At 32.4% G+C, this 461,373-nt stretch carries 402 protein-coding genes, 10 tRNA genes, 10 rRNA genes, 1 other RNA gene, 12 pseudogenes, 1 riboswitch and 2 other annotated features (2 of these 438 cut by a window edge); of the genes and pseudogenes, 326 read left to right on the top strand and 109 right to left on the bottom strand.

The window, feature by feature from the left end; translation table 11 throughout:
• The 5 genes from fdrA to J3R86_RS01205 form a co-directional block, all read left to right on the top strand.
• A protein-coding gene (gene fdrA / locus J3R86_RS01185; protein ID WP_207517707.1) for an acyl-CoA synthetase FdrA crosses the window boundary here: on the top strand, window positions 1–1,195 show its 3' portion. The gene continues 563 nt to the left of window position 1, outside the view; only the last 1,195 of its 1,758 coding nucleotides appear in the window; its start codon lies beyond the left edge, outside the window; its stop codon occupies window positions 1,193–1,195.
• Window positions 1,195–2,460, top strand: a complete 1,266-nt coding sequence (locus tag J3R86_RS01190) for a YlbE family protein (protein WP_207517708.1) — start codon at window positions 1,195–1,197, stop codon at window positions 2,458–2,460. Before fdrA ends, J3R86_RS01190 begins: the two co-directional genes overlap by 1 nt.
• On the top strand, window positions 2,457–3,248 hold the full coding sequence (locus tag J3R86_RS01195; RefSeq protein ID WP_207517709.1) for an oxamate carbamoyltransferase subunit AllH family protein: 792 nt from the start codon (window positions 2,457–2,459) through the stop codon (window positions 3,246–3,248). Before J3R86_RS01190 ends, J3R86_RS01195 begins: the two co-directional genes overlap by 4 nt.
• Entirely contained in the window at window positions 3,241–4,182 is a 942-nt protein-coding gene (gene arcC / locus J3R86_RS01200; RefSeq protein ID WP_207517710.1) for a carbamate kinase, read from the top strand. The genes J3R86_RS01195 and arcC overlap by 8 nt, the downstream gene beginning before the upstream one ends.
• Before the next feature lie 134 nt (window positions 4,183–4,316).
• Window positions 4,317–5,537, top strand: a complete 1,221-nt coding sequence (locus J3R86_RS01205; RefSeq protein ID WP_207517711.1) for a CynX/NimT family MFS transporter — start codon at window positions 4,317–4,319, stop codon at window positions 5,535–5,537.
• A gap of 419 nt (window positions 5,538–5,956) precedes the next feature.
• Here J3R86_RS01205 and J3R86_RS01210 read toward each other — a convergent pair whose 3' ends face one another.
• Window positions 5,957–6,622 carry a hypothetical protein gene (locus tag J3R86_RS01210; protein ID WP_207517712.1) on the bottom strand — a complete coding sequence of 222 codons (666 nt, stop codon included), beginning with the start codon at window positions 6,620–6,622 and terminating at the stop codon, window positions 5,957–5,959.
• Between the two features lie 138 nt (window positions 6,623–6,760).
• On the opposite strand from J3R86_RS01210, the gene J3R86_RS01215 reads away from it, so the two are divergent.
• Window positions 6,761–8,137 (top strand): YqeG family HAD IIIA-type phosphatase, encoded by a 1,377-nt coding sequence (locus J3R86_RS01215; RefSeq protein ID WP_242685739.1) that lies wholly within the window; start codon window positions 6,761–6,763, stop codon window positions 8,135–8,137.
• A gap of 134 nt (window positions 8,138–8,271) precedes the next feature.
• Window positions 8,272–9,258, top strand: coding sequence for a hypothetical protein (locus tag J3R86_RS01220; protein ID WP_207517714.1), 987 nt, complete (start codon window positions 8,272–8,274; stop codon window positions 9,256–9,258).
• A 210-nt stretch (window positions 9,259–9,468) separates the two neighbouring features.
• On the opposite strand, the gene J3R86_RS01225 is transcribed toward J3R86_RS01220, so the two are convergent.
• Entirely contained in the window at window positions 9,469–10,659 is a 1,191-nt protein-coding gene (locus tag J3R86_RS01225; RefSeq protein WP_207517715.1) for an NADH-dependent flavin oxidoreductase, read from the bottom strand.
• A 286-nt stretch (window positions 10,660–10,945) separates the two neighbouring features.
• Here J3R86_RS01225 and J3R86_RS01230 point away from each other — a divergent pair, with 286 nt between their 5' ends.
• The 8 genes and pseudogenes from J3R86_RS01230 (at window position 10,946) to J3R86_RS01265 (ending at window position 17,983) form a co-directional block, all read left to right on the top strand.
• Window positions 10,946–11,947 (top strand): LLM class flavin-dependent oxidoreductase, encoded by a 1,002-nt coding sequence (locus J3R86_RS01230; RefSeq protein ID WP_207517716.1) that lies wholly within the window; start codon window positions 10,946–10,948, stop codon window positions 11,945–11,947.
• A gap of 35 nt (window positions 11,948–11,982) precedes the next feature.
• Window positions 11,983–12,315 (top strand): glycine cleavage system H family protein, encoded by a 333-nt coding sequence (locus J3R86_RS01235; protein WP_207517717.1) that lies wholly within the window; start codon window positions 11,983–11,985, stop codon window positions 12,313–12,315.
• A complete protein-coding gene (locus J3R86_RS01240) occupies window positions 12,316–13,110 on the top strand; it encodes a protein-ADP-ribose hydrolase (RefSeq protein ID WP_207517718.1) in 795 nt (264 codons plus the stop codon). It abuts the gene before it with no gap.
• A pseudogene (locus tag J3R86_RS01245) lies at window positions 13,103–14,061 on the top strand (SIR2 family NAD-dependent protein deacylase). Before J3R86_RS01240 ends, J3R86_RS01245 begins: the two are co-directional and overlap by 8 nt.
• The gene (locus tag J3R86_RS01250) at window positions 14,018–15,040 is read left to right on the top strand and encodes a lipoate--protein ligase (protein ID WP_207517720.1); all 1,023 of its coding nucleotides are present in this window, start codon (window positions 14,018–14,020) and stop codon (window positions 15,038–15,040) included. Before J3R86_RS01245 ends, J3R86_RS01250 begins: the two are co-directional and overlap by 44 nt.
• Window positions 15,041–15,442: 402 nt before the next feature.
• A complete protein-coding gene (locus J3R86_RS01255; RefSeq protein ID WP_207517721.1) occupies window positions 15,443–16,198 on the top strand; it encodes a metal ABC transporter ATP-binding protein in 756 nt (251 codons plus the stop codon).
• Window positions 16,191–17,036, top strand: coding sequence for a metal ABC transporter permease (locus J3R86_RS01260; protein ID WP_207517722.1), 846 nt, complete (start codon window positions 16,191–16,193; stop codon window positions 17,034–17,036). The genes J3R86_RS01255 and J3R86_RS01260 overlap by 8 nt, the downstream gene beginning before the upstream one ends.
• Window positions 17,033–17,983, top strand: a complete 951-nt coding sequence (locus J3R86_RS01265) for a metal ABC transporter substrate-binding protein (protein ID WP_207517723.1) — start codon at window positions 17,033–17,035, stop codon at window positions 17,981–17,983. The genes J3R86_RS01260 and J3R86_RS01265 overlap by 4 nt, the downstream gene beginning before the upstream one ends.
• A 112-nt stretch (window positions 17,984–18,095) precedes the next feature.
• Here the strand turns inward: J3R86_RS01265 and J3R86_RS01270 are convergent, their stop codons facing one another.
• Genes J3R86_RS01270 through J3R86_RS01285 form a run of 4 tightly spaced genes read right to left on the bottom strand, consistent with a single transcriptional unit; the run spans window position 18,096 to window position 22,148 of the window.
• Window positions 18,096–19,445, bottom strand: coding sequence for a PTS ascorbate transporter subunit IIC (locus J3R86_RS01270; protein ID WP_207517724.1), 1,350 nt, complete (start codon window positions 19,443–19,445; stop codon window positions 18,096–18,098).
• 16 nt (window positions 19,446–19,461) lie between these two features.
• A complete protein-coding gene (locus J3R86_RS01275; protein ID WP_207517725.1) occupies window positions 19,462–19,746 on the bottom strand; it encodes a PTS sugar transporter subunit IIB in 285 nt (94 codons plus the stop codon).
• Between the two features lies 1 nt (window position 19,747).
• On the bottom strand, window positions 19,748–20,191 hold the full coding sequence (locus J3R86_RS01280) for a PTS sugar transporter subunit IIA (protein WP_207517726.1): 444 nt from the start codon (window positions 20,189–20,191) through the stop codon (window positions 19,748–19,750).
• A gap of 4 nt (window positions 20,192–20,195) precedes the next feature.
• On the bottom strand, window positions 20,196–22,148 hold the full coding sequence (locus tag J3R86_RS01285) for a BglG family transcription antiterminator (RefSeq protein ID WP_207517727.1): 1,953 nt from the start codon (window positions 22,146–22,148) through the stop codon (window positions 20,196–20,198).
• 209 nt (window positions 22,149–22,357) lie between these two features.
• Between J3R86_RS01285 and J3R86_RS01290 the strand changes: the two genes are divergently transcribed.
• From J3R86_RS01290 to J3R86_RS01300, 3 genes are all read left to right on the top strand, one after another.
• Entirely contained in the window at window positions 22,358–22,777 is a 420-nt protein-coding gene (locus J3R86_RS01290) for a MarR family winged helix-turn-helix transcriptional regulator (protein WP_207517728.1), read from the top strand.
• A 108-nt stretch (window positions 22,778–22,885) separates the two neighbouring features.
• Window positions 22,886–24,241 carry a multidrug efflux MATE transporter MepA gene (gene mepA, locus J3R86_RS01295; RefSeq protein WP_207517729.1) on the top strand — a complete coding sequence of 452 codons (1,356 nt, stop codon included), beginning with the start codon at window positions 22,886–22,888 and terminating at the stop codon, window positions 24,239–24,241.
• Between the two features lie 141 nt (window positions 24,242–24,382).
• Window positions 24,383–24,820: a MepB family protein gene (locus tag J3R86_RS01300; RefSeq protein ID WP_242685740.1), complete on the top strand. Its 438-nt coding sequence runs from the start codon at window positions 24,383–24,385 to the stop codon at window positions 24,818–24,820.
• 74 nt (window positions 24,821–24,894) lie between these two features.
• On the opposite strand, the gene glpT is transcribed toward J3R86_RS01300, so the two are convergent.
• Window positions 24,895–26,253, bottom strand: a complete 1,359-nt coding sequence (glpT, locus tag J3R86_RS01305; protein ID WP_207517731.1) for a glycerol-3-phosphate transporter — start codon at window positions 26,251–26,253, stop codon at window positions 24,895–24,897.
• Between the two features lie 267 nt (window positions 26,254–26,520).
• On the opposite strand from glpT, the gene J3R86_RS01310 reads away from it, so the two are divergent.
• The 3 genes from J3R86_RS01310 to J3R86_RS01320 are packed head-to-tail and all read left to right on the top strand — an operon-like array spanning window position 26,521 to window position 29,101.
• Window positions 26,521–27,447 (top strand): VOC family protein, encoded by a 927-nt coding sequence (locus J3R86_RS01310; protein WP_207517732.1) that lies wholly within the window; start codon window positions 26,521–26,523, stop codon window positions 27,445–27,447.
• 13 nt (window positions 27,448–27,460) lie between these two features.
• Window positions 27,461–28,522 carry an LLM class flavin-dependent oxidoreductase gene (locus tag J3R86_RS01315; RefSeq protein ID WP_207517733.1) on the top strand — a complete coding sequence of 354 codons (1,062 nt, stop codon included), beginning with the start codon at window positions 27,461–27,463 and terminating at the stop codon, window positions 28,520–28,522.
• 12 nt (window positions 28,523–28,534) lie between these two features.
• Window positions 28,535–29,101 carry an NADPH-dependent FMN reductase gene (locus tag J3R86_RS01320; protein ID WP_207517734.1) on the top strand — a complete coding sequence of 189 codons (567 nt, stop codon included), beginning with the start codon at window positions 28,535–28,537 and terminating at the stop codon, window positions 29,099–29,101.
• Window positions 29,102–29,187: 86 nt separating this feature from the next.
• On the opposite strand, the gene J3R86_RS01325 is transcribed toward J3R86_RS01320, so the two are convergent.
• The 3 genes from J3R86_RS01325 to J3R86_RS01335 form a co-directional block, all read right to left on the bottom strand.
• Window positions 29,188–30,183, bottom strand: coding sequence for a YeiH family protein (locus J3R86_RS01325; protein ID WP_207517735.1), 996 nt, complete (start codon window positions 30,181–30,183; stop codon window positions 29,188–29,190).
• A gap of 173 nt (window positions 30,184–30,356) precedes the next feature.
• Window positions 30,357–31,451, bottom strand: a complete 1,095-nt coding sequence (locus J3R86_RS01330) for an ABC transporter permease (RefSeq protein ID WP_207517736.1) — start codon at window positions 31,449–31,451, stop codon at window positions 30,357–30,359.
• Window positions 31,448–32,176, bottom strand: coding sequence for an ABC transporter ATP-binding protein (locus J3R86_RS01335; protein ID WP_207517737.1), 729 nt, complete (start codon window positions 32,174–32,176; stop codon window positions 31,448–31,450). The genes J3R86_RS01330 and J3R86_RS01335 overlap by 4 nt, the downstream gene beginning before the upstream one ends.
• 137 nt (window positions 32,177–32,313) lie before the next feature.
• Between J3R86_RS01335 and J3R86_RS01340 the strand changes: the two genes are divergently transcribed.
• The 5 genes from J3R86_RS01340 to J3R86_RS01360 all read left to right on the top strand — a co-directional run bounded on the left by J3R86_RS01340 (window position 32,314) and on the right by J3R86_RS01360 (window position 37,583).
• Window positions 32,314–32,877: a TetR/AcrR family transcriptional regulator gene (locus J3R86_RS01340; protein WP_207517738.1), complete on the top strand. Its 564-nt coding sequence runs from the start codon at window positions 32,314–32,316 to the stop codon at window positions 32,875–32,877.
• 104 nt (window positions 32,878–32,981) lie between these two features.
• The gene (locus J3R86_RS01345; protein ID WP_207517739.1) at window positions 32,982–33,524 is read left to right on the top strand and encodes a GNAT family N-acetyltransferase; all 543 of its coding nucleotides are present in this window, start codon (window positions 32,982–32,984) and stop codon (window positions 33,522–33,524) included.
• A 282-nt stretch (window positions 33,525–33,806) separates the two neighbouring features.
• Window positions 33,807–34,661: an iron uptake system protein EfeO gene (efeO, locus tag J3R86_RS01350; protein WP_207517740.1), complete on the top strand. Its 855-nt coding sequence runs from the start codon at window positions 33,807–33,809 to the stop codon at window positions 34,659–34,661.
• Complete coding sequence (efeB, locus tag J3R86_RS01355; protein WP_431607776.1) at window positions 34,658–35,887, top strand: iron uptake transporter deferrochelatase/peroxidase subunit; 1,230 nt, start codon at window positions 34,658–34,660, stop codon at window positions 35,885–35,887. Before efeO ends, efeB begins: the two co-directional genes overlap by 4 nt.
• Complete coding sequence (locus J3R86_RS01360) at window positions 35,868–37,583, top strand: FTR1 family protein (protein WP_207517741.1); 1,716 nt, start codon at window positions 35,868–35,870, stop codon at window positions 37,581–37,583. Before efeB ends, J3R86_RS01360 begins: the two co-directional genes overlap by 20 nt.
• A 115-nt stretch (window positions 37,584–37,698) precedes the next feature.
• Here J3R86_RS01360 and tatC read toward each other — a convergent pair whose 3' ends face one another.
• The 3 genes from tatC to J3R86_RS01375 form a co-directional block, all read right to left on the bottom strand.
• On the bottom strand, window positions 37,699–38,445 hold the full coding sequence (tatC, locus tag J3R86_RS01365; protein ID WP_207517742.1) for a twin-arginine translocase subunit TatC: 747 nt from the start codon (window positions 38,443–38,445) through the stop codon (window positions 37,699–37,701).
• Window positions 38,402–38,617: a twin-arginine translocase TatA/TatE family subunit gene (locus tag J3R86_RS01370; RefSeq protein ID WP_002462886.1), complete on the bottom strand. Its 216-nt coding sequence runs from the start codon at window positions 38,615–38,617 to the stop codon at window positions 38,402–38,404. The genes tatC and J3R86_RS01370 overlap by 44 nt, the downstream gene beginning before the upstream one ends.
• Window positions 38,618–38,728: 111 nt before the next feature.
• On the bottom strand, window positions 38,729–39,118 hold the full coding sequence (locus J3R86_RS01375; protein WP_207517743.1) for a DUF1398 domain-containing protein: 390 nt from the start codon (window positions 39,116–39,118) through the stop codon (window positions 38,729–38,731).
• A 250-nt stretch (window positions 39,119–39,368) separates the two neighbouring features.
• Here J3R86_RS01375 and J3R86_RS01380 point away from each other — a divergent pair, with 250 nt between their 5' ends.
• The 5 genes from J3R86_RS01380 to J3R86_RS01400 all read left to right on the top strand — a co-directional run bounded on the left by J3R86_RS01380 (window position 39,369) and on the right by J3R86_RS01400 (window position 43,099).
• Window positions 39,369–40,565 carry a M20 metallopeptidase family protein gene (locus J3R86_RS01380; RefSeq protein ID WP_207517744.1) on the top strand — a complete coding sequence of 399 codons (1,197 nt, stop codon included), beginning with the start codon at window positions 39,369–39,371 and terminating at the stop codon, window positions 40,563–40,565.
• Window positions 40,566–40,700: 135 nt separating this feature from the next.
• A complete protein-coding gene (locus J3R86_RS01385) occupies window positions 40,701–40,904 on the top strand; it encodes a helix-turn-helix transcriptional regulator (RefSeq protein WP_002462893.1) in 204 nt (67 codons plus the stop codon).
• Window positions 40,901–41,617 (top strand): DUF3169 family protein, encoded by a 717-nt coding sequence (locus tag J3R86_RS01390; protein WP_207517745.1) that lies wholly within the window; start codon window positions 40,901–40,903, stop codon window positions 41,615–41,617. Before J3R86_RS01385 ends, J3R86_RS01390 begins: the two co-directional genes overlap by 4 nt.
• A 16-nt stretch (window positions 41,618–41,633) precedes the next feature.
• Window positions 41,634–42,473 (top strand): ABC transporter ATP-binding protein, encoded by an 840-nt coding sequence (locus J3R86_RS01395; RefSeq protein ID WP_207517746.1) that lies wholly within the window; start codon window positions 41,634–41,636, stop codon window positions 42,471–42,473.
• Window positions 42,473–43,099, top strand: coding sequence for an ABC-2 transporter permease (locus J3R86_RS01400; RefSeq protein ID WP_207517747.1), 627 nt, complete (start codon window positions 42,473–42,475; stop codon window positions 43,097–43,099). Before J3R86_RS01395 ends, J3R86_RS01400 begins: the two co-directional genes overlap by 1 nt.
• Window positions 43,100–43,240: 141 nt before the next feature.
• On the opposite strand, the gene J3R86_RS01405 is transcribed toward J3R86_RS01400, so the two are convergent.
• Window positions 43,241–44,365, bottom strand: a complete 1,125-nt coding sequence (locus tag J3R86_RS01405; protein WP_207517748.1) for a low temperature requirement protein A — start codon at window positions 44,363–44,365, stop codon at window positions 43,241–43,243.
• 139 nt (window positions 44,366–44,504) lie between these two features.
• Window positions 44,505–45,083: a TetR/AcrR family transcriptional regulator gene (locus J3R86_RS01410; RefSeq protein WP_242685741.1), complete on the bottom strand. Its 579-nt coding sequence runs from the start codon at window positions 45,081–45,083 to the stop codon at window positions 44,505–44,507.
• Window positions 45,084–45,244: 161 nt separating this feature from the next.
• On the opposite strand from J3R86_RS01410, the gene J3R86_RS01415 reads away from it, so the two are divergent.
• From J3R86_RS01415 to ltrA (J3R86_RS01430), 4 genes are all read left to right on the top strand, one after another.
• Window positions 45,245–46,168 (top strand): alpha/beta hydrolase, encoded by a 924-nt coding sequence (locus J3R86_RS01415; protein WP_207517749.1) that lies wholly within the window; start codon window positions 45,245–45,247, stop codon window positions 46,166–46,168.
• Between the two features lie 159 nt (window positions 46,169–46,327).
• Window positions 46,328–47,041 (top strand): dihydrofolate reductase family protein, encoded by a 714-nt coding sequence (locus J3R86_RS01420; RefSeq protein ID WP_207517750.1) that lies wholly within the window; start codon window positions 46,328–46,330, stop codon window positions 47,039–47,041.
• A gap of 23 nt (window positions 47,042–47,064) precedes the next feature.
• A complete protein-coding gene (locus J3R86_RS01425) occupies window positions 47,065–47,832 on the top strand; it encodes an SDR family NAD(P)-dependent oxidoreductase (RefSeq protein ID WP_207518495.1) in 768 nt (255 codons plus the stop codon).
• Between the two features lie 809 nt (window positions 47,833–48,641).
• Entirely contained in the window at window positions 48,642–49,928 is a 1,287-nt protein-coding gene (ltrA, locus tag J3R86_RS01430; RefSeq protein ID WP_207518488.1) for a group II intron reverse transcriptase/maturase, read from the top strand.
• 67 nt (window positions 49,929–49,995) lie between these two features.
• Here ltrA (J3R86_RS01430) and J3R86_RS01435 read toward each other — a convergent pair whose 3' ends face one another.
• Together J3R86_RS01435 and J3R86_RS01440 are read right to left on the bottom strand one after the other, a co-directional pair.
• Complete coding sequence (locus tag J3R86_RS01435) at window positions 49,996–51,285, bottom strand: ISL3 family transposase (RefSeq protein ID WP_207517751.1); 1,290 nt, start codon at window positions 51,283–51,285, stop codon at window positions 49,996–49,998.
• A 245-nt stretch (window positions 51,286–51,530) separates the two neighbouring features.
• Window positions 51,531–52,859 carry an MFS transporter gene (locus J3R86_RS01440; RefSeq protein ID WP_207517752.1) on the bottom strand — a complete coding sequence of 443 codons (1,329 nt, stop codon included), beginning with the start codon at window positions 52,857–52,859 and terminating at the stop codon, window positions 51,531–51,533.
• A gap of 543 nt (window positions 52,860–53,402) precedes the next feature.
• Between J3R86_RS01440 and J3R86_RS01445 the strand changes: the two genes are divergently transcribed.
• Window positions 53,403–54,581 (top strand): acetyl-CoA C-acetyltransferase, encoded by a 1,179-nt coding sequence (locus J3R86_RS01445; RefSeq protein ID WP_207517753.1) that lies wholly within the window; start codon window positions 53,403–53,405, stop codon window positions 54,579–54,581.
• Between the two features lie 75 nt (window positions 54,582–54,656).
• Here J3R86_RS01445 and J3R86_RS01450 read toward each other — a convergent pair whose 3' ends face one another.
• Genes J3R86_RS01450 through J3R86_RS01470 form a run of 5 tightly spaced genes read right to left on the bottom strand, consistent with a single transcriptional unit; the run spans window position 54,657 to window position 61,742 of the window.
• A complete protein-coding gene (locus J3R86_RS01450) occupies window positions 54,657–55,403 on the bottom strand; it encodes a cyclase family protein (protein ID WP_207517754.1) in 747 nt (248 codons plus the stop codon).
• A gap of 22 nt (window positions 55,404–55,425) precedes the next feature.
• A complete protein-coding gene (gene metE / locus J3R86_RS01455; RefSeq protein ID WP_207517755.1) occupies window positions 55,426–57,675 on the bottom strand; it encodes a 5-methyltetrahydropteroyltriglutamate--homocysteine S-methyltransferase in 2,250 nt (749 codons plus the stop codon).
• Complete coding sequence (locus J3R86_RS01460; protein WP_207517756.1) at window positions 57,672–59,513, bottom strand: bifunctional homocysteine S-methyltransferase/methylenetetrahydrofolate reductase; 1,842 nt, start codon at window positions 59,511–59,513, stop codon at window positions 57,672–57,674. The genes metE and J3R86_RS01460 overlap by 4 nt, the downstream gene beginning before the upstream one ends.
• Window positions 59,467–60,642, bottom strand: coding sequence for a cystathionine beta-lyase MetC (metC, locus tag J3R86_RS01465; RefSeq protein ID WP_207517757.1), 1,176 nt, complete (start codon window positions 60,640–60,642; stop codon window positions 59,467–59,469). The genes J3R86_RS01460 and metC overlap by 47 nt, the downstream gene beginning before the upstream one ends.
• A complete protein-coding gene (locus J3R86_RS01470) occupies window positions 60,639–61,742 on the bottom strand; it encodes a PLP-dependent transferase (protein ID WP_207517758.1) in 1,104 nt (367 codons plus the stop codon). The genes metC and J3R86_RS01470 overlap by 4 nt, the downstream gene beginning before the upstream one ends.
• A 67-nt stretch (window positions 61,743–61,809) precedes the next feature.
• Window positions 61,810–62,174 (bottom strand) — a binding site (T-box leader).
• A gap of 224 nt (window positions 62,175–62,398) precedes the next feature.
• Here J3R86_RS01470 and J3R86_RS01475 point away from each other — a divergent pair.
• The 4 genes from J3R86_RS01475 to ychF all read left to right on the top strand — a co-directional run bounded on the left by J3R86_RS01475 (window position 62,399) and on the right by ychF (window position 65,616).
• Window positions 62,399–63,247, top strand: coding sequence for a ParB/RepB/Spo0J family partition protein (locus tag J3R86_RS01475; RefSeq protein WP_207517759.1), 849 nt, complete (start codon window positions 62,399–62,401; stop codon window positions 63,245–63,247).
• Window positions 63,248–63,392: 145 nt separating this feature from the next.
• Window positions 63,393–64,277 (top strand): mechanosensitive ion channel family protein, encoded by an 885-nt coding sequence (locus tag J3R86_RS01480; protein ID WP_207517760.1) that lies wholly within the window; start codon window positions 63,393–63,395, stop codon window positions 64,275–64,277.
• A gap of 26 nt (window positions 64,278–64,303) precedes the next feature.
• Window positions 64,304–64,507, top strand: a complete 204-nt coding sequence (locus tag J3R86_RS01485; protein WP_207517761.1) for a DUF951 domain-containing protein — start codon at window positions 64,304–64,306, stop codon at window positions 64,505–64,507.
• An 11-nt stretch (window positions 64,508–64,518) separates the two neighbouring features.
• Window positions 64,519–65,616, top strand: a complete 1,098-nt coding sequence (gene ychF, locus J3R86_RS01490) for a redox-regulated ATPase YchF (RefSeq protein WP_207517762.1) — start codon at window positions 64,519–64,521, stop codon at window positions 65,614–65,616.
• Between the two features lie 108 nt (window positions 65,617–65,724).
• Here the strand turns inward: ychF and J3R86_RS01495 are convergent, their stop codons facing one another.
• Entirely contained in the window at window positions 65,725–65,916 is a 192-nt protein-coding gene (locus tag J3R86_RS01495; protein WP_207517763.1) for a hypothetical protein, read from the bottom strand.
• Window positions 65,917–66,152: 236 nt separating this feature from the next.
• On the opposite strand from J3R86_RS01495, the gene rpsF reads away from it, so the two are divergent.
• The 4 genes from rpsF (at window position 66,153) to J3R86_RS01515 (ending at window position 68,743) form a co-directional block, all read left to right on the top strand.
• Window positions 66,153–66,449: a 30S ribosomal protein S6 gene (gene rpsF / locus J3R86_RS01500; protein ID WP_207517764.1), complete on the top strand. Its 297-nt coding sequence runs from the start codon at window positions 66,153–66,155 to the stop codon at window positions 66,447–66,449.
• Between the two features lie 21 nt (window positions 66,450–66,470).
• Window positions 66,471–66,974 (top strand): single-stranded DNA-binding protein, encoded by a 504-nt coding sequence (gene ssb, locus J3R86_RS01505; protein WP_207517765.1) that lies wholly within the window; start codon window positions 66,471–66,473, stop codon window positions 66,972–66,974.
• Window positions 66,975–67,024: 50 nt separating this feature from the next.
• On the top strand, window positions 67,025–67,267 hold the full coding sequence (gene rpsR / locus J3R86_RS01510) for a 30S ribosomal protein S18 (RefSeq protein WP_002464877.1): 243 nt from the start codon (window positions 67,025–67,027) through the stop codon (window positions 67,265–67,267).
• A 906-nt stretch (window positions 67,268–68,173) separates the two neighbouring features.
• Window positions 68,174–68,743 (top strand): PepSY domain-containing protein, encoded by a 570-nt coding sequence (locus J3R86_RS01515; RefSeq protein WP_207517766.1) that lies wholly within the window; start codon window positions 68,174–68,176, stop codon window positions 68,741–68,743.
• 66 nt (window positions 68,744–68,809) lie between these two features.
• On the opposite strand, the pseudogene J3R86_RS01520 reads toward J3R86_RS01515, so the two are convergent.
• Window positions 68,810–69,148 (bottom strand): annotated as a pseudogene (locus J3R86_RS01520) (transposase); the annotation flags it as partial.
• 91 nt (window positions 69,149–69,239) lie between these two features.
• Here J3R86_RS01520 and istA (J3R86_RS01525) point away from each other — a divergent pair.
• Both istA (J3R86_RS01525) and istB (J3R86_RS01530) read left to right on the top strand, forming a co-directional pair.
• Window positions 69,240–70,526: an IS21 family transposase gene (gene istA / locus J3R86_RS01525; RefSeq protein ID WP_207516747.1), complete on the top strand. Its 1,287-nt coding sequence runs from the start codon at window positions 69,240–69,242 to the stop codon at window positions 70,524–70,526.
• Complete coding sequence (gene istB / locus J3R86_RS01530; RefSeq protein ID WP_207516745.1) at window positions 70,519–71,283, top strand: IS21-like element helper ATPase IstB; 765 nt, start codon at window positions 70,519–70,521, stop codon at window positions 71,281–71,283. The genes istA (J3R86_RS01525) and istB (J3R86_RS01530) overlap by 8 nt, the downstream gene beginning before the upstream one ends.
• A gap of 57 nt (window positions 71,284–71,340) precedes the next feature.
• On the opposite strand, the pseudogene J3R86_RS01535 reads toward istB (J3R86_RS01530), so the two are convergent.
• A pseudogene (locus tag J3R86_RS01535) lies at window positions 71,341–72,149 on the bottom strand (IS3 family transposase); the annotation flags it as partial.
• 426 nt (window positions 72,150–72,575) lie between these two features.
• Here J3R86_RS01535 and J3R86_RS01540 point away from each other — a divergent pair.
• The gene (locus J3R86_RS01540) at window positions 72,576–73,418 is read left to right on the top strand and encodes an aminoglycoside 6-adenylyltransferase (protein ID WP_207517767.1); all 843 of its coding nucleotides are present in this window, start codon (window positions 72,576–72,578) and stop codon (window positions 73,416–73,418) included.
• Between the two features lie 40 nt (window positions 73,419–73,458).
• Here J3R86_RS01540 and J3R86_RS01545 read toward each other — a convergent pair whose 3' ends face one another.
• Complete coding sequence (locus tag J3R86_RS01545) at window positions 73,459–73,716, bottom strand: helix-turn-helix domain-containing protein (protein ID WP_207517768.1); 258 nt, start codon at window positions 73,714–73,716, stop codon at window positions 73,459–73,461.
• Between the two features lie 286 nt (window positions 73,717–74,002).
• Here J3R86_RS01545 and J3R86_RS01550 point away from each other — a divergent pair, with 286 nt between their 5' ends.
• A complete protein-coding gene (locus J3R86_RS01550) occupies window positions 74,003–74,254 on the top strand; it encodes a GlsB/YeaQ/YmgE family stress response membrane protein (protein WP_207517769.1) in 252 nt (83 codons plus the stop codon).
• A 23-nt stretch (window positions 74,255–74,277) separates the two neighbouring features.
• Here J3R86_RS01550 and J3R86_RS01555 read toward each other — a convergent pair whose 3' ends face one another.
• Complete coding sequence (locus tag J3R86_RS01555) at window positions 74,278–74,529, bottom strand: hypothetical protein (RefSeq protein ID WP_207517770.1); 252 nt, start codon at window positions 74,527–74,529, stop codon at window positions 74,278–74,280.
• A 407-nt stretch (window positions 74,530–74,936) separates the two neighbouring features.
• Between J3R86_RS01555 and J3R86_RS01560 the strand changes: the two genes are divergently transcribed.
• Window positions 74,937–75,521: a histidine phosphatase family protein gene (locus J3R86_RS01560; protein WP_207517771.1), complete on the top strand. Its 585-nt coding sequence runs from the start codon at window positions 74,937–74,939 to the stop codon at window positions 75,519–75,521.
• Between the two features lie 147 nt (window positions 75,522–75,668).
• On the opposite strand, the gene J3R86_RS01565 is transcribed toward J3R86_RS01560, so the two are convergent.
• The 5 genes from J3R86_RS01565 to ahpC all read right to left on the bottom strand — a co-directional run bounded on the left by J3R86_RS01565 (window position 75,669) and on the right by ahpC (window position 80,574).
• A complete protein-coding gene (locus tag J3R86_RS01565; protein ID WP_207517772.1) occupies window positions 75,669–76,037 on the bottom strand; it encodes a hypothetical protein in 369 nt (122 codons plus the stop codon).
• 32 nt (window positions 76,038–76,069) lie between these two features.
• Entirely contained in the window at window positions 76,070–76,699 is a 630-nt protein-coding gene (locus J3R86_RS01570) for an NDxxF motif lipoprotein (protein ID WP_207517773.1), read from the bottom strand.
• Window positions 76,700–76,737: 38 nt separating this feature from the next.
• A complete protein-coding gene (locus J3R86_RS01575; protein ID WP_207517774.1) occupies window positions 76,738–78,354 on the bottom strand; it encodes a Rho termination factor N-terminal domain-containing protein in 1,617 nt (538 codons plus the stop codon).
• 109 nt (window positions 78,355–78,463) lie between these two features.
• Window positions 78,464–79,987, bottom strand: coding sequence for an alkyl hydroperoxide reductase subunit F (gene ahpF / locus J3R86_RS01580; RefSeq protein ID WP_207517775.1), 1,524 nt, complete (start codon window positions 79,985–79,987; stop codon window positions 78,464–78,466).
• 17 nt (window positions 79,988–80,004) lie between these two features.
• Window positions 80,005–80,574, bottom strand: a complete 570-nt coding sequence (gene ahpC / locus J3R86_RS01585; RefSeq protein ID WP_002464887.1) for an alkyl hydroperoxide reductase subunit C — start codon at window positions 80,572–80,574, stop codon at window positions 80,005–80,007.
• A 444-nt stretch (window positions 80,575–81,018) separates the two neighbouring features.
• Between ahpC and nfsA the strand changes: the two genes are divergently transcribed.
• Window positions 81,019–81,774 carry an oxygen-insensitive NADPH nitroreductase gene (gene nfsA, locus J3R86_RS01590; RefSeq protein ID WP_207517776.1) on the top strand — a complete coding sequence of 252 codons (756 nt, stop codon included), beginning with the start codon at window positions 81,019–81,021 and terminating at the stop codon, window positions 81,772–81,774.
• A 94-nt stretch (window positions 81,775–81,868) separates the two neighbouring features.
• Here the strand turns inward: nfsA and J3R86_RS01595 are convergent, their stop codons facing one another.
• The 4 genes from J3R86_RS01595 to J3R86_RS01610 form a co-directional block, all read right to left on the bottom strand.
• Window positions 81,869–83,257, bottom strand: coding sequence for an L-cystine transporter (locus J3R86_RS01595; protein WP_207517777.1), 1,389 nt, complete (start codon window positions 83,255–83,257; stop codon window positions 81,869–81,871).
• Between the two features lie 156 nt (window positions 83,258–83,413).
• Entirely contained in the window at window positions 83,414–84,364 is a 951-nt protein-coding gene (locus J3R86_RS01600; protein WP_207517778.1) for a coiled-coil domain-containing protein, read from the bottom strand.
• A gap of 118 nt (window positions 84,365–84,482) precedes the next feature.
• Window positions 84,483–85,151 carry a hypothetical protein gene (locus J3R86_RS01605; protein ID WP_207517779.1) on the bottom strand — a complete coding sequence of 223 codons (669 nt, stop codon included), beginning with the start codon at window positions 85,149–85,151 and terminating at the stop codon, window positions 84,483–84,485.
• A gap of 126 nt (window positions 85,152–85,277) precedes the next feature.
• A complete protein-coding gene (locus J3R86_RS01610; protein WP_207517780.1) occupies window positions 85,278–85,685 on the bottom strand; it encodes a general stress protein in 408 nt (135 codons plus the stop codon).
• A gap of 164 nt (window positions 85,686–85,849) precedes the next feature.
• A riboswitch (purine riboswitch) is annotated at window positions 85,850–85,952 on the top strand.
• A gap of 239 nt (window positions 85,953–86,191) precedes the next feature.
• Between J3R86_RS01610 and xpt the strand changes: the two genes are divergently transcribed.
• The 4 genes from xpt to guaA are packed head-to-tail and all read left to right on the top strand — an operon-like array spanning window position 86,192 to window position 91,110.
• Window positions 86,192–86,770: a xanthine phosphoribosyltransferase gene (xpt, locus tag J3R86_RS01615; RefSeq protein WP_207517781.1), complete on the top strand. Its 579-nt coding sequence runs from the start codon at window positions 86,192–86,194 to the stop codon at window positions 86,768–86,770.
• Complete coding sequence (gene pbuX, locus J3R86_RS01620) at window positions 86,770–88,038, top strand: xanthine permease PbuX (RefSeq protein WP_207517782.1); 1,269 nt, start codon at window positions 86,770–86,772, stop codon at window positions 88,036–88,038. The genes xpt and pbuX overlap by 1 nt, the downstream gene beginning before the upstream one ends.
• A gap of 38 nt (window positions 88,039–88,076) precedes the next feature.
• Window positions 88,077–89,543 (top strand): IMP dehydrogenase, encoded by a 1,467-nt coding sequence (guaB, locus tag J3R86_RS01625; RefSeq protein WP_207517783.1) that lies wholly within the window; start codon window positions 88,077–88,079, stop codon window positions 89,541–89,543.
• Window positions 89,544–89,568: 25 nt separating this feature from the next.
• Window positions 89,569–91,110 (top strand): glutamine-hydrolyzing GMP synthase, encoded by a 1,542-nt coding sequence (guaA, locus tag J3R86_RS01630; protein ID WP_002462003.1) that lies wholly within the window; start codon window positions 89,569–89,571, stop codon window positions 91,108–91,110.
• Window positions 91,111–91,393: 283 nt separating this feature from the next.
• On the opposite strand, the gene J3R86_RS12165 is transcribed toward guaA, so the two are convergent.
• Window positions 91,394–91,588, bottom strand: a complete 195-nt coding sequence (locus tag J3R86_RS12165) for a hypothetical protein (RefSeq protein ID WP_207572162.1) — start codon at window positions 91,586–91,588, stop codon at window positions 91,394–91,396.
• Window positions 91,589–91,755: 167 nt separating this feature from the next.
• Between J3R86_RS12165 and J3R86_RS01635 the strand changes: the two genes are divergently transcribed.
• The 4 genes from J3R86_RS01635 to J3R86_RS01650 all read left to right on the top strand — a co-directional run bounded on the left by J3R86_RS01635 (window position 91,756) and on the right by J3R86_RS01650 (window position 98,953).
• Window positions 91,756–92,958: a GTP-binding protein gene (locus tag J3R86_RS01635; protein WP_207517784.1), complete on the top strand. Its 1,203-nt coding sequence runs from the start codon at window positions 91,756–91,758 to the stop codon at window positions 92,956–92,958.
• Window positions 92,959–94,362: 1,404 nt separating this feature from the next.
• The gene (locus J3R86_RS01640) at window positions 94,363–95,847 is read left to right on the top strand and encodes an NADH dehydrogenase subunit 5 (RefSeq protein WP_207517785.1); all 1,485 of its coding nucleotides are present in this window, start codon (window positions 94,363–94,365) and stop codon (window positions 95,845–95,847) included.
• A gap of 12 nt (window positions 95,848–95,859) precedes the next feature.
• Window positions 95,860–98,430 carry a DUF2309 domain-containing protein gene (locus J3R86_RS01645; protein ID WP_207517786.1) on the top strand — a complete coding sequence of 857 codons (2,571 nt, stop codon included), beginning with the start codon at window positions 95,860–95,862 and terminating at the stop codon, window positions 98,428–98,430.
• A gap of 154 nt (window positions 98,431–98,584) precedes the next feature.
• Window positions 98,585–98,953: a Na-translocating system protein MpsC family protein gene (locus J3R86_RS01650; protein ID WP_207517787.1), complete on the top strand. Its 369-nt coding sequence runs from the start codon at window positions 98,585–98,587 to the stop codon at window positions 98,951–98,953.
• Between the two features lie 158 nt (window positions 98,954–99,111).
• Here J3R86_RS01650 and J3R86_RS12270 read toward each other — a convergent pair whose 3' ends face one another.
• Window positions 99,112–99,354: a hypothetical protein gene (locus tag J3R86_RS12270; protein WP_207518496.1), complete on the bottom strand. Its 243-nt coding sequence runs from the start codon at window positions 99,352–99,354 to the stop codon at window positions 99,112–99,114.
• A 238-nt stretch (window positions 99,355–99,592) separates the two neighbouring features.
• On the opposite strand from J3R86_RS12270, the gene J3R86_RS01660 reads away from it, so the two are divergent.
• The 3 genes from J3R86_RS01660 to J3R86_RS01670 all read left to right on the top strand — a co-directional run bounded on the left by J3R86_RS01660 (window position 99,593) and on the right by J3R86_RS01670 (window position 102,750).
• A complete protein-coding gene (locus tag J3R86_RS01660) occupies window positions 99,593–100,267 on the top strand; it encodes a phosphatase PAP2 family protein (protein ID WP_207517788.1) in 675 nt (224 codons plus the stop codon).
• Between the two features lie 28 nt (window positions 100,268–100,295).
• Entirely contained in the window at window positions 100,296–101,036 is a 741-nt protein-coding gene (locus J3R86_RS01665) for an alpha/beta hydrolase (RefSeq protein ID WP_207517789.1), read from the top strand.
• 376 nt (window positions 101,037–101,412) lie between these two features.
• On the top strand, window positions 101,413–102,750 hold the full coding sequence (locus J3R86_RS01670) for a sodium-dependent transporter (protein WP_207518497.1): 1,338 nt from the start codon (window positions 101,413–101,415) through the stop codon (window positions 102,748–102,750).
• 88 nt (window positions 102,751–102,838) lie between these two features.
• Here the strand turns inward: J3R86_RS01670 and J3R86_RS01675 are convergent, their stop codons facing one another.
• A complete protein-coding gene (locus tag J3R86_RS01675) occupies window positions 102,839–103,375 on the bottom strand; it encodes a pentapeptide repeat-containing protein (RefSeq protein WP_207517790.1) in 537 nt (178 codons plus the stop codon).
• Between the two features lie 322 nt (window positions 103,376–103,697).
• Between J3R86_RS01675 and J3R86_RS01680 the strand changes: the two genes are divergently transcribed.
• Together J3R86_RS01680 and J3R86_RS01685 are read left to right on the top strand one after the other, a co-directional pair.
• Window positions 103,698–104,597, top strand: coding sequence for a PLP-dependent cysteine synthase family protein (locus tag J3R86_RS01680; RefSeq protein ID WP_207517791.1), 900 nt, complete (start codon window positions 103,698–103,700; stop codon window positions 104,595–104,597).
• Window positions 104,598–104,599: 2 nt separating this feature from the next.
• Window positions 104,600–105,745: a bifunctional cystathionine gamma-lyase/homocysteine desulfhydrase gene (locus J3R86_RS01685; RefSeq protein ID WP_207517792.1), complete on the top strand. Its 1,146-nt coding sequence runs from the start codon at window positions 104,600–104,602 to the stop codon at window positions 105,743–105,745.
• 146 nt (window positions 105,746–105,891) lie between these two features.
• On the opposite strand, the gene J3R86_RS01690 is transcribed toward J3R86_RS01685, so the two are convergent.
• The gene (locus tag J3R86_RS01690; protein WP_207517793.1) at window positions 105,892–106,254 is read right to left on the bottom strand and encodes a DUF4064 domain-containing protein; all 363 of its coding nucleotides are present in this window, start codon (window positions 106,252–106,254) and stop codon (window positions 105,892–105,894) included.
• Window positions 106,255–106,484: 230 nt separating this feature from the next.
• On the opposite strand from J3R86_RS01690, the gene J3R86_RS01695 reads away from it, so the two are divergent.
• From J3R86_RS01695 to ltrA (J3R86_RS01715), 5 genes are all read left to right on the top strand, one after another.
• A complete protein-coding gene (locus J3R86_RS01695; protein WP_207517794.1) occupies window positions 106,485–107,510 on the top strand; it encodes a methionine ABC transporter ATP-binding protein in 1,026 nt (341 codons plus the stop codon).
• On the top strand, window positions 107,510–108,169 hold the full coding sequence (locus J3R86_RS01700) for a methionine ABC transporter permease (protein ID WP_207517795.1): 660 nt from the start codon (window positions 107,510–107,512) through the stop codon (window positions 108,167–108,169). The genes J3R86_RS01695 and J3R86_RS01700 overlap by 1 nt, the downstream gene beginning before the upstream one ends.
• A 31-nt stretch (window positions 108,170–108,200) precedes the next feature.
• Window positions 108,201–109,043: a MetQ/NlpA family ABC transporter substrate-binding protein gene (gmpC, locus tag J3R86_RS01705; RefSeq protein ID WP_207517796.1), complete on the top strand. Its 843-nt coding sequence runs from the start codon at window positions 108,201–108,203 to the stop codon at window positions 109,041–109,043.
• A gap of 363 nt (window positions 109,044–109,406) precedes the next feature.
• On the top strand, window positions 109,407–110,591 hold the full coding sequence (locus J3R86_RS01710) for a LysM peptidoglycan-binding domain-containing protein (RefSeq protein WP_207517797.1): 1,185 nt from the start codon (window positions 109,407–109,409) through the stop codon (window positions 110,589–110,591).
• Between the two features lie 694 nt (window positions 110,592–111,285).
• Window positions 111,286–112,572: a group II intron reverse transcriptase/maturase gene (gene ltrA, locus J3R86_RS01715; RefSeq protein WP_207518488.1), complete on the top strand. Its 1,287-nt coding sequence runs from the start codon at window positions 111,286–111,288 to the stop codon at window positions 112,570–112,572.
• A 67-nt stretch (window positions 112,573–112,639) separates the two neighbouring features.
• On the opposite strand, the gene J3R86_RS01720 is transcribed toward ltrA (J3R86_RS01715), so the two are convergent.
• Complete coding sequence (locus J3R86_RS01720; RefSeq protein WP_207517798.1) at window positions 112,640–112,906, bottom strand: hypothetical protein; 267 nt, start codon at window positions 112,904–112,906, stop codon at window positions 112,640–112,642.
• Between the two features lie 156 nt (window positions 112,907–113,062).
• Here J3R86_RS01720 and J3R86_RS01725 point away from each other — a divergent pair, with 156 nt between their 5' ends.
• Together J3R86_RS01725 and J3R86_RS01730 are read left to right on the top strand one after the other, a co-directional pair.
• Window positions 113,063–113,446: an NUDIX hydrolase gene (locus J3R86_RS01725; protein ID WP_207517799.1), complete on the top strand. Its 384-nt coding sequence runs from the start codon at window positions 113,063–113,065 to the stop codon at window positions 113,444–113,446.
• Between the two features lies 1 nt (window position 113,447).
• Window positions 113,448–113,956, top strand: a pseudogene (locus J3R86_RS01730) (GNAT family N-acetyltransferase).
• A gap of 395 nt (window positions 113,957–114,351) precedes the next feature.
• On the opposite strand, the gene J3R86_RS01735 reads toward J3R86_RS01730, so the two are convergent.
• From J3R86_RS01735 to gltC, 3 genes are all read right to left on the bottom strand, one after another.
• The gene (locus tag J3R86_RS01735; RefSeq protein WP_207517800.1) at window positions 114,352–115,140 is read right to left on the bottom strand and encodes a YibE/F family protein; all 789 of its coding nucleotides are present in this window, start codon (window positions 115,138–115,140) and stop codon (window positions 114,352–114,354) included.
• Complete coding sequence (locus J3R86_RS01740) at window positions 115,137–116,249, bottom strand: YibE/F family protein (protein ID WP_431607784.1); 1,113 nt, start codon at window positions 116,247–116,249, stop codon at window positions 115,137–115,139. Before J3R86_RS01740 ends, J3R86_RS01735 begins: the two co-directional genes overlap by 4 nt.
• 93 nt (window positions 116,250–116,342) lie before the next feature.
• On the bottom strand, window positions 116,343–117,227 hold the full coding sequence (gene gltC, locus J3R86_RS01745; RefSeq protein ID WP_207517802.1) for a glutamate biosynthesis transcriptional regulator GltC: 885 nt from the start codon (window positions 117,225–117,227) through the stop codon (window positions 116,343–116,345).
• A 177-nt stretch (window positions 117,228–117,404) separates the two neighbouring features.
• Between gltC and gltB the strand changes: the two genes are divergently transcribed.
• The 68 genes from gltB (at window position 117,405) to J3R86_RS12215 (ending at window position 188,870) form a co-directional block, all read left to right on the top strand.
• Window positions 117,405–121,904 carry a glutamate synthase large subunit gene (gltB, locus tag J3R86_RS01750; RefSeq protein WP_207517803.1) on the top strand — a complete coding sequence of 1,500 codons (4,500 nt, stop codon included), beginning with the start codon at window positions 117,405–117,407 and terminating at the stop codon, window positions 121,902–121,904.
• 18 nt (window positions 121,905–121,922) lie between these two features.
• Window positions 121,923–123,386, top strand: a complete 1,464-nt coding sequence (locus J3R86_RS01755; protein ID WP_207517804.1) for a glutamate synthase subunit beta — start codon at window positions 121,923–121,925, stop codon at window positions 123,384–123,386.
• 183 nt (window positions 123,387–123,569) lie between these two features.
• Window positions 123,570–123,662 (top strand) — tRNA-Ser (locus tag J3R86_RS01760).
• A gap of 508 nt (window positions 123,663–124,170) precedes the next feature.
• Window positions 124,171–125,598 (top strand): PTS system trehalose-specific EIIBC component, encoded by a 1,428-nt coding sequence (gene treP / locus J3R86_RS01765; RefSeq protein ID WP_207517805.1) that lies wholly within the window; start codon window positions 124,171–124,173, stop codon window positions 125,596–125,598.
• Window positions 125,599–125,685: 87 nt separating this feature from the next.
• On the top strand, window positions 125,686–127,335 hold the full coding sequence (treC, locus tag J3R86_RS01770) for an alpha,alpha-phosphotrehalase (RefSeq protein WP_207517806.1): 1,650 nt from the start codon (window positions 125,686–125,688) through the stop codon (window positions 127,333–127,335).
• Between the two features lie 15 nt (window positions 127,336–127,350).
• The gene (treR, locus tag J3R86_RS01775; RefSeq protein WP_207518498.1) at window positions 127,351–128,079 is read left to right on the top strand and encodes a trehalose operon repressor; all 729 of its coding nucleotides are present in this window, start codon (window positions 127,351–127,353) and stop codon (window positions 128,077–128,079) included.
• A 76-nt stretch (window positions 128,080–128,155) separates the two neighbouring features.
• Window positions 128,156–128,425: signal recognition particle sRNA large type (gene ffs / locus J3R86_RS01780), an RNA gene on the top strand.
• Between the two features lie 699 nt (window positions 128,426–129,124).
• Window positions 129,125–129,646 (top strand): GNAT family N-acetyltransferase, encoded by a 522-nt coding sequence (locus J3R86_RS01785; RefSeq protein WP_207517807.1) that lies wholly within the window; start codon window positions 129,125–129,127, stop codon window positions 129,644–129,646.
• A 56-nt stretch (window positions 129,647–129,702) separates the two neighbouring features.
• Entirely contained in the window at window positions 129,703–131,406 is a 1,704-nt protein-coding gene (gene dnaX, locus J3R86_RS01790) for a DNA polymerase III subunit gamma/tau (protein WP_207517808.1), read from the top strand.
• A gap of 88 nt (window positions 131,407–131,494) precedes the next feature.
• Window positions 131,495–131,812: a YbaB/EbfC family nucleoid-associated protein gene (locus J3R86_RS01795; protein WP_002464898.1), complete on the top strand. Its 318-nt coding sequence runs from the start codon at window positions 131,495–131,497 to the stop codon at window positions 131,810–131,812.
• Between the two features lie 6 nt (window positions 131,813–131,818).
• On the top strand, window positions 131,819–132,415 hold the full coding sequence (recR, locus tag J3R86_RS01800; protein WP_207517809.1) for a recombination mediator RecR: 597 nt from the start codon (window positions 131,819–131,821) through the stop codon (window positions 132,413–132,415).
• A 576-nt stretch (window positions 132,416–132,991) separates the two neighbouring features.
• Window positions 132,992–134,543: ribosomal RNA gene (locus J3R86_RS01805) — 16S ribosomal RNA — on the top strand.
• Window positions 134,544–134,788: 245 nt separating this feature from the next.
• Window positions 134,789–137,711 (top strand): 23S ribosomal RNA (locus J3R86_RS01810).
• Window positions 137,712–137,784: 73 nt separating this feature from the next.
• Window positions 137,785–137,899 (top strand): 5S ribosomal RNA (gene rrf / locus J3R86_RS01815).
• The 16S, 23S and 5S rRNA genes sit together here, the layout of an rRNA operon.
• A gap of 497 nt (window positions 137,900–138,396) precedes the next feature.
• Complete coding sequence (locus J3R86_RS01820; protein WP_207517810.1) at window positions 138,397–139,743, top strand: aminotransferase class I/II-fold pyridoxal phosphate-dependent enzyme; 1,347 nt, start codon at window positions 138,397–138,399, stop codon at window positions 139,741–139,743.
• Window position 139,744: 1 nt separating this feature from the next.
• Complete coding sequence (gene tmk, locus J3R86_RS01825; protein WP_207517811.1) at window positions 139,745–140,362, top strand: dTMP kinase; 618 nt, start codon at window positions 139,745–139,747, stop codon at window positions 140,360–140,362.
• Between the two features lie 29 nt (window positions 140,363–140,391).
• A complete protein-coding gene (locus tag J3R86_RS01830; protein ID WP_002464208.1) occupies window positions 140,392–140,721 on the top strand; it encodes a cyclic di-AMP receptor DarA in 330 nt (109 codons plus the stop codon).
• Window positions 140,722–140,930: 209 nt separating this feature from the next.
• Window positions 140,931–141,857, top strand: coding sequence for a DNA polymerase III subunit (locus J3R86_RS01835; protein WP_207517812.1), 927 nt, complete (start codon window positions 140,931–140,933; stop codon window positions 141,855–141,857).
• Complete coding sequence (locus J3R86_RS01840; RefSeq protein ID WP_207517813.1) at window positions 141,858–142,661, top strand: PSP1 domain-containing protein; 804 nt, start codon at window positions 141,858–141,860, stop codon at window positions 142,659–142,661.
• Between the two features lie 16 nt (window positions 142,662–142,677).
• Window positions 142,678–143,040, top strand: a complete 363-nt coding sequence (yabA, locus tag J3R86_RS01845; RefSeq protein WP_207517814.1) for a DNA replication initiation control protein YabA — start codon at window positions 142,678–142,680, stop codon at window positions 143,038–143,040.
• 106 nt (window positions 143,041–143,146) lie between these two features.
• Window positions 143,147–143,872, top strand: a complete 726-nt coding sequence (locus J3R86_RS01850; protein ID WP_207517815.1) for a tRNA1(Val) (adenine(37)-N6)-methyltransferase — start codon at window positions 143,147–143,149, stop codon at window positions 143,870–143,872.
• A complete protein-coding gene (locus J3R86_RS01855; protein ID WP_207517816.1) occupies window positions 143,865–144,113 on the top strand; it encodes a GIY-YIG nuclease family protein in 249 nt (82 codons plus the stop codon). The genes J3R86_RS01850 and J3R86_RS01855 overlap by 8 nt, the downstream gene beginning before the upstream one ends.
• 1 nt (window position 144,114) lies before the next feature.
• A complete protein-coding gene (rsmI, locus tag J3R86_RS01860) occupies window positions 144,115–144,966 on the top strand; it encodes a 16S rRNA (cytidine(1402)-2'-O)-methyltransferase (protein ID WP_207517817.1) in 852 nt (283 codons plus the stop codon).
• A gap of 536 nt (window positions 144,967–145,502) precedes the next feature.
• Window positions 145,503–147,476, top strand: a complete 1,974-nt coding sequence (gene metG / locus J3R86_RS01865; protein ID WP_207517818.1) for a methionine--tRNA ligase — start codon at window positions 145,503–145,505, stop codon at window positions 147,474–147,476.
• Between the two features lie 24 nt (window positions 147,477–147,500).
• Window positions 147,501–148,271: a TatD family hydrolase gene (locus J3R86_RS01870; RefSeq protein ID WP_207517819.1), complete on the top strand. Its 771-nt coding sequence runs from the start codon at window positions 147,501–147,503 to the stop codon at window positions 148,269–148,271.
• Between the two features lie 538 nt (window positions 148,272–148,809).
• Window positions 148,810–149,346, top strand: coding sequence for a ribonuclease M5 (gene rnmV, locus J3R86_RS01875; protein ID WP_207517820.1), 537 nt, complete (start codon window positions 148,810–148,812; stop codon window positions 149,344–149,346).
• A 21-nt stretch (window positions 149,347–149,367) separates the two neighbouring features.
• A complete protein-coding gene (rsmA, locus tag J3R86_RS01880; protein WP_207517821.1) occupies window positions 149,368–150,258 on the top strand; it encodes a 16S rRNA (adenine(1518)-N(6)/adenine(1519)-N(6))-dimethyltransferase RsmA in 891 nt (296 codons plus the stop codon).
• A gap of 98 nt (window positions 150,259–150,356) precedes the next feature.
• A complete protein-coding gene (gene veg, locus J3R86_RS01885) occupies window positions 150,357–150,620 on the top strand; it encodes a biofilm formation stimulator Veg (RefSeq protein WP_001126664.1) in 264 nt (87 codons plus the stop codon).
• 343 nt (window positions 150,621–150,963) lie between these two features.
• The gene (gene ispE, locus J3R86_RS01890) at window positions 150,964–151,812 is read left to right on the top strand and encodes a 4-(cytidine 5'-diphospho)-2-C-methyl-D-erythritol kinase (protein ID WP_207517822.1); all 849 of its coding nucleotides are present in this window, start codon (window positions 150,964–150,966) and stop codon (window positions 151,810–151,812) included.
• 13 nt (window positions 151,813–151,825) lie between these two features.
• Window positions 151,826–152,650, top strand: coding sequence for a pur operon repressor (gene purR, locus J3R86_RS01895; RefSeq protein ID WP_002464195.1), 825 nt, complete (start codon window positions 151,826–151,828; stop codon window positions 152,648–152,650).
• 16 nt (window positions 152,651–152,666) lie between these two features.
• On the top strand, window positions 152,667–153,047 hold the full coding sequence (locus J3R86_RS01900; RefSeq protein ID WP_207517823.1) for a RidA family protein: 381 nt from the start codon (window positions 152,667–152,669) through the stop codon (window positions 153,045–153,047).
• Between the two features lie 67 nt (window positions 153,048–153,114).
• Entirely contained in the window at window positions 153,115–153,417 is a 303-nt protein-coding gene (spoVG, locus tag J3R86_RS01905) for a septation regulator SpoVG (protein WP_207517824.1), read from the top strand.
• A gap of 822 nt (window positions 153,418–154,239) precedes the next feature.
• A complete protein-coding gene (glmU, locus tag J3R86_RS01910) occupies window positions 154,240–155,607 on the top strand; it encodes a bifunctional UDP-N-acetylglucosamine diphosphorylase/glucosamine-1-phosphate N-acetyltransferase GlmU (protein ID WP_207517825.1) in 1,368 nt (455 codons plus the stop codon).
• A gap of 128 nt (window positions 155,608–155,735) precedes the next feature.
• On the top strand, window positions 155,736–156,701 hold the full coding sequence (locus J3R86_RS01915; RefSeq protein ID WP_002464402.1) for a ribose-phosphate diphosphokinase: 966 nt from the start codon (window positions 155,736–155,738) through the stop codon (window positions 156,699–156,701).
• Window positions 156,702–156,852: 151 nt separating this feature from the next.
• Window positions 156,853–157,509, top strand: a complete 657-nt coding sequence (locus tag J3R86_RS01920; protein ID WP_002464403.1) for a 50S ribosomal protein L25/general stress protein Ctc — start codon at window positions 156,853–156,855, stop codon at window positions 157,507–157,509.
• A gap of 587 nt (window positions 157,510–158,096) precedes the next feature.
• Complete coding sequence (gene pth, locus J3R86_RS01925; protein ID WP_207517826.1) at window positions 158,097–158,669, top strand: aminoacyl-tRNA hydrolase; 573 nt, start codon at window positions 158,097–158,099, stop codon at window positions 158,667–158,669.
• Window positions 158,669–162,175: a transcription-repair coupling factor gene (mfd, locus tag J3R86_RS01930; RefSeq protein ID WP_207517827.1), complete on the top strand. Its 3,507-nt coding sequence runs from the start codon at window positions 158,669–158,671 to the stop codon at window positions 162,173–162,175. Before pth ends, mfd begins: the two co-directional genes overlap by 1 nt.
• The gene (locus tag J3R86_RS01935) at window positions 162,165–163,703 is read left to right on the top strand and encodes a polysaccharide biosynthesis protein (protein WP_207517828.1); all 1,539 of its coding nucleotides are present in this window, start codon (window positions 162,165–162,167) and stop codon (window positions 163,701–163,703) included. Before mfd ends, J3R86_RS01935 begins: the two co-directional genes overlap by 11 nt.
• Complete coding sequence (locus tag J3R86_RS01940) at window positions 163,700–164,881, top strand: MazG nucleotide pyrophosphohydrolase domain-containing protein (RefSeq protein WP_207517829.1); 1,182 nt, start codon at window positions 163,700–163,702, stop codon at window positions 164,879–164,881. The genes J3R86_RS01935 and J3R86_RS01940 overlap by 4 nt, the downstream gene beginning before the upstream one ends.
• Before the next feature lie 5 nt (window positions 164,882–164,886).
• Entirely contained in the window at window positions 164,887–165,150 is a 264-nt protein-coding gene (locus J3R86_RS01945) for an RNA-binding S4 domain-containing protein (protein WP_207517830.1), read from the top strand.
• Window positions 165,151–165,168: 18 nt separating this feature from the next.
• Window positions 165,169–165,561, top strand: coding sequence for a cell division protein DivIC (gene divIC, locus J3R86_RS01950; RefSeq protein WP_207517831.1), 393 nt, complete (start codon window positions 165,169–165,171; stop codon window positions 165,559–165,561).
• A 102-nt stretch (window positions 165,562–165,663) separates the two neighbouring features.
• Window positions 165,664–166,071, top strand: coding sequence for a S1 domain-containing RNA-binding protein (locus J3R86_RS01955; protein WP_207517832.1), 408 nt, complete (start codon window positions 165,664–165,666; stop codon window positions 166,069–166,071).
• Between the two features lie 634 nt (window positions 166,072–166,705).
• Window positions 166,706–168,004: a tRNA lysidine(34) synthetase TilS gene (gene tilS / locus J3R86_RS01960; RefSeq protein WP_207517833.1), complete on the top strand. Its 1,299-nt coding sequence runs from the start codon at window positions 166,706–166,708 to the stop codon at window positions 168,002–168,004.
• A 4-nt stretch (window positions 168,005–168,008) separates the two neighbouring features.
• Window positions 168,009–168,548, top strand: coding sequence for a hypoxanthine phosphoribosyltransferase (gene hpt, locus J3R86_RS01965; protein ID WP_207517834.1), 540 nt, complete (start codon window positions 168,009–168,011; stop codon window positions 168,546–168,548).
• A 255-nt stretch (window positions 168,549–168,803) separates the two neighbouring features.
• Window positions 168,804–170,909, top strand: coding sequence for an ATP-dependent zinc metalloprotease FtsH (ftsH, locus tag J3R86_RS01970; protein ID WP_207517835.1), 2,106 nt, complete (start codon window positions 168,804–168,806; stop codon window positions 170,907–170,909).
• Between the two features lie 255 nt (window positions 170,910–171,164).
• A complete protein-coding gene (hslO, locus tag J3R86_RS01975) occupies window positions 171,165–172,046 on the top strand; it encodes an Hsp33 family molecular chaperone HslO (RefSeq protein ID WP_207517836.1) in 882 nt (293 codons plus the stop codon).
• A 177-nt stretch (window positions 172,047–172,223) separates the two neighbouring features.
• Window positions 172,224–173,156, top strand: a complete 933-nt coding sequence (cysK, locus tag J3R86_RS01980; RefSeq protein ID WP_207517837.1) for a cysteine synthase A — start codon at window positions 172,224–172,226, stop codon at window positions 173,154–173,156.
• A gap of 355 nt (window positions 173,157–173,511) precedes the next feature.
• A complete protein-coding gene (folP, locus tag J3R86_RS01985) occupies window positions 173,512–174,315 on the top strand; it encodes a dihydropteroate synthase (RefSeq protein WP_207517838.1) in 804 nt (267 codons plus the stop codon).
• On the top strand, window positions 174,293–174,658 hold the full coding sequence (gene folB / locus J3R86_RS01990; protein ID WP_207517839.1) for a dihydroneopterin aldolase: 366 nt from the start codon (window positions 174,293–174,295) through the stop codon (window positions 174,656–174,658). The genes folP and folB overlap by 23 nt, the downstream gene beginning before the upstream one ends.
• On the top strand, window positions 174,655–175,134 hold the full coding sequence (gene folK, locus J3R86_RS01995) for a 2-amino-4-hydroxy-6-hydroxymethyldihydropteridine diphosphokinase (protein WP_207517840.1): 480 nt from the start codon (window positions 174,655–174,657) through the stop codon (window positions 175,132–175,134). The genes folB and folK overlap by 4 nt, the downstream gene beginning before the upstream one ends.
• 597 nt (window positions 175,135–175,731) lie before the next feature.
• Window positions 175,732–177,219, top strand: coding sequence for a lysine--tRNA ligase (gene lysS, locus J3R86_RS02000; RefSeq protein ID WP_207517841.1), 1,488 nt, complete (start codon window positions 175,732–175,734; stop codon window positions 177,217–177,219).
• Window positions 177,220–177,641: 422 nt separating this feature from the next.
• Window positions 177,642–177,756 (top strand): 5S ribosomal RNA (gene rrf, locus J3R86_RS02005).
• 11 nt (window positions 177,757–177,767) lie between these two features.
• A tRNA-Val gene (locus J3R86_RS02010) sits at window positions 177,768–177,843 on the top strand.
• Window positions 177,844–177,857: 14 nt separating this feature from the next.
• Window positions 177,858–177,933 (top strand) — tRNA-Thr (locus J3R86_RS02015).
• 7 nt (window positions 177,934–177,940) lie between these two features.
• Window positions 177,941–178,013: transfer RNA gene (locus J3R86_RS02020), tRNA-Lys, on the top strand.
• A 31-nt stretch (window positions 178,014–178,044) separates the two neighbouring features.
• Window positions 178,045–178,119: transfer RNA gene (locus J3R86_RS02025), tRNA-Gly, on the top strand.
• A 7-nt stretch (window positions 178,120–178,126) separates the two neighbouring features.
• A tRNA-Leu gene (locus J3R86_RS02030) sits at window positions 178,127–178,212 on the top strand.
• A gap of 8 nt (window positions 178,213–178,220) precedes the next feature.
• Window positions 178,221–178,297 (top strand) — tRNA-Arg (locus tag J3R86_RS02035).
• Between the two features lie 9 nt (window positions 178,298–178,306).
• Window positions 178,307–178,380, top strand: a tRNA-Pro gene (locus J3R86_RS02040).
• An 18-nt stretch (window positions 178,381–178,398) separates the two neighbouring features.
• Window positions 178,399–178,474 (top strand) — tRNA-Ala (locus J3R86_RS02045).
• Window positions 178,475–178,589: 115 nt separating this feature from the next.
• A 16S ribosomal RNA gene (locus J3R86_RS02050) occupies window positions 178,590–180,141 on the top strand.
• Window positions 180,142–180,234: 93 nt separating this feature from the next.
• Window positions 180,235–180,311, top strand: a tRNA-Ile gene (locus J3R86_RS02055).
• Between the two features lie 165 nt (window positions 180,312–180,476).
• Window positions 180,477–183,399 (top strand): 23S ribosomal RNA (locus J3R86_RS02060).
• 73 nt (window positions 183,400–183,472) lie between these two features.
• A 5S ribosomal RNA gene (gene rrf, locus J3R86_RS02065) occupies window positions 183,473–183,587 on the top strand.
• 199 nt (window positions 183,588–183,786) lie between these two features.
• Window positions 183,787–185,338: ribosomal RNA gene (locus J3R86_RS02070) — 16S ribosomal RNA — on the top strand.
• Between the two features lie 245 nt (window positions 185,339–185,583).
• Window positions 185,584–188,506 (top strand): 23S ribosomal RNA (locus J3R86_RS02075).
• Between the two features lie 73 nt (window positions 188,507–188,579).
• Window positions 188,580–188,694: ribosomal RNA gene (gene rrf, locus J3R86_RS02080) — 5S ribosomal RNA — on the top strand.
• 53 nt (window positions 188,695–188,747) lie between these two features.
• Window positions 188,748–188,870: a hypothetical protein gene (locus J3R86_RS12215; protein WP_278249686.1), complete on the top strand. Its 123-nt coding sequence runs from the start codon at window positions 188,748–188,750 to the stop codon at window positions 188,868–188,870.
• Window positions 188,871–189,152: 282 nt separating this feature from the next.
• On the opposite strand, the gene J3R86_RS02085 is transcribed toward J3R86_RS12215, so the two are convergent.
• Window positions 189,153–190,529, bottom strand: a complete 1,377-nt coding sequence (locus J3R86_RS02085) for a MocR-like pyridoxine biosynthesis transcription factor PdxR (RefSeq protein ID WP_207517842.1) — start codon at window positions 190,527–190,529, stop codon at window positions 189,153–189,155.
• A gap of 101 nt (window positions 190,530–190,630) precedes the next feature.
• Here J3R86_RS02085 and pdxS point away from each other — a divergent pair, with 101 nt between their 5' ends.
• Both pdxS and pdxT read left to right on the top strand, forming a co-directional pair.
• Complete coding sequence (pdxS, locus tag J3R86_RS02090) at window positions 190,631–191,518, top strand: pyridoxal 5'-phosphate synthase lyase subunit PdxS (RefSeq protein WP_207517843.1); 888 nt, start codon at window positions 190,631–190,633, stop codon at window positions 191,516–191,518.
• Between the two features lie 4 nt (window positions 191,519–191,522).
• On the top strand, window positions 191,523–192,086 hold the full coding sequence (gene pdxT / locus J3R86_RS02095) for a pyridoxal 5'-phosphate synthase glutaminase subunit PdxT (RefSeq protein WP_207517844.1): 564 nt from the start codon (window positions 191,523–191,525) through the stop codon (window positions 192,084–192,086).
• Between the two features lie 171 nt (window positions 192,087–192,257).
• Here pdxT and J3R86_RS02100 read toward each other — a convergent pair whose 3' ends face one another.
• Complete coding sequence (locus J3R86_RS02100; protein WP_207517845.1) at window positions 192,258–193,472, bottom strand: NupC/NupG family nucleoside CNT transporter; 1,215 nt, start codon at window positions 193,470–193,472, stop codon at window positions 192,258–192,260.
• 158 nt (window positions 193,473–193,630) lie between these two features.
• Between J3R86_RS02100 and J3R86_RS02105 the strand changes: the two genes are divergently transcribed.
• The 29 genes from J3R86_RS02105 to tuf all read left to right on the top strand — a co-directional run bounded on the left by J3R86_RS02105 (window position 193,631) and on the right by tuf (window position 226,908).
• Complete coding sequence (locus J3R86_RS02105; RefSeq protein ID WP_207517846.1) at window positions 193,631–194,092, top strand: CtsR family transcriptional regulator; 462 nt, start codon at window positions 193,631–193,633, stop codon at window positions 194,090–194,092.
• 24 nt (window positions 194,093–194,116) lie between these two features.
• Entirely contained in the window at window positions 194,117–194,668 is a 552-nt protein-coding gene (locus J3R86_RS02110; protein ID WP_207517847.1) for a UvrB/UvrC motif-containing protein, read from the top strand.
• 4 nt (window positions 194,669–194,672) lie between these two features.
• Entirely contained in the window at window positions 194,673–195,680 is a 1,008-nt protein-coding gene (locus tag J3R86_RS02115; protein ID WP_207517848.1) for a protein arginine kinase, read from the top strand.
• A gap of 13 nt (window positions 195,681–195,693) precedes the next feature.
• On the top strand, window positions 195,694–198,144 hold the full coding sequence (locus J3R86_RS02120; RefSeq protein ID WP_207517849.1) for an ATP-dependent Clp protease ATP-binding subunit: 2,451 nt from the start codon (window positions 195,694–195,696) through the stop codon (window positions 198,142–198,144).
• 571 nt (window positions 198,145–198,715) lie between these two features.
• Window positions 198,716–200,080: a DNA repair protein RadA gene (gene radA, locus J3R86_RS02125; protein ID WP_207517850.1), complete on the top strand. Its 1,365-nt coding sequence runs from the start codon at window positions 198,716–198,718 to the stop codon at window positions 200,078–200,080.
• 24 nt (window positions 200,081–200,104) lie between these two features.
• Entirely contained in the window at window positions 200,105–201,163 is a 1,059-nt protein-coding gene (locus tag J3R86_RS02130) for a PIN/TRAM domain-containing protein (RefSeq protein ID WP_207517851.1), read from the top strand.
• A 391-nt stretch (window positions 201,164–201,554) separates the two neighbouring features.
• Window positions 201,555–203,009 carry a glutamate--tRNA ligase gene (gltX, locus tag J3R86_RS02135; RefSeq protein ID WP_207517852.1) on the top strand — a complete coding sequence of 485 codons (1,455 nt, stop codon included), beginning with the start codon at window positions 201,555–201,557 and terminating at the stop codon, window positions 203,007–203,009.
• A 580-nt stretch (window positions 203,010–203,589) separates the two neighbouring features.
• On the top strand, window positions 203,590–204,252 hold the full coding sequence (cysE, locus tag J3R86_RS02140) for a serine O-acetyltransferase (protein ID WP_207517853.1): 663 nt from the start codon (window positions 203,590–203,592) through the stop codon (window positions 204,250–204,252).
• Complete coding sequence (gene cysS / locus J3R86_RS02145) at window positions 204,236–205,636, top strand: cysteine--tRNA ligase (RefSeq protein ID WP_207517854.1); 1,401 nt, start codon at window positions 204,236–204,238, stop codon at window positions 205,634–205,636. The genes cysE and cysS overlap by 17 nt, the downstream gene beginning before the upstream one ends.
• A complete protein-coding gene (locus J3R86_RS02150) occupies window positions 205,629–206,033 on the top strand; it encodes a Mini-ribonuclease 3 (protein WP_207517855.1) in 405 nt (134 codons plus the stop codon). The genes cysS and J3R86_RS02150 overlap by 8 nt, the downstream gene beginning before the upstream one ends.
• Window positions 206,034–206,040: 7 nt before the next feature.
• The gene (rlmB, locus tag J3R86_RS02155; protein ID WP_207517856.1) at window positions 206,041–206,787 is read left to right on the top strand and encodes a 23S rRNA (guanosine(2251)-2'-O)-methyltransferase RlmB; all 747 of its coding nucleotides are present in this window, start codon (window positions 206,041–206,043) and stop codon (window positions 206,785–206,787) included.
• Window positions 206,787–207,311, top strand: coding sequence for an NYN domain-containing protein (locus J3R86_RS02160; RefSeq protein ID WP_207517857.1), 525 nt, complete (start codon window positions 206,787–206,789; stop codon window positions 207,309–207,311). The genes rlmB and J3R86_RS02160 overlap by 1 nt, the downstream gene beginning before the upstream one ends.
• A 74-nt stretch (window positions 207,312–207,385) precedes the next feature.
• A complete protein-coding gene (locus J3R86_RS02165) occupies window positions 207,386–207,940 on the top strand; it encodes a sigma-70 family RNA polymerase sigma factor (protein ID WP_207517858.1) in 555 nt (184 codons plus the stop codon).
• Between the two features lie 118 nt (window positions 207,941–208,058).
• Window positions 208,059–208,202, top strand: coding sequence for a 50S ribosomal protein L33 (gene rpmG / locus J3R86_RS02170; protein ID WP_002465110.1), 144 nt, complete (start codon window positions 208,059–208,061; stop codon window positions 208,200–208,202).
• Window positions 208,203–208,254: 52 nt separating this feature from the next.
• Window positions 208,255–208,437, top strand: coding sequence for a preprotein translocase subunit SecE (secE, locus tag J3R86_RS02175; RefSeq protein ID WP_002465109.1), 183 nt, complete (start codon window positions 208,255–208,257; stop codon window positions 208,435–208,437).
• Window positions 208,438–208,449: 12 nt separating this feature from the next.
• A complete protein-coding gene (gene nusG, locus J3R86_RS02180; protein ID WP_207517859.1) occupies window positions 208,450–208,998 on the top strand; it encodes a transcription termination/antitermination protein NusG in 549 nt (182 codons plus the stop codon).
• Between the two features lie 180 nt (window positions 208,999–209,178).
• Window positions 209,179–209,601, top strand: a complete 423-nt coding sequence (rplK, locus tag J3R86_RS02185) for a 50S ribosomal protein L11 (protein ID WP_207517860.1) — start codon at window positions 209,179–209,181, stop codon at window positions 209,599–209,601.
• A 205-nt stretch (window positions 209,602–209,806) separates the two neighbouring features.
• A complete protein-coding gene (gene rplA / locus J3R86_RS02190; RefSeq protein WP_207517861.1) occupies window positions 209,807–210,502 on the top strand; it encodes a 50S ribosomal protein L1 in 696 nt (231 codons plus the stop codon).
• Between the two features lie 85 nt (window positions 210,503–210,587).
• Window positions 210,588–210,734 (top strand) — a sequence feature (ribosomal protein L10 leader region).
• Between the two features lie 36 nt (window positions 210,735–210,770).
• Complete coding sequence (rplJ, locus tag J3R86_RS02195) at window positions 210,771–211,271, top strand: 50S ribosomal protein L10 (protein ID WP_002465105.1); 501 nt, start codon at window positions 210,771–210,773, stop codon at window positions 211,269–211,271.
• 41 nt (window positions 211,272–211,312) lie between these two features.
• Entirely contained in the window at window positions 211,313–211,681 is a 369-nt protein-coding gene (gene rplL / locus J3R86_RS02200; protein WP_002465104.1) for a 50S ribosomal protein L7/L12, read from the top strand.
• Between the two features lie 181 nt (window positions 211,682–211,862).
• Window positions 211,863–212,471 (top strand): class I SAM-dependent methyltransferase, encoded by a 609-nt coding sequence (locus tag J3R86_RS02205; RefSeq protein WP_207517862.1) that lies wholly within the window; start codon window positions 211,863–211,865, stop codon window positions 212,469–212,471.
• A gap of 217 nt (window positions 212,472–212,688) precedes the next feature.
• Window positions 212,689–216,240: a DNA-directed RNA polymerase subunit beta gene (rpoB, locus tag J3R86_RS02210; RefSeq protein ID WP_207517863.1), complete on the top strand. Its 3,552-nt coding sequence runs from the start codon at window positions 212,689–212,691 to the stop codon at window positions 216,238–216,240.
• Between the two features lie 165 nt (window positions 216,241–216,405).
• Window positions 216,406–220,002, top strand: coding sequence for a DNA-directed RNA polymerase subunit beta' (gene rpoC, locus J3R86_RS02215; protein ID WP_207518499.1), 3,597 nt, complete (start codon window positions 216,406–216,408; stop codon window positions 220,000–220,002).
• A 543-nt stretch (window positions 220,003–220,545) separates the two neighbouring features.
• The gene (gene ltrA, locus J3R86_RS02220) at window positions 220,546–221,832 is read left to right on the top strand and encodes a group II intron reverse transcriptase/maturase (RefSeq protein ID WP_207518488.1); all 1,287 of its coding nucleotides are present in this window, start codon (window positions 220,546–220,548) and stop codon (window positions 221,830–221,832) included.
• A 163-nt stretch (window positions 221,833–221,995) separates the two neighbouring features.
• Window positions 221,996–222,250, top strand: coding sequence for a ribosomal L7Ae/L30e/S12e/Gadd45 family protein (locus J3R86_RS02225; protein ID WP_207517864.1), 255 nt, complete (start codon window positions 221,996–221,998; stop codon window positions 222,248–222,250).
• A 99-nt stretch (window positions 222,251–222,349) separates the two neighbouring features.
• Window positions 222,350–222,763, top strand: coding sequence for a 30S ribosomal protein S12 (rpsL, locus tag J3R86_RS02230; RefSeq protein WP_002465100.1), 414 nt, complete (start codon window positions 222,350–222,352; stop codon window positions 222,761–222,763).
• Between the two features lie 69 nt (window positions 222,764–222,832).
• A complete protein-coding gene (rpsG, locus tag J3R86_RS02235) occupies window positions 222,833–223,303 on the top strand; it encodes a 30S ribosomal protein S7 (RefSeq protein ID WP_001137495.1) in 471 nt (156 codons plus the stop codon).
• 120 nt (window positions 223,304–223,423) lie between these two features.
• Window positions 223,424–225,505 (top strand): elongation factor G, encoded by a 2,082-nt coding sequence (gene fusA, locus J3R86_RS02240; protein WP_207517865.1) that lies wholly within the window; start codon window positions 223,424–223,426, stop codon window positions 225,503–225,505.
• 218 nt (window positions 225,506–225,723) lie between these two features.
• The gene (gene tuf / locus J3R86_RS02245) at window positions 225,724–226,908 is read left to right on the top strand and encodes an elongation factor Tu (protein WP_002465098.1); all 1,185 of its coding nucleotides are present in this window, start codon (window positions 225,724–225,726) and stop codon (window positions 226,906–226,908) included.
• 162 nt (window positions 226,909–227,070) lie between these two features.
• Here tuf and J3R86_RS02250 read toward each other — a convergent pair.
• Window positions 227,071–228,356: pseudogene (locus J3R86_RS02250) on the bottom strand (ISL3 family transposase).
• Window positions 228,357–228,732: 376 nt separating this feature from the next.
• Window positions 228,733–229,899: a M20 family metallopeptidase gene (locus tag J3R86_RS02255; RefSeq protein WP_207517866.1), complete on the bottom strand. Its 1,167-nt coding sequence runs from the start codon at window positions 229,897–229,899 to the stop codon at window positions 228,733–228,735.
• A 157-nt stretch (window positions 229,900–230,056) separates the two neighbouring features.
• On the opposite strand from J3R86_RS02255, the gene J3R86_RS02260 reads away from it, so the two are divergent.
• From J3R86_RS02260 to hchA, 4 genes are all read left to right on the top strand, one after another.
• Complete coding sequence (locus J3R86_RS02260; protein ID WP_207517867.1) at window positions 230,057–231,244, top strand: glycine C-acetyltransferase; 1,188 nt, start codon at window positions 230,057–230,059, stop codon at window positions 231,242–231,244.
• 154 nt (window positions 231,245–231,398) lie between these two features.
• Window positions 231,399–231,911: a GNAT family N-acetyltransferase gene (locus J3R86_RS02265; protein ID WP_207517868.1), complete on the top strand. Its 513-nt coding sequence runs from the start codon at window positions 231,399–231,401 to the stop codon at window positions 231,909–231,911.
• Between the two features lie 11 nt (window positions 231,912–231,922).
• Window positions 231,923–232,342, top strand: coding sequence for an NUDIX hydrolase (locus J3R86_RS02270; RefSeq protein WP_207517869.1), 420 nt, complete (start codon window positions 231,923–231,925; stop codon window positions 232,340–232,342).
• A gap of 97 nt (window positions 232,343–232,439) precedes the next feature.
• Window positions 232,440–233,315, top strand: coding sequence for a glyoxalase III HchA (gene hchA / locus J3R86_RS02275; protein WP_207517870.1), 876 nt, complete (start codon window positions 232,440–232,442; stop codon window positions 233,313–233,315).
• A 293-nt stretch (window positions 233,316–233,608) separates the two neighbouring features.
• Here the strand turns inward: hchA and J3R86_RS02280 are convergent, their stop codons facing one another.
• A complete protein-coding gene (locus J3R86_RS02280; protein ID WP_207517871.1) occupies window positions 233,609–234,148 on the bottom strand; it encodes a TetR/AcrR family transcriptional regulator in 540 nt (179 codons plus the stop codon).
• A 134-nt stretch (window positions 234,149–234,282) separates the two neighbouring features.
• Here J3R86_RS02280 and J3R86_RS02285 point away from each other — a divergent pair, with 134 nt between their 5' ends.
• Together J3R86_RS02285 and J3R86_RS02290 are read left to right on the top strand one after the other, a co-directional pair.
• Window positions 234,283–234,930 (top strand): SDR family oxidoreductase, encoded by a 648-nt coding sequence (locus J3R86_RS02285; RefSeq protein ID WP_207517872.1) that lies wholly within the window; start codon window positions 234,283–234,285, stop codon window positions 234,928–234,930.
• Window positions 234,931–234,952: 22 nt separating this feature from the next.
• Entirely contained in the window at window positions 234,953–235,861 is a 909-nt protein-coding gene (locus J3R86_RS02290; RefSeq protein ID WP_207517873.1) for an alpha/beta hydrolase, read from the top strand.
• A gap of 246 nt (window positions 235,862–236,107) precedes the next feature.
• Here J3R86_RS02290 and J3R86_RS02295 read toward each other — a convergent pair whose 3' ends face one another.
• From J3R86_RS02295 to J3R86_RS02305, 3 genes are all read right to left on the bottom strand, one after another.
• Window positions 236,108–236,887 (bottom strand): DeoR/GlpR family DNA-binding transcription regulator, encoded by a 780-nt coding sequence (locus J3R86_RS02295; RefSeq protein WP_207517874.1) that lies wholly within the window; start codon window positions 236,885–236,887, stop codon window positions 236,108–236,110.
• Between the two features lie 184 nt (window positions 236,888–237,071).
• The gene (locus J3R86_RS02300) at window positions 237,072–238,304 is read right to left on the bottom strand and encodes an MFS transporter (protein ID WP_207517875.1); all 1,233 of its coding nucleotides are present in this window, start codon (window positions 238,302–238,304) and stop codon (window positions 237,072–237,074) included.
• Between the two features lie 26 nt (window positions 238,305–238,330).
• Window positions 238,331–239,398: an alcohol dehydrogenase catalytic domain-containing protein gene (locus J3R86_RS02305; protein WP_207517876.1), complete on the bottom strand. Its 1,068-nt coding sequence runs from the start codon at window positions 239,396–239,398 to the stop codon at window positions 238,331–238,333.
• 210 nt (window positions 239,399–239,608) lie between these two features.
• On the opposite strand from J3R86_RS02305, the gene J3R86_RS02310 reads away from it, so the two are divergent.
• From J3R86_RS02310 to J3R86_RS02325, 4 genes are all read left to right on the top strand, one after another.
• Window positions 239,609–241,243: a ribulokinase gene (locus J3R86_RS02310; protein ID WP_207517877.1), complete on the top strand. Its 1,635-nt coding sequence runs from the start codon at window positions 239,609–239,611 to the stop codon at window positions 241,241–241,243.
• 834 nt (window positions 241,244–242,077) lie between these two features.
• Window positions 242,078–243,037, top strand: a complete 960-nt coding sequence (locus tag J3R86_RS02315; RefSeq protein ID WP_207517878.1) for an L-threonine 3-dehydrogenase — start codon at window positions 242,078–242,080, stop codon at window positions 243,035–243,037.
• 581 nt (window positions 243,038–243,618) lie between these two features.
• On the top strand, window positions 243,619–244,695 hold the full coding sequence (locus J3R86_RS02320) for a branched-chain amino acid aminotransferase (protein ID WP_207517879.1): 1,077 nt from the start codon (window positions 243,619–243,621) through the stop codon (window positions 244,693–244,695).
• A gap of 153 nt (window positions 244,696–244,848) precedes the next feature.
• Entirely contained in the window at window positions 244,849–245,532 is a 684-nt protein-coding gene (locus J3R86_RS02325) for an HAD family hydrolase (protein ID WP_207517880.1), read from the top strand.
• Window positions 245,533–246,075: 543 nt separating this feature from the next.
• On the opposite strand, the gene J3R86_RS02330 is transcribed toward J3R86_RS02325, so the two are convergent.
• Entirely contained in the window at window positions 246,076–246,741 is a 666-nt protein-coding gene (locus J3R86_RS02330; RefSeq protein WP_207517881.1) for a deoxynucleoside kinase, read from the bottom strand.
• A complete protein-coding gene (locus J3R86_RS02335) occupies window positions 246,734–247,351 on the bottom strand; it encodes a deoxynucleoside kinase (protein ID WP_207517882.1) in 618 nt (205 codons plus the stop codon). The genes J3R86_RS02330 and J3R86_RS02335 overlap by 8 nt, the downstream gene beginning before the upstream one ends.
• 66 nt (window positions 247,352–247,417) lie before the next feature.
• Here J3R86_RS02335 and tadA point away from each other — a divergent pair, with 66 nt between their 5' ends.
• The 4 genes from tadA to sdgB all read left to right on the top strand — a co-directional run bounded on the left by tadA (window position 247,418) and on the right by sdgB (window position 251,155).
• Complete coding sequence (tadA, locus tag J3R86_RS02340; protein WP_207517883.1) at window positions 247,418–247,888, top strand: tRNA adenosine(34) deaminase TadA; 471 nt, start codon at window positions 247,418–247,420, stop codon at window positions 247,886–247,888.
• Between the two features lie 114 nt (window positions 247,889–248,002).
• Window positions 248,003–248,872, top strand: coding sequence for a Cof-type HAD-IIB family hydrolase (locus J3R86_RS02345; protein WP_207517884.1), 870 nt, complete (start codon window positions 248,003–248,005; stop codon window positions 248,870–248,872).
• A 23-nt stretch (window positions 248,873–248,895) separates the two neighbouring features.
• Window positions 248,896–249,462: an NADPH-dependent FMN reductase gene (locus J3R86_RS02350; RefSeq protein WP_207517885.1), complete on the top strand. Its 567-nt coding sequence runs from the start codon at window positions 248,896–248,898 to the stop codon at window positions 249,460–249,462.
• Between the two features lie 193 nt (window positions 249,463–249,655).
• Window positions 249,656–251,155: a serine-aspartate repeat adhesin O-glycosyltransferase SdgB gene (gene sdgB, locus J3R86_RS02355; RefSeq protein ID WP_207517886.1), complete on the top strand. Its 1,500-nt coding sequence runs from the start codon at window positions 249,656–249,658 to the stop codon at window positions 251,153–251,155.
• Window positions 251,156–251,239: 84 nt separating this feature from the next.
• Here the strand turns inward: sdgB and sdgA are convergent, their stop codons facing one another.
• The gene (sdgA, locus tag J3R86_RS02360; RefSeq protein ID WP_207517887.1) at window positions 251,240–252,703 is read right to left on the bottom strand and encodes a serine-aspartate repeat adhesin O-glycosyltransferase SdgA; all 1,464 of its coding nucleotides are present in this window, start codon (window positions 252,701–252,703) and stop codon (window positions 251,240–251,242) included.
• A 484-nt stretch (window positions 252,704–253,187) separates the two neighbouring features.
• Between sdgA and J3R86_RS12300 the strand changes: the two are divergent.
• From J3R86_RS12300 to J3R86_RS02370, 3 pseudogenes are all read left to right on the top strand, one after another.
• A pseudogene (locus tag J3R86_RS12300) lies at window positions 253,188–254,438 on the top strand (Ig-like domain-containing protein); the annotation flags it as partial.
• Between the two features lie 828 nt (window positions 254,439–255,266).
• Window positions 255,267–255,890, top strand: a pseudogene (locus J3R86_RS12305) (LPXTG cell wall anchor domain-containing protein); the annotation flags it as partial.
• 124 nt (window positions 255,891–256,014) lie between these two features.
• A pseudogene (locus tag J3R86_RS02370) lies at window positions 256,015–257,636 on the top strand (poly(glycerol-phosphate) alpha-glucosyltransferase).
• A gap of 283 nt (window positions 257,637–257,919) precedes the next feature.
• Here J3R86_RS02370 and folE2 read toward each other — a convergent pair.
• From folE2 to J3R86_RS02385, 3 genes are read right to left on the bottom strand one after another with little or no spacing between them, the layout of a single operon-like run.
• Complete coding sequence (gene folE2, locus J3R86_RS02375; RefSeq protein WP_207517889.1) at window positions 257,920–258,798, bottom strand: GTP cyclohydrolase FolE2; 879 nt, start codon at window positions 258,796–258,798, stop codon at window positions 257,920–257,922.
• A gap of 13 nt (window positions 258,799–258,811) precedes the next feature.
• Window positions 258,812–259,477 (bottom strand): bacillithiol biosynthesis deacetylase BshB2, encoded by a 666-nt coding sequence (bshB2, locus tag J3R86_RS02380; protein ID WP_207517890.1) that lies wholly within the window; start codon window positions 259,475–259,477, stop codon window positions 258,812–258,814.
• 13 nt (window positions 259,478–259,490) lie between these two features.
• Window positions 259,491–259,853, bottom strand: a complete 363-nt coding sequence (locus tag J3R86_RS02385; RefSeq protein ID WP_162096496.1) for a YojF family protein — start codon at window positions 259,851–259,853, stop codon at window positions 259,491–259,493.
• A gap of 268 nt (window positions 259,854–260,121) precedes the next feature.
• On the opposite strand from J3R86_RS02385, the gene nagB reads away from it, so the two are divergent.
• The 5 genes and pseudogenes from nagB to J3R86_RS02410 all read left to right on the top strand — a co-directional run bounded on the left by nagB (window position 260,122) and on the right by J3R86_RS02410 (window position 264,921).
• On the top strand, window positions 260,122–260,871 hold the full coding sequence (gene nagB, locus J3R86_RS02390; protein WP_207517891.1) for a glucosamine-6-phosphate deaminase: 750 nt from the start codon (window positions 260,122–260,124) through the stop codon (window positions 260,869–260,871).
• A gap of 87 nt (window positions 260,872–260,958) precedes the next feature.
• Window positions 260,959–261,591, top strand: a complete 633-nt coding sequence (gene hxlA, locus J3R86_RS02395; protein WP_207517892.1) for a 3-hexulose-6-phosphate synthase — start codon at window positions 260,959–260,961, stop codon at window positions 261,589–261,591.
• A 1-nt stretch (window position 261,592) separates the two neighbouring features.
• Entirely contained in the window at window positions 261,593–262,141 is a 549-nt protein-coding gene (gene hxlB / locus J3R86_RS02400) for a 6-phospho-3-hexuloisomerase (protein WP_207517893.1), read from the top strand.
• Between the two features lie 178 nt (window positions 262,142–262,319).
• Entirely contained in the window at window positions 262,320–262,970 is a 651-nt protein-coding gene (locus J3R86_RS02405; RefSeq protein WP_207517894.1) for an HAD family hydrolase, read from the top strand.
• 551 nt (window positions 262,971–263,521) lie between these two features.
• Window positions 263,522–264,921, top strand: a pseudogene (locus J3R86_RS02410) (MFS transporter).
• 1,064 nt (window positions 264,922–265,985) lie between these two features.
• Here the strand turns inward: J3R86_RS02410 and thiD are convergent.
• On the bottom strand, window positions 265,986–266,816 hold the full coding sequence (thiD, locus tag J3R86_RS02415; RefSeq protein ID WP_207517895.1) for a bifunctional hydroxymethylpyrimidine kinase/phosphomethylpyrimidine kinase: 831 nt from the start codon (window positions 266,814–266,816) through the stop codon (window positions 265,986–265,988).
• A gap of 545 nt (window positions 266,817–267,361) precedes the next feature.
• Here thiD and J3R86_RS02420 point away from each other — a divergent pair.
• The 5 genes from J3R86_RS02420 to J3R86_RS02440 all read left to right on the top strand — a co-directional run bounded on the left by J3R86_RS02420 (window position 267,362) and on the right by J3R86_RS02440 (window position 271,614).
• The gene (locus J3R86_RS02420) at window positions 267,362–268,042 is read left to right on the top strand and encodes a uracil-DNA glycosylase (RefSeq protein WP_207517896.1); all 681 of its coding nucleotides are present in this window, start codon (window positions 267,362–267,364) and stop codon (window positions 268,040–268,042) included.
• Window positions 268,029–268,373 carry a DUF5327 family protein gene (locus J3R86_RS02425; RefSeq protein ID WP_207517897.1) on the top strand — a complete coding sequence of 115 codons (345 nt, stop codon included), beginning with the start codon at window positions 268,029–268,031 and terminating at the stop codon, window positions 268,371–268,373. Before J3R86_RS02420 ends, J3R86_RS02425 begins: the two co-directional genes overlap by 14 nt.
• 19 nt (window positions 268,374–268,392) lie before the next feature.
• The gene (locus J3R86_RS02430; protein WP_207517898.1) at window positions 268,393–268,761 is read left to right on the top strand and encodes a DUF423 domain-containing protein; all 369 of its coding nucleotides are present in this window, start codon (window positions 268,393–268,395) and stop codon (window positions 268,759–268,761) included.
• A gap of 109 nt (window positions 268,762–268,870) precedes the next feature.
• Entirely contained in the window at window positions 268,871–270,349 is a 1,479-nt protein-coding gene (locus tag J3R86_RS02435; RefSeq protein ID WP_207517899.1) for an APC family permease, read from the top strand.
• Between the two features lie 123 nt (window positions 270,350–270,472).
• A protein-coding gene (locus J3R86_RS02440) for an IS3 family transposase (protein WP_207516677.1) occupies window positions 270,473–271,614 on the top strand; the annotation gives its coding sequence in 2 pieces (ribosomal slippage) (window positions 270,473–270,743 and window positions 270,743–271,614; 1,143 coding nt in all).
• Window positions 271,615–271,683: 69 nt separating this feature from the next.
• Here the strand turns inward: J3R86_RS02440 and J3R86_RS02445 are convergent.
• The 3 genes from J3R86_RS02445 to hemQ all read right to left on the bottom strand — a co-directional run bounded on the left by J3R86_RS02445 (window position 271,684) and on the right by hemQ (window position 274,393).
• Window positions 271,684–272,136 (bottom strand): threonine/serine exporter family protein, encoded by a 453-nt coding sequence (locus J3R86_RS02445; protein WP_207517900.1) that lies wholly within the window; start codon window positions 272,134–272,136, stop codon window positions 271,684–271,686.
• A gap of 14 nt (window positions 272,137–272,150) precedes the next feature.
• Window positions 272,151–272,915 (bottom strand): threonine/serine exporter family protein, encoded by a 765-nt coding sequence (locus J3R86_RS02450; RefSeq protein ID WP_207517901.1) that lies wholly within the window; start codon window positions 272,913–272,915, stop codon window positions 272,151–272,153.
• A gap of 722 nt (window positions 272,916–273,637) precedes the next feature.
• Window positions 273,638–274,393, bottom strand: a complete 756-nt coding sequence (gene hemQ, locus J3R86_RS02455) for a hydrogen peroxide-dependent heme synthase (RefSeq protein WP_207517902.1) — start codon at window positions 274,391–274,393, stop codon at window positions 273,638–273,640.
• Window positions 274,394–274,559: 166 nt separating this feature from the next.
• Here hemQ and pta point away from each other — a divergent pair, with 166 nt between their 5' ends.
• The 6 genes from pta to J3R86_RS02485 all read left to right on the top strand — a co-directional run bounded on the left by pta (window position 274,560) and on the right by J3R86_RS02485 (window position 280,403).
• Complete coding sequence (pta, locus tag J3R86_RS02460) at window positions 274,560–275,546, top strand: phosphate acetyltransferase (protein WP_207517903.1); 987 nt, start codon at window positions 274,560–274,562, stop codon at window positions 275,544–275,546.
• A 2-nt stretch (window positions 275,547–275,548) separates the two neighbouring features.
• Entirely contained in the window at window positions 275,549–276,385 is an 837-nt protein-coding gene (locus J3R86_RS02465) for a lipoate--protein ligase family protein (RefSeq protein WP_207517904.1), read from the top strand.
• A gap of 442 nt (window positions 276,386–276,827) precedes the next feature.
• Window positions 276,828–277,748: a mevalonate kinase gene (gene mvk / locus J3R86_RS02470; protein ID WP_207517905.1), complete on the top strand. Its 921-nt coding sequence runs from the start codon at window positions 276,828–276,830 to the stop codon at window positions 277,746–277,748.
• Window positions 277,749–277,752: 4 nt separating this feature from the next.
• Window positions 277,753–278,736, top strand: coding sequence for a diphosphomevalonate decarboxylase (mvaD, locus tag J3R86_RS02475; RefSeq protein ID WP_207517906.1), 984 nt, complete (start codon window positions 277,753–277,755; stop codon window positions 278,734–278,736).
• A 12-nt stretch (window positions 278,737–278,748) separates the two neighbouring features.
• Complete coding sequence (locus J3R86_RS02480; protein WP_207517907.1) at window positions 278,749–279,825, top strand: phosphomevalonate kinase; 1,077 nt, start codon at window positions 278,749–278,751, stop codon at window positions 279,823–279,825.
• A gap of 233 nt (window positions 279,826–280,058) precedes the next feature.
• A complete protein-coding gene (locus J3R86_RS02485; RefSeq protein ID WP_002462289.1) occupies window positions 280,059–280,403 on the top strand; it encodes a YuzB family protein in 345 nt (114 codons plus the stop codon).
• Window positions 280,404–280,490: 87 nt separating this feature from the next.
• Here the strand turns inward: J3R86_RS02485 and merA are convergent, their stop codons facing one another.
• A complete protein-coding gene (gene merA / locus J3R86_RS02490; protein ID WP_207517908.1) occupies window positions 280,491–281,816 on the bottom strand; it encodes a hypothiocyanous acid reductase MerA in 1,326 nt (441 codons plus the stop codon).
• A 3-nt stretch (window positions 281,817–281,819) separates the two neighbouring features.
• Window positions 281,820–282,242, bottom strand: coding sequence for a redox-sensitive transcriptional regulator HypR (gene hypR, locus J3R86_RS02495; protein ID WP_207517909.1), 423 nt, complete (start codon window positions 282,240–282,242; stop codon window positions 281,820–281,822).
• A 139-nt stretch (window positions 282,243–282,381) separates the two neighbouring features.
• On the opposite strand from hypR, the gene J3R86_RS02500 reads away from it, so the two are divergent.
• From J3R86_RS02500 to ltrA (J3R86_RS02585), 18 genes are all read left to right on the top strand, one after another.
• Window positions 282,382–283,317: an aldo/keto reductase gene (locus J3R86_RS02500; protein ID WP_207517910.1), complete on the top strand. Its 936-nt coding sequence runs from the start codon at window positions 282,382–282,384 to the stop codon at window positions 283,315–283,317.
• Between the two features lie 15 nt (window positions 283,318–283,332).
• Window positions 283,333–284,034, top strand: coding sequence for an NAD(P)H-dependent oxidoreductase (locus J3R86_RS02505; RefSeq protein ID WP_207517911.1), 702 nt, complete (start codon window positions 283,333–283,335; stop codon window positions 284,032–284,034).
• Window positions 284,035–284,406: 372 nt separating this feature from the next.
• Window positions 284,407–284,946: a flavodoxin family protein gene (locus J3R86_RS02510; RefSeq protein WP_207517912.1), complete on the top strand. Its 540-nt coding sequence runs from the start codon at window positions 284,407–284,409 to the stop codon at window positions 284,944–284,946.
• A gap of 145 nt (window positions 284,947–285,091) precedes the next feature.
• A complete protein-coding gene (locus J3R86_RS02515; protein WP_207517913.1) occupies window positions 285,092–285,568 on the top strand; it encodes a GNAT family N-acetyltransferase in 477 nt (158 codons plus the stop codon).
• Window positions 285,569–285,604: 36 nt separating this feature from the next.
• On the top strand, window positions 285,605–286,900 hold the full coding sequence (locus J3R86_RS02520; RefSeq protein WP_207517914.1) for an HD domain-containing protein: 1,296 nt from the start codon (window positions 285,605–285,607) through the stop codon (window positions 286,898–286,900).
• A gap of 71 nt (window positions 286,901–286,971) precedes the next feature.
• Complete coding sequence (locus tag J3R86_RS02525) at window positions 286,972–287,481, top strand: YwhD family protein (protein WP_207517915.1); 510 nt, start codon at window positions 286,972–286,974, stop codon at window positions 287,479–287,481.
• 303 nt (window positions 287,482–287,784) lie between these two features.
• Window positions 287,785–288,201: a YwiB family protein gene (locus J3R86_RS02530; protein ID WP_207517916.1), complete on the top strand. Its 417-nt coding sequence runs from the start codon at window positions 287,785–287,787 to the stop codon at window positions 288,199–288,201.
• Window positions 288,198–289,859 (top strand): arginine--tRNA ligase, encoded by a 1,662-nt coding sequence (gene argS, locus J3R86_RS02535; RefSeq protein WP_207517917.1) that lies wholly within the window; start codon window positions 288,198–288,200, stop codon window positions 289,857–289,859. The genes J3R86_RS02530 and argS overlap by 4 nt, the downstream gene beginning before the upstream one ends.
• 61 nt (window positions 289,860–289,920) lie before the next feature.
• Window positions 289,921–290,556: an endonuclease III domain-containing protein gene (locus tag J3R86_RS02540; protein WP_207517918.1), complete on the top strand. Its 636-nt coding sequence runs from the start codon at window positions 289,921–289,923 to the stop codon at window positions 290,554–290,556.
• 48 nt (window positions 290,557–290,604) lie between these two features.
• The gene (locus tag J3R86_RS02545; RefSeq protein WP_207517919.1) at window positions 290,605–291,060 is read left to right on the top strand and encodes a DUF805 domain-containing protein; all 456 of its coding nucleotides are present in this window, start codon (window positions 290,605–290,607) and stop codon (window positions 291,058–291,060) included.
• Window positions 291,061–291,175: 115 nt separating this feature from the next.
• Entirely contained in the window at window positions 291,176–292,021 is an 846-nt protein-coding gene (locus J3R86_RS02550; protein WP_431607781.1) for an ABC transporter substrate-binding protein, read from the top strand.
• A 146-nt stretch (window positions 292,022–292,167) separates the two neighbouring features.
• The gene (locus J3R86_RS02555) at window positions 292,168–293,118 is read left to right on the top strand and encodes a FecCD family ABC transporter permease (protein ID WP_207517921.1); all 951 of its coding nucleotides are present in this window, start codon (window positions 292,168–292,170) and stop codon (window positions 293,116–293,118) included.
• A 55-nt stretch (window positions 293,119–293,173) separates the two neighbouring features.
• Complete coding sequence (locus J3R86_RS02560; RefSeq protein ID WP_207517922.1) at window positions 293,174–293,893, top strand: HAD family hydrolase; 720 nt, start codon at window positions 293,174–293,176, stop codon at window positions 293,891–293,893.
• The gene (locus J3R86_RS02565) at window positions 293,877–294,677 is read left to right on the top strand and encodes an alpha/beta fold hydrolase (RefSeq protein ID WP_207517923.1); all 801 of its coding nucleotides are present in this window, start codon (window positions 293,877–293,879) and stop codon (window positions 294,675–294,677) included. Before J3R86_RS02560 ends, J3R86_RS02565 begins: the two co-directional genes overlap by 17 nt.
• A gap of 136 nt (window positions 294,678–294,813) precedes the next feature.
• A complete protein-coding gene (locus tag J3R86_RS02570; protein ID WP_207517924.1) occupies window positions 294,814–295,326 on the top strand; it encodes an SA0570 family protein in 513 nt (170 codons plus the stop codon).
• A 349-nt stretch (window positions 295,327–295,675) separates the two neighbouring features.
• Window positions 295,676–296,392: a hypothetical protein gene (locus J3R86_RS02575; protein WP_207517925.1), complete on the top strand. Its 717-nt coding sequence runs from the start codon at window positions 295,676–295,678 to the stop codon at window positions 296,390–296,392.
• Window positions 296,393–296,774: 382 nt separating this feature from the next.
• Window positions 296,775–297,563, top strand: coding sequence for an alpha/beta fold hydrolase (locus tag J3R86_RS02580; RefSeq protein WP_207517926.1), 789 nt, complete (start codon window positions 296,775–296,777; stop codon window positions 297,561–297,563).
• 794 nt (window positions 297,564–298,357) lie between these two features.
• Window positions 298,358–299,644: a group II intron reverse transcriptase/maturase gene (ltrA, locus tag J3R86_RS02585; RefSeq protein ID WP_207518488.1), complete on the top strand. Its 1,287-nt coding sequence runs from the start codon at window positions 298,358–298,360 to the stop codon at window positions 299,642–299,644.
• 81 nt (window positions 299,645–299,725) lie between these two features.
• Here the strand turns inward: ltrA (J3R86_RS02585) and sarA are convergent, their stop codons facing one another.
• The 4 genes from sarA to sroA form a co-directional block, all read right to left on the bottom strand.
• Window positions 299,726–300,100 carry a global transcriptional regulator SarA gene (gene sarA, locus J3R86_RS02590; protein ID WP_002465279.1) on the bottom strand — a complete coding sequence of 125 codons (375 nt, stop codon included), beginning with the start codon at window positions 300,098–300,100 and terminating at the stop codon, window positions 299,726–299,728.
• A 990-nt stretch (window positions 300,101–301,090) separates the two neighbouring features.
• Window positions 301,091–302,020 (bottom strand): DMT family transporter, encoded by a 930-nt coding sequence (locus tag J3R86_RS02595; protein WP_207517927.1) that lies wholly within the window; start codon window positions 302,018–302,020, stop codon window positions 301,091–301,093.
• Window positions 302,021–302,172: 152 nt separating this feature from the next.
• Window positions 302,173–302,394: a DUF2922 domain-containing protein gene (locus J3R86_RS02600; RefSeq protein WP_207517928.1), complete on the bottom strand. Its 222-nt coding sequence runs from the start codon at window positions 302,392–302,394 to the stop codon at window positions 302,173–302,175.
• Between the two features lie 12 nt (window positions 302,395–302,406).
• Window positions 302,407–302,613, bottom strand: coding sequence for a sigS mRNA-stabilizing protein SroA (sroA, locus tag J3R86_RS02605; RefSeq protein ID WP_207517929.1), 207 nt, complete (start codon window positions 302,611–302,613; stop codon window positions 302,407–302,409).
• A 157-nt stretch (window positions 302,614–302,770) separates the two neighbouring features.
• On the opposite strand from sroA, the gene J3R86_RS02610 reads away from it, so the two are divergent.
• From J3R86_RS02610 to ltrA (J3R86_RS02655), 10 genes are all read left to right on the top strand, one after another.
• Window positions 302,771–303,328, top strand: a complete 558-nt coding sequence (locus J3R86_RS02610) for a tyrosine-type recombinase/integrase (protein WP_207517930.1) — start codon at window positions 302,771–302,773, stop codon at window positions 303,326–303,328.
• A 17-nt stretch (window positions 303,329–303,345) separates the two neighbouring features.
• Window positions 303,346–305,748 (top strand): DUF4040 family protein, encoded by a 2,403-nt coding sequence (gene mnhA2 / locus J3R86_RS02615; protein ID WP_207517931.1) that lies wholly within the window; start codon window positions 303,346–303,348, stop codon window positions 305,746–305,748.
• Window positions 305,735–306,160: a monovalent cation/H+ antiporter subunit B gene (gene mnhB2 / locus J3R86_RS02620; protein WP_207517932.1), complete on the top strand. Its 426-nt coding sequence runs from the start codon at window positions 305,735–305,737 to the stop codon at window positions 306,158–306,160. Before mnhA2 ends, mnhB2 begins: the two co-directional genes overlap by 14 nt.
• The gene (gene mnhC2, locus J3R86_RS02625; RefSeq protein ID WP_207517933.1) at window positions 306,157–306,501 is read left to right on the top strand and encodes an NADH-quinone oxidoreductase subunit K; all 345 of its coding nucleotides are present in this window, start codon (window positions 306,157–306,159) and stop codon (window positions 306,499–306,501) included. Before mnhB2 ends, mnhC2 begins: the two co-directional genes overlap by 4 nt.
• Window positions 306,491–307,990: a Na+/H+ antiporter subunit D gene (mnhD2, locus tag J3R86_RS02630; RefSeq protein WP_207517934.1), complete on the top strand. Its 1,500-nt coding sequence runs from the start codon at window positions 306,491–306,493 to the stop codon at window positions 307,988–307,990. Before mnhC2 ends, mnhD2 begins: the two co-directional genes overlap by 11 nt.
• Window positions 307,987–308,469, top strand: coding sequence for a Na+/H+ antiporter subunit E (gene mnhE2 / locus J3R86_RS02635; protein WP_207517935.1), 483 nt, complete (start codon window positions 307,987–307,989; stop codon window positions 308,467–308,469). The genes mnhD2 and mnhE2 overlap by 4 nt, the downstream gene beginning before the upstream one ends.
• Entirely contained in the window at window positions 308,466–308,768 is a 303-nt protein-coding gene (gene mnhF2, locus J3R86_RS02640) for a monovalent cation/H+ antiporter complex subunit F (RefSeq protein WP_207517936.1), read from the top strand. Before mnhE2 ends, mnhF2 begins: the two co-directional genes overlap by 4 nt.
• Window positions 308,743–309,186 carry a Na+/H+ antiporter subunit G gene (gene mnhG2 / locus J3R86_RS02645; protein WP_207517937.1) on the top strand — a complete coding sequence of 148 codons (444 nt, stop codon included), beginning with the start codon at window positions 308,743–308,745 and terminating at the stop codon, window positions 309,184–309,186. The genes mnhF2 and mnhG2 overlap by 26 nt, the downstream gene beginning before the upstream one ends.
• 277 nt (window positions 309,187–309,463) lie before the next feature.
• On the top strand, window positions 309,464–311,506 hold the full coding sequence (locus J3R86_RS02650; RefSeq protein WP_207517938.1) for a cation:proton antiporter: 2,043 nt from the start codon (window positions 309,464–309,466) through the stop codon (window positions 311,504–311,506).
• A gap of 618 nt (window positions 311,507–312,124) precedes the next feature.
• The gene (gene ltrA, locus J3R86_RS02655) at window positions 312,125–313,411 is read left to right on the top strand and encodes a group II intron reverse transcriptase/maturase (RefSeq protein WP_207518488.1); all 1,287 of its coding nucleotides are present in this window, start codon (window positions 312,125–312,127) and stop codon (window positions 313,409–313,411) included.
• 457 nt (window positions 313,412–313,868) lie between these two features.
• On the opposite strand, the pseudogene istB (J3R86_RS02660) reads toward ltrA (J3R86_RS02655), so the two are convergent.
• The 5 genes and pseudogenes from istB (J3R86_RS02660) to J3R86_RS02680 all read right to left on the bottom strand — a co-directional run bounded on the left by istB (J3R86_RS02660) (window position 313,869) and on the right by J3R86_RS02680 (window position 319,145).
• Window positions 313,869–314,632, bottom strand: a pseudogene (gene istB, locus J3R86_RS02660) (IS21-like element helper ATPase IstB).
• The gene (istA, locus tag J3R86_RS02665; protein ID WP_207516747.1) at window positions 314,625–315,911 is read right to left on the bottom strand and encodes an IS21 family transposase; all 1,287 of its coding nucleotides are present in this window, start codon (window positions 315,909–315,911) and stop codon (window positions 314,625–314,627) included. The pseudogene istB (J3R86_RS02660) and the gene istA (J3R86_RS02665) overlap by 8 nt, the downstream one beginning before the upstream one ends.
• A 734-nt stretch (window positions 315,912–316,645) precedes the next feature.
• The gene (mntC, locus tag J3R86_RS02670) at window positions 316,646–317,575 is read right to left on the bottom strand and encodes a manganese ABC transporter substrate-binding lipoprotein MntC (protein ID WP_207517939.1); all 930 of its coding nucleotides are present in this window, start codon (window positions 317,573–317,575) and stop codon (window positions 316,646–316,648) included.
• Complete coding sequence (locus tag J3R86_RS02675; RefSeq protein ID WP_207517940.1) at window positions 317,572–318,408, bottom strand: metal ABC transporter permease; 837 nt, start codon at window positions 318,406–318,408, stop codon at window positions 317,572–317,574. Before J3R86_RS02675 ends, mntC begins: the two co-directional genes overlap by 4 nt.
• Window positions 318,402–319,145 carry a metal ABC transporter ATP-binding protein gene (locus tag J3R86_RS02680; protein ID WP_207517941.1) on the bottom strand — a complete coding sequence of 248 codons (744 nt, stop codon included), beginning with the start codon at window positions 319,143–319,145 and terminating at the stop codon, window positions 318,402–318,404. Before J3R86_RS02680 ends, J3R86_RS02675 begins: the two co-directional genes overlap by 7 nt.
• A 122-nt stretch (window positions 319,146–319,267) precedes the next feature.
• Between J3R86_RS02680 and J3R86_RS02685 the strand changes: the two genes are divergently transcribed.
• Window positions 319,268–319,912 (top strand): metal-dependent transcriptional regulator, encoded by a 645-nt coding sequence (locus J3R86_RS02685; protein ID WP_207517942.1) that lies wholly within the window; start codon window positions 319,268–319,270, stop codon window positions 319,910–319,912.
• Between the two features lie 69 nt (window positions 319,913–319,981).
• Here the strand turns inward: J3R86_RS02685 and J3R86_RS02690 are convergent, their stop codons facing one another.
• Window positions 319,982–320,734, bottom strand: coding sequence for a M50 family metallopeptidase (locus tag J3R86_RS02690; RefSeq protein WP_207517943.1), 753 nt, complete (start codon window positions 320,732–320,734; stop codon window positions 319,982–319,984).
• A 231-nt stretch (window positions 320,735–320,965) separates the two neighbouring features.
• On the opposite strand from J3R86_RS02690, the gene tarA reads away from it, so the two are divergent.
• Window positions 320,966–321,724, top strand: coding sequence for an N-acetylglucosaminyldiphosphoundecaprenol N-acetyl-beta-D-mannosaminyltransferase TarA (gene tarA / locus J3R86_RS02695; RefSeq protein WP_207517944.1), 759 nt, complete (start codon window positions 320,966–320,968; stop codon window positions 321,722–321,724).
• 238 nt (window positions 321,725–321,962) lie between these two features.
• Here the strand turns inward: tarA and tagH are convergent, their stop codons facing one another.
• Window positions 321,963–322,757 carry a teichoic acids export ABC transporter ATP-binding subunit TagH gene (tagH, locus tag J3R86_RS02700; RefSeq protein WP_207517945.1) on the bottom strand — a complete coding sequence of 265 codons (795 nt, stop codon included), beginning with the start codon at window positions 322,755–322,757 and terminating at the stop codon, window positions 321,963–321,965.
• Between the two features lie 287 nt (window positions 322,758–323,044).
• Here tagH and tagG point away from each other — a divergent pair, with 287 nt between their 5' ends.
• The 3 genes from tagG (at window position 323,045) to J3R86_RS02715 (ending at window position 326,180) form a co-directional block, all read left to right on the top strand.
• A complete protein-coding gene (gene tagG / locus J3R86_RS02705; RefSeq protein WP_207517946.1) occupies window positions 323,045–323,857 on the top strand; it encodes an ABC transporter permease in 813 nt (270 codons plus the stop codon).
• Window positions 323,858–324,036: 179 nt separating this feature from the next.
• Window positions 324,037–325,128, top strand: a complete 1,092-nt coding sequence (gene tarB / locus J3R86_RS02710; protein WP_207517947.1) for a teichoic acid glycerol-phosphate primase TarB — start codon at window positions 324,037–324,039, stop codon at window positions 325,126–325,128.
• Window positions 325,125–326,180 (top strand): glycosyltransferase family 2 protein, encoded by a 1,056-nt coding sequence (locus J3R86_RS02715; RefSeq protein WP_207517948.1) that lies wholly within the window; start codon window positions 325,125–325,127, stop codon window positions 326,178–326,180. Before tarB ends, J3R86_RS02715 begins: the two co-directional genes overlap by 4 nt.
• Window positions 326,181–326,340: 160 nt before the next feature.
• Here J3R86_RS02715 and pbp4 read toward each other — a convergent pair whose 3' ends face one another.
• Complete coding sequence (pbp4, locus tag J3R86_RS02720) at window positions 326,341–327,636, bottom strand: penicillin-binding protein PBP4 (RefSeq protein ID WP_207517949.1); 1,296 nt, start codon at window positions 327,634–327,636, stop codon at window positions 326,341–326,343.
• 404 nt (window positions 327,637–328,040) lie between these two features.
• Between pbp4 and J3R86_RS02725 the strand changes: the two genes are divergently transcribed.
• The 14 genes and pseudogenes from J3R86_RS02725 to J3R86_RS02790 all read left to right on the top strand — a co-directional run bounded on the left by J3R86_RS02725 (window position 328,041) and on the right by J3R86_RS02790 (window position 342,226).
• Window positions 328,041–329,768 (top strand): ABC transporter ATP-binding protein, encoded by a 1,728-nt coding sequence (locus J3R86_RS02725; protein ID WP_207517950.1) that lies wholly within the window; start codon window positions 328,041–328,043, stop codon window positions 329,766–329,768.
• 220 nt (window positions 329,769–329,988) lie between these two features.
• Window positions 329,989–331,218: a NupC/NupG family nucleoside CNT transporter gene (locus tag J3R86_RS02730; RefSeq protein ID WP_207517951.1), complete on the top strand. Its 1,230-nt coding sequence runs from the start codon at window positions 329,989–329,991 to the stop codon at window positions 331,216–331,218.
• 160 nt (window positions 331,219–331,378) lie between these two features.
• A complete protein-coding gene (locus tag J3R86_RS02735; protein ID WP_207517952.1) occupies window positions 331,379–331,471 on the top strand; it encodes a hypothetical protein in 93 nt (30 codons plus the stop codon).
• A 319-nt stretch (window positions 331,472–331,790) separates the two neighbouring features.
• A complete protein-coding gene (locus J3R86_RS02740; RefSeq protein ID WP_207517953.1) occupies window positions 331,791–332,621 on the top strand; it encodes a YitT family protein in 831 nt (276 codons plus the stop codon).
• A gap of 263 nt (window positions 332,622–332,884) precedes the next feature.
• Window positions 332,885–333,682: an ABC transporter ATP-binding protein gene (locus J3R86_RS02745; RefSeq protein ID WP_207517954.1), complete on the top strand. Its 798-nt coding sequence runs from the start codon at window positions 332,885–332,887 to the stop codon at window positions 333,680–333,682.
• Window positions 333,683–333,725: 43 nt separating this feature from the next.
• Window positions 333,726–334,730, top strand: coding sequence for a FecCD family ABC transporter permease (locus J3R86_RS02750; RefSeq protein ID WP_207517955.1), 1,005 nt, complete (start codon window positions 333,726–333,728; stop codon window positions 334,728–334,730).
• Window positions 334,727–335,743, top strand: a complete 1,017-nt coding sequence (locus J3R86_RS02755) for a FecCD family ABC transporter permease (protein WP_207517956.1) — start codon at window positions 334,727–334,729, stop codon at window positions 335,741–335,743. Before J3R86_RS02750 ends, J3R86_RS02755 begins: the two co-directional genes overlap by 4 nt.
• Window positions 335,744–335,899: 156 nt before the next feature.
• Window positions 335,900–336,865 (top strand): dihydroxyacetone kinase subunit DhaK, encoded by a 966-nt coding sequence (gene dhaK / locus J3R86_RS02760; RefSeq protein WP_207517957.1) that lies wholly within the window; start codon window positions 335,900–335,902, stop codon window positions 336,863–336,865.
• Between the two features lie 37 nt (window positions 336,866–336,902).
• Entirely contained in the window at window positions 336,903–337,478 is a 576-nt protein-coding gene (dhaL, locus tag J3R86_RS02765) for a dihydroxyacetone kinase subunit DhaL (protein ID WP_207517958.1), read from the top strand.
• Window positions 337,479–337,480: 2 nt separating this feature from the next.
• Complete coding sequence (dhaM, locus tag J3R86_RS02770; protein ID WP_207517959.1) at window positions 337,481–337,843, top strand: dihydroxyacetone kinase phosphoryl donor subunit DhaM; 363 nt, start codon at window positions 337,481–337,483, stop codon at window positions 337,841–337,843.
• 115 nt (window positions 337,844–337,958) lie between these two features.
• Window positions 337,959–338,456: a hypothetical protein gene (locus tag J3R86_RS02775; RefSeq protein ID WP_207517960.1), complete on the top strand. Its 498-nt coding sequence runs from the start codon at window positions 337,959–337,961 to the stop codon at window positions 338,454–338,456.
• A gap of 793 nt (window positions 338,457–339,249) precedes the next feature.
• On the top strand, window positions 339,250–340,317 hold the full coding sequence (locus J3R86_RS02780) for a YkvI family membrane protein (protein WP_207517961.1): 1,068 nt from the start codon (window positions 339,250–339,252) through the stop codon (window positions 340,315–340,317).
• 147 nt (window positions 340,318–340,464) lie between these two features.
• A complete protein-coding gene (locus J3R86_RS02785; RefSeq protein ID WP_207517962.1) occupies window positions 340,465–341,505 on the top strand; it encodes an alpha/beta hydrolase in 1,041 nt (346 codons plus the stop codon).
• 302 nt (window positions 341,506–341,807) lie between these two features.
• Window positions 341,808–342,226, top strand: a pseudogene (locus J3R86_RS02790) (hypothetical protein).
• A gap of 195 nt (window positions 342,227–342,421) precedes the next feature.
• Here the strand turns inward: J3R86_RS02790 and J3R86_RS02795 are convergent.
• Window positions 342,422–342,925 carry a GNAT family N-acetyltransferase gene (locus tag J3R86_RS02795; RefSeq protein WP_207517964.1) on the bottom strand — a complete coding sequence of 168 codons (504 nt, stop codon included), beginning with the start codon at window positions 342,923–342,925 and terminating at the stop codon, window positions 342,422–342,424.
• 108 nt (window positions 342,926–343,033) lie between these two features.
• On the opposite strand from J3R86_RS02795, the gene J3R86_RS02800 reads away from it, so the two are divergent.
• The 8 genes from J3R86_RS02800 to ltrA (J3R86_RS02835) all read left to right on the top strand — a co-directional run bounded on the left by J3R86_RS02800 (window position 343,034) and on the right by ltrA (J3R86_RS02835) (window position 352,504).
• On the top strand, window positions 343,034–343,957 hold the full coding sequence (locus J3R86_RS02800) for an NAD-dependent epimerase/dehydratase family protein (RefSeq protein ID WP_207517965.1): 924 nt from the start codon (window positions 343,034–343,036) through the stop codon (window positions 343,955–343,957).
• Window positions 343,958–343,972: 15 nt separating this feature from the next.
• Window positions 343,973–344,647, top strand: coding sequence for a response regulator transcription factor (gene graR / locus J3R86_RS02805; protein ID WP_207517966.1), 675 nt, complete (start codon window positions 343,973–343,975; stop codon window positions 344,645–344,647).
• Window positions 344,640–345,680: a sensor histidine kinase gene (gene graS / locus J3R86_RS02810; protein WP_207517967.1), complete on the top strand. Its 1,041-nt coding sequence runs from the start codon at window positions 344,640–344,642 to the stop codon at window positions 345,678–345,680. The genes graR and graS overlap by 8 nt, the downstream gene beginning before the upstream one ends.
• A 128-nt stretch (window positions 345,681–345,808) precedes the next feature.
• Window positions 345,809–346,570 (top strand): ABC transporter ATP-binding protein, encoded by a 762-nt coding sequence (vraF, locus tag J3R86_RS02815; protein WP_207517968.1) that lies wholly within the window; start codon window positions 345,809–345,811, stop codon window positions 346,568–346,570.
• A complete protein-coding gene (locus tag J3R86_RS02820; RefSeq protein WP_207517969.1) occupies window positions 346,560–348,449 on the top strand; it encodes an FtsX-like permease family protein in 1,890 nt (629 codons plus the stop codon). The genes vraF and J3R86_RS02820 overlap by 11 nt, the downstream gene beginning before the upstream one ends.
• Before the next feature lie 556 nt (window positions 348,450–349,005).
• The gene (locus J3R86_RS02825) at window positions 349,006–349,623 is read left to right on the top strand and encodes a DUF47 domain-containing protein (protein ID WP_002463951.1); all 618 of its coding nucleotides are present in this window, start codon (window positions 349,006–349,008) and stop codon (window positions 349,621–349,623) included.
• A 14-nt stretch (window positions 349,624–349,637) separates the two neighbouring features.
• On the top strand, window positions 349,638–350,648 hold the full coding sequence (locus J3R86_RS02830) for an inorganic phosphate transporter (RefSeq protein WP_207517970.1): 1,011 nt from the start codon (window positions 349,638–349,640) through the stop codon (window positions 350,646–350,648).
• Between the two features lie 569 nt (window positions 350,649–351,217).
• Window positions 351,218–352,504, top strand: coding sequence for a group II intron reverse transcriptase/maturase (gene ltrA / locus J3R86_RS02835; RefSeq protein ID WP_207518488.1), 1,287 nt, complete (start codon window positions 351,218–351,220; stop codon window positions 352,502–352,504).
• Window positions 352,505–353,031: 527 nt separating this feature from the next.
• Here the strand turns inward: ltrA (J3R86_RS02835) and J3R86_RS02840 are convergent.
• The gene (locus J3R86_RS02840) at window positions 353,032–353,835 is read right to left on the bottom strand and encodes a LysM peptidoglycan-binding domain-containing protein (protein ID WP_207517971.1); all 804 of its coding nucleotides are present in this window, start codon (window positions 353,833–353,835) and stop codon (window positions 353,032–353,034) included.
• 358 nt (window positions 353,836–354,193) lie between these two features.
• On the opposite strand from J3R86_RS02840, the gene J3R86_RS02845 reads away from it, so the two are divergent.
• From J3R86_RS02845 to J3R86_RS02865, 5 genes are all read left to right on the top strand, one after another.
• The gene (locus tag J3R86_RS02845; protein ID WP_207517972.1) at window positions 354,194–354,838 is read left to right on the top strand and encodes a Bax inhibitor-1/YccA family protein; all 645 of its coding nucleotides are present in this window, start codon (window positions 354,194–354,196) and stop codon (window positions 354,836–354,838) included.
• A 199-nt stretch (window positions 354,839–355,037) separates the two neighbouring features.
• Window positions 355,038–357,191 (top strand): helix-turn-helix transcriptional regulator, encoded by a 2,154-nt coding sequence (locus J3R86_RS02850; RefSeq protein WP_207517973.1) that lies wholly within the window; start codon window positions 355,038–355,040, stop codon window positions 357,189–357,191.
• Between the two features lie 134 nt (window positions 357,192–357,325).
• Window positions 357,326–357,685, top strand: coding sequence for a transcriptional regulator, SarA/Rot family (locus J3R86_RS02855; protein ID WP_207517974.1), 360 nt, complete (start codon window positions 357,326–357,328; stop codon window positions 357,683–357,685).
• A gap of 156 nt (window positions 357,686–357,841) precedes the next feature.
• Complete coding sequence (locus J3R86_RS02860; protein ID WP_207517975.1) at window positions 357,842–358,558, top strand: YebC/PmpR family DNA-binding transcriptional regulator; 717 nt, start codon at window positions 357,842–357,844, stop codon at window positions 358,556–358,558.
• Window positions 358,558–359,031 (top strand): cupin domain-containing protein, encoded by a 474-nt coding sequence (locus J3R86_RS02865; protein WP_207517976.1) that lies wholly within the window; start codon window positions 358,558–358,560, stop codon window positions 359,029–359,031. The genes J3R86_RS02860 and J3R86_RS02865 overlap by 1 nt, the downstream gene beginning before the upstream one ends.
• A gap of 225 nt (window positions 359,032–359,256) precedes the next feature.
• Here the strand turns inward: J3R86_RS02865 and J3R86_RS02870 are convergent, their stop codons facing one another.
• Window positions 359,257–360,363, bottom strand: a complete 1,107-nt coding sequence (locus J3R86_RS02870; RefSeq protein WP_207517977.1) for a 5-methyltetrahydropteroyltriglutamate--homocysteine S-methyltransferase — start codon at window positions 360,361–360,363, stop codon at window positions 359,257–359,259.
• Window positions 360,364–360,566: 203 nt separating this feature from the next.
• Here J3R86_RS02870 and J3R86_RS02875 point away from each other — a divergent pair, with 203 nt between their 5' ends.
• The 4 genes from J3R86_RS02875 (at window position 360,567) to J3R86_RS02890 (ending at window position 364,075) form a co-directional block, all read left to right on the top strand.
• Window positions 360,567–361,211, top strand: a complete 645-nt coding sequence (locus tag J3R86_RS02875; protein ID WP_207517978.1) for a ribonuclease FAU-1 family protein — start codon at window positions 360,567–360,569, stop codon at window positions 361,209–361,211.
• 102 nt (window positions 361,212–361,313) lie between these two features.
• Window positions 361,314–362,168: a LysR family transcriptional regulator gene (locus tag J3R86_RS02880; protein ID WP_207517979.1), complete on the top strand. Its 855-nt coding sequence runs from the start codon at window positions 361,314–361,316 to the stop codon at window positions 362,166–362,168.
• A gap of 207 nt (window positions 362,169–362,375) precedes the next feature.
• Window positions 362,376–363,590, top strand: coding sequence for a sugar efflux transporter (locus tag J3R86_RS02885; protein WP_207517980.1), 1,215 nt, complete (start codon window positions 362,376–362,378; stop codon window positions 363,588–363,590).
• Window positions 363,587–364,075, top strand: a complete 489-nt coding sequence (locus J3R86_RS02890) for a DUF456 domain-containing protein (RefSeq protein ID WP_207517981.1) — start codon at window positions 363,587–363,589, stop codon at window positions 364,073–364,075. Before J3R86_RS02885 ends, J3R86_RS02890 begins: the two co-directional genes overlap by 4 nt.
• A 125-nt stretch (window positions 364,076–364,200) precedes the next feature.
• Here the strand turns inward: J3R86_RS02890 and J3R86_RS02895 are convergent, their stop codons facing one another.
• The gene (locus J3R86_RS02895; protein WP_207517982.1) at window positions 364,201–364,890 is read right to left on the bottom strand and encodes a DUF1129 family protein; all 690 of its coding nucleotides are present in this window, start codon (window positions 364,888–364,890) and stop codon (window positions 364,201–364,203) included.
• 124 nt (window positions 364,891–365,014) lie between these two features.
• Here J3R86_RS02895 and J3R86_RS02900 point away from each other — a divergent pair, with 124 nt between their 5' ends.
• From J3R86_RS02900 to J3R86_RS02915, 4 genes are all read left to right on the top strand, one after another.
• Window positions 365,015–365,458: a GNAT family N-acetyltransferase gene (locus tag J3R86_RS02900; protein ID WP_207517983.1), complete on the top strand. Its 444-nt coding sequence runs from the start codon at window positions 365,015–365,017 to the stop codon at window positions 365,456–365,458.
• Window positions 365,459–365,524: 66 nt separating this feature from the next.
• Window positions 365,525–365,875, top strand: a complete 351-nt coding sequence (locus tag J3R86_RS02905; RefSeq protein WP_207517984.1) for an SA0632 family lipoprotein — start codon at window positions 365,525–365,527, stop codon at window positions 365,873–365,875.
• 152 nt (window positions 365,876–366,027) lie between these two features.
• Complete coding sequence (locus J3R86_RS02910; RefSeq protein ID WP_207517985.1) at window positions 366,028–366,327, top strand: hypothetical protein; 300 nt, start codon at window positions 366,028–366,030, stop codon at window positions 366,325–366,327.
• A 183-nt stretch (window positions 366,328–366,510) separates the two neighbouring features.
• Window positions 366,511–367,056 (top strand): GNAT family N-acetyltransferase, encoded by a 546-nt coding sequence (locus J3R86_RS02915; RefSeq protein WP_207518500.1) that lies wholly within the window; start codon window positions 366,511–366,513, stop codon window positions 367,054–367,056.
• A gap of 334 nt (window positions 367,057–367,390) precedes the next feature.
• Here the strand turns inward: J3R86_RS02915 and J3R86_RS02920 are convergent, their stop codons facing one another.
• The 4 genes and pseudogenes from J3R86_RS02920 to J3R86_RS02935 form a co-directional block, all read right to left on the bottom strand.
• Window positions 367,391–367,957: an LOG family protein gene (locus J3R86_RS02920; protein ID WP_207517986.1), complete on the bottom strand. Its 567-nt coding sequence runs from the start codon at window positions 367,955–367,957 to the stop codon at window positions 367,391–367,393.
• Between the two features lie 5 nt (window positions 367,958–367,962).
• A pseudogene (locus J3R86_RS02925) lies at window positions 367,963–368,418 on the bottom strand (YaiI/YqxD family protein).
• Between the two features lie 6 nt (window positions 368,419–368,424).
• On the bottom strand, window positions 368,425–369,108 hold the full coding sequence (locus J3R86_RS02930) for a hypothetical protein (protein ID WP_207517987.1): 684 nt from the start codon (window positions 369,106–369,108) through the stop codon (window positions 368,425–368,427).
• Between the two features lie 408 nt (window positions 369,109–369,516).
• Window positions 369,517–370,392 (bottom strand): undecaprenyl-diphosphate phosphatase, encoded by an 876-nt coding sequence (locus J3R86_RS02935; protein WP_207517988.1) that lies wholly within the window; start codon window positions 370,390–370,392, stop codon window positions 369,517–369,519.
• A gap of 349 nt (window positions 370,393–370,741) precedes the next feature.
• Here J3R86_RS02935 and J3R86_RS02940 point away from each other — a divergent pair, with 349 nt between their 5' ends.
• Both J3R86_RS02940 and cydC read left to right on the top strand, forming a co-directional pair.
• Entirely contained in the window at window positions 370,742–372,367 is a 1,626-nt protein-coding gene (locus J3R86_RS02940) for an ABC transporter ATP-binding protein/permease (RefSeq protein WP_207517989.1), read from the top strand.
• The gene (gene cydC / locus J3R86_RS02945; RefSeq protein ID WP_207517990.1) at window positions 372,364–374,037 is read left to right on the top strand and encodes a thiol reductant ABC exporter subunit CydC; all 1,674 of its coding nucleotides are present in this window, start codon (window positions 372,364–372,366) and stop codon (window positions 374,035–374,037) included. The genes J3R86_RS02940 and cydC overlap by 4 nt, the downstream gene beginning before the upstream one ends.
• A gap of 126 nt (window positions 374,038–374,163) precedes the next feature.
• On the opposite strand, the gene mgrA is transcribed toward cydC, so the two are convergent.
• Window positions 374,164–374,607 carry a global transcriptional regulator MgrA gene (gene mgrA, locus J3R86_RS02950; RefSeq protein WP_002464904.1) on the bottom strand — a complete coding sequence of 148 codons (444 nt, stop codon included), beginning with the start codon at window positions 374,605–374,607 and terminating at the stop codon, window positions 374,164–374,166.
• A 226-nt stretch (window positions 374,608–374,833) separates the two neighbouring features.
• Between mgrA and J3R86_RS02955 the strand changes: the two genes are divergently transcribed.
• The 5 genes from J3R86_RS02955 to J3R86_RS02975 all read left to right on the top strand — a co-directional run bounded on the left by J3R86_RS02955 (window position 374,834) and on the right by J3R86_RS02975 (window position 380,394).
• A complete protein-coding gene (locus tag J3R86_RS02955) occupies window positions 374,834–375,760 on the top strand; it encodes a CobW family GTP-binding protein (protein WP_207517991.1) in 927 nt (308 codons plus the stop codon).
• A gap of 43 nt (window positions 375,761–375,803) precedes the next feature.
• The gene (locus tag J3R86_RS02960) at window positions 375,804–376,712 is read left to right on the top strand and encodes an aldo/keto reductase (protein ID WP_207517992.1); all 909 of its coding nucleotides are present in this window, start codon (window positions 375,804–375,806) and stop codon (window positions 376,710–376,712) included.
• A gap of 27 nt (window positions 376,713–376,739) precedes the next feature.
• Window positions 376,740–377,027, top strand: coding sequence for a hypothetical protein (locus J3R86_RS02965; protein ID WP_207517993.1), 288 nt, complete (start codon window positions 376,740–376,742; stop codon window positions 377,025–377,027).
• A gap of 321 nt (window positions 377,028–377,348) precedes the next feature.
• Window positions 377,349–378,905, top strand: a complete 1,557-nt coding sequence (locus tag J3R86_RS02970; RefSeq protein WP_207517994.1) for an SLC13 family permease — start codon at window positions 377,349–377,351, stop codon at window positions 378,903–378,905.
• Window positions 378,906–379,020: 115 nt separating this feature from the next.
• Complete coding sequence (locus tag J3R86_RS02975; protein ID WP_207517995.1) at window positions 379,021–380,394, top strand: cryptochrome/photolyase family protein; 1,374 nt, start codon at window positions 379,021–379,023, stop codon at window positions 380,392–380,394.
• A 180-nt stretch (window positions 380,395–380,574) separates the two neighbouring features.
• On the opposite strand, the gene J3R86_RS02980 is transcribed toward J3R86_RS02975, so the two are convergent.
• The 3 genes from J3R86_RS02980 to J3R86_RS02990 form a co-directional block, all read right to left on the bottom strand.
• Window positions 380,575–380,853: a hypothetical protein gene (locus J3R86_RS02980; RefSeq protein WP_207517996.1), complete on the bottom strand. Its 279-nt coding sequence runs from the start codon at window positions 380,851–380,853 to the stop codon at window positions 380,575–380,577.
• Window positions 380,850–381,467 carry a DUF1361 domain-containing protein gene (locus J3R86_RS02985; RefSeq protein WP_207518501.1) on the bottom strand — a complete coding sequence of 206 codons (618 nt, stop codon included), beginning with the start codon at window positions 381,465–381,467 and terminating at the stop codon, window positions 380,850–380,852. Before J3R86_RS02985 ends, J3R86_RS02980 begins: the two co-directional genes overlap by 4 nt.
• Before the next feature lie 174 nt (window positions 381,468–381,641).
• Window positions 381,642–382,067, bottom strand: coding sequence for a PPC domain-containing DNA-binding protein (locus tag J3R86_RS02990; RefSeq protein WP_207517997.1), 426 nt, complete (start codon window positions 382,065–382,067; stop codon window positions 381,642–381,644).
• Between the two features lie 187 nt (window positions 382,068–382,254).
• On the opposite strand from J3R86_RS02990, the gene norA reads away from it, so the two are divergent.
• From norA to J3R86_RS03050, 12 genes are all read left to right on the top strand, one after another.
• Window positions 382,255–383,424 carry a multidrug efflux MFS transporter NorA gene (gene norA / locus J3R86_RS02995; protein ID WP_207517998.1) on the top strand — a complete coding sequence of 390 codons (1,170 nt, stop codon included), beginning with the start codon at window positions 382,255–382,257 and terminating at the stop codon, window positions 383,422–383,424.
• A gap of 356 nt (window positions 383,425–383,780) precedes the next feature.
• Window positions 383,781–384,227 carry a hypothetical protein gene (locus J3R86_RS03000; protein WP_207517999.1) on the top strand — a complete coding sequence of 149 codons (447 nt, stop codon included), beginning with the start codon at window positions 383,781–383,783 and terminating at the stop codon, window positions 384,225–384,227.
• A 126-nt stretch (window positions 384,228–384,353) separates the two neighbouring features.
• The gene (gene ybaK, locus J3R86_RS03005; protein ID WP_207518000.1) at window positions 384,354–384,836 is read left to right on the top strand and encodes a Cys-tRNA(Pro) deacylase; all 483 of its coding nucleotides are present in this window, start codon (window positions 384,354–384,356) and stop codon (window positions 384,834–384,836) included.
• Between the two features lie 348 nt (window positions 384,837–385,184).
• The gene (locus J3R86_RS03010) at window positions 385,185–385,967 is read left to right on the top strand and encodes a DeoR/GlpR family DNA-binding transcription regulator (RefSeq protein WP_207518001.1); all 783 of its coding nucleotides are present in this window, start codon (window positions 385,185–385,187) and stop codon (window positions 385,965–385,967) included.
• Window positions 385,945–386,865: a 1-phosphofructokinase gene (pfkB, locus tag J3R86_RS03015; protein WP_207518002.1), complete on the top strand. Its 921-nt coding sequence runs from the start codon at window positions 385,945–385,947 to the stop codon at window positions 386,863–386,865. Before J3R86_RS03010 ends, pfkB begins: the two co-directional genes overlap by 23 nt.
• 5 nt (window positions 386,866–386,870) lie before the next feature.
• On the top strand, window positions 386,871–388,829 hold the full coding sequence (locus tag J3R86_RS03020) for a PTS fructose transporter subunit IIABC (RefSeq protein WP_207518003.1): 1,959 nt from the start codon (window positions 386,871–386,873) through the stop codon (window positions 388,827–388,829).
• A gap of 392 nt (window positions 388,830–389,221) precedes the next feature.
• Window positions 389,222–390,409, top strand: coding sequence for an N-acetylglucosamine-6-phosphate deacetylase (nagA, locus tag J3R86_RS03025; RefSeq protein ID WP_207518502.1), 1,188 nt, complete (start codon window positions 389,222–389,224; stop codon window positions 390,407–390,409).
• Between the two features lie 214 nt (window positions 390,410–390,623).
• Window positions 390,624–391,976: a hemolysin family protein gene (locus tag J3R86_RS03030; protein ID WP_207518004.1), complete on the top strand. Its 1,353-nt coding sequence runs from the start codon at window positions 390,624–390,626 to the stop codon at window positions 391,974–391,976.
• Between the two features lie 551 nt (window positions 391,977–392,527).
• Entirely contained in the window at window positions 392,528–393,814 is a 1,287-nt protein-coding gene (ltrA, locus tag J3R86_RS03035) for a group II intron reverse transcriptase/maturase (RefSeq protein ID WP_207518488.1), read from the top strand.
• 233 nt (window positions 393,815–394,047) lie between these two features.
• Window positions 394,048–394,887, top strand: coding sequence for an aldo/keto reductase (locus tag J3R86_RS03040; protein WP_207518005.1), 840 nt, complete (start codon window positions 394,048–394,050; stop codon window positions 394,885–394,887).
• 123 nt (window positions 394,888–395,010) lie between these two features.
• Entirely contained in the window at window positions 395,011–395,979 is a 969-nt protein-coding gene (locus tag J3R86_RS03045; RefSeq protein ID WP_207518006.1) for a glycosyltransferase family 2 protein, read from the top strand.
• Between the two features lie 229 nt (window positions 395,980–396,208).
• Window positions 396,209–396,721 carry a hypothetical protein gene (locus J3R86_RS03050; protein WP_207518007.1) on the top strand — a complete coding sequence of 171 codons (513 nt, stop codon included), beginning with the start codon at window positions 396,209–396,211 and terminating at the stop codon, window positions 396,719–396,721.
• 206 nt (window positions 396,722–396,927) lie between these two features.
• Here J3R86_RS03050 and J3R86_RS03055 read toward each other — a convergent pair whose 3' ends face one another.
• The 8 genes from J3R86_RS03055 to queC all read right to left on the bottom strand — a co-directional run bounded on the left by J3R86_RS03055 (window position 396,928) and on the right by queC (window position 402,829).
• A complete protein-coding gene (locus J3R86_RS03055) occupies window positions 396,928–397,980 on the bottom strand; it encodes a two-component system sensor histidine kinase SaeS (protein WP_207518008.1) in 1,053 nt (350 codons plus the stop codon).
• 1 nt (window position 397,981) lies between these two features.
• On the bottom strand, window positions 397,982–398,668 hold the full coding sequence (gene saeR / locus J3R86_RS03060; RefSeq protein ID WP_207518009.1) for a response regulator transcription factor SaeR: 687 nt from the start codon (window positions 398,666–398,668) through the stop codon (window positions 397,982–397,984).
• Window positions 398,643–399,116 carry a DoxX family protein gene (locus tag J3R86_RS03065; protein ID WP_207518010.1) on the bottom strand — a complete coding sequence of 158 codons (474 nt, stop codon included), beginning with the start codon at window positions 399,114–399,116 and terminating at the stop codon, window positions 398,643–398,645. Before J3R86_RS03065 ends, saeR begins: the two co-directional genes overlap by 26 nt.
• A gap of 109 nt (window positions 399,117–399,225) precedes the next feature.
• Entirely contained in the window at window positions 399,226–399,657 is a 432-nt protein-coding gene (locus tag J3R86_RS03070; RefSeq protein ID WP_207518011.1) for a DM13 domain-containing protein, read from the bottom strand.
• A gap of 576 nt (window positions 399,658–400,233) precedes the next feature.
• On the bottom strand, window positions 400,234–400,815 hold the full coding sequence (locus J3R86_RS03075; protein WP_207518012.1) for a hypothetical protein: 582 nt from the start codon (window positions 400,813–400,815) through the stop codon (window positions 400,234–400,236).
• 202 nt (window positions 400,816–401,017) lie between these two features.
• Window positions 401,018–401,731, bottom strand: coding sequence for a 7-carboxy-7-deazaguanine synthase QueE (queE, locus tag J3R86_RS03080; RefSeq protein WP_207518013.1), 714 nt, complete (start codon window positions 401,729–401,731; stop codon window positions 401,018–401,020).
• Window positions 401,724–402,155, bottom strand: a complete 432-nt coding sequence (queD, locus tag J3R86_RS03085) for a 6-carboxytetrahydropterin synthase QueD (protein ID WP_207518014.1) — start codon at window positions 402,153–402,155, stop codon at window positions 401,724–401,726. The genes queE and queD overlap by 8 nt, the downstream gene beginning before the upstream one ends.
• A gap of 2 nt (window positions 402,156–402,157) precedes the next feature.
• A complete protein-coding gene (gene queC, locus J3R86_RS03090; protein ID WP_207518015.1) occupies window positions 402,158–402,829 on the bottom strand; it encodes a 7-cyano-7-deazaguanine synthase QueC in 672 nt (223 codons plus the stop codon).
• Window positions 402,830–403,164: 335 nt separating this feature from the next.
• Here queC and J3R86_RS03095 point away from each other — a divergent pair, with 335 nt between their 5' ends.
• The 11 genes from J3R86_RS03095 to J3R86_RS03145 all read left to right on the top strand — a co-directional run bounded on the left by J3R86_RS03095 (window position 403,165) and on the right by J3R86_RS03145 (window position 416,659).
• Window positions 403,165–403,758 carry an anthranilate synthase component II gene (locus J3R86_RS03095; RefSeq protein ID WP_207518016.1) on the top strand — a complete coding sequence of 198 codons (594 nt, stop codon included), beginning with the start codon at window positions 403,165–403,167 and terminating at the stop codon, window positions 403,756–403,758.
• Window positions 403,742–404,893: a chorismate-binding protein gene (locus J3R86_RS03100; RefSeq protein WP_207518017.1), complete on the top strand. Its 1,152-nt coding sequence runs from the start codon at window positions 403,742–403,744 to the stop codon at window positions 404,891–404,893. Before J3R86_RS03095 ends, J3R86_RS03100 begins: the two co-directional genes overlap by 17 nt.
• Window positions 404,893–405,501, top strand: a complete 609-nt coding sequence (locus J3R86_RS03105; protein ID WP_207518018.1) for an aminotransferase class IV — start codon at window positions 404,893–404,895, stop codon at window positions 405,499–405,501. The genes J3R86_RS03100 and J3R86_RS03105 overlap by 1 nt, the downstream gene beginning before the upstream one ends.
• Before the next feature lie 234 nt (window positions 405,502–405,735).
• Complete coding sequence (locus J3R86_RS03110) at window positions 405,736–405,909, top strand: hypothetical protein (protein ID WP_242685743.1); 174 nt, start codon at window positions 405,736–405,738, stop codon at window positions 405,907–405,909.
• 91 nt (window positions 405,910–406,000) lie between these two features.
• A complete protein-coding gene (locus J3R86_RS03115; RefSeq protein WP_207518020.1) occupies window positions 406,001–406,717 on the top strand; it encodes a 5-oxoprolinase subunit B family protein in 717 nt (238 codons plus the stop codon).
• Complete coding sequence (locus J3R86_RS03120) at window positions 406,695–407,699, top strand: 5-oxoprolinase subunit C family protein (protein ID WP_207518021.1); 1,005 nt, start codon at window positions 406,695–406,697, stop codon at window positions 407,697–407,699. The genes J3R86_RS03115 and J3R86_RS03120 overlap by 23 nt, the downstream gene beginning before the upstream one ends.
• A gap of 372 nt (window positions 407,700–408,071) precedes the next feature.
• Entirely contained in the window at window positions 408,072–410,012 is a 1,941-nt protein-coding gene (gene ltaS, locus J3R86_RS03125) for a lipoteichoic acid synthase (RefSeq protein ID WP_207518022.1), read from the top strand.
• Between the two features lie 266 nt (window positions 410,013–410,278).
• Window positions 410,279–412,165, top strand: a complete 1,887-nt coding sequence (locus tag J3R86_RS03130; RefSeq protein ID WP_207518023.1) for an ABC-F family ATP-binding cassette domain-containing protein — start codon at window positions 410,279–410,281, stop codon at window positions 412,163–412,165.
• Between the two features lie 14 nt (window positions 412,166–412,179).
• On the top strand, window positions 412,180–413,958 hold the full coding sequence (gene recQ, locus J3R86_RS03135; RefSeq protein WP_207518024.1) for a DNA helicase RecQ: 1,779 nt from the start codon (window positions 412,180–412,182) through the stop codon (window positions 413,956–413,958).
• A 216-nt stretch (window positions 413,959–414,174) separates the two neighbouring features.
• Window positions 414,175–415,149, top strand: a complete 975-nt coding sequence (locus J3R86_RS03140) for an ABC transporter ATP-binding protein (protein ID WP_207518025.1) — start codon at window positions 414,175–414,177, stop codon at window positions 415,147–415,149.
• Window positions 415,142–416,659, top strand: a complete 1,518-nt coding sequence (locus J3R86_RS03145) for an ABC transporter permease/substrate-binding protein (RefSeq protein WP_207518026.1) — start codon at window positions 415,142–415,144, stop codon at window positions 416,657–416,659. Before J3R86_RS03140 ends, J3R86_RS03145 begins: the two co-directional genes overlap by 8 nt.
• A gap of 130 nt (window positions 416,660–416,789) precedes the next feature.
• On the opposite strand, the gene J3R86_RS03150 is transcribed toward J3R86_RS03145, so the two are convergent.
• Window positions 416,790–417,086, bottom strand: a complete 297-nt coding sequence (locus tag J3R86_RS03150; RefSeq protein ID WP_207518027.1) for a transcriptional regulator — start codon at window positions 417,084–417,086, stop codon at window positions 416,790–416,792.
• Between the two features lie 167 nt (window positions 417,087–417,253).
• On the opposite strand from J3R86_RS03150, the gene hisC reads away from it, so the two are divergent.
• Together hisC and J3R86_RS03160 are read left to right on the top strand one after the other, a co-directional pair.
• Window positions 417,254–418,309, top strand: coding sequence for a histidinol-phosphate transaminase (gene hisC, locus J3R86_RS03155; protein WP_207518503.1), 1,056 nt, complete (start codon window positions 417,254–417,256; stop codon window positions 418,307–418,309).
• A 157-nt stretch (window positions 418,310–418,466) separates the two neighbouring features.
• A complete protein-coding gene (locus J3R86_RS03160; RefSeq protein WP_207518028.1) occupies window positions 418,467–419,003 on the top strand; it encodes a 5' nucleotidase, NT5C type in 537 nt (178 codons plus the stop codon).
• 188 nt (window positions 419,004–419,191) lie between these two features.
• Here J3R86_RS03160 and J3R86_RS03165 read toward each other — a convergent pair whose 3' ends face one another.
• From J3R86_RS03165 to J3R86_RS03180, 4 genes are all read right to left on the bottom strand, one after another.
• Window positions 419,192–420,106 carry a diacylglycerol/lipid kinase family protein gene (locus J3R86_RS03165; RefSeq protein WP_207518029.1) on the bottom strand — a complete coding sequence of 305 codons (915 nt, stop codon included), beginning with the start codon at window positions 420,104–420,106 and terminating at the stop codon, window positions 419,192–419,194.
• 161 nt (window positions 420,107–420,267) lie between these two features.
• Window positions 420,268–421,773, bottom strand: a complete 1,506-nt coding sequence (locus J3R86_RS03170; RefSeq protein ID WP_207518030.1) for a peptide MFS transporter — start codon at window positions 421,771–421,773, stop codon at window positions 420,268–420,270.
• Between the two features lie 601 nt (window positions 421,774–422,374).
• Window positions 422,375–422,875, bottom strand: a complete 501-nt coding sequence (gene queF / locus J3R86_RS03175) for a preQ(1) synthase (RefSeq protein ID WP_207518031.1) — start codon at window positions 422,873–422,875, stop codon at window positions 422,375–422,377.
• Window positions 422,876–422,911: 36 nt separating this feature from the next.
• Window positions 422,912–423,769 carry a DMT family transporter gene (locus J3R86_RS03180; RefSeq protein WP_207518032.1) on the bottom strand — a complete coding sequence of 286 codons (858 nt, stop codon included), beginning with the start codon at window positions 423,767–423,769 and terminating at the stop codon, window positions 422,912–422,914.
• 810 nt (window positions 423,770–424,579) lie between these two features.
• Between J3R86_RS03180 and nrdI the strand changes: the two genes are divergently transcribed.
• The 7 genes from nrdI (at window position 424,580) to J3R86_RS03215 (ending at window position 432,342) form a co-directional block, all read left to right on the top strand.
• Window positions 424,580–424,978 carry a class Ib ribonucleoside-diphosphate reductase assembly flavoprotein NrdI gene (gene nrdI / locus J3R86_RS03185; protein ID WP_207518033.1) on the top strand — a complete coding sequence of 133 codons (399 nt, stop codon included), beginning with the start codon at window positions 424,580–424,582 and terminating at the stop codon, window positions 424,976–424,978.
• Window positions 424,941–427,046: a class 1b ribonucleoside-diphosphate reductase subunit alpha gene (gene nrdE, locus J3R86_RS03190; RefSeq protein ID WP_207518034.1), complete on the top strand. Its 2,106-nt coding sequence runs from the start codon at window positions 424,941–424,943 to the stop codon at window positions 427,044–427,046. The genes nrdI and nrdE overlap by 38 nt, the downstream gene beginning before the upstream one ends.
• Window positions 427,047–427,148: 102 nt before the next feature.
• Window positions 427,149–428,117: a class 1b ribonucleoside-diphosphate reductase subunit beta gene (nrdF, locus tag J3R86_RS03195; RefSeq protein ID WP_002463914.1), complete on the top strand. Its 969-nt coding sequence runs from the start codon at window positions 427,149–427,151 to the stop codon at window positions 428,115–428,117.
• Between the two features lie 411 nt (window positions 428,118–428,528).
• Entirely contained in the window at window positions 428,529–429,500 is a 972-nt protein-coding gene (locus tag J3R86_RS03200) for an ABC transporter permease (protein WP_207518035.1), read from the top strand.
• The gene (locus tag J3R86_RS03205) at window positions 429,487–430,443 is read left to right on the top strand and encodes an iron chelate uptake ABC transporter family permease subunit (RefSeq protein ID WP_207518036.1); all 957 of its coding nucleotides are present in this window, start codon (window positions 429,487–429,489) and stop codon (window positions 430,441–430,443) included. The genes J3R86_RS03200 and J3R86_RS03205 overlap by 14 nt, the downstream gene beginning before the upstream one ends.
• Window positions 430,443–431,201, top strand: coding sequence for an iron ABC transporter ATP-binding protein (locus tag J3R86_RS03210; protein WP_207518037.1), 759 nt, complete (start codon window positions 430,443–430,445; stop codon window positions 431,199–431,201). The genes J3R86_RS03205 and J3R86_RS03210 overlap by 1 nt, the downstream gene beginning before the upstream one ends.
• A 112-nt stretch (window positions 431,202–431,313) precedes the next feature.
• Window positions 431,314–432,342: a ferrated catecholamine ABC transporter substrate-binding lipoprotein SstD gene (locus tag J3R86_RS03215; RefSeq protein WP_207518038.1), complete on the top strand. Its 1,029-nt coding sequence runs from the start codon at window positions 431,314–431,316 to the stop codon at window positions 432,340–432,342.
• 48 nt (window positions 432,343–432,390) lie between these two features.
• Here J3R86_RS03215 and J3R86_RS03220 read toward each other — a convergent pair whose 3' ends face one another.
• The 3 genes from J3R86_RS03220 to J3R86_RS03230 all read right to left on the bottom strand — a co-directional run bounded on the left by J3R86_RS03220 (window position 432,391) and on the right by J3R86_RS03230 (window position 434,287).
• Window positions 432,391–432,705: a CHY zinc finger protein gene (locus tag J3R86_RS03220; RefSeq protein WP_207518039.1), complete on the bottom strand. Its 315-nt coding sequence runs from the start codon at window positions 432,703–432,705 to the stop codon at window positions 432,391–432,393.
• A gap of 19 nt (window positions 432,706–432,724) precedes the next feature.
• Window positions 432,725–433,648 (bottom strand): UDP-N-acetylmuramate dehydrogenase, encoded by a 924-nt coding sequence (gene murB / locus J3R86_RS03225; RefSeq protein ID WP_207518504.1) that lies wholly within the window; start codon window positions 433,646–433,648, stop codon window positions 432,725–432,727.
• Window positions 433,649–433,762: 114 nt separating this feature from the next.
• Window positions 433,763–434,287, bottom strand: a complete 525-nt coding sequence (locus J3R86_RS03230) for a GrpB family protein (RefSeq protein WP_207518040.1) — start codon at window positions 434,285–434,287, stop codon at window positions 433,763–433,765.
• A gap of 119 nt (window positions 434,288–434,406) precedes the next feature.
• On the opposite strand from J3R86_RS03230, the gene J3R86_RS03235 reads away from it, so the two are divergent.
• The 3 genes from J3R86_RS03235 to J3R86_RS03245 all read left to right on the top strand — a co-directional run bounded on the left by J3R86_RS03235 (window position 434,407) and on the right by J3R86_RS03245 (window position 437,215).
• On the top strand, window positions 434,407–435,285 hold the full coding sequence (locus tag J3R86_RS03235; RefSeq protein ID WP_207518041.1) for an EMYY motif lipoprotein: 879 nt from the start codon (window positions 434,407–434,409) through the stop codon (window positions 435,283–435,285).
• Between the two features lie 150 nt (window positions 435,286–435,435).
• Entirely contained in the window at window positions 435,436–435,756 is a 321-nt protein-coding gene (ytxJ, locus tag J3R86_RS03240; RefSeq protein WP_207518042.1) for a bacillithiol system redox-active protein YtxJ, read from the top strand.
• A gap of 334 nt (window positions 435,757–436,090) precedes the next feature.
• Window positions 436,091–437,215 (top strand): glycerate kinase, encoded by a 1,125-nt coding sequence (locus J3R86_RS03245; RefSeq protein WP_207518043.1) that lies wholly within the window; start codon window positions 436,091–436,093, stop codon window positions 437,213–437,215.
• A gap of 605 nt (window positions 437,216–437,820) precedes the next feature.
• On the opposite strand, the gene pepT is transcribed toward J3R86_RS03245, so the two are convergent.
• The 4 genes from pepT to gdpS all read right to left on the bottom strand — a co-directional run bounded on the left by pepT (window position 437,821) and on the right by gdpS (window position 441,598).
• The gene (gene pepT, locus J3R86_RS03250; protein ID WP_207518505.1) at window positions 437,821–439,056 is read right to left on the bottom strand and encodes a peptidase T; all 1,236 of its coding nucleotides are present in this window, start codon (window positions 439,054–439,056) and stop codon (window positions 437,821–437,823) included.
• 14 nt (window positions 439,057–439,070) lie between these two features.
• Window positions 439,071–439,565: a threonine/serine exporter family protein gene (locus J3R86_RS03255; RefSeq protein WP_207518044.1), complete on the bottom strand. Its 495-nt coding sequence runs from the start codon at window positions 439,563–439,565 to the stop codon at window positions 439,071–439,073.
• A 17-nt stretch (window positions 439,566–439,582) separates the two neighbouring features.
• Entirely contained in the window at window positions 439,583–440,344 is a 762-nt protein-coding gene (locus tag J3R86_RS03260; protein WP_002463833.1) for a threonine/serine exporter family protein, read from the bottom strand.
• A 183-nt stretch (window positions 440,345–440,527) separates the two neighbouring features.
• Window positions 440,528–441,598 (bottom strand): GGDEF domain-containing protein GdpS, encoded by a 1,071-nt coding sequence (gene gdpS, locus J3R86_RS03265; RefSeq protein WP_207518045.1) that lies wholly within the window; start codon window positions 441,596–441,598, stop codon window positions 440,528–440,530.
• 614 nt (window positions 441,599–442,212) lie between these two features.
• Between gdpS and J3R86_RS03270 the strand changes: the two genes are divergently transcribed.
• Window positions 442,213–443,280, top strand: a complete 1,068-nt coding sequence (locus J3R86_RS03270; RefSeq protein WP_207518046.1) for a glycosyltransferase family 4 protein — start codon at window positions 442,213–442,215, stop codon at window positions 443,278–443,280.
• 157 nt (window positions 443,281–443,437) lie between these two features.
• Here J3R86_RS03270 and J3R86_RS03275 read toward each other — a convergent pair whose 3' ends face one another.
• Window positions 443,438–444,079 (bottom strand): YigZ family protein, encoded by a 642-nt coding sequence (locus J3R86_RS03275; RefSeq protein ID WP_207518047.1) that lies wholly within the window; start codon window positions 444,077–444,079, stop codon window positions 443,438–443,440.
• A 144-nt stretch (window positions 444,080–444,223) separates the two neighbouring features.
• Between J3R86_RS03275 and fakB1 the strand changes: the two genes are divergently transcribed.
• From fakB1 to lgt, 13 genes are all read left to right on the top strand, one after another.
• Entirely contained in the window at window positions 444,224–445,090 is an 867-nt protein-coding gene (fakB1, locus tag J3R86_RS03280) for a fatty acid kinase binding subunit FakB1 (RefSeq protein ID WP_207518048.1), read from the top strand.
• A 449-nt stretch (window positions 445,091–445,539) separates the two neighbouring features.
• Entirely contained in the window at window positions 445,540–446,622 is a 1,083-nt protein-coding gene (locus J3R86_RS03285) for a DEAD/DEAH box helicase family protein (protein ID WP_242685744.1), read from the top strand.
• Window positions 446,615–447,289 (top strand): ComF family protein, encoded by a 675-nt coding sequence (locus tag J3R86_RS03290; protein WP_207518050.1) that lies wholly within the window; start codon window positions 446,615–446,617, stop codon window positions 447,287–447,289. Before J3R86_RS03285 ends, J3R86_RS03290 begins: the two co-directional genes overlap by 8 nt.
• A gap of 60 nt (window positions 447,290–447,349) precedes the next feature.
• Window positions 447,350–447,913 carry a ribosome hibernation-promoting factor, HPF/YfiA family gene (hpf, locus tag J3R86_RS03295; protein ID WP_207518051.1) on the top strand — a complete coding sequence of 188 codons (564 nt, stop codon included), beginning with the start codon at window positions 447,350–447,352 and terminating at the stop codon, window positions 447,911–447,913.
• A gap of 708 nt (window positions 447,914–448,621) precedes the next feature.
• Window positions 448,622–451,153: a preprotein translocase subunit SecA gene (secA, locus tag J3R86_RS03300; RefSeq protein WP_207518052.1), complete on the top strand. Its 2,532-nt coding sequence runs from the start codon at window positions 448,622–448,624 to the stop codon at window positions 451,151–451,153.
• 158 nt (window positions 451,154–451,311) lie between these two features.
• A protein-coding gene (gene prfB, locus J3R86_RS03305; protein WP_207518053.1) for a peptide chain release factor 2 occupies window positions 451,312–452,422 on the top strand; the annotation gives its coding sequence in 2 pieces (ribosomal slippage) (window positions 451,312–451,383 and window positions 451,385–452,422; 1,110 coding nt in all).
• Window positions 452,423–452,729: 307 nt separating this feature from the next.
• The gene (locus J3R86_RS03310; RefSeq protein ID WP_207518054.1) at window positions 452,730–453,476 is read left to right on the top strand and encodes a COG3942 and LysM peptidoglycan-binding domain-containing protein; all 747 of its coding nucleotides are present in this window, start codon (window positions 452,730–452,732) and stop codon (window positions 453,474–453,476) included.
• Window positions 453,477–453,621: 145 nt separating this feature from the next.
• Window positions 453,622–454,272, top strand: coding sequence for a YfbR-like 5'-deoxynucleotidase (locus J3R86_RS03315; protein WP_002464847.1), 651 nt, complete (start codon window positions 453,622–453,624; stop codon window positions 454,270–454,272).
• Window positions 454,269–454,505, top strand: a complete 237-nt coding sequence (locus J3R86_RS03320) for a CsbA family protein (RefSeq protein WP_207518055.1) — start codon at window positions 454,269–454,271, stop codon at window positions 454,503–454,505. Before J3R86_RS03315 ends, J3R86_RS03320 begins: the two co-directional genes overlap by 4 nt.
• Window positions 454,506–454,749: 244 nt before the next feature.
• Window positions 454,750–456,735, top strand: coding sequence for an excinuclease ABC subunit UvrB (uvrB, locus tag J3R86_RS03325; RefSeq protein ID WP_207518506.1), 1,986 nt, complete (start codon window positions 454,750–454,752; stop codon window positions 456,733–456,735).
• A gap of 7 nt (window positions 456,736–456,742) precedes the next feature.
• The gene (uvrA, locus tag J3R86_RS03330; RefSeq protein ID WP_207518056.1) at window positions 456,743–459,583 is read left to right on the top strand and encodes an excinuclease ABC subunit UvrA; all 2,841 of its coding nucleotides are present in this window, start codon (window positions 456,743–456,745) and stop codon (window positions 459,581–459,583) included.
• A 486-nt stretch (window positions 459,584–460,069) separates the two neighbouring features.
• Window positions 460,070–461,002: an HPr(Ser) kinase/phosphatase gene (hprK, locus tag J3R86_RS03335; protein WP_207518057.1), complete on the top strand. Its 933-nt coding sequence runs from the start codon at window positions 460,070–460,072 to the stop codon at window positions 461,000–461,002.
• Window positions 461,003–461,007: 5 nt separating this feature from the next.
• A protein-coding gene (gene lgt, locus J3R86_RS03340; RefSeq protein ID WP_207518058.1) for a prolipoprotein diacylglyceryl transferase crosses the window boundary here: on the top strand, window positions 461,008–461,373 show its 5' portion. The gene runs 468 nt beyond the window's last position; only the first 366 of its 834 coding nucleotides appear in the window; the start codon lies at window positions 461,008–461,010; its stop codon lies beyond the right edge, outside the window.

A 461,373-nucleotide genomic window follows, 5' to 3' on the forward strand; every position in this document is an offset into this window, starting at 1 on the left:
TGTGAATGAAGGGAACATTGGTATTGTCGGTGCGTCTGGTACTGGTATTCAAGAAGTTACAACAATTATTGATCGCGAAGGCAATGGTGTTACAAACGCTATCGGTACTGGTGGCCGTGATTTATCAACAGAAGTTGGCGCTATTACAATGTTAGATAGCATTAAAGCGTTAAATCAAGATCCTAAAGTGAAAGTCATCACTGTTATTTCTAAACCACCAGCTAAAGAAGTTGAAGACCGTGTGTTAAATTTACTACGCAATATTGATAAACCAGTTGTGACTCTGTTCTTAGGTGAAAAACCAACATATACTGAAAAAGAAATTTATCACGCTTATACATTAGAAGAAGCGGCACGTGTGTCAGTACAACTTGCTGCAGATGAACAACCTAATTTTAAACCTGCAATAAATACAGAAATTAAAGCTAACTTTAACGATGGTCAAGATGGTATTAAAGGTTACTATTCAGGTGGTACATTAGCTTCTGAAGCGGCAATGTTAATTCGTGATAATGCTGGTTCAGAAGAAGGAGAAACACCAGAAGGTTATAGCTTTAAAGGTGGTAATCATGAAGTGATTGACCTTGGAGATGACATGTATACACAAGGTCGCCCACATCCAATGATAGACCCTTCAAAACGTATTGAAATGTTAGAACAAGCGGCTGATAGTGATTCAACTGCTGTGATTATGTTAGATAATGTTATTGGTTATGGTAGTCATGAAGATATGGCTAATCAACTTGCTCCAACGATTAAAGAAATATTAAATAAAGCTAAGTCACAACAACGCGACTTAGTCGTATTAGCAACTGTCGTAGGTACAGTTCATGATCATCAAGGTTATCAACAACAAATTGATACTTTAGTAGATGCCGGTGCGGTAGTATGCGAAACAAATGATGAAATGGTGCGTACTGCTTTACATTTAATTGGAAAAGAAGTTGCACAACCATCATTAGAAGTTAAAGAATTTGATGCAGAAAAAGTAGATTTAACTGTAGATGAAAAAGTACTTAATTTAATTAACATGAAACCAAGTGTCATCAACATTGGATTAGAGAGCTTCACTGAAGCAATCAAAAATAGCGATGCAGAAGTTGTCCAATTTAATTGGCGTCCAGTTGCTGGTGGCGATGAGAAATTAATGAAAGTCTTACAATTCTTAAATAATTTCAAAGGAGAGACAGTATAATGAGTTATCAAACAATTGATGAAGCAAACCAAGCAGTCATTGATAAAATGGTGGCAGCTGCTCCGTTCCTAGTAGATGTTGTACCAGCAAAAGATAAGATTCCAGAATTAAAAGAGCATGTCTTACTACATGCAGGTCCTCCAATTAAATATGAAAATATGACTGACCCTATGCAAGGTTCATGTGTCGGTGCCATTTTATTTGAAGGATGGGCTGAAGATGAAGCTGGTGCACGTCAATTATTAGAAAATGGTGAGATTACATTAATACCTTGTCATCACGTTAATGCTGTTGGACCAATGGGTGGTATTACATCAGCAAACATGCCTGTATTAGTTGTTGAAAATAGAGAAAATGGTAATGAAGCATATTGCCAAATGAATGAAGGTATTGGTGCAGTACTACGTTTCGGTGCTTATAATGACACAGTTATTAAGCGTTTGAAATGGATGCAAGATGTTCTAGGTCCCGTACTTAGCAAAGCTATTCGCCAAATGGATGAAGGTTTAAATGTTAATGTATTAATTGCTAAAGCAATTGCCATGGGTGATGAATTCCACCAACGTAATATTGCAGCTTCACTTGCGTTCTTAAAAGAAGTTGCACCAATTATTACAGCATTAGAAGATGTAGATCAACAAGATCGTATCGATGTTATCCAGTTCTTATCAGATACTGATCAATTCTTCTTAAACGTTGCTATGGCAACAGGTAAAGCGATGATGGATGCAGCACGTGAAATTAAACATGGTACGGTTGTAACTGCCATGTGCCGTAATGGTGAAAACTTTGGTATCCGTATTGCTGGTATGGGCGATGAATGGTTTACTGCCCCAGCAAATACACCAGAAGGTTTATATTTCACTGGCTATTCAAAAGATGATGCTAATAAAGATATCGGAGATTCAGCTATCACTGAAACAATTGGTGTTGGTGGCATGGCAATGATTGCTGCACCAGCAGTAACACGCTTTGTAGGTACTGGTGGCTTTGATGATGCTTTAGAAACGAGTAATGAAATGATGGAAATTTGTTTAGGTGAAAATCCTAACTTCGTTATTCCAACATGGAACTTTAAAGGTGCTTGCTTAGGTATTGATGCACGTAAAGTAGTTGAAACAGGTATTACACCAGTAATTAATACAGGTATTGCGCATAAGATAGCTGGTTATGGACAAATTGGTGCGGGTACAGTACATCCACCAATCGAATGTTTCGAAAAAGCAATTACTGCATATGCTGAAAAATTAGGATTCAACGCGTGATTTTAACAGCGCGGTCAATTGGAAAACATGCGCAGCGTATATTATCTCAGCACCCATTGTTAACGGTGCATAGTAAATTCAATAAAGGTTTCAATGTTATCACAGATAAGGATGACTTAATCTTTATTGGGACAGATGATAATGGCATGTTTCCATTTGGTATCACGGTAGATCAGCAAACAAGAGACGATATATTACAACAAATTGAAGTCGGAAGTGTGATGACAGTTAAGCATCAGACGATACAATTTGCAAATAACATACAATTACGCTGGAAAGTAGCTCAACATGAACTGTTATTGCAGCCTGAAGTTGTTCGTTTAGAGCAACTTCAGCAAGCAATAGCACAATATGACTTTTCAGATTTTGATGATAGTGATTTTAGTAAAGCACGAATGAAACAAGTATTAAATGCTCTAATAACTGATGATGTAACTGTAAATAGTGAAATACAATATCTAATTGGTAGAGGCCAAGGATTAACACCTACTGGAGATGACATATTATCTGGGATATTAGCAATACACTATGTTACACCTTTTATAGCACAGCATCATCTAGATGATATTGCGCACTTGTTAAATCATCAATATACAACAGTCGTGTCTGAAACTTTTTTATACTATGCCATAAATGGTGAGTTTAGTTCTAAAATTATTAAATTACTACACTATCCATCTATTGAAACTATTGAGCAATTATTACAAGTAGGTTCGTCGTCAGGTAAAGATACTTTGTATGGCATCTACTTGGCACTTAATATGAGGAGTGAGATAGACAATGGGTAAAAATATAGTGTTAGCACTAGGTGGTAATGCAATTTTACAACCTAAACAAGAAGCTACATATCAAAATCAATATAATAATGTATATTCAGCTGCTCGTAGAATGGCAGAATTGAAAAAAGTTGGACATAATATTGTCATTACACATGGTAATGGTCCACAAGTTGGAAATATTATTACACAAAATGAAATTGCGAAAGATTATGTTGAACCTTTACCGATTTATGCTTGTAATGCTGAATCACAAGGGTTTATTGGTTTCATGTTAGAAAAAGCTTTAAAAAATCATTTAAATGATATGCGTATTGATACTAATGTTGTTAGTTTATTAACAATGACTGAAGTAGATAAAGACGATAAAGCATTTGATAATCCAACTAAACCAATTGGTGTCTTCTTTGATAAAGAAGAAGCTGAAGCATTAGAACGTCAATATGGTTACGTGATGTCAGAAGATGCTGGTAGAGGTTATCGTCGTGTAGTTCCTTCACCAGAACCTTTAGTTATTCATGGTGTTGAACAAATCAAAACATTAATTGATCATCAAGCTATCGTTATTTCATCAGGTGGTGGCGGTATTCCTGTCTATAAAGATGATAAAGGTGATATCCAAGGTGTTGAAGCGGTGATTGATAAAGACCGTTCAGGTTTAAAATTAGCTGAACAAGTTGATGCTGACGTCTTTATGATGTTAACAGATGTTTCTAATGTTTATATTAACTATGGTAAAATGAACGAAGAAAAATTAGAAACGATTACTGTATCACAAGCAAAACAATACGTAGACGAAGGACAATTCCCAGCAGGTAGTATGTTACCTAAAATGGAAGCTGCTATTCGTTTTGCTGAAAATGGCAAAGAAGCGATAATCTGTTCTTTAGATGATGCTATTGAAGCAGCAGAAGGTAAAGCAGGTACACGTGTAGTTGCAGATTAGTTATAAAGTTGGATCGTTCAAACAGTACATACTGTTGAACGATTCTTTCAATTTTTGACCATAAAATGCTAATGTGTGAATGGACTCAATGAAGTTGAAGTAATTTTAATTTAGAACAGGGAAGGAGTTTTAATATGGATCAGCCCTATAAAGTACATAGGCTACAAGAAAATTGGGGACTCATGATAGCTATCGTGTTAATTGCATCTACACTACGTGCACCATTAACATCGGTAGGACCAGTCATCGATGAAATTAAAGAAGTGATGCATATTAATAATGGTATTGCAGGTATATTAACAACAATTCCTTTATTAATATTTGCTATCGTTTCACCATTAGTTTCTAAAGTGACTGCTAAATTAACAATGTCACGAACAATCACGTATGCCATGATATTATTAATTGTTGCGCTTATTTTAAGAGTATCAGGGGATTTTACGTTATTTATTGTTGGTACAATATTAATAGGGATAGCTATTGCTTTTGGTAACGTGATGTTACCAAGTTACATTAAATGGTATTTCCCATTACAAATTGGTGTAACGACAGGTATCTATAGTGGTACGATGAATTTTACAGCAGGTGTAGGTGGAGGACTTAGTGTACCTCTATCTGAAATGTCACCGTTAGGCTTTAGGTTATCTTTATCTTTCTGGGTCATTTTAGCAGTACTTGCATTGATCTTATGGCTGCCTAGAGCTAAAAATGGTATCAAACTTGAACAACAAACAGCCGCTGCCACTGAAAAGGAAAATGTTAAAAAAGTAAATATAACAAAATCAAAATTAGCATGGTTAGTCGCTTTAACCATGGGTTTCCAATCTATGGTATTTTATACGGTAGTTGCATGGGTACCATCTATTCTTGTTGATCGTGGACTATCATTTGCCACAGCGGGTTATTTATTAATGCTTAACCAATTTTCACAAGTGCCAATGACATTTACCTTCCCAATTATTGCATCTAAATTGAAAGACCAACGTATTCTAGTTATTATCATTACGATTTTATTCTTAGTTGGTTTCGGACTGTTCTTTACACAATCATTGACATTATTAGTCATTGGTATGATCATTGCCGGACTAGCGATGGGTGCATGTTTCAGCTTATGTATGACTTTCTTTTCAATACGTGCACGTACGCATGGTGGCAGTATTTCATTATCTGGCTTCGGTCAGTCTATCGGTTACTTAATTGCTGCAGTAGGCCCATTCTTAGTAGGTTATCTACATGACCTGACAGGTAGCTGGGTATCTGGTATTATTGCCTTAATTATTATGTCTATATTGTTCTTTATCGTAGGTTATCCATCTGCTAAAAATAAAGTAATTGAAGACGAAACACATAGTTAAACAACATAAAAGGTAGTTATGAGCAAGCGTAACAATTAATGTTATTGCATTGTCATAACTACCTTTTTATAGTTTTGCTATTTTGGCTCTATAATAAATCGGACTGATAAATAAAAAAAGAATAATTTAAAAGGCAAAGTATTTTGAAGCCGAGACTCCTGAGGGAGCAGTGCTAGTCGAAGACTACAGGCTGAGACAGCACCCTCGGAAAGCGAGGCTTAAAAAATAATTATGTATCAGTCCAATTTGGGAGAGAACCGTTATTTTTTAGTATCGATAAATAAATAGTGAATAGTTATATATCAGTTCAATTTGACAGAGAACCCTTTATTATAGTTCTTTTATTTTCAAGAATAATTTATAGCGTATCAATGAATAACTAGCAGTTTATTTTATTAAGAAACGTTACTTTAATTAAATTATGAATTAACATAATCGCAAACTGTGTTGATTTGTTCTTTAAATGAACCGTTGAATTTGTTGTCAAAAAAGGCACTACCTATGGTAAAAGCCCATGGTGACACAGTTTTAATGAAATCTAATTTATCGTAACTATCAATACTACCGGCTACACATACAGGTGCTTCAATTTGTTGTACAAATGAACGTATTAACAATGGTGCATCCCCTGTATAGCGATAACCTAATAAATCAAAACCATAGATGCCATTTTGTATATTTTGATTAGCTGTAGTAATAATATCATCAATATCTCCATGTAAAATAGAAGGTCTGTCGCTAATATCACCAGCAAATGGTAAATATTTAATGTTGTTTTGTTGACAATACGTATTAATTGAATCGAAATAAGTGGTTCCCATAAGTACATCACAGCCACAGTATTTTGCTAATTTAGCACCTTCAAGACATTCTGGTTCTGTATATTCAACAATTTCTAAAAATGTTGTCTTACCACAATGTTTCATATAACTAAATAATGCTTTCATCTCTTCTACAGCTAATCCCTTATCTTTAAATCCCCAAAATTTTGCTTGAGCATCTTTACATTCTTCGAAAATTTGTGGTGCATTTTCTACTGTATAATCATTATGCGTTAACATGACTATTAATTCTGTATTGTTCAATATATATTCCCCTTTGATTAAAATAAACTTATTATTATGTATGTAATTGACATATTTTCTTTTAAAGTTTACACTCATATATGTTTATAAGCAACATATTTATAAAAATATAAAACATAAAAATAATGTTAACAGGATGTGTTTAATTTGAAGAAGTATAAAAATAATTTTTTCCCAGATGCTTATGCTGATAGTGTTAATGATATAGACTTTCAAAAAATATATGATTTGGGTTATCGTGGCATTATTTTTGATATTGATAGTACACTTGTGCCACATGGTGCAGAAGTGACTAAAGATATAGAGTTATTATTTGAAGAGATTCATGCCATTGGTCTACAAACATTATTTTTATCTAATAATAGTGATGAACGTATTGCACTATTCAATAAGAATATTCAAACACAATATATTCCGATGGCGAATAAACCAAATACAATTAATTATTATAAAGCACTAGATATGCTAGATATGGCACCTTCAAAAGTTATTGTGATTGGTGATCAAATATTCACAGATATTTTAGGAGCGAATCGTAGTGGGATTAAAAGTATTATGGTGAAATATTTATTACATGAAGGCGAAACAACTATTGGTAAAAAGAGAAAAGTAGAACATGCATTGTTGAGTCTTTTTAAGCTGCAACAGTATGTTTCAACAATGACATTACCAGTGATGAAAAAAACGAAAGAGAAAAAACGTTTGAGTGAAAGAAGCCCATTATTATATCAAGCAGCTGTTACAAAAGAAACATTGCGTCGTCATCTAGGTAATAAATTAAGTAAGGAAGTGTTTGCGACACATCAACAAACACAATTATTACCTAATCAAATTTATTCATACACATCCAATTTAATTAAGACGGGTAAAGGTATTGATCCAGAGCTTCAATACAATAAAGCATACAATATTGATAAATCGGCAGCTAAAATAAATGGGATTGTTATACGACCTGGGGAGACATTTTCATTTTGGAAGCTTGTAGGTAAAGTTAATAAGAAAAACGGCTATAAAGATGGACGTGTCATTGTTAACAATCAAGTTCAAGCGGGAACGGGTGGTGGCTTATGTAACCTAGCTAATACGATTAATTTACTCATTTTACATAGTCCGTTAACCATTACAGAATTTCATCATCATTCAGATGCATTAGCGCCGGAACAAGGTGAAAGAAAGCCGTTAAGTAATGGTACATCTGTATCTTATAATTATGTAGATTATTGTTTTAAAAATGAGACAAACCAGGCAATGCAATTATGTTTATGGGTAGCAGATAATCAACTTCATGCCACTTTACGTTCGGAAGAACCTATTCCATATGAATATGACATAGTCGAAGAGCAACATCGTTTTGACAAAGAAAATGACAAATATTATAGAAAATCACAAATCTATAAAGTAACTAAAAATAAGACTTCAGGTAAATTGTTAGATAAAACTTTGGTATGGGATAACCGTTCAGAAGTCATGTATGATTACGACTTAATTCCACAATCACAAATTGTAAATCATTAACAATAGTTAGCTTTCTAAAATTAGACAAATTGTGTCTGATTAAAGAAAGCTTTTTTTTGTATTTATAAAAATATAAAAAATAGGTATAATAAAAACATAAAAAAGTTGCGACTATAAACAAAGGGGATACTGTGATGAAATTTAAATATGTAGCAAGTGGTTTAACAGCAGCAGCATTATTATTAACAGCATGTGGTAATAATGACAGTGATAGTAAGGATAGTAAAGTGAATGATAGTACAACGACAAAGGACGATAAATTATCAAAATCGCAACAAGAACATTCAAGTAAAGCGTCTAGTAGCAAATCAACTAGTAAGTCATCTTCAAGTGATAGTCATCAATCATCAGATTCTAATAAATCGTCTTCTAAATCATCGATGACAGCAGATAATTTAGATCAACAGCATAAATTAGCCTTAGCATTATTTGATAGTAATGCTGGCCAATATAGTATTACAGCGCAAGAGTTGCAAGCAGGTGAATATACAGGGTCATTTACTGGTAATAATCCACATCAAACAAAACCAATAAGTAAATTGCAATTAAATAAAACGAATAGTGTTAAGAATGTTCCTGCAGGAGTGAATATATATGGTGTTGATCCAAGCAAGGGTTCATTTGTCACAGTGATTGCAATTAGTCGTGATGAAGTAATTATTGCAGGTACACAAAGTGAACTTACTTATCAAGGCATGAAAAATGGTGGACAAGTATATAAAGTAGATGATTTAATCAAACGATTTGGCGATGAACCAGATTTAGATAGTGTAGCAAATAAGATTTCTATTAGTGATCAACTATCAGATGCAGAAAGTAAAGCAACATCAAATAGTTCTAGCGATGATGGCGATTCTGATACATCTTCAAACAGCTCAAGTGATGACGATGATAGTTCAAGCGATACAACAGTAACACGTGCCAATGTTATTGATAAAGTTGAAGATTATGAAGGTCATAAATTAGATACTGATGAATATACATTTAAAGAACCTGAACAAATGGGTGATGGTAAATGGGGCTTTTCATACACTGATAAGAGTGGTGATTTAGCTGGATCTTACATTATTGATCAAGATGGTAATGTGACTAAATATGATGAACACGCTGATGAAATTTAAGGTGATTGCCATAATAAATTCGGTTGACGATACAAAGCAATCGAACACGTTAAACTAATAACAAAATAGCCTTTATGCCTGTCAATGTTATCTCATTAAGAGATGTAGTGACAAAGCATAAAGGCTTTTAATTAGGTTCTCTATAAAATTGAAATGATGCATCATTTATTGTGATTGATTCACGAGTTAAAAAAAACAGCGAGTCTTTAATTAGTCGTCATAATTAGCTTGTAACTTACGAAGTTCATCTCTTGTTTGGCGTTCTAATCCTTCGCCATAGTCCATCATCTGAACGATATCTTTAAAGGCAGCTTCAGGGATAGCTAAGTCTTCTAGTTCGGCCATCGTAAATTTGAGGTCGATATCTTGAGGTCGATGGTCAGCTAATTTATGGACAAAATCTGGTTCGGTGACAAATGGAGAAGACATGCCTACCATATCAGCATTTTGTAGTGCATCTAATGCTGATTCGGGAGAGTTAATACCACCACTAGCAATAAGTGGTAGACGTCCATTTAAGTGTTCGTAGACAATTTGATTCACCCGGCGACCAAAATGCTTGCCGGGTGTACGACTTGTATTTTGATATATATTGCGTCCCCAACTTGCAATAGCTAAATACTGAATGTCGGCTACATCCATAACCCAATCAATATATTGGTTGAATTCATCGATGGTATAACCTAAATCACTGCCGCGAGTTTCTTCAGGCGTAGCTCTAAACCCTAAGATGAAATCTGAAGGTGCATGTTGATCAATGACTTCTTGGACGGCTTGCATGACTTCTAAACCAAAGCGCGCACGATTGGCTAACGTAGCTTTGCCATATTCATCTGTACGTTGATTTGAAAACGTAGATAAGAACGTTTGAATTAATAAACGCTGGGCGATAGAAATTTCAACCCCATCAAAACCAGCTTCAATGGCACGCCGTGTTGCTGCTTTATAATCTTCAATGACGCTGTTAATTTTATCTGTTGTCATAGCAATAACTTCATGTTCAATAGGAGAATGTAACGTCATAGGACTTGGACCATACACTTTACCGTAGTTCATAATGGCTTGGTTAGAAAAACGGCCAGCATGTGCGAGTTGAATAATAGCAACATTACCATCTTGCTTCATTGTATTGGCCATCTTTGTTAATCCAGGGATACAATCATCGCTAGCAATGTTAAAGCCATATTCAAATAATTGACCATAAGGTTCTATATATGCAGCTCCTGTTACTTGCATACCTGCACTATTTGACCGTCTAGCAGCATAACGTAAATCTTCATTAGTAATATGACCATTTTTAGTAGAAGAATTGGTAGTCATTGGTGATAAGACGAAACGGTTAGCTACTTGCGTACCATTAGGTAATTGTAGTGGTTGTAATAATGGGTCGAATTGATTCATGAGCGTCTCTTCCTTTACTATTCATTAATAGTTTCAACGTAACATGCTTCATATGAATAATCAATGACAGTCAGGATAGTTAGAAAAGTAATTGTGACAACAAAGTCATAAAAGCCATCATAGAATAATAATATGTATGACATATTAGAGAGAAGAATGGAATTTTTAAAATGAAAACAAGACGAAACCATATAAAATTTAATTGAAAAACGTTATCATAGAGATGGGTAATAATATGGGGTTTGTCATTCATAGTAAAGCTTAATTGAAATTTGGAGATGAGGAATTGGTTAAGTTAAGTGTATTAGATTATACAGTTATTGATGAAGGGAAAGATGCTGAATCTGCATTGCAAGACTCACTTAATGTCGCACAATTAGCAGACAAATTAGGCTATTCACGTATATGGTTTACTGAACATCATAATGTCCCAGCATTTGCTTGTGGTAGTCCCGAATTAATGATAATGCAGACATTGTCTCAAACAACGCATATTCGTGTTGGTTCAGGTGGTGTTATGTTACCTCATTATAGCCCTTATAAAGTGGCTGAGCAGTTTAGAATGTTAGAGGCGCTTTATCCTAATCGTGTAGATTTAGGTATAGGTAATAATCCAGGTACTGCAGTTGTTAGAAGGGCATTGGATGGAGATCATCCTCAATATGAAGACTATCATCAAAGTATTGAGCAACTTCGACAATACCTTACAACAAGTAGTCCTACAAATACTAACACGGCAATTGCACAACCAGAGATTAAACACACTCCAGAGATGTGGTTGCTGAGTGGCAGTACAACATCAGCAACATTTGCAGCAACACAAGGTATGGGTTTAGCAGTCGGGACATTTTTATTGCCGGATGAAGATAAAATTATGGCAGCACAACGAAATGTGGCATTATATCGTCAACAATTTCAGATGACAGCATTAACTATGCAACCATCTGTTGCGGTAACTGCCTTTGTCGTTGTAGCTGATAGCGATGAAGAGGTTGCTCAACTACAACGTACCCTAGATGTATGGTTATTAGGTAAAGAAAACTTCGCTGAGTTCGATCGTTTTCCTTCATTTGAAACTGCGCAACAGTATCAGTTAACTGAGCGTGATAAAGAAATGATAGCGACTAATCGTGCGCGTATTATAGCAGGAACCAAAGATGAAGTTGCCACAAAGCTTGATCAATTTGTCGCACATTTTGATGCTGATGAAGTGATTGTGGCACCATTGATTCCAGGTGTTAAAGCTCGTATGAGAACGCTAGAATTACTAGCTGACATATATTTATAAGATTATTAAAAAGAACTAAGAAAGGAAGATTAATAATGAAAAAATTAGCAAATTATTTATGGGTAGAAAAAGTTGGAGATTTATATGTGTTTAGTATGACACCAGAATTACAAGATGATATTGGTACGGTTGGGTATGTAGAATTTGTTAGTCCTGACGAAGTTAAAGTCGATGATGAAATTGTTAGTATTGAAGCATCAAAAACTGTTATCGATGTACAAACACCATTAGCTGGTACGATTGTGGAACGTAACACTAAAGCTGAAGAAGAACCAGCAATTTTAAATTCTGAAAAACCTGAACAAAATTGGTTGTTTAAATTAGATGATGTCGATAAAGAAGCTTTCAACGCCTTACCGGAGGCATAAATGATACAGCCAGAAACTAATCAACAACGTCTTTTTTATTTAACAAACTATATGTGGCAAGAACTTTATGGTGACAAGCCTTTAGATTTCCCAACTACATTTAATGAACAATGGGAATTATACCGTGGTTTGGCAAATGTTAGACCACCACATAGCGTAAGTAATGCGTATTTAACGATTCAAGATGAATTATTATCAAATTTAAACGAGCAACATGTTGTTACAATCAATGATTTGCAACCTATTGAAGGTGACAATATTTATTTGTGGCAAGGTGATATTACTCGTTTAGCAGTAGATGGCATTGTTAATGCAGCCAATAGTGCTTTACTTGGCTGTATGCAAGCTAACCATGATTGCATTGATAATATCATTCATACTAAAGCAGGTGTACAAGTTCGCTTAGATTGTCACGACATTATAACTAGGCAGGGACGTAAAGAAAGTGTTGGTAAGGCGAAATTGACGTCAGCCTATAATTTACCAGCACAATATATTATTCATACAGTAGGCCCTCAAGTACGTAAATTACCAGTATCTGATATGAATCAAAACTTACTAGCTAAATGTTATCTGAGCTGTTTAAAGCTTGCTGACCAACAAGGATTACATCATCTCGCTTTTTGTTGTATTTCGACGGGGGTCTTCGGTTATCCACAACAGGAAGCGGCAGAGATTGCTATTCATACGGTAAGACAATATTTAGCACAAACAAAGAGCACTTTGAAAGTTATTTTTAATGTTTTTAAAGATGAAGATTTACAGATTTATAAGGAGGCGTTAGTTAATGGCTGATCATACAACTTGGCAAGCGTTGTCAATGTTGCAACAACAAAATGATTCAGTTGACCAAGCTGAAGTATTAGCACAAGCAATCAACGAGGCAGATGCTGTCGTTATTGGTATTGGCGCAGGTATGTCAGCTGCTGACGGTTTTACTTATATTGGTGAGCGTTTTACTAATCATTTTCAAGACTTTATAGCGAAATATAATTTCTTTGATATGTTACAGGCGAGTTTACATCCATTTGGTAGTTGGCAAGAATATTGGGCTTTTGAAAGTCGTTTTATTCAACTTAACTATTTAGATCAACCTGTTGGTGAATCTTATTTAGCACTGAAACAGATGGTGCGGACTAAAGATTATCATATCATTACGACGAATGCGGATAATGCATTTTGGGCAGCTGATTATGATAAAAATCATGTCTTTCATATTCAAGGTGAATATATTTTGCAACAATGTAGTCAACACTGTCATGCTCAAACGTATAGAAATGATGCGTTGATTCGTCAAATGGTTCGTGAACAACAAGATATGTTAATTCCATGGGAACTGATACCACATTGTCCGAAATGTGATGCACCGATGGAAGTTAATAAACGTAAAGCTGAAGTCGGTATGGTTGAAGATGATGACTTCCATGCACAATTAGAAGGCTATAATGCATTCTTAGCACAACATCAACAAGATAAAGTGTTGTATTTAGAAATAGGTATAGGATATACTACACCACAATTTGTAAAACACCCATTTCAACGTATGACACGTAAAAATACTAATGCACTTTATATGACTTTGAACAAGAAAGCGTACCGTTTACCACAAAGTATCCAATCACGAACAATACATTTAACAGAAGATATTAGACATTTAATAACTGAAGCACAACGAAAATTGACAACATAGGAGTAGCAGATTATGTATTTAATAGAACCTATCCGAAATGGACAATATATTACTGATGGTGCAGTAGCATTAGCGATGCAAGTATATGTTAATAACCATATTTTTTTAGGAGAAGATATACTTTTTCCTTATTATTGTGATCCTAAAGTTGAAATTGGACGTTTTCAAAATACAGCTATTGAAATTAATCAAGATTACATAGAACAACACGATATTCAAGTTGTACGACGAGATACCGGTGGTGGTGCAGTATACGTAGATTCAGGTGCTGTTAATATGTGTTGTATTTTAGAACAAGATACATCAATATATGGAGATTTCCAACGTTTTTACCAGCCTGCGATTCAAGCATTACACAATTTAGGAGCGACAGATGTAATCCAAAGTGGTCGTAATGACTTGGCGTTAAATGGTAAAAAAGTATCAGGTGCTGCAATGACATTAATGAACAATCGTATTTATGGTGGCTATTCATTACTATTAGACGTTGATTATGATGCAATGGTAAATGTCTTAAAGCCAAATCGTAAAAAAATTGAGTCTAAAGGAATTAAGTCTGTACGTGCTCGTGTAGGTCATCTTCGTGAATCGCTAGCGCCTCAATATCAACATATTACAATTGAAGAATTTAAAAACTTGATGGTAGAGCAAATTTTGGGAATTGATGACATCAATGATGCTAAAAGATACATTTTAAGCGATGAAGATTGGGCTGCGATTGATGAATTAACTGCTAAAAAGTATAAAAATTGGGATTGGAATTATGGACGTTCTCCAAGATATGAATATAACCGTAGTGAAAAATTGTCATCAGGTACGGTGGATATTACGATTGCAGTAGAACACAACCGTATTGCAGATTGTCGTATTTTTGGAGATTTCTTTGGACAAGGTGATATTACAGAAGTAGAAGCAGCCTTAAAAGGTACAAAAATGACTAAAGAAGATTTGAGCAACGTCTTGAATACGTTAGATTTAACATATTATTTTGGTAATATTACAGCAGACGAACTCGTTCAAATGATAATGAGTTAGATAGAACTGATTAATCATACAGTGACATAAGCGCTGTTGATTAATCAGTTTTTTAGTTAATACGTTAACAATATTACCTATACCTCAAAAATAACACTTATCTAGGGCTGAGACAAAAAAGCATTTTACACTTAAAATTAAGCATTTGGCAGTAACTGTCTGGTTTGTAAAATGTTGATTTCTCAACGTTTTACAAACCTAGTCAGTCTTGCCGGGGTGGGATTACGAAATAATTTCTTTGAAATAATTATTTCTATCCCACTCCCTTTTTATATTTGGTATATATAAATATCAAAAAAATTGTTAAAAACAAAAAGTTTGATTGACTATAAAATTGTTTTAGGTTAACCTAAAAATATTGAGAAAATACATGTATTACAAAGATAAAGGCGGATGTTAAATATGTTGAAAGTTAAAAATTTAGCGGTTCGCTATAATAATGGAACGGAAGCACTTAAAGATGTAACGTTTAATTTAGATAGTGGACAAATATATGGGATTATTGGCCCTAATGGTGCTGGGAAATCTACGTTATTAAAAGCAATAGTTAATTTAATACCACATAAAGGCTCAGTAGAGTTTAATGAGCATAATATTTTAAAAGAACTTAAAAATATTTCATATGTAGAACAAAAAAGCAATATTGATACATCATTTCCTATGAATGTCTTAGATAGTGTTGTTGTTGGCGTATATCCTAAATTAAAGCCATGGCAATTTGTAACTAAGCAGATGAAACAACAAGCTGAAGAAGCCTTAAAGCAAGTTGATATGTATGATTTTAAAGATAGACAAATAGATGAATTATCTGGCGGACAATTTCAAAGGGTACTTATTGCTCGTACACTCATTCAACAGACTGATCTTATTTTACTTGATGAACCGTTTGTAGGAATTGATGTTTATAGTGAAGATATTATCATTGATTTATTACATGATTTAGTTGCTCAAGGTAAAACAATTTTAATCGTACATCATGACTTATCTAAAGTGAAAAAATATTTTGATGGTGTCATCATTATTAATAAATCCATTGTGGCAATGGGACCAGTAGATGAAGCATTTACAACAGAAACATTAAGTGATGCATATGGTACGGGCATCTTTTTACCATCAGCAAATGATAGTGAGAGTGTAGGTGATAACAGTCATGATTAACTTTATTAAAGATATATTTGAATTTAATTTCTTGCAAAATGCATTGATTACATCAGTCGTTATTGGTGTGATTTGTGGTGTTGTTGGTTGCTTTATCGTCTTAAGAGGTTTAGCCCTAATGGGAGATGCAATTTCACATGCAGTGTTACCCGGTGTGGCAATTTCATATATGATGGGAATTAATTTTTTCTATGGTGCTGTATTATTTGGTATTATGGCAGCTTTAGGTATTGGTTTTGTTAATCAAAATAGTAAAATTAAAAATGATTCTGCGATAGGTATTGTCTTTTCATCTTTCTTGGCACTAGGTGTATTACTAGTGACGAAAGCACAATCAGCGATTGATTTAACTGAAGTATTATTTGGTAATGTACTGACAGTGAATCAAGAAGATCGAACTTTGACATTTATTGTAGCTGCTGTTGTACTTATATTGATTATTGTCTTTTATAAAGCATTTTTAGTATCTAGTTTTGATCCTACTATGGCACAAGCAGCAGGGATGCCTGTTAAATTAATTCATTATACGATGATGATTTTACTAACATTAGTAACCGTTGCTTCATTACAAACTGTCGGCGTTATTTTAGTAGTATCATTACTGATTACGCCTGCTTCTACAGCGTATTTATTGGCTAAAAAGTTATCGACAATGATTGTGATTTCCGCCTCAATTGGTGCATTGTCATCAATTATTGGACTATTTTTAAGTGTGCAATACAATTTACCTTCAGGAGTCGTGATTGTCTTAGTCATAACAGTCATTTTCATTATTACGTTCCTCTTCGCACCTAAAAATGGTTTACTATGGTTGAAAATGAAGGAGGCTAATAAGTGAAGAAATTAGTGTTATTTAGTACATTGATAGCATTATCATTGATACTTGTTGCCTGCGGTAATGAGCCAAAAAGTAAGGTGCCAATCGGTGAAGTAGATAAAGATAAAATTCAAGTGGTTACTAGTTTTTCAATGTTAGAAGATATGGCCCAAAAAATTGGTGGTAAACATGTTGATGTCCATAACTTGGCGCCTATTGGTACAGATCCACATGAGTATGAACCGAAGCCAGAAGATATTAAACATATCGAAAAGGCGGATTTGATTTTATATAATGGTTTGAATCTTGAAGGTGGCGACAAAGGATGGCTTGCCAAAGCCATGAAGACAACAAATTATCCAACAGAAAATGCCATTGAAACAGGTAAGAAGATTAAACCACAATATTTAAAAGATGACGATGGACATAAGGAAGTTAATCCTCATGCTTTTATTGATCCACATGCTGGAGAAGTAATGGTTAAAGCTACAACTCAAGCTTTTATCGACAAGAATCCTAAAAATAAAGCTTATTATAAGAAAAATGAAGCAGCATATTTAAAAGAGTTACATCAGATAGAACAAGATTATCAACAACAATTAGGAAGCATACCTAAAAAAGACCGTATACTTGTGACGAGTGAACAAGCGTTTCAATATTTAACGTCACGTTATGACTTTAAAGAAGGCTATATATGGCCGATTGATACTGAGGAAAATGGTTCACCTGAACAACTAAAAGGATTGATTCGTTTTATTAAACATCATAATCCTAAAGTATTATTTATAGAGTCCAATGTAGATAAAAGACCGATGCAAACCGTTTCTGAAGAAACAGGCGTACCAATTTATCATAAACCGATTTATTCTGATGAAATCGGACGCAAAGGTCATGAAGCAGACACGTATTTAAGTTATCTGAAATATAATTTGAAAGTGCTAACTGATGGTTTGACAAGTAAGCACTAAATAATAAAGCATAGGCACTTGTAGTAACTATACTTTGAGCTGACCCCAATTAGTGGGAATAATATAAAAACGCCGTTTGTCATCAGTGACAGACGGCGTTTAACATTTTCAATTAGTTATGTTGTTCTTTGTGGCGACCTTTTAAAGCGATAGCAACACCACCAATAATAATGATAAATAAAATAGAACCAATAAGACCTAGATATTTCACAGCATTACCGAAAACAATACCAATAGCTAAAAAGTCAGTATCTGAGAATGTTGTTGCAGCGCCGCCTAAATCTCCAAGGAATGGTAAGAATAGTAAAGGTAAAAATGTGATAAGGATACCATTTAATGCTGAACCAGCAATCGCACCTTTAATTCCACCGCGAGCATTACCGAATACTGCAGCTGTTGCACCTAGGAAGAAGTGAGCTACAACACCTGGTAAGATGACGACACCACCAAATAAAAATAATATGAACATACCTAAGACACCAGTTATAAAGCTGACAAAGAATCCAATTAACACTGCATTTTGTGCGTAAGGAAAGACAATTGGACAGTCTAATGCAGGTTTAGAATTAGGTACTAATTTTTCAGAAATACCTTTAAAAGCTGGAACAATTTCAGCTAATATTAAGCGCACACCTGTTAAAATGATAAACACGCCTGCAGCAAATGTCACACCTTGAATTAATGAGAAGACAATAAAGTTTTGTCCGTCACTGATACTGTTATGAACATAACCAACACCAGCAAATAAACAAGCAATAAAATACAATAGTGCCATCGTTATTGAAATACTTATTGTACTTTCACGTAAGAAACTTAATCCTTTTGGAAAATTGATGTCTTCAGTCGATTTAGATTTACCATTGAATAATTGACCAACAGCACCAGCTGCCCAGTAACTAATAGAACCGAAGTGTCCTAAAGCAACTTGATCATTGCCGGTAATTTTACGCATTGTCGGTTGTAACAACGCTGGTAATACTGCCATAATCAAACCTAATACAAGTGCACCAATGACAATTGTTAACCAACCTTTGATGTGACCAACAGTTAACATAATAGCTAGAAATGCAGCCATATAAAATGTATGATGTCCTGTTAAAAAAATATATTTTAAATTAGTAAAACGGGCGATTAAAATATTAACAATCATGCCGCAAACCATAATTAATGCCGCTGTTGTACCAAAATCTTTGAGTGCTAATGAAACGATAGCTTCGTTATTTGGAACGATACCTTGAACGCCAAAGGCATGTTGGAAAATTTTACCGAACGGTTCAAGAGATTTGACAACAACATCAGCACCTGCACTTAATATTAGAAAGCCAAGTATCGTTTTAATTGTGCCAGCAGTAATGGTAGCTGCTGGTTTTTTCTGTACTACTAGACCGATGAAGGCAATTAAAGCTACTAAAATTGAAGGTTGACTTAAAATATCAACAATAAAATTAAGTATCGATTGCATAGCATTTAACCTCCTTTTAGATTAAGTTTTGTTCTTGCAATTTTTGAGATAACTTTTGTTCTAATTCTTCTTTATCTAAAATATTATCTAAAACAATGACTTCTCCAAGACGTTGTGCATTTTCTTCTAAGTCTCTACCACAGATAAATAAGTCTGCCATTTCTGGACTAGCTGTCATAATGTCACTGTGTTCAACTTCTATCTCACTCGGTGCATTTAAATGACGTAAAGCTTCTTGAGCATTCATTTCTACCATGAAACTACTTCCTAAACCGTGTCCACATACTACTAAAATTTTCATTTTAATCATTCTCCTTTAAAATTGATAATATTTGTTGTGATGTCTTAGCTTCCAACAAATGTTGTACGATTTGTTGATTACCTAACAAAGATGCTAAGTTTTGTAATATTGATAAATGTGATGTGTTATCTATAGCGCTCAGTACAAATACTAATGTAGCTTTATGCTGATCATCACAAAATTGCACTTGTTTATTAAGTTTGAGTAAGCTAAGACCAACTTGATGAACATCATGATTTGGTCGTGCATGTGCAATCGCTATGTCAGGCGCAATAACAATGTATGGACCTAATTCATGAACACTATTGATCATGGCATCAACGTAACTTTGTTCAATCATTTGATGCTCTAGTAAAGGTTTAGCCGCAATTGTTATGGCATCCATCCAATTAGGTACCTCGTCCTTTACTATAATATGATCCTTAGTTAATATATCTAACGCCACAATATTAAACCTCCTTATTTTTAATTTGTGATATAGCATTGATAATGGTTGGTATGTCTCCATCTATAAATGATTGCTTAATCTTATTGTCAGTTAATAATTCACTAAGTTGTCCTAAGGCTTTTAAGTGAATATTGGGATGATTCGTAGCTAAAGTAATAACTACATAAACAGGATCATTGTGTTGACTACCAAAATTTACACCCTGTTTAAAATAGGTTAATGCAAACCCAGCACCATTTTTAACTAAATGAGTACTTGCATGAATAAGTGCTACATGTGGACTAATCACTATATACGGGCCAAATTTTTCAAATTGGTCTAAGATAGCCGTGACGTAGTGATGGTCAACAATTTGATCGATAATTAATGGTTCAACAGCTTGGGCAATGGCCTGTTCTTTAGTTATTAAATCATCATTAACTGTAATACGATGACTAGGTAATAATTCAGCTAGAGATTTACCAGAATTAGACATTTTAGCAACGCGTGATTCTCTAGCATTATTGATAATCTGATTTAATTTTTGACGTGATTGTTGATTAATAAAAGGATCTACAATAATCACTGGAATGGATTGAATATTGCAGGGCACAGTTGAAATAACGTAATCAATATCATTTTGAATTAATTGATTTTCATCCAATTGATAAACTGAATAAGCATCAATAATATGAAATTCAGGATATAAATGAGATAATTTGGATTTTAATAATTGAGATGTACCAATGCCAGAGCCACACATAAGAACAACTTTAATTAATTGTTGAGTTTCGGTAGCTACTCTTTCAATACTTGAAGCAAAATGAATGGCAATAAAAGCAAGTTCATCTTTAGTAAACGTTATATTTAAAAATGCTTCCAACAGACTAATATGTCGTTGGATCGCTTCCACTAATTCAGGATAACGTTGATATATTTCATCTTTTAAAGGATTGTGCTGTGTGATATCAAATTGAATCCGATAAATCGCTGGCTTAAGATGTGTACTTAAACTATTAAGTAATTTGTTATCTTTTTGAAATTCTAATCCCAAATCTAAACCTACATAAGTAATAAATGATTCGATTGCTTCAGCAAGATATGTTTCATCACTCATAGAAGCTACTGAATTATCTGTTATTCTAGAACCTAATAAATGTAACGTGATGAATAAAGTTTCAGATTGTGGAAAGGTTATATCACAAGCACGTTCTAATTTATCGATAAGTTTACGAGCGATGTCATATTGTAGTGTTTGAGATAGTCTATCCATTTCATCACTAGGCACACTAAAAGCGCGTTGTTCAAACAATCGTTGTATGGCAATGAGAATATGATAAATTAGACCATCAATAGCACTTTGAACTAGGTGATAACTTTCTTCTTCTAAAGTGGTAATGACAATGTTACGCACGATAGTTACGGAATCTGAAGCAAAGATGTCAGATTCTATAAACGGTGCAGCTTGTTTTACGTATTGTTGAATATAATACGCGTAAGCTTTGCGATAATTATCTTCATTACCACTTATATTAAATCCTTTATTGCTGATATAATTTAATTGTAAGTGGAAGTTATCAAGCTGAAGTTGAATTAATTTCAGATCGTCAGCTATAGTACGTCTTGATACATGAACATACTCAGATAATTGTTTCGATGTAATAGGAGAGCCCGATTCAAAAAGCTTTAACATAAGCTGTGTTATTCTTTCATCTTTTGACAAATGTATAGGACCAACGCTAGTGTGCTCTAACTCATGTTGTAAGTTAGCATGCGTTGTCGAAACTTTAACACCATAAGCTTTATGACGCGTGACATCATAGTTAAGTGATTTAGAGTATTGCTCAATGAATTCTAAGTCATACTGTATTGTTCGTTTAGATACGCCGAAATGAGTTGCGAGGTAGCTTATAGTGACATAATTTTCTTCAGTGACTAATAAATGTAAAATTTCAAGTTGTCTTTGGCTTAGCAATGTAGCATCCTCCTATAGTTAATTGTAAGCGATTTCTATGAATGATAGATATGCAATGTCTTTCATATTTTAATCCGAAAAATTTCACAGCAATAGTTGTAGGTTATATTTTTTACGATATATCGAAAAAATATGTTAAAAAGTGTTGACATATATTTTAACGAGGTTTATATTTAGTTAGACTTCTAACGAAAGAGGTGATAAATGCTATGGAAATGACATATTCGTATTTATTTAGAATGTTGAGTCATGAAATGAAGCAGAAAGCTGATCAAAAGTTAGAGCAATTTGATATTACCAATGAGCAGGGCCATACGCTTGGATATTTATATGCGCACCAGCAAGATGGTTTAACTCAAAATGATATCGCTAGAGCATTGCAACGTAAAGGGCCGACAGTAAGTAATTTACTGAGGAATCTTGAGCGTAAAAAACTTATATATCGCTATGTTGATGCCAAAGACACGCGTAGCAAAAATATTGGATTAACGACTGCAGGAATCAAGTTAGTAGAAGCTTTCACATCTATCTTTGATGACATGGAAAAAACGATGGAAGCACAATTTACTGCTGAAGAAAATGAACAGATGAAGAAAAATTTAACTAAGATGTTATCAAGTTTACAATAATAGATTAAGTGACTGTTTGAACAGTCACTTTACTTAACGCTATATAGTTAGATATCTAATTATTAGTAAGCTAACAATTAAATTAACTATTTTAAGGGAGTATAGACAATGAAAGACGAACAATTATATTATTTTGAAAAATCACCTGTATTTAAAGCAATGATGCATTTCTCATTACCAATGATGATAGCGTCATTATTAAGTGTGATTTATGGGATTTTAAATATTTATTTTATTGGATTTTTAAATGATAGTCACATGATTTCAGCAATTTCTTTAACATTACCAATATTTGCATTATTAATGGGATTTGGTAACTTATTTGGCATAGGTGCTGGAACATATATTTCTCGTTTGTTAGGTGCTAAAGATTATAGTAAAAGTAAATTTGTAAGTAGCTTTTCAATTTATGGTGGTTTAATTCTGGGTATTATCATTATTATTGTGACATTACCTTTTAGTGATCAAATCGCTTCATTATTAGGTGCTAGAGGAGAAACATTAGCATTAACTAGTAATTATTTAAAAGTAATGTTTTTAAGTGCACCATTTGTTATTTTATTCTTTATTTTAGAACAATTTGCACGTTCAATTGGTGCACCAATCATTTCAATGATTGGTATGCTTGCTAGCGTTGGTTTAAATATTATTTTAGATCCAATCTTAATTTTTGCTTTTCATTTAGATGTTGTAGGTGCTGCTTTAGGGACAGCAATTTCAAATGTTGTAGCAGCATTATTCTTCATTATTTATTTTATTAAAAATAGTGATGTTGTATCTGTAAATATTAAATTTGTTAAACCGAATAAAGAAATGTTAGTTGAAATTTTTAAAATTGGTATTCCAGCATTCTTGATGAGTATTCTAATGGGCTTCACTGGTTTAGTATTAAATTTATTCTTAGCTCATTATGGTAACTTTGCAGTTGCAAGTTATGGTATTTCGTTCAGATTAGTACAATTTCCTGAATTGATAGTTATGGGTCTTTGTGAAGGTGTAGTACCTTTAATTGCTTATAACTTCATGTCAGATAAAGGTCGTATGAAAGATGTAATTAAAGCTGTCATTTCATCTATTGGTGTTATCTTTGTTATTTGTATGATTGCAGTATTTACAATTGGACATCATATCGTAGGTTTATTCACTGCTGATCAAGAAATTGTTGATATGGCAACATTCATCTTAAAAGTGACAATGACATCATTATTACTTAATGGTATTGGTTTCTTATTTACTGGTATGTTACAAGCGACTGGTCAAGGTCGTGGTGCAACAATTATGGCTATCCTACAAGGCGTTGTCATTATACCTGTACTATTCATCATGAATACATTATTTGGATTAACAGGTGTCATTTGGTCATTACTTATTGCAGAAACAATTTGTGCCTTAGCTTCAATGTTAATTGTTTACTTATTACGTGATCGTTTAACAGTTGATACTGCTGAATTAATCGAGGGATAAAAATATAAATTAAGCATTTCTAACTCAGGCACTGAGGAGGTAGAAATGCTTTTTTATATGAAACGTGGGTCATTTCTTTGGTTTGATGATCAAATCTAGTATGATTAAGCAGTTAAATACATAGCATAGGAGATGATAAATTTGTATCACTCAATACGGCTTTTACAACAATTTTTAGAAACGGGTAAAGATTTAGATATCACCAAAGAACGCTATAATCATGATTATGAAGCGGCAATATTTAATTATAATAACAACAGTTATCGTAGTAGAATGGCCAAGAAGACACCTACCAAAGAAGGGTACTTTGTGACGTGTTGGACGAAAGATGACAACAATCGTAATCGTCCATTTAGTATGAATGAGACGACGGATTATTTGGCTGTAGTTGTTGAAGATCATGATTTAACAGGGGTCTTTATATTTCCTAGGCAATCATTAATAGACCGTAGCATTAGTACAACAGAAAAGAGACAAGGGAAAATGGCCTTTCGTGTTTATCCTAAATGGTGTCACAATTTAAATAACACAGCGTTGAAGACACAACAATGGCAAAGTGCATATTTTTATCAAATTTAAAAGTCATATGACGTTCCATAGACACTTCGCTAATAATAAGTGTACAAAGGAGCCATATGACTTTTGTTGTATTATTAATGTTGTACGGTATCTTGACCTACTTTGTTCCAAGTTAGAATGAAACTTAACATAGCAAGAATACTAATAACTGTTAATAAAATGAAACCAACGTTCCAACCGAAATGGTCAACGACAACACCTAGCACTGTATTGGCCATTGAAGCACCAAATAGGTAACCAAATAAGCCAGTTAATCCAGCGGCTGTTCCAGCAGCTTTTTTCGGTACATAGTCTAAAGCTTGTAAACCGATTAACATGACTGGTCCATAGATTAAGAAACCAATGGCAATAAGAGATAAATTATCTAACCAAGCGTGACCAGGAGGGTTTAGCCAATAAATTAAGACGAAAATGGTTACACCTAACATAAAGAAGAAACCTGCTGGACCACGACGTCCTTTGAATAATTTATCAGAAATATAGCCACATAATAATGTTCCAGGTATACCTGCCCACTCAAAAAGGAAATAAGACCAACCTGATGATTTTAAATCAAATTGTTTTTCTTCACTTAAATAGACTGGCGCCCAGTCAAGTACACCATAACGTACAAAGTAAACAAAGATATTGGCAAAAGCGATTGCCCAAACCCATTTATTGTTGAGTACGTATTTGAATAGAATTTCTTTCGTCGTTAATTCTGTTTCTAATGTCTCTTTGTTGCTAGTAGAAAAGTCATTTTTATAATATTCGATTGGAGGTAATCCTTGTGACTGAGGTGTATCTCTAATTAATAAGTAAGAAATAAATGCCACAATAAGGGCTAATAAAGCAGGATAAATAAATACACCTTCGAAACCTTTTAAATAACCGAAACTATACAAGCTAGTCATAGCAATACCCCAAGTCGCAATTGGGGCCATTAAACCACCACCGACATTATGTGCCACATTCCATAAGGCAGTCTTACTACCACGTTCACTGACGCTAAACCAATGAACGAGCACACGTCCAGATGGTGGCCATCCCATTCCTTGGAACCAGCCATTTAAGAATAATAGTATGAACATAATTGTAATACTTGATGTAAAGAAAGGTACAAAACCTAATAATAAGTTAACAATTGCAGTCAGTACCAAACCGAGTACTAAAAAGATACGAGCGTTACTCCTATCACTCACAGTTCCCATAAAAAATTTACTGAAACCATAAGCAATAGAAACAGCTGATAAAGCAAGACCAAGTTCACCTTTAGAAAAACCTTGTTCTTGTAGTGCGGGCATAGCTAATGAAAAGTTCTTACGTAATAAATAGAAACCAGCATAACCAATAAAGATTCCTAAAAAGACTTGGAGTCGTAAGCGTTTATAAGTAGCATCTACTTGATCATCTGGCAAAGGTTTAATATGCTTTGCCGGTTTAAGAAAATTCATAACATCCTCCTTGTATGTATTTATATTCAAATTTTTATGCGATAAATCTATAATATATAGCTGTGTAACCGTTGTCAATGTGATTTTAGACAGATTGTGTGACGGTTTTAGTAGGAAATGATGATGATTATATTTATACAATTAATTGTATGGTTGGAAAAGTGAAGTATAGAAATGCCTCTCTATAGTAAGAAGTGTGGTAAAAGAGGTAAAAGGTTGCTATTTTTATATACCTAGTATAATATGTATATCAAAAGGAGTGGTCATATGAATGTAGTTGGACACCATCATATTTCGATGTATACGAAAGACGCGCAACAAAATAAAGATTTTTATACTAATGTGTTAGGTTTGAGACTCGTTGAAAAGTCAGTTAACCAAGATGACCCATCGATGTACCATTTATTTTATGGTGATGAGGTTGGTACTGCTGGCACTATTTTAAGCTTTTTTGAAATACCTAATGCTGGACAAAAAAGACAAGGTACGGAATCCATTTATAGATTTGCATTATTAGTACCTAGTAACGAGGCACTTGATTATTTTGAAGCACGTTTAGAGCAACATCATGTCCATAGCGAACGACTAATATATTTAGGACAACAAGGTCTTACTTTTAAAGATAGTGATGATTTAGAAATTATATTGTTAGTGAATGATGATTATGAAATTCCACATGCTTGGCAAAAGAATCGTTATAGTGATGTGCCACAACAATACCAAATTTTAGGTATGGGTCCTGTAGAATTAAGAGTAAGAGATAGTAAAAGAACTATAGATTTCTTAGAAAATGTGTTAAATTATCATCAACGTGATAACTTTGAAGAAACAGTATTAACTGTCGTAGACAATGGACTATATTCTGACTTTGTAGTGATTGAACAGGCTGGTGAACGTGTCAGACCAGGTCGTGGCTATATTCATCATATAGCTGTGAACACACCTAAAGATAGCGATTTAGATGCAATTTACAATGAAATACAACAGCAACCACAAAATAATTCTGGCATTATTGATCGCTATTTCTTTAAATCATTGTATTTCAGACAAAATTCAATTATGTATGAATTTGCTACTGAACAACCTGGATTTACAGTTGATACACCTGTAGAAGCATTAGGACAAAAGTTAAACTTACCAGATTTTCTAGAAGACCAACGCGTTGAAATTGAAAGTAACTTACATGAAATTTAAAGGAGCATATTAAATGGCAAAATTAGAAATGAATAAAAATACGCCGCTTGAATTTGGTTTATATTCTTTAGGGGATCATTTATTAAACCCTCATAAAGGTGAAAAAATTAGTTATGAACAACGTATTAATGAAATTATCGAAGCAAGTAAGTTAGCCGAAGATGCTGGTATTGATGTTTTTGCAGTTGGTGAAAGTCATCAAGAACACTTTACAACGCAAGCACATACAGTGGTATTAGGTGCAATTGCTCAAGCTACAAGTAAAATTAAAGTATCTAGTTCTTCTACAATCATTAGTGCGACTGACCCTGTTCGAGTATTTGAAGATTTCGCGACATTAGATTTAATTTCACATGGTAGAGCAGAAGTTGTTGCTGGTAGAGCTTCAAGAACAGGTATCTTTGAATTGTTTGGTTATGATTTAAAAGATTATGATGAACTATTCGAAGAAAAATTAAATTTATTATTAGAATTAAATAAAACAGATCGCATTACATGGTCTGGAAAATATCGTCCTGATTTAAGAAATATGAAGATCTTCCCAAGACCAATAGATGACACTTTACCAATATGGCGTGCAGTAGGTGGACCACCAGCGAGTGCTATTAAAGCAGGTAAACAAGGTGTTCCAATGATGATTACTACACTTGGTGGTCCGGCAATGAATTTTAAAGGTTCTGTTGATGCTTATCGTCAAGCAGCTACAGAAGCGGGTTTTGATGCATCACCTGAATCATTACCTGTAAGCACAGCAAGTTTATTCTATACTGCTGAGACAACACAAGATGCCATGCGTGAATTTTACCCTCATTTAAATACAGGTATGTCATTTATTCGTGGTGTAGGTTATCCAAAACAACAATTTGCTAATTCACCAGATTATCGTGAAGCATTAATGGTTGGTAGCCCTCAACAAATCATTGAAAAAATATTATATCAGCATGAATTGTATGGTCATCAAAGATTTATGGCACAATTAGATTTTGGTGGCGTGCCATTTGATAAAGTGACGAAAAATATTGAATTGATAGGTAATGAAATTATTCCAGCTATCAAAAAACATTTAACTAAATAGGAGCGTCAAACTATGAATATTGTTTTATTATCTGGTTCAACTGTAGGTTCTAAAACGAAAATTGCGATGGATTACTTGAAAAGTGATTTAGAAGTAATGAATGAAGGTCACAATATTGAATTGTTAGATTTACGTGATCTTGAGTTAGAATTTAGTGAAGGAAAAAATTATTTGGATACAACAGGTGATGTTTACACATTAACAACAGCATTGATGCAAGCTGATGTCATCTTTATAGGATTTCCAATCTTCCAAGCATCTATTCCTGGTGCATTAAAAAATGTCTTTGATTTACTTCCAGTCAATGCATTTAGAGATAAAATTGTAGGGATAGTAACGACAGCAGGTTCAAGTAAACACTATTTAATTCCAGAAATGCACTTGAAACCAATTTTAAGTTATATGAAAGCACATACGATGCAAACCTATGTCTTTATAGAAGAACGAGATTTTTCAAATCAACAGATCGTGAATGATGATATTATTTTCCGCTTGAATGAATTAGCACAATCAACGATGCGTACAGCCAAGATACAACAACGGTTAATTGAAGAAGAAAACGATCAATACGATTTCTAAAAGATAAAAATAAGACGTTCGGCACACTAAATAAGTGATAACCGAACGTCTTCTTATTTTAAGTAATATAATAGAAAGTTAAAAGCTTAACTATATAACCAATGTACAACGATAAAAGCTAACGTGGATAAACATATAGAAGTTATAACAATAGTGACTAATGGTTTTAAAGCACGATTTTTCAGATCTTTGAAGGCAACATTTAATCCTAAAGCAACCATTGCCATTAATAAACAAATTGTTGATATCGTGTTTAAAATATTAAGAATCGTTGGTGGTATCGTTATGTAAGTATTGACTAGAGCCATAATAACAAAACCAATTAAGAAGTATGGAATACTAACACGACTTTTTTCAGTAGACTCACTAGATTTAAAGCGCATCACTAAGACGAGTACAATCGTTAATGGGATAAGCAAGAATACTCTACCTAATTTACCAAGCAAGGCAATTTTCAAGGCATCGCTACCACCAAATCCACCAGCTAATACAACATGTGCAATTTCATGAAGACTGACTCCAGACCACGCGCCATAAACATTTGTAGTCATTGAAAAGACAGCAAAGATAGCAGTATAGATGAGCGAAAAAATTGTGCCAATTAAAGCAATAATACCAATACTAATAGCAGTATCATTTTCTTTAGATTTGAAAATAGGGGCAACAGCAGCAATGGCTGCAGCACCACAAATACCAGTACCTACACCTAATAATAGCGCGATATTTTTATCACCGTTTAATAATCTATTTACTAATAACATCATGCCAATACTAAAAATGACGACACCAACATCAATAGCGAGCAATTTACTACCTTGGCCAATGATATCGAATATATTGAGTTTTAAGCCATATAAGATAATAGCAAATCGTAATAAGTATTTAGATGAAAAGGTAATGCCAGAACGGTAAGCTTCTGGATATCCTTTGAAATGTCTGTAGAAGATAGCGATTAAGATGGCGATAGTTAAGGCGCCGACTTTATCCAATACAGGTAATTTTGCGACCAAAAAGCTAAATAGTGCCACAACAAAAGTTAATAGTAAACCGATGATGAAATTCTTATTCTTTGAAGATGTCATTGTATTAGCCTCCTTTAACAGCATTTTAGCACTGTTAAAGCGTTCATTAAATACAATTTTGCAAATTAGACATAGTGAAGAAGCCTGATATTAAATTTAATTTAAACAGAAGAGCCTGATATGAAAAAATATCATACTTATAGTTAAGTTTTTGGCAGTAACTGTTTTGCTATTTAAACTTTACGATAGCGTTTCAAGCCAATGATGTTGAGTACTGTAAAAATGGTAATAAATACAAACAATACTAATAAATCAATCCATATATTTTGCCAGCCTTGCCCTTTAATCATAATATTAGTTAAAGCATCTCCAGCATATCTTAGTGGAAATAGATAGCCTAAGTTTGCTAGCCATGGCGTCATATTCTCAAGTGGGAAAATACCTGAAAAGAATACTTGTGGTACAGCGATTAATGGAATGAACTGTATCATTTGGAATTCAGAATTAGCAAAAGTAGAAACAAAGATACCCATTGTTAATGCTGTAAATGCTAATAAAATATTAACAATTAATACCAAATATAGTGGTCCGGCTAAGTCAATTTTTAATAAATATATGGAAAATAGTACAATGATTAAAGTTTGAATAATTGCGAACAAACCATAACCCGCTAAATAACCAAAGACAAGTTCACTACGTTTGACCGATGTTGCTAATAAACGTTCTAATGTACCAGATGTACGTTCTCTTAATAAGGCAATACCAGAAATTAAAAAGACGAAAAAGAAGACAAAGAATCCCATTAATATTGGGAACATTTTAGTGAAATAAGTACTATCTGCATCACCATATAAATAATGATTAGCCATTGTTAATTGATTATTGTTACTTTGTGCCTTGGATGTCATTTGCTTAGGTAATTGATTGATGATTGACTTGATATCGTTCATTTTATCTTGTTGAAGTGCTTGAGCCGTTAATTGTTTAATCGTCTGTGTCTTACTTGGGTCTTCATTGGTATATGTGACCTCAAGTTTATGATCATTTTTAGTTATCAATGCATCGAGATTATGGTTTTCAATTGTAGCTTTGTCAGTATTGTTATATTTGATATCTATGATGTCTAAATCTTTATGCTTCATTTGTTCCGTGATATTGTGTGGCACATTGTCAGTGACACCTAATCTTAGTGATGTATCTTCATTACTATTAAAAATAAAATACATCAGTGTTAAGATGACTAGGGGTGCTAAGAACATTAAAGCGAGTGTACGTTTGTCTCTTAATAATTCAGTTAATACTCTTATGATAATGGCGTTTAATCTCATGATTCTTCACCTTCTTCTGCTTTTAAAAATACTTCTGCAATTGTGTGAGCGTTAAATTGTTGCTTTAAGTCGTCTGGTGATCCTAGTGCGAAGAGTTGACCATCGATAATTAAGCCTACTTGATCACAACGTTCAGCTTCATCCATCACATGTGTTGTAACGATGATACTCTTGCCTTGTTGGGCAAAGGATGTTAATTGTTGCCAAATGGACTGACGTAAACTTGGATCAATTCCAACAGTAGGTTCATCTAAAATGATTAAGTCAGGATCTTGTAATAAAGCAATAGCTAATGATAAACGACGTTTCATACCACCTGAAAAGGTTGAAACTGTTTTGTTTAAGGCATTAGTAAGTTGAACAAATTCTAAGTTGCTGTTTATAGCAGTAGTAAGGCTTTGACCATGTAAACCTGATAGTTTACCAAAAAATGTTAGATTCTCTTTAGCTGTTAATCCACTATATAAGGCATCTGTTTGCCCCATATAACCGATACGAGATAAGATTTGGCGATTAGGAATACGCTGGCCGAAAATATCAGCTTGACCACTATCTAATTTTTCCATACCTAATAAACATTTAATCGTCGTAGTCTTACCGGAGCCACTTGGTCCAATTAGACCTAAAATTTGCCCTTGTGCAACTTCGATGGAAATATCCTTTAAAATGGGTTGTTTATTATAAGATTTATTGGCATGTTTTAATCGTGCAGTTATGTTTACCATGATAATCCCTCCTTGTTAATAGACACTGTGTAAAATAAATGTCACCATGAGTATAAGACAAAATAAATTGGTCACTAGCATAAAGTTAATATAACTAGACATTTACATATAAAATGTACAATAAAAGTAGGGATAATATGGATGAACAACAATTTACGGATACAAGAATCGTTAAAACTAAGCACAAAATACGCCAAGGTTTATTAGAGTTATTGCTAGATAAGTCGTTTGATGATATTGCAATTAAAGATATTTGCCAACAATCCGGTGTGAGTCGTGCCACGTTTTATCTACATTATAAAGATAAAAATGATTTGATTATTAAATTGCAACATGAAGTGATGACTAAAGGTAAGCGTATGATGCTAAATCAACTAAATACGTCAAGAAAAGCATTTTTTAAGACTATTTTAAATTTTTGGCAACAAGAAGGAGAAATTATACTGTTATTAATTTCGGATAAAGGTTCAGAATTAATAAGACAACAAGTGAAGAAAATGTTACAAGCTAATATTGAAGTAAACATCATTCCTATTGTGCGTACGCAACATTTATCCACTAAAGAGAAATATTTTTTAGTTATTTTTTTAAGCAATGCGATATTTGGTGTGATACAAGATTGGGTTAACCGTGGTAGGCCAGAAACTGTTGAAGAAGTTGCGGGGATTATGGATAAGATTATTGCTTCTGCTTTTAAATAATAAATGACTGCAACGAGGTAACAAGAAATGTCGTTAACAGTAAATAAACATGTTAAAATAATAACAATTTACATGGCTTTCAAAATCGTGAAGGGGATGGTAGTATGTTTGAACTTACAGTGAATGAGCATATAAGTCTAAAAGGGTTGGAATTAGCAGATGCGAATGCATTATTTAATCTTGTAGATAATTCACGAGAGACACTTGGACAATGGTTGCCTTGGGTGCCGTTAACTAAAGAACCATCTGACAGTGAAGCATTTATCAGAGGTGCTATTCAACAATATAATCAAGAAAATGGTGTGCATTGTGGGATTTGGTACGATGGTCAACTAGCTGGTGTCATAGGACTGCACTATATCGATCGTATGAATCAACGGACATCTATTGGTTATTATTTAGCTAAACAATTCGAAGGACAAGGTATTATGACCGAATCAACACAAGCGCTAATTGACTATTGCTTTACAGAACTTCGTTTGAATCGTGTTGAAATTATGACGGCAGTAAATAATTTTAAAAGCCAAGCGATTCCGAAACGACTGGGATTCACTGAAGAAGGCATATTACGACAAGATGAATTACTTAATGGACAATTTTCATCAAGCTATGTCTTTAGTTTGTTGAAATCGGAATATCAACAATAAATATAAATATGATATAGCGAGCAGTGTTCTAATAGAGCACTGTTTTTTAATTTTTTTACTAAATTTTAAAAAATCAAAACTGTTGTTGACACTATTCTAAGTTAACCATATAATTACTTTGATAATGATTATCAGTCGCACAATTTAAATAGTACAATAGCTTTGAATACTTTATTCAAGGACTATAACAGTGTTGAGTGGATATAAAACTTTCCTAATTAACATTGTAATCATACATATATGACTGATAATTAAATTTTAAAAATTTGATGAGGTGTCAGGATGAAAAAGTTAACAACGGTATTATTAGCATCAACATTATTAATTGCAGCATGTGGTAATGACGACAGTAAAAAAGAATCTTCAGACTCATCTAAAAAAGATGACAGTACTAAAGCAGAATTGAAACAAGCAACGAAAGCTTATGATAAATATACTGATGAACAGTTAAATGAATTCTTAAAAGGAACTGAAAAATTTGTTACAGCAATCAAAGATGATGATATGGATAAAGCAAAAGAATTATATCCTAAAGTACGTATGTATTACGAACGTTCAGAGCCTGTCGCTGAAGCATTTGGTGATTTGGATCCTAAGATTGATGCACGTTTAGCTGATATGAAGGAAGAAAAGAAAGAAGATGAATGGACAGGGTATCATAAAATCGAAAAATCTTTATATGAAGACAACAAAATCGATGCTACAACTAAAAAAGATGCTGACCAATTATTAAAAGATGCTAAAGAATTACATGCGAAAGCAGACACTTTAGATATTACTCCAAAATTAATGTTACAAGGTTCAGTAGACTTATTAAATGAAGTATCAACTTCTAAAATAACAGGTGAAGAAGAAATTTATTCACATACGGATTTATATGACTTCAAAGCAAACATTGAAGGTGCACAAAAGATTTACGAATTATTTAAACCAGCTTTAGAGAAAAAAGATAAAAAATTAAGTAAAGACATTCAAAAGAACTTTGATAAAGTCAATGCTTTATTAGATAAATACAAAGATGGTAACGGTGGTTATGAATCATTCGAAAAAGTATCTAAAAAAGATCGTAAAGAATTTGCAGATGCTGTCAACTCACTTGGTGAACCATTAAGTAAAATGGCTGTGATCACAGAATGATGAAAGAAGACGACCACAAAGAAGAAACTGGTTATTCAAGACGTTCTTTCTTGAAAATGCTAGGTGTCGGTGGTGCCGGTGTTGCTATAGGTGCCAGTGGTGTAGGTAGTGTTTGGTCTTTTAAATCGATGTTTGATACACCAGAAGATACTGATAAAGACGCCTATGAATTCTATGGCAAGGTACAATCTGGAATTACGACACCCACACAAAAAACATGTAACTTTGTAGCTTTAGACTTAAAAGATAAAAATTTAAGTGCGGTTAAAGAGATGTTTAAAGAATGGACGAAGATGGCAGATAGAATGATGGACGGTGACGCAGTAGAAAAAGGTGGCAAAAATCCTTTAATGCCACCTGTAGATACTGGTGAAGCAATGAGTCTTAGTGCTAATAAGTTAACAATTACGTTTGGTGTTAGTAAATCAATGATGAAGAAAATTGGACTTTCAAGTAAGATTCCAAAAGATTTTAAAGATTTACCTCATTTCCCTAATGATCAATTAGAAGAAGACTATAGTGATGGGGACATTATGATCCAAGCATGTTCTAATGATTCACAAGTGTCATTTCATGCCGTCCATAATTTAGTACGCCCTTTTAGAGATGTAGTAAAAGTTCGATGGTCTCAATCAGGTTTCATCTCTGCCAAAGGTAAAGAAACACCAAGAAACTTAATGGCTTTTAAAGATGGCACAATCAATCCAAGAAAGAATAATGAACTCAAAGATTATGTCTTTATTAAAGATGGTTGGGCTAAACAAGGGACATATTGTATCGTACGTCGTATTCAAATCCATATTGAAACTTGGGACCGTACGTCATTAGAAGAGCAAGAGGCTACATTTGGACGTAAGCGTCAATCAGGGGCACCTTTAACTGGTGGCAAAGAATTTGATGAGATAGATTTAAAAGCAAAAGATAGTACAGGTGAGCTTGTCATTGATAAAGATGCGCATGCTAGATTAGCTAAAGAAGCGAACACATCTATTTTACGTCGTGCTTATAATTATATTGATGGTACAGATGAAAGAACAGGTAATTTTGAAACCGGTTTAATATTTATTGCATTTCAACAATCGCCACAACAATTTATAGATATTCAAAATAATTTAGGTAGAAATGATAAGTTAAATGAATATATTACACATAGGGCATCGGCATCCTTCTTAGTGCTACCTGGAGTTAAAAAAGGAGGATACCTAGGTGAAACATTATTTGACTAAAATAGCCATGACTTTAATGATCATCCTTATGGCATATAGTATGATTCCAACAGATGGTCATATTGTTAAAGCGCAATCAATTAGTGATGTCTACAGTACAATTACAGATGCTAAATCAACAATTAGTGATGACAAAGCATCAAAAGCTGATAAAGATAAAGCTATCAAACAAGTATCAACAGATATTGATAACTTAAAAGTTAAAGACAATAAACAAGGTAAAGCTGTTAAAAAAGATGTAAAGGCATTAGAGAAAGCTAAAAGCACATCACAGCAACAAGATAAGTTGTCAGATTTAACAAAATCATTAATTGCTTATGAAGAAAAGCTTGATAGTAAAGATGCATCTTCTAAAATCAAATCGTTACAACAACAAGTTGATGCTAAAGATAAAGCTATGCAAAAGGCAATTAAAGATAAAGATAAGAATGATTTAGAAAGCTTAAATACGAGTTTAAATCAAATTTGGACGAGTAATGAAACAGTTATTCGTAATTATGATGCTAATCAATATGGTCAAATTGAAGTTGCACTGATGCAATTGAGAGTGGCAGTTCAAAAAGAACCATTAGATACGAATAAGGTAAAAAATGCTTGGACAACATTCAAGTCAAATATTGATAACGTAGATAAAAAGCAAAACAGTAAAAATGATAGTAAGTATAAAGTGACGCAACTTAATGATGAATTAGAGAAAGCGATTAAAGCTATTGATGATAATAATTTATCTCAAGCAGATACAGCACTTAGTCATTTCATACAAATTTGGCCTTATGTAGAAGGTAAAATTCAAACTAAAGATGGCGCACTGTATACTAAAATTGAGGACAAAATTCCTTACTATCAAAGTGTCTTAGATAATTCCAATAAAGACCGTATTAAAGGTGGATTAGAAGAAATAAATAGTCAAATTAAAGATACGGTTGGACATAGTTATTCATTTGTCGATGTGATGATTATCTTCTTACGTGAAGGGTTAGAAGTATTACTTATAGTCATGACACTAACTACAATGACACGTAATGTTAAAGACACTAAAGGTACAGCAAGTGTCATTAGTGGTGCACTTGTAGGTTTAATTTTAAGTATTGCGTTAGCCGTCGTTTTTGTACAAACACTAGGCAATAGTGGTATTTTACGTGAAGGTATGGAAGCGGGCTTAGGTATTATTGCAGTAGTATTAATGTTTGTTGTTGGTATTTGGATGCATAATCGCTCAAATGCAAAACGCTGGAACGATATGATTAAACAAATGTATCAAAATGCCATAAGTAATGGTAACTTAATACTATTAGCTACGATCGGACTGATTTCTGTCTTACGTGAAGGTGTAGAAGTAATTATTTTCTACATGGGTATGGTAGGCGAATTGGCTACTAAAGATTTTGTTATTGGTATTGCCTTAGCCATCGTCATACTTATTATTTTCGCTTTACTATTTAGATTTATAATTAAATTAATTCCTATATTCTATATTTTCAGGGTGTTGTCTATTTTAATCTTTGTGATGGCATTCAAGATGTTAGGTGTTAGTATTCAAAAATTACAATTACTAGGTGTTATGCCAAGACATGGTATAGAAGGATTACCAACAATTAATTGGTTAGGATTCTATCCTAGTGTTGAAACTGTCTTAGCACAAGTGGTTTACGTTGTATGCATTGCATGCTTCGTCTTACTAAAACGAAAAAAATAAAAACAGGCTGTGATGGCCTGTTTTTTATATTGCTCATGAATCATAATGTCATTTTTTAAGGACTAATACATTAGCAGAGAAGATTAATGCGCTCTCTAATGTGTTAGTCCTATTGTTATTGTCTATAAGTGATTTTGACGATTAACATACTAAACTCAAATAATAAGATAAGTGGTAATGTTAATAAAATATTTAATGTTAAGTCTGGTGGTGCAATAATGCTAGCAGTCACAAAACAAGCAAAATAAATATATTTACGATAATGTTTCAGCGCATGTGCATCAATAAGTCCAAATTTAGCTAATCCCATAAAAAGAATAGGCAATTGGAATAACACACCAAAGACGAGTAGCCAACGTATTAATTCACCAAGATAGGCCTTAAAGCCAATGACTGGATCAATATGTAATGTGGCTGATAATTTTAAAGAAAAGTTAATAATAAGTGGGAAGCCGATATAAAAGGCAAACACCACTCCAACAATAAATAACAGTGCACTAAAAATGCTATATTTATAGATAAAATGACGTTCATGATGATGTAGTCCTGGTGACACAAAAGACCATAATTGATAAAAAATGACAGGTGATACCAAACAAAGTGCAATAAAGAATATAACCATGACATATATTTGAATCATCTCAGTAAAAGAAAATGCATGAAGTACGACATGTGCACGCGTAATGTATGAAATGAATGATGTCATCCACCAAAATGATGAAATATAGACAATCACTACTGAGATTACAAAGCACACTAATATTGTGACGATGCGTTGACGTAATTCACTAAAATGTTCAAGCAAAGAATGATAGTCACTAGTGTTCTCGCTGTTGTTTGGATTCCTTACTGGGTGTGTCATGAGAATCTTTATCTAAATCATCAGCTGCTGATTTAAACTCTTTTAAAGTAGAACCTATGGCACGACCAAATTGTGGTAATTTTTTAGGTCCAAAAATAATTAAAGCGATAATACTAATTACTACTAAACTTGTAGGACCTGTAATACCTAAGACAAAAGTATTTGCTAACATGTTCATCCACCTCATTTCTTTCGTAATGTATAGTATTAACTGTATACCTAACGATAATGATTATCAATGAAAATTTACGCAAATATTAAAAATATTGTTTCATAAGCTGAGTTACTGTGGTATTTGTTCAGAAACTATAGCGTTGTCTTGTAAATCTAAATAAGTACAAGTACCTTGATTAATATCAATTAACCATTTATAAATTCCAGCTTGTGCTATTTCATTACAAAATGTTGGAAAATCAGTTTGACCTTGTTGATGTCTAATTAATACATCTTGTACGACTTTGACATCAGCTATGCCTGCTATATTGCTATTAGCTTTAACTGATTCGGCAATAACATCTTCTTCCATTGGATGAATATATGTAGCAATGCCTTTTTGTATATTGACGGTATTGTACGTCATACCCATGTCTTTAAATGCTGCGAATAATTTAGGGAAATCGACACCAGTATATTGTTGATGTGCTTGTTCTATTGCTGATAATGAAAATTCCATAATGAATAACTCCTTTATTGTTATGTTTTATTTTATAAATAGAAGGCAATAATATATTGTTCATTAGTCATAACATAGAACATTTAGTACTGCAATCTCTATGACAGCAATATTGATTATGGCGTATGACAATAGAATTGTAAAAGTATATAGCTTACCACCATTTTATAAGGGGAATTGTTTAACAATTCATATTATTTAGACTTATACTTAGTATGTATTGGAAGTTAATATATAGGAGGATCTGTCTATGACAAACTTAAGAGAAACTGTATTTAAAAAGATAGAAGATAAACAGCAGCGCATTATTGAGTTACGCAGACATTTACATTCACATCCAGAATTATCATTTGAAGAAGAGAATACAAGTCAATTTATTAAAGACTTTTACAAAGATAAAGATGTCAAGATGCATACTGATTTAAATGGGCAACATGGGCTAGTCGTTGAAATTAACGGTGGACAGCCAGGTAATACCATCGCTTTACGTGCTGATTTCGATGCTTTACCCATTAAAGAAGATACCGGATTAGAATTTGCATCTCAACATGAAGGTGTGATGCATGCATGTGGACATGATGCACATACAGCATACTTGTTAGGCGTTGCTGAAGCATTAATAGAGGTTAAAGAAGACTTGCCTGGTACTGTTAAAATTATTCATCAACATGCTGAAGAAGTACCTCCAGGTGGCGCTCAAGATATTCTAGCATCTGGTGTGTTAGATGATGTAGATGAAGTGTATGGTATTCACTTCTTCCCAAATTTAGATGTCGGTACTATTTTTGTGCATCAAGGGGAAGCATTTGCTGGTCGTTCAAACTTTGACATGCATATTCAAGGTAAAGGGGGTCATGCAGCAATGCCCCAAAATACGAATGATGCTCTAGTAGCAGGTGCATATTTTGTAACAGAAGCACAAACAGTAGTATCACGTCGCATTGATCCTTTAGAGTCAGCTGTGGTATCTATCAGTGCCTTTGAAGCGCCAGGAGGTTACAATGTTATTCAAGATAATGTCACGTTACGCGGAACAGTACGTTATATGAATGAAGATTTAAAAGAAACACTTTATAACGAAATAAATAATATTGCACAAGGATTAGAAACAACATTTAATGTCAAAGTCAATTTAGATTATAAATACGACTATCCTGTGTTGTATAATAACGATAAACAAACAGATGCTGTACAACAAATTTTAGAACAGGCACAAGGTAGTTATGTGACAGACGTTGTCGATCTTGGGCCTATTACTGGATCAGAAGACTTTGCGTATTACTTAACTGATAAACCAGGTACATTTATTGTTGTTGGTGCTAAACCAGTAGACCATGAAGTTTATCCACTACACCATCCAAAGATGGTCTTAAATGAAGATGGATTCCAAGTTGCTGCTAAAGCAATAGCAGATATTGCTTTAAATCGCTTAACAGCAGAAATTTAATAATTTTAACAGTAATAACATTGACTATGAAACACTCAAAAATAAGGTGTTTCATAGTTTTTTTAGTCTTTTTGACAAATATAGTTGTCAAAAAGACTAATATATTTTACAATTTACATAAGGAGTTGATGCTATGTGCGTAACAGATTAAAAGAATTGAGAGCCAAAAATGGATTGAACCAAACACAATTAGCTAAATTAGCACAAGTATCGAGACAAACGATTTCATTAATAGAAAGAAATAGTTTTACACCCTCTGTCTTAACAGCTATACGTATTGCACGTATCTTTAATGAAACAGTGGAGAATGTGTTTATCTTAGAGGAGGATGAAACATGAAAGTAGTAAGATACATAGTACTTTTAATTATTGGAGGCATTGTAGGTGGAATTTTTGGCTTGTTGATAAGTGGTGAAGGTATTGGCTTTGAAAAATGGCAATTTGCTACACATAATAATGTCATTATCATTACTATTATAGCAACAATTACTATTATATTATTAGAATGTATCGTATTACTATTCCAGAGAAAAGCGTTAAATTATAAAAAGTTAGTAGACAATAATGAGGAGCTAGACAATGTAGATGAATATGAGTTATTAGCAAATCATTACTTTTTTAAAGCGAATTTGCTGTCTAATTTACAGTCTTCTATTCCTTTAATAGTGTTATTAATTTTTACTTTTGGACGAGGTAACTTTACATCAATTGTATACTTCTTAATACCATTCCTTTTGAGTTCGGTATTAGCAACACAAACAATGTTTTTCAGTAGGAAATTTGACTCAAGAATGCCGAAGATAGGTGAAAAGAATTCCATCGAAAAACGCTTTGCCATTATGGATGAAGGGGAACGCCATATCACCCTGTTATCGTTATTTAAAATTTTCAATGTTAATGTAACATTATTATTTTTAGCAATTGTTTTGATAGGATTTTATTCTATTTCTACAGGCATTAATCAAAGTTTTAGCCTATTAATTGTTATTGCTATTTTTGTTTATAGTTTGTTTAATTACCTATTCAAAATTCAACAATATTATAAAAATTAAGGTAGGAGAGAGTATTATGACAAAGTTACTAAAGATAGAGCATTTAACGAAGAGTTATAGTGAATCTTCCTTTAAATTAGAAAACATCTCATTATCTATTGACTCGAGTGAGACAGTAGGACTCATTGGGAAAAATGGTTCTGGTAAATCAACATTAATCAATATTTTAGTAGGAAATCGCCATAAAGACAGTGGTAATATTGAATTTTTTGAACAACCATTAACTAAAGATATGTCTTATAAAGAGGAAATTGGAGTCGTATTTGATGACTTAAGAGTACCTAATAAATTAACTGTGACAGAAGTTGATAAAATTTTTGGACATATTTATCAATCATGGGATAGTAATCGTTATTTTGAACTGATACAACATTTTGACTTGCCAAAAGATACAAAATTATCAACCTTTTCTAGAGGAATGAGGATGAAAATAGCATTGTCTGTTGCAATGTCACATCATGCAAAATTATTGATTTTAGATGAAGCAACGGCAGGTATGGATATATCTGGTAGGGAAGAAGTTTTAGAATTACTGGAGATGTTTGTTGAACAGGGTGGAGGAATTTTGATTTCCTCACATATATCTGAAGACATAGAACAATTGGCCGATAAATTAGTATTTATGAAAGATGGCAAGATTATTTTAACAGAACGAAAAGATAAATTATTAGCGAAATATGGCATTGTGACAACAGAGAGTGAAGAAATATCTATTCCTGAACATACTATTGTAGCTTCAAGATCATATAAGGGTCAAAGACAAATATTAGTTAATGATACTTTGCAAGTATTTGATGCGCAGCCGTTAACTCATATTGATGATGCGACTAAGATTATGATGAGAGGTGACGTATAATGAAAAGCATGTTATTAACAAGTTTTTATACTACTAAAAATAAGACATATATTTATCTATTAATAGCTATTTTAGCAGCTGCTTTTTTCTCTTTTACTAATCCTTTAATGAGTAGTACTATGGCTGCTATTTTCTTGATTACTCCTATTACTGATAATATCAAACAAGAAAAAGATTCTCGTTGGATGTATTACGTATCGACATTACCCATTAAACGTAGTGATTATATTAAAGCTTATTTTGTTTATTACTTAATACTGTTAATTATTGGGGCAATCATAGGTATCATTTCAACGAGTATAGTTACTCAAAGTATAATGTTGGGATTGCTGTCAGGATTAATGGGATTTGGCGTCCTAGGCTTATATGCAATTGTTTTTCCATTAACGTTTAAATTTGGTCCTGAAAATTCCAACGTTATTATGATATTGTCTTCTATTTTAATTGTGATTTCATTTTTGGCATTCTTTTTTGTTTATGGAATGGTAGGTGGCAGTTTTGATAATGGTCATGATATTGGAATGAATAGTGTTTTAGTAACATTCATTTATTCTGTATCAGGTATCATTATTATGATATTATCATACATTTTTTCTGTTAAAATATTTAACCAACAAGATTTATAATAGGTTATCGTTTCATGTGAAATAACAATACATTAAAATAAGCTCAAAACGCTGACGGGCATCTACGAAACAATTTGTTTTGAAACAATTATTTCGATTCTATTAACACTTGATACTGTCATCGTTTTGAGCTTGTTGTCGTTACGACGCTCTATTTTGATTTTTATAATAAATTAGCATGATACTAAATGTTGCCATAGCTACTGAAATAATCATAATATGATCATGACCAACAAATATCAAACTAATAATATACGAAATAATAAGAATAGCAAGAGCATAAGCTATATATTTAATATTCATTAAGTCGTCATGGAAGTATGGCGTAATTAACCATAAACCAATATAAAATAATAATATACTGATATACATCATGTTGAGTTCAAATAGTGGATGCAACTTGTCATTGTTGCTAAAAATAATGGCGCTATTAATAATACCTAAAGCGATATTAATGATTAAATGTGTATAGGTTAAACGGAATCCTATAGACTCTAATTTATCATTAATATAATTTTCAGAAACGATCCAATACACACCAAACAAGCTGACTAAAATAATAAATTGGAATATATATGTCACACTAAAATGTGTAATGCTAAATGATGATGATGCTAGTCCGACTAGAACCTCACCGAAAATAATAATCGTTAGTAATGAGTAACGTTCAACTAGATGCATCATATTCACGGGTGATAATTTTAAATATTTACGGAATGGAATTAGTCCTGTTGCCGCAATAAAGACACCTAAAAATCCAGGAATATAATGAATACTTTGTGGTAAAACAAGCGATAAGAATGATAACAAGGCAATGACGAATGCGACTAAGGCAAATGATTGGCAAGTTCTCTTATCTGCATAATTAAGACCTGTGCGTATATGCAATAAGTATTGCGTGCCGATACTGACATACATTAATCCTACACATAAAAAGAATGGAAAGAATGTTTTCTCGAAACTAGGATATAAGCTGTTAGATAAAAATACCATAATAAATAAATTGACCATCATAAAGGTGACATCTTTGAAAGTAACTTGACCAAATCTATTGGTAAAGAATGTTTGATGTGACCATACGAGCCATAAAAATAGACTCATAACAACATATTTAAAGAATAATTCAGCAGAAATGGTACCGTTGTGTGTAGTTAAAATAACATGGGCTATTTTTTGGATAGCATAAACAAAGATTAAATCAAAGAAAAGTTCGTGAAACGCTGCACGTTTTTCTTCTAGATGTCGAGGGGTAAAACTTTGTTCCATAAAATAGTTGCTCCTTTGGGATGAATTAATTTTTTAAGTATACTATGTAATGTTTTCTTTGAATAGTTAATATTGAATTAAATGCTAATTGCATAAGAAATAATAAATCAGTATTCATGATTGGGATACTGATTCATCATTATTGAGGTACATTCAGAAATGCTTTTAATAATTGATAGGTTTGTTCTTCTATATCGTGTTTATCATATTCCTCATTTTGTAAATAAAGGTCTATCAGTTCAATAATGCCACTAGATGCGAATTTTAAAAATAATTGTGGTTCGATATTATTTAGACGATAGTGCTGCTCGTCAAGTTTATCAGCAAGCTCATCAGAAATGAGTTGTTGTAATTGACGTTTATATTTTTGAGCAATAGAAGTTTGAAATAAAGTATTGAAAAATTGCCGATGATTATTAAAGTAATCAAACCAAATTGTTGTGCCTTCTCTAAGACCTAATTCCTTTTTGGCTAGACAAATGTCATGAAGTTCTGACATCTTTTGATCAACCATTTTATCTAATAAATCATATTTATCTATGTAATGTAAATAAAAAGTTTTACGTCCAATTTCAGCCTGTTCTGTAATATCTTTGACAGTAATTTTATCAAAGTCCTCATTATAGAATAATTCTAGAAAGTGGTTACGTATCGCTCTTTGTGTTTTTTGTATGCGTAAATCCATAATGTTCCCTACCTTTATATAACCCATTTTCATATGTCTGTGTATTATTGCTCAAATATCACAACGTATGAATTGTTTATTTAAGATAATATGTTTTAATTATACACACGAGGGTAATAAAACTCTATAGTAAAATTAATGATTAATTTATGAGCAATAAAGATAAATAATTAAAATATAAAGGAGTCTTAAATATGAATGAACAAGTAATGAAATTCAAAACTAGAAATATTGAAACAACTGGTATTTTACGCGTACCTGATAATGCAGGAGATAAAGCGTTACCAACGATTGTAGTGATGCATCCAATCAGTAGTGTTAAAGAACAAACAGCAAGTATTTATGCTAAACGATTAACAGAAGAAGGGTTTGTCACATTTGCCTTTGATGCAGGTAACCAAGGTGAATTACATCAAGCACCTGAATATATTGAAAATCCGTATTACAGATCAGAAGATGCGTCATTTGCTATTGATTTCTTAAATACGTTAGATGTTGTAGATAATGATCGTATTGGTATCTTAGGTATTTGTGGTGGTGGCGGTTATGCCGTTAATGCAAGTAAAACTGATAAACGTATTAAAGCTGTCGGTTCAGTTGTTGGTGTTGACTTTGGTACATTAACTAGAGAAGGCGACTTATCTCCAAATGCAGCTTTAGATATGTTGCATAATGTAGCGAAACAACGTGAAGCGGAAGCAATGGGCGCTAAACATGAATTTATACCTTATATCCCTGATTCACAACAACAACGCGAACAAGCAGGTATTGAAGATATAGATATCGAACAAGCGGTGGATTACTATAGAACGGATCGCGGTCAACATGAAAATTCAATCAATCGCTATCGTCTTGTAAGTAACATGGAAGTAGCAGGATTTGATGCTTATCATTTAATTGATAAATTATTAGATCAACCACTTTATGTGGTCGCAGGAGATGTTCCAGGCGGATTTGGTTCATATCGTTTTGCTTATAGATTATTTGATAATGCCCTAACTAAAGATAAAAAATTACACATTGTTAAAGGTGCATCTCACTATGATTTATATGATCAACCTCAACCAGTTAATGAAGCATTATCAGGATTAATTCCATTCTATAAAGAAAAATTGTAAGCTGATAAACATTAAACAAAACACTTTAATTTAATATATGGCACATATGCAGTGACAATAGAAGACACAGATAGCTGGACGCATAGTCGATATCTAAATTCATTGAATATATGCATGATGTGCCTCTTTGATTTTTAAAGTAATGGAGGGAAATGACTAATGACACGACCAACAGTAATTGTGCATATGTCAATGTCAATTAATGGCAATATTACAGGGCCATACGGTAGCGTAGTGGAAGGCGATGCTTTAAAACAAGCCTATGAAAGTAAACATGAATATTTTGATAGCAAAGCAATGATTTTAGGGTGTAAAACCATTGAAGAAGCATTTACTGCAACGGAAATGCCAGAATTGCCAAGTCATCCACAAACATATTCTAGAGAAGCAGATTATATTGCTAACAGTGATTATGATCATTATATGATATCACTTGACCCTTCAGGAAAAGCAGCCTGGACGTCAAACTATACGACATTTCGTGAACGTCCTGAAATGCATGTGATTGAAGTGGTATCTGAAACAGTGTCAGATGCTTATTTAGAGCATTTGAGGAATTTAGGTATATCATATATTTTCGGTGGTAAAAATCACCAATTAGATCTTAAGCTAGTATTAGAAAAATTGTATCGCTATTTCAATTTAGAAACAGTGGTATTAGCTGGTGGCGGAAGTATTAATTGGTCATTCTTCGAGCAAGGTTTAGTTGATGAAGTCAGTGTTGTTATTGTACCAGCCGTTGATGATCATTACGGACGTCCTCAATTGTTTAATAATACGAGTGATAAGAAGGATATTAAGCCACAAGGTTTTAAAATTAAACATTTAGAACAATTAGATGGAGATATTATTTGGATACATTATATTAAATAAAATATTAGAAAGAAGTGAATAAAATGGCAGGTTATGCATTAATTACAGGAGCAAGTTCAGGTATTGGTTATGAAACAGCACTAAAATTTGCGGCTAAAGGACAAAATGTGATTATAGTTGCTCGTAATGAAGAAAAATTACAACAACTTAAGGATGCTATCGCAGCTCAATATCCTAATGTAGATGTCGTAATTAAAGTGGTGGATTTAGCTCAAGCTAATAATGTTAAAGCATTATATGAAGATGTTAAACATTATTCATTACAAACGTTAGTAAATAATGCAGGGTTTGGAGATTTCGGTAGTGTAAAAGATGCGGATATCAATAAAATTCAAACAATGTTGCACCTTAATATTGAAGCACTTACAATACTAACAACTTTATTCGTCAAAGACTATGAAAACGTAGAAGGTACACAAGTAATTAATATATCTTCTGTTGGGGGATATGAAATCTATACAGCAGCGTTAACATATTCTGCAACTAAATATTATGTAGCTGCATATACTGAAGGCTTAGATGTTCAGTTGCGAGATAAAGGTGCTAACATGCGTGCCAAAGTTATAGCACCATCATCAACAAAAACAAGCTTTATGGATCGTTCTTTAGATACAGAAGATACAGATTATGATGCATATTTTGATCGTTACAATACATCAGAAGAATTAGCTGATTATATTATGACATTATATGATAGTGATAAACATATAGGTATTGTTGACGATGATACTTTGGAATTGAAGTTATATGATCATTTTTATCCTGTAAATACTTTTGGTGCGGATCAATAGGTAAGAAAAGTGAAGTCGAGCCTTACTCAAAAATAGATGAAATTAAAGTATAAAGGTTAAATGCTTTATTTAAACAATGAATAGCAACTATATTAAAAGGATGAATCAAGTCTTAATGACTCGTTTCACCCTTTTGGTTACGACTAAATGAAATTGATTCTCTATTTTTTAGGATGGATGAATAAAATGAGAATAATTTTTTTTATCCGTCCGACTTGAAATAGAAGGTTCTCTGTCGAATTGGACTGATGTATAAATTTTTTATAGAAGTTAAGCAGCAATTTGTTGTTTAACTTCTTTTTTATTGTGCGCCCGGCATGGGTAATTACTAGACGGTGAAAGTCCGTTACAGGCTTGGTAGTAGGAACTGTTAGCGAAAGACAAGGGTGTCCATTGTGAAATGGAATCTGAAGGAAGTCGGACGCAAACACTCGCACTGACGAACAGAAATATCATACAAGGCTATGTGGAATGGATGAATCTGCAATACAAGATAAAGTCCGATACTACCCGAGTTCTATATAGTAAATGATGCAGTGGAATGAGTGGAAAGTGGTTACTCTTACCCGGGGAGGTCTCATCAGCGATAAAAAAAATCGTAGTAATAACGAATGATGAGAAGTCAGCAGAGGTCATAGTAGGTAGAAATACTGAAGGACTGAACAATATTCATACAAAGTAAAGAATGGAGGTTAGAGATTTACAACGTACAGAATACAATTAATGATTGGCAACTCATAGAAAGATAAGTAGTGGAACGAAAAAGGATATATGAGTGCGTACAGTAAATCTTAGGTGAAATGAAAGAAATGTATCGTGAGTCTCCATCTATGATGGAGCTTGTTGTAAGAGAGAATAATATACAAAAAGCAATTAAGAAAGTGAAGAAAAACAACGGTGCACCTGGCATCGATGGCATGCGAGTAAGTGAATTAACATCACATTTCGCAAAATACTTTCCACAAATTAAACAAAAACTGCTTGATGGCACGTATAAGCCACAAGCAGTAAGAAAGGTTGAAATACCTAAATCAAATGGGAAAAAGCGCGTGCTTGGAATCCCTGTCGCAAGAGACAGAGTTATCCAACAAGCCATTAAACAAGTCATTGAACCTAGTATCGACCGTACTTTCTCAAAACACAGTCATGGCTTTAGACCGAATCGTAGTACAGGAACTGCACTTAAAGAATGTGCAACATACTATGAAGAAGGTTACTTAGTTGCAGTTGATTGTGATTTAAAACAGTGCTTTGATATGTTGAACCATGATAAATTAATGTATCTATTTGAACGACATGTTCAAGATAAAGCCATTTCTAAATTTATTCGTAGAAGCCTACAGGTTGGTGCAATCGACCTCAATGGTAATTATCGAAGTAGAGAAATAGGTGCACCGCAAGGTGGTGTTATTTCCCCGTTACTTTGTAATATTTATCTTCACGAATTAGATAATGAATTGGAGAAACGTGGTCATCGCTTTGTTCGTTATGCAGATGACTTCGTCATCTTTGTACGTACAAAACGAGCGGGTCAACGTGTCATGGAAAGTGTGACAAAGTTTATCGAAAAAGACCTTAAACTTATTGTAAATAGTGAAAAGAGCAAGGTAGGTTCTATCACACGTTTAAAGTTCTTGAGTTGTCTAATGACCAAAGTAAATGGCACTTATCGTTTCAGACCGACTATGGAAGCAAGAAGAAATTTAAAACGCACCTTAAGACGTCTAACGAAACGAAATAGACCAGGTACCTTTAAAGAGATTATATCAGAAATTAATCAAGTAACACGAGGGTGGATAAATTACTTTGGTAAAGGATTTATTACAGGTTTTGTAACGAAGTTACAATCATGGTTAAACCGACGCATTAGACAACTAATCCTCAAAAGATGGAAAAGAATAAAAACCAAATATAAGATGTTACGTAAGTATGGACTTGACCATAAGAGTGCAATGAAAATTGCCAATTCAAGAAAGAAATACTGGCGCTTATCATCAACGCATGAAGTTCATCGTGCACTTACAACAAAACGTCTCTACAAGTGGGGGTTAGAACCATTAACCCAACTCGCAGAGACGGCTTACGCAAGATATTGAACCGCCGAGTACGGAACCGTACGCTCGGTGGTGTGAGAGGACGGATAATCAAATAATGGTTATCCTCCTACTCGATTTCAGGTGCATATAGTTTTGAACATAAGAGAATTCTGTTGCGCAAATGATTGTAATTTCCATAACCAAAAGATGTACGTTTAATAAGTTTAATTTTATTATTAATACCTTCAATAGGACCTTTGGTCAAATTGATATAATTGAAAGTATGTTCGATGAAACAAGCATGTTTTTTCAACGTTTTAATGGCTGTTTTTAATGATGGATGCAAGTCTGAAAGTTTCAACTGTTCTATGGTTTGTTTAAATGAGTCGAATTGGCTATGTTTCAAGTCATGTCTTAAATTATTAATCACTTCATAGGTCTCTTTAAGGGTATCATCTTGGTCTAACAAGTATGTCACGATGCCTTTTTGCGTCTTCCATTCTTTAAACAAAGGTACCTTATTATATTCATACAATTCTAAGTCTTCGGGTGGTTTAAGTACAAGTTTCCAGTAACGCTTATATTTATTATATAGTGGTTTATTTAGGTCTTTAAATACGTTCATAACGGCTACACGAATACTATTTAAAGCTCGATTTAATAGTTGAACAATATGGAAACGATCGATAATAATTTTAGCGTTTGGAAATAGTTTTTTAATTAAAGTCATATAAGGTTCATGCATATCGATAGTCACTGTCTTTACTTGCTGTCTATCTTTTAAAGAAAAGCGGTAAAAATAAGTTTTGAGTGATTGAAGTCGACGATCTTCAACAACATCTATAATTTGATGTGTTTGTGCATCAGCGAATATAAAGCTCATATGACACGAAACGTTCTTGACACTTTTAAACTCATCCATCATTAGATGTTTGGGTAGTGAAGCATACGGTGATTGTTTTAAATAATCTGCTGCTTGATCAATAAAACGTGATACTGTTGCCGTTGAAACTGAACATGAGCGTGCAATAGATACTTCTGATCTCACATCCACAGCTTTGTCGATAACTGCTAGACGTGTATTATTTGAAATATGACAATATGGATTTATTTCTGGTGTTTTCGCTGTGAAATAGCTATGACAAGCTCTACACAAATAGCGTTGCTTACTTAACATTAAATAAGCTGGACATTCAGATACCTTAGGTATCGTAATTCTAGATACTTTTTTACCATTTTTAACGATTTGATTGTCTGTATTTTCAGTATGACAAAACGGACATTCATCAATATTATTTCTTAAAGTACCATAGTAAAATTTACATAATTTCCCTTTATAATGTTTTTTAGTTAATTTTTCGCTATAAATAATGTTTTGGTCTTCCATATTAAGTGTATCTGATATAAAATTTTGCATAGGCGCATTATCTCCTTAGATTATTTGTTTGGTCACTTTTAATTATAGAGATAATTGCGCTTTTTTCATATTCAAAATACAAAAATCGGACTAATAGAAAATAATTAAAAATTCTCTATTAGTCCGATTTATTATAGAGCCCTAATTGTGGTCAACTCACGAATTTAACGTAAGCGTTTTTTCTTATTAATTGGAAGTATCGTAATAACTAATCCCAAAGTTTATTTCTTATATGATAACTATAGTTATGCTTGTGAATTTTTAGGTTTACGATGATTCATAATCAGTAGTAGCAATATAGCAATGGCACCTATAATATCGACGACTATACCAATTCTAAATATCAAATGATAAGCTAACTCAATATTATAGTGATATTTATCAAGTAACGTACCGTTCATTTGATAAACGAAAAAGATAGGTGCATACGTTGCAAATGAACCTAAACTCATTGCAGCACCAGTATATTTTTCAGGTAGATTAATTTCAGATATGGGTGCTAAAATAATACTGTTTGCTAAAAATGTTGCGATTGAAAATGCTAATAATAAAATAATACTAAAAATGATACCAGTTTTGAAAAATGCCACCAATGATAATGATATAATGCATAGAGCTAAAGCAGTGAACATCATTCTTGTAGCAGATTTAAAAATATAATCAGATATTAATCCAGCGCTGAGACCCATAACAATGCCCATTGCACCAGTATTAATAATACCGAAAATGGCTGTTTGATTTGGAGAAAGATGATAAACACTTTGTAAATAAGGGACAGTGTAAATTAATATAATATAACTCCAATATGCCGCTAATCCGCCAATGGAAGCTAGCCAAATCCTAGGTTGTGTAAATAGAACATGCAATAAGCCTTTTAAAGCTTCTAAAGATTTATTATCACGGACAATATCTTCACTTTCTAAATTGCGATTGATTTCATAACGGTGTTTTAATTTGTGGTTTGCTGCAATGCCATTTGTTGGAATATAACGAATGATTAAGTATATTAGTGGAATGATTAATAAATTATAGAACAACATGCCGCCTTTAAAGACTGCTAGTCCACTAATTACTGCCATGACACCAACAATAAGTAAATTCATTAATACTTCTTGCGTTCGACGTATCGATTCTAACAAACCAAAACCAATACCTCTGTTTCTTTGATGAGTAAAGAATATAATACCATTTAAGACTGCTGGCCAAAAGACAGCGTCAATTAGCCCCCAAATAATTGCTATACATTTAAGCACCGTGAAATTAGGTGTAAAGAAAATAATGACTGACATAGTAATGAATCTAACTACTAAACCAAATATCAAAATAGATTTAATTGAAAAGCGATTGTTAATCCAACCGCCCGGAATATAAAAGAATACTGCAATACCAATTAAACTAAATAAAGTTCCAAGTTCAGCATTGGAAACATTCAATACTTCTAATAATAGGTTGTAGAATGTTCCTTTAAATGCTTCGAAACTAGAATAGATCAATTGACCTGCTGTTATAACTGTTAAAAAGCCAATAAAGTTATGTTTGTTATCAAAACCTAAACGACCCAATATTTTCTTCAAAGTAATATCACCTTTCCTTGTTGTATAAGATTAAAAATTTAAATTACTAAAAATTGAATATGTGAGATGTTAGGAGTAAAAAGGAGCTTGATAAATCATTGTGTTGCAAAATGTTTTCAATAGAATACTATTACTCTATTTTAAGGCGGCATTATAGATAAAACAAGATGCCGACAAGCGTTATATCAAGAAAAAAGGGATAAGTAATATTTAAAGTGTTAATTAACATAAATAAATTTAGAAATGTAACATGATTTGTGATGGGCTAGCTTTTATTAATTGGAATCAAAGGTTAAAGCGTGAAGAAGTATCATTTATGACAAATTATAATAGCTATTAGAGTAGTAATTTGAAACCGTTTGCGTTTAAAATTGCTCAAACAATTTACTACATTGTATAATAGGTTTTGTTATATCATAAATAAATGACTATTAAAGCTAGTTGAAGTTATGGCGTAATTGAAAATTTGTGTGTTGAATCTACAGATGATTAATTACATCATGCTTTGACATGCTTATATATAAATAAGGAGATGAATATGCCATGACTAAAGTCGTATTAGCGGCTGCATATCGTACACCTATAGGCGTATTTGGTGGTGCTTTTAAAGATGTGCCAGCTTATGATTTAGGTGCTACATTAATCAAACATATAATAAAACAAACAAATATTAATCCGCAAGATGTGGATGAAGTTATTATTGGGAATGTCTTACAAGCAGGACAAGGACAAAATCCAGCACGTATTGCAGCGATGAAAGGTGGTCTGCCCGAAACCGTACCATCATTTACTGTAAATAAAGTATGTGGTTCAGGTTTAAAGTCAATTCAACTAGCATATCAATCTATTATCGCTGGAGATAATGATATTGTCATAGCTGGTGGTATGGAAAATATGTCACAAGCACCAATGTTAGTAAACCAAGGACGTTTTGGTTTTAAAATGGGTCACCAAACAATGATTGATAGTATGGTTTATGATGGTTTAACAGATGTTTTTAATCAGTATCATATGGGCATTACTGCTGAAAATTTAGTAGAGCAATATGATATTAGCAGAGAAGAGCAAGATCAATTTGCTGTTGAATCACAACGAAAAGCTGTAGCAGCACAACAAGCTGGGGCTTTTGATAGTGAAATTGTACCTGTGTCTATTCCACAACGTAAAGGAGATCCTATTGTTGTCACTAAAGATGAAGGGATAAGAGCAGATGCCTCTTTAGAAAAATTAAGTCGCCTAAGACCAGCGTTTAAGAAAGACGGTTCTGTTACTGCTGGCAATTCATCAGGTATTAACGATGGTGCAGCGATGATGTTAGTTATGTCTGAAGAAAAGGCTCAAGAATTGAATATTGAACCATTAGCAGTGATTGATGGATTTAGTAGTCATGGCGTGGACCCATCAATCATGGGTATTGCACCCGTTGGCGCAATTGAAAAAGTATTGCAACGTAGTAATAAAGCTATAGCAGATATTGATGTTTTTGAATTAAATGAAGCTTTTGCATCACAATCGATTGCTGTTGATTGTGAATTACAATTGCCTAAAGAAAAGGTTAACGTTAAAGGTGGTGCGATTGCATTAGGTCATCCGATTGGAGCATCTGGTGCTAGAGTATTAGTAACTTTATTACACCAATTAAATGATGATGTTGAAACGGGTCTAACATCATTATGTATTGGTGGAGGACAAGCTGTGGCAGCAATAGTATCTAAATATTAAACTATTTGAATAAGCAAGCATAAATAAAAGGAGCAAAGTAACGATTCAAAAGTTACTTTGCTCCTTTTGCTATAGTTATGAAGGTTTAATGGCAAATGCACGCACAGGGAATCCGGGTGCATGTTTAGGTTTAGGGCTAATAGAATAAATAATGGCGCCACGTGTAGGTAAAAGATCTAAATTAGTTAATAATTCAACTTGATATTTATCTTGTCCAAGAACATAGCGTTCACCCACTAAATCTCCATTTTTGACAACGTCTATAGAGGCATCTGTATCAAAGGTTTCATGTCCGATGGCTTGGATATGACGTTTTTCAAATAAGAATTTAAGTGCATCTAAGCCCCATCCAGGTGCATGTTGTTGACCGTCAGCGTCTTTATTTTCAAATTGTGCAATATCAGGCCAGCGTTTAGACCAGTCTGTACGTAGGGCCACAAAAGTATCTGGCTCAATGATACCGTGTTGTTGTTCCCACGCTTCTATGTGTGCACGTGTCACTATAAAGTCATGATTAGTGGCTGCTTGTTGTGAAAAGTCTAAGACGATAAGCGGTAATACTAACTCTTTTAATTCTAAATCTTCAAGGTAACGTTTATTTTCTACAAAATGAATAGGCGCATCGATATGTGTGCCATATTGTGTTACGATATTCCATCTTTGAACATAGAATCCATGATCTTTAACAGTGAACAGTGTTGAAACTTCTCCCTTTTCAAAATCACTAAAACGTGGAATATCAGGATCAAAGGTATGTGTTAAATCTACCCAAGTTGACTGTTTTAAAGTTTGTAATTGTTGCCATAAAGGATATTGTGTCATGCCATCACCCGTTTCTAATTAATTATGCAATATCTTGACCGTCTTTATCTTGACGTTTAGCTTTAACGGCCTCAACTAATACAGTTAATGCTGCTTTTACTTCATCTTCTTGTCTTGTTTTTAAACCACAGTCTGGATTCACCCAGAATAAAGAGCGATCAATTTGTTGTAGTGAACGATCAATTGCTGTTGTAATTTCTTCTTTAGTAGGAATACGAGGGCTATGGATATCATAAACACCTAGTCCAATTCCTAAATCATAATTGATATCTTCAAAGTCCTTAATTAAATCACCGTGACTTCGTGACGTTTCAATAGAGATGACATCAGCATCTAAATCATGAATAGCGTTAATAATTTGACCGAATTGAGAATAGCACATATGTGTATGAATTTGAGTTTCATCACGCACAGATGATGTTGCAAGTTTAAATGATAAAACAGCGTCTTTAAGATATTGTTCGTGATACTCTGAACGTAAAGGTAAGCCTTCTCTTAATGCGGGTTCATCAACTTGAATGACTTTAATACCCGCTTTTTCAAGTGCTAATACTTCTTCATTAATAGCTAAAGCAATTTGATCTTGTACAACTTTACGTGGTATATCCACACGTTCAAATGACCAGTTAAGAATCGTTACTGGACCAGTTAACATACCTTTGACAGGTTTGTCAGTTAAACTTTGAGCATATACTGTTTCTTTAACTGTTAATGGGGCAGTCCATTTGACATCTCCATAAATGATTGGTGGTTTAACAGCACGTGAACCGTATGATTGCACCCAACCAAATTTAGTTACTAAAAAGCCTTGAAGTTTTTCTCCGAAGAATTCAACCATATCATTACGTTCAAATTCACCATGTACGAGTACATCTAACCCGATATCTTCTTGGATTTTAATCCAGCGTGCAATTTCATTATTTAAAAATGTTTCGTAAGCTTCATCAGAAATACGTTTGTTTTTCCAGTCTGCACGATATTTTCTAACTTCACGACTTTGAGGGAATGAACCAATTGTTGTTGTTGGTAAATCAGGTAGATTCAAACGTTGTTGCTGTTGCTCGATACGTTTTGCAAATGCTGATTGTCTTGAAGTACGAACACTATCAAAATCATAATCAAGATTTTTAAATGATTGGTTTTGGAAACGATCGAAACGCGATTTTAGCTTATCATATTTAGTGCTGTCTTGATTGTTAAATAAACGACGTAAGGCATCTAATTCATCTAATTTTTCAGTAGCAAAGCTCAATCCTTCGGCAATATTAGTATCTAACGTTTCATCGTCTAAAGAGACTGGTACGTGCAATAATGAAGATGAAGGTTGAATCACAAGATTGTCTGTATAAGTTAATAACGTTTCGATGAGTGACTTCTTAGTAGCAATATCTGATGCCCACACATTACGACCATCAATAATACCAGCATATAACGTTTTAGAACGGTCAAAATCACCAGCTTCAATTTGTGTTAAGTTATAGCCGTTATCATGAACGAAGTCTAAACCTAGACCACCCACAGGTAGAGAACTTAAGAATTTAACATGTGCACGTTCAAAGTAAGTTTGAATTACTAATTTATTACCTATACCAGCTTCAGCAAAGTAGTCATAAGCTTCTTTAGTGATATTTTCATAACTTTCACTATCATCGTTAACTAATATAGGTTCATCTACTTGAATATAGTCAGCGCCTGCATCAATTAACGATTGGAAGACTTCTTTATATAATGGTAATAATGTTTGTACTTTTTCTTCAAATGTTTGATTACCACCTTTAGATAATTTTACAAAAGTAATAGGTCCTACGATGACAGGATGTGCATTGATGTTTAAAGACTGTGCAAATTTAAATCTTTCTAATAGAACATTACGAACGACCTTAGGTTCAACATTATCCCATTCTGGTACGATATAATGATAATTTGTGTTAAACCATTTAATTAAAGCACTAGCTACATGTTCTTTATTACCACGGGCAATATCGAATAACAAATCGTCGTTGTTGTCTCTTCCTTGAAAACGTTCTGGGATGATATTAAATAATAAAGAAGTATCTAAGATATTATCATATAAAGAGAAATCACCAACTGGGATACTATCTAAGTTATAGTTTTTTTGAAGTAATAAATTTTCTTTATGTAAATCTGTTAATGTTTGGTCTAATTCTGCTTTAGTAATATTTTGTGCCCAGTAACTTTCGATAGCTTTTTTCCATTCTCTTTTTCTACCTAAACGTGGGAATCCTAAGTTTGATGTTGTAATTGTTGTCATAATATTGCCTCCTTATGAGTGGTAATAGATTTTGAATATGCTGCAAGTTCTAATGAGTCTTCAACATTTTGGAACGGCGTAATGATATATAAACCATTAAAATATTGATGAACAGTATCAATTAATGCTTTTGATAGCGTTAAACTAAGTTGTCGTGTCTTTGCTTTATCATCTTTAACCGCTTCGAATTGTGCTAAAATATCATCTGACATTTTAATACCAGGCACTTCATTGTGTAGAAATAGAGCATTTTTATAACTTGCTATAGGCATAATTCCTATGAAAAATGGTGTATCTAGGTGCTTAGTGGCATGATAAATTTCTATTATTTTTTCTTTGCTATACACTGGTTGTGTAATGAAGTAAGACATTCCGCTGTCTACTTTCTTTTCTAATCTTTTTACAGCGCCATCTAATTTACGTACATTAGGATTGAAGGCGCCAGCGATATTAAAGTGTGTACATTTCTTCAGCGCATCACCATCTGTATTAATACCTTGATTAAAACGTAATGCCAGTTCAGTTAATCCTTTAGAATTGACATCATAGACATTAGTAGCTCCAGGTAGGTGGCCAACTTTAGAAGGATCACCAGTTATGGCTAGAATTTCGTTAACACCTATTAACGATAAGCCTAATAAATGAGATTGTAAGCCAATTAAATTGCGGTCACGACAAGTTATATGTACTAACGGTTCAATGTTGTAATATTGTTTAATTAAACTTGCTGCAGCGATATTACTTACTCTTACTGTGGCGAGTGAGTTATCTGCTAAAGTAACAGCATCAATGTTTGCTTTGTCTAATTTAGCGATATTATCGAAAAATTTAGTCGTGTCTAAATGTTTAGGTGTATCTAATTCGACAATAACTGTTGGTCGTTCCCGTACTTTGGATGTCAAGTTTTGTTTAGTCTGTGTTGATGATTGGTTAAAACGTATAGACGTAGTAATAGGTACAACTTTTTTACTATTAATTGGTTTAAGGTTAGCAACAGATGATTTAATAAATTTAATGTGTTCTGGCGTTGTACCACAACAACCGCCAATTAAACGAACACCTTCGTTAACTAATTGTTGCGCTACAGTTCCAAAGTATTGTGCGTTATCACTATATTTAATTTCACTATTTTCTATATCGAGTAAACTAGCATTTGGATAACAAGATAAGAATGCTTGATCCGGTAATTCAATATGTGTAAACGATTCTTGCATATGGTGTGGACCGTGATGACAATTAAGTCCAACAATATTTGCACCACAAGCAACGATTGATTTAAGTGCACTATTGATATCTGTACCATTAACTAAATAATTAGTATTGGAAGCAGTTAATTGAGCAATGATGGGAATATCATATTTCTGTCTAGTATGTTTGATGATCTGAGTCAATTCTTCTAAATCGTAGTAAGTTTCGAACAATAGTGCATCGACACCTTCTTCAACTAATGTATCAATTTGAATTTCACTATGATAAAGAATAGATTGTAAACTTAAATCATCTTGTTTAATACCACGAAACCCGCCAACGGTACCTAAGATAAATGTGTGATCGGTTGCTGCTTTCTTGGCAATACGCACGGCAGCTTGATGAATGTCTTTCACTTTATGTTCGAGTCCAAAGTTCTTTAATTTTTCAAAATTAGCACCATATGTATTCGTTTGAATAACATCAGCACCTGCAGCAATGTAAGAACGATGGATATGTTCAATTTTGTCTGGGTGAGATAAGTTGTAAGCTTCCGGACAAGTATCAATACCTTCTGAATAAAGAATTGTACCCATTGCGCCGTCAGCTACTAAAATGTTGTCTTTCAATTGTGTGAGAAATTGACTCATTAAATGCCTCCTTTAGTGCATATTTTATATCTGCAATCAGCTCATCTGGATCTTCTAAACCGACACTGAGACGGAATAGACCAAATGTAATACCTCGTTGTTGCCTTACTTCTTCTGGTAGTGCCGCATGAGACATTGTTGCTGGGTGAGATAATATTGTTTCAACACCACCTAAACTTACTGATACAAGAGGTAATGTTAAAGCATCGACAAATGCTTGAGCCTTCGTTTCATCTTTTAAACGTAAACCTATGACAGCACCTCCATTGTTAGCTTGTTTTAAGTGAGTCACATTATGTCCTGGATAATACACTTCTGTTATTTCATCTTGCTTGATTAGGAAGTCTACGATTTTTCGAGTATTGGCAACAGATTGACTAAATCTGACAGGCAATGTTTTTAAATGCTTAGCTAACATCCAACTATCTTGTGCTGATAGAGCATTACCAGTTCCGTTTTGAATTAAATATAATGCGTCGCTGATGACTTTGTTATTTGTAATGACAGCACCAGCAATTAAGTCACTATGACCACTTAAAAATTTAGTAGCACTATGAATAACGATGTCTGCCCCAAGTGTTAGAGGGGACTGACCAAGTGGTGTCATAAAGGTATTATCAACAGCTACGAGTAAGTTATGTGCTTTAGCTATAGTTGATACTGCTTCAATGTCTGTTATTTTAAAACAGGGATTTGAAGGTGTTTCTAAATAAATTAATTTAGTATTAGGTTGTATAGCTTGTGTGATTGCTTCAAGATTTGTTGTATCAACGGTTGTGAATGCTATGTTGAAACGATTTAAGATTTGTTCTGTTAAACGGAATGTTCCACCATAAACATCATCAGGCAAGATAATATGATCACCAGATTTAAATGTTAACAGAACGGCAGACACTGCTGCGATGCCTGAGGCAAATGCAAAAGCATAGTCGCCATGCTCTAAACGCGCTAATTTTTCTTCAACTAATGTACGGTTTGGATTGCCACTGCGAGCATAATCGTAATGAGTTTGGCCACCTAATTGTTGTTGATGAAATGTTGATGAATCGTATAAAGGTGGATTAGCAGAATGGTAATCAATCCCTCGACGCCAATCAAATATCACTTCAGTTTCTCTAGATAAAGTCATATAATCCCTCCAACATATGAATGTTTTAAAGCTTGAATAATGTCTCTTTCAATATCTTTGTAATCTTCTATGCCGATGGATAAGCGAATAAGGTATTCATCGATACCACGTTTATCTTTTTCGATATCAGGCATATCTACATGAGTTTGTGTATATGGAAATGTAATCAGTGTTTCTGTACCACCAAGACTTTCAGCAAAGATACAAATTTCTAAATTTTCTAAAAATTTAGCGACGTTATAGTCTCTGTTTAGTCGTAAACTCAGCATACCCGTACGACCGCTATAAAGAACCTGATCAATAGCTTCCAGCTCTTGGCATTTGGCAGCTAATTGCTGTGCATTAGATTGACTACGTTCTATACGTAGATGTAACGTTTTAAGTCCACGTTGTAATAAGTAGCTATCTAACGGAGATAACGTAGCACCAATCATATTATGAAAATCAAATAGCTGTTGTGCTAATTTGTCATCTTTAACTGTGACGACACCAGCGAGTACATCGTTATGACCACCAATATATTTTGTAGCAGAATGTAATACAATGTCTGCGCCTTCTTCTAATGGTGTAGATAGATAAGGTGTTAAAAACGTATTATCTATAATAGTTAGTAAATGATGTTTCTGCGCTAATTGATAATAAGGTTCCACATTTATAGCAATCATTTGTGGATTAGATATAGGTTCAATAAATAACGCTTTAGTATTAGCTGTAATTTGATTAGTAACTTCTTCGTAGTTTAAGAAATCAACGTATTTAAATTTAATGCCATATTGTTGTTCATAGAAGTCAAATAAGCGAAACGTACCACCATATAAATCGAAAGAAACAAGAATTTCGTCATTAGGTTTAAATAAATTACAAATTAATTGAATTGCTGCCATACCACTTGATGTAGCAAATGATGCACTTCCTCTTTCTAATTTAGCGAAACTTTCCTCAAATGCACTTCGTGTCGGATTTTTAGTTCTTGTATAATCATATCCAGTTGACTGACCTAGACTTGGATGTTGATAGGCGGTAGATAGATATATAGGATTTGCAATTGCACCAGTGTGATCGTGGGTAAGTGCAATTTGTGCTAATTCAGTATCTTTCATAATTAATGCCTCCTAAAAAATAATAAAAAAAGCTTCCGTCCTTTGAACCCAATTAATTTAATCGGATGCAAAGGACGAAAGCTTAGGTTTCGTGGTACCACCTTTATTTGTTACTTTATCACTAAAATAACCTCGTTCAGTACGCCATTTATATTAATCACGACTGAAAGGTAGGCACAATAATATTAAAAAAACTCATTTAATGTATGTTTAAATGAGTATTAACGGTATTATTGTGACGTAAAATTCCAGTACGCCATTGTAACATAAATGTTAATACTGTATCGCTATAACGGGCGAACCCGTAGATACCTCATATTGGTATCAACACTCCAAGGCCATTTTCAAACTTTCTTTCAAAATCTTCTCTCAGCTATTAAAGACTCTCTGTATAAGCAGTGTAAGTTTTACTTTCCTCTTTATTGTGTTTAAGTATCGTTAAGTTGTAATAAGTTATTTATTACATTACATAGATTAAAATGATTTGTCAACAACTTTTCAGAAAATTTTGATTTAACAGTTAAATTATCGTATTACTAAAAACGATTGGTTGTTAATAAAGACATATAACATTTATTAAATAATTTATGTCTAAAGGTTGTCCCGTAAAGGTAGAATACATAAAATATAGTTATATAGAAATTTAGAAAAGTGAAGTGAGTCGATTGGTAACGAATGATGATCAGCGATTAATAGTATCGGAAGATGAACACGTAGTTCAAATTAAATTAGAACAAATTAAAGCGAATCCTTATCAACCACGTAAAACGTTTGATGATATGCATTTAAATAATTTAGCGGACTCTATTAAACAATATGGAATATTACAGCCTATTGTTGTTAGAAAAACGATACAAGGATATTATATCGTCGTTGGTGAAAGAAGATTTAGAGCATCTAAATTAGCTGGTTTAACAACAATTCCAGCCATTATCAAAGACTTATCAGACGAAGATATGATGGAACTTGCAGTCATAGAAAATTTGCAGCGTGAAGATTTAAATGCGATAGAAGAAGCGGAAAGTTATCAAAGACTAATGCAAGAGTTGAACATCACTCAACGAGAAGTAGCTAAAAGATTAAGTAAATCTAGACCGTATATAGCAAATATGTTGCGGTTATTACATTTACCACAAAGTATTATGGCAATGGTTAAAAAAGGTGACTTGTCAGGTGCCCATGGTCGAACTTTATTAGCAATTAAAAATCAAAATGATATGATCACAATTGCTCGAAGAGTTATTAAAGAACATTGGAGCGTCCGCCAATTAGAGCAATATATTAGTGGAATAAAACAAAATAATAATGAAACAAAAGGTGAGGGTAAAGCACAATATCGTAAACCTAAGTTTATTGCACAACAAGAAAGACAGCTAAAGGAACAATATGGAACTAAAGTAGATATATCTACTACTAATAACATTGGGAAAATTACGTTTGAATTTAAATCTCAAGAAGAATTCGAAATACTAATCAAACAATTGAATGTTAACTATGGTAAATAAAGCATACCTTTATTATAATAGTTCTTTATGTATACATAAGAGCTGGGAAAACAATGAATTTTATAGAGCGAAAGTCTGATTTTTTATGAAGTGATTCAATATAAAATATTAGTAATATAAAGATAACGAAAGGAGATTAGTATAAATGAATCAAGTTATGAATATTATTTCATCATTATTTGAGCCGCTTACAAAAATTGAAACATATGAAAATATAGCGACGAAAATTACTATGATTCTTATATATATCATAGTTGCGATTATAGTTATTAAAATTTTAGATAAAATGATTGAACAAGGATTTAGAATACAAAATAAAAGTAAAAAAGGTAATAAAAAACGTTCTAAAACATTAATTACATTAGTACAAAATGTAGTGAAATATATCGTATGGTTTATTGTAATTACTACTATACTAAGTAAATTTGGTATAAGTGTTGAAGGCGTTATAGCCAGTGCAGGTGTTGTCGGTTTAGCTGTTGGTTTCGGTGCGCAAACAATAGTTAAAGATATTATTACAGGCTTTTTTATTATTTTTGAAAGTCAATTTGATGTGGGTGACTATGTTAAGATTAATAATGGTGGTACAACAGTTGCTGAAGGTACTGTTAAATCAATCGGCTTGAGATCTACACGTATTAATACAATCTCTGGGGAATTAACCATATTACCTAATAGCAGTATGGGAGAGATAACCAATTTCTCTATTACCAATGGAACAGCGATTGTAGAAATTCCGGTATCAGTGGATGAGAATATAGATAAAGTAGAGAAAAAATTAAATAAATTATTTTTATCATTACGTAGTAAGTATTATCTATTTGTTTCTGATCCAGTCGTGTTAGGTATTGATGCATTCGAAGATACTAGAATTACATTAAGAGTTTCAGCTGAAACAATACCTGGAGAAGGTGCTTCGGGAGCTAGAATTATTCGTAAAGAAGCACAAAAAATGTTTATACAAGAAGGTATAAAAACACCACAGCCACTATATGCAGCATATAATAGCATTGAAAATGATAATAAGTAGTTTATAATACATGGAGGTCATATTTAATGACGTCAAAATACGGAATAAATGATATAGTAGAAATGAAAAAGCAACATGCTTGTGGAACTAATCGCTTTAAGATAATTAGAATGGGCGCTGATATACGAATTAAGTGCGAAAATTGTCAAAGAAGTATAATGATTCCACGTCAGGCATTTGATAAAAAAATGAAAAAAATTGTAGTATCTCATAATGATACAAATAGATAGGAGAATGAGTCATGGCTTTAACAGCAGGAATCGTTGGTTTGCCTAACGTTGGTAAATCAACATTATTTAATGCAATCACTAAAGCAGGTGCTTTAGCTGCAAACTATCCTTTCGCAACAATTGATCCAAACGTTGGAATCGTAGAAGTACCAGATACACGTTTGTTGAAATTAGAAGAAATGGTACAACCTAAAAAAACGATACCTACTACATTCGAATTTACAGATATTGCTGGTATTGTTAAAGGTGCATCAAAAGGTGAAGGCCTAGGAAATAAATTCTTATCTCATATAAGAGAAGTCGATGCTATATGTCAAGTTGTTCGTGCATTTGATGATGATAATGTCACACACGTTTCTGGAAGAGTTGATCCAATTGATGATATAGAAGTTATTAATATGGAACTTGTGTTAGCAGATTTAGAATCTGTTGAAAAACGATTGCCACGTATTGAAAAAATGGCACGTCAAAAAGACAAAACAGCTGAAATGGAAGTTCGTATTTTAACTAAAATTAAAGAGGCTCTAGAAAACGGTAAACCTGTTAGAAGTTTAGAGTTTAATGACGAAGACCAAAAATGGGTTAACCAAGCACAATTACTTACATCTAAAAAAATGTTATACATTGCTAATGTTGGAGAAGATGAAATTGGTGATCAAGATAATGATAAAGTAAAAGCAATTCGCGAATACGCTACTAAAGAAGACTCAGAAGTGATTGTTATTAGTGCGAAAATTGAAGAAGAAATTGCTATGTTAGATGAAGAAGATAAAGAAATGTTCTTAGAAGATTTAGGAATCGAGGAACCAGGGTTAGATAGATTGATAAGAACAACATATGAGTTGCTAGGCTTATCAACGTATTTCACTGCTGGCGTACAAGAAGTACGTGCTTGGACGTTTAAACAAGGTATGACAGCACCACAATGCGCTGGTATCATTCATACTGACTTTGAACGTGGCTTTATCAGAGCAGAAGTCACAAGTTATGATGACTATGTACAATATGGTGGCGAAAATGGGGCTAAAGAAGCGGGTAGACAACGTTTAGAAGGTAAAGACTATATTATGCAAGATGGTGACATTGTTCACTTTAGATTTAATGTATAATAATTGACTTATTTTGCGAGGTGAACTTTTAATGTTCGCCTTTTTTTATGTCATTGTGAGCTAGCAATCATATTTAGTTATAACTAGTTATGTACGGATACGTTTAACTTAAAAGAAAGGTATGATATGACTTGCTTTTATAATATCTTGAGTACTAAAGAATTGTTTACCTTCACCAGTATAGGCTGGTTGCAGAATTAAATTAGCTTTAGCAGAGTATAGCCATTCAGGATTAATACCACTATTTAAAATATCTTGAAATTCTTGAAAGTCTTTATTCCAGTCCAAATTTAATTTCATTACTAACACCTCACTTCAATTATAGAACGTATGTTCGTATCTGTAAAGTTAATATTTAATTTAACTTAGCAATATATAAGTAAATAAAGATGTAATAATTATACATAGTTAATTCAATTTTCATTGTAAAAAGTAATAGCTCATGATATAATTCTAAATTGTGAGTAATGAAAATTATTCCTTGCTTATCTATTTTCTGATAAGCCGTATAGACCACAAGGAGGTGCAAATATAAAATGAGAACATATGAAATTATGTACATCGTACGCCCAAACATTGAAGAAGATGCTAGAAAAGCGTTAGTTGAACGTTTTAACGGTATCTTAGCTTCAGAAGGATCAGAAGTTTTAGAAGAAAAAGACTGGGGTAAACGTCGCCTAGCTTATGAAATCAATGACTTCAGTGATGGATTCTACAATATCGTACGTATTAAAACTGATAATAACAAAGCTACTGACGAATTCCAACGTTTAGCTAAAATCAATGACGATATCATTCGTTATATGGTTATTCGTGAAGACCAAGATAAGTAATAATTAGATGGGGGCGTTTAAATGCTAAATAGAGTTGTATTAGTAGGTCGTTTAACGAAAGATCCGGAATACAGAACCACTCCCTCAGGTGTGAGTGTAGCGACATTCACTCTTGCAGTCAATCGTACTTTTACGAATGCACAAGGTGAACGTGAAGCTGATTTCATTAACTGTGTTGTTTTTAGAAGACAAGCAGATAATGTTAATAACTATCTATCAAAAGGCAGCTTAGCTGGTGTAGATGGTCGCTTACAATCTCGTAATTATGAAAATCAAGAAGGTCGTCGTGTGTTTGTTACTGAAGTTGTGTGTGATAGTGTTCAATTCCTTGAACCTAAAAATGCTCAACATAATGGTGGCCAACGTCAACAAAATGAATTCCAAGACTACGGTCAAGGATTTGGTGGTCAACAATCAGGACAAAACAATTCGAACAATAACGCATCTAACACTAAACAATCCGATAATCCATTTGCTAATGCTAATGGACCTATCGATATTAGTGATGATGACTTACCATTCTAATTAAAATAATCGAAAACACATAAAATAATATTCAAAGGAGGCAGTTAACTATGGCAGGTGGACCAAGAAGAGGCGGACGTCGTCGTAAAAAAGTATGCTATTTCACAGCAAATGGTATTACACATATCGACTATAAAGACACTGAATTATTGAAACGTTTTATCTCAGAACGCGGTAAAATTTTACCACGTCGTGTAACTGGCACTTCAGCTAAATATCAACGTATGTTGACTATAGCTATTAAACGTGCTCGTCATATGGCTTTATTACCATATGTAAAAGAAGAACAATAAGATATTGTTTAACTTTAAACCCCGTAAGCTCAAGGCTTATGGGGTTATTTTTGTGTTTTAAAAGCCAAGTCAATTATAAAATCTTATGCAGTTTATTATGAATTAATAAACTGTAAACTTTTAGAGCTAGTTAGATTTATAATCTTTACTAGCTCTTATGCAATTGTTGCGCTAGCAAGCAATTGTAATCATTAATGTTAGATTTATAATCTTTACTAGCTCTTATGCAATTGTTGCGCTAGCAAGCAATTGTAATCATTAATGTTAGATTTATAATCTTTAGTAGTATTTGCCCAACCTGCATTGCATGAAAAAACTGGAAACCAGTTTTTCTGTGTTGGGTCCCTATGTAGTTGTACTTATAGTGCAACTGTAATCTTTTTATAAATTTTTTTATGATGGGTCCCTGCATTGCTCGTTGAAAATGTTTTGCAGTTTCTTTATGTTAGCTTCCTATGAGTGTCGACTGTAATCCTTAAAAGATGTTGATGGCAGTTGGCATCTATGTTGGCTAGGCTGACTAAAATCACTAAATGTTGTTTTATATGCGTCAAATAGTCCAGACAATTAGTACCAAGCACATAATAATAAATTTATGACGATTTTGGTCACAATTCACTATGCGTCTTTGTAGTTTCAAGTCTTTCTGATTACATAATAGGAAATAAAAAATGGATAATAGATAATCTAAGCTAACTTGAATAGTGAATAACTGAATCATTTTACAAACCATAATATGTAATTTATTTTTATAGAACAATATTTACTTTTGCATTTAATGTTTATCGTGTATTAATTTTAACTGTTATAAATATGAATAAAAATAATTATAACGGGTAATTAATGATATATATAGGCAAGAAAGTTAAAGTAAGCATTTCAAAATATAGAAGAGAGAGTGATACTATGAAATTTAAATCATTAGCAGTATTATCTATGGGAGCATTAGTCTTAGCGGCATGTGGCAATGACGCTGCTAAAGAGGATACTAAATCATCAGATTCTAGCAATAGTAATTCAAATACTACTAAGCAAGTTATTGCATTAAATGATATCAAAACAAGCCCTAAAGAGGCTGTAAAAAAAGCGCAAGACACTTATAAAGGTCAAGAATTAAAAGAAATTGCCTTTGAAAAAACAAATGGTGATTGGACATATAAAATTGCACAACAAAAAACTGGTGAAGAATCTGAAGTGATTATTGCAGATAAAGATAAAAAAATTGTAAATAAAAGTACCGAAAAAGAAGATTCTGTAGATAAAAGTGATAATTTCAAATATAGCGATGCTATTGACTATAAAGAAGCAATCAAAAAAGGACAAAAAGAATTTGATGGTGACATCAAAGAATGGTCATTGGATAAAGACGATGGCAAACTTGTTTACAACATGGATCTGAAAAAAGATAACACTAAACATGAAATTACTATAGATGCTAAATCTGGTAAAGTTTTAAAAAATGAAGAAGATAACTAAAATAAAAAATCACCCTAAATAAGGCACTGAACCCTTAAAACGGGAACTTAATAAAAACACTATATTCTAGGCTGCTAATTTTCTAAAATCTATAGGAGAAAAGTAGCCTAGTTTTTGTTGAATTCTAAATTTATTATAATAATCAATGTATTTTTCCACAATATCGATTACAATGTTATTAGAGCTACTAAGCTCATTGTTGAGATAAAAGGTTTCACACTTTAGCGAGGAATGGAAACTTTCTATCGGGGCATTGTCAGCAGGTGTTCCCTTACGGGACATGCTTCTGACAATGCCTTTTTCTTCGCATAAGTGATAGTAAGAATACGATGTATACACACTTCCCTGATCGCTATGTAGTATACAACCCTCGGGTATATCTAGTTGATTTAATGTTTCGTTAACTGGAAATGATAATTTAATAATGTACACTTTTGACTGTTTAAGTATGTACAATCTGTAAAATTTAGAGATAATTTTATTGAGGTGAATAACAATGAAATTATCTTTAGATATAAATACAGATTATGAAGTTACAACTCTTTCAGATTTACCAAAATTAAAAATTGTTATGGAGAGCTTAAACATGAAAATTAATAAAAGTGAAATCGCAAGACAAATGAATGTAGATCGAAGAACAATAGATAAATATTTAAATGGCTTTAAACCTTCGGTTAATCGAAAAAAACAATCTAAAATTGATCCCTATTATGATTTAATAAAAGAATTGTTGTCTGAAGAATGTGAACAGAAATTCTTTTATAAACGCGTGTTATGGCAATACCTTAAAGATAATCATGGTCTAAATTGTGCGTATTCCACATTTAGAACATATATAAGAAAACATGATTTATTCAATAATTATTTTAAAAAAGGACGACAAAAGTCAACGCCTGTTGGAACAACTAGATTTGAAACAAAACCAGGTTGCCAAGCTCAATTTGATTGGAAGGAAGATATAAGATTTAAAACGAAGGATCATCAAGAGGTATCTTTAAATATTGGTGTTTTACTCCTGTCATATTCACGCTTCAAAATTATGCAAGTTACGATGAGTAAATCATTAGATGTATTACTTAATTTAATGGTTCAAGCTTTTGAATCTATTGAAGGTGTTCCAGAGGAACTTGTTACAGATAATATGAAAACAGTGATGAGTCAACCTAGGACTGAAACGTTTAGTGGACAAGTTAATCCTAAATTCAAACAATTCGCTGATGATTTTAATTTTAAAGTGAAGCCGTGTATAGCTGGTCGTCCTAGAACGAAAGGTAAAGTTGAATCCATTATGAAAATATTAGATGAAATTCATGCCTATCAAGGACAATTATACTTACATGAAATTCCACAATTTATTGACGAATTAAATGATCGTTTGAATTACTCAGTGCATAATGGGACAGGAAAAATACCAATTATTGAAGTAAAAAAAGAAAAGAGCTTCTTACAGCCATTACCCAATGTCCATGTAAGAAACTCATATAAAGTAGAACATAAATATTTGAAAGTCAATCGTTCGAATATGATTACATATCGCTCCAATCAGTACTCAGTTCCTGCTGAATACTATGGAAAAACGGTTGAAGTTCAAGTTTATGATCAACGTTTGTTTGTTTATTATAACACCAAATTAATCGTTGAGCATCCTATTACCCATCATAAATTAAATTATCAGCAACAACACTATTTAGAAACGCTAGCTGTCTCCTATGGAGACCATGATGATATTAATCAGCTGGCCTTAGATAATTTAAAAACGATAGGAGAGATGTATGATGAATAATATTACTAACTACCAACGTTTAAAAGATAATCTGTCATATCTAAAAATGAATCAAATGATTACTCATTTAGATGAAGTGATAGATTTTAGTATCACTAACGATTTATCATTTATTGATACTTTAATTAAATTGAGTGATTATGAAATCGCAGTTAAAGAAAAGAATATGATTGAATCAATGGTTAAGGTAGCAGCATTCCCTTTTAAAAAGGAACTGTGCGACTTTGACTTTTCATTCCAACCTAACGTCAATAAACAAGAAATCGTAGATTTTACTCATTTACGATTTATAGAAAACCATCAGAATATTGTCTTTTTAGGTCCAAGTGGTGTAGGTAAAACCCATTTAGCTACATCAATTGGTATGTCAGCAGCGAAAAAAAGAGTAAGTACGTATTTCATTAAATGTCATGATTTAATACAAAATTTGAAAAAATCTCAATTAGAGAATCGGTTAGAAAATAGACTCAAGCACTATAGTAAATATAAATTACTAATTATTGATGAAATAGGCTATTTACCTATTGATAGTGAAGATGCCAAACTCTTTTTCCAACTGATTGATTTAAGATATGAGAAGAAAAGTACCATTTTTACTACAAATATTAATTTCAATTTATGGAATGAAATATTTGAAGACCCTAAAATAGCTAATGCCATTTTAGATCGCATATTACATCACTCAAATGTCATAAAAATAACTGGGAAGTCTTATCGGTTAAAAGACCATTTTGTGAAAGTTGAAAAGACAGAATGACATTTTTGTACATTCTTAAACAATCATTTTTGTACATTCTTTTATTGACATTTACACGTTAACTAAATTTTGATCCTGTTTAGATCCTATTTTATATGCCACAATCTCTCCATTGTAAAGATCCATAATCGAAGATAAATACAACATTGAATTACCGAATGGTAAATAAGTAATGTCAGTAGTTAGTAACTTCATTGGTTGATTAGCTTTAAATTGTCTTTGTAATAAATTATCTGTTTTATAATAAGCAGATCCAGCTTTTTTAGCCTTTTTAGGTCTAACTCGTCAATTCAAATTGTTCTCCTGCATAATTCTCTGAATTCGTTTATGATTAACAGGTACAGAAGATGATTGATTAATTAGCGCTGTAATCTTTCGATAACCGTAGGTATAGTTGTTTTCTTCACATAATTCAATGACTTTTTCAGTAATAAGATCTATTTTATTTTGGTTCTTTTTCCATCTATAAAATGTTGATTTAGGTATGTTTAAAACTTCAAGTATCATTTTGGTTGAATACTTATCCTTCAATTCTTCTACTAATTCTATAACTACTACTGGAACCACTTCCTTTCCAATTCTTTGTACTTTTTTAAAATGTCCAATTCAACATCTTTTCTTTTAAGCTCTAATTCTAGTCTTTCTAATTCACTTAATTCTTCAATACCCTTGCCATAACTGTACTGTTTTCCTACTTGTTGAGAAAATCTATAACTTTCTCCATTTCGATACCAACGCCACCATGTATCGACCTGTGTTCTATTTCTAATATTTAAGGTCTCCATAATTTGTTTTGAAGTATAACCAGCACTTTTCATTTCAATAGCTTTATTTTTAGTTTCTAATGAATAAGATACTCTTTTCATAGAAAAACACCTCCGTTTAGATTCATTTTACACGAATTCAACGGAAGTGTTTTTATTTTATTCCCACTAATTGGGGTCAGCTCAATAAATGGGGTGATTTTTTGTATGCTATTGTTAAAAATACGGATTTTCTATTTTTTAGACGAATTAATTAAATGAAAATTAATTCGTCTAACTTGTTAGAGTGCCAAAATATTTTGTATATATAGGTTTTTTTAAGCATAATACTAAACGAAATACCGATAGATGTGATGCGAAAAATATTATAACTCATATAATATTAACTACTCTCACATATTACAGTTTGTATAGCTCTGTCTTTCGAATGATATAAAAGTTTGTTTTTACACAAATAATAGAAAAGGTTGCGTTGATTTCACCATTAGGATAAGATGAAATATATTATTTTGGGGAGGGGTGGGAATAATGCAAAATGATAGTGATATATATGATTTAATATTGACTGTAGCCAAAAATAATTTAAACATTAAAGGTGTTTATTTAAATGGTTCAAGAGCTAATCCTTTCGTTTGGGATGATGAACATCAAGATTTTGACATCGTCTTTGTAGTGGATAATGTTGAAAAGATGGTGGCCGAAAAGCAATGGATAAATGAATTTGGAACGATATTAATTAAACAAATACCTAAAGAAGAAATACTTTATCCTGTTGACAAGGATAGGCCGTACTCTGTAAATTTATTATTATCTAATTTTAAAAGGCTGGATTTAACTATAATTGATATAATAGACATTGATCACTACATAGAAGAGAACCAATTTGCTGTTTTATTATTCGATAAAGGGTATCATTTACCTACGATAGATGAACCAACAGATCAGCATTGTTGGGTAACAGTACCTAATCAACAATTATTTGACGAATGTATAGATGAATTTTATTTAATGGCACTAAATGTGAAAAAGGGGCTTTGGCGTAAACATTTAATCTACGCAATGGATTACTTTGATATTTGCCGTAAAATGGTGCTACTCATGTGGTCTTGGGATAAAAGTGACAAATATAACTTTGAAATAAATATGGGGAAGCATCTCAAATATTTACATAACTACTTAGATATAAATGAACAAGCAGTATTAAGAACCTTTTATCCTAAATTTAAAGAGCAAGAAATTCAGCAAGCGTTAATAACTATGGTTGAATATTTTGATGAGTTGTCAAAACAAGTCAGCGACAAATTAGAGTTCATATATAAAGAACACGTAATTCACACTATGAAAATGCATCTCAAAACTTTAATATATTAAGACAAACAAAGACCCCTTCACTTGATGTGAGGGGGTTAAGTTACATTCTAATATCAACATCTTCTAAATGTTGTTGGTATTCTTTAACTTTACTTTCTAAAAACATTTCATATGGTGCGTCGAAAAAGTCTGCTAAGTGCATAGCATCCTTGAATTTAGGTTCGTGATAATGATTTTCCCATTCCCAAATGTGATGTGCTTCATAATGTGTTCCATATTTAGCATTGAGTTGTTGAGCTAATTCTTCAATTTCTAAATTATGTTTTGTTCTTAAATTATATAAAATGTGTAAATTCATTTTTACCTCACTCCTAATTGTTAGTAGCTTGGGTACTATTAATATGTATACATTCTAGTCCTACATACTAAAATAATCAAGTCCATTATTAATTAATAATAGAATAATCAACAAAACAGAAAATATGTCTAGCTATTTAATATTTAACAATTAAATAAAAAAATTATTTCACATAAGAAATTGTCAAAATTAATGAAAAAAATAATTTGAATTTGTTTCAAAGTAAAAAAGTTCGGGTACTAATAAACATAACAAAAATTTACACTTAAAAAGGAGATTATAAATTATGTTCGGATTTATAGGAATGTTAATTGTCGGCGGAATTATCGGTTGGATAGCTGGCGGTATTATGGGTAAAGATATCCCAGGCGGTATCTTAGGTAACATTATCGCAGGTATTGTTGGTTCATGGATTGGTGGAAAATTCTTTGGGCAATGGGGTCCAGAATTAGGTAGTATTTACATCTTCCCAGCACTAATTGGTTCAATTGTGTTAATTGCAATCGTATCAATCTTCTTAAGATTATTACGTAAATAATTAGATATTTAAAAAGATGACAGTTAATTTCGACTGTCATCTTTTTTATATGTCATCATTGCTTGATTAACATCATCAAAGTCATAACGTTTGATTAGTGTGCAACCTAGTGGATGTTGACCTTCATCAATGCGTTTATTCAATTCTTTGAGAACTTCTAAAATTTTATATTCGGGTGTTGTCGTATCAAAAGAGTATTTAAATAATTGGCCTTTGTCAGATTGAACGATAGCAACCATTTCATCATCAAACATGTTATAATCTATTAATTCCATCGAATTCCTCCCTGTAATATTAACATTCAAATATTAATCAAGTATCAGTGTATTTGTCGAAGTCATTGGTAATATTTATGATGTCACTTATATATACCCAATTTATAGATAACTAACAGTTAATGATTGTAGAATTGCTATAAAAAAAGGATGACGCAGGGAAACGTCATCCAGGAGTATTATGTTCATGAATATAAAAGACTGTGTAGTTGCTTCTCAACTACAATATTATCTTACCATTTAATTAATACAAACACAAGAACAATTCATTTTTTATAAGTTAGATAATTAAAATACAAATTGATTTTTGGAATTAAGCTTAATTATAAGTATTGTATAAAAAGATAATGTAGTAAAGTTATTAGTATAATTAATAAATAATAAACAATATAAAGAGGTGATTTAAAATGACAATATATTTAGTAAGGCATGGAGAGTCACAATCTAACTATGACAATAAACATTTCCGTGCATATTATTGCGGGCAACTTGATGTACCTTTGACAGATAAAGGTAAAGCAAGCGCAGCTATATTAGAAGAATATTTTAAGGCGTTAAATATTAAGCATATTTATGTCTCTGATTTGTACCGTACGAGACAGACGTATGAACATATTTTTCCTAATACTGATATTGATACAACAATAACGGATCAATTAAGAGAACGATCACTTGGTCAATTTGAAGGGAAATATAAAGATGATATTAGTATGCAACAAGAATATGAAAAATATTTCAATGATCCAATGTTTAATGATTTTAGACATAGTTTTAGTCAAAAAGCGCCAGGTGGAGAAAGTTATCAAGATGTATTAAATCGAGTTCAAGCATTTATGGACAATGAAGTAAATGATAAAGCACAACAAGGGGATATAGTCATTATTGCACATCAGGTTGTGATTCGTTGTTTAATGCATTATTTCGGTCAAGTATCTAAAGACGAAGCTGTTGATTTAAATATTGAAAATTGTAAACCATACGTTATAGCATAAAACAAGCGCTCGCTGCCTAGGCACCGTGCGCTTGTTTTAATAGTTTATAGAGATTGGGACAAAACATTTTACACTTAAAATTAAGCTCTTGGTATTAACTGTCTAGTTTTATCGTGGTAGGATTACAAAATAAATTTTCTATAAAATTTATTTCTGCCCACTCCCATTCACAGATAAAGTTACAATAGCACTTATAAGTAATATTAAGGCTGTAATAAAACAAACAATAGCTAATGGAAATACTGGGAAGAATAGCATGAGTACACTTACAAATCCCCATAAAAGCATAACTAATAATTGTATAATAGCTGATATAATTCTAGGAACTATATGGTTGAAGATAGCTAGAATTAAGCAAGGTAATGCTAATATAATCATGAAACCAATAGATAATAACAATTCTTCAGGTTTATCAAAACTTACTGTGTTCGGCCCGGTAGGATATTTAGCGCTAAATAAAAGACAAACGACAGATGCGATAATAGCTAAAGTAACGAGTGATATTCTTAGTTTCATGACATAATAACCTCCACACGTAAATTGATATTTTATTTATTAATAGCGTCTGTTGGAATATCTTTTGATTTTAAGAAATCTTTAATTTTATCTTGTTGGCTTTTATTCACATCGCCTGCATAATTTGTAGGGACGTCCACAATATTAATAGAATTTTGTGGTTGATAGCTTAATTTTTCGATAGTTTCATCGACATTAGAAATGGCGCTATTTAAAGCTTTGAAATAATTGATGATGCGTTGTGTATTTTTGTCATAACTTTTAGGAATATGGTTATCTGCTACAAAGTTTTTAAAGTGCAAATCATTTTTGACTGTAAGATTAGATAACTCACTAAGTCTATCAGCTTGTTTGTCAGTCACTTTCGTTTGACTATCACTTTGTTTGTCTAACTCATGCTGCATATAATATTTATTATCTAAAATATCATTATTAACAGCTAAATATTTTGTTAACGCTTCTTTCATTTCCTTTTCGCTAATATCAGCATTCTTCTTATTCGAAGTGAAAATATCACTTTCTTTTAATTTTTTTACATGTTTTGGTACTTGAGATGCCGTTGTATGATGTTGCTTATCATCTTGATTTGAATCTTTATTAGCACAACCGGTTAAAATGAGGGCAGATGCTAAGAAAGTACTGAATAGTAATCTAGTCTTCATTGTTGATAGGAACTCCTTTATAGTTGCAATAAAAAACGTCATTTTAATTGATATTTACTATGACCTTGTAGAGCCCACACTCGTAAGTGGTTCCATGCTTGCTTAGCTTTTTTATTGAATAATTTGTCATTAGTAATTGGCTTCATTATACCATTTTCCACAAATTCATTCATAAATTCTAAAATAAGATCTGGATGAGGTAATGTGCGAATAAGCATTAAAATTTGATCTACCAAATTTCCTTTTTCAATATCATCTGTAGTGATCAATTGTGAACGTAAATAAAATATAAATTCTTTAATCGCTGTATCAGCTTTATAAAAGTGATATCTATCATAGTAGATAAGTTCATCAACTGTTTGAGGAATATAGTAATGGTTGCCAATTTCTTCAACTTCTTCATCATTATCAAATAGGTCGTACATGAGAGGGTGTAATACAAATTGACGGATTTGAACAAATAGACCCATAGGATCGAGTGTATCTAAGTTGAATTGTAAATCTTGTTCACTAAATGAAGCATCATAAAATTGACGCATGAGAGTAAGTAAATGCGCTTTAGTTACTAGGCCATACAAATTAACGGCGCCTAATATAATTCTTAATGGTAAGATATCTTCTTTATCAATTAGACCACTTTCTATTTCAATGATAAGCTCATTAATAAGTTGTCTTCGTGCTTGATCACCTTGACCGAATAAATAGTCTTCCCCGTCGAACTCACCTAACGTCTCTAAGTCACCATCAAAATTGTCTTCAATATATTCAGTGATATGTTGCAGATCTTTAAGCATATCATCATCACTTAATCTTTCGTTAAACTGATTAAGAAATTGTTTAGGACCTCCTTGTTTATCAATAAAATCAATCACGTGCTGTCTTGTATCTTGTGGTAAAACCAATGCATCAAATCTATAATCATAAAAATACATGAAATAGTCCATTAAAAAGTCATCTATATCTAGTAAGTTCATTTCTTCAGTAAGTATTAGACTATTGTCTATGAAATAGTTTTTATCATTGTCTAAAATATTAAATAACATCACAAGTTCTGCTAATGATGAACCTACAAACATTTGATTTAATATTGATGAATCTTCAAAAAATTCTTTGCTAATCAAATCGATAAGTGAATCTTTGTTTTTATTAGAAAATCCTTTGATTTGATAAGTTCTACAAATATCTTTTAATTCAGGAACTGTCTTATTTTCTAGTGCATCATGCAAACTTACATTATTCAAATTTTGATGTTGTTGAACACGGTCTACATTAAAAAAGATGTAACGTCTTTCTTCAGTAGTCAAATCTCTAAGTTCATAATTATGCTCATCAAATAGAACGGAATTTAAAAAGTATAAAAATAAATAGTTTATACCAAATTCTTCATCGGATAGCTGATAGATTAATCCTAAATGGTCAGTTATTTTCAATTCTGTCACTAAATCTTTATCAATAATTACAGCAGGATCACCTTTAGCAATAATGTCTTCTAATAATTGCAGTTCTTTATTAGTCATTTTGTTAGCTAATCTTTTTATATTTTCAGGTTTTAGGCTTTCATGGATAATCTGTACTTCATGAGCTTTCGATGATAAGTTTAAAAATTTACGGATATTATTTATTTTGTAGTTAGGTATTAAGTTGATATCAAGCATTATTAAGCTCCTTAATTTATGACATTATATGTAATACTTCAAGCATAACATGAAACTAATTAAATATAAAAACAGAGCCCAAATTCTCGGACTCTGTTTCAAAAATATATTAATTTCTAATGATGTAGTCAAATGCATTTAAGCCTGCATTAGCACCGGCACCCATTGAAATAATAATTTGTTTATTTTTCTGATCTGTAACATCACCAGCTGCAAAAATACCGGGTACATTTGTAGCATTATCACGATCGATAATGACTTCTCCGCGAGGACTTAATTCTACAGTATCATTAAGCCAAGCAGTATTAGGTACTAAACCAATCTGTACAAAAATGCCATCTAATTCAATGACTTGTGTGTCACCAGTTTTAACATCTTCATAGCTTAATGCAGTGACGTGATCTTCACCAATGACTTCTTTAGAACGTGCGTTAGTAATAATATCTACATTAGATAGTGAACGTAAACGATCTTGTAAGACATTATCAGCTTTTAATTCGTCTGAGTATTCAAGTAAAGTAACATGTTTAACAATACCTGCAAGGTCAATAGCTGCTTCGACACCTGAGTTACCGCCACCAACAACTGCAACGTTTTTATTTTCAAATAAAGGACCATCACAGTGAGGGCAGAATGCTACACCTTTGTTCATTAATTTGTCTTCACCAGGAATACCAAGTTTACGCCAACTTGCACCTGTTGAGATAATGACAGTTTTACTTTCTAGTACAGCGTCATTTTCTAAAGTTACTAAGATTGCTTTATCTGTCTTTTCGATGTTAGTTGCACGAATACCAGTCATTGTATCGATATCATATTGATCGATATGAGCTGCTAAATTAGAAGAAAATTCAGAACCAGTTGTTTCTTTTACAGTGATAAAGTTTTCTATACCTGCAGTATCATTCACTTGGCCACCGATACGATCAGCCACAATACCAGTTCTTAAACCTTTACGAGCCGTGTAAATTGCAGCACTACCACTTGCTGGTCCACCACCAATAATTAATACATCGTAAGGGTCTTTATTAGCGAACTCAGAAGGGTCTGCTATACTACCTAATTTAGATAAGATATCTTGAATTGTCATACGACCATTGCCAAATTCTTGTCCATCTAAAAAGACAGCAGGAACAGCCATGATATTTTCAGATTCTTCACGGAATACAGCACCATCAATCATTGTATGAGTGATATTAGGATTAATGACACTCATTAAGTTAAGTGCTTGTACAACGTCCGGACATTTTTGACAAGTTAAACTAATGAAAGTTTCGAAATGAAAAGGACCTTCTAAACCTTTAATTTGATCAATAATTGATTGTTTTTCTTTAGGTGCACGTCCACTCACTTGTAAAATTGCTAAGACAAGTGAATTAAATTCATGACCTAAAGGAATACCAGCAAATGTTACACCAGTGTCTTCGCCAGGTTTGTTGACTTGGAAACTTGGTGTACGTTTTAAAGATTTTTCAGACAGTGACAGTCGTGGAGACATATCAGTAATTTCTTCGAGTAACTCTTTTAACTCTTTTGATTTATCATCTGAACCTAGGCTGGCAACGAATTCTACGTCGCCTTCCATAAGTTCTAAAAGTTGTTTAAGTTGTTGTTTTAAATCAGCATTCAGCATGTTGTTATAATGCCTCCTTAAATTTTACCTACTAAATCTAAACCTGGTTGTAAAGTTTCAGAACCTTCTTCCCATTTTGCTGGGCAAACTTCACCTGGATGTTGACGTACATATTGAGCAGCTTTAATTTTGTGAACTAATGTACTAGCGTCACGGCCAATTCCGTCAGCATTGATTTCAGCAGCTTGTACTACACCGTCTGGATCAACGATGAAAGTACCACGTTGAGCTAATCCAAGTGCTTCATCTAATACGTCGAAATTACGAGTGATTGTTTGTGATGGGTCACCGATCATTGTATATTGAATTTTGCTAATAGCATCTGAATGATCATGCCAAGCTTTGTGTACGAAATGTGTATCAGTTGAAACTGAGAATACATTTACACCTAATTCTTGTAATTGTGCATATTGATTTTGTAAATCTTCTAATTCAGTTGGGCAAACGAATGAGAAATCAGCTGGATAGAAGCATACAACGCTCCATGAACCTTTTAAGTCTGCGTCTGAAACTTCTTTAAACTCATCGTTTTTTGGATCATACGCTTGTGCTGTGAATGGTAAGATTTCTTTATTAATTAATGACATAAATATATTCCTCCTAAAATTTAAATAGTCATTAGAATTATTCAACTCATCTTATTTATAATAATTCTAATCTCTTATTTAGCATTATTACATTTTGATAAGGAATAGTCAACTGGATAACATTGAGATAAAAAGTAGGTAATGCATCTAAATATATTGTTTTTTATGATGGTAAAATGACGAAATTAAGCAGTTATAACGATGTTGTTGGAATAATGGTAATAGAATATTGGAATGGCGTTAAGTTAAAATAAAATAATATTTTGTATTCTCAACTAATATCATCTTATTGATAATATGGTGTAACAATAAACGTCGCAATTAAGATAAGATATAAAATATTGAAATAGATAGGTGATATTGAATTGAGTTATTTTATTTTTATAGTTATTGTGAAGGGGTGTAGAATAAAAAATATAAATAGAGAGAAGAGGAGTGACGTTAGTGTCTGATTATGTTTATGATTTAGTGAAAAAACACCATTCTGTAAGAAAATTTAAAGATAAAGTTTTAAGTGAAGAGACGGTGAGAAAGCTTGTAGAAGCAGGGCAAAGTGCTTCAACATCAAGTTTTTTACAAGCTTATTCAATTATAGGTGTAGATGATGTCAAAATTAAAGAAAGTTTGAAAGAAGTTTCAGGACAGCCTTATGTAGTAGAAAATGGCTATTTGTTTGTCTTTGTCATTGATTATTATAGACATCGACTCATCGATGACAATGCTGAAACGAATATGGAAACAGCTTATGGATCAACTGAAGGTTTATTGGTAGGTGCGATTGATGCTGCTCTAGTGGCGGAAAATATTGCTGTTACTGCTGAAGATATGGGATATGGCATTGTCTTTTTAGGTTCATTAAGAAATGATGTGGAACGCGTGCGTGAAATATTAAACTTACCAGAGTATGTCTTCCCACTGTTTGGAATGGCTGTCGGAGAGCCAGCTGATGACGAAAATGGTTCTGCTAAACCACGTTTACCTTTCGAACACGTCTTTCATCATAATCAGTATAATGATGATAAAGAACAACAAAAAGAACAAATTAAACAATATGATCAAACAATCAGTGGCTATTATGACAACTGGACAAATGGTCAGCGTCAAGAAACTTGGTCACAACAAATAGAAACATTCTTAGGGAACAAGGCGCGCTTAGATATGTTAGATCAATTAAGAAAAGCTGGATTAATTCAACGATAAATTTGTAAACAAAAAGGAGTAACTTTCACAGTGGAAAGTTACTCCTTTTTAATAGCTTTATTTTTATAATTATTTGGTAGATAAGGATAAAATATTAGTTAGCAGATAATTCACCATAATCATCTGAATCGAAAGTCTCTTTGTCCCAGTGTTTAGTTAATCTAGCAGTACCAGTACCTGCTAACATAGAATCATTGACATTTAATGCTGTTCGACCCATATCAATAATAGGTTCGACAGAAATAAGTACTCCGGCTAAAGCAACTGGTAAGTTTAAAGTTGATAATACGAGTATGGATGCAAAGGTAGCACCGCCACCAACACCTGCAACTCCGAACGAACTAATAATGACTACTGCAATTAATGTAACGATGAATTGGAAATCTATTTCGACATTTGCTACAGGAGCAACCATGATTGCTAACATCGCAGGGTAGATACCTGCACAACCATTCTGTCCAATTGAAAGACCAAATGTTGCAGAAAAATTGGCAATACCTTCGGGAACACCTAATCTTTTCGTTTGTGTTTGAACATTTAAAGGCAATGATCCAGCACTTGAACGTGATGTAAACGCAAAGATGAGTACTTCTAAAGTTTTCTTCATATAACGTATCGGATTAATACCTAAGATACTTAAAATTAATAAATGAATTAAATACATTGTAATTAACGCTGCATATGAAGCTATCAAGAATTTACCTAAAGTCCACACAGCAGTAAAATTACTTGTTGCTAACGTATTCGCCATGATTGCTAGCACACCATATGGAGTTAGACGTAAAACAAATGTCACAATAGCCATAATTAATGAATAAACTGCATCGATACCTTTTTTCAATAAAGCACCGTGCTCAGGCTGTTTACGTGCAACTCTAACATATGCAAAGCCAACAAATGATGCAAAAATAACGACTGCAATTGTTGATGTTGTACGTTGACCAGTAAAGTCTAAGAATGGATTTTTTGGTAATAGTTCTAAAATTTGTTGAGGTAATGTACTTGCTGTTAAATTTTTAGCCTCTTTAGCAATTTCACTACCACGAGAATGTTCAGCACTACCTAAATCTATCGTAGATGCATCAAGACCAAATACTAAAGCATACAAAATACCTACAATAGCAGCGATAGCTACAGTTCCAATTAAAAACATGAAAATAAAGCTACCGATTTTGGCGAATTTATCCCCGATTTGAATTTTACTGAATGCTGCTACGATTGAGACAAAAATAAGTGGTATAACAATCATTTGTAGTAAGGCTACATAACCTTCACCAATAATACTGTACCAATCACTTGTAGTTTCAATTACTTTTGAATTGACACTATATATTAAATGAAGTACGACGCCAAGCACGATACCAACACCTAGTGCAGTAAACACACGTTTAGGGAAGGAAACATGCTTTCTTGCCATAACATTTAAGATAATGACAAAAATAAGTAAGACAATGACATTAATAACTGTAAATAGCGTTCCCATGTTTAACTCTCCTTAAAAATATTCAATTCCGACATATATAATAAGGATAGTATCTATTTAACGACTTTTCAAGAGGGGATTTAAAAAGATTTAAAAGCAAGATAAAAAAAGTAAGGCGAATGTTAACTCGCCTTACTGATTAAATATGAAATGTTATTAAAGGTTAAACAAACGTGCGAAGAAACCTTTTTTCTCTTGTTGCTGTGTTTGTTGTTGAGGTTCGTTAACCTCATTATTGTCGCTATGGTTATTTGGTGTTTTAGTTTCAGAATTATTATTCGTTGTCGAAGCCTCTGTAGTTGTAGCATGTTCTTCAGCATGTTGCTGCGCTTTATGGTCCACACTTTGTTCATCGGAGTCAGTTGCAATAGCTTCCTTAGCATGTTGAGCTGCTGAAGCTTCAGCAATTGCGTCTGATGATGACAGTTGTGCTTCTTTAGAAACTTTTTGATTTTCAGCAGTTTGCGATTGTTCAGTTAGCTGATCGTCTGTCTCAGCATGTTGCTGATTATTAGATGTCGCAGATGTATCAACATGATTAGTTTTATGTGCATCTTGAGTTTTAGATTGTTCTTCAAGTGTATGACTTGTTTTAGCTAATTCCTCAGAATGTGTTGCTTGAGCTTCCTTAATTTCATGTTGAGATGTTTGGATAGCTTTTAAGGACTCAGTGTTAGAATCAAGTTTAGTAGTAATTTGGTGTTGTAGTTCTTTCAATTCTTGTTGTTGTTGATGGACTTGATTCATCATTTGTCCTAGTAATTGACGTTCATCGCGCATTTGTTGAATTTCATTGCGTAAATCTTCAACTAATTGTGCAATATTTTGATTAGTTGGTAATTGCTTATCATCATTTTTAACGATAACTTGTAAGAAATCTTTTTCTTTTTCAAGTTCATCAAATGCTAAATCATAACTATTTGTTTGTTTTACTTTATCTGCGATATCTCTGAATAGTTCAATATCGTCTTCTTTAAAATCGGTAGCTTCACGACCACGGTATTCTGTCTTGCTTAACTGATAGCCACGTTCTTCTAAGTGTTGCACGATTTTGCGGACTTGCTTTTCACTTAGCTCGACGCGTTGAGCAAATTCTTTTGTTAACATAGTTGAAAGTCCTTTCTTGATAAACTATATGTATCATGACGTCTGTCTACGGGCAGTGAAACGTCAGTCTAACCTCAAACAATAGTTTAAACGTTATTGCAGGGGATTTCAAGTTAGACTAAAAAGGTTTGCGCAAATCCATCGCTTCTAATATTGGATATATAATATCTCTAGAGATTCCATTGGCGAAGACATATTTTAAAATGTAATTTGATTTTATACTAGCACCATAAATATCTTTAGTAAGTTCAATGTTTGTTTTAATAAATAAATCAACTTCTTTAGCTTGATCATCAAATGTATAGTTAGGATGAATATAGTCGATATCATTTTGACGTTCAAATTGATGTTCATATAAAAATTGGCGTCGATCTTCAATAACTTGATTGTGATCTTTTGTTAAATCAAAAGGCTCTTTTGGTACTTCCATCATTAAAAAGTTAATATTTCTTGAATGTACAATATTAGATAACGTATTTAATTCATTTTCAACTTGTGCTAACGTTGCAGTCATTAAATCATCATGATGTGGTAAATTTTTAGCAATTAAGTATATAAGAAATGCTGAATTGGTTGTTGCTTCATAATGTGCTGTGGCTAAACTAACGACATGGTTATCTTCAAGACCTACCACAAAGACATAATCATTTTCTGTTTTATTATTTTCTAATGAACGTTTGAAAATAGATTTATCTTCAGTTAAAGAAATATCAAGTTTAGAGTCATAGAGCGCTAAAGCTTCATTATAATGTGGGTCTTTTACCGAGTGGATTGTTTTAAATTGCATCATGTCACCTCCGAACTTTTGTTACATTATAGCATATAACGACAAGTGATTTTGTTAGTAAAGTTCATAAAAAAACTGTAGTCCATGGATGATGAACTACAGTGTGAAACGGTAAGCATTGTCAATTTATGATTTTGGTCCTTTTGATTCTTCTGCATAATGAGTGATGTCTACTTCTTTATATGCGACATTATGTTTTTCAACTTCTTTATGAGAAGTTGTATCAGGATTGACTACTAATAATAATTTTTTATCTAAAATTTGTTGCTTGTAGTTTTCAACTTCATCAGGATTGAAGTTATAGCGAGATAGTACTGCATGCTCACCATCTTCACCTGTTAATAATTTTGAAGTACGGTCACTAAATGAACCGCTAGTTGCAATTAATGAGATTTCAGAGTCATGTAAATCATTTAAATGTAATTTATTTTTAGTAATAACAGACATTTCAGATTCAGTATAACCTTGTGCTTTCTTTTCATTAATAGCATTGTACAATTCGCCTATACTATTTAATACAGTTACCTCTACCATAATTATCGCCCCTTTGAATAAAATCACTTATTAATATGAATACCCTGTATAAATTTAGTGAAACCTTTTCATTAGTAGTATTTAGAAAAAGCAAAGCTAATAGTTGAAAAAATAGTAGGTTTAAGCCAACGGTTATTGAAAAATGTCACAAAGTCTGCTATTATCGTTAAATAATTTATAAAACTCATATAATCTAAAGAATATGGCTTTAGAAGTTTCTACCATGTTGCCTTGAACGACATGACTATGAGTAACAACACAATATATAGAAGTAACTTCGGCCATGGTTGATAGCCACAGGTATTTATATTACTTGTGTTATTTTGGTATAAAATGATTAGCAAGTAAATCAATAAAAGCTACTTCTTTTACATTGATTGTATTACTATTAGTAATACATGTTCGTTCACTCATAAACCCTGAAACTATTTTTAGTTTGGGGATTTTTTTGTATTTAGGTTCGATTTTGAGCAAACTTTTGTTAACAATACTAGGAGGTAAAGCGAGTGGAATCTTTAGGACTAAAAGTAAAGGAAGATGGCGTTGTCATTGACGAGAAAATTTTGAAAGTAGATGGCTTTTTAAATCATCAAATAGACGCTAAATTAATGAATGATGTTGGTCGTACTTTTTATGAACAATTTAAAGATGCGGGAATTACAAAGATTTTAACGATTGAAGCATCAGGTATAGCACCAGCAATTATGGCAGCATTACATTTCGACGTACCGTGTTTGTTTGCTAAAAAAGCTAAGCCTAGTACATTAACGGATGGCTTTTTTGAAACAGATATACATTCATTTACTAAAAATAAAACAAGTACGGTAATTGTGTCAAAAGAGTTTTTAAATGAGAATGATACAGTTTTAATTATCGACGACTTTTTAGCAAATGGTGACGCATCACTTGGATTATACGATATTGCACAACAAGCTAATGCCAAGACTGCAGGTATTGGTATTGTAGTAGAAAAAAGTTTCCAATCAGGGCGCCAAAGATTAGAAGATGCAGGATTAACAGTATCTTCGTTATGCAAAGTAGCATCTTTAAAAGGCAATAAAGTGACGCTTGTGGGAGAAGACTAATGAAAAATCTAATCCTAAGTATCCAACATCTATTAGCAATGTATGCCGGAGCTATTTTAGTACCAATTATTGTTGGTACAAGTTTAAAATTCACACCTGATCAAATTGCTTATCTTGTGACGGTCGATATTTTCATGTGTGGTGTAGCCACATTTTTACAAGCGAATAAAGTGACTGGAACTGGATTACCGATCGTATTAGGTTGTACTTTCACAGCAGTAGCACCGATGATTTTAATTGGCCAAACGAAAGGTTTAGATGTCTTGTATGGTTCCTTATTTTTATCTGGTATTTTAGTTATTATTATTGCACCTTTCTTTTCTCATCTAGTGAAATTTTTCCCACCTGTTGTTACTGGGAGTGTAGTTACTATCATAGGTATTAATTTAATGCCAGTAGCAATGAACTATTTAGCTGGTGGACAAGGTGCGAAAAACTATGGTGACGTTAAAAATATTATTTTAGGTGTGACAACTTTAATTATCATTTTGATATTACAGCGTTTTACAGCAGGCTTTTTAAAGAGTATAGCGATACTTTTAGGATTATTAATTGGTACATTACTTGCCTCTATGTTAGGTATGGTTGACTTAAAACAAGTCGGTTCAGCTCATTGGCTAGGCTTCCCGTTACCATTTAGATTTTCAGGTTTTGGATTTGATATTACATCCACTTTAGTATTTTTTATTGTAGCGATTGTAAGTTTAATCGAATCGACAGGTGTTTATCATGCCTTGAGTGAAATAACAGGTAAAAAATTAGAACGCAAAGATTTTCGTAAAGGTTATACTGCTGAAGGACTTGCTATTGTCTTAGGTTCAATATTTAACTCATTCCCATATACAGCTTATTCTCAAAATGTAGGCTTAGTATCTTTATCAGGTGCTAAAAAGAATAATGTCATATATGGTATGGTCGTTTTACTATTGATATGTGGTTGTATTCCTAAATTAGGTGCATTAGCAAATATTATTCCGTTACCTGTATTGGGTGGTGCGATGATTGCAATGTTTGGCATGGTCATGGCATATGGTGTTAGTATATTAGGAAATATTAATTTTAAGAATCAAAACAATTTATTAATTATTGCAGTATCAGTTGGTTTAGGAACAGGGATTAGCGCTGTACCACAAGCATTTAAAGGTTTGGGAGAACAATTTGCTTGGTTAACACAAAATGGTATTGTCTTAGGTGCAATCTCTGCAATTGTTCTTAATTTCTTTTTTAATGGAATAAAGTATAAACAAACTGAGGAAAATGTGAAATAATAATAATAATTAATTTTAAAAAATGGAGGCTGTTTTTAATGTGGGAAAGTAAATTTGCAAAAGAATCATTAACGTTCGATGATGTGTTATTAATTCCAGCACAATCTGATGTATTACCAAAAGATGTGGACTTAAGCGTAGAATTATCAGATAAAGTAAAGTTAAATATTCCAGTTATTTCTGCTGGTATGGATACAGTAACTGAATCAAAAATGGCAATTGCCATGGCACGTCAAGGTGGTTTAGGTGTTATCCATAAGAATATGGGCATTGAAGAACAAGCTGATGAAGTACAAAAAGTTAAACGTTCTGAAAATGGAGTTATTTCTAATCCATTTTTCTTAACGCCAGGTGAAAGTGTTTATGAGGCAGAAGCATTGATGGGTAAATACCGTATTTCTGGTGTACCTATTGTAGATAATAAAGAAGACAGAACGTTAGTAGGTATTATTACAAATCGTGATTTACGCTTTATTGAAGACTTCTCAATTAAAATTGATGACGTTATGACTAAAGATAATTTAATAACAGCTCCAGTGAATACAACGCTTGAAAGTGCTGAAAAGATCTTACAAGAACATAAAATTGAAAAACTACCATTAACTAAAGATGGTCGTTTAGAAGGTTTAATCACAATTAAAGATATTGAAAAAGTAATTGAATTCCCAAATGCCGCTAAAGATGCACATGGTAGACTACTTGTTGCTGCTGCAATTGGTATTTCTAAAGATACAGATATTCGTGCTCAAAAATTAGTAGAAGCAGGTGTCGATGTATTAGTTATTGATACGGCTCATGGACATTCTAAAGGTGTTATTGACCAAGTCAAACATATTAAAGAAACATATCCTGAAATTACATTAGTAGCTGGTAATGTTGCAACTGCTGAAGCAACGAAAGCCCTGTATGAAGCGGGTGCTGATATTGTTAAAGTAGGTATTGGTCCAGGTTCAATCTGTACAACACGTGTTGTTGCAGGTGTCGGTGTACCTCAAATTACTGCTATTTATGATTGTGCTACTGAAGCACGTAAACATGGAAAAGCAATTATTGCTGATGGTGGTATTAAATTCTCAGGTGACATTATTAAAGCATTAGCAGCAGGTGGACATGCTGTTATGTTAGGTAGCTTATTAGCTGGTACTGAAGAAAGTCCAGGTGCTACTGAAATCTTCCAAGGAAGACAATATAAAGTATATCGTGGTATGGGTTCACTTGGTGCGATGGAAAAAGGATCTAACGATCGATACTTCCAAGAAGATAAAACACCTAAGAAATTTGTGCCAGAAGGTATTGAAGGTCGTACGGCATATAAAGGTCCATTACAAGATACCATTTACCAATTAATGGGTGGTGTTAGATCCGGTATGGGCTATACTGGTTCACACAACTTATTACAATTACGTGAAGAAGCACAATTTACACGTATGGGACCAGCTGGTTTGGCTGAAAGTCACCCACATAACATTCAAATTACAAAAGAATCACCTAATTACTCATTCTAATTTAAGATAAAGGAGCACGACAATGATGGAAATGGCAAAAGAACAAGAATTAATCCTTGTCTTAGACTTTGGTAGCCAATACAACCAATTAATTACACGTCGTATTCGTGAAATGGGCGTTTATAGTGAATTACACGATCATGAAATGTCTATAGAAGAAATTAAACGTATGAATCCTAAAGGAATCATTCTTTCTGGGGGACCTAACTCAGTATATGAAGAAGGATCATTTACAATTGATCCTGAAATTTATAATTTAGGTATCCCGGTACTTGGAATTTGTTATGGTATGCAACTGACTACTAAATTATTAGGTGGTAAAGTTGAACGTGCTAACGAAAGAGAATATGGTAAGGCAACGATTAATGCTAAATCAGATGAGCTATTTGCAGGTTTACCATCTGAACAAACAGTTTGGATGAGTCACTCAGATAAAGTCATTGAGATTCCAGAAGGTTTTGAAGTGATTGCTGATAGTCCAAGTACAGACTACGCTGCAATTGAGGATAAAAAACGTCGTATTTATGGTGTTCAGTTCCATCCAGAAGTAAGACATACTGAATATGGAAATGACTTATTAAATAACTTTGTTCGTCGAGTATGTAATTGTACAGGCGAATGGACGATGGAAAACTTTATTGACATTGAAATTGAAAAAATTCGTCAACGTGTTGGTGACCGTCGTGTACTATGTGCTATGAGTGGTGGTGTTGATTCATCAGTTGTAGCTGTACTGTTACATAAAGCTATTGGTGATCAGTTGACATGTATCTTTGTTGATCATGGGCTATTACGTAAAGGTGAAGGCGACATGGTTATGGAACAATTTGGCGAAGGATTCAATATGAATATTATTCGTGTCAATGCTCAAGAGCGCTTTATGAATAAATTACAAGGTGTTTCTGATCCAGAACAAAAACGTAAAATTATCGGTAATGAATTTGTCTATGTTTTCGATGATGAAGCTTCAAAATTAAAAGGTGTAGATTTCCTAGCACAAGGAACACTATACACAGATGTGATTGAATCAGGTACTAAAACTGCTCAAACAATTAAATCACATCATAATGTCGGTGGTTTACCAGAAGATATGGAATTTGAATTAATCGAACCAATTAATACATTGTTTAAAGATGAAGTTCGTGCCTTAGGTATTGAATTAGGTATCCCTGAGCATTTGGTGTGGAGACAACCATTCCCTGGTCCAGGTTTAGGTATTCGTGTACTAGGTGAAATCACTGAAGATAAATTAGAAATTGTGAGAGAATCAGATGCAATTCTTAGACAAGTTATTCGTGAAGAAGGTCTTGAAAGAGATATTTGGCAATATTTCACAGTATTACCTAATATCCAATCAGTAGGTGTTATGGGAGACTACCGTACGTATGATCATACTGTAGGTATCCGTGCAGTAACATCCATTGATGGTATGACAAGTGACTTTGCTAGAATTGATTGGGAAGTCTTGCAAAAAATTTCAAGTCGAATCGTTAATGAAGTCGATCACGTTAACCGTGTCGTCTATGATATTACTTCTAAGCCACCAAGCACGATTGAGTGGGAATAATAGTATAAAACAACAAAGCCTCCTGTATCAGTTGATGGTACAGGGGGCTTTGTGCATGCACTATTTTAAATATAACAACACACTGCTTTTGTAACTTTAAAAGATAAAGATGAGTTATCAATGAGACAACAGCTGAAAACCAGGTAGTGTTACTGGGGTGGGATTACGAAATAAATTATTTATAAAATTTATTTCTGTCTCACTCCCCATCACAAACATTAAAAGATTTAAAAGAAGATGCTTTATAACAATAATGTAAAATATATGCATAAAAGTATTGGTATTACATGTTGTATAACACAGAGGTCAAATATTGTATGACGTAGCCAATAGACATAAATATAGCAATAACGATGATAGCACTACCAAATGTATAAAGTGTATGTCTGGTCGTTAAACCTTCCGTTTTTGAGCCGAAAATACTTAATATAATTAAGCTGATACCAATAACATAAAGAATAATGATGACGATTAACATAGTAATATCACACCCTTCACGAGATCATGTCTTTACATTCATTATAAATCAAAAAACAATAAAGTATAATTAATTGCTAAAAATACTAATCTTACATTGCTAAATAGGAGTGGTTCTTATATACTGTAAAACGTAATTATTACTATTTACAAAGAGAGGTTATTGTTATGGCTAAAATTCCAGTTACTGTCTTAAGTGGCTATTTAGGATCAGGAAAGACGACATTATTAAATCATATTTTACAAAATAGAGAAGGAAGACGTATTGCAGTAATTGTAAATGACATGAGTGAAGTAAATATTGATAAAGATTTAATAGCGGAAGGTGGAGGGTTATCTCGTACTGATGAAAAGTTAGTAGAATTATCAAATGGCTGCATTTGCTGTACATTAAGAGATGATTTATTAAAAGAAGTAGAAAGATTAGTCAACAAGGGTGGCATTGATCAAATTGTTATTGAATCGACTGGAATATCCGAACCAGTACCTGTAGCACAAACATTTTCATACATAGATGATGAACTAGGTATAGATTTAACTGCCATTTGCCGCTTAGATACGATGGTTACAGTGGTAGATGCTAACCGCTTCGTCAATGATATTAAATCCGAAGACTTATTGATGGATAGAAACCAAAGTGTAGATCAAACAGATGAACGTACGATAGCCGACTTATTGATTGATCAAGTAGAATTTTGCGATGTCTTAATTATTAACAAAATTGATTTAATTAGTGAAGATGAACTGAAGCAATTGGAAAAAATGTTAGTTGCATTGCAACCAAGTGCCAAGATAATTAAAACAACGAATGCACAAGTAGACTTACAGGATGTCTTAAATACACAATTATTTGATTTTGAAAAAGCGAGTGAGTCTGCAGGATGGATTAAAGAGTTAGAACAAGGTGGTCACACTGAACATACACCAGAAACCGAAGAGTATAGTATTTCGTCTTTTGTCTATAAACGACATTTGCCATTTCATGCAGCTAGGTTTAATCAATGGCTAGATCATTTGCCAGAAAATATTGTAAGAGCAAAAGGTATTGTATGGCTAGCTCAATACAATGATGTAGCTTGTTTGTTGTCACAAGCTGGTTCTTCATGCAATATACATCCCGTAACATATTGGGTTGCTAGTATGCCAGAAGTTAGACAGTTACAAATTTTAGAGCAACGTGAAGATGTGGCAGCTGAGTGGGATCTTGAATACGGTGACCGACATACGCAGTTCGTTATTATCGGCACTGATTTGGATCAACAGCAAATTATGCATGAACTTGATCAATGTTTAATTAATACACAAGAAATTGATGCAGATTGGAACCAATTTGAAGATCCATACCATTGGCATATTAAGCCTTCACGTTAAAATTTACTATGAAAATAAAATGGTCAAAGGAATAGGATGAGAGTGGGGTGAAAATGAATTTATTCAAAAATTGATGTCATAGATGATGGTCTTGCATATTAATGTAACAGCTACATGTGAATTTTTAATAACGGATTTCAACCATCATGGGAAGATTGACTAGCATTGTCAGAGATTGATGGGGAAGTGGGACAGAAATAAATTTTATATAAAATTTATTTCGTAGATGCCCGTCTTGCACATTAATGTAAAATCCACACATGGATTTTTGATGACGGGTCCCTCCCACCCCGGCAAGACTGACTAGGTTTGCAAAACGTTGATACATCAACATTTTACAAACCAGACAGTTACTGCCAAATGCTTGAATTTAAGTGTGAAATATTTTTATCCCACTCCCTTGCCAAATATTCACATTAAACATATAATCCATTTTGTCTTGAGCTTAAAATAAACTACAGTAGATGACTATACTAAATAAAATTGTTACTATAATGTCATAAAAAGTCTATTTCTAACAAGCTTAAAATATGCTAAGTTAAAAGTAACAGAAATGTCATTTTATCCAGATAGAGGTCGGGTACACTTTACGAAGTGACATTCCGATCTCTATTTTTTACATGAATAAAGACTGGAACATAAATGTCCCAGTCTATTGCTTATGATTAGAAATGTATGTGTATTAATTTTAATGGCTTATGGTGCTATTATTTTACAAAAATATCAATAATTGTTTTGATGATTTTAACTATTGTAGTGAAGATTTCCATGATAATAGCCTCCTAACGTAAGTTATGTATGATGAGTTGTTGGATATACTTAAACGCTTTATCAGCGAATACTTCAATAAAGCAATAGATAATTTTATTAAGATATCAACTATTCTCAATAAAAAGTTCTGTTTGCTTTGAAGTAACTTTATTGTACGTCATTTAATTGTGTATGTGATTAATAATCCCTAACTTACATTATTTATGGCAAAGCTGTTGTTAAAGTTGTATTTATTAACGGTCATTAGTGCCCAACTGTCTCGAGAGTGCCTAAGTATTGACTATTAATTGAAAATTAACATCAAGATTTGACATTAGCAATGACATTCACTATATTTTTATTTATACGTTTAAAATTCAAAAAGAATAAGTTAGGTCTTATATGAGCAACGTTTGATAGTAATCAATGTGTTGAAAGTATAGACATAACATACATAAACTAATGCATAGTAGCATCATTAAAAAGAATTCAATCATTTAGACTAAGTTATTTAATAGCTTAACAATGACGTGAATATCTAGTTAATATGAAACCTGCAATCGTCAATTTTCTGCAAGTATGCACAAAATGGCAATTGTAGGTTTTTATTTATACCAAAAATCAGTCATAATAAATTTATTAAGGAGGTAGGCAATGATTAGTGAACAATTATTATTAACTATTTTTTTCCTAACGTTAATATGTGCAGCATTAAGTGGCGTACTATTTTTAATACCATTAGTACCAATTAAATTCATTAAGACACATCTCATCATCATATTTTTGCCTATTATCATCGCATTATGGGCATTTTTAACAGAACATCAACATGTGGTTATCGGGCCATTTGAATTAGATAGATTATCTTGGTTATTGGCTAGTTTTGTCATGGCGTTAGGTTTTATTATTCAAAAATTTTCCATGCGCTATTTATTAGGCGATCACCATTATCGTCAATATTTTCCATTATTCACTTTAATCACTACGTTTGCATCAATAGCTTGGTTATCTCATGACTTACGTTTGATGACATTATTCTGGGGCTTAACACTATTATCGTTAACGTTATTGATTAATGTTAATCGTCATTGGAAGGTCCCTCGTGAATCTGCTAAGATTTCTGCAATGACATTTATAGTAGGATGGTTAGCTTTAGTATTAGCAGTCATAGTGATTTATAGCGCGACGGGACAATGGATGGTACCTAATCAAATTACTAATCCAACAATGGATCTAGTGGTTGATTTGTTACTTGTAATTGCAGTAATTATTCCAGCGGCACAATTCCCATTTCAAAAATGGTTGATTGAATCGGTTGTAGCCCCAACGCCTGTATCGGCTATTATGCATGCAGGTATTGTTAATGCTGGCGGTGTTATTTTGACTAGGTTTTCACCTATTTTTGATAATGCGATTGCTTTATCATTATTACTGATTATTGCTAGTGTATCAGTCTTACTTGGCTCGGGTATTAGTTTGGTTCAAGTTGACTATAAAAGACAATTAGTAGGATCAACGATGAGTCAAATGGGCTTTATGTTAGTTCAATGTGCTTTAGGTGTATATTCAGCAGCTATTATTCACTTAATATTGCATGGTATTTTTAAAGCAACGCTATTTCTACAATCTGGTTCGATTGTTAAACGATTTAATATTCCTTCCCAAAAGTCAGCTAAAGATACATATGGATGGTTAATTATTGGCAGAGCTTTAGCGATAATTGTGGCAGTATTATTCTGGCTAGCAAGTGAGCAACACGCCTATGAACTTATTAGTGCATTAATATTAGCGTGGTCGTTGATGGTTTCATGGAATCAATTAGTAGCTTTTAGCAAAGGGGCATTAGGTCGTAGCATTGGAATCGTATTGATTGCTTTAATAGCAATGATGTATATCATTACACACCATTATTTAAATAGTGTGTTACAAACAATCACTGTTCATAGTGCTCATGCGCCTTTAATAGCAGTCGTTGTGAGTATTATCATACTAGTTTGTGGAAGTTTATTAAGTATTTGGGTTGCACATCGTAGATATTCAACTTCATTTGCCATTCTTTATTTATGGTTAGTTAATTTAGGTGAAGCTAGACCTCAAGCAATTGAAAGGCATCCTGAATATTTAAAAAAATATTTATAAGAGGTGAATGGAATGACAACACAAGAGCATATAAATGAAGTCGTTGATAATGCGAAACGAGTGATTACACCTTTATCACCTATATCAATATTTGCTGCACGTAATCCATGGGAAGGTTTAGAAACAGAGACATTTGAACAAGTGGCTGAATGGTTACAAAAAATAAGGGATATCGATATTTATCCTAGTGCTGGTTTGATACATCAGGCTATTAAACAACATCACATTGATACAGCATTAGTAGATAAACAAATTGATAACGATGTCATGTATAGTAACTATCAAATTCCTCAACAAGCGATGACAACATATATAGCAAATCATCAATTATTATCTGAAATCCCTCAATCTTTGATTACTCAACCTGAATTCAAAGATTACCTCAATCGAACGAGGATTGAGGTGAATTTAGGACAATGGAATGAAGTAATTCGCCCTAAAAGTGATTACTTGATAGATAGTAATGGGAAATTATTGAGTGAGCAGTTAAACAAACAGATGATTAAGTGGTCTAAATTATATGTTGACCAATTTTTATCAAGTTGGACAATGCCTAAAAGAGAACAAAGTTTTTACCATGCATGGGTACATTTAGCACAACATGACCGTAGCTTATCGAAACAACAACGTCAAGTTGTTAAAGCTTTACCAAAGCATGCAACTGAAGCGGTTAATTATGCTTTGTCACAATTAGATATTGTAGAACACAATGTTCAAGCATATTTAGAAGGGCATTTATTAGCTTTACCAGGATGGGCTGGAATGCTTTACTATCGTTCCCAACAACATCATTTTGAACGTCATTTATTAACAGACTATTTAGCGATTCGCTTAATAAATGAATTATTGTTAGTTAATTTTACTAATAACAAGCCAGCAAATATGCTTAGTAATTCATTTGAACAAGATATAAAACAAGCGATTGAGGCTTGGTGTTACTATACTGATATGACTTTTGAAGAGTGGCAAGCACTTACAATTGAAGCACAACGTGAGCGTATTCGTTTTGCGCAACACTATAATCGTAATTTCTTTAAAAATAAGTGGTTAATAGCATGGGAAGAAACAGCTGAACAACAACTGATGACTAAAGTAGTGCATAACAATACAGTGAAAGATACTATAGATACTAAGGTACAATTGGCATTTTGTATTGATGTGCGTTCAGAACCATTTAGACGTCACATTGAGGCACATGGTCCTTTTGAAACATTAGGAATTGCAGGATTTTTTGGACTTCCAATTCAAAAAGAAGTGCTAGATGAACAGTTTACACATAATTCTTTGCCAGTAATGGTGACACCGGCCTATAAGATTAAAGAATATGCAGATCGAAATGATGTTAAAGTTTATCAACAAAGACAAAGTACCGTATCGTCATTATTTTATACATTTAAATTGATGAAACATAACGTCTTACCGAGTTTATTATTACCTGAATTAAGTGGACCGATTTTAAGTATTAATACGATTGTGAATACATTGGTTCCTAAAAAAGGACAACAAACATTACAACACTTTAAGCGTAAGTGGTTAAAAAAACCACAAACAAATTTAACTATTAATAGAAGATATGAGCATAAATCAGATTTACCAATTGGTTTTACAGAACAAGAACAAGTTGACTTTACTTTACAAGCATTAAAATTAATGGATTTGACTGATAATTTTGCGCCACTCGTGGTCTTTGGTGGACATGGTAGTCAGTCCCATAACAATCCATATCAGTCATCATTAGAGTGTGGTGCATGTGGAGGTGCCTCAAGTGGCTTTAATGCGAAATTATTAGCAATGATGTGTAATTCTACGAAGGTTCGACAAGGATTGAAAGCGTATAAGATTGATATACCACAAGATACAGTGTTTGTAGCTGCTGAACATCTCACTTCAACAGATACACTAGATTTTATTTATCTTCCTGAAACGTTATCACCTGCAGCACAAGATGCATACAATACATTAATTATAGCATTACCACAAATTTCATATGAAGCGAATAAAGAACGTTTGGCATTATTACCTACAGTTGATGACCGTTATCATCCTGTAACCGAGGCGCAACGTTTTGCGACGGATTGGAGTGAAATTCGTCCGGAATGGGGGTTGGCAAATAATAATACGTTTATTATAGGTAAGCGCCAGTTAACAAAACATATCAACTTAGAAGGACGAGCATTTTTACATGATTATGATTGGCACAAAGATAATGATGGTACGCTGTTAAATACCATTATTTCTGGACCCGCTTTAGTAGCACAATGGATTAATTTACAATACTATGCTTCAACAGTAGCACCGCATTTTTATGGCAGTGGAAACAAAAGAACACAATCTGTGACTTCTGGAGTCGGCGTTATGCAAGGTAATGCTAGTGATTTAATGTACGGTTTACCATGGCAATCGGTGATGGCAAGTGACAATCAAATGTATCACTCCCCTAATCGATTACTTATTGTTATTCAGGCACCTGACTATGCTGTAAGACGATTACTACAGGAGAATGCACATTTTGCTAGAAAAGTTAAACATCATTGGGTACGCCTAGCAAGTATCGATGATGAAGGTAAGTTTAAAGATTGGTAATGTTTAAATTATGAAATTTCAACGTTTAATATGATGCTCTAAGTATTTAAATATATGAAAAAAATGATAAAATTATAGTTGATAGTCGTTATAATATATACGTTAAACAACTAGCGACAAAGTAAGTAATTTAAAGTTTATTGGAGTAATAGTAATGAAGATGACTAAAGGTGAATTAGAAGCCCAAATTAGTAAATCAATCACACAGTGGGAAAAAGATTTTCTTGGTAGAGGATCACTATCGGTTAAATCAGATATTTTAAGAGATATGGTGATTGTTAGTTTACAAGGCATACTGACACCAGCTGAATATAGAGTATGTGAAACAAATGAAGGTTTACTTAATATCAAACGAACTCGTTCAGAGTTAGTGGAATCTGGTGAACAGGATTTAAAGCAAATTATTGTAAATATTACAGGCATTAAAGTAATCAGTTTGCATAGTGATTTGAGTACTGAAACAGGAGAACGTATTATTGTTTTTAAGCTTGAACATAATCTTGAAAAGTTAAGTCATAAATAGCAATATGATCATTTGAGGCTGGGACACTTTAATTGTTTCAGCCTTATTTTAATGTATGAGGCTTCTTAAACTTATTTGAGATTATTTGTGATGTGGTGGTTTTAGTACAAACTGAAGCATATATTGTTTTTTTGGTGTTGCAAGATATCATTTTGATCTTACAATAATAAGACATTAACAATATAGGCATATAATCGATAAGTAATCCCTAGAAAATTGGGTATGATAACCATTATGGCAATTAATTTTTCTGCTTTAAATCCGATAATGCACAAAATGATAGGAATGCAATATAGAACGAATATCCAATAAATCAAATGTTCGAATGATGGATGAATTGGGGTAAAGAATCTGACGAGTGTGATAATTAAGGCTAAATAAACTAAAATAATCCTATTGATAAGCGTTACCCCTTTCTTAATTAATTTAAAGTATTGAAATTTTTCGTGATTTAATAATTGTTGTAGTCAATTATACATGGTTTTATTTGCATTATGCATTATAATTATAAAATTAAGTTTTTTATTTTGTATTTTAGACAAATAATTGAGCTTTTTAGATGATAGTTATATAGGGATAATGACTATAGAGAAGATAAGAAAAAATTAAATTATAAACTATATGATAAAGGAGAACTATATGATTGATTCAAGATTAACGTCACCAAAAGTAACCGTACCGCTATTTTTAATAGCGTTGGCTGGCTTTGTTGGTGTATTTTATAGTGTTGTGACAAAACAAACATTTTTTAAAAGTATAGATATGGGGTCACTGACTTGGATGACAGAACATTTAGGTGAGCCTCAAAGACGATTTGTAGGAAATATCTTTAATTACTATATGACGTTTTGTGCAGAACTAGGTGATGTTAAAGGCGTCATCTTAGTAGCTATCATCGTTACAATTGTACTATTCATTAAACAACGGCATTTAGCTTTTTGGTTTATGTCTGTGTTAGTGTCAGGTGTTATTATTAACAAATTGATTAAGGATACTGTTGAACGTGTGAGACCTTATAATCATTTGTCTGTAGATACTGGTTTTTCATTTCCAAGTGGTCATTCTAATGCCAGTACATTATTATATTTAAGTTTAATGGTTGTTATTATTTCACTTGCTACAAAGTTATCTACTAAGGTCTTAAGTGGCATCATTATGGGCTTGATTTGGCTAAGTATACTATTTTGTCGTGTTTATTTTCACGCACATTATGTTACAGATGTCTTAGCGGGATCATCATTGGCCATATTGTGGGTTGCTTTATTCTTAGCTGTATATCCTTATTTCATTTACCATCGTCGTAAACATTTATAGTGTAGAACTTTTATAAAGGAGATATGACATGAAAATTAAAACGCCCAATCCTGTATATCTGTCTGGTAATAATGATCATGCAATATTATTACTTCATTCATTTACTGGGACGAATAGGGATGTTAAACATTTAGCAACTGAATTGAATAAACTAGGTTATAGTTGCTATTTGCCGAATTATCCAGGACATGGTCTACAATTGCCATCTTTTATGTCCTATGGTATTGATGATTGGTGGCAAGAAGTTGAACATGCATATCACTTTTTGAGACAGCAAGGTTATCAATCTATTAGTGCGATAGGTGTATCTCTCGGTGGCTTGATGACATTAAAATTAGCTGAAACGTATGAATTAGCAAACATCGTCGTCATGTCAGCACCTAAAGAGAAAAGTAACGAAGGTTTGGTACAACATTTATTCAATTATTGTAACAGAATGGGACAAATTTTAGGTGTTGATGAGGAAGAAATCAAACAACAATTATCAGCAATCACAAACTATGAACAAGAATTGCTCAAATTCCAACAATTTATTGATATAATTATGAGTCACTTAGATGAAATATACTGTGCTGCTAACATTCTTTATGGTGGTAAAGATGCATTGTCATACAGAGATAGTGCCGAATATATTTATCATCATTTGAATTCTGAAGATAAGATTTTAACAGGCTTGCTAGATTCCAATCATTTGATGACACATGGTGAAGGTAGAGATATTTTAGAAGCTAACGTTATTCAATTTTTAACAAGACGCTTAACTAAATAAATGTAAGAGAGAGTAAGATAGCGATAAACCTTTTGATTTTATTGCTGACTTGCTCTCTATTCTTATGTCGAAATTTATTTTTTTCGTGAGTGTCAAAAGGCATGATGTCAAAAGTTTAGGTGCTGAATGAATCATTTTTAAATAAACTTTTAATCAACATCCTGTTATAACTAGAACTACTGCTAACTAAAGTAACCACTATTGAAGGTATCATTTGATAAATATATTGAGCGGATCGTACAAATTTTGACAAAAAGATTTGTGATAATGATTCATATTAAGAGGACATTTTGAATGTAGTATTGCATGTTATTTGCATAAGTGTTAGAGTATTACTTAAACGTATAGACGCTTTAACGCTTTAAAGGAGATGTGAATATTGAGTAAGCAATCACAATGGAAATCATCAACTGGCTTTATTTTAGCCAGTGCTGGCTCAGCAATTGGACTTGGAGCAATGTGGAAGTTTCCATATATGGCAGGCATATATGGTGGCGGTGCATTTTTAGCTATGTTCTTAATCTTTACTATATTTGTAGGACTACCATTATTAATTATGGAATTCACTGTCGGTAAAATGGGGAGAACATATACAACACAAATATATAGTAAGTTAACAGGTAAGAAATGGCTGAATATTATTGGTTGGAATGGTAATTTAGCTGTCTTTATTTTATTTGGATTTTATAGTGTGATAGGTGGTTGGATCGTTATATATATTGCCTATGTACTTGGCCAAATTGCACAGTTAAATAGTACGATGCACCTTCAAGATATTCGTTTTGAAGCTATTATTACAAATCCGTGGTTAACAGTTATAGGACAAAGTGTTTTTATTTTATTAACGATGATTATTGTTATGTTAGGAGTTGAAAAGGGATTAGAAAAAGCGTCAAAAGTGATGATGCCATTGTTATTTATTTTTCTAATCATTATTGTAACTAAATCTTTGACTTTAGATGGTGCCATAGATGGCTTGAAATTTTTATTACAGCCACGCGTCGAAGATATTAGTGGTGAAGGTATTTTATTTGCTTTAGGACAATCATTTTTCACTTTATCATTAGGTACAACGGGGATGATTACTTATGCTAGTTATGCCTCTAAAGACATGACAATAAAATCATCTGCTATTGCCATTGTGTTAATGAATATATTAGTTTCTGTGTTAGCAGGATTAGCAATTTTCCCAGCATTAAATACGTTTGGTTATCAACCACAAGAAGGACCTGGTTTGCTCTTCAAAGTTTTACCATTAGTGTTTAGTCAAATGCATATGGGATCATTATTTTATTTAATCTTTTTAGTGTTATTTTTATTCGCTGCCTTAACATCTTCTATTTCATTATTAGAATTGAACGTCTCTAACTTTACTAAAAATGATAATGCGAAACGTCGAAAAGTAGCATTAATAGCAAGTATTTTAGTATTAATCATTAGTGTGCCAGCTACACTATCATTCGGCATATTGAAAGATTTCAAATTTGGTGCAGGTACCATTTTTGATAATATGGATTTTGTAGTATCGAATATACTTATGCCACTAGGTGCACTAGGAACAACACTTGTTGTTGGGCAATTATTAAATAAAGATGCTTTACAACAAAGTTTTGGCAAAGACCGATTTAAATTATTCTCATTATGGTACTATTTAATAAAATTTGTGATGCCAGTGGTCATAGTATTGGTATTTATCTTACAATTATTTAATTAATAAAAAGCATTTGATACAGTTTGCTAGAGTATGGTTGTCAATGATTGACACCAGTGAACAGTTGTATCAAATGCTTTTTTGATGTGATTTATTGATTTGCAGTATTAGTGATAAGCACCCCTTGTTTAGCTAGCGTTTTAACTAATTTATCTGACAAGATTGACTGATTGATTGTGACATTGCTGAAGGTGCAATTTTTAAATGTAACATTGTCAAACAACGTGTTTGTAATATCTACGTTATTGAATAGAACATTTTTAAATGTAACATTTGTGATGTTTAAATGTCTGATTACTGTTCCATTGAAATTGACTTTAGTAAATGTGTCATCAGTCATTGTACAATCATCGAATGTTGTATTTTGAAAATTAATCTGTTTGAACATATTATTATCGAAAGTGACATTATCAAAAATAGTATCATCACAATCACAACTGTTGAATTTGTTTAGAGTGACATGTTTAATATTTTTAAAGACACCTTCGTTAAAATTACAATTTTTAAAGCTACTTTTGATAACTTCTAAGTCGTCATACATGGAATTTCTAAAATTCGTAGCATGATGTTTAAGTCTTTTATATGATTCATTTGTGAAAACAGACAAAGCCAAATCTTTTTGTGCCATAATGAACCTCCAATGATTTAAATAGTAATCGTTATAGAAAATGATGTTTTGATACATTCGGACGATGTGATATAGCACTTGAGAATATACAATATTAAGTATGTATGTCGCTAACATCAATAATTACCCATATCATAACATGCTATAACGTTATACACAGAAAATAAGATTGAGTATTATTTTAGAAATTTAGATAATTGCAAAATAATGGAATATCATTTATAATTCTTATCTGAAAAGTAAGAATTAGAAATTTAATAGAAAGTAGGTCTAACACTGTTAATGATTTGCATTTAAACATCGTCAACAGTGTACATCAACTATGATTGCATATGACTTGATTGGGCAAACGCCATTAGTATTATTAGAGTATTTTAGTGATGATAATGTCAAGATTTACGCTAAACTTGAACAATTTAATCCTGGTGGTAGTATTAAAGATCGCCTAGGTAAGTACTTAGTTGAGACAGCTTTAGAAGCTGGTGAAATACAACAAGGTGATACGATTGTAGAAGCTACTGCAGGAAATACTGGTATAGGACTGGCAATGGCTGCTAATCGTTTTGATTTGCACTGTAAAATATTTGCACCATATGGTTTTTCAGAAGAAAAAATTAGTATTATGACAGCATTAGGTGCTGATATTTATCGCACACCTCAGAATGAAGGAATGATTGGGGCACAACAACAAGCCAAAGCTTATGCACAACAGCATGATGCATATTATATGAACCAATTTGAAACAGCACGTAATCCACAAGCATATCAAGACACATTAGCACCTCAATTAATTCATGCCATTCCTCAAATAGATTATTGTGTTGCTGGAATTGGGTCAGGAGGTACTTTTGCTGGTTTGGCACAGTATTTGAAAGCTTATGATGTTAAATGTTATGCAGTAGAACCAGAAGGCTCTATTTTAAACGGAGGAGCGAAACACGCTCATGACACTGAAGGCATTGGTTCTGAAAAATGGCCGCAATTTTTAAAGCGACAATTAGTTGATGGTATTTTTACTATTGAGGATAAAGATGCATTTAACAATGTTAAATTATTAGCAATGAAAGAAGGTTTGTTAGTTGGAAGTTCTTCTGGAGCAGCATTGCAAGGTGCATTGGAGTTAAAAGAGACTATTACACATGGTACAATCGTTGTCATATTTCCAGATGGTAGTGATAGATACATGTCAAAAAAGATATTTAATTATAAGGAGACGAAATAATAATGAAAAAGAAAACTAAAATGATTCATGGCGGACATACAACAGACGACTTTACAGGAGCGGTGACGACACCTATTTATCAAACAAGTACGTATTTACAAGATGATATTGGTGATTTACGCCAAGGTTATGAATATTCACGAACAGCTAATCCGACAAGAAGTTCTGTAGAAAGTGTTATTGCAGCATTAGAAAATGGTAAATTTGGCTTCGCATTTAGTTCAGGTGTAGCAGCAATTAGTGCTGTAGTGATGTTACTAGATAAAGGTGATCATGTTATTTTAAATTCTGATGTTTATGGTGGTACATACCGCGCACTAACTAAAGTATTTACACGTTTTGGTATTGAGGTTGAATTTGTAGATACAACAAACACGGATAATATTGAACAAGCTATTAAAGAAAATACTAAAATGTTATTTATTGAAACGCCTTCAAATCCATTATTACGTGTTACAGATATTAAAAAATCTGCTCAAATTGCTAAGCAGCATCATTTAATTTCGGTTGTTGATAATACATTTATGACACCTTATTATCAAAATCCTTTAGATTTAGGTATTGATATCGTATTACATTCAGCAACAAAATATTTAGGTGGTCACAGTGATTTAGTTGCAGGATTAGTTGCTACATCTGATGATGATTTAGCAGAAAGATTAGCTTTTATTTCAAACTCAACAGGTGGTATTCTTGGACCTCAAGATAGCTACTTATTAATTAGAGGTCTGAAAACATTAGGCTTACGTATGGAACAAATTAATCGTAGTGTATCAGACATTATTGAAATGCTACAAGCACATCCAGCAGTTCAACAAGTATTCCATCCAAGTATTGCAAGTCATTTAAATCATGACGTTCATGCTGCTCAAGCTGATGGACATACTGGCGTTATTGCTTTTGAAGTTAAAGATACTGACAGTGCAAAGCAAGTCATTAGAGAAACTGAATATTATACATTAGCTGAAAGTTTAGGCGCTGTAGAAAGTTTAATTTCAGTACCAGCATTGATGACACATGCATCTATCCCAGCAGATATCAGAGCTAAAGAAGGTATTACTGATGGATTAGTGAGAATTTCAGTAGGTATAGAAGATACTGAAGATTTAGTTCAAGATTTAAAATCAGCGTTAGATACTTTAAAATAAGTTATTGCATATAGATTAAGAGAAAATGTTTGTAGCCTAGGTTCTCTATGATATTATATTATGCAGTTGAATATAAAAATAACAGCATTAGTCATTGAAGAAATGTGTTTGATTTCACCAATGACTAATGCTTTTTGTTTTGTCGGTTATTTTCGAATTAAAGCTAAAATACCGGCAACGATAATTAATAAGCCAGATAATACTCCAAATAAACTGATAAAAACAATGTTTAATATGCCACCAATAATTAATAAAGTACCCATTAAGACGCGTTTTTTATTGATAATACAACTTAAAATTAATGTGATGACACAAACTATGATAACTGCAAGACCCAAGCCTATAACACTATTTCCGCCTTCAGCTTCAAGCGAACTAGCAAGACTGCCAAAAAACATAGCGAAAATGCCTCCAAGCATTCCAAAGATACTTCCCATAATACCTAGTACCATTTCAGCAACGCGACTTGTTTGTTTAACATATGTATTGTTTTGGTTAATTTCAGACATAACATTTCTCCTTAAAAATTAATACCATTATTATAATCTAAAACAATTAATATTGGTATACTAAATATTAAAAATATTATTAATGTTGTGTAAAAACTTAAAAAATAAACTTTTTATTTTTGTCTTTGTTTTTAGAAAATTTCGATAATTGTATTGACGTTTGCAATTTAGTCACATATAATTCTGTTATTCTTATCATTTTTGTAGGGATTACTGAAGGGGGACAATTGATGATTCAGTTTCAGCATGTGAATAAAACATATCGTAAAAAAAGTAGAACGATACAGGCTTTAAATGATGTCAACTTTACTGTCAATCGTCATGATATCTTTGGTGTTATTGGATATAGTGGCGCAGGAAAAAGTACATTAGTGAGACTTGTTAATCATCTAGAGTCAGTTTCGACTGGACAAGTCATCGTAGATGGTCATGATATTAATCAATATTCAGACAAAGCATTAAGACAAGTGAAAAAAGATATTGGTATGATTTTTCAACATTTTAATTTATTACATTCAGCAACAGTATTTAAAAATGTGGCTATGCCACTTATTTTAAGTAAAGTTAATAAATCAGACATAACACAAAAAGTGGTGGAAATTTTAGACTTTGTTGGCTTGACTGATAAGAAAGATCATTATCCCGATGAGCTATCTGGTGGGCAGAAACAACGTGTGGCTATCGCAAGAGCATTAGTCACTAATCCCAAAATTTTATTATGTGACGAAGCTACTAGTGCGTTAGACCCAGCTACTACAGCGTCTATTTTAGAATTGTTGAAAAAAGTTAATCGTGAATTTGGTGTCACAATTATGATGATTACGCATGAAATGAGTGTGATTAAGCAGATTTGTAATCGTGTTGCTGTCATGGAAAAGGGAGAAGTTGTAGAGATAGGAAGTGTCAAAGATGTCTTTAGTCATCCTTCCACTTTAACAGCTAAGAATTTTGTCTCAACGGTGATTCAAACAGAACCTACACCATCGTTACTTGAGCAGTGGAACACAAAGCAAACTGAACCTTACAATGATTTCAAATTATTTATTGATTCAACACAAATGGAACAACCGATTATTAATGACTTAATTGAAAACTATCATGCCAAAGTTAATATCATGTTCTCTTCGATGTCTGAGATTCAAGGTGAGGTAGTTTGTTATATGTGGTTACGCTTAACTGCTGTTCAGCATTTTAGCAAAGATGATGTTATTACATATTTTGAAAATCAACATATTCGATATGAGGAGGTGCGATAATGTTTGGTTCAAGTTTAGATTCATCACAATTAATGCAGGCATTGTATGAAACATTGTATATGGTAACTGTCGCGCTAGTAATTGGTGCCTTGATTGGTATTCCATTAGGTATTTTATTAGTGGTAACTAGAAAGAATGGTGTTTGGGAGAATCAAGTCATTCACCAGTTGCTCAATCCTATTATTAATATATTAAGATCGGTACCTTTCATTATCTTACTCATAGCCATCGTTCCTTTTACAAAGTTACTTGTTGGTACTTCAATAGGAACGACAGCAGCAATTGTGCCATTGACTGTATATGTTGCACCATATATAGCAAGATTAGTAGAAAATTCATTATTAGAGGTTGATGAAGGAATTATTGAAGCAGCTAAAGCAATGGGAGCATCTCCACTTCAGATTATTAGGTATTTTTTATTACCAGAAGCACTAGGTTCGTTAATCTTAGCTTTAACAACAGCGATTATTGGATTGATTGGTAGTACTGCTATGGCAGGAGCTGTTGGTGGTGGCGGTATTGGTGACTTAGCACTCGTATATGGTTATCAACGCTTTGACACGATAGTGATAGTTATTACTGTAGTAGTGTTAATTATTATAGTTCAACTGATTCAAACATTAGGCAATATATTAGCAAGGTTAGTTAGAAGACATTAATTAAAATATAGGCTTTAAAGGAGAAGAGTATATGAAAAAATTAATAGGAATTATCATTTTAGCAGTATTAGTATTAGCAGCATGTGGAGGTAATAATGATAAAAAGGTAACGATTGGTGTTGCTTCAAATGATACAAAAGCTTGGGAGAAAGTTAAAGAGTTAGCTAAAAAAGATGATATAGATGTAGAAATTAAGCATTTTTCTGATTATAATCTACCGAATAAAGCATTAAATGACGGTGATATAGATATGAATGCTTTCCAACATTTTGCCTTTTTAGATCAATATAAAAAGGCACACAAAGGTACAGAAATATCAGCATTAAGTACGTCAGTATTGGCACCATTAGGTATATATTCGGATAAAATTAAAAACATTAAAGATGTTAAAGATGGGGCAAGTGTAGTTGTACCTAATGATGTTTCAAACCAAGCGAGAGCATTAAAATTATTAGAATCAGCAGGGTTAATTAAGTTGAAAAAAGACTTTGGTTTATCTGGAACAACGAAAGATATTACATCAAATCCTAAACATTTAAAAATTAAAGCAGTAGATGCACAACAAACTGCACGCGCACTGTCAGATGTAGATATTGCTGTCATTAATAATGGTGTTGCTACAAAAGCAGGTAAAGATCCTAAAAAAGATCCAATTTATTTAGAAAATGCCAATTCAGACGCAGTTAAACCTTACATTAATATTGTAGCAGTTAACTCTAAAAATATGGATAATAAAACATACAAAAAAATCGTTGACTTGTATCATTCTAAAGAAGCACAAGAAGCATTAAAACAAGATGTTAAAGACGGGGAAAAGCCTGTAAACTTATCAGCTAAAGAAATTAAAGCCATCGAAAAAGATTTAGCTAAATAATAATATAAAACAAATCACATAACTATATTACTGACATCCTACAAGGTATAATTTTCAAAATTAATGACCTTGTAGGATGTTTATTTATTGTAACAAGTTTAATAGTAATATAAAAAGGTATGTAACATATTAAGCGTAAATTTTATGAAATTGTAATAATTTAGATATTGTAAAATTTAATTATTTATATTAATTTAAAGAAGTATTTATAAAGACATTTCAAAATATATTATCAATTTGTAATCTTAATGTCATCAAAAATCAACGTGCTATACATAATAAAAGCGTATAATGATGAAGTATTATAAAAAACGTATAAAAATTTAAAAGAAAAGTAAGTTAAGTAAGAGGAGGATTTTTCACGTGCAGAAAAAAGTAATTGCAGCTATTATTGGGACAAGTGCAATCGGTGCTATAGCGTCAACACATGCAGAAGCAGCATCTACACATACGGTTAAAAGTGGTGAATCCGTATGGTCGATTTCTAATAAATATGGTATTTCTATTGCGAAGTTAAAGTCTTTAAATGGTTTAACTTCAAATCTTATCTTCCCTAATCAAGTACTGAAGGTGTCTGGATCAACAAGTGCTTCAAATACGACATCATCAAATGGATCTAATTCAAGTTCAGTATATACAGTACAAGCAGGCGATTCATTATCATTGATTGCTTCAAAATATGGTACAACATACCAGAAAATAATGAGTTTAAATGGTTTAAATAACTTCTTTATTTATCCAGGACAAAAATTAAAAGTCAGCGGTGTAGCAAGTAATACATCTACTAATACAGGAAATGCTGCATCTTCAGGTGGTTCAGTATATACAGTACAAGCCGGTGATTCATTATCATTGATTGCTTCAAAATATGGTACAACATACCAAAAAATAATGAGCTTAAATGGTTTGAATAACTTCTTTATTTATCCAGGACAAAAATTAAAAGTCAGCGGTGTAGCAAGTAATACATCTACTAATACAGGAAATGCTGCATCTTCAGGCGGTTCAGTATATACAGTACAAGCCGGTGATTCATTATCATTGATTGCTTCAAAATATGGTACAACATACCAAAAAATAATGAGTTTAAATGGTTTGAATAACTTCTTTATTTATCCAGGACAAAAATTGAAAGTCAGTGGTACGGCTAGTCCTTCAACTTCTAATACTGGAAATAACACATCAAATGGTGGAAACTATCAATCGCCATCATTTAATCACCAAAACTTATATACATGGGGTCAATGTACATATCATGTATTTAATCGTCGTGCTCAAATTGGTAAAGGAATTAGTACATATTGGTGGAATGCTAATAACTGGGATAACGCTGCAGCAGCAGATGGTTATACTATTGATGGACGTGCAACAGTTGGATCAATTGCACAAACAGATGCAGGATATTATGGTCATGTTATGTTTGTTGAACGTGTCAATTCTGATGGTAGTATTTTAGTGTCAGAAATGAACTATTCAGCAGCACCTGGAATTGTGACATATAGAACAATTCCAGCATACCAAGTTAACAATTATAGATATATTCATTAATTAGCTGATAAAATAAAAAAGTTTCGTCTAATGTAGATAACTTATGCATTAGACAAGACTTTTTTGGGTTCTCTAATTTTCAGGACTGATAAATAAAAAGTGAATAATTTAAAATATAAATAATTATGTATCAGTCCAGTTTGGGAGAGAACCACTTTTTGTCGTTAAAACTTATAAATTTTAATATTCATTGTGCGCCCGGCATGGGTAATTACTAGACGGTGAAAGTCCGTTACAGGCTTGGTAGTAGGAACTGTTAGCGAAAGACAAGGGTGTCCATTGTGAAATGGAATCTGAAGGAAGTCGGACGCAAACACTCGCACTGACGAACAGAAATATCATACAAGGCTATGTGGAATGGATGAATCTGCAATACAAGATAAAGTCCGATACTACCCGAGTTCTATATAGTAAATGATGCAGTGGAATGAGTGGAAAGTGGTTACTCTTACCCGGGGAGGTCTCATCAGCGATAAAAAAATCGTAGTAATAACGAATGATGAGAAGTCAGCAGAGGTCATAGTAGGTAGAAATACTGAAGGACTGAACAATATTCATACAAAGTAAAGAATGGAGGTTAGAGATTTACAACGTACAGAATACAATTAATGATTGGCAACTCATAGAAAGATAAGTAGTGGAACGAAAAAGGATATATGAGTGCGTACAGTAAATCTTAGGTGAAATGAAAGAAATGTATCGTGAGTCTCCATCTATGATGGAGCTTGTTGTAAGAGAGAATAATATACAAAAAGCAATTAAGAAAGTGAAGAAAAACAACGGTGCACCTGGCATCGATGGCATGCGAGTAAGTGAATTAACATCACATTTCGCAAAATACTTTCCACAAATTAAACAAAAACTGCTTGATGGCACGTATAAGCCACAAGCAGTAAGAAAGGTTGAAATACCTAAATCAAATGGGAAAAAGCGCGTGCTTGGAATCCCTGTCGCAAGAGACAGAGTTATCCAACAAGCCATTAAACAAGTCATTGAACCTAGTATCGACCGTACTTTCTCAAAACACAGTCATGGCTTTAGACCGAATCGTAGTACAGGAACTGCACTTAAAGAATGTGCAACATACTATGAAGAAGGTTACTTAGTTGCAGTTGATTGTGATTTAAAACAGTGCTTTGATATGTTGAACCATGATAAATTAATGTATCTATTTGAACGACATGTTCAAGATAAAGCCATTTCTAAATTTATTCGTAGAAGCCTACAGGTTGGTGCAATCGACCTCAATGGTAATTATCGAAGTAGAGAAATAGGTGCACCGCAAGGTGGTGTTATTTCCCCGTTACTTTGTAATATTTATCTTCACGAATTAGATAATGAATTGGAGAAACGTGGTCATCGCTTTGTTCGTTATGCAGATGACTTCGTCATCTTTGTACGTACAAAACGAGCGGGTCAACGTGTCATGGAAAGTGTGACAAAGTTTATCGAAAAAGACCTTAAACTTATTGTAAATAGTGAAAAGAGCAAGGTAGGTTCTATCACACGTTTAAAGTTCTTGAGTTGTCTAATGACCAAAGTAAATGGCACTTATCGTTTCAGACCGACTATGGAAGCAAGAAGAAATTTAAAACGCACCTTAAGACGTCTAACGAAACGAAATAGACCAGGTACCTTTAAAGAGATTATATCAGAAATTAATCAAGTAACACGAGGGTGGATAAATTACTTTGGTAAAGGATTTATTACAGGTTTTGTAACGAAGTTACAATCATGGTTAAACCGACGCATTAGACAACTAATCCTCAAAAGATGGAAAAGAATAAAAACCAAATATAAGATGTTACGTAAGTATGGACTTGACCATAAGAGTGCAATGAAAATTGCCAATTCAAGAAAGAAATACTGGCGCTTATCATCAACGCATGAAGTTCATCGTGCACTTACAACAAAACGTCTCTACAAGTGGGGGTTAGAACCATTAACCCAACTCGCAGAGACGGCTTACGCAAGATATTGAACCGCCGAGTACGGAACCGTACGCTCGGTGGTGTGAGAGGACGGATAATCAAATAATGGTTATCCTCCTACTCGATTTTAACTTTACGTAAACTTGTAAATAATCGAGCACCATTACCTAGTAATGATATCACAGCACCGAATTTTTTTACTTTGCGTGGAGATTTAAATGAGATATAGAAATCAAGTAGTGTACCTATAGCGCCTAAGCCAAGTGATAAATATACTAAATTTTTGTTTTTAGCGTTATATTTCATACCGTTATATCCATCAACGATAAAGCCAGCTAAATTGAAAAAACGAGATAAACGTTCTGGTTGAGATTTTTTAGACATACAATAATTCCCCCATTAATTTTTTTATATGTTGTTGAAGTCTATGTTGTATATAATAATTACTAAGCTTGTGTTGAACTCAGTAACTTTGTCTATATGATACCATAATACATATATTGACGAATCATACAAAAGATAAACATAGGGGTGAGTTGAATGATTAAATGTGTTTGTTTAGTCGCAGAGACTAAAAATCAGATATTATTGGTCCAAGTAAGACATAGAGCTAAATATTATTTCCCAGGTGGTAAAATTGAAGTAGGGGAATCTTTGGTTGAAGCACTAATCAGAGAATTAGATGAGGAATTAAATTTAACGCTACGAGAAAAAGACTTAGAATTTATAGGTACGGTTGTGGGACCAGCATATCCGCAGCTCAATACACTAACAGAATTAAATGGTTTTAGAGCATTAATTGACATTGACTGGGATAAAATCTCTATTAATAATGAAATTACGGATATCAAATGGATTGATAAACAGAATAGTGAGCTTATTGCACCAGCAGTTCAACAATGGATTGCACAAGGAGTTAACTAATATGATATTGCAGGATATAACATTAGCACATTATCAGCAAAATGATTTACAAGCTGTAAAACAATTTCAACTATTGGAGATAGATAATAAATTTGTTAAAACACCATATGACAATATTATTGCAGCTATAGAAGATTATCATAGATATCCTATAATGGTATGGAGAAATAATGATGTGTAGCATTTTTTACGTTACATATAGAAAAAGGTGTTGTACCTTTTAGCGAAAACACTCAAGCTATCTTTTTCAGATCGTTCAGTGTAGACGCTCGTTATCGAAAAGAAGGTATTGCTAAGCAAGTGATGTCTAAGTTGCCATCATTTATAGTACAACAATTTAAAGGTATAAATGAAATCGTTTTGACGGTTAATACGGATAATCCTAAGGCACTCAATTTATATAAACAACAAGGCTATAGTTATCAAGGTGATAGTTTTTTAGTTGGAAGACCAGTTTATATCATGTCACTAAAGATTAAAGATTCTCTATTATTCAGGACTGATAAATAAAAAGTGAATAATTTAAAATATAATTATGTATCAGTCCAATTTGGAAGAGAACCAGATTAAAACATAAATTAAAAACCAATCAAATTTACCAATGACTATGTTCTTGATAAAGAGGACGGCATGTTTATACCGTTTTAACATAGTACGACTGTAATTTTGATTGGTTATTTTTACGTGTAGTATGAATAGCTGATGTTATCAACAAAATTTGATGTATATATTATAACTTATCAAAGTTAGAAGCCACTATTATCGTTAGTGGCATATGTTGCATATATCTAGATTAGTTGATTGTACTAGCAGTGGTTGATTACCAAAGAGTAGATACTGTGTAAGCGATAAAAATGACTGTACTATTATTCTAAAAAGATAGTGATTAATCTGTTGCTCGTAAGTTATTTCATATGAACAGTATCATTTTTTAAGCGTGTATGCTGTCGTTTTTTAATTAACCACGACGTCATCCATGCAGTAATAGGGATACTCATGGCCACAGCTATTCCACCTAATAAAATAGATATAAACTCTTGTGCAAATATTTTCGAGTTAATAATGTGTCCAAATGAATAGTTTAATTTAAAAAACCAAAAAAACAGTGTTAATTGACCTCCAAAAAAGGCGAGATATATAGTGTTAGCTGAAGTAGCTAAAATTTCCCTGCCAACATGCATACCAGACTGAAATAGCTCGTATTGACTGAGTTTAGGATTAACTTGATATAACTCATATATTGGAGAGCTAATCGTAATTGCTAAATCAATCACTGCCGCAATGACAGCAAGAATAATAGTAAATACCATAAATTGAACCATATTAATACCAATGTTCATTGAATAAATATAGGTTTCATCTTGTTGCTCTGTGGCAAAGCCTTGTAAATGTCCAAAGTATACTGCAAGGTAAATAACAGTAATTAATAAAGTAGTTGTAATGATAGTAGCGATGAAAGCCGCTTGTGTTTTGATATTATAACTATTCAATACAAATAAGTTGCAAGCAGCAATAACGATACAAAATACAAATGTGACAATATATATAGGCATACCAAAAATAATAAAAATGATACTAATCACTAAGATGGCAAAGTTTAAAAATAAAGTTAAATATGATACTAACCCTTTTTTACCACCAAAAATAAGCATTAATATTAAGAGTAAGGCACCTAAAATGACGACTGCATTCATAGTCTAGCCCTCCTTATAGTTTCTCCAAGTTCCATTAATACAATAGTGATAGGAATAGTTAAGACGATGCCTATACCGCCCGTTAAGGCTCGAACGATTTCTAAAGACCAATTCATTGAAATGGTATAAGTAAGGGTATTAGCATTTTTTAGGTAAATCAAAAACATAGGTAATGATCCAGATAAATATGAAAATAATAAAATATTTGTCATTGTACCCATGATGTCTTGCCCGATGTTTCTACCTGCTAAAGCCCAACGTGTCTTTGAAATATTCGGGGTACGTTGTAAAATTTCGTGCATACCGCTCGCAATCGTGATGGCGACATCCATGATAGCGCCTAGAGAACCTATGAGCACTGAAGCTAAAAAGATATCTTTAGGAGGTAAAGATAAAAAATTCATTGTTTCATATTTAATACCTTGACCACCAGTGAGCGTAATTACTAATTCAGTGAGCCCGATAGCTAACATTGTACCTGCAATTGTGCTGATAATAGTAATGACAGTACGTGCATGCCAACCAGTGACAAGCAATAAGGTGATAACTGTTGAACAAATCATTGCCATTGTCATTAGCAAGAATAAATTCGTATTACTAAACGAGTTATGTATATAAATAGCTGTTAGTACGGCAATTGTATTAATCATTAACGATAAGATAGATTGTAATCCTACTTTACGTCCTACTATTAAAACAGTTAATAAAAATAAACCTGTTATTGTTACAGTTAATGTATCTCGTTTCTTTTCAATAATATCGGCATCGATCAATTTATCAGAAATATGCAGTAATACTTTGTCTCCTTTATTAAAGGCTTCAGAGTCTGCTTGAGATTTGACGTAATCATGTTCTATATTAGTTGTTTGTCCTTTGAAATGGCCATTTAATATTTTTAATGTCAATTGCGTTTTGTATTTAGTGTCATGATTATGTTGGTCATCTGTTATTGATGTTGTTGACAGATGCTTCACTTGTTCTACTTTTCCTATAGGTTGATTGTACAAAGAAGTGTTAAATAAAGTGAAAATAATACTGCAAATATAAATAATACAAAAAATGACAATAATAATATTATAAGGCTTCGTAAAAAAATGTCTTTGTTGCAATAACAAAACCTCAATTCTTTTAGTAATATGCTGATTATACGCCCTTAAAAGCTGTAATTCAAAAATATTAATATTAATTTTCACAAGCGATTATTAGTAAAAAGTTGATGTTTTAGTCATCAGTTGTTTGATTAAAGTTAATAAAATACCTATATCACTTTTAACATAAGGTTCTTTGGTGATAGCACAGATTGTTCTTTTTAATTCAGTATGTTCTAAAGTAATGTTTACCCAATCTTGAGAATTAGGCAATGAAATTTGTTTAGGACAAATGATATAGCCATTTTTTTGTTTTAATATATATTGGGCTAACTGTTTATTACTAATTGTATAAATATCTGTTTTAGTAAATGATTGTAATTGCTTTTTTACTGATGGTGTAACTGAATATAACGTATACATGTGACTATTTTCGAATTGTATTAATGGCGGATGAGTTGATAAGGTGATTGGATCATCTGATGGTGCATATAAGTGAAAATGTTCTTCGAATAAAGGTAACACGTATATGGATTTGTGTTTTTTAATATCATAGTTCAATTCAGTAAAGCCTATATCAATATTGCCATTTAATACTTGATCGATAATAGTATCCTGTGTCATTAAATTAGGTATGATATGTGTATCGTTTTGTAAATGAAATGATTGTATAAGTGGTAATAACATCATTGATACATCACTCTCTTCGTAGCCAATATAAATACTTTTATGTTTACTTAATCCGTGATTTTGAAATTGTTCTATTGTCGTATCTAGATGATCTAATATCGTTAATGCCTCATTAAATAATAATTTCCCCTCAGATGTAAGCGAGATATTTCTTCCTTGTCTTTGAAACAAAGCGACATTCAATTCTTGTTCGAGTAAAGTAATTTGTCTACTAATGGCAGATTGTGCGATATTCAATTCTAATGCAGTTTCAGAAATATGTTCGCGCTTAGCTACCTCAACGAAATAGCGCAATTGTTTAATTTCCATAAATACCTCCATAACAATAGTATGTTTACACGTTATTATACCAATTTCATCTTTGATTAATCTATTTTTTAGAATGATATCTTCTATTTTATATATTGAACAGATCAATTTTTTAGATTATAGTAATTATCATTAATAACTAATATCAGAATATTCTAAAAAAGGGGAGTGCGCATCATGCACAATGACAAGTTAATTAAAGGTTTATATGATTATCGTGAGGAACATGATGCCTGTGGTATTGGTTTTTATGCGAATATGGATAATAAAAGGTCTCACGACATTATTGATAAATCTCTTGAAATGTTACGACGCTTAGACCACAGGGGTGGGGTTGGAGCAGATGGAATGACTGGTGATGGTGCAGGCATCATGACTGAAATTCCGTTCGAATTTTTTGAACAACATATTACAGAATTTAAAATTCCTGGTGAAGGAAACTATGCTGTAGGATTATTTTTTGCTAAAGAACGAATTAAAGGCTCAACTCATGAATCAATGTTTCATCAATATTTTGAAAATGAAGGTCTTAAGATATTGGGCTTTAGAGATGTACCTGTCAATAAAACAGCTATTGCTGAACACGTTGCACAGACGATGCCTGTCATTCAACAAGTTTTTATAGATATTAGCAATATTACTGATGTAACTAAAAAATTATTTTTAGCTAGAAAGCAGTTAGAATATTATACGACAACAAATGATTTAGAACTGTATTTTACAAGTTTATCTCATAAGACGATTGTTTATAAAGGGTGGTTACGCTCAGACCAAATTAAAAAGTTATATCTAGATTTATCTAATGAGTTATATCAATCGAAATTGGGATTAGTACATTCGCGTTTTAGTACGAATACGTTTCCGAGTTGGAAAAGAGCACATCCAAATAGATTGTTAATGCATAATGGGGAGATTAATACCATTAAAGGTAATGTCAATTGGATGAGGGCGCGTCAGCATAAGTTAATCAATACTGTGTTTGGTAAAGATCAACATAAAATATTTAACATTGTTGATGAAGATGGTAGCGACTCTGCCATTGTTGATAATGCTTTAGAATTTTTGTCATTATCTATGGAACCGGAAAAAGCAGCTATGCTCCTTATTCCAGAGCCGTGGCTATACAATAAGTCGAATGATGCCAATGTTCGTGCATTTTATGAATTTTATAGTTATTTGATGGAACCATGGGATGGTCCAACGATGATTTCATTTTGTAATGGAGACAAAATAGGTGCCTTAACAGATAGAAATGGTCTTAGACCAGGTCGATATACGATTACTAAAGATAACTTTATTGTCTTTTCATCAGAAGTAGGCGTCGTTGATGTTCCAGAAAGTAATGTGGCATTTAAAGGTCAACTGAATCCAGGAAAGTTATTATTAGTTGATTTTAATGAGCATAAAGTAATTGAAAATAATGACTTGAAGACACGTATAGCTAACGAATTACCTTATCAAGCGTGGATTGAAAAGTATAAAAAGCGATTTGACTTTGAAAGTATACAATATCGCGCGTCAGATTGGTCAAATGAGACATTATTTAAATTACAACGTCAATTTGCATACACTAAAGAAGATATCAATAAATATATGCAAGAATTAGTAGAATCTAAAAAAGATCCAATTGGAGCGATGGGTTATGATGCTCCAATTGCGGTATTAAATGATAAGCCGGAATCACTATTTAATTATTTTAAGCAATTATTCGCACAAGTTACCAATCCACCTATTGATGCTTATCGAGAAAAAATAGTAACAAGTGAATTGTCATACTTAGGAGGAGAAGGTAACTTAATTAATCCAGATGAGCATGTGCTAGATAGAATCCAGTTGAAACGTCCAGTATTGAACGAACAACATATTGAAAGTATTGATCACCAAACGTTTAATACGACTTATTTATCAACGTTATATGATGGTTCATTGGAAGAAGCTTTAAATCAATTAGGTGAATCCGCAATTCGAGCTGTGACTAAAGGTGCACAAATATTAGTGTTAGATGATAGTGGACTAGTAGATGACAAAGCATATGCTATGCCTATGTTGTTAGCAATTAGTCATATTCATCAATTACTTATTAAGGAAAATTTACGTATGGATACTAGTTTAGTTGCTAAATCTGGTGAAACTAGAGAAGTGCATCATGTTGCTTGCTTGTTAGGATATGGAGCTAATGCTGTTGTCCCATACTTAGCACAACGAACAATTGAACATATGACGTTGACAGAACAATTGCCTGGCGATGTTAGTGCTAATGTTAAGACATATACTGATGTGTTGTCTGAAGGTGTTATTAAAGTTATGGCGAAAATGGGTATTTCTACGGTGCAAAGTTATCAAGGAGCACAAATATTTGAAGCTATTGGTTTATCAGATGAAGTTATTAATCGCTATTTTACAGGCACCCAATCTAAATTATCTGGTTTATCTATCGAACAAATCGATACAGAAAATAAAGCTCGACAACAAAGTGGTAAAGACTTTTTAGAATCAGGAAGTACATTCCAATGGCGTCAACAAGGACAACATCATGCGTTTAATCCACAAACTATATTTTTATTACAACATGCATGTAGAGACAATGATTATGCTAAGTTTAAAGACTATTCTCAAGCTGTAAACCATAGTCGTAAAGACCATATTAGACACCTATTAGAATTTAAACCATGTCATCCTATCGATATTGATCAAGTAGAACCAATTAGTGACATTGTTAAAAGGTTTAACACTGGGGCGATGAGTTATGGTTCTATCTCTGCAGAAGCACATGAAACATTAGCACAAGCTATGAATGAACTTGGTGGTAAGAGTAATAGTGGTGAGGGCGGAGAAGATCCTAAACGCTATGAAGTTCAAGTAGATGGTAGTAATAAAGTGAGTGCGATTAAACAAGTAGCATCAGGTCGTTTTGGTGTGACAAGTGATTACTTACAACACGCTAAAGAAATTCAAATTAAAGTAGCTCAAGGTGCTAAGCCAGGTGAAGGTGGTCAATTGCCTGGTACCAAAGTTTATCCGTGGATTGCCAAAACGAGAGGATCGACACCAGGTATTGGTTTGATATCACCACCACCTCATCATGATATTTATTCCATTGAAGACTTAGCACAATTAATTCACGATTTGAAAAATGCTAATAAAGACGCTGATATTGCCGTGAAACTAGTATCTAAAACTGGTGTCGGTACAATTGCGTCAGGTGTAGCGAAAGCATTTGCTGATAAAATTGTTATCAGTGGCTATGACGGTGGAACAGGAGCGTCACCAAAAACGAGCATTCAACATGCGGGTGTGCCATGGGAAATCGGATTAGCAGAAACACATCAAACATTAAAACTTAATGATTTAAGAAGTCGCGTTAAGTTAGAAACAGACGGTAAATTATTAACCGGTAAAGATGTAGCGTACGCTTGTGCGCTTGGAGCGGAAGAATTTGGTTTTGCAACGGCACCACTTGTAGTCTTAGGCTGCATTATGATGCGTGTCTGCCACAAAGATACATGTCCAGTTGGAGTTGCAACACAAAATAAAGATTTACGTGCTTTATTTAGAGGTAAAGCACAGCACGTAGTTAATTTTATGCATTTTATAGCACAAGAATTAAGAGAAATATTAGCTTCTTTAGGATTAAGAAGTGTTGAGGAACTAGTCGGACGTACGGATTTATTACAAAAATCAACGACAATTGATTCGCATAGTAAAGCAGCTTCATTACGAGTTGAAAGACTCATTGAAAATTTTGAAGGTACAAATACTAAAGTAATTAAGCAAGATCATCATTTAGATATAGGCTTTGATTTAACTCAATTATATGAAACAACCAAACCATATATAGCAGCAGGACAACGTTATACTGGTACTTTTACTGTTAATAATGAACAAAGAGATGTTGGTGTTATTACTGGTAGTGAAATTACTAAACGTTATGGTGAGCAAGGTTTACCTGAAAATACCATCAATATTTATACGAATGGGCATGCAGGACAAAGTTTAGCAGCATATGCACCGAAAGGTTTAACAGTACATCATACAGGAGATGCTAACGATTATGTCGGTAAAGGATTGTCAGGTGGAACAGTCATCGTTAAAGCACCGTTTGAAGAAAGACAAAATGAAATTATTGCAGGTAATGTATCATTTTATGGCGCTTCAGGTGGGAAAGCTTTTATTAATGGTAAAGCTGGAGAAAGATTCTGTATTAGAAATAGTGGGGCAGATGTAGTAGTTGAAGGTATAGGGGATCATGGGCTTGAATACATGACTGGCGGTCACGTCTTAATATTAGGAGATGTTGGTAAAAACTTCGGGCAAGGTATGAGTGGTGGCGTAGCTTACATTATACCTTCAGATATAGAAACTTTTATTAGAGAAAATCAATTAGATACCTTATTAATGACTACGATTAAATATAATGAAGAGAAATTATTGATTAAAGGAATGTTAGAAGAACATATTGCGCAAACAAATAGTACTAAAGCAATTGATATATTAAAAAAATTCAATCACATTGAGCGTTATGTCGTTAAAGTAATACCTAAAGATTATCAATTAATGATGCAAAAAATTGCATTACACAAGTCTTTAAATAGTAATGAAGATGAAGCAACTTTAGCAGCATTTTATGATGATAGTAAAGTAATTAATCACACACAACGACCAGCGATTGTGTATTAAAGAATAGGGGTTAATCATATGGGTGAATTTAAAGGGTTTATGAAGTATGACAAACAGTACTTATCAGAATTATCTCTTGTCGATCGTTTGACAAATCATCAAGCTTATCAACAACGATTTACTAAAGATGATGCCTCTATTCAAGGTGCACGATGCATGGATTGTGGTACACCGTTTTGCCAAACTGGACAATTATTCGGACGTGAAACGATTGGTTGTCCAATTGGTAATTATATTCCTGAATGGAATGATTTAGTATATCGACAAGATTTTAAACAAGCATATGAACGTTTAAGTGAGACTAATAATTTTCCAGATTTTACAGGACGTGTATGTCCGGCACCTTGTGAAAATGCTTGTGTAATGAAGATCAATCGTGAGTCGGTAGCGATTAAAGGAATAGAACGAACAATCATCGATGAAGCCTTTGATAACAATTGGGTCAAATCTAAATTTCCTAAGCGTCGTCGTAATGAAAAAATAGCAATAGTTGGTAGTGGACCTGCAGGTTTGACAGCAGCTGAAGAATTAAATTATTTAGGATATCAAGTTACCATTTATGAACGTGCAAGAGAAGCGGGAGGGTTACTCATGTATGGTATTCCTAATATGAAATTAGATAAAGAAGTTGTTCGTCGTCGTATTCGTTTGATGGAAGAAGCGGGTATTATCTTCGAAACCGGTGTGGAAATTGGGGTAGATATTGACAAAGATCAGATTGAGCAACAATATGATGCCATTATTTTATGCACTGGTGCACAAAAAGGAAGAGATTTACCTCTAGAAGGGCGCATGGGAGCGGGTATTCATTTTGCGATGGATTACTTAACTGAACAAACACAATTGTTAAATGGAGAAATAACAGATACTACCATTACGGCTAAAGATAAAAATGTAATTATCATTGGTGCAGGTGATACTGGAGCTGATTGTGTTGCTACAGCATTAAGAGAAAATTGTAAATCAATCGTTCAGTTTAATAAGTATACTAAGCTACCAGAGGCAATTACTTTTAAAGAAAATAATTCATGGCCATTAGCGATGCCGGTATTCAAAATGGATTATGCACATCAAGAATATCAGGCTAAATTCGGCAAAGAACCCAGAGCTTATGGTGTTCAAACGATGCGTTATGATATCGATGATACGGGTCATATAAGAGGGCTTTACACTCAAATATTACAACAAAGTGACCAAGGTATGGTTATGATGGAAGGAACAGAGAAATTTTGGCCAGCTGATTTAGTATTGTTATCGATTGGTTTTGAAGGAACAGAAACAATGGTACCGCGTGCATTTAATATCAAAACGCAACACAATAAAATTGTAGCGAATGATACAGATTATCAGACAAATGAAGACAAAATTTTTGCTGCAGGCGATGCAAGAAGAGGACAAAGTCTTGTTGTGTGGGCTATTAAAGAGGGGCGCGGTGTAGCTAAGGCTGTAAATCAATACTTATCGTCTAAAGTATTAGTTTAATCTATAAATAACTACAGTAAATTTTTAGGATTAGTGGTCGATGGTGGACAAGATGATGATATATGATGTAGTGTATGAATTATTTAACGTCATTTGTTAATTTTCAATTTCATTATGTAAAGAATAGATTAAAAATTATATTGACATTTAAATAACGCTAATATATGATATTATTTGTGTTCAGGAGGAATACCCAAGTCCGGCTGAAGGGATCGGTCTTGAAAACCGACAGGGGCTTAACGGCTCGCGGGGGTTCGAATCCCTCTTCCTCCGCCATTAATTTTAAATATATAATATTTTATATAATGAAGGTAAGTGCTCAATACGTTGAGTATTTACCTTTTTTTATTTTGCATATTTTGTCAAATTGGACTAATACATAACTATTCACTTTTTATTTATCAGTCTTAAAAACTAGAAAAGCCTTATTTTACGAGTTTTGTTGTTATTGTCTCGAAATTATGGTGCTCTATTTTTAGGTTATCATTATAGTTTGACAATGCTTAGTTATTTAAAGGTTGTTATTTTAAATAATTAACAAAAACATTATTAAATTGCTATTCCTACACTGCTAAAGTTGTGTTTTCATATTATTAAAAATGCCACAATTATAGGGGCAGCGAATTGTTAGTTCAATAAAGTTAGATGCGACTTGAAACAATTATATGGAATATGGCAATTTGTCACAATATATAAATAAGATATAAGAAAATATTGTGAAAGCCTTTACACAACTTGTCTAGACAAGTTATACTTTCACTAAGACATTAAGGGAGTGAAGGATATGGCTGTAAAAAGACAAGATGTAAAAGCCATTGTTGATGCTATTGGAGGACAAGAGAACCTTGAAACAGCAACGCATTGTGTAACACGGCTACGTTTAGTTTTGAAAGATGATAGTAAAGTAGATAAAGAGGCTTTGAGTGATAATCCGTTAGTGAAAGGACAATTCAAAGCTGATCATCAATATCAAATTGTTATTGGACCTGGTACGGTTGATGAAGTATATAAACAATTTGTGGAGGAAACTGGAACGTCTGAGGCGTCGAAAGATGATGCTAAAGCTGCAGCTGCACAAAAAGGTAACCCACTCCAAAGATTAATTAAATTGTTGGGTGATATTTTTATACCGATATTACCTGCGATTGTAACTGCAGGGTTGTTAATGGGGATTAACAATATTTTGACTATGAAGGGCTTATTTGGTCCTAAAGAACTTATTGTGATGTACCCACAAATTGCAGATATTTCAAATATTATTAATGTAATTGCTAGTACAGCATTTATCTTCTTACCAGCTTTAATCGGTTGGAGTAGTATGAGAGTATTCGGAGGAAGTCCGATACTAGGTTTAGTCTTAGGATTGATTTTAATGCATCCTCAATTAGTGTCACAATATGATATTGGTAAAGGTCATATACCAACTTGGAATTTATTTGGTTTAGAAATTAAACAGTTGAATTATCAAGGTCAAGTATTGCCAGTACTTATTGCGGCTTATGTATTAGCTAAATTAGAAAAAGCATTAAATAAAGTCGTTCATGATTCTATTAAAATGTTAGTAGTTGGTCCAGTTGCACTGCTAGTAACAGGTTTTTTATCATTTATCGTTATTGGACCAATTGCTTTAATCATTGGTACAGGTATTACAACTGGGGTTACGTTTGTATTCCAACATGCAGGTTGGTTAGGTGGTGCGCTTTATGGTTTATTATATGCGCCACTTGTTATTACAGGCTTACATCATATGTTTTTAGCTGTAGATTTCCAACTTATGGGAAGTAGTTTAGGTGGAACATATTTATGGCCAATCGTCGCAATTTCTAATATTTGCCAAGGGTCAGCGGCATTTGGAGCATGGTATGTCTATAAACGTCGTAAAATGGTTAAAGAAGAAGGATTAGCATTAACTTCTGGTATTTCTGGTATGTTAGGCGTCACTGAACCAGCTATGTTTGGTGTTAACTTACCGCTTAAATATCCATTCGTTGCAGCTATTTCGACTTCTTGTGTCTTAGGTGCGATTATTGGTATGAATAAAGTTCTTGGCAGTGTAGGTGTTGGAGGGGTACCAGCATTTATTTCAATCCAAAAAGAATATTGGTTAGTATATATTGTAGTGACAATCATTGCTATGATAGTGCCATGTATTTTAACGATTATCTTATCTAATTTTAGTAAACAAAAAGCGAAAGAAATCGTTGAAGATTAACACAATTAAATAACTTAAAGGGGCGTTCATATACTATGCGGGCGTCCCTTATTTTATAACTATATATTAAGAAAAGGTGGTATTAGCGTGTTGAAAAATCAAGATTGGAGAAAATCAGTCGTATATCAAATTTACCCGAAGTCATTTAATGATACGACTGGAAGTGGTATTGGGGATATTAAAGGTATTATTGAAAAATTAGACTATTTAGCTTTCCTTGGTGTTGACTATATATGGTTAACGCCTGTATATGAATCTCCAATGAATGATAATGGTTATGATATTAGTAATTATTTAAAAATAAATGAAGATTTTGGAACGTTGGAAGACTTTGAGTTATTAGTAACAGAAGCACACAAAAGAGAATTAAAAGTAATGTTAGATATCGTTATTAACCATACATCTACAGAACACCATTGGTTTAAAGAAGCCAAAAAAGCGAAAGATAATCCATATAGAGATTTTTATTTTTTCCGTAAATCTCAAGATGGCCCACCAACTAACTGGGAATCAAAATTTGGGGGCAATGCATGGCAATATGATCCTGTTACGGATGAATATTATTTACATCTTTTTGACGTCACTCAAGCTGATTTAAATTGGGAAAATAAAGAAGTTAGACAAGCATTGTATAATATTGTCAATCATTGGATAGACTTTGGTGTAGATGGTTTTCGTTTTGATGTTATTAATTTAATTTCTAAAGATGAATTTAAAGATTCTACTAATATAGGTAAAGAGTTTTATACTGATGGTCCTAGAGTTCATGAGTTTCTACATGAATTGAATCGTCAAACATTTGGTGATACAGATATGATGACGGTTGGAGAAATGTCATCTACAACAATTGATAATTGTATTAAATATACCAATCCAGAACGTCAAGAATTAAATAGCGTATTTAACTTCCATCATTTAAAAGTAGACTACGTCAATGGTGAAAAATGGAGCAATGCTAAACTAGATTTTCATAAACTAAAAACTATTTTGATGGAGTGGCAAACTGGAATTTATCAAGGTGGCGGATGGAACGCGATATTCTGGTGTAATCATGATCAGCCTAGAGTTGTATCAAGGTTTGGTAATGATACAACAGAAGAATTGAGACAGCAAAGTGCTAAAATGCTGGCAATAACGCTACATATGCTGCAAGGGACACCTTACATTTATCAAGGTGAAGAAATTGGTATGACTGATCCTCATTTTACATCTATCGATCAATATAGAGATGTTGAATCTTTAAATGCATATCAAAATATGAAACAAAAAGGATATGACGAAGATTACATCATGGCTATTCTCGGACAAAAATCACGTGATAATTCACGTACACCCATGCAATGGTCTGCAGATATCAATGCTGGATTTACAGAAGGGAAACCTTGGATTGAAGTTGCGCGTAATTATCCTACAATTAATGTTGAACAAGCAATAGAAGATAAGGATTCAATTTTATATACGTATAAAAAATTAATTGACTTACGACATCAATACGACATTATTACTTATGGAAATATTATTCCACGTCACATGAATCATAATGATTTGTTTATATATGATCGTTATTTTGACAATCGTTGTTGGACTGTAGTCGCTAACTTTTCAGCACAAAGTGTCATAATTCCAGAAGATGTTGACTTAAATGGGGATATAGTTATCCAAGAAGGTATAATAGAAGAAAATTCGATTAGTGGTTACGGTGCAATTGTCATTGAAACATTATCGGAAAATAAATAACATGGAAGTTTGTATATAATGAAGCAAAAGAAATTCATTAAAATTTATGAAACATTAAAAGCAGATATTATTAATGGAAAATATAGTTATGGTAGTTCAATTCCTTCTGAAAATGATCTTTTGCAAACTTACGAATCATCAAGGGAAACTGTGCGTAAAGCACTTGATTTACTCGTCTTGGATGGTATGATTCAAAAAATTCACGGCAAAGGTTCTTTAGTGATTTATCAAGGTATGACGGAATTCCCATTTTCTGAGTTAGTTAGTTTTAAAGAAATGCAAACTGAGTTAAATATAATGTATACAACAGAAATTATAGTCAATGAAGTTATTAAAGCTTATGAAGTGCCAGAAGTTCAACGCAAGCTAGCTATATCGGATAATGAAGCACTTATTCATATTATTCGAACTAGAAAAATTAATGGTCATGTTAAAATCGTCGATGAAGATTATTTTCTACAGAGTATTGTTAAAGCAATTGGAAATGATGTTGCAGAAGATTCTATATATCATTATTTAGAACATGATTTATATTTAGCGATTAGTTATTCTAATAAAGCTATTACTTTTGAACCATTTTCAGATCAAGAATATAAATTGTTTGGCCAAGTTGAACCAGCATATTGTGCTACAGTGAGAAGTATTGTTTATTTGGAAGACACCACTCAATTTCAATATAATATTTCTAAACATATAGCAACTGAGTATAAATTTAATGAATTTTCTAGAAGACGTACTAAATAAAATTGAATTTTAAAGTTAATGTTCTAAAGGTTTTATGCTTGCAATTCGCTATATAAATATAGTAAGATATATCTTGCCGTGCTAGGTGGGGAGGTAGCGGTTCCCTGTACTCGAAATCCGCTTTATGCGAGACTTAATTCCTTTATTGAGGGCGTATTTTTGTGAAGTCTGCCCGGAGCACGTAGTGTTTGAAGATTTCGGTCCTATGCAATATGAACCCATGAACCATGTCAGGTCCTGACGGAAGCAGCATTAAGTGGATCATCATATGTGCCGTAGGGTTGCCGAGATTTAGCTAACGACTTCGGTAACGTTTGTGAATTACGTTCGATTTAAAGGTGCACGGTTTTTAATTTTTAATTTAACATTTAAATAAAGTATGATAACGACATATAATGAAAGCTACTCTCTTTAATAGTTAACAAGGATTTTGTATACTTGATTGCTATTATATTGATGAGTAGCTTTTTATATTTGCAGTAGAAATATGTGAGTATATACTTGTGCGACGAGGACAAGTAATATTAAGGTTCTCTCCCAAAATGGACTGATACATAATTAATTTTTTGCCTCACACCCCAGCTTGCACATTATAGTAAAAATTCTGTTGACAGAATTTTTCTTTGCTGGGGCCCCAATGCCCAACTTGCACTGTTTGTATAAACTGATTAATCAGTTTATTTGTGTTGGGGCCCCGGTCTTCGACTAGCACTGTTGCCCAACTTTCATTGCTTGTAGAAACTGTTTCACAGTTTCTCTATGTTGGGTCCCTACCTCAGGAGTCTCGGCTTTAAAATAATTTATATTTTAAATTATTCACTTTTTATTTATCAGTCCTGAGAATAGAGAACCAATATTAATTGTGTAGTAAAAGAGAATTTGAATAGTCTTATAGCAATAAATAGTCTATGGTAATACATTAATTATAAATTAAAAGTGTTGGATAAATAATGGTAGTGTAGTTGTATTGAATATAATACAATTATCATACGATATTAAAAGTTATAAATTAATGAATATTAGAAAAGTAATTTTCGGAGGAATTATGCAAATATATTTAAGTACATTAACTGAACTTGACTATGATACTTCTCTAGATAATATTGAAGAAAGTTTTAATGAAACTCCAGAAACGAGTTGGCAGGCAAGAAAAAAAGTTAAATATTTAAGAAAATCTCCCTTATATAATTTTGAATTGGAAGTTATTGCTAAGAATGACAATAATGAAGTAGTTGGTCACGTATTATTAATTGAAGTAGAAATTGTTAGTGAGATACAAACTTATTATGCGCTTGCAGTTGCATCGTTATCAGTAAAACCTGATTTGCGTGGCCAAGGATTAGGCAGTAGTTTGATGAGTGCAGTTGAAGAACGAGCTAAATCACAAGAGTATAGTACGATTATTGTAAGAAATAATTTAGAATACTTCTCAAAATTAGGTTATGATAATGCGCAAGACTACGACATTCAATCAGAAGATCATGAGAATATATTAGTTAAATTTTTATGGGATCATTTAGATAATCCGCCTCATGGTGTTATTAAAATTCCTCAACAGTTAGTTTGAGGTAAGTAAGTTATAACGTGATATAATAAGAAGTAATTGTTTATGGAGGTGCTAACTTGAACTATCAAGCTTTATACCGCATGTATAGACCGCAAAGTTTTGATGATGTCGTTGGTCAAGAACATGTTACAAAAACATTGAAAAATGCTATATCAAAAAACAAACAATCGCATGCCTATATTTTTAGTGGACCGAGAGGAACTGGAAAAACAAGTATAGCGAAAGTTTTTGCTAAAGCGATAAATTGTTTGAATAGCACTGATGGGGAACCTTGTAATGAATGTGCGATTTGTACAGGTATCACTCAGGGAACTAACTCAGATGTTATTGAAATTGATGCTGCAAGTAACAATGGTGTAGATGAAATTAGAAATATTAGAGATAAAGTTAAATATGCTCCGAGTGAATCAAAATATAAAGTATATATTATTGATGAAGTTCATATGTTAACAACAGGTGCATTTAATGCCTTACTAAAAACTTTAGAAGAACCACCAGCTCATGCTATCTTTATCTTGGCAACTACTGAACCACATAAAATACCTCCAACTATTATTTCTAGGGCACAACGTTTTGATTTTAAAGCGATTAGTATAAGCCAAATTGTAGAAAGGTTGCGATATGTCGCTGATGCACAACATCTAGATTATGAAAATAATGCATTAGAGTTTATTGCTAAAGCTTCAGAAGGTGGCATGAGAGATGCTTTAAGTATTATGGATCAGGCAATTGCATTTGGAGATGGACATTTAACTCTACAAGACGCTTTAAATGTAACTGGTAGTGTTCATGACGAAGCATTAAATCAGTTATTTGAAGAAATAGTTAAAGGGGATGTTCAAGCAGCATTCCAAAGATATCACCATTTTATCGCTGAAGGAAAAGAAGTGAATAGACTTATTAATGATATGATCTATTTTGTTAGAGATACAATTATGAATAAGACAGCTGACAAAGAAAATGATTATGATGCATTGATGACGTTAGATTTAAATATGCTTTATCAAATGATAGATAGTATAAATGATACGTTGGTATCAATTAGATTCAGTGTAAATCAAAATGTTCACTTTGAAGTATTGTTAGTTAAGCTTGCAGAACTTATAAAAAAACAAGTGCCGGTAGTTGGTATTGAATCTAATGATGTGACACACATTGCTCAACAACCGAATAGTGATGTATTGTTGCAAAGAATGGAACAATTAGAACAAGAGCTTAAAGCTTTAAAAGCGCAAGGTACAAGTGCAACTAGTAATAATAAGACAAGTAAAAAGCCAACAAGATCATTGCAAAGGAATAAAAATGCTTTTTCAATGCAACAAATTGCTAAAGTTTTAGATAAAGCAAATAAAGAAGACATTAAATTACTGAAAGATCGATGGCAAGATGTTGTTGATCATGCTAAAAATAATGATAAGAAGTCATTAGTTAGCTTATTACAAAATTCAGAACCAGTTGCAGCAAGTGAAGATCATGTCTTAGTGAAATTTGAAGAGGAAATTCACTGTGAAATTGTGAATAAGGACGATGAAAAACGCAGTAATATAGAAAGCGTTGTTTGTAATATTGTAAATAAAAATGTCAAAGTGGTTGGTGTGCCTTCAGATCAATGGTTAAGGGTGCGTTCAGAATATATACAATCACGTAAACAAGATCACAGCGATGATAATAGTAATGATAGTAGTGAACAACAAGATGTTGCACAAAAAGCAAAAGATTTATTTGGTGAAGAAACTGTAAATATAATAGATGAAGAGTGATACATGACAAGCGATATAATCGTATGTATAATGTAATAAACATCATATTTTTATTAAAACTGTATGAATTTCAAGGAGGAAAAAATATATGCGCGGTGGCGGAAATATGCAACAAATGATGAAACAAATGCAAAAAATGCAAAAGAAAATGGCTCAAGAACAAGAAAAGCTTAAAGAAGAGCGTATTGTAGGTACAGCTGGTGGTGGCATGGTTGCAGTTACAGTAACTGGACACAAAGAAGTTGTAGATGTTGAGATTAAAGAAGAAGCAGTAGATCCTGAAGATGTTGAAATGCTACAAGATTTAGTATTGGCAGCTACTAATGAAGCAATGAATAAAGCTGATGAACTTACTCAAGAACGCTTAGGTAAGCATACTCAAGGCTTAAATATTCCTGGAATGTGATTGTAGATGCAATATCCAGAACCTATATCAAAACTTATTGATAGTTTTATGAAATTGCCAGGCATTGGTCCAAAAACAGCCCAACGTCTGGCTTTTCATACTTTAGATATGAAAGAAGACGACGTTGTACAATTCGCTAAAGCATTAGTAGATGTAAAAAGAGAACTAACATATTGTAGTGTATGTGGACACATTACTGAGAATGATCCGTGTTATATCTGTGAGGATAAGCAAAGAGATCGATCTGTGATTTGTGTTGTTGAAGATGATAAAGATGTTATAGCTATGGAAAAAATGAGAGAATATAAAGGTTTGTATCATGTTCTACATGGTTCGATTTCACCTATGGACGGCATTGGCCCAGAAGATATTAATACTCCTTCATTGATAGAACGCTTGAAAAGTGATGAAGTAAATGAACTAATCTTAGCAATGAATCCTAATTTAGAGGGAGAATCTACTGCAATGTATATTTCGAGATTAGTTAAACCTATAGGTATTAAAGTAACAAGATTAGCACAAGGGCTATCTGTTGGTGGAGATTTAGAATATGCAGATGAAGTAACTTTATCAAAAGCTATAGCTGGAAGAACTGAAATGTAGAAAGTAAAATAAGTTGTTGTTTCTATTTTAATTATAGAAATGACAGCTTTTTTCATTGGAATATAATAGTATGAAATGATAATTAAGCTTAATATAGACTGTTAATATAAAGGGTTAGTAGGAACTATAAAATTATTTATAGCAAACAACAAAATAATTAAAAATTATTAAAGTTCCTATTTATAGCGATATAGACGATTTTTACATAAGTGCAAGTGATGATTTTCATTTTAAAACATACTATAAACTTATATCTGTTATATAAGTTCGGTTTTTGCGTTCAGGTGTATTTTTAATAGTGTTAAAAGTGTAAATTTTACTGTTGTTAAGTATGCTAGAAGCCTGTATAGTATGTATTTGTTGAGGCGAACAAAAGCACAACAAAACAATTTGAATAAAATCAAAATTAATTTTAAAAAGTTATTGACTTGAAGATTAATAACGTTTATAATTAATTCTTGTGTTGAGAAATGAACATTGAAAACTGAATGACAATATGTCAACGTTAATTCCAAAAACGTAACATTAAGTTACAAACATTATTTAGTATTATGAGCTAATCAAACATCATAAATTTTTATGGAGAGTTTGATCCTGGCTCAGGATGAACGCTGGCGGCGTGCCTAATACATGCAAGTCGAGCGAACAGATGAGAAGCTTGCTTCTCTGATGTTAGCGGCGGACGGGTGAGTAACACGTGGATAACCTACCTATAAGACTGGGATAACTTCGGGAAACCGGAGCTAATACCGGATAATATATTGAACCGCATGGTTCAATAGTGAAAGATGGTCTTGCTATCACTTATAGATGGATCCGCGCTGCATTAGCTAGTTGGTAAGGTAACGGCTTACCAAGGCAACGATGCATAGCCGACCTGAGAGGGTGATCGGCCACACTGGAACTGAGACACGGTCCAGACTCCTACGGGAGGCAGCAGTAGGGAATCTTCCGCAATGGGCGAAAGCCTGACGGAGCAACGCCGCGTGAGTGATGAAGGTCTTCGGATCGTAAAACTCTGTTATTAGGGAAGAACATATGTGTAAGTAACTGTGCACATCTTGACGGTACCTAATCAGAAAGCCACGGCTAACTACGTGCCAGCAGCCGCGGTAATACGTAGGTGGCAAGCGTTATCCGGAATTATTGGGCGTAAAGCGCGCGTAGGCGGTTTTTTAAGTCTGATGTGAAAGCCCACGGCTCAACCGTGGAGGGTCATTGGAAACTGGAAAACTTGAGTGCAGAAGAGGAAAGTGGAATTCCATGTGTAGCGGTGAAATGCGCAGAGATATGGAGGAACACCAGTGGCGAAGGCGACTTTCTGGTCTGTAACTGACGCTGATGTGCGAAAGCGTGGGGATCAAACAGGATTAGATACCCTGGTAGTCCACGCCGTAAACGATGAGTGCTAAGTGTTAGGGGGTTTCCGCCCCTTAGTGCTGCAGCTAACGCATTAAGCACTCCGCCTGGGGAGTACGACCGCAAGGTTGAAACTCAAAGGAATTGACGGGGACCCGCACAAGCGGTGGAGCATGTGGTTTAATTCGAAGCAACGCGAAGAACCTTACCAAATCTTGACATCCTTTGACAACTCTAGAGATAGAGCCTTCCCCTTCGGGGGACAAAGTGACAGGTGGTGCATGGTTGTCGTCAGCTCGTGTCGTGAGATGTTGGGTTAAGTCCCGCAACGAGCGCAACCCTTAAGCTTAGTTGCCATCATTAAGTTGGGCACTCTAAGTTGACTGCCGGTGACAAACCGGAGGAAGGTGGGGATGACGTCAAATCATCATGCCCCTTATGATTTGGGCTACACACGTGCTACAATGGACAATACAAAGGGCAGCGAAACCGCGAGGTCAAGCAAATCCCATAAAGTTGTTCTCAGTTCGGATTGTAGTCTGCAACTCGACTACATGAAGCTGGAATCGCTAGTAATCGTAGATCAGCATGCTACGGTGAATACGTTCCCGGGTCTTGTACACACCGCCCGTCACACCACGAGAGTTTGTAACACCCGAAGCCGGTGGAGTAACCTTTTAGGAGCTAGCCGTCGAAGGTGGGACAAATGATTGGGGTGAAGTCGTAACAAGGTAGCCGTATCGGAAGGTGCGGCTGGATCACCTCCTTTCTAAGGATATATTCGGAACATCTTTTTAGAAGATGCGGAATAACGTAGACATATTGTATTCAGTTTTGAATGTTTATTAACATTCATTTGTACATTGAAAACTAGATAAGTAAGTAAAAATAGATTTTACCAAGCAAAACCGAGTGAATAAAGAGTTTTAAATAAGCTTGAATTCATAAGAAATAATCGCTAGTGTTCGAAAGAACACTCACAAGATTAATAACGCGTTTCCTAACGGAAACATAGATTAAGTTATTAAGGGCGCACGGTGGATGCCTTGGCACTAGAAGCCGATGAAGGACGTTACTAACGACGATATGCTTTGGGTAGCTGTAAGTAAGCGTTGATCCAGAGATTTCCGAATGGGGAAACCCAGCATGAGTTATGTCATGTTATCGATATGTGAATACATAGCATATCAGAAGGCACACCCGGAGAACTGAAACATCTTAGTACCCGGAGGAAGAGAAAGAAAAATCGATTCCCTGAGTAGCGGCGAGCGAAACGGGAAGAGCCCAAACCAACAAGCTTGCTTGTTGGGGTTGTAGGACACTCTGTACGGAGTTACAAAGGACGATATTAGACGAATCATCTGGAAAGATGAATCAAAGAAGGTAACAATCCTGTAGTTGAAAATATTGTCTCTCTTGAGTGGATCCTGAGTACGACGGAGCACGTGAAATTCCGTCGGAATCTGGGAGGACCATCTCCCAAGGCTAAATACTCTCTAGTGACCGATAGTGAACCAGTACCGTGAGGGAAAGGTGAAAAGCACCCCGGAAGGGGAGTGAAATAGAACCTGAAACCGTGTGCTTACAAGTAGTCAGAGCCCGTTAATGGGTGATGGCGTGCCTTTTGTAGAATGAACCGGCGAGTTACGATTTGATGCAAGGTTAAGCAGTAAATGTGGAGCCGTAGCGAAAGCGAGTCTGAATAGGGCGTTTAGTATTTGGTCGTAGACCCGAAACCAGGTGATCTACCCTTGGTCAGGTTGAAGTTCAGGTAACACTGAATGGAGGACCGAACCGACTTACGTTGAAAAGTGAGCGGATGAACTGAGGGTAGCGGAGAAATTCCAATCGAACCTGGAGATAGCTGGTTCTCTCCGAAATAGCTTTAGGGCTAGCCTCAAGTGATGATTATTGGAGGTAGAGCACTGTTTGGACGAGGGGCCCTTCTCGGGTTACCGAATTCAGACAAACTCCGAATGCCAATTAATTTAACTTGGGAGTCAGAACATGGGTGATAAGGTCCGTGTTCGAAAGGGAAACAGCCCAGACCACCAGCTAAGGTCCCAAAATATATGTTAAGTGGAAAAGGATGTGGCGTTGCCCAGACAACTAGGATGTTGGCTTAGAAGCAGCCATCATTTAAAGAGTGCGTAATAGCTCACTAGTCGAGTGACACTGCGCCGAAAATGTACCGGGGCTAAACATATTACCGAAGCTGTGGATTGTCCTTTGGACAATGGTAGGAGAGCGTTCTAAGGGCGGTGAAGCATGATCGCAAGGACATGTGGAGCGCTTAGAAGTGAGAATGCCGGTGTGAGTAGCGAAAGACGGGTGAGAATCCCGTCCACCGATTGACTAAGGTTTCCAGAGGAAGGCTCGTCCGCTCTGGGTTAGTCGGGTCCTAAGCTGAGGCCGACAGGCGTAGGCGATGGATAACAGGTTGATATTCCTGTACCACCTATAATCGTTTTAATCGATGGGGGGACGCAGTAGGATAGGCGAAGCGTGCGATTGGATTGCACGTCTAAGCAGTAAGGCTGAGTACTAGGCAAATCCGGTACTCGTGAAGGCTGAGCTGTGATGGGGAGAAGACATTGTGTCTTCGAGTCGTTGATTTCACACTGCCGAGAAAAGCCTCTAGATAGAAAATAGGTGCCCGTACCGCAAACCGACACAGGTAGTCAAGATGAGAATTCTAAGGTGAGCGAGCGAACTCTCGTTAAGGAACTCGGCAAAATGACCCCGTAACTTCGGGAGAAGGGGTGCTCTTTAGGGTTAACGCCCAGAAGAGCCGCAGTGAATAGGCCCAAGCGACTGTTTATCAAAAACACAGGTCTCTGCTAAACCGTAAGGTGATGTATAGGGGCTGACGCCTGCCCGGTGCTGGAAGGTTAAGAGGAGTGGTTAGCTTCTGCGAAGCTACGAATCGAAGCCCCAGTAAACGGCGGCCGTAACTATAACGGTCCTAAGGTAGCGAAATTCCTTGTCGGGTAAGTTCCGACCCGCACGAAAGGCGTAACGATTTGGGCACTGTCTCAACGAGAGACTCGGTGAAATCATAGTACCTGTGAAGATGCAGGTTACCCGCGACAGGACGGAAAGACCCCGTGGAGCTTTACTGTAGCCTGATATTGAAATTCGGCACAGCTTGTACAGGATAGGTAGGAGCCTTTGAAACGTGAGCGCTAGCTTACGTGGAGGCGCTGGTGGGATACTACCCTAGCTGTGTTGGCTTTCTAACCCGCACCACTTATCGTGGTGGGAGACAGTGTCAGGCGGGCAGTTTGACTGGGGCGGTCGCCTCCTAAAAGGTAACGGAGGCGCTCAAAGGTTCCCTCAGAATGGTTGGAAATCATTCATAGAGTGTAAAGGCATAAGGGAGCTTGACTGCGAGACCTACAAGTCGAGCAGGGTCGAAAGACGGACTTAGTGATCCGGTGGTTCCGCATGGAAGGGCCATCGCTCAACGGATAAAAGCTACCCCGGGGATAACAGGCTTATCTCCCCCAAGAGTTCACATCGACGGGGAGGTTTGGCACCTCGATGTCGGCTCATCGCATCCTGGGGCTGTAGTCGGTCCCAAGGGTTGGGCTGTTCGCCCATTAAAGCGGTACGCGAGCTGGGTTCAGAACGTCGTGAGACAGTTCGGTCCCTATCCGTCGTGGGCGTAGGAAATTTGAGAGGAGCTGTCCTTAGTACGAGAGGACCGGGATGGACATACCTCTGGTGTACCAGTTGTCGTGCCAACGGCATAGCTGGGTAGCTATGTATGGACGGGATAAGTGCTGAAAGCATCTAAGCATGAAGCCCCCCTCAAGATGAGATTTCCCAACTTCGGTTATAAGATCCCTCAAAGATGATGAGGTTAATAGGTTCGAGGTGGAAGCATGGTGACATGTGGAGCTGACGAATACTAATCGATCGAAGACTTAATCAATTAAATGTTTTGCGAAGCACAATCATTTTTACTTACTATCTAGTTTTGAGTGTATAATTTACATTCTTATTTGTCTGGTGACTATGGCAAGGAGGTCACACCTGTTCCCATGCCGAACACAGAAGTTAAGCTCCTTAGCGCCGATGGTAGTCGGACTTACGTTCCGCTAGAGTAGGACGTTGCCAGGCAATAAAAATGGATGCGATGACCCGCATTGAGACCGTAAGGTCTCTTTTTTTTATGTCTAAAAGTCATGAAGGTATATAAGGACTTGATGCAGAGCAAGCGTTTGAAGCTGACGAAATAAGGAACGAACGCCACGACTTTAGACGAGCTAAAGGAGTCAGAGAGAGACGTCAATGAGGAAAGATGCGAGCGGTTGTCTCAAGTCAAGAAAGCGCCTTAGCGCCGATGGTAGCAGACTACGTTCCGCTAGAGTAGGACGTTGCCAGGCAATAAAAATGGATGCGATGAGTCGCATTGAGACCGCGAGGTCTCTTTTTTTATGTCTAAATACATCATGTTAGTATTGAAAAAGCGAGGCACTATTAGAAAATAAGATGTATATTTTCTAAAGCAACTTAATTATTGTACAATAGACAAGCTATTGTATAAGTAACACTAACTTTTTCCAAAGAAGTGTTACTATATAATTAATGAATGTTTTAAGGGAAAGTGAGTAAATATGAAAACACCCATTATAGAAAAGTTGAATAAACTTAATGATTTAAATGCTATATCATTACATGTCCCGGGTCATAAAAATATGACCATTGGAAATTTAGAATCATTAAATATAAGTATGGATAAAACTGAAATAACAGGTCTAGATGATTTACATCATCCTGAAGATATTATTTTACAAAGTATGAACTTAGTAAAAAAACATTCGGATTATACTGCTTATTTATTAATTAATGGTACAACTTCTGGAATCTTATCTGTTATCCAAGCTTTTAATAAGGAAAAAGGTCGAGTGTTACTGATGAGAAATAGTCACAAATCTGTGTTACATGCTTTGGATATTAGTAATCAGTTTGGACGATTTACTGAAATGATTCAAAGTAGTAATAGTTTACATTACCAACAACCACTTTTTAATAATTTAGATCAACAAAAGTATAAATTAGCAGTATTAACATATCCTAATTATTACGGTGAGACATATGATATAAGTAGAAAAATTAATGAATTACACAACAAACATATCCCAGTACTTGTAGATGAAGCACATGGTGCTCATTTCGGTTTGCAAGGTTTTCCACAGTCATCTTTAAATTACCATGCTGATTATGTTGTACAGTCATATCATAAAACATTACCAGCACTGACAATGGGATCTATGTTATTTATACATAAGGATGCACCATTAAGAAATGAAATTATTAAATATTTGAATTATTTCCAAACCTCAAGTCCATCTTATTTAATTATGGCAAGTTTAGAATCTGCACAGCAATTTTATGATGAATATGATGAAAAAATATTTTTTGTTAAGAGAAATATGGTAATAAAACAATTAAAACGAATGGGATTTGAGGTGATTCAAGTAGATGATCCTTTAAAATTATTAATTAGATATAGAGGAACAACAGGTGATGATATACAAGCATGGTTAGAAGAACAACATATATATGTTGAACTAGCAGATGAATATCAAGTGTTATTAGTCTTACCTTTATGGCATAACAATGATAGCTATCCTTTTAATGATTTATTGCATAGAATTGCAAAGATACATTTACCAAAAAAACAATGGGAATTAAAAGAAAATTTTGCAAGTCCTAAATTATTAACTGATAGTGGAGAATATAAACCTTTTGAAAGTGATAAAACAAGATGGCTAGATTTTACTAAAGCTAATGGAAGAGTATTAGCACAACACATTGTTCCATATCCACCTGGCATTCCTACTATTATAAAAGGAGAAACAATAACTGAAAATATGATAGAATTACTTGAAGATTATTATGTATCTGGATTAAAAATTGAAGGAATGACAAATAATAAAATTTTAGTTGAGGATGAATAAAATGTCAGCTTTTATAACATTTGAAGGACCTGAAGGTTCAGGAAAAACTACAGTATTAAAAAAAGTATCTGAAAAATTACAAAATGAATATGATACTATTGCGACACGTGAACCTGGTGGTGTACCTACAGGAGAAGAAATACGTAAGATAGTATTAGAAGGAAATGACATGGATATTAGAACAGAGGCAATGCTTTTTGCAGCTTCTAGAAGAGAACATTTAGTCGAAAAAGTTATTCCGGCTTTAAGTGATAATAAAATCGTATTATGTGATCGTTATATCGACAGCTCTCTAGCATATCAAGGGTATGCCAGAGGTATAGGTATGGAAGCAGTTAAGTCATTAAATGACTTTGCTATCAATGGTTTATATCCTGATTTGACAGTCTATTTAGATATTAGTGTAGAGGTTGGTAGACAGCGTATTGTTCAAAATGCAAGAGAACAAAATAGACTGGATCAAGAAGATTTGAAATTTCATGAAAAAGTAATTGAAGGTTATCATAAAATCATTCATAATGAACCACAACGGTTTGAAATTATTAACGCAGATCAACCTCTAGAAAATGTTGTTGAAGATACGTATCAAACTATCATCAAATTTCTTGAAAAGATATGATATAATTGCTAGAAGAGGTGTTATAAATAATGAAAATGGTTATAGCGATCGTACAAGATCAAGATAGTCAAGAATTAGCAGACCAACTTGTTAAGTATAATTTCAGAGCAACAAAATTAGCAACAACAGGTGGTTTTTTAAAAGCAGGAAATACGACATTCTTATGTGGTGTCAATGATGACCGTGTTGATGAATTATTAGATGTGATTAATAATACATGTGGTAATAGAGAGCAACTGGTTTCTCCAATAACACCAATGGGTGGAAGTGCAGATTCATATATTCCATATCCTGTTGAAGTAGAAGTGGGTGGCGCTACAGTATTTGTAATGCCAGTAGATGCTTTTCACCAATTTTAAATGCATTTTGCAATAATAATTCGTAAAAGCTAATTATAATATCTAAATACTTATTAAATGATTTAGGGTTGCTTTAATGTAGCTAGTTATGAATAAAGATAAGGTAATCGTTGATGTATCTTCAATACAGTACCTTATTGTTATTATTTATGAATAATTAGTTTTCTGATAGCAACCTTTTTATATAAATGAAAAGGGGATTGTAATGAATGGATGAACAGCAACAATTGGCAAATGCATATCATTCAAATAAATTATCACATGCTTATTTATTTGAAGGTGACGATGCACAAACAATGAAACAAGTTGCATTGAATTTTGCAAAGCTTATCTTATGTGATAACGATAGTCAATGTGATGCAAAGGTTTCCGCATTCAATCATCCAGATTTTTTGTATGTTTCTTCTAATGAAAATACTATAAAAAAAGAACAAGTTGAACAGCTAGTTCATTATATGAATCAACTTCCTATAGAAAGTGATTATAAGGTATATATCATTGAAGATTTTGAGAAGTTAACTATTCAAGGTGAAAATAGTATTTTAAAATTTTTAGAAGAACCTCCTGATAAAACCATTGCCATTTTATTATCAACTAAACCAGAACAAATATTAAATACCATACATTCAAGATGTCAACATTTGTATTTTAAGCCTATAGACAAAGTACAGTTTATTAAACGTTTAGAAGATAGAGAAATATCTAAACCAATAGCTGAAATGATTAGTACATATACGACACAAATTGAAAATGCGCTAGCTTTAAATGAAGAGTTTGATTTAATGTCATTAAGAAAGAGCATTATACATTGGTGTGAACTGTTGTTAACTAACAAATCAATGGCATTAATAGGTATTATAGATCTATTAAAACAAGCTAAAAATCGTAAATTACAATTATTAACTATTGCTGCTGTAAATGGATTTTTCGAAGATATCTTACATAGTAAAGTTAATATTAACAGTACAATTATTTTTAGTGATTTACAAAATGACACACAAAAATATGCGCAAAATTTAACTTTTAATCAAATCGTTTTAATGTTAGAACAGCTAACAGATGCACATAAAAAATTAAACCAAAATGTTAATCCAACATTAGTGTTTGAACAAATAGTAATTAAGGGTGTGAGTTAAATGCCAAATGTTGTCGGCATTCAGTTTCAAAAAGCCGGAAAATTAGAATATTATACACCTAATAATATAGATTTAGATGAAGGACAATGGGTAGTTGTTGAATCTCAAAGAGGTATTGAAATTGGTTTGGTCAAAACAGGCGTCAAAGCTATCGCTGAAGAAGATATTTGTTTACCTATAAAATCAGTTATACGTATTGCAAATGAAGCAGACGTTGCTACATATTTTAAAAATGAACAAGATGCTGAAGAGGCATTAGAATTATGTAAAAATATTGTACAACAGCAGCAATTGGATATGCGTTTAGTTAACTGTGAATACACATTAGATAAATCAAAAGTCATTTTTAATTTTACGGCCGATGATCGTATTGATTTTAGAAAATTAGTAAAATCTTTAGCACAAAATTTAAAAACTAGAATCGAGTTAAGACAAATCGGTGTTAGAGACGAAGCTAAATTACTTGGTGGAATCGGTCCATGTGGACGCTCTCTTTGTTGTTCAACGTTTTTAGGGGATTTTGAACCGGTTTCTATTAAAATGGCTAAAGATCAAAATTTATCATTAAATCCTACGAAAATATCAGGTGCATGTGGTAGATTGATGTGCTGTTTAAAATATGAAAATGATTTATACGAAGAAGCTAGAGCACAACTGCCAGATATTGGTGATGCTATTGACACACCAGAGGGGAACGGTAAAGTTGTAGCATTAAATATACTTGATATTTCAATGCAAGTTAAAATAGAAGGCCTTGAGCAACCACTAGAATATAAATTAGAAGAGTTAGAAGCTTTGAAATGAGGAGGCTTAAGTAGAGTTGGAACGCAATGACATATTTGATAGATTACTGCGTTTAGAAACGAGTGTTAACCAATTAGCACAAGAAGCAACTGAATTAAAATCACTTGTTGTTGAAATGGTTGAAACTAATGTAGCGTTACAATTAGAAAATGATAATCTAAAAAAAGTACTAGGTAATGAAGAAGTACAAAATGATGAGCATCATAGTCAAGATATTGCCGCGCAACAGCAGACAAAGAAAGTCAAAAAACCATTGCCAAGTAAAGATAACTTAGCAATCTTGTACGGCGAAGGCTTTCATATATGTAAAGGTGAATTATTTGGAAAACACCGACATGGAGAAGATTGTTTATTTTGCCTTAATGTATTGAGTGATTAAATGATAAGGCAAATAAATTTTGAAATGAATCATAAAATGTAACTGGGTGTATAAGTGGTAATGATAGTGATTACTACCAATACATCCCTTTTTTAGGAGTAAATGAATGTTAAATGAAAATGAACGATATGACCAATTAATTAAAGAACAATTTAAAATTATTCAAAATGATGATGTGTTTTCATTTTCTACAGATGCGTTATTGTTAGGTCATTTTGCGTATCCAAAAGCAAAAGATAAAGTTATAGATTTGTGTGCAGGTAACGGTGTTATTCAATTACTATTATTTGCTAAACAACAGATTAGTATAGAGGGTATAGAAATACAGTCACAGTTAGTAGATATGGCAAGTAGATCATTTCAAGTTAATAACGTAGACCAGTTTCTAACAATGCATCATATGGATGTTAACAAGGTATATCAGCATTTTAAACCATCACAATATTCATTAGTCACGTGCAATCCACCTTATTTCAAAGAAAATCAATTGCATCAACATCAAAAAGAAGCACATAAAATAGCTAGACATGAAATTTTATGTACCTTAGAAGATTGTGTATTAGCTGCACGTCATCTTTTAAAAGAAGGTGGCAAATTAATTATGGTTCATAGAGCTGATAGACTGATGGATGTCTTAAGCGACATGCGCCATGCTAATATAGAACCTAAGAAAATCAATTTTATTTATAGTAAAATAGGGAAATCAGCGCAAACTATTGTTGTAGAAGGTAGAAAAGGTGGTAATCAAGGATTAATCATTGCACCACCATTTTATATATATAATGAAGATGGAACTTATAGTAATGAAATGAAGGAAATTTATTATGGATAGTCACTTTGTATACATAGTCAAATGTAATGATGGAAGTTTATATACTGGATATGCAAAAGATGTTAAGGCTCGAATTGCTAAGCATAATGATGGAAAGGGAGCCAAATATACAAAAACAAGACGCCCGGTACAGTTAGTTTATCATGAAGTGTATGATACAAAATCGGAAGCATTAAAAAGAGAATATGAAATCAAAACATATTCAAGGCAAAAGAAATTGCGATTAATTGAGGAGAGATAATATGGCCATACTATATTTAGTAGGAACGCCTATTGGCAATCTAGCAGATATTACTTATCGGGCAGTATCAATTTTGCAACAAGTAGATATGATTGCATGTGAAGATACACGAGTTACTACAAAATTATGTCATCACTATCAAATAGATACACCATTAAAGTCATATCATGAACATAATAAAGATAAGCAAACAAACTATATTATCGAACAACTTGAAGCGGGTTTGAGTGTGGCATTGGTATCAGATGCAGGCTTACCATTAATCAGTGATCCAGGATATGAATTAGTTGTCGCAGCTCGACAACATGGTATAAAGGTTGAAACTGTTCCAGGTCCGAACGCAGGATTAACAGCATTGATGGCAAGTGGCTTACCATCGTTCACGTATACATTTTTAGGCTTTTTACCACGAAAAGAAAAGGAGAAGACAGCTATCTTAACACAAAGAATGTATGAGGATAGCACGTTAATTATTTATGAATCGCCATATAGAGTAGTAGAAACATTAAAGACCATTGCTAAAATTGACTCTGAGCGACAAGTATCAATAGGAAGAGAATTAACTAAGAAATTCGAACAAATAACAACAGATACTATTGAACAAATTTTGGAATTACTACGACATAATGATATCCCACAAAAGGGTGAGTTTGTTATACTCATTGAAGGTGCTAAAGCACAAGTTGATGAATCATGGTTTAATTCACTAACTATTGAGCAACATGTTAATCATTACATTGATAAAGATAATTTAAAACCTAAACAAGCTATTAAAAAAGTAGCTGCAGACAGACAAAAGAAACCAAATGAAGTGTATAATATTTATCATCAGATTGAAACCAATGATGATTGATATAATAGGAATAATTGGAATGTAAATTGAAAACTGACTATTGTTGATAATGACTTTAAATCATATAAAATTGTGAGAGCGCATGGAATAAAAAAATTCTATATTTAAAAGGATATGCTTAGCAGAAAGTTTCTGTAATTGTCTGAAACAAAAAGATTATATAATCAATTTTTGCGATTGGCAGTTACTGTTTATATTAAAAAAATTGATAAATGCAACGTTTTATAATACTAGTCAGTATTGCAAGGTTGGGAAGGACGCGTTATTAAAAAGTGACATATAGTTTTTACAATAATGTACAAGATGGACAGCTACGAATAAATTTGTTTTAAATTAATTATTGCTGTCCACTGCCATCATAGTCAGTCTTGCCGGGATGTTATAACGATATTAAACTTTTAAAGAATTATTTCTATCTTACTCTCAAATACTTGCAATATTACAAAAAGTCAATCAATTAAAGTAAACCGTCAATCATTGAAAAGCTAAAGTAAGTTAGCTATTATTTATATGAAACCATACGAGGAGGAACAGTTATGACTAAAGAAACATTTTATATAACAACCCCAATTTATTATCCAAGTGGGAATTTACATATAGGGCATGCATACTCAACCGTAGCAGGTGATGTCATTGCACGATATAAAAGAATGCAGGGTTACGATGTCAGATACTTAACAGGTACAGATGAACATGGTCAAAAAATTCAAGAAAAGGCTCAAAAAGCTGGCAAATCAGAAATTGAATATTTGAATGAAATGATAGATGGTATCAAGCAATTATGGTCAAAACTTGAAATCTCTAATGATGATTTTATTCGAACAACAGAAGAAAGACATAAACATGTTGTTGAACAGGTATTTGAACGTTTGTTAAAACAAGGGGACATTTATTTAGGGGAATACGAAGGTTGGTATTCTGTACCGGATGAAACTTATTACACTGAGTCTCAATTAGTTGATCCTCAATATGAAAATGGCAAAATAGTAGGCGGTAAAAGCCCAGACTCAGGCCATGAAGTTGAATTAGTAAAAGAAGAAAGCTATTTCTTTAATATAAGTAAATATACAGATCGACTATTAGAATTTTATGACCAAAATCCTGAATTCATACAGCCCCCTTCAAGAAAAAATGAAATGATTAATAACTTTATTAAGCCTGGTTTAGCAGATTTAGCTGTTTCTCGTACATCATTTAATTGGGGAGTCCATGTGCCATCAAACCCTAAACATGTCGTTTATGTATGGATTGATGCATTGGTTAATTATATTTCGTCTTTAGGTTATCTTTCAGATGATGAAACACTGTTTAATAAATATTGGCCAGCTGATATACATTTAATGGCGAAAGAAATTGTTCGTTTCCATTCTATTATTTGGCCAATTCTATTAATGGCATTAGATTTACCATTACCTAAAAAAGTGTTTGCACATGGATGGATATTAATGAAAGATGGCAAAATGAGTAAATCTAAAGGCAATGTGGTTGATCCTAACATTTTAATTGATCGTTATGGTTTAGATGCAACTCGTTACTATTTAATGAGAGAGTTACCATTTGGCTCAGATGGTGTCTTTACACCAGAAGCGTTTGTGGAAAGAACAAACTTTGATTTAGCGAATGACCTAGGTAACCTTGTTAATCGTACAATTTCAATGATTAATAAATATTTTGATGGAGAATTACCAGCTTACCAAGGACCACTTCATGATATTGATGAAGATATGGAGCAGTTAGCACTTGATACAGTTACAAGCTATACTGAAAGTATGGAAAGTTTACAATTCTCAGTGGCACTGTCAACTGTATGGAAATTAATAAGTAGAACAAATAAATATATTGATGAAACAACGCCTTGGGTGTTAGCAAAAGATGACAGTCAAAAAGCGATGTTGGGTAATGTAATGGCGCATTTAGTTGAAAATATTAGATTTGCAGCTGTGTTATTACGTCCATTCTTAACACATGCACCTAAAGAAATTTTTGAACAATTAAATATTAATAATCCAGAGTTAATGGAATTTGCTAGTTTAAGTCAATATGGTTTATTGACAGAACCTATTATGGTTACCAATAAACCACAACCTATTTTCCCTAGATTAGATAGTGAAGCTGAAATCAAATTTATTAAAGATTCAATGCAACCGCCAGAACCTAAAAAAGAAAAAGTAACAGAAACGCATAAAGAACAAATAGATATTAAAGATTTTGACAAAGTAGAAATTAAGGCAGCTACAATTATTGATGCAGAAAAAGTTAAAAAATCTGATAAACTACTTAAAATTCAAGTCGATCTCGATTCAGAACAACGTCAAATTGTATCTGGTATTGCTAAGTTTTATCGTCCAGAAGATATTATTGGGAAAAAAGTTGCTGTAGTAACTAATCTAAAACCAGCAAAATTAATGGGTAACAAATCAGAAGGTATGATTTTATCAGCTGAAAAAGATGGTGTTTTAACGTTGGTTAGTTTGCCTAACGCAATACCAAACGGAGCAGTAATTAAGTAATGCTTTAATTATAGGAGAGATAGTATGTTAATCGATACACATGTTCACTTAAATGATGAACAATACGATGAAGACTTAACAGAAGTTATTGAACGTGCGCAAGAAGCGGGTGTTGACCGTATGTTTGTAGTTGGTTTTGATACGCCAACAATTGAACGTGCCATGCGTCTAATTGATGAATATGATTTTATCTATGGAATTATTGGTTGGCACCCTGTTGACGCAGTGGATTTTACGGAAGAACGTTTACAATGGATTGAACAGTTAGCGCAACATCCTAAAGTGATAGGAATTGGCGAAATGGGACTGGATTATCATTGGGATAAATCACCAGCAGATATCCAAAAAGAAGTATTTAGAAAGCAAATAGCGCTTGCTAAACGTGTAAACTTACCAATTATTATTCATAATCGCGAAGCAACACAAGATTGTATTGATATATTATTAGAAGAACATGCTGAAGAAGTTGGTGGCATTATGCATAGTTTTAGTGGTTCACCTGAAATTGCTGATGTTGTTATTAATAAGTTGAATTTTTATATTTCATTGGGTGGACCTGTAACTTTTAAGAATGCAAAACAACCAAAAGAAGTTGCTAAACATGTGCCTATGGATCGCTTATTGGTAGAAACAGATGCTCCATATTTGTCTCCACATCCATATAGAGGTAAAAGAAATGAACCAGCAAGAGTTGTGTTAGTAGCTGAACAAATAGCTGAATTAAAAGGCCTAACATATGAAGAAGTATGCGAAGCAACAACTGCAAATGCTGAGAAGTTATTTAAGTTAAATTAATATAGCATAGAGTGAGAAAGTTGGCATATTTGAATATGAATGGTAACAATATCAGTCATATCCAAGAGAACTTTCTCACTTTTTTAGTGATTTAAGTGTTATTTAATTTTTCACTTAGCAAACTGGATTTTTTCAATGTTACTAAAAGGCTTGTGAATACAATATAAAAGTGAAATAGCTATAAAAGCATACTTGTATAGAAATGAGCATGGGATAAAAGCATTTTACACTTAAAATTAAACATTGGACAGTAACTATCTAGTTTTTAAAATGTTGATAAATCAACGTTTGAAAACCTAGTCAGTCTTGTGGAGGTGGAATTATTCAATAGATTTTATAAAAAAATTATTTCTGTTCCACTTCCAAATTAGCAATCAAGATTCAGTTCTCAATATAAACTTTCCCTTTAATGTACCATATAGGATAAAGTGACCATTAAAAAAATTAAGCTAAGTGATTAAAGAAGTACATATTATAAGTAATACTACTGTATTTAAAGTAATCTAGCTCATTGTTATTCATAGGAAGGTTGTTTTAAATGAAAATAAATGAATTTATTGTAGTTGAAGGAAGAGATGATACCGAGCGTGTCAAAAGGGCTGTCGAATGTGATACCATTGAAACAAATGGTAGTGCAATTAATGATCAAATATTGCAAGTGATTCAAAATGCTCAACAGAGTAGAGGTGTCATTGTACTAACTGATCCAGATTTCCCAGGCAATAAAATAAGAAGTATCATTACTGAGCATGTTTCTGGTGTCAAGCATGCTTATATAGATAGAGAGAAAGCTAAAAATAACAAAGGTAAAATTGGAGTTGAACACGCTTCAATCAATGATATTAAAGAAGCATTAATGCATGTTAGCTCACCTTTTGAAGAAGCACAAGAATCTATCGACAAAGATACACTAATAGAATTAGGCTTATTAGTGGGAAAAGATGCTAGAAGAAGAAGAGAAATAGTTAGTAGTAAATTACGTATCGGACATTCGAATGGTAAACAATTATTAAAGAAACTAAATGCCTTTGGTTATACAGAAGAAGATGTAAGAGAAGCATTGAAAGATTCTTAATAGAGTAGGAAGTGTAAATAGATGGAACAAAAAGATATTGCAACACCTTCGCGTACACGTGCATTATTAGATCAATATGGTTTTAATTTTAAAAAAAGTTTAGGACAAAATTTTTTAGTTGATGTTAATGTTATCAATAATATTATTGACGCAAGTGATATTGATGACCACACAGGTATTATTGAAATCGGTCCAGGAATGGGATCATTAACTGAACAATTAGCAAAAACTGCCAAAAAAGTACTAGCATTTGAAATAGATCAACGTTTAATACCTGTATTGAAAGATACATTAGCACCATATTCAAATGTGACAGTAATAAATGAAGATATACTAAAAGCTAATATTAAAGCAGCTGTACAAACATATTTGCAAGATTGTAATAAAATTATGGTAGTTGCTAATTTACCATACTATATTACCACACCTATACTGCTTAATTTAATGCAACAAGATATACCAATTGATGGTTATGTTGTTATGATGCAAAAAGAAGTAGGCGAGAGGTTGAATGCAGAAGTCGGCTCTAAAGCGTATGGCTCCCTTTCTATTGTTGTGCAGTATTATACAGAAACTAGTAAAGTTTTAACAGTACCTAAATCTGTTTTTATGCCACCACCTAATGTAGATTCAATTGTGGTGAAATTGATGAAACGATATAAACCATTGGTAACAATAGATGATGAGGAAGCATTTTTCAAATTAGCAAAGGCTGCCTTCGCTCAAAGAAGAAAAACAATCAATAATAACTATCAATCTTTCTTCTTAAATGGTAAACAACATAAAGAAGACATATTAAAATGGTTAGAACAAGCGGGGATAGATCCTAAACGTCGTGGAGAAACGTTAACTATACAAGATTTTGCAAAATTGTATGAAGAAAAGAAAAACTTCCCACAATTAGAAAATTAAATGATTGACAAAGTAAAAGACTATTGTTAAAATTTAAATTTATTTGACAAAATCGTTACAAATATGATATTATGTAACTTGTAGCGAGGTGGAGCAATATGCCAAAATCAATTTTGGACATCAAAAATTCTATTGATTGTCATGTAGGAAATCGTATTGTACTGAAAGCCAATGGAGGCCGTAAGAAAACAATTAAGCGTTCTGGAATTTTAAAAGAAACGTACCCATCAGTATTTATTGTTGAGTTAGATCAAGATAAACACAACTTTGAGAGAGTGTCTTATACATACACTGATGTGTTAACTGAAAATGTTCAAGTTTCGTTTGAAGAAGATAATCATCATGAATCAATTGCACACTAAATAAGACTGTATAAGTAAACTATATTTCTGAGTATAAGAAAATATTAATGATAATTATTTGAGTGTTGAGCATTATGTTCAATACTCTTTTTATTTAGGAATATATTTTCTGATACATGTTTTAATAAGGATGTTTAATATAATTGTCTTGAAATTAAAAGGTGCTTCAGTTTATAGAAACAAAAATGAATGACAATACATAATCAAATACGGTCACAAAAAAGTTATTAATTAAATGCTATTGCTTTTATAAAAAAATAACGAAAAATTACTTAAAAGGTCAAATAATATTTCTCTTTATGTTAAAATCATCATATTAAGATTACGAAAAGAGGGCGCAAAAATGATATATGAAACAGCTCCGGCTAAAATAAATTTTACGCTCGACACACTTTTTAAAAGAAATGATGGCTATCATGAAATAGAGATGATTATGACAACCGTTGATTTAAATGATCGCCTTACTTTTCAAAAACGGAAAGACCAAAAAATAGTGGTAGAAATTGAACATAATTATGTGCCTTCAAATTATAAAAATCTTGCATATAGAGCAGCGCAGCTATTAATAGAAAGATATCGTCTTAAACAAGGTGTTACGATTAAAATTGATAAAGAAATACCTGTTTCAGCAGGATTAGCAGGTGGTTCAGCAGATGCTGCAGCAACTTTACGTGGTATGAATCGTTTGTTCAATATCGGTGCATCGTTAGACGAACTAGCTATATTAGGAAGTGAAATAGGTACGGATATTCCATTTTGTATTTATAACAAAACAGCTTTTTGTAGTGGTAAGGGTGAAAAAATAAAGTTTCTGAATAAACCACCTTCAGCATGGGTAGTATTAGCGAAACCTAATATAGGAATATCATCACCAGATATATTTAAAAAATTAAATGTAAATGAAGAATATCATGTTCATACTCAAATGTGTTATGATGCACTAACTGCAGGAAATTATCAACAGTTGTGTCATAGTCTATCCAATAGATTAGAACCGGTTTCAGTATCAAAATATCCACAAATTGCTAAGTTAAAGCAAAACATGTTGAACAGTGGTGCTGATGGTGCATTGATGAGTGGTAGTGGTCCAACCGTTTATGGTTTAGCACGTAAAGAGAGTCAAGCTAAACATATTTTTAATGCTGTTAACGGTTGTTGTAACGAAGTATACTTAGTTAGATTATTAGGATAGAAGGGTTGAAAAGATGAGATATAAAAGAAGCGAGAGAATTGTCTTTATGACACAATATTTGATGAATCATCCGAATAAATTAATACCATTAACATTTTTTGTGAAGAAATTTAAACAAGCCAAATCTTCTATTAGTGAAGATGTCCAAATTATTAAAAATACATTCCAAAAAGAAAAATTAGGTACAGTTATTACTACTGCTGGTGCTAGTGGTGGTGTCACATACAAACCTATGATGAGTAAAGAGGAAGCAACCGAAGTTGTTAATGAAGTCATAGATTTATTAGAAGAAAAAGAACGCTTATTACCAGGTGGATATTTATTTTTATCAGATTTGGTTGGCAATCCAACGCTACTAAATAAAGTGGGTAAATTAATTGCAACTATCTATATGGATGAAAAACTTGATGCTGTTGTCACTATTGCAACTAAAGGTATTTCTCTAGCTAATGCCGTTGCAAATGTATTAAATTTACCAGTTGTTGTAATTCGAAAAGATAATAAAGTTACTGAAGGTTCTACGGTATCTATAAACTATGTTTCAGGGTCATCTAGAAAAATTGAAACGATGGTACTGTCAAAAAGAACATTAGCGGAAAATTCTAATGTCTTAGTTATTGATGATTTTATGAGAGCTGGTGGCTCTATTAACGGTGTAATGAATTTAATGAATGAGTTTAAAGCCCAAGTAAAAGGGGTATCTGTACTTGTAGAATCAAAAGAAGTTAAACAAAGATTAATTGAAGATTATACTTCCTTGGTGAAACTTTCTGATGTCGATGAATATAATCAAGAATTTAAAGTAGAACCAGGTAACAGTTTATCTAAATTTTCTTAAAAGGAGTTTTAGTATAGTGAAAGTTATAAATACTAATAAAGTAGCAGAAGCACTAGGTCCTTATTCACATGCAGTTATTATTAATGACTTAGTATACACTTCTGGACAAATCCCATTACTTGCTGATGGCACAATTGTAGGCGAAGATGTTCAACTACAAACAAAACAAGTCTTAGAAAACTTAAAAACTGTCTTACAAGAAGCAGGTTCAGATTTAGATTCTGTAGTTAAGGCAACAATTTTCATTAAAGACATGAACGAATTTCAAAAAATAAATGAGGTATATGGACAGTACTTCGATATACATCAACCAGCACGTAGTTGTGTTGAAGTTGCCAGATTACCTAAAGATGTAAAAGTAGAAATTGAACTAATCGCTCAATTAAAAGGAATATGATTTTCAATCATAAAATATTGTTAAGCTTCTAAACAACAGATAGATATACTATAGGGGGGCTCACTACATGAAAGTGACAGATGTAAGACTTAGAAAAATAGATACAGATGGAAGAATGAAAGCACTTGTTTCCATTACATTAGATGAAGCTTTCGTAATTCATGATTTGCGTGTTATAGAAGGAAATACTGGTCTATTCGTCGCAATGCCAAGTAAACGCACACCAGATGGTGAATTCCGCGACATCGCACATCCTATTAACTCAGATATGAGACAAGAAATTCAAGATGCTGTGATGAAAGTATATGAAGAAACAGATGAAGTAGTACCTGATAAGAATGCTACATCAGATGACACAGAAGAAGTTTAATTAAGAACATATAATGAGTAAGAGACTGACGTTTTAATTAGTTAGTCTCTTTTTTTATAATGATGATACTTTGGGTAGTATTAGTCGATCGTTGATGCAATAAGTTCTGAAATGCAAAGTTTATGAAAGTTAATATTAAGCGATTAGCAGTATCTGTATGAAGTGAAAATGCTGTTAGAGCAAAGTTTCTAATCTTAATTAGTGTAGATAAAGTAGGTGGACCCAACACAGAGAATTTCATCAAGAAATTCTACGGACAATGCAGGGACCCGTCATAGAAAAAATTTATAACTAAAATTTTTACTTTAATGTGCAAGACGGGCAAGGTTGGGCAAGAACTACTAAAGATTAAAAATCTAAAATAAAGGATTACAATTGATTTGAAAAAGGTTTACAGTTTATTAATTCATAATAAACTGCATAAGAGTTTCTAGCTATTAAAATAGCAGAAACTCTAACAATTGCATAGGGACCCAACACAGAAAAACTGGGTAACTAGTTTTTTCATGCAATGCAGGTTGGGCAAGAGCTACTAAAAATTAAAAATCAAAAATAAAGGATTACAATTGATTGCTAGCGCAACAATTGCATAAGAGCTACTAAAGATTAAAAATCTAAGTAGCTCTAAATGATTGATTCGATTGTTCGAACTTAGTTCTTTTCTATTAAAGGAAAGAACCCTCCTTCAATATATTTTAAAATATAAAAAAAGATGGATTAAAATTAATTAGATTAAAGCAATCATTTTTATCTGTTGAAAGACGAACATATATTAAATTATAATAATGATGAAATGCAAAATTTATTGGAGGTATATTGTTCATGGGGAATTATGCAATTATTTTAGCGGCAGGTAAAGGTACAAGAATGAAGTCTAAAAAAATTAAAGTACTACATGAAATTGCTGGTAAATCAATGATTGAACATGTATTACAAAGTGTCGAAGCTTCTGGCGTTGATCAGGTAGTAACGGTAGTTGGACATGGTGCAGAAAGTGTTAAACAACAGCTAGGAGAACAATCTTTATATAGTTTTCAACAAGAACAATTAGGAACAGCGCATGCAGTGCAAATGGCTGAGGATCATTTACAAGGTAAAGAGGGAACAACACTAGTTGTTTGTGGCGATACACCATTAATCACACCAGAAACACTAGAAGCATTAATCAAACACCATGAACAAACAGATGCTCAAGTTACAGTTTTATCAGCAATCATTCAAAGACCTCAAGGATACGGTAGAATTATTAGAAATTCACAATATCAATTAGAAAAAATAGTTGAAGATAAAGATGCGAATGCAACAGAAAAAGAGGTTAAAGAAATTAGTTCTGGAATATTTGCGTTTGACAATAAAGTATTGTTTGACACTTTACAACATGTAGAAAATGATAATGCACAAGGAGAATATTATTTACCAGATGTCGTTTCTCTTATTTTAAAAGAGGGCGGTAATGCTGAAGTTTATTGTACCGAAGATGTCGACGAAATCATGGGCGTTAATGATAGAGTGATGTTGAGCCAAGCTGAAAAGTTATTACAACAACGCATTAATCACTTTCATATGATGAATGGTGTTACAATAATTAGCCCAGAACAAACCTTCATTGGACCTGATGTTCAAATAGGTATAGATACTATTATTGAACCAGGAGCTAGAATTACTGGACACACAAGCATAGGGGAAGATGTCGTTATTGGCCAATACTCAGAAATTAACAATAGTACAATTGAAAGCAAAGCAGTGATTCAACAATCAGTTGTCAATGATTCCCATGTAGGAGTTGCTACTAAAGTTGGACCTTTTGCACAATTAAGACCAGGTTCAAATTTAGGTGCTGAAGTTAAAGTAGGTAATTTTGTTGAAATCAAGAAAGCACAACTTAAAGATGGTGCTAAAGTCTCTCATTTAAGTTACATTGGTGACGCTGAAATTGGTGAACGCACTAATGTTGGATGTGGAACAATAACAGTTAACTATGATGGTACAAATAAATTCAAGACTATTGTCGGTAGTGATTCATTTGTTGGTTGTAATGTCAACTTGGTAGCACCAGTAACTGTGGGGAATGACACATTAATTGCTGCAGGTTCAACAATTACGGATAACGTACCTGACCATAGCTTAGCATTAGCAAGATCAAGACAAACGACTAAAGAAGGCTATATGACTGAACATAACAATAAATAATAAATTTATAGCAACTGATATTGAGTGTAATAAAAACGTAATCTTTATGATTTAATCATTCGCATAGTAATAAACTGTCATTTTATATATAATAGAAACTGCGTAAGTAAATAATTGGAGGACTATAAATGTTAAATAATGAATATAAGAATTCGTCATTAAAGATTTTCTCATTGAAAGGGAACGAAGCATTAGCTCAAGAAGTAGCTGACCAAGTTGGTATTGAATTAGGTAAATGTTCAGTTAAACGTTTTAGTGATGGAGAAATTCAAATTAATATCGAAGAGAGCATTCGTGGTTGTGACGTATTTATTATTCAACCAACGTCATATCCTGTTAACCTACACTTAATGGAATTACTAATCATGATTGATGCTTGTAAGCGTGCATCTGCAGCAACAATCAACATTGTAAACCCATATTATGGATATGCAAGACAAGATAGAAAAGCACGTAGTCGTGAACCTATTACGGCTAAACTAGTAGCTAACTTAATAGAAACTGCTGGAGCAACAAGAATGATTGCATTAGATTTACACGCTCCACAAATCCAAGGTTTCTTTGATATTCCGATTGATCATTTAATGGGAGTACCGATTTTAGCTAAACACTTTAAAAACGATCCTAATATTGACCCAGAAGAATGTGTCGTAGTGTCACCTGACCATGGTGGTGTAACACGTGCACGTAAATTGGCTGACATTTTAAAAACTCCAATTGCTATTATAGACAAACGTCGACCTAGACCAAATGTTGCTGAAGTAATGAATATTGTTGGTGAAATTGAAGGACGTACTGCAATTATTATTGATGACATTATTGATACAGCAGGTACAATTACGCTAGCAGCACAAGCATTAAAAGATAAAGGTGCAAAAGAAGTATATGCATGTTGTACTCATCCAGTTTTATCTGGTCCTGCTAAAGAAAGAATTGAAAATTCTGCAATTAAAGAATTAGTTGTGACGAATTCTATTCATCTTGATGAAGAACGTAAACCATCAAATACTAAAGAATTATCAGTTGCTGAATTATTAGCTCAAGCAATTATTCGCGTATATGAAAGAGAATCAGTAAGCGTATTATTTGATTAAGTCTTAAATGCTATTTGACGAACATAATTGAAACATGTATAATAATTTCGTTCGTGATTATACGAATAAATAAACACTTGCAAGCAACTATGAAGTTGATGGGTAAGTGAGGTGCTCAGTAATGAGCAAAATATGAAAGGTGGAAATGACAATGGCTTCATTAAAGTCAATCATCCGTCAAGGTAAACAAACACGTTCAGATCTTAAACAATTAAGAAAATCAGGTAAAGTACCTGCAGTTATGTATGGTTACGGAACTAAAAACGTGTCAGTTAAAGTTGATGAAGTAGAATTCATCAAAGTTATCCGTGAAGTAGGTCGTAACGGTGTAATCGAATTAGGCGTTGGTTCTAAGTCAATCAAAGTAATGGTTTCAGATTACCAATATGACCCACTTAAAAACCAAATCACTCACATTGATTTCTTAGCAATCAATATGAGCGAAGAACGTACTGTTGAAGTACCTGTTCAATTAGTTGGTGAAGCAGTTGGCGCTAAAGAAGGCGGCGTTGTTGACCAACCATTATTCAACTTAGAAGTAACTGCTACTCCAGATAATATTCCTGAAGCTATCGAAGTAGATATTACTGAATTAAACGTAAACGACGTTTTAACAGTAGCAGATGTTAAAACTACAGGTGACTTCACAATCGAAAACGATCCTGAAGAGCCAGTAGTATCAGTAGTTCCTCCAACTGAAGAACCAACTGAAGAAGAAATCGAAGCTATGGAAGGCGAACAACAAACTGAAGAGCCTGAAGTAATCGGTGAAGAAAAAGAAGACGAAGAAGAAAAAACTGAAGAATAAGATTAACTTATTATAAAGTTATCTACTTTGTTTATATAGCACTATGCTTATTTAGTTATAAGCATAGTGCTTTTTGTGTTATTATAAACTTTGATTATCCTTTTAATACGTAGTTTGAAATATTACTAGTAATAGCTAACTAAATGATTTAACAATCAAAGTTAACGATATAATCTGTTTTTTTATTTCAAGATAATTTAACAGTTTATAATGTTGACCTTGAAGCGTTGTTCCACTAATGATAACTACTGTTGATAATAAATATACAATTATTCATATCATTTAATAACAATGGATATATGACGAGAGAAGTCCAAAAGCATTTTATAGTCAATATGATGCGTTCGGCCGTGACTACATTGAAGTTAAAATATTGATAAATTAGCATTTTAAATTATAATGAGTCATATTTGCATAAGACTATGAAATGTATTTTCTGTAAAAATAGTTCTATTTTGTTTTTTATATAACTATACATATCGTTGTAACTATTTTAAATATATGAAACGTATAACATTAACTCGATTTAAACTTTATGAGAAAATAGGTAAATCTAAAATTAAAATTTAAAATGGAGGGAATACAATATGAAATGTATTGTAGGTCTAGGTAATATAGGTAAACGTTTTGAACTTACAAGACATAATATTGGTTTTGAAGTCATTGATCATATATTAAGTAAAAATAATTTTACGTTAGATAAACAAAAGTTTAAGGGTGCATATACCATTGAAAGATTGAATGGTGACAAAGTTTTGTTTATAGAGCCTTTAACAATGATGAACCTTTCGGGTGAAGCGGTAGCGCCACTTATGGATTATTACAACATAGATACCGAGGATTTAATCGTCTTGTATGATGATTTAGATTTAGAACAAGGACAAATAAGACTTAGACAGCAAGGTAGTGCTGGTGGTCATAATGGTATGAAATCAATTATTAAAATGCTAGGTACAGATCAATTTAAACGTATTCGTATCGGTGTGGGGAGACCTACGAATGGTATGTCAGTACCAGACTATGTATTGCAACGTTTTTCCAATGATGAAATGATCATCATGGACAAAGTCATTGAACATGCTGGTCGTGCGGTAGAGACATTTATTGAAACTTCACGTTTTGACCATGTCATGAATCAATTTAACGGTGAAGTGAAGTAATGTCTATATTAACTCATTTCATAACAGAAGATAAACGTTTTCAAGAACTTAGTCAGGTATTTGGTCAAGAACATAATTTAGTCACTGGTTTATCCCCATCTGCAAAAGCTACTATTATTGCAGAAAAGTATTTAAATTCCAATAGACAATTGTTATTAATAACTAATAATTTGTATCAAGCAGATAAAATAGAAGCTGATGTTTTACAATATGTTAACAGCGATGAAGTATATAAATATCCAGTACAAGATATTATGACAGAAGAATTTTCAACCCAAAGCCCTCAATTGATGAGCGAACGTGTTAGAACATTAACGGCGTTAGCACAAAATAAAAAAGGGTTATTTATCATTCCATTGAATGGATTTAAAAAGTGGTTGACACCTGTTGATATTTGGAAAAATCATCAAATGACTGTTCGTGTTGGTGAAGATATCAATGTTGATGAATTTTTAAATAAATTAGTTAATATGGGATATAGACGAGAAAGTGTTGTATCGCATATTGGTGAATTTTCATTACGTGGTGGAATTATTGACATTTTTCCATTAATTGGACAACCAGTTAGAATTGAACTCTTTGATACAGAAATTGATTCTATAAGAGATTTTGATGTAGAAACACAAAGATCGAACGATAATCTTGAACAAGTAGATATTACTACAGCAAGTGATTATATTATTACTGAAGATGTTATAAATGCTTTGAAGAATAATTTAAAAGATGCTTATGAAACAACAAGACCTAAAATTGATAAGTCTGTGCGCAATGATTTAAAAGAGACTTATGAAAGTTTTGAATTGTTCGAAAGCTCGTATTTTGATCATCAAGTTTTACGTCGACTTGTTGCATTTATGTATAATCAACCATCTACAATTATTGATTATTTCCAAGATAATGCGATTATTGCTGTTGATGAATTTAATCGTATTAAAGAAACCGAAGAAAGTTTAACAATTGAATCAGAAGATTTCATTAGCAATTTAATAGAAAGTGGTAATGGTTTCATTGGACAAAGTTTTATTAAGTATGAAGGATTTGAACGTTTATTAGAACATTATCCAGTAACCTATTTCACATTATTTACTGCTACAATGCCTGTTAAACTAGAGCATATTATTAAATTTTCATGTAAACCTGTTCAACAATTTTACGGTCAATACGATATTATGCGTTCAGAATTTCAAAGATATGTTCATAATAACTATAATATTGTAGTCTTAGTTGAAACAGAAACTAAAGTTGAGCGTATGCAAGCAATGTTAAATGAAATGCATATACCAACTGTGACTAATATGCATCACGCAACTGCTTCAGGACAAGCCATTATTATGGAAGGAAGTTTGTCTGAAGGATTTGAACTGCCGTATATGCAATTAGTTGTTATTACAGAACGTGAATTATTTAAAACGAAGCAACAGAAAAAGAAAAAAAGAACCAAAGCATTATCGAATGCTGAAAAAATAAAGTCATATCAAGATTTGAATGTTGGTGATTATATTGTTCACGTACATCATGGTGTAGGTCGCTATCTAGGCGTAGAAACGTTAGAAGTAGGAGATACACATAGAGATTACATCAAACTTCAATATAAAGGCACTGATCAACTATTTGTTCCAGTAGATCAAATGGATCAAGTTCAAAAGTATGTCGCATCAGAAGACAAAACACCTAAGTTAAATAAATTAGGTGGAACAGAATGGAAAAAAACAAAAGCCAAAGTACAACAAAGTGTTGAAGATATTGCTGAAGAGCTTATTGAACTATATAAAGAAAGAGAAATGGCTGAAGGATATCAATTTGGTGAGGATACAACAGAACAAACAACATTTGAGTTGGATTTCCCATACGAACTAACTCCAGACCAAGCTAAATCTATTGATGAAATAAAAATGGATATGGAAAAATCAAGACCAATGGACCGTTTATTATGCGGTGATGTTGGTTATGGTAAAACAGAAGTAGCTGTTCGAGCAGCATTTAAAGCTGTGATGGAAGGAAAACAAGTAGCATTTCTAGTACCTACAACGATTTTAGCGCAACAGCATTATGAAACATTGATCGAACGTATGCAAGATTTTCCGGTTGAAATTCAATTAATGAGCCGCTTTAGAAGTGCAAAAGAAATTAAACAAACGAAAGAGGGCATTAAGACTGGATTTGTGGATATTGTAGTTGGTACACATAAATTATTAAGTAAAGATATTGAGTATAAAGATTTAGGGTTATTGATCGTCGATGAAGAACAGCGTTTTGGAGTTAGACATAAAGAAAGAATCAAAACAATGAAAAACAATGTTGATGTCTTAACACTAACAGCAACGCCTATACCACGAACACTACATATGAGTATGTTAGGAGTTAGAGATTTATCAGTTATTGAAACACCACCAGAAAATAGATTTCCAGTACAAACTTATGTACTCGAACAAAATACGAATTTTATTAAAGAAGCTTTAGAACGTGAATTATCACGAGATGGACAAGTATTTTACTTATATAATAAAGTGCAATCAATATATGAGAAACGCGAACAATTACAAATGCTCATGCCAGATGCTAATATTGCAGTTGCACATGGTCAAATGACTGAGCGAGACTTAGAAGAGACGATGCTAAGTTTTATCAATCACGAATATGATATTTTAGTGACGACGACGATTATTGAGACAGGTGTCGATGTACCCAATGCCAATACTTTAATTATTGAAGATGCTGATCGTTTTGGGTTAAGCCAGTTGTATCAGTTAAGAGGACGTGTAGGTCGATCAAGTCGCATTGGATATGCCTATTTCTTACATCCAGCAAATAAAGTTCTTACTGAAACTGCTGAAGATCGTTTGCAAGCTATCAAAGAATTTACTGAACTCGGTTCTGGTTTTAAAATTGCTATGAGAGATTTAAATATTCGTGGCGCGGGTAATCTGTTAGGTAAACAACAACATGGCTTTATCGATACAGTTGGTTTTGACTTATATAGTCAAATGTTAGAAGAAGCAGTAAATGAAAAACGAGGCATTAAAGAAACTCAACCAGATGCACCAGAAGTTGAAGTTGATTTGAATTTAGATGCGTATTTACCTACTGAATATATTACAAATGAACAAGCTAAAATTGAAATTTATAAAAAACTACGTCAAATAGAAACAGAAGAACAATTGTTAGATATCAAAGACGAATTAATAGATCGCTTTAATGATTATCCGATAGAAGTAGAACGCTTACTAGATATTGTTGAAATTAAAATTCATGCGCTTCATGCAGGAATCACTTTAATTAAGGATAAAGGAAAAACAATCGATATTTCATTATCCGTTAAAGGCACTGAAGAATTAGATGGAGAAGCATTATTTAAAGCTACGCAACCACTTGGCAGAACGATGAAAGTTGGCGTTCAAGATCATGCAATGAAAGTGACATTGACTAAGAAACAACAATGGCTAGACAATTTGAAGTTCCTTGTTAAATCTATAGCTGAAAGTATGAGAATTAAGGATGAAGAATAAAGCTGCATTTAATGGTGTTGTCATTCTAACTTTAGCTTTAATCATCATCAAAATTTTAAGTGCGATTTATAGGATTCCATATCAAAATATTTTAGGAGATTCTGGCTTATATGCCTACCAGCAAATTTACCCTATAGTTGCTTTAGGAATGATATTGTCAATGAATGCCATCCCTAGTGCTGTAACACAGAATTTAGGTCGAAATGAGGATAAGTACCAAACCCAAAATTATTCACAAGTACTTAAAGTCATTCAATTTTTTGGTATCGCATTATGTGCAATAATTTTTATATGTGCCAAGATGTTAGCATATGCAATGGGTGACACTCATTTAACACCTATGATTCAAACGGCAAGTATAAGCTTTTTATTTATAGGTATTTTAGGAGTGTTAAGAGGTTATTATCAAGCAGCTAATAATATGAATATACCTGCTATGTCGCAAGTGATAGAGCAAGTAGTAAGAGTTGGTATCATTATTATTACTATTTTACTTTTTAGCTCGTTAGGATGGACCATCTATCAAGCAGGTACTATGGCAATCTTAGCATCATCATTAGGGTTTTTGGCTTCATCAATATTTTTAATTTGTCAAAAGCCCTTCCGTTTTAAAATTAAAGTAGATAACACTAATATCTCATGGAAACGACTAATTGTTTCTATATTTATATTTGCAGTGAGTCAATTAATAGTTATTTTATGGCAAGTCATTGATAGTTTTACAATTATTCAAACGCTCAAAAGTATAGGTACACCGTTTAAGCAAGCAATTAGTGATAAAGGTATATATGATCGAGGTGCATCGTTTATACAAATGGGATTGATTGTCACGACAACATTCAGTTTTGCATTAATTCCATTATTAAGTGATGCAATTAGAGATAATAATCGTCTACAAATGAATAGATATGCGAACGCATCTTTAAAAATTACTATACTTATTAGTACAGCGGCAGGTATAGGTTTAATCAATTTATTACCCTTGATGAATAGCGTGTTTTTTAAAACAGACCAATTAACACTAACATTAACTATCTATATGATTACCGTCATTTGTGTATCATTAATCATGATAGATATGGCGCTATTACAAGCGAAACACGCTATAAAACCAATAATGATAGGTATTTGTGCAGGTATAATTTTAAAAATAATCTTTAATGTAGTGTTAATTCGACTATTTGGTATATTAGGTGCAAGTTTAAGTACAGTGATGTCATTAATCGTATTTGGAACGATTTTACATGTTGCAGTGAATGCACTATATAATACGTATGCAATGAAACATTACTTAAGTAAAGTTATCTTGAGTATGTTAGTGATGTCTGGTGTAGTACAATTGTTATTATTCATTATTACAACGCATCAAAGATGGACAGGTTTAATTGAACTTTTAATTGTTGCTATAATTGGAATTATTGTGTTAATTATTTTTATTATGAAATTTAGCGTATTAACTTATAGAGAATTAATTTATCTGCCATATGGAGAAAAGTTGTATCGTAGGATGAAAGGAAGACGTAAATGACACACACAATTACTATTGTTGGCTTAGGAAATTACGATTTAGAGGACTTACCATTAGGAATTTATCGCTTTTTAATTAAACAAGATATCGTATATGCAAGAACGTTAGATCATCCAGTCATTCAAAGCCTGAAAGATGATATGAAGTTTGAAAGCTTTGATGATGTTTATGAAGCGCATGATCAGTTTGAAGATGTTTATAAAGATATTGTGAGACGTCTTGTTGATGCTGCTAAAGCAAATGACATTGTTTATGCTGTTCCTGGCCATCCAAGAGTAGCAGAGACCACAACTGTCATGTTGCAAAAAATGGCTAATAAAGATGATCAAATTAATGTTTCAATACTAGGTGGGAAAAGTTTTATTGATGATGTCTTTGAAGCGGTCAATATAGATCCTAATGATGGCTTTACATTACTTGATGCCACATCATTGAAAGAAACACAACTGAATATTAGAACGCATACGTTGATTACACAAGTATATAGTGGCATGATGGCAGCTGACTTGAAAATTACTTTAATGGAACGCTATCCAGATGAATATCCCGTACAAATAGTAACAGGGGCGCGTAGTAATGGTGCAGAAGTTATCAATTGTCCATTGTATGAACTTGATCATTATGACAGTGCTTTTAATAATTTAACCAGTGTCTTTATACCTATGGTGTCACAAAGGGAAGGCTTTTATAGTGATTTCGATTTTGCGGTTGAAGTCATTGATACGCTTGTTGATGATAATGATGGATGCCCTTGGGATAAAATACAGACACACGAAAGTTTAAAACGTTATTTACTTGAAGAAACATTCGAATTGTTTGAAGCTATTGACAATAATGATGATTGGCATATGATTGAAGAGTTAGGAGATATTTTATTACAAGTGTTATTGCATACTAGTATTGGTAAAAAAGAAGGATATATGGATATTAAAGAAGTTATCTATAGTTTAAATGATAAAATGATACGTAGACATCCACATATTTTTGGTGATGAATCAGCTGAAACAGTTGAAGATTTAAAAGTAATTTGGTCTAAAGCTAAAGTAGATGAAGGTAAAGTACCAAGATTAAAATTTGAAAAGATTTTTGCAGACCATTACTTAAATTTATATGATGCTACGAAGAACAAGAATTTTAATGAACAATCCTTGAAAAAATTTTTACAGCAAGGGGAATAAAATAGATGAGATTAGATAAGTATTTAAAAGTATCACGTTTAATAAAAAGAAGAACATTGGCTAAAGAAATGAGTGATCAAGGCCGTATTACTGTTAACGGGAATGTTGCTAAAGCAGGGACAGATATAAAAGTTGAAGATCAACTTGTAATACGTTTTGGTCAAAAATTAGTTACAGTTAAGGTTACAGCACTTAACGAGCACGCATCTAAAGAGAATGCTAAAGGTATGTTTGAGTTGATTGAAGAACAAAAAATCAATGAAGATTAGTGTTGGAGGTGACAAGTAATGTCAAATAATATTGAAAATATTGGTAATCAATATACATCTGAAAAAAATAAGAAAAAGCAAAGACACCAAATGAAAATGCGAGTAGTGAAGAAAAGAATCGCATTATTTGCTGGAATCATGTTGGCAATTATTATTGTGTTATCAATTATGCTTGTCGCCCAAAAACATCGCAATGACACAGATACACAGGAACGCAAACATAAAGAAGAACAATTCCAAAAGCAACAAAATGAAGAAATTGCACTTAAAGAACAATTAAACAATTTGAATGATAAAGACTATATTGAAAAAATTGCACGTGATGATTACTACTTGAGTAATAAAGGAGAAGTTATTTTCAAATTACCGGGTGATAAAAAAACAAGTAGTTCAAATTCTTCAAACAATTAAATAAAAATGTGTGAAAATAAAAGCGTATAGTCATTGTGAAAAACTTAAAACAAGGATATAATAAGAAAAAATCGAATCAAATCGGGAGGATTTATTTAGCATATGTCAATCGAAGTTGGAAATAAGCTTAAAGGTAAAGTTACTGGTATCAAAAAATTTGGTGCATTTATAGAATTACCTGAAGGGAAAAGTGGTTTAGTTCATATTAGTGAAGTTGCTGATAATTACGTTGAAAACGTTGAAGATCACTTAAAAATTGGCGATGAAGTTGAGGTTAAAGTATTATCTATAGCAGATGACGGTAAAATTAGTTTATCAATTAAAAAAGCTAAAGATCGTCCACGTAGACCACAACATCACAATAATAAACCAAGTCATCAAAAACCAGTACCAAAGGCTGAAGATTTTGAAAAGAAATTAAGTAATTTCTTAAAAGATAGTGAAGATAAATTAACTTCTATCAAACGTCAAACAGATTCAAGACGTGGCGGTAAAGGTTCTAAACGATAATATAAATAAATGAAGACTGTTTCATTAAGAAATGATTTTAAGTAAGTACTGCTATATAAGTAGTCGTCATTAAATAAACTTAGACTGTTTCTTATATAAGGAGCAGTCTATTTTATTTGTTTGATATTTCTGATGACTCTTATTTGGGGTAAGTCGCTATATAAAGAGATTCTCTATTTTTAAAGATTAATTAAATGTAAATTTAAAGCGTATAAAAATATAAAGTAGTTTGATTTCGTGACTCTAGAGGTAGGCACCCAGCAAGGAAAATTATGTCGACCAAATTTTTACATAATGTGGAAGCTTAGTAAATTGACTCAACATAGAAAAACTGGTTACCCATTTTTACAAACTCGAAAGTAGACCAACATAGAAAATGTAATAACTAGAAATTTTTATTATAACGGATAAGTTGGGGATGCAGTGCTAGTCAAAGACCGGAGCCACAACATAAATAAATTGATTAATCAATTTAGACTTAATCAGCTTCGTCAAACGGTCTGAGATAGAGGAGATTGAAATGGGCCCACTGGGGAAGCGGGGTAATCAAACTATCAGTTTATTGTGATAGAGAATCTATAAATTTTCAGTATAAGAACGATTAAATTTTGATAGAAGATTTGGAGGTGATGACGTGAAAATCGATACACAATATTGGCAACCTAACCATCATATAGTCATTGCTGTTTCTACTGGGATAGATAGTATGTGCTTATTACATGATTTATTACATCACTATCAACATAGTTATCATAAAATAACTTGTCTTCATGTTAATCATGGGTTAAGAGAACAATCTAGCGAAGAAGAACAATTCTTAAAAAAATATTGTGATAGTCATAATATTGCTTGTTTTATTAAACATTTGAATTTAACTTACTTAACTGAAGAAAATAAAAGCATACAAAATGAGGCAAGACAGCAACGATATCAATGGTTTGATCATATGATGAAACAACTGAATGCCGACATCTTATTAACAGCCCACCATCAAGATGATCAATTGGAGACAATAATGTATCGTCTTTTTAGCGGTAAAAGTACGCGTAATCGATTGGGCATACCTGAAGTAACCAGTAAGCAACATTACAAAATCATTCGTCCATTATTAAACAGTACTAAGAAAATGATACATCAATATCAAAAACAATATGGCGTGCCATTTTTTGAAGATCAATCGAATGGGAATAATAAATACATAAGAAATGATATTCGTAATCGAATTATTCCAGCGATTAATCAAAATTCTCAGTTACAAACTGAACAGTTACTAAAATTAAAGACATGGCATGATATGCAGTTTGAAAGATTGAAGCAAGATGCTATTCGTTATATCGAAAACAATGTTCGTATGGATCATCATCAAAGTATGATTGAAATACCAAGGGTGGAATTTAATAGTTTAGAATTCTATATTAAAGTAGCGGTCTTTGATCAATTATTGTCTGACATAAATTCGGGAGCTAGTATTAGTGAAAAAACTTATGAAGAGTGGTTTAATCAATTTAAAAGTAACCAAGCACAATTCAATATTAATATTACAGAAAAATGGATTATTCAAATTTCATATGGTAAATTAATAATAATGGCAAAAAATAAATACGCTCATTATGATAAGAAGCGATTCATTCAACAGCCAGGTGTATATCATTTTAATAATTATGTTGTAGATATAAATGTTGATTTACCACAATATTTGTACCCTATTGTTATCAGAACAAGACAAAATGGAGATAAATTTCAAATGAATGGACAACATAATCACAAAAAAGTGAGTAGATTGTTAATTGATATGAAGGTCAATCAAAATATGCGTGATCAACTCCCTATTTTAATAAATAGTGACGACACTATTATTGCAGTAGGTGATTTATATATTAAGAACGATTTAACACAATGGATTTCAATTAGTGAAAAAGATGGAGATGAATAGTACTATGCATAAGGATTTAAAAGAAGTTTTATTAACGGAAGAAGAAATTCAAAGTATTTGTAAATCATTAGGAGACCAACTAACAAAGGATTATCAAGATAAACCATTAGTATGTGTTGGTATTCTAAAAGGTTCAGCAATGTTTATGTCAGATTTGATTAAAAGAATTGATACACATTTATCAATCGATTTTATGGACGTATCTAGCTACCATGGTGGAACTGAATCAACTGGTGAAGTTCAAATCATTAAAGATTTAGGGTCATCAATTGAAAATAAAGATGTATTGATTATTGAAGATATATTGGAAACTGGAACGACACTCAAATCAATAACTGAGCTATTACAATCTAGAAAGGTTAATTCTTTAGAAATTGTAACATTATTAGATAAACCTAACCGTCGTAAAGCAGATATTGAAGCAAAATATGTCGGCAAAAAGATTCCCGATGAATTTGTTGTGGGATATGGTTTAGATTATAAAGAGTTATATCGAAACTTACCTTATATTGGAACTTTGAAACCTGAAGTATACACTAAATAATTCAACATCAAAGTGAAGTAATATTACTATGACTTTTGCTAAGAATAGTGTAGACTCGTAATATGAAAAATGTATTTCATATATAATAAATTTTAAACAAGTTAAATACTAAAATATCTCTTAAACACATACAGATTGTACATATAATATATAGGAATAGAAGTAACGGATTTAAAGTCAATTACTAGCTAATAAAATATGTAATGTGTTACAATTCTTGTTAGTTTTATTATGGGAAGTAGGAGGAAATGACGCATGCAGAAAGCTTTTCGCAATGTGCTAGTTATCGTAATGATAGGCGTAATTATTTTTGGTCTATTTTCATATTTGAACGGTAATGGAAATATGCCGAAACAGCTTACATATAATCAATTTACTGAGAAGTTGGATAAAGGCGACTTGAAAACTTTAGAAATCCAACCAGAGCAAAATGTATATATGGTAAGTGGTAAAACAAAAGGTGATGAAGATTATTCATCAACGATTCTTTATAATAATGAGAAAGAATTGCAAAAAATTACTGATACAGCTAAAAAACAAGATGGCTTAAAACTTACAGTTAAAGAAGAAGAAAAACAAAGTGTCTTTGTTAATATACTAACTACATTGATACCAGTTGTAATCATTGCCTTATTATTTATTTTCTTCCTTAGCCAAGCACAAGGTGGCGGCAGTGGCGGTCGTATGATGAACTTTGGTAAATCTAAAGCTAAAATGTACGATAATAACAAACGTCGAGTTCGTTTTTCTGATGTTGCTGGTGCAGATGAAGAAAAGCAAGAATTGATAGAAATTGTAGACTTCTTAAAAGATAATAAGAAATTTAAAGAAATGGGATCACGTATTCCTAAAGGTGTCTTATTAGTAGGGCCACCAGGTACAGGTAAAACATTATTAGCGAGAGCAGTAGCTGGAGAAGCAGGTGCACCATTCTTCTCAATCAGTGGTTCAGACTTTGTTGAGATGTTTGTAGGTGTTGGTGCGAGCCGTGTGCGTGACTTATTTGAAAATGCTAAGAAAAATGCACCATGTATTATATTTATAGATGAAATTGATGCTGTAGGTCGTCAACGTGGTGCAGGTGTTGGTGGTGGTCACGATGAGCGTGAACAAACTTTAAACCAATTACTAGTTGAAATGGATGGTTTCGGTGAAAACGAAGGTATCATTATGATCGCTGCAACTAACCGCCCTGATATTTTAGACCCAGCATTATTACGTCCTGGTCGTTTTGATAGACAAATTCAAGTTGGCCGTCCAGATGTTAAAGGACGTGAAGCAATTTTACATGTACATGCTAGAAATAAACCGCTTGATGAAACGGTGGATTTAAAAGCTATCTCTCAACGTACACCTGGTTTTTCAGGGGCAGATTTAGAAAACTTACTAAACGAAGCATCATTAATTGCAGTACGTGAAGGTAAGAAGAAAATTGATATGAGAGATATTGAAGAAGCAACGGATAGAGTTATTGCAGGTCCAGCTAAGAAATCTCGTGTCATTTCTAAGAAAGAACGTAACATTGTTGCACACCATGAAGCGGGTCATACGATTATTGGTATGGTATTGGATGAAGCAGAGGTTGTCCATAAAGTTACTATCGTACCGCGTGGACAAGCAGGCGGTTATGCTATGATGTTACCTAAACAAGATCGTTTCTTAATGACTGAACAAGAACTACTAGATAAAATTTGTGGTTTACTTGGTGGTCGAGTGTCTGAAGATATTAACTTTAATGAAGTGTCAACAGGTGCTTCGAATGACTTCGAACGTGCAACACAAATTGCACGCTCAATGGTTACAGAATATGGTATGAGTAAAAAACTAGGACCTCTTCAATTTGGACATAGTAATAGCCAAGTGTTCTTAGGTAAAGACATGCAAGGAGAGCCAAATTATTCTGGTCAAATTGCTTATGAAATTGACAAAGAAGTTCAACGTATTGTTAAAGAACAATATGAACGTTGTAAACAAATTTTATTAGAACATAAAGAACAACTTATTTTAATTGCTGAAACATTATTAACTGAAGAAACGTTAGTTGCAGAACAAATTCAATCTTTATTCCATGAAGGCAAATTGCCAGAAGTTGATTATGATGCAGCTAAAGTTGTTAAAGATGAAGACTCAGAGTTTAATGATGGTAAATACGGTAAATCATATGATGATATACGTAAAGAACAACTCGAAGAGGGACATCGTGAAGAACAAGAAGATCGCAAAGAAGAAAAAGATATAGAGAAGGATAAACAACAAGAACAAAAACAAGCAGACGAAGAACATCCTTCAGAAGATACAGCACATGAACAAGCACCAAATATTGAAAAACCTTACGATCCAAATAATCCAGATAATAAATAAGAAATATATTTAAGCTCTTCATAGTCGTAAATGGCTATGAAGAGCTTTTTGGTTCTTTATTTTTTAGGACTGATTGAATATAAGTAGAAATGACTTGAATAAAAAATAATACAATGGTATTGAATTGACTCATTATTACGTATATAAACAAGTTACTTCATAATTTATAAATATCGGTGTAGAATAAATACAATTGAAAAAAATAACTCATTTTTAATAAAATTAATAGAGTAGATATAAAGAGGAGATTAAATTATGACACATGATTATATTATAAAAGGATTAGCTTTTAATGGAGAAGTTAGAGCATATGGTGCATTAACAACTGAAACTGTACAAGAAGCACAAACTAGACATTACACATGGCCTACTGCCTCTGCAGCAATGGGAAGAACGATGACAGCGACTGCCATGATGGGTGCTATGTTAAAAGGTGATCAGAAATTGACAGTAACGGTAGATGGGCATGGACCAATAGGCAAAATTATTGCAGATGCTAATGCCAAAGGCGAAGTTAGAGCATATGTAGACCATCCTCAAACACATTTCCCATTAAACGAACAAGGGAAATTAGATGTTAGACGTGCTGTTGGTACAGATGGATCAATAATGGTTGTTAAAGATGTAGGTATGAAAGATTACTTTTCAGGAGCTAGTCCGATTGTTTCTGGAGAATTAGGTGAAGATTTCACTTACTATTATGCAACTAGTGAACAAACACCATCATCTGTGGGATTAGGTGTTTTAGTTAATCCAGACAACACGATTAAAGCTGCAGGTGGTTTTATTATTCAAGTGATGCCAGGTGCCAAAGAAGAAACAATCAATAAATTAGAAACAGCGATTAATAATATGACACCAGTTTCTAAATTAATAGATCAAGGTTTAACACCTGAAGGCATTTTAAATGAAATTTTAGGTGAAGATAATGTTCAAATTTTGGAAAAAATGCCTGTTCAATTTGAATGTAATTGTAGCCATGAGAAATTTTTGAATGCAATTAAAGGTTTAGGAGAAGCAGAGATTCAAAGCATGATTGATGAAGATCATGGTGCAGAAGCAGTATGCCATTTCTGTGGCAATAAATATCAATATTCAGAAGAAGAATTGAATGAATTATTACAAACATTAGCTTAGGTATTGCATAAAGTATTAGTGGTAAATGTTTAATGATAGCTGTTTTGTGAAAATGAACAAGACTAGCAAAGATATTATGATACTTTTAGTTTCATTTTTTAATAGAGTTTGATAAAATTAAATTATATCCGATAAAGAAACTAAGGTTTTAATTATGAAATAAAAGGAGTTTTTATAATGGCGCAAAAACCAGTAGACAATATTACTCAAATTATCGGTAATACACCGGTAGTCAAATTAAGAAATGTAGTAGATGACAATGCAGCTGACGTATATGTTAAATTAGAGTATCAAAATCCAGGTGGCTCAGTAAAAGATAGAATTGCTTTAGCTATGATTGAAAAAGCTGAACGTGAAGGTAAAATCAAACCTGGAGACACAATTGTAGAACCAACAAGTGGTAACACAGGTATAGGTTTAGCATTTGTCTGTGCAGCCAAAGGTTATAAGGCAGTATTTACAATGCCAGAAACAATGAGCCAAGAACGACGTAACTTACTAAAAGCATATGGAGCTGAATTAGTTTTAACTCCTGGAACAGAAGCGATGAAAGGTGCTATTAAAAAAGCGAAAGAACTTAAAGAAGAACATGGTTACTTTGAGCCACAACAATTTGAAAACCCAGCTAACCCTGAAATTCATGAATTAACTACTGGTCCAGAATTAGTAGATCAATTCGAAGGTAGAAGTATTGATGCATTCTTAGCTGGTGTTGGTACTGGTGGTACGTTATCAGGTGTTGGTAAAGTATTGAAAAAAGAATATCCGAATATTGAAGTAGTGGCTATTGAGCCAGAAGATTCGCCAGTATTAAGTGGAGGAAATCCAGGACCACATAAATTACAAGGTTTAGGAGCTGGATTTATTCCGGGTACTTTAAATACAGAAGTGTATGATAGTATTATTAAAGTTGGTAATGAAACAGCTATGGAAATGGCACGTCGTGTTGCTAAAGAAGAAGGTATTTTAGCAGGTATTTCATCAGGTGCTGCAATTTATGCTGCAATTGAAAAAGCAAAAGAATTAGGTAAAGGTAAGACTGTCGTAACGGTATTACCAAGTAATGGTGAACGTTACTTATCTACACCTTTATATTCATTTGATGACTAATATAACTTCTATATAGTATGTAATAATAAGGCCGAAGCATGTTAATATGTTTCGGCCTTTATTTTTGAATTTTTTCGTAAATAGATGTATCTCTATTAATATTGCGATTGTTTATATCGTTAATGCTGTTTAATTTTTTTAGTTAAAATTCATTTGTTCGCTTAACATATTAGTAAGATACATTTGGATAACATAATAATGAAGGTGCTACAAGAGAATTTTAGAATATAGTAGTGAAAAGTAAGTTGATAGAATGATAATATATAGTAGTGAATTTAACTTAAATTGTATTAAAAGTTTGTAATCAAAATTAAAAGTATATTCTATTATTATTTATTTTAGAAGGATGGATAACATGGTTAAGACACAAATTATGGGTATATTAAATGTCACTCCGGATTCATTTTCTGATGGTGGTCAATATGTTGCTCTAGAAACAGCTATAAAACGTGTTGAAGAGATGATTGTAGAAGGTGCGGATATTATAGATGTTGGTGGTGTATCTACAAGACCAGGATATGAAGAGATATCAGTTGAAGAAGAATTAAATAGAGTACTTCCAATTGTAGAAGCGATAGCTACATATGACGTGAAGATTTCAGTAGATACATATAGAAGTGAAGTAGCTGAAGCGTGTTTGAAGTTAGGCGTAGATATGATTAATGATCAATGGGCTGGTTTATATGATAAACAGATGTTTGATACAGTTGCAAAATATAATGCTGAAATTGTATTAATGCATAATGGTGATGGTAAACGTAAGTCGCCAGTAATGGAAGAAATGCTAACATCACTTTTAGCACAGGCGCATCAAGCGAAAATAGCAGGGATTAATGCTGACAATATATGGCTTGATCCGGGTATAGGTTTTGCGAAAACGCGATTAGAAGAGAAAGAAGTTATGTCACGTTTAGATGAATTAGTAGCGACTGGTTTTCCTATTTTATTAGCAACTAGTCGTAAGAGGTTTATAAAAGAAATGATTGGTTATGAGACAACGCCACTTGAGAGAGATGAAGCTACAGCTGCGACGACTGCTTATGGCATTATGAAAGGTGTCAAAGCTGTACGGGTTCATCATGTAGCGTTAAATGCTAAAATTGCACAAGGAATTGATTTCTTAAAGGAGAATGATTATGCAAGACAAAATATTTCTTAATGGTTTAAGGTTTTATGGCTATCACGGTGTGTTATCAGCAGAAAACGATATTGGGCAAATATTTGTAGTTGATGTTGAAATGTTAATAGATTTGTCGGTTGCAGGTATGTCAGATAAAGTAGAAGATACAGTGAATTATGGAGAAGTCTTTGAAGTAATTAAAAGTATAATGGAAGGCCAACCGGTCAACTTATTAGAACATCTAGCTGAACGTATTGCCAAACGTATAAATTCACACTATAATCGTGTATTAGAAACAAAAATTAGAATCACTAAAGAAAACCCACCGATTCCAGGACACTATCAAGGTGTTGGTATAGAAATAGTGAGGGGAAAGAAATGATAACTGCATATTTGGGATTAGGTAGTAATGTTGGGGATAGAGAAGGTCAATTACAACAAGCAATTGATATTTTGAATCATTTTTCTGGGATTGATGTTATAAAATGTTCTCCTATTTATGAAACTGCGCCAGTAGGATATACAGACCAGCCTAACTTTTTAAATTTATGTCTTGAGATATTAACGACATTATCAGTAGAAGACTTATTAGAACATTGCTTAGATACTGAGAAACAATTGCATCGAGTTAGAAATGAACGTTGGGGACCAAGAACGCTTGATGTTGATATATTATTGTATGGAGACAATATAATTGAGAAAGATAATTTGATTGTTCCTCATCCGAGAATGAACGAAAGAGCATTTGTTTTAATACCTTTAAATGATATAGCTCCTAATATAGTAGAACCACGTTCTCAACAAGTGATAAGTGAACTTGTACCAATTGATGACTCAGTGATTAAATATGAGAACTAAATGATAAAGATATCAACATCAACTGTATGAGGTAATATCATTGTTGTTGCAGTAAATTATAGAATTTATAGTTTATGTTATATAAGATACTGTTAGACTAAATAACACTGTATTGTAACGCTAAGTGATAAAATAAGTTTAGTTATTGGTTATTATATAAATGCTAATTTTTTAGTTTAGAGTCTTAAAAATATGTTTATTTTTAATCGAAGTATAGTTTTAATATAAAATCAATTACTATTAAGGAATATTATTCTATTATATTTGAAGCGAATTATGCGCTCTTAAGCTATAGTGTTATTTACAATGATTAAGCATCTATTCTTAAATTTTATATATACAGATTAATTAAGTAACGAAGACTTTCTTCTAACTTAAAGAAAAAAGTAGAAAATACTTTATTAGATGTGCGCCGTCTTGTAGAATTAATATGTGAAAATAGTGTAATTGAACTAAGAAAATACGTTATTATTTTTTGAAGTAAGTTAAATCTTAAATTTAGTATAAAGTAATTATGAATTTATTATTATTTAACATGACTTTTAAGTGTAATATGTGAATATTTTTAAGGATGCCAAGAATAAAGGAGAGAATAGTATGTCAGAAGAAATGAATGACCAAATGCAGGTCCGTCGACAAAAATTACAAGAATTATATGATTTAGGAATAGACCCATTTGGTTCTAAATTTGATCGTACAGGTTTATCAAATGAATTGAAAGAGAATTGGGATCAATTTTCAAAAGAAGAACTTGCAGAAAAAGAAGAAGAAAGTCATGTTGCTATTGCTGGACGCCTAATGACAAAACGTGGCAAAGGTAAAGCAGGATTTGCTCATATACAAGATTTAGCAGGACAAATTCAAATTTATGTACGTAAAGACCAAGTCGGAGATGACCAATTTGAGTTGTGGAAAAATGCTGATTTGGGAGATATTGTTGCTGTAAAAGGTGTTATGTTTAAAACTAATACTGGAGAATTATCTGTAAAAGCCAAGGAGTTCATTCTTTTAACAAAATCTTTGCGTCCTTTACCAGATAAATTCCATGGACTTCAAGATATAGAACAACGTTATCGTCAACGTTATTTAGATTTAATAACTAACGAGGATAGTACGCGCACATTTATAAATCGTAGTAAAATTATTCAAGAAATGAGAAATTATCTTAATAAACAAGGTTTCTTAGAAGTAGAAACACCAATGATGCATCAAATACCAGGTGGCGCAGCTGCAAGACCTTTCGTTACACACCATAATGCGCTAGATGCAACACTGTATATGCGTATTGCTATTGAGCTACATTTGAAACGCTTAATTGTAGGCGGACTTGAAAAGGTATATGAAATCGGACGTGTATTCCGTAACGAAGGTGTATCTACTAGACATAATCCAGAGTTTACAATGATTGAATTGTACGAAGCTTATGCTGATTATCATGATATTATGGATTTAACTGAATCTATGGTCAGACATATAGCTCAAAATGTATTCGGTTCAGCAAAAGTACAATATAATGGTGAAACAATCGACCTAGAATCATCATGGAGAAGATTGCATATGGTTGATGCTGTTAAAGAAGCTACTGGTGTAGATTTTTATGAAGTAAATAGTGATGAAGAAGCTAAAGCCTTAGCTAAAGAACATGGTATAGAGATTAAAGATAATATGAAATATGGTCATATATTAAATGAATTTTTCGAACAAAAAGTTGAAGAAACACTAATTCAACCAACATTTATCTATGGTCATCCAATAGAAATATCACCTCTAGCTAAAAAGAATCCAGAAGATGCTAGATTTACTGATCGTTTTGAATTGTTTATTGTAGGTAGAGAACATGCAAATGCCTTTACTGAATTAAATGATCCAATTGATCAAAGAGCTAGATTTGAAGCACAACTTGTTGAAAAAGAACAAGGTAATGATGAAGCTCACGAAATGGATGAGGACTTTATTGAAGCCTTAGAATATGGTATGCCTCCAACAGGTGGGTTAGGTATTGGTATAGACCGTCTTGTAATGTTGTTAACTGATTCTCCATCTATTAGAGATGTATTATTATTCCCATATATGAGACAAAAATAAATATTTAGATTTAGCACTCTCGTTAAGTTTTCGAGGGTGCTTAATTTATAAGTATGAAAACAAGATTAATTAAGTAGATTGAAGAAATAACTAAAACCAAATATATATAATTTCAGTATTAGTATAAAATGCCAAAATCAGTAGCAAAATGCGTTATAAATTTTTCGATATTTTATGGTTTTATCTCAAGTATTATGATAGAATACTAAAAGTGATTTGAAGTAGGAAACGTTTATTTATTAATTTAATTCATTTCTTAAAAAGTGTTGACAATTCAAACGAATTAAAGTAATATATAAAAGTCGTCAAAACAAGACGCGGATACATAAATAGAAAATAAGTTATAAAGATTTTGCAAAGTGTAAAATTGACTATTGAAACTAATTTTAACAGCATGTATCATATATTAGTAAGTTAATTTGTCTGGTGATTATGGCAAAGAGGTCACACCTGTTCCCATGCCGAACACAGAAGTTAAGCTCTTTAGCGCTGATGGTAGTCGGACTTACGTTCCGCTAGAGTAAGACGTTGCCAGGCAATTTTTAATCGGAGAATTAGCTCAGCTGGGAGAGCATCTGCCTTACAAGCAGAGGGTCGGCGGTTCGAACCCGTCATTCTCCACCATTTTAATTATATATGCCGGCCTAGCTCAATTGGTAGAGCAACTGACTTGTAATCAGTAGGTTGGGGGTTCAAGTCCTCTGGCCGGCACCATCTTTTTGAGCCATTAGCTCAGTTGGTAGAGCATCTGACTTTTAATCAGAGGGTCAGAGGTTCGAATCCTCTATGGCTCATTACGATTTATTTATATATTCGCAAAATAATGCAGAAGTAGTTCAGCGGTAGAATACAACCTTGCCAAGGTTGGGGTCGCGGGTTCGAATCCCGTCTTCTGCTCCATTATTTTGCCGGGGTGGCGGAACTGGCAGACGCACAGGACTTAAAATCCTGCGGTGAGAGATCACCGTACCGGTTCGATTCCGGTCCTCGGCATTATATTAGCGCCCGTAGCTCAATTGGATAGAGCGTTTGACTACGGATCAAGAGGTTATGGGTTCGACTCCTATCGGGCGCGCCATTTTAATAGCGGGAAGTAGCTCAGCTTGGTAGAGCACTTGGTTTGGGACCAAGGGGTCGCAGGTTCGAATCCTGTCTTCCCGACTTACTTTAATAATTTATGGGGGCTTAGCTCAGATGGGAGAGCGCCTGCTTTGCACGCAGGAGGTCAGCGGTTCGATCCCGCTAGTCTCCACCATATTTTTTAATGAACATTGAAAACTGAATGACAATATGTCAACGTTAATTCCAAAAACGTAACATTAAGTTACAAACATTATTTAGTATTATGAGCTAATCAAACATCATAAATTTTTATGGAGAGTTTGATCCTGGCTCAGGATGAACGCTGGCGGCGTGCCTAATACATGCAAGTCGAGCGAACAGATGAGAAGCTTGCTTCTCTGATGTTAGCGGCGGACGGGTGAGTAACACGTGGATAACCTACCTATAAGACTGGGATAACTTCGGGAAACCGGAGCTAATACCGGATAATATATTGAACCGCATGGTTCAATAGTGAAAGATGGTCTTGCTATCACTTATAGATGGATCCGCGCTGCATTAGCTAGTTGGTAAGGTAACGGCTTACCAAGGCAACGATGCATAGCCGACCTGAGAGGGTGATCGGCCACACTGGAACTGAGACACGGTCCAGACTCCTACGGGAGGCAGCAGTAGGGAATCTTCCGCAATGGGCGAAAGCCTGACGGAGCAACGCCGCGTGAGTGATGAAGGTCTTCGGATCGTAAAACTCTGTTATTAGGGAAGAACATATGTGTAAGTAACTGTGCACATCTTGACGGTACCTAATCAGAAAGCCACGGCTAACTACGTGCCAGCAGCCGCGGTAATACGTAGGTGGCAAGCGTTATCCGGAATTATTGGGCGTAAAGCGCGCGTAGGCGGTTTTTTAAGTCTGATGTGAAAGCCCACGGCTCAACCGTGGAGGGTCATTGGAAACTGGAAAACTTGAGTGCAGAAGAGGAAAGTGGAATTCCATGTGTAGCGGTGAAATGCGCAGAGATATGGAGGAACACCAGTGGCGAAGGCGACTTTCTGGTCTGTAACTGACGCTGATGTGCGAAAGCGTGGGGATCAAACAGGATTAGATACCCTGGTAGTCCACGCCGTAAACGATGAGTGCTAAGTGTTAGGGGGTTTCCGCCCCTTAGTGCTGCAGCTAACGCATTAAGCACTCCGCCTGGGGAGTACGACCGCAAGGTTGAAACTCAAAGGAATTGACGGGGACCCGCACAAGCGGTGGAGCATGTGGTTTAATTCGAAGCAACGCGAAGAACCTTACCAAATCTTGACATCCTTTGACAACTCTAGAGATAGAGCCTTCCCCTTCGGGGGACAAAGTGACAGGTGGTGCATGGTTGTCGTCAGCTCGTGTCGTGAGATGTTGGGTTAAGTCCCGCAACGAGCGCAACCCTTAAGCTTAGTTGCCATCATTAAGTTGGGCACTCTAAGTTGACTGCCGGTGACAAACCGGAGGAAGGTGGGGATGACGTCAAATCATCATGCCCCTTATGATTTGGGCTACACACGTGCTACAATGGACAATACAAAGGGCAGCGAAACCGCGAGGTCAAGCAAATCCCATAAAGTTGTTCTCAGTTCGGATTGTAGTCTGCAACTCGACTACATGAAGCTGGAATCGCTAGTAATCGTAGATCAGCATGCTACGGTGAATACGTTCCCGGGTCTTGTACACACCGCCCGTCACACCACGAGAGTTTGTAACACCCGAAGCCGGTGGAGTAACCTTTTAGGAGCTAGCCGTCGAAGGTGGGACAAATGATTGGGGTGAAGTCGTAACAAGGTAGCCGTATCGGAAGGTGCGGCTGGATCACCTCCTTTCTAAGGATATATTCGGAACATCTTTTTAGAAGATGCGGAATAACGTAGACATATTGTATTCAGTTTTGAATGTTTATTAACATTCAAGTTGATGGGCCTATAGCTCAGCTGGTTAGAGCGCACGCCTGATAAGCGTGAGGTCGGTGGTTCGAGTCCACTTAGGCCCACCATTAATTATTGTACATTGAAAACTAGATAAGTAAGTAAAAATAGATTTTACCAAGCAAAACCGAGTGAATAAAGAGTTTTAAATAAGCTTGAATTCATAAGAAATAATCGCTAGTGTTCGAAAGAACACTCACAAGATTAATAACGCGTTTCCTAACGGAAACATAGATTAAGTTATTAAGGGCGCACGGTGGATGCCTTGGCACTAGAAGCCGATGAAGGACGTTACTAACGACGATATGCTTTGGGTAGCTGTAAGTAAGCGTTGATCCAGAGATTTCCGAATGGGGAAACCCAGCATGAGTTATGTCATGTTATCGATATGTGAATACATAGCATATCAGAAGGCACACCCGGAGAACTGAAACATCTTAGTACCCGGAGGAAGAGAAAGAAAAATCGATTCCCTGAGTAGCGGCGAGCGAAACGGGAAGAGCCCAAACCAACAAGCTTGCTTGTTGGGGTTGTAGGACACTCTGTACGGAGTTACAAAGGACGATATTAGACGAATCATCTGGAAAGATGAATCAAAGAAGGTAACAATCCTGTAGTTGAAAATATTGTCTCTCTTGAGTGGATCCTGAGTACGACGGAGCACGTGAAATTCCGTCGGAATCTGGGAGGACCATCTCCCAAGGCTAAATACTCTCTAGTGACCGATAGTGAACCAGTACCGTGAGGGAAAGGTGAAAAGCACCCCGGAAGGGGAGTGAAATAGAACCTGAAACCGTGTGCTTACAAGTAGTCAGAGCCCGTTAATGGGTGATGGCGTGCCTTTTGTAGAATGAACCGGCGAGTTACGATTTGATGCAAGGTTAAGCAGTAAATGTGGAGCCGTAGCGAAAGCGAGTCTGAATAGGGCGTTTAGTATTTGGTCGTAGACCCGAAACCAGGTGATCTACCCTTGGTCAGGTTGAAGTTCAGGTAACACTGAATGGAGGACCGAACCGACTTACGTTGAAAAGTGAGCGGATGAACTGAGGGTAGCGGAGAAATTCCAATCGAACCTGGAGATAGCTGGTTCTCTCCGAAATAGCTTTAGGGCTAGCCTCAAGTGATGATTATTGGAGGTAGAGCACTGTTTGGACGAGGGGCCCTTCTCGGGTTACCGAATTCAGACAAACTCCGAATGCCAATTAATTTAACTTGGGAGTCAGAACATGGGTGATAAGGTCCGTGTTCGAAAGGGAAACAGCCCAGACCACCAGCTAAGGTCCCAAAATATATGTTAAGTGGAAAAGGATGTGGCGTTGCCCAGACAACTAGGATGTTGGCTTAGAAGCAGCCATCATTTAAAGAGTGCGTAATAGCTCACTAGTCGAGTGACACTGCGCCGAAAATGTACCGGGGCTAAACATATTACCGAAGCTGTGGATTGTCCTTTGGACAATGGTAGGAGAGCGTTCTAAGGGCGGTGAAGCATGATCGCAAGGACATGTGGAGCGCTTAGAAGTGAGAATGCCGGTGTGAGTAGCGAAAGACGGGTGAGAATCCCGTCCACCGATTGACTAAGGTTTCCAGAGGAAGGCTCGTCCGCTCTGGGTTAGTCGGGTCCTAAGCTGAGGCCGACAGGCGTAGGCGATGGATAACAGGTTGATATTCCTGTACCACCTATAATCGTTTTAATCGATGGGGGGACGCAGTAGGATAGGCGAAGCGTGCGATTGGATTGCACGTCTAAGCAGTAAGGCTGAGTACTAGGCAAATCCGGTACTCGTGAAGGCTGAGCTGTGATGGGGAGAAGACATTGTGTCTTCGAGTCGTTGATTTCACACTGCCGAGAAAAGCCTCTAGATAGAAAATAGGTGCCCGTACCGCAAACCGACACAGGTAGTCAAGATGAGAATTCTAAGGTGAGCGAGCGAACTCTCGTTAAGGAACTCGGCAAAATGACCCCGTAACTTCGGGAGAAGGGGTGCTCTTTAGGGTTAACGCCCAGAAGAGCCGCAGTGAATAGGCCCAAGCGACTGTTTATCAAAAACACAGGTCTCTGCTAAACCGTAAGGTGATGTATAGGGGCTGACGCCTGCCCGGTGCTGGAAGGTTAAGAGGAGTGGTTAGCTTCTGCGAAGCTACGAATCGAAGCCCCAGTAAACGGCGGCCGTAACTATAACGGTCCTAAGGTAGCGAAATTCCTTGTCGGGTAAGTTCCGACCCGCACGAAAGGCGTAACGATTTGGGCACTGTCTCAACGAGAGACTCGGTGAAATCATAGTACCTGTGAAGATGCAGGTTACCCGCGACAGGACGGAAAGACCCCGTGGAGCTTTACTGTAGCCTGATATTGAAATTCGGCACAGCTTGTACAGGATAGGTAGGAGCCTTTGAAACGTGAGCGCTAGCTTACGTGGAGGCGCTGGTGGGATACTACCCTAGCTGTGTTGGCTTTCTAACCCGCACCACTTATCGTGGTGGGAGACAGTGTCAGGCGGGCAGTTTGACTGGGGCGGTCGCCTCCTAAAAGGTAACGGAGGCGCTCAAAGGTTCCCTCAGAATGGTTGGAAATCATTCATAGAGTGTAAAGGCATAAGGGAGCTTGACTGCGAGACCTACAAGTCGAGCAGGGTCGAAAGACGGACTTAGTGATCCGGTGGTTCCGCATGGAAGGGCCATCGCTCAACGGATAAAAGCTACCCCGGGGATAACAGGCTTATCTCCCCCAAGAGTTCACATCGACGGGGAGGTTTGGCACCTCGATGTCGGCTCATCGCATCCTGGGGCTGTAGTCGGTCCCAAGGGTTGGGCTGTTCGCCCATTAAAGCGGTACGCGAGCTGGGTTCAGAACGTCGTGAGACAGTTCGGTCCCTATCCGTCGTGGGCGTAGGAAATTTGAGAGGAGCTGTCCTTAGTACGAGAGGACCGGGATGGACATACCTCTGGTGTACCAGTTGTCGTGCCAACGGCATAGCTGGGTAGCTATGTATGGACGGGATAAGTGCTGAAAGCATCTAAGCATGAAGCCCCCCTCAAGATGAGATTTCCCAACTTCGGTTATAAGATCCCTCAAAGATGATGAGGTTAATAGGTTCGAGGTGGAAGCATGGTGACATGTGGAGCTGACGAATACTAATCGATCGAAGACTTAATCAATTAAATGTTTTGCGAAGCACAATCATTTTTACTTACTATCTAGTTTTGAGTGTATAACTTACATTCTTATTTGTCTGGTGACTATGGCAAGGAGGTCACACCTGTTCCCATGCCGAACACAGAAGTTAAGCTCCTTAGCGCCGATGGTAGTCGGACTTACGTTCCGCTAGAGTAGGACGTTGCCGGGCAATTTCTAATTTTTTAGAGATTAAATACAAATTAATTAAAAAAGTATTGACTTAAATATTAATTACATGTATAATTAATTCTTGTGTTAAGAAATGAACATTGAAAACTGAATGACAATATGTCAACGTTAATTCCAAAAACGTAACATTAAGTTACAAACATTATTTAGTATTATGAGCTAATCAAACATCATAAATTTTTATGGAGAGTTTGATCCTGGCTCAGGATGAACGCTGGCGGCGTGCCTAATACATGCAAGTCGAGCGAACAGATGAGAAGCTTGCTTCTCTGATGTTAGCGGCGGACGGGTGAGTAACACGTGGATAACCTACCTATAAGACTGGGATAACTTCGGGAAACCGGAGCTAATACCGGATAATATATTGAACCGCATGGTTCAATAGTGAAAGATGGTCTTGCTATCACTTATAGATGGATCCGCGCTGCATTAGCTAGTTGGTAAGGTAACGGCTTACCAAGGCAACGATGCATAGCCGACCTGAGAGGGTGATCGGCCACACTGGAACTGAGACACGGTCCAGACTCCTACGGGAGGCAGCAGTAGGGAATCTTCCGCAATGGGCGAAAGCCTGACGGAGCAACGCCGCGTGAGTGATGAAGGTCTTCGGATCGTAAAACTCTGTTATTAGGGAAGAACATATGTGTAAGTAACTGTGCACATCTTGACGGTACCTAATCAGAAAGCCACGGCTAACTACGTGCCAGCAGCCGCGGTAATACGTAGGTGGCAAGCGTTATCCGGAATTATTGGGCGTAAAGCGCGCGTAGGCGGTTTTTTAAGTCTGATGTGAAAGCCCACGGCTCAACCGTGGAGGGTCATTGGAAACTGGAAAACTTGAGTGCAGAAGAGGAAAGTGGAATTCCATGTGTAGCGGTGAAATGCGCAGAGATATGGAGGAACACCAGTGGCGAAGGCGACTTTCTGGTCTGTAACTGACGCTGATGTGCGAAAGCGTGGGGATCAAACAGGATTAGATACCCTGGTAGTCCACGCCGTAAACGATGAGTGCTAAGTGTTAGGGGGTTTCCGCCCCTTAGTGCTGCAGCTAACGCATTAAGCACTCCGCCTGGGGAGTACGACCGCAAGGTTGAAACTCAAAGGAATTGACGGGGACCCGCACAAGCGGTGGAGCATGTGGTTTAATTCGAAGCAACGCGAAGAACCTTACCAAATCTTGACATCCTTTGACAACTCTAGAGATAGAGCCTTCCCCTTCGGGGGACAAAGTGACAGGTGGTGCATGGTTGTCGTCAGCTCGTGTCGTGAGATGTTGGGTTAAGTCCCGCAACGAGCGCAACCCTTAAGCTTAGTTGCCATCATTAAGTTGGGCACTCTAAGTTGACTGCCGGTGACAAACCGGAGGAAGGTGGGGATGACGTCAAATCATCATGCCCCTTATGATTTGGGCTACACACGTGCTACAATGGACAATACAAAGGGCAGCGAAACCGCGAGGTCAAGCAAATCCCATAAAGTTGTTCTCAGTTCGGATTGTAGTCTGCAACTCGACTACATGAAGCTGGAATCGCTAGTAATCGTAGATCAGCATGCTACGGTGAATACGTTCCCGGGTCTTGTACACACCGCCCGTCACACCACGAGAGTTTGTAACACCCGAAGCCGGTGGAGTAACCTTTTAGGAGCTAGCCGTCGAAGGTGGGACAAATGATTGGGGTGAAGTCGTAACAAGGTAGCCGTATCGGAAGGTGCGGCTGGATCACCTCCTTTCTAAGGATATATTCGGAACATCTTTTTAGAAGATGCGGAATAACGTAGACATATTGTATTCAGTTTTGAATGTTTATTAACATTCATTTGTACATTGAAAACTAGATAAGTAAGTAAAAATAGATTTTACCAAGCAAAACCGAGTGAATAAAGAGTTTTAAATAAGCTTGAATTCATAAGAAATAATCGCTAGTGTTCGAAAGAACACTCACAAGATTAATAACGCGTTTCCTAACGGAAACATAGATTAAGTTATTAAGGGCGCACGGTGGATGCCTTGGCACTAGAAGCCGATGAAGGACGTTACTAACGACGATATGCTTTGGGTAGCTGTAAGTAAGCGTTGATCCAGAGATTTCCGAATGGGGAAACCCAGCATGAGTTATGTCATGTTATCGATATGTGAATACATAGCATATCAGAAGGCACACCCGGAGAACTGAAACATCTTAGTACCCGGAGGAAGAGAAAGAAAAATCGATTCCCTGAGTAGCGGCGAGCGAAACGGGAAGAGCCCAAACCAACAAGCTTGCTTGTTGGGGTTGTAGGACACTCTGTACGGAGTTACAAAGGACGATATTAGACGAATCATCTGGAAAGATGAATCAAAGAAGGTAACAATCCTGTAGTTGAAAATATTGTCTCTCTTGAGTGGATCCTGAGTACGACGGAGCACGTGAAATTCCGTCGGAATCTGGGAGGACCATCTCCCAAGGCTAAATACTCTCTAGTGACCGATAGTGAACCAGTACCGTGAGGGAAAGGTGAAAAGCACCCCGGAAGGGGAGTGAAATAGAACCTGAAACCGTGTGCTTACAAGTAGTCAGAGCCCGTTAATGGGTGATGGCGTGCCTTTTGTAGAATGAACCGGCGAGTTACGATTTGATGCAAGGTTAAGCAGTAAATGTGGAGCCGTAGCGAAAGCGAGTCTGAATAGGGCGTTTAGTATTTGGTCGTAGACCCGAAACCAGGTGATCTACCCTTGGTCAGGTTGAAGTTCAGGTAACACTGAATGGAGGACCGAACCGACTTACGTTGAAAAGTGAGCGGATGAACTGAGGGTAGCGGAGAAATTCCAATCGAACCTGGAGATAGCTGGTTCTCTCCGAAATAGCTTTAGGGCTAGCCTCAAGTGATGATTATTGGAGGTAGAGCACTGTTTGGACGAGGGGCCCTTCTCGGGTTACCGAATTCAGACAAACTCCGAATGCCAATTAATTTAACTTGGGAGTCAGAACATGGGTGATAAGGTCCGTGTTCGAAAGGGAAACAGCCCAGACCACCAGCTAAGGTCCCAAAATATATGTTAAGTGGAAAAGGATGTGGCGTTGCCCAGACAACTAGGATGTTGGCTTAGAAGCAGCCATCATTTAAAGAGTGCGTAATAGCTCACTAGTCGAGTGACACTGCGCCGAAAATGTACCGGGGCTAAACATATTACCGAAGCTGTGGATTGTCCTTTGGACAATGGTAGGAGAGCGTTCTAAGGGCGGTGAAGCATGATCGCAAGGACATGTGGAGCGCTTAGAAGTGAGAATGCCGGTGTGAGTAGCGAAAGACGGGTGAGAATCCCGTCCACCGATTGACTAAGGTTTCCAGAGGAAGGCTCGTCCGCTCTGGGTTAGTCGGGTCCTAAGCTGAGGCCGACAGGCGTAGGCGATGGATAACAGGTTGATATTCCTGTACCACCTATAATCGTTTTAATCGATGGGGGGACGCAGTAGGATAGGCGAAGCGTGCGATTGGATTGCACGTCTAAGCAGTAAGGCTGAGTACTAGGCAAATCCGGTACTCGTGAAGGCTGAGCTGTGATGGGGAGAAGACATTGTGTCTTCGAGTCGTTGATTTCACACTGCCGAGAAAAGCCTCTAGATAGAAAATAGGTGCCCGTACCGCAAACCGACACAGGTAGTCAAGATGAGAATTCTAAGGTGAGCGAGCGAACTCTCGTTAAGGAACTCGGCAAAATGACCCCGTAACTTCGGGAGAAGGGGTGCTCTTTAGGGTTAACGCCCAGAAGAGCCGCAGTGAATAGGCCCAAGCGACTGTTTATCAAAAACACAGGTCTCTGCTAAACCGTAAGGTGATGTATAGGGGCTGACGCCTGCCCGGTGCTGGAAGGTTAAGAGGAGTGGTTAGCTTCTGCGAAGCTACGAATCGAAGCCCCAGTAAACGGCGGCCGTAACTATAACGGTCCTAAGGTAGCGAAATTCCTTGTCGGGTAAGTTCCGACCCGCACGAAAGGCGTAACGATTTGGGCACTGTCTCAACGAGAGACTCGGTGAAATCATAGTACCTGTGAAGATGCAGGTTACCCGCGACAGGACGGAAAGACCCCGTGGAGCTTTACTGTAGCCTGATATTGAAATTCGGCACAGCTTGTACAGGATAGGTAGGAGCCTTTGAAACGTGAGCGCTAGCTTACGTGGAGGCGCTGGTGGGATACTACCCTAGCTGTGTTGGCTTTCTAACCCGCACCACTTATCGTGGTGGGAGACAGTGTCAGGCGGGCAGTTTGACTGGGGCGGTCGCCTCCTAAAAGGTAACGGAGGCGCTCAAAGGTTCCCTCAGAATGGTTGGAAATCATTCATAGAGTGTAAAGGCATAAGGGAGCTTGACTGCGAGACCTACAAGTCGAGCAGGGTCGAAAGACGGACTTAGTGATCCGGTGGTTCCGCATGGAAGGGCCATCGCTCAACGGATAAAAGCTACCCCGGGGATAACAGGCTTATCTCCCCCAAGAGTTCACATCGACGGGGAGGTTTGGCACCTCGATGTCGGCTCATCGCATCCTGGGGCTGTAGTCGGTCCCAAGGGTTGGGCTGTTCGCCCATTAAAGCGGTACGCGAGCTGGGTTCAGAACGTCGTGAGACAGTTCGGTCCCTATCCGTCGTGGGCGTAGGAAATTTGAGAGGAGCTGTCCTTAGTACGAGAGGACCGGGATGGACATACCTCTGGTGTACCAGTTGTCGTGCCAACGGCATAGCTGGGTAGCTATGTATGGACGGGATAAGTGCTGAAAGCATCTAAGCATGAAGCCCCCCTCAAGATGAGATTTCCCAACTTCGGTTATAAGATCCCTCAAAGATGATGAGGTTAATAGGTTCGAGGTGGAAGCATGGTGACATGTGGAGCTGACGAATACTAATCGATCGAAGACTTAATCAATTAAATGTTTTGCGAAGCACAATCATTTTTACTTACTATCTAGTTTTGAGTGTATAACTTACATTCTTATTTGTCTGGTGACTATGGCAAGGAGGTCACACCTGTTCCCATGCCGAACACAGAAGTTAAGCTCCTTAGCGCCGATGGTAGTCGGACTTACGTTCCGCTAGAGTAGGACGTTGCCAGGCAATAAAAATGGATGCGATGAGCCGCATTGAGACCGTAAGGTCTCTTTTTTTTTATGCCTAAAAGTCATGAAGGTATATCAGGACTTGATGCAGAGCAAGCGTTTGAAGCTGACGAAATAAGGAACGAACGTCACGACTTTAGACGAGCTAAAGGAGTCAGAGAGAGACGTCAATGAGGAAAGATGCGAGCGGTTGTCTCAAGTCAAGAAAGCTTCTTAGCGCCGATGGTAGCAGACTACGTTCCGCTAGAGTAGGACGTTGCCAGGCAATAAAAATGGATGCGATGAGCCACATTGAGACCGTAAGGTCTCTTTTTTTATGTCTAAATACATCATGTTAGTATTGAAAAAACGCGACACTATTAGTAAATAAAATGTATATTTTTTAAAGCAATTTAATTATTGTACAATAGACAAGCTATTGTATAAGTAACACTAACTTTTTTCAAAGAAGTGTTACTATATAATTAATGCTCTAATTAATGCATCAGTATGCGCTTTTAATTTATCTTCATTTATTCCTCCAAAACCAAGTATAAATTTAGGTGATTTATTATAATCATCAATTTCTTCATAATTATAAACTTGTAATTCTAATTTCTCTGTCGAAGCTCTATCTAGACATTCTTTCAATGTTAATCCATTTGTAACAGTGATATTGAAATGCATACCTGTTTCTGCACCTTCTATAGTTAATTGATCTTTATAAGGTTTTAATTCATTAAGTATAAAAGATAACTTATTTCTATAAACTTTCCTCATTCTGTTTAAATGTCTATTAAAACTACCACTTTCCATGAAAAGAGAGACTATTTTTTGCATATGAACTGGAACAGTATTTGTTTCTTTGTGCTGTTGATTATAATAACGATGAAGTAGTTTTGAAGGAAGTACTAAATAAGCAATTCTACAACTTGGGAAAATTGACTTTGAAAATGTACTTATATATATTACTTTTTCTTTTGAATCTAAACTTTGTAATGCTGGAATAGGCTTACCATAATACCTAAATTCTGAATCATAGTCATCTTCTATTATGTATCTATTTTCATTTTCTTGTGCCCAGTTGATGAGTTGCGTTCTTTTTTTTAAATCCATAATAAAACCTGTTGGAAATTGATGAGAAGGTGTTATATAAACAATGTTTTTATTAGATTTAATGACTTCATCAATGTTAATTCCATTTTTTTCGACTTTGATTTGATCATAACTGACATGTTGTTTATCTAAGACAAATTTTATAGGTGGATAACTAGGTTTTTCTATTATAAATGAAGAATCATTAAGTAAAGTGACTAATAAATTGAGCAATTGTTCTGTTGATGAGCCAATGATTATTTGATTTGGATGGCAGGTTACTCCCCGACTATTAAATAGATATTGTGATATTTGTTGACGTAACTCCACTTCTCCTTGAATATCTCCACGTTGCAAAAAAATTAAGTTATTAGCATCAAATACCTCTTTCGAATATTTTCTGAACAGATCAATTGGAAAATATTTAGTATCAATTTGAGCTAGTTTAAATGAATATTCATTTTCTGTAGACGAATTATTTTCATTTATACTATCAGCAACAGATAACTTTTCATAATTATAATTATTTAACACAGGCAAAGACTCAATATCAGAGACAAAGTATCCAGACCTAGGTTTAGAATATATATATCCTTCATCTTGTAAAAGATGATATGCATGTTCTATTGTTGTTTGACTTACTGAAAGATGATTTCCAAGTTGTCTTTTTGAGTAAAATTTATCATTAGCATTAAATTGTCCTTCTATAATTTGCTTTTTTAGTTTTTCGTATAGTTCAATATACAAAGTAGATTTCATTATTAATCTGACCCCTTTATTTTGTTTCATTTTGTACCTGTTTAAATATCAGTTTATATTTTAAAATAAATTTAATCAAATGATATAGGAGTGAAATATCTATGAGTAAAATTATTGGTTCTGAACGAGTAAAACGTGGTATGGCTGAAATGCAGAAAGGCGGCGTTATTATGGACGTAGTTAACGCTGAACAAGCTAGAATTGCTGAAGAAGCAGGAGCAGTCGCTGTAATGGCATTAGAAAGGGTTCCTTCAGATATCAGAGCAGCTGGTGGAGTTGCACGTATGGCTAATCCTAAAATAGTTGAAGAAGTAATGAATGCAGTGTCAATCCCTGTAATGGCTAAAGCACGTATTGGACATATTACTGAAGCCCGTGTTTTAGAATCAATGGGAGTAGATTATATAGATGAATCAGAAGTTTTAACACCTGCTGATGAAGAATATCATTTAAGAAAAGACCAGTTTACTGTTCCATTTGTATGTGGCTGTCGTAATTTAGGTGAGGCTGCAAGAAGAATTGGAGAAGGTGCGGCAATGTTACGTACTAAAGGTGAACCTGGAACAGGAAATATAGTAGAAGCTGTCAGACATATGAGACAAGTTAATGCTGAAGTAAGTCGTTTAACTGTTATGAATGATGATGAAATTATGACATTTGCTAAAGATATTGGTGCACCGTATGAAATTTTAAAACAAATTAAAGATAATGGTCGTTTACCAGTAGTTAACTTTGCGGCAGGTGGAGTAGCAACACCTCAAGATGCAGCTTTAATGATGGAACTTGGAGCTGATGGTGTATTTGTTGGGTCTGGTATTTTCAAATCAGAAGATCCTGAGAAATTTGCAAAAGCAATCGTACAAGCAACGACGCATTATCAAGATTATGAATTAATAGGTAAATTGGCAAGTGAATTAGGTACTGCAATGAAAGGCCTAGACATAAATCAATTATCATTAGAAGAGCGTATGCAAGAGCGTGGTTGGTAAGGTTATGAAAATAGGTGTATTAGCATTACAAGGTGCCGTTCGTGAGCATATTCGACATATTGAATTAAGTGGTCATGAAGGCGTAACCGTAAAAAGAGTTGAGCAATTAAATGAAATTGAAGGTTTAATTCTTCCTGGTGGAGAATCAACAACATTGAGACGTTTAATGAATTTATATGGTTTTAAGGAAGCGTTACAACAATCATCATTACCAATGTTTGGCACTTGTGCTGGATTAATTGTATTAGCACAAGATATTGTTGGAGAAACCGGATATTTAAATAAATTGAACATAACAGTAGAGCGTAATTCATTTGGCAGACAAGTGGATAGCTTTGAAACTGAACTAGAGATAAAAGAAATAGCTAACGATATAGAAGGAGTATTCATTCGAGCTCCACATATTGCTAAAGTTGGAGAAAATGTAGAAGTGTTGTCTACAGTTAATGATAAAATTGTAGCTGTAAAGCAAGATAAATACTTAGGTGTATCATTTCATCCTGAACTAACAGATGATTATAGGGTGACTGATTATTTTATTAATAAAATAATTAAAGAAACACATTAATTAAACGTTATTAATAGTAATTTATAGATAATTTAGGTAAAGAAATCATAGTGGCGTATAGATAAGTATAAAGATGATTAAAAAGAACACCCAAAATATAATGGTATTGAATTGTTAAATCATAGTTCAACAAATCAGTAACCATCATAAATGGGTGTTTTTCTTTATAAGTTAAATGAAGAAACCAGCAATTGCTGCGGAAATGAATGATACAAGTGTAGCACCAAATAATAATTTTAAACCAAAGCGAGCTACCATATCACCTTTTTTATCATTAAGTGATTTAATTGCACCAGAGATGATACCGATAGAACTGAAGTTCGCGAAAGATACTAGAAATACAGATGTAACACCTTTAGCATGTTCAGTAATACCATCTAATTTGCCAAGCGCTTGCATAGCAACAAATTCATTAGAAAGCAATTTAGTAGCCATTACAGATCCTGCTTGTACAGCTTCATTCCATGGAACACCAACTAAAAATGCAAATGGAGCAAAGACAAAACCAATTAATGTTTGGAAATCCCAAGAAATTTGACCACCAGATGCTAGACTGAATATACCACTAACGATTCCGTTTAATAATGCAATAATTGCAATATAACCAATTAACATGGCACCAACAATCACTGCAACTTTGAATCCATCTAAAATATATTCTCCCAACATTTCGAAGAAGGATTGATTTTTAGTTTCTCCTTCATCTACTAATAACTTATCATCTTCTTCATTAACTCTATATGGATTGATAATTGAAGCGACGACGAAACCACCAAATAAGTTAAGTACGACTGCAGTAACAACGTATTTTGGTTCAATTAAAGTGAAATAAGCACCAATAATTGAAGCAGATACAGTAGACATGGCAGAAGCAGTTAATGTGTATAAACGTTGCTTAGGTATGTATGGTAATTGTTTTTTTAATGAAATAAATACTTCAGATTGACCTAAAATAGCTGCGGCTACAGCATTATATGATTCTAAACGGCCCATACCATTTATTTTAGAAATTAAAAATCCTAATACATTAATTAACAATGGTAGAATCCTTGTATATTGCAAAATACCTATAATTGCTGAAATGAATACAATCGGCATTAAAACGCTCAAGAAAAATGGAGGTTGATCTGCTTTGACAAATTTAAATCCACCAAAAACGAAATTAACGCCATCTGCAGCTTTTAATAACAAGTAATTAAACCCGCTAGAAATACCACCAATAACCGAAATACCAATAGTAGTTTTTAATAATAAAAATGCAAAAACAAGTTGTATAACTAGTAAAATACCAACATATTGCCAACGAATATTCTTTTTATCTGAGCTAAACAAAAACGCAAGTGCTAAAAAGAAGATAATCCCTATAATACCAATTAGTATGTGCATATAATCCCCATTCCTTTAATTTTTTCTACAATCTATCATACAATAAATTGTAAAGGCTAACACCATAAATTTTTGAAAATATATAAACAAATTGGTTGAAAAAGGTCAAAGTAGGTCATATAATATAGTCAAAGAAGGTCAAAAAAGGGGTGATATACATGCATAATATGTCGGACATCATAGAACAATACATCAAACACTTATTTGAAGAGTCGAATGAAGATGTCGTTGAAATTCAAAGAGCACATATTGCTCAACGGTTCGATTGTGTCCCTTCACAATTAAATTATGTCATTAAAACACGATTTACTAATGAACATGGTTATGAGATAGAAAGTAAACGTGGTGGTGGTGGATATATTCGAATCACAAAAATTGAAAATAAAGATGCAACAGGTTATATTAATCATTTATTACAATTAATAGGACCTTCTATATCACAGCAACAATCATACTATATAATAGATGGTTTATTGGATAAAGCTTTAATTAATGAACGAGAAGCTAAAATGATTCAAGCAGCTATTGATCGCGAAACATTAGCGATGGATATGGTTTCAAGAGATATTATTAGAGCAAATATTTTAAAAAGATTACTTCCAGTAATTAATTATTATTAATATTTATATAAATGAGGTGTTTATGTGCTTTGTGAAAATTGCCAACTGAATGAAGCGGAAGTTAAATTAAAAGTAACAAGTAAACACGGCACCGAAGAAAAATGGGTTTGTCAAACGTGTGCACAGGGTAATCACCCTTGGAATTCATCTCAAGATCAGCCATTAGATCAAGAATACCAAGATGATATTGAGGAAGCATTTGTTGTAAAACAAATTTTGCAACATTTAGCTACAAAACATGGCATTGATTTTCAAGAGATAGCGTTTAGAGAAGAAAAACGGTGTCCAAGTTGCCAAATGACATTAAAAGATATTGCACATGTAGGTAAATTTGGTTGTTCAGAGTGCTTTGCAACTTTTAAAGATGATATTTATGATATTGTACGTAGAGTTCAAGGTGGTCAATTTGAGCACGTTGGAAAAACACCACAATCATCATATAAAAAATTAGCATTGAAAAGAAAAATAGAAGAAAAAAATCAATATTTATCAACATTGATTGAAGAACAAAACTTTGAGGAAGCAGCGATTGTAAGAGATGAAATTAAAGCCCTTAAAGATGAGAGTGAGGTTTAATTAGATGACTAATGATATTCATGAAAATATTAGTGAATGGATGAAAAGTAACCAAGATAATCCCATCATTATGTCATCAAGAATACGGCTAGCAAGAAATTTAGATAATCATGTGCATCCACTAATGTATAAAAATGAACAAGATGGCTTTAGAGTTATAAATGAAGTTCAAGACGCTTTGCCAAAATTTGATTTATTACGTTTAGATCAACTTGATCAACAAAGTAAAATGAAAATGGTAGCTAAACATCTTGTTAGTCCTGAATTGATTAAACAGCCAGCTGCAGCAGTATTAGTAAACGATGATGAATCTTTAAGTGTCATGTTAAATGAAGAAGATCATATTCGTATTCAATCAATGGGAACAGATATTGCGTTACAAGAGCTTTATAATAAAGCATCAGAGATAGATGATGAATTGGATAAACAACTTGATATAAGTTTTGATGAACAATTAGGCTACTTAACGACATGTCCTACGAATATTGGTACAGGTATGAGAGCTAGTGTGATGTTACACTTACCGGGATTATCAATAATGAAAAGAATGTCTAGAATCGCACAAACTATTAACCGTTTTGGTTATACAATAAGAGGTATATATGGTGAAGGGTCTCAAGTATATGGCCATATGTATCAAGTTTCAAATCAACTTACGCTTGGTAAATCTGAAACAGAAATTATTGAAACACTGACTGAAATTGTTAATCAAATTATTCAAGAAGAAAAGCAAATTCGTCAAAGATTAGATATTTATAATAAACTAGAAACAGAAGATAGAGTACATCGTTCTTTAGGAATTTTACAAAATTGTAGAATGATATCGATGGAAGAAGCTTCATATAGATTAAGTGAAGTAAAGTTAGGTATAGATTTAAGTTATATCAAATTACAAAATTTCAAATTTAATGAATTAATGGTTGGCATACAATCTCCATTTTTATTAGATGATGAAGAAGAAATAGATATAAAAGTTAAAAGAGCAGAATTATTGAGAAAACATATAAAATAGGAGGTTTTCATATATGCTATTTGGTAGATTAACAGAACGTGCGCAACGTGTATTAGCACATGCACAAGAAGAAGCAATCCGTTTGAATCATTCTAATATAGGAACAGAACATTTATTATTAGGTTTAATGAAAGAACCAGAAGGTATAGCTGCTAAAGTATTAGAAAGTTTTGATATTACAGAAGATAAAGTAATTGAAGAAGTTGAAAAATTAATTGGTCATGGCCAAGACCATGTAGGTACATTACATTATACACCTAGAGCTAAAAAAGTAATTGAATTATCAATGGATGAAGCAAGAAAATTACATCACAATTTTGTGGGAACAGAGCATATCTTGCTTGGTTTAATTCGTGAAAATGAAGGTGTTGCAGCAAGAGTATTTGCTAACCTTGATTTAAATATTACTAAAGCACGTGCACAAGTAGTTAAAGCACTAGGTAATCCAGAAATGAATAATAAAAATGCCCAAACTAGCAAGGCTAATAATACGCCAACATTAGATAGTTTAGCACGAGACTTAACAGTTATCGCAAAAGATGGAACACTAGATCCAGTTATTGGAAGAGATAAAGAAATTACTAGAGTAATTGAAGTATTAAGTCGTCGTACTAAAAACAATCCAGTATTAATTGGTGAACCAGGGGTAGGTAAAACTGCAATAGCAGAAGGCCTTGCTCAGGCTATAGTTAAAAATGAAGTTCCAGAGACTTTAAAAGATAAACGTGTTATGTCATTAGATATGGGAACTGTAGTTGCAGGTACGAAATATCGTGGTGAATTTGAAGAACGTTTGAAAAAGGTTATGGAAGAAATTCAACAAGCAGGTAATGTCATTCTATTCATTGATGAATTACACACACTTGTTGGTGCAGGTGGTGCAGAAGGTGCAATAGATGCATCTAATATCTTAAAACCAGCATTGGCTCGTGGAGAACTACAATGTATAGGTGCAACAACATTAGATGAATATCGAAAAAATATTGAAAAAGATGCCGCACTAGAAAGACGTTTCCAACCAGTTCAAGTTGATGAACCAACAGTTGAAGATACAGTAGAAATACTTAAAGGATTACGTGATAGATACGAAGCACATCATCGTATTAATATTTCTGATGAAGCATTAGAAGCGGCAGTGAAATTAAGTAATCGATATGTTTCAGATAGATTTTTACCAGATAAAGCAATTGATTTAATCGATGAAGCATCTTCGAAAGTGAGATTGAAAAGTCATACGACACCAACTAACTTAAAAGAAATCGAACAAGAAATTGAAAAAGTTAAAAACGAAAAAGATGCTGCAGTACATGCGCAAGAGTTTGAAAATGCTGCAAACTTACGTGATAAACAAACTAAGCTTGAAAAGCAATATGAAGAAGCAAAAAATGAATGGAAAAATACTCAAAATGGTATGAGTACTTCATTATCAGAAGAAGATATAGCTGAGGTTATTGTTGGATGGACAGGTATTCCACTAACTAAAATTAACGAAACAGAATCCGAAAAATTATTAGGATTAGAAGATACTTTACACGAAAGAGTTATTGGACAAAAAGATGCCGTTAATTCAATTAGTAAAGCAGTAAGACGTGCTCGTGCTGGATTAAAAGATCCTAAACGTCCAATTGGTAGCTTTATTTTCTTAGGACCAACAGGGGTAGGTAAAACAGAATTAGCACGTGCATTAGCGGAATCAATGTTTGGTGATGATGATGCTATGATTCGTGTTGATATGAGTGAATTTATGGAGAAACATGCAGTGAGTAGATTAGTTGGAGCACCTCCAGGCTATGTTGGTCATGACGATGGTGGTCAGCTTACTGAAAAAGTAAGACGTAAACCATATTCAGTTATTCTATTTGATGAAATTGAAAAAGCACATCCTGATGTCTTTAATATTCTTTTACAAGTATTAGATGATGGACATTTAACTGATACAAAAGGGCGCACTGTAGATTTCAGAAATACAATCATTATTATGACTTCAAATGTCGGTGCTCAAGAATTACAAGATCAACGCTTTGCAGGATTTGGTGGTGCAAGTGAAGGTCAAGATTATGAAACAATTCGTAAAACAATGATGAAAGAATTGAAAAATGCATTCCGTCCAGAATTCTTGAACCGTGTAGATGATATTATTGTCTTCCATAAACTTTCTAAAGATGAATTAAAAGAAATAGTTACAATGATGGTTAAAAAATTAACAGATAGACTATCTGAACAAAATATTGATATTAAAGTAACAGATAAAGCGAAAGATAAAATTGCTGAAGAAGGATACGATCCAGAATATGGTGCAAGACCATTAATTAGAGCAATTCAAAAAACAATCGAAGATAATCTAAGTGAATTAATATTAGATGGTAATAAAATAGAAGGTAAAGAAGTAACTGTTGATCATGATGGTAAAAAATTCAAATATGATATTCAAGAACCATCAATTAAAGAAGAAGTTACAGAATAGAAACAAGGCGTAAATTAGTAAATATATTCGATATAAATGATGACACCTTTCCACGTAGGAAAGGTGTTTTTTTACGAACAATTTAAAAATGAGAATTGTAATAGCGTAAGTAAATATTAGTAGAAATGAATAATTTCTTAATGGGAGTGGGACAGAAATAATTGTTTCAAAACAAATTGCTTCGTAGATGCTCGTCTTACACATTAATGACAAAATAACATATATATTTGATGATGGATCTCTATACTCCGGCAAGACTGACTAGTATTATAAAACGTTATGTGATTAACATTTCATGATACTAGTCAGTTATTACTAATCGCAAATGATTTATTATAAAGTTTTTTCTCTAAACCTCATTCATTGATAAATAATACAAACATTTATTCAGATAAAGTCGAATTTTTATTATCAAAAATATAAAGTTAACTAATAAATGAACTACCTATTTATATTACAATTGAATAACATAGTTTTGACTATTTTCACTTAAGAATAAAGATATTAAATTTGTCAGAATGACATTGTACGTATAAAATAGATGTGTTCAAAAGAAAGTGGAGGTGCAATATTGGCCAAGAAAAAAGTGATTTTCGAATGTATGGCTTGCGGATATCAATCACCAAAATGGATGGGTAAATGTCCAAACTGTGGTGGTTGGAATCAAATGGAAGAAATTGTTGAAAAAGCATCTAATCCCAAACATGGTGTGAAAACAAAAGAAGTTGCAGGCAAAGTACAAAAATTAAATAGTATTCATCATGAATCAACGCCTAGAATATTAACTGAATCAGCGGAATTCAACCGCGTGCTAGGTGGAGGTATTGTTAATGGTTCTCTAGTACTAATTGGAGGAGATCCTGGTATTGGGAAATCAACATTATTACTTCAAATTTGTGCATCATTATCACAAAAGAAAAATGTGTTATATATAACAGGTGAGGAATCATTAAATCAAACTAAATTACGAGCTGATCGTTTAGATGAAGATTCAAGTGAATTACAAGTTTTAGCTGAAACAGACTTAGAAGTAATTTATCAAACAGTGAAAGAAGAACAACCAGATTTATTAGTTGTAGACTCTATTCAAACTATTTATCATCCGGAAATTTCATCAGCACCTGGCTCGGTTTCACAAGTGAGAGAGAGTACGCAAAGTTTAATGAATATTGCCAAACAAATGAACATTGCAACATTCATTGTTGGTCATGTTACGAAAGAAGGACAAATTGCTGGTCCACGTTTATTAGAGCATATGGTTGATACCGTTTTATATTTTGAAGGTGATGAACATCATGCATATAGAATTCTACGAGCAGTAAAAAATCGTTTTGGTTCAACTAATGAAATGGGTATTTTTGAAATGAAACAAAGTGGTTTGAAAGGCGTCAATAACCCATCTGAGATGTTTTTAGAAGAACGTTCAGCTAATGTACCAGGATCAACAATAGTAGCAACAATGGAAGGTACAAGACCATTACTTATTGAAGTTCAAGCTTTAGTTACACCAACGACTTTTAATAATCCAAGAAGAATGGCAACAGGAATAGATCATAATAGGCTTAGTTTATTAATGGCAGTACTTGAAAAAAAGGAAAACTATTTATTACAACAACAAGATGCTTATATTAAAGTTGCCGGCGGAGTTAAATTAACAGAACCTGCCGTTGATTTAAGCGTGATTGTAGCGACAGCATCTAGTTTTAAAGATAAAGCTGTAGATGGTTTAGACTGTTATATTGGAGAAGTTGGTTTGACTGGAGAAGTTAGAAGGGTTTCACGTATAGAACAACGTGTACAAGAAGCAGCGAAGCTTGGATTTAAGAGAGTAATTATACCTAAAAATAATATTGGGGGCTGGTCATTTCCAGAAGGGATACAAGTTATTGGCGTAACATCGGTTCATGAAGCATTATCATTTGCCCTACATTCATAGTACAACTGGAAAGGAGTTTCTGATGTGAATTTTATACGCTTGATGGTCATTGCGATTTATATTGTAATCGGTAGTACTTTAGGAATCATTATTATACCAGGCATAGCTACAGATATTGGTTTATCTGGCATGCATATTTTAAAAAATCACTACATTGATGGCATCATAGGTATCATTATCATGTTCGTACTATTCGGAATCTTTATTAAACGTATCGCTGATGCTATTAAAGAACTAGAACAATTTATCTTACGTAGAAGTGCGGTTGAAATACTATTTGCGACAATAGGTCTTATTTTCGGATTATTAATATCGGTAATGATATCATTTATTTTAGAGTTAATTGGCGATTCAATTTTTAATCATTTTGTACCAATTATTATTACTTTTATACTGTGTTATTTAGGTTTTCAATTTGGCTTGAAAAAAAGAGACGAAATGTTAATGTTCTTGCCAGAAAATATCGCACAATCGATGTCACAACATACTAGAAGCGCTAGTCCTAAAATTATAGACACCAGTGCTATTATCGATGGAAGAATTTTAGATGTATTAAAATGTGGCTTTATGGATGGAACTATTTTAATTCCACAAGGTGTTATAAATGAACTACAAATTATTGCTGATTCTACAGATAGTGTTAAAAGAGAAAAAGGACAAAGAGGCTTAGATATTTTAAATAAACTATATGATTTAGAACATCCGTCAAAGGTCGTTAATCCAACAAAGTCACACAGTGACATTGATACAATGTTAATCAAACTAGCTAAAAATTATCATGCAAGTATCATTACAACAGATTTTAACTTAAATAAAGTTTGTCATGTTAACGGAATTACAGCATTAAATGTGAATGATTTGTCGGAAGCAATTAAACCAAATGTCCATCAAGGCGATCAGCTTCATTTACTATTAACCAAAATGGGTAAAGAAGCTGGTCAAGCTGTAGGGTATTTAGATGATGGAACGATGGTAGTTGTCGATCATGCAAAAGAATTAATTGGTCAATATGTACAATTAGAAGTTGTTAGTTTATTACAAACATCTTCAGGAAGAATTGTATTTGCTAAAAGAACGAATTAGAAATGACAATATTAATCATCGAGAAATAAACCCGCTTATTATTAGTAATATCATAAACACATGACTTATCAAACATAAAATATAGTGCTAGAATATATTTTAGTTATGTTAATAAAAATCGGATAAAATAAAGTTAAAATTTGTATAAATAACAAATAATTCTAGAAAATTTTGAGCTTTATTGTTATATAGTGAATGATTAACATCACTTAACAAAAGTTAATTAAATTATTCGAGATAGAAATCAATTAATTATGTTATGATAAGTCAATGTAATTAATAAAAGTAGCATCATTTTTGATGATTTTTGTCGATGTAATTGGCATACAAAAATGGTAGAATACACAACTTAAAATTAATATTAGATAAGAAGAATTTAGGAGTGAACATGATGAGCGAACGAATTAGAGTAAGATATGCACCTAGTCCAACTGGATATTTGCATATTGGTAACGCGAGAACAGCTTTATTCAACTATTTATTTGCTAAACATTATAATGGTGATTTTGTTATTCGTATTGAAGATACAGACAAAAAAAGAAATTTAACAGATGGGGAATCTTCACAATTTGATAATTTAAAATGGTTAGGCCTTGATTGGGATGAATCAATGGATAAAGATAAAGGATATGGCCCTTATCGCCAATCTGAACGTCAACATATTTATGAACCATTAATTGAACAATTGTTAGCTGAAGATAAGGCTTATAAGTGTTATATGACTGAAGAAGAGCTAGAAGAAGAACGTGAAGCTCAAATTGCACGTGGTGAAATGCCACGTTATGGTGGACAACATGCTCATTTAACTGAAGAGCAACGTCAACAATTTGAAGATGAAGGACGTCAACCAGCAATTCGTTTCCGCGTACCACAAAATAAAACGTACAGTTTTAATGATATGGTTAAAGGAGAAATATCATTCGATTCAAATGGTATTGGTGATTGGGTTATTGTTAAAAAAGATGGTGTCCCTACTTATAATTTTGCTGTAGCTATTGATGACCATTTTATGGAAATTAGTGATGTAATTCGTGGAGATGATCATATATCTAATACACCTAAACAATTAATGATTTATGAAGCATTTGGCTGGGAAGCACCACGTTTTGGACACATGTCACTTATTGTTAATGAAGAACGTAAAAAGTTAAGTAAACGTGATGGCCAAATCTTACAATTTATTGAGCAATATCGTGATTTGGGATATTTACCAGAAGCATTATTTAACTTCATTGCATTATTAGGTTGGTCACCAGAAGGTGAAGAGGAACTGTTTAGTAAAGAAGAATTTATAAAGATTTTTGATGAAAAACGTCTATCAAAATCACCAGCATTCTTCGATAAACAAAAATTAGAATGGGTTAACAATCAATATATGAAACAAAAAGACCCAGAAACAGTGTTCCAAATGGCTTTACCACATCTTATTAAAGCAAATTTAATTCCTGAAAATCCATCTGACGAGGATTTAGCTTGGGGACGTAAATTAATTGCACTATATCAAAAAGAAATGAGTTATGCAGGTGAAATCGTTCCATTATCAGAAATTTTCTTCCAAGAAATGCCTGAACTTGGTGAAGAAGAACAGCAAGTGATGAATGGAGAACAAGTACCAGAATTAATGTCTCATTTATATGGTAAATTAGAAGCTTTAGAACCTTTTGAAGCTGCTGATATTAAGAAAACAATTAAAGAAGTTCAAAAGGAAACTGGTATTAAAGGTAAACAATTATTTATGCCAATTCGTGTAGCAGTAACTGGTCAAATGCATGGACCAGAATTACCAAATACTATTGAAGTGTTAGGCAAAGAAAAAGTATTGCAACGATTAAAAAAATACGTATAATTAAAGAACATATAAATGGTAACAATAGTTACTTGAAAAAATGAAAGTAACAATTTAAGATAAAATTGAGTAAATTAAGTCATCTTTTTGAAAGTAATACAAATCAAAGGATTAGTAATTAATCATGTATGTTTCAGAGAATGTACGGTTGCTGCGAGTACAACTTACTGATTAATGAATGCACCTTTGAAGTAACATTTTAATACTTAAAATGAGAATAAAAGAAGATACTGTGTATAATTTAGAATTGTTAATCATGATAAGTGTGTGGCTAATTCTAGTATGAATATACAATTTTTCTTTTATTGAATTCAGAGTGGAACCGTGCGGCAGCGCCTCTAACATTAATTAAATATGTTAGAGGCGTTTTTGTCATAAAAAATCTTTATGACTGTTCAATATGAATTTAACGCCATTTAAATAGTTAGCACTAGCGTGACACGAGATGAATAATATTTTAAGTATTTTAAAGTAGTTTAAGTGTTATTAATAGAAATTATGACTTATCAAAGATTGAAGGCAATAAGATAAATGTTTAAAAACTAATATCATAGCTTAACTAAACAGTTCAATTCATAGTATGTCGGGGGAGGTAAACATCTTGCTAAAAAGAATGAGAGACGATATTAAAATGGTGTTTGAACAAGATCCAGCAGCACGTTCAACATTAGAAGTTATAACTACATATGCTGGTTTACATGCAGTTTGGAGTCACTTAATTGCTCATAAGCTCTACAATAAAAAGAAATATGTAACAGCACGATTGATTTCCCAAATTTCACGATTTTTTACAGGAATTGAAATACATCCAGGTGCTAAAATTGGTAAACGTCTGTTTATTGACCATGGTATGGGAGTAGTTATAGGGGAAACATGCACAATAGGTGATAATGTTACAATCTATCAAGGTGTTACATTAGGTGGAACAGGTAAAGAAAAAGGTAAACGTCATCCAGATATTGGTGACAATGTGTTAATTGCAGCAGGATCTAAAGTGCTAGGTAACATAAAAATACATTCAAATGTTAATATTGGTGCCAATTCAGTAGTATTGCAATCTGTTCCTAGCTATTCCACAGTCGTAGGTATACCAGGGCATATAGTTAAACAAGATGGCAAACGTATCGGTAAAACGTTTGATCATCGTAATTTACCAGATCCTATTTATGAACAAATTAAACATTTAGAACGACAACTTGAAAAAACGAAGAACGGAGAGATTCAAGATGATTACATTATATAATACATTGACACGTCAAAAAGAAGTATTTAAACCGATAGAACCAGGAAAAGTTAAAATGTATGTTTGTGGACCTACAGTATATAATTATATTCATATCGGAAATGCCAGACCAGCAATTAATTACGATGTTGTAAGACGTTATTTTGAGTACCAAGGTTATGACGTAGATTATGTTTCCAATTTTACTGATGTAGACGATAAACTTATTAATCGTTCAAAAGAACTAAATCAAAGTGTTCCAGAAATTGCGGACAGATATATTGAAGCATTTTATGAAGATGTAGGTGCTTTAAATGTTAAAAAAGCTACATCTAATCCGCGTGTCATGGATCATATGGACGATATTATACAATTTATAAAAGATTTGGTTGATCAAGGTTATGCGTATGAAAGTGGCGGAGATGTATACTTCCGAACTCGTAAATTTGATGGATATGGCAAATTAAGTCATCAATCTATCGATGATTTAAAGGTAGGTGCTCGTATAGACACAGGAGAACATAAGGAAGACGCCTTAGATTTCACATTGTGGAAGAAAGCTAAGCCTGGTGAAATTAGTTGGGACAGTCCTTTTGGAGAGGGACGACCAGGTTGGCATATTGAATGTTCAGTTATGGCATTTCATGAATTAGGTGCAACGATCGATATACATGCTGGAGGATCAGATTTACAATTCCCACACCACGAAAACGAAATTGCTCAGTCAGAAGCACATAATCATGCGCCATTTGCTAATTATTGGATGCATAATGGATTTATTAATATTGATAATGAAAAGATGAGTAAATCATTAGGAAATTTCATTTTAGTTCATGACATTATTAAAGAAGTAGATCCAGATGTATTACGCTTTTTCATGATTAGTGTACATTATAGAAGCCCTATTAATTATAATTTAGAACTAGTTGAAGCAGCACGCAGTGGACTAGAAAGAATTAGAAATAGCTACCAATTAATTGAAGAGCGACAAGAAATTGCAACTGATATTGAAGAACAAAATGATTATATTAAACAAATACAAGCTATCTTAGATCGATTTGAAACAGTGATGAACGATGATTTTAATACAGCAAATGCTATTACAGCTTGGTATGATTTAGCAAAATTGGCAAACAAATATGTATTAGAAAATACGACATCATCAAAAGTAATTGCTAAATTTAAAGAGGTTTATCAAATTTTCAGCGATGTATTAGGTATTCCTTTAAAAGATTCAAAAGTAGAATTATTACTAGATGAAGATATAGAAAAGTTAATTGAAGAACGTAATCAAGCTAGGAAAAATAAAGATTTTGCACGTGCTGATAAAATTAGAGATATGTTAAAAGAACAAAATATTATATTAGAAGACACACCACAAGGGGTTAGATTTAAACGTGGATAACCAACAAGTGGATCATATTAAATTATTAAACCCATTAACTTTAGCCTATATGGGAGATGCAGTGTTGGATCAATATGTTCGTTCTTATATCGTTTTAAAACTAAAAAGTAAACCTAATAGGCTACATCAGGTAGCGAAACAATATGTATCTGCTAAAAGCCAAGCGCAAACGTTAGAATTATTAATTGAAGAACAATGGTTTACAGAAGAAGAAATGGATATTTTAAAAAGAGGACGTAACGCCAAAAGTTATACCAAAGCCAAAAATACAGATATCCAAACGTATAGAAAGAGTTCTGCTCTAGAAGCCGTGCTTGGTTATTTATATTTAAAAGAGCAAGAAGAAAGACTAGAACAATTATTAACAAAAATAATCAACATTGTTAACGAAAGGTAGTGACTTTATGGAAGATACAGTTATTGTTGGCAGACATGCAGTTAGAGAAGCGATTATCTCTGGACATCCAATCAATAAAATATTGATCCAAGATGGTATAAAAAAACAACAAATTAATGAGATATTAAAAAATGCAAAAGATCAAAAAATAATAGTTCAAACTGTTCCAAAATCCAAATTAGATTTTTTAGCAAATGCACCTCATCAGGGTGTTGCTGCTTTGATTGCACCATATGAATATGCTGATTTCAATCAATTTTTAAAAGAGCAAAAAGACAAAGAGGGATTATCTACAGTATTGATATTAGATGGTTTAGAAGACCCGCATAACTTAGGGTCTATCCTTAGAACTGCTGATGCTACAGGAGTGGATGGTGTTATCATCCCTAAACGTCGTTCAGTGACATTAACACAAACAGTTGCCAAAGCATCTACCGGAGCGATTCAGCACGTTCCAGTAATCAGAGTAACCAACTTAGCTAATACAATTGATGAACTAAAAGACAATGGTTTTTGGGTTGCAGGTACGGAAGCAAACAATGCAACAGATTATCGTAATTTAGAAGCGGATATGTCATTAGCAATTGTTATTGGAAGTGAAGGACAAGGCATGAGTCGTCTTGTAAGTGATAAGTGCGATTTTTATATTAAAATTCCAATGGTTGGACATGTTAATAGTTTAAATGCATCTGTAGCAGCTAGTATAATGATGTATGAAGTTTATAGAAAAAGAAATGACATTGAGGCAACATAATGAAAGAACGTTATTTGATAATAGACGGTTACAATATGATAGGACAATCTACTAGACTTAGTGCTATTGCGAAAGAAAATTTGGAAGAAGCACGCCAACAACTATTAGATACTATTGCCAACTATAGTGCTGTAATTACAGATGAAGTGATTTGCGTCTTTGATGCCTATGAACAATCTGGTATTGAAAGAGAATATATCTATCATGGAGTGAAAACAATTTTCACCAAAGAAAAGGAAACTGCTGATAGTTTTATAGAACGCTATGTATATGAACTTTATGATAAACATACAAAGCATATTACTGTAGTAACGAGTGATATGAGTGAACAACATGCAATTTTTGGTTCAGGAGCATACAGAATTTCTTCAAGGGAAATGTGGAGAGACTTGGAAGAAAGTGCGATAGATGTCAGTAAATCACTGGAAGATATTAGTGAAAATAAGCCAAGAACTCGAATTCAGTTATCTTCAGACATACTTGCCAAATTTGAAGAAATTCGCAGAGGAGATAATAAAAAGTAGTGTTTTTGTCATCTTGAAATTTTTATATGTCTACGTATAAACTAACCTTAATTTAACTTGAAAGGTATGAAAGCGTGACATATCAATTTTCAAATAACTCTAATGATAAACAGCATCTAGATACATCAACATACTTTAACGACTTATTAAAACAATTGCATCCGACAATTATGAGTAGAATCATGAAGATGAGAATTAACGATTGTGATAAAGAGGATTTATATCAAGAGGTAATCATTAGAATCTATAAAGCAACAAAGACGTTTGATTTTAATGGTAAGCAGCCATTTAATCATTATGTACAATGCGTTATAAGTTCAGTGAAATATGATTATTTACGTAAATATTTAGCAATCACTAGAAGGACTGAAAGCTTAATCAACGAATATAGAGTAAAATATAGTAATCATTCACTATATAAAGAAACAGAATTAAGTTGTCTCTACAAAATACAATTAACAGAACTACAAAGGCAATTTAGACATTTAAGTATATTTGAAAAAGAAGTAATGACGCTAGTATGTCAATATTATAGTCCTAAAGAAATTGCTACAATACTCAATGTTAGTGATAAAAAAGTATACAATGCAATACAAAGAAGTAAACAAAAAATTAAAACATATTGTTAAAGAGGTTATTATAAATATGGTAACGATAAAGTGAAGACATATTGTTTAGCTAGTTTGACAGTTGTTATAAATTTTATGTATAGTATACTGGTATTATAATGAACAAAGGTGAATTATAGTGAGAAAAATACCGTTAAATTGTGAAGTTTGTGGTAGTAGAAATTACCACGTTCCCAAACAGGGAGATGCATCAGTTAGATTAAGTATAAAGAAATATTGTCCTAAATGTAATGCGCATACAATTCATAAAGAGTCGAAATAAATGTATTCATTATGGCAAGGTTATATGTTTGAAAGATTTGGAGGTAGTACAAATGGCTAAAAAAGAAAGTTTCTTTAAAGGCGTTAAGTCTGAAATGGAAAAAACAAGTTGGCCGACAAAAGAAGAGTTATTTAAATATACTGTTATAGTTGTATCAACTGTGATATTCTTCTTAGTCTTTTTCTATGCCTTAGATATTGGAATAACTGCATTGAAAAATTTATTATTTGGTTAGAGGAGTGAAGACATGTCTGAAGAAGTTGGCGCAAAGCGTTGGTATGCCGTGCATACATATTCAGGATATGAAAATAAAGTTAAAAAGAATTTAGAAAAAAGAGTAGAATCTATGAATATGACTGAACAGATTTTTAGAGTAGTCATACCAGAAGAAGAGGAAACTCAAGTAAAAGATGGTAAGGCTAAAACGACAGTTAAAAAAACCTTCCCTGGTTATGTACTAGTTGAGTTAGTTATGACTGATGAATCTTGGTATGTAGTAAGAAATACACCAGGAGTAACAGGATTTGTAGGATCTGCAGGCGCAGGATCTAAACCTAATCCATTATTACCTGATGAAGTTCGTTTCATTCTAAAACAAATGGGTCTAAAAGAAAAAACAATCGATGTAGAATTAGACGTTGGAGAACAAGTTCGCATCAAGTCTGGTCCGTTCGCAAATCAAGTAGGAGAAGTTCAAGAAGTTGAAGCGGACAAATTTAAATTGACAGTTTTAGTAGATATGTTTGGCCGTGAAACACCAGTAGAAGTTGAATTTGATCAAGTAGAAAAGCTGTAAAAATTAACAGTTTAATACTAATAATCATCAAATATAACATTAGTATTGATTTTCTAAATAAAAAAGTGTTAAAATAATGTGGTCGCGCTTTTAGGAGCGTCCATTTCGTCACGAAATGTTAGAGTGGGAGGGCAAAACTGAGCCCTGTGACCACATCACGATATCAAGGAGGTGCACATCGTGGCTAAAAAAGTAGAAAAAGTAGTTAAATTACAAATTCCTGCAGGTAAAGCAAATCCAGCACCACCAGTTGGTCCAGCATTAGGTCAAGCAGGTGTGAACATTATGGGATTCTGTAAAGAATTCAACGCACGTACGCAAGATCAAGCAGGTTTAATTATTCCGGTAGAAATCAGTGTTTATGAAGATCGTTCATTTACATTCATTACAAAAACTCCACCGGCTCCAGTACTACTTAAAAAAGCAGCTGGTATTGAAAAAGGTTCTGGTGAACCAAACAAAACTAAAGTTGCTTCAGTAACTAAAGATCAAGTACGTGAAATTGCTAATAGTAAAATGCAAGATTTAAATGCTGCAGACGAAGAAGCAGCTATGCGTATTATCGAAGGTACTGCTCGTAGTATGGGAATCACTGTTGAATAATAAATCGAATTTTAAAAATTTGATCACAAAGATTTAAAAGATGAAGCAGATAACAGAATTCATAATTTTAAATTATATATAATCAATGATATACAACACATAAAGTTTAACATTGGTCATATGTTCTGTTGTCTGCTCTCGACTTGCATTATTGCAAGGAATGTGGGAGGAAATTCCGCTAAAACCACTAAAGGAGGAACAATTAATGGCTAAAAAAGGTAAAAAGTATCAAGAAGCAGCTAGTAAAGTTGATCGTACTCAGCACTATAGTGTTGAAGAAGCAATTAAATTAGCTAAAGAAACAAGTATTGCTAACTTTGACGCATCAGTTGAAGTTGCTTTCCGTTTAGGAATTGATACACGTAAGAATGACCAACAAATCCGTGGTGCAGTAGTATTACCAAACGGTACTGGTAAATCTCAAAGTGTATTAGTTTTTGCTAAAGGCGATAAAATTGCTGAAGCAGAAGCAGCAGGTGCTGATTATGTAGGTGAAGCAGAATACGTTCAAAAAATCCAACAAGGTTGGTTTGATTTTGATGTAGTTGTTGCTACACCTGACATGATGGGTGAAGTTGGTAAATTAGGTCGAGTATTAGGACCAAAAGGTTTAATGCCTAACCCTAAAACTGGAACTGTTACTATGGACGTTAAAAAAGCTGTTGAAGAAATCAAAGCTGGTAAAGTAGAATATCGTGCTGAAAAAGCTGGTATTGTACATGCGTCAATTGGTAAAGTTTCATTCACTGATGAACAACTTATTGAAAACTTTAAAGCATTACAAGATGTGTTAGCTAAAGCTAAACCATCATCTGCTAAAGCTACTTACTTCAAATCTGTTGCTGTAACTACAACAATGGGTCCTGGAGTAAAAGTAGATACTGCTTCTTTCAAACTATAATATAGATGAAGAACATAAGACTGAGAGATATTTTCTCTCAGTCTTTAAAAATATGTTGACAATATGTTGATAACGAGTTATATTACATATTGTGATTATTTTACCTAAGACAGTAGGAGTTATTTGTAACTTAAAATTTATCCTACCGAGGCTAAAATTGACTTGAACGTGATGATCTATGATCTTTCAAGCACTTTTTGCCGTGGGTAGAAAGTGCTTTTTTTAATTTTAAAAAAAGCACCCAAAAATATTAAATGGAGGTGTCTGAATGTCTGCTATCATTGAAGCTAAAAAACAACTAGTTGATGAAATTGCTGACGTATTATCAAATTCAGTTTCAACAGTAATCGTTGACTATCGTGGTTTAACAGTTGCTGAAGTTACTGAACTACGTTCACAATTACGTGAAGCTGGTGTTGAGTATAAAGTATACAAAAACACTATGGTACGTCGTGCAGCTGAAAAAGCTGGTATCGAAGGTTTGAATGATTTCTTAACAGGTCCTACAGCTATTGCAACTTCTAAAGAAGATGTAGTAGCACCAGCAAAAGTACTTGCAGGATTTGCTAAAGAACACGAAGCGTTAGAAATTAAATCAGGCGTTATGGAAGGAAATGTTATTACAGCAGAAGAAGTTAAAACTGTTGGTTCATTACCTTCACACGATGGTCTTGTATCTATGCTTTTATCAGTATTACAAGCTCCAGTACGCAACTTCGCTTATGCGGTTAAAGCTGTTGGAGAACAAAAAGAAGAAAGCGCTGAATAATTTTAGCGTAACTAAATTTAAAAATAACGGAGGAATTATAAATGGCTAATCAAGAACAAATCATTGAAGCAATTAAAGAAATGTCAGTTTTAGAATTAAACGACTTAGTAAAAGCAATCGAAGAAGAATTTGGTGTAACTGCAGCAGCTCCAGTAGCAGCAGCAGGTGCAGCAGGTGGCGGAGACGCAGCTGCTGAAAAAACTGAATTTGATGTTGAATTAACTTCAGCTGGTTCATCTAAAATTAAAGTTGTTAAAGCAGTTAAAGAAGCAACTGGCTTAGGCTTAAAAGATGCTAAAGACTTAGTAGATGGAGCTCCTAAAGTAATCAAAGAAGCTTTACCTAAAGAAGAAGCTGAAAAACTTAAAGAACAATTAGAAGAAGTTGGAGCTACTGTAGAATTAAAATAATTCTAGTATCTTAACTTAATATAAATGTCAATATTGTTATTTGACGTATCAAATAGCAAAAATATTGATAATATTCTTTGAGAAGTTAAAACCCCGTTATTTCGATAACGGGGTTTTAACTCATTTATAGGTTGTTTTAATGTTATAATATGTCAATAAGAACTATAAATGAGGTGGATTAATGAGCCATTACTATGATGAAAATCCTAATGTAGAAAGTGATGAACAACATATCAAATACACTTTTGATAATGAGCAATTAGATTTAATAACTGATAACGGTGTTTTTTCGAAAGATAAAGTGGATTATGGTAGTGATGTGTTAATTCATACTTTTATGAAAATGTATCCACCAGGACCAAGCAAAACAATTGCTGATGTTGGGTGTGGATATGGACCAATCGGCTTAATGATAGCTAAAAAGTCACCACATCACAATATTTATATGCTTGATGTAAATCGTCGAGCTCTAACTTTAGCTCAAAAAAATAAAAAGAAAAATAACATAGAAAATGTTGTAATTAAAGAAAGTGATGCGCTGAATGCTGTTGAAGATAATAGCTTTGATTTTATCTTAACCAATCCCCCAATAAGAGCGGGAAAAGATGTAGTTCATCGTATTTTTGAAGAATCTGTAGACAAGCTAAAGCAAGAAGGACAACTATTTGTTGTTATACAAAAGAAACAAGGCATGCCTTCAGCAAAGAAAAAAATGCAACAATTATTTGGTAATGTCGAAGTAGTGAATAAAGATAAAGGATATTATATTTTGAGAAGTACAAAGTCTTGAAATGAATGCGATATTCTGTTATAGTTATATAATGTAAAAATTTATGTTCAATAAGTGTGTACTTTTACGTTAAATAAATAAGTGAATCAAGAATAAACATATGAATCGAAAATGGTGTCATCATTAGTGTTGCCGTTTTCTTTTTGTCTTTATATATTGGTGATCTTATGATGTTTAGGTAAAAGCGGATCACACAATTTTTGAGGGGTGAATCTGTTTGGCAGGTCAAGTTGTCCAATATGGAAGACATCGTAAACGTAGAAACTACGCGAGAATTTCAGAAGTATTAGAATTACCAAACTTAATAGAAATTCAAACAAAATCTTACGAATGGTTCCTTAACGAAGGTTTAATTGAAATGTTTAGAGACATTTCTCCGATAGAAGATTTTACTGGTAATTTATCATTAGAATTTGTTGATTACCGTTTAGGTGAACCAAAATATGACTTAGAAGAATCTAAAAACCGTGACGCAACATATGCAGCACCTCTTCGTGTTAAAGTTCGTCTGATCATTAAAGAAACTGGTGAAGTTAAAGAACAAGAAGTATTTATGGGTGATTTCCCATTAATGACTGATACTGGTACGTTCGTTATTAATGGTGCTGAACGTGTAATCGTATCACAATTAGTACGTTCACCATCCGTTTACTTTAATGAAAAATTAGATAAAAATGGTCGAGAAAACTATGACGCTACAATCATTCCAAACCGTGGTGCATGGTTAGAATTTGAAACAGATGCTAAAGATGTTGTATACGTACGTATTGATAGAACACGTAAATTACCATTAACTGTATTATTACGTGCTTTAGGTTTCTCAAGCGACCAAGAAATTGTTGACTTATTAGGAGACAATGAATATTTACGTAATACTCTTGAAAAAGACAGTACGGAAAACACTGAACAAGCGTTATTAGAAATCTATGAACGCTTGCGTCCAGGTGAACCACCAACTGTTGAAAATGCTAAGAGTTTACTATACTCACGTTTCTTCGATCCAAAACGTTATGATTTAGCGAGTGTGGGTCGATACAAAACAAACAAAAAATTACATTTAAAACATCGTTTATTTAATCAAAAACTTGCAGAACCAATCGTTGATAGCGAAACTGGGGAAATTGTAGTTGAAGCAGGAACTGTACTTGATCGTCGTAAATTAGATGAAATCATGGACGTTTTAGAATCAAATGCAAATAGTGAAGTTTTTGAATTACACGGCAGTGTTATAGATGAACCTGTTGAAATTCAATCAATAAAAGTATATGTTCCAAATGATGAAGAAGGACGTACTACTACTGTAATTGGTAATGCTTTCCCAGATTCAGAAGTTAAATGTATTACACCAGCTGATATTATTGCTTCAATGAGTTATTTCTTTAACTTATTAAGTGGTATTGGTTATACAGATGATATTGACCATTTAGGTAATCGTCGTTTACGTTCTGTAGGCGAATTATTACAAAATCAATTTAGAATTGGTTTATCTAGAATGGAAAGAGTTGTACGTGAAAGAATGTCTATTCAAGACACTGATTCTGTCACACCACAACAATTAATCAATATTCGTCCAGTAATTGCATCTATTAAAGAATTCTTTGGTAGCTCTCAATTATCTCAATTCATGGATCAAGCCAATCCATTAGCTGAATTAACACACAAACGTCGTTTATCAGCATTAGGACCTGGTGGTTTAACTCGTGAACGTGCTCAAATGGAAGTACGTGACGTTCACTATTCTCACTATGGCCGTATGTGTCCAATTGAAACACCTGAGGGACCAAATATTGGATTAATCAACTCATTATCAAGCTATGCTAGAGTTAATGAATTTGGATTTATTGAAACACCTTATCGTAAAGTAGATTTAGATACGCATGCTATTACTGATCAAATTGACTATTTAACAGCTGATGAAGAAGATAGTTATGTTGTTGCCCAAGCCAACTCTAAATTAGACGAGAATGGTCGTTTTATCGAGGACGAAGTTGTTTGTCGTTTCCGTGGTAATAACACAGTTATGGCTAAAGAAAAAATGGACTACATGGATGTATCTCCTAAACAAGTTGTTTCTGCAGCGACAGCATGTATCCCATTCTTAGAAAACGATGACTCAAACCGTGCGTTAATGGGTGCGAACATGCAACGACAAGCAGTACCATTGATGAATCCAGAAGCACCATTTGTTGGTACAGGTATGGAACACGTAGCAGCTCGTGACTCCGGTGCAGCAATTACAGCTAAACATAGAGGACGTGTAGAACACGTTGAATCTAATGAAATCCTAGTTAGACGCTTAGTTGAAGAAAATGGTGTAGAACACGAAGGCGAATTAGATCGTTATCCATTAGCTAAATTCAAACGTTCAAACTCAGGTACTTGTTACAATCAACGTCCAATCGTTGCCGTTGGAGATGTAGTTGAATATAACGAGATTTTAGCTGACGGACCTTCTATGGAATTAGGGGAAATGGCACTTGGTAGAAATGTCGTTGTTGGTTTCATGACATGGGACGGTTATAACTACGAAGATGCTGTTATCATGAGCGAGAGATTAGTAAAAGATGATGTATATACGTCAATTCATATTGAAGAGTATGAATCAGAAGCGCGTGACACTAAGCTTGGACCTGAAGAAATCACTCGTGATATTCCAAACGTTTCTGAAAGCGCACTTAAAAACTTAGACGATCGTGGTATTGTTTATGTAGGTGCTGAAGTTAAAGATGGAGACATCTTAGTTGGTAAAGTTACGCCTAAAGGTGTTACTGAACTTACTGCAGAAGAAAGATTATTGCATGCTATCTTTGGTGAAAAAGCACGTGAAGTAAGAGATACTTCATTACGTGTACCACATGGTGCAGGCGGTATCGTTTTAGATGTTAAAGTCTTCAATCGTGAAGAGGGCGATGATACGTTATCTCCTGGTGTAAACCAATTAGTACGTGTATATATCGTTCAAAAACGTAAAATTCACGTAGGAGATAAAATGTGTGGTCGTCACGGTAACAAAGGTGTTATCTCTAAAATTGTTCCAGAAGAAGATATGCCTTACTTACCAGATGGCACACCAATCGATATCATGTTAAACCCACTAGGCGTACCATCACGTATGAATATCGGACAAGTATTAGAGCTACATTTAGGTATGGCTGCTAAAAACTTAGGTATTCATGTTGCATCACCAGTATTTGATGGTGCTAACGATGACGATGTATGGTCTACTATCGAAGAAGCTGGTATGGCTCGCGATGGTAAAACTGTATTGTATGATGGACGTACTGGTGAACCATTCGATAATCGTATTTCTGTTGGTGTTATGTATATGCTTAAATTAGCACACATGGTAGATGATAAATTACATGCGCGTTCAACTGGACCATATTCATTAGTAACTCAACAACCATTAGGTGGTAAAGCACAATTTGGTGGTCAACGTTTTGGTGAAATGGAAGTATGGGCACTTGAAGCTTATGGTGCAGCATATACTTTACAAGAGATACTAACTTATAAATCTGATGACACTGTAGGTCGTGTAAAAACTTACGAAGCTATTGTAAAAGGTGAAAATATCTCTAGACCAAGTGTTCCTGAATCATTCCGTGTATTGATGAAAGAATTACAAAGTTTAGGTTTAGACGTTAAAGTGATGGATGAACAAGATAATGAAATCGAAATGGCTGACGTTGATGACGAAGATGTTGTTGAACGTAAAGTAGACTTACAGCAAAAAGATGCTCCAGAATCACAAAAAGAAATAACTGATTAATACGCAATTTAAATAAAGTAGGACACTAAGTGTGCAAACTGAGTAGTGAATATATTCAGTTTGTCACTTTTGACCTAATAAAATAAATGCAAATCAATCAAATAGCACAGCTAATCTAAATTGAAGGAGGTAGGCTCCTTGATTGATGTAAATAATTTCCATTATATGAAAATTGGGTTAGCTTCACCTGAAAAAATCCGTTCATGGTCATTTGGTGAAGTTAAAAAACCTGAAACAATCAACTACCGTACATTAAAACCTGAAAAAGATGGTCTATTCTGTGAAAGAATTTTTGGACCTACAAAAGACTGGGAATGTAGTTGTGGTAAATACAAACGTGTTCGCTACAAAGGCATGGTCTGTGATAGATGTGGTGTAGAAGTAACAAAATCTAAAGTACGTCGTGAAAGAATGGGACACATTGAACTGGCTGCTCCTGTTTCACATATTTGGTATTTCAAAGGAATTCCAAGTCGTATGGGATTATTACTTGATATGTCACCAAGAGCATTAGAAGAAGTCATTTACTTTGCTTCTTATGTTGTAGTAGATCCAGGTCCAACTGGTCTAGAAAAGAAAACATTATTATCTGAAGCTGAATTCAGAGATTACTATGATAAATACCCAGGTCAATTCGTTGCAAAAATGGGTGCTGAAGGTATTAAAGATTTACTTGAAGAAATCGATTTAGATGAAGAACTTAAACAATTACGTGATGAGTTAGAGTCAGCAACTGGACAAAGACTTACTCGTGCAATTAAACGATTAGAAGTTGTTGAATCATTCCGTAACTCAGGTAATAATCCTGCATGGATGATTTTAGATGTTCTACCTATCATTCCACCAGAAATTCGTCCAATGGTTCAATTAGATGGTGGACGTTTTGCAACAAGTGATTTAAATGATTTATATCGTCGTGTTATCAATCGTAATAATCGTTTAAAACGTTTATTAGATTTAGGTGCACCTGGTATTATTGTGCAAAACGAAAAACGTATGTTACAAGAAGCTGTCGATGCATTGATTGACAATGGTCGTCGTGGTCGTCCGGTAACTGGACCAGGTAACCGTCCATTAAAATCTTTATCACACATGCTTAAAGGTAAACAAGGTCGTTTCCGTCAAAACTTACTTGGTAAACGTGTTGACTATTCTGGTCGTTCAGTAATTGCTGTTGGTCCAAGTCTTAAAATGTACCAATGTGGACTTCCAAAAGAAATGGCATTAGAATTGTTCAAACCTTTTGTTATGAAAGAATTAGTACAACGTGAGATTGCTACTAATATCAAAAATGCCAAGAGTAAAATTGAACGTATGGATGATGAAGTTTGGGATGTATTAGAAGATGTTATTAGAGAACATCCAGTATTACTTAACCGTGCACCAACATTGCATAGATTAGGTATTCAAGCATTTGAACCAACATTAGTAGAAGGGCGTGCTATTCGTCTACATCCACTTGTAACGACTGCATATAATGCCGATTTTGATGGTGACCAAATGGCTGTACACGTACCTTTATCTAAAGAGGCACAAGCTGAAGCAAGAATGTTAATGTTAGCTGCTCAAAATATCTTAAACCCTAAAGATGGTAAACCAGTTGTAACACCATCTCAGGATATGGTATTAGGTAACTATTATTTAACATTAGAAAGAAAAGATGCAGTTAATACAGGGGCAATTTTTAATGACACGAATGAAGTGTTAAAAGCTTATGCAAATGGCTTTGTACACTTACACACTCGTATTGGTGTACATGCAAGCTCATTTAATAACCCAACATTTACTGATGAACAAAACAAAAAAATTCTTGTAACTTCTGTAGGTAAAATTATTTTCAATGAAATTATTCCAGATTCATTTGCTTATATTAACGAGCCTACACAAGAGAATTTAGAACGTAAAACACCAGATAGATACTTCATTGATCCGACAACATTAGGTGAAGGTGGCTTAAAAGCTTACTTTGAAAATGAAGAATTAATCGAACCATTCAACAAAAAATTCTTAGGAAATATCATTGCAGAAGTGTTTAATAGATTCAGTATTACTGATACATCTATGATGCTTGATAGAATGAAAGACCTAGGATTTAAATTCTCATCTAAAGCTGGTATCACAGTTGGTGTCGCTGACATCGTAGTATTACCTGATAAACAACAAATTTTAGATGAACATGAAAAATTAGTTGATAGAATTACTAAACAATTTAACCGTGGTTTAATCACTGAAGAAGAAAGATATAATGCAGTTGTTGAAATTTGGACAGATGCAAAAGATCAAATTCAAGGTGAATTAATGCAATCACTTGAAAAAACTAACCCAATCTTTATGATGAGTGATTCAGGTGCCCGTGGTAACGCATCTAACTTCACACAATTAGCTGGTATGCGTGGTTTAATGGCTGCACCATCTGGTAAGATTATCGAATTACCAATTACTTCATCATTCCGTGAAGGTTTAACAGTACTTGAGTACTTCATCTCAACACATGGTGCTCGTAAAGGTCTTGCTGATACAGCCCTTAAAACAGCTGACTCAGGTTACCTTACTCGTCGTCTTGTTGACGTTGCTCAAGATGTTATCGTTCGTGAAGAAGATTGTGGTACGGACAGAGGTCTATTAGTTTCTGATATCAAAGAAGGTACAGAAATGATTGAACCATTTATTGAACGTATCGAAGGTCGTTATTCAAAAGAAACAATTCGTCATCCACAAACAGACGAAATCATTATTCGTCCTGATGAATTAATAACACCAGAAATTGCTAAGCAAATTACTGATGCAGGTATTGAACAAATGTATATCCGTTCAGCATTTACTTGTAATGCTAGACACGGTGTTTGTGAAAAATGTTATGGTAAAAACCTTGCTACTGGTGAAAAAGTTGAAGTTGGTGAAGCAGTTGGTACAATTGCTGCCCAATCAATTGGTGAACCAGGTACACAGCTTACTATGCGTACATTCCATACAGGTGGTGTAGCTGGTAGCGATATCACACAAGGTCTTCCACGTATTCAAGAAATTTTCGAAGCACGTAATCCAAAAGGTCAAGCTGTGATTACTGAAATCGAAGGTGTTGTTGAAGACATTAAATTAGCTAAAGATAGACAACAAGAAATTGTTGTTAAAGGTGCAAACGAAACTAGATCTTATCTAGCTTCTGGTACTTCAAGACTTAAAGTAGAAATTGGTCAACCAGTACAACGTGGTGAAGTATTAACTGAAGGTTCTATTGAGCCTAAGAACTACTTAGCAGTTGCAGGTTTGAATGCTACTGAAAGTTACTTATTAAAAGAAGTACAAAAAGTTTACCGTATGCAAGGTGTTGAAATCGATGATAAACACGTTGAAGTAATGGTAAGACAAATGTTACGTAAAGTTCGTATCATTGAAGCTGGTGATACTAAATTATTACCAGGTTCATTAGTTGACATCCATAATTTCACAGATGCTAATAGAGAAGCATTTAAACATCGTAAACGCCCAGCAACAGCTAAACCAGTGTTACTAGGTATTACGAAAGCATCACTTGAAACAGAAAGTTTCTTATCTGCAGCATCATTCCAAGAAACAACAAGAGTTCTTACAGATGCAGCTATTAAAGGTAAACGTGATGATTTATTAGGTCTTAAAGAAAATGTAATTATCGGTAAATTGATTCCAGCTGGTACTGGTATGAGACGTTATAGTGACGTTAAATATGAAAAAACAGCAGTGCCTGTTGCTGAAGTAGAAGTACAAGAAGAAATTATCGAATAATAATAACTAACAGAGGCTATTAATTTAGCCTCTTGTTATTGTGCGCCCGGCATGGGTAATTACTAGACGGTGAAAGTCCGTTACAGGCTTGGTAGTAGGAACTGTTAGCGAAAGACAAGGGTGTCCATTGTGAAATGGAATCTGAAGGAAGTCGGACGCAAACACTCGCACTGACGAACAGAAATATCATACAAGGCTATGTGGAATGGATGAATCTGCAATACAAGATAAAGTCCGATACTACCCGAGTTCTATATAGTAAATGATGCAGTGGAATGAGTGGAAAGTGGTTACTCTTACCCGGGGAGGTCTCATCAGCGATAAAAAAAATCGTAGTAATAACGAATGATGAGAAGTCAGCAGAGGTCATAGTAGGTAGAAATACTGAAGGACTGAACAATATTCATACAAAGTAAAGAATGGAGGTTAGAGATTTACAACGTACAGAATACAATTAATGATTGGCAACTCATAGAAAGATAAGTAGTGGAACGAAAAAGGATATATGAGTGCGTACAGTAAATCTTAGGTGAAATGAAAGAAATGTATCGTGAGTCTCCATCTATGATGGAGCTTGTTGTAAGAGAGAATAATATACAAAAAGCAATTAAGAAAGTGAAGAAAAACAACGGTGCACCTGGCATCGATGGCATGCGAGTAAGTGAATTAACATCACATTTCGCAAAATACTTTCCACAAATTAAACAAAAACTGCTTGATGGCACGTATAAGCCACAAGCAGTAAGAAAGGTTGAAATACCTAAATCAAATGGGAAAAAGCGCGTGCTTGGAATCCCTGTCGCAAGAGACAGAGTTATCCAACAAGCCATTAAACAAGTCATTGAACCTAGTATCGACCGTACTTTCTCAAAACACAGTCATGGCTTTAGACCGAATCGTAGTACAGGAACTGCACTTAAAGAATGTGCAACATACTATGAAGAAGGTTACTTAGTTGCAGTTGATTGTGATTTAAAACAGTGCTTTGATATGTTGAACCATGATAAATTAATGTATCTATTTGAACGACATGTTCAAGATAAAGCCATTTCTAAATTTATTCGTAGAAGCCTACAGGTTGGTGCAATCGACCTCAATGGTAATTATCGAAGTAGAGAAATAGGTGCACCGCAAGGTGGTGTTATTTCCCCGTTACTTTGTAATATTTATCTTCACGAATTAGATAATGAATTGGAGAAACGTGGTCATCGCTTTGTTCGTTATGCAGATGACTTCGTCATCTTTGTACGTACAAAACGAGCGGGTCAACGTGTCATGGAAAGTGTGACAAAGTTTATCGAAAAAGACCTTAAACTTATTGTAAATAGTGAAAAGAGCAAGGTAGGTTCTATCACACGTTTAAAGTTCTTGAGTTGTCTAATGACCAAAGTAAATGGCACTTATCGTTTCAGACCGACTATGGAAGCAAGAAGAAATTTAAAACGCACCTTAAGACGTCTAACGAAACGAAATAGACCAGGTACCTTTAAAGAGATTATATCAGAAATTAATCAAGTAACACGAGGGTGGATAAATTACTTTGGTAAAGGATTTATTACAGGTTTTGTAACGAAGTTACAATCATGGTTAAACCGACGCATTAGACAACTAATCCTCAAAAGATGGAAAAGAATAAAAACCAAATATAAGATGTTACGTAAGTATGGACTTGACCATAAGAGTGCAATGAAAATTGCCAATTCAAGAAAGAAATACTGGCGCTTATCATCAACGCATGAAGTTCATCGTGCACTTACAACAAAACGTCTCTACAAGTGGGGGTTAGAACCATTAACCCAACTCGCAGAGACGGCTTACGCAAGATATTGAACCGCCGAGTACGGAACCGTACGCTCGGTGGTGTGAGAGGACGGATAATCAAATAATGGTTATCCTCCTACTCGATTTTATATTGAATACATGTTGACTTTGAAGCTCAATCAATGTTAATATATTAAAGGTTGATGCAAGCAGAACTTTGGAGGATAAGTTATTGTCTAAGGAAAAAGTTGCACGCTTTAACAAACAACAATTTGTAGTTGGTCTTAAAGAAACGCTTAAAGCGTTAAATAAAGATCAAGTTACATCTTTGATTATTGCTCAAGACGTTGAAGTTCATTTAATGACTCGCGTGTTAAGCCGAATCAATCAACAAAATATTCCTGTATCATTTTTCGAAAGCAAACGTGCTTTAGGAAAATATGTAGGTATTAATGTTAATGCTACAATTGTCGCATTACTTAAATGAGAATTAGTAAGTATCATTGCTTACTAAATTTTATTTAACTTAAAAATGAACCACCTGGATGTGTGGGATTAAAAAAAGGAAGAGAGGAGGACATATCACATGCCAACTATTAACCAATTAGTACGTAAACCAAGACAAAGTAAAGTTAGAAAATCAGACTCTCCAGCTTTAAATAAAGGTTTTAACAGTAAAAAGAAAAAATTTACTGATTTAAACTCACCACAAAAACGTGGAGTTTGTACTCGTGTAGGTACTATGACACCTAAAAAACCTAACTCAGCGTTACGTAAATATGCTCGTGTGCGTTTATCAAACAACATTGAAATTAACGCATACATCCCTGGTATCGGCCATAACTTACAAGAACACAGTGTTGTACTTGTACGTGGTGGACGTGTAAAAGACTTACCAGGTGTTCGTTACCACATCGTACGTGGTGCACTTGATACTTCAGGTGTTGACGGACGTAGACAAGGTCGTTCATTATACGGAACTAAAAAACCTAAAAACTAATAATTAAATTCATGTTTTTATATGTATTTTAATTACATTACAATTATAAAGGAAGGGAGGATTTACATTATGCCTCGTAAAGGATCAGTACCTAAAAGAGACGTATTACCAGATCCAATTCATAACTCTAAGTTAGTAACAAAGTTAATTAACAAAATTATGTTAGATGGTAAACGTGGAACAGCACAAAGAATTCTTTATTCAGCATTCGACTTAGTTGAACAACGTAGTGGTCGTGATGCATTAGAAGTATTCGAAGAAGCAATCAACAATATTATGCCAGTATTAGAAGTTAAAGCACGTCGTGTTGGTGGTTCTAACTATCAAGTACCTGTAGAAGTTCGTCCAGAACGTCGTACTACTTTAGGATTACGTTGGTTAGTTAACTATGCACGTCTTCGTGGTGAAAAAACGATGGAAGACCGTTTAGCTAACGAAATTTTAGATGCAGCAAATAATACAGGTGGTGCCGTTAAGAAACGTGAGGATACTCACAAAATGGCTGAAGCGAACAAAGCATTCGCTCACTACCGTTGGTAAGATAAAAGCTTTTACCCTGAGTATGTTACTTGTTAGTGAATCATCATTAGCAACTCATACTTAGGGCATCGCCATATCTATCGTATTTATTCAGTAATTAACTGGAAGGAGAAAAAATACATGGCTAGAGAATTTTCACTAGAAAAAACTCGTAATATCGGTATCATGGCTCACATCGATGCTGGTAAAACGACTACGACTGAACGTATTCTTTATTACACTGGCCGTATCCACAAAATTGGTGAAACACACGAAGGTGCTTCACAAATGGACTGGATGGAACAAGAACAAGATCGTGGTATTACAATCACATCTGCAGCAACAACTGCAGCTTGGGACGGGCACCGTGTAAATATTATCGATACACCTGGACACGTAGACTTCACAGTTGAAGTTGAACGTTCATTACGTGTACTTGACGGAGCAGTTACAGTACTTGATGCACAATCAGGTGTTGAACCTCAAACTGAAACAGTTTGGCGTCAAGCTACAACGTATGGTGTTCCTCGTATCGTATTTGTAAACAAAATGGATAAATTAGGTGCTAACTTCGAATATTCTGTAAGTACTTTACATGATCGTTTAGATGCTAACGCAGCTCCAATCCAATTACCAATTGGTGCAGAGGACGAATTCGAAGCAATCATTGACTTAGTTGAAATGAAATGTTTCAAATATACAAATGATTTAGGTACTGAAATTGAAGAAATTGAAATTCCTGAAGATCATAAAGAAAGAGCTGAAGAAGCTCGTTCTGCATTAATCGAAGCAGTTGCTGAAACTAGCGACGAATTAATGGAGAAATATCTTGGTGACGAAGAAATTACAGTTGCTGAATTGAAAAATGCTATCCGTGAAGCTACTACTAATGTAGAATTCTACCCAGTACTTTGTGGTACAGCTTTCAAAAACAAAGGTGTTCAATTAATGCTTAACGCTGTAATTGATTACTTACCTTCACCATTAGACGTTAAACCAATTATTGGTCACCGTGCTAGTAACCCAGAAGAAGAAGTAATTGCAAGAGCTGACGACTCAGCTGAGTTCGCTGCTTTAGCATTTAAAGTTATGACTGACCCTTATGTTGGTAAATTAACATTCTTCCGCGTGTACTCTGGTACAATGACATCTGGTTCATACATTAAGAACTCAACTAAAGATAAACGTGAACGTGTAGGGCGTTTATTACAAATGCACGCCAATTCACGTCAAGAAATCGATACTGTATATTCAGGAGATATCGCAGCTGCGGTAGGTCTTAAAGATACAGGAACTGGTGATACTTTATGTGGTGAGAAAAATGACATTATCTTGGAATCAATGGAATTCCCAGAACCTGTTATTCACTTATCAGTTGAACCAAAATCTAAAGCTGACCAAGATAAAATGACTCAAGCTTTAGTTAAATTGCAAGAAGAAGACCCAACATTCCATGCGCATACTGATGAAGAAACTGGACAAGTTATCATTGGTGGTATGGGTGAACTTCACTTAGACATCTTAGTAGACCGTATGAAGAAAGAATTTAACGTTGAATGTAACGTAGGTGCTCCAATGGTTTCATATCGTGAAACTTTCAAATCATCTGCACAAGTTCAAGGTAAATTCTCTCGTCAATCAGGTGGTCGTGGTCAATACGGTGATGTTCACATTGAATTTACACCTAATGAAACTGGTGGCGGTTTTGAATTCGAAAACGCTATCGTTGGTGGTGTAGTTCCTCGTGAATACATTCCATCAGTTGAAGCTGGTCTTAAAGATGCTATGGAAAATGGTGTCTTAGCAGGTTATCCATTAATTGATGTTAAAGCTAAATTATTTGATGGTTCATACCATGATGTCGATTCATCAGAAATGGCCTTCAAAATTGCTGCATCATTAGCACTTAAAGAAGCTGCTAAAAAATGTGATCCTGTTATTTTAGAACCAATGATGAAAGTTACTATCGAAATGCCTGAAGAATACATGGGTGATATCATGGGTGACGTAACATCTCGTCGTGGACGTGTTGATGGTATGGAACCACGCGGTAATGCACAAGTTGTTAATGCTTATGTACCACTTTCAGAAATGTTCGGTTACGCAACTTCATTACGTTCAAACACACAAGGTCGCGGAACTTACACAATGTACTTCGATCATTATGCAGAAGTTCCAAAATCAATTGCAGAAGAAATTATCAAGAAAAATAAAGGTGAATAATATAACTTGTTTTGACTAGCTATGCTAGGTTAAAATATTAAGTGAGCTTATTGTAAGCTAGCATCTTTAAAGTTTGATTTTTTTGGATGTATGCATTATAAAGGAATTATGAATTTCTTTTTTGCAAACACTGTAAATCATCTTCTCATGACGGTGAGAAACTGTCATGAGAGATAAAATTTAAATTAATTTTCAATAAGAATAGGAGAGATTTTATAATGGCTAAAGAAAAATTCGATCGTTCAAAAGAACATGCCAATATTGGTACTATCGGTCACGTTGACCATGGTAAAACTACTTTAACAGCTGCTATCGCAACTGTATTAGCAAAAAATGGTGACTCAGTTGCACAATCATATGACATGATTGACAATGCTCCAGAAGAAAAAGAACGTGGTATCACAATCAATACTTCTCACATTGAGTACCAAACTGACAAACGTCACTATGCACACGTTGACTGCCCAGGACACGCTGACTATGTTAAAAACATGATCACTGGTGCTGCTCAAATGGACGGCGGTATCTTAGTAGTATCAGCTGCTGATGGTCCAATGCCACAAACTCGTGAACACATCTTATTATCACGTAACGTTGGTGTTCCAGCATTAGTAGTATTCTTAAACAAAGTTGACATGGTTGACGATGAAGAATTATTAGAATTAGTAGAAATGGAAGTTCGTGACTTATTAAGCGAATATGACTTCCCAGGTGACGATGTACCTGTAATCGCTGGTTCAGCATTAAAAGCTTTAGAAGGCGACGAAAAATACGAACAAAAAATCTTAGACTTAATGCAAGCTGTAGATGACTACATCCCAACTCCAGAACGTGATTCTGACAAACCATTCATGATGCCAGTTGAGGACGTATTCTCAATCACTGGTCGTGGTACTGTTGCAACAGGCCGTGTTGAACGTGGTCAAATCAAAGTTGGTGAAGAAGTTGAAATCATCGGATTACACGAAACTTCTAAAACAACTGTTACTGGTGTAGAAATGTTCCGTAAATTATTAGACTACGCTGAAGCTGGTGACAACATTGGTGCATTATTACGTGGTGTTGCTCGTGAAGACGTACAACGTGGTCAAGTATTAGCTGCTCCAGGTTCAATTACTCCACACACTAACTTCAAAGCTGAAGTTTATGTATTATCAAAAGACGAAGGTGGACGTCATACTCCATTCTTCTCAAACTATCGTCCACAATTCTATTTCCGTACTACTGACGTAACTGGTGTTGTTAATTTACCAGAAGGTACTGAAATGGTAATGCCTGGTGATAACGTTGAAATGACAGTAGAATTAATCGCTCCTATCGCGATTGAAGACGGTACTCGTTTCTCAATCCGTGAAGGTGGACGTACTGTAGGATCAGGCGTTGTTACTGAAATCATTAAATAATATCTAATTCATTTTGGATTTTATATAAAAGACCCCGTAATGGGGTCTTTTTTTATGAATGTTTTAAATAACACATTATAAAGCTTCTCTGTCAAATTGGACTGATGCATAAAATTTTGGTTCTCTGTCAAATTGGACTGATGTATAAATTTTTTATAGAAGTTAAGCAGCAATTTGTTGTTTAACTTCTTTTTTATTTTCAGGTGCATATAGTTTTGAACATAAAAGAATTCTGTTGCGCAAATGATTGTAATTTCCATAACCAAAAGATGTACGTTTAATAAGTTTGATTTTATTATTAATACCTTCAATAGGACCGTTGGTCAAATTGATATAATTGAAAGTATGTTCGATGAAGCAAGCATGTTTTTTCAACGTTTTAATGGCTGTTTTTAATGATGGATGTAAGTCTGAAAGTTTTAATTGTTCTATGGTTTGTTTAAATGAGTCGAATTGGCTATGTTTCAAGTCATGTCGTAAATTATTAATCACTTCATATGTCTCTTTAAGGGTATCATCTTGGTCTAACAAGTATGTCACGATGCCTTTTTGCGTCTTCCATTCTTTAAACAAAGGTACCTTATTATATTCATACAATTCTAAGTCTTCGGTTGGTTTAAGTACAAGTTTCCAGTAACGCTTATATTTATTATATAGTGATTTATTTAGGTCTTTAAATACGTTCATAACGGCTACACGAATACTATTTAAAGCTCGATTTAATAGTTGAACAATATGGAAACGATCGATAATAATTTTAGCGTTTGGAAATAGTTTTTTAATTAAAGTCATATAAGGTTCATGCATATCGATAGTCACTGTCTTTACTTGCTGTCTATCTTTTAAAGAAAAGCGGTAAAAATAAGTCTTGAGTGATTGAAGTCGACGATCTTCAACAACATCTATAATTTGATGTGTTTGTGCATCAGCGAATATAAAGCTCATATGACCCGAAACGTTCTTGACACTTTTAAACTCATCCATCATTAGATGTTTGGGTAGTGAAGCATACGGTGATTGTTTTAAATAATCTGCTGCTTGATCAATAAAACGTGATACTGTTGCCGTTGAAACTGAACATGAGCGTGCAATAGATACTTCTGATCTCACATCCACAGCTTTTTCGATAACTGCTAGACGTGTATTATTTGAAATATGACAATATGGATTTATTTCTGGTGTTTTGCTGTGAAATAGCTATGACAAACTCTACACAAATAGCGTTGCTTACTTAACATTAAATAAGCTGGACATTCAGATACCTTAGGTATCGTAATTCTAGATACTTTTTTACCATTTTTAACGATTTGATTGTCTGTATTTTCAGTATGACAAAACGGACATTCATCAATATTATTTCTTAAAGTACCATAGTAAAATTTACATAATTTCCCTTTATAATGTTTTTTAGTTAATTTTTCGCTATAAATAATGTTTTGGTCTTCCATATTAAGTGTATCTTATATAAAATTTTGCATAGGCGCATTATCTCCTTAGATTATTTGTTTGGTCACTTTTAATTATAGAGATAATTGCGCTTTTTTCATATTCAAAATACAAAAATCGGACTAATAGAAAATAACTAAAAAATTCTCTATCAGTCCGATTTATTATAGAGTACATTTTTAATTTTAATGCTTAGTTTAGCTCTATATTAAATGTCTAAGTTTAGGACTGTAATACTCGATTATCTATAGTTTGAAAACGAGTATCAAGCTATTTTACAGATAATAGATCAATATCAAATGAAGTGTTATGTAAAAATAAACCTCGAGCTAATCGCTTTTGACTATAGCTCGAGGTTTTCAGTTATTTTTCGGTCTATTAAAAGACGTTTTCTATATCTAAGATTTTCAAGAAAACACTGACTGCATATTTTAATGAAGACTCATCGATATCAAAATGAGGATTGTGGTGAGGTGCAGTAATACCTTTAGTGTCATTTCCACATCCTGTTAAGAAAAAGGCACCTGGTCGAACTTTTAAATAATGGGAAAAGTCTTCACCAATCATCATTAAATCAGCTTCATTAAAGCGTAAGTTTAATTCATTAGTAGCTTGTTTCACCACTTTATAAGCTTGTTCATTATTGTGGACGGGTAAGTATCCTTTAATATAATTTAAGTCGTAATCTATATCATTGGCGATAGATAAGCCTTGTAATAGTTTGTCTAATTTAACTTTAATATGATCTTGGATGGCTGTATCAAAAGTTCTTACTGTACCTTTACAGAAAGCTTGATCTGGAATAACACTATCTGAAGTACCAGCTTGAATCATACCAAAAGTAAGGACAGCTTGTTTCACTGGATCAATAGTTCTTGAAATGATTTTTTGTGCACTTAATATAAATTCAGCCATAGTAACAATAGGGTCAATGGTTTCATGAGGTTTAGCACCATGTCCACCTTTACCTTTAATGGTAACGCTAAATTCATCTGGAGAAGCCATAATCGCACCAGGACGTGAATAGATTGTCCCTGTTGGATAACCACTCCATAAATGTGTACCAAAAATTTTATCAACACCATCAAGACAACCTGCATCAATCATTTCTTGTGATCCACCAGGCATTATTTCTTCACCATATTGGAAGATTAATACAACATTACCTTGTAAAAGGTGTTTATGTTCTTCAATAATTTCTGCAACAGTAAGTAAAATAGCGGTATGTCCATCATGACCACAAGCATGCATACAACCTTCATTTTTAGATTTATAAGGGACATCATTTAACTCATCAATAGGTAGCACATCAAAATCAGCTCTTAATGCAATTGTCGGACCACTACCATTACCTTTAAAAGTAGCTTTAATACCATTGCGACCAATTGGTGTTTCAATGTCACAAGAATATTGACTCAATTGACTTATAATATAATCATGTGTTTGAAATTCTTCAAAAGATAACTCTGGATATTGATGTAAATAACGACGATATTGAATGGTCTTATGTTCTTTACTACTTGCTAATTGAAACCAATCTAGCACATTAATCACTACTTCCTAATAATTATTAATATTTATTCATTTTATCATAAATAATTTGAGTTATTATAATTTATTGCATGTGATGATAGGGCTTTCATGTTATATGCATTTAAGGTATGATATAGATATTAATAAACACTCAAGGAGGATATTTATAGTGGTTCAATCATTGCATGATTTTTTAGATGAAAATATAAAATATTTAAAAGATAATGGACTATACAACGAAATTGATACAATTGAAGGAGCAAATGGTCCGGAAATTAAAATCAATGGGAAATCGTATGTAAACTTATCTTCTAATAACTATCTAGGACTAGCAACAGATGAAGATTTGAAACAGGCAGCTAAAGAAGCAATAGAGACACATGGTGTGGGTGCTGGTGCTGTTAGATCAATTAACGGAACGTTAGATTTGCATGATGAATTAGAAGAGACATTAGCCAAATTTAAAGGAACTGAAGCAGCTATTGCTTATCAATCAGGATTTAATTGTAATATGGCTGCAATTTCTGCAGTAATGAATAAAAACGACGCTATTTTATCAGATGAATTAAATCATGCCTCTATTATTGATGGTTGCCGTTTATCAAAAGCTAAAATTATTCGAGTTAATCATTCTGATATGGAAGATTTACGTGCTAAGGCTAAAGAAGCAGTAGAGTCTGGTCAATATAATAAAGTGATGTATATTACCGATGGTGTCTTTAGTATGGATGGTGATGTAGCTAAATTACCAGAAATTGTAGAAATTGCTGAAGAATTTGGCTTGTTGACTTATGTTGATGATGCTCACGGTTCAGGTGTTATGGGTAAAGGTGCAGGTACAGTTAAACATTTTGGCTTACAAGATAAAATTGATTTCCAAATTGGTACATTGTCAAAAGCCATCGGAGTAGTGGGTGGCTATGTAGCTGGAACTAAAGAACTTATTGATTGGTTAAAAGCACAATCACGTCCATTCTTGTTCTCAACTTCATTAGCGCCAGGTGATACGAAGGCTATTACAGAAGCAGTAAAAAAAATAATGGCTTCTACAGAGTTACATGATAAGTTATGGGATAACGCTCAATATTTAAAAGATGGCTTATCAAAATTAGGATTCAATACAGGAGAATCTGAAACACCAATTACACCAGTCATCATTGGTGATGAGAAGACAACACAACAATTTAGTAAGCGTCTAAAAGATGAAGGTATTTACGTTAAATCAATTGTCTTCCCAACAGTACCAAGAGGCACAGGTCGTGTAAGAAATATGCCAACAGCCGCACATAGTAAAGCAATGTTAGATAAAGCTATTGCAGCTTATGAAAAAGTTGGTAAAGAAATGAATTTAATTTAATAATATGAAATGAATTGCCTAGGACTATTGTTAATCATCATTATATTTGAACAGCTTTAAATTCAACTATATAGATGATTAGCATATAAGTTTTAGGCTTTTTTGATTATTGCGCTAAACTAAGAACGAATATTGCTAAGGAGGATATTGTATATTGTATTTGCGAGAACTAAAACAGGAAGATGACAGAAGCTACAAAGATTATATAACTAAGTGGCAACAAAGCAAGGAACATATTGTTCCAAGTATTACAAATATTGATAAGTATGATTCTTTTGCATCTTTAGTTAAATATTTGAAGGAGACACAGATATCAAATCATTCGTGGGTACCATCAACAACTTTATTTTGTTTTGATGAACATACAAATAGAATTTTAGGAGCTATCAATATTAGACATCACTTAAATGAACAGTTACAACAAATTGGTGGCCATATTGGTTATGGTGTAAGTCCAGGATATAGAGAATTAGGCATAGCAAAATTTATGGTTACAGTAGCATTAGAAATTTTAACAGAAATGAACATGACACAAGTACTTATCACATGTGACGATAATAATATTGCTTCACAAAAAGTAATCAATCATTTCAATGCCAAAGAAATCATACCTTATCTTAAACAAGACGGTAAGAAAGTTAGACGCTATATTATTGATTTAGCATAAGGATGTGTAACATGAAAGAATTAAAAGTAGTATATGCATTAATTACTAATAGTCATGGTGAAGTATTACTAGTGTTGAATAGTGATAATAATGAATGGTCATTACCTGGAGGAAAAGTTGAACCTCAAGAAACATTAGAATGTGCATTAAAACGAGAAGTATATGAAGAAACTGGCTTATCATGTGAAGTTGGAGATGTAGTCAGTATTAATGAAGCACAGTCTTCACATTATCAATTACACACATTGTTTATTATGTTTAAAGCAACAATAACTAATACTGAAATCGCGACGCAAAAGATGGAAGAAATAAAGGATGTACAATGGTTTACTATTAGGCAAGCAGATCAATTATTAACGTATTATGAACATAGCTTACATCAATTTTTAACTAACCATGCAACATACTATGACGAAGGTATTTTAGATTAATTAATAATAATGTTAAAGCATATTATTCGCAATAAATGTTTTAACAGAGTAATATTCGTCTATAGTACTACAAATAGATAGAAAGAAGGATTTAATAATGGCTCAAGATGTAAATCAATTAAGTAAGCAACCTACACCCGACCAAGCTGAAGATAATGCGTATTTTCCATCACCATACTCATTAAGTCAATATACAGCACCTAAAACAGACTTTGATGGTGTTGAACATAAAGGTGCCTATAAAGGCGGTAAATGGAAACTATTGATGATTGCTGCAGAAGAACGTTATGTATTATTACAAAATGGTAAAATGTTCTCAACTGGTAACCATCCAGTAGAAATGTTACTACCATTACATCACCTTATGGAAGCAGGATTCGATGTTGATATTGCAACTTTAACAGGTTACCCAGTTAAATTAGAATTATGGGCAATGCCAACTGAAGATGAAGCGGTATTAAGCACATATGAAAAATTAAAAGCTAAATTGAAACAACCTAAAAAATTAGCAGATGTCATCAAAAATGACTTAGGTCCAGATTCAGAATATCTTTCTGTATTTATTCCAGGTGGACATGCTGCAGTTGTAGGTATTTCAGAAAGTGAAGATGTACAAACAACTTTAGACTGGGCTTTAGAAAATGATAAATTTATTATCACTTTATGTCATGGACCAGCTGCATTGTTATCAGCAGGTTTAAATAGAGACAAATCTCCATTTGAAGGTTATAAAGTATGTGTCTTCCCAGACGCTTTAGATGAAGGTGCTAATTTAGATATAGGTTATTTACCAGGACGTTTAAAATGGTTAGTAGCAGATTTATTAACGAAACAAGGTTTAGAAGTTGTTAATGAAGATATGACTGGTCGTACATTAAAAGACCGTAAATTATTAACAGGTGATAGCCCATTAGCATCAAATGACTTAGGTAAATTAGCAGTTAATGAAATGTTAAAAGAAATAGAAGCATAAAATAGAAAAAATGTCGGATAAAAGTATAATAAAAATTTTTATCCAACATCTAACTATAACAATTTGAAATATAAAATGATTATAAAGCACTGTTTTATATTTCGAAACAGCATTGTCGAAGTGGAGCCTGGGATAAAACCACTTTACAGTTAAATTCAAGCATTTGGCAGTAACTGTCAGGTTTGTAAAATGTTGATGTATCAACGTTTTGCAAACTTAGTCAGTCTTGCCGAGATGGGATTACGAAATAAATTTTATATAAAATTTATTTCTGTCCCACTCTCTACTCCTTTTCATTTAAAATAAGGTTCTAATAATTTTGTTAGTTCATTAATAGTATTTACTTTCTTTTCTTCTGGTAATTTAATATAGTTTAGCATTGATCCGAGAATAGCAGATGCTAAGAACGTCACTATTGTAGAATCGTCATCAACAGAGTAATAATTTGAGTTTAGATTTTGTTTTATTTGTGAACGAAGTAATAGTTCAACTTTATGTTGAAACATATCAGAAACTGATGGCGTACTAAACAAATTGAATACGTGTTGATGTTGATCAATATAACCAAACCAATAGCTTATACCATCACCAAAATTATATTGTTTCTTTTTATTACAGACATTTTCGAAGTCATGTAAGTATTGAGCCATAATAGCATCTAACAATGTAAATTTATCATTATAATGTGTATAAAAAGTACGTCTATCGATTTGGGCTTTATGACAAATATCTGTAACTGTTATATGATCAATCGAGTTATTTTTAATTAAAGATAACAAAGCGTTTATAATCTTTTTTTGCGTTTGAATTTGACGTTTATCGATGATGATCACTCCATTTAATGATACAAATTTACTGATTATGTATCGTTAAAATTAAAAGTAGTTAGTAATACGTTTATTACTACTTTTAATAAGGTAATATAAATTGTAATATATAGCAATCAAATTAAAAAGAGGTGCTTTAAATGACTAATAAAAATATTTTAATTATTGGAGCAAGTGGTCAAATATCACAACAACTTGTCCAACAGTTGTTAGAGCATACAACGGATAACTTAACATTATTTTTAAGAAATGCTAATAAATTACCATCAACTCAAATTAATCATCCTAGAGTTAATGTTATTGAAGGTGATGCTACCAATCAAAATCATATAGAAGATGCCTTAACTAATATTGATATCGTCTTCGCAAGTTTAGCTGGCGACATAGATCAACAAGCACAGGCTATTGTGGCAAGTATGGAAAATACAAAAGTAGATAGATTAATATTTGTAACTGCGTTAGGTATTTATGATGAAGTTCCTGGTGAGTTTGGTACATGGAATAATGACAACATCGGACCTTATTTACCACCGTATAGAAAAGCTGCAGACATCATAGAAGCATCGTCTTTAAACTATACAATATTAAGACCTGCGTGGTTAACAAACAATGATGAAATTGATTACGAAACTACTCCAAAAGGTGAGCCGTTCAAAGGTACAGAGGTATCACGCAAAAGTGTGGCAGCATTAGGAGCAGCGATTATAGAAAATCCAGAATTATATAAATACGCCAATATAGGTGTTAATAAGCCTAATACTGATGGTGTAAAACCTTCTTGGTTATAAAATAAAAAAGGTGGTAGAATTTATGAAACGTGTAACATTTAAAAATAATCAATTAACTATAGTAGGAAATATGTATTTTCCACAAGATTTTGATGAATCTTTAACTTACCCAGCAATTGTAGTTGGACATCCTGCTGGTGGCGTCAAAGAACAAACAGCAGGTCTATATGCAGAGCGTTTAGCTCAATTAGGTTATGTCACATTAGCATACGATGCTAGTTACCAAGGAGAAAGTGAAGGACAACCTAGACAACTTGAAGATCCACATGCACGTGTTGAAGATATTAGAGCAGCTGTAGACTATTTTACTACAGTGCCATTTATAGATAATGATAGAATTGGATTAGTTGGGATTTGTGCAAGTGGTGCCTACGTTATTAAAGCGGCTCAAACAGATAAACGTGTTAAAGCTGTTGCAGGTATAAGTGCATCAGATATTGGTCAAATTTTTAGATATGGTTGGACTGGCGAACAATCAATTAATGATACTTTAAATACTTTAGCGCAAGTGTCAAGTGAACGTACAGCTGAAGCTAATGGTCAAGAAATGCAAACAATAGGATTTGTACCTGAAGCAGATGAAATTACTGATGAGACACCACAAGAGATGAAAGACGGCTATGAATATTATAGAACGCCGCGTGCCAATCATCCAAGATCTAATAATAAAATACCATTTATCAGTTTTGATAGAATTATTGAATTTACAGCATTTGATCTTGTTAGTGAATTATTAACTCAACCATTACTAGTTATTGCTGGTAGTGAAGCGGGCACACGCTGGTTAACTGAACAAGTTTATGAAAAAGCTAATGAACCTAAAGAGGTATTGTATGTCGAAGGTGCCAATCATTTTGACATGTACGATAAAGAACCTTATGTCACAGAAGCTGTAGAAAAGATGGAAACATTTTTCAAACAATATTTATAAAATTAAGTGTTGAATATAACTAAAAATTATAATTAGCCCCAAACTGTGTAAAACAGCAAGGGGCTATTAGTATTTATGGTGTAGTTAATTAAATATTAAAAACAATGTGAATAGATATTTAAATGTTCATCAAACCCATAGACACTGTTTTTAAATTTCCATAACTAAAGACAATGATAAAAATGTATGATATGTCTCAAATACTGTCGTCAATTCACCGATGGTATACCTAAATGACAGTAATACTTAATTTAATCTCTTATTAGCGGACGTATCAACTGCAATGATGTTAGGAATAACATTTTTATAAGCTGATAAATCTTGATAATCATCAGTGATTAACGTATGAATTTTAGTCGGTGGACATACTTGATAAAAAGCCACTTTATCTAATTTAGAACTATCGGTAAGTAAATATACTTCTTTTGCCTGTTCAATCATCTGTCGTTTAGCAGGAACAAAATCTTCACTAAAGTGAGTGATACCATTGATTGCATCAACAGCAGGTGTAGCTATAAAAGCTTTTATAGCATTCATTGATTTAAGTGTATCAGTAGTTAAAAAGCCATTTAAAACATAGTTATTTGTATATAACACGCCACCAGTGACAATGACTTTGTGGTTTGATGAGCGTAAAATAGATGCCATATGTATGTCATTAGTAATAATTGTTAAATGTTGTTTATTTAATAATTCTTTAGCAAATAATAGCGTTGTAGAACCAGAATCAATAATAATCGTATCATAATCATCAACAAATTCTGCTGCTTTTTTACCAATTAATAATTTTTCATCTAAAAAGGTCGTTGCACGATCATCAAAGTTTAATTCGTCATAGACATCATTATTATTAAGTACGACACCACCATGCGTACGTTTAATCTGATTAAAATTTTCAAGTTTATTTAAATCACGTCTTATAGTAGCATCGTGGACATTAAATTGTTGTGCTAAAGTATGTACTGTTGCTGTTTTATATTGTTGTAAATAGGATATAATTTTTTGTTCTCTTTCTGCTGGTAACATGTCGCTCTCTCCAATAAAAGATTAATAGTTAATAGATATTGTGTATTATTGCAATAGTATAACAAATATTGTGTTGCAGGTGAATTAAATACAATATTTATAAACTTACAAGTTATCTAACTAAATAAAAGAGGACAATACGTGTGTTTGTTCACAACATATTGTCCAACTGTATTAAACGTTATTAGATTTCTCCATATTGTTGGCTTTTAGACATTTTTATAAAGAATGTTAGGATTGAACTAATAAAGTATAAGCCACCTAAGATCCAAATAATACCTAATTCACCAAAAGGTTTTAAAGCAAAATGTACAATCATTGGACCAACAAATACTGGTAGTCCAGCACCTAAATTTAAAATTGCTAAAGTAGCACCTTTGTCTTTTTTAACTAATGATGGTACAAGTGCAGAAAGGGGAACATATGCTGCAATAAAGATACCCCATAATAGACCAACAAATGTAAGTAAATAAATATTGCCATCTGTCCATAATGGAACATAACCCATTAGTAGACATGATATACCACTACCAATACCACCAAAGATCATAACAGTATTGCGCCAACCGATTTTATCGCCAACAATGCCCCAGAATAAATTGAAGACAATGTTACCAAAGAAGATGGCAGACCAAACTGCTAGCCATTTAGATGTTGGAATACCGAAAGATTCTAAATAAAGTGGTAAAAAGACTGGGAAAGCAAATTGTGCCGTTGTATTAATAACACGGACAATACCACCTAGTAATACTTTAGGTTCTTCAACAATAATAGTAAATCCTTTTGTCATTTCTAATAATTTTGCTTTAGCATTACTCTTATCAGTAGGTAATGTGTCTTTATTAATAACGATAGCGAAGACACCACCTATGACTACCCAAATTAATGAACTCCATAATGTACCGATGTGACCAAACCATTCAATCGCTACGATAGAATACAAAGCACCAAGTACATTTAGGCCACCGGTAAATACTAACCAGAACCAACCAACTGCAGCACCTAACGTACGTTGTTCAGAACGATAAGAAATCCATACTAAGAATGAATAAGCAAATAATGGATAACCTAGTCCTCTCAGTGCATATGCTGGATACATAATTGCTAAGTTTTCAGAAGGTAAAGCTACACCAACGAAACATACAGTACCAATGATATATAAAATAAGACCTAACATCATTGTACGTTTACCACCAAGTGCTTCTGCAAGGACACCACTAAACCAACTTGCAATTGTTACAGTAATACCATAGCAAGAAAATAGTGTACTTACTTCTCCACTGGCAAAACCATTGTGCTGTAAATATGGACTTAACCAACCAATTTCTAAGCCGTCGCCCATCATGAAAATCAAGATTCCTATATAACCCCAGATGATTTGACGAGGCATACCTAAAAAAGTCGAATGATTATTCATCGTATTCTCTCCTTATATATGAACAATTAAGCCCAGTGATATCTTAAATAAGTTTTTTTCCAACCTTTATGTGCAGCAGTATCATCCATTGCTTTATTTAAATCTTCTTTACTATAAATATCATAGTATTCTTCAGGAATTAATTTTTGTAAAGCTTGACGATATTCTTCATTTTCAAACGCTTGAATTAATTGTTCGAATTCTGTTTTAGTACTTCTAGAGCTACCAGATAATGTTAAACCTTTCTCTAAAACATCACGAGTATTGATGCCAACTAAATCTTCTGTAACACCCATTAAAACTAATTGTCCTTGTCTATCAATTAAATCGATAGCTTGATTAATCGCTGATTCAGAGAATTTACCGCCACAACATTCAAATACTGTATGCACGCCTTTGTGACTAGTAAAATCATAATCGAATACAAGATGTGTTGTAGCAAAGCTTTCGAATTCTTGTAATTTTTCTTCAACAGCACCAAAAACAAGTAAATTTTCTTTAGCAACACCATAAATATAATGAAGTGCAGTAGCTGCTAAATAACCAACAGGACCATCACCAAAGACTGCAACTTGTGGTGAAGAAGATGTTGTAAGTTCTTGAAGTTGGTTGATAGGGAATAAAGATACTGAACATAATTCTGATAATAAAGCGACATCTTCATCTAAATGCTCTGGAATTTTAACGATATTTTCCCCGGGAACAACCATTCTATCTTGGCAAATTCCATCATAGCCACTACCCATGAATACAGCATTTTCATCATAGTTATCCATTAAATCAGTTTTTTCAAAATCACCATGACGTAGACGGGATGGAATATTTGGAACGATGACAACTTTATCGCCTTGAGTAAAATTAGGATGCTTAGAATCTTCAATAGTTCCTATACCTTCATGGAATAAAGCCATTGGCAATTTTTTATCTAATGCTTCTTGACGACGATTACCAGTATAGTAACGTAAGTCAGCATGACATACACTTGCTTTTGTAGGATTTACAATTACATCGCCCTCATTAAAGTCATGCTCAATCGTCGTATATTCAAATTCACCTGGTTTGATTAAACGATATACATTTGATTTTATGCTCATTTATGTTCATCTCCTATTAATTTGTGTTTATTTTGTATACAACAACAATAGTAAACGCTTACACTTACATAAGTCAATAGTTTTATGCGTGATTTTGCTCATAATTTTATTTTTAAGTTTAAAAGCATTGATTTTTTGTTCGTTTATGCTTATTATTTAAGAAAACGCTTTCTAACAATAAAAAGTGGTTTACTTAATGGGGGTATTATAATGACTTATAGTATAGGAATTGATTTTGGCACTGGTTCAGGTCGTGCTTTTTTAATAGATACAGATAATGGACAAGTAGTAGCAAAATATATTAAGCCTTATACACACGGCACTATAGAACGTTCTTTACATGGAAAGAAGATGCCGCATTCATTTGCATTACAAAACGGAAATGACTATATGGAAGTGATTGAAGAAGGTATTCCTAATATCATGGAACAAGCTCAAGTTGCTCCAGAAGAAGTTGTAGGTATTGGAATTGATTTTACGTCATCAACAGTTATTTTTACAGATGATCAATTGACACCAATTCATAATTTACCTGGATTTGAAGATAATCCACATGCCTATGTTAAATTATGGAAACATCATGGTGCGCATAAAGAAGCAGATTTATTATTTCAAACTGCATTAGCAAATAAAAATCGTTGGTTAGGTTATTATGGATATAATGTAAGTAGTGAGTGGATGATTCCAAAAATTATGGAAGTCATGAATCAAGCTCCAGAAGTTATGGAAGTAACTGATAATATTATGGAAGCAGGAGACTGGATAGTTAATAAGCTAACAGGGGATAATGTCCGCTCTAACTGTGGATTAGGTTTTAAATCATTTTGGGAAGAAGAAGCTGGATTCCACTATGATTTATTCGATAAAGTAGATAAAAATTTATCACAAGTAGTTAGAGATAAAGTAGATGCACCTATTGTAAAAATTGGTGAAACTGTAGGAACACTTGACCCTGCAATGGCAGAAAAATTAGGATTATCTCCAAATACTAAAGTGAGTCCATTTATTATAGACGCACATTCAAGTTTATTAGGTATTGGTTCAGAGCAAGATAAACAAATGACCATGGTCATTGGTACAAGTACATGTCATTTAATGTTAAATGAACAACAACACGAAGTACCTGGGATTTCTGGTTCAGTAAAAGGTGCAATAATCCCAGAATTATATGCTTATGAAGCAGGACAATCCGCAGTTGGTGATTTATTTGAATATGTTGTCAAACAGACACCTAAAGAATATATGGATGAAGCAGAACAACAAGGAATTTCAATTTTTGAATTGTTGAATAATAAAGTAAAAGATCAATTACCAGGTGAAAGTGGCTTGATTGCTTTAGATTGGCATAATGGTAACAGAAGTGTTTTAAGTGATAGTAATTTAACTGGATGTTTATTTGGTTTAACATTACAAACTAAACATGAAGAAATTTATCGTGCTTATTTAGAAGCAACGGCATTTGGTACTAAGATGATTATGCAACAATATCAAAGTTGGAATATGGATGTAGAAACGGTCTTTGCTTGTGGTGGTATTCCTAAAAAGAATCCATTAATGATGGACATTTATGCTAATGTTTTAAATAAAAAAGTAACTGTCATTGATAGTGAATTTGCTCCAGCGATTGGGGCAGCAATTTTAGGTGCTGTTTGCGGTGGTGCACATCAATCATTAAATGAAGCTATCAATGCCATGAAAGAACCTGTGCTATATGAAATTATCCCAGAAGAACAAAAAGTTAAACGTTATAAAAAATTATTTAGCGCTTATAAAGAATTACATGATATTCACGGTTATAAAAAAGCTAGAATTATGCGTAACGTTAATAAATTAAAAGAAAGTTAAAATGACATAATTAATTACAGCACACCTGCCAGATATTAAAGATTGGCGGGTGTGTTGTCGTCTTAAGTTATTATATTTAAGTCAATGGTTGAGTAAACAATTTTTTAGAAAGTTATATTTGCATGACAACATTGGGAGTGGGACAGAAATAAATTTTATATAAAATTTATTTCGTAGATGCCCGTCTTGCACATTTAAAGCTACTTAGATTTTAATCTTTAGTAGCTTTTATGCAATTGTTGCGTTAGCAACCAATTGTAATCCCTATATTTCTCTATGACGGGTCCCTCCCACCCCCGGCAAGACTGACTAGGTTTTCAAAATGGTGATTTATCAACGCTTTGAACACCAGACAGTTACTGCCAAATGCTTAAATTTAAGTGTGAAATACGTTTTGTCCCAGGCTCGACATAAATATATGTCAACAATAATTAACATATATTTATAGTAAGAACTGAGGATAGAAATAGCGTGTTAATCATATTTTGGTTGTTATTTATAACAATCGGTATTACTCCTAATTAAGACACTTATTTATTCATTGATAGCTATATACGTTGTTTGTTAGTTAAGATAAACAGTATTTTTGATTTTAATATCAAATATTATGGCTAAGAACACTACATCATTATATGTGACTAAGTGAAATTAATGATAATAGTAATTTATAAACTTTAGCTAACATAAGGCAGTTTTTACATTTTTTATGACTAACAGATGTATTCACGGAGTATACAAGTAAGCGCTTTTATATTATAATGAAGACGAAAAAGAATAATATGTGCACATCAAAAGGACATATGTTTTTCAAAAGAGACAAAGGAGATAATTTCTATGAAAAAAATTATGATTACAGGTGCATTGGGACAAATTGGGACTGAATTGGTAGTTAAATGCAGAGAAATTTATGGGACAGATAATGTATTGGCTACAGATATTAGAGAGCCTGAAGCAGATTCTCCAGTACAGGATGGGCCATTTGAAATTTTAGATGTTACAGATCGAGATCATATGTTTGAATTAATTGAAAATTTTGGTGCAGATAGCTTAATGCATATGGCTGCACTTTTGTCTGCTACAGCAGAAAAAAATCCACTTCTGGCATGGGATTTGAATATGGGTGGATTAATGAATGCATTAGAAGCGGCTAGAACCTATCATCTACATTTCTTCACGCCAAGTTCAATTGGCGCATTTGGAGATTCTACACCTAAAGTAAACACACCACAAGTGACTATTCAACAACCAACAACTATGTATGGAGTAAACAAAGTTGCAGGAGAATTACTATGTCAATATTACTTTAATAAATTTGGTGTAGATACTAGAAGCGTGAGATTCCCTGGTTTGATTTCGCACGTTAAGGAACCTGGTGGAGGTACTACTGATTATGCCGTTGAAATTTTCTTTGATGCGGTGAGAAAAGGTCATTATACAAGCTTTATTGATAAAGGGACATATATGGATATGATGTATATGGACGATGCCATTGATGCTATTATCAAATTAATGGAAGCTGATGGAGCAAAATTAGAAACAAGAAATGGCTATAATTTAAGTGCGATGAGTTTTGATCCAGAGATGGTAACAGCTGCTATTCAAGAACATTATCCAGAATTTACAATCGATTATGAAGTTGACCCAGTGCGTCAAAGTATTGCCAATAGTTGGCCTGACTCCATTGATACAAGTTGTTCACGTGGTGAATGGGGATTTAATCCTAAATATGATTTAGAAGGTATGACAAAATTAATGTTAGATGCTATTGAACAAAAAGAAGCTATTACAAAATAATTAGCCAATATATTAAAAATAATTCATAAATAAAGGATAAGATAAACAGCCAAAGTAATATGTACTTTGGTTGTTTGACGTTTAATGAAATTACTTTAGTTGATAACTAACATAAATAGGATAATAGTACCCTAAAAAGGAGTGGTACAGAAAGGAGTGGGGCAGAAATAAATTTATTTCGTATATGCCCGTCTTGCACATTTAAAGCTACTTAGATTTTAATCTTTAGAAGCTTTTATGCAATTGTTGCGTTAGCAACCAATTGTAATCCCTATATTTTTCTATGACGGGTCCCTCCCTCCCCGGCAAGGCTGACTAGGTTTGTAAAACGTACACTTATCAATATTAAAAAAACAGACAGTCACTGCTAAACACGTTAAATTAAGTGTGAAATGTTTTTTATTTCAGGTTCATCGGAAACATACTACTTGTCAACAAGAAAAAAGGACATATATACTAAAATGTATGTCAAAATGGTAATTAATTTTGAATTTTTAGAAAATTAATTGCTAAGTAATTTCACGATTGCTATAATTTAAATTAAATTATTTGAACAATATTATTATTAGGAGGCAATAATCATGTCACAAAATGTTAAAGTTGAACAACGTCAATCATTAAAAGAAAAACCTGATACATCTAGTCTAGGTTTCGGTAAATATTTTACAGATTACATGTTGAGTTACGATTATGATGCAGATAAAGGATGGCATGATTTGAAGATTGTACCTTATGGGCCAATAGAAGTATCTCCAGCCGCACAAGGTATTCATTATGGTCAATCAGTATTTGAAGGGTTAAAAGCCTATAAACGTAACGGAGAAGTCGTGTTATTCCGTCCTGAAGAGAACTTTAAACGTATTAACAATTCATTAGCACGTTTAGAAATGCCACAAGTTGATGAAGCGACATTACTCGAAGGGTTAAAACAATTAGTAGATTTAGAAAGAGACTGGGTACCTGAAGGTGAAGGTCAATCTTTATACATTAGACCGTTTGTGTTCGCAACAGCTGGTGAATTAGGCGTAGGTGCATCTCATCAATATAAATTATTAATTATTTTATCGCCATCAGGTACATATTATGGTGGAGACACTTTAAAACCAACTAAAATTTATGTAGAAGATGAATATGTTCGTGCAGTAAGAGGTGGCGTAGGATTTGCTAAAGTAGCAGGTAACTATGCTGCAAGTTTATTAGCACAAACAAATGCTAATAATTTGGGATATGACCAAGTATTATGGCTAGATGGTGTTGAACAAAAGTATGTTGAAGAAGTAGGAAGTATGAATATCTTCTTTGTTGAAAATGGTAAAGTAGTAACACCTGAATTAAATGGAAGTATTTTACCTGGTATTACACGTAAATCAATTATCGAATTAGCGAAAGATTTAGGCTATGAAGTTGAAGAACGTCGCGTTTCAATTGATGAATTATTCGAAGCCTATGATAAAGGTGAATTAACAGAGGTATTTGGAAGTGGTACTGCTGCTGTTATCTCACCAGTAGGAACATTACGTTATGAAGATAGAGAAATTGTTATCAATAATAATGAAACTGGTGAAGTTACACAAAAACTATATGACGTCTATACTGGAATCCAAAATGGAACATTAGATGATAAATATGGCTGGAGAGTAGTCGTACCTAATTATTAATATTTATGAATTAATGAGCTACAAATGTTGGTATATAGCATTTTGTAGCTTGTTTATTTTTATTAATTTAGCATAGTCATTTCTTATATTTGTATGACGTACCTAATTATAATACGATTAAATAGAAAAAGAGACATAGGAGTATAGATATCAATGGAATGGATTTTATTTGATAAGGACGGGACGTTAATAGAGTTTGATCATAGTTGGGAAAAAATAGGCGTAAGATTTGTTGAACAATTATTAGAAACATTTCCAGTTTATGATAAAGAAGCAGCACTTAGACAGTTAGGCGTAATTAATAACAAAATAAATCCACAATCAGTGATGGGGTCAGGCTCGTTAACACAAATTATAGAAGCTTTTAATGATGTAACACATAGTGATACTACTGATTGGGCTAAATCAACAAGTCAAAAATTAGTCGATAACAGAGAACCAGAAATTAATTGGGTTCAAGGTGTTAAGGACGCTATATTAAATTTGAAGCAACAAGGCTATAAAGTAGGTATTGTGACAAGTGATACTAAAAAAGGTGTAGATCAATTTTTAGAGTATACGAATAGTGAAAATTTATTTGACTTAATCATTTCAACAGAAGCTCATGCCTATGAAAAACCTGATGCTAGAGTGTTAGCACCTCTATTTGAACATTATCAAGTTGAACCACAACAAGTTGCAATAGTTGGTGATACCAATAATGATATGCAAACAGCAGTTAATGCGAAACTTGGTCTTGCAGTTGGTGTATTAACAGGTATAGCAACAAGAGAAGAATTAGACCAAGCAGATGTAATCATTGATAGTGCCAAAGACATTTTGGATGTTATTAAATAAATTATAGCTATGAATTAATAAATTATCATAGCGTCATTTATTAATTCTTCCTAATCAAATCAAAACTAAAGTCCCATTAATGTTAAGCTCATACGAAACACTAATGGGACTTATATTGGTTCTCTAACAAATCGGATTGATACATAATTAAATTTTCAAGCCTCGCTATGCTCAACCTTGCCCGTCTTGCACATTAAAGTAAAAATTTTATTTTCAAAATTTTTCTATGACGGGTCCCTGCATTGCATGAAAAAACTGGATAACCAGTTTTTCTGTGTTAGGTCCCTTCCTAGGGTGCTGTCTCAGCCTGTAGTCTTCGACTAGCACTGCTCCCTCAGGAGTCTCGGCTTCAAATTAATTTTCGTTTTAAATTATTCATTTTTATTTATCAGTCTTAAAAAATAGAGAACCCTTATATTATAGGTATTAAATAAATAACAATACTGACTAAGGTATAAAATTGTGTTTTCTTTGTCTAAAAATTAGCGTAATATACCCTCTTTATACGCACATCATTAATTATTTTTACGAATTATCAAGTTGTTATTGTCGCTGATCAATAGCACGGTGCGTATTAATAATATAGGCAATTTTATCAATGATAGGATCTAAAGAATCTGGGTTAGTATGAATATCATAGTCATTGATATTCACTCTAACTACTGGACACGCATTAAATTGATTAATCCAATCATCATAACGTTTAAACAATTTTTTCCAGTAATCTGGATCAGTATTAATTTCCATTTCACGTCCACGTTCTTTAATACGTTTAATGACTTCATCATAATCACATTCTAAATAGATAAGGACATCAGGTTTTGGAAAATAAGGTGTCATGACCATAGCATTAAATAAATCGGAATACGTTTGGAAATCTTCTTCTGTCATCGTACCTTGTTCCTCGTGCATTTTAGCAAAAATGTCAACATCTTCATAGATAGAACGATCTTGTATAAATCCACCGCCATATTCAAACATACGTTTTTGTTCTTTAAAACGTTCTGCTAAAAAATAAATTTGTAAGTGAAAACTCCATCGCTGAAAGTCATTATAAAACTTGTCTAAATAAGGATTATGATCAACATTTTCGAAAGAAGTTTTGAAATTAAGTTTGTCTGCAAGTGCCTGTGTTAAAGTAGATTTACCAACACCTACAGTACCTGCTATCGTAATAATTGCATTTTGAGGTATATCAAAATTAGTCATGAGTTATATCTCCTATCATTGGTTGAATTAGTTGTAAGATATACTGATAATCTTCAGCATTTTGTATAAAATCGAGATGGCTTGTATCAATTAACACAACATGTTCACCATTATTTTTTAATGATTCATAGTATTCACGATAATCTTTTTTGAGTGCTAATAAATAATCATCTTCAATTTGATGTTCAAAAGAACGATTACGTTTAGCGATTCTAGATTTTAAAATGTCCAAATCTGCATCTAAAAAGATAATCATATTCGGCATAATCATATCTTCAGTTAAAATATCGTATATTTTACTAAATTTATGATATTCAGTAGGATTAAGTGTATTTTTAGCGAATATTTTATTTTTATGAATATGATAATCGCTCACGACACCTTGATTGAGTTCAGCAACATCCTTAAATTGCTTATATCTATTACATAAAAAGAACATTTCTGTTTGAAAACTCCATTTTGAAATATCTTCATAAAAATCTGATAAAAATGGATTCTCACCAATAATTTCTTTTTCTTCAAAAAAGTCGAGTGTCTGGCTTAATTTATGTGCTAATGACGATTTGCCAACACCAATAGGTCCTTCAATTGCTATAAAAGGTTTATTCATATTCACAACTCCAAATGTTAAAATAGACAATGAGTATTGTAACATAAGTGAGGGATATGAACATAAATGACAACTGATGAATATTTTATGACATTAGCACTACAAGAAGCTCAAAAGGCAGAACGAATAGGTGAAGTACCTATAGGTGCAATTATTACTAAAGATGGTGAAGTTATTGCCAGAGCACATAATTTAAGAGAAACATTACAACAGCCAACTGCACATGCTGAACATCTTGCTATAGAACAGGCAGCAAAGGTGATTGGTAGTTGGCGATTAGAAGCGTGTACATTGTATGTCACTTTAGAACCATGTGTCATGTGTGCAGGTGCAATTGTCATGAGTCGTATCCCACGAGTTGTCTATGGTGCGGATGACCCGAAAGGCGGTTGTAGTGGCAGTTTAATGAATTTATTACAATATAATGATTTTAACCATCGTGCCATTGTTGACAAAGGTATACTGCAAGATAATTGTAGTCAATTATTAACAAACTTTTTTAAACAACTGAGACATAATAAGAAATCCACCAAGTAGAGGATAGTACATCAATGCCAAGTTTTGGTAAAATAAGCAATATAACAATATATAATATAAATTTTGATAATGATATTTTGTAATGAAACAATATAGATAGAAAGAGGGAACAACATGATTAAATTAATAGCAACAGATATGGATGGTACATTGCTGAATGCAGCACATGAAATATCGCAAACTAATATAGATGCCATAAAATATGCACAACAGCAAGGTATTACAGTAGTTATCGCTACTGGTAGAGCATTTTATGAAGCACAAACACCAGTGGCAGATACTGATTTAATCGTGCCATATATCTGTTTGAATGGTGCGGAAGTACGCGATGAAACCTTTAATGTGATGAGTACGTCTCATTTAAATAAAGAACTCGTACATAAAATTACTAACGTTTTAAATGATGCAGGAATATATTATCAAGTATATACTAACCGTGCTATTTATACAGAAAATCCACAACGAGATTTAGATATCTATATTGATATTGCAGAACGTGCTGGTCAACATGCTAACGTTGATAAAATTAAAAATGGTATTCAACGACGCATTGATAATGGCACTTTAAAAGTAGTAGATAATTATTCAGCGATCGAAGACATTCCTGGAGAATTAATCATGAAAATATTAGCTTTTGATGGAGATTTAGACAAAATTGACCAAGCAGGTCAAACATTAGCAGCGTCTCCTAATTTAGCTATTTCGTCATCATCACGAGGTAACTTAGAAATTACACACTCAGATGCACAAAAAGGAATAGCATTGGAAACTATTGCTGAACGATTAGGCATTAGTATGGAAGATGTTATGGCTGTAGGGGATAACTTAAATGATGTATCAATGTTAGAGCGTGTAGGACATCCAGTCGCGATGGCCAATGCAACAGATAAAGTAAAAGAAGTGGCACAATTTGTTACAGATAGTAATGAAAATAGTGGTGTTGGTAAAGCCATAATGAAATTATTAAAAGAGGATAACAACTAATTTTTTAATTGAGGGGTTAAATAATGAAAGGATTAATTATTATAGGTAGTGCACAAACAAATTCACATACAAGTGCATTAGGAAGATATCTTATTGAACATTTTAAAAGTCATGATATAGATGTAGACATCTTTGATTTAGCACAAAAACCATTAAATCAATTAGATTTTTCAGGTACAACACCTTCGATAGATCAAATTAAACAACATGCAGCTGAGTTAGAATCAAAAGCTATGGAAGCAGACTTTTTAGTTTTAGGAACACCAAATTATCATGGCTCATACTCAGGAATACTAAAAAATGCGTTAGACCATTTAAATATGGATTATTTTAAGATGAAACCAGTAGGCTTAATTGGTAATAGCGGTGGTATCGTTAGTGCCGAACCATTATCTCATTTAAGAGTCATTGTCCGTAGTTTATTAGGTATAGCAGTGCCTACTCAAATAGCAACTCATGATTCAGATTATGCTAAAGATGATGATGGCAACTATTATTTAAATGATAGCGAGTTCCAGCTGCGTGCAAGACTTTTTGTAGATCAAATTGTATCATTCGCACATAACAGTCCATATGAACATTTAAAATAATAAAAAAAGAAGTAGTCCAATTTTTAGGATTACTTCTTTTTTATTATTAAAAATTTTTAGTTATTGAACGATAGCAGAAGTAGTTAAATTACTTTGACTTAAAAAACTTTATTAAATTTCAAAAAGATATAATTATTCAAAATTTTATCATATGTTATACTTATAACAAAAATTCGATAAAGTGGTGTATGGTATGTATTATTTTGTAGTGAATAATTTAGGAAAAAGTATTACAGGTATTGAAAAAGCGGTCATCAATCGTCTGTCTTTATTTAAAGCAATAGGTCAACCAGCGAAGTGTGTTTTTTTAGCGTGGAATAGATTTCAAGCACGCCATGCAAGTAAATTTTTAGCATCTGATGAATATATTAATATGTATGATTATCTACAAGAGGCGCATTATATTAACAATACAGTGAACACAAACTGGATAAAATATTGGCAAGAAGAATGTCAGTATACGTTAAAATTTGTAGACAACAGTAATGATATTCGTATATATGACAAAGATACATTTATTATGTATGTGCATTTTTTAGATAGCGGTTTACAAGTTTTAGATTACATTAATCACTTTGATAGTCATCGTAAGAAAATTCGTAGAGATTTTTATGATGTTAGAGGCTTTTTAAGCTGTTCAAGATTTCTAGAAAATAGTCAAACTACATTATGTGAATTTTATTATTCACCACAAGGTAGCATTAAATTGGAAAAGTACTTTACACAACATGAAGATAAACAACAATTAAAGAAAATAATATATCATAGTGGTAATGATGATTATTTCTTTAACAATGATACTGAACTAGGCGCCTACTTTATTGAACAGCTATATCACAAAGGTGATGTCTTCTTTAGCGATAAAAATATCTATACAGCGCCAATATTTAATTTAACAGATCGTCGTATTCCAGTTGTTGGTGTGTTACATAGTACTCATATTAAAAATATAGATCAACTGGAAACGTCGCGTTATAAAAATGTGTATAAAGCATTATTCGACAATTTAGATCGTTATGCAGCAGTCGTTGTATCTACTAAAGCACAAAAAGTGGATGTCACAAACCGTATCCAACATGATATTCCAATCATTAATATACCTGTAGGCTACAGTGAAGCGGTTGACTTTGACTTTAATCAACCAAGTCTAGATCCTATTAAATTAATATCGGTCGCTCGTTATTCGCCAGAAAAGCAATTACATCAACAAATCGAATTAATCAAAAAACTTAAACCATTTTACCCTAATATTCAATTACATATGTATGGTTTTGGTTCAGAACATGATAAATTAAAGTCTTTAATTGCCGAGTATTATTTAGAGCAAAATATTTTGTTACGAGGTTTCTTACCTAACTTAGAAAATGAGTATCGACAAGCTTATGCTAGTTTAATCACAAGTAATATGGAGGGCTTTTCACTAGCGTTACTTGAATCATTGTCATATGGTGTTCCTACAATTAGTTATGACATTAAATATGGTCCTAGTGAACTTATAGATAATCATATTAATGGTGTCTTGGTACCTAAAAATGATGAAGAACAATTTTTTAGCAGTGTGAAATATTTATTAGATAATCCAAGTTTACAAAGATATTATTCAGAAGAAAGTTTGATAAAAGCAAGCACATATTCTAAAGATTTGATATGCAATACGTGGGATAATTTCTTACGTATGTTACCGTCAAAATAACTAAAATAAAGCATTTTTCTATGCATTAACCATTTAAAAGGTTAATTAATTAGAAAAATGCTTTTTATATTACAATGAAAAGTATTATATAATTGTTTGCCATTTCTCAGCTATAACATGATCGTAAAAGCGTTCAGCTGTTTGTAAACTATTTAAGGAGAATTGAGTTAATTTCTGACGATCACTTAATAACATATCTATCTTGTCAACTAAGCTATTTATATCATTTGGTTTAATAAGAAAACCGTTATAATCTGATTCTATTATTTCAGCAGGACCGTATTTAATATCGTAACTTATGACTGGCGTACCAACGGCAATGGATTCTAAAATAACTAAACCAAATCCTTCCATAATACTTGTAAAAATCATCATATCAGCAGTTGCTATTTCATGCTTTATGTTTGTTGAAAAGTCATGAATTGTAATATTGGATGATAGGTTATTGTCGACGATCAATTGTTGGTATTCTTTAGCGCCACTACCGTGACCAAATATATCTAATTTTAGCGAAGGATATTTAGTAACTAACTGCTTTACTGCTTCTATTTGATGTTTGATTTGCTTACCAGGTACTAATCTAGCTACTGAAATCAATCTATTGTTTATTTTTTTATCGAAGTCAATGTCATGTTTGACTGAACTAGCAGAACCAGGAGGAATAACATGAACAGGAATCTGTTGATTAATATAATCAACGACATCTAATTGCTGTTGAATCGTTGACACAACAATAGCTTGATATCTATCTAAGTTACTGAATATAGGTTTGTAATAACTTTTAATTTGATCAACACCGACAATATGAGTACTATGTAACACAGCGATGACAGGTATTGTTGGGAGTTGGTTAATGATTTGACCTAATTCATGAGGTCTATCTAAGATAAATTGATCACCATGTTGATAAAGACATTGATAAAAATAAATGATTAATTCACTTTCATTATTAAAATAATGAGTAGAATTTGAATCATATAATATTATTTTTGTTAATTCATTGTTATTGTCATTTAAATTAAAATATTTTTGAATTTTTAAGTCGCCATGAGGAGAGAAATAATTTTCTAATACGACTCGTTGATGATCTCCAAGTATGCGTGAACAACTTAAAAAACCTCTACAATCATACATGTCACGTTTAATCTTTTTATTATTAATATCAAAATAATTGATGTAGTTAAGCTTATTATAATGTCTATCAAAAAAATGTGCATACATCGTAAACATGCCATTATGATAGATTCTGACATCATTTGAATTTGGAACAAATTTTAGTTCATAACGACATTCATCTTTCCAAAATTGTATCCAGTTTTTAGCAATAGACATCTTTTCATTCATACTTTGTTGGAAATAATCATACATAGTAAAAACATCATCTTCGACATTAAATTTTTCAGCGTTAGCGTATAGATACGGATTCCAACTAGTGTAAATACAAGTTGCTGGCATATTAAATTGTTTGAATAGTTGCAATCTATTGAGTTGTGCTTTTTCTACTCCTGTAATTTTACCTTCCAGAATAGTCCCTAAAAAATAATTCATTTTAACCTCCATATATTGAGTTTAAATATCTGCAATAACAACTTAAAATTTAGACTCATTTTCTTAATATAACAATACTTCTATTGATATAAGATGTCCAATAAATTTAGATATTTGAAATAATTACATTTTATATATTATTAAATTAATTCAATGGTGCATTCAATTATTCAATGAAAAATTTAGTCAATCGAATTGAAAGTAATTATAGAAATAACTTTAAACAATTTAAAATAATTAGATAAAAAAATAATAGTAAAGAAAATATTTATATAAACTTAACCATTTATTGTTTTACCGAAATAAAGATAAAAATATAAATGAATAGTTTTAATCAATTGAACTTCATTTAAAAATGTACTATTATATAGACATATATTTATATGTAATTGGAATGGTTATTTCAATAATAGTATTTGGAGTACTTGTTTCAGTATATGTAAGTGGAATAGTTATTTTAAATATTTTAAAAGGAGAATTTTTTATGAGGGATAAAAACAAATTAACTCAAAAAAGTTTCGTAACAAATCGGTTGAATAAATTTTCGATAAGGAAATACACAATAGGGACTGCATCAATATTAGTAGGAACAACTTTACTTTTTGGACTTGGGAACCAGGAAGCACAAGCTGCTGAAAACAATGCTAATAATAAAGAAACGAGTGCAGCTAATTCAAATAAAGATAAGCAAGATAGCGAAGTCAATCATTCAGAAGTAGAATTACATAATGATATCGACAATAAAGATATGAACAAAGATAATGTACAAAATGATAAAGAAACACAATCTGAAAACACGCTTGCAGACAAACAACAGGATACGACAAATAATACTGTTGATAATGCTAAACAGGAAAGTGAAAGTAATACGACATCTGACAAAGCACAGAGTAATAATAATAAACTAGTTAATAAACAACTTGAGGATACGTCATCACCAAGTGAACAAGGAACAGCTGATAAAATAGAGAACAATAAACAATCAACATCACAGGATGAAAAAGAACAGTCAACAGAAGCTACATATCAACCTCCTAAAGAAAATACGAATATTAGTATTCCACACATAGAACATAGTAATCAATTATCACAACCTCAAGAAAATACTCAATCAACAACAGAAGAAAAGACTAATGTAGAAAATATTCCATCACAAGTTGAGCCAACTACAGCAGAAAATAATCAAGTCTTAGATGCCAATCATGATGACAGTAATGTAACAATGACTAAAGAAGAATTGGAAAAAGATCCTAGTAAACTTAATGATTTAATTAGACATTATAATGACAAACAAAATTCTGAAGAAACACAAGCTACTCCGCCAACTAGTGTCGCTCCAAAACGTCTAACACCAATAATGAGATTGGCAGCAGTACAAGTAGGTACAGATGTTACTAATCAAATTGATTTTAATAAAACTGACATTCATTTTGATAGCGATGAAATTAGACCCATTAACGCAGAAAGTTATAACTTAAATGTGTCATTTGATACTGTTAATGCTGTTAATCCTGGAGATTATTTCAAATTTAAAGGTTCTGACAATACGATTAATGATGATTTAAATCATCATAATACTGATGCGCCTGACATCGTTGACAAAGAAGGTAGCGTTATTGCTAATGGTATTTATAATCCAACGACTAGAGAATATAAATATACTTTTACAGATTATGTAAGTAATAAAAAGAATATTCAAGGTACTCTTGGTTTAGCACAATATATTAACAGAGATGTAGTAAGAAATGATGCTGATAATGAAAAAATTACATATACATTTGGAGATGAACAAGTTAGTAAAACCGAAGACGTTGTTTATGATAACGAGTATGCTGAAAAAGCTTATAGTAATATTGGCTCAGCGTATACACATTACAATCAAGATACACAGGATTATGAACAAACGATTTATGTCAATCCTCTAAATAAATATATACCTGATGCTATTGTTGATGTTAGGGGATATAAAACTTCTAATGGAGATAGTTCAGCACAAATTAATAAGGACTCACAAATTAAAATATACATACTTAAAAATGGTGCTAAGTTAAATGCAAGTTATTTCAATGATGATAACGATTTAATTGATGTTACAGACCAATTTGATATTACAAACACTGATAATAAAGTCTCTATTGAATTTGGTGATATTGATGAAGATTCATATATTATTAAAGTAAATTCCAAAGAAAATGATCGAATCAAAAAGGATTTAATCCAGTCCGTGACAATGAGTGCCGATGATGGAAACTATTATGATAGTGTATACTACTATAATTTTATTAAAGTAACTGATAATACTGCTGAGGGTGGAGGAGAAGATATAGACAGCGATTCAGATTCCGATAGCGACTCAGACTCAGACAGTGATTCCGACTCAGATAGCGACTCAGACTCAGATAGTGACTCAGACTCAGATAGCGATTCAGATTCCGATAGTGACTCAGACGCAGACAGTGATTCTGACTCAGATAGTGACTCAGATTCCGATAGCGACTCAGACTCAGACAGCGATTCCGATTCAGATAGTGACTCAGACTCAGACAGTGACTCAGATTCAGATAGCGACTCAGATTCAGATAGTGATTCCGACTCAGATAGCGATTCAGACTCAGATAGCGACTCCGATTCCGATAGCGATTCTGACTCAGATAGTGACTCCGACTCAGACAGTGATTCCGATTCAGATAGTGATTCAGATTCAGATAGTGATTCAGACTCAGATAGCGACTCCGATTCCGATAGCGATTCTGACTCAGATAGTGACTCCGACTCAGACAGTGATTCCGATTCAGATAGCGATTCAGATTCAGACAGTGATTCTGATTCAGATAGCGACACAGACTCAGACAGTGACTCCGATTCAGATAGCGATTCCGACTCAGACAGTGACTCAGACTCAGATAGCGATTCAGATTCAGACAGCGACTCCGATTCAGATAGTGACTCCGATTCAGATAGCGATTCCGACTCAGACAGTGATTCCGACTCTGACCATCATGAAGGAACACCAGAACATGGTCATGACGTTGGACATGGAGAACCTAAACATGAAGAGGGTAAAGCATTACCAGAAACTGGTAATGATGATACTACTTCTAATAACGGAACATTATTCGGTGGTTTACTCGCAGCATTAGGTTCATTATTCTTACTTGGAAGACGAAAAAACAAAGAAAATAAATAATAAACTATCAAACCAGGTCAAATGACCTGGTTTTATTAAAATACATAATAATGTAAGTATTTTTAAATTATAAATATAGGATGTATAATATTATTAAATATTTATCAATTCCCGGAGGTAACAAATGAGTATAGAAACAAAAGTCAGACACCTCGTTAATACGATTCAGCAACAAGAAGGCATTAAAGATTATAGCTTTTTAAGTTTAGGCAAAAAAATATTAAAGCAGTAGTTAAACTATTAAAAAATCCTAAGAGATTAGAGAGAGACATTATTAAGCAATGTCAAAATTTCAAAAAGAAAACTGGGGAATACCCTGAGTGGATTAAAGTCGATATTGTAACTGAAGTACTAGAAACTAGTTTTATGGATATTCATCAACAATTAGTGGAAACTAGAAGAAATTATATTGATTTTGGTATTGCTTTTGATCAATTTTGGAATTTGACATTCTTGTCAGAAGAAATTAATGCAAATGCATTTATCATTCCAGATAGAGAAACAAATCAATTATATTTGTCAGAGCGTAATATCAATAATTATCTGCGAAAGTACACTAATCATAGTAAGGCATTTGCAATAGATTTTTATCAAAATAAAAAAGTATATCAGTTCTATACGAAAGGTTATATTTTAGATCAAGATCAAATTTATGAATTGGATAGTAAAGGCTTAACAAAAGGATTAAGACATGTAGATAATCTATCACAAGAAATAGATAAAATGATTGGTTCAAGTGTTGATGTATTAGAACATATGGGACAGGAAAATGGCAGATTTATTTATGGCTATTTTGGTCACTTTGATAAAGAAATTAATTTTTATAATATTTTGAGGCATTCATCATCAACGTATGCATTGATTGAAGGTTTGACTTATCTTGATAAAGACTTGACACAAGCAACCAAAGCTATCGATTATATCATAGATAATTATCTTTATGATACAGGTGAAGTAGGTTATATTTTTGATGATACAGAAGATGCTAATGAAATTAAGTTAGGTCAAAATGCTTCATTTATATTTGCAGTTTGTGAATATTTGAAAGTTGATCCAGACAATACCAAATATATAATAGCAGCTCAAAAAGTTGCTCATGGAATTTTATCAATGATAAATTCTGACACATATAAAACAACGCATGTTCTTAATTATCCTGATTTGACAGTGAAAGAAGACTTTAGAATCGTTTATTATGATGGTGAAGCAGCTTTAGCGCTACTAAGATTGTATCAAATTGATCAAAATCCATTATGGTTAAACACTACTAAAAATTTATTTAGTTACTTCATAGAGCATGATTATTGGAAATATCATGATCATTGGCTTGGTTATTGTTCTAATGAGCTCGTACAACTTGAACCTAAAGATGAATATGTCATTTTTGGTATTAAAAATGTTAATACGTATTTAGACTTTATTAAGACAAGAGAACTAACATATCCAACATTCTTTGAAATGTTAATGGCATCCTATCGATTAGTTCAAAAAGCTAAAGAGACTGGACGACAACATTTAGTTGATGAATTAATAGATGAACAACAATTAATAGATATTATACAATTAAGAGCTAATTATCAACGTGTTGGTTATTATTATCCAGAAGTCGCTATGTATTTCAAAAATCCTGCTAGATTGTTAGGTGGTTTCTTTATGAAACATCATGCATATCGTATGAGAATAGATGATTTAGAACATTATATTTCTGGCTATGTACAATATCAAAAAGCTTTTAAGAATGAGTAACACAAATTAGTCATAAAATTAACAGTTATAACTAACTTTGTAATTTCTAATATTCATAATTTAAAAATCGGACTAATAGAAAATAATTTAAGATTTTCTATTAGTCCGATTTATTATAGAGTGAAAAAGGGTGTGGAACAGAAGATTTCACACTTAAATTCAAACATTTGGCAGTAACTGTCTGGTTTGTAAAATGTTGATAAATCAACGTTTTACAAACTTAGTCAGTCTTGCGGAGGTAGGTTTACGAAATAAATTTTATTTCGTAATCCCACTCCCTAAACTATTTTCTATATTTAAGTCGTGCAAACGCATCGTGCTGGTGGATAGATTCTTCATTACGACACTCAATGTCGAAACCATCAATCCAATCAAATTCTACTAAGTCAGCAGCAATCAAACGGATTAAATCCTCGACGAATCTTGGGTTCTCATAAGCACGTTCAGTCACACGCTTTTCATCAGGTCTTTTTAAAATTGGATATAACATAGAACTAGCGTTGGCTTCCATAGCGTCTAATACTTTGTTTTTATAGTCATCAACAATATTTTGTTCTTTATCAATATACACTTTTACTGTAACAACACCACGTTGATTGTGAGCAGAATATTCACTAATTTCTTTAGAACATGGACATAAAGTCGTCACGGTTGCTTGTATAGTTAATTCTTTACGAGTAATACGATCTCCTTCAATGGCTAAACCGTATGATACATCAGCGTTACCTACAGATTTAATATGTGTTACAGGACTAAAGCGATCAAAGAACCATTTACCTGAAACATCTACACCAGCTGCGTTTTGCTTCATATTATGTTGTAATGTACGCAACAATTGGTAAAGCGTATTAAATTCTAACTCGATACCATTATCATAGTGCTTTTCAACGCTTTCAATAATACGACTCATATTAATACCTTTTTCGTTTTTATTCAAACTAGTTGAAAAACTGAAATTACCAGCTGTTTGATATTGATCAATTAAAACTGGATAAGTTAAATTTTTAATACCAACTTCTTCGATTTCAAACAAAAAATTCTTATGTGTGCTTTGTAAATCAGTCATTTCGTCTTTAGTTGTTGGCTTAGTACCTTGAATAGGATCTACGGAACCAAAGTGTTTCCAACGACCTTCTCGTGTTGATAAATCAAATTCAGTCATCGTTTACCTCCGATTAAGATTTAAAGTGATATGTCCAAAATGGCTCTACAGATAAGAAACTATGCTGTTGTCCGTTAAATTCTGGACTTGCTAATTGTTTTAAGAATGTTCCAGTTTGTGACGCATGAGCTTCAAAAGCCTTAATTTTCATATCTTTATATTGTGAAATATCATTTTGAATATCTGGTTCACCTAAGTGTTCAGCGGCATCATTACTAAATGCAACAAGTGTCAATCTTGGACGTTCTTCTTGTGGCATACGTTCTACAGTACGTATAACTGCATCAGCTGTTGCTTCATGATCAGGATGAACGGCATAACCAGGATAAAATGAAATGATTAATGATGGATTAGTCTCTTCAATTAAAGATTTTACCATATTATCTATATAGTCATGTGGTTCGAATTCAACAGTTTTATCTCGCATACCCATTTTTCTTAGGTCAGTTATACCTATAACTTTGCATGCATCCTCAAGTTCTTTTTCGCGAACTTCAGGTAATGACTCACGCGTAGCAAAAGGTGGATTTCCTAAATTTCTTCCCATTTGTCCAAGTGTTAGGCAAGCGTAAGTCACAGGGACACCTTGATTAATATAGTTTGCAATTGTACCTGCAGATGAGAAGGTTTCATCATCAGGATGTGGGAAAATTACTAATACATGTCTTTCTTCAGTCATGTTGATGCCTCCTCTATAAATTGAATGGTCGTTCACTGATTTCTAATGTTGCAGCAAGTTGACCTTCATAATTGAATCCTGCAATTAAAAATTCATTGTTATGATTTACTTCATAATGTGTTAGGCCTTGAACATATACCCAGCCACCATTAGTTAGTTTAAGGCCGATACGATAGGGGTCTTTATTACCACCTTTTAATTGTGCATGTTCAAATGTCACTTGAATATTTCTTAAAAAAGTTCCGGCATTAAAAACACGTTGGTCAAAATGATTAGCATATGCACCATTTGTTGTTTCAACATGAAGATAAACTGGTTTATTTTCATAAGAAGTTAATAAATTTAACACTTCTTGTTCTTGTATTGGTTCCAACACGTTCACTCCTTACACCTTCAATGTGTTTATCTATCTATTTTACTAAAAAGTATTCAATAATTGTACACGATTGCTCATATATTTAGAAAATAATTTAAATGAAACAATTATTTTTTTAGTAGTAGCTACTATGTATACTTTGAATAACGATAAACAACTTAGCATAAAAGCTAAAAACGTGTTTAATCAAATTTTTGATGATATATTGTTGTAGTATGAATAAACGTTAAAAATAGTATTATAGGATTGTTGTTTGGGAGGCAATTAAATGAAAGTAATTAATATGGGAACGAAAGCACAAGCATCATTTTATGTAGCTTGTGAATTATATAAAGAAATGGCATTCAAAGCTAAATGCAATCTCGGTTTAGCTACTGGTGGTACAATGACAGATTTATATCAACAACTGTCACAATTATTAAATGATAATCACTTAAATGTTAATCACGTTACAACATTTAATTTAGATGAATATATTGGTTTAGCTAAAGATCATAATCAAAGTTATCACTATTATATGAATAAAGTTCTATTTGAAAATTATCCTCACTTTAAGGAAGAACAAATTTTTATTCCTAATGGTGTTGCACAAAATGAACAACGAGAAGCCAAGCAATATGAACAATTATTAAAGCAAAGTGGTCCTAGAGATATACAAATTTTAGGTATTGGTGAAAATGGACATATTGGTTTTAATGAACCTGGCACTGCTTTTGATAGTCAAACAGGTATAGTTAATTTGTCTAAAAGTACCATCGAAGCAAATAGTCGATATTTTGACCATCCAGATGATGTGCCTAGACAAGCAATTTCAATGGGTTTATCTTCAATTTTACAAGCTAAAAGAATCATATTATTAGCATTTGGTGCTAAGAAAAAACAAGCTATTAGCAATATGTTGAACTTAGATCCAACAACTGATGTGCCAGCAACTATTTTGCAAACACATCCTAATGTTGAAATTTATTTAGATACAGAGGCTACACCAGACCATTTGTTAAATAAGACAGTAAAGTAATTTAAAAGCATCATGTTTAATGAAGAAACGTCTCGGGAATGAGTGTTATTAGTAAGAAAAACGCTTTTCTGGAAGGATGATTTTTTCATGGAACTACAATTAGCAATTGACTTATTAAATAAAGAACAAGCAGCAGAGCTTGCAAACAAAGTAAAAGATTATGTAGATATAGTGGAAATTGGTACGCCAATTATTTATAACGAAGGTTTACCAGCTGTTAAACATATGGCTGATAATATTAATGACGTTAAAGTATTAGCTGATATGAAAATTATGGATGCAGCTGATTATGAAGTGAGCCAAGCAGTCAAATTTGGTGCAGACGTTGTTACAATCTTAGGTGTTGCTGAAGATGCTTCAATTAAAGCAGCTATCGAAGAAGCACATAAAAATAATAAACAATTACTTGTAGATATGATTGCAGTTCAAGATTTAGAAACACGCGCAAAACAATTAGACGAACTTGGTGCCGATTATATTTCAGTACACACTGGTTATGATCTACAAGCTGAAGGAGAAACACCTTTAGAAAGTTTACGTACTGTTAAATCAGTAATTAAAAATTCTAAAGTTGCAGTAGCAGGTGGTATTAAACCAGATACGATTAAAGAAATTGTAGCCGAAGAACCTGACTTAGTCATTGTCGGTGGTGGCATTGCAAACGCTGATGATCCAGTTGCAGCTGCAAAACTATGTCGTGACGCAGTAGATGGTAAATAATATGCCACAATACAATAATTACCGTTTAATTCTGACAGAATTGGAACATACGTTAGAGCAAGTTAGTGATTTACAATTTAAAGAATTTGCTGATCAAATTGTTACAGCGAATCGTATTTTTGTAGCAGGTAAAGGTCGTTCAGGATTTGTTGCTAACAGTTTTGCCATGCGTTTGAATCAACTTGGTAAAAAGGCATATGTTGTTGGAGAGTCAACAACACCTTCAATTCATGACAATGACTTATTTTTAGTAATTTCGGGTTCGGGTTCTACAGAACATTTGCGCTTATTAGTAGAAAAAGCTAAATCACTAAAAGCACAAGTTGTCCTGTTAACTACGAATCTAGATTCACCCATTGGTAGTATGGTAGATAGCGCAATAGAACTACCAGCAGGTACAAAATACGAGGCAGAAGGTTCAAAACAGCCACTAGGAAGTTTATTCGAACAAGCTTCACAACTATTTTTAGATAGTGTTGTTATTGGATTAATGTCAGCACTTAAAATAGATGAAACAACAATGCAACAAAATCATGCCAATTTAGAATAATAAGTGCTCTATTTTTTAGTCTGATAAATAAAGAATAATTATATAGCACTGTAATTTGAGAGAAGTGAATAAATAAGAGTATCGTTAATTTCAATATAGAGAAATTAACGATATTTTTTTATAAAAATTTAATAATATAGTATGATAAAGTTAATGAAACGAAAGAGGTGTTGAGTAAGTGAAATTTGATAATTTCATCTTTGACTTTGATGGTACATTAGCAGATACGAAAAAATGTGGAGAAATAGCTACACAAAAAGCCTTTGAGGATATGAATTTAAAAGTTCCTGATGCAACAGAAATAACTTATTATATGGGAATCCCAATTGAAGAATCCTTCATAAAGATGGCACATCGTAGTTTAAGTAATGAAGAATTAAATCAATTAATGACGGTTTTCCGACAAAAATATAAAGATCTTGAACAACATTATATATACGAATTTGCTGGAATCACTGAAGCACTTACATCATTATGTCATAAACATAAAAAGATATTTGTAGTATCTAGTAAAAAAAGTGAAGTATTAGAAAGAAACTTATCTGCAATAGGCGTGCAACATTTAATAACAGAAGCTATTGGATCTGACCAAGTGACAAACTATAAACCAGATCCAGAAGGTTTAAATCATATTGTTCAGACATATAATTTGATAAATTGTCATACAATATACATAGGAGATACTATTTTTGATATAAAAATGGCTCAAAATGCAGGTATTAGTTCTGCTGCTGTTACTTGGGGTTCTCACCAAGCAAAGGATTTACTACATGCCAATCCAGATTATATTATTAATGACCCTTCAGAAATTATCACAGTGTTATCGTAAATGAAGCCTATATTACAATGGAAGAAATTAAGATTAATCATTACTTAAAACTAGCTAGATAAACATTGTGAAATAAATATCTATACATTTTTGCGAATATTAAATCAAAATATTTTAATGATGTAAAATGTTAAACTACTAAAATGCCAATGATTAATCATGTTAAATGACATGAATAATAGTATGATAAATAATCATGTAAATATTCAGAAAGTTGATAGTATTGCACGTTTAAGTTTTGATAGCTTATTATATGCTATTTAAAGTGATAGCTTTTATCTATAATGAGATAAGGGCTATCACTTATTTTTAATGCTAAAAATATTTGAGGAAAATAATTGTATGCACTTACTATTCATGTTAAAAATTTCTTTCTGTTGTTTCAATACTTGTAAAAAGGGTATAAATTTCCATGAATTAATAATTGAAGACCGAAGTTTTTATCGAAAAATAATTTTGTATTTTTATAAAAAATGCACTTTTTATAAATTTGACAAAATTAATTAACTCCGTATAATTATAAAACATACCAAGAGGGAGTGTACAAATTCATGGATTTTAACAAAAATAATATCAACATGGTGGATGCACAAAAAGCAAAAAAAACTGTAATTGCTACCGGTATTGGTAATGCAATGGAATGGTTTGATTTTGGTGTGTACGCATATACAACTGCTTATATTGGAGCGAATTTCTTTTCTCCAGTTGAAAGTACACAGATTCAACAAATCTTAACATTCGCTGCATTGGCAATTGCTTTTTATTAAGACCTATTGGTGGTATCTTCTTCGGTATCATCGGTGATAAATATGGTCGTAAGGTTGTATTAACATCAACGATTATTTTGATGGCATTTTCAACATTAACTATTGGCTTATTACCTAGTTATGATCAAATAGGATTATGGGCGCCAATACTATTATTACTAGCAAGGGTGTTACAAGGATTTTCAACCGGTGGAGAATATGCTGGTGCTATGACTTATGTAGCTGAATCATCCCCAGATAAAAAGCGTAATAGTTTAGGTAGTGGCCTAGAAATAGGTACATTATCAGGTTATATTGCAGCATCAATTATGATTGCTTTATTAACATTCTTTTTATCTGATGAACAAATGGCTAGCTTTGGTTGGAGAATTCCGTTCTTATTAGGTTTATTCTTAGGATTATTTGGTTTATATTTAAGACGTAAACTTGAAGAATCTCCAGTGTTTGAGAATGATGTAGCAGAACAACCAGAACGAGATGATATTGGTTTCTTCTCAATAATTAGATTCTATTACAAAGATATATTTGTATGTTTTATAGCAGTAGTATTCTTTAATGTAACCAACTATATGGTAACAGCATACTTACCAACTTATTTAGAACAAGTTATTAAATTAGATGGTACAACAACAAGTGTGTTAATTACTTGTGTCATGGCTGTTATGATTCCATTGGCATTAATGTTCGGTAAATTAGCGGATAAAATTGGTGAGAAAAAAGTATTCTTAATTGGTACTGGTGGCTTAACAATCTTTAGTGTAATTGCATTTTCAATGTTACATTCACAATCATTTATCGTTATTATTATTGGTATATTCATTCTAGGCTTCTTCTTATCAACATATGAAGCAACAATGCCTGGATCATTACCAACAATGTTTTATAGCCATATTAGATATAGAACATTATCTGTAACATTTAATGTATCTGTATCAATTTTCGGTGGGACAACACCATTAGTTGCATCATGGTTAGTAGCTGAAACAGGAAACCCATTATCACCAGCTTATTATTTAGCTGCAATTAGTTTAATTGGTTTCTTAGTGATTGCTTTCTTACACATAAGTACAGCTGGTAAGTCTCTTAAAGGTTCATATCCAAACGTAGATAATGAACAAGACAGAGAATATTATGCTAATCATACAAAAGAAGCTTTATGGTGGGTTAAAGAACATAAAGGTTAATATTTGGAAAAGTTTAACTCCTTGTAATGAGCACATAAAGTGTTTATTATGAGGAGTTCTTTTTATATCTTCTAATTTAATTAAACTGGTTGTTGTGCTTATATCATATACAGGTTGAAAAAAGTGAAAAAATACCTATGTATGCCTAAGCTTTCTTAAGTAGTAACGACGAAATAGAGGAGCGCATGCTCGAAGTGCATGCATAAAAGCCCCTAGACAATCAGAGATTGTCACGACGAAATAGAGGAACACATGCCTCGAGAGCATGCATAAAAGCCCCTAGACAATCAGAGATTGTCACGACGAAATATAGGAACGCATGCCCAAAGTTCATGCATAAAAGCCCCTAGACAATCAGAGATTGTCACGACGAAAATAGAGGAACACATGCCTCGAGAGCATGCATAAAAGCCCCTAGACAATCAGAGATTGTAGGGGCTTTAAAAGGGGGACTTAAAACTATATTCAAGCTTTTGAAAAACTTAAACGGTTTTGTTACTTAAATGTTAGGATGTAAATATGTTTAGAGTGTTTGTCCAACGCAATTAATATTGAACCTCTTATCTTCAATATTAATCAGTATAGAGAAACTTCGTTTTAAACTTAAGATTATCATTTTAAGTTTAAATGTAGCGAATAGGGTTTGTTTCTCTATATACACATCATAACGTTATTTATAGATGAATACATGGTACTTCAGTATCAACTTTAACTCAGACGAAAGTTTGAGGTTGATAGTACAAATGCAGTGGAAGATTATATAAATTTAGTAGAAGATAATAATATAATTTATAAATATGTCCTGACAGGATATATGGTATGCCCATAAGTCCCACTTTAATATAATGTTAATTAGATAAACAATCATATTAATGATCTTAATCCAATTGCACTTGGCAAAAGTATTGAAACAAAAGTTATTTCAAAAAATATCATTCAAATTGTCAATAACGCAAAAGTAGTTAAAACACATATTAGTAAAGAGTAAATCCTAATGTAAAAAAGCTAACTGTTATAATAAATTTACAACAGCTAGCTTATATTTGTGTAATCACAGTATATGTTTACACTTCTGTTACTTCTACATCTATATGCTCAATACGATTATATGCACCGTGATCTACAGGTCCAACAAAATCATTCATTTTCCAACCATTTTTAATAGCTGAAGCTACAAAAGCTTTAGCAGCGATAACTGCTTCTTTTGGAGATTTGCCATTTGCTAAATATGCAGTTGTTGCTGCGGCAAATGTACAACCTGCACCATGATTATAGCTTTGTTGGAACATATCTGTAGTTAATTGATAAAATTTATCTCCATCAAAGTATAAATCATATGATTTATCTTGATCTAATGCTTTACCACCTTTAATTACAACGTGTTGGGCACCTTCATCATAAATGATTTTAGCTGCTTTTTTCATATCTTCAATAGATGTTAATTTACCTAAACCTGATAGTTGACCAGCCTCAAATAAATTAGGCGTAACAACAGTTGCTTTTGGTAATAAATAGTTAATCATTGCATCAGTATTTCCTGGGTTAAGTACTTCATCTTCACCTTTACAAACCATAACAGGATCAACAACAAAGTAATGTGCACCTGATTCAACAAATACTTCACCAGCACGTTTGATAATTTCTTCAGTTCCTAACATACCAGTTTTAATTGCATCAGGTCCAATAGAAATAGCAGTTGCAAGTTGCTTATTTAATAAGTCCATTGGTAAAGGTGTAACATCATGGGACCATGTATCTTTGTCCATTGTTACTACAGCTGTTAAAGCGACCATGCCGTAAGTATCTAACTCTTGAAATGTTTTTAAATCAGCTTGCATGCCGGCACCAGCGCTTGTATCTGAACCAGCAATTGTTAATACTTTTTTCAAAGCCATGTAGACTCACTCCCAAATAATAATTTTAATTGCTTATATCATATCACGTTTAGCATTTTAGAAAAATATAAATGCTAGTTAATCTATATATTTAGTATCCTTATTAAAATCATTTACGTAAATAGAGTTAGATAGGTAAAAAGTCAAAATGAACAAAGAGCCTGGGACAAAACGTATTTTACACTTAAATTTAAGCATTTGGCAGTAACTGTCTGGTTTTCAAAGCGTTGATAAATCACCATTTTAAAAAACTAGTCAGTCTTGCTGGGGTGGGAGGGACTCGTCATAGAAAAATTTTATAAAGGATTACAGTTGACACTATTAGTGCAACTGCATAAGAACTAGTAAAGATTGTAAATCTAACTAGTTCTAAATATGCAAGACGGCATCTACGAAATAAATTTTATATAAAATTTATTTCTGTCCCACTCCCATAGATATTGTCAATATTATTGTCATAATTATATTTTCTACTTCATAACCTGTCATTTTACATACAACATTACTTCAGCAATGTGTTAAAATATGTTCTGAGGTGAACATGAATGGAATGGTCTCAAGTATTTCATGAAATAACATCACGACACGATTTTAAGGACATGCACGATTTTCTTGAACAACAATATACAACTGAAATTGTCTATCCAGAGAGAAAAAATATATATCAAGCTTTCGATTTGACTCCGTTTGAAGATGTTAAAGTAGTTATATTGGGGCAAGACCCTTATCATGGTCCAAATCAGGCACATGGCTTAGCTTTTTCAGTGCAACCGAATGCGAAATTTCCACCATCATTACGTAATATGTATAAAGAATTAGCTGATGATATTGGTTGTATTAGACAGTCACCGCATCTTCAAGATTGGGCTAAAGAAGGTGTGTTATTACTTAACACAGTGTTAACTGTTAGAAAAGGTGAGGCACATTCGCATCGAAATATAGGATGGGAAATCTTCACAGATGAAGTGATTCAAGCGGTATCGAATTATCATGAGCATATTGTTTTTATTTTATGGGGAAAACCAGCGCAACAGAAGATTCAATTAATTGATACAACAAAACATTATATCATTAAGTCAGTACATCCGAGTCCTTTATCAGCTTACAGAGGTTTCTTTGGTTCAAAACCATATTCAAAAGCAAATGACTATTTAATATCAGTAGGCAAGACACCTGTCAATTGGTGCGAAAATGAAAGTGCAGGTGAAGAGAATGGATCAAGATAAAATTGTTAGTCTTATAGAACAAGAATTAGTACAAGCTGACCAAGCAAGTAATCATCATGACTTTGAAAAACATATGTATGCTATTCATACATTAACTTCAATCTTTGTGACATCAGATAATGCTAAACAAAATTCAGGAAGTGTTGTTAGCCGAAGTAAAAATCAAGTAGCAGAAACAGTACAATATCAAGATATATCAGCAGCAGAAATTAAAGCTATGGGTGGTACTGTTCCATCCAATTATTCAACAACTAGTAAGTCAAACAATCAGAGTAATTTAATGATTACTGATGATGAAATAGGCAATGGAGAATCTATTTTTGATTTTTAATAAAGGAGTGTATTAGATAATGAAATTATTTATTATTTTAGGTGCATTAAATGCTATGATGGCTGTTGCAACTGGCGCATTTGGTGCACATGGCTTAGAAGGAAAAGTATCAGATCATTATTTATCAGTATGGCAAAAAGCGACGACGTATCAAATGTATCACGGCTTAGCTATTGTTATCTTAGGTGTTATTAGTGGTACAACAGCAATTAATATTAACTGGGCAGGATGGTTAATGTTCTTTGGTATTGTCTTCTTTAGTGGTTCGCTATATATTTTAGTATTAACACAAATTAAAATTTTAGGTGCGATAACACCAATTGGTGGCGTACTGTTTATTTTAGGTTGGATTATGTTAATCATTGCGACGTTTAAAGTCACTGGTTAATAGTGATTTCATTTACAAATTACACTTTATTTTTGTAAAAATTAATATTTATATAGAGTGATAAACTCACCTTTTGGGTATAGTATACCTTCGAGGTGAGTTTTTAATTATGGAAAAAGAGACAAAAAAGATAGATAGAGGAGATTTAAAACAAAACCTATCTGAAAAATTTGTATGGGCAATTGCCTATGGATCTTGTATAGGATGGGGTGCATTCATTTTACCAGGAGATTGGATTAAACAGTCAGGTCCAATTGCTGCATCAATAGGTATAGTTATTGGTGCTATATTAATGATTTTAATTGCAGTTAGTTACGGTGCCTTAGTTGAAAGATTCCCTGTATCAGGTGGCGCTTTTGCATTTAGTTTTTTAAGTTTTGGTAGATATGTAAGCTTTTTCTCATCATGGTTTTTAACATTTGGTTATGTTTGTGTCGTAGCATTAAACGCTACAGCATTTAGTTTATTAGTTAAGTTTTTGCTTCCTAATATATTAAATAATGGAAAATTATACACTATTGCAGGTTGGGATGTATACATAACAGAGATTATTATCGCAACTGTTTTATTATTAGTGTTTATGTATGTTTCAATTAGAGGTGCTAGTGTTTCTGGCTCATTACAATATTACTTCTGCGTCGCGATGGTCATTGTAGTGTTATTAATGTTCTTTGGTTCATTTTTCGGAAACAATTTTTCATTACAAAATTTACAACCATTAGCATCACATGATAAAGGCTGGTTTGTATCTATAATTATGATTGTGGCAGTTGCACCGTGGGCATATGTTGGTTTTGATAATATACCTCAAACAGCTGAAGAGTTTAACTTTTCACCTAATAAGACGTTCAAACTTATTGTTTATAGTTTATTAGCAGCCGCATTAACCTATGTCATTATGATTTTATATACAGGTTGGTTAAGTACATCAACTGCAAGTGTTCACGGTCAATTATGGATTACTGGTGCTGTAACGAAAACAGCATTTGGCTATCTAGGCTTAGGTGTATTAGCTATTGCAATCATGATGGGTATTTTTACTGGACTAAATGGTTTCTTAATGAGTTCAAGCCGTTTATTGTTCTCAATGGGACGTTCGGGAATAATGCCAACTGTATTTAGTAAATTGCATAGTAAATATAAAACACCTTATGTAGCCATTATATTCCTAGTAGCCGTGTCATTAATTGCGCCTTGGTTAGGTAGAACAGCATTAACTTGGATAGTTAATATGTCGTCAACAGGTGTATCTATTGCTTATTTCATTACTTGTTTATCAGCTGCTAAATTATTTAGTTATAATAAACAAAGTAATACTTATGCACCAGTTTACAAGACATTTGCAATTATAGGTTCAGTCGTGTCATTCATCTTTTTAGGTTTATTATTAATCCCAGGATCTCCTGCAGCATTAACTGCACCTTCATATATAGCCTTAATAGGGTGGCTAGTTATTGGATTGGTTTTCTTTATCATTAGATATCCAAAACTTAAAAAAATGGATAATGATGAATTAAGTCGTTTAATATTAAATAGAAGTGAACACGAAGTAGAAAATATGATAGATGAACCAGAAAAGGTTAAATAATTATAATGCAAAAAAGCATGTCGGTTGTTGTTAAAACAATGAGCTGACCCCAATTAGTGGGAATAAAATAAAAACACTTCCGTTGAATTCGTGTAAAATGAATCTAAACGGAGGTGTTTTTCTATGAAAAGAGTATCTTATTCATTAGAAACTAAAAATAAAGCTATTGAAATGAAAAGTGCTGGTTATACTTCAAAACAAATTATGGAGACCTTAAATATTAGAAATAGAACACAGGTCGATACATGGTGGCGTTGGTATCGAAATGGAGAAAGTTATAGATTTTCTCAACAAGTAGGAAAACAGTACAGTTATGGCAAGGGTATTGAAGAATTAAGTGAATTAGAAAGACTAGAATTAGAGCTTAAAAGAAAAGATGTTGAATTGGACATTTTAAAAAAGTACAAAGAATTGGAAAGGAAGTGGTTCCAGTAGTAGTTATAGAATTAGTAGAAGAATTGAAGGATAAGTATTCAACCAAAATGATACTTGAGGTTTTAAACATACCTAAATCAACATTTTATAGATGGAAAAAGAACCAAAATAAAATAGATTTTATTACTGAAAAAGTCATTGAATTATGTGAAGAAAACAACTATACCTACGGTTATCGAAAGATTACAGCGCTAATTAATCAATCATCTTCTGTACCTGTTAATCATAAACGAATTCAGAGAATTATGCAGGAGAACAATTTGAATTGTCGAGTTAGACCTAAAAAGGCTAAAAAAGCTGGATCTGCTTATTATAAAACAGATAATTTATTACAAAGACAATTTAAAGCTAATCAACCAATGAAGTTACTAACTACTGACATTACTTATTTACCATTCGGTAATTCAATGTTGTATTTATCTTCGATTATGGATCTTTACAATGGAGAGATTGTGGCATATAAAATAGGATCTAAACAGGATCAAAATTTAGTTAACGAAACATTAAATCAACTAGATATACCCGAGGGTTGTATACTACATAGCGATCAGGGAAGTGTGTATACATCGTATTCTTACTATCACTTATGCGAAGAAAAAGGCATTGTCAGAAGCATGTCCCGTAAGGGAACACCTGCTGACAATGCCCCGATAGAAAGTTTCCATTCCTCGCTAAAGTGTGAAACCTTTTATCTCAACAATGAGCTTAGTAGCTCTAATAACATTGTAATCGATATTGTGGAAAAATACATTGATTATTATAATAAATTTAGAATTCAACAAAAACTAGGCTACTTTTCTCCTATAGATTTTAGAAAATTAGCAGCCTAGAATATAGTGTTTTTATTAAGTTCCCGTTTTAAGGGTTCAGTGCCACAATAACCAACATGCTTTTTAAAATTACAATCTACGAAGAGATTTTACAAAGCCAGAAACAATTAATTTTGAGATTTGATCTGCGAATAATAAACCTAGAGCGATTGAACCAGCAATTAATGTAACCTCTAACATTGTATTAATTGCTGTGCCGAAATGTAATAATACTAAATTTTTAGTAGCATCATAAGCTAATCCACCAGGAACTAGAGGGATAATTCCCGTAACCATGAAGATAATAACAGGTTCTTTTTGTTTACGTGCCATAAAATGACTGAGTAAGCCTAAAGCTAAACTACCAAAGAAACTAGAATATATTGTGTGGACATTAAAGGCATCATAAAATAATGTGTAAACCATCCATCCACATGTGCCAACAAGACCACAAGATAAATACAACTTTCTAGGTGCATCAAAAATAACACAAAAAAACATGGATGCTAAAAAGCTAAAAATAAAATTTAAAATCCAAAACATGATATGTTTACTCCTTAAACGAGAATTAAAATAGTTCCAACACCAGCACCAATACCAAATGAAGTTACTAAAGCTTCTAGAGATTTAGTGGTAAACATGAGCATGTGACCACCAAATAAATCTTGTATGGCGTTCGTAATTAAGACACCTGGCACGATTGGCATAACAGCGGCAATGATAATCGTTGCTAAATTTCCACCAGGTATAAGTGAATGCCCAATGATTGCTATAATACCAATAACTAATGAACCAATAAATTCAGGTATAAATTGAGCATGTAATCTCCGGTCTAATACTTCTACCACGAGATAACCTATACTTCCAGCGAGTATGGCAGTTAGAACATCAACTAATCTTCCACCTTGTAAATACAAAAAACTCATTGCTATCATTGCTGCTGCAAAACCTTTAAAAGATAAACTATTATCTCTTTCGGCAATATAAATAGCTTCTAATTTATTTTTAGCTTCGTCTAAAGATATTTCATGTTTAGCAATTTGACGTGAAATGTCATTAGCTTGAGAAATTTTAATTAAATTAGTGTCACGTGATTTAATTCGAAAGATACGAGGAAAAGATTCACTATGTAATGAAAATTGAATCACTGTATTGGTAACAAAACTATTACTTTCTTTGTAACCTAATGTGCTTGCAATTCTAGTCATTGTATCTTCAACTCTTGTTCCTTCAGCACCAGATTCTAATAGAATTCGAGCAGTAAGCATGACAATATCTTTAATTAATATTTCTTCTGTATTTTCAGTTGCTATTTTTTCCATGTCATCACCATTGTTTTTTAGAATTACACTTATTATAGTGGAAATAATTAGAAATAACCATCATGCCGTACAAAAAGTAGCCATATTTAAGTGAGTTGGTAAAATAAATATAAAAGCTATAAAATCAATCGGAATTATTTTTAGTTATTTGTTACTTTGAGTATAAAAAGAAAATTTTTTTAGAAAAATATTAATATAATTATGTTTCAAGTATTTCAAATAGGTTAAAATAGTATTAGTTAACCATTACAAATTATATAGAGTAGCGACTGTATAGTTTTTTATTGAGGTTAACGTTTATACGTAGTGTAGTAGTTAAAGTTCTCCCAAGGATACTACTCGGAGTACACTTTGCTAATAGCAGAGTGTACTTTTTGAGTCCAGCCTTACTATTTAAATGTTAATGTGTATCATATCATTCAAAATTACTCAACTATTAGTAAGTTTAATTACATTTTATTATTAATTCTAAGGTGTTTCTTATAATATACATACCTACAGTTAAATCCGTTGATTAAGCTTAAAGTAATGATTTAATTTATTGAAATACATACAACTATATTTTGTTAAGGAATGAAATAAGGTTCTCTCCCAAATTGGACTGATACACAGTTATTTACTTTTTATTTATCATTACTAAAAAATAGAGAACCGAAATAAGCCAGTAAGTGAAGTTGTAATACTTCCTTACTGGCTTTTTAGCTTTATCAAGTTATGATGTTTTAAGAATTAATTGTGAAGAATTGGTCGAAATCATCTAAAGTTAAGATATGACCAATAAAGAAACTACCAAACTCACCATAACGAGCAGTTGTTTCATCAAAACGCATTTCGTAAACTATTTTTTTGAATTGTAATACATCATCAGAAAATAGTGTTACTCCCCATTCGTAATCATCAAAACCAACTGAACCAGTGATAAATTGTTTGATTTTGCCAGCATATTTACGGCCTATCATACCATGGTCATACATTAATTTTTTACGTTCTTCCATAGATAACATATACCAGTTATAAGTTTCGTTACGACGTTTGTTCATAGGGTAGAAACAAATATAATCAGAATGTGGTAATTCTGGATATAATCTTGGTTTGATATGAGGATTTTCGTATGGATCTTCATCAGATTTACCAGCTAAATAATTACTTAACTCAATTACTGAAACATATGAATACGTTGGGATCAAATAGTCAGAAATACGTAACTTATTTAAATTATTTTCAATGAAATTTAATTCTTTCATTTCAGGACGAAGGAACCAAAGTAGTAGGTCTGCTTTTTGACCAGTAATATTATAAATCGCTTGATCTCCTTCTTTAGCAGATCTTGCAGTTGCAGTATCACGTAAAAACGAAGTTAATTCATTGATAATTTCCTTACGTTCATCTTTTGGTACTAGGCGTAAAGTTGCCCAATCTACAGCATAAAATAAATGTAAACTATACCAACCATCTAATGTTTCTGCTGCTTCACTCATGTCTATCGCTCCCTTTCAATATCATCAATTCAAATTAAATTCTATCATAAAGTAAGGGTATACTGATAAATAAATGATTACAAATTAGTGACGTGGCATTATGAAAAAAAATGACGTATAATTGGTACGTGAATTATTATTACCATGAACATTCAAGGAGGATATTATGGCTGATTTATTAAATGTTTTACAAGACAAACTTTCTGGTAAGAACGTTAAAATTGTACTACCTGAAGGAGAGGATGAACGCGTTTTAACTGCGGCAACTCAATTACAACAAACTGATTATGTAACACCAATCGTTTTAGGTGATGAACAAAAGGTCAAAGCATTAGCTGAAGCTAATCAATTAGATATTTCAAATATTGAATTGATTAATCCTGCAACAAGTGATTTAAAACCTGAATTAGTAAAAGCATTTGTTGAACGTCGTAAAGGTAAAGCAACAGAAGAACAAGCTGAAGAATTATTAAATAATGTAAACTACTTTGGAACAATGCTTGTATATACAGGACAAGCTGAAGGACTAGTAAGTGGTGCAGCACATTCAACAGGAGATACTGTACGTCCAGCACTACAAATTATTAAAACTAAACCAGGCGTATCTAGAACATCTGGTATTTTCTTTATGATTAAAGAAGACCAGCAATATATCTTTGGTGATTGTGCAATTAATCCAGAACTTGATTCACAAGGTTTAGCTGAAATTGCTGTAGAAAGTGCTAAATCAGCATTAAGTTTTGGCATGGATCCTAAAGTAGCAATGTTAAGCTTTTCAACTAAAGGTTCAGCTAAATCAGACGATGTAACTAAAGTCCAAGAAGCACTTCAAATAGCACAACAAAAAGCTGAAGAAGATAAATTAGATGCTATTATTGATGGAGAATTCCAATTTGATGCTGCAATCGTACCAAGCGTAGCTGAGAAAAAAGCGCCAGGTGCTAAATTACAAGGTGACGCAAATGTATTTGTATTCCCAAGTTTAGAAGCGGGTAATATTGGCTACAAAATTGCACAACGTTTAGGTGGCTTTGATGCTGTAGGACCAGTGTTACAAGGATTAAATTCACCAGTTAATGACTTGTCACGTGGTTGCTCTATTGAAGATGTTTATAATTTATCAATTATTACTGCAGCTCAAACTTTACAATAATTATGGACTTAGCGAGTAAATATTTTAATGGCATCGATTGGCGTTATATCGACCATTCTAGTGGTCTTGAACCAATGCAATCATTTGCCTTTGATGATACGTTTAGTGAGAGTGTAGGTAAAAATTTATCACCTAATGTTGTAAGAACTTGGATTCATCAACATACAGTTATTTTGGGAATCCATGATTCAAGATTACCTTTTTTAAAAGATGGTATCGATTACTTAACAAATGAAATTGGTTATAATGCTATTGTCAGAAATTCTGGTGGTTTAGGTGTTGTATTAGATCAAGGCGTGTTAAATATTTCATTGATATTTAAAGGCCAAACAGAAACTACCATTGATGAAGCATTTACAGTGATGTATTTATTAATAAGTAAAATGTTTGAAGATGATAATGTAGACATTGATACTAAAGAAATTGAACATTCGTATTGTCCGGGTAAATTTGATTTGAGTATTGATGGGAAAAAGTTTGCGGGTATTTCACAACGACGTGTTCGTGGCGGGATAGCAGTTCAAATCTATCTTTGTGTTGAAGGTTCTGGTTCTGAACGTGCTAGTATGATGCGAACATTTTACGAGCGTGCATTAAAAGGTGAAATTACCAAATTTAAGTACCCACAAATAGAACCATCTTGTATGGCTTCTTTGGAAACGTTACTTAATAGAAAAATAACTGTTCAAGATGTGATGTTCTCACTACTTTATGCTATTAAAGATTTAGGTGGTCGATTAAACATGGATCCAATTACATCTGAAGAATGGCAAAGGTTCGATAAATATTTCGATAAAATGATAGAACGCAATAAAAAAATGACTGACAATATGTCATAACTCAATACAAGGTTCGAGATTATAATGTCTCGAGCCTTTTTTAGTGTCAATTGAACTAGTGATAGCCATAGATAAAAGCTAAATAAAAATTCTAACTTTAGTCATGATTTATAATTAAGGTAATAATACTTTGGTTGTATATCTATATATTCCGTATCCTTTTTGTAGTATTATAGTTAAGGTGGAAAAATATAATTAACATTAACTAGAAACATTAAAAACTCTAATTAACTACAACACTTTGAAATTCAATAAAGTTAGATTTATAATATTCAAGTTAAAGCATTTAAACGATAACTTAATCGTTATACATAAATACTGTCTAAAATAAAAGTCATACAAATATTTAAACGTTTAAAATACAGCATCTAAGAAGGATATGTCTTTTACGATACAATCAAAAATTAAAAGTAATAGGATAAATATAAAAGGTGATATGAATATGACAAGAAAAGGATATGGGGAGTCAACTGGTAAAATCATTTTAATTGGGGAACATGCTGTAACATTTGGGGAACCAGCTATCGCAATACCGTTTACTGCTGGAAAAATAAAAGTCTTGATTGAGGAGTTAGAGCAAGGTAACTACTCTTCGATTAAGAGTGATGTTTATGATGGTATGCTATATGATGCTCCAGAACACTTGAAATCATTAGTAAATCGTTTCATTGAAAAAAATGATATAAAGGCACCATTAGCAGTTACAATTCAAACGAATTTGCCACCTTCACGTGGTCTGGGTTCTAGTGCCGCAGTTGCAGTGGCATTTGTACGTGCAAGTCATGATTTTTTAGGACAAACATTGACTAAAGAAGAACTTATCGAAAAAGCTAATTGGGCAGAACAAATAGCACACGGTAAACCAAGTGGTATTGACACACAAACAATTGTTTCTGGTAAACCAGTATGGTTCCAAAAAGGGTATGCCGAAACTTTAACATCTTTAAAATTAAATGGCTATATGGTAGTGATAGATACTGGTGTTAAAGGGTCAACAAGACAAGCTGTAGAAGATGTGCATAAATTATGTGAAGATGATCATTATATGTCTTATGTTACTCACATTGGTAAATTAGTACTAAAAGCAAGTGATGCGATAAAACAACAGAACTTTGATGACTTGGCTCGTATTTTTAATGCTTGTCATACAGATTTGAGAGAGTTAACAGTTAGTCATGATAAAATTGAACAGTTATTAAATATTGGTATGGCGAATGGTGCTATTGCTGGAAAAATTACTGGTGCAGGTAGAGGTGGTAGCATGTTATTACTAGCCAATGACTTAGCGGATGCTAAAAATATTGTAAAAGCTGTCGAAAAAGCCGGTGCAGCTCATACTTGGATTGAATATTTAGGAGGTTAGTCAGTTGATTAAAAGTGGCAAAGCAAGAGCACATACTAATATTGCTTTAATTAAATACTGGGGAAAAAAGGACGAACAACTAATTATCCCTATGAACAATAGTATTTCTGTAACACTAGATAAATTTTATACTGAAACGAAAGTCACTTTTGATCAACAGTTATCTGAGGATCAATTTATATTAAATGGTAATAAAATGACTGGCAAAGAATTAACTAAAATAAGTGAGTATATGGATATAGTCAGACAACGTGCTAATACTACTGATTATGCAATGATTGAAAGTGATAATTTTGTACCAACTGCAGCAGGTCTTGCTTCATCAGCAAGTGCATATGCAGCACTTGCTGCTGCTTGTAATCAAGCACTGAGCTTGAACTTATCCGACAAAGATTTATCAAGACTAGCTCGTATTGGATCTGGATCTGCATCACGTAGTATTTTTGGTGGATTTGCAGAATGGGAAAAAGGGTATAATGATGAGACGTCTTATGCACATACTATTGATGCCAATCATTTTGAAGATGACTTAGCTATGATATTTGTAGTCATTAACAATCAATCCAAAAAGGTCCCAAGTCGTTATGGTATGTCATTAACACGTAATACCTCACGTTTTTATCACTATTGGTTAGATCATATTGAAGAAGATTTAAATGATGCAAGACAAGCTATTGCAAATAAAGATTTTAAACGTTTAGGCGAAGTCATTGAAGAAAATGGCTTACGTATGCATGCGACTAATTTAGGTGCTACACCACCTTTTACTTATTTAGTCCAGGAAAGTTATGATGTTATGGCTTTAGTCCATGCTTGTCGGCAAGCAGGCTATCCATGTTATTTTACAATGGATGCCGGACCAAATGTCAAAATACTTGTTGAAAAGAAAAATAAGCAAGCCATCATTGATAAATTATTAACTCATTTTGAAGAAAATCAAATCATTGATAGTGATATAACACCTACAGGCGTTGAAATAATTGAGTAAGGAAGAGATAAGATGATTCAGGTCAAAGCACCCGGAAAACTATATATAGCTGGTGAATATGCGGTAACTGAGCCAGGGTACAAATCAGTACTAATTGCATTAGACCGTTTTGTAACAGCTACAATAGAGCAATCTGAAGAATATAAAGGTACGATTCATTCAAAGGCATTACACCATAATCCAGTCACATTTAGTCGTGATGAGGATAGTATTGTTATTTCGGATCCTCATGCAGCAAAACAATTAAATTATGTGGTAACAGCAATTGAAGTATTTGAACAATACGCTAAAAGTTGCCATGTAGAGACTAAGCATTTTCATTTAACTATTGATAGTAATCTAGATGATTCAAACGGTCATAAATATGGGCTTGGCTCAAGTGCAGCAGTATTAGTGTCGGTCATTAAAGTATTAAATGAGTTTTATGATATGAAATTATCAAATTTATATATTTACAAACTAGCTGTAATAGCCAATATGAAATTACAAAGCTTAAGTTCATGTGGAGATATTGCAGTAAGCGTATATAGTGGTTGGCTTGCATACAGTACTTTTGATCATGAATGGGTTAAACATCAAATTGAAGATACAACTGTAGATGAAGTGTTACAAAAAAATTGGCCTGGTTTACACATTGAACCATTACAAGCACCAGAGAATATGGAAGTATTGATTGGTTGGACAGGATCGCCAGCGTCTTCTCCACATTTAGTAAGTGAAGTAAAACGTTTAAAGTCCGATCCAATATTTTATGGAGATTTCTTAGAACAATCTCACAACTGTGTTGAACAATTAATCCATGCTTTTAAAACAAATAATATTAAAGGTGTCCAAAAGATGGTGCGTCAAAACAGACAAATCATTCAAAAAATGGATAGACAAGCTACTGTGGATATCGAAACAGAAAAATTAAAATATCTATGTGATATTGCCGAAAAGTATCATGGTGCTTCTAAAACTTCAGGTGCTGGTGGCGGTGACTGTGGTATTACAATCATAGACAGAAATGTAAATAAAACTAAAATATATGATGAATGGACCAAATATGGAATTAAACCATTAAAGTTCAATATTTATCATGGGCAATAAATAATAACTTTGCGGACAATGATTTAACTCTCGTTCTAGAGAACATCATTGTTCATTTTTTAATTTCAAAATGAGTTATAGTTTAAAAAATTTATAATTATTAAGTCGATAGTATAGCTTTTGATGTAGAAGCATAACTTGAAAAAATTAATAAAAAGAGTAAAATAGTTAGAGTTGAAATGAAATTTAAAATATTATACATAGATCATTATAATAGAAAGGTGGGTTGCAATATGAAAAATACATTCCTAATTTGCGATGAATGTCAGGCAGTTAATATCAAATCGTTACAAAAAAAATTAGAGAAGTTAGACCCTGATGCTGAAATTATAATCGGGTGTCAATCTTATTGTGGACCAGGTCGTCGTAAAACATTTACCTTTGTGAACAATCGCCCACTTGCTGCACATACAGAAGAAGAGTTGATGGAAAAAGTAACTCAACAATTGAAGAAACCTCGTGACCCAGAGGAAGAAGAACGTTTAAGACAACGCCATGAAGAACGTAAACGTCGTAAAGAGGAACAAGATCGAAAACTTAAAGAAAAATTAGAAAAACGTAAAGCTCAAAAACAATAATTATTTAAAGATAACATTAAAGCTGTAATCCCGTACTTAATAACGTAATTAAGTCTAAGATTACAGCTTTTTGTTATTCATCAATATTTAAATATTAAATAAGTCATTAAATGATTCAGTCATAGTTGGATGTGTATAAATATTATCACGTAACACAGTATAAGGTAGTCGAGCATCAATTGCTAATTTGATGAGATTAATAAGTTCTTCTGATTCTTTCCCATAAAGTGTTGCACCTAAAACTAATTGAGTATCTTTATCTACTATAACTTTAAACATACCTCTAGCATCATCGTTAATTTTATGACGCGGAATAGTATTAACGAATATATGATGTTCAAGGATATGGTAATGTTGTGCTTCTGCTTGTGAAGCGGTTAATCCAACTCTTGAAAATGGAGGGTCTATAAAGACTGTATATGGAATTGCACCTCTATTATTTGTATTACGGCTTTGATCACCATATAAAGCAGATTTAATAATGCGATAATCATCTAAAGATATATAAGTGAATTGTAATCCACCTTTTACATCTCCAGCAGCATAAATATGTTTAACAGACGTTTGTAAGTGCTCATTTACAATAATTTCTCCCCCTTCACCAATAGCAATATTAGTATTATCCAAACCTAATTCGTCAGTATTTGGTCGACGTCCTGTTGCTAATAATACTGCATCGGCTTTAAATTCACCTTGAGATGTAGTGACAACTGTTGTATTATCATCTGAAGAAAATGATTGAGTGTCTACATTTGTATGGATTGTAATATTATTGTTAGCTAAATCTTTTAGTACATGTTGAACAACATCTTGTTCTTCTCTTGGCATAATTGTTGGTCCATGTTCAAGTACTGTAACTTTACTACCAAGGTTAGCAAACATTGAAGCGAATTCTAAAGCGATATAACCACCGCCAACAATGACTAAATGTTTCGGTAAAAAGTCTATGTTTAATAAGCCAGTTGAATCATATATATGCTGTGCTGTTTCAATGCCTTTAATAAATGGAATGACAGCTTTAGCACCAGTATTTATAACAATATGCTTTGCAGTAATCGTTTGTGTGACTTGTCCATCTTGGTTGATAAGCTCAATTATATCGTCTGATTTGAATTGTGCTTTAAAATCTAATACGTCAATATTATTATCATCAGCTAGCATGTGATAATTTTTAGAGTTTAACGCTTTGACTACATCATTTTTTCTATTAAAGCTTGATGTGTAAGATTTACCAACAATACCATCATGAACTAACGTTTTTGACGGTATACATCCAATATTAATACATGTTCCTCCGTACATCGTTTGAGATTGTTCAACCACTGCTACTTGGTGGCCAATTGATGCCGCATATTTTGCTAATGTCTTACCTGCTTTTCCAAAGCCAATAACTATTAAATCATAGTGTTTCATAATTTAATTCTCTCCTTGTATATCAGCTATAACATCTTGAATTGTTTTTTGATTATAAAATGACAAAATAAGCTGATGTTCTTGATGTTGATAAGTTGACATAGTAGTTGCAATATTTCGAGCGATTACACAATGGCTACCTTCATTACCCGTAAAGAGCCTTTGATTAGTTGGTTTATTCAAGACAAAATGTTGGTATAGTTTGCCTAGGGAAATATCTTTAGAATGAGACGTAGCTTGATAGCCACCATCTTTACCTCTGATTGTCTCTATCATAGCTAAATCAACAAGTTGTGAAGAAACGCGTCGTAACTGTACGGGATTTAAACAAGTTAAAGTAGCTAAGTCGTTACTAGAGTATCGTTCACTTTGGTGCTTCGTTAAGAATGCCAATATATGTACGGCGATATTAAATTCTAAATTCACAACAGCATCACTCCTTAATTGTAACTCTATTAGTTACAATTAAATCGTATTACTAACTAAATGTCAATTTAAAGATTTGGATGATATAACATTTGATGATAGGGTAAAGGTAATAAATAAAAAATAGGAGATGATGATCATGTCAACACAAGTAAAATTAGGCAAATCTGATGTATCAGTATTTCCAATTGCTTTAGGTACTAATGCTGTTGGAGGACATAACTTATACCCAAATTTAGATGAAGAACAAGGTAAAGAAGTAGTTCGTGAAGCACTTAATCATGGCATTAATTTATTAGATACAGCATATATTTATGGACCTGAACGTTCTGAAGAGCTTGTTGGGCAAGTTGTTAAAGAATATGATAGAGCACAAGTAAAAATTGCAACAAAAGGGTCACACCAAATTGACAGTAACAATGAAGTTCATCAAAATAATACGCCTGAGTATTTAAGTCAACAAGTTCATAATAGTTTAGAACGTTTGCAAACAGATTATATTGATTTATATTATATTCATTTTCCAGATGATGACACACCAAAAGATCAAGCAGTAAATGCATTACAACAGTTAAAAGAACAAGGTAAAATAAAAGCTATTGGTGTTTCTAATTTTTCACTAGATCAATTAAAAGAAGCAAATAAAAATGGTTATGTGGATGTAGTTCAACTAGAATATAATTTATTACACAGAGAAAATGAAGACGTACTTGATTATTGTGTGGAAAATCAAATCACATTTATCCCTTATTTTCCGCTAGCATCCGGAATATTAGCAGGTAAATATGATGAAAATACTAAATTTGATGATCATCGTGCAACACGTCGTGATTTCAAACCAGGTGTATTTGAAGACAATGTTCGTCGTGTTAAAGAACTTGAAAAGGTGGCACAAGCACATCATACAACGGTAGCTAATATTGTTTTAGCATTTTACCTCACACGTCCCGCAATAGATGTTATTATTCCTGGTGCGAAACGTGCCTCCCAAGTTATAGAAAATATTGAAGCAGCAAATATAGAATTAACGGACGAAGAAATTAAATATATTGATCATTTATTTCCAGTAAACTAAGAGAGGATGGTTTGAATGAAAGTTTTAATTGTATACGCTCATCCGGAACCACAATCGTTTAATGCAGCACTTAAAAATATTGCCATTGACACCTTAGAAAAACAAGGTCATGAAGTACAAGTTTCAGATTTGTATGATATGCAATTTGATCCAGTTGCCAGTCGCAAAGATTTTAATAACAAGAATGATACAACTTTCTTTAAGTATGCTAAGGAGCAACAATATAATTATGAACAAGATACATTAAATCCGGTAATTAAAGCTGAATTTGATAAATTATTGTGGGCAGATTTTGTTATTTTACAGTTTCCATTATGGTGGTTTAGTGTTCCGGCAATATTAAAAGGATGGTTCGATAAAGTATTATTATTTGGTGGAATTTATGGTGGACAGTATGGTAGATACGATACGGCACGCCTTGCAGGTAAAATTGGTATGATATCAACTACTACAGGTTCTCCTGAAGGTAGTTATGCACCTAATGGTTTTTCAGGTGATATTCACGAACAAATATTATTCCATATTAACCATGGCGTTCTTTATTTTTCAGGTATCACACCATTAGAACCGTTTATTGCATATCAAGTTAGTCATGATGAACAAGAGAGACAGCAATATTTAAAATTATTTCAACAAAAATTAGAAAACATAGAACATATATCAAGAATCAATTATCCTAAACTAGAGCAATTTGACGATAATGGTCAATTAAAGTAAGGGATGCGATAATTTGAAATACTATAAAGAGCTTCAGTTATCACTCGTTGATTTAGTGAACTCCAATAAGATATCTTTACCTATATGAAAATTAACATAACTTAGTAAAGATGTTGTGCAAGTTTATATCAAAAGTCTATGACACGTAGAGCTTAGTTAGAGAAAAGACGATTTCTATTAAAAAATTATAGAAATCGTCTTTTGATATTTTATTTATTTATATAAAATAAATTTTTCAAAAGTTAAATAAATGAATATAAAAAATATAAAAGTTGTTGAAAATTATTTGAAAACGCTATCAAAAAGTGTAAAATCAAGCTATAAGAAATTTAAAAAATGACAAGCAACAAATTAGAAGGAGTGTCAAAGCAATTGATTACGGTATTATTTGGTGGAAGTCGACCAGAAGGAAATACTGCACAAATAACAAAATATGCTTTACGAGATCACGAATATAATTGGATTGATGTTACGAAATATCAATTAAATCCAGTAAGAGATTATCGACACGATAAAGAAAAAATTAACAACTATGAAGATGATTATCAATTACTCATTGATCAACTATTAGCAAGTGATACAGTCATTTTTGCCTCACCAGTTTATTGGTATAGTATATCTGCATCACTTAAAGCATTTATTGATCGTTGGTCAGAAACGTTAATTGATGATAGATATAAAGACTTTAAACAACGAATGGCTGACAAAGATTTTCGCTTAGTTTTAGTTGGGGGAGATTGTCCTAAGATTAAAGCTAAACCGTGTATTACTCAAATGAAATATACACTTAACTTCCTAGGTGCAACACTTCATGGATATATCATTGGAACTGCTGAAAGACCAGGTGATATCATGAATGATACTTATGCACTAGAGAGAGCTGATGAATGGAATGAAACAATTAAATCATAAGTTATTTTGTTGAAGTTCGAAAAATATCGGACTTCACTTTTTTATTTAATAATAAAGTTATATAGTAAATTAAGTTGATTAAGAAAGATTGCGATTTATGGTATAATGCCGATATTACTAACATGCAATCGAAGGGAGCAACAACATGTATAACGTGAGACAAGCGACTGAAAAAGATGCAGTAGCTATTAGAGATGTAGCAACGAAAGCATGGTTTAATACTTATTTAAATATCTATGCTGCTCAAACAGTAAATGAGTTATTGGAAGCATCTTATAATGTACATCATTTGAAAAAAAGATTACAAGATCAACTCTTTTTAGTTGTGGAAGAAAATAATGATATAGTAGGGTTTGCAAATTTTATTTACGGTGAAGAATTATTTTTATCTGCACATTATGTCAGACCTGAATCACAACATAAAGGTTACGGTACAATATTACTAAATGAAGGACTAGCTAAATTTTCAAATCAATATGATGTGGTTTACTTAGAAGTTGATAATCAAAATGCTGAGGGCGTAGAATATTACAAACAACAAGGTTTTGAAATATTACGTTCTTACCAACCAGAAATGTATGGGGAAAAGTTAGATTTAGCTTTAATGAAGAAACAATTTTAAGTATTTCAAAATATAGATTATTAAAGGAGGGATACAGTGAAAGTCCAATACCAAGATCAAAAACTCCCAGAAGAAAAGGTTTTTAAAGATCCTATTCATCGATACATACATGTTGAAGATCAGCTAATTTGGGATTTAATAAAAACGAAAGAATTTCAAAGATTACGTCGTATTAAACAATTGGGAACACTATATTTATCCTTTCATACTGCTGAACATAGTCGATTTGGTCATTCTTTAGGTGTTTATGAAATTGTTAGACGCATCATAGATGATTCTTTTATAGGTCATGAAGCGTGGGATAATAAGGATAGACCATTAGCGTTATGTGCAGCATTATTACATGATTTAGGTCATGGACCTTTTTCACATAGTTTCGAGAAAATATTTAATACTGATCATGAAGCATACACTCAAGCAATCATTACTGGCGATACAGAAGTTAATGCTGTTTTAAGTAGAGTATCTGCATCATTTCCAAATGAAGTAGCAGAAGTAATTAATAAGACACATGATAATAAATTAGTGATATCAATGATTTCATCGCAAATTGATGCTGATAGAATGGACTATTTACAACGGGATGCCTACTTTACTGGCGTATCTTATGGGGCATTTGATATGGAACGTTTATTAAGATTGATGAGACCGTCAAAAGATGAGGTATTAATTAAAGAAAGTGGTATGCATGCAGTTGAAAACTTTATTATGAGTCGGTACCAAATGTATTGGCAAATTTATTTTCATCCCGTGAGTCGTGGTGGGGAAGTATTGTTAAACAATTGTTTGAAACGAGCTAAACAACTTTATAATGAAGGTTATGAATTTAAGTTATATCCTCATGATTTCATACCTTTTTTTGAAGAAACAGTTACCATAGAACAATATGTTGAACTTGATGAGGTGGTTGTGACTTACTACATTGAAAAATGGATTAAAGAAGATGATGAAATTTTGAGTGATTTAGCTCGACGTTTTATTAATCGTGATTTATTTAAATACATTCCCTTTGATGGTTCAATCATCACTATTTCAGAGTTACAAGATTTATTTGTCGCAGGTGGAATTAATCCAGATTATTATTTTGTGAGTGAAGCTTTTTCAGATCTTCCATATGATTACGACCGCCCTGGTTCAAATCGTAAACCCATTCATTTACTTAAAAGAGATGGCACAATTAGGGAAATTAGTAATCAGTCACTCATTATAAATAGTATCACTGGTATTAATAGACAAGACTATAAACTATATTATCCAAGAGAAATGGTTGCGAATATAGACAATAAAGAGATAAGAGAAGCAATTGAAAATTTAATTAATGAGCTAAACTAATTCTTTGATTGATTGAATAAGAATTAATTATACTTTTAACATGTAGAAACAATATTGTGGAGGTTTTTTAAGTGTCTGAGAAAAAAGGTTTTAACTTTAACATCATTAAAAATGATCCTTTAGATGGACATAAAGGAACAAATATAGGGTCGATTAGTCTTGACAACATTGCACCAGTGTTTATAGATGTTGCTAATCAAGAAGCATTTATTGATATTGGTGGTATGCATGCACGAGCAAAAGTTGAAAAAGGTGTTAAATGGATTACTGACAAAGAAGTTGTTGAAGGTGAAGAAGCTAAAGAATATTGGTTATGTTGGGTCACTACCGAACGTAGTGAACAAGGTCCCTATTATGCTGGGGTAACGGCTTGCTATTTAATGGTAAACAAATCCATAAGACGAGGATATAAAAGTATGCCTGAACATGTTAATATGATGGATAAATCAATGAAACATCATATTATCATTGATCACATTGGTGAAGACAATAAGAAGATATTAAAAGATTTTCTTATACAACATGATGAAACAATGTGGAATAATTCTACAGCAGAATTACATCAAGCTTTTAGTAATTAAAAATTTAGGGTTCAAATTAAACGCTACTGTATTTAATATAGAATAGAAAATGACTGAATAATATCGTAATAAACGCAATTGCCGGATTATGGTTAGTCGTTTTAGTTGGAGTGGGAATAAGAAATTAATGTTAAATAAATTGATTTCTTATTCCCATTCCTATTTTTTTAATATTGAGAAACAACAAGTTAAAGTAACATATAAATGATAATATCAAGTTATTTAAATATGATAGAACCTCTAATAAAACAACTTTTAATGTGTTATAATATTGCTATTATGCGAAAATTAGGTGAGTAGTAATTGGATAAGAAAGTTAGTATTCAAACGAGACAAGTATTGAAGCAAAATGACCAAAAAGACAAATTTACCTTTACTACTGAAGGAACTTGGCAACAACGGCAAGCTGATTATATTCGGTATGTAGAACAAATTGAAGATGCCAACGTTAATGTAACGCTTAAAATAAACCAAGATAGTGTCAAATTAATACGAAAAGGCGATATCAATATGACTTTACATTTTGTTGAAGGTCATACGACGACGACATTATATGATATTCCTGCTGGACGAATGACACTTGATGTTAAAACGCTAAGCATCTTACATTTTGTTAACAAAGATAGTGGTAAGTTGAAAATTCATTATGAATTATATCAAAATGATGAAAAAATGGGCATTTATCAATATGAAATAAATTATAAGGAGATAAGCGAATGAATATCATTGATCAAGTAAAACACACGTTAATTGAAGAAATTGCAAATAGTATCAAAAAAGCAGATTTAGCACAAGATATTCCAGATATTAAAATTGAAATCCCCAAAGATACTAAAAATGGTGATTACTCAACAAATATTGCAATGGTGTTAACAAAGATTGCTAAAAAGAACCCTCGTGACATTGCACAAGCAATTGTTGATAATTTAGATACAACTAAAGCACAAGTAAAACAAATTGATATTGCTGGACCAGGATTCATAAACTTTTATATGGATAATCAATATCTTACTCAAATTATACCTCAAGCTTTACAAAAAGGTGATCAATTTGGGCATGTAGAAGAATCTAAGGGACAGAATGTACTTTTAGAATATGTGTCAGCAAACCCAACTGGAGATTTACATATTGGACATGCACGTAATGCCGCAGTGGGTGATGCCTTAGCCAATATCTTAGATGCAGCTGGATATAATGTTACTCGAGAATACTATATCAATGATGCTGGTAATCAAATTACTAATTTAGCACGATCAATAGAAACAAGATTCTTTGAAGCACTAGGAGATAATAGTCATCAGATGCCGGAAGATGGTTATAACGGTAAAGATATTATAGAAATAGGTAAAGACTTAGCTGACAAACATCCTGAAATTAAAGATTATTCAGCTGAAGAACGTTTAAAAGAGTTTAGACAACTAGGTGTAGAATATGAAATGGTAAAACTTAAAAAAGATTTATCTGATTTTAATACACATTTTGATAATTGGTTTAGTGAAACAACGTTATATGAAAAAGGAGAAATCCTTGAAGTATTAGCTAAAATGAAAGAGTTAGGTTATACGTATGAAGCAGATGGAGCTACATGGTTACGTACTACTGACTTTAAAGATGATAAAGATAGAGTTTTAATTAAAAAGGATGGAAATTATACGTATTTCTTACCAGATATTGCATACCACTTTGACAAAATTAAAAGAGGTAATGACATTTTAATCGATTTATTTGGAGCAGATCATCATGGCTATATTAATCGTATTAAAGCATCTCTAGAAACGTTTGGCGTCGATAGCGACCGTTTAGAAATTCAAATCATGCAAATGGTTCGTTTAATGCAAAATGGAGAAGAAGTTAAAATGAGTAAACGTACTGGTAATGCCATTACATTACGTGAGATTATGGATGAAGTTGGTGTAGATGCTGCACGTTACTTCCTAACAATGCGTAGTCCTGATAGCCATTTTGATTTTGATATGGAATTAGCTAAAGAGCAATCACAAGATAACCCAGTTTATTATGCACAATATGCTCATGCTCGTATTTGTTCAATTTTAAAACAAGCTAAAGAACAAGGTATTGAAATTTCTGAAGTGAATGACTTCACAACTATAACTAATGATAAAGCAATTGATTTACTCAAAAAAGTGGCAGATTTTGAACCGACAATTGAAAGTGCCGCAACACATCGAGCAGCACATAGAATTACAAATTATATCCAAGATTTAGCAGGACATTTCCATAGATTTTATAATGCTGAAAAAGTACTTTCTGATGATTTAGCTAAGACTAAAGCACATATTGCTATGATCGAAGCAGTTAGGATTACGTTGAAAAATGCTTTATCTATGGTTGGTGTTAGTGCTCCAGAATCAATGTAAACGAAAAACCTCAAAGCATAATGTTTTGAGGTTTTTTAATGAGATTTATAGGAGGAAAAAGATGTTAACCCCTAATCAACTATATCAAGTTTTGTATGACAATATGGGACCTCAATATTGGTGGCCGGCATCTAATAATATTGAAATGATGCTTGGCGCGATATTAGTTCAAAATACAAGGTGGAATAATGCTGCAATGGCATTACAACAATTGCAACAACAGACTGAGTTTATGCCAGAAAATATTCTGAAGTTAACACACAGCGAACTCCAAACACTAATACGTTCAAGTGGTTTCTATAAAAGCAAAGCTGCTACTATAATTAATTTATTAACTTGGCTTGCTGAGCATCATTTTAATTACGATAATATTAATAAATTTTATGGTGAGCAATTACGACAGCAACTCCTAGCAATTAAAGGTATAGGAAGTGAAACTGCAGATGTGCTATTAGTGTATATATTTAAAAGGGTAGAATTTATACCAGATAATTATACTAGAAGAATATTTTATAAATTAGGCTACAGTAATACTGTAAACTATGATAAGTTTAAAAGAGAAATTGTGTTACCACAAGATTTTAATCATCAAGATGCTAATGAATTTCATGCCTTACTTGATCATTTTGGTAAATGTTATTTTAACGATAAAGATATGGAGCATTGTGGATTTTTACAACCATATTTTATTAGATAAATAGATTAACTTAATAACTAAAAAAATTGTTACAAAAGGAGCATAAATATGATTCAAGCAATTAAGGACTATTGGACTAATTATTTTGTTTTAAATAGTCGAGCGACTAGAACGCAGTTTTGGTGGGGATTTCTCTTTTATATTGTAACAAGTATTGTCATCACTCAACTGAATAGTACGTTCACTGGTGATATGTTAATCATTGATGTTTTCGTAAAAGTAGTAAATGTCATCTTATTTTTTGGGATGTTTACACTATCAGTTAGGAGATTTCATGATGTTGGCAGAACAATGTTAATACCGGTTATTTATGCAATATTAAATGTATTATTCATATTTTCTGATGTCTTAAATACGATACATGTAAGAAAAGAATTCGTAGTAATAATAGCGATTATGGCTTTGTGTATCATAATAGCAGAACTAGCTATTTCTATTTTTGCGTTAATTGTTTGTTTAGCTGTTAGCCAACCTAAAGATAATCAATATGGGCCACGACCATAGCAATACATATAACATTAGATTTTTCAGTATATAAAATAACAGTCAATTAAATTAAAGAAAGAAGGAACAGCTTTTGAAGACGAAATTATTAGCCCTAGTTATTGTCATACTGTTGATTGCGTCAGCATGTAGTAACGGGAAAAATGATAAAGCAAACTCTAATAAAGAACAAGATAATAAGACACCTTATCATCGTATTATTTCATTAATGCCAAGTAATACAGAAATATTATATAAGTTAGGTTTAGAAAACAATATTGTAGGTGTATCTACAGTAGACGACTACCCTAAAGATGTTAAAAAAGGTAAAAAACAATTTGACGCTCTAAACCTTAATAAAGAGGCATTATTAAAAGAGAAACCAGATTTAATCTTGGCCCATGCATCTCAAAAAGGTTCTACAGATAAAGTATTAAAATCACTAGAAAAAAGTGGCATCAAAGTAGTATATGTTAAAGATGCTCAATCTATCGATGAAACATACGATACGTTCAAGCAAATAGGTAAAATAACGCATCGTCAAAAACAAGCTGATCAACTTGTAGAGGATACTAAAAAAAGTGTTGATAAAGTCATAAATTCCATACCTAAACATCATAAGCAACCAAATGTTTTTATTGAAATTTCTTCCAAACCAGATATTTATACTGCAGGTAAACATACATTCTTTAATGATATGTTAACAAAATTAGATGCCAAAAATAGTTTTGATGATATAGATGGATGGAAATCAGTTTCTAAAGAAAGCATTATCAAACATAATCCAGATGTACTTATATCTACTGAAGCTAAAACAAGAGCAGATTATATGGATATCATTAAAAAACGTGGTGGTTTTAAAAATATTAAAGCTGTTAAAAATACACGAATAGAAATCGTTAATGGAGATGCAGTTTCAAGGCCTGGACCAAGAATTGCTGATGGATTAAAAGATTTAAGAGATGCAATATATCGTAAATAACCTTTAATATCAACTTATTATAGTCTTCTTACCATTTAATTATTTTTAAATTTTATGGTAAGGAGATTTTATTATACTTTTTACATGGAATAGAATGCTTTATTATTGCTATAATTAATATAAAATTATTTTAGGAAGCGTTAATGATGACATTTCACAAAGTTTTAGTAATTTGGTTAGTGCTGTTAGGTATCGCTAGTTTATCATCACTATTTTGGAATATAGGGGATATCAATGATAGCTTTAATCAATCTATTTTATTAAATGTAAGAGTACCACGTTTATTAGAAGCGATGTTAACTGGTATGATATTAGCTTTAGCCGGTTTAATATTTCAAACAATATTAAATAATCCTTTAGCAGATAGTTTTACACTTGGCTTAGCAAGTGGTGCCACGTTTGGTTCTGGACTATCATTGTTTTTAGGATTGGGATTGCTATGGCAACCAGTCATGTCTATTTTTTTTAGTTTGTTGTCACTGTTTGTAGTATTAATTTGCAGCTCAATGATATCTAAAGGCTATCCAATAAGAATTTTAATACTAGCCGGTTTAATGGTTGGAGCGTTATTTAATGCTTTACTGTATTTTTTAATTTTACTTAAACCAAGACAATTAAATTCAATTGCCAACTATTTGTTTGGAGGCTTTGGAGACGCTGAATATAGTCATGTGTGGATGATAGCTAGTGCTTTATTTTTAGCATTAGTCATTTTTATAGTGTTATTGAATTCAATTAAGTTATTACAACTAGGGGAAATGAAAAGTCAATCATTAGGCCTAAATGTACAACTTATAAGTTTTATGGCCTTAACTGTAGCATCGATGATGACTGCTATCAATGTTGCGTATGTTGGTATTATAGGATTTGTTGGTATGATTATACCTCAGCTAATTAGAAGGTATTTTGCTAGATTGACACTTGGACAACAAATGACCTTGAATTTAGTCATTGGAGCAACAATGTTAACTATAGCTGATTTTATTGGGAGTAATATTGTTGCCCCGATACAAATACCAGCAAGTATTATTATTGCTTTAATCGGTATACCGATTTTATTTCATTTATTAATTTCACAAACCAAACTATTACACTAATGACAGACATTTGCTAAAATAATATTAACTATGAAAATAAAGAGGTCAAAAGGATATGGATTTAAGTCATATTAAAGCTGTAGTATTTGATTTAGAGGGCACATTATTAGATAGAGTTAAATCGAGGGATAAGTTTATTGAAGAGCAATATGAAAGGTTTCACGACTACTTAATTCATATTCAATTAGCAGATTTTAAAAAGACGTTTATTGAACTTGATGATGATGAAGATAATGATAAACCTGACTTATATAAAGAAATAATAAAACGATTTCATATAGATAGATTAACGTGGAAAGATTTGTTTAATGATTTTGAAATGCATTTTTATCGCTATGTTTTCCCGTACTACGATACACTTTATACTCTAGAAAAATTATCTAAACAAGGATATTTAATTGGTGTCATTGCTAACGGTAAGTCTAAAATTAAACAGTTTCGACTTCATTCTTTAGGACTGATGCATGTGATAAATTATCTGTCAACTTCTGAAACGGTAGGCTTTCGTAAGCCCCATCCTAAAATTTTTGAAGACATGATTGAACAATTAAATGCCAAGCCGGATGAAATTATGTATGTAGGAGACGATGCATTAAATGATGTAGCACCTGCACGTGCAATGGGTATGGTTAGTGTATGGTATAAACAAGAAGGTGCAGAAATTGAACCATTAGCTGAAGAAGTAGACTTTACTATAACTACAATTGAACAATTATTGTCAATTTTACCTATAAATAATGAGCATAAAGGAGATAATCATGGATTTATTTACTAGAAAAGATGGCACATCAATACACTATAGTACATTAGGGGAAGGTTATCCTATTGTTTTAGTGCATACCGTATTTGATAATTATACTGTGTTTAACAATCTTGCTAAAAAATTAGCAAAGTCATTCCAAGTAGTACTTGTGGACTTAAGGGGACATGGATATTCAGATAAACCACGTTATATTGATATACATGATTTTGCTGATGATTTAGTGAAATTGTTGGATTATTTATATATAGAGGAAGCGGCTTTTATTTGTCATGAAATGTCAGGAGTTATTGGAGCAGATATTTCAATTCGCTATCAAAATCATATTTCCTCACTTACATTGGTTAATCCAACTTCAATTGAAGGAGAACTTCCAGAAGAACGTTTATTCAGAAAATATGCTCACATCATTAGAAATTGGGATCATGAAAAACAAGACAAGTTTTTAAATAAACGTAAATATTATCGCCCACGCAAAATGAATCGCTTTTTAAAACATGTTGAAAATACAAACGAAATTGCTACAAAAGAAGAAATTGAAGCAGTTACGGATATTTTTAAGCGTCATGGGATTTCAAAATTATACCGTGATGTATCTGTACCCGTATTAATTATAGCGGGTGAATATGGTGAAAGAACAACAAGACTTGAAGCTAAAGAGGTTGAAGATTTAATTCAACATGGAGAATTTGAAGTATTCCATGAATCTAGTGCATTCCCATTTGTTGAAGAAGAAGATAAATTTATAAAACAAGTAACATCATTTATCAATGCTCATCATGATAATAGAGTTATATAAAATTTAAAATCTTAGCTAACAAATATGACACAACACTTGTAACATATTTGTAACATTACTGTTATTTTAGTAATAATTATAGTATAATAAAAATAAGCACAAAACGACAAAAGATAAAAAAGGAGAGAGAGTGCTTATGAAAAAGCTACTAATCGCAAGTGTTATAACATGTTGTGTATTATTTGGAGTAGGTATGACAAGTTCTCATGCTGAAGCAGCAAGTGGCAATTCTTTAGAAACAGTTAAACAATTAAGTCAAGGTGATCAATCACTTGAAAAAGTTAAAATAGGAGAATCAATGCATAACGTATTAAAAACATACAAGAACCCTGTGTATTCTTACAATGAAGATGGTACGGAGCATTATTATGAATTTCATACTAATAAAGGTACATTATTAGTTACAGCAGATGGCAAAAAGAATGAAGGTCATGTTAAACGAGTATCAATGATGTACAACCATGCTAATGGGCCAACATATAAAGAAGTGAAAAAATATGTTGGAAATCAAGCGATAACGAGAGTTCATTACAATGATGTTACTGGCAATTTTGGTTATATCCAAAAAGGTAAAGCATCATATCAATTTAGTTCAGATTCTCCACAAGATAAAAATGTTAAATTATATCGTATAGACTTACAACAATAATAAATTGAATAGCATTCATAGCCGACAAGTAAGTGGTTCAGCTTGTCGGCTATTTTAATAGAGCGGTCTAAATTAAGTTTTCTAAATATTAGAACTGATAAACAAATAATGAATAATTTAAAATACGAATTATTTTGAAGTCGAGACTGCTGAGACAGTATCCTAGTATGTGACTCAACAGAGAAAAACTGGTTACCTAAAATAGGTTTACGGTTTATTAATTTATAATAAACTGCATAAGAGTTTCTAGCTATCAAGATAGCAGAAACTCTAAATGCTTATTTATTTACGAAATTACATATAAACACTACAATATTTAAAGATGCTTATTATTTAAAGGAGCTTATTCATGCGTGTCAATGATAAAATATTATTAGAAAATATAGAAGATTATTTTAATCATAAAGGTTTATCACCAAATTCAATTGATGATATCAAAGAAAAAATCCGTCATGATATTAAAAATTCAGAACAACAAGATTTGGATTATATTGAATATAGGAAGAAATCGCCTGCTCAAATCATTTTAATGATTCAAAGAAATTTATTTGCGCTACAACTTAACCCACTAGTATTTTTTATACTTAACTTTTTATTAATATCATATCTTTACGATAAACAATATGTAGATTTTCAGGCCATAACGGGAATTAGTTTATTTTATTGTGCAATTATCTTTCCGCTTACTATATTTATATATTTAAGAGTGGCACAAAAGAACTATTTAAGAAGTAATAATTTTGAAATGTTTTTAGGAATTATCGTTGCTACTATATCTTTAGTACTTATTATAATGAATGCATTTAATATGAGTTGGGGAATTATACCAATTACGGGTTATGGCCACCAATTTTTCTTTTTCATAGGAATTATTTTAGTTATTGCTGGTTTCTTTTTTAAACGTTTAGTCTTTAGTGGTATAGGACTATTATTTTGTCAAAAAACTATAGATTCAATGGTTCATAATCCTAATGTTGCACAAATTTGTTCTTTGGCAATTTGGATTATCTTAGTTGTACTAGTGGTTTATTTTACAATAAAATTATCATCAAGAACTAGAATATAGTAACTTACTGACGAGTTATTTAGAAATAATTATGAGAATATAATATGGCAAGAGAGCCTGAGACAAAGATATTTCAGACTTAAATTAAAATATTTGGCAGTAACTGTCTGGTTTGTAAAATATTGATAAATCAACATTTTACAAACTTAGGCAGTCTTACCGGGGTGAGATTACGACATAAATGTTATTTGAAATTTATGTCTGTCTCACTCCTTTTTTAGCTAAAAGTAAAACGACATCATCGAAAATCAGTTAATGTCGCTGATATTTCATGACAATTTAAAAAATATGAGATTTTTTATTGTAAAAAATTAAATTTTAAAATTAACAAGCGTAGAACGAAACGAGGTTGGGTATAACAATTACTAAGGGAGGTGTCACAATGAATAAAGTTCAAACGAATAGTCAAACCCAACTTGCCTATAAAGAACAGGGTGAAGGGGATGTTATTATTTTACTTCACGGTTTAGATGGTAACTTAGCAGGGTTTGAACAGTTACAACAAATGCTGTCAAAAACATATAAAGTGATTAGTTATGATATGAGAGGACATGGGAAATCAACTCATCAAAGCTCTTATGAACTAATGGATCATGTTAACGACTTAAAAGCATTAATGGAACAATTAAAAGTTCATAAGGCACATATTATTGGATTTGATTTAGGTGGTGTTGTTGCCAAATTATTTACAGATCAATTTGCATGTTGTGTTAAATCATTAACTTTAATTGCTGCAAAACAAGATGATTTAATTCATGGATTTACGCAATTATTAATCGACTATCAAGATAAAGTAGCAGGATTTAATAAATCAGAGGCCTATATCATATTATTTTCAAAATTATTTAAAAATCAAGAAAGTACAATGAAATGGTATCAAAACCAGAGATTGTATAGTATGCAAACAGAAGATGATAGCGCAGCCGCTGTTAGAGCGTTAATTCAATATCAAGCAGATACAACAACTATAAATCAACACACCTGTGTGCCAACCCTAATTATTAATGGCAAATACGATCCGTTAATAAAAGATAAACAAAATTTTCCATTTGAGGACTATTATACAAACGTTACTAAATATGTTTTCGAGCATTCTGGTCATGCCCCACATATTGAAGAATCAGATAAGTTTCTTGAATACTATTTAGAATTCTTAAACAAAATAAACTAATTACTTTATTTATTGTGAATTGAAAATGTGACACGATATATTAATTGTAATCATGATAATTTTAAATACAATAAACATTTGCTATTTTAGTAAAATTGGTATGAAATCGTAAATAGCTAACAACAAGCTTTTTAACAATTAAAAAGAGTAATTAATTTCTACATAATAAAGGTCGCCAATGTATATAATATTATTTGCAAATCATGTTACCTTATTGGAATTCTAGCTTTAAATTCACAAAATAAAAAACGAGATAATCACCTTGTTATCAGTGATTATCTCGTTTTAATTGTGCGCCCGGCATGGGTAATTACTAGACGGTGAAAGTCCGTTACAGGCTTGGTAGTAGGAACTGTTAGCGAAAGACAAGGGTGTCCATTGTGAAATGGAATCTGAAGGAAGTCGGACGCAAACACTCGCACTGACGAACAGAAATATCATACAAGGCTATGTGGAATGGATGAATCTGCAATACAAGATAAAGTCCGATACTACCCGAGTTCTATATAGTAAATGATGCAGTGGAATGAGTGGAAAGTGGTTACTCTTACCCGGGGAGGTCTCATCAGCGATAAAAAAAATCGTAGTAATAACGAATGATGAGAAGTCAGCAGAGGTCATAGTAGGTAGAAATACTGAAGGACTGAACAATATTCATACAAAGTAAAGAATGGAGGTTAGAGATTTACAACGTACAGAATACAATTAATGATTGGCAACTCATAGAAAGATAAGTAGTGGAACGAAAAAGGATATATGAGTGCGTACAGTAAATCTTAGGTGAAATGAAAGAAATGTATCGTGAGTCTCCATCTATGATGGAGCTTGTTGTAAGAGAGAATAATATACAAAAAGCAATTAAGAAAGTGAAGAAAAACAACGGTGCACCTGGCATCGATGGCATGCGAGTAAGTGAATTAACATCACATTTCGCAAAATACTTTCCACAAATTAAACAAAAACTGCTTGATGGCACGTATAAGCCACAAGCAGTAAGAAAGGTTGAAATACCTAAATCAAATGGGAAAAAGCGCGTGCTTGGAATCCCTGTCGCAAGAGACAGAGTTATCCAACAAGCCATTAAACAAGTCATTGAACCTAGTATCGACCGTACTTTCTCAAAACACAGTCATGGCTTTAGACCGAATCGTAGTACAGGAACTGCACTTAAAGAATGTGCAACATACTATGAAGAAGGTTACTTAGTTGCAGTTGATTGTGATTTAAAACAGTGCTTTGATATGTTGAACCATGATAAATTAATGTATCTATTTGAACGACATGTTCAAGATAAAGCCATTTCTAAATTTATTCGTAGAAGCCTACAGGTTGGTGCAATCGACCTCAATGGTAATTATCGAAGTAGAGAAATAGGTGCACCGCAAGGTGGTGTTATTTCCCCGTTACTTTGTAATATTTATCTTCACGAATTAGATAATGAATTGGAGAAACGTGGTCATCGCTTTGTTCGTTATGCAGATGACTTCGTCATCTTTGTACGTACAAAACGAGCGGGTCAACGTGTCATGGAAAGTGTGACAAAGTTTATCGAAAAAGACCTTAAACTTATTGTAAATAGTGAAAAGAGCAAGGTAGGTTCTATCACACGTTTAAAGTTCTTGAGTTGTCTAATGACCAAAGTAAATGGCACTTATCGTTTCAGACCGACTATGGAAGCAAGAAGAAATTTAAAACGCACCTTAAGACGTCTAACGAAACGAAATAGACCAGGTACCTTTAAAGAGATTATATCAGAAATTAATCAAGTAACACGAGGGTGGATAAATTACTTTGGTAAAGGATTTATTACAGGTTTTGTAACGAAGTTACAATCATGGTTAAACCGACGCATTAGACAACTAATCCTCAAAAGATGGAAAAGAATAAAAACCAAATATAAGATGTTACGTAAGTATGGACTTGACCATAAGAGTGCAATGAAAATTGCCAATTCAAGAAAGAAATACTGGCGCTTATCATCAACGCATGAAGTTCATCGTGCACTTACAACAAAACGTCTCTACAAGTGGGGGTTAGAACCATTAACCCAACTCGCAGAGACGGCTTACGCAAGATATTGAACCGCCGAGTACGGAACCGTACGCTCGGTGGTGTGAGAGGACGGATAATCAAATAATGGTTATCCTCCTACTCGATTACGATTAAATTTGAATTTCATTATTTGCTTCTGTGATGCGTTTATTAACACGACTTAATAATGCATCAATTTTTTTGCGTTGTTGTGCATTAACCAAGATTAAGACTGTTCTCTCATCATGTTCGTTACGTTTTTTATCAAAGTAATCTTCTTGAGATAAGATTTTAACAGCTTTTACAACTTGTGGTTGTTTATAATTTAAATGATTAATAATATCTTTTAGATAATATTCTTTCTCTTTGTTTTCACTGATGTATGTTAGTACAGCAAATTCTTCAAAGCTAATTGAGAATTCTTTTTTGATTAAACTTTTTAATTTGTCAGCATAAGTGACCATTGATAATAGTTCGAAACAATCATTTATTTTAGATATTGCCATTGATGAAACCTCCCTATATTGTACCAATTTGTGGTACATTTGCCCGATATTTATTTATATCTATTATATTAAATAGTAGATACGTAATTCATAATTTTACATTAAATAAATTTTATTAAATATATTTAATGCTGTATTATTTAGTTAATTATAACTAGTTAAAAATAAAAAGTAAACAAAAAAGTGTTAATAAAACAAATTATTGATTAAATACAATGAATGTATTTTTAAAATAGCAATTTGTACTATCAAAAATATCAGTAATTATTAAAATTACTCGTAATTTAATTATTTAACAAGTGTTATTTATTAGATATAATTATTTAGTACAATTAATTACCTTTCTACGTCTGACACTATCAATCACTTATACTGACTGCTTTTTATATAATAACAGTTACATTAACTTAGTATGTATATACCCGTTTTTATAATTTTTATTTTAACATTTCTAAATTTTTTCATATATTTTTGTTATAACAATTAGTTTTCTAATTTTAATATTGTATATATAACTATCATTAGTTTTGTAATGATTATAAAAATACGATTATTAACTATTTAGAAATGTAAAAAATACGCCTATTATGATTAAATAAAAATTACTTTTATAACAATTGATTATATATAAAGTGTATATTGTTTGGAATTAAATCATATACCTAGATAGTCATTTATTACGATATTAATTTAATAGGTTAAATTATAAAACTATCAGAATTAGAATATTAGCATGAAATACAAAATTTTTCTATTAAAAAGAGTGTTAACTTTCACTTTTAAGTTAAAAATGTAGTATTCAGTACAAAATGAAAAAAATGGGAGTGGGACAGACATAAATTTTAAATGACATTTATGTCATAATCCCACCCCGGCATGACTGAACAGGTTTATAAAACGTTGATTTATCAATATTTTACAAACCTGATAGTTACTGCAAAAATGCTTGGATGTATGTGTGAAATATTTTTGTCATAGGCTCCTAGAGATTTAGAATAATCTTAAAAGTATGATGCCAATTGTAATACATAATAATCCGCAACATTTTCTAAAGGTAATTTTATTTTTGGGTGATCCTAATAAGCCAAATTGATCAATAATTACACCCATTAGCATTTGACCTAACATTCCAACTATTGTCGTAAGCGCAGCACCAAGGAATGGCATTAGTATGATATTAGCTGTGACGAAAGCCATACCTAACAAACCACCTATGAAATAAATAGGTTTTAATTGACCTAATGTTTGAATATGAGATTCAATTTTAAGTGTGCGATGAAAGGCCAAGGTTAGAATAAATAGCGCAATCGTTCCAATCGTAAACGATACTAAAGATGCAAAAATAGATGAGTGAGTACTAGTAGCAAGTGCACTATTAACTGTTGTTTGAATCGGTGGAGCAAAGCCAAATATAAAGCCTACAATTATCCACATGATGAAAGCTTTATTTTGACTATTAGTAAGCTTTGTCTTTGGAATATAATTCATTAATAAAATACCTAAAAATAAAATGATAACTCCTACTCCTTTAAGAATTGAGAAAGTATGAGTTGATGCGCCAAACCAACCAAAAGTGTCTATCAATACGCCCATAATAATTTGTCCAGCAACTGTCATGACGACTGTTAGTGCAGCACCCAATCTAGGTAATAATAACAGATTACCAGTTAAGAAACATACACCAAGTAGGCCACCTAAAAACCATGTATAGTTAAATGTTTGATGAGCATAGAAATCACTACTAAATATTGCTGGCGTCATTATAATATTTAAAATGACTAAGAAAAGCGTGCCAACTGCAAATGAAATAGTAGATGCATAAAAGGAAGAACGTGTAAATTGACTTAAACGTGAATTGATAGAAGTTTGAATGGGGATAAGCATGCCTACAACAATACCAAATAAATATAATAAAAACATAATTTTCACACTTTCTAATTAGAATGAGCCTATTATAACTAAAATGTTGTGTGAAATAAATAGTGAATATTAAACAAAAAAACAGCCTGAAGAGAACATTCCCTTCAGACTGTTTAAAGCTACAAGTTATTTCAAATACATATAAAATTGCATTATTTATCTTCAAATAGCACTGTTGTAGTTTTATCAACTAATTGGGCAGCTTGTACTTTGGCGATAGAACCACTTTTAGACGTTAATACATTTAAATCAACTAACGAATTCATACTATTTCTGACTAATTGTTCTGTGACAATATTGTTTACTTGTGGTAGTTGTAGCTTAAATGGTTTATCAAATGTTGTTTTAAAGTTAAGTTCAAGTGTTTTTGTCATAAGAATAACCTCCTATAAAATTGACATAGATTTGATAACTTCTACTTTTGAGTAAGATTCACCAGTAAGACGTTCAATGATAGAGCTGAACGTCTTAATTTGATCGTTTGATACTTGAGGATTGATGTTACTGAAACGACGTTTAAATTCTGTTACTTTTCCATCAGTATCTTGCTTAGCTAATGTTAAGACAATAGTTACTTGATTAATATCTGCCATAAACTTTGACCTCCTTTCATACTATATATCGTTACAAAATGAAAAAAGAGCCAATATTTTTAAAAATAATGTTTAAAAAAATGCTGAACGGTAATAAAACAATGTAACTTAATTATGATTGATTATTGATTAAGACACTTAAAAGTTGTGGGGATATATGAATAAAGTAGAGCCAATTAAAAAAATTGAAGATATAGAAAAAATGTACAAGGTTCTTAAAGCAAAATCTTTGAGGGATTATTTATTTTTTAAACTAGCTATACATACAGGATATAAAGTTTGTGAATTATTAACGCTTACAGTACAACAAGTTAAGTCGTTAGTTGAAAATGAAGGTTTACATATAATTAGTCACCAACAAGCTGTGAATATTAAGGTCAAGCTACCTGAAAATTTAATTTCAGAATTATTAAGTTATATAGAAGTTGAAGCGTTAAATGATGAAGATTTTATGTTTCAATCGACACGCACGCATAAAATATTATCTAGACAACAAGCTTATAGAATTATTCACCAAGCTGCTATTGAAGCGGAAGTGCCACATATTGGTTTAACTACTTTACGCAAAACATTTGCTTTACATGCTTATTTAAATGGGATTCCTATTTCGGTAATACAAAAATATTTAGGACATCAGACTTCTATAGAAACTTTAAAATTCATTGGAAAAGATGTAGATGATGAACAATGTACTTTTATTTCATTAAATTTATAGAGAAAAGGAGATTTTAGATGACTTTAGCTTATTTATTAGGTGCAATTGTCTTAGTTATTATAGCGATAGCTATTACTATGGCAAATAAACATTGGTCTAAATTTTCAGGCTATATTGCCATGATTGGACCAATACTTGCATCAGTATATTTTATAATACAACTACCCAAAGTAATAGCAGGACACTATTTAACAGTAAAATTACCGTGGATGGCATCATTAGATATCAATCTTGATTTAAGATTAGACGGTTTAAGCATCATGTTTGCTTTAATTATTTCATTAATTGGTATTGCAGTTTTTTTCTACGCTACTCAATATTTATCTGTTTCAACAGATGATCTACCTAGATTTTTTATATATTTAACGTTATTTATGTTTAGTATGCTAGGTATTGTTTTAGCAAATAATACTATTTTAATGTACGTATTTTGGGAATTAACAAGTGTATCATCATTTTTACTTATTTCTTATTGGTATGACAACGGAGATAGTCAATTTGGTGCGATTCAATCATTTATGATAACTGTATTTGGTGGATTAGCATTACTAGTTGGATTTATAATGCTTTATATTATGACTGGTACGAATACGATTACAGAAATATTATCTCGTGCAGACGATATTCAAGACCAACCATTATTTATCCCGATGATTATTATGTTTTTATTAGGTGCTTTTACTAAATCTGCTCAATTTCCATTTCATACATGGCTTCCTAAAGCAATGGCAGCGCCTACGCCAGTTAGTGCTTATTTACATTCTGCAACAATGGTTAAAGCGGGTATCTTCCTATTATTTAGATTTACTCCATTACTAGGTCTTAGTAATTTTTATATTTATACTGTGACATTTGTAGGATTATGCACAATGTTGTTTGGTTCGATAACTGCATTAAGAAATTATGATTTAAAAGGTATTCTAGCATACTCTACAATTAGTCAATTAGGTATGATTATGGCCATGGTAGGATTAGGTAGTGGCTTTGCTCAACACACGAATGATGCTTCATCGTCAATATATGCACTTATTCTTTTTGCAGGTTTATTCCACTTGATGAATCATGCCATTTTTAAATGTGCATTATTTATGGGCGTTGGCATTTTAGATCATGAAACAGGCTCAAGAGATATTAGAAAATTAAATGGTATGCGTTACTTATTTCCAAAAATGAATATTGTAATGTCTATAGCTGCATTATCTATGGCTGGTGTACCATTTTTAAATGGATTTTTAAGTAAAGAAATGTTTTTAGATGGTTTAGTTAAATCAATTAAATTAGAACAATTTGATTTAACTTTAACGATTATAATTGTTGCCATTGGAGTTATTGCGAGTATCTTCACATTTACTTATGCAATGTATATGTTAAAAGAAACATTTTGGGGTGAATTTGATAAAACTAAATTACCTAGGAAGAATATTCATGAACCGTGGCTATTCAGTATACCTTCCATTATTTTAATGGTATTAATACCTATTATATTCGTTATTCCAAATTTATTTAGTCAAAGTCTAATTAAACCTGCTTTAAGAAATGTAACTGGAATAGGGAAACAAGTAGATCAGCTTGCACCACATATATCCCAATGGCATGGCTTTAATTTACCGTTAATATTTACGATTTTGATTATTGTAGTTGGTTTGATTTTAGCGTGTGCCATAGATTGGAAGACAATTGTTACTGGTAAAATGCGTAGTATTTCTATGTCTAAAGCTTATGAAAAAGTTTATAGATATTTTGAAATTTACTCTACACACAGTATAAAACGCTTAATGCAAGATCGTTTAAATCAATATATTATTGCAACATTAGTCGTTTTTATGATGATTATTATGTATGGCTATATTCGCATTGGATTTCCAAAAGTGCACCAATTACATGTATCACAATTTGGACCATTAGAAATCATTTTAGCAATTGTAACTGTTGTAATAGGTATATCATTAGTATTTATTAGACAACGATTAACGATGGTTATTTTGAACGGTATTATCGGTTTTGTTGTGACATTATTCTTCATCGCTATGAAAGCACCTGATTTAGCTTTAACACAATTGGTAGTAGAAACAATTACAACGATATTATTTATTGTTGGTTTTTCAAGGTTACCTAACGTTCCAAGATCAAAGGTTAATATTAAAAGAGAATCAATTAAAATTGGTGTGGCATTAGTCATGGCAATATCAGTTGTGTCATTAATATTTGTTGCACAACAAGCTGATGGTATGGCATCTATATCAACTTTTTATCATCAAGCATATGAATTAACAGGCGGTAAAAATATAGTTAATGCTATTTTAGGTGATTTTAGAGCATTGGATACACTATTTGAAGGACTTGTCTTAATTATCGCAGGATTAGGAATCTATACATTATTAAATTACAAAGATAGGAGGGGTCAAGATGAAAGAGAATGATGTTGTGTTAAAGACCATCACGAAGTTAGTCGTTTTTATACTATTAACATTTGGTTTTTATGTCTTTTTTGCAGGTCATGATAATCCAGGTGGTGGCTTTATAGGCGGTTTGGTTTTTAGTTCAGCTTTTATTCTTATGTTTTTGGCATTTAATGTGTCGGATGTATTAGAAAGTTTACCAATCGATTTTAAAGCACTTATGGGTATTGGTTCATTAATGTCTGTTATAACTGCAATAGCACCAACATTCTTTGGTCAACCCTTCCTATCTCAATATGATGCAACAATAGCAATCCCACTATTTGGAAGCATTCACGTAACTACAGTTACAGTATTTGAATTAGGTATATTATTGTCCGTCGTAGGTGTGATTGTGACAGTTATGTTGGCATTGAGTGGTGAACAAACATGAATTTAATATTATTACTTGTTATAGGATTTTTAGTATTTATAGGTACGTATATGATTTTATCAGTCAATTTAATTCGTATCGTCATTGGGATATCAATTTATACACATGCTGGTAATTTGATTATTATGAGTATGGGGAAATATGGTTCGAATAGAGCAGAACCATTAATAACTAATGGAAATGATTTGTTTGTTGATCCATTATTGCAAGCAATTGTGTTAACTGCAATTGTTATTGGTTTTGGTATGACAGCATTCTTATTAGTACTCGTTTATAGAACATATAAAGTAACTAAAGAAGATGAAATTGATGGATTAAGGGGGGAAGATGATGCTAAGTAACTTAATAATTTTACCGATGTTATTACCTTTCCTTTGTGCATTAATTTTAATTTTCTTAAAAAATCAAGATCGTTTATCTAAGTATTTATATATAGGAACGATGGCTGTAACTACATTTATTTCGTTAGGACTTTTAGTTTATGTTATGCAGCATAAACCAATCACCTTAGATTTTGGTGGTTGGAAAGCACCATTTGGTATTCAATTTTTAGGAGATTCATTAAGTTTACTAATGGTCACAACCGCTTCCTTTGTCATTACTTTAATTATGGCATATGGATTTGGGCGTAGTGAAAGTAGAGCCAATCGTTATCATTTACCATCATTTATTTTATTTTTAAGTGTTGGAGTGATAGGCTCCTTTTTAACATCAGATTTATTTAATTTATATGTCATGTTTGAAATTATGTTATTAGCTTCATTTGTTTTAGTAACATTAGGTCAATCTGTTGAACAATTACGTGCTGCTATTATTTATGTTGTTCTTAATATTATTGGTTCATGGTTATTTTTATTGGGCATTGGATTATTATATAAAACCGTAGGATCTTTAAATTTTTCACATATTGCGATGAGATTAAATGATATGCAAGATAATCAAACTGTAACAATGATTTCACTTATTTTTTTAGTAGCATTTAGTGCTAAAGCATCACTGGTTATCTTCATGTGGTTACCAAAAGCTTATGCAGTGTTAAATACTGAATTAGCAGCTTTATTTGCTGCACTTATGACTAAAGTTGGAGCGTATGCGTTAATTAGATTTTTTACGTTAATGTTTGATGAACATACTAATATTACTCATCCATTATTAGTAGTCATGTCCTGTGTGACGATGGTGATTGGAGCATTTGGTGTCATTGCATATAAAGATATTAAGAAAATAGCGGCTTATCAAGTTATTCTATCTATTGGATTTATTATTCTTGGCTTAGGAACAAATACATTTTCAGGCATCAATGGTGCTATCTTTTATCTTGTAAATGATATTGTTGTTAAAACTTTATTGTTCTTTATTATAGGTAGTTTAGTTTATATTTCTGGCTATCGACAATTTCAATATTTATCAGGTTTAGCTAAGAAAGAACCATTCTTTGGTGTAGCTTTTGTTATCATGATATTTGCTATTGGCGGCGTTCCACCATTTAGTGGGTTTCCAGGAAAATTACTTATATTTCAAGGTGCTTTACAAAATGGGAATTATATTGGCTTAACGCTTATGATTGTTACTAGTTTAATAGCTATGTTTAGTTTGTTTAGAATATTCTTTTATATGTATTTTGGTGATAAAGATGGCGAAGAAGTAGAATTCAAAAAAATTCCTTTACAACGTAAGAGTATATTAGGCGTATTAGTTGCCGCTGTTATTTTTATGGGAGTAGCTGCACCAGTGATTTTAAATGTGACAACTAATGCTACTCAATTAAATACCAATGATCATTTATATCATCAACTGATTAATTCTCATCTAGAGGAGGAAGATAAATGAACCAAATTGTGTTAAATATAGTCATTGCATTTTTATGGGTATTATTTCAAGATGAAGAACACTTTAAACTCACAACTTTCTTCTCTGGATATATCATTGGCTTAATCGTTATTTATATTTTACATCGCTTTTTTAGTAATGAATTTTATCTACGTAAAATATGGGTGTTTATAAAATTTTTAGGAGTATACTTGTATCAACTTGTGACTTCTAGCTTTAGTACTATTAATTATATTTTGTTTAAAACGGAGGATATGAACCCAGGTTTGTTATCATATGAAACACGATTAACTAATGATTGGGCTATTACATTTTTAACAATTTTAATTATTATCACTCCAGGATCTACTGTCATAAGAATATCTAAAGACTCTCGTAAATTTTTCATTCATAGCATTGACGTTTCCGAGAAAGATAAAGAGAGTTTATTACGAAGTATTAAGCAATATGAAGATTTAATCTTGGAGGTGTCACGATGATTGAAACATTAACACATTTTTTTATTATTAGTTCTTTAATCATTTTTGGTATAGCCTTATTGTTATGTCTTTTTAGATTAATTAAAGGTCCTACAACTGCAGACAGAGTTGTGACATTTGATACTACCAGTGCAGTTGTTATGTCTTTAGTAGGTGTACTAAGCGTTCTAATGGGCACAGTGTCATTTCTAGATTCTATTATGTTAATTGCAATTATTTCATTTGTAAGTTCTGTATCAATATCGAGATTTATTGGAGGGGGCCGCGTTTTCAATGGAACTAGTAAAAGAAATCGTTAGTCTTCTATCGGCAATTATGTTATTTCTGGGCAGTATCATCGCATTGATAAGTGCTATAGGTATTATTAAATTCCAAGATGTTTTTTTAAGAAGTCATGCAGCAACTAAAAGTTCCACATTATCAGTATTATTGACACTTATCGGTGTGTTAATTTATTTTATAATGAATAGTGGCTTTTTTAGTGTAAGATTATTGTTATCAATCGTGTTTATTAATTTAACATCACCGGTAGGAATGCATTTAATAGCTCGAGCAGCGTATCGCAACGGTTCATATATGTATAGAAAAGATGACGCTAATACGCATGCATCTATTTTATTAAGTTCAAATGAACAAAATACAGATAAAGAACGGCGACATAGAGCTAAAATAAGAGAACAAAGACGACAATATTGGTATCAAAAAAATAAAAAATAAGCATATCTAAATACTAAATATAAGTAAAACGTTATCCAAGGAAGTTATCTTGATAGCGTTTTTTATTTTAGACTAATTTTGACAAAAAAATAGTAAGGACTACAAGCAAGTTGTTTATTTATTCAGAAAAATAATGATAAAATAATAGTAAGTGATTGTAAATTTAAGTAGTGACAATTAAATAAACATTTTTTAATGACATGTGATGATATTAGGAAGTGTAGCTATTAATTTTGTTACTTATGTTGCAATTAAATCTTTATAGAGAGGTGAAAGTTTGGAAATATTTGAGACAATATTGATATTTATTGCAGTAGTTATAATGAGTTCTTTCGTCCATACTTTCTTACCTAAAGTACCTCTTGCTTTTATTCAAATTTTCTTGGGAATGTTATTATTTATTACACCTATTCCAGTAGAATTTAATTTCGATTCTGAATTATTTATGGTAACGATGATTGCACCATTACTATTTGTCGAAGGTGTAAATGTATCTAGAGTACATTTACGTAAATATATTAAACCGGTAATGATGATGGCATTAGGATTAGTGATCACAACCGTTATTGGTGTTGGTTTCTTTGTACATTGGATATGGCCAGATTTACCATTAGGTGCAGCATTTGCGATTGCAGCTATACTATGTCCAACTGATGCAGTGGCAGTACAAGCGATTACTAAGGGTAAAGTATTACCTAAAGGTGCAATGACAATACTTGAAGGTGAATCATTATTAAATGATGCTGCAGGTATTATTTCTTTTAAAATTGCAGTAGGAGTACTCGTTACTGGAGTCTTTTCACCAATTGATGCAATTGAATTATTTATTATTTCATCTTTAGGTGGAGCTATCGTTGGTTTACTAATAGGGATAGCGTTGGTAAGATTCCGTCTAACGCTTATGCGCCGTGGATATGAAAATATAAATATGTTTACTATTATCCAATTGTTAACACCATTTATTACATATCTAATAGCTGAATTATTCCATGCGTCAGGAATTATTGCAGCCGTTATAGCAGGTTTGGTACATGGGTTTGAACGAGATAGAATTAGTCAAGTACGTACGCAATTACAAATGAGTTATAATCATACCTGGAATATTTTAGGTTATGTATTAAATGGCTTTGTATTTTCTATTTTAGGTTTTTTGGTTCCAGAAGTTATCGTTAACATTGTTAAAACAGAACCACATAATTTAATATTCTTGATAGGAATTACATTATTAATTGCACTGGCTGTGTATTTATTTAGATTTTTATGGGTTTATATTTTATATCCGAATTTTTATTTACCAGTTAGTCCATTCCAAAAAATTATGACCAAAGACGATGATGATAAGTTGGCTTCTGATAAACCACCAAAAAGAAGTTTATATGCCTTAATTATGACTTTATGTGGTGTTCATGGAACAATATCATTAGCCATTGCGCTAACTTTGCCGTATTTTTTAGCTGGACATCATACGTTTGAATTCCGCAATGATTTACTTTTTATCGCTTCAGGGATGGTAATTATTAGTTTAGTTATTGCACAAGTACTATTACCACTGATGACTAAACCGGCACCAAAAATTGTTATTGGTAATATGACCTTTAAACAAGCAAGGATTTATATACTAGAACATGTCATAGATTATTTAAATCAGAAGTCAACATTCGAAACAAGTTATCGTTACGGGAATGTAATTAAAGAGTATCATGACAAGTTAACCTTCTTAAAAACTGTTGAAAAAGACGATGAAAACTCTAAAGAATTAGAACGTTTGCAAAAAATTGCTTTTAATGTAGAAACAAAAACGTTAGAAGAACTAGTTGATAAAGGTGATATTACTAATAGTGTTCTTGAAAACTACATGCGTTATGCAGAAAGAACTCAAGTTTATAGACAAGCATCATTAATTAGAAGGATGATCGTACTTGCAAGAGGGGCTTTATTAAAACGTAGAGTTAAAACAAGAATTAATTCAGCTTCTTCCCTTAGTGTCACTGATAACTTAATGGAGCTTAATAAAATTAATAAAATGGTTCATTATAATGTAGTTAGTCGTTTAGCAAAAGAGACTAATAATGATAACAAACTAGAAGTAGGTATGGTATGTGATGGTTATCTAATGAGAATTGATAATTTAACACCAAGTAACTTCTTTAATTCAGAAAATGAAGATACTATAACTAAAATTAAATTAAATGCTTTACGTGAGCAACGACGTATTTTAAGGGAATTAATTGATAGTGATGAAGTTTCAGAAGGAACAGCATTAAAATTAAGAGAATCAATCAATTATGATGAAATGGTTATTGTCGATAGTATGACTTAAATCATATATTTGAATTATTTAATTATATGCATTTGAAGCGGATGATTAAGGATTTATAATAAATAGGGTTGATAGAAAATAGGTAAGCTATTTTCTATCAACCCTATTTTTAATTGTGCGCCCGGCATGGGTAATTACTAGACGGTGAAAGTCCGTTACAGGCTTGGTAGTAGGAACTGTTAGCGAAAGACAAGGGTGTCCATTGTGAAATGGAATCTGAAGGAAGTCGGACGCAAACACTCGCACTGACGAACAGAAATATCATACAAGGCTATGTGGAATGGATGAATCTGCAATACAAGATAAAGTCCGATACTACCCGAGTTCTATATAGTAAATGATGCAGTGGAATGAGTGGAAAGTGGTTACTCTTACCCGGGGAGGTCTCATCAGCGATAAAAAAAATCGTAGTAATAACGAATGATGAGAAGTCAGCAGAGGTCATAGTAGGTAGAAATACTGAAGGACTGAACAATATTCATACAAAGTAAAGAATGGAGGTTAGAGATTTACAACGTACAGAATACAATTAATGATTGGCAACTCATAGAAAGATAAGTAGTGGAACGAAAAAGGATATATGAGTGCGTACAGTAAATCTTAGGTGAAATGAAAGAAATGTATCGTGAGTCTCCATCTATGATGGAGCTTGTTGTAAGAGAGAATAATATACAAAAAGCAATTAAGAAAGTGAAGAAAAACAACGGTGCACCTGGCATCGATGGCATGCGAGTAAGTGAATTAACATCACATTTCGCAAAATACTTTCCACAAATTAAACAAAAACTGCTTGATGGCACGTATAAGCCACAAGCAGTAAGAAAGGTTGAAATACCTAAATCAAATGGGAAAAAGCGCGTGCTTGGAATCCCTGTCGCAAGAGACAGAGTTATCCAACAAGCCATTAAACAAGTCATTGAACCTAGTATCGACCGTACTTTCTCAAAACACAGTCATGGCTTTAGACCGAATCGTAGTACAGGAACTGCACTTAAAGAATGTGCAACATACTATGAAGAAGGTTACTTAGTTGCAGTTGATTGTGATTTAAAACAGTGCTTTGATATGTTGAACCATGATAAATTAATGTATCTATTTGAACGACATGTTCAAGATAAAGCCATTTCTAAATTTATTCGTAGAAGCCTACAGGTTGGTGCAATCGACCTCAATGGTAATTATCGAAGTAGAGAAATAGGTGCACCGCAAGGTGGTGTTATTTCCCCGTTACTTTGTAATATTTATCTTCACGAATTAGATAATGAATTGGAGAAACGTGGTCATCGCTTTGTTCGTTATGCAGATGACTTCGTCATCTTTGTACGTACAAAACGAGCGGGTCAACGTGTCATGGAAAGTGTGACAAAGTTTATCGAAAAAGACCTTAAACTTATTGTAAATAGTGAAAAGAGCAAGGTAGGTTCTATCACACGTTTAAAGTTCTTGAGTTGTCTAATGACCAAAGTAAATGGCACTTATCGTTTCAGACCGACTATGGAAGCAAGAAGAAATTTAAAACGCACCTTAAGACGTCTAACGAAACGAAATAGACCAGGTACCTTTAAAGAGATTATATCAGAAATTAATCAAGTAACACGAGGGTGGATAAATTACTTTGGTAAAGGATTTATTACAGGTTTTGTAACGAAGTTACAATCATGGTTAAACCGACGCATTAGACAACTAATCCTCAAAAGATGGAAAAGAATAAAAACCAAATATAAGATGTTACGTAAGTATGGACTTGACCATAAGAGTGCAATGAAAATTGCCAATTCAAGAAAGAAATACTGGCGCTTATCATCAACGCATGAAGTTCATCGTGCACTTACAACAAAACGTCTCTACAAGTGGGGGTTAGAACCATTAACCCAACTCGCAGAGACGGCTTACGCAAGATATTGAACCGCCGAGTACGGAACCGTACGCTCGGTGGTGTGAGAGGACGGATAATCAAATAATGGTTATCCTCCTACTCGATTTTAAATTTAAATAAAGAGACTGGGACAAAAACATGTCACACTTAAATTCAAGCATTTGGCAGTAACTGTCTGGTATGTAAAATGTTGAAAAATCAACGTTTTACATACCTAGTCAGTCTTGCCGGGGTGGGATTACAAAATAATTTGTTATGGAAAAATTATTTCTATCCCACTCCCTAAAATTCTACGGGGGAGGAATCCGTAGCTAGTGATACTTTGATAGGCCATATTCAAAGTATCAGATTATTTATAGCTTTTAATGGTATTAATACTTAACACTTCTGCACTAAGTGATAAGTTTCTCCGCTCAAAGAGCAAGTAATGTGTAAATGTCAATAAAAGAATGTACAAAAATGATTGTTTAAGAATGTACAAAAATGTCATTCTGTCTTTTCAACTTTCACAAAATGGTCTTTTAACCGATAAGACTTCCCAGTTATTTTTATGACATTTGAGTGATGTAATATGCGATCTAAAATGGCATTAGCTATTTTAGGGTCTTCAAATATTTCATTCCATAAATTGAAATTAATATTTGTAGTAAAAATGGTACTTTTCTTCTCATATCTTAAATCAATCAGTTGGAAAAAGAGTTTGGCATCTTCACTATCAATAGGTAAATAGCCTATTTCATCAATAATTAGTAATTTATATTTACTATAGTGCTTGAGTCTATTTTCTAACCGATTCTCTAATTGAGATTTTTTCAAATTTTGTATTAAATCATGACATTTAATGAAATACGTACTTACTCTTTTTTCGCTGCTGACATACCAATTGATGTAGCTAAATGGGTTTTACCTACACCACTTGGACCTAAAAAGACAATATTCTGATGGTTTTCTATAAATCGTAAATGAGTAAAATCTACGATTTCTTGTTTATTGACGTTAGGTTGGAATGAAAAGTCAAAGTCGCACAGTTCCTTTTTAAAAGGGAATGCTGCTACCTTAACCATTGATTCAATCATATTCTTTTCTTTAACTGCGATTTCATAATCACTCAATTTAATTAAAGTATCAATAAATGATAAATCGTTAGTGATACTAAAATCTATCACTTCATCTAAATGAGTAATCATTTGATTCATTTTTAGATATGACAGATTATCTTTTAAACGTTGGTAGTTAGTAATATTATTCATCATACATCTCTCCTATCGTTTTTAAATTATCTAAGGCCAGCTGATTAATATCATCATGGTCTCCATAGGAGACAGCTAGCGTTTCTAAATAGTGTTGTTGCTGATAATTTAATTTATGATGGGTAATAGGATGCTCAACGATTAATTTGGTGTTATAATAAACAAACAAACGTTGATCATAAACTTGAACTTCAACCGTTTTTCCATAGTATTCAGCAGGAACTGAGTACTGATTGGAGCGATATGTAATCATATTCGAACGATTGACTTTCAAATATTTATGTTCTACTTTATATGAGTTTCTTACATGGACATTGGGTAATGGCTGTAAGAAGCTCTTTTCTTTTTTTACTTCAATAATTGGTATTTTTCCTGTCCCATTATGCACTGAGTAATTCAAACGATCATTTAATTCGTCAATAAATTGTGGAATTTCATGTAAGTATAATTGTCCTTGATAGGCATGAATTTCATCTAATATTTTCATAATGGATTCAACTTTACCTTTCGTTCTAGGACGACCAGCTATACACGGCTTCACTTTAAAATTAAAATCATCAGCGAATTGTTTGAATTTAGGATTAACTTGTCCACTAAACGTTTCAGTCCTAGGTTGACTCATCACTGTTTTCATATTATCTGTAACAAGTTCCTCTGGAACACCTTCAATAGATTCAAAAGCTTGAACCATTAAATTAAGTAATACATCTAATGATTTACTCATCGTAACTTGCATAATTTTGAAGCGTGAATATGACAGGAGTAAAACACCAATATTTAAAGATACCTCTTGATGATCCTTCGTTTTAAATCTTATATCTTCCTTCCAATCAAATTGAGCTTGGCAACCTGGTTTTGTTTCAAATCTAGTTGTTCCAACAGGCGTTGACTTTTGTCGTCCTTTTTTAAAATAATTATTGAATAAATCATGTTTTCTTATATATGTTCTAAATGTGGAATACGCACAATTTAGACCATGATTATCTTTAAGGTATTGCCATAACACGCGTTTATAAAAGAATTTCTGTTCACATTCTTCAGACAACAATTCTTTTATTAAATCATAATAGGGATCAATTTTAGATTGTTTTTTTCGATTAACCGAAGGTTTAAAGCCATTTAAATATTTATCTATTGTTCTTCGATCTACATTCATTTGTCTTGCGATTTCACTTTTATTAATTTTCATGTTTAAGCTCTCCATAACAATTTTTAATTTTGGTAAATCTGAAAGAGTTGTAACTTCATAATCTGTATTTATATCTAAAGATAATTTCATTGTTATTCACCTCAATAAAATTATCTCTAAATTTTACAGATTGTACATACTTAAACAGTCAAAAGTGTACATTATTAAATTATCATTTCCAAGTAATGAATCGCAGTTTAAGCTAAACTGCATAAGAACTTCTAGCTTTTCACTGCGTTCAAAGAGCAAGCAGCGAATCGCAGTTTAAGCTAAACTGCATAAGAACTTCTAGCTTTTCACTGCGTTCAAAGAGCAAGTAATGAATCGCAGTTTAAGCTAAACTGCATAAGAACTTCTAGCTTTTCACTGGGTTCAAAGAGCAAGTAATGAATCGCAGTTTAAGCTAAACTGCATAAGAACTTCTAGCTTTTCACTGCGTTCAAAGAGCAAGTAATGAATCGCAGTTTAAGCTAAACTGCATAAGAACTTCTAGCTTTTCACTGCGTTCAAAGAGAAGTTCTAATACCACCATATCGTGCGATAGGGAACATATATTATAATAGGAGGGTAATATATTTTTTCGCACGATATGGGACTATTAGTCTTCATATTATGATTTAATTTACTTGGTAGTCCGGGACAAAAATCATTTTACACTTAAAATTAAGCATTTGTCAGTAACTGTCTGGTTTTCAAAATGTTGATCAATCAGTATTTTGAATACCTAGTCAGTCTTGCTGGAGTGGGATTACGAAATAAATTTTATAGAAAATTTATTTCTGTCCCTCTCCCTCAAGCAAATTAACTTTCATTTTAAAACCTAGCTATTTCATACTGCCGTGTACTGTTTCGATATTGGATTTCATCATTTTATAATATGAGTCGCCTTTAGTACCTTCTTTACCGATTGAATCCGTGTATACTTCTCCATAAATATCTTTATGTGTTTCTTCAGAAAGGCTTTGCATAGCTTTTTTATCTACACTTGTTTCAACCAATAGGTGTTTAAGATGATGTTGTTTTACAAAGTGAATGGCTTGTCTCATTTGAGTAGGTGTACCTTGTTTTTCTGTATTGATTTCCCAAATATAACCTGGTTTAATACCATATTGTTTTGAAAAATATTTAAAAGCACCTTCACTAGTTATCATAGCACGCTCATTTTTAGGAATATCATTAAATTTATCTTTGCTGCTGTTATTTAATTGTTCCAATTGAGATAAATATTTCTTCCCTTGGTTATCATAGTCATCTTTATGTTTGTTATCATTGTCGATAAAAGCTTGTTGAATTGTTTTGACGTATTTAATACCATTATCTAAACTTAACCAAGCATGTGGATCTTGTTTATCTTTATTGCCTTCTTCACCATTTAAATAAATGGGTGTTACATCTTTTGATACAGCAATCACTTTTTTATCTTTTAATGATTTTCCAGCTTGCTCAAGTGCTTTTTCAAACCAACCATTTCCAGTTTCTAAATTTAAACCGTTATACAAAATGACATCAGCATCTGTGAGTTTTTTAATATCTTTAGGCTTAACTTCATATTCGTGAGGGTCTTGGCCAACTGGCACAATACTATGTATTTCTACATCATCTCCACCGACATTTTTAGCCATATCGTATAGAATAGAATTTGTCGTTACAACTTTTAATTTATCATGTGATTTATCGCTAGCTTCTTTGTTTCCAGTGCCACAAGCAGCTAAAATTATCATAAATGCCAGTAATATAGGTATTATTTTTTTCATATTGTTATTCCTCGTTTCTTTTTATGTGTAAATTTTGAAAATGATAAAGTTGCTATGTAAATAATAAATGTACAAATAACTATTGTTGCACCACTAGGAATGTTGTAAATGTAACTATAATAAAGTCCAATAATAGAGCTAATAATACTAATTAAACTTGCAATTATCATCATTGTATATAAATTTTTACTGATTAAAAAAGCTGTAGAAGCAGGTGTAATCAGTAAGGCAACTACTAAAATAATGCCGACTGTTTGGATACTTGCAACAGTTACTAAAGACAAGAGCAGCATAATAAAGTAATGAATTAATGTCGTATTTAAACCACTCATTCTGCTAAATGTTGGATCAAATGTTGAAATCATTAACGGACGATAAAATATAATGATAAGTAAAAGTACAATAAGACCAATAATAATTGTTGTCCAAAATGCACTTTGAGTGATTGCTAGTAAGTTACCGAATAAAATATGATACAAATCTGTAGTACTATTAATTAAACTAATAATGATTATTCCTATTGCTAGAAAAGCTGTAAAACTGATACCAATTGCTGCATCAGGTTTGGTCTTACTACTAGAAGTGATGTAGCCAATAAAAATACTTGCAATCATTCCTGTGATCAATGCTCCTATAAACATAGGTATACCAAATAAAAATGATAAAGCTACTCCAGGTAAAACTGCGTGACTCATAGCATCTCCCATAAGTGATAGCCCACGAAGTACTATTAAACTTCCTACGGTACCACATACTATTCCAACAATAATTGAAGTTATTAAAGCTCTGTTTAAAAATTGATATGTAAATAAATGTTCAAAAAATTCTAGCAAGTGGCATCACTCCTTTGACTATTATCAAGGTAATCAGTACTCGACATAAATGTTTCGTTTAATCGTTCTATTGTCATAGCTTCTTCACTAAGACCAAAAAATCGTATAGTTCTATTGAGAAGTAGAATGCGATCAAAGTATTGTTCTGCCTTAGACAAATCATGATGCACAATTAAAATAAGCTTCCCCAAATTTTTAAGTTGATTAATTTTCTTCATGATGAGTGCTTCACTATTAAAGTCAATTCCTACAAAAGGTTCATCTAGAAAATAAACTTCACTTTCAGACATCAATGCTCTTGCAACTAGTACACGTTGTAATTGTCCACCACTTAGTTCAGAAATTTGACGACGTTTTAAAGGTCTAAGCTCAAGTTCATCAATAAGTTGTTCTAATTTTTGACGATTATTAATAGTTGGCTTTGTAAACCAGCCAATATCTTTATAACAACCTGATAAAATAACTTGTTCAACATTAATAGGGAAGTCTAAGTCTATATGAGCTTTTTGAGGAATATATGTAATGTAATCCAATTGTTGTTGTATAGGTTTGCCATACAATAATTTTGTACCTGTAGCGTTAAATTCACCTATTAATGATTTAATTAACGAAGATTTACCTGCACCATTAGGGCCCATAATACCGATAATTTCTCCACAAATAGGAATACTTAACGTTATGTTATTTAAAACATGTTTTTTCCCTAAATATAAATTTAATTGTCTTATTTCTAACAAATTTTAACCACCACCTAACTAAAAGTTTAGGTTAACCTAATTAATTGTATAATAAACTGATAATATTTATCGTGTCAAGTAAATTCATGATATAATAAAGTGAATGTGTGTGAGGTGAAAGTATGTTAACAGAAGAAAAAGAAGACTACCTTAAAGCGATTCTTACAAATGATGGTGATAAAAACTTTGTTTCAAATAAAGCTTTATCTCAATTTTTAAAAATCAAACCACCGTCAGTTAGTGAAATGGTTAGTCGGTTAGAGAAAGCTGGATATGTCGAAACGAAACCGTATAAAGGTGTTAAACTTTCTCCAAAGGGTTTAACGTATACTTTAGATATTATTAAAAGACACCGTTTGCTTGAATTGTTTTTAATAGAAATTTTGAAATACAATTGGGAAGAAGTACATCAAGAAGCAGAAATCTTAGAACATAGAGTTTCTGATTTATTTGTGGAACGTTTAGATAGTTTGTTAGATTATCCTGAAACATGTCCACATGGTGGAGTCATTCCTAGAAATAATGAGTATCAAGAGAAATATGTTACATCAATTTTAAATTATGATTCTGGGGATATTGTAACCATTAAACGTGTTAGAGATAAGACTGACCTACTCATCTATTTATCCAGTAAAGATATTACTATAGGTAATGAAGTTGAAATCGTATCTAAAGATGACACTAATAATATTATACTAATTAAAAGGTTAGATCATGTAGTTGTTCTAAGTTACGATAATGCGATGAATATTTTTGCGGAAAAATAATAAAAGCTTAATCAGGAAGTTGAAATATAGCATAGATACTATATTCAGTAACCTGATTAAGCTTTTTAGTTATTGTATAACGCCTGTAAACGTTAATAGGATATCGACAGAATATAAATTAAAAACAATCCAAATGGTACTATAAATGAATGTAGGAATATGACTCAATTCGGCAAGTGCGCTGCCATCCCATGAAACTCGAGGTCTAAAAAAAGTAAGTTTGATAATAGTCCAACTAGACTGTAATACTTCTCCTAATAAGACACCAAGTATATATTGATAAACAAAAGATGCAATTAATTGTATTGAGTCAGTATGTCCACCTGTAACTATGAAGTAAAGTAAGGTACTAATTAATATGATGACAATAATAGGTGATAATTTACGTGACGTTAATACTAAAAAGTACACGAAAATTAATAAATAGCCAAGTACGAATAAACTTGGCACAGTATAATGACTTGAAGCTAGTCCTAATAAAAGCATTAACGGTGGCATGATGTATCCACCTAGCGTAGTCAACCACTGTCCAGCAATACTCTTAGATTGTGTAATAGCATAGCCCTGTTGCAATGTTTGTTGACGTTCATTTGGGCTAGTGACGATGACTAAATCTTTTGCACGACCACCAGCTATTTTGTTGAAAATAACATGACCAAATTCATGTGTTAGTACAGGAATGTAGTTCAATAAAATATCTAAATAACTAATAATTAGGCGATTTCTATAGTAGTGAACGACAATATAAGTAATAGCAATAAAAGCTATAATTATAATGTTCAACTGAACATGAGTATTAAAAAATAAAGATAATGCAGTCATAATAGGTACCTCTTTAAAATATTTTTATCCAATATCGTAATTGTTATATTATAAATTAAAATGCAGCAAATGTCTTTGGACTTAAGGCTTAGCCTAAACATATATTTTACTGTTAAATTGATAATTGGATATGTTAAAATAAAACAAAATTATTACGAAGTACTTATAATATATATAGTATATATTTAAAATATTTGAACAGAAGATTAAATAGAATAGGAGTTTTCTTTTATGACTATTGAAGAAAAACCCGATGCAGTAAAAGTAGACATTTTAGGTGTTCATTTTGATAATACTTCAATGTTACAAATGGTAGAAAACATCAAAGACTTTTTTGCACAACAAACAACAAATAATTTATTTATAGTAACAGCAAATCCTGAAATTGTAGATTTTGCAACTAGTCATCACGCTTATAGGAAATTAATTAATGGGGCGAGTTATGTTGTAGCTGATGGAACAGGCATCGTTAAAGCATCTGAACGTTTAAATAATCCTTTAGATAGTAGAATACCTGGTATTGAATTAATGGAAGAATGCATGAAAATTGCTCATGTTAATCATCAAAAAGTATTTTTATTGGGAGCAACTAATGATATTGTTGAACGTGCTCAACATTCACTTCAACTTTGTTATCCTAATATCACATTTAATCATCATCATGGTTATATAGATTTGGAAGATGAGACAGTCATTAAGCGAATTAAAATGTTTAACCCAGATTATATTTTCGTTGGTATGGGATTTCCCAAACAAGAGCAATGGATTATGAAACAAGAGCATCAATTTCAACAAACTGTAATGATGGGAGTTGGTGGCTCGCTAGAAGTATTTTCAGGAGCTAAAAAGCGTGCGCCACTATTATTTAGAAAGCTTAATATTGAATGGTTTTATAGAGCTATTATAGATTGGAAAAGAATTGGACGCTTAAAAAGTATTCCTAAATTTATGTTTAAGGTTGCTAAAGCTAAACGTCAATTAAAATCATAAAATAAGGGAGTGGGATAGAAAAAAATTTCTATAAAATTTATTTCGTAATCCCACCTCGGCAAGACTGACTAGGTTTTCAAAATGTTGATTTATCAACTTTTTGAAAACCAGACAGTTACTGCCAAATGCTCAATTTTAAGTGTGAAATACATTTTGTACTAGGCTCCAAATCAGAGAGAAACTACAAAATAATTTTTAAAAATTATTTTGTAGTTTCTCTCTTTTTTATGCTATTAATTTATTTAATAACAAAACGAGATTCATCAAGTTGATCTCGAAATGCTTTTTGTTCAGCTTTAGATTTCTTTTTAAAGTCTTGTAGAAAAGATTCATATTTAGGTAATACATCGTTTAATTCACCATAATCTTTTAACTTTCCACCTTCTATCCACGCAATTTTAGTACAAAATTGTTTTACTTGGCCTAAGTTGTGACTGACAAAGAAAATAGTTTTGTTTTGTTCTTTAAACTCATAAATTTTATCAAGACATTTTTGAGCAAAAGTTTGGTCACCTACGGATAAAGCTTCATCAATAACTAATATATCTGGATTAACAGTTATATTTATTGAAAATCCTAATTTAGCACGCATACCACTTGAATATTTTTTAACTGGTTGATAAATAAATTCACCCAATTCACTAAATTCGACAATTTTAGGTGTCAATTCTTTAATTTCTTTACGTTTGAAGCCCATGCATAACATTTTAAATTCAATATTCTCTATGCCAGTAAGTTGACCACTTAATCCAGCACTTATAGCTATAACACTTACTTCACCGTTTCGTTCAATAGATCCAGAAGTGGATGTTAGGGAACCACCGATTATGTTACTTAATGTAGATTTTCCAGAACCATTAATACCAACTAGACCGATAACATCTCCCTCATATGCTTCTAAACTTAAATTATCTAGAGCGTAAAAAGTTTTGTTTTTATGCTTTGGGATCAGAGCATCTTTCATTCGCTCTTTATTGGTCCTATATATACGATATTCTTTAGTTACATTTTTAATTTTTACAGAAACGTTCATTTGTAGACCTTCCTTATTTACATTTGTATAAATTATAATATACTATACAACAGTTGTTAAATTTTAAAAGCTATTGTAAAGTGAAGAGAAGATTTTAATTTAAGATTTGGTTTAAAATTAGACTATAAGCATAGTTAAATTTACAAAATATTTCAACTTAGATGATTGTTTAATACAATAGTATTATAATAAAATAACAATTTGTAGATGAAAAGGAATCGATTTTAGAGAATTTTTGTGTGAAATCAAATAGATAGATTTAATTGTCTGAAAGTGTGGTTTGTTAAATGTTAGCAATTGGAACAGTATTTAAAGAACATGTTAAGAATTTTTATTTAATACAAAGGTTGGCACAATTTCAAGTTAAACTTTTAAACCATAGCAATTATTTAGGTGTGGCATGGGAATTAATAAATCCAGTTATGCAAATTATGGTATATTGGATGGTCTTTGGTTTAGGAATTCGAAGTAATGCTCCAATTCATGGAGTGCCATTTGTTTATTGGCTATTAGTAGGTATTAGTATGTGGTTTTTCATAAACCAGGGTATTTTAGAAGGAACGAAAGCAATTACACAAAAATTCAATCAAGTATCTAAGATGAATTTTCCACTGTCTATTATTCCAACATATATTGTTACAAGTAGATTTTATGGTCATTTAGGATTATTGCTCTTAGTTATCATTGCATGTATGTTTACGGGTATTTATCCTACAATACATATCGTACAATTATTAATATATGTACCGTTTTGCTTCTTCTTAACGGCATCAGTTACTTTACTCACATCAACATTAGGTGTCCTCATAAGAGATACACAAATGTTAATGCAAGCATTGTTAAGAATATTATTCTACTTTTCACCAATATTATGGATGCCAAAAAACCATGGTATTAGTGGAGTTATTCATGATTTGATGAAATACAATCCAGTATACTTTATCGCAGAGTCATATAGAGCAGCTATATTATTTCATGAATGGTACTTTATCGAACATTGGCGTTTAATGTTGTATAATATTGGTATCATTGCCGTATTCTTTATTCTCGGCTCAATTTTACACATGAAGTATCGAGATCAATTTGCAGATTTTCTTTAAATAAACTATTAAAATATGACCTCACTACATTTAAAAATGGCAGTGAGGTTTCTTTTTGTTTATACTAATAAAAATAGTAGTACAGTTAGTGTTTATTCATATGAAATTTAATAATTGAAGTTCTCTTGAAGCGTACATATTAATGACTACTAAAATTAAAAAGTAAAAGTTGGGATATAATGGAGATTTTAATAAAAAGAGTATATTTTTTGATTATAAAGCTAATCACGATAGCTATGTTTCCAGTACGTATGAAGCAAAGACATATAACTGTAATGATGACTTTTCCAGATGATATGATGCCAATTATTACGACATTGATTAAAGAAGGATATAACTTAACTATCATTACCAATAAAACAAATAACCATTTGTTACAAAATTTAACTCATACAACGGTAATAAATAGTAATCAAAGCCATATTATTCACCAAGTTAAAGCTTTAAAAGAAGCGAAGGTAGTTATCATAGATAATTATTATTTATTGTTAGGTGGATTTCGTAAAAATAAAAATCAAACAATTATTCAAACGTGGCATGCTAGTGGTGCACTCAAGCATTTTGGCTTAGCCGATCATCAAGTTGATCACAATAATAAGAACATAGTTGAACTGTATAAAAAAGTTTATAATGCGACAGATTATTATTTAATAGGTTCAGATAATATGTCGCAGTGTTTTGCTACTGCATATGCAACGAATGAGCATCAAATGTTAAAATATGGTTTACCAAGATTGCAACAATATTTCACAACCGACATGAAACAACTGAAGCAAAAATTAAGAGATCAATATCAAATAAATAAAAAATTAGCAGTATATTTACCGACCTATAGAGAAGATACTGATAATAAAACGCTTGATAAGGTATATTTTGAACAACAATTACCTAACTATACACTCATTAGCAAATTTCATCCATCGGTTGAAACTAATGATAATTCGCAAATTACAACTTCTGAATTGCTCATTATGGCAGATTTAATCATTAGTGATTATAGTTCAATACCGATAGAAGCTAGTTTAATTAATACGCCTACAATATTTTTTGTTTATGATGAAGAAGAATATGAAAAAACACGTGGACTAAATCCATATTATTATCAAATACCATCAGCATATAAAGTTAAATCTGAAGGAGAGTTAATTGCATTAATTAGAGAATCTCACACCACATTTTTACCTATATTCAAAGATTGGCATCAATACAATGATGAAAACAGTATGACTAAATTAATAAATTTTATAGAAAGTGTGATGAATGATAAATGAAATTAACAATTATTGTGCCAATGTTAAATCATGAACAAACGATTAAGGCTGCATTGACGTCTATAAATAGTAATGAAAACTATAACATCATTTGTGTTGATGGTGGATCTAAAGACCGTACAGTGGAAATGGTTGAAGAACTATCGAGAGAATTGAAAAACATTTCAATCATTCACCATCATCAACCATCACTAGGAAGTTGTATTAATAGAGGATTAATGTCAATTGAACATAGTGAGGATGCAAGTAATGATGCATTTATGGTTTTACTTCCTAATAGTGTTGTCTTACCTAGTAGGTTAAATATGTTAACGACAGCGTTTCAAAGTGATAGTAATATCGATATTGTTATAGGACAAGTGGCTAGAGATTATCATGGTGAATGGCGTTCAAAAACAGCTAGTGAAATGATTCAAAGTGACAGTTTGACTACTTTAAGTCATCAACCAGAGTTACTCTATGATATGACGTTTAACGCTAAATTATTTAGTACGAAATTTTTATCTTTAAGATGTAATGAGGATATTAATTTAGCATACAGTCATTTATTTATTGCTAAAGCATTAACAAAAGCAACTGACATACAATTAGTACCCAATATTATCATAGGTGATAATAGTAGTGATAGAAATCTATCTGAAAATGTAGAATTTAGTAAAGTAAGTAGTCAATTGCGTTTCATCAGACAACAAGTGATGGAATCATTATTATTACAATCTCAGAAATTAATTTACAGTGAAGTTATGGATATCAATGTTTACAATGAATTATTGCAAGTTTATTTAACACAGCATTCAACTTTGACGCTTGAATTTATCAGTGAAGTTGCCACATATATTGAATTCATGCAACAAACTGATTATCTTTATAGTAATATATTTGATATTGTGGACACAGTTGAGCGCTTTGGAAGTGATTGGACGAATGAAACTTATGAAATTTGGAAGAATAATCTCGTTAATATAGGCATTAAACGTCCTGGATTAAGAAAGTTCAAATTGCAATTAATAGCTAAGAAAATTATGAAATTAACAAATGATAATAGAAGATAATTTATTTTAAATGAAAAATTAGTGTAAAAAACTTAAAATCATCGATAGTGCATTGATAACAAAATAGAAGTAAATAAAAGTAAAATATTAAAAAAGCAAAAACCATCTCGATTGTTGTTCAGTATGATGTGAACGTCAATCGAGATGGTTTTGTTATTTATTATTTACGTTTTCTAAAAATTGCATGTATAATTTTAAAAATTAAATAAGCTAAAGCAATAACTGTAATCGCACCACCAACAATTGCTAAGATGGGGTGTTCAGTCCAAGTAATTTTTGCAACGGCATTGGCTTTATGAACTATGGGTTTATGAATTTCAACTGATGGTGGACCAGTACTTTTATTTATAAATTGTCTGTCATAATCTACGTGTACTTTACCATCTTTGATAACTAAGTCATAATCCTTTTTAGAAAAATCTGCCGGTAACACATCATATAAATCACTTTCTACATAATATGTTTTACCATTGATTTTTTGTTCACCTTTAGACAATATTTTTTGATATTTATATTTACTAAAGGATTGTTCCATTAAAGCATTACCCATCATATTACGCTGTTTTTCTCCACCAAGGTTATCGTAATCTCCAGTACCTAAAAGTACTTGATTGATTCTAAATTTACCACGTTTTGTAGTGATAGTGTGATTGTAATTAGCAGTATCACTTGAGCCAGTTTTAAGGCCATCTGTTCCTTGGAGACTCATTTTAGCACCTTCAAGAGAATGATTGAAAGTGTAATAAGTTACTCCGTGAGTTGTTGGTGCTAATTGTTTAGTAAAATGTAATATTTTAGGCGTTTCTTTAATAACATGTTGATCCAAGATGGCGTAATCTCTTGCAGTTGTAGAATTACGCTCTTCATTTTTATATTTTGAAGGAGCAAAACTACGTAATCTAGAGTTTTCAGCTCCAGTAGGGTTAACAAAATGAGTATTTGTCATTCCTAAAGTTTTAGCTTTTTTATTCATTAAATCAACGAAATCATTAGTATTGTTAGAAACTTTATTCGCTAAAATTAAGGCTGCAGCATTACTTGAATTTGATACTGTTATTTGTAGTAGGTCAGCAATAGTCCATTCTTGCCCTGGATATAATTTAGTATTACTTAATTCAGGTAATGTAGACATTAAATATTCTTTATCTGTCATTTTAACTTTATCATTTAATGAAAGTTTACCTTTATTGACCGCTTCTAATGTTAAATACATAGTCATCAATTTAGTCATTGAAGCAGGATTCCATTTAGTATCAACATTATATTGATATAAAATTTGTCCAGTTTGGCTAACATTGATAGCACTTGTTGGTTGATAAGCTTCAGTTACACCACTATAACCATAGTCGTTTGCAACTTGAACCGGTGTTTCACTACTATTGGCAGCTTGAGCCAAAGGTGTTAATATGACGCTCACTAATATTAACATTAGCATTAAAGTAAATATTTTTTTCATAATACCTTAAATCTTCCTTTTCCATAAAATATTCCCAATTAAAGACACGTAGGTGTTAGATTACTAAATGTCATAAATTTATGATTGAATATGAGCATTTATTGCAATAAATTTGAAAAGTAATAACAATTGATTAACTAGCAAAACAGTTGATGTTATAATGTTGATTACGAAGTATGAAATTACATATAAGTAATTAACATTGTTAATGGATGGTTGTTATTGATTTAAACTTTATTAAAATTTTGCAATAGCAATATTCTATCATATAAATGTTCTGAAAGGTATTTTGGGAAATTGACATAATTGACTTTTTGAAATTTAATGAAGAATGAAATTATTTTTTGTTAGCACTTTGTTGAGTAGATTAATATTCGTCAAATATATTCAAAAGAGGTAAGACAATGAAACAACAAAACCCTTTGTTTTTCTTATTTAAAAAGCTTAATTGGCCAATAGGATTGATTATTGCAGCAGTAACAATCTCATCATTGGGAAGTTTAAGTGGCTTACTTGTACCATTATTTACAGGTCGTTTAGTAGACAAGTTTTCAGTGAGTAATATGAATTTCGGACTCATTGGTATTTTTGCAGGTATTTTTTTAGTTAATGCATTATTAAGTGGTTTAGGATTATATTTATTGAGCAAAATTGGTGAGAAAATTATTTACGCTATTCGTTCAGTATTATGGGAACATATCATTCAATTGAAAATGCCATTTTTTGATAAAAATGAAAGTGGTCAATTAATGAGTCGTTTGACTGATGATACTAAAGTTATTAATGAATTTATATCGCAAAAGCTTCCTAATTTATTACCATCATTAGTTACGTTAATAGGATCGATGGTCATGTTGTTTATTTTAGATTGGAAAATGACGCTATTAACATTCATTACCATTCCTATTTTTATTTTGATCATGGTTCCATTAGGTAGAGTCATGCAGCGAATTTCAATAAATACACAATCTGAAATTGCTAATTTTAGTGGTTTATTAGGTAGAGTACTTACTGAAATGCGTTTAGTAAAAGTATCTAATACGGAACGTTTAGAATTAGATAATGCTCATAAAAATCTTAATGAAATTTATAAATTAGGTTTAAAACAAGCTAAAATAGCAGCTATTGTACAGCCGATTTCTGGTGTGGTGATGCTATTAACAATTGCTATTATTTTAGGATTTGGTGCGTTAGAAATATCAACTGGTGCGATAACAGCTGGTACATTAATTGCTATGATATTTTATGTCATCCAGCTTTCAATGCCGTTGATCAACTTATCTACATTAGTTACTGATTATAAAAAAGCTGTAGGTGCAAGTAATAGAATCTATGAAATTATGCAAGAACCTATTGAACCTACAGAAGCATTAGAAGATTCTGAACATGTGCTAATTAATGAAGGTATCTTATCATTTGAGCATGTTGATTTTAAATACGATGTGAAGAAAATATTGGATGATGTATCATTTAATATTCCACAAGGGCAGGTTAGTGCATTTGTTGGTCCATCTGGTTCAGGTAAAAGTACGATATTTAATTTGATAGAACGCATGTATGATATAGAAGCAGGCGATATCAAATATGGTAATGAGAGTATTTATGATATTCCGTTATCTAAATGGCGTCGTAAAATTGGTTATGTCATGCAATCTAATTCAATGATGAGTGGAACGATTAGAGACAATATTTTATATGGAATTAACCGTCACGTGTCGGATGAAGAATTAATAGAATATGCAAAATTAGCTAACTGTCATGATTTTATCATGCAATTCGACGAAGGATACGATACGCTTGTTGGTGAAAGAGGTCTTAAATTATCTGGTGGTCAACGTCAAAGAATTGATATTGCTAGAAGTTTTGTCAAAAATCCAGATATTTTACTTCTTGATGAGGCAACTGCCAATTTAGATAGTGAAAGTGAATTAAAAATCCAAGAAGCATTAGAAACCTTAATGGAAGGTAGAACTACAATAGTTATTGCACATAGATTATCAACAATTAAAAAAGCAGGTCAAATTATCTTCTTAGATAAGGGCGTTGTAACCGGAAAAGGTACACATGCTGAATTGTTACAAACTCATGAGAAATATAAACATTTTGTAACATCACAAAAATTATCAGATTAACAAATAAGCATTTCATTGATCAGATTAATAATATCAATGAAATGCTTATTTTTGTAACACCAAAATATAACGACTGATTTAACAAAATCGATATTTTAAGACAAAAAGTGACGTGGTATAATGAAAACTGTAAGAAAAATACATACAGTAAATGTCATATCCTATTTTAATAAAATATGATATCTAAATTTTCAAAAAATAAAGTATAGGTAGGTGCCAAATGTTTTTACTCATCAATATTATTGGTCTGTTTGTATTCTTAGGTATTGCAGTTCTATTTTCTAGAGATAGAAAGAATATTCAATGGAAATCAATTGCAATATTAGTGTTATTGAATTTATTTTTAGCATGGTTCTTTATCTATTTCCCATGGGGGCAGTCAGCAGTAAAAGGGTTGGCTAATGGTATTGCTTGGGTAGTAGAATCTGCACATGCTGGTACAAAATTTGCATTTGCTAGTTTCGTCAATACTAAAATGATGGATATGGCAGTTTCAGCACTATTTCCAATTTTATTAATTGTGCCATTATTTGATATTTTAATGTATTTTAATATCTTGCCTAAAGTGATTGGTGCTATTGGTTGGTTGTTAGCAAAAGTTACACGACAACCAAAATTTGAATCATTTTTTGGTATTGAAATGATGTTTTTAGGAAATACTGAGGCATTAGCTGTATCTAGTGAACAGTTAAAACGTATGAACGAAATGCGTGTATTAACAATTGCTATGATGTCGATGAGCTCAGTATCAGGTGCCATTGTCGGGGCTTACGTTCAAATGGTACCAGGTGAATTAGTTCTAACTGCGATCCCTTTAAACATCGTTAACGCCATTATCGTTGCATGCTTATTAAATCCAGTTAGTGTTGAAGAGCGAGAAGATATTATTTATAGCATTAAAAATAATGAAGTAGAACGACAACCATTCTTCTCATTTTTAGGTGATTCTGTATTAGCCGCTGGTAAATTAGTATTAATCATTATTGCATTTGTTATTAGTTTTGTAGCATTAGCAGATTTAATTGATCGATTTATCAACTTGATTACTGGTTTAGTAGCTCACTGGATTGGTATGAAAGGTAGCTTCGGTTTAAATCAAATCTTAGGAGTCTTTATGTATCCATTTGCCTTGTTATTAGGTTTACCTTTAGATGAAGCATGGTTAGTAGCACAACAAATGGCTAAGAAAATAGTAACTAATGAGTTTGTTGTGATGGGTGAAATTTCTAGTCAAATAAGCTCATATACACCACATCATCGTGCAGTTATAACAACATTCTTAATATCATTTGCTAATTTCTCAACAATAGGAATGATTATAGGAACATTAAAAGGAATTGTTGATAAGAAAACAACTGACTTTGTGTCAAGATATGTTCCAATGATGTTATTAGCGGGCATCCTAGTGTCATTATTAACAGCAGCATTTGTTGGTTTATTTGCATGGTAAGTTCAAGGAAATTAGAGTATGCATTCTATGCGTACTCTTTTTTTATTGCCATAATAAAAACCAAGTACACATTACTATGTACTTGGCTTTTATGGGAAATGAATATTATTGTACTAATGACAGTAAGGACTAGGTACAGTCATAGTACTTCGAGCAAAATTTGTTTTGTTATTATAAACAACACAAAGGAGATAACTTCTTTATTGAAGAAGTTAAAAACAGTATAGCAGATAAGAAAGTAAAAGTAAATTAAAAATTCAGAATATTTTTAAAAATATTACGATAACATTTGAACTTCTTTATAAAATGGCATTGTAGATAAAGGTTTTAGGAATAATCATCCTATACTTATTATGATGTGATTGACAGTAACTATCTAGATAATAAAATATCGTTAAATTAATTTCTTTATAATTATAATCAATCTTGTAGAGGAAAGATGATTTAGGAAATAAATCCCTGTAAAATATTTTTGCAACTTATGCTTAATAAAGTTGTTTAAAGGGTGTTGTGACGCTTTTTTTAGTGTGCTACTATTTTTATAGTCTAATAAATAAAAAGGGGATGGTTAAGTGAATAAAACATTGAGAGATTTAATATTTATAGTCTTTGGCTCATTTATATTTTCAGCCGGCGTTAATGCGTTTATTATATCTGGTAATCTTGGTGAAGGTGGCGTTACTGGTATTGCTATTATTTTATACTATGCCTTTCATCTGTCACCAGCCATTACAAACTTTGTAGTTAATGCAGTTTTAATTGCTATCGGCTATAAGTTTTTAAGTAAAAGAAGTATGTACTTAACCATCATCGTTACTATACTCATTTCTATATTTTTAAGCTTAACTAAAACATGGCAAATAGAAACTGGTAACATTATAGTTAATGCTATTTTTGGTGGAGCTAGTGTTGGTTTAGGTATTGGGATTATTGTTTTAGCTGGTGGTACAACTGCAGGTACTACCATATTAGCTAGAATAGCAACGAAGTATTTAGATGTTAGTACTCCATATGCGCTGTTTGGCTTTGATATTATTGTCGTACTTATTTCATTAAGTGTAATACCTATTGATAAAGTATTAGTCACAGTTATATCACTTTATATTGGTACAAAAGTCATGGAATTTGTTATTGAAGGATTGAATACTAAAAAAGCTATGACGATTATCTCAACTAAACCTGAGGAATTAGCAAAAGCAATTGATGAACAAATTGGTAGAGGCTTAACAATATTAAATGGACATGGTTATTATACTCGTGAAGAAAAAGATGTATTATATGTTGTTATTTCAAAAACACAAGTATCAAAAGCTAAGCGTTTAATTAAAAAATTCGATGAGCATGCATTTTTAGTAATTCATGATGTACGTGATGTTTATGGCAATGGTTTTTTTGATGATTAATAGTAAAATGATAATAAACGAGACGAATTAAATCTAAATAAACTTCTCTATAAAAGTGTTTGTTACTGTGACATTTTTACTAGAGAAGTTTTATTATATTAATTAATAGATAAATAAAATGAATGGAATGTTAGTCAATAAGTTAGAAAAATGTTATAATATCATCTGTGATAATGATTATCAATTGGGAAAAATCAAATTTATAACTATTAAATTTATTTTGTTAAATGCAATAAATTGATATTGAAGAAAGTAGGGTAATTATGAGCCGTTTAAATGGTCAACAAGTAAAAATTGGATATGGCGATAGCACTATTATTAATAATTTAGATGTTGAAATTCCAGATGGTAAAGTCACATCTATTATTGGCCCAAATGGTTGTGGCAAATCTACATTATTGAAAGCTTTGTCACGTTTATTAGCAGTGAAAGAAGGGCAAGTCAATTTAGACGGACAAAATATCCATACACAATCAACTAAAGAAATCGCTAAAAAGATAGCGATATTACCACAATCACCTGAAGTGGCTGATGGGTTAACAGTAGGTGAATTAGTATCTTATGGTAGATTTCCACATCAAAAAGGTTTTGGGAGATTAAGTGCTGAAGATAAGCAAGAGATAGATTGGGCTATGGAAGTGACTGGAACCAAAGAATTCCAACACCGATCTATTAATGATTTAAGTGGTGGACAAAGACAACGTGTGTGGATAGCAATGGCTTTAGCTCAACGAACTGACATTATATTCTTAGATGAGCCGACGACATATTTAGATATTTGTCATCAGTTAGAAATTTTAGAATTAGTACAAAAGTTAAACCAAGAACAAGGTTGTACTATTGTTATGGTATTACATGACATTAACCAAGCAATACGCTTTTCAGATCATTTAATTGCTATGAAAAAAGGCGATATTATTGCAACAGGATCTACCCAAGAAGTGTTAACACAAGAAATCTTAGAAGAAGTGTTTAATATTGACGTAGTTCTAAGTGAAGATCCAAAAACAGGGAAACCGTTATTAGTCACTTATGATCTTTGTAGAAAAGCTTATTCATAATTTCAAACTTTAATATCCATAAAAATAAAAAAGGGTAATGATGATGACAAGTAGAAATAAAAATACGCAGTTAAAATTCATGGCATATATGATTGGAGCGGTAATAGTGCTAATTATAGCGCTATTTCTTTCTATTTTATTTGGAGATGCCAAAATCAACGTTTCTACTATTATAGAAGCGATATTTAATTATGATCCAACGAATCAACAACAAAATGTGATAACTGAAATTAGAATACCAAGAAATATCGCTGCTATTATTGTCGGTATGGCTTTAGCTGTTGCAGGTGCTGTCATTCAAGGCGTCACACGTAACGGCTTAGCTGACCCAGCTCTAATTGGTTTGAATTCAGGTGCTTCCTTTGCTTTGGCATTAACTTATGCTTTTATACCAAATGTATCATTTTTATTTGTGATGTTTGCAGGATTTTTAGGCGCTATTTTAGGTGGGACCATGGTCCTTATGATTGGGCGCTCAAGACGTGATGGTTTTAGCCCAATGAGAATTATTTTAGCCGGTGCAGCTGTCAGTGCATTATTAACAGCACTTAGTCAAGGTATAGCATTAATGTTCAAATTAAATCAAACATTAACATTTTGGACAGCAGGTGGTGTAACTGGTACAACATGGTCTCAATTGAAATGGAGTTTACCAGTAGTTCTAATAGCACTATTTATTATTTTAATAATGAGTAAACAATTGACTATTTTAAATTTAGGTGAAACTTTAGCTAAAGGTTTAGGTCAAAATGTTGCAATTATTAGAGGTGTAAGTTTAATAATTGCTATGGTATTGGCAGGCGTTGCCGTATCAATTGCTGGTCAAGTAGCTTTTGTAGGATTAATGGTCCCGCATATTGTACGTTTTTTAATTGGTACAGATTATGCCAAAGTATTACCTTTAACAGCATTATTGGGTGGTATTTTAGTCTTAATCGCAGATATGATAGCAAGGTTCCTTGGTGAAGCACCAGTTGGCGCAATCATATCATTTATTGGCGTACCGTACTTCTTATATTTAGTTAAGAAAGGGGGACGTACAATATGATAGATAGTAGTAGTCGACGTAAACAACTTATTACACTCGTTGTCTTTGTAATTTTACTGTTTATGGCATGTGCTTGGAGTATTACTTCAGGTGAATATAATATTCCTTTAGGGCGTTTCCTAAAAACAATAATAGGTCAAGGTGATTATACAGACTCATTAATATTAATAGATTTTAGATTACCACGTATGATCATTACCATTTTAGCAGGAGCAGCTTTGAGCTTAAGTGGTGCCATTGTTCAAAGTGTCACTAAAAATCCAATTGCTGAACCAGGTATTTTAGGGATAAATGCAGGTGGTGGCTTTGCTATAGCGTTATTTATCTCAATTGGTCAAATAAATGCAGATAATTTTATTTATGTCTTACCTCTAATCAGTGTGATAGGTGGTATAGCGACAGCATTACTCATTTTTACATTTAGTTTTAACAAAAATGAAGGTGTAACACCAGCAAGTATGGTTCTAATAGGTGTAGGATTACAAACGGCACTTTATGGTGGTTCAATTACTATTATGTCAAAATTTGATGACAATCAATCTGAGTTTATAGCAAAATGGTTTGCTGGTAATATTTGGGGTGATGAATGGCCATTTGTGATTGCTTTCATACCCTGGATTATTATTATAGTGCCATATTTATTATATAAAGCGAATGCCTTAAATATTATTCATACAGGTGATAACGTCGCTCGTGGTCTTGGTGTTCATTTAAATAGAGAACGAATTATTTTATTCTTTATTGCAGTTATATTATCATCAGTCGCTGTAGCAGTTGCAGGTTCTATTTCATTCATTGGTTTAATGGGACCACATATTGCTAAACGTATTGTTGGACCACGACATCAATTATTTTTACCCATTGCTATATTAGTTGGCGCATTATTACTAGTTATAGCAGATACAATTGGTAAAATTGTCTTGCAACCTGCGGGAGTCCCAGCGGGAATAGTGGTGGCAATTATAGGTGCACCATACTTCTTATATCTAATGTATAAAACAAAAAGTGTATAAACTTAAAATAGTTAAAGAATCTGAAATTAATATTTTTTCAGGTTCTTTTTTTATAACAAATTGATAGTTTTCACATTTATTTTTAGTATGTCTTTATGATAGCGCATTCACAAATTCTGTTTTATACTATGACTGAAATCATAAGGAGGAAAAACGATGAAAAAACTGATTAAACAAAAAGAAACATTTTTAACAGATATGCTCGACGGTTTATTAATCACACATCCTGAATTAACAGTTATTGCAGACACAGTAGTTGTAAAAAAAGAAAAGAAAACTTCTGGTGTCGCAATTGTATCTGGAGGTGGTAGTGGTCATGAACCAGCTCATGCAGGTTATGTTGCACAAGGAATGCTTGACGCTGCTGTATGCGGTGAAGTTTTTACCTCTCCAACGCCCGATAAAATTTTGGAAGCAATCAAATACGTTAATAATGACGCTGGTGTTTTACTAGTAGTTAAAAATTATGCTGGTGACGTTATGAACTTTGAAATGGCTCAAGAAATGGCTGACATGGAAGGCATTAATGTTGAAATGGTTATTGTTAAAGACGACATTGCAGTTTCTAATGAAGAACAACGACGTGGCGTCGCCGGGACAGTATTAGTTCACAAATACGCTGGTTATCTCGCGGAACAAGGTAATACTTTGGAAGCTATTAAAGAACAATTAGAAGTATTTATACCTACTATCAAAAGTTTAGGTATGGCTATCAGTCCACCATTAGTACCAACTACTGGGAAGTATGGCTTTGATATTGAAGATGATCAAATGGAAATTGGAGTTGGAATACATGGTGAAAAAGGATTGCATAGAACAAAAATGCAAGATATAGAAAGTATTACGCAAACATTAGTAAGTGAATTATTAAAAGAAATCAAAGCTAATGATATCATTGTCATGGTTAATGGTATGGGCGGTACACCATTATCAGAACTTAACATTGCAACTAAATTTATTAATAATTATTTAAAGGGTAAAGACAAAGCAGTTGCAAAATGGTTAGTAGGAGATTATATGACTTCTTTAGATATGCAAGGTTTTTCTATAACTATTGTCCCTAATCAACCACAATATTTAGAAGCATTTAATGCTAAGACATCAAGTCCATATTTTCATTAAAAGAAAATGAATAAATATACATTAATGAGGTGTAAAAATGAACGTTAGTGAAATGAAACAACACTTATTACAATTAGAAACAACGTTTAAACAACAAGAAGACGAATTAACAGATTTAGATAGAGCAATTGGAGATGGAGATCATGGCGTTAATATGTTGAGAGGATTTTCCGCTTTAAAAGAAAATATTGATGATAGTTCGATGCAATCACTATTTAAGTCAACTGGTATGACATTAATGTCGAATATTGGAGGTGCTTCGGGTCCTTTATACGGTTTTAGTTTTGTTAAAATGTCAGCAGAAGTTAATGACGATATTGATAATCAAAATTTAGGACAATTATTGAATACTTTTGCAGATGCTATTGCTACAAGAGGAAAAGTAGAGCTTAATGAAAAAACAATGTATGATGTTGTTAAAAGAGCGGCAGACAATTATGCTAATGGTGATAAATTAACAGTTGAACAATTGCAGCAACTGGCTAATGATACTAAAAATATGGTTGCCACAAAAGGTAGAGCCGCTTATTTTAAAGAAGATTCCAAAGGATATATTGATCCCGGCGCACAAAGCATGGTTTATATTTTAAGTGCATTGATTGGAGAAGAATAAGGATGACAACAATCATATTAATTAGTCATAGTAACGATATTGCACAAGGTACAAAAAAACTTATTCAACAAATGGCAGGTGATGTTAATGTAGTTGCCAAAGGTGGTCTAAAAGACGGTTCTATAGGAACATCTTTTGATGATATTAATCATGTGTTAAATGAATTAAATGATGATGCACTGTGCTTTTATGATATAGGTTCTTCTGAAATGAATCTCGATATGGCAATAGAAATGTATGCAGGAGATTATCAAATTATTAAAGTTGATGCTCCGATTGTAGAAGGATCATTTACAGCTGCAGTTAAGCTTTCGGTAGGTGGCTCATTAGAGGATGCAGTTCAAGAGATTAAGTTAAATTTTTAGTTTGAATTTTATATTATTTAAAAACGTATTTCTTTTTCAAATGAAACTTTATAGAAAATGTGATATTATATATATAAATGTTTAATAAAATCTGGACAAATAGGAGGACATAGCCATGCAACATCTAATAAAAAAACATGTATTAAATGGCGAGTTTAATTCAGTAAGACAACTGATGTCCGAAACAGATTTTATGGAATTTGAAGAAGCATATATTTCGAGTGCACATGAAGTAGAAAGTATGATGTTTTATACTTGTATTTTAGATATGATTAAGTATGAAGAATCAGCTGAAATGCATGACTTAGCATTTTTATTGCTTGTGTATCCGCTAAGCGAATATAAAGGTGCTTTAGATTCTGCTTATTATCATGCAGACGCTTCCATAAAACTTACTGACGGTAAAGAAGTTAAAAGCTTATTACAAATGCTATTATTACATGCCATACCAACACCGGTTATTTCTGATAAGAAAGCCTTTGATATAGCTAAACAAATATTGAAATTAGATCCTAATAATAATGTTGCACGTAATGTATTGAAAGATACTGCTAAGCGTATGGATAATGTTGTTGTTAATATTAATGAATTACATCAACGCAACGCACGTTAAAGAATGATAAATGCAATATTGTTTTGATTTTTTAATATCATAATCTTATAGATGAGTGGAGCATAAGATGTTCCACTCATTTTTTGCATTATAACAATTGATATGAAAAGCTTTTGGTTCTTTATTTTTTATGACTGATAAATAAAAATGAATAATTTAAAACGAAAATTAATTTGAAGCCGAGACTCCTGAGGTAGGGACCCAACACAGAGAAACTGTGGAACAGTTTCAACAAGCAATGCAAGCTGGGCAAGAGCTAGTAAAGATTGTAAATCTAACTAGCTTGTGGTACGAACTTGAAAAGTTAATTATGTATCAGTTCGATTTGTGAGAGAACCAAACTTTTATAAACACTTATTTAAAGAGCCTGGGACAAAAACAGTGCATACTTAACTTCAAGCATTTGGCAGTAACTGTCTGTTCATTAAAATATTGATAAATCAACGTTTTACAAACATAGTCAGTCTTACCATGGTGGGATTACGCAATAAAGTTTAAAATAAAATTTATTACTATCTCACTCCCATTTTAAACGTATCAACATAATAAAAAATGGATAAATATGTATATTGTGAAACAAGGAAATAATAGATGAATATAGTAATTAAATAAAATTCATTTCGTTAGTGCATTATAAATAAAAAATATAAATTTTTTTGAATTGTCAATAAACGCGATTATACGTATGGATTGAGTATTATGACCAAAGTGAAAAATAACTCAAGTGACTTGCAATAATATGTAAGTACGTTATAATGCACACTGTGCAAAATTAAGGAGGTCTATTATTCACATGGAGATGAATAAAGAAGCAACGAAAATTGGGTTTGCCTATGTCGGAATCGTTGTAGGTGCAGGATTTTCGACAGGACAAGAAGTTATGCAATTTTTTACTAAATTTGGATTGTGGTCTTATATAGGAGTTATTATTTCGGGATTTATTTTAGCTTTTATAGGACGACAAGTTGCTAAAATTGGTACTGCTTTTGAAGCAACCAATCATGAATCAACTTTACAATATATTTTTGGTAAAAAATTTAGTAAGATTTTTGATTATATTTTAATATTTTTCTTATTTGGTATTGCCGTAACAATGATTGCAGGAGCTGGCGCAACATTTGAAGAAAGTTACAATATACCTACATGGTTAGGTGCGTTAATCATGACAGTTGTTATTTATATAACGTTATTATTAGACTTTAATAAAATTGTACGTGCACTAGGTATAGTGACACCATTTTTAATTGTATTAGTTGTATTAATAGCGGTGGTTTATTTATTTAAAGGACATGTGTCATTAGCTGAAGTTAATCATGTAGTGCCTGATGCAAGTATTTGGAAAGGTATTTGGTTTGGTACACTTTATGGAGGTTTAGCGTTCTCAGTAGGATTTAGTACTATCGTTGCCATTGGTGGAGATACTGAAAAACGTACAGTATCTGGAGCTGGTGCAATGTATGGTGGTATTATTTATACAATCTTATTAGCTTTAATAAACTTCGCTTTACAAAGTGAGTATCCAACAATCAAAAATGCCTCAATACCAACGCTAACATTAGCAAATAATATTCACCCAATTGTTGCTACAATATTATCTGTAATTATGTTGGCAGTTATGTACAATACAATTTTAGGACTAATGTACTCATTTGCTGCACGTTTTACAGAACCTTATAGTAAAAACTATCACATATTTATTGTTATTATGATGGTAGCAGCATATATTTTAAGTTTTGTAGGATTCACAGAATTAATTAATAAATTATATACAATTATGGGCTACGTAGGATTATTTATTGTAGTAGCTGTTATAAAAAAATATTTTAAACGTAAAAATGATGATAAAGAACATATTGCATAAACGTCTTATTTATCAACACTTTACAATTGAATAACTTTGTTTTAACCTTAAAAGCAATCCATGTCACAGTATATCAGTGGATTGCTTTTTTATTGTTTTAGAAGATTAGCAAACTAAAAAGCAAGAATAATTAGAGAGGTTAGCGTAATGAATAATAGAAAGAAATGGACGATCATTACAATATTAATTATTGCAATTATTTCATTGCTTTTGGTATTTAATTTAAAGCAACATTATGATCATATAGAAAAACAAGGACACCTTAAGGAAAAAATTAGTGTTAATAATAAAAATGTGAATGTTTATCAAAATATTAGTTATGGTAAAACATTTCCTAATAGTAAGTTGGATATTATAAAACCTGCCGATACAGCACAAGATAGTAAATTACCTGTCATATTTTGGATGCATGGTGGTGGTTACATTGCTGGCGATAAACAATATAAAAATCCATTACTAGCCAAAATAGCTGAACAGGGATATATCGTAGTTAATATTAATTATGCCTTAGCGCCTCAATATAAATATCCAACACCTCTTATACAAATGAATCAAGCGATAGATTTTATTAAAGAAAACAAATTAGAACTTCCAATTGATTTTGATCAAGTTGTCATAGGTGGAGATTCAGCTGGGGCACAGTTAGCAAGTCAGTATACCGCAATGCAAACAAATAATAGTTTAAGAAAACAAATGGACTTTCCTCAACAATTTGAACCATCGAATATTAAAGGAGCTATTCTTTTTGGTGGTTTTTATAATATGCAGACAGTTAGAAAAACTGAATTTCCTAGAATTGCTTTATTTATGAAAAGTTATACTGGTCAAAATGATTGGGAACATAGTTTTAAAAATATCTCACAAATGTCGACAGTCAAACAAGCAACGAAAGATTACCCACCGACATATTTATCGGTAGGTGACGCCGATCCATTTGCCAGTCAAAACCAAGAGTTTAGTGATAAGTTGAAAGAAGAGGGTGTTCCTGTAGATACATTATTTTTCGATGGTTCACACCATCTGCATCATCAATATCAATTTCATTTAAATAAACCAGAGTCTAAAGAAAATATTAAAGATGTACTATCATTTTTAAGTCATAACACAACTTCCTCTGGTGTAGAGTTAAATGATCAACATCATTCAACCACTACGAATAACGAAGTATCATTATATCCATTTGATTAAAATATTTATAACCAAATTATCAATATAGTTAACTAGCCAAACAGTAATTTGTTGTGGCTAGTTTTTTTAGGATAATTAAAAGTGTGAATAAGAATATTTGATTGGCAGACTGATAAATGAAAAGTGAATAATTATATATAAGTCCAATTTGAGAGAGAACCAAATATTTTTTGAAGAAAATATAGTATAAATTAAAATTTTTAACTATAGGTGCTATAATTATGGAAAATACTTAATAGTTTATTTACATATTTTGAATAAATTAACACTAATGAGATTGACTATGGATTGGAGGGGAAATGATGACAAGATTATCCTTGAAACCATTTAAAAATAAGTTGGTCATGGTAACTGGTAGAGTTAAAAAAGTATATTATAAAAATTTATTAGATAAAGATCATACAATGAAAGAAAATGTCAAAATTTTAATAAAAGAAGTAAAGATTTCAGGAATAGATATAGACCATGTTTGGTTACTTGAAAGAAACAAACAATATGATATTGCTCGTGCGTTAATTAATCAACGTGTGAAATTCAAAGCATTTGTTGAACCATATTATAAAGTTAATAAGCAAAATAATGTATTTGTACAAGATTATGGAATTAAACGTAAAAGTAAGTTAATGTCAGAAAAATGTTATATGCAACAATTTCACTGTAATTGTGGCAAAGAAAAATATTATCCGATATAGCTTTCCATATAAAAGATTTTTTATGTTGATGTTAAAATAATGTATTTTTACATAGTACAACAAGCACTATTAAACTAAATAGACATTATATATGTTGTCAATAAAAAGACATAACAAAATTATCATACATTCATAACTTGAACAGAAAAACTATACATTAGAATAGAAAAAGTTGTTCAGGTTAGAATCATATAATAATGTGATAAAATATAATACATATTAAGCTAAACTATTTTAGCCATCATATATTCATTGAAGTATTTCCCATTAATAAATAAAGTATCTTGTAAAACACCTTCAATTTGAAAATCAGAACTTTTGAATAGGTCTAGTGCAGATTGGTTATCTATAGGAACGGTTGCTTCAATGCGATGAATATTATTATTTAGAGACCATGCCATTATTTCATCCATGAGTGCTTGGCCAATTCCTTGTCGTTGATAAAGCATTTTGACACCTAAATTAATTTTAGCTATATGTTTAATGCGTTGAAAAGGTTGTGTGTTGACAAAAGCAAAGCCAACAAGTTGATTATCACTTTCAGCTACGTAAATTACTTTTGAAGGTGAAGTAATATATTCTTCAAGTTGTTTACTGGCCGATGTAACACTGGGATCATATTCACCAGGAGTATAAAACATATAAAGTGAGTCATCATATATTTTAGTTAACATAGCAATAAAACTTTCTACATCTTTAATACTGACTTTACGAATGATATGGGCCATCAAAAGCCTCCAGTTCATTTAAATTTATCTTACGTGTGAATGTATTATAATATACACTGAGTATAAAAGTAGAATAATATGTTTCAAAAACTATAAAGGAGATTATGAATGAAACCGAAAGTGCTACTAGCAGGTGGAAGCGGTTATATTGGTAAATACTTAAGTGAAGTTATCGAAAATGAAACTGATGTATTTATTTTGTCAAAATATCCACATAATAAACAACAGCATAATAAAGACATGACATGGTTGAAATGTGATATTTATAACTACGAACAAGTTGTAACATCTATGAAAGACATTGATATTGCAGTATTTTATATTGATCCAACAAAAAATTCAGCTAAAATAACTCAATCTTCGGCTAAAGACCTTACTTTAATTGCTGCAGATAATTTTGGTCGTGCAGCTGTACTTAATAATGTCAGTAAAATTATTTATATACCAGGTAGTCAGTATGATAATGAAACAATCGAACGTTTAGGGGCTTATGGTGCAATTGTTGAAACGACTAAAGTTGTTATTAAACGTGCATTAGTCAATGTAGAATTACAAGTATCTAAATACGATGATGTAAGATCAAGTATTAAAGTCCCATTACCGAAAGGGTGGACTATAGAGCATGTGGTCACACATTTTGTTAAATGGATGGATCAAACTAAAGGGACATTTTTAAAGACAAGTCATAATGAAGATGAAGTGATTGTTTATATTAAGAATAAATTTAAACCTTTAGCAATATTTCACAAGATTGTTAATGCAGATGGAATTATCACGCTGTATCTTATTGGTGGTAGATTAATTAAGAAAAGAAGCAAAGCACAAGGTAAATTAGAGTTCAGACAATTTAAAGGGACTTCAATAATCATGATACATTTATATGATTACATTCCAAGGTTGTTCTGGCCAATTTATTATGTTATACAAGCACCATTGCAAAAAATGATGATTCATGGTTTTGAAGTAGATTGCCGTATTAAAGATTTCCAAAGCCGTATAAAATCAGGAGAAAAAATAAAATATACTAAATAGTGATAGGTGAGATTAATGCAAATATTGTTAGTCGAGGATGATAATACCTTATTTCAAGAACTAAAAAAAGAATTAGAACAATGGAATTTTAACGTTAATGGTATTGATGATTTTGGAAAAGTCATGGATTCTTTTGATAAATTTAACCCCGAAATTGTCATACTAGATGTTCAATTGCCAAAATATGATGGATTTTATTGGTGTAGAAAAATGAGAGAAGTTTCTAATGTTCCGATACTTTTTTTATCATCACGAGATAACCCAATGGATCAAGTTATGAGTATGGAACTAGGTGCTGATGATTACATGCAAAAACCATTCCATACCAATGTCTTAATAGCAAAATTGCAAGCCATTTATCGTCGTGTTTATGAATTTACAGCTGAAGAAAAAAGAACATTAACATGGCAAGATGCAACAGTAGATTTGTCTAAAGATAGTATTCAAAAGGGTGAACAGACGATATTTTTATCTAAAACAGAAATGATTATTTTAGAAATTTTAATCACTAAAAAGAATCAAGTCGTGTCACGTGATACCATTATTACAGCATTGTGGGATGATGAAGCATTTGTAAGTGATAATACGTTAACTGTTAATGTTAATCGGTTACGTAAAAAATTAGCTGAGATTAAGATGGATACTGCAATCGAGACTAAAGTAGGTAAAGGATATATGGCTCATGAGTAATTTGAAATGGTTTGGTCAATTTCTTAAATCACGTATAACTTGGATACTTTGGATTATCTTTTTAAATGTCATTATGCTTGCTATCAGTTTTATAGATTATGATATTTCAATAGATAGTGTGTGCTATATTGTATCACTTAATTTAAGTTTAACAGTAATTTTTATTATTTTGATTTTCTTTAAAGAGGTAAAGCTATTTAAGCATTTCGATAAAGATAAAGAAATTGAGGAAATAAAGCATAAAGATTTGGCAGAAACACCTTTTCAGCGTCATACAGTAGATTATTTATATCGTCAAATTTCAAATCATAAAGATAAAGTAGTCAGTCAACAATTACAACTAAACTTACACGAACAGACAATAACTGAATTTGTTCATGATATTAAAACACCTGTAACTGCGCTTAAGTTACTTATTGATCAAGAAAAAGACGTTGAGCGCAAGAAAGCACTACTGTATGAGTGGTCACGCATTAATACCATGTTAGATACTCAATTGTATATAACTAGATTGGAATCACAACATAAGGATATGTATTTTGATCATGTATCATTAAAACGCATGGTCATCGACGAAATACAATTAACAAGACATATTAGTCAAGTTAAAGGTATTGGTTTTGATGTTGATTTTGCAGTAGATGACTTTGTATATACTGATGTTAAGTGGTGTCGCATGATTATTAGACAGATTTTATCTAATTCACTTAAATATAGTGAAAATTATAACGTAGAAATTGAAACTCAATTAGTAGATGATCATGTTGTCCTTATAATAACTGACCATGGTAGAGGTATTAGTAGTAAAGATATGCCTAGAATATTTGATAGAGGATTTACATCTACAGCAAATAGAAATGAAACAACATCATCTGGTATGGGCTTGTATTTAGTTGATAGTGTCAAAAAGCAATTAGGAATCGAAGTAGATATAGCATCTGAAGTAGGTAAAGGAACGCGCGTCAAAATCATTTTCCCATTGCAAAACGAAATTGTAAAACGCATGTCACAAGTGATGAATGGGTCACTTTAAACATGCGTTTTGTTACATTTGTTATTAGGGATAGTGGCAAGTTGTATAATAAAGTAAACTACAAGTGACCATATTTCAATGGCATCTTGGAAATGATGAGCAATATATAAGTGCTTAGGAGTGTTAAAGTGACAATTTTAGAAGTAAAACAATTAACTAAAACATATGGCAATAAAAATATGGTGCAAGCTGTGCTAAAAGATATTAATATGTCAGTTGATGAAGGTGAGTTTGTGGCAATAATGGGGCCATCAGGTTCTGGCAAGACGACATTATTAAATGTATTAAGCTCTATTGATTATATAACACAGGGCTCAATCATATTAAAAGGTCAACAATTAGAGAAATTATCGAACAAAGCATTATCAGAAATGAGAAAACATGATATCGGTTTTATATTTCAAGACTATAATTTATTACATACTTTGACAGTGAAAGAAAACATTATGTTACCACTATCTGTCCAGAAAGTAAGTAAAGAAGTGATGCTTAATAGATATGATCAAATTGCACAAGCACTTAATATTAAAGATGTGAGTGATAAATATCCTTCAGAGTTGTCGGGAGGACAAAGACAAAGAACCTCTGCAGCTAGAGCATTTATAACGATGCCGTCGATTATCTTTGCGGATGAACCTACAGGTGCGTTAGATTCGAAAAGTACTCAAGATTTATTAAAAAGATTAACTAAAGTCAATGAATTAATCAATACGACGATTATAATGGTGACGCATGATCCAGTCGCTGCCAGTTATGCTAACAGAGTAATCATGTTAAAAGATGGACAAATCTTTACAGAATTATATCAAGGAGAAGATGATAAACAAACGTTTTATAAAGAAATAATGAGGGTTCAAAGTGTATTAGGTGGCGTTAATTATGAGTTTTAACGAAATCATTTTTAAAAATTTCAAACAAAATTTACCGCATTATGCTATTTATCTCTTTTCGATTGTTATTAGTGTAGTATTACATTTTAGTTTTGTGACGTTGAAATATGCACATAAATTAAATACTCATGAGAATTACCCAATCATTAAAGAGGGGTCTCAAGTAGGAAGCTACTTTCTATTTGTTATCATCATGGCTTTCCTATTATATGCTAATGTATTATTTATTAAACGTAGAAGTTATGAATTATCACTTTTTCAAACATTAGGTTTATCAAAGCTCAATATCATTTATATTTTAATGTTTGAACAGTTATTATTATTTGGAATTACAGCGATACTTGGGATTATTATTGGTATCTTTGGATCTAAAATATTGTTAATGATTGTATTGAGAATATTAGCTGTTAAAGCCAAAGTTCCTGTAATTTTTAGTATTAAAGCTATTTTAGATACGTTATTGTTAATTGGTATTGCATATCTATTAACTACATTGCAAAATTTTATTTACATTATGAAAAAATCGATCACTGAGTTATCTAATGATTTTAATTCTAAAGAAATAGAGCATCATAAAATGACTTATGGTGAGATTATATTAGGATTGTTAGGTGTAGTATTAATTTTAGCCGGTTACTATCTATCATTAAATATCGTAAAATATTATGATTCGGTGGGTGTATTATTATTTATATTGTTAGCATCTGTTATTGGTGCTTACTTATTTTTCAAAAGTTCTGTGGCATTAGCGTTTAAAACAGTAAAAAAAATTAGACGAGGAATAATAAGTGTAAGTGATGTAATGTTTACTTCTTCTATTATGTATAGAATTAAGAAAAATGCATTCTCACTAACAGTGATGGCTATCATTTCTGCTATAACTGTGTCCGTATTATGCTTTGCAGCTATTAGTAGAGCGTCATTAGCGAGTGAATTACTCTATAATTCTCCGCATGATGTCACACTTAAAGATCAACAACAAGCCAATAATTTAGCTTATGAATTAAATAATAGGAAAATAGCGCATTATTATAATTATAAAGAAGTAGTTTATACCAAGTTATATAAAGATAAATTATTTGACATTAAAATGAAAGAACCTTATCAAGTAACGGTTACAAGCGATAAATACATTCCCAATACAGATGTAAAAAGAGGTCAGGCCGATTTACTTGTAGCAGAAGGTGCGATTAAAGAACTAGTTAAACATAAAGACCATGGTCAGGCAGTTCTGGGAACAAAAAAACATCATCTTAATATAACAGTACATAAAGATATAGATAAAATTTATTTTATGAGCAGTGTAGATCGAGGTGGGCCTACATTTGTACTTAATGATCACGATTTTCAAAAATTAAGAATGTATGCCAAAACGAAAAATATCGTATCGCAATATGGCTTCGATTTAACACATAAAAAAGATGCTGTAGCATTAGAGATGGCTAAAAATAGTGTTAATAAAAATATTCAAACTAAAAGTGAAGCGGCCAATAGTTTATCTGGATTAACTGGAATTTTATTATTTGTAACTTCATTCTTAGGTATTTCATTTTTAATCGCAGTAAGTTGTATTATTTATATTAAACAAATTGATGAAACTGAAGACGAACTTGATAATTATATTATTTTAAGAAAACTGGGCTTTACACAAAAAGATATGGCTAAAGGATTAAAATTGAAAATAATGTTTAATTTTGGTTTACCATTAATTATAGCGTTATCACATGCTTACTTTGCATCATTAGCATATATGAAGGTGATGGGAACTGATAACCAGCGCCCTATATTTATTGTCATGATTATTTACACATGTATATATGCAATATTTGCTATAACTGCATATAACCATTCTAAGAGAACAATCAGACATTCTATATAGTGAACAACAGAATAAATGATAGCTATTGTTATAATTTGAAATTCGAGACATTCGTACATATGACGAAATCGCCTCGAATTTTTTTAGTTGATAAGCTGTCGTACGATTATAAATTAGGTGTAATAAATCTTTTTGAATTGAGAATTAAGATTATATTCTCTAATGAAGAAAAGATATTAATTTAAATAATAGCATAACAATGTTAATGTTGATTTTATAAAGTTTTCATAAAGTTAACAATTATGAAACTAGTCTATAAACATTTAATGGCAGTTAAAGTTAACACTTTAAATTTATATGTTAAGTCTAAGTGTAAATATTTCATTGCGTGTTTGTTAAGAATTTGTAAATAGAATTGTAGGATTGTAAATTTTGTGATATTTTCATATAAGGGCAAATAGTGGAATACATAAATACACGGTTTAGCTCTTGATAAAGATATATCATTTTAGATTTAGAATATTAATAACTTAAAACCCAGAATGACATGTTGTGTATTAACACAAATTATAAAGGATTGTGATTGGCCACCAATCGCTTAAATGGAGGATTTTAAATGTTTAGTAAGAAAAAAGACAAGTTTATGGTTCAATTAGAAGAAATGGTATTCAATCTAGATCGTGCTGCAATTGAATTTGGTAAGATGGAATTCAATACACATTTAGATTTGAAAGCTTATTCTGATAACATAAAAACGTATGAATCTCATGGTGATGAGTTAGTACATCAAGTTATTACTGATTTAAATCAAACATTTATTACACCAATTGAACGTGAAGATATTTTATCTTTATGTGATGCAATTGATGATGTTTTAGATGCTATTGAAGAGACTGCAGCTATGTTTGAAATGTATTCAATTGAATATACTGATGAATATATGGCTGAATTTGTTGATAATATCCAAAAAGCAGTAGCAGAAATGAAATTAGCTGTTGGATTATTAGTAGATAAAAAACTTTCACATATGCGTATACATTCAATTAATATTAAAGAGTTTGAAACAAATTGTGATGGTATTTTAAGACAATCAATTAAACATATCTTTAATAGTGAAACAGATCCAATCACATTAATTAAAATCAAAGATATTTATGAGAGTATGGAAGAAATCGCTGATAAATGTCAAATAGTAGCCAATAATTTTGAAACTATAATTATGAAAAATAGCTAAGGGGAGTTATATTTATGTCGTATTTATTAATCGTCACTATAGCTGTAGTTATATTTTCACTAGTATTTGACTTTATTAATGGTTTCCATGATACAGCAAATGCAGTTGCAACTGCGGTTTCAACTAGAGCTTTGACACCGAAAACAGCAATTTTAATGGCAGCAGTGATGAACTTTATCGGAGCATTAACATTTACAGGTGTAGCGGGGACAATTACTAAAGATATTGTAGACCCTTTTAAATTACAACATGGTTTAGTTGTTGTATTAGCAGCTATATTAGCAGCTATTGTTTGGAATTTATTAACATGGTTTTATGGAATACCAAGTTCATCATCACATGCATTAATTGGTTCCATTGCCGGAGCAGCAATAATGGCTGAAGGATCTTTTAACGTTCTTCATTATCAAGGATTCACGAAAATTATTATCGTCTTAATTGTTTCGCCAGTTATTGCATTTTGTGTTGGTTTTATGATGTATTCAATTTTTAAAGTTATTTTTAAAAATGCTAATTTAACGAGAGCAAACCGTAACTTTAGATTTTTCCAAATTTTCACAGCAGCATTGCAATCATTCTCACATGGTACAAATGATGCTCAGAAGTCTATGGGTATCATTACATTAGCATTGATAGTTGCTGGTGTGCAAAATGGTAGTAGTGTAGAACCTCAAGTTTGGGTTAAAGTAGCCTGTGCTACAGCGATGGGGCTTGGTACAGCGATTGGTGGTTGGAAAATCATCAAAACAGTTGGTGGTAATATTATGAAAATCAGACCAGCAAATGGTGCTGCAGCAGATTTATCATCAGCATTGACGATTTTCGTTGCTTCATCATTACATTTCCCATTATCAACAACACATGTTGTGTCATCATCAATCCTAGGTGTTGGTGCATCAAACCGTGCGAAAGGTGTTAAATGGAGTACGGCACAAAGAATGATTGTTACATGGGTAATCACGTTACCTATTTCAGCTATCTTAGCAGCATTGTTATACTTATTATTACATTTATTCTTACGATAATCGATTGAATAAATTTAAGGCCTATAGAAATCAAGCAAATCATGCGATTTCTATAGGCTATTTATTGTGCGCCCGGCATGGGTAATTACTAGACGGTGAAAGTCCGTTACAGGCTTGGTAGTAGGAACTGTTAGCGAAAGACAAGGGTGTCCATTGTGAAATGGAATCTGAAGGAAGTCGGACGCAAACACTCGCACTGACGAACAGAAATATCATACAAGGCTATGTGGAATGGATGAATCTGCAATACAAGATAAAGTCCGATACTACCCGAGTTCTATATAGTAAATGATGCAGTGGAATGAGTGGAAAGTGGTTACTCTTACCCGGGGAGGTCTCATCAGCGATAAAAAAAATCGTAGTAATAACGAATGATGAGAAGTCAGCAGAGGTCATAGTAGGTAGAAATACTGAAGGACTGAACAATATTCATACAAAGTAAAGAATGGAGGTTAGAGATTTACAACGTACAGAATACAATTAATGATTGGCAACTCATAGAAAGATAAGTAGTGGAACGAAAAAGGATATATGAGTGCGTACAGTAAATCTTAGGTGAAATGAAAGAAATGTATCGTGAGTCTCCATCTATGATGGAGCTTGTTGTAAGAGAGAATAATATACAAAAAGCAATTAAGAAAGTGAAGAAAAACAACGGTGCACCTGGCATCGATGGCATGCGAGTAAGTGAATTAACATCACATTTCGCAAAATACTTTCCACAAATTAAACAAAAACTGCTTGATGGCACGTATAAGCCACAAGCAGTAAGAAAGGTTGAAATACCTAAATCAAATGGGAAAAAGCGCGTGCTTGGAATCCCTGTCGCAAGAGACAGAGTTATCCAACAAGCCATTAAACAAGTCATTGAACCTAGTATCGACCGTACTTTCTCAAAACACAGTCATGGCTTTAGACCGAATCGTAGTACAGGAACTGCACTTAAAGAATGTGCAACATACTATGAAGAAGGTTACTTAGTTGCAGTTGATTGTGATTTAAAACAGTGCTTTGATATGTTGAACCATGATAAATTAATGTATCTATTTGAACGACATGTTCAAGATAAAGCCATTTCTAAATTTATTCGTAGAAGCCTACAGGTTGGTGCAATCGACCTCAATGGTAATTATCGAAGTAGAGAAATAGGTGCACCGCAAGGTGGTGTTATTTCCCCGTTACTTTGTAATATTTATCTTCACGAATTAGATAATGAATTGGAGAAACGTGGTCATCGCTTTGTTCGTTATGCAGATGACTTCGTCATCTTTGTACGTACAAAACGAGCGGGTCAACGTGTCATGGAAAGTGTGACAAAGTTTATCGAAAAAGACCTTAAACTTATTGTAAATAGTGAAAAGAGCAAGGTAGGTTCTATCACACGTTTAAAGTTCTTGAGTTGTCTAATGACCAAAGTAAATGGCACTTATCGTTTCAGACCGACTATGGAAGCAAGAAGAAATTTAAAACGCACCTTAAGACGTCTAACGAAACGAAATAGACCAGGTACCTTTAAAGAGATTATATCAGAAATTAATCAAGTAACACGAGGGTGGATAAATTACTTTGGTAAAGGATTTATTACAGGTTTTGTAACGAAGTTACAATCATGGTTAAACCGACGCATTAGACAACTAATCCTCAAAAGATGGAAAAGAATAAAAACCAAATATAAGATGTTACGTAAGTATGGACTTGACCATAAGAGTGCAATGAAAATTGCCAATTCAAGAAAGAAATACTGGCGCTTATCATCAACGCATGAAGTTCATCGTGCACTTACAACAAAACGTCTCTACAAGTGGGGGTTAGAACCATTAACCCAACTCGCAGAGACGGCTTACGCAAGATATTGAACCGCCGAGTACGGAACCGTACGCTCGGTGGTGTGAGAGGACGGATAATCAAATAATGGTTATCCTCCTACTCGATTTGTAAAATTCAAATATTGTTTACAATGTATATATGTATTTTTAATTATATTGCGTTTAATTAAATTTATATTTGTGCAAAGTAATAAAAAAGCGTATTATATTTATATAACTATATGATGATTAATGAAATTTGATTAATTAAATAGATAAGTAACAATTAATGTTTGTAATCAATAATTGAAAATTAATAAATTATATCAAATATTGAATATAAAAAAACTAACAATATCTATTACAAGATGTTGTTAGTTTAATTGGGTTCTCTACCAAATTGGACTGATACATAATTATTTTTACATGCCTCGCGTTCCGAGGGTGCTATCTCAGCCTGTAGTCTTCGACTAGCACTGCTCCCTCAGGAGTCTCGGCTTCAATATAATTTATATATTATATTATTCATTTTTTATTTATCAGTCCTAGAAAATAGAGGACCTTTAATTGTTTATATATTAGTGAATAAATGCATAGCTTGATACTTCAGATGCGGGAATAGTACGATAATCAGTATTGTAAGGTCCGTTTGTATAGTTCATTTCAGAAATTAGAATACTACCGTCACCATTAACTCGTTCAACGTAAGAAACGTGACCATATGGACCAGGTGTGCTTTGCATAATTGATCCAACAGTAGGGTTGCTATCTACTTGATAACCATCATTAGCTGCATTTGCAGCCCAGAATTTTGCATCTGACCAATAAGTACTAATTGGATTGCCAGCTTGCGCACGACGATCGAATACATACCAAGTACATTGTCCTGCTGTATATAAATTTTGATGACTAAATGAAGGTGAAGAATAATTACCATTATTATTTGTTGTTGGTGTAGTAGTACCACCAGCACCACCATTTGGTATTTGTAATGTTTGATTTGGCATAATTAAATAACCATTTAAATTATTTGCTGACATCAATTCATCAACTGATACACCATAGCGGCTAGCAATAATATTTAAAGATTCGCCTGTTTGTACTGTGTGAGAAGATGCTGATGATCCGTTTTGTGAAGAAGTGTTTGATGTGCCTTGAACATCACTCCCACCTACAGAAATAACTTGACCAGGAAATACTAGGTTATTATCTAATTGGTTATTTTGTTTAATACTTTCTACTGATGTGTTGTATTGTTGAGCAATACTCCATAAAGACTCACCAGATTGTACGGTATGTTGTGTAGATGCTTGTGCATCATGGTGTGCTAAAAAAGCTGCTGCACCTGATGTTGCTGTTACTGCAAATGCTAATTTTTTCAAAGGGACTCCTCCTAAAAATAAGATTTACTAATTTGAAATTTTTATAAATCAATTTATATAGTAAATAGATTTTTTTTGTTTTTTATTACGCTATCCATACTAACAAAAAATACTAGCTTTGTGTGGAATGTTATTATCTTGTAATATTATTAACATTTATTGTATCAAGCATAAAATTTAACAAGTACTGATTTAATGCGTTATTAGAGCGTTTTCACAAAAACTCTATTATAATTTTTGTGAAATTTGTAATATTAGTCAGTAGCAATTTTTGTTAGAAATAGCTTTTTATTGCTTTTGATATAGTTAATGTTATTGTAAAATTTGGCATACCTATCAATATAAAAGGAGTTTTTTTATGGTTAATACTTCAAAGCAACAAAGTCATAGTCAAAAGGTAACAAGTCATGTGTATAGTAAAGTTTGGTTATATTTCATGTATTATTGGATTATTTTTGGTATTGGTTGTTACTTTGGTCAATATTTACCAAATAGTTGGCGTCAACCATTGTCATTTGGCTTATTATTACTAATTTTAGCTACATTGGTAATAAAACGCGCAAGACGATATGGACTAATTATTTCTCATATTTATGCCATAGTAGTAGGGGTGTTATCATATGCAACCTTTACCACTTATCTACAAAATTTGGGACCAGATGTTTTCTATAAAAATATTGCTTTAGCTATCATCGCATTTATTGCTTTTGGTATTATTGGTTATTTTGTGATTGGCGATGCATCAAGTATAGGAAAATATCTATTTGTGACATTAATTGCCTTAATTATTGCAAGTTTAATAGGTTTTTTCCTGCATAATCCTATTTTTTATACTGTAATCACAGTTGTAAGCTTATTGTTATTTTTGATGTATACGTTATATGATTTTAATCGTTTAAAACGAGGACAATTTTCTCCAAGAGAAATGGGTTTCAACTTGTTTATTAATTTATTGAATATTATTAAAGATATTTTAAGATTAGCGAATACTTTTAAAAGGTAAAGAAAATCATAATTATTAGGGTTGATTTTATAAATAAAACATAAATAATATTAAAAATGTATATCTTCTAAACATTTTATGTAAAATTTTATTTTTGATTAGTCATTAATGTTGTGTTAAATTTATATTTAAATAAATAAGTTAAATATTATAGGAAATGATTTTTAAATTAGTTATTAAAAAAGGAAGAGGTAAAATTATGGCAGATTCAGTTTTGCATATGCTCACTAACAATGAGTATGCTACAACACGTTGCCAAGATGGTATTGTGTTATTTTGGCCAATTGAAGACGAAATGAATTTACAAAAATTTCGTAAAAGTACAACGGTTACTGACGATATCTTTATCATTAATCATTTAGATGTCTATAGTATTAATAAAAATAGTAAGACTATCATGTTTTATATAAGTAGTGACTGGTTTACAGAGCTTGGCTTTTCCTTTTTTGATTATCATTATACTGCTAATTTAATTAAATCTTCCTATAAACTTAAATGCTTATTGCTAACTTTAATTTATCGTTCATTAGAAAAGAAACCGTTAAAAGATGAAGATATTGCTAAAATAAAAAGCATTGTGACTATTATTGCTACTGAAGCAGCTATGGATAAAGAGACTGCTCAAAATCAATATAATTATGCCTATTATGGTGACCTTAAAGAAGAATTAGATTATATTTATGAACATGTTCATGAAAGATTGACTTTACAAGAAGTTGCTGACGAATTGTTTGTTTCTAAATCAAATTTGTCATCACAATTTCGAGTGATGATGGGTATGGGGTTTAAGAAATATGTAGATACCTTAAAAATTGGAGAGTCTATAGAAATATTATTAACCTCAGATCATACTATAAGTTATATCAGTGGATACCTTGGTTTTAGTAACAGTTCTACATATGCCAAGATGTTTAAAAACTATATAGGTGTGACTCCCAATGATTATCGTAAATTATCGAAATTAAATAAAAAAAGTGGCTTACAAGTAGAACGGTTAACAGAATCACAGACAACAGAATTAAGGAAAGATATTTTATATTATATAAATCATTATAAAAATCGTTTAACAGATGTCATACATATTGATGTAGAAGAATTAAATGCAGCTAAACCTTTTCAAACAGTTATTCAAGTTAATACTATAACTGAAATGAAATTAGTTTTTTTAGAAGGTATTTTCAAAAGATTTATTACTGCTGATAGTCAAGTGACATTTTTTATTATGCCATCAATTATTGACAGTCAAAATACATTTACCGATGAACAAAGAGCTGAAATTGTCAGGACAATTATACAAAATGGCTTAAACATTGCATTTAATATAGAAGAAATTGACAAAATTCATTATATAGAGCAGTTATTTTTAACTATTATTGAGCACAATGGTTATTTAAATATTAAGAAATATGACAACTATGAAGTTCATTTTATTTTTGATTTAGGACAAATGGAAATAAGAAATATTTATCGAACAATTTTAAAAATACAAAATTTACGTATCAATTATAAACTAGGACTAAATATCAGCTGTTTAATGGAAAATATAAATTTATTTAAGACTTTAGAGTCTCAAATAAAAAGATTGAAATTTGATAATCTATTTATAGATAACGACATGTTACAGTATCCTTATTTAACAAAGAAAACAGATGAATTATTGTTAAGAAATACGCTTCAATTCAAAAATTTAAAGCAAGTACTCGAACACTTCGATTTAGAAAATGAACATTTAATTTTACTTAATATTGAAAATCATAAATTATTAAATGATAAAGATCGAGACTTAAGTAACAGTGCGCCGCTCATTAATAAAACTTTAAATGCTTTATATGATAACTTTGATGGATTTGGCTTGAATATTTTTGATAACAATCAGGCTAATACGATGCATTTATATGATAAAAATGGTTTTAAGACAACATTAGGCTTAATATTTTCTAAATTTTTATACTCAGTATCACGTGCTAAATACGATAGTAACTATTATTCTATTATTGACGTAGCGGATTATTATTGCCTTGTAGTATATGATTGGAGAGTTATAGAGCAAGAAAGTTTAAATACGACAATTGATGATAGTGAAATTTATATTAATTTTAAAGATAATATGTTAGATGATAAGTATTTAATTATTATAGAAACTTTTGATGAAAATAGTGGGAATATTAATCATTTGATTTCAAAAGATTTAAGAGATAAATACGAATGGAATACAGATTTACTTGCCAAAGTAGATAATTATTTTAAACCAGCTATAGAAATAAAAGAACATGATTTTAGTCAAGGTTCATTAAAACTGGATGTATCATTTAACGCGCTTTATGTTGTGAAAATAATGAAGAAGACAAAGTAAGTATTGCACAACTCAATTTATATTTGTTAGTAATTTTGACAATGCATTTAAAACAAAGACGAACGACAACAACTATGAAATTTAAGATAATAGTAGAGTAAGCATTGTCTACATATATTTGGGGGTGCAAGACGTTGAACACAGAGAAATTAGAAACATTACTTGGATTCTATAAACAATATAAATCATTATCTGAATATATTGATAAAAAGTATAAACTATCTCTTAATGATTTAGCAGTGTTGAATTTGACAATAAAGTATTGCAAAGATGAAAAAATATTGATGCAAACATTTTTGAAAACTGCTATGACAGAGTTAGATTTAAGTAGAACCAAGTTGTTAGTTTCTATCAGAAGATTAATTGAGAAAGAACGTTTGAGTAAGGTTAGATCATCAAAAGATGAGCGCAAAATTTATATCTTTATGAATGATGAAGATGTGACTAAGTTTGATGCGTTATTTGATGATGTAGAACAATTTTTAAATATTTAACTATTTCGTGTCGAGGGCAATATGCTTATCGACACATTTTTTGGTTGCTAACATGATAAATAGTCGCAGATTATTAATAACTATATGTATGTAAACTCTAAAATTTCATGTATAATATATAATGTTAATTAATCAGAGCGAAAGTGAGATGACATTATGGGTCGTAAATGGAATAACATTAAAGAAAAGAAAGCCCAAAAAGATAAAAATACTAGTAGAATATATGCCAAATTTGGTAAAGAAATATATGTAGCAGCTAAATCAGGTGAACCTAACCCTGAATCAAACCAAGCTTTAAGATTAGTTCTAGAGCGCGCAAAAACATATTCTGTACCTAATCATATTATCGAGAAAGCGATAGATAAAGCTAAAGGTGCAGGTGACGAAAATTATGATCATTTAAGATATGAAGGATTTGGCCCAAGTGGTTCAATGTTAATCGTAGATGCCTTAACTAATAATGTTAACCGTACTGCGTCTGATGTACGTGCAGCATTTGGTAAAAATGGTGGTAACATGGGTGTATCTGGTTCTGTTGCTTATATGTTTGATCATGTTGCAACTTTTGGTATCGAAGGCAAATCAGTTGATGAAATTTTAGAAACTTTAATGGACAACGATGTAGACGTAAAAGATGTAGTAGATGATAATGGCTTAACAATTGTTTATGCTGAGCCTGATCAATTTGCACAAGTTCAAGACGCACTTCGTCAATCTGGTGTTGAAGAATTTAAAGTTGCTGAATTTGAAATGTTACCACAAACTGATATTGAATTATCAGAAGATGACCAAGCAACTTTTGAAAAATTAATTGATGCATTAGAAGATTTAGAAGATGTTCAAAATGTATTCCATAATGTGGATTTGAAATAATGAAAAATGCACAACAATGGATTGATGAATTACAATTAACAGAACATCCTGAAGGTGGATACTATAAAGAGACTGTTAGAGAAAATAATAATCAAAGAGCGCCATTTAGTAGCATTTACTTTTTATTGACGCATGATAACATTTCACATTTTCATCGTATCGATGCAGATGAAGTATGGTATTATCATGCAGGTGACTCACTGACTGTGCATATGATAACACCAGAAGGCGACTATCGTACTGCTCAACTTGGTCCTAATATACAAAATGGGGATGTATTGCAATTCCTAGTACCTAAAGGAACAATATTTGCTTCATCAGTAGAGCAACAAAATGACTATTGTTTAGTAGGATGTATGTGTCAACCAGCTTTTGAGTTCGAGCATTTCGAGTTATTTGAACAACAACAATTAATTGATATGTATCCACATTTAACACAAATTATTCAACAATATGCACTAAAAGAAAAATAACAATAAGGGAGTGGGATAGAAATAATTATTTCAAAACAAATTATTTCGTAATCCCACCCCGGCAAGACTGACTAGGTTTGTAAAACGTTGATAAATCACCATTTTACAAACCAGACAGTTACTGCCAAATGCTTAAATTTAAGTTTAAAATACATTTTGTCCCAGGGTCTTATTGTTATAGTTGAAGTCTAATTGGAAAGTAACGAGTAATGGTATGATGAACATTTATTCAGCAGTACCAAAGATTTCTTCAGCTAGTTCAACAACATATGCCAATTTTTGCCATTGCTGTTCTTCAGTTAAATGATTTCCTTCTTCTGTTGATGCAAACCCACATTGTGGACTCAAACAAATGTGATCCAAAGGAATATAGTGTTGAGCTTCTTTGATTCGTGCTTTAATTTGATCTTTATCTTCTAATTGCCCATTTTTAGATGTAATTAATCCTAATACAGCATAAGCGTCTTTACTAGGGAAATGCTTCAATGGTTCAAAATCGCCTGAACGATCATCATCATATTCTAAAAAGAAACCTTGAATATGTTCTTTAAATAAAAATGGAGCGATAGCATTATAACCACCAGAAATTGCCCAAGTAGATTGATAGTTGCCACGACAAATATGAGTCGTTAGTAATAAATCATTAGGTAAACCATCCACAGCTTTATTAATAACTTGATAAGCTAATTGTCGTGCAAAGACTTTTTCTTCTTCAGTACGTTTCCTACCTCTTACTTTTTGAGTGCCGTCTGTTAATCCAGCCCAATATACATCATCTATTTGTATGTATCTTGCACCTAAATCATAAAAATGTTGCAATGTTTTATGATAAGCATATGCTATGTCATTTACAAAATCATCGATATTTGGATAGATTTGTTCATTTAAAATATTAGGATGAAATAGTTGATTTGGACTTGGGATGGCAACTTTTGCTTCTGCTCGACCATCCAATTGATCTCTTAAGAAAATAAAGTGTTCAAAATGAGGATGATGTGGATTATAAGCTACTTTATCTGTAATTTTTACGTTATATTTACGTGTTTCAACACCTTCAAATTGTAAACCATCTTGTGGTAAGTAACCTTTAACACCATATAAATGTTCTAAAAAGTCAAAGTGCCACCAACTTCTTCTGAATTCACCGTCAGTGATACTATGTAAACCAACTTCCAATTGCTTGTTAATCACTTTTATAATTTCTTCGTTTTCAATTTTAGTTAAAGTATTCTTGCTTATTATTCCTTGTTGAAATTGTACACGTGCATCTTTTAATCTTTGTGGACGTAATAAACTTCCTACATGATCAGCTCTAAATGGTCGTAATGACATATATAGCACTCCTTTATTTTGAATTTTCAGAAAATATAATAAAGCTAATTTATCAAATCATGCAATTATTGTCAATTTTAAGTAAATTAGTCAGATTTGTAGTAAAATAAAAATAAATATTTTAACAGAGTGAATGATAAATAACTACATAAGATGACATTGATAAAGTAGTTTAATATAATAATGACAAGGAGTTGGTGACTGTGAAAGTAAAATATATAGATAAACGTCACTGGCGTCGCCTGATTGATAGAGAATATACAGAGGTAAAAGTTAATAATAATAGATTTAAGGGTATTATAGGCTTGGTCACGATGAAAAAAGTACGTGAACCTTTAGAGGTGACGGTAGTAGGACAAAATATTGTAGTTGCAGATGATAATTATCAGTGGTTACAAATTTTACCTGAAAAAAAGCGATATAGTATAACGGTCATGTTCGATAATAATGGCAACCCGCTTGAATATTATTTTGATATTAATATTAAAAATATAACTCAAAAAGGTAATGCAAGGACAGTTGATTTATGTTTAGATGTTTTAGCACTACCAAGCGGACAATTCGAATTAGTCGATGAAGATGATTTATTAGCAGCATTTGAAAATAAACAAATTACTAAAAAACAATTTCATGAAGCATATATGATTGCCCATCAAATTATGGCAGAGCTATCAGAGGATTTTGAACAATTCCAAAAGAAGATTATGTACTGTTTTAATAAAATAAATAATAAAGCCCAAAAACATGTGACCAAACAAGATGAAAAAGAAAAACATAAAAGTTTTAAACCACATCATTTTAAATCAAAAGCGCACAAAAAAAGTAAAACTAAACAGCATAATAAATGAATATAGCTTTAAAGATTAATTGTGTAGTAATTATTCGTTCATACAATGAAATTCAAATTAAATGGTAAGTAGATAAAGAATGAATAATTTTAGGGGGAAGTTATGAAGATTGAAGATTATCGTTTACTAATAACGTTAGATGAAACTAAGACGTTACGCAAAGCTGCAGAAATTTTATATATTTCTCAACCAGCAGTAACACAGAGATTAAAAGCTATAGAGAGTTCCTTCGGTGTTGAAATCTTTATTAGAACGAAAAAACAGTTAATAACAACAACTGAAGGTACAATGATCATTGAACATGCTAAAGATATGTTAAAAAGAGAACGTTTGTTTTTCGACAAAATGCAGGCACATATTGGGGAAGTTAATGGTACAATTTCAATAGGATGTTCATCGTTAATTGGTCAAACATTATTACCAGAAGTACTGAGTTTATATAATACGCAATTTCCAAATGTAGAAATTCAAGTACAAGTAGGATCAACAGAACAAATCAAGGCGAATCATCGAGACTATCATGTCATTATCACTCGTGGTAACAAAGTGATGAATTTATCTAACACACATCTATTTAATGATGATCATTATTTTATCTTTCCCAAAAATAGAAGAGCTGAAGTAACAAAATTACCTTTTATTGAATTTCAGGCAGATCCTATTTATATTAATCAAATAAAACAATGGTATAACGATAATTTAGAACAAGATTATCATGCAACTATTACAGTTGACCAAGTGGCTACTTGTAAAGAAATGTTAATAAGTGGTGTTGGTGTAACGATTTTACCAGAAATAATGATGAAGAATATTGATAGAGAGCAATTTGAATTTGAAAAAGTAGAAATAGATAATGAACCTTTAATACGTTCAACATTTATGAGTTATGATCCTAGTATGTTACAGCTTCCACAAATAGAATCATTTGTTAATTTAATGACTAATTATGTAAGATAGTTGACTATTAATTATTTTAAACTGTTATACATATGATAGTGATATATAAACAAATAGTTGTAATAATATAAGAATGATAACAACTATTAGTTATGAAGGTTGATTTTTAATATATTAATTATCAAGTTGATAAATGCTGGAGCTATTGTCACATTAATATAAATATTTCTTATAAATGAAAAAGCAGCTTTAGGAAAGGGTTTTAAAATGTTCTTAGCACTACTACAAATAAAAAATTATAAGTTATTTGTTGTAAATATGTTTTTACTTGGTATGGGAATGGCTGTTACAATTCCATATTTAGTATTATTTGCTACGAAAGACTTGGGTATGACAACAAATCAATATGGGCTTTTGCTAGCGTTAGCTGCAATAAGTCAGTTTACAGTTAATTCTATTATAGCTCGATTTTCAGATACACATAATTTGAATAGAAAAGTGTTAATTATTACTGCACTACTTATGGGTGCGATTGGCTTTTCTATTTATTTTTATGTACATAGTATTTGGTTATTTATTGTGTTATATGCTTTTTTTCAAGGGTTATATGCACCTGCCATGCCACAACTTTATGCTTCAGCTAGAGAATCAATTAACGTTTCTAGCTCAAAAGATAGGGCGAAGTTTGCTAACACTGTACTAAGATCAATGTTTTCACTTGGATTTTTATTTGGACCTTTTATCGGTGCACAATTAATTTCCATGAAAGGATATGCCGGCCTCTTTGGTGGAACAATTAGTATTATTTTATTCACTTTAATTTTACAAGTACTGTTCTATAAAAATTTAAATATTAAACAACATATAACTACAAAGCAGCATATTGAAACTACAGCACCAAATATGCTCAAAGACAAAGCCCTATTAGTTCCATTTATTGCATTTATTTTATTACATATTGGACAGTGGATGTATACGATGAATATGCCATTATTTGTTACTGACTATTTAAAAGAAAGTGAAGCACATGTAGGCTATTTAGCCAGTTTGTGTGCTGGTTTAGAAGTACCATTTATGATTATTTTAGGTGTCTTATCTTCTAAGTTACAGACTCGAACACTACTGATTTATGGCGCATTATTCGGTGGATTATTTTACTTTAGCATAGGCGTATTTAAAAACTTTTACATGATGTTGGCAGGTCAAGTATTCTTAGCAATCTTTTTAGCTATTTTACTAGGGTTAGGAATTAGTTATTTCCAAGATATCTTACCTGATTTCCCGGGTTATGCTTCAACATTATTTGCTAATGCCATGGTCATTGGACAATTGTGTGGTAATTTATTAGGTGGGGCTATGAGTCATTGGGTTGGTTTAGAAAATGTCTTTTTTGTATCAGCATCATCTATTGTTTTAGGCATAGTATTAATTTACTTTACCAAAGACCAAAAAATCACTGAAGAGGATGTGATTGACTCATGATGCTTATATTATGGCTATTAATTACCAGTTGTTTCATTTTAGTATTTATAGGTTTAATCAAACCACTCATCCCTTCAGTTTTAGTATTATGGATAGGATTTATAATCTATCAATTCGGTTTCCATAATGGGCATTTATCATGGATTTTTTATGTATCTATGACTATATTTACGATTTTAATATTACTAGCTGATTTCTTAATGAATCGTTATTTTGTTAATCGATTTGGAGGTTCAAAGTTAGGTGAGTATGCTGCGTTAGTAGGTATTATCATAGGATGTTTTGTACTTCCACCATTTGGCATTATCATTATTCCTTTTATTTGTGTTTTTATTGTTGAATTACTGCAAGGTATTGAAGTAACTACAGCGTTGAAAATAAGTTTTGGTTCAATTGTGGCTTTTCTAGCGAGTAGTTTTGCCCAAGCATTGATAATGTTAATAATGATTGTATGGTTTATTATAGACGCAGTTTTGATCAATTAAAAAAGCTTATTGCATGATGGTATATATTAAAGCAGAGAAAGATTTCTCGTTAACATATACCTACTCATATGCGATAAGCTTTTTAATTTTGTGAAAATATTGTATGAAATTTTTAAGTCGACATGTTATAAAAAAGTATTAGTATGCTTATTTATCACATGATTTTCAATGTATAATCCAAGCGGAATAATGATAAAAGATAATAAAATAAATAGCCAATTACTTACTTTTACATGTGGTCCAAAAGCTAGTAAAGATTGAGGTATGAAAAAGACATAAAAAAACCCTACGATTAATAAGATGATAACTAAGTAGGTAAATATCCATACCCAATTTGAATTATTAAAGCATTGTAATTGAATCGTCTTGCAACTTATCCAGATAAATAAATAGACGATAATTAATCCAATCAATACAGAAAAGGGAAAGGCATATAAATATAAAGTTGCGCCATTTTTCTCCATGAAAAAGCCTAAAAAGCCCTTTAAAAAACTAACAATACCAATAAGTAAAATGATATGTTGAAAAATATATTTAAAAATATTTCTGAAAGTTTCATTTGGTAAAGCTTTTAATTCTTTTTTGGCATGTGCTTTAGGATCGTGATTGAAGAAGTCTAAAGCTAATAAACCATGTTGTTCGGCACTTAATAGTTGTTTGAGAATTTTATTTATCATCAATTCTGTATCATATGGATTTACACGAAAATCAGAACGCACATATGTCATATAGTTTTCGAAAATTTCTCTATCTGTATTGCTTAATCTTAAAGATTTAACATTATTTTCTTTTGTTAATTGAGCAGTACTTTTCATTGCTATATAAGCGCTCCTTTTAACAACTTTAAATTAAATTAGTTGTCTTTTTCTAAAATATTAATAAAATTAATCATATCATATTACTACATTAATTATAATAGTTATTATTGGAGTTGAAAAAATGCGAGAAATCAATATATCAGAAAGTGATTATTTATGGCATATGGCAACGATACAAGAACATATGCTAGACAAGTTTGAAGCCCATTACCACGCTTCATCTTTAAGTATTGCTTTAAGATATGAAATGATAGTTTCAAGATTGCAAAATGACAAAGATAAGATATACATCATTGAAGAACATCAACAACTTATAGCATTTATTTGGGCACATTTAGACAAAGTGACAATGAACGTACAAATTGAAATGTTATATGTAAATGAATGGTATCGTAGTAGAGGTTTAGCTACACAATTAAAAAAACAAGTTGAACAATGGGGTATAGAACATCATGCAAAACAAATCTCAGGCACAATTAATAGTACTAATGAAGATATGATTGCATTGAATAATCATTTAGGCTATGACGTAAGTCATGTCATTATGACAAAACATTTAACATAGCATTATGGAAAGTCAGATAATTCATGTTAAAATAAAATGGATTTATAAGAAGTGAAGGAGTTCGCTATGACAAAATATATTGTAATTGTTCTTTCGGCAATGTTGCTATTAGCTGGTTGTGGTAAAAGCCAAGAAAAAGTATCTTTGGAAAAGGAAATTAATAGTCTACAAAAGGAAAATAAAAAGTTAAAAGAGAAGAAAGATAAATTAACAAAAGAAAAAGATAAACTTGATGACAAACAAAAAGAGCTTGAAAAAGAGGTTAACGGATTATCATCAGTTGATTCTAGTTCAGAAGAAGATCCATCTAAAGACGACAATGTATCATCTAACAAAGACAATGATAAACAACATACTAAAACACATAAATCTAATAAAGAAGGTTCTAAACAGCAACAGTATAAAGATAAGAACTAATAATACTTTATGTATTAACTTAGCATGCCGATTCGACGTTTCATGATAATTTAATAGGGGTAAATGATTATTAAATTATAAAGAGAAATCAATTCATATTACTAAGATAATTACATTTTTAATATAAAATGTATGAAGAGGAGAGATTAATCATGCACGAGCAAGATTTTAATATTTTAGAAGGCCAAAACATAACTTTACCAGAATTAGGTAGAGAATTAGAAAATATCACTGGACGTACAATTGTTGATTCTACAGGAGAAATTAAACGTGTTGTGGCACAATTACCAAATTTTGAATCTGATACAGATACTTTTGTTGCTACTTATCATTTAAATCATCAACATGATTTTATCGATGCAACATTTACGGCACCAAAGTCTCAAAGAGAACATTTAAAAGAAATACCAGTGCATGTTGAATTAATAACGTACGTCACTAAGTCTGAATAATGACAAAGAGATGAACACAAAATTGTTTAAGTAATCAATTTTGTGTTTTTTTAAGTTCTTTTCCTAATTGGACTGATAAATAATTACTCACTTTGTTGAGCAGTCTTAAGCAATAAAGAACTATTTTTTTAATCGTATCTAAAGTTAAATAAGAGTTAGGATGGACATGTGGAAGGGGATAATATGATTTACGCTGAAACTGAACACTTGATTCTAAGAGATTGGCAGGAAAGTGATTTACTACCATTTCAACAAATGAATGCCAATTATCAAGTGAGAAAATATTTTCCGAGTCTATTAAGCTATAGAAGGTCAGAGCTTGATTTAAGAACAATGGATAATATGATTAAAGACCACGGCATTGGTTTGTTTGCTGTTGAGTATAAAGCTAATCGACAATGGATTGGCTTTATCGGTTTGAATTATATACCAGATTATAGTGACTATCCATTTAGTGAATTACCATTATATGAAATTGGATGGAGATTATTACCTGAATATTGGGGGCAGGGCTTAGCTACTGAAGGTGCACAAGCTGTGATTAATTTGGCAAGGGAACATCATATTGGTGACATTTATAGTTTTACAGCTCAAGCTAATCAAGCGTCTATTAGAGTTATGGAAAAGTTAGGAATGCATTATTATGACCATTTTGAATTACCAGAACTTAGCAAATACCATCCACTTAAACGACAAGTGAGATATTACTTGAAATTGACATCATTATAGTGGATTTGTAATTTTTTGTTAGTCTGTTTATCAAAATACTAAAAAGCGAGTAACAACATAGGAGTTGTTAACCTTTAATTTTTTATAATTACTTCGAAGATAGCCATCTTATTCATTAATGTGGAATGTATGATGGCAGTTATCCTCAACTTAGCGTGGCTGACTACGATTATAAAATAATACTTTATAATCTGAATAGTTATTGCCAAGCACATCATATTAAGCATAAAAGATTTTGTTCAACATTTTTGTTGTTACTCACTTAATTAAAAATAAATATAGTTAAAAAATTTCGTAAAGTATCAAAATTTCACAGTATATACTTTAACTAAAGCTAATCGTAAGTACGTGTACCTAATGGTTGATAGTTTAATAATGTATCCATTAATTCTTCTTTTGTGTCACATAATGGTGCTAAATTTTTATATTTAGAATCTATAAAGCCTTCATCAATCATATGATTAATCAGTGATTGTAAGGGGTTGAAAAAGCCATTTAAGTTAAATACTGCAATTGGTTTTTCATGAATACCAATTTGAGCCCAACTATACATTTCGAAGAATTCTTCTAATGATCCAGCTCCACCAGGGGCCATAATGAAAGCATCTGCTAATTCTGTCATTTTATCTTTACGTGCATGCATAGAATCCACAAGTATAAGTTGAGTTAATTTTTGACTTGTAATTTCTCTTTCATCTAGCATTTTTGGCATGACACCAATGGCAGTACCACCATGATCTAGTACGCCATCTTGTATTGCACCCATTATACCTATAGAACCAGCACCAAACACTAATTCATAACCTTGTTCAGCCATATATTTTCCCAGTTCGTAAGCTTCTTTAACATATGATGGGTCATTACCTTTACTTGCACCACAATAAACAGCTATTCTTTTCATTTTAATTAAACTCCTTTTGTTGTAGATAGTATATTTAATAATGATTGTTCGAATTGTTTGCGATCAGCTTTCGTAAAGCGAGATGGGCCTTTATGACGGCCACCTTGTTTTCTAATTTGAGCATTTAAATGTCGTTTATCCAGTAGTTGTTGAATGTTTTGATGGTTATAAACTTTGCCATTATGATGCATGACTATAGTAACTTTATCGATTAATAGGCTCGCTAAGCCATAGTCTTGCGTTATAATAATATCTTCTGGCTTAGATTACTTAACAATTTTATAATCTACAGCATCTGGTCCATCATCAACATAAACAATTGATACGTGCTCAGGGTATTGTTGATTTGAAAAGTGGCTAAAACTTCTTATAATAGTTACAAAAATGCCTGTCTCTGTTGTTAAATCTACAATAGAATCAACAACAGGACAAGCATCTCCATCAATGATAATTTGAGTCAAATTTTATTATGCCTCGCTATGATCATTTTTATTTTGTTTTACAATACTTTTAGCCACATAATCTTTATATTTTTTCATTTCTTTGATGCGAGCTTTTTCAGCATCTTGTTGTTGTTTTTGTTCTTCTTTATGACGCTTTTCGATATTTTTTTGCAATTTCTTGCTCATTTTATCTATTTCTTTACGATTTTGTTCTGCTAATTTTTCACCTTTTTTCTCTGTTTTATCGTCTAATGTACCAGGTGTTAAACCAACTTTTTCTTCGTATTTTTGTGTTTTTTTCATATCTTTAATACGTTGTTTCTCGTTTTCTTCACGTTGTTTTTGCTCTTCTTTATGACGTTTTTCAATGTTCTTTTGAAGCTTTTTGTCTAGTTTATCAGCTTCTTTACGATTTTCTTTAGCTAATTTTTCGCCTTTTTTCTCGATATAAGCTGGATCATGTTCTTTAGCAAATTTTTTCAATTCACGTTTATTATCAAAGTCTTGTTTTTTATCTCCAACATATTCTTTAACATCTGAAGCTGTATTTGAAATAACTGAAGATGTTTTTGAAGCAACTTTTGAAGCGCTATTTGTAACTTTTTGAACATCGGGGTGTTCTTTAATGCGTTTACGTTCTATAACTAATGGTACTAATACTAGTGGTAACACATTAATCATAAATTTAACGACTTTTCTCTTGTTCATAAATGTTTCCTCCAAATGTTAATTATTATATATACATACCCAATGATACATTAAATTAAACGATTAGCGTAATAATAAGTGATGCGTAAAATACAGGTTCTCTGTTTTTTAGGACTGATAAATAAAAAAACAATATTTTAAAACGCAAATTATTTTGAAGCCGAGACTCCTGAGGGAGCAGTGCTAGTCGAAGACTACAGGCTGAGACAGCACCCTCGGAAAGCGAGGCTTAAAAAAATTATATATCAGTCCAATTTGGGAGAGAACCAAAATACAAGCTTATTAATGATGTTTGATAAACGACAAAAAAACAATCAACTCAATTTTGATTGTTGAATCATAAGTTGAGCTGATTGTTTTTGTATATGACATGATATCAATTTTGTTATAAGCACATTTAATAAGTAATTAAATGTGTTTACCAATACCAAAGCCGAAGTATAGGATTGCAATAATGATAACTAAGATAATTCTATAAATTGCAAAAGGTACTAATTTAATTTTGTTAATTAAGTGTAAGAAAGTTTTAATGGCAATTAAGCCAACTGTAAATGCTGCTAAAAACCCAACGATATAAAATGGAATATCCACAAGTTGTATATCTCTAAAGTGTTTTAATAGTGATAGACCGCTTGCAGCAAGCATAATTGGGACAGCCATGATAAATGTAAAATCTGATGCTGCTTTGTGATTTAATTTCATTAAGACACCAGTTGAAATAGTTGAACCAGAACGACTGAAGCCAGGCCACATTGCTACTGCTTGAGAGATACCAATAACAAATGCTTGGAAATAGTTAATTTGATCGACAGTTTGTTGGTGTTTGACCGTCGCTGAATATTTATCGGCGATAATCATATAGATAGCACCAATTAATAAACCTACCATTACTGTTGGTACACTAAATAAATGCTCTTCAATAAAATCATCGAATAATAAACCTAAAATACCTGCAGGAATCATACCCACTAAGACATGTAATAAATTTAAACGTTTAGGTTTAGAACGTTTAGGTTGTTGAGAGATATCTTCAACATGTTTATGTTTACCTATATGCAATATTTCTAAGAAACGTTCACGAAAAACCCATGCTGCAGCAAAAACAGAACCTAATTGAATAACAATTTTAAATGTAAATGCTGACTGAGTTCCTAAAAATTGTGATGATTTTAACCACATATCATCAACTAGAATCATATGGCCAGTTGAGGATACAGGAGCAAACTCGGTTAAACCTTCAACGACGCCTAAAATGATTCCTTTAATTAACTCAATAATGAACATAATGTACCTACTTTCATAGTCATATTATTTGTTTGTAATTTTAAAAATACCATTTTATGATAGCATATAAAAATAATGTCATGCTAGTTTTAAAATAAATACTAGACTCAAGACTGATACGGGAGTGGGATAGACATAAATTATTTATAAAATTTATGTCGTAGTTCCACCTTGGCAAGACTGATTAGGCTTTCAAAACGTTGATTTATTAACATTTTATAATACAGACAGTTCCTGCCATTTGCAGCATATTAATTATAGGATGCTTTCAACCTCATTTCCTAAATTTATGAGCTTTTTAATATGATTTTTCAAAAAAACTTTTATAATAGGCGTAGGTGATATAATTGTGAAAAAATTAACAGCTTTAGCTTTAAAATATAAAATATATCCAATTTTGATGTTTATTATGAGTATTTGTTTAGGCATTACAGTGATCAGTCAAAATATATTGATTGCTGATTTTTTATCTGCAATGTTAAATCGCCATTATGATGGTCTAATGCATATATTATGTATTATTGTTATCGTACTTATTTTGCGTGCAGTAATTCAACATCTTAATCAACGCATAGGAGATAAACTAGCTTATAAAGTTAAATTACTTTTGAGAAAACAAATGATATCAATACATAATAAGTATCCAATTGGTGAACAAATGGCAATGTTGACTGAAAATATTGATGGTATGGGCCCGTTTTATCGTAGTTATTTACCACAAGTTTTTAAATCGATGATGGTGCCGTTTATTATTATAGTAACCATGTTATTTATACATTTAAATACGGCAATAATCATGATAGTAACTGCACCATTTATACCGTTGTTTTATATTATTTTTGGTCTGAAAACAAGAGATGACTCAAAAGATCAAATGACTTATCTTAATCAGTTTAGTCAGAGATTTTTGAATGTTGCTAAAGGGTTAATAACCTTAAAACTATTTAATAGAACTGAACAAACTGAGCACAATATTTATGAAGATAGTACTAAATTTCGTGATATTACTATGAAAATTTTACGAAGTGCTTTTTTATCTGGCTTAATGTTGGAATTTATTAGTATGTTAGGTATTGGTTTAGTTGCTTTAGAAGCTACGTTAAGTCTTGTAGTTTTTAAAACAATTGATTTTAGAACTGCTGCAATTGCTATTATTTTAGCGCCGGAATTTTATAATGCGATTAAAGATTTAGGTCAAGCATTTCATACTGGTAAACAAAGTGAAGGTTCGAGTGATGTAGTCTTTGAATATATTGCTCAACAACAGCAACTAGAGCAATCACAGACTATTATGAATCCACAACAACAAGCAATCATCTCTTTTAAAAATGTAAGCTTTGCCTATGAATCTCATCATAATGTGTTAAAGCATATTAACTTGGCAGTGTACAAAGGGGACCATATCGCAGTAGTAGGACCCAGCGGTGCAGGAAAAACGACACTTATACAACTGTTAACAGGAAGATTACAACCAACCAATGGTCGAATAAGTTTTCAACATGAATTGACTATTGGTACATTAAGTCAACATCCTCATATTTTTCGTGCATCTATAAAAGATAATATAACAATGTTTCGTCAAATAGAAGATCAGGTTGTTGAGCGAGTCTTAGCAGAAGTTGGTTTATTAAATAAAATACAAACGTTATCTCATGGCATCAATACCATAATTGGCGAAGGTGGAGAAATGTTATCAGGAGGACAAATGAGACGTATTGAACTATGTCGGCTACTGATAAGTAAACCACAATTAGTAATATTTGATGAACCTTCAACAGGTTTAGATATTGCTACAGAACAGATTATACAGCAACTGTTATTCAAATATTTTAAAGATACTACAATGATTGTTATTGCTCACAGAGATAGTACTATAAGTAACTTATCAAGAAGATTATATTTGGAACAAGGTGAAATAAAAGCGGATGATGAAGACGTTTCAGTTAAATTACAGTCGAGGGAGGAACATGAATGAAATCACGATTACAATTTCGCAGTGATAAAGATTTAATATTAGCGATTATTGTTGGTGTTTGTGGTAGTTTAGTGGCTTTAGCAATGTTCTTCTTAAGTGGCTATATGGTAACTAAAAGTGCTTATGGTGCACCTTTATATGCCCTGATGATATTAGTTGTATCAGTTAAATTGTTTGGATTTATGAGAGCAATTTTTAAGTATATAGAGCGACTGTTATCTCATAAAGCTACTTTTACTATGCTTAGGGATATAAGGGTTCAATTTTTTGATAAATTGGTCAACGTTGTACCTAACGTTTATCGTCAATTTAGTTCTACTGATTTAATTTCACGTATGGTGAGCAGTGTTGAAGCGTTACAAAATATTTATTTGAGAGTGTATTATCCACCAATTGTCATTGGTTTAACAGCTTTAATAACAATGGTGTCAATGTATTTTATTTCAACAGCACATGCTATTTTAATTTTATGTAGTATGGTGATAACATTACTTATTGTGCCATGGCTTAGTGCTAACAAAGCACGTATTTTAAAAGCACAAGTTGCTACTAAACAAAGCCAATTTTTAAATAGATTTTATGATTATAAAGAAGGTTATGAAGAATTACATCGCTTTAAACAAGTAGGGCACTTTCAGCAACTCACTAATGAGGAATTGTTAGATTATACAAAAGCACAATATAGAGAGCAACGTTTTTTAACGCGTTATGATTTGATGTTAAATATTATAGCGATGTTATCAATATTTACTAGTTTGTTTTTAGGTTATATACAAATAACTAATGGAAAATTAGATGTTGTCTATTTAACAAGTATCGTTCTAATGATATTAACATTATTTGAACAAGCAGTTCCAATGACTAATGTCGCATACTATAAAGCAGATACGGATCAAGCATTAAGTGATATTAACAATGTGTTTACCACCTCAGAGACAAGTGGTAATCAAGTATTATTGACACATAATTCAGTAGCATCCGCCTATGTCATAGAGAACTTGTATTTTAAATATTGGAATCAAGAAAATTATGTATTAGAGAATGTTTCTTTAACGATTGATAAAGGACAAAAAGTAGCAGTGATAGGACCTTCTGGTTCAGGGAAAAGCACTTTATTACAATTGCTAGCAGGTTTGTATCACTATGATAACGGAACATTGAAACTCTATAATCAAGAGATAAATGATATTAAAGATGAAGAAAAATATCGAGTAATAAATGGTTTATTACAACAGCAACAATTATTCGATGATACCGTGAAAGCCAATTTATTAACATTGAGCAATGATGACGAGATCAAAGAGGTATTTGAACGATTAGGGCTAGATCATATTTCTTTAGATCGACAGTTAGACTATAACGGTTCGACATTATCAGGAGGAGAAATTCAAAGATTATCATTAGCGAGACTATTGTTAAATAAAGACAAACATATTTGGATACTTGATGAACCAACAACTGCTTTAGACACAAAAAATAGCGAACAAGCTATGCAATTAATTGAAGCTAATGCAGAAACTTTAATTGTAGCTACTCATGATTTAAATTTATTACCTATATTCGATACGATCGTAGTCATGCTAGATGGTAAAATTATCGAACAGGGAAGTTATCAAGATTTACTTGCACAACAAGGTGAATTATGGCGTATGGTTCAATTCAACTCATAATAAAAAGCTTGGCGAATAATTAGCACTCGCCAAGCTTTTTATTAATTATCATTCAATTGAATATTAACCATCATTCTATAAACAATAAATTCTAAACATTACTTTAATTGTCATGACATAAGTTTTTTACTTTTCTTTTGATTCATCAAATGCATATATAACTTTACCTAATAAACGGTTAAGTTCTTTTACTTCATCTTGTGATAATGATGAAGCTGTAGCGACTTTCTCAGATGCATTGCTTAATTCTGGTCTTATACTTTCACTTTTATCAGTCAAGTGAATAAATACTTCACGTTGATCGACTTCGGAACGTTCACGTTTGATTAAATCAACTTGTTCCATTCTTTTTAATAAGGGTGATACTGTACCAGTATCAAGTGCTAATTCAGTTACGACTTTTTTGACATTTACAGGTGATTCATCCCATAAAATAGTCAAAACTAAAAATTGTGGATATGTTAGATTGTATTTCTTAAAGACTTTGTTAGAGTAGTAGCGATTAACTTGTCTTTGAGCATTATACAAACTAAAGCATAGCTGTTCTTTTAAATTATGTTGATCAGACATTAAAGTTCTCCTCCAGACATACTATCCGTAATATAATTTCGGATGGGTAATCATTGTAGTTCATAAAATTGTTAAGAAATTCACAACTTACAACGAAACAATGCCATGCTAAAATTAAAGTATGTTTAAATTTTAGAAGATATTTTTGATTAAATCAAGCAAAAAGATAATATAATATATATGTTATCTTTTTTAAAAATAACTGTAATAGAAAAGAGAATATAATATGAAAAAAATTAAAAACGAAAAAATAAAAATAACAATAATTAATGGATTTTTAGGTAGTGGAAAAACTACTTTACTGACACAGTATATTCATGAATTATTAAAAAATGATGAGAAAGTTAATATTATCATGAATGAATTTGGTAGTTTTGACATTGACAGTAACCATATTGCAGATGATATAGAAGTTCGTTCACTAATAAATGGTTGTGTTTGTTGTGATTTAAAACAAGACTTGGTTAATGAAATGCAAGCACTCATTAAATCAGAAAAAGTAGAACATATTATTATTGAGGCAACAGGAATAGCGCATCCATTAGAAATAATGGTTGCTTGTCAAGATCCACTTATAGTAAATTATTGCGAAAAACCATACGTTATTGGTGTACTTGATGCTAAACGATTTTTAGGTAGAAGTCAATATAGTGACAATACTGTAATGTTAATGGAAGAACAGCTTAAATTAAGTGACGCAATTGTTATTAATAAAATTGATTTGGTAGACGAAGATGCGTTGGAAATCATCTTATCTGAATTACAGGACATAAACCCTGGTGCTATTAGGTTTGAAGTAACTTATGGAGATATAAATTTTGATCAATTAACAAGCAATAATGACAGAATAGACATGACGCATCAACATATTCATCATCATAGTATAACAAGTTTGAAATATACCTTTACAGGTCCAATTGAAAGGCAATTATTTTATCAATTTATTCTAAAATTACCTGATAATGTACTTAGATTAAAAGGATACGTTAGGTTCAAAGACGCAACAACAGATATTTATGAATTTCAATATGCTTATGGTCTGCCTGAATATGGTATTGTTTCTGGTAATTTACCGTTAACTATAGTCATTATTGGCGAAGATATTGATGTTAATCAACTTCGTAATCAATTAGATATGTTACAATTTACTTAATTATTAACTATTATAAAGCTGTCTATTGGAATGGGGTTATATTATGGAACGAATACCTATTAATCAACATGTAACATTTTCTAAATTAATACAAGGCTTTTGGCGTGCCAATCAATGGAATATGACACACCAACAGTTGAATAGATTTATCAATCAATTAGTTGAACGTGGCATAACAACAATGGATCATGCCGATATTTATGGTGATTACGAATGTGAAATAATATTTGGGAAAGCACTAGCTTTATCACCTAAATTAAAAGAAGATATACAATTAGTTACTAAATGTGGAATTATCTTGCCATCAAATAAATATATATTTACAGATGCCCATAGATATGATTTAAGTAAAAAACATATTATTGCATCAGTCGAGCAGTCACTAAAGAATCTGAATGTTGATCATGTAGATAATTTATTGATTCATCGACCTTCACCATTGATGGATCCAGTGGAGATTACAGAAGCAATTGTTACATTAGTAAATGATGGTAAAATTAAATCCTTTGGCATATCAAATTTTAATGAGCAACAATATCAATTATTGAGTAATCAACTGACGAAAGAAAAATTGCATATTAGTGTCAATCAATTAGAATTATCCCCTTATTATGTAGATAATATTAATAATGATATGATTACAGCTATGTACCAACAGCAAGTTAAAGTAATGGCTTGGAGTCCATATGCTGGTGGGAAATTATTCGATTCTTTTGATGACAAAGGGCAAAGAATTTTGACAGTGATTAAACAGATAGCTAATAGGTATGGTGTTTCACCTAATGCTGTAATTATTTCTTGGTTCGACAAATTTCCACATGATATTATGCCTATATTAGGTACGAGTAAATTAGATCGAATAGATCAAGCTATTGAAGGATTATCTGTAACAATTACTGATCAAGAATGGTTTGATATTTATACAGCTGCATTAGGCCACGATATCCCTTAATATTAAACAAGCTAAAAGGAGTTACCTATGGAACAACAGGATAAAAGATTTGAACAACTACGCTTTGAACGTAAATTTGTCATTATTCCGTACGTCGTATTTGCGATTATTATCTTAGTATTGAACATTTTTTATACAGATTTAAAAATAATGATGACATTATTTGGATTGTTTTTTGCGTATAATTTAGTCATGTTATTCATGGCATTTATTAAACATTTTAAACGTACACTAATATTAATGTTAATACTCTCAATTATTAGTGGCGCTGCATTTTTCTTTTTAATTTATGTTTTTGCTATTAATCACATGTAAGGTGAGAAGTTATTGATGTTGTTTGTAATAAGCCTGAGACAAAATAGATTTTAAACTAAAAATGGCATGATTGGCTGTAACTGTCTAGATTATAAAATATTGAAAATTAAACATTTTATAATTATAGTCAGGCTTGCCGACGTGGTGGAACAGACATAGATGTTTTGCAACACTTATGTCTGTTCCACTCTTTTTTTATTCATTTTTATTTATAAAATAGTAAAAATTTTGAAAATTGTGTGTATTGTACTTTTTTATTAATATAATTATCTTTAACATTGATATAATAAAGGTGAAATAATCTACAAAGGGGAGACATATATGGATAAGAGAGATGAAAAAAATACTAAAGTTCAAAATAGAAAGCAAGGAACTAACAAAAAGACATATAAACCTTTATGGATAGTAGTTAGCTTTGTCGTTCTCATTACAATATTAATCATACCAACACCTGCAAGTTTACCGATTATGGCTAAAGCAGCATTAGCAATTCTAGCATTTGCAGTTATTATGTGGGTTACTGAAGCGGTTTCCTATCCTATTTCTGCGACATTGATTTTAGGTCTGATGATTTTGTTACTAGGATTCAGTCCGGTTCAGAACTTAGCTGAAAAATTAGGTAATCCAAAAGCAGGAGATGCTATTTTAAAAGGTAATGACATATTAGGAACGACTAATGCATTAGCACAAGCTTTTAGTGGCTTTTCTTCATCAGCTGTTGCACTCGTTGCAGCTGCATTATTTTTAGCAGCTGCCATGCAAGAAACTAATTTGCATAAACGATTAGCCTTACTAGTTTTATCAGTAGTTGGAAACAAGACGCGTAATATTGTTATAGGTGCTATATTGGTATCTATTGTGTTAGCCTTTTTTGTACCTTCAGCAACAGCAAGAGCAGGTGCAGTTGTACCTATATTATTAGGAATGATTGCAGCATTTAAAGTTTCAAAAGATAGTAAACTTGCTTCATTATTAATTATCACGGCAGTTCAGGCAGTATCAATTTGGAATATCGGTATTAAAACAGCGGCAGCACAAAACTTAGTAGCAACAAATTTTATTAATCAGCAATTAGGTTTTGATGTCTCATGGGGAGAATGGTTTTTATATGCTGCACCATGGTCAGTCTTGATGTCAGTAGCACTCTATTTCATTATGATTAAAGTCATGCCACCAGAATTAGATGAGATCAAAGGTGGAAAACAATTAATTAAAGATGAATTAGCAGCATTGGGACCAGTAAGTCCTAGAGAATGGCGTTTAATCGCTATTTCAATATTATTATTAATTTTTTGGTCTACTGAAAAAGTCCTTCATCCAATTGATTCAGCGTCTATTACAATCATTGCTTTAGGCCTCATGTTAATGCCAAAGATAGGAGTGATCACGTGGAAAGGTGTAGAACATAAAATACCATGGGGCACAATTATTGTCTTTGGTGTAGGTATATCATTAGGTAATGTTTTATTGAAAACTGGTGCTGCACAGTGGTTAAGTGATCAAACATTTGGTCTCATGGGCTTAAAATCCATGCCACTTATTGCTACCATTGCCCTTATTACTATTTTTAATATCTTAATTCATTTAGGGTTTGCAAGTGCCACTAGTTTATCTTCTGCCCTTATTCCAGTTTTTATCTCATTAACATCGACACTAAACTTAGGAGACCAAGCAATTGGTTTCGTCTTAATTCAACAATTTGTTATTAGCTTTGGTTTCTTATTACCAGTAAGTGCGCCACAAAATATGCTAGCTTATGGCACAGATACATTTACTGTTAAGGATTTTTTAAAAACAGGAATACCATTAACGGTTGTAGGGTATATATTAATCATTATCTTTAGTTTGACTTATTGGCAATGGTTAGGATTAATTTAGTAGTTAATTTTTGATAATTATAGTTAATGGTACTGTATAACGCTAAGTTTATCGTAAATAGTTTTTAGTCAACGTCATCTAATAAAATGAAATTTTAAGAATGGTGGTTAAAAATTTGGCAGTTGGCGTGATATTAAATAGAATGTTTAGAACCAAAGATAATCCGCTTTTTGAATATATATTTCAACAACAAGAAGATATTAATGAATGTTATTTTATTATACCTACAGAAGATTTATCAGATGCTTCAACGTTAAAAAAGCAATTTTATTTTGGGACATTACAACGATTTTATGATGATTTAACAAAATTAAAGTTGAGTCCTTTTGTGATGGAATATGATGATGTTATAACATTTTGTCAGCAACATCAGATTACAGAAGTCGTTATTGCTGGTGATATTATGTCCTATCATCATGAAACCTATGACATCCTACATCAGCGACATAAGTACCAACAAGCACAGATTAAAGTAACTTTAATTAAAGGTCATCATTATTTCAAACCAAGTAGAACTAAAAATAAACAACATAATTATTATCAAGTGTTTACAAGTTTTTATAAACAATGGAGACCTTTTTTAAGGATACAAAACTTATATCATTATGATTTAAAAGAGTTGCAATCTATAGTTATTTCAGCTACTGGAGACTATAGCTCAATATATAAAAATGAAGGTACCACACAGCAACATGAACAAGATAAATGGCAACAATTTCTGAAAAATAATATTAACAGTTATACGAGCGGTCGCGATTATTTGCCACAACTTCAAACGAGCCAATTAAGTATCGCATTAGCATACGGAGTGTTAGATATTAACGAAATATTTAACGATTTATTACAGATGTATGATAATAGTGAAGAAAATTTTGAAGCTTTTATCAGAGAATTAATGTTTAGAGAGTTTTATTATATTTTAATGACTGCTTACCCTGAAACATCTAATCAAGCTTTTAAAGAAAAATATCGACAAATTGAATGGTCTGATAATCAATTACATTTTGACAAATGGCGTCAAGGACAAACAGGCTTTCCAATTATTGATGCTGCAATGGCAGAGTTAAGACAAACTGGATTTATGCATAATCGGATGAGAATGGTGGTGTCTCAATTTTTAACTAAAGATTTATTTATAGATTGGACACTCGGTGAAGATGAGTTTCGTAAATACTTAATAGATTATGATGCTGCATCTAATATTCATGGATGGCAGTGGTCGGCATCAACAGGAACAGATGCTGTGCCATATTTTAGGATGTTTAGTCCTATTAGGCAAAGTGAACGTTTTGATAAACATGCATATTACATTAAACAATATTTGCCACAATTAACCGCTATTGATGCTAAGTATTTACATGATACTCATAAATATTATCAAAATATTAGTAAACAAGGTGTTACGATAGGAGTAGACTATCCAGAGCAAATTGTAAATCACAATGTGCAACGACAATATGTCTTAGAAACGTTTAAACAGCTAAAATAACTGTATATATGGTTTTGCAATTGCACAAATGATTATACTTGAATGAAAGCATTAAGTTTTGAGAATTGTATTTTAATATGTAGTATAAAATAAAAAAGCACAAAGGCGATTATTAAATCATCTCTGTGCTCTTTATTTGAGGGCTTATGACCAAGATATTTTTAAATAATATTGTGACAGTTATTTTAAAATAAATAAACAAAAATAGAGGCTTAAAAATTCACAGAAAGTGATAATATAAATATATTTTAAGCGTATTTTCATATTTAACGGTAAGTCCCAATTCGGAAAATGTCGTTCATAATAAAATGTTTGTCTAATAAAGACGCCTAGACCGAATGGTAGCAATGTTAATAAAATACTATGTTTATAACTATATCCCATAGCATGCCATAAGTGACCGATAATGAGTTGAAAGACTATAGTTAATAATAATAAGACGATTAAATTGAATGTCATTTTGCTAACCTAACTCCTTTAACTAAAAGTAATAGAGCACTTTGCATGAGCACCATAAACAATACAAAAATAAAGGCTTTAGGGGTTAATGCTAGCAACATATCTTGAGAAATTTTTAATGGCTCATTAAAAATGTAAACTGAATGAAGACGTAAAAAACGACCAATATATATTCCAAAACCATTTAAAAACATTAATATCAAAACATTAAGTCGATTAAACCATAATTTTGATGTTAAAGTTAAAATCTCAACATAAATTAATATCATAATATATATCGCTAAAAAGACACCTAACAATAGATATGTAAAATATGTCCATTCTAAAATATTGAGACCAGCATAAAAATTAAAATGGAACTGATTTAAATGTATTAAATCTGTCACCATATAAAATGTATTAGGCAAAATCAATACAAATATAGCACAAAAAATAATATATAATGGCCATTCATATTTTTTAGTTGGTTTGAAAAGTTTGAGTAGCAAACTTAATTCAAAAGGAATATAGGCTAGGAATAAATTTAACGTCATAAAATTAAATACTGTATTTTCAAAAAGAGAAATACTAAAGAGTATTAAGAAATATATTCTAGCTATGTATCGAGGTTGCATGTGAATAACACTACTTTCTATCAATTGTGTTAAGCAATTACAATATAAATGACAATAATCTAGTTAACAAAGCATGTCATAACATTATAAAATGCTTAACAAACCATGTTATCTGAATGGATTTGTTAAGCATATATAATAACTTGTCTTAATAAGGTAATCAACTAAAATAAATTACGACTTTGGACTGAGTAAATTCAAACCGATATGATCATTAAATTCACGATTGATATCCATATCAGTTAATGTAATGACAATTTCAGCAGTAGCCGATACGATTGCTTTAGCAAGGTGGCCGCTATAAGTTTGATATTGAGCATCACCAAATGTAGCATGTAAATGCGCAAAAGCTTTATCATCAATTCGTGAAATGTTACCTAATAAGCTTGTTAATTCTAATGGTTGATGAATATGTTTTTCTTCATATTGTTGTGTTGTTAAATTATAGAAATTTAATGTGACATCGTCACAAGCACCAATACCGCTAACAGTTCCAAATTTTTTGTTATGGTCTTCGGCAATGTTAGTGACAGCTGAAACGATATCTTCGCCTTGCTCTAAAACTAATAAAATAACATTTTGAGACACTTGTGTTTTCATGAAAATACCTCCTAAAAAGATAATATGTTATCTTAATTATACATATAAAGTTACGAATAGATAATAAAGTTGAATTTATTATTGTCAAAAAGAGTTAAGTTATAATACAATATAGAAACTTTTAGTAATATAAAAATAATAATAATATATCATCGAGATAGAAGTGATTAACAAAAGAGGTGGGCAAATGAATAAGCAACTATTCACATTATATTTTAATATTTTTCTTATCTTTTTAGGTATTGGCTTAGTTGTCCCAGTATTACCAGTATATCTTGAGGATTTAGGATTAAAAGGTAGCGATTTAGGTCTGCTTGTAGCAGCGTTTGCCTTATCGCAAATGATTATTTCGCCTTTTGGAGGTACTCTCGCAGATAAATTAGGAAAAAAATTAATTATATGCTTAGGATTAGTATGTTTTTCAGCATCAGAGTTTATGTTTGCTGTCGGACATAGTTTTTCAATCCTTATACTATCAAGAATTATTGGTGGCATGAGTGCAGGAATGGTCATGCCTGGTGTAACAGGATTAATTGCAGATATATCTCCAGCAGATAAAAAGGCTAAAAATTTTGGTTATATGTCAGCAATTATTAATTCAGGATTTATCTTAGGACCAGGCATCGGTGGATTCATGGCAGAGGTCTCTCATCGCTTGCCTTTCTATTTCGCAGGAGCATTAGGCGTAATTGCATTTATCATGTCAGTAATCTTAATTACAAATCCTAAAAAAGCTACAACAACAGGATTTCAACGTATTGAACCACAGTTGTTAACTAAAATAAATTGGAAAGTGTTCATTACACCTGTTATTTTAACTTTAGTATTGGCTTTTGGCTTATCGGCATTTGAGACACTATTTTCACTTTATACTTCATATAAAGCTGATTATTCACCTAAAGATATATCTATTGCCATTACAGGTGGTGGTGTATTTGGTGCATTATTCCAAATTTACTTCTTTGATAAGTTTATGAAATATTTATCAGAATTAAACTTTATTGCCTGGTCATTATTATATTCAGCCATTGTACTTGGTTTATTAGTTATCGCTCATAGTTATTGGTCAATTATGATAATTAGTTTTATTGTCTTTATTGGTTTCGATATGATTAGACCAGCCATTACGAACTATTTTTCTAATATAGCAGGTGATCGACAAGGTTTCGCTGGAGGATTAAACTCGACGTTTACCAGTATGGGAAACTTCATTGGGCCTCTGATTGCTGGTGCCTTATTTGATGTTCATATAGAAGCACCATTATATATGGCTATCGGTGTATCATTAGCGGGTATTGTTATTGTATTAATAGAAAAAAGACATCGTATGAGCATGAAAAAACAACAAAATAATTAATAATATAGAGGTTATATAAAAAAGAAGTAGTTATATTAAAATGAATATATTTAAAGTTAATTACTTATCAGTCATGTTTGTGATGTAACATATTAAAAAAAATAAATTTCAAACAGTTATAGTCAGTCATAGCGAGGGGACGAAATAATTTATTTCTGTTCTCTCTCTTTGTATTCAACAGTAAATTTTAATCAAGACAATTAAGACAAGTTGATAAAATTTTGTAACAAATAAATATAATTAGTAATAATAACATTACAAATATTACATTCATTTTAAATTGTAATCCACATATCTTTTTAATAGTAAAACTATGTTAAGATAGAGAAAATTAATTAAGAAATGTGGGTAAGGGGATGACTTTTAAAAATATTTTTTTAAGTATAGTAGCAGTGCTATTAACGATATGTTTAATTATGTTACTTTTTCTAGCAACTAACCAAGATGCCTTAGCAAAAGTACATCAAACAATTAATACATTTTCAAAATTTAATGCGTTATCCCATTCAACTGGGAAAGAAAATTTTAATTTATTCGACATGAAAACTGCTAAAGCTTCAGAAATTGATAAAACTAATAAACAACATAATAAAGTGGATATAATGGATAATAATAAAGAATTCGCAGAGCAAGAATGCCATGTTATTGCGACGAATTATGTGAAGAGGCATGTTAATGATACATTTTATTTGAAGGATGTTAAATATACTGACAAGGCATCTAATTATATCTATTCAAATGGGAATAAAGCAGACAATAAAGCAATTAAAGTAACGCATCAGGGCATATTACAAAGTAAATAGTGTATAAAAAGGTTGATAAGTTTAAATTACTTATTGGCCTTTTTAGTTCTATCAAGCGAAGTGTTTATTAAATATTGTTAGTAGTGCTAAAATAATGATGACTTAATAACTAGTGGAGGTGATAAAATGGCGAAGCATAAAAAGACAAATGCAATGCGTATGTTAGATAGAGCCAAAATCAATTATCAAGTTAACACGTTTGAAGTACCTGAACACCATATTAGCGGTGAAGAAATTGCTAAACTTGTCAATGCCAATGAAACTGAAGTGTATAAAACACTTGTATTAGAAAATCAAGAACATGACCATTTTGTCTTTGTAATACCAGTTAATAAAAACTTAGATATGAAAGAAGCGGCTCATGTAGTCAATGAAAAGAAATTACATTTAATGCCATTAGACGATTTAAAAGCTGTGACAGGATATGTGCGCGGTGGGTGTTCACCAATTGGAATGAAACATTTATTCCCAACTGTATTGGATAAATCGATTGAAAACATAGATAAAGTAAATGTTAGTGGTGGACAAAGAGGTATGCAAATCATTATAGGTGTTAATGATTTAATTCAAATTACTAATGCGACAGTAGCAAATGTTATTCATGAATAGTAGATATTTTGTATGTTATTAGATTTAATTGGAAAGTGTAGGATGAAAATCTTACACTTTTTTATTTTGGTTATAAGACAGAAAAATATTGGTATAGTTCGATCAAAATGACACTGAATATGATTATAGTTTGCAAATGTACATCATTATAGACTGCAATTGATTAATAGCTGCATATAAAAATAGAAAATATCTATTGATTTATAATTGAAATTTAATTTTAAAAGTGCAATTGTTATTTGATCATTGTAAAATTACTGTCACATTTTGATTGTTTTTGATAGTTTTTGGTAACTTTTGATTGATTTGTGAAAGCGTAAACACTATAATACAGAGTGAGATGAGGTGATGATGATAATAACTGAAAAAAGACACGACTTAATCCTAGAACAATTAGGTCAAAAAGACTTTTTAACGCTACAAGAACTCATTGATAGAACAGGATGTAGTGCTTCTACAATCAGAAGAGATTTATCTAAACTTCAAGAACAAGGTAAATTGCAACGAGTTCATGGTGGAGCAATGCTAACATCAAATAGAATGGTTGAAGCAAATTTGACAGATAAAATGGCTACTAATTTAGAAGAAAAAGAAAGCATAGCTAAAATTGCAGCTCAACAAGTTAAAGACAATGATTGTATTTTTATTGATGCCGGTTCTACAACCTTAGAGATGATTAAACATATCAAAGCAAAAAATGTCATTGCAGTTACTAATGGCTTAACCCATGTACAGGTTTTATTACAACAAGGTATTAAAACATTAATGTTAGGCGGTCAAATTAAAGACAACACTTTAGCAACAGTTGGTTCTAGTGCAGTAGAAACGTTACGACGATATCGTTTTGATAAAGCATTTTTAGGAATGAATGGTTTAGATATGAGCTTTGGTTTAACAACACCTGATGAACAAGAGGCATTAGTGAAACAAACTGCGATTCAATTAGCAAATCAATCATTTATATTAATTGACCATTCAAAGTTTAATAAAGTATTTTTTGCACGTGTCTCTATTAATGATCAGACAGTAATCATCACTTCAGATAAAGCATTGAACAACAAAGACTCAGCAGAGTTTCTTCATAAATACAGTTTTATAGGAGGTTCATATGATCTACACAGTAACGTTTAATCCTTCTATTGATTACATCATGTTTACTGATGATTTTAAAATTGATGGATTAAACAGAGCGAAACAGACTTATAAATTCGCAGGTGGTAAAGGGATTAACGTTTCTCGCGTATTGAAAACTTTAGATGTAGATTCTACTGTTTTAGGTTTTGCTGGTGGTTTTCCTGGGAAATTTATTTCTCAAACACTAATTAACAGTAATATTCAAGCACAATTCATTGAAGTGGATGAAGATACTCGTATTAACGTTAAATTAAAAACAGGACAAGAAACAGAAATTAACGCACCGGGACCTAATGTTACTACAAAACAATTTGAAGATTTACTAAATCAGATTAGCAATACAACTGAAGCGGATGTAGTCATTGTAGCCGGAAGTGTGCCTTCAAGTATTCCTAGTGATGCATATGCGCAAATTGCAAAAATTACGCAACAAACTGGTGCACAATTGGTAGTTGATGCAGAAAAAGAATTAGTAGAAACTGTATTGCCATATCAACCATTGTTTATCAAGCCTAATAAAGATGAATTAGAAGTTATGTTTAACACCACAATCACGAGCGATTTTGATGTTGTTAAATATGGTCGACAAATTTTACAACAGGGTGCAAAATCTGTCATCGTTTCATTAGGTGGAGATGGTGCTATTTATATTGATAGTAAGCAAAGTATCAAAGCTGTTAATCCAAAAGGTAACGTTATTAATACAGTAGGTTCTGGTGATAGCACTGTAGCAGGAATGGTTGCTGGGTTATCACAAGGTTTATCTATTGAACAAGCGTTTCAACAAGCAGTTGCATGTGGAACTGCTACCGCATTTAATGATGACTTAGCCACAAGAGATGATATAGAAAAAATAAAATCTCAAGTTACAATTTCTGTACTTGATGGGGAGTGAACTCAATGAGAATTACTGAATTACTGACAAAAGACACAATTGCGATGGATTTAACTGCCACAGATAAAAACGGTGTCATTGATGAATTAGTTAATCAATTAGATAAAGCAGGTAAACTTAGTGATGTAAAAGTATTTAAAGAAGCTATTCATAACCGTGAATCTCAAAGTACAACTGGTATTGGTGAGGGCATTGCGATTCCTCACGCTAAAGTTGCTGCGGTTAAATCTCCAGCAATCGCATTTGGTAAATCAAAACAAGGTGTAGATTATCAAAGTTTAGATATGCAACCAGCACATTTATTCTTTATGATTGCAGCTCCAGAAGGTGGCGCTCAAACACATTTAGATGCACTAGCAAAATTATCAGGTATTTTAATGGATGAAAATGTCCGTCATAAATTATTAAATGCAACGACACCTGAAGAAGTATTACAAATTATAGATGCTGCTGATGATGAAGCTACTAAAGAAGAAGAGCAAGAGCAACAAGCTACAGCTGTTGATACACAGAATAATGAAGTGAAAGATTCTAGCGAACCTTATGTACTAGCTGTTACAGCATGTCCTACTGGTATTGCTCATACTTATATGGCTAGAGATGCTTTGAAAAAACAAGCTGAAAAAATGGGCGTAAAAATTAAAGTAGAAACAAATGGTTCTGGTGGTATAAAAAATCATTTAACAGAACAAGACATAGAACGTGCAACAGGTATTATTGTTGCAGCAGATGTTCATGTTAATACTGATCGTTTTGATGGTAAAAACGTTGTTGAAGTACCTGTAGCAGACGGTATTAAACGTCCAGAAGAATTAATCAATATGGCTTTAGATACAAGTCGTAAACCATTTGTAGCTCGTGATGGTAATCATAAAGCTGCTTCAGATAACAATAACGAAAAATTAAGTCCAGGAAAAGCATTTTATAAGCACTTGATGAATGGTGTTTCTAATATGTTACCGCTTGTAATCTCAGGTGGTATTATTATGGCAATAGTATTCTTATTCGGTGCTAACTCATTTGATCCAAAGAGTTCTGAGTATAATGCCTTTGCAGAACAATTGTGGAACATTGGTAATAAGAGTGCCTTTGCATTAATTATTCCTATCTTAGCTGGATTCATTGCGCGTAGTATTGCTGATAAACCAGGATTTGCAGCTGGTCTTGTTGGTGGTATGTTAGCAATTTCTGGTGGTTCAGGATTTATTGGTGGTATTATCGCAGGTTTCTTAGCAGGTTATTTAACTCAAGGTGTTAAAGCATTAGTTCGTAACTTACCTCAATCATTAGAAGGATTGAAACCTACGCTTATCTATCCTTTACTGACAGTTTCAGCAACTGGATTACTAATGGTGTATGTCTTTAATCCACCAGCTTCATGGCTCAATCATTTATTATTAAATGGCTTAAATAGTTTATCAGGTTCAAATATTATGTTATTAGGTTTAGTTATTGGTGCTATGATGGCGATTGATATGGGTGGTCCATTCAATAAAGCAGCATATGTTTTTGCGACAGCAGCCTTAACTGAAGGAAATGCTGCACCAATAACAGCAGCTATGGTCGGAGGTATGATTCCGCCATTAGCCATTGCAACAGCAATGTTAATATTCAAACGTAAATTTACTAAAGAACAACGAGGATCTATTATTCCAAACTATGTAATGGGCTTATCATTTATTACAGAAGGTGCTATTCCATTTGCAGCAGCTGACCCATTACGTGTCATTCCATCAATGATGGTTGGTTCAGGTGTTGGTGGAGCAATTGCGTTAGGTTTAGGTTCAAGAATTGCAGCACCTCATGGTGGTATCTTTGTAATTGTAGGAACTGACTTCTCACACATTTTACAAACATTATTGGCATTAGTAGTTGGAACGGTTGTTTCAGCGTTAATGTATGGTATTTTAAAACCAAAAGTAACACAGACTGAAATTGAAGCATCTGAAGCAATGGATGAGTAATTAAGATATAACGGAAGTTGAGACTTAAGCGTTTCAACTTCTGTTTTTTATTTTGCCCTTAGGATTTATATTGGTTTACTTTGGTAGGTTATTAAATTTAGTAGATATAAATAGAGTTCTCTATGTATTAGTATAATTTGGGATAGAACCATAAATATTAGCAATAGACTAATTATCGCATCTTTCAATTGATTTTGATCTCGCTATGAGATGTTGTTATAACTATAGAACGAATGGTATCAAAGTCAAATTGACTGATATAAAACAGTTACAGTTTAGATAATAAATTGTTAGATTATCCACTTTTTATAGTATATTAATATGAGAATAATTAAACATATAGTAAAATAATGACTGACTTTAAGGAAAAATTGAGTAAAGAAGGTTATAACGTGTCACAAACAATCATTTATAATGGTAATGTTTATACAGAACATGGGAAAATTGAACAAGGTTATATACATATTTGTGATGGCAAAATTAAGAAAGTTGGGGAAGGGGATTTTGTTCAACAACTTGATGTTAATGAACGTCAGCATGTCGAAATGATCGATGCCAAAGGTCATCATATATTACCTGGTTTTATAGATATTCATATTCATGGTGGTTATGGTGAAGACGCCATGGATGCATCATTTGAAGGTTTGCAACATTTATCACAGTCATTGCTATCAGAAGGTACAACGTCATTCTTAGCAACAACTATGACACAATCAACTGATAACATTACAAAAGCTTTAAGTAATATTGCTAATTATAGTCAACAACAAAGTAATGATGACTGCGCAGAAATCATCGGTGTACATTTAGAAGGACCGTTTATTTCTGAACATAAAGTAGGTGCACAACATCCACAATTTGTTCAGCGACCTTCTAGTGAGAAAATTCGCAACTTCCAACAAACTGCTAATGGTTTAATAAAAATTATTACCTTTGCTCCGGAAGTAGAAGGTGCATTGCAGACATTAAATGATTTGAAAGATGAATTTATTTTTTCAATCGGTCATACAATTGCAACTTTTGATCAAACAAATGAAGCGGCCATGAATGGTGCGAAACATATTACCCATTTATACAATGCTGCGTCACCATTCCTCCATAGAGAGCCAGGGGTGTTTGGTGCAGCGTGGTTAAATGAACAGCTTAATACAGAATTAATTGTAGATGGCATACATGCTCATCCAGCAGCTGTAAAAATTGCTTATCGATTAAAAGGCAATAAACATTTTTATTTAATCACTGATGCTATGCGTGCAAAAGGTATGCCTGATGGAGATTATGATCTTGGTGGACAAAATGTTATTGTTAAGGATAATGAAGCTAGATTAGCTGATGGAACATTAGCGGGAAGTATATTAACAATGAATCAAGGTTTGCACAATTTACTTAACTATACCGAAACTTCTATAGAAGAGTTATGGCGTGTAACGAGTTTAAATCAGGCTATTGCTTTAAATTTTGATGATAGTAAAGGGAGTATTAAAGAAAATAAAGATGCTGATTTAGTTATCGTAAATGATCACATCGATGTTTTAACCACCATAAAAAATGGTAAAAAGCATAACTATAAGCCTTATTAAATAATATATTGAAATATAAAAGGTATATCATTTATTTACAAAAGCATAAAATATTGTGCTAAAATAGAAGCAATACATTTTTTTTCGGAGGTGTCGCAATGGGAAGGCCATAGCATGTAATCTTATCAGCAACTACGTAGATAATAAAGAATACGTGTTACCCATCAGTGACACACATTATATGGAGGTGAATCCCTAGATATAGGGAACAAACTTGGAGACTTCGACCATAATTAGTTTGATTATATTTATTTTATTAATTGCATTAACTACTGTCTTTGTAGGATCAGAATTTGCATTAGTAAAAATTAGAGCAACAAGGATAGAGCAATTAGCAGATGAAGGTAATAAGCCAGCTAAAATTGTTAAAGCAATGATTGCAAACTTAGATTATTATCTTTCAGCATGTCAATTAGGTATCACAGTAACATCTTTAGGTTTAGGTTGGTTAGGAGAACCGACTTTTAATAAACTTTTACGTCCTTTATTTGAAGCAATGCATTTACCTAGTGCATTAATTACAACAATTTCATTTGCTGTAGCATTTATTATTGTGACGTATTTACATGTAGTTTTAGGTGAATTAGCACCTAAATCATTAGCTATTCAACATACAGAACGCATTGCCTTATTATATGCACGTCCATTATTTTATTTTGGTAATATTATGAAACCATTAATTTGGTTAATGAATGGTTCGGCTCGTGTTATTATAAGAATGTTTGGTGTTGATCCAGATGCTCAAAATGACGCTATGTCAGAAGAAGAAATTAAAATTATTATTAATAATAGTTATAATGGTGGAGAAATTAACCAAACAGAATTGGCATATATGCAAAATATCTTTTCATTTGATGAAAGGCATGCCAAAGATATCATGGTGCCTAGAACACAAATGGTAACGCTAAATGAACCATTCAATGTAGATGAATTACTTGAAACAATTAAAGAACATCAGTTTACACGTTATCCAATTTCTGATGATGGTGATAAAGACCATATTAAAGGTTTTATTAATGTTAAAGAATTTTTAACTGAGTATGCTTCTGGGAAACCTATTAAAATTGCAAACTATATTCATGAATTGCCTATGATTTCTGAAACTACACGTATCAGTGATGCATTAATTAGAATGCAACGTGAACATGTACATATTAGTTTAATTATTGATGAATATGGTGGTACAGCTGGTATTTTAACAATGGAAGATATCCTAGAAGAAATTGTTGGTGAAATTCGTGATGAATTTGATGATGATGAAGTCAATGATATCGTTAAGATTGATGATAAAACATTCCAAATTAATGGCAGAGTGTTGTTAGATGATTTAACTGATGACTTTGGCATTGAATTTGAAGACTCAGATGATATTGATACGATTGGTGGCTGGTTACAGTCACGTAATACGAATCTACAAAAAGATGATTTTGTTAACACAACCTATGATCGTTGGGTAGTATCTGAAATTGATAATCATCAAATTGTTTGGGTAATCTTAAATTATGAATTTAATGCAACAAGACCGACGATTGGTGAAGATGATGAAGTAGACGAAAAATCTGAATAAGAGTAAAATGCACAGCTTGAGATTGATGAAATCTTAAGCTGTTTTTATTGTGCGCCCGGCATGGGTAATTACTAGACGGTGAAAGTCCGTTACAGGCTTGGTAGTAGGAACTGTTAGCGAAAGACAAGGGTGTCCATTGTGAAATGGAATCTGAAGGAAGTCGGACGCAAACACTCGCACTGACGAACAGAAATATCATACAAGGCTATGTGGAATGGATGAATCTGCAATACAAGATAAAGTCCGATACTACCCGAGTTCTATATAGTAAATGATGCAGTGGAATGAGTGGAAAGTGGTTACTCTTACCCGGGGAGGTCTCATCAGCGATAAAAAAATCGTAGTAATAACGAATGATGAGAAGTCAGCAGAGGTCATAGTAGGTAGAAATACTGAAGGACTGAACAATATTCATACAAAGTAAAGAATGGAGGTTAGAGATTTACAACGTACAGAATACAATTAATGATTGGCAACTCATAGAAAGATAAGTAGTGGAACGAAAAAGGATATATGAGTGCGTACAGTAAATCTTAGGTGAAATGAAAGAAATGTATCGTGAGTCTCCATCTATGATGGAGCTTGTTGTAAGAGAGAATAATATACAAAAAGCAATTAAGAAAGTGAAGAAAAACAACGGTGCACCTGGCATCGATGGCATGCGAGTAAGTGAATTAACATCACATTTCGCAAAATACTTTCCACAAATTAAACAAAAACTGCTTGATGGCACGTATAAGCCACAAGCAGTAAGAAAGGTTGAAATACCTAAATCAAATGGGAAAAAGCGCGTGCTTGGAATCCCTGTCGCAAGAGACAGAGTTATCCAACAAGCCATTAAACAAGTCATTGAACCTAGTATCGACCGTACTTTCTCAAAACACAGTCATGGCTTTAGACCGAATCGTAGTACAGGAACTGCACTTAAAGAATGTGCAACATACTATGAAGAAGGTTACTTAGTTGCAGTTGATTGTGATTTAAAACAGTGCTTTGATATGTTGAACCATGATAAATTAATGTATCTATTTGAACGACATGTTCAAGATAAAGCCATTTCTAAATTTATTCGTAGAAGCCTACAGGTTGGTGCAATCGACCTCAATGGTAATTATCGAAGTAGAGAAATAGGTGCACCGCAAGGTGGTGTTATTTCCCCGTTACTTTGTAATATTTATCTTCACGAATTAGATAATGAATTGGAGAAACGTGGTCATCGCTTTGTTCGTTATGCAGATGACTTCGTCATCTTTGTACGTACAAAACGAGCGGGTCAACGTGTCATGGAAAGTGTGACAAAGTTTATCGAAAAAGACCTTAAACTTATTGTAAATAGTGAAAAGAGCAAGGTAGGTTCTATCACACGTTTAAAGTTCTTGAGTTGTCTAATGACCAAAGTAAATGGCACTTATCGTTTCAGACCGACTATGGAAGCAAGAAGAAATTTAAAACGCACCTTAAGACGTCTAACGAAACGAAATAGACCAGGTACCTTTAAAGAGATTATATCAGAAATTAATCAAGTAACACGAGGGTGGATAAATTACTTTGGTAAAGGATTTATTACAGGTTTTGTAACGAAGTTACAATCATGGTTAAACCGACGCATTAGACAACTAATCCTCAAAAGATGGAAAAGAATAAAAACCAAATATAAGATGTTACGTAAGTATGGACTTGACCATAAGAGTGCAATGAAAATTGCCAATTCAAGAAAGAAATACTGGCGCTTATCATCAACGCATGAAGTTCATCGTGCACTTACAACAAAACGTCTCTACAAGTGGGGGTTAGAACCATTAACCCAACTCGCAGAGACGGCTTACGCAAGATATTGAACCGCCGAGTACGGAACCGTACGCTCGGTGGTGTGAGAGGACGGATAATCAAATAATGGTTATCCTCCTACTCGATTTTGTTTGTAACAAATGCGTTGATGCTAAATGTGAGGAATTTTCTAATTGCATATATTTTATAAATTGATATATATTTTTGTACTTTTAATTGAGTTAGTAGATGTTTTTGGGGTATGTTATGTATAAGTATATTTTTATGAATGGAGCGAATATAAATGATAAATGACAGCCAAATTTTGAATAATGGCTATCCAATGCCATCAGTTGGTTTAGGTGTTTATAAAATAGATGACGATGAGATGGAAAAAGTAGTCACAACAGCACTAGATGCTGGATATCGTGCCTTTGATACCGCTTATTTTTATGGCAATGAACAATCATTAGGCCGTGCGTTATCGCAAAGTGATATTGCACGTGAAGATTTATTTATCACAACTAAATTATGGAATGATTATCAAGGATATGACAAGACGTTTGAATACTTTAATAAATCACTAGAACATTTAGGTACAGATTATTTAGATCTATTTTTAATTCATTGGCCTTGTGAAGCTGACGGTTTATTTATAGAAAGTTATCAAGCGATGGAAGAACTTTACGAGCAAGGTAAGATTAAAGCGATTGGTGTGTGCAATTTTAAACAACATCATTTAGAAAAATTAATGGCCCATACTAACATTAAGCCCATGATTAATCAAATTGAATTACATCCATATTTTAATCAACAAGATGTACAAGATTTTTGCGATAACCATGACATTAAAGTAACAGCATGGATGCCATTAATGAGAAATAGAGGATTACTAGAAGATCCTGTTATAGTTAAATTAGCTGAAAAATATCAAAAAACGCCTGCTCAAATAGTATTACGCTGGCATTTAGCGCATAATAGAATTATTATTCCTAAATCTAAAACACCTGAACGAATTCGTGAAAACTATAATTTGTTTGATTTTAATTTAGAAATAACTGAAGTAGCTGAAATAGATAGTTTAAATAAAAATGCACGACAAGGTAAAGACCCAGATGAAGTTAAAATTGGTGATTTAAAATAATCATAAACAAATAATTATTTGTATAAGTTGAAGTGGACTAATAAAAATGAAGTACTTATTGTTATAGAGCATTAATAAAATATCACTTAATTCTAAGTAATTAGGTGAGAAGGATGGACACAAATGGAGATAAGGGTCATCATACCTTGTTATAATGAACAAGAAGTTTTAGCAGCAACATATAAGAAACTGACAACAATCATGACTAAAGACAGTGAATTACAAAATTATCATTATAATTTATTATTTATTGATGATGGAAGTAAGGATATGACGATTGATCAGATACAAGAGATAGCTGCAAAAGATAAGCATGTCAATTATATTTCGTTTAGTCGTAATTTTGGTAAAGAAGCAGCTATGATAGCAGGTTTTCAACATAGTCAAAATTATGATGCCGTTGTTATGATTGATTGTGATTTACAGCATCCACCAGAATATATACCAGAAATGATAACAGGCTTTAAAGAAGGTTATGATCAAGTTATTGCCAAAAGAAATCGTGATGGTGAAAATTTGAGTCGCAAAATGATGACTAGAGCTTATTACAAATTAGTTAATAATTTTGTTGAAGAAGTACAATTTGCCGATGGTGTTGGTGATTTTAGATTATTAAGTCAAAGAGCTGTCAAAGCTATTGCGTCATTAGATGAATACAATCGTTTTTCAAAAGGTTTATTTGAATGGATTGGTTATAATACTAAAGTTTTTACGTATCAAAATATTGAAAGACAACAAGGGGAATCAAAGTGGTCTTTTGCGAAACTGTTAAATTATGGTATTGATGGATTAATTTCTTTTAATAATAAACCTTTACGAGTGATGATATATCTAGGATTATTTATTTTTTCAATTAGTATTTTATATATCATTTATCTATTTATTAATATTTTAATATCTGGCATAAATATTCCTGGTTATTTCACAACTATAGCAGCTATTTTACTACTGGGTGGTATACAACTCATTTCAATAGGGATTGTTGGAGAATATATAGGTAGAATTTATTATGAAGTTAAGCGTCGACCAAAATATATTATCCAGACGACCGATTTAACACAACCTGATGTGCGATACTATGATGAAAAATAATAGTTATGTAAACCCTACAAAGATGACTTACTTGTCTTTGTAGGGAATTTTTGTGATTAAGAAAGATATAGATAAGACGCTATTGACACTTTTTATAATAATGAATGTTGATAATATTTGACTTATTACAATTTTTAGTATATTGAAATACAATAATTCATATTTAATATAACTTCAAAAAATATATTGTGTTAAAATATAATTATAAAAAATAAAAGGATGGTCATGCATGAAAATTAAACATTTATTAGTAGCTGGAGTTAGTGCATCAATTATATTAACGGGTTGTAATGATAAAGATAGTAAAACAACTAATAATCATGAAGAACATAAAGATAATAAGGAGAATAAGACAAGTAATATACATAAGAATGACAAAGAAAATAGCGACATAAGTGAAAATAGCGAGATAAATGAAAATAGCGAGATAAATAATAATCAAAATAATCATGTTGAGACACAAGCTGAGGCGAATCAACGTTTACAAGAAGAAAGTAGATCAGAGCATAATGGCTTAACTAATTCAGAATATGCTATTCAAAGTATGAAGAATAAAGAATATCAAGATTATTTAAACGCAAAGCAGGCGCAGTATAATTTAACGCATATGTCACCAGAGGAAAAAGCTAAAGGTGCTGGTGGCGGTGGTGCAGGTTGGAATTATGCTGATGAAAATGAAAGCTTTGAGCAATGGAAAGCTAGAAGTGATGTACAAAAAGCTAATGCAGGTTATACAGAGTAACAAGCATAAAAGATTGAATCATAAATGAGGTTGGGACAAAAAGCATTTTACACTTAAAATTAAGTATTTGGCAGTAACTGTCTGGTTTGTAAAATGCTAATATATCAACATTTTACAAACCTAGTCAGTCTTGCCGGGGTGGGCCTACGAAATAATTTGTTTTGAAATAATTATTTCTGTCCCCCTCCCATTTTATTATTTGATTTTCAACTATGCATGTGCAATTTTTTTAAACTAACAATCATAGTAGTGCCTTTATCAATATCACTGTTGACTGTAATTTGCGCATGGATTTGTTGAGCTAATTCCTGTGCAATATAAAGTCCTAATCCTGAACCTCCAGTTTCAATATTACGAGAATTTTCAACTCTAAAAGTACGTTCAAATATGCGATGTTGAAGTTCAGGTAATATACCAATCCCTTCATCTTTAATAGCAATATCTATCGTATGTAATTCTTTATTGTCTTTAATAGAGATGTCAATGCGACTACCAATACTAGAAAACTTAATGGCATTATCTAGTAAATTAGTTAATATACGCTCAAGAGGAATCCTATATTGATAAAATGCATCTACTTTGCTACAGAAATTGACTTCTAACGTGCGATTTTCTTGTCTTATACGTTGCTCATAAGGCTGTAAAATTGATACTAATAATTGGTCTAATTGGAGTAATTCTGTGGGATAAGTCTTACCAGTATTTAAAGTAATGATATGTGTCATTGCATCAAACAATGAGGATAAACGATTAGCTTGTTTAATTAAAATATCATATGACTCTTTGATTTCGTCATCTTTAGAAATGATACCATCTCTTAACCCTTCTGAATATGAAATAATACTTGCTAAAGGTGTTTTTAAATCATGAGCTAAATTTTGAATTAACTCATTTTTTTCTTGCTGTTCAGATTTAATTTGATTCATTTGTTGCGTAATTTCATCGGCCATTTTGTTAAAAGACTGATTTAATTCATAAATTTCTTTTGGTGAAGTGAAATCGTGATCATTAGTTATGACATTGCCATTAGCAAACTGCTTAGTTTTAATATTAAAATGCTTTATCTTTTGAATTAAAGGATTTATAAAAACACTGCATATTAATAAAGTTAGGCAACTTGTAATAATGGTTGTTAATGTTAAAGTGACAGTCATATGACCATTGAACCACATTAATTTATAAGCAATTGCTAAAATAATTGTTGTTAGTAATACAGTGCTAATAACACTAATTACAATTTGACTTCTTATTGATAACATACTAACTGCTCCTTTCAAATTTGTATCCAAGTCCCCAAACAGTAGTTATCGTATAAGAAGTAAATGATTCTTTCTCTAATTCTTCTCTAATTCTATGAATATGCACATTTACAGTATTGGCATCTTCATAAAAATCATATCCCCAAACTTTCTCAAGTAATTCAGATTTAGAAATGACTTGATTTTCTCTTGATGCTAAGTACCAAATTAATTCAAATTCCTTAATACGCATTGTCAAATCATGACCATTAATTGTTATAACTTTGCTTAAATTACAGAGAGAAAGTTCATCAAAGTTTAATTGATCGATAGGGTGATGTTGGTACTTTTTAATACGATTTAATAAATTATTGGTACGTAGAACGAGTTCTCTAGGGCTGAATGGTTTCTTAATATAATCATCAGCCCCTAAAGTTAAAGCATAAATAGTATCATGTTCTTGAGTTTTGGCAGTTAAGTAAATAAAAGGTATATCTAATTGTTGTTGTTTCATTTCTTTAACAATATCATAGCCATTAATTTCGGGCATCATAATATCTAGTATCATAATGTCTATGTCATGCGATAATAATGATATAGCTTCATGTCCGTTCGTTGTTGTTGTAACTTGATAACCTTCATATTCAAAATATGTTTGGCATATATCAACAATATCCTGTTCATCATCTACGAGAAGGATGTGCGTCATGTTTGTTTTCACCTCTATTTTTAAAGGACTTAATATAATGAATAACGGATTGGAGTGAAAGTTGTCTCAATGTATTTTGATGCATTAATAATATAATAAATAAAGCAAGTTGAAGAGGATAAGTAAAAATCATATCTGCTAAAATATAATTTAGCATAACAAAGGCACCAAAGAAACTAGCAGCATAAGAAAGTACACCGAATAGTAATCCTAATCCAATAGCTAATTCCCCTAAAGGTATAACTAAATCAAATAATGAAGTGGATTGGGCAACGACATGTTCAAAGAACCATTTATACCATACTGGGGAATCAGTATTATCTTTGATAACAGGTACAAGTCCTTTTAAAGTAAAGTTACCAGTTAATTTTTCAAAACCTTGTTGTAACATAATTATTCCTGAAACTAGACGTACGATAAAGATTAAAATAAGTTGTAATGTTTTCATGATGTTCACACACTTTCTATTTATAATGTTGTTAGTTAACTTAAATTGTTAGATGTAAGTTAAGGTGTCTAATCAATGCAGTAATCAGACACCTTAATAACTGTATATATTATTTTAATTTAGCTCCACCGAAAATAACATGTGCTTTTTTACAGTAAATCGTAACTTCGTTGTATTTATTCAAATCAACATGTTTTAAGTCGAAAGTTTGAGTTTTTTTATCATAATCTACAGTTGAAATTTCTTTACCATTTTTAATATCTCCATTTTTAGTCAAATAGACATGTAAGTCTGGACCTTTTGAAGATTTGTAATCTGTTAACATTAATTTACCATCTTTAATTTCAGCTTTTCCTTCAACTTTTTCTCCATTTTTAGATGAGAAAGTACCCGTTAAATGTTTTGATGTATCTGTTTTGATATTTGTATCTTCATTTTTAGTTTTGTTGTCAGAATGATTGTCATTATTTGAATTACCACATGCTGATAAAGATAATACGGTTGCAATTGCTCCTGCTGCAAAGAAATATTTAGTATTCATATTAAGTTCCTCATTTCTAAATTTTTTTATAAGTTAATTTTAAAATGAAGGTGTTTCAGATACCATTAACTATTTCTTAATTACAATTAAATGAAGTTAAAATTTAGCAATAATCTTGTAATAAAATGAATGTTAAATGGTGTTGATTATTAAATGAACAATAAAAAAAGGTTCTCTAACAAATTGGACTGATACATAATTATTTTTAAGCCTCGCTATGCCCAACTTGCATTGCATGAAAAAACTGGATAACCAGTTTTTCTGTGTTGGGTCCCTTCCTAGGGTGCTGTCTCAGCCTCCCCAACTTGCATTGTCCGTTGAAACTAAATGATTAGTTTCTTTTTGTTGGGGCCCCGGTCTTCGACTAGCACTGTTGCCCAACTTGCATTTCTTGTAGAAACTGTTTCACAGTTTCTCTGTGTTGGGTCCCTACCTCAGGAGTCTCGGCTTCAAAATGATTTATATTTTAATTTATTCACTTTTTATATATCAGTCCTAAAAAATAGAGAACATTATTAAATGAACAATAAAAAACAACGATCATCATTAATAATGAAGTCGTTGTTTACTAGTGTACTAATTGAAGTTAAATATTTTTTGCCAAAAAAGAAATAACATGAAAATCATATAAATAATTAAATATAAATACCAATATGGTGTTAGTATCATCATAACAATAAAAGATATATTAATGATGACCAAGCCAATAGTTAGAAAGCGATATTGTTTCTTGTTTGATTGGTTATATTCATTGTGGAATGTTGCTACAAATAAAAATATACAACCGATTAAGAAGATGGTTGGTGCTAAAAATGGAACAGACATATAAATTGATTGTGTACTTGAATAATCAGTAACACGTTGCGTTAAACTGACAACAACAGTTAATATGATGGCAATAAATTTTTGTTCACTTATTAGTGCACGAGATATTTTATTATCTATATAGATTTGTAACAATGTCCAAATAATAAACATGCTAATAGTAGTTAAAGTAATAAAATTAAATTTATCTAATATAAATGTATTTATTATTGTATTAATAGTTATTGCAAGTAGCATAGCACTTAAAGATAAATGTTTCAGTCGATGTCGATATATATCTAAACCAGTTATAAGTATGACGACAGCGATATTAATTAAAATATATGAGATCATGTCTAACTCCTATTCGTTATACTTTGATAAATAATTATATCAATATATATCTATTTATTCATTATATAAGACTTATAATGAAGTAGTACTACGAAATAATTTGTTTTAAATCAAATATTTCTGTTCCATTCGCAATTTAAACAGATACTACCATTGATATCATCTTATTAAGTATAGAATGCTTTTTGTCTTAGTATCTGAGTTAAACACCTTTCATATTACTCCACAATAATGTATGTAGTTGTGGTAATACATAAACATCATTCATATCATTGCTATCGATGACCATATCAACTAATTGTTCATATCTGTGTAATAATTTAGCTGTATGGTTTTCAACGTTATCAGCTAAATAGGGATTACCTACTTGAAGATAAAAAGGAATGTCTGGATAACGATGATGAATCATTTTGGCAAAATCAAAGTCATTATCATCAAAAATAACAACTTTTAGATTTAATGATGACTTGACACATTGTGAAATAACTTCGTCTAATTTTGCTAAATCTGGTGTCATTGAAGAACTTGGAGGTTTAGGGCTAATCGTTAAATCATCAATCTGTGTCATCCATGGTTGAAATTTACTACCTTGCGTTTCAAGAGCAGAAACAATACCTTTGGCGTCAAATAAATCGACCAATTCTTGTATACCTTTAATTAAAGCGGGGTTGCCGTCAGAAATAGTTACATGGTTAAATCTATCTCCACCAACTTTGACTAATTGATCATATATTTCTTCAGCAGTCATCAATTGAATATCATCTTTTGCACTGCCATCCCATGTAAATGCTGAATCGCACCAACTACAACGATAATCACAACCTGCAGTTCTGACAAACATGGTTTTACGCCCAATAACACGACCTTCACCTTGAATTGTTGGTCCGAATATTTCTAATACTGGAACTTTAGCCATGGTATTGTTTACGCTCCTTTGGTCTAAATACAACGTAACTTGTTGGTGTTTCACGTAAATATACTTGAACACATTGTGGGTGATTGTCTCTAGTATTTAATTCTTCTTGTACGATACTATATATTTTTTGTGCTACTACTTCAGTAGAAGGTGTCTGACCTTCAAAGGCAGGTAATTGATTTAATAAATCATGGTCAAATTGATCATGAATTAATTTTTTTAAATAACTAAAATTAACTAAAAAACCATTATGATCTAATTCATCACCAGCAATAGTCAAGTTTACAAAATAAGTATGTCCATGAGTACGCATACATTTGCCAGCATCTTGACTAGGAATAAAATGAGCAGCAGAAAAATTAAAATCTTTATTAAGTTCAAATTGAAAAGGGTGATCAGTACTTGGATAAATTTGTTGTAGCATAATTATTTAGCTCCTTTTCTTTCTAGATATTGTGTTAAACCACGTTGACGTAACTGACATGATGGGCATTTACCACAACCATCACCAATAACACCGTTATAACAAGTAATCGTGTTGTTACGAATATAATCTAAGACACCTAATTCATCACTAAGTTCCCATGTAGCAGCTTTGTCTAGCCACATAAGAGGTGTATGGATGACAAAGTCCCTGTCCATAGCAAGACTTAAAGTAACATTCATAGATTTAATAAAGTTATCACGACAATCTGGGTAACCAGAAAAATCTGTTTCACACACACCGGTAATGATATGTTTGGCATCAATTTGATAAGCTAACGCTCCAGCGAAAGATAAGAATAATAAGTTGCGGGCAGGGACAAAAGTATTAGGGATACCATCTTCATTATTACTGATTTCCATATCATGATTAGTTAAAGCATTAGGTGTAAGTTGAGACAATAATGACATATCTAAAACATGGTGTTTTAAACATTGTTCTTCAGCTATTTGTTTGGCAACTTCAATTTCGCTATCGTGTCTTTGTCCATAATTAAACGTTACGAGTTCGACATCTTTAAAATGTTTTTTAGCATAAAATAAGCAAGTTGTACTATCTTGACCGCCACTAAATACTACGAGTGCTTTTTCATTTTGCAATACGCTTTCTGTCATAGTTATCGCTCCTATAAATTTTAGAATAAATTATAATATCAAAGTTTGTTTTCGTTAAAATGTCTTTTAGTACAATAAAAAAAGCCTATCTCCATAAAAGATAGACGAAAGAAATGGTTTACTTCTATAATATAAATAATAGTAGTACCAACAAAAGTTTTTAATTTCAATGTCTAGTTTTTTATAGAGGGTTTCAGCTAGGAACCTCTGAATATTATTTTAGTTACGTTGATTAGAATAAACTATCTATCTATGAAAATCAAGGTTGCTTAATGATGATATTAAGTATTACTAATTAAAATGGTAATAAATAATGAACAAAGTGGGAGTTTAAAATGATTATAGTTATAGATAACAATGATTCATTTACATATAATTTAATAGACTATTTTGCTACTCAAACTAAAGAAAATATTGAAGTCATATCAATTAATGAACTATCACTATCTTATCTACAACATCATATACCAAGTGCTATTGTTATTTCACCTGGACCGGGTAAGCCAGAAGATTATCCTATTTTGTATGATGTATTATCAATGTTTGCTAATGATATCCCAATTCTAGGTGTCTGTTTAGGGTTTCAAATTTTATATACATATTTTGGTGGAGATGTTATATGTAATAATTATCCTGTGCATGGTGAAACAACAGCTATTCAACATAATAATCATGGATTATTTCAAGGGTTACCACAAGACTTTAATGCTATGAGATATCATTCATTAATGGCTGATATTGAAACATTGCCTCCAGATATCATTGTTACAGCCCGAAATAAAGATAATGTGATTATGGGAATTGCTCATAATTATTTACCATTATATGGTTTGCAATATCACCCAGAGTCCATTCTTAGTGAATTTGGACATGAACAGATTAAATTGTTTTTGCAGGAGGTAGAGCACGCTGATGACGATAATATTTAATTACCGCTATTATATTAATGAAGACGACTATGAAACTTATCATTTAACATGTCATGAATATGTTAATAAATGTGTTGCTCAATCATTGGCATCGGTTGCAGAAGTTGTAAACTTTGCTGAACAGCAACAACGACTTGGAAGATATGTTGCAATGTATCTTAGTTATGAAGCGGCTCAACATTTTAATGCCAATATGGCCACATATAATTTACAGCAGGATGAAGTATATGCTGTAGCCTATAGCTTTGACAAAGTGGAATGGCAACCAAGTGATAATAGCCATAAAGTCATACGTAAGCCTAAACATCAATTTGCTTTTGAAACGTCACAATTAACTATGATGAATAATATTAAGCAGATTCAACAAGCTATTGTTGAAGGAAATACTTATCAAGTTAATTATACGACGAGATTAGTTGATCGTATCATTTATCCAATCTCTGAATTGTATTATAATTTAACACAAGAAAGTAACGGTAATTATACAGTACTAATGGACACTGATGAAGTTAAAGTTGCTTCCATTTCTCCGGAGTTATTTTTTCAAAAAGGAGACTTTAAAAGTCAAAGCAACATGATAGTAAGTAAACCAATGAAAGGTACTATGCCAAGAGGAAAAACAGCTCAAGAAGATGAAAAGAACTATAAAACATTGGCAAATTCAACGAAGGATCAAGCAGAGAATGTCATGATTGTTGATTTATTACGTAACGATATTTCTAGAATTGCTAAACAAGGAACTATTGCAGTATATAAATTATTTTTTATAGAACAGTATAAGACAGTTTTTCAAATGACTTCGATGGTGTGTGGCCAACTTTTTAACAATCAACAATTACATCATATTTTGACTGCGCTATTTCCATGCGGTTCGATTACAGGTGCACCTAAATTAAATACGATGAAATACATTCGCTCATTAGAAACTTCCGTGAGATCGATATACTGTGGGACAATAGGATTATTATTACCTACACGAGATGCGAGGATGATTTTCAATATTCCAATTCGCACGATTGAGTATCGCAATAATCAAGCTATATACGGTGTTGGTGCAGGTATCACAATAAATTCTGTAGCCGAGGATGAAGTGCAAGAATTTTATGATAAAACGAAGCTTTTGGAGATGTTATAATGCAATTATTTGAAACAATGAAAATAGACCATGGGGATATTCCAAGATTGGAATATCATACACAACGTATACAACAGTCAAGTCAGCAATTAGGCTTTACATTTAATCTTGAAGATTGGAACAATTTGATATCATTATTAAAAGTAAACTATGTACAAGGAATTTATCGTTTAAAAATTTCATTGAATAGACAAGGTGAGTTTGATTATATAGCTGCACCGGTAGCATATAAGGAAATGTTTACAGCTCAATTTGAAAAGGCAAGTCAGCATGTACCAAGGGAAATTGTTACAAACAAGACAACTAATAGAAAGCATTTAGCACATATGCATATGACAGATTTAATATTACTATATGATAATAAAGGGAAAATATTAGAATTTGATATTGGTAATATAGTTATAGAAGAGAATGGTATGTGGTATACACCAATCTATGAAGAAGACTTTTTAAAAGGATGTATGCGACAACAATTAATCGATAATGAACAAGTACAAGAGAAAAATTACTTCAAAAACGATTTAATTAAAAAAATAAAAAGTGACACAGTTCGCATATATCTTATTAATAGCTTAAGAGAGGTTGCCGAGGTCAGTATTAACATTTAAAATTAATATTAAATATCTAACTAGTAGAGTATGAGACAAAAAAGATTCAATAAGAAAATTTTGCGATTGGCAGTACCTGTCTGTATTATGAAATGTTGATAAATCAACATTTTATAATGTTAGTCAGTCTTGCCAGAGTGGGATCACGAAATGACTTGTTTAGGAACAATTATTTCTGTCCTACTCCCATGGGAGTATATTATGACAATATTGTTTATGTTATTAATTATTATAATGACATATTTTAGTCGACGAATGGTTAATCATTTGATGGATCAACAACATATATATCAAGCACGAATTGTAGCTACAATAGTTACTATAGTTTGTTGTGTCTTTGTTTATTTATTAATTCAAGCGATGATGCCATATATGATAAAAATTATGGATTTATTTTATCATTCATAACTATTGATAATTAGCGCTAAGTATCAAGACAATAGCAAATATATGTATCTTAAGTTTTATAACGTAATGAAAATGATGATGAGGTGACATAATGAAAATATATAGCCAAGGAGACCAAGCTATAGTAATTGCCATAGAAAAAGAAGTTTCTAAAAGTTTAACTGAAGATCTATTAACATTACGTGACTATTTAGTTAAACAAAACTATCCGTTTATTACAGAAATTGTACCAACAGAGTCTGATATGATGATTTGCTATGATGCTAGAGACATGATTAAACATCATAATATACAATCACCATTCTTATATATGAAGGCATTAGTAGAGTCGATTCATTTAGATATTAAACATGACTTTAATAGCCAAAGCGACATTGAAATACCGGTTATTTATGGCAGTACCTATGGTCCTGATTTAACACAATTATTAAAAGAATACAACATGTCTTTAGATACTTTTATAAACTTACATACCAATAGCCAATATTTTGTTTCTATGATGGGTTATTCACCAGGCTTCCCTTATTTAACAGGTATGAACAAAAAATTATTTGTTAATCATACGAGTAATCGCAAAAAATTTATTCCGGCTGGATCAGTTGTTATTGAAGGGAAAAAGTGTGGCATTGTGACAACAGATACATATAATGACTGGCTTGTCATTGGTTTTACTCCTTTAACATTATTCAATCCTAATAATGATGATTTCGCGTTACTGAAGTTAGGAGATAACGTTAAATTTAAACAAATTAAAGAAAATGAAATAGAATTGGGAGCGTTTGATCATGTCAATCATAATAGAAAATAGTGGGTTATTTAGTAGCTTTCAAGACTTTGGCAGAAAAGGTTATGAACACGATGGCGTTATAGCGTGTGGTGCTTTAGATACATTGGCTCATGAAATTGCTAATCGTTTAGTTGCTAATGATAAACACGAAGCTACACTTGAAATGACGAATAAAATGCCAACTATACGTTTTACAGAACCAACATTGATTGCTTTAGCTGGTGGACATGTCAAAGCCTATACAGAAAATATGGCTATACAACCTTATAAATTATATTTATTAGACGAAGGTGATGTACTCCGTTTTAAAGAGACGAGTTATACTTCTCGTGTATATTTAGCTGTAGGTGGAGGATTCAAACTTAGTTCTTGGTTAGGTTCTTACTCAACGGATTTTAACGTAAAAATTGGTGGTTTTTATGGAAGAAAATTACAAAATGGTGATCAAATAGAATTAAAACGAGACTATACGTCACGTCATTATAAACTATTTAAAAATTTAGCAGATACTAAGAAGACAGATTGGGGTATCGATGGCTATGCATTATCATTTAATTATATGTCGGATGTATTCCATATCATTAAAAATAAAGGGACTCAAGATTTTAAAGAAGATGCCATTAATCGTTTTACAAAATATGATTACAAAGTAACGAGTAAAGCTAATCGTATGGGAATGATTCTTGAAGGTGAAAAAATTAAAGCTTTTTATGATGATATGCCGCCATATCAAACAGTAAAAAAAGGAACGATTCAAATAAAAAGAGATGGCACGCCAATTATTTTATTGAATGATCATTATACTTTAGGTAGCTATCCACAACTTGGTACTATTGCTAGCTATCATTTAACTAAATTAGCACAAAAACCCCAAGGTGCTAGATTAAAGTTTCAATTTATAGATATTGAAACTGCTGAAAAGAACTTAGTTAAATATAGTAATTGGTTAAATCAACTATTTCATGGCATTGAATATAGAATGCAATTAGAGATGAATAAATAAGTAATATATACTAATATACGCCTTGCGATTGATGTATTAAAAATCATTTTAAAGTATGATTGAATAAGAAGGCATGCCAAAATATTTAGTCATTATATTAATTTATTTACATAGAAAAGTGTGTTTTTACTTGAATTTTGACTAAAATTACTCTATATTAATTAATTGAGCTATGTTTATTATTACAATTTGATTACAAAATAATATCAATAAATTAAACAATGACAAACTATTTTATAAGTTCTAACAGAACACGTCACATATTAGAGCATTTATATTTTTAATAATTAACATGTTGATGTTAAATCCGATCTTGTTAGATTATAACTAGATTAAGCGTATTTAATAATTAACATAACGGGGGAAAGAATTATGAGTCCACAAAAAAAGAAAATCAGTCTTTTTGCGTTCTTCATATTAACAGTTATTACAATCACTTTGAAGACGTATTTTTCTTATTATGTTGATTTTTCTTTAGGTGTTAAAGGGTTAGTACAAAATTTAATTTTGTTAATGAACCCATATAGTTTAATAGCACTTGTATTAAGTGTCTTCTTATTTTTTAAAGGAAAAAAAGCATTTTGGTTTATGTTTGTTGGTGGGTTCTTATTAACTTTCCTACTATATGCAAACGTTGTTTACTTTAGATTTTTCTCCGATTTTTTAACATTCAGTACACTAAATCAAGTGGGGAATGTTGAATCTATGGGAGGCGCAGTAAGTGCATCATTTAAATGGTATGACTTTGTTTATTTCATAGACACTATAATTTATCTATTTGTACTTATTTTCCGTAGTAAATGGCTAGATACTAGAGCGTTCAGTAAGAAATTTGTACCAGTGGTAATGGCAACGGCTGTTGCTTTATTCTTCTTGAATTTAGCATTTGCAGAGACAGATAGACCAGAACTATTAACACGTACATTTGACCATAAGTATTTAGTTAAATATCTAGGACCATATAACTTTACTGTATATGATGGTGTTAAAACGATACAAAATAATCAACAAAAAGCATTAGCATCTGAAGATGATTTAACTAAAGTACTTAACTACACTAAACAAAAACATACACAACCAAATCCAGAGTATTATGGTGTGGCTAAGAAGAAAAATATCATTAAAATTCACTTAGAGAGTTTCCAAACGTTCTTAATCAACAAAAAGGTTAATGGTAAAGAAGTTACGCCATTCTTAAATAAATTATCAAGTGGTAATCAAGACTTTACGTATTTCCCTAATTTCTTCCACCAAACAGGACAAGGTAAAACTTCTGACTCAGAATTTACTATGGATAACAGTCTTTACGGTTTACCACAAGGTTCTGCTTTTTCATTAAAAGGTGACAATACGTATCAATCATTACCAGCTATTTTAGACCAAAAACAAGGCTATACATCTGATGTAATGCATGGTGACTACAAAACATTCTGGAATAGAGACCAAATTTATAAACATTTTGGTATTGATAAATTCTATGATGCTACTTATTATGATATGTCGGATGATAACGTAGTAAATTTAGGTTTGAAAGATAAAGTGTTCTTCAAAGATTCAGCGAATTATCAAGCGAAAATGAAGCAACCATTCTATTCACATTTAATTACGTTAACAAACCATTATCCATTCACTTTAGATGAAAAAGATGCATCAATTGAAAAACCTAATACTGGTGATTCTACTGTTGATGGATATATTCAAACAGCACACTACCTTGACCAAGCGTTGGAAGAATATGTTAATGACTTGAAGAAAAAAGGTCTATATAAAGACTCTGTCATTATGATTTACGGTGACCACTATGGTATATCTGAAAATCATAATAATGCGATGGAAAAATTATTAGGTGAGAAAATTACACCAGCAAAATTTGCTGATTTAAATAGAACTGGTTTCTGGATTAAAATACCAGGCAAATCTGGTGGTATTAATAAAGAATATGCTGGCCAAGTTGATGTTATGCCAACAATATTACATTTAGTAGGTATTGACACTAAAAACTATCTCATGTTTGGAACGGATTTATTCTCTAAAGATCACAAACAAGTTATTCCATTTAGAAATGGTGACTTTATTACTAAAGATTATAAATTTGTAAATGGTAAGATTTATTCAAATAAAGATAATGAACAATTAACAACTAAACCTAAAGACTTTGATAAGAATAAAAATCAAGTCGAAAAAGATCTTGAAATGAGTGACAATGTCTTAAATGGAGATTTATTCAGATTTTATGATAATCCTGATTTCAAAAAAGTAAATCCAGCTAAATACAAATATGAAACTGGACCAAAAGGTAACGAAAAGAAATAATAAATATTCATTAAATCCGAATTGAGTGAAGAACTCAATTCGGATTTTTTTGGTTCTCTATTTTTCAATACTGATAAATAAAAAATGACTAATTTAAAGATAGTGATGTATTAGTCCAATTTGGGAGAGAACCTAAATTTAAAGTATTGTAAAACAATTTTTGAATATTGAAATAATGGGAAGTGCATCGATTTCAATTCATATTAAAAAGGTGTATAATATATAGAACTGATTTAAGCACGTAGACATTTTATTAGTAAAGGAAGATGGAGATGGAATCATATAAAATAGAGCAACTTAATAAATCTTATGCTGATAAAATTATATTTGATAATTTAAATTTATCGATTTCAGAAAATGAAAAAATTGGGTTAGTTGGAATCAATGGTACTGGTAAAAGTACTTTGTTAAAAGTTATTGGTGGTATAGATGATGATTTTACCGCTAATATTAATCATCCTAATCAATACCGTATTAGATATTCATCTCAAAAACAAGACTTGGATGGAGATATGACAGTCTTTCAAGCAGTATTAAGTTCAGATACAACAACATTAAGTGTGATTAGAAATTATGAACAAGCGGTAAATGATTATGCTAAAGATCAAAGTGAACAGCAATTTCAAAAAATGATGAATGCGCAAGAAGATATGGATCGCTATGAAGCTTGGGATTATAATGCTGAAATTAAAACGATATTATCTAAATTAGGAATTAATGATACATCGAAATATATTAAAGAGCTTTCTGGTGGCCAGCAAAAAAGAGTTGTCTTAGCTAAAACATTAATTGAACAACCTGATCTGCTATTATTAGATGAACCGACTAACCATTTAGATTTTGAATCAATTAATTGGTTGATTAACTATGTTAAACAATATCCTCATACCGTTTTATTTGTTACCCACGATAGATATTTTTTAAATGAAGTTTCCACGAGAATCATTGAATTAGATAGAGGGAAATTGAAGACTTATCCTGGTAATTATGAAGATTATATAGCAATGAGAGCTGAAAATGAAATTATTGAACAAAAACAAAATCAAAAACAACGCGCATTATATAAACAAGAATTAGCATGGATGAGGGCAGGTGCTAAAGCACGCTCAACAAAACAACAGGCACGTATAAATCGTTTTAATGATATTGAACAAGATGTTAAAAATCAACATAAAGAAGATAAAGCTGAACTGAATCTTGCACATTCACGATTAGGTAAACAAGTGTTTGAATTAGAACAAGTCACTAAAGTGATTAACAATAAAGTGTTATTTAGTGATATTAATGAAATTATTCAAAGTGGACAACGTATTGGAATAGTTGGACCCAATGGTGCAGGTAAAACGACTTTATTAAATATATTAAATGGTGATGATTTAAACTTTGATGGTACATTAAAAGTAGGCCAAACAGTTAAAATTGCATATTTTAAACAGACTGAAGAAACGCTAGATAGAGATATTCGTGTCATTGACTATTTAAGAGAAGAAAGTGAAATTGCGAAAGAGCAAGATGGAACAGTTGTTTCTATTACACAATTGTTAGAACGCTTTTTATTCCCAAGTTCAACTCATGGTAAAAAAGTATATAAATTATCAGGTGGAGAACAAAAGCGTTTATATTTATTACGTTTGTTAGTTCATCAACCTAATGTACTATTACTAGATGAACCTACCAATGACCTAGATACAGAAACATTAACCATATTAGAAGACTATATTTCTACTTTTAAAGGTGCTGTTATAACTGTCAGTCACGATAGATACTTCCTTAATAAAGTAGCTCAATTTTACTGGTTTATACATGATGGTAAGATGGAGAAAGTTATTGGTACTTTTGAAGATTATGAAAGTTATAAAAAAGAACAAGATAAATTATTATTACAGCAAAAGCAACATAAACCCAAAGTTGAGCAATCTAATCGCAAAAAAAGTGGCTTATCATATAAGGAAAAAATAGAATATCAAGCATTGATGGAACGCATTGAACAGACTGAACGTCGTATGGAAGAAATAGATAGTCAAATGGTAGAAGCAAGTGCTGATTATAGTAAAATTAAGGAATTGAACTTAGAAAAAGAACAACTAGAATCGCAATATGATTGTGATATCACCAGATGGAGTGAATTAGAAGAAATAAAAGAACAACAATAAGGGGTCTAATGAGCATGCAACAGACATTATCACATTATTTTGGTTATGATCAATTTCGTCCTGGTCAAGAAGAGATTATAACTAGAGTTATCAATCACCAAAATGTATTGGGTGTGTTACCAACTGGTGGAGGGAAATCAATATGTTACCAAGTACCTGGGTTAATGCTTGGAGGTACAACAATTGTTATTAGTCCGCTTATTTCATTGATGAAAGACCAAGTTGATCAATTAAAAGCAATGGGGATTAATGCTGCATATTTAAATAGTAGCTTGACACAAAAAGAACAACAGAGAATTGAAAATGAGTTACAACAAGGAATGATTCAATTTTTATACGTAGCTCCAGAACGTTTTGAAAATCGTTTCTTTATCAATTTGTTAAGCCGTATCAATATTCATCTAATTGCTTTTGATGAAGCACATTGTATTTCAAAATGGGGGCATGACTTTAGGCCAAGTTATCAGAATGTAATTACAAAAGTATTTACTTTACCGCAAGATTTTACAATTGTGGCTTTAACTGCAACAGCAACGACTGAAGTACAACAAGATATTAGACAAAAATTAAATATTTCGCTAGATAATGAAATTAAAACAAGTACTAAACGTCGTAATTTAATTTTTAAAGTGAATCCTACATATCAACGACAAAAATTTGTGTTAGATTACGTACAACAACATCGTGATGAAGCAGGTATTGTTTATTGTTCAACACGTAAACAAGTAGAAGAATTACAAGAAGTGTTACAAAACCAAAATATAAAAAGTTCAATTTACCATGCAGGACTTAGCAATAAAGAACGAGAGCAAGCACAAAATGATTTTGTCTATGACCGAGTTAAAGTTGTCATTGCCACTAATGCCTTTGGTATGGGAATTGATAAATCTAATGTGCGTTTTGTTATTCATTACAATATGCCAGGAGATATAGAATCGTATTATCAAGAAGCAGGACGTGCTGGAAGAGATGGTTTGAAAAGTGAATGTATCTTGTTATTTAGTGAACGTGACATACAACTTCATGAATATTTTATTACTATTTCTCAAGCTGATGATGACTACAAAGATAAGATGGGCGAAAAATTAACAAAAATGATTCAGTATACTAAAACGAAAAAATGTCTTGAAGCAACCATTGTTCATTATTTTGAACCTAATGAAAAGTTAGCAGAATGCCAACAATGTAGTAACTGTGTACAAGAAAATAAAACATATAATATGACTCAAGAAGCTAAGATGATTATTAGTTGCATAGCTCGAATGAAACAGCAAGAAAACTATAGTGTGATTATTCAAGTATTAAGAGGAGAAATTACAGATTATATTAAATTTAGTCACTATGATCAATTGACTACGCACGGTTTAATGAAAGACTATACGACATCTGAATTAAGTCATTTAATTGACGAGTTACGTTTTAAGGGCTTTTTAAATGAAAAAGATGAAATATTATTATGTGATACTTCTATTAAGCAACTGTTGAATAATGAAGTTGAAATTTTCACTACACCATTTAAACAAAAATCTACTGAAACTGTTTACATTAATACAGTTGAAGGAGTAGATAGGGCACTTTATAGTCAATTATTAGAAGTACGTCAGTCATTGAGTGATAAATTAGCAATTGCGCCAGTGAGCATCTTCTCAGATTCTACTTTAGAACAATTTGCTAAGCGTAAGCCTGAAACAAAACAGGAAATGATAACCATAGAAGGCGTAGGAAGCTATAAGTTAAAACATTATTGTCCAGCCTTCTTAGAAACGATTCAAAACTATAAAGCTATTGTCTAATTGCATAAGCTTTAGTAGTACTAATCATTAAGTACTACTAAAGCTTATTTTCTATTTTTTAAAGTATTTAAATCCAAGAATGCTAATAAATATCCTTAATTGAAAAAAAGTATTAAAATTAAAACATTTGAATTTTAAAATTGAGTTAAACGTGGTTAAATAGGGAATAAACAAATTACATCAGTAATTAGCAAAGATAAATAAAGAGGTGCCACAGTGATTAAATTTAAAAATGTAACTAAGCGTTATAATAACAACGTCGCAGTTGATAACGTTAGTTTCGATATAAATGAAGGTGAGTTTTTCGTCTTAATAGGACCTTCAGGTTGTGGGAAAACAACGACATTAAAAATGATAAATAGATTAATTGATTTAAGTGAAGGATATATTTATTTTAACAACAAGCCTATTAGTGATTATCCAGTTTACGAGATGCGTTGGGATATCGGTTATGTACTACAACAAATCGCCCTATTTCCACATATGACGATAAAAGAAAATATTGCACAAGTACCGCAAATGAAAAAGTGGAAAGATAAAGAGATTGATCAACGCGTTAATGAATTACTTGATATGGTCGGATTAGAACCAGAAAAATATAAAAATAGAAAACCTGATGAATTATCTGGAGGACAACGTCAACGTGTAGGTGTAATTAGGGCACTTGCAGCTGATCCACCTGTCATTTTAATGGATGAGCCCTTTAGTGCATTAGATCCAATTAGTCGTGAGAAATTACAAGATGATTTATTAAACTTACAACAAAAGATAAAAAAAACTATTGTCTTTGTGACACATGATATACAAGAAGCGATGAAATTGGGGGATAAAATATGCTTACTCAATGAAGGGCGCATCGAGCAAATTGATACACCAGATGGCTTTAAAGACCATCCACAGAGTGATTTTGTTAAGCAATTTATGGGCAGTCATTTAACTAATGATAGTCAGACGGACATCGATAAAAAATATATTAAAGAATTAAATATTTATAGACCGATTAATGAAGCGCAATATCAAAGTGATCTTCCAAAAGTTAATGACAATCAAGTCGTTGAAGAGTTATATCAACTATTATCGCAACATGAAGCTGTTATTGTTAGCAATAATAACGGTCATGAATATGTAATTACGAGACAAGATATTTTTGAATATTTATCGCAACATAAGGAGGTAGCTAGTCATGAATAGTTTTTGGCAAATTTTAAGTGAACGACAAGGACAGCTACTTTCTACACTACTTGAGCATATTGAAATTTCTTTTATAGCTTTGTTGATAGCTACAGCTATTGCGGTACCTTTGGGCATTTTGCTTACAAAAACGAAAACAATATCTGAAATTGTGATGAATATTGCTGCTATATTGCAAACTATACCTTCTTTGGCATTACTAGGTTTAATGATTCCATTGTTTGGTATTGGTCGTGTACCAGCAATTATTGCGCTGGTAGTTTACGCTTTATTACCTATTCTGAGAAATACATATACAGGTATAAGCGAAGTTGACAGTTCTTTAATTGAAGCGGCAAAAGGGATAGGTATGAAACCACTCAGACGTTTGACGAAAGTGGAATTACCGATTGCGATGCCAGTGATTATGGCCGGTATCAGAACGGCTATGGTTTTAATTATTGGGACAGCTACATTAGCAGCATTAATTGGTGCTGGTGGATTAGGAGACTTAATCTTACTCGGAATAGATAGAAACAATGCGTCATTAATTTTATTAGGTGCAATACCAGCAGCATTACTTGCTATCGTCTTTGATTTAATTTTACGCTTTATGGCACACTTATCTTATCGAAAATTACTCATTACTCTGGGCACGATAGTGTTAATTATTGTACTGGTTATTGTCATACCATTATTTGCCAATAAAGGTGATAAAATTACGTTAGCTGGTAAACTTGGTTCTGAACCATCAGTAATTACCAATATGTATAAGATTTTAATAGAAAATGATACAAAGGATTCTGTTGAAATAAAAGATGGTATGGGTAAGACAGCATTTCTATTTAATGCTTTAAAATCAGATGATATTGACGGATATCTTGAATTCACAGGTACTGTTCTAGGTGAATTAACAAAAGAAGATTTAAAATCAAAACAAGAACATCAAGTTTATGAGCAAGCGAAACATAGTTTAGAACGTAAATATCATATGACAATGTTGAAACCAATGAAATATAATAATACGTATGCACTAGCAGTAAAAAAAGATTTTGCCGACAAGCATCATATTCGAACAATTGGGGACTTAAATAAAGTTAAAGATCAATTGAAACCAGGATTTACTCTAGAGTTTAATGATCGTCCGGATGGTTATAAAGCTATAAAAAAAGCATATAACCTTGATTTAAGTAATGTCAAAACAATGGAACCGAAATTAAGATACCAAGCTGTGAATAAAAACGATATTAATCTAATCGATGCTTATTCAACAGATGCTGAATTAAAACAATATGATATGGTAGTACTAAAGGATGATAAACATGTCTTCCCACCATATCAAGGCGCACCAATATTTAAAGAAAAATTCTTAAAAGAACATCCTGAAATTATAAAACCATTAAATAAATTAGAAAATAAAATTTCTGATGAAGATATGCAGACTATGAACTACAAAGTAACTGTTAAAAATGAAGATCCCTATACTGTTGCAAAAGATTATTTAACTAAAAAAGGTATTATTAAGAATTAAATAATATATAGCAACGCTTCATATAATCACTGCGAGGTAATTAAGGTTAATGAATAGTGAATAGTATAATATATCAATAACACACCCTATATGAGTAGAGAACAAGATGCTACTTATATAGGGTGTGTGTTTATTTATTTAATTGTTGTTGAATATCTTTCATAATAGTTAATATTTGTTCGATAGAAATAGTCTGATCAATATGATACATTTTCTTAGCATTTTTATAAGGCTCAACTAGTGGTATGTTTTGTAATAGCATAATAGGTTGGGGTGGTTGCTTAAGTAATATTCGATTATCATAAAAACCACCTATTAATACTTTGTCAAAATAAAGTAAATATTCTCCCATCATTTTACGTGTTGTTAAATGATGACTATCTAAATTTGCTAGTATGTCATCATGGTATTGTTTGGTTGTTGGCATATATATGCTCCTTTGATAAATTGTCTTTATATCACATCATAAAATATACTTCGCTAACAATTATAACAGTAGTTGTGACATAACATTGCATTTTGATAATAATGAGGTATATAATGAGCATAAGTTTTTTAAAATTTCAGTTTATTTAAAGGAGGACTGTTTTGACTATGAAAGAACAGTTGAATCAATTATCGGCATATGAGCCAGGGTTATCTCCAAGAGCATTAAAAGAGAAATATGGTATTGAAGGTGAACTCTTTAAATTAGCATCAAATGAAAATTTATATGGACCTTCTCCTAAAGTTAAAGAGGCCATTCAAAATCATTTAGATGAACTTTATTATTATCCAGAAACAGGGTCTCCGTTGTTAAAAGAAGCGATTAGTAAACATTTAAACGTAGCACCTTCACGTATTTTATTTGGTGCTGGTTTAGATGAAGTTATATTAATGATTTCAAGAGCTGTATTAACACCAGGAGATACAATCGTTACAAGTGAAGCGACGTTTGGTCAATATTATCATAATGCAATCGTAGAAGCGGCTAATGTTGTACAAGTACCATTAAAAGACGGTGGATTTGATTTAGAAGGAATTATCAATGCAATTGATAACGATACTAAATTAGTTTGGTTATGTAACCCTAATAATCCAACGGGTACATATTTTAGTCATGAAGATTTAGTAGATTTTATGGCTCGTGTACCATCACACGTGCCGGTCATTATTGATGAAGCATACTTTGAGTTTGTAACTGCTGAAGACTTCCCTGATACATTAGCCATCCAACAACAATATGATAATGCTTTTCTGTTAAGAACATTTTCTAAAGCCTATGGTTTAGCTGGTTTACGTGTTGGTTATGTTGTAGCTAGTGAACAAGCAATAACTAAATGGAATATCATAAGACCACCATTTAATGTCACGCGTTTATCTGAATATGCAGCAGTAGCAGCATTAGCAGATCAAGATTATTTACACGAGATAACACAGAAGAATAGTGAACAACGTCAAAGATTTTATGATATACCTCAAAGTAAGCATTTTTTACCAAGTCAAACTAATTTTATCTTCGTTAAAACAGATCATGTGAATGACTTATACGAAGCATTATTAAATGTTGGTTGTATTACACGACCATTCCCAACTGGTGTAAGGATTACTATTGGTTTTGAAGAACAGAATGATAAAATGTTGGACGTCTTGAAACATTTTAATTATTGATGCATACGTCATAGCGTCTATTTTCTAAACTTACTTTTTTACAAAATAAGTTTAAGTTAGATGTCTTATTATTAATTCTTAATTTACGCAGTTATTTGTTAATTGTATGATGTTTGCTATAATTTAACAAAAGAGAAATATTGAGGAGAAGATTAACATGGCACGCGAATCAATCGCTATAGATATGGATGAAGTATTGGCTGATACGCTCGGTGAAATTATAGAAGCAGTCAATAACAGGGAATCTTTGGGGATTAAAGTGGAAGATTTGAATGGTCAGAAGTTGAAACATGTCATACCAGAACATGATGGTTTAATAACTGATATTTTAAGGGAACCCGGATTTTTTAGAAATTTAAAGGTTATGCCACATGCTCAAGAAGTAGTTGAAAAATTAAATAAACATTACGATGTTTATATTGCAACTGCTGCAATGGACGTTCCAACGTCATTTGAGGATAAATATGAGTGGTTATTGGAATACTTTCCATTTTTAGATCCACAGCATTTTGTATTTTGTGGGCGTAAAAATATTGTCAAAGCTGATTATTTAATCGATGATAATCCAAGACAATTAGAAATATTTAGTGGTAAACCTATTATGTATACTGCTGTGCACAATATAAATGATGATCGATTCACTCGTGTTAATGGTTGGCAGGACGTCGAACATTATTTTTTGAATGACAACTAAATAATATTAAAAAAGAGCTATCTATAAGTAGAATGATGTTAATAACAGTAAATAACTGTACATGACTCTACGTCACTGGATAGCTCTTTTGTCTTACTAATTAAGTTTTCTATTTTTTTAGGACTAATAAATAAAAAGTGAATAATTTAAAAAATAATGATGTATCAGTCCAATTTGGGAGGGAACCACTAATTAACAAATGTTAATAATTGTATAGCTTTAGGTAATACTTCAATTGTAATTGGTGTGTTGAGACAAATTTCACCATCAACATCTATTTTCATTACTGGTTCAGTAGATAAAGTAATTTCTTTACCTGCGATATGATTAATACCTTGAGTAATTTCATTCCAATTCATACTATCACGTTTTTTGAAAATATCATTTAAAATACTAAAACTTTGGTCATTAAAAATGAAAGTATTTAACTCACCATCTTGTGGTGATAAGTCAGTTAAAGGAATTCTACTACCGCCAATAAATGGTCCGTTTGCAGTTAATATCATAGATGTTTCACCAGTATAATTTTTGCCATCTATTGTTAAGTCATAAGTAAATTTACTAGGGTTCATTAATGTTTTGACTGTTGAACCGACATAACTTAATTTACCAAAAATATCTTTAGAACCATCTTGTACATTTTCAGCATTTTGAACAATTAGTCCTAAACCGACAAAGTTCAATGCATATTGATTATTCACTTTAATAACATCGTAACTACCAACTTCTGAGGATACGAGTTGTTCACTTGCTTGTTTATGGTTAGGGTTTAAATTCAAAGTTTTAGTGAAATCATTAAAAGTACCACCAGGTAAAATACCAATAGGTAAGTTTAATTGATGCGTCATGACACCGTTGACTAATTCATTAACAGTTCCATCACCACCTAAGATAAATAAAATATCAATATCATCAGCATACTGTTTATCTTTAATTTTTTGGCAATATTTAATAATATCACCTTCATTTTCACTTAATTGAATAGAAAGATGTTTACATATACAACTCAGTGATTTAGTTACTTCACCAATGCCTTCATTTATATTTTTTAAGCCACTGTGTTCATGATAAAATAGTACGCCATGTGTATATTTACTTTCCATCGCAATGCCTTCTTCCTATACTTGATTCGTCATTTAATTATATATACCCAATTTTTAAAGTTATAACTATAAATCACCTAATGGGCTAAATGATTCAGTTAAAAGAAAAAACTGTTACCAAAGTTTTTTCTTTGATAACAGTTTAGAGTATAAATAGGTGACTAACGTACACCTTTCATCGCTTTAACTATTTTAGGTGTGAAGCATAAGACAATTAATGTTACAACAATGGCTACAACACCTAAGAAAATAAAGTAATTCGTTGGACCTAATGGATCTTGCAATTTAACTAACGTACCATTCATCGCTTGAGCTGATGCGTTAGTTAGGTACCAAATACTCATCATTTGGGCATTAAATGCTTTTGGTGCTAATTTTACGGCTGCACTATTACCAGTAGGAGATAGACATAATTCACCTATAACACAAACGATATATGATAAAATCACCCAGTTAACTGAGAAATGTGCTGAACCTGATGTATACCCAATTATACCGATAAGGATATACGAAGCACCAGCCAGTGTCGTACCAATTGCAAATTTGATAGGTAAACTTGGTTGTTTAGTACCTAATTTTTGCCATAATAATGAAATGATTGGAGCTAACAACAATATAAAGAGTGGGTTAATTGATTGGAAAATGGCTGCTCCAAAGTTCGTTTTCCAGCCAAATAAGTTTAATTTCATATCTGAATGTTCAAGACCATAGATATTTAAAACATTAGAACCTTGTTCTTGAATAGCCCAGAAAATCATTCCTAAAATAAATAAAGGAATAAATGCTTTTACGCGAGAGCGTTCAGTATCTGTAATATCCTTACTTTTAATCATTGTCGTAAAGTAAATAACTGGTAAAGCAATACCAAGAATTAAAACAGTATTACTTATTAAATTAAATGAAAACGAATTAGTTATAATGGTTACAGCTAAAACAATTACTACAATGGCAGTAATAATTCCTATCATTGTACCGTATTTTTTCTTTTCTTCAGAACTAAGTGGATTGGTCGGCTTCATACCTACATTACCCAAGTTTTTGCGATTGAAAAGAATATACCAGACTAAACCTAATGCCATACCAATAGCAGCAATTAAGAAACCGCCGTGGAAATTCTTTACATCAAGAAATTGTTGTAAAATAATTGGTGAAATTAAAGCGCCCATATTAACAGACATATAGAAAATTACGAAACCAGCATCCATACGTTTGTCATTTTCTGGATATAAGCGCCCAACAATATTAGAAATATTTGGTTTCATTAAACCAGAACCAATGATGATAAAGAACATGGATGCAAATAGACCAAATAATGCAAATGGTAAACTTAAACAAATATGTCCAATGATAATAGATACAGCACCAATTAAAGTTGCACCACGTGTTCCTGTAATGCGGTCAGCAATCCAACCACCTGGAATAGATGTCATGTAAATTAAAGCTCCGTATACAGACATAATTGACATCGCTGTTGTCTTATCAATGCCTAAACCATTATCAACAATCGCATAGTACATATAGAAAAGTAGTAATGCACGCATGCCATAATAGCTAAATCGTTCCCAGAATTCTACGAAGAAGAGTACGCCTAAACCTCTAGGGTGTCCAAAGAATCCTGTCTGTGGTATTTCTTGTATTTCACTTCCATGGGAGTTGCGTTGTGTCATTGTTACATCCCATCCTTTCTTCCCCTAATACAAAATAAGTAATTAAATCTGATTGTACGCCCGTAAAAAAGAACTTTCAATAAACGCAAAAAAATAGAAATATTTAGAATTTTCTGTTATTGAATACGTACAATAAATTATAGGTAATATAAAAATATACTGAAAACTGACAAAGTGCAATAGCTTTCTATAAAAACATTATTGAATTTTTGTAGAATTACGAATATTAAAATTTTTAAAAATAAAGTATTGAACAATATGGAAGTGGGACAGAAATAATTGTTTCAAAACAAATTATTTCTTAATCCTATCTCAGCAAGATTGACTAGAATTACATAACGTTGATTTATCAACATTTTATAATACAGATAGTTTCTAGCCAATCTGCGTCATGTCGATATAGTACAATTTTTACCTTGGCTTCGCCATTTAATACTTTAATATGAAGATATTAACAGGGATACGTTGATTGGAATTTAAATGGCTATATAAGTAAGTTATCAACAACACTTTTAAATCCTTAATTCTTAAAAAAGAATAATAAAATAACGCTTAAATGACATTTGTATATGACATTTAAGCGTTTATTTATTACATGTTATTAACGGTTGTCAATTTTCTCAGGGTATAGGTCATGATTCATCAAACGATGTTCAGCCATTGTTTCATATTTAGTATTTGGTCGACCATAGTTTGTGTAGGGATCGATTGAAATACCACCACGAGGTGTGAACTTGCCCCATACCTCAATATAATGTGGATCCATAAGTTCAATTAAATCATTCATAATGATATTCATACAATCTTCATGAAAGTCTCCATGATTTCTAAAACTAAATAAATATAATTTTAATGATTTAGATTCAACCATTTTAATGTTAGGTATATAAGAAATATAAATAGTTGCAAAATCAGGTTGACCTGTAATAGGACATAATGAAGTGAATTCTGGACAATTAAATTTTACGAAATAATCGCGACCTTGATGTTTGTTATCAAATGATTCTAAAACATCAGGTCTATAATCAAAGTTATATTGGTTATTTTGATTTCCTAATAATGTAATATCTTGTAATTCATCTTGTTGACGGCCATGTGTCATGATATTCTCTCCTTTATTTTTTAATAAATTAGCTTTTTATGATTTAGCTTCGCGACGTGCTTTATCAAACATATAATAACTTGCACCAATAATTACAACATAACCTAGAGTAGCATATAAATCTGGTGATTCGCCAAATAGAATAAAACCAAATAATGCTGTGAAAATAATTGACGCATATGTGAAAATAGATATATCTTTTGCTGCTGCAAAACTATAGGCAAGTGTAATACCTATTTGACCTACAGCTGCTGATAAACCTGCACCTAATAAATACCATAATTGCAAATTAGACATTGGAACATAGGTGAAGAAAGTAAATGGTATTAATACTACTACAGAAAATAATGAAAAGTAGAATACAATCGTATATGGTCCTTCTCTAGAACTTAATGCTCTTACACATGTATAAGCTGATGCAGCAAAGATACCTGATAATAAACCAATTAATGATGGTATCATCGATGATGAAAATTCAGGTTTCACTATGAGTAACATACCTATAATTGCGATAAGCATAGCTGTAATCTGATACTTTCTAACTTTTTCATGTAAGAAAATTAAACTTAATAAAATAGTCCAAAATGGATTTAACTTCATTAATGAGTCAGCATCACTTAATACCATATGATCAATAGCAAAAATATTTAATAACACACCAATAAGCCCTAATGTAGAACGAGTTATCAGCAAAGGTTGACTAGAAAGTTTACCGAACATTGGTTGTTTGTATTTATAAATAAAATATAAGGGTATAAACATAGCTACTAGGTTTCTAGCTAGTGATTTTTGAAAGACAGGTAAATCTCCGGCCAATCTAAAAAATACTGACATAAAACTGAAGCCGATAGCTGAAATTAAAATTGCAATAATACCTTTTACTTTTGGATTCAATTTTATCGCCTCTTTTATATAAAATTAACGTATATATATTAGCATAAAACAATAAAGTCTGCATAAACAGTTGAAATTTTAGGGAAATGTCTTATAATAATGAATACGAACAAATGTTCTTGTGTGTATTGACGGAAGTTTAAGCATGTATTTGAGAAAGAATGTTTGTGTTATAAACGAATTGATTAACAAATAATTGTATTTAATATATCGAGATAAATTGTCATTTCATTGCCGTGATTGGATTACTGATAATTTATCAAAAAGCAAGTATTATACCCTGAAAAAATTTTTATTTTAGACAAAAATAAATGTAGTTTAGTAGTGGTGCGTGATTAAGACTTTTTACGAACATTCATCCTGAAAAATGGACTTTAAATAAGCTGTGCTCTTATGTATAATGAAACACATAATATAGTGTTAGTAATTTAATACAGACACAATATCTTGTGTTTTGATAGTAAGAGATTTATTTTTGCATAAATTACTTTAAAAGGTAAATTAACACTTAGAAATTATTAAAATTCATCAATTATATAGTAATATTCTTAGAAAAGTGTAGTAAGGTATGATGTAAATATTTTGAGTTATTCACTACAACATGTTGTGGTTAAATAAGTTTACTTAATATTGGCTACTATTTTCTCAAATATCAATCTATAGCAGAAGGTTTGTATTTAAGAAAATGAGTAGCTTCATTAGTTATTGATAAGATGCTACAAACAACAGTGCACTCTTACGTTGTTTAGGCATTTTTTAATTACTCAAGTTACTTATATTTTAGGAGATTGGCGGAAGGAAGGTGATCCAATGAAAGTTATTTATTTTTCATTTACTGGCAATGTTCGTAGATTCATTAAACGTGCCGAAATAACAAACGCGCTAGAAATTACGCAAAGTAATTGTACAGAAGTGATCAATGAACCGTTTATTATTGTTACCGGTACTATTGGATTTGGAGAAGTTCCAAACCCAGTACAATCTTTTTTAGAAGTAAATCATCAAAATTTAGTAGGTGTGGCTGCTAGTGGCAATCGAAATTGGGGACAAAATTTCGCAAAAGCAGGACGCACAATTTCAGAACAATATAATGTCCCTTTATTAATGAAGTTTGAATTGCATGGAACGAATAACGATGTTATAGAATTTAAGAACAAGGTGGGTAATTTGAATGAAAACCATGGACGAGAAAAAGTACAATCATATTGAATTAAATAATGAGGTGACTAAACGACAAGAGAATGGCTTCTTTAGTTTAGATAAAGATCAAGAAGCATTAAGTGTATATCTTGAAGAAATTCACGATAAAACAATTTTCTTTGATAGTGAAATTGAACGATTACATTATTTAGTTGATCATGATTTCTACTTTAATGTTTTTGAAATTTATAGCGAAGAAGATTTAGTTGAGATTACAGACTATGCTAAATCAATACCATTTAAATTTGCGAGTTACATGTCGGCAAGTAAATTCTTTAAAGATTATGCATTAAAAACAAACGATAAAAGTCAATATTTAGAAGATTACAATCAACATGTAGCAATTGTTGCTTTATATTTAGCAAATGGTAATAAAGAGCAAGCTAAACAATTTATTTCTGCAATGGTTGAACAACGTTACCAACCAGCAACACCAACATTCTTAAATGCTGGACGAGCACGTCGTGGTGAATTAGTGTCATGTTTCTTATTAGAAGTAGACGATAGTTTGAATTCAATTAACTTTATTGATTCAACAGCAAAACAGTTAAGTAAAATTGGTGGTGGTGTTGCCATTAACTTATCTAAACTACGTGCACGTGGCGAAGCAATAAAAGGTATTAAAGGTGTAGCTAAAGGTGTGCTACCTGTTGCGAAGTCATTAGAAGGTGGATTTAGTTATGCTGATCAATTAGGACAACGACCAGGTGCTGGTGCTGTTTATTTAAATATTTTCCACTATGATGTCGAAGAATTTTTAGATACTAAAAAAGTAAATGCAGATGAAGATTTACGTTTATCAACGATTTCAACTGGTTTAATTGTCCCTTCGAAATTCTTTGATTTAGCTAAAGAGGGCAAAGATTTTTATATGTTTGCACCACATACAGTTAAACAAGAATATGGTGTCACACTAGACGATATCGATCTTGATAAATATTATGACGATATGGTGCAAAATCCAAACGTCGATAAGAAGAAAAAAGATGCTCGTGAAATGTTGAATTTAATTGCTCAAACACAATTACAATCTGGCTATCCGTACTTAATGTTTAAAGATAATGCTAATAAAGTACATGCCAATTCTAATATCGGTCAAATTAAAATGAGTAATTTATGTACTGAAATTTTCCAATTACAAGAAACGTCAATTATTAATGATTATGGAATTGAAGATGAAATTAAACGTGATATTTCATGTAACTTAGGTTCTTTAAATATTGTGAACGTGATGGAATCTGAAAAATTTAGAGATTCAGTGCATACAGGAATGGATGCTTTGACTGTTGTAAGTGATGAGGCAAATATTCAAAATGCACCAGGAGTTAGAAAAGCTAATAGTGAATTACATTCAGTTGGTTTAGGTGTAATGAACTTACATGGTTACTTAGCTAAAAATAGTATTGGTTATGAATCAGAAGAAGCAAAAGACTTTGCAAATATCTTCTTTATGATGATGAATTATTATTCTCTTGAACGTTCAATGCAAATTGCTAAAGAACGTGGTGTTAAATATAAAGACTTTGATAAATCTGATTATGCTAATGGTAAATATTTTGACTTCTATACTTCTCAAAATTTTGAACCTCAATATGATAAAGTACGTCAACTTTTTGCACATATGGATATTCCAACAGCTGAAGATTGGAAAAAATTGCAACAAGATGTTCAACAGTATGGTTTATATCATGCATATAGATTAGCCATTGCACCAACTCAAAGTATTTCTTATGTTCAAAATGCTACAAGTTCAGTAATGCCAATCGTCGATCAAATTGAACGTCGTACCTATGGTAATGCTGAGACATTTTATCCAATGCCATTTTTATCACCACAAACAATGTGGTACTATAAATCAGCATTTAATACTGATCAAATGAAATTAATTGACTTAATTTCAACAATTCAAACACACGTTGACCAAGGTATTTCAACAATTCTTTATGTAAATTCAGAAATATCTACACGTGAACTTGCGCGTTTATATGTCTATGCTCATCATAAAGGATTGAAATCATTGTATTATACTCGTAACAAGTTATTAAGTGTTGAAGAATGTACAAGCTGCGCAATATAAACATATAGAGACGAATAGACATCACCATTGCAACGAAATTGTTGATGGTGATGTTGAAATGTCTTGTTATTAGTGATTTACATATAGGAGGAAATTATATTCATGATAGCTGTAAATTGGAATACTCAAGAAGATATGACAAACATGTTTTGGCGCCAAAATATCTCTCAAATGTGGGTTGAAACAGAGTTTAAAGTATCAAAAGATATCGCAAGCTGGAAAACATTATCTCATGCAGAACAAGAAGCATTTAAAAAAGCTTTAGCTGGATTAACAGGCTTAGACACACATCAAGCAGATGATGGTATGCCATTAGTTATGCTACATACAACTGACTTAAGAAAAAAAGCTGTCTATTCATTCATGGCTATGATGGAACAAATCCATGCTAAAAGTTATTCTCATATTTTTACTACATTATTACCATCTGCTGAAACGAACTACTTGTTAGATGAATGGGTACTTGAAGAGCCACATTTAAAATATAAATCAGACAAGATTGTCAGCAATTATCATAAACTTTGGGGTAAAGAAGCTTCAATTTATGATCAATATATGGCTAGAGTTTCAAGTGTCTTTCTAGAGACGTTCTTATTCTATTCAGGTTTCTATTATCCTCTATATTTAGCTGGTCAAGGTAAAATGACGACTTCAGGTGAAATTATTCGTAAAATTTTATTAGATGAATCGATTCATGGTGTGTTCACTGGTTTGGATGCTCAAAGTTTACGTAATGAATTATCTGAAAGTGAAAAACAAAAAGCAGATCAAGAAATGTACAAATTATTGGATGATTTATATTTAAACGAAGTATCATATACAGGTATGTTATATGATGACATAGGCTTGACAGAAGATGTGTTAAACTATGTTAAGTATAACGGTAATAAAGCTTTATCTAACTTAGGATTCGAACCTTATTTTGAAGAGAGAGAATTTAATCCTATTATTGAAAATGCTTTAGATACTTCAACTAAAAATCATGACTTTTTCTCAGTTAAAGGTGATGGTTATGTATTAGCATTGAATGTAGAAGCATTACAAGATGAAGATTTTAATTTTGAAGATTAATAAATAATCATAACAGCCCTCATATTAGTGGTGGATAAAGATGACTTATCCTAGCTATATGAGGGTTTTTGTATGTAATTTAGGTTTTATAATAAATCGGACTGATAGAAAATTTTAAGTAATTATCAATCAGTCCAATTTGTGAGAGGAATCATATGCACAATAACAATATGAAGTTTGAAATAACTTTATTGAATATGTAAATAATACATATTAGTGTTAAATAATAATAAAAGTGAATTAATCTTTTGGTAACACTTATTTAATTATCACCAAAATGTGAAAAATAATATAAATTAAATGAAAATAAATTGAATTACTATTGAAATGAGTTAGTAAAGCAGTTAACATAGATGATAATGATTATCATCGAAAAGAATTATCATTTACTTTAAGGGAGAAAGTTTACAAATGACATACTTATTAAAGGGATATGTATTATTTATCTTGATCATCTTCTTAACTGTAAGCTCTTTATTTATCGGTGTTAGTGAATTATCTTTCGCTGATATATTCCATCTTTCTAATAAGCAAGTCAATATTTTATTCGCTAGTAGAATACCAAGAACAGTAAGTATTTTGATTTCTGGTAGTTCATTGGCATTAGCCGGGTTGATAATGCAACAAATGATGCAAAATAAATTTGTCAGTCCAACAACTGCTGGAACAATGGAGTGGGCAAAATTAGGTATATTAATAGCATTACTATTCTTTCCAACAGGACATATTTTAGTAAAGTTGATCTTTGCTGTAGTTTGTAGTGTTGGAGGTACGTTTTTATTCGTTAAAATCATTGATTTTATTAAAGTAAAAGATATCATTTTTGTGCCACTACTAGGTATTATGATTGGTGGTATTGTATCTAGTTTCACTACTTTTATTTCACTCAGAACGAATGCTGTACAAAGTATCGGAAATTGGTTGAATGGCAATTTTGCCATTATTACCAGTGGACGTTATGAAGTTTTATATTTAAGTATACCTTTATTAATTTTGACTTACTTTTTTGCTAATCATTTTACGATTGTAGGAATGGGCAAAGATTTCACTAAAAATTTAGGGTTAAGCTATGAAAAATTGATTAATATTGCTTTATTTATTACTGCTACCATAACTGCTTTAGTAGTTGTTACAGTTGGAACGTTACCATTTTTAGGTTTAGTAGTACCTAATATTATTTCAATGTATAGAGGAGATCATTTAAAACATGCTATTCCTCATACGATGATGCTTGGAGCAATTTTTGTGCTTTTTGCTGATATTATTGGAAGAATTATTGTTTATCCATATGAGATCAATATTGGATTAACAATTGGTGTCTTTGGAACAGTTATTTTCCTAATCTTGTTAATGAAGGGTAGGAAAAATTATGCACATCACTAAAAATAAAAAACTAATGATACTCGCTATTGTCACTCTGATCATTAGCTTGGTGTACCTATTAGTTGGTTTAGATTTTGAAATATTTGAATATCAATTTTCTAGTCGCTTGCGTAAATTAATATTAATGATATTAGTAGGTACAGCAATTGCAATTTCTGTTGTGATATTCCAATCCATAACTAATAACAGATTGCTGACTCCATCGATTATGGGATTAGATGCAGTATATTTATTTATTAAGGTATTACCAATCTTTGTCTTAGGTACGCAATCGATGTGGGTTACAAATATTTATTTAAATTTTATTTTAACTTTAGTAACTATGGTCTTATTTGCCTTGTTTTTATTTCAAGTTGTTTTTAAACTGGGTAATTTCTCTGTGTATTTTATTTTACTTTTTGGTGTCTTGCTCGGTACATTTTTCCGCAGTATTACTAGTTTTATTCAACTTATTATGGACCCTGAATCTTTCTTAGCAGTACAAAGTAGTATGTTTGCAAACTTTAATGCATCTAATTCTAAATTAGTAGTTTTTGGAGCAATTATTTTAATAATCATGTTAGTCATCACTATAATCAGCATACCGTATCTTGATGTAATGTTATTAGGAAGAGATGAAGCGATTAATTTAGGATTATCATTTGATCGCTTAACACGATTGTTACTGATTATGGTTTCAATCCTGGTTTCAGTGTCAACGGCACTCGTAGGTCCTATTACATTTTTAGGATTATTAACAGTCAATTTAGCTCATGAATTAATGAAAACTTATGAACATAAATATATCTTAATAACGACAATTTTCTTAAGTTGGATTAGTTTATTTAGTGCACAATGGGTGGTTGAAAATCTATTTGAAGCCACAACAGAAATGAGTTTAATTATTGACTTAATTGGCGGTAGCTATTTTATATATCTACTAATTAAAAGGAGAAATGCATAATGATTCATGTCGATAACCTTTCGAAAAACATACAAAATAATAGTATTTTGAAAGATATTACTTTAGATATTCATAAAGGTTGTCTCACTTCAATGATTGGACCTAATGGTGCAGGTAAGAGTACATTACTTTCAGCGATATGCCGTTTAATCGACATTGATCATGGTGAAGTTGAAGTTGATGGCCAATTAATGTCTGACTATAAAAATAATGACTTGTCGAAAAAGATATCTATTTTGAAACAATCTAACCATACTGAGATGAATATTACAGTAGAACAATTAGTTAGATTTGGACGTTTTCCATATTCAAAAGGTCGTTTAACTAAAGAGGATCATGAAGCAGTTAATCAAGCGTTAGATATCTTACAATTACACGATATTAAGGATCGTAATATTAAAACGTTGTCAGGTGGGCAACGTCAACGAGCATATATTGCTATGACTATCGCTCAGGATACTGAGTATATCTTATTAGATGAACCATTAAACAATCTAGATATGAAACATGCAGTACAAATTATGCAAACATTGCAAATGCTCGCGCATAATATGAATAAAGCGATTGTAATTGTGTTACATGATATTAACTTTGCATCTTGCTATTCTGACCAAATTATCGCCTTAAAAAATGGACAATTAGTAAGATCAGAGGCCAAAGATCATGTTATCAAGAGTGATGTGTTAAGTGATTTATATGAAATGAACATACAAATTGAAGAAATTAGAGATCAAAAGATTTGTCTTTATTTTAAATAATAACTATTTCTTTAGAAGGGGTGATGCGATGATAAGTGTTAACTATATATTTACATAAGCCACAACGTCACTTTGCACCGCGACAAAAATTTTAAAGGAGAGTCTTTATAACATGAAGAAAACAGTCTTTTATTTATTATTAACTTTAGTATTAGTTTTAGCAGCATGTGGCAACAATTCAGAAAAAGAAAATTCTGGCACTGATAGTAAAGATTCAAAAGATACAGTAACAATAAAAAACAACTATGAACTTAGTGGTGAGAAAAAAGATGGCAGTGATGCTAAGAAAGTCAATGAAACTGTAAAAGTACCAAAAAATCCTAAAAATGCTGTAGTATTAGATTATGGTGCTTTAGATGTGATGAAGGAAATGGGTCTTGCTGATAAAGTTAAAGCATTACCTAAAGGTGAAGGTGGTAAATCTTTACCAGATTTCTTGAGTGACTTTAAAGAAGATAAGTATACAAATACTGGTAATTTGAAAGAAGTTAATTTTGATAAAGTCGCAGAAACAAAACCGGAAGTTATTTTCATTTCAGGTAGAACTGCTAATCAAAAAAACATGGACGAATTTAAAAAAGCAGCACCTAAAGCTAAAATCGTTTATGTTGGTTCAGATGATAAACAATTAGTAAAATCAATGAAGAGCAATACAACAAACATTGGTAAAATATACGACAAAGAAGATAAAGCAAAAGAATTAAATAAAAAATTAGATGATAAAATTGATTCAATGAAAGATAAAACGAAGAAATTTGATAAATCAGTAATGTATTTATTAGTCAATGAAGGAGAATTATCAACATATGGACCTAAAGGTCGTTTCGGTAGTTTAGTATTCGATACATTAGGATTTAAACCAGTTGATAAAGATGTGAGTGATAGTACTCATGGTCAAAATGTTTCAAATGAATATATTAATAAAGAAAATCCTGATGTTATTTTAGCGATGGACCGTGGACAAGCTATCAGTGGTAAATCAACAGCTAAGAAAACATTAAACAACGCGGTATTAAAAGATGTTAATGCTGTGAAAGAAGATAAAGTATATAATTTAGATCCTAAATTATGGTACTTCTCATCTGGTTCTACAACTACAACAGTTAAACAAATTGAAGAATTAGAAAAAGTAGTAGAATAATAAGAAGACAAGCGTGACCACTTATGTAACATGAGTGGTCACGCTTCTTTATATTTCAAAATATAAATGGTAATGAAACTTACATCTTTGATTAAAATGACTATTACAATGAGGACAATTTTCTACTAGCATATAGTCATTAATCGTCATCTCATGCTTGCACGCACCACATAAAATGACACGTTCATTAAACTGACTTTCAGGCCAACGTTTAATATAATGTGATTCATGTTCATTATGGCATTTATAACATGGATAATATTTTTGGCAACATTTAAATTTAATAGCAATAATATCCAAACCCGTATGGTAATGTCTACAGCGACTTTCAGAGTCTATAACTGAGCCAAATATTTTAGGCATATTTACATATCTCCAAACTTTAATCAGCTTTAGGATGTTCACCAATAATACGGACTTCTCTATTTAGCTCAACATCAAATTTTTCTTTAACTACTTTCTGAACATAATGAATTAAATCTTCATAATCCGTTGCTGTTCCATTATCAACATTAACCATAAAACCAGCATGCTTTGTTGATACTTCAACGCCACCAATTCGATGTCCTTGCAAATTGGAATCTTGAATTAATTTACCTGCAAAGTGGCCTGGAGGACGTTGGAAGACACTACCACAAGAAGGGTATTCTAATGGTTGCTTAGATTCACGACGTTCAGTTAAATCATCCATAGTTTCTTGGATATCATTAATATTTCCAGGTGCTAAAGTAAAGGCCGCTTCTAACACAACTAAATGTTGTTGTTGAATAATACTATTACGATAATCTAATTCTAGTTCGTTTGTCGTTAATTTAATTAACTCTCCTTGATCATTTACACATAATGCATAATCGATACAATCTTTGACTTCTCCACCATATGCACCAGCGTTCATATAAACTGCTCCACCAATAGAACCAGGTATACCACATGCGAACTCTAAACCAGTTAAGGCATAATCTCGTGCAACTCGAGAGACATCGATAATAGCAGCACCACTACCAGCAATAATTGCATCATCAGAAACATCGATATAATTAAGAGCTAACAAACTAATAACAATTCCTCTGATGCCACCCTCACGGATGATAATATTTGAACCATTACCTAAATAAGTAACAGGAATTTGATGATCATAGGCATATTTAACGATAGCTTGAACCTCTTGGTTTTTAGTAGGTATGATATAAAAATCTGCATTACCACCAGTTTTAGTGTAAGTATAACGTTTCAAAGGTTCGTCAACTTTAATTTTGTCACTCGGAATGAGTTGTTGTAAATCTTGATAGATGTCTTCATTTATCACTTTTAAGTACATCCTTTCTCCTGTCTTTTATGTCATTCTATATTATACCAATTTTAAAAATCATTTGCGAAAATTGAAAATATCTTATGATAATAATTAATAATGTATATTGTTTTAGTTTGCTAGAACTTTCTTATACAATTGGTCGAAGTATTGTTGTTTTTGTTGTTCATATTGTCCTATGCTCGTTGTATAATTTAATATCTGTTGTTTTTTTGCATTGAATTCCATGGCAATATCATTATTTGTAGCTAACAAATGATCGATGTCTATATACGCTTGGAATTTAGGTGAATTAATTTGAACTATATGCAAACGAACTTGCTGCTTTAAATCTTTCAAATTATTAAATTTAGCCATAACTACTTTTTTATGATATTTATGATGGAGTCGATAAAAGCCAACATAATTAAGGCGTTTTTCATCAAGAGCAGTAATATCGTGTAAATTATTCACACCTACTAAAATATCTAAAATAGGTTCAGTAGCATAGTTGAAGTGTCGTGTACCACCTATATGTTTAGTAAATTGAACAGGACTATCTAATAAATTTAATAACGTTGATTTAATTAAGTTATATTGTTGATTATAATTTATATTTAATTGAGTTGTTATGAATGGTTGTATATTTGAATACATGATATTCTCCTTTAGTATCAAAACTAAACGTATTACACGTAAAAGTCTGAAATACTATACCATAATTTATTTTCATAATAAACATGTTTTTGTATAATGAATCTGTTAGGAGTGCATCTATGAAAAAATTTCTTATACCACTTTGTTTATTGATAATTATAATTACTGCTAATGCTTGTAGTAATAAAGAACAACAAGACATTGCAAAATTTGATAATCAATATACAAAGGTTAAACAAAAAGATAAAGAATTACGTCAAGAAATGGATAACATACATTTTAAAAATTTAGATCAACTAAGTAAAACAGATACAACTGATAAAAATAGTAAAGAATTTAAAGCACTACAACAAAGAATTAATCAACAAATGCTGCCTAAGTTTAAACAATATGATAAAGCTGTTGAACAATTACCTGGTAAAACTGCTAAGACTAAATCATTAAAAAAAGATTATTTGACAATTTTTAGAAGTAAAAAGAAAGATATTGAGCAATTAAAATCATTTGTTGATTTATGTAATCAATCGATTAAATATAATGAAGATATTTTAGATTATACAAAGCAATTTGAAAATAATAGATATAAAGTTGAAAGTGAAATCAAAAAAGCTTCAGATAAAGATGAAGCTAATACATTAACTAGTAAAATAGAAAAAAATAACGAAGCACTGAAAAAAGTTGCGAGTAAAAAGTTAAAAGATGTCGATGACAATGAAGCAAAAGAAGTTATTAAAGATGATATTATACCGCTTATTGATAAGCAAATAGCTGATATTAACCAAACTAATATTAGTGATAAAAATGTCAATAATGCGAGAAAAAATGCTATTGAAATGTATTATAGTTTACAAAATTATTACAATACACGTTTGGAAACGATCAAAGTAAGTAATAAATTATCTGAGATTGATGTAGATAAACTACCAAAAGAGGGTAAAGATATAATTAAGGACGATAAAGCTTTTGAAAAGAAATTAGAAAAAGTAAAAGAACAATAATAGAAATAGTATTCAAATTTAAAAATTTTACATTAACTGTTAACATGACATCTTACAATGTGTATAATGGTAAACATTGAGATTGAAAACAAATGTGATGTCACGCGAGTCGTTATTTAAATGTGATAATTATTTATTGAGGTGAAAAGGGTGGCTATAAAGCTAAGTTCGATCGATCAGTTTGAACAAGTAATAACAGAAAATAAATATGTATTTGTTTTAAAACATAGTGATACATGTCCTATTTCAGCTAATGCATATGATCAATTTAATAAATTTTTATATGAACGAGATATGGATGGATATTACTTAATCGTACAACAAGAACGAGAATTATCGGATTATATTGCGGACAAAACAAATGTTAAACATGAATCACCACAAGCATTTTATTTTGTAGATGGTGAAGTGGTTTGGAATAGAGACCATAGTGATATAAATGTGTCGTCATTAGCACAAGCTGAAGAATAACTTTAAGTGTAATGATGAAGTCATATAGCATAATATTATAGGTTATAATGATATCTAATCATGTTAATCGTACAAGTAGAGCCTGGGTCAATATATTGTCTCAGGCTTTTCTTAATTGATTGAGTTAGCTTTTAATTATGAAAAATATCCTAAAAGTCTGTATAATGTTAACATGTATTTGAAATTAACATATGAATGATACAAAATAATAGATTAATCAAATATCAGAACAATCTTTATTATATAATTTAAAAATTCTCATTGTAGTAATTAGTTAAAAAGAGAACGTTTAATACACAACAAATCACAAATAAGTACAAAGGTGGTTATATTAATGAAAGTATTAGTAGCAATGGATGAATTTAATGGAATTATTTCCAGTTACCAAGCAAATAGATATGTTGAAGAAGCAGTTGCAAGTCAAATAGAAACTGCAGATGTTGTACAAGTCCCCTTATTTAATGGGAGACATGAACTATTAGATTCTGTATTTTTATGGCAATCAGGAGAAAGATACCGTATACCAGTACACGATGCTGATATGAATGCAGTAGAAGGTGTTTATGGTCAAACTGATTCAGGGATGACGGTCATTGAAGGTAACTTGTTTTTAAAAGGTCACAAACCAATTGAGCAACGTTCAAGTTACGGTTTAGGTGAGATGATTAAACATGCTTTAGATAATGATGCTCAACATATTGTTATTTCTTTAGGCGGTATAGATAGCTTTGATGCTGGTGCCGGTATGTTACAAGCATTAGGCGCTACATTTTATGATGATGAGGCACGTGTTGTTGATGTATCTCAAGGAGCAAGTCGTATTAAATATATTAGAAGGATTGATATGACAAATATTCATCCCAAATTAGCATCTGCTCGTATCCAATTGATGTCAGATTTCTCTAGTAAAATGTATGGTAAAAATAGTGAAATCATGCAAACATATAAAAGTCATCATTTAAGTCATAATGAAGCGGCAGAAATAGATAATTTAGTTTGGTATTTCAGTGAATTATTCAAAAGTGAATTGAGATTAGCAATAGGTCCAGTTGAACGTGGCGGTGCAGGAGGCGGTATTGCTGCTGTTCTAAGAGGACTGTATCAAGCAGAAATATTAACAAGTCATGAACTTGTTGATCAATTAACGCATCTTGATCATTTAGTAGAACAAGCAGATTTAATTATCTTTGGCGAAGGATTAAATGAAAAAGATCATCTGTTAGAAACAACGACATTAAGAATAGCAGAACTATGTCAGAAGTATCATAAAGTATCTATCGCTATTTGTGCGACGCCTGAAAAATTTGATTTATTTGAATCACAAGGTGTAACAGCAATGTTCAATACTTTTATTGATATGCCTGATAGCTATACAGATTTTAAAATGGGTATTCAAATCAGACATTATACCGTTCAAGCTTTAAAATTATTGAAAACACCGTTTGATACTACAAAATAATAAAACCAATTAGAGCTAGTTAGATTTTTAATCTTTACTAGCTCTTATGCAATTGTTGCGCTAGCAAGCAATTGTAATCCTTTATGTTAGATTTTAATCTTTAGTAGCTTTTGCCCAACCTTGACCGTCTTGCACATTAAAGTAAAAATTTTAGTTATAAAATTTTTCTATGACGGGTCCCTGCATTGCCTGTAGAATTTCTTGGTGAAATTCTCTGTGTTGGGTCCCAATGCAGTTGCACTAATAGTATCAACTGTAATCCTTAATTTTTTCTATGACGGGTCCCAGCATTGCTTGAAAAAACTGGCAACCATTTTTTCTATGTTGCGTCCCATCCATTCTCCTTGGCAAGACTGACTAGGTTTTCAAAATGGTGATTTATCAACGCTTTGAAAACCAGACAGTTACTGCCAAATGCTTAAATTTAAGTGTAAAATACATTTTGTCCCAGGCTCAGATAGTTACTGACAACAACAAAAGTTTATTACAGAATCTTTGTTGTCTCAGTTTGAAAACTCAAAAAAGCCGTACATAGAGGTAACTGAAACACTATTGTTTCAACTATAACTTCTATTTACGGCTTTTAATCTTAGTATGATTTGATATTAGTTGTTGCTATTGTTACTTGCAACTTCTTCAACGATACCAACGATTACTTGAACAGCTTTTTCCATAACGTCAATTGATGCATATTCATATGGACCATGGAAATTTCCACAACCAGTAAAAATATTTGGTGTAGGTAAGCCCATATACGATAATTGAGAACCATCAGTTCCACCACGTATTGGCTCAGTGTTAGGTGTAATGTCTAATTTGGCAAAGACACGTTTTGGAATATCGATAATATGTTGCAATGGTACAATTTTTTCAGCCATATTGTAGTATTGATCATTTATATCTACTTTGACTGGATAATTTTCAAAATGGGCATTAATATCATCTCTAATTTCTAACATGCGCTTTTTACGTAAATCAAATTGTTTTTTATCATGATCACGAATGATATATTGTAATGTAGCTTTTTCAACATTACCTGAAAAATTCATTAAATGATAGAATCCTTCGTAACCATCAGTACGTTCAGGTACTTCTGTATCTGGTAATAAACTATCAAATTGTTCTCCTAATTTAATAGCGTTGACCATAGCATTCTTGGCAGAGCCTGGATGAACATTTACGCCATGACATGTAACAGTAGCTTCAGCAGCATTGAAACTTTCATATTGCAATTCACCAAAATGACTACCATCCATGGTATAAGCGAAATCGGCATTGAAACGTTTAACATCAAACTTATGAGGACCACGTCCAATTTCTTCATCGGGTGTAAAGCCAATACGAATCTTACCATGTTTGATTTCAGGATGTTCTAATAAATATTGAATAGCTTCCATAATTTCAACAACGCCAGCTTTGTCATCAGCGCCAAGTAATGAAGTACCATCAGTAATCATTAATGTGTGATGTTTTAAATTTGATAATTCAGGAAAAACTGCAGGGTCTAATACACGGCTTGTGTCACCTAATTGAATAGCTTCGCCATCATAACTTTCAATGAGTTGTGGATTGACATTGGTTGCATTAAAATCCGGTGACGTATCGACATGAGCTAAGAATCCTACCGTAGGAACGTCATAATCAATATTACTTTCAAGTGTTGCAAATAAATATCCATTATCATCGAGATCAGTGGCAACACCCATTTGTTCCAACTCTTGAGCTAATAAATTCAATAAATCCCATTGTTTGTCAGTTGATGGTGTTGCTGATGACGCTGGATCAGATTGTGTATCAATTTTGACATATCTAGTTAATCTATCAATCAATTGTGCTTTCATCATTTCAGGTCCCCTTAAACTCTATTATTCATGTTATAAGACTTTTTGTAAGTTTTACCTTTGATTTTACCATATAAATGTTTCATGCGAGTGTATAGATAGTATAGAATTTCCGAAACTAATATACCGAAGGCAATAGCTCCAGAAATTAATGTTACTTCTAAAAACGTATTAATAGCTGCTGTATAACTATTCGACACTAGGTATCTTGTAGCTTGATAAGCTAAACCCCCAGGTACTAAAGGTATGATTCCGGGTACAATAAAAATAATTACTGGTCGTTTATATCTACGGCTCATTGTATGACTCATTAAACCAAGTATCAAACTTCCTAAAAAGGAGGCGCCAACTTTTCCTAAGTCTAAGTCAACGGTAAACTGATAGATCGTCCAAGCTACAGCTCCAACAAAACCACAAGCTGGTAACAAGCGCTTTGGTGCATTAAAAATAATCGAAAAAAGCACTGTTGAAATAAAGCTGATTGTAAAATGGAATAAATAAAATAGCATAATTTAACAGTCCTTTCTTATAATAATAAAAGTACAATGGCTACACCAGCACCGATGGCGAATGAAGTGAGTGCTGCTTCAACACCACGTGACATACCAGCTAATAATTCACCAGCTAACAGATCACGAATGGCGTTAGTGATTAAAATACCAGGTACTAAAGGCATCACACTTGCAATTGTAATAATATCTTGATTGGTTGCTATTCCTAATTTAGTGAAGGTAGCTGCAATAGAAATAACAACTGCAGCAGCAACAAATTCTGAGAAGAATTTAATTTGGATATAACGTTGCACAAAACTAAAAGTTAAAAATGCGGCACCACCAGCAATAACAGCAATCCAGCAGTCTGAAGCTACGCCACCAAACATAAATAAGAAGAAACCACATGCTATAGCAGCGGCAAAAACGTTCATAATGAATGAATATTGTAGTGATGCATGTTGTAAATGAATAAATTCTGATTTAGCTTCATCAATAGTTAATTGTTGGTTTGAAATTTTACGGGATAAACTGTTAGTTAATGCAATTTTTTCAAGGTCAGTCGTACGTTCACGTATTCTAATTAAGCGTGTATTCGTTCGATCATTTAAAGAAAAAATAATCGCAGTCGAACTAACAAAGCTATATGTATTATGAAGCCCATAACTATGAGCAATTCTATTCATAGTATCTTCAACACGATATGTTTCTGCACCGGATTCAAGTAAAATTCTTCCAGCTATTAACACTACGTCAATCACTTTATTTTCATCAATGATAGTGATTGAATCAGGCATACATGTCACCTCCACAATAAATAATTTAAAAATTTGAATAATTGAAGTTTACAACTTGTTATGCCAACTTTCAATAGACAGTTGGTATTAATTACATAGAGAGCTAAAATAAAAAAATAAACTGCTAATAAAAGTTAACGCTATTTCATGACAGCGCTAAAATTACATTAGCAGTTAAATTATTTACAGTTGAATGATTGGATTAAACATTACTTTGTTTCGTCCTTCATTTTTTGCTACATGTACCATATCATCAGCATCTTTAAAAACTTTACGTTGTGATTTTGGGTCGTCAGCAGTTAAATAACCGACACCAATTGATACTGATAATTTAATGACTTCTTTATCTGGAAGGTGGAATGATGATTTTTCTACTCCAGAACGAATATTTTCAGCAAGTCTAACACTTTGATCTAAAGTATAACCTGCGATAACAACTGAAAATTCTTCGCCACCATTTCTGAAAATCTTAAATTGAGTTGGTACATAATTTTTTAATAGTTGTGACATTTGTTTTAATACTGCATCACCTGATTTGTGTGAGTATGTATCGTTGACATCTTTAAAGCCGTCGATATCAATTAATAATAATGCGATACTTTGGTTGTCTTGTTCAGCCTTACGAGATACCTCATTTAAATGACGATCAAATTCTTTAACATTACCTAAACCGGTTAAGTAATCGTACTTATCTTCATTTTCATAGCGATTGACTAATGAGAAAAAATGCCAAATGTCTACAAAAGTGATTGCAGAAGCTAAAGTTATAATTAGTGACATTGGAATTAAAATTATCACTTCATTTAAACTATATAAAGGACTGACAAGTGCAATTCCAAATAATATAATTATTGTAATAACATTAAGAATGAGTAACGCAATAATATCATTTTGTTTTAAAAATGGTCCAATAGCACTAGTTACTGCTGCAATAACAAGTAAAGTAACGCCATACATAATTGAATTGTCAAAGACAACAATTTCAACAATGGATACAATAACCGTTGCAGATAGTGTATATACCATATTAGTGTAACGACCTAAAAATAATAACGGAACAAATGTTAAATGTATTAAGTACTCACCTCTATATGGAATAGGGTATACTGATAATAATAATGAAACAATTGTCATGAGAACAGTTACATATCCTTTTGAGAAAACCATGCGTTTATTTTCGGAATACTGTAATCTGTGAAATAAATATATACCAGCGACAATAACAGATATATTATAAATGAAAGCTTCGAACATATCTTAATCGACTCCTTTAATTGACCACTAGCTATTGTAAGTGAAAACTTACATTTTGTCATTAGTTAACAGATAAAATAACTTAATCTAGTGACATTAATGTTAAAATGTTCACTTAAATGTTATGATTAGAAAATAATTTGTTTACATAAATAAATATAAACGATATTAATGAAAATAGTTGCATATTAAAATAAAGTGATATATAGATAAATACATTAATGAAAATATCATATGATATATAGTATAAGCCTGGAACAACAGCATTATATAGTTAATATGATGTAAATAGGTGTAACTTTCTGGCTTATAAATAATGATCTATCAATGTTTTATTATACTAGTTAGTCTTGCCAGGTTAAGTAGAATCCGACATAGAAAAATTAAAAAGGATTACAATTGATGTGAAAAAGGTTTACAGTTTATTAATTCATAATAAACTGCATAAGATTTTCTAGCTACATTAGATAGCAGAAACTCTAACATGCAATGCAGGGACCAACATAGAAAAACTGGTTATCCAGTTTTTTCAGGCAATGAAGGTTGGGCAAGAGCTAGTAAAGATTAAAAATCTAACTAGCTCTAAAATAATTTATATTGATGAAGGTGAATAAATGGTTACATTACTCCTTATTGCTGTAACAATGATTGTAAGTTTAATTATAACACCAATCGTTATTGCAATTTCAAAGCGTTTAAATTTAGTAGATAAACCAAATTTTCGAAAAGTACATACTAAACCTATATCAATGATGGGTGGTACAGTGATTTTATTTTCTTTTTTAATTGGCATTTGGATTGGCAAGCCTATTGAATCAGAAGTTAAACCCCTTATCATTGGGGCAATCATTATGTATTTATTAGGTCTCATCGATGATATATATGATTTAAAACCATATATTAAATTAGCTGGCCAAATCGTTGCTGCTTTAGTGGTTGCATTTTATGGTGTAACGATTGATTTTATTTCATTACCCATGGGTGCGACGATACATTTTGGCTTTTTAAGTGTTCCAATTACTGTTATTTGGATTGTAGCTATTACAAACGCTATTAATTTGATTGATGGACTAGATGGTCTTGCCTCCGGAGTTTCAGCAATTGGATTAATGACTATAGGATTTATTGCGATTTTACAAGCTAATATCTTTATAACAATGATTTGTTGTGTCTTACTTGGATCATTATTAGGATTTTTATTTTATAATTTTCACCCTGCAAAAATATTTCTTGGAGATAGTGGGGCGTTAATGATTGGCTTTATAATAGGGTTTTTATCATTATTAGGTTTTAAAAACATTACAATCATTGCTTTATTCTTCCCGATAGTCATCTTAGCAGTGCCTTTTATCGATACTTTATTTGCTATGATTCGTAGAGTTAAAAAAGGACAACATATTATGCAAGCAGATAAGTCACACTTGCATCATAAGTTGTTAGCGTTAGGTTATACACATAGACAAACAGTATTGTTAATTTATTCCATATCTATATTGTTTAGTTTGTCTAGTATCATTCTTTATGTTTCTCCTCCAATTGGAGTTATCTTTATGTTTATTTTGATTATTTTTTCAATTGAACTTATTGTCGAATTTACTGGCTTAATTGATAATAATTATAGACCGATTTTGAATTTAATTAGCCGTAAAACAAACAACAAAACACATCAATATAAAGAATAATAGTGATGATATATAAATTAAACTCTAGTAATAGTTCTATCATACTGATCTTTGAATAGGATGAGTCGATATAGTATTACTAGAGTTTTTTAATTGATTTTATGACTATACTGGTTGATATTAAAATTTAAATCAATGATTGAACATATGTTTAGCACTATGTTGTAGGAATATCAAACGGTAATAATTTAGGATCTTCTTCAATTAAATCATAATTTCCTGCAGTAATTTTATTTAAGAAATTGATGAAGTCTTCATAATCACTTTTAACAACATCGATATGATAACTGACTTTATCAGTATAACTTTGATTTCTTAATAAAAATGAAGTTGAAGCAAGTTCATATTCAAATTTACCAGTTTGATCGTAATTTAAAGTCACGATACAAGGAATAGCTTCACGCAATTCAACACGACCACTATCGTAAATAACGTCTCTAACAGCACCGCTATATGCACGAATTAAGCCGCCACCACCTAATTTAATACCACCAAAATATCTTGTGACGACGACACAAGCATCATGTATGTCTAACTTTTTTAAAATGTCGAGCATAGGAATACCTGCAGTACCAGTTGGCTCACCATCGTCATTAGCTTTTTGAATATTCATTTCAGGACCAACTGTATAAGCAGAACAGTTATGTGTTGCATCTTTATGTTCTGCTTTAATGGTGTTAATAAAATCTTTTGCTTCATCTTCAGATTGTACAGGTTTAATATGAGCAATAAATCTAGACTTATTAATTACATTTTCTATTGTATGTTCTTGTTTAATTGTAATAATATGTTTTGTCATAATAACTCCTTACCTAATATCTACTTTTGGCTATTAATCTTTATTATACACTGATGAGCTTATAACTATAAATCCTTTGATTAGCATTTTCTTTTTAGTGAAATTATTGTATTATGACTATGAGTATAATTGAGGAGGACGACTATGAAGATTGCTGTAATGACTGATTCTACAAGCTATCTGTCGCAAGAGTTAATAGATAAATATAATATTCCGATAGCACCTTTGAGCGTGACTTTTGATAATGGTGAAAATTTCACTGAAAAAACTGATATAAATATGGACGATTTTTATAGTCAAATGTCAAATTCGCAAACAATACCAACAACAAGTCAACCTGCCATTGGAGAATGGTTATCTAATTATGAATCATTAAGAGAACAAGGCTATTCTGATATTATTGTCGTGTGCCTATCTAGTGGTATTAGTGGAAGTTTTCAGTCTGCTAAGCAAGCTGGTGATATGGTTGATGGTATTAATATCCATGCATTTGATAGTAAGCTTGCAACGATGATGGAAGGGTGCTATGTGTTACGTGCAATTGAAATGGTCGAACAAGGATATGAGCCACAACAAATTATTGATGATTTATTAGATATGCGCAATAATACAGGCGCTTATTTAATTGTTGATGATTTGAAGAACCTTCAAAAAAGTGGACGCATCACAGGTGCACAAGCCTGGGTTGGAACTTTATTGAAAATGAAACCTGTACTTAAATTTGACGATGGTAAAATTGTACCTGATGAAAAAGTACGTACTAAAAAACGTGCCATTCAAGCGCTAGAAAATAAAATTTTAGATATTGTTAAAGATTATGATGAAGTTACTTTGTTTGTAATTAATGGTGATCATTTTGAAGATGGTCAAGCACTATATAAAAAATTACAATCTGAATGTCCAAATAACTATCAAGTTGCATATTCAGAATTTGGACCAGTAGTAGCAGCACATTTAGGTTCTGGTGGATTAGGTTTAGGTTATGTAGGAAGAAAAATTAGGTTAACGTAACAATATATTTAATCAATAGTTATAAAGTCTATATTATTAAATGATTATGCGTATAACTGTTAATCGATGAGGTTCAAACCTTAAATTAATAGTTTAAATACCACTAGCATTTAATATATAGGCTTTTTTAATTTAGACAGTTTGATTTTAATATTATAACTGTATAAAAAAGAAAATAAGATGTTTAAAATTTTTCCTTAGAACTATGAAAAATTATATGTATATATTTAAAAGGTGATAAATTGAAACATTATGGAAAATTAATCCATCCTCAAACAATAATAACTACTGAACAAGTTCAATCTATAAGTCCTGGTGTTATAAAGAAAAAGGGTAGAGACTTTTGTATTCAATGTGAAAGTGATTTGCCAAGTCATTTTCATAGTTATATATCTGATATTACCAATGATAAAATTATATATTGCAGAAACTGTATACAATTAGGGCGAATGGATAATGTAACACATTATCGACGCATTCAAAGTGTCAATGTCTCATCTAAAGCGTGTTATGATCTAGCATTCGAGTTATCTGAACAACAACAATATGCTTCAAATATAATTGTGGAAGCTGTTAAGATAAGGCAAACTGTTCTATTATATGCAGTTACAGGAGCTGGCAAAACTGAAATGATGTTTAAAGGGATACAGCAAGCAAGACAAAATGGAGACAATGTTGCTATAGTATCTCCAAGAGTTGATGTGGTGATTGAAATTAGCCAACGTATTAAAGAAGCATTTAAAGATGAAGAAATAGACATTTTGCATCAACAGTCGCAACAACAATTTAATGGACATTTTATTATTGCAACAGTACATCAATTGTATCGCTTTAAAGGTCATTTTGATGTAGTGTTTATTGATGAAGTAGATGCTTTTCCTTTATCAATGGATGCTTCATTACAACAGACGATTAAGAGCGCTACTAAAACAACATGCACAATTATTTATATGACTGCAACACCTCCCAAGCAGTTATTGCGTAACATTCCGACAAACAATATAGTTAAATTACCTGCGCGTTTTCATAGACAACCATTACTACTCCCTTCTTTTAAATATTTCAAATTAACTCCAAACAAAAGACAAACTTTATTATTAAACATGATCATGCAACAAATTCGAAGTCAACGTTTTACATTAGTTTTCTTTAACAATATAGATACTATGATTACAACGTATCAAACTTATCAACAAATATTGAACAATTTAACTTATGTTTATAGTTCTGATGCTTTTCGTTTTGAAAAAGTAGAACGATTGAGAAAAGGTGACTATCAAGTTTTATTTACGACTACAATATTGGAACGAGGCTTTACCATGTCTAAGCTAGATGTTATTGTCATCGATTCACATACTTTTAATGAAGCGGCATTAATTCAAATTGCAGGTAGAGTAGGTAGGAAATTACAATCTACTAGTGGGCATGTTTGGTTTTTACATCAAGGTGTAACTTTAGAAATGCTTAGAGCTAAAAGAAATATTGCTATGATGAATAAATTGGCACGTCAAAAAGGGTGGTTAGATGAATAAATGTTTAGTTTGTAACGCTAAAATACCAGTTCAATATGATGTTTATCATTTTTTTACAGCTACGAAGACATTATGTGATACATGTCAACAACAGTTGTTGGAAATAAAAATTAACAACAATAGCAAGCGATGTTTGAAATGTTTGAAAATATTGGACCATGAAGAACTAGAGTGCCAAGATTGTGCATTTTTATCACGACACTTCACATTAATGGACCAACTGTATTGTAACTTTGAATATACAGGTATTATGAAAGACATTATACATCAGTTTAAATTTTTAAAAGATCAATATTTATGTCAACTTTTAGCAGAACTCATTCAACTTCCGTCTACATCATATGATTTAATAGTACCAATTCCATCTTCAAATGAACGAGATAGACAAAGGACATTTAATCCAATTAGAGAAGTACTGAAAGCTAAAGGTATTCATTATGATAATATTCTTTGTGCTAAATATAGACCTAAACAGTATAATTTAACAAAGTATCAACGTATGACAATGGACAATCCATTTACGATTGATGATAATATCGACTTAACCGACAAGGAAATATTGCTCGTTGATGATATTTATACAACAGGATTAACGATTCATCACGCAGGGTGTAAATTATACGATAAAAATATCAGAAAATTCAAAGTGTTTGCGTTTGCACGATAGCATAAACGTGTTAATATATAATTAAGAGTTACCAATAAAGAGGTTTAAGGAGAGATTACTATGATTAGATTTGAAATTCATGGAGATAACCTCACTATCACAGATGCAATTCGCAACTATATTGAGGAAAAAATTGGTAAATTGGAGCGTTATTTTAATGACGTACCAAATGCAGTAGCACACGTGAAAGTTAAAACGTATTCAAACTCAGCAACTAAAATTGAAGTAACAATTCCTTTAAAAAATGTAACATTAAGAGCTGAAGAACGTAACGATGATTTATATGCAGGTATTGATTTAATTAATAGTAAACTTGAAAGACAAGTTAGAAAATATAAAACTCGAATCAATCGTAAGAGTCGTGATCGTGGGGACCAAGAAGTATTTGTCGCTGAACTTCAAGAAGCACCAGCAGACAATGAGGCTTCTGACGATAATGACATCGAAATTATTCGTTCTAAAGAATTCAGTTTGAAACCAATGGATTCTGAAGAAGCAGTACTACAAATGAATTTATTAGGCCATGATTTCTATGTCTTTACAGATAGAGAAACAGATGGTACAAGTATTGTTTATCGTCGTAAAGATGGTAAATATGGACTTATTCAAACAACAGAACAATAAGATAATATTCATTCAAGGCTGAGGCATTTAGTTGTCTCAGCTTTTTTGTTGTAAAAACATCACAAACTATAGATTGTAAATAGAAATAAAATGGTACTTGAGCCTGAGACAAAAAGCATTTTGCACTAATTGTCTGATTTTTAAAATGATGATAAATCCACATTTTAAAAGCATAGTCAGTCTTGTAAGAATGGGATTACGACATAATTTTTAAAAAATTATTTTTGTTACACTCCCACTACGATGTTGAAACATAAACTAATATTAAGTAATAGTAATAAGAAGTTAACTAGTCCTTCTTTTAATAATAAATTTAGAAATAACAAAAAGTAAGTAACAATTTTAAAAAGTAATTATAAGCGTGTCATCAAGAAATAGCTTAAGCAAATTGTTGAACGAAATAGTTATACTGTGATAATGTAAATTGATGTATATAATTGAAAATGGGATTAATTACACAGCGATTGTGATGATTAAATGATTAAAAGACTTTGTAGTTAGGATATACTATATTTTAGTCGAATAAATGGATGTAATTTATAACGAATTAATATAAAATAAACTTGCTAACAACTTAATGATATGAAATACGTCATTATAAGATTATTATACAATTGTCAAATGAGTGAATAAGTATAATTTTATATCTATAAATGATAAGATAAATTGTTGAAGGCTAAAGAGTTTGAAGCTAAAGGAGCGAACATAATGGGATTTTTATCAAAAGTTCTTGATGGCAATAATAAAGAAATAAAAAAATTAGGAAAAACTGCTGATAAAGTACTTGCGTTAGAGGAAAAAACAGCACTTTTAACTGATGAAGAAATTCGCAATAAAACAAAAGAGTTTCAAGACGAATTATCACAAATAGAGGATGTTAAAAAACAGAATGACTATTTAGATAAGATTTTACCAGAAGCTTATGCTTTAGTAAGAGAAGGATCTAAACGTGTCTTTAATATGTCTCCGTATAGAGTACAAATCATGGGTGGTATCGCTATTCATAAAGGTGATATCGCTGAAATGAGAACTGGTGAAGGTAAAACTTTGACAGCAACAATGCCTACATATTTAAATGCATTAGCTGGTAGAGGTGTACATGTTATTACAGTCAATGAATATTTGTCTAGTGTACAAAGTGAAGAAATGGCTGAATTATATAATTTCTTAGGATTGACAGTAGGCTTGAACTTAAATAGTAAAACGACTGAAGAAAAACGTGAAGCATATGCACAAGATATTACTTATAGTACAAATAATGAATTAGGTTTTGATTACCTACGAGACAATATGGTTAATTACGCAGAAGATCGTGTAATGAGACCGTTACATTTTGCTATAATCGATGAAGTTGACTCTATTTTAATTGATGAAGCTCGTACACCATTAATCATTTCTGGTGAAGCTGAAAAATCCACATCACTTTATACTCAAGCTAATGTGTTTGCTAAAATGCTAAAACTTGATGAAGATTATAAATATGATGAAAAAACAAAAGCTGTTCATTTAACTGAACAAGGTGCAGATAAAGCAGAGCGTATGTTTAAAGTAGATAACTTATATGACGTACAAAATGTAGATGTTATTAGCCATATTAATACAGCATTAAGAGCACATGTGACATTACAAAGAGATGTCGATTATATGGTAGTTGATGGTGAAGTATTAATTGTAGACCAGTTTACTGGACGTACAATGCCAGGACGTCGATTCTCTGAAGGGTTACACCAAGCTATTGAAGCAAAAGAAGGTGTCCAAATTCAAAATGAATCTAAAACGATGGCATCAATTACATTCCAAAATTACTTCAGAATGTATAATAAATTAGCAGGTATGACTGGTACAGCGAAGACTGAAGAAGAAGAATTTAGAAATATATACAATATGACTGTAACTCAAATTCCTACAAATAAACCGATACAACGTAAAGATAAATCTGATTTAATTTATATTAGTCAAAAAGGTAAATTTGATGCAGTAGTTGAAGATGTAGTTGAAAAACACAAAGCTGGTCAACCAGTATTACTAGGTACTGTAGCAGTTGAAACTTCTGAATATATTTCCAATCTACTTAAAAAACGTGGCGTACGTCATGATGTATTAAATGCCAAAAACCATGAACGTGAAGCTGAGATTGTTGCGGGAGCAGGACAAAAAGGTGCTGTTACTATTGCGACTAACATGGCTGGTCGTGGTACAGATATCAAACTTGGTGAAGGTGTAGAAGAATTAGGTGGCTTAGCTGTTATTGGTACAGAACGACACGAATCACGACGTATTGATGATCAGTTACGTGGACGCTCAGGACGTCAAGGTGACCGCGGAGATAGCCGTTTCTACTTATCATTGCAAGATGAATTGATGATTCGTTTTGGATCAGAACGACTACAAAAAATGATGAGTAGATTAGGATTAGATGACTCTACGCCAATTGAATCTAAAATGGTTTCTAGAGCTGTTGAATCAGCACAAAAACGTGTAGAAGGTAATAACTTTGATGCTCGTAAACGTATATTAGAATATGATGAAGTATTACGTAAACAACGTGAAATTATCTATAATGAACGTAATAGTATTATCGATAATGAAGATAGTTCACAAGTTGTAGACGCAATGTTACGTTCAACTTTACAACGTAGTATTAATTATTACATTAATACTGAAGATGATGACATTGAGTATCAACCGTTTATCGATTATGTTAATGACATTTTCTTACAAGAAGGCGAGTTAACTGAAACTGAAATAAAAGGTAAAGATGCAGAAGATATCTTTGAAATTGTATGGGCTAAAATTGAACAAGCGTACAATAGTCAAAAAGACATTTTAGGTGAACAAATGAATGAATTTGAACGTATGATTTTATTACGTTCCATTGATAGCCATTGGACAGATCATATCGATACTATGGATCAATTACGTCAAGGTATACACTTACGTTCATATGCACAACAAAATCCATTACGTGATTACCAAAATGAAGGACATGAATTGTTTGATATCATGATGCAAAATATTGAAGAAGATACTTGTAAGTATATTCTTAAATCAGTTGTGCAAGTAGAAGATGATATCGAACGTGAAAAGACTACTGAATTTGGAGAAGCAAAACATGTCTCTGCCGAATATGGTAAAGAAAAAGTAAAAGCGCAACCAATTGTTAAAGGTGATCAAGTAGGTAGAAACGATCCTTGCCCATGTGGAAGCGGTAAAAAATATAAAAATTGTCATGGTCAATAAATTATAAATAACAGAGTTCTGAATGAAATACTTCAGAACTCTTTTTTTACGACATATAGTACGGGTATTTATTGTCAATTAGTTAATCAAAGTTTAAAATGAACACATCATATAATATAAAGTATATATATAATTAATGTGAAATAGGAGAGAAGACGATGGAACTATCTGAAATCAAACGTAATATAGATAAATATAATCAAGATTTAACACAAATTAGGGGGTCTCTTTGACCTAGATAATAAAAAAACAAATATACAAGAATATGAAGAAATGATGTCGGAACCTAATTTTTGGGATGACCAAAATAAAGCTCAAGAAATTATAGATAAAAATAATGCAATTAAGTCAGTAGTTTCTGGATATGAACAATTACAAAATAACGTAGATGATATGGAAGCTACGTGGGAGTTGCTACAAGAAGAGTTTGATGAAGATATGAAACAAGATCTTGAGCAAGAAGTTAATCAATTTAAAGCTCAAGTTGATAAATTTGAATTACAACTTTTACTGGATGGACCACATGACAGTAATAATGCGATTTTAGAATTACATCCAGGTGCAGGTGGTACTGAATCTCAAGATTGGGCTAATATGCTATTAAGAATGTATCAAAGGTATTGTGAGCAAAAAGGATTCAAAGTCGAAACAGTAGATTATCTTCCTGGAGATGAAGCAGGTATTAAAAGTGTTACGTTATTAATTAAAGGACATAATGCCTACGGTTATTTAAAAGCTGAAAAGGGTGTACATAGATTAGTTAGAATATCCCCATTTGATTCTTCAGGTCGTCGACATACATCATTTGCATCATGTGATGTGATACCTGATTTTAATAATGATGAAATAGAAATAGAGATTAATCCAGATGATATTACGGTTGATACCTTTAGAGCTTCAGGTGCGGGTGGTCAGCATATTAATAAAACAGAATCAGCAATACGTATTACCCACCATCCATCTGGTATTGTAGTCAATAACCAAAATGAACGTTCACAAATCAAGAACCGTGAAGCAGCAATGAAAATGTTAAAGTCTAAACTCTATCAATTAAAATTAGAAGAGCAAGAGCGTGAGATGGCCGAAATAAGAGGAGAACAAAAAGAAATTGGCTGGGGAAGTCAAATACGTTCATATGTATTCCATCCATATTCTATGGTGAAAGATCACAGAACGAATGAGGAAACTGGGAAAGTAGATGCAGTTATGGATGGAGATATTGGACCTTTTATTGAAGCTTATTTAAGACAAGAAATGTCTACGAATTAATATTGCAAACACCTTACTGACTGCTAGATAAGTTAGTAAGGTGTTTTTATAATATTTGGATTTATATCAATGAAATATGTACTATGCATAGAGTAATATTACTACTTAAGAGTGAGAGGAAATCTATGATAAAATGATAGCGTATGCAAACGTTGATGTTAATTGGCTTTTATAAAAGTGATTAAAAGAAAGTGAAAATAGTAATATTAACCATTATATTACATCCCGTTAACAATAAACTCCTTGAAAAGTGATTATGCTATAGTAAAGTCATACTTTAAAACTAACAGCAAAGGAATGACAACTAGTGAAGAAAACTCTTACTATGACTATTTCGTCAGTAATCGCTTTTTTAGCATTAAATAATGTAGCACATGCAGAACAAGGAGAAACAACAACACAACCAATCCAACATAATGTTGTTTCTCAGACAGAAGTTCAAGCACCAACTCAATATACAGTAGTACCTGGAGATACTTTATATCAAATCGCTTTAAATCATCATTTAACATTAAATCAATTATATGCATATAATCCTGGAGTAACACCATTAATTTTCCCAGGAGATATTATTTCACTTGTACCACAACAAGGTAACCAAGTACAAACTAAGACAATAACTCAAGCAGTATCTTATAAAGCTACACCACAAAGTTCAAATAATGTTTCATACAATCAAAGTGCACCAACTCAAACAGTATCAACACAACATTATAATAAATCAGTTACTAATTCAGGTAATTTATATGCATATGGTAACTGTACATACTATGCGTTTGATCGTCGCGCTGAATTAGGTCGTAGCATTGGAAGTTTATGGGGTAATGCGAATAACTGGAGCTATGCAGCAGCAAATGCAGGTTTCAAAGTAAACAGAACACCTGAAGTAGGTGCTATTTTCCAAACTACAGCTGGACCATACGGTCATGTAGGTGTTGTTGAATCAGTAAATCCAAATGGTTCAATTACAGTATCTGAAATGAACTATGCAGGCTTTAATGTTAAATCTACTAGAACAATTAACGATCTTAGTCAATATAAATTTATTCATTAAATACTAAATAGCTAGTATATAACTCTCTCTATTATTTAATAATAATGGGAGAGTTTTTTGTTATTTCAAATTTACATGATATTTAATTGATTGATAGTAAAAAAATAAGTATAATCTATGATTAATAAAAGAGGAGGTAATTGATATGGGTGTACATCAATATTTTAAAAGACTATCAGACATGGAAAGACTTATTAGATTACCTGGTAAATTTAAATACTTTGAACATAATGTAGCCGCACATTCTTTTAAAGTAACAAAAATCGCACAATATTTAGCAACAGTGGAAGAACATCATGGTAACAGTATTGACTGGAAAAGCTTATATGAAAAAGCATTGAATCATGATTTCGCTGAAGTATTTACTGGAGATATTAAAACCCCTGTAAAGTATGCCAGTAGCGAATTAAAAAAATTATTTTCACAAGTAGAAGAAGAAATGGTTGAAACATTTATCGAAGAAGAAATACCTGAGCCATACCAAAATATTTATAGACAACGGCTACAAGAAGGTAAAGATGATTCAATAGAAGGTCAATTACTATCAGTAGCTGATAAAATAGATTTATTATATGAAACATTTGGTGAGATTCAAAAACGTAATCCGGAAGAATTATTTTTTGAAATTTATGCCATGAGCTTAGAAACAATCATACAATTCGATCACCTAGCTTCAGTACAAGATTTTATCAACAATATTATTCCAGAAATGTTAACTGAAAACTTTATACCTAGAGCAGAATTAAGAGAAACGACAATGAACATTTTAAAGAAAAGAAATGAGGAAGTTGAATGATATGGTATATCAGCGCCGCATTCTTCCCGTGTGTGTTAGTTGTATTGTTAAGTGTGTTAACACGGAGTAAATGGATAGGAACAATATTAACTTTAATTTTAATAGCGACATCAATATACAAAGAATTCTTTCATAATGAATGGATTATATTTATTGATGTTGTGTCGTTGTTGGCTGGTTATTTAGTCATAGATCAATTAGAGTTTCACAAACATCGTGATGAAGATCGTTGATTATAGTCAAACAGATTTGTTGCAACAAATGTAGAAATTCATTAAAGTATACTTATACACTATTAATTTAAAAATTATTTTATCGCATCACAAGCATAGTTATATGGCTATGTTTGTTTTTTATTTGTTCTGTGATGTTACGAACAAATGTTTGCTTTTGAGGCTGCGTATTTGATAAAATATGAAATGAACTTATGACAATATATGAAGAAAAATTTAAAATATAAAGGAGGAAAATGTGACAATGGTCGAACATTATCCTTTTAAAATACATTCAGAGTATGAACCGCAAGGGGATCAACCTCAAGCAATTAAAGAAATTGTACAAGGCATAAATGAAGGTAAAAGACATCAAACATTATTAGGTGCAACAGGAACAGGTAAAACATTTACCATGAGTAATGTTATTAAAGAAGTCGGTAAACCGACACTAATTATTGCTCACAATAAAACATTAGCTGGACAATTATATAGTGAGTTTAAAGAATTCTTTCCAGAAAATAGAGTTGAATATTTTGTTAGTTACTATGACTATTATCAACCAGAAGCTTATGTTCCATCTACCGATACATTCATAGAAAAAGATGCATCAATTAATGATGAAATAGACCAATTACGACATTCAGCAACAAGTGCATTATTTGAACGAGATGATGTCATTATCATTGCTAGTGTAAGCTGTATTTATGGTTTAGGTAATCCAGAAGAATATAAAGATATGGTAGTAAGTGTACGTGTAGGCATGGAAATGGAACGTAGTGAATTACTAAGAAAGTTAGTTGACGTTCAATATACGCGTAATGACATAGATTTTCAACGTGGTACATTCAGAGTACGTGGTGATGTTGTGGAAATTTTTCCAGCATCAAGAGAAGAAATGTGTATTAGAGTAGAATTCTTTGGTGATGAAATTGATCGCATCCGAGAAGTAAATTATTTAACTGGAGAAGTATTAAAAGAACGTGATCACTTTGCCATATTCCCAGCATCTCACTTTGTTACGCGTGAAGAAAAAATGAAGTTAGCCATCGAACGTATTGAAAAAGAACTAGAAGAACGTTTGAAAGAATTACGCGATGACAATAAATTGCTTGAAGCACAGCGATTAGAACAACGAACAAACTATGATTTGGAAATGATGAGAGAGATGGGCTTCTGCTCTGGGATTGAGAATTACTCAGTACATTTAACATTACGTCCATTAGGATCAACCCCGTATACACTTTTAGATTATTTTGGTGACGATTGGTTAGTGATGATTGATGAGTCACACGTTACCTTGCCACAAATTAGAGGTATGTATAATGGAGACAGAGCGCGTAAACAAGTATTAGTGGATCATGGTTTTAGATTACCTAGTGCGCTGGATAACCGTCCATTAAAATTTGAAGAATTTGAAGAAAAAACGCAACAACTTGTTTATGTTTCTGCAACACCAGGACCATATGAAATTGAACATACTGACAAAATGGTCGAGCAAATTATTCGTCCTACTGGATTACTAGATCCTAAAATTGAAGTGCGTCCTACTGAAAATCAAATAGATGATTTATTAAGTGAAATTCAAGCAAGAGTCGAACGTAATGAACGTGTTCTAGTAACAACTTTGACTAAAAAGATGAGTGAAGATTTAACGACATATATGAAAGAAGCAGGTATTAAAGTAAATTATCTGCATTCAGAAATTAAAACGTTAGAACGAATTGAAATTATTAGAGACTTACGTATGGGAACTTACGATGTTATTGTTGGAATTAATTTATTAAGAGAAGGTATTGATATTCCAGAAGTTTCATTAGTAGTTATTTTAGATGCGGATAAAGAAGGTTTCTTACGTTCAAACCGTTCATTAATCCAAACAATCGGTCGTGCAGCTAGAAATGATAAAGGAGAAGTTATCATGTATGCTGATAAAATGACTGATTCGATGAAATACGCTATAGATGAAACAATGCGTCGTCGTGAAATACAAATGGCTCATAATGAAGAACACGGAATTACTCCAAAAACAATCAATAAAAAAATCCATGATGTTATCAGTGCTACTGTTGAAACTGATGATACTAATGATAATAAACAAAAAGAAGTTCCTAAGAAAATGACGAAGAAAGAAAGACAAAAAACAATTCAAAATATAGAACGAGAAATGAAACAAGCTGCCAAAGACTTAGATTTCGAGAGAGCGACAGAATTGAGAGATATGTTATTTGAATTAAAAGCAGAAGGGTGACGTATAAATGAAAGAACCATCCATAATAGTAAAGGGTGCAAGAGCACATAATTTAAAAAATATTGATATTGAATTACCTAAAAATAAATTAATAGTAATGACTGGCTTATCAGGTTCTGGTAAATCTTCATTGGCTTTTGACACCATTTATGCAGAAGGCCAACGACGATATGTTGAGTCATTAAGTGCATATGCACGACAATTTTTAGGTCAAATGGATAAACCGGATGTTGATACCATAGAAGGTTTATCGCCAGCAATTTCCATTGACCAAAAGACAACTAGCAAGAACCCTAGATCAACCGTCGCAACAGTTACTGAAATTTATGATTATATTCGTTTATTATATGCTCGTATTGGTAAGCCTTATTGTCCAAATCATCACATAGAAATTGAATCTCAAACTGTGCAACAAATGGTTGATCGAGTTATGTCACTAGAAGAAAGAACGAAAATACAATTATTAGCACCGGTCATCTCACATCGAAAAGGAAGTCATGAAAAACTTATAGAAGATATTGGTAAAAAAGGCTATGTTCGTTTGAGAGTTGATGGTGATATTGTTGATGTTAATGAAGTTCCAGAACTAGATAAAAATAAAAATTATACGATTGAAGTCGTTGTCGATAGATTAGTAGTTAAAGAAGGTATTGAAACGAGGTTAGCAGATTCTATCGAAACAGCATTAGAATTAGCTGAAGGACAACTAACTGTCGATATTATTGATGGTGAAGACCTTAAGTTCTCTGAAAACCATTCTTGCCCAATATGTGGTTTTTCAATTGGTGAGTTAGAGCCAAGAATGTTCAGTTTTAATAGTCCGTTTGGTGCTTGTCCAACTTGTGATGGTCTAGGTCAAAAATTAACAGTCGATATTGATTTAGTTGTTCCAGATAAAAATAAAACATTAAATGAAGGTGCAATAGAGCCATGGATTCCTACTAGTTCAGATTTTTATCCAACTTTATTAAAACGAGTATGTGAAGTATATAAAATTAATATGGATAAACCGTTTAAAAAGCTAACAGAACGCCAACAAAATATTATTCTTTATGGTTCAGGTGATAAAGAAATAGAATTTACATTTACTGGTTGGAATAGTGGTACTAAAAAAAGAACAATGGTATTTGAAGGTGTCGTACCTAATATCAGTCGTCGTTATCATGAATCACCTTCAGAATATACAAGAGAAATGATGAGTAAGTACATGACGGAATTGCCTTGTGAAACATGTCATGGACAACGTTTAAGTCGTGAAGCATTATCAGTATATGTTGGCGATTATAATATAGGTGAAGTTGTAGAATATTCAATTAGCAACGCTTTAAAATACTACCAAAATATTAATTTATCTAGTCAAGATTTTGCGATTGCTAATCAGATATTAAAAGAAATTATATCTAGATTATCTTTCTTAAATAATGTTGGACTCGAATATTTAACGTTAAATCGGGCGTCAGGAAGCTTGTCTGGTGGAGAAGCACAGCGTATTCGTTTAGCTACACAAATAGGTTCAAGATTAACAGGTGTACTATATGTCTTAGATGAGCCTTCTATTGGTTTACATCAAAGAGACAACGATAGATTAATTAGTACACTAAAAGAAATGCGTGATTTAGGTAATACATTAATTGTTGTTGAGCATGATGATGATACAATGAGAGAAGCTGATTATTTAGTAGATATTGGTCCAGGAGCTGGCGATCATGGTGGAGAAATTGTTGCGAGTGGTACACCACAAAAAGTGATGAAAAATAAAAAATCACTTACTGGTCAATATTTAAGTGGTAAAAAACGTATTGATGTACCAGAATATCGCAGACCGATAAGTGATAGAAAAATAGCTATTCGTGGAGCAAGTAGTAATAATTTAAAACATGTTGATGTTGATATTCCTTTATCTGTAATGACTGTTGTTACAGGCGTTTCAGGTTCAGGAAAAAGTTCTTTAGTCAACGAAGTATTATATAAATCATTAGCACAAAAAATAAATAAATCAAAAGTTAAACCTGGTATATATGACAGTATAGAAGGTATTGATCAATTAGATAAAATAATTGATATTGATCAATCACCAATTGGGCGTACCCCAAGATCTAATCCTGCAACATATACTGGCGTCTTTGATGATATTCGTGATGTATTTGCACAAACTAATGAGGCTAAAATAAGAGGATATCAAAAGGGACGTTTTAGCTTTAATGTTAAAGGTGGTCGCTGTGAAGCTTGTAAAGGCGATGGTATTATTAAAATTGAAATGCACTTTTTACCAGATGTCTATGTGCCTTGTGAAGTTTGTGACGGTAAACGTTATAACAGAGAAACGTTAGAAGTAACGTATAAAGGTAAAAATATTGCTGATGTGTTAAACATGACAGTAGAAGAAGCTACACAATTCTTTGAGAATATCCCTAAAATAAGTCGTAAATTACAAACTCTAGTTGATGTTGGTCTTGGTTACGTTACTTTAGGACAACAAGCTACAACATTATCTGGCGGAGAAGCGCAACGTGTTAAATTAGCTTCTGAACTACACAAGCGTTCAACTGGACGTTCAATTTATATTTTAGATGAACCAACTACTGGTTTACATGTTGATGATATTAGCCGATTATTAAAAGTGTTAAATCGTCTTGTTGAAAACGGAGATACAGTTGTTATTATTGAACATAACTTAGATGTAATTAAAACAGCCGATCATATTATAGATTTAGGACCAGAAGGTGGCGATGGAGGTGGCACAATTGTTGCTACTGGAACACCAGAAGAAATCGCACAAGTAAAAGCATCTTATACTGGAAAATACTTAAAACAAGTATTAGATAGAGATAAACAACAAAGTGAATAGTATATTAAGAATAGCTTGATATCAAACTGTCGACAATATTTGATAATGTTGTCGGCAGTTTTGTTGTTTATTCAGTAGGAGATGCGTGTAGAATCAATAAATATTCTATACTTAATAAAATGAAACTAACTGTATCGGTTTATATTATAAAATAATTACTATTTTAAATCGTCATATTGTAATGGAACTGCGACATAAAGTTTTGAAAAAATTTTCTGTCTTAATCCAAACTTAACACTTAACTTAATAGCGTACGACGATATCTAGTACTAACTTAATTAGAATGACTTGCTAGATGAAGTATGGACATTTTAAGATAAATAAATAGAAAATTGCCTAAATTAAGTAAATAGACTATAGAACTCACACAATTTGTAATATACAATTAATAATTATTTTAGCTTTTCGATATAATTTAACTATAGATTTTTGATATGATAAAAGGGAAGATGTAAGATAAGGGATAAATTTAATTGAGGTGAACCCATGTTAACGACAGAAAAATTAGTAGAAACGTTAAAGTTAGAATTAATCGCGGGTAAAGATGGTCTATCAAGACTAATAAAAAATGCAGATATATCAAGACCAGGTTTAGAAATGGCTGGTTATTTTTCTCATTACGCATCAGATCGAATACAATTATTAGGAACTACTGAATTATCATTTTACAATTTATTACCTGATAAAGATCGTGTTGGACGTATGCGTAAGTTATGCCGTCCAGAAACACCAGCAATTATAGTGACACGTGGTTTACAACCACCAGAAGAATTAATAGAAGCAGCGACAGAAACGAACACACCATTAATTATTGCTAAAGACGCTACTACAAGCCTTATGAGCCGTTTAACTACATTTTTAGAACATGCACTTGCTAAAACAACTTCATTACATGGCGTATTAGTTGATGTATATGGTGTTGGTGTTTTAATTACAGGTGACTCTGGAATTGGTAAAAGTGAAACAGCACTAGAATTAGTCAAACGTGGTCATAGACTAGTAGCTGATGATAACGTTGAAATACGTCAAATTAATAAAGATGAATTAATAGGTAAACCACCTAAATTAATTGAGCATTTATTAGAAATACGTGGACTAGGTATCATTAATGTCATGACATTATTTGGTGCAGGTTCTATACTAACTGAAAAACGTATTCGTCTTAATATTAATTTGGAAAATTGGAATAATGAAAAATTATATGACAGAGTTGGCTTAAATGAAGAAATGTTAAGTATTTTAGATACAGAAATCACTAAAAAAACAATACCGGTACGTCCAGGTAGAAACGTTGCAGTCATTATAGAAGTAGCAGCTATGAATTATCGTTTAAATATCATGGGAATTAATACGGCTGAAGAATTTAGTGAACGTTTAAATGAAGAAATTAGCAAGAACAGTCATAAGAGCGAGGAGTAAGTTAAATGAATTTAATGTTTAACTATATTAATCCTGTAGCATTTGATTTAGGACCATTAAGTGTACGCTGGTATGGTATTATCATTGCGTTAGGAATATTATTAGGTTATTTTATAGCACAAAGAGCAGTGGTTAACGTTGGTCTTGATAAAGATACGTTAGTAGATATCATCTTTTATAGTGCTATAGCAGGTTTTCTATGTGCGCGAATTTATTTCGTTATCTTTCAATGGCCATATTATGCTGATAATCCAGGAGAAATCATCAAGATTTGGCATGGCGGCATAGCGATTCATGGTGGTTTAATTGGTGGATTTTTAGCAGGAGTATTTGTCTGTAAAATAAAGAATTTACACCCTTTGCAAATTGGT

It is taken from the genome of Staphylococcus simiae (genome assembly GCF_017357005.1).
Classification (GTDB): Bacteria; Bacillota; Bacilli; order Staphylococcales; family Staphylococcaceae; genus Staphylococcus; species Staphylococcus simiae_A.

What these genes read in the sequence shown, in the direction of transcription:
- J3R86_RS01190 (WP_207517708.1), top strand. Translation starts at nt 1,195, where the DNA reads ATGAGTTATCAAACAATTGATGAAGCAAACCAAGCAGTCATTGATAAA.
- arcC (WP_207517710.1), top strand. Translation starts at nt 3,241, where the DNA reads ATGGGTAAAAATATAGTGTTAGCACTAGGTGGTAATGCAATTTTACAA.
- J3R86_RS01205 (WP_207517711.1), top strand. Translation starts at nt 4,317, where the DNA reads ATGGATCAGCCCTATAAAGTACATAGGCTACAAGAAAATTGGGGACTC.
- J3R86_RS01220 (WP_207517714.1), top strand. Translation starts at nt 8,272, where the DNA reads ATGAAATTTAAATATGTAGCAAGTGGTTTAACAGCAGCAGCATTATTA.
- J3R86_RS01225 (WP_207517715.1), bottom strand. Translation starts at nt 10,659, where the DNA reads ATGAATCAATTCGACCCATTATTACAACCACTACAATTACCTAATGGT.
- J3R86_RS01235 (WP_207517717.1), top strand. Translation starts at nt 11,983, where the DNA reads ATGAAAAAATTAGCAAATTATTTATGGGTAGAAAAAGTTGGAGATTTA.
- J3R86_RS01240 (WP_207517718.1), top strand. Translation starts at nt 12,316, where the DNA reads ATGATACAGCCAGAAACTAATCAACAACGTCTTTTTTATTTAACAAAC.
- J3R86_RS01250 (WP_207517720.1), top strand. Translation starts at nt 14,018, where the DNA reads ATGTATTTAATAGAACCTATCCGAAATGGACAATATATTACTGATGGT.
- J3R86_RS01255 (WP_207517721.1), top strand. Translation starts at nt 15,443, where the DNA reads ATGTTGAAAGTTAAAAATTTAGCGGTTCGCTATAATAATGGAACGGAA.
- J3R86_RS01260 (WP_207517722.1), top strand. Translation starts at nt 16,191, where the DNA reads ATGATTAACTTTATTAAAGATATATTTGAATTTAATTTCTTGCAAAAT.
- J3R86_RS01270 (WP_207517724.1), bottom strand. Translation starts at nt 19,445, where the DNA reads ATGCAATCGATACTTAATTTTATTGTTGATATTTTAAGTCAACCTTCA.
- J3R86_RS01275 (WP_207517725.1), bottom strand. Translation starts at nt 19,746, where the DNA reads ATGAAAATTTTAGTAGTATGTGGACACGGTTTAGGAAGTAGTTTCATG.
- J3R86_RS01290 (WP_207517728.1), top strand. Translation starts at nt 22,358, where the DNA reads ATGGAAATGACATATTCGTATTTATTTAGAATGTTGAGTCATGAAATG.
- mepA (WP_207517729.1), top strand. Translation starts at nt 22,886, where the DNA reads ATGAAAGACGAACAATTATATTATTTTGAAAAATCACCTGTATTTAAA.
- glpT (WP_207517731.1), bottom strand. Translation starts at nt 26,253, where the DNA reads ATGAATTTTCTTAAACCGGCAAAGCATATTAAACCTTTGCCAGATGAT.
- J3R86_RS01310 (WP_207517732.1), top strand. Translation starts at nt 26,521, where the DNA reads ATGAATGTAGTTGGACACCATCATATTTCGATGTATACGAAAGACGCG.
- J3R86_RS01315 (WP_207517733.1), top strand. Translation starts at nt 27,461, where the DNA reads ATGGCAAAATTAGAAATGAATAAAAATACGCCGCTTGAATTTGGTTTA.
- J3R86_RS01320 (WP_207517734.1), top strand. Translation starts at nt 28,535, where the DNA reads ATGAATATTGTTTTATTATCTGGTTCAACTGTAGGTTCTAAAACGAAA.
- J3R86_RS01325 (WP_207517735.1), bottom strand. Translation starts at nt 30,183, where the DNA reads ATGACATCTTCAAAGAATAAGAATTTCATCATCGGTTTACTATTAACT.
- J3R86_RS01330 (WP_207517736.1), bottom strand. Translation starts at nt 31,451, where the DNA reads ATGAGATTAAACGCCATTATCATAAGAGTATTAACTGAATTATTAAGA.
- J3R86_RS01335 (WP_207517737.1), bottom strand. Translation starts at nt 32,176, where the DNA reads ATGGTAAACATAACTGCACGATTAAAACATGCCAATAAATCTTATAAT.
- J3R86_RS01340 (WP_207517738.1), top strand. Translation starts at nt 32,314, where the DNA reads ATGGATGAACAACAATTTACGGATACAAGAATCGTTAAAACTAAGCAC.
- J3R86_RS01345 (WP_207517739.1), top strand. Translation starts at nt 32,982, where the DNA reads ATGTTTGAACTTACAGTGAATGAGCATATAAGTCTAAAAGGGTTGGAA.
- efeO (WP_207517740.1), top strand. Translation starts at nt 33,807, where the DNA reads ATGAAAAAGTTAACAACGGTATTATTAGCATCAACATTATTAATTGCA.
- efeB (WP_431607776.1), top strand. Translation starts at nt 34,658, where the DNA reads ATGATGAAAGAAGACGACCACAAAGAAGAAACTGGTTATTCAAGACGT.
- tatC (WP_207517742.1), bottom strand. Translation starts at nt 38,445, where the DNA reads ATGACACACCCAGTAAGGAATCCAAACAACAGCGAGAACACTAGTGAC.
- J3R86_RS01370 (WP_002462886.1), bottom strand. Translation starts at nt 38,617, where the DNA reads ATGTTAGCAAATACTTTTGTCTTAGGTATTACAGGTCCTACAAGTTTA.
- J3R86_RS01375 (WP_207517743.1), bottom strand. Translation starts at nt 39,118, where the DNA reads ATGGAATTTTCATTATCAGCAATAGAACAAGCACATCAACAATATACT.
- J3R86_RS01380 (WP_207517744.1), top strand. Translation starts at nt 39,369, where the DNA reads ATGACAAACTTAAGAGAAACTGTATTTAAAAAGATAGAAGATAAACAG.
- J3R86_RS01390 (WP_207517745.1), top strand. Translation starts at nt 40,901, where the DNA reads ATGAAAGTAGTAAGATACATAGTACTTTTAATTATTGGAGGCATTGTA.
- J3R86_RS01395 (WP_207517746.1), top strand. Translation starts at nt 41,634, where the DNA reads ATGACAAAGTTACTAAAGATAGAGCATTTAACGAAGAGTTATAGTGAA.
- J3R86_RS01400 (WP_207517747.1), top strand. Translation starts at nt 42,473, where the DNA reads ATGAAAAGCATGTTATTAACAAGTTTTTATACTACTAAAAATAAGACA.
- J3R86_RS01405 (WP_207517748.1), bottom strand. Translation starts at nt 44,365, where the DNA reads ATGGAACAAAGTTTTACCCCTCGACATCTAGAAGAAAAACGTGCAGCG.
- J3R86_RS01410 (WP_242685741.1), bottom strand. Translation starts at nt 45,083, where the DNA reads ATGAAAATGGGTTATATAAAGGTAGGGAACATTATGGATTTACGCATA.
- J3R86_RS01415 (WP_207517749.1), top strand. Translation starts at nt 45,245, where the DNA reads ATGAATGAACAAGTAATGAAATTCAAAACTAGAAATATTGAAACAACT.
- J3R86_RS01420 (WP_207517750.1), top strand. Translation starts at nt 46,328, where the DNA reads ATGACACGACCAACAGTAATTGTGCATATGTCAATGTCAATTAATGGC.
- J3R86_RS01425 (WP_207518495.1), top strand. Translation starts at nt 47,065, where the DNA reads ATGGCAGGTTATGCATTAATTACAGGAGCAAGTTCAGGTATTGGTTAT.
- ltrA (WP_207518488.1), top strand. Translation starts at nt 48,642, where the DNA reads ATGTATCGTGAGTCTCCATCTATGATGGAGCTTGTTGTAAGAGAGAAT.
- J3R86_RS01435 (WP_207517751.1), bottom strand. Translation starts at nt 51,285, where the DNA reads ATGCAAAATTTTATATCAGATACACTTAATATGGAAGACCAAAACATT.
- J3R86_RS01445 (WP_207517753.1), top strand. Translation starts at nt 53,403, where the DNA reads ATGACTAAAGTCGTATTAGCGGCTGCATATCGTACACCTATAGGCGTA.
- J3R86_RS01450 (WP_207517754.1), bottom strand. Translation starts at nt 55,403, where the DNA reads ATGACACAATATCCTTTATGGCAACAATTACAAACTTTAAAACAGTCA.
- metE (WP_207517755.1), bottom strand. Translation starts at nt 57,675, where the DNA reads ATGACAACAATTACAACATCAAACTTAGGATTCCCACGTTTAGGTAGA.
- J3R86_RS01460 (WP_207517756.1), bottom strand. Translation starts at nt 59,513, where the DNA reads ATGAGTCAATTTCTCACACAATTGAAAGACAACATTTTAGTAGCTGAC.
- metC (WP_207517757.1), bottom strand. Translation starts at nt 60,642, where the DNA reads ATGACTTTATCTAGAGAAACTGAAGTGATATTTGATTGGCGTCGAGGG.
- J3R86_RS01470 (WP_207517758.1), bottom strand. Translation starts at nt 61,742, where the DNA reads ATGAAAGATACTGAATTAGCACAAATTGCACTTACCCACGATCACACT.
- J3R86_RS01480 (WP_207517760.1), top strand. Translation starts at nt 63,393, where the DNA reads ATGAATCAAGTTATGAATATTATTTCATCATTATTTGAGCCGCTTACA.
- J3R86_RS01485 (WP_207517761.1), top strand. Translation starts at nt 64,304, where the DNA reads ATGACGTCAAAATACGGAATAAATGATATAGTAGAAATGAAAAAGCAA.
- ychF (WP_207517762.1), top strand. Translation starts at nt 64,519, where the DNA reads ATGGCTTTAACAGCAGGAATCGTTGGTTTGCCTAACGTTGGTAAATCA.
- J3R86_RS01495 (WP_207517763.1), bottom strand. Translation starts at nt 65,916, where the DNA reads ATGAAATTAAATTTGGACTGGAATAAAGACTTTCAAGAATTTCAAGAT.
- rpsF (WP_207517764.1), top strand. Translation starts at nt 66,153, where the DNA reads ATGAGAACATATGAAATTATGTACATCGTACGCCCAAACATTGAAGAA.
- ssb (WP_207517765.1), top strand. Translation starts at nt 66,471, where the DNA reads ATGCTAAATAGAGTTGTATTAGTAGGTCGTTTAACGAAAGATCCGGAA.
- rpsR (WP_002464877.1), top strand. Translation starts at nt 67,025, where the DNA reads ATGGCAGGTGGACCAAGAAGAGGCGGACGTCGTCGTAAAAAAGTATGC.
- J3R86_RS01515 (WP_207517766.1), top strand. Translation starts at nt 68,174, where the DNA reads ATGAAATTTAAATCATTAGCAGTATTATCTATGGGAGCATTAGTCTTA.
- istA (WP_207516747.1), top strand. Translation starts at nt 69,240, where the DNA reads ATGAAATTATCTTTAGATATAAATACAGATTATGAAGTTACAACTCTT.
- istB (WP_207516745.1), top strand. Translation starts at nt 70,519, where the DNA reads ATGAATAATATTACTAACTACCAACGTTTAAAAGATAATCTGTCATAT.
- J3R86_RS01540 (WP_207517767.1), top strand. Translation starts at nt 72,576, where the DNA reads ATGCAAAATGATAGTGATATATATGATTTAATATTGACTGTAGCCAAA.
- J3R86_RS01545 (WP_207517768.1), bottom strand. Translation starts at nt 73,716, where the DNA reads ATGAATTTACACATTTTATATAATTTAAGAACAAAACATAATTTAGAA.
- J3R86_RS01550 (WP_207517769.1), top strand. Translation starts at nt 74,003, where the DNA reads ATGTTCGGATTTATAGGAATGTTAATTGTCGGCGGAATTATCGGTTGG.
- J3R86_RS01555 (WP_207517770.1), bottom strand. Translation starts at nt 74,529, where the DNA reads ATGGAATTAATAGATTATAACATGTTTGATGATGAAATGGTTGCTATC.
- J3R86_RS01560 (WP_207517771.1), top strand. Translation starts at nt 74,937, where the DNA reads ATGACAATATATTTAGTAAGGCATGGAGAGTCACAATCTAACTATGAC.
- J3R86_RS01565 (WP_207517772.1), bottom strand. Translation starts at nt 76,037, where the DNA reads ATGAAACTAAGAATATCACTCGTTACTTTAGCTATTATCGCATCTGTC.
- J3R86_RS01570 (WP_207517773.1), bottom strand. Translation starts at nt 76,699, where the DNA reads ATGAAGACTAGATTACTATTCAGTACTTTCTTAGCATCTGCCCTCATT.
- J3R86_RS01575 (WP_207517774.1), bottom strand. Translation starts at nt 78,354, where the DNA reads ATGCTTGATATCAACTTAATACCTAACTACAAAATAAATAATATCCGT.
- ahpF (WP_207517775.1), bottom strand. Translation starts at nt 79,987, where the DNA reads ATGCTGAATGCTGATTTAAAACAACAACTTAAACAACTTTTAGAACTT.
- ahpC (WP_002464887.1), bottom strand. Translation starts at nt 80,574, where the DNA reads ATGTCATTAATTAATAAAGAAATCTTACCATTCACAGCACAAGCGTAT.
- J3R86_RS01595 (WP_207517777.1), bottom strand. Translation starts at nt 83,257, where the DNA reads ATGGGAACGCTATTTACAGTTATTAATGTCATTGTCTTACTTATTTTT.
- J3R86_RS01600 (WP_207517778.1), bottom strand. Translation starts at nt 84,364, where the DNA reads ATGTTAACAAAAGAATTTGCTCAACGCGTCGAGCTAAGTGAAAAGCAA.
- J3R86_RS01605 (WP_207517779.1), bottom strand. Translation starts at nt 85,151, where the DNA reads ATGCAATTTAAAACAATCCACTCGGTAAAAGACCCACATTATAATGAA.
- J3R86_RS01610 (WP_207517780.1), bottom strand. Translation starts at nt 85,685, where the DNA reads ATGGTAGAGGTAACTGTATTAAATAGTATAGGCGAATTGTACAATGCT.
- pbuX (WP_207517782.1), top strand. Translation starts at nt 86,770, where the DNA reads ATGAAAAATCTAATCCTAAGTATCCAACATCTATTAGCAATGTATGCC.
- guaB (WP_207517783.1), top strand. Translation starts at nt 88,077, where the DNA reads ATGTGGGAAAGTAAATTTGCAAAAGAATCATTAACGTTCGATGATGTG.
- guaA (WP_002462003.1), top strand. Translation starts at nt 89,569, where the DNA reads ATGGAAATGGCAAAAGAACAAGAATTAATCCTTGTCTTAGACTTTGGT.
- J3R86_RS12165 (WP_207572162.1), bottom strand. Translation starts at nt 91,588, where the DNA reads ATGTTAATCGTCATCATTATTCTTTATGTTATTGGTATCAGCTTAATT.
- J3R86_RS01635 (WP_207517784.1), top strand. Translation starts at nt 91,756, where the DNA reads ATGGCTAAAATTCCAGTTACTGTCTTAAGTGGCTATTTAGGATCAGGA.
- J3R86_RS01640 (WP_207517785.1), top strand. Translation starts at nt 94,363, where the DNA reads ATGATTAGTGAACAATTATTATTAACTATTTTTTTCCTAACGTTAATA.
- J3R86_RS01645 (WP_207517786.1), top strand. Translation starts at nt 95,860, where the DNA reads ATGACAACACAAGAGCATATAAATGAAGTCGTTGATAATGCGAAACGA.
- J3R86_RS01650 (WP_207517787.1), top strand. Translation starts at nt 98,585, where the DNA reads ATGAAGATGACTAAAGGTGAATTAGAAGCCCAAATTAGTAAATCAATC.
- J3R86_RS01660 (WP_207517788.1), top strand. Translation starts at nt 99,593, where the DNA reads ATGATTGATTCAAGATTAACGTCACCAAAAGTAACCGTACCGCTATTT.
- J3R86_RS01665 (WP_207517789.1), top strand. Translation starts at nt 100,296, where the DNA reads ATGAAAATTAAAACGCCCAATCCTGTATATCTGTCTGGTAATAATGAT.
- J3R86_RS01675 (WP_207517790.1), bottom strand. Translation starts at nt 103,375, where the DNA reads ATGGCACAAAAAGATTTGGCTTTGTCTGTTTTCACAAATGAATCATAT.
- J3R86_RS01680 (WP_207517791.1), top strand. Translation starts at nt 103,698, where the DNA reads ATGATTGCATATGACTTGATTGGGCAAACGCCATTAGTATTATTAGAG.
- J3R86_RS01685 (WP_207517792.1), top strand. Translation starts at nt 104,600, where the DNA reads ATGAAAAAGAAAACTAAAATGATTCATGGCGGACATACAACAGACGAC.
- J3R86_RS01690 (WP_207517793.1), bottom strand. Translation starts at nt 106,254, where the DNA reads ATGTCTGAAATTAACCAAAACAATACATATGTTAAACAAACAAGTCGC.
- J3R86_RS01695 (WP_207517794.1), top strand. Translation starts at nt 106,485, where the DNA reads ATGATTCAGTTTCAGCATGTGAATAAAACATATCGTAAAAAAAGTAGA.
- J3R86_RS01700 (WP_207517795.1), top strand. Translation starts at nt 107,510, where the DNA reads ATGTTTGGTTCAAGTTTAGATTCATCACAATTAATGCAGGCATTGTAT.
- gmpC (WP_207517796.1), top strand. Translation starts at nt 108,201, where the DNA reads ATGAAAAAATTAATAGGAATTATCATTTTAGCAGTATTAGTATTAGCA.
- ltrA (WP_207518488.1), top strand. Translation starts at nt 111,286, where the DNA reads ATGTATCGTGAGTCTCCATCTATGATGGAGCTTGTTGTAAGAGAGAAT.
- J3R86_RS01720 (WP_207517798.1), bottom strand. Translation starts at nt 112,906, where the DNA reads ATGTCTAAAAAATCTCAACCAGAACGTTTATCTCGTTTTTTCAATTTA.
- J3R86_RS01725 (WP_207517799.1), top strand. Translation starts at nt 113,063, where the DNA reads ATGATTAAATGTGTTTGTTTAGTCGCAGAGACTAAAAATCAGATATTA.
- J3R86_RS01735 (WP_207517800.1), bottom strand. Translation starts at nt 115,140, where the DNA reads ATGAATGCAGTCGTCATTTTAGGTGCCTTACTCTTAATATTAATGCTT.
- gltC (WP_207517802.1), bottom strand. Translation starts at nt 117,227, where the DNA reads ATGGAAATTAAACAATTGCGCTATTTCGTTGAGGTAGCTAAGCGCGAA.
- gltB (WP_207517803.1), top strand. Translation starts at nt 117,405, where the DNA reads ATGCACAATGACAAGTTAATTAAAGGTTTATATGATTATCGTGAGGAA.
- J3R86_RS01755 (WP_207517804.1), top strand. Translation starts at nt 121,923, where the DNA reads ATGGGTGAATTTAAAGGGTTTATGAAGTATGACAAACAGTACTTATCA.
- treP (WP_207517805.1), top strand. Translation starts at nt 124,171, where the DNA reads ATGGCTGTAAAAAGACAAGATGTAAAAGCCATTGTTGATGCTATTGGA.
- J3R86_RS01785 (WP_207517807.1), top strand. Translation starts at nt 129,125, where the DNA reads ATGCAAATATATTTAAGTACATTAACTGAACTTGACTATGATACTTCT.
- J3R86_RS01795 (WP_002464898.1), top strand. Translation starts at nt 131,495, where the DNA reads ATGCGCGGTGGCGGAAATATGCAACAAATGATGAAACAAATGCAAAAA.
- recR (WP_207517809.1), top strand. Translation starts at nt 131,819, where the DNA reads ATGCAATATCCAGAACCTATATCAAAACTTATTGATAGTTTTATGAAA.
- J3R86_RS01820 (WP_207517810.1), top strand. Translation starts at nt 138,397, where the DNA reads ATGAAAACACCCATTATAGAAAAGTTGAATAAACTTAATGATTTAAAT.
- tmk (WP_207517811.1), top strand. Translation starts at nt 139,745, where the DNA reads ATGTCAGCTTTTATAACATTTGAAGGACCTGAAGGTTCAGGAAAAACT.
- J3R86_RS01830 (WP_002464208.1), top strand. Translation starts at nt 140,392, where the DNA reads ATGAAAATGGTTATAGCGATCGTACAAGATCAAGATAGTCAAGAATTA.
- J3R86_RS01835 (WP_207517812.1), top strand. Translation starts at nt 140,931, where the DNA reads ATGGATGAACAGCAACAATTGGCAAATGCATATCATTCAAATAAATTA.
- J3R86_RS01840 (WP_207517813.1), top strand. Translation starts at nt 141,858, where the DNA reads ATGCCAAATGTTGTCGGCATTCAGTTTCAAAAAGCCGGAAAATTAGAA.
- J3R86_RS01850 (WP_207517815.1), top strand. Translation starts at nt 143,147, where the DNA reads ATGTTAAATGAAAATGAACGATATGACCAATTAATTAAAGAACAATTT.
- J3R86_RS01855 (WP_207517816.1), top strand. Translation starts at nt 143,865, where the DNA reads ATGGATAGTCACTTTGTATACATAGTCAAATGTAATGATGGAAGTTTA.
- rsmI (WP_207517817.1), top strand. Translation starts at nt 144,115, where the DNA reads ATGGCCATACTATATTTAGTAGGAACGCCTATTGGCAATCTAGCAGAT.
- metG (WP_207517818.1), top strand. Translation starts at nt 145,503, where the DNA reads ATGACTAAAGAAACATTTTATATAACAACCCCAATTTATTATCCAAGT.
- J3R86_RS01870 (WP_207517819.1), top strand. Translation starts at nt 147,501, where the DNA reads ATGTTAATCGATACACATGTTCACTTAAATGATGAACAATACGATGAA.
- rnmV (WP_207517820.1), top strand. Translation starts at nt 148,810, where the DNA reads ATGAAAATAAATGAATTTATTGTAGTTGAAGGAAGAGATGATACCGAG.
- rsmA (WP_207517821.1), top strand. Translation starts at nt 149,368, where the DNA reads ATGGAACAAAAAGATATTGCAACACCTTCGCGTACACGTGCATTATTA.
- veg (WP_001126664.1), top strand. Translation starts at nt 150,357, where the DNA reads ATGCCAAAATCAATTTTGGACATCAAAAATTCTATTGATTGTCATGTA.
- ispE (WP_207517822.1), top strand. Translation starts at nt 150,964, where the DNA reads ATGATATATGAAACAGCTCCGGCTAAAATAAATTTTACGCTCGACACA.
- purR (WP_002464195.1), top strand. Translation starts at nt 151,826, where the DNA reads ATGAGATATAAAAGAAGCGAGAGAATTGTCTTTATGACACAATATTTG.
- spoVG (WP_207517824.1), top strand. Translation starts at nt 153,115, where the DNA reads ATGAAAGTGACAGATGTAAGACTTAGAAAAATAGATACAGATGGAAGA.
- glmU (WP_207517825.1), top strand. Translation starts at nt 154,240, where the DNA reads ATGGGGAATTATGCAATTATTTTAGCGGCAGGTAAAGGTACAAGAATG.
- J3R86_RS01915 (WP_002464402.1), top strand. Translation starts at nt 155,736, where the DNA reads ATGTTAAATAATGAATATAAGAATTCGTCATTAAAGATTTTCTCATTG.
- J3R86_RS01920 (WP_002464403.1), top strand. Translation starts at nt 156,853, where the DNA reads ATGGCTTCATTAAAGTCAATCATCCGTCAAGGTAAACAAACACGTTCA.
- pth (WP_207517826.1), top strand. Translation starts at nt 158,097, where the DNA reads ATGAAATGTATTGTAGGTCTAGGTAATATAGGTAAACGTTTTGAACTT.
- mfd (WP_207517827.1), top strand. Translation starts at nt 158,669, where the DNA reads ATGTCTATATTAACTCATTTCATAACAGAAGATAAACGTTTTCAAGAA.
- J3R86_RS01935 (WP_207517828.1), top strand. Translation starts at nt 162,165, where the DNA reads ATGAAGAATAAAGCTGCATTTAATGGTGTTGTCATTCTAACTTTAGCT.
- J3R86_RS01940 (WP_207517829.1), top strand. Translation starts at nt 163,700, where the DNA reads ATGACACACACAATTACTATTGTTGGCTTAGGAAATTACGATTTAGAG.
- J3R86_RS01945 (WP_207517830.1), top strand. Translation starts at nt 164,887, where the DNA reads ATGAGATTAGATAAGTATTTAAAAGTATCACGTTTAATAAAAAGAAGA.
- divIC (WP_207517831.1), top strand. Translation starts at nt 165,169, where the DNA reads ATGTCAAATAATATTGAAAATATTGGTAATCAATATACATCTGAAAAA.
- J3R86_RS01955 (WP_207517832.1), top strand. Translation starts at nt 165,664, where the DNA reads ATGTCAATCGAAGTTGGAAATAAGCTTAAAGGTAAAGTTACTGGTATC.
- hpt (WP_207517834.1), top strand. Translation starts at nt 168,009, where the DNA reads ATGCATAAGGATTTAAAAGAAGTTTTATTAACGGAAGAAGAAATTCAA.
- ftsH (WP_207517835.1), top strand. Translation starts at nt 168,804, where the DNA reads ATGCAGAAAGCTTTTCGCAATGTGCTAGTTATCGTAATGATAGGCGTA.
- hslO (WP_207517836.1), top strand. Translation starts at nt 171,165, where the DNA reads ATGACACATGATTATATTATAAAAGGATTAGCTTTTAATGGAGAAGTT.
- cysK (WP_207517837.1), top strand. Translation starts at nt 172,224, where the DNA reads ATGGCGCAAAAACCAGTAGACAATATTACTCAAATTATCGGTAATACA.
- folP (WP_207517838.1), top strand. Translation starts at nt 173,512, where the DNA reads ATGGTTAAGACACAAATTATGGGTATATTAAATGTCACTCCGGATTCA.
- folB (WP_207517839.1), top strand. Translation starts at nt 174,293, where the DNA reads ATGCAAGACAAAATATTTCTTAATGGTTTAAGGTTTTATGGCTATCAC.
- folK (WP_207517840.1), top strand. Translation starts at nt 174,655, where the DNA reads ATGATAACTGCATATTTGGGATTAGGTAGTAATGTTGGGGATAGAGAA.
- lysS (WP_207517841.1), top strand. Translation starts at nt 175,732, where the DNA reads ATGTCAGAAGAAATGAATGACCAAATGCAGGTCCGTCGACAAAAATTA.
- J3R86_RS12215 (WP_278249686.1), top strand. Translation starts at nt 188,748, where the DNA reads ATGCCTAAAAGTCATGAAGGTATATCAGGACTTGATGCAGAGCAAGCG.
- J3R86_RS02085 (WP_207517842.1), bottom strand. Translation starts at nt 190,529, where the DNA reads ATGAAATCTACTTTGTATATTGAACTATACGAAAAACTAAAAAAGCAA.
- pdxS (WP_207517843.1), top strand. Translation starts at nt 190,631, where the DNA reads ATGAGTAAAATTATTGGTTCTGAACGAGTAAAACGTGGTATGGCTGAA.
- pdxT (WP_207517844.1), top strand. Translation starts at nt 191,523, where the DNA reads ATGAAAATAGGTGTATTAGCATTACAAGGTGCCGTTCGTGAGCATATT.
- J3R86_RS02100 (WP_207517845.1), bottom strand. Translation starts at nt 193,472, where the DNA reads ATGCACATACTAATTGGTATTATAGGGATTATCTTCTTTTTAGCACTT.
- J3R86_RS02105 (WP_207517846.1), top strand. Translation starts at nt 193,631, where the DNA reads ATGCATAATATGTCGGACATCATAGAACAATACATCAAACACTTATTT.
- J3R86_RS02115 (WP_207517848.1), top strand. Translation starts at nt 194,673, where the DNA reads ATGACTAATGATATTCATGAAAATATTAGTGAATGGATGAAAAGTAAC.
- J3R86_RS02120 (WP_207517849.1), top strand. Translation starts at nt 195,694, where the DNA reads ATGCTATTTGGTAGATTAACAGAACGTGCGCAACGTGTATTAGCACAT.
- gltX (WP_207517852.1), top strand. Translation starts at nt 201,555, where the DNA reads ATGAGCGAACGAATTAGAGTAAGATATGCACCTAGTCCAACTGGATAT.
- cysE (WP_207517853.1), top strand. Translation starts at nt 203,590, where the DNA reads ATGTCGGGGGAGGTAAACATCTTGCTAAAAAGAATGAGAGACGATATT.
- cysS (WP_207517854.1), top strand. Translation starts at nt 204,236, where the DNA reads ATGATTACATTATATAATACATTGACACGTCAAAAAGAAGTATTTAAA.
- rlmB (WP_207517856.1), top strand. Translation starts at nt 206,041, where the DNA reads ATGGAAGATACAGTTATTGTTGGCAGACATGCAGTTAGAGAAGCGATT.
- J3R86_RS02160 (WP_207517857.1), top strand. Translation starts at nt 206,787, where the DNA reads ATGAAAGAACGTTATTTGATAATAGACGGTTACAATATGATAGGACAA.
- secE (WP_002465109.1), top strand. Translation starts at nt 208,255, where the DNA reads ATGGCTAAAAAAGAAAGTTTCTTTAAAGGCGTTAAGTCTGAAATGGAA.
- nusG (WP_207517859.1), top strand. Translation starts at nt 208,450, where the DNA reads ATGTCTGAAGAAGTTGGCGCAAAGCGTTGGTATGCCGTGCATACATAT.
- rplA (WP_207517861.1), top strand. Translation starts at nt 209,807, where the DNA reads ATGGCTAAAAAAGGTAAAAAGTATCAAGAAGCAGCTAGTAAAGTTGAT.
- rplJ (WP_002465105.1), top strand. Translation starts at nt 210,771, where the DNA reads ATGTCTGCTATCATTGAAGCTAAAAAACAACTAGTTGATGAAATTGCT.
- rplL (WP_002465104.1), top strand. Translation starts at nt 211,313, where the DNA reads ATGGCTAATCAAGAACAAATCATTGAAGCAATTAAAGAAATGTCAGTT.
- J3R86_RS02205 (WP_207517862.1), top strand. Translation starts at nt 211,863, where the DNA reads ATGAGCCATTACTATGATGAAAATCCTAATGTAGAAAGTGATGAACAA.
- rpoC (WP_207518499.1), top strand. Translation starts at nt 216,406, where the DNA reads ATGAAAATTGGGTTAGCTTCACCTGAAAAAATCCGTTCATGGTCATTT.
- ltrA (WP_207518488.1), top strand. Translation starts at nt 220,546, where the DNA reads ATGTATCGTGAGTCTCCATCTATGATGGAGCTTGTTGTAAGAGAGAAT.
- rpsL (WP_002465100.1), top strand. Translation starts at nt 222,350, where the DNA reads ATGCCAACTATTAACCAATTAGTACGTAAACCAAGACAAAGTAAAGTT.
- rpsG (WP_001137495.1), top strand. Translation starts at nt 222,833, where the DNA reads ATGCCTCGTAAAGGATCAGTACCTAAAAGAGACGTATTACCAGATCCA.
- fusA (WP_207517865.1), top strand. Translation starts at nt 223,424, where the DNA reads ATGGCTAGAGAATTTTCACTAGAAAAAACTCGTAATATCGGTATCATG.
- tuf (WP_002465098.1), top strand. Translation starts at nt 225,724, where the DNA reads ATGGCTAAAGAAAAATTCGATCGTTCAAAAGAACATGCCAATATTGGT.
- J3R86_RS02270 (WP_207517869.1), top strand. Translation starts at nt 231,923, where the DNA reads ATGAAAGAATTAAAAGTAGTATATGCATTAATTACTAATAGTCATGGT.
- hchA (WP_207517870.1), top strand. Translation starts at nt 232,440, where the DNA reads ATGGCTCAAGATGTAAATCAATTAAGTAAGCAACCTACACCCGACCAA.
- J3R86_RS02285 (WP_207517872.1), top strand. Translation starts at nt 234,283, where the DNA reads ATGACTAATAAAAATATTTTAATTATTGGAGCAAGTGGTCAAATATCA.
- J3R86_RS02290 (WP_207517873.1), top strand. Translation starts at nt 234,953, where the DNA reads ATGAAACGTGTAACATTTAAAAATAATCAATTAACTATAGTAGGAAAT.
- J3R86_RS02295 (WP_207517874.1), bottom strand. Translation starts at nt 236,887, where the DNA reads ATGTTACCAGCAGAAAGAGAACAAAAAATTATATCCTATTTACAACAA.
- J3R86_RS02300 (WP_207517875.1), bottom strand. Translation starts at nt 238,304, where the DNA reads ATGAATAATCATTCGACTTTTTTAGGTATGCCTCGTCAAATCATCTGG.
- J3R86_RS02305 (WP_207517876.1), bottom strand. Translation starts at nt 239,398, where the DNA reads ATGAGCATAAAATCAAATGTATATCGTTTAATCAAACCAGGTGAATTT.
- J3R86_RS02310 (WP_207517877.1), top strand. Translation starts at nt 239,609, where the DNA reads ATGACTTATAGTATAGGAATTGATTTTGGCACTGGTTCAGGTCGTGCT.
- J3R86_RS02315 (WP_207517878.1), top strand. Translation starts at nt 242,078, where the DNA reads ATGAAAAAAATTATGATTACAGGTGCATTGGGACAAATTGGGACTGAA.
- J3R86_RS02320 (WP_207517879.1), top strand. Translation starts at nt 243,619, where the DNA reads ATGTCACAAAATGTTAAAGTTGAACAACGTCAATCATTAAAAGAAAAA.
- J3R86_RS02325 (WP_207517880.1), top strand. Translation starts at nt 244,849, where the DNA reads ATGGAATGGATTTTATTTGATAAGGACGGGACGTTAATAGAGTTTGAT.
- J3R86_RS02330 (WP_207517881.1), bottom strand. Translation starts at nt 246,741, where the DNA reads ATGACTAATTTTGATATACCTCAAAATGCAATTATTACGATAGCAGGT.
- J3R86_RS02335 (WP_207517882.1), bottom strand. Translation starts at nt 247,351, where the DNA reads ATGAATAAACCTTTTATAGCAATTGAAGGACCTATTGGTGTTGGCAAA.
- tadA (WP_207517883.1), top strand. Translation starts at nt 247,418, where the DNA reads ATGACAACTGATGAATATTTTATGACATTAGCACTACAAGAAGCTCAA.
- J3R86_RS02345 (WP_207517884.1), top strand. Translation starts at nt 248,003, where the DNA reads ATGATTAAATTAATAGCAACAGATATGGATGGTACATTGCTGAATGCA.
- J3R86_RS02350 (WP_207517885.1), top strand. Translation starts at nt 248,896, where the DNA reads ATGAAAGGATTAATTATTATAGGTAGTGCACAAACAAATTCACATACA.
- sdgB (WP_207517886.1), top strand. Translation starts at nt 249,656, where the DNA reads ATGTATTATTTTGTAGTGAATAATTTAGGAAAAAGTATTACAGGTATT.
- sdgA (WP_207517887.1), bottom strand. Translation starts at nt 252,703, where the DNA reads ATGAATTATTTTTTAGGGACTATTCTGGAAGGTAAAATTACAGGAGTA.
- folE2 (WP_207517889.1), bottom strand. Translation starts at nt 258,798, where the DNA reads ATGACTGAATTTGATTTATCAACACGAGAAGGTCGTTGGAAACACTTT.
- bshB2 (WP_207517890.1), bottom strand. Translation starts at nt 259,477, where the DNA reads ATGACTGAAGAAAGACATGTATTAGTAATTTTCCCACATCCTGATGAT.
- nagB (WP_207517891.1), top strand. Translation starts at nt 260,122, where the DNA reads ATGAAAGTAATTAATATGGGAACGAAAGCACAAGCATCATTTTATGTA.
- hxlA (WP_207517892.1), top strand. Translation starts at nt 260,959, where the DNA reads ATGGAACTACAATTAGCAATTGACTTATTAAATAAAGAACAAGCAGCA.
- hxlB (WP_207517893.1), top strand. Translation starts at nt 261,593, where the DNA reads ATGCCACAATACAATAATTACCGTTTAATTCTGACAGAATTGGAACAT.
- thiD (WP_207517895.1), bottom strand. Translation starts at nt 266,816, where the DNA reads ATGGCTTTGAAAAAAGTATTAACAATTGCTGGTTCAGATACAAGCGCT.
- J3R86_RS02420 (WP_207517896.1), top strand. Translation starts at nt 267,362, where the DNA reads ATGGAATGGTCTCAAGTATTTCATGAAATAACATCACGACACGATTTT.
- J3R86_RS02425 (WP_207517897.1), top strand. Translation starts at nt 268,029, where the DNA reads ATGGATCAAGATAAAATTGTTAGTCTTATAGAACAAGAATTAGTACAA.
- J3R86_RS02430 (WP_207517898.1), top strand. Translation starts at nt 268,393, where the DNA reads ATGAAATTATTTATTATTTTAGGTGCATTAAATGCTATGATGGCTGTT.
- J3R86_RS02435 (WP_207517899.1), top strand. Translation starts at nt 268,871, where the DNA reads ATGGAAAAAGAGACAAAAAAGATAGATAGAGGAGATTTAAAACAAAAC.
- J3R86_RS02445 (WP_207517900.1), bottom strand. Translation starts at nt 272,136, where the DNA reads ATGTTTTGGATTTTAAATTTTATTTTTAGCTTTTTAGCATCCATGTTT.
- J3R86_RS02450 (WP_207517901.1), bottom strand. Translation starts at nt 272,915, where the DNA reads ATGGAAAAAATAGCAACTGAAAATACAGAAGAAATATTAATTAAAGAT.
- hemQ (WP_207517902.1), bottom strand. Translation starts at nt 274,393, where the DNA reads ATGAGTGAAGCAGCAGAAACATTAGATGGTTGGTATAGTTTACATTTA.
- pta (WP_207517903.1), top strand. Translation starts at nt 274,560, where the DNA reads ATGGCTGATTTATTAAATGTTTTACAAGACAAACTTTCTGGTAAGAAC.
- J3R86_RS02465 (WP_207517904.1), top strand. Translation starts at nt 275,549, where the DNA reads ATGGACTTAGCGAGTAAATATTTTAATGGCATCGATTGGCGTTATATC.
- mvk (WP_207517905.1), top strand. Translation starts at nt 276,828, where the DNA reads ATGACAAGAAAAGGATATGGGGAGTCAACTGGTAAAATCATTTTAATT.
- J3R86_RS02480 (WP_207517907.1), top strand. Translation starts at nt 278,749, where the DNA reads ATGATTCAGGTCAAAGCACCCGGAAAACTATATATAGCTGGTGAATAT.
- J3R86_RS02485 (WP_002462289.1), top strand. Translation starts at nt 280,059, where the DNA reads ATGAAAAATACATTCCTAATTTGCGATGAATGTCAGGCAGTTAATATC.
- merA (WP_207517908.1), bottom strand. Translation starts at nt 281,816, where the DNA reads ATGAAACACTATGATTTAATAGTTATTGGCTTTGGAAAAGCAGGTAAG.
- J3R86_RS02500 (WP_207517910.1), top strand. Translation starts at nt 282,382, where the DNA reads ATGTCAACACAAGTAAAATTAGGCAAATCTGATGTATCAGTATTTCCA.
- J3R86_RS02505 (WP_207517911.1), top strand. Translation starts at nt 283,333, where the DNA reads ATGAAAGTTTTAATTGTATACGCTCATCCGGAACCACAATCGTTTAAT.
- J3R86_RS02515 (WP_207517913.1), top strand. Translation starts at nt 285,092, where the DNA reads ATGTATAACGTGAGACAAGCGACTGAAAAAGATGCAGTAGCTATTAGA.
- argS (WP_207517917.1), top strand. Translation starts at nt 288,198, where the DNA reads ATGAATATCATTGATCAAGTAAAACACACGTTAATTGAAGAAATTGCA.
- J3R86_RS02540 (WP_207517918.1), top strand. Translation starts at nt 289,921, where the DNA reads ATGTTAACCCCTAATCAACTATATCAAGTTTTGTATGACAATATGGGA.
- J3R86_RS02545 (WP_207517919.1), top strand. Translation starts at nt 290,605, where the DNA reads ATGATTCAAGCAATTAAGGACTATTGGACTAATTATTTTGTTTTAAAT.
- J3R86_RS02555 (WP_207517921.1), top strand. Translation starts at nt 292,168, where the DNA reads ATGACATTTCACAAAGTTTTAGTAATTTGGTTAGTGCTGTTAGGTATC.
- J3R86_RS02560 (WP_207517922.1), top strand. Translation starts at nt 293,174, where the DNA reads ATGGATTTAAGTCATATTAAAGCTGTAGTATTTGATTTAGAGGGCACA.
- J3R86_RS02565 (WP_207517923.1), top strand. Translation starts at nt 293,877, where the DNA reads ATGGATTTATTTACTAGAAAAGATGGCACATCAATACACTATAGTACA.
- J3R86_RS02570 (WP_207517924.1), top strand. Translation starts at nt 294,814, where the DNA reads ATGAAAAAGCTACTAATCGCAAGTGTTATAACATGTTGTGTATTATTT.
- J3R86_RS02575 (WP_207517925.1), top strand. Translation starts at nt 295,676, where the DNA reads ATGCGTGTCAATGATAAAATATTATTAGAAAATATAGAAGATTATTTT.
- J3R86_RS02580 (WP_207517926.1), top strand. Translation starts at nt 296,775, where the DNA reads ATGAATAAAGTTCAAACGAATAGTCAAACCCAACTTGCCTATAAAGAA.
- ltrA (WP_207518488.1), top strand. Translation starts at nt 298,358, where the DNA reads ATGTATCGTGAGTCTCCATCTATGATGGAGCTTGTTGTAAGAGAGAAT.
- sarA (WP_002465279.1), bottom strand. Translation starts at nt 300,100, where the DNA reads ATGGCAATATCTAAAATAAATGATTGTTTCGAACTATTATCAATGGTC.
- J3R86_RS02595 (WP_207517927.1), bottom strand. Translation starts at nt 302,020, where the DNA reads ATGTTTTTATTATATTTATTTGGTATTGTTGTAGGCATGCTTATCCCC.
- J3R86_RS02600 (WP_207517928.1), bottom strand. Translation starts at nt 302,394, where the DNA reads ATGACAAAAACACTTGAACTTAACTTTAAAACAACATTTGATAAACCA.
- sroA (WP_207517929.1), bottom strand. Translation starts at nt 302,613, where the DNA reads ATGGCAGATATTAATCAAGTAACTATTGTCTTAACATTAGCTAAGCAA.
- J3R86_RS02610 (WP_207517930.1), top strand. Translation starts at nt 302,771, where the DNA reads ATGAATAAAGTAGAGCCAATTAAAAAAATTGAAGATATAGAAAAAATG.
- mnhA2 (WP_207517931.1), top strand. Translation starts at nt 303,346, where the DNA reads ATGACTTTAGCTTATTTATTAGGTGCAATTGTCTTAGTTATTATAGCG.
- mnhB2 (WP_207517932.1), top strand. Translation starts at nt 305,735, where the DNA reads ATGAAAGAGAATGATGTTGTGTTAAAGACCATCACGAAGTTAGTCGTT.
- mnhC2 (WP_207517933.1), top strand. Translation starts at nt 306,157, where the DNA reads ATGAATTTAATATTATTACTTGTTATAGGATTTTTAGTATTTATAGGT.
- mnhD2 (WP_207517934.1), top strand. Translation starts at nt 306,491, where the DNA reads ATGCTAAGTAACTTAATAATTTTACCGATGTTATTACCTTTCCTTTGT.
- mnhE2 (WP_207517935.1), top strand. Translation starts at nt 307,987, where the DNA reads ATGAACCAAATTGTGTTAAATATAGTCATTGCATTTTTATGGGTATTA.
- mnhF2 (WP_207517936.1), top strand. Translation starts at nt 308,466, where the DNA reads ATGATTGAAACATTAACACATTTTTTTATTATTAGTTCTTTAATCATT.
- mnhG2 (WP_207517937.1), top strand. Translation starts at nt 308,743, where the DNA reads ATGGAACTAGTAAAAGAAATCGTTAGTCTTCTATCGGCAATTATGTTA.
- ltrA (WP_207518488.1), top strand. Translation starts at nt 312,125, where the DNA reads ATGTATCGTGAGTCTCCATCTATGATGGAGCTTGTTGTAAGAGAGAAT.
- istA (WP_207516747.1), bottom strand. Translation starts at nt 315,911, where the DNA reads ATGAAATTATCTTTAGATATAAATACAGATTATGAAGTTACAACTCTT.
- mntC (WP_207517939.1), bottom strand. Translation starts at nt 317,575, where the DNA reads ATGAAAAAAATAATACCTATATTACTGGCATTTATGATAATTTTAGCT.
- J3R86_RS02685 (WP_207517942.1), top strand. Translation starts at nt 319,268, where the DNA reads ATGTTAACAGAAGAAAAAGAAGACTACCTTAAAGCGATTCTTACAAAT.
- J3R86_RS02690 (WP_207517943.1), bottom strand. Translation starts at nt 320,734, where the DNA reads ATGACTGCATTATCTTTATTTTTTAATACTCATGTTCAGTTGAACATT.
- tarA (WP_207517944.1), top strand. Translation starts at nt 320,966, where the DNA reads ATGACTATTGAAGAAAAACCCGATGCAGTAAAAGTAGACATTTTAGGT.
- tagH (WP_207517945.1), bottom strand. Translation starts at nt 322,757, where the DNA reads ATGAACGTTTCTGTAAAAATTAAAAATGTAACTAAAGAATATCGTATA.
- tagG (WP_207517946.1), top strand. Translation starts at nt 323,045, where the DNA reads ATGTTAGCAATTGGAACAGTATTTAAAGAACATGTTAAGAATTTTTAT.
- tarB (WP_207517947.1), top strand. Translation starts at nt 324,037, where the DNA reads ATGGAGATTTTAATAAAAAGAGTATATTTTTTGATTATAAAGCTAATC.
- J3R86_RS02715 (WP_207517948.1), top strand. Translation starts at nt 325,125, where the DNA reads ATGAAATTAACAATTATTGTGCCAATGTTAAATCATGAACAAACGATT.
- pbp4 (WP_207517949.1), bottom strand. Translation starts at nt 327,636, where the DNA reads ATGAAAAAAATATTTACTTTAATGCTAATGTTAATATTAGTGAGCGTC.
- J3R86_RS02725 (WP_207517950.1), top strand. Translation starts at nt 328,041, where the DNA reads ATGAAACAACAAAACCCTTTGTTTTTCTTATTTAAAAAGCTTAATTGG.
- J3R86_RS02730 (WP_207517951.1), top strand. Translation starts at nt 329,989, where the DNA reads ATGTTTTTACTCATCAATATTATTGGTCTGTTTGTATTCTTAGGTATT.
- J3R86_RS02745 (WP_207517954.1), top strand. Translation starts at nt 332,885, where the DNA reads ATGAGCCGTTTAAATGGTCAACAAGTAAAAATTGGATATGGCGATAGC.
- J3R86_RS02750 (WP_207517955.1), top strand. Translation starts at nt 333,726, where the DNA reads ATGACAAGTAGAAATAAAAATACGCAGTTAAAATTCATGGCATATATG.
- J3R86_RS02755 (WP_207517956.1), top strand. Translation starts at nt 334,727, where the DNA reads ATGATAGATAGTAGTAGTCGACGTAAACAACTTATTACACTCGTTGTC.
- dhaK (WP_207517957.1), top strand. Translation starts at nt 335,900, where the DNA reads ATGAAAAAACTGATTAAACAAAAAGAAACATTTTTAACAGATATGCTC.
- dhaL (WP_207517958.1), top strand. Translation starts at nt 336,903, where the DNA reads ATGAACGTTAGTGAAATGAAACAACACTTATTACAATTAGAAACAACG.
- dhaM (WP_207517959.1), top strand. Translation starts at nt 337,481, where the DNA reads ATGACAACAATCATATTAATTAGTCATAGTAACGATATTGCACAAGGT.
- J3R86_RS02775 (WP_207517960.1), top strand. Translation starts at nt 337,959, where the DNA reads ATGCAACATCTAATAAAAAAACATGTATTAAATGGCGAGTTTAATTCA.
- J3R86_RS02780 (WP_207517961.1), top strand. Translation starts at nt 339,250, where the DNA reads ATGGAGATGAATAAAGAAGCAACGAAAATTGGGTTTGCCTATGTCGGA.
- J3R86_RS02785 (WP_207517962.1), top strand. Translation starts at nt 340,465, where the DNA reads ATGAATAATAGAAAGAAATGGACGATCATTACAATATTAATTATTGCA.
- J3R86_RS02795 (WP_207517964.1), bottom strand. Translation starts at nt 342,925, where the DNA reads ATGGCCCATATCATTCGTAAAGTCAGTATTAAAGATGTAGAAAGTTTT.
- J3R86_RS02800 (WP_207517965.1), top strand. Translation starts at nt 343,034, where the DNA reads ATGAAACCGAAAGTGCTACTAGCAGGTGGAAGCGGTTATATTGGTAAA.
- graR (WP_207517966.1), top strand. Translation starts at nt 343,973, where the DNA reads ATGCAAATATTGTTAGTCGAGGATGATAATACCTTATTTCAAGAACTA.
- graS (WP_207517967.1), top strand. Translation starts at nt 344,640, where the DNA reads ATGAGTAATTTGAAATGGTTTGGTCAATTTCTTAAATCACGTATAACT.
- J3R86_RS02820 (WP_207517969.1), top strand. Translation starts at nt 346,560, where the DNA reads ATGAGTTTTAACGAAATCATTTTTAAAAATTTCAAACAAAATTTACCG.
- J3R86_RS02825 (WP_002463951.1), top strand. Translation starts at nt 349,006, where the DNA reads ATGTTTAGTAAGAAAAAAGACAAGTTTATGGTTCAATTAGAAGAAATG.
- J3R86_RS02830 (WP_207517970.1), top strand. Translation starts at nt 349,638, where the DNA reads ATGTCGTATTTATTAATCGTCACTATAGCTGTAGTTATATTTTCACTA.
- ltrA (WP_207518488.1), top strand. Translation starts at nt 351,218, where the DNA reads ATGTATCGTGAGTCTCCATCTATGATGGAGCTTGTTGTAAGAGAGAAT.
- J3R86_RS02845 (WP_207517972.1), top strand. Translation starts at nt 354,194, where the DNA reads ATGGTTAATACTTCAAAGCAACAAAGTCATAGTCAAAAGGTAACAAGT.
- J3R86_RS02850 (WP_207517973.1), top strand. Translation starts at nt 355,038, where the DNA reads ATGGCAGATTCAGTTTTGCATATGCTCACTAACAATGAGTATGCTACA.
- J3R86_RS02860 (WP_207517975.1), top strand. Translation starts at nt 357,842, where the DNA reads ATGGGTCGTAAATGGAATAACATTAAAGAAAAGAAAGCCCAAAAAGAT.
- J3R86_RS02865 (WP_207517976.1), top strand. Translation starts at nt 358,558, where the DNA reads ATGAAAAATGCACAACAATGGATTGATGAATTACAATTAACAGAACAT.
- J3R86_RS02870 (WP_207517977.1), bottom strand. Translation starts at nt 360,363, where the DNA reads ATGTCATTACGACCATTTAGAGCTGATCATGTAGGAAGTTTATTACGT.
- J3R86_RS02880 (WP_207517979.1), top strand. Translation starts at nt 361,314, where the DNA reads ATGAAGATTGAAGATTATCGTTTACTAATAACGTTAGATGAAACTAAG.
- J3R86_RS02885 (WP_207517980.1), top strand. Translation starts at nt 362,376, where the DNA reads ATGTTCTTAGCACTACTACAAATAAAAAATTATAAGTTATTTGTTGTA.
- J3R86_RS02890 (WP_207517981.1), top strand. Translation starts at nt 363,587, where the DNA reads ATGATGCTTATATTATGGCTATTAATTACCAGTTGTTTCATTTTAGTA.
- J3R86_RS02895 (WP_207517982.1), bottom strand. Translation starts at nt 364,890, where the DNA reads ATGAAAAGTACTGCTCAATTAACAAAAGAAAATAATGTTAAATCTTTA.
- J3R86_RS02900 (WP_207517983.1), top strand. Translation starts at nt 365,015, where the DNA reads ATGCGAGAAATCAATATATCAGAAAGTGATTATTTATGGCATATGGCA.
- J3R86_RS02905 (WP_207517984.1), top strand. Translation starts at nt 365,525, where the DNA reads ATGACAAAATATATTGTAATTGTTCTTTCGGCAATGTTGCTATTAGCT.
- J3R86_RS02910 (WP_207517985.1), top strand. Translation starts at nt 366,028, where the DNA reads ATGCACGAGCAAGATTTTAATATTTTAGAAGGCCAAAACATAACTTTA.
- J3R86_RS02915 (WP_207518500.1), top strand. Translation starts at nt 366,511, where the DNA reads ATGATTTACGCTGAAACTGAACACTTGATTCTAAGAGATTGGCAGGAA.
- J3R86_RS02920 (WP_207517986.1), bottom strand. Translation starts at nt 367,957, where the DNA reads ATGAAAAGAATAGCTGTTTATTGTGGTGCAAGTAAAGGTAATGACCCA.
- J3R86_RS02930 (WP_207517987.1), bottom strand. Translation starts at nt 369,108, where the DNA reads ATGAACAAGAGAAAAGTCGTTAAATTTATGATTAATGTGTTACCACTA.
- J3R86_RS02935 (WP_207517988.1), bottom strand. Translation starts at nt 370,392, where the DNA reads ATGTTCATTATTGAGTTAATTAAAGGAATCATTTTAGGCGTCGTTGAA.
- cydC (WP_207517990.1), top strand. Translation starts at nt 372,364, where the DNA reads ATGAAATCACGATTACAATTTCGCAGTGATAAAGATTTAATATTAGCG.
- mgrA (WP_002464904.1), bottom strand. Translation starts at nt 374,607, where the DNA reads ATGTCTGATCAACATAATTTAAAAGAACAGCTATGCTTTAGTTTGTAT.
- J3R86_RS02955 (WP_207517991.1), top strand. Translation starts at nt 374,834, where the DNA reads ATGAAAAAAATTAAAAACGAAAAAATAAAAATAACAATAATTAATGGA.
- J3R86_RS02960 (WP_207517992.1), top strand. Translation starts at nt 375,804, where the DNA reads ATGGAACGAATACCTATTAATCAACATGTAACATTTTCTAAATTAATA.
- J3R86_RS02965 (WP_207517993.1), top strand. Translation starts at nt 376,740, where the DNA reads ATGGAACAACAGGATAAAAGATTTGAACAACTACGCTTTGAACGTAAA.
- J3R86_RS02970 (WP_207517994.1), top strand. Translation starts at nt 377,349, where the DNA reads ATGGATAAGAGAGATGAAAAAAATACTAAAGTTCAAAATAGAAAGCAA.
- J3R86_RS02980 (WP_207517996.1), bottom strand. Translation starts at nt 380,853, where the DNA reads ATGACATTCAATTTAATCGTCTTATTATTATTAACTATAGTCTTTCAA.
- J3R86_RS02985 (WP_207518501.1), bottom strand. Translation starts at nt 381,467, where the DNA reads ATGCAACCTCGATACATAGCTAGAATATATTTCTTAATACTCTTTAGT.
- J3R86_RS02990 (WP_207517997.1), bottom strand. Translation starts at nt 382,067, where the DNA reads ATGAAAACACAAGTGTCTCAAAATGTTATTTTATTAGTTTTAGAGCAA.
- norA (WP_207517998.1), top strand. Translation starts at nt 382,255, where the DNA reads ATGAATAAGCAACTATTCACATTATATTTTAATATTTTTCTTATCTTT.
- J3R86_RS03000 (WP_207517999.1), top strand. Translation starts at nt 383,781, where the DNA reads ATGACTTTTAAAAATATTTTTTTAAGTATAGTAGCAGTGCTATTAACG.
- ybaK (WP_207518000.1), top strand. Translation starts at nt 384,354, where the DNA reads ATGGCGAAGCATAAAAAGACAAATGCAATGCGTATGTTAGATAGAGCC.
- J3R86_RS03010 (WP_207518001.1), top strand. Translation starts at nt 385,185, where the DNA reads ATGATGATAATAACTGAAAAAAGACACGACTTAATCCTAGAACAATTA.
- pfkB (WP_207518002.1), top strand. Translation starts at nt 385,945, where the DNA reads ATGATCTACACAGTAACGTTTAATCCTTCTATTGATTACATCATGTTT.
- J3R86_RS03020 (WP_207518003.1), top strand. Translation starts at nt 386,871, where the DNA reads ATGAGAATTACTGAATTACTGACAAAAGACACAATTGCGATGGATTTA.
- ltrA (WP_207518488.1), top strand. Translation starts at nt 392,528, where the DNA reads ATGTATCGTGAGTCTCCATCTATGATGGAGCTTGTTGTAAGAGAGAAT.
- J3R86_RS03040 (WP_207518005.1), top strand. Translation starts at nt 394,048, where the DNA reads ATGATAAATGACAGCCAAATTTTGAATAATGGCTATCCAATGCCATCA.
- J3R86_RS03045 (WP_207518006.1), top strand. Translation starts at nt 395,011, where the DNA reads ATGGAGATAAGGGTCATCATACCTTGTTATAATGAACAAGAAGTTTTA.
- J3R86_RS03050 (WP_207518007.1), top strand. Translation starts at nt 396,209, where the DNA reads ATGAAAATTAAACATTTATTAGTAGCTGGAGTTAGTGCATCAATTATA.
- J3R86_RS03055 (WP_207518008.1), bottom strand. Translation starts at nt 397,980, where the DNA reads ATGTTATCAATAAGAAGTCAAATTGTAATTAGTGTTATTAGCACTGTA.
- saeR (WP_207518009.1), bottom strand. Translation starts at nt 398,668, where the DNA reads ATGACGCACATCCTTCTCGTAGATGATGAACAGGATATTGTTGATATA.
- J3R86_RS03065 (WP_207518010.1), bottom strand. Translation starts at nt 399,116, where the DNA reads ATGAAAACATTACAACTTATTTTAATCTTTATCGTACGTCTAGTTTCA.
- J3R86_RS03070 (WP_207518011.1), bottom strand. Translation starts at nt 399,657, where the DNA reads ATGAATACTAAATATTTCTTTGCAGCAGGAGCAATTGCAACCGTATTA.
- J3R86_RS03075 (WP_207518012.1), bottom strand. Translation starts at nt 400,815, where the DNA reads ATGATCTCATATATTTTAATTAATATCGCTGTCGTCATACTTATAACT.
- queE (WP_207518013.1), bottom strand. Translation starts at nt 401,731, where the DNA reads ATGGCTAAAGTTCCAGTATTAGAAATATTCGGACCAACAATTCAAGGT.
- queD (WP_207518014.1), bottom strand. Translation starts at nt 402,155, where the DNA reads ATGCTACAACAAATTTATCCAAGTACTGATCACCCTTTTCAATTTGAA.
- queC (WP_207518015.1), bottom strand. Translation starts at nt 402,829, where the DNA reads ATGACAGAAAGCGTATTGCAAAATGAAAAAGCACTCGTAGTATTTAGT.
- J3R86_RS03095 (WP_207518016.1), top strand. Translation starts at nt 403,165, where the DNA reads ATGATTATAGTTATAGATAACAATGATTCATTTACATATAATTTAATA.
- J3R86_RS03100 (WP_207518017.1), top strand. Translation starts at nt 403,742, where the DNA reads ATGACGATAATATTTAATTACCGCTATTATATTAATGAAGACGACTAT.
- J3R86_RS03105 (WP_207518018.1), top strand. Translation starts at nt 404,893, where the DNA reads ATGCAATTATTTGAAACAATGAAAATAGACCATGGGGATATTCCAAGA.
- J3R86_RS03110 (WP_242685743.1), top strand. Translation starts at nt 405,736, where the DNA reads ATGACATATTTTAGTCGACGAATGGTTAATCATTTGATGGATCAACAA.
- J3R86_RS03115 (WP_207518020.1), top strand. Translation starts at nt 406,001, where the DNA reads ATGAAAATATATAGCCAAGGAGACCAAGCTATAGTAATTGCCATAGAA.
- J3R86_RS03120 (WP_207518021.1), top strand. Translation starts at nt 406,695, where the DNA reads ATGTCAATCATAATAGAAAATAGTGGGTTATTTAGTAGCTTTCAAGAC.
- ltaS (WP_207518022.1), top strand. Translation starts at nt 408,072, where the DNA reads ATGAGTCCACAAAAAAAGAAAATCAGTCTTTTTGCGTTCTTCATATTA.
- J3R86_RS03130 (WP_207518023.1), top strand. Translation starts at nt 410,279, where the DNA reads ATGGAGATGGAATCATATAAAATAGAGCAACTTAATAAATCTTATGCT.
- recQ (WP_207518024.1), top strand. Translation starts at nt 412,180, where the DNA reads ATGCAACAGACATTATCACATTATTTTGGTTATGATCAATTTCGTCCT.
- J3R86_RS03145 (WP_207518026.1), top strand. Translation starts at nt 415,142, where the DNA reads ATGAATAGTTTTTGGCAAATTTTAAGTGAACGACAAGGACAGCTACTT.
- J3R86_RS03150 (WP_207518027.1), bottom strand. Translation starts at nt 417,086, where the DNA reads ATGCCAACAACCAAACAATACCATGATGACATACTAGCAAATTTAGAT.
- hisC (WP_207518503.1), top strand. Translation starts at nt 417,254, where the DNA reads ATGAAAGAACAGTTGAATCAATTATCGGCATATGAGCCAGGGTTATCT.
- J3R86_RS03160 (WP_207518028.1), top strand. Translation starts at nt 418,467, where the DNA reads ATGGCACGCGAATCAATCGCTATAGATATGGATGAAGTATTGGCTGAT.
- J3R86_RS03165 (WP_207518029.1), bottom strand. Translation starts at nt 420,106, where the DNA reads ATGGAAAGTAAATATACACATGGCGTACTATTTTATCATGAACACAGT.
- J3R86_RS03170 (WP_207518030.1), bottom strand. Translation starts at nt 421,773, where the DNA reads ATGACACAACGCAACTCCCATGGAAGTGAAATACAAGAAATACCACAG.
- queF (WP_207518031.1), bottom strand. Translation starts at nt 422,875, where the DNA reads ATGACACATGGCCGTCAACAAGATGAATTACAAGATATTACATTATTA.
- nrdI (WP_207518033.1), top strand. Translation starts at nt 424,580, where the DNA reads ATGAAAGTTATTTATTTTTCATTTACTGGCAATGTTCGTAGATTCATT.
- nrdE (WP_207518034.1), top strand. Translation starts at nt 424,941, where the DNA reads ATGAAAACCATGGACGAGAAAAAGTACAATCATATTGAATTAAATAAT.
- nrdF (WP_002463914.1), top strand. Translation starts at nt 427,149, where the DNA reads ATGATAGCTGTAAATTGGAATACTCAAGAAGATATGACAAACATGTTT.
- J3R86_RS03200 (WP_207518035.1), top strand. Translation starts at nt 428,529, where the DNA reads ATGACATACTTATTAAAGGGATATGTATTATTTATCTTGATCATCTTC.
- J3R86_RS03205 (WP_207518036.1), top strand. Translation starts at nt 429,487, where the DNA reads ATGCACATCACTAAAAATAAAAAACTAATGATACTCGCTATTGTCACT.
- J3R86_RS03210 (WP_207518037.1), top strand. Translation starts at nt 430,443, where the DNA reads ATGATTCATGTCGATAACCTTTCGAAAAACATACAAAATAATAGTATT.
- J3R86_RS03215 (WP_207518038.1), top strand. Translation starts at nt 431,314, where the DNA reads ATGAAGAAAACAGTCTTTTATTTATTATTAACTTTAGTATTAGTTTTA.
- J3R86_RS03220 (WP_207518039.1), bottom strand. Translation starts at nt 432,705, where the DNA reads ATGCCTAAAATATTTGGCTCAGTTATAGACTCTGAAAGTCGCTGTAGA.
- J3R86_RS03230 (WP_207518040.1), bottom strand. Translation starts at nt 434,287, where the DNA reads ATGTATTCAAATATACAACCATTCATAACAACTCAATTAAATATAAAT.
- J3R86_RS03235 (WP_207518041.1), top strand. Translation starts at nt 434,407, where the DNA reads ATGAAAAAATTTCTTATACCACTTTGTTTATTGATAATTATAATTACT.
- J3R86_RS03245 (WP_207518043.1), top strand. Translation starts at nt 436,091, where the DNA reads ATGAAAGTATTAGTAGCAATGGATGAATTTAATGGAATTATTTCCAGT.
- pepT (WP_207518505.1), bottom strand. Translation starts at nt 439,056, where the DNA reads ATGAAAGCACAATTGATTGATAGATTAACTAGATATGTCAAAATTGAT.
- J3R86_RS03255 (WP_207518044.1), bottom strand. Translation starts at nt 439,565, where the DNA reads ATGCTATTTTATTTATTCCATTTTACAATCAGCTTTATTTCAACAGTG.
- J3R86_RS03260 (WP_002463833.1), bottom strand. Translation starts at nt 440,344, where the DNA reads ATGCCTGATTCAATCACTATCATTGATGAAAATAAAGTGATTGACGTA.
- gdpS (WP_207518045.1), bottom strand. Translation starts at nt 441,598, where the DNA reads ATGTTCGAAGCTTTCATTTATAATATATCTGTTATTGTCGCTGGTATA.
- J3R86_RS03270 (WP_207518046.1), top strand. Translation starts at nt 442,213, where the DNA reads ATGGTTACATTACTCCTTATTGCTGTAACAATGATTGTAAGTTTAATT.
- J3R86_RS03275 (WP_207518047.1), bottom strand. Translation starts at nt 444,079, where the DNA reads ATGACAAAACATATTATTACAATTAAACAAGAACATACAATAGAAAAT.
- fakB1 (WP_207518048.1), top strand. Translation starts at nt 444,224, where the DNA reads ATGAAGATTGCTGTAATGACTGATTCTACAAGCTATCTGTCGCAAGAG.
- J3R86_RS03285 (WP_242685744.1), top strand. Translation starts at nt 445,540, where the DNA reads ATGGATAATGTAACACATTATCGACGCATTCAAAGTGTCAATGTCTCA.
- J3R86_RS03290 (WP_207518050.1), top strand. Translation starts at nt 446,615, where the DNA reads ATGAATAAATGTTTAGTTTGTAACGCTAAAATACCAGTTCAATATGAT.
- hpf (WP_207518051.1), top strand. Translation starts at nt 447,350, where the DNA reads ATGATTAGATTTGAAATTCATGGAGATAACCTCACTATCACAGATGCA.
- secA (WP_207518052.1), top strand. Translation starts at nt 448,622, where the DNA reads ATGGGATTTTTATCAAAAGTTCTTGATGGCAATAATAAAGAAATAAAA.
- J3R86_RS03315 (WP_002464847.1), top strand. Translation starts at nt 453,622, where the DNA reads ATGGGTGTACATCAATATTTTAAAAGACTATCAGACATGGAAAGACTT.
- J3R86_RS03320 (WP_207518055.1), top strand. Translation starts at nt 454,269, where the DNA reads ATGATATGGTATATCAGCGCCGCATTCTTCCCGTGTGTGTTAGTTGTA.
- uvrB (WP_207518506.1), top strand. Translation starts at nt 454,750, where the DNA reads ATGGTCGAACATTATCCTTTTAAAATACATTCAGAGTATGAACCGCAA.
- uvrA (WP_207518056.1), top strand. Translation starts at nt 456,743, where the DNA reads ATGAAAGAACCATCCATAATAGTAAAGGGTGCAAGAGCACATAATTTA.
- hprK (WP_207518057.1), top strand. Translation starts at nt 460,070, where the DNA reads ATGTTAACGACAGAAAAATTAGTAGAAACGTTAAAGTTAGAATTAATC.